The sequence below is a fragment of the Enterobacter genomosp. O genome (assembly GCF_001022965.1).
GTDB classification, from domain to species: Bacteria; Pseudomonadota; Gammaproteobacteria; order Enterobacterales; family Enterobacteriaceae; genus Enterobacter; species Enterobacter cloacae_L.
In genome coordinates, this window is record NZ_LECZ01000024.1 from 57,500 (window position 1) to 518,872 (window position 461,373).

397 protein-coding genes, 6 tRNA genes, 2 pseudogenes and 1 riboswitch (2 of these 406 only partly in view) are annotated in these 461,373 nt (G+C 56.4%); of the genes and pseudogenes, 159 read left to right on the forward strand and 246 right to left on the reverse strand.

Annotated elements, in window-relative coordinates; genetic code table 11:
- The 4 genes from wcaA to ABR39_RS07945 form a co-directional block, all read right to left on the reverse strand.
- Positions 1–268: the 5' portion of a colanic acid biosynthesis glycosyltransferase WcaA gene (gene wcaA / locus ABR39_RS07930; RefSeq protein ID WP_023312403.1), read on the reverse strand. Its footprint begins 575 nt before the window's first position; the window shows 268 of its 843 coding nt (coding positions 1–268); the start codon lies at positions 266–268; its stop codon lies beyond the left edge, outside the window.
- 123 nt (positions 269–391) lie between these two features.
- Entirely contained in the window at positions 392–2,554 is a 2,163-nt protein-coding gene (wzc, locus tag ABR39_RS07935; protein ID WP_047346495.1) for a tyrosine-protein kinase Wzc, read from the reverse strand.
- Positions 2,555–2,556: 2 nt separating this feature from the next.
- Positions 2,557–3,000, reverse strand: coding sequence for a low molecular weight protein-tyrosine-phosphatase Wzb (wzb, locus tag ABR39_RS07940; protein ID WP_047346496.1), 444 nt, complete (start codon positions 2,998–3,000; stop codon positions 2,557–2,559).
- Between the two features lie 6 nt (positions 3,001–3,006).
- Positions 3,007–4,143, reverse strand: a complete 1,137-nt coding sequence (locus ABR39_RS07945) for a polysaccharide export protein (protein WP_042719349.1) — start codon at positions 4,141–4,143, stop codon at positions 3,007–3,009.
- A gap of 692 nt (positions 4,144–4,835) precedes the next feature.
- Here ABR39_RS07945 and ABR39_RS07950 point away from each other — a divergent pair.
- On the forward strand, positions 4,836–6,419 hold the full coding sequence (locus ABR39_RS07950) for a TerC family protein (RefSeq protein ID WP_047346497.1): 1,584 nt from the start codon (positions 4,836–4,838) through the stop codon (positions 6,417–6,419).
- 129 nt (positions 6,420–6,548) lie between these two features.
- Here ABR39_RS07950 and asmA read toward each other — a convergent pair whose 3' ends face one another.
- The 3 genes from asmA to udk all read right to left on the reverse strand — a co-directional run bounded on the left by asmA (position 6,549) and on the right by udk (position 9,736).
- A complete protein-coding gene (gene asmA / locus ABR39_RS07955; RefSeq protein ID WP_047346498.1) occupies positions 6,549–8,399 on the reverse strand; it encodes an outer membrane assembly protein AsmA in 1,851 nt (616 codons plus the stop codon).
- A 22-nt stretch (positions 8,400–8,421) separates the two neighbouring features.
- Complete coding sequence (gene dcd / locus ABR39_RS07960; protein ID WP_047346799.1) at positions 8,422–9,003, reverse strand: dCTP deaminase; 582 nt, start codon at positions 9,001–9,003, stop codon at positions 8,422–8,424.
- A 91-nt stretch (positions 9,004–9,094) separates the two neighbouring features.
- A complete protein-coding gene (gene udk / locus ABR39_RS07965) occupies positions 9,095–9,736 on the reverse strand; it encodes a uridine kinase (protein ID WP_008500855.1) in 642 nt (213 codons plus the stop codon).
- A 343-nt stretch (positions 9,737–10,079) separates the two neighbouring features.
- Between udk and ABR39_RS07970 the strand changes: the two genes are divergently transcribed.
- On the forward strand, positions 10,080–13,409 hold the full coding sequence (locus tag ABR39_RS07970; RefSeq protein ID WP_047346499.1) for a diguanylate cyclase: 3,330 nt from the start codon (positions 10,080–10,082) through the stop codon (positions 13,407–13,409).
- Here the strand turns inward: ABR39_RS07970 and alkA are convergent.
- Positions 13,374–14,246, reverse strand: coding sequence for a DNA-3-methyladenine glycosylase 2 (alkA, locus tag ABR39_RS07975; RefSeq protein ID WP_047346500.1), 873 nt, complete (start codon positions 14,244–14,246; stop codon positions 13,374–13,376). The genes ABR39_RS07970 and alkA overlap by 36 nt on opposite strands.
- A 130-nt stretch (positions 14,247–14,376) precedes the next feature.
- On the opposite strand from alkA, the gene yegD reads away from it, so the two are divergent.
- The 12 genes from yegD to ABR39_RS08035 all read left to right on the forward strand — a co-directional run bounded on the left by yegD (position 14,377) and on the right by ABR39_RS08035 (position 32,537).
- Positions 14,377–15,729, forward strand: a complete 1,353-nt coding sequence (gene yegD, locus ABR39_RS07980) for a molecular chaperone (RefSeq protein ID WP_047346501.1) — start codon at positions 14,377–14,379, stop codon at positions 15,727–15,729.
- Positions 15,730–16,377: 648 nt separating this feature from the next.
- A complete protein-coding gene (locus tag ABR39_RS07985) occupies positions 16,378–17,580 on the forward strand; it encodes an MdtA/MuxA family multidrug efflux RND transporter periplasmic adaptor subunit (protein WP_047346502.1) in 1,203 nt (400 codons plus the stop codon).
- Positions 17,580–20,702 carry an MdtB/MuxB family multidrug efflux RND transporter permease subunit gene (locus ABR39_RS07990; RefSeq protein ID WP_047346503.1) on the forward strand — a complete coding sequence of 1,041 codons (3,123 nt, stop codon included), beginning with the start codon at positions 17,580–17,582 and terminating at the stop codon, positions 20,700–20,702. Before ABR39_RS07985 ends, ABR39_RS07990 begins: the two co-directional genes overlap by 1 nt.
- Positions 20,703–23,780 (forward strand): multidrug efflux RND transporter permease subunit MdtC, encoded by a 3,078-nt coding sequence (mdtC, locus tag ABR39_RS07995; protein ID WP_047346504.1) that lies wholly within the window; start codon positions 20,703–20,705, stop codon positions 23,778–23,780.
- Entirely contained in the window at positions 23,781–25,196 is a 1,416-nt protein-coding gene (locus ABR39_RS08000) for an MFS transporter (RefSeq protein WP_047346505.1), read from the forward strand.
- Positions 25,193–26,596, forward strand: a complete 1,404-nt coding sequence (gene baeS / locus ABR39_RS08005) for a two-component system sensor histidine kinase BaeS (RefSeq protein ID WP_047346506.1) — start codon at positions 25,193–25,195, stop codon at positions 26,594–26,596. The genes ABR39_RS08000 and baeS overlap by 4 nt, the downstream gene beginning before the upstream one ends.
- Positions 26,593–27,315, forward strand: a complete 723-nt coding sequence (gene baeR, locus ABR39_RS08010; protein WP_047346507.1) for a two-component system response regulator BaeR — start codon at positions 26,593–26,595, stop codon at positions 27,313–27,315. The genes baeS and baeR overlap by 4 nt, the downstream gene beginning before the upstream one ends.
- A gap of 133 nt (positions 27,316–27,448) precedes the next feature.
- Positions 27,449–27,781: a YegP family protein gene (locus tag ABR39_RS08015; protein WP_047346508.1), complete on the forward strand. Its 333-nt coding sequence runs from the start codon at positions 27,449–27,451 to the stop codon at positions 27,779–27,781.
- Between the two features lie 154 nt (positions 27,782–27,935).
- Entirely contained in the window at positions 27,936–29,297 is a 1,362-nt protein-coding gene (gene yegQ, locus ABR39_RS08020) for a tRNA 5-hydroxyuridine modification protein YegQ (protein WP_024908121.1), read from the forward strand.
- Between the two features lie 409 nt (positions 29,298–29,706).
- Positions 29,707–30,495 carry a hypothetical protein gene (locus ABR39_RS08025; protein ID WP_047346509.1) on the forward strand — a complete coding sequence of 263 codons (789 nt, stop codon included), beginning with the start codon at positions 29,707–29,709 and terminating at the stop codon, positions 30,493–30,495.
- 221 nt (positions 30,496–30,716) lie between these two features.
- Positions 30,717–31,112, forward strand: a complete 396-nt coding sequence (locus ABR39_RS08030) for a hypothetical protein (RefSeq protein ID WP_240477060.1) — start codon at positions 30,717–30,719, stop codon at positions 31,110–31,112.
- A 462-nt stretch (positions 31,113–31,574) separates the two neighbouring features.
- On the forward strand, positions 31,575–32,537 hold the full coding sequence (locus ABR39_RS08035; protein WP_082132636.1) for a colicin-like pore-forming protein: 963 nt from the start codon (positions 31,575–31,577) through the stop codon (positions 32,535–32,537).
- Between the two features lie 396 nt (positions 32,538–32,933).
- Here the strand turns inward: ABR39_RS08035 and ABR39_RS26190 are convergent.
- A pseudogene (locus ABR39_RS26190) lies at positions 32,934–33,385 on the reverse strand (replication endonuclease); the annotation flags it as partial.
- Positions 33,386–33,589: 204 nt separating this feature from the next.
- Here ABR39_RS26190 and ABR39_RS08045 point away from each other — a divergent pair.
- Together ABR39_RS08045 and yidD are read left to right on the forward strand one after the other, a co-directional pair.
- Positions 33,590–33,832: a hypothetical protein gene (locus ABR39_RS08045; protein ID WP_047346513.1), complete on the forward strand. Its 243-nt coding sequence runs from the start codon at positions 33,590–33,592 to the stop codon at positions 33,830–33,832.
- The gene (gene yidD / locus ABR39_RS26375; RefSeq protein ID WP_072059227.1) at positions 33,825–34,040 is read left to right on the forward strand and encodes a membrane protein insertion efficiency factor YidD; all 216 of its coding nucleotides are present in this window, start codon (positions 33,825–33,827) and stop codon (positions 34,038–34,040) included. The genes ABR39_RS08045 and yidD overlap by 8 nt, the downstream gene beginning before the upstream one ends.
- On the opposite strand, the gene ABR39_RS08050 is transcribed toward yidD, so the two are convergent.
- Positions 34,031–34,579 carry a DUF523 domain-containing protein gene (locus tag ABR39_RS08050; protein ID WP_047346514.1) on the reverse strand — a complete coding sequence of 183 codons (549 nt, stop codon included), beginning with the start codon at positions 34,577–34,579 and terminating at the stop codon, positions 34,031–34,033. The two genes, yidD and ABR39_RS08050, sit on opposite strands and share 10 nt — an antisense overlap.
- 141 nt (positions 34,580–34,720) lie before the next feature.
- Between ABR39_RS08050 and yegS the strand changes: the two genes are divergently transcribed.
- Entirely contained in the window at positions 34,721–35,620 is a 900-nt protein-coding gene (yegS, locus tag ABR39_RS08055; RefSeq protein WP_047346515.1) for a lipid kinase YegS, read from the forward strand.
- A gap of 481 nt (positions 35,621–36,101) precedes the next feature.
- Here the strand turns inward: yegS and fbaB are convergent, their stop codons facing one another.
- The gene (gene fbaB / locus ABR39_RS08060; protein ID WP_047346516.1) at positions 36,102–37,154 is read right to left on the reverse strand and encodes a class I fructose-bisphosphate aldolase; all 1,053 of its coding nucleotides are present in this window, start codon (positions 37,152–37,154) and stop codon (positions 36,102–36,104) included.
- Positions 37,155–37,404: 250 nt separating this feature from the next.
- On the opposite strand from fbaB, the gene ABR39_RS08065 reads away from it, so the two are divergent.
- Genes ABR39_RS08065 through ABR39_RS08075 form a run of 3 tightly spaced genes read left to right on the forward strand, consistent with a single transcriptional unit; the run spans position 37,405 to position 40,633 of the window.
- A complete protein-coding gene (locus tag ABR39_RS08065) occupies positions 37,405–38,682 on the forward strand; it encodes a nucleoside permease (RefSeq protein WP_047346517.1) in 1,278 nt (425 codons plus the stop codon).
- Positions 38,679–39,683: an ADP-ribosylglycohydrolase family protein gene (locus ABR39_RS08070; protein ID WP_047346518.1), complete on the forward strand. Its 1,005-nt coding sequence runs from the start codon at positions 38,679–38,681 to the stop codon at positions 39,681–39,683. The genes ABR39_RS08065 and ABR39_RS08070 overlap by 4 nt, the downstream gene beginning before the upstream one ends.
- Positions 39,680–40,633: a PfkB family carbohydrate kinase gene (locus ABR39_RS08075; RefSeq protein WP_047346519.1), complete on the forward strand. Its 954-nt coding sequence runs from the start codon at positions 39,680–39,682 to the stop codon at positions 40,631–40,633. Before ABR39_RS08070 ends, ABR39_RS08075 begins: the two co-directional genes overlap by 4 nt.
- On the opposite strand, the gene ABR39_RS08080 is transcribed toward ABR39_RS08075, so the two are convergent.
- The 3 genes from ABR39_RS08080 to thiM are packed head-to-tail and all read right to left on the reverse strand — an operon-like array spanning position 40,607 to position 42,963.
- A complete protein-coding gene (locus tag ABR39_RS08080; RefSeq protein ID WP_047346520.1) occupies positions 40,607–41,353 on the reverse strand; it encodes a GntR family transcriptional regulator in 747 nt (248 codons plus the stop codon). The two genes, ABR39_RS08075 and ABR39_RS08080, sit on opposite strands and share 27 nt — an antisense overlap.
- Positions 41,354–41,395: 42 nt before the next feature.
- Complete coding sequence (thiD, locus tag ABR39_RS08085) at positions 41,396–42,196, reverse strand: bifunctional hydroxymethylpyrimidine kinase/phosphomethylpyrimidine kinase (protein WP_047346521.1); 801 nt, start codon at positions 42,194–42,196, stop codon at positions 41,396–41,398.
- Positions 42,193–42,963, reverse strand: coding sequence for a hydroxyethylthiazole kinase (gene thiM, locus ABR39_RS08090; RefSeq protein ID WP_047346522.1), 771 nt, complete (start codon positions 42,961–42,963; stop codon positions 42,193–42,195). The genes thiD and thiM overlap by 4 nt, the downstream gene beginning before the upstream one ends.
- Positions 42,964–42,998: 35 nt before the next feature.
- Positions 42,999–43,095, reverse strand: a riboswitch (TPP riboswitch).
- A gap of 817 nt (positions 43,096–43,912) precedes the next feature.
- Between thiM and ABR39_RS25375 the strand changes: the two genes are divergently transcribed.
- Positions 43,913–45,031 carry a YadA C-terminal domain-containing protein gene (locus ABR39_RS25375; RefSeq protein ID WP_052952189.1) on the forward strand — a complete coding sequence of 373 codons (1,119 nt, stop codon included), beginning with the start codon at positions 43,913–43,915 and terminating at the stop codon, positions 45,029–45,031.
- A 355-nt stretch (positions 45,032–45,386) separates the two neighbouring features.
- Positions 45,387–45,914 carry a hypothetical protein gene (locus ABR39_RS26085; RefSeq protein ID WP_205626267.1) on the forward strand — a complete coding sequence of 176 codons (528 nt, stop codon included), beginning with the start codon at positions 45,387–45,389 and terminating at the stop codon, positions 45,912–45,914.
- Between the two features lie 187 nt (positions 45,915–46,101).
- Here ABR39_RS26085 and ABR39_RS08105 read toward each other — a convergent pair whose 3' ends face one another.
- Complete coding sequence (locus ABR39_RS08105; RefSeq protein ID WP_047346524.1) at positions 46,102–47,535, reverse strand: glycoside hydrolase family 32 protein; 1,434 nt, start codon at positions 47,533–47,535, stop codon at positions 46,102–46,104.
- Between the two features lie 16 nt (positions 47,536–47,551).
- Positions 47,552–48,793, reverse strand: coding sequence for an MFS transporter (locus ABR39_RS08110; protein ID WP_047346525.1), 1,242 nt, complete (start codon positions 48,791–48,793; stop codon positions 47,552–47,554).
- A 238-nt stretch (positions 48,794–49,031) separates the two neighbouring features.
- On the opposite strand from ABR39_RS08110, the gene ABR39_RS08115 reads away from it, so the two are divergent.
- The 3 genes from ABR39_RS08115 to ABR39_RS08125 all read left to right on the forward strand — a co-directional run bounded on the left by ABR39_RS08115 (position 49,032) and on the right by ABR39_RS08125 (position 53,246).
- Entirely contained in the window at positions 49,032–50,039 is a 1,008-nt protein-coding gene (locus ABR39_RS08115) for a LacI family DNA-binding transcriptional regulator (protein WP_047346526.1), read from the forward strand.
- Positions 50,040–50,384: 345 nt separating this feature from the next.
- Positions 50,385–51,761, forward strand: coding sequence for a diaminobutyrate--2-oxoglutarate transaminase (locus tag ABR39_RS08120; RefSeq protein ID WP_014884533.1), 1,377 nt, complete (start codon positions 50,385–50,387; stop codon positions 51,759–51,761).
- 18 nt (positions 51,762–51,779) lie between these two features.
- Positions 51,780–53,246 (forward strand): pyridoxal phosphate-dependent decarboxylase family protein, encoded by a 1,467-nt coding sequence (locus ABR39_RS08125; RefSeq protein ID WP_047346527.1) that lies wholly within the window; start codon positions 51,780–51,782, stop codon positions 53,244–53,246.
- Between the two features lie 37 nt (positions 53,247–53,283).
- Here ABR39_RS08125 and ABR39_RS08130 read toward each other — a convergent pair whose 3' ends face one another.
- Both ABR39_RS08130 and ABR39_RS08135 read right to left on the reverse strand, forming a co-directional pair.
- Positions 53,284–53,799 (reverse strand): protein disulfide oxidoreductase, encoded by a 516-nt coding sequence (locus tag ABR39_RS08130; protein WP_082132637.1) that lies wholly within the window; start codon positions 53,797–53,799, stop codon positions 53,284–53,286.
- Between the two features lie 70 nt (positions 53,800–53,869).
- Positions 53,870–54,790, reverse strand: a complete 921-nt coding sequence (locus tag ABR39_RS08135; RefSeq protein WP_165587279.1) for a LysR family transcriptional regulator — start codon at positions 54,788–54,790, stop codon at positions 53,870–53,872.
- 122 nt (positions 54,791–54,912) lie between these two features.
- On the opposite strand from ABR39_RS08135, the gene ABR39_RS08140 reads away from it, so the two are divergent.
- Positions 54,913–56,691: an adenine deaminase gene (locus ABR39_RS08140; RefSeq protein ID WP_047346529.1), complete on the forward strand. Its 1,779-nt coding sequence runs from the start codon at positions 54,913–54,915 to the stop codon at positions 56,689–56,691.
- A 20-nt stretch (positions 56,692–56,711) separates the two neighbouring features.
- Entirely contained in the window at positions 56,712–58,055 is a 1,344-nt protein-coding gene (locus ABR39_RS08145) for an NCS2 family permease (RefSeq protein ID WP_047346530.1), read from the forward strand.
- Here ABR39_RS08145 and ABR39_RS08150 read toward each other — a convergent pair.
- From ABR39_RS08150 to ABR39_RS08160, 3 genes are read right to left on the reverse strand one after another with little or no spacing between them, the layout of a single operon-like run.
- Positions 58,052–60,250, reverse strand: coding sequence for a polysaccharide biosynthesis tyrosine autokinase (locus ABR39_RS08150; protein WP_047346531.1), 2,199 nt, complete (start codon positions 60,248–60,250; stop codon positions 58,052–58,054). The genes ABR39_RS08145 and ABR39_RS08150 overlap by 4 nt on opposite strands.
- On the reverse strand, positions 60,250–60,699 hold the full coding sequence (locus tag ABR39_RS08155) for a protein-tyrosine-phosphatase (RefSeq protein ID WP_047346532.1): 450 nt from the start codon (positions 60,697–60,699) through the stop codon (positions 60,250–60,252). The genes ABR39_RS08150 and ABR39_RS08155 overlap by 1 nt, the downstream gene beginning before the upstream one ends.
- The gene (locus tag ABR39_RS08160; protein ID WP_047346802.1) at positions 60,699–61,838 is read right to left on the reverse strand and encodes a polysaccharide export protein; all 1,140 of its coding nucleotides are present in this window, start codon (positions 61,836–61,838) and stop codon (positions 60,699–60,701) included. The genes ABR39_RS08155 and ABR39_RS08160 overlap by 1 nt, the downstream gene beginning before the upstream one ends.
- A gap of 468 nt (positions 61,839–62,306) precedes the next feature.
- Between ABR39_RS08160 and ABR39_RS08165 the strand changes: the two genes are divergently transcribed.
- Positions 62,307–62,639, forward strand: coding sequence for an RcnB family protein (locus tag ABR39_RS08165; RefSeq protein WP_023336316.1), 333 nt, complete (start codon positions 62,307–62,309; stop codon positions 62,637–62,639).
- Positions 62,614–63,069, forward strand: a complete 456-nt coding sequence (locus tag ABR39_RS08170; RefSeq protein ID WP_047346533.1) for a GNAT family N-acetyltransferase — start codon at positions 62,614–62,616, stop codon at positions 63,067–63,069. Before ABR39_RS08165 ends, ABR39_RS08170 begins: the two co-directional genes overlap by 26 nt.
- 93 nt (positions 63,070–63,162) lie before the next feature.
- On the opposite strand, the gene apbC is transcribed toward ABR39_RS08170, so the two are convergent.
- Entirely contained in the window at positions 63,163–64,272 is a 1,110-nt protein-coding gene (gene apbC / locus ABR39_RS08175; RefSeq protein ID WP_047346534.1) for an iron-sulfur cluster carrier protein ApbC, read from the reverse strand.
- A 137-nt stretch (positions 64,273–64,409) separates the two neighbouring features.
- On the opposite strand from apbC, the gene metG reads away from it, so the two are divergent.
- Positions 64,410–66,443, forward strand: coding sequence for a methionine--tRNA ligase (gene metG, locus ABR39_RS08180; RefSeq protein WP_047346535.1), 2,034 nt, complete (start codon positions 64,410–64,412; stop codon positions 66,441–66,443).
- A 107-nt stretch (positions 66,444–66,550) separates the two neighbouring features.
- Here the strand turns inward: metG and ABR39_RS08185 are convergent, their stop codons facing one another.
- Genes ABR39_RS08185 through ABR39_RS08195 form a run of 3 tightly spaced genes read right to left on the reverse strand, consistent with a single transcriptional unit; the run spans position 66,551 to position 69,466 of the window.
- Positions 66,551–67,021, reverse strand: coding sequence for a DUF1456 family protein (locus ABR39_RS08185; RefSeq protein ID WP_047346536.1), 471 nt, complete (start codon positions 67,019–67,021; stop codon positions 66,551–66,553).
- Between the two features lie 46 nt (positions 67,022–67,067).
- Positions 67,068–67,787 carry a two-component system response regulator BtsR gene (btsR, locus tag ABR39_RS08190; protein ID WP_047346537.1) on the reverse strand — a complete coding sequence of 240 codons (720 nt, stop codon included), beginning with the start codon at positions 67,785–67,787 and terminating at the stop codon, positions 67,068–67,070.
- Complete coding sequence (locus tag ABR39_RS08195) at positions 67,781–69,466, reverse strand: sensor histidine kinase (protein ID WP_047346538.1); 1,686 nt, start codon at positions 69,464–69,466, stop codon at positions 67,781–67,783. The genes btsR and ABR39_RS08195 overlap by 7 nt, the downstream gene beginning before the upstream one ends.
- Positions 69,467–69,683: 217 nt before the next feature.
- On the opposite strand from ABR39_RS08195, the gene mlrA reads away from it, so the two are divergent.
- Positions 69,684–70,424, forward strand: a complete 741-nt coding sequence (gene mlrA / locus ABR39_RS08200; RefSeq protein WP_047346539.1) for an HTH-type transcriptional regulator MlrA — start codon at positions 69,684–69,686, stop codon at positions 70,422–70,424.
- Positions 70,425–70,493: 69 nt separating this feature from the next.
- Positions 70,494–70,607: a protein YohO gene (locus tag ABR39_RS25385; protein WP_008500895.1), complete on the forward strand. Its 114-nt coding sequence runs from the start codon at positions 70,494–70,496 to the stop codon at positions 70,605–70,607.
- On the opposite strand, the gene ABR39_RS08205 is transcribed toward ABR39_RS25385, so the two are convergent.
- The 5 genes from ABR39_RS08205 to bglX all read right to left on the reverse strand — a co-directional run bounded on the left by ABR39_RS08205 (position 70,582) and on the right by bglX (position 76,776).
- Positions 70,582–71,319, reverse strand: a complete 738-nt coding sequence (locus ABR39_RS08205) for an ABC transporter permease (RefSeq protein ID WP_047346540.1) — start codon at positions 71,317–71,319, stop codon at positions 70,582–70,584. The genes ABR39_RS25385 and ABR39_RS08205 overlap by 26 nt on opposite strands.
- Positions 71,303–72,253 (reverse strand): ABC transporter ATP-binding protein, encoded by a 951-nt coding sequence (locus ABR39_RS08210; protein ID WP_047346541.1) that lies wholly within the window; start codon positions 72,251–72,253, stop codon positions 71,303–71,305. Before ABR39_RS08210 ends, ABR39_RS08205 begins: the two co-directional genes overlap by 17 nt.
- A complete protein-coding gene (locus ABR39_RS08215; RefSeq protein WP_047346542.1) occupies positions 72,246–73,403 on the reverse strand; it encodes an ABC transporter permease in 1,158 nt (385 codons plus the stop codon). Before ABR39_RS08215 ends, ABR39_RS08210 begins: the two co-directional genes overlap by 8 nt.
- A 12-nt stretch (positions 73,404–73,415) precedes the next feature.
- A complete protein-coding gene (gene osmF, locus ABR39_RS08220; RefSeq protein WP_047346543.1) occupies positions 73,416–74,333 on the reverse strand; it encodes a glycine betaine ABC transporter substrate-binding protein OsmF in 918 nt (305 codons plus the stop codon).
- A gap of 145 nt (positions 74,334–74,478) precedes the next feature.
- The gene (gene bglX, locus ABR39_RS08225; protein WP_047346544.1) at positions 74,479–76,776 is read right to left on the reverse strand and encodes a beta-glucosidase BglX; all 2,298 of its coding nucleotides are present in this window, start codon (positions 76,774–76,776) and stop codon (positions 74,479–74,481) included.
- Positions 76,777–76,965: 189 nt separating this feature from the next.
- Here bglX and dld point away from each other — a divergent pair, with 189 nt between their 5' ends.
- Together dld and ABR39_RS08235 are read left to right on the forward strand one after the other, a co-directional pair.
- Positions 76,966–78,714 carry a D-lactate dehydrogenase gene (gene dld, locus ABR39_RS08230; protein ID WP_047346545.1) on the forward strand — a complete coding sequence of 583 codons (1,749 nt, stop codon included), beginning with the start codon at positions 76,966–76,968 and terminating at the stop codon, positions 78,712–78,714.
- 112 nt (positions 78,715–78,826) lie between these two features.
- Entirely contained in the window at positions 78,827–79,381 is a 555-nt protein-coding gene (locus ABR39_RS08235; protein ID WP_047346546.1) for a GNAT family N-acetyltransferase, read from the forward strand.
- A gap of 96 nt (positions 79,382–79,477) precedes the next feature.
- Here ABR39_RS08235 and pbpG read toward each other — a convergent pair whose 3' ends face one another.
- Both pbpG and ABR39_RS08245 read right to left on the reverse strand, forming a co-directional pair.
- Positions 79,478–80,401 carry a D-alanyl-D-alanine endopeptidase gene (gene pbpG / locus ABR39_RS08240; protein ID WP_023312453.1) on the reverse strand — a complete coding sequence of 308 codons (924 nt, stop codon included), beginning with the start codon at positions 80,399–80,401 and terminating at the stop codon, positions 79,478–79,480.
- Between the two features lie 167 nt (positions 80,402–80,568).
- Positions 80,569–81,156: a Yip1 family protein gene (locus ABR39_RS08245; protein WP_047346547.1), complete on the reverse strand. Its 588-nt coding sequence runs from the start codon at positions 81,154–81,156 to the stop codon at positions 80,569–80,571.
- Positions 81,157–81,313: 157 nt separating this feature from the next.
- Between ABR39_RS08245 and ABR39_RS08250 the strand changes: the two genes are divergently transcribed.
- Positions 81,314–81,886 carry a DedA family protein gene (locus tag ABR39_RS08250; protein ID WP_047346548.1) on the forward strand — a complete coding sequence of 191 codons (573 nt, stop codon included), beginning with the start codon at positions 81,314–81,316 and terminating at the stop codon, positions 81,884–81,886.
- 500 nt (positions 81,887–82,386) lie between these two features.
- On the opposite strand, the gene ABR39_RS08255 is transcribed toward ABR39_RS08250, so the two are convergent.
- From ABR39_RS08255 to ABR39_RS08290, 8 genes and pseudogenes are all read right to left on the reverse strand, one after another.
- Positions 82,387–83,151, reverse strand: coding sequence for an SDR family oxidoreductase (locus tag ABR39_RS08255; protein WP_082132638.1), 765 nt, complete (start codon positions 83,149–83,151; stop codon positions 82,387–82,389).
- 50 nt (positions 83,152–83,201) lie between these two features.
- A complete protein-coding gene (gene mdtQ / locus ABR39_RS08260) occupies positions 83,202–84,620 on the reverse strand; it encodes a multidrug resistance outer membrane protein MdtQ (RefSeq protein WP_047346549.1) in 1,419 nt (472 codons plus the stop codon).
- 325 nt (positions 84,621–84,945) lie between these two features.
- The gene (locus ABR39_RS08265) at positions 84,946–86,340 is read right to left on the reverse strand and encodes a glycoside hydrolase family 1 protein (RefSeq protein WP_047346550.1); all 1,395 of its coding nucleotides are present in this window, start codon (positions 86,338–86,340) and stop codon (positions 84,946–84,948) included.
- A gap of 12 nt (positions 86,341–86,352) precedes the next feature.
- Positions 86,353–88,319, reverse strand: a pseudogene (gene bglF, locus ABR39_RS08270) (PTS beta-glucoside transporter subunit IIABC).
- 24 nt (positions 88,320–88,343) lie between these two features.
- Entirely contained in the window at positions 88,344–89,177 is an 834-nt protein-coding gene (licT, locus tag ABR39_RS08275) for a BglG family transcription antiterminator LicT (RefSeq protein ID WP_047346552.1), read from the reverse strand.
- Between the two features lie 166 nt (positions 89,178–89,343).
- Entirely contained in the window at positions 89,344–90,633 is a 1,290-nt protein-coding gene (locus ABR39_RS08280) for a carbohydrate porin (protein ID WP_430748973.1), read from the reverse strand.
- Between the two features lie 358 nt (positions 90,634–90,991).
- Positions 90,992–91,924, reverse strand: a complete 933-nt coding sequence (dusC, locus tag ABR39_RS08285; RefSeq protein WP_047346554.1) for a tRNA dihydrouridine(16) synthase DusC — start codon at positions 91,922–91,924, stop codon at positions 90,992–90,994.
- Between the two features lie 41 nt (positions 91,925–91,965).
- Positions 91,966–92,763, reverse strand: coding sequence for an AraC family transcriptional regulator (locus tag ABR39_RS08290; protein ID WP_047346555.1), 798 nt, complete (start codon positions 92,761–92,763; stop codon positions 91,966–91,968).
- A 59-nt stretch (positions 92,764–92,822) separates the two neighbouring features.
- On the opposite strand from ABR39_RS08290, the gene ABR39_RS08295 reads away from it, so the two are divergent.
- The 6 genes from ABR39_RS08295 (at position 92,823) to ABR39_RS08320 (ending at position 98,176) form a co-directional block, all read left to right on the forward strand.
- The gene (locus ABR39_RS08295; protein WP_047346556.1) at positions 92,823–93,533 is read left to right on the forward strand and encodes a type 1 glutamine amidotransferase; all 711 of its coding nucleotides are present in this window, start codon (positions 92,823–92,825) and stop codon (positions 93,531–93,533) included.
- 184 nt (positions 93,534–93,717) lie between these two features.
- Positions 93,718–94,113 (forward strand): CidA/LrgA family protein, encoded by a 396-nt coding sequence (locus ABR39_RS08300; protein ID WP_047346557.1) that lies wholly within the window; start codon positions 93,718–93,720, stop codon positions 94,111–94,113.
- Positions 94,110–94,805, forward strand: a complete 696-nt coding sequence (locus tag ABR39_RS08305; protein ID WP_047346558.1) for a CidB/LrgB family autolysis modulator — start codon at positions 94,110–94,112, stop codon at positions 94,803–94,805. Before ABR39_RS08300 ends, ABR39_RS08305 begins: the two co-directional genes overlap by 4 nt.
- Before the next feature lie 129 nt (positions 94,806–94,934).
- Positions 94,935–95,819, forward strand: coding sequence for a cytidine deaminase (gene cdd / locus ABR39_RS08310; protein WP_047346559.1), 885 nt, complete (start codon positions 94,935–94,937; stop codon positions 95,817–95,819).
- Between the two features lie 127 nt (positions 95,820–95,946).
- The gene (gene sanA, locus ABR39_RS08315; protein ID WP_047346560.1) at positions 95,947–96,666 is read left to right on the forward strand and encodes an outer membrane permeability protein SanA; all 720 of its coding nucleotides are present in this window, start codon (positions 95,947–95,949) and stop codon (positions 96,664–96,666) included.
- 121 nt (positions 96,667–96,787) lie between these two features.
- Entirely contained in the window at positions 96,788–98,176 is a 1,389-nt protein-coding gene (locus tag ABR39_RS08320; RefSeq protein WP_047346804.1) for a glutamine synthetase family protein, read from the forward strand.
- Positions 98,177–98,226: 50 nt separating this feature from the next.
- Here the strand turns inward: ABR39_RS08320 and mglC are convergent, their stop codons facing one another.
- The 7 genes from mglC to ABR39_RS08355 all read right to left on the reverse strand — a co-directional run bounded on the left by mglC (position 98,227) and on the right by ABR39_RS08355 (position 106,421).
- Positions 98,227–99,237: a galactose/methyl galactoside ABC transporter permease MglC gene (mglC, locus tag ABR39_RS08325; RefSeq protein WP_029740401.1), complete on the reverse strand. Its 1,011-nt coding sequence runs from the start codon at positions 99,235–99,237 to the stop codon at positions 98,227–98,229.
- A 15-nt stretch (positions 99,238–99,252) separates the two neighbouring features.
- Positions 99,253–100,773, reverse strand: coding sequence for a galactose/methyl galactoside ABC transporter ATP-binding protein MglA (gene mglA / locus ABR39_RS08330; RefSeq protein WP_047174129.1), 1,521 nt, complete (start codon positions 100,771–100,773; stop codon positions 99,253–99,255).
- Positions 100,774–100,852: 79 nt separating this feature from the next.
- Positions 100,853–101,851, reverse strand: a complete 999-nt coding sequence (gene mglB, locus ABR39_RS08335) for a galactose/glucose ABC transporter substrate-binding protein MglB (RefSeq protein ID WP_023312468.1) — start codon at positions 101,849–101,851, stop codon at positions 100,853–100,855.
- A gap of 295 nt (positions 101,852–102,146) precedes the next feature.
- Positions 102,147–103,169, reverse strand: a complete 1,023-nt coding sequence (gene galS / locus ABR39_RS08340; protein ID WP_047346561.1) for an HTH-type transcriptional regulator GalS — start codon at positions 103,167–103,169, stop codon at positions 102,147–102,149.
- A gap of 155 nt (positions 103,170–103,324) precedes the next feature.
- Complete coding sequence (yeiB, locus tag ABR39_RS08345) at positions 103,325–104,482, reverse strand: DUF418 domain-containing protein YeiB (protein ID WP_047346562.1); 1,158 nt, start codon at positions 104,480–104,482, stop codon at positions 103,325–103,327.
- A 19-nt stretch (positions 104,483–104,501) separates the two neighbouring features.
- The gene (gene folE / locus ABR39_RS08350; RefSeq protein WP_008500927.1) at positions 104,502–105,170 is read right to left on the reverse strand and encodes a GTP cyclohydrolase I FolE; all 669 of its coding nucleotides are present in this window, start codon (positions 105,168–105,170) and stop codon (positions 104,502–104,504) included.
- Positions 105,171–105,272: 102 nt separating this feature from the next.
- Positions 105,273–106,421 (reverse strand): YbfB/YjiJ family MFS transporter, encoded by a 1,149-nt coding sequence (locus tag ABR39_RS08355; RefSeq protein WP_047346563.1) that lies wholly within the window; start codon positions 106,419–106,421, stop codon positions 105,273–105,275.
- 138 nt (positions 106,422–106,559) lie between these two features.
- On the opposite strand from ABR39_RS08355, the gene fghA reads away from it, so the two are divergent.
- Positions 106,560–107,387 carry an S-formylglutathione hydrolase gene (gene fghA / locus ABR39_RS08360; RefSeq protein WP_047346564.1) on the forward strand — a complete coding sequence of 276 codons (828 nt, stop codon included), beginning with the start codon at positions 106,560–106,562 and terminating at the stop codon, positions 107,385–107,387.
- 85 nt (positions 107,388–107,472) lie between these two features.
- On the opposite strand, the gene cirA is transcribed toward fghA, so the two are convergent.
- The 3 genes from cirA to yieE all read right to left on the reverse strand — a co-directional run bounded on the left by cirA (position 107,473) and on the right by yieE (position 112,169).
- Positions 107,473–109,443: a catecholate siderophore receptor CirA gene (cirA, locus tag ABR39_RS08365; protein WP_047346565.1), complete on the reverse strand. Its 1,971-nt coding sequence runs from the start codon at positions 109,441–109,443 to the stop codon at positions 107,473–107,475.
- A 225-nt stretch (positions 109,444–109,668) separates the two neighbouring features.
- Complete coding sequence (locus tag ABR39_RS08370) at positions 109,669–111,138, reverse strand: amino acid permease (RefSeq protein WP_023336352.1); 1,470 nt, start codon at positions 111,136–111,138, stop codon at positions 109,669–109,671.
- 164 nt (positions 111,139–111,302) lie between these two features.
- A complete protein-coding gene (gene yieE / locus ABR39_RS08375) occupies positions 111,303–112,169 on the reverse strand; it encodes a DNA-binding transcriptional regulator YeiE (protein WP_047346566.1) in 867 nt (288 codons plus the stop codon).
- 97 nt (positions 112,170–112,266) lie between these two features.
- Here yieE and ABR39_RS08380 point away from each other — a divergent pair, with 97 nt between their 5' ends.
- Entirely contained in the window at positions 112,267–113,313 is a 1,047-nt protein-coding gene (locus ABR39_RS08380) for a YeiH family protein (RefSeq protein ID WP_047346567.1), read from the forward strand.
- A gap of 63 nt (positions 113,314–113,376) precedes the next feature.
- On the forward strand, positions 113,377–114,234 hold the full coding sequence (gene nfo, locus ABR39_RS08385) for a deoxyribonuclease IV (protein WP_047346568.1): 858 nt from the start codon (positions 113,377–113,379) through the stop codon (positions 114,232–114,234).
- Positions 114,235–114,281: 47 nt separating this feature from the next.
- On the opposite strand, the gene fruA is transcribed toward nfo, so the two are convergent.
- Genes fruA through fruB form a run of 3 tightly spaced genes read right to left on the reverse strand, consistent with a single transcriptional unit; the run spans position 114,282 to position 118,052 of the window.
- The gene (fruA, locus tag ABR39_RS08390) at positions 114,282–115,967 is read right to left on the reverse strand and encodes a PTS fructose transporter subunit IIBC (protein WP_047346569.1); all 1,686 of its coding nucleotides are present in this window, start codon (positions 115,965–115,967) and stop codon (positions 114,282–114,284) included.
- Between the two features lie 16 nt (positions 115,968–115,983).
- Positions 115,984–116,922 carry a 1-phosphofructokinase gene (gene fruK / locus ABR39_RS08395; RefSeq protein WP_047346570.1) on the reverse strand — a complete coding sequence of 313 codons (939 nt, stop codon included), beginning with the start codon at positions 116,920–116,922 and terminating at the stop codon, positions 115,984–115,986.
- The gene (gene fruB / locus ABR39_RS08400; protein ID WP_047346571.1) at positions 116,922–118,052 is read right to left on the reverse strand and encodes a fused PTS fructose transporter subunit IIA/HPr protein; all 1,131 of its coding nucleotides are present in this window, start codon (positions 118,050–118,052) and stop codon (positions 116,922–116,924) included. The genes fruK and fruB overlap by 1 nt, the downstream gene beginning before the upstream one ends.
- Positions 118,053–118,414: 362 nt before the next feature.
- Between fruB and setB the strand changes: the two genes are divergently transcribed.
- Positions 118,415–119,596, forward strand: a complete 1,182-nt coding sequence (gene setB, locus ABR39_RS08410) for a sugar efflux transporter SetB (RefSeq protein WP_047346573.1) — start codon at positions 118,415–118,417, stop codon at positions 119,594–119,596.
- Here the strand turns inward: setB and ABR39_RS24140 are convergent.
- Positions 119,593–119,847 (reverse strand): YkgJ family cysteine cluster protein, encoded by a 255-nt coding sequence (locus ABR39_RS24140; protein WP_023312483.1) that lies wholly within the window; start codon positions 119,845–119,847, stop codon positions 119,593–119,595. The two genes, setB and ABR39_RS24140, sit on opposite strands and share 4 nt — an antisense overlap.
- 164 nt (positions 119,848–120,011) lie before the next feature.
- On the opposite strand from ABR39_RS24140, the gene yeiP reads away from it, so the two are divergent.
- Complete coding sequence (gene yeiP / locus ABR39_RS08415) at positions 120,012–120,584, forward strand: elongation factor P-like protein YeiP (protein WP_008500940.1); 573 nt, start codon at positions 120,012–120,014, stop codon at positions 120,582–120,584.
- Positions 120,585–120,710: 126 nt separating this feature from the next.
- On the opposite strand, the gene uxuA is transcribed toward yeiP, so the two are convergent.
- Positions 120,711–121,901 (reverse strand): mannonate dehydratase, encoded by a 1,191-nt coding sequence (gene uxuA / locus ABR39_RS08420; protein WP_047346574.1) that lies wholly within the window; start codon positions 121,899–121,901, stop codon positions 120,711–120,713.
- A gap of 205 nt (positions 121,902–122,106) precedes the next feature.
- Between uxuA and ABR39_RS08425 the strand changes: the two genes are divergently transcribed.
- From ABR39_RS08425 to yejF, 9 genes are all read left to right on the forward strand, one after another.
- Positions 122,107–123,573 (forward strand): mannitol dehydrogenase family protein, encoded by a 1,467-nt coding sequence (locus ABR39_RS08425; protein ID WP_047346575.1) that lies wholly within the window; start codon positions 122,107–122,109, stop codon positions 123,571–123,573.
- Positions 123,574–123,696: 123 nt separating this feature from the next.
- On the forward strand, positions 123,697–124,683 hold the full coding sequence (locus ABR39_RS08430; RefSeq protein WP_047346576.1) for a CobW family GTP-binding protein: 987 nt from the start codon (positions 123,697–123,699) through the stop codon (positions 124,681–124,683).
- 33 nt (positions 124,684–124,716) lie between these two features.
- Positions 124,717–125,418 (forward strand): phosphatase PAP2 family protein, encoded by a 702-nt coding sequence (locus tag ABR39_RS08435; RefSeq protein ID WP_165587278.1) that lies wholly within the window; start codon positions 124,717–124,719, stop codon positions 125,416–125,418.
- Between the two features lie 427 nt (positions 125,419–125,845).
- Positions 125,846–126,415 (forward strand): bifunctional murein DD-endopeptidase/murein LD-carboxypeptidase, encoded by a 570-nt coding sequence (gene mepS, locus ABR39_RS08440; RefSeq protein WP_047346578.1) that lies wholly within the window; start codon positions 125,846–125,848, stop codon positions 126,413–126,415.
- Between the two features lie 127 nt (positions 126,416–126,542).
- Positions 126,543–128,099 (forward strand): cyclic di-GMP phosphodiesterase, encoded by a 1,557-nt coding sequence (locus ABR39_RS08445; RefSeq protein WP_047346579.1) that lies wholly within the window; start codon positions 126,543–126,545, stop codon positions 128,097–128,099.
- A gap of 74 nt (positions 128,100–128,173) precedes the next feature.
- The gene (locus ABR39_RS08450) at positions 128,174–129,979 is read left to right on the forward strand and encodes an extracellular solute-binding protein (RefSeq protein ID WP_047346580.1); all 1,806 of its coding nucleotides are present in this window, start codon (positions 128,174–128,176) and stop codon (positions 129,977–129,979) included.
- A 9-nt stretch (positions 129,980–129,988) separates the two neighbouring features.
- Positions 129,989–131,083 carry a microcin C ABC transporter permease YejB gene (locus ABR39_RS08455; protein ID WP_047346581.1) on the forward strand — a complete coding sequence of 365 codons (1,095 nt, stop codon included), beginning with the start codon at positions 129,989–129,991 and terminating at the stop codon, positions 131,081–131,083.
- Positions 131,083–132,108 (forward strand): ABC transporter permease, encoded by a 1,026-nt coding sequence (locus ABR39_RS08460; protein WP_047346582.1) that lies wholly within the window; start codon positions 131,083–131,085, stop codon positions 132,106–132,108. Before ABR39_RS08455 ends, ABR39_RS08460 begins: the two co-directional genes overlap by 1 nt.
- A gap of 1 nt (position 132,109) precedes the next feature.
- Positions 132,110–133,699 (forward strand): microcin C ABC transporter ATP-binding protein YejF, encoded by a 1,590-nt coding sequence (gene yejF, locus ABR39_RS08465; protein WP_047346583.1) that lies wholly within the window; start codon positions 132,110–132,112, stop codon positions 133,697–133,699.
- A 3-nt stretch (positions 133,700–133,702) separates the two neighbouring features.
- Here yejF and ABR39_RS08470 read toward each other — a convergent pair whose 3' ends face one another.
- From ABR39_RS08470 to rsuA, 3 genes are all read right to left on the reverse strand, one after another.
- A complete protein-coding gene (locus ABR39_RS08470; protein WP_008500952.1) occupies positions 133,703–134,047 on the reverse strand; it encodes a YejG family protein in 345 nt (114 codons plus the stop codon).
- 277 nt (positions 134,048–134,324) lie between these two features.
- Positions 134,325–135,521: a Bcr/CflA family multidrug efflux MFS transporter gene (locus tag ABR39_RS08475; RefSeq protein ID WP_047346584.1), complete on the reverse strand. Its 1,197-nt coding sequence runs from the start codon at positions 135,519–135,521 to the stop codon at positions 134,325–134,327.
- Positions 135,522–135,536: 15 nt separating this feature from the next.
- A complete protein-coding gene (rsuA, locus tag ABR39_RS08480) occupies positions 135,537–136,244 on the reverse strand; it encodes a 16S rRNA pseudouridine(516) synthase RsuA (protein WP_013097990.1) in 708 nt (235 codons plus the stop codon).
- 152 nt (positions 136,245–136,396) lie between these two features.
- On the opposite strand from rsuA, the gene ABR39_RS08485 reads away from it, so the two are divergent.
- Both ABR39_RS08485 and rplY read left to right on the forward strand, forming a co-directional pair.
- Positions 136,397–138,157: a DEAD/DEAH box helicase gene (locus ABR39_RS08485; RefSeq protein ID WP_047346585.1), complete on the forward strand. Its 1,761-nt coding sequence runs from the start codon at positions 136,397–136,399 to the stop codon at positions 138,155–138,157.
- A gap of 125 nt (positions 138,158–138,282) precedes the next feature.
- A complete protein-coding gene (gene rplY, locus ABR39_RS08490) occupies positions 138,283–138,567 on the forward strand; it encodes a 50S ribosomal protein L25 (protein ID WP_029740955.1) in 285 nt (94 codons plus the stop codon).
- A 51-nt stretch (positions 138,568–138,618) separates the two neighbouring features.
- Here rplY and yejK read toward each other — a convergent pair whose 3' ends face one another.
- Positions 138,619–139,626 carry a nucleoid-associated protein YejK gene (gene yejK / locus ABR39_RS08495; protein ID WP_047346586.1) on the reverse strand — a complete coding sequence of 336 codons (1,008 nt, stop codon included), beginning with the start codon at positions 139,624–139,626 and terminating at the stop codon, positions 138,619–138,621.
- A gap of 134 nt (positions 139,627–139,760) precedes the next feature.
- Between yejK and ABR39_RS08500 the strand changes: the two genes are divergently transcribed.
- The 3 genes from ABR39_RS08500 to ABR39_RS08510 all read left to right on the forward strand — a co-directional run bounded on the left by ABR39_RS08500 (position 139,761) and on the right by ABR39_RS08510 (position 141,916).
- Positions 139,761–139,988 (forward strand): YejL family protein, encoded by a 228-nt coding sequence (locus ABR39_RS08500; protein ID WP_014884596.1) that lies wholly within the window; start codon positions 139,761–139,763, stop codon positions 139,986–139,988.
- Between the two features lie 19 nt (positions 139,989–140,007).
- The gene (gene yejM / locus ABR39_RS08505; RefSeq protein ID WP_047346587.1) at positions 140,008–141,768 is read left to right on the forward strand and encodes an LPS biosynthesis-modulating metalloenzyme YejM; all 1,761 of its coding nucleotides are present in this window, start codon (positions 140,008–140,010) and stop codon (positions 141,766–141,768) included.
- Between the two features lie 71 nt (positions 141,769–141,839).
- Positions 141,840–141,916, forward strand: a tRNA-Pro gene (locus tag ABR39_RS08510).
- 38 nt (positions 141,917–141,954) lie between these two features.
- Here ABR39_RS08510 and ABR39_RS08515 read toward each other — a convergent pair.
- Both ABR39_RS08515 and ABR39_RS08520 read right to left on the reverse strand, forming a co-directional pair.
- Positions 141,955–143,142 (reverse strand): MFS transporter, encoded by a 1,188-nt coding sequence (locus ABR39_RS08515; protein WP_047346588.1) that lies wholly within the window; start codon positions 143,140–143,142, stop codon positions 141,955–141,957.
- A 125-nt stretch (positions 143,143–143,267) separates the two neighbouring features.
- Positions 143,268–143,528 (reverse strand): DUF2534 family protein, encoded by a 261-nt coding sequence (locus tag ABR39_RS08520; RefSeq protein ID WP_008500962.1) that lies wholly within the window; start codon positions 143,526–143,528, stop codon positions 143,268–143,270.
- A gap of 208 nt (positions 143,529–143,736) precedes the next feature.
- On the opposite strand from ABR39_RS08520, the gene eco reads away from it, so the two are divergent.
- Positions 143,737–144,240 (forward strand): serine protease inhibitor ecotin, encoded by a 504-nt coding sequence (gene eco, locus ABR39_RS08525; protein WP_047346589.1) that lies wholly within the window; start codon positions 143,737–143,739, stop codon positions 144,238–144,240.
- Between the two features lie 103 nt (positions 144,241–144,343).
- Here eco and mqo read toward each other — a convergent pair whose 3' ends face one another.
- Complete coding sequence (mqo, locus tag ABR39_RS08530; protein ID WP_047346590.1) at positions 144,344–145,993, reverse strand: malate dehydrogenase (quinone); 1,650 nt, start codon at positions 145,991–145,993, stop codon at positions 144,344–144,346.
- Between the two features lie 187 nt (positions 145,994–146,180).
- Between mqo and ABR39_RS08535 the strand changes: the two genes are divergently transcribed.
- Complete coding sequence (locus tag ABR39_RS08535; protein ID WP_047346591.1) at positions 146,181–147,470, forward strand: SulP family inorganic anion transporter; 1,290 nt, start codon at positions 146,181–146,183, stop codon at positions 147,468–147,470.
- On the opposite strand, the gene mgtE is transcribed toward ABR39_RS08535, so the two are convergent.
- From mgtE to ABR39_RS08565, 6 genes are all read right to left on the reverse strand, one after another.
- The gene (gene mgtE / locus ABR39_RS08540; RefSeq protein ID WP_025756298.1) at positions 147,433–148,869 is read right to left on the reverse strand and encodes a magnesium transporter; all 1,437 of its coding nucleotides are present in this window, start codon (positions 148,867–148,869) and stop codon (positions 147,433–147,435) included. The two genes, ABR39_RS08535 and mgtE, sit on opposite strands and share 38 nt — an antisense overlap.
- 191 nt (positions 148,870–149,060) lie before the next feature.
- Positions 149,061–150,704: a multidrug ABC transporter permease/ATP-binding protein gene (locus tag ABR39_RS08545; RefSeq protein WP_047346805.1), complete on the reverse strand. Its 1,644-nt coding sequence runs from the start codon at positions 150,702–150,704 to the stop codon at positions 149,061–149,063.
- 69 nt (positions 150,705–150,773) lie between these two features.
- The gene (gene alkB / locus ABR39_RS08550; protein ID WP_047346592.1) at positions 150,774–151,430 is read right to left on the reverse strand and encodes a DNA oxidative demethylase AlkB; all 657 of its coding nucleotides are present in this window, start codon (positions 151,428–151,430) and stop codon (positions 150,774–150,776) included.
- Positions 151,430–152,488 carry a bifunctional DNA-binding transcriptional regulator/O6-methylguanine-DNA methyltransferase Ada gene (gene ada, locus ABR39_RS08555; protein ID WP_047346593.1) on the reverse strand — a complete coding sequence of 353 codons (1,059 nt, stop codon included), beginning with the start codon at positions 152,486–152,488 and terminating at the stop codon, positions 151,430–151,432. Before ada ends, alkB begins: the two co-directional genes overlap by 1 nt.
- A 72-nt stretch (positions 152,489–152,560) precedes the next feature.
- Positions 152,561–153,616: an FAD:protein FMN transferase ApbE gene (gene apbE, locus ABR39_RS08560; protein ID WP_047346594.1), complete on the reverse strand. Its 1,056-nt coding sequence runs from the start codon at positions 153,614–153,616 to the stop codon at positions 152,561–152,563.
- A gap of 115 nt (positions 153,617–153,731) precedes the next feature.
- The gene (locus tag ABR39_RS08565; protein ID WP_047346595.1) at positions 153,732–154,847 is read right to left on the reverse strand and encodes a porin OmpC; all 1,116 of its coding nucleotides are present in this window, start codon (positions 154,845–154,847) and stop codon (positions 153,732–153,734) included.
- A 743-nt stretch (positions 154,848–155,590) separates the two neighbouring features.
- Between ABR39_RS08565 and rcsD the strand changes: the two genes are divergently transcribed.
- Positions 155,591–158,263 (forward strand): phosphotransferase RcsD, encoded by a 2,673-nt coding sequence (rcsD, locus tag ABR39_RS08570; protein ID WP_047346596.1) that lies wholly within the window; start codon positions 155,591–155,593, stop codon positions 158,261–158,263.
- A gap of 16 nt (positions 158,264–158,279) precedes the next feature.
- A complete protein-coding gene (rcsB, locus tag ABR39_RS08575; protein ID WP_003859405.1) occupies positions 158,280–158,930 on the forward strand; it encodes a response regulator transcription factor RcsB in 651 nt (216 codons plus the stop codon).
- A gap of 88 nt (positions 158,931–159,018) precedes the next feature.
- On the opposite strand, the gene rcsC is transcribed toward rcsB, so the two are convergent.
- Both rcsC and gyrA read right to left on the reverse strand, forming a co-directional pair.
- A complete protein-coding gene (gene rcsC / locus ABR39_RS08580) occupies positions 159,019–161,865 on the reverse strand; it encodes a two-component system sensor histidine kinase RcsC (protein ID WP_047346597.1) in 2,847 nt (948 codons plus the stop codon).
- Positions 161,866–162,000: 135 nt separating this feature from the next.
- Positions 162,001–164,637 carry a DNA topoisomerase (ATP-hydrolyzing) subunit A gene (gyrA, locus tag ABR39_RS08585; protein ID WP_047346598.1) on the reverse strand — a complete coding sequence of 879 codons (2,637 nt, stop codon included), beginning with the start codon at positions 164,635–164,637 and terminating at the stop codon, positions 162,001–162,003.
- Between the two features lie 146 nt (positions 164,638–164,783).
- Here gyrA and ubiG point away from each other — a divergent pair, with 146 nt between their 5' ends.
- From ubiG to yfaE, 4 genes are all read left to right on the forward strand, one after another.
- Positions 164,784–165,512 (forward strand): bifunctional 2-polyprenyl-6-hydroxyphenol methylase/3-demethylubiquinol 3-O-methyltransferase UbiG, encoded by a 729-nt coding sequence (gene ubiG / locus ABR39_RS08590; RefSeq protein WP_039263205.1) that lies wholly within the window; start codon positions 164,784–164,786, stop codon positions 165,510–165,512.
- Positions 165,513–165,861: 349 nt separating this feature from the next.
- Positions 165,862–168,147, forward strand: a complete 2,286-nt coding sequence (nrdA, locus tag ABR39_RS08595) for a class 1a ribonucleoside-diphosphate reductase subunit alpha (protein ID WP_023312513.1) — start codon at positions 165,862–165,864, stop codon at positions 168,145–168,147.
- A gap of 105 nt (positions 168,148–168,252) precedes the next feature.
- Positions 168,253–169,383 carry a class Ia ribonucleoside-diphosphate reductase subunit beta gene (nrdB, locus tag ABR39_RS08600; RefSeq protein WP_047346599.1) on the forward strand — a complete coding sequence of 377 codons (1,131 nt, stop codon included), beginning with the start codon at positions 168,253–168,255 and terminating at the stop codon, positions 169,381–169,383.
- Positions 169,383–169,637: a class I ribonucleotide reductase maintenance protein YfaE gene (yfaE, locus tag ABR39_RS08605; protein ID WP_025757202.1), complete on the forward strand. Its 255-nt coding sequence runs from the start codon at positions 169,383–169,385 to the stop codon at positions 169,635–169,637. Before nrdB ends, yfaE begins: the two co-directional genes overlap by 1 nt.
- A gap of 102 nt (positions 169,638–169,739) precedes the next feature.
- Here the strand turns inward: yfaE and glpQ are convergent, their stop codons facing one another.
- Together glpQ and glpT are read right to left on the reverse strand one after the other, a co-directional pair.
- Positions 169,740–170,792, reverse strand: a complete 1,053-nt coding sequence (glpQ, locus tag ABR39_RS08610; RefSeq protein WP_047346600.1) for a glycerophosphodiester phosphodiesterase — start codon at positions 170,790–170,792, stop codon at positions 169,740–169,742.
- Between the two features lie 11 nt (positions 170,793–170,803).
- Positions 170,804–172,156 (reverse strand): glycerol-3-phosphate transporter, encoded by a 1,353-nt coding sequence (glpT, locus tag ABR39_RS08615; protein ID WP_047346601.1) that lies wholly within the window; start codon positions 172,154–172,156, stop codon positions 170,804–170,806.
- Positions 172,157–172,412: 256 nt separating this feature from the next.
- On the opposite strand from glpT, the gene glpA reads away from it, so the two are divergent.
- From glpA to glpC, 3 genes are read left to right on the forward strand one after another with little or no spacing between them, the layout of a single operon-like run.
- A complete protein-coding gene (gene glpA, locus ABR39_RS08620; RefSeq protein ID WP_047346602.1) occupies positions 172,413–174,041 on the forward strand; it encodes an anaerobic glycerol-3-phosphate dehydrogenase subunit A in 1,629 nt (542 codons plus the stop codon).
- The gene (glpB, locus tag ABR39_RS08625) at positions 174,031–175,248 is read left to right on the forward strand and encodes a glycerol-3-phosphate dehydrogenase subunit GlpB (RefSeq protein ID WP_047346603.1); all 1,218 of its coding nucleotides are present in this window, start codon (positions 174,031–174,033) and stop codon (positions 175,246–175,248) included. Before glpA ends, glpB begins: the two co-directional genes overlap by 11 nt.
- Positions 175,245–176,435, forward strand: coding sequence for an anaerobic glycerol-3-phosphate dehydrogenase subunit GlpC (gene glpC / locus ABR39_RS08630; RefSeq protein WP_047346604.1), 1,191 nt, complete (start codon positions 175,245–175,247; stop codon positions 176,433–176,435). Before glpB ends, glpC begins: the two co-directional genes overlap by 4 nt.
- Positions 176,436–176,468: 33 nt before the next feature.
- Here the strand turns inward: glpC and ABR39_RS08635 are convergent, their stop codons facing one another.
- The 10 genes from ABR39_RS08635 to ABR39_RS08680 form a co-directional block, all read right to left on the reverse strand.
- Positions 176,469–177,668, reverse strand: coding sequence for a nicotinamide mononucleotide deamidase-related protein YfaY (locus ABR39_RS08635; RefSeq protein ID WP_047346605.1), 1,200 nt, complete (start codon positions 177,666–177,668; stop codon positions 176,469–176,471).
- Between the two features lie 93 nt (positions 177,669–177,761).
- Positions 177,762–178,301, reverse strand: coding sequence for a YfaZ family outer membrane protein (locus ABR39_RS08640; RefSeq protein WP_025757196.1), 540 nt, complete (start codon positions 178,299–178,301; stop codon positions 177,762–177,764).
- Positions 178,302–178,422: 121 nt separating this feature from the next.
- Positions 178,423–179,784, reverse strand: coding sequence for an o-succinylbenzoate--CoA ligase (menE, locus tag ABR39_RS08645; RefSeq protein ID WP_047346606.1), 1,362 nt, complete (start codon positions 179,782–179,784; stop codon positions 178,423–178,425).
- A complete protein-coding gene (gene menC / locus ABR39_RS08650) occupies positions 179,781–180,746 on the reverse strand; it encodes an o-succinylbenzoate synthase (protein WP_047346607.1) in 966 nt (321 codons plus the stop codon). Before menC ends, menE begins: the two co-directional genes overlap by 4 nt.
- Entirely contained in the window at positions 180,746–181,603 is an 858-nt protein-coding gene (menB, locus tag ABR39_RS08655) for a 1,4-dihydroxy-2-naphthoyl-CoA synthase (protein ID WP_047346608.1), read from the reverse strand. Before menB ends, menC begins: the two co-directional genes overlap by 1 nt.
- On the reverse strand, positions 181,600–182,376 hold the full coding sequence (gene menH / locus ABR39_RS08660) for a 2-succinyl-6-hydroxy-2,4-cyclohexadiene-1-carboxylate synthase (protein ID WP_047346609.1): 777 nt from the start codon (positions 182,374–182,376) through the stop codon (positions 181,600–181,602). The genes menB and menH overlap by 4 nt, the downstream gene beginning before the upstream one ends.
- On the reverse strand, positions 182,373–184,043 hold the full coding sequence (gene menD / locus ABR39_RS08665) for a 2-succinyl-5-enolpyruvyl-6-hydroxy-3-cyclohexene-1-carboxylic-acid synthase (RefSeq protein WP_047346610.1): 1,671 nt from the start codon (positions 184,041–184,043) through the stop codon (positions 182,373–182,375). Before menD ends, menH begins: the two co-directional genes overlap by 4 nt.
- An 88-nt stretch (positions 184,044–184,131) precedes the next feature.
- Complete coding sequence (menF, locus tag ABR39_RS08670) at positions 184,132–185,427, reverse strand: isochorismate synthase MenF (protein ID WP_047346611.1); 1,296 nt, start codon at positions 185,425–185,427, stop codon at positions 184,132–184,134.
- A gap of 211 nt (positions 185,428–185,638) precedes the next feature.
- A complete protein-coding gene (gene elaB / locus ABR39_RS08675; protein ID WP_008500219.1) occupies positions 185,639–185,944 on the reverse strand; it encodes a stress response protein ElaB in 306 nt (101 codons plus the stop codon).
- A gap of 53 nt (positions 185,945–185,997) precedes the next feature.
- Positions 185,998–186,459, reverse strand: a complete 462-nt coding sequence (locus tag ABR39_RS08680; RefSeq protein ID WP_047346612.1) for a GNAT family N-acetyltransferase — start codon at positions 186,457–186,459, stop codon at positions 185,998–186,000.
- A gap of 71 nt (positions 186,460–186,530) precedes the next feature.
- Here ABR39_RS08680 and rbn point away from each other — a divergent pair, with 71 nt between their 5' ends.
- Together rbn and ABR39_RS08690 are read left to right on the forward strand one after the other, a co-directional pair.
- Positions 186,531–187,448, forward strand: coding sequence for a ribonuclease BN (gene rbn / locus ABR39_RS08685; protein WP_047346613.1), 918 nt, complete (start codon positions 186,531–186,533; stop codon positions 187,446–187,448).
- A 64-nt stretch (positions 187,449–187,512) separates the two neighbouring features.
- The gene (locus ABR39_RS08690; protein ID WP_032643418.1) at positions 187,513–188,517 is read left to right on the forward strand and encodes a chemotaxis protein; all 1,005 of its coding nucleotides are present in this window, start codon (positions 187,513–187,515) and stop codon (positions 188,515–188,517) included.
- A gap of 94 nt (positions 188,518–188,611) precedes the next feature.
- Here the strand turns inward: ABR39_RS08690 and nuoN are convergent, their stop codons facing one another.
- From nuoN to lrhA, 14 genes are all read right to left on the reverse strand, one after another.
- The gene (nuoN, locus tag ABR39_RS08695) at positions 188,612–190,069 is read right to left on the reverse strand and encodes an NADH-quinone oxidoreductase subunit NuoN (protein ID WP_029740937.1); all 1,458 of its coding nucleotides are present in this window, start codon (positions 190,067–190,069) and stop codon (positions 188,612–188,614) included.
- Positions 190,070–190,075: 6 nt separating this feature from the next.
- A complete protein-coding gene (nuoM, locus tag ABR39_RS08700; protein WP_023312532.1) occupies positions 190,076–191,605 on the reverse strand; it encodes an NADH-quinone oxidoreductase subunit M in 1,530 nt (509 codons plus the stop codon).
- Between the two features lie 76 nt (positions 191,606–191,681).
- The gene (gene nuoL / locus ABR39_RS08705) at positions 191,682–193,523 is read right to left on the reverse strand and encodes an NADH-quinone oxidoreductase subunit L (protein WP_032659160.1); all 1,842 of its coding nucleotides are present in this window, start codon (positions 193,521–193,523) and stop codon (positions 191,682–191,684) included.
- On the reverse strand, positions 193,520–193,822 hold the full coding sequence (nuoK, locus tag ABR39_RS08710) for an NADH-quinone oxidoreductase subunit NuoK (RefSeq protein WP_003861496.1): 303 nt from the start codon (positions 193,820–193,822) through the stop codon (positions 193,520–193,522). The genes nuoL and nuoK overlap by 4 nt, the downstream gene beginning before the upstream one ends.
- The gene (gene nuoJ / locus ABR39_RS08715; protein WP_047346614.1) at positions 193,819–194,373 is read right to left on the reverse strand and encodes an NADH-quinone oxidoreductase subunit J; all 555 of its coding nucleotides are present in this window, start codon (positions 194,371–194,373) and stop codon (positions 193,819–193,821) included. The genes nuoK and nuoJ overlap by 4 nt, the downstream gene beginning before the upstream one ends.
- A gap of 10 nt (positions 194,374–194,383) precedes the next feature.
- The gene (gene nuoI, locus ABR39_RS08720; RefSeq protein WP_003861491.1) at positions 194,384–194,926 is read right to left on the reverse strand and encodes an NADH-quinone oxidoreductase subunit NuoI; all 543 of its coding nucleotides are present in this window, start codon (positions 194,924–194,926) and stop codon (positions 194,384–194,386) included.
- Between the two features lie 13 nt (positions 194,927–194,939).
- Positions 194,940–195,917 (reverse strand): NADH-quinone oxidoreductase subunit NuoH, encoded by a 978-nt coding sequence (gene nuoH, locus ABR39_RS08725; protein WP_047346615.1) that lies wholly within the window; start codon positions 195,915–195,917, stop codon positions 194,940–194,942.
- Positions 195,914–198,637, reverse strand: a complete 2,724-nt coding sequence (nuoG, locus tag ABR39_RS08730) for an NADH-quinone oxidoreductase subunit NuoG (protein WP_047346616.1) — start codon at positions 198,635–198,637, stop codon at positions 195,914–195,916. Before nuoG ends, nuoH begins: the two co-directional genes overlap by 4 nt.
- A gap of 55 nt (positions 198,638–198,692) precedes the next feature.
- Entirely contained in the window at positions 198,693–200,030 is a 1,338-nt protein-coding gene (gene nuoF, locus ABR39_RS08735; protein ID WP_023312536.1) for an NADH-quinone oxidoreductase subunit NuoF, read from the reverse strand.
- The gene (gene nuoE / locus ABR39_RS08740) at positions 200,027–200,527 is read right to left on the reverse strand and encodes an NADH-quinone oxidoreductase subunit NuoE (protein WP_006176513.1); all 501 of its coding nucleotides are present in this window, start codon (positions 200,525–200,527) and stop codon (positions 200,027–200,029) included. Before nuoE ends, nuoF begins: the two co-directional genes overlap by 4 nt.
- Positions 200,528–200,529: 2 nt before the next feature.
- Positions 200,530–202,332: an NADH-quinone oxidoreductase subunit C/D gene (gene nuoC, locus ABR39_RS08745; protein ID WP_023312537.1), complete on the reverse strand. Its 1,803-nt coding sequence runs from the start codon at positions 202,330–202,332 to the stop codon at positions 200,530–200,532.
- An 89-nt stretch (positions 202,333–202,421) separates the two neighbouring features.
- Positions 202,422–203,096, reverse strand: coding sequence for an NADH-quinone oxidoreductase subunit NuoB (nuoB, locus tag ABR39_RS08750; protein WP_003861482.1), 675 nt, complete (start codon positions 203,094–203,096; stop codon positions 202,422–202,424).
- Positions 203,097–203,111: 15 nt separating this feature from the next.
- Entirely contained in the window at positions 203,112–203,552 is a 441-nt protein-coding gene (gene nuoA / locus ABR39_RS08755) for an NADH-quinone oxidoreductase subunit NuoA (protein ID WP_003861475.1), read from the reverse strand.
- Positions 203,553–204,182: 630 nt separating this feature from the next.
- Positions 204,183–205,121, reverse strand: coding sequence for a transcriptional regulator LrhA (lrhA, locus tag ABR39_RS08760; RefSeq protein ID WP_047346617.1), 939 nt, complete (start codon positions 205,119–205,121; stop codon positions 204,183–204,185).
- Positions 205,122–206,061: 940 nt separating this feature from the next.
- Between lrhA and alaA the strand changes: the two genes are divergently transcribed.
- Together alaA and yfbR are read left to right on the forward strand one after the other, a co-directional pair.
- Positions 206,062–207,276 carry an alanine transaminase AlaA gene (gene alaA / locus ABR39_RS08765; protein ID WP_047346618.1) on the forward strand — a complete coding sequence of 405 codons (1,215 nt, stop codon included), beginning with the start codon at positions 206,062–206,064 and terminating at the stop codon, positions 207,274–207,276.
- 118 nt (positions 207,277–207,394) lie between these two features.
- Entirely contained in the window at positions 207,395–207,994 is a 600-nt protein-coding gene (gene yfbR / locus ABR39_RS08770; RefSeq protein WP_047346619.1) for a 5'-deoxynucleotidase, read from the forward strand.
- Between the two features lie 53 nt (positions 207,995–208,047).
- Here yfbR and ABR39_RS08775 read toward each other — a convergent pair whose 3' ends face one another.
- From ABR39_RS08775 to yfbV, 4 genes are all read right to left on the reverse strand, one after another.
- On the reverse strand, positions 208,048–209,880 hold the full coding sequence (locus ABR39_RS08775) for an SLC13 family permease (protein WP_047346620.1): 1,833 nt from the start codon (positions 209,878–209,880) through the stop codon (positions 208,048–208,050).
- A 75-nt stretch (positions 209,881–209,955) separates the two neighbouring features.
- Positions 209,956–210,615: a sugar phosphatase gene (locus ABR39_RS08780; RefSeq protein ID WP_045402709.1), complete on the reverse strand. Its 660-nt coding sequence runs from the start codon at positions 210,613–210,615 to the stop codon at positions 209,956–209,958.
- A gap of 11 nt (positions 210,616–210,626) precedes the next feature.
- A complete protein-coding gene (locus ABR39_RS08785; RefSeq protein WP_008502874.1) occupies positions 210,627–211,121 on the reverse strand; it encodes a YfbU family protein in 495 nt (164 codons plus the stop codon).
- A gap of 91 nt (positions 211,122–211,212) precedes the next feature.
- A complete protein-coding gene (yfbV, locus tag ABR39_RS08790) occupies positions 211,213–211,668 on the reverse strand; it encodes a terminus macrodomain insulation protein YfbV (protein WP_047346621.1) in 456 nt (151 codons plus the stop codon).
- A 337-nt stretch (positions 211,669–212,005) separates the two neighbouring features.
- Here yfbV and ackA point away from each other — a divergent pair, with 337 nt between their 5' ends.
- Together ackA and pta are read left to right on the forward strand one after the other, a co-directional pair.
- A complete protein-coding gene (ackA, locus tag ABR39_RS08795) occupies positions 212,006–213,208 on the forward strand; it encodes an acetate kinase (protein WP_033146081.1) in 1,203 nt (400 codons plus the stop codon).
- A 76-nt stretch (positions 213,209–213,284) separates the two neighbouring features.
- A complete protein-coding gene (gene pta / locus ABR39_RS08800) occupies positions 213,285–215,426 on the forward strand; it encodes a phosphate acetyltransferase (protein ID WP_047346622.1) in 2,142 nt (713 codons plus the stop codon).
- Between the two features lie 112 nt (positions 215,427–215,538).
- Here the strand turns inward: pta and ABR39_RS08805 are convergent, their stop codons facing one another.
- From ABR39_RS08805 to ABR39_RS08825, 5 genes are all read right to left on the reverse strand, one after another.
- Complete coding sequence (locus tag ABR39_RS08805; RefSeq protein ID WP_047346623.1) at positions 215,539–216,492, reverse strand: transketolase family protein; 954 nt, start codon at positions 216,490–216,492, stop codon at positions 215,539–215,541.
- Positions 216,485–217,315: a transketolase gene (locus ABR39_RS08810; RefSeq protein WP_047346624.1), complete on the reverse strand. Its 831-nt coding sequence runs from the start codon at positions 217,313–217,315 to the stop codon at positions 216,485–216,487. The genes ABR39_RS08805 and ABR39_RS08810 overlap by 8 nt, the downstream gene beginning before the upstream one ends.
- Complete coding sequence (locus ABR39_RS08815; RefSeq protein WP_047346625.1) at positions 217,312–218,703, reverse strand: PTS ascorbate transporter subunit IIC; 1,392 nt, start codon at positions 218,701–218,703, stop codon at positions 217,312–217,314. Before ABR39_RS08815 ends, ABR39_RS08810 begins: the two co-directional genes overlap by 4 nt.
- A gap of 21 nt (positions 218,704–218,724) precedes the next feature.
- Positions 218,725–218,997: a PTS sugar transporter subunit IIB gene (locus tag ABR39_RS08820; RefSeq protein WP_047346626.1), complete on the reverse strand. Its 273-nt coding sequence runs from the start codon at positions 218,995–218,997 to the stop codon at positions 218,725–218,727.
- Positions 218,998–219,077: 80 nt separating this feature from the next.
- Complete coding sequence (locus ABR39_RS08825; protein WP_047346627.1) at positions 219,078–219,521, reverse strand: PTS sugar transporter subunit IIA; 444 nt, start codon at positions 219,519–219,521, stop codon at positions 219,078–219,080.
- A gap of 234 nt (positions 219,522–219,755) precedes the next feature.
- Between ABR39_RS08825 and ABR39_RS08830 the strand changes: the two genes are divergently transcribed.
- Entirely contained in the window at positions 219,756–220,775 is a 1,020-nt protein-coding gene (locus ABR39_RS08830; protein WP_047346628.1) for a LacI family DNA-binding transcriptional regulator, read from the forward strand.
- Between the two features lie 3 nt (positions 220,776–220,778).
- Here the strand turns inward: ABR39_RS08830 and yfcD are convergent, their stop codons facing one another.
- The 3 genes from yfcD to yfcF are packed head-to-tail and all read right to left on the reverse strand — an operon-like array spanning position 220,779 to position 222,641.
- Positions 220,779–221,333, reverse strand: coding sequence for an NUDIX hydrolase YfcD (gene yfcD / locus ABR39_RS08835; RefSeq protein WP_047346629.1), 555 nt, complete (start codon positions 221,331–221,333; stop codon positions 220,779–220,781).
- Between the two features lie 55 nt (positions 221,334–221,388).
- A complete protein-coding gene (yfcE, locus tag ABR39_RS08840) occupies positions 221,389–221,940 on the reverse strand; it encodes a phosphodiesterase (protein WP_047346630.1) in 552 nt (183 codons plus the stop codon).
- Positions 221,941–221,996: 56 nt separating this feature from the next.
- Complete coding sequence (gene yfcF, locus ABR39_RS08845; RefSeq protein ID WP_047346631.1) at positions 221,997–222,641, reverse strand: glutathione transferase; 645 nt, start codon at positions 222,639–222,641, stop codon at positions 221,997–221,999.
- Positions 222,642–222,781: 140 nt separating this feature from the next.
- On the opposite strand from yfcF, the gene yfcG reads away from it, so the two are divergent.
- The 4 genes from yfcG to ABR39_RS08865 all read left to right on the forward strand — a co-directional run bounded on the left by yfcG (position 222,782) and on the right by ABR39_RS08865 (position 225,316).
- Positions 222,782–223,411: a GSH-dependent disulfide bond oxidoreductase gene (gene yfcG, locus ABR39_RS08850; RefSeq protein WP_047346632.1), complete on the forward strand. Its 630-nt coding sequence runs from the start codon at positions 222,782–222,784 to the stop codon at positions 223,409–223,411.
- Positions 223,412–223,486: 75 nt separating this feature from the next.
- Positions 223,487–223,855, forward strand: a complete 369-nt coding sequence (gene folX / locus ABR39_RS08855) for a dihydroneopterin triphosphate 2'-epimerase (RefSeq protein WP_047346633.1) — start codon at positions 223,487–223,489, stop codon at positions 223,853–223,855.
- A 13-nt stretch (positions 223,856–223,868) separates the two neighbouring features.
- Complete coding sequence (locus ABR39_RS08860; protein WP_047346634.1) at positions 223,869–224,762, forward strand: TIGR01777 family oxidoreductase; 894 nt, start codon at positions 223,869–223,871, stop codon at positions 224,760–224,762.
- Positions 224,763–224,806: 44 nt separating this feature from the next.
- Positions 224,807–225,316, forward strand: coding sequence for a GNAT family N-acetyltransferase (locus tag ABR39_RS08865; protein ID WP_047346635.1), 510 nt, complete (start codon positions 224,807–224,809; stop codon positions 225,314–225,316).
- A gap of 150 nt (positions 225,317–225,466) precedes the next feature.
- Here the strand turns inward: ABR39_RS08865 and hisP are convergent, their stop codons facing one another.
- The 15 genes from hisP to pdxB all read right to left on the reverse strand — a co-directional run bounded on the left by hisP (position 225,467) and on the right by pdxB (position 239,576).
- On the reverse strand, positions 225,467–226,240 hold the full coding sequence (hisP, locus tag ABR39_RS08870; RefSeq protein WP_047346636.1) for a histidine ABC transporter ATP-binding protein HisP: 774 nt from the start codon (positions 226,238–226,240) through the stop codon (positions 225,467–225,469).
- Positions 226,241–226,248: 8 nt separating this feature from the next.
- Positions 226,249–226,965 (reverse strand): ABC transporter permease, encoded by a 717-nt coding sequence (locus ABR39_RS08875; protein ID WP_008502590.1) that lies wholly within the window; start codon positions 226,963–226,965, stop codon positions 226,249–226,251.
- Entirely contained in the window at positions 226,962–227,648 is a 687-nt protein-coding gene (locus ABR39_RS08880; RefSeq protein ID WP_023336422.1) for a histidine ABC transporter permease HisQ, read from the reverse strand. The genes ABR39_RS08875 and ABR39_RS08880 overlap by 4 nt, the downstream gene beginning before the upstream one ends.
- Positions 227,649–227,736: 88 nt before the next feature.
- Positions 227,737–228,519 carry a histidine ABC transporter substrate-binding protein HisJ gene (hisJ, locus tag ABR39_RS08885; RefSeq protein WP_023336423.1) on the reverse strand — a complete coding sequence of 261 codons (783 nt, stop codon included), beginning with the start codon at positions 228,517–228,519 and terminating at the stop codon, positions 227,737–227,739.
- A gap of 226 nt (positions 228,520–228,745) precedes the next feature.
- On the reverse strand, positions 228,746–229,528 hold the full coding sequence (argT, locus tag ABR39_RS08890) for a lysine/arginine/ornithine ABC transporter substrate-binding protein ArgT (protein ID WP_047346637.1): 783 nt from the start codon (positions 229,526–229,528) through the stop codon (positions 228,746–228,748).
- A 291-nt stretch (positions 229,529–229,819) separates the two neighbouring features.
- Positions 229,820–230,389 carry a UbiX family flavin prenyltransferase gene (locus ABR39_RS08895; protein WP_047346638.1) on the reverse strand — a complete coding sequence of 190 codons (570 nt, stop codon included), beginning with the start codon at positions 230,387–230,389 and terminating at the stop codon, positions 229,820–229,822.
- An 88-nt stretch (positions 230,390–230,477) separates the two neighbouring features.
- Positions 230,478–231,995: an amidophosphoribosyltransferase gene (gene purF, locus ABR39_RS08900; protein WP_047346639.1), complete on the reverse strand. Its 1,518-nt coding sequence runs from the start codon at positions 231,993–231,995 to the stop codon at positions 230,478–230,480.
- A 33-nt stretch (positions 231,996–232,028) separates the two neighbouring features.
- Positions 232,029–232,517: a colicin V production protein gene (gene cvpA, locus ABR39_RS08905; RefSeq protein ID WP_000262116.1), complete on the reverse strand. Its 489-nt coding sequence runs from the start codon at positions 232,515–232,517 to the stop codon at positions 232,029–232,031.
- A gap of 254 nt (positions 232,518–232,771) precedes the next feature.
- Positions 232,772–233,470, reverse strand: coding sequence for a cell division protein DedD (gene dedD, locus ABR39_RS08910; protein ID WP_047346640.1), 699 nt, complete (start codon positions 233,468–233,470; stop codon positions 232,772–232,774).
- The gene (folC, locus tag ABR39_RS08915) at positions 233,460–234,728 is read right to left on the reverse strand and encodes a bifunctional tetrahydrofolate synthase/dihydrofolate synthase (RefSeq protein ID WP_047346641.1); all 1,269 of its coding nucleotides are present in this window, start codon (positions 234,726–234,728) and stop codon (positions 233,460–233,462) included. The genes dedD and folC overlap by 11 nt, the downstream gene beginning before the upstream one ends.
- Before the next feature lie 70 nt (positions 234,729–234,798).
- On the reverse strand, positions 234,799–235,704 hold the full coding sequence (accD, locus tag ABR39_RS08920) for an acetyl-CoA carboxylase, carboxyltransferase subunit beta (RefSeq protein ID WP_023336427.1): 906 nt from the start codon (positions 235,702–235,704) through the stop codon (positions 234,799–234,801).
- A gap of 154 nt (positions 235,705–235,858) precedes the next feature.
- A complete protein-coding gene (locus tag ABR39_RS08925) occupies positions 235,859–236,518 on the reverse strand; it encodes a DedA family protein (RefSeq protein WP_047346642.1) in 660 nt (219 codons plus the stop codon).
- Positions 236,519–236,546: 28 nt separating this feature from the next.
- Positions 236,547–237,359: a tRNA pseudouridine(38-40) synthase TruA gene (gene truA, locus ABR39_RS08930; protein ID WP_047346643.1), complete on the reverse strand. Its 813-nt coding sequence runs from the start codon at positions 237,357–237,359 to the stop codon at positions 236,547–236,549.
- The gene (locus ABR39_RS08935) at positions 237,359–238,372 is read right to left on the reverse strand and encodes an aspartate-semialdehyde dehydrogenase (RefSeq protein WP_047346644.1); all 1,014 of its coding nucleotides are present in this window, start codon (positions 238,370–238,372) and stop codon (positions 237,359–237,361) included. The genes truA and ABR39_RS08935 overlap by 1 nt, the downstream gene beginning before the upstream one ends.
- 67 nt (positions 238,373–238,439) lie before the next feature.
- Entirely contained in the window at positions 238,440–239,576 is a 1,137-nt protein-coding gene (gene pdxB / locus ABR39_RS08940) for a 4-phosphoerythronate dehydrogenase PdxB (protein WP_047346645.1), read from the reverse strand.
- A 113-nt stretch (positions 239,577–239,689) separates the two neighbouring features.
- Between pdxB and flk the strand changes: the two genes are divergently transcribed.
- Positions 239,690–240,694 (forward strand): flagella biosynthesis regulator Flk, encoded by a 1,005-nt coding sequence (gene flk, locus ABR39_RS08945; RefSeq protein WP_047346646.1) that lies wholly within the window; start codon positions 239,690–239,692, stop codon positions 240,692–240,694.
- A gap of 90 nt (positions 240,695–240,784) precedes the next feature.
- Here the strand turns inward: flk and ABR39_RS08950 are convergent, their stop codons facing one another.
- Positions 240,785–241,963, reverse strand: coding sequence for an MFS transporter (locus ABR39_RS08950; RefSeq protein ID WP_047346647.1), 1,179 nt, complete (start codon positions 241,961–241,963; stop codon positions 240,785–240,787).
- Positions 241,964–242,171: 208 nt separating this feature from the next.
- Positions 242,172–243,389, reverse strand: coding sequence for a beta-ketoacyl-ACP synthase I (gene fabB / locus ABR39_RS08955; protein WP_023312571.1), 1,218 nt, complete (start codon positions 243,387–243,389; stop codon positions 242,172–242,174).
- A 158-nt stretch (positions 243,390–243,547) separates the two neighbouring features.
- Between fabB and mnmC the strand changes: the two genes are divergently transcribed.
- Positions 243,548–245,545: a bifunctional tRNA (5-methylaminomethyl-2-thiouridine)(34)-methyltransferase MnmD/FAD-dependent 5-carboxymethylaminomethyl-2-thiouridine(34) oxidoreductase MnmC gene (mnmC, locus tag ABR39_RS08960; RefSeq protein ID WP_047346648.1), complete on the forward strand. Its 1,998-nt coding sequence runs from the start codon at positions 243,548–243,550 to the stop codon at positions 245,543–245,545.
- A 57-nt stretch (positions 245,546–245,602) separates the two neighbouring features.
- Here mnmC and ABR39_RS08965 read toward each other — a convergent pair whose 3' ends face one another.
- Genes ABR39_RS08965 through prmB form a run of 6 tightly spaced genes read right to left on the reverse strand, consistent with a single transcriptional unit; the run spans position 245,603 to position 250,154 of the window.
- The gene (locus tag ABR39_RS08965; RefSeq protein ID WP_047346649.1) at positions 245,603–245,881 is read right to left on the reverse strand and encodes a YfcL family protein; all 279 of its coding nucleotides are present in this window, start codon (positions 245,879–245,881) and stop codon (positions 245,603–245,605) included.
- Positions 245,882–245,894: 13 nt separating this feature from the next.
- A complete protein-coding gene (locus ABR39_RS08970) occupies positions 245,895–246,440 on the reverse strand; it encodes an elongation factor P hydroxylase (RefSeq protein ID WP_047346650.1) in 546 nt (181 codons plus the stop codon).
- Positions 246,440–247,249, reverse strand: coding sequence for a sulfite exporter TauE/SafE family protein (locus ABR39_RS08975; protein ID WP_047346651.1), 810 nt, complete (start codon positions 247,247–247,249; stop codon positions 246,440–246,442). The genes ABR39_RS08970 and ABR39_RS08975 overlap by 1 nt, the downstream gene beginning before the upstream one ends.
- Positions 247,249–248,073 carry a penicillin-insensitive murein endopeptidase gene (mepA, locus tag ABR39_RS08980; protein ID WP_023312576.1) on the reverse strand — a complete coding sequence of 275 codons (825 nt, stop codon included), beginning with the start codon at positions 248,071–248,073 and terminating at the stop codon, positions 247,249–247,251. The genes ABR39_RS08975 and mepA overlap by 1 nt, the downstream gene beginning before the upstream one ends.
- A 2-nt stretch (positions 248,074–248,075) precedes the next feature.
- Positions 248,076–249,161, reverse strand: coding sequence for a chorismate synthase (gene aroC / locus ABR39_RS08985; protein ID WP_047346652.1), 1,086 nt, complete (start codon positions 249,159–249,161; stop codon positions 248,076–248,078).
- A gap of 60 nt (positions 249,162–249,221) precedes the next feature.
- Positions 249,222–250,154, reverse strand: coding sequence for a 50S ribosomal protein L3 N(5)-glutamine methyltransferase (gene prmB / locus ABR39_RS08990; RefSeq protein ID WP_023344605.1), 933 nt, complete (start codon positions 250,152–250,154; stop codon positions 249,222–249,224).
- 145 nt (positions 250,155–250,299) lie between these two features.
- Between prmB and smrB the strand changes: the two genes are divergently transcribed.
- Positions 250,300–250,851, forward strand: coding sequence for an endonuclease SmrB (gene smrB / locus ABR39_RS08995; protein WP_008502613.1), 552 nt, complete (start codon positions 250,300–250,302; stop codon positions 250,849–250,851).
- Between the two features lie 48 nt (positions 250,852–250,899).
- On the opposite strand, the gene sixA is transcribed toward smrB, so the two are convergent.
- From sixA to ABR39_RS09015, 4 genes are all read right to left on the reverse strand, one after another.
- Positions 250,900–251,385: a phosphohistidine phosphatase SixA gene (gene sixA, locus ABR39_RS09000; RefSeq protein ID WP_047346653.1), complete on the reverse strand. Its 486-nt coding sequence runs from the start codon at positions 251,383–251,385 to the stop codon at positions 250,900–250,902.
- A 209-nt stretch (positions 251,386–251,594) separates the two neighbouring features.
- Positions 251,595–253,742, reverse strand: coding sequence for a fatty acid oxidation complex subunit alpha FadJ (gene fadJ / locus ABR39_RS09005; protein ID WP_047346654.1), 2,148 nt, complete (start codon positions 253,740–253,742; stop codon positions 251,595–251,597).
- Entirely contained in the window at positions 253,742–255,052 is a 1,311-nt protein-coding gene (fadI, locus tag ABR39_RS09010) for an acetyl-CoA C-acyltransferase FadI (protein ID WP_047346655.1), read from the reverse strand. Before fadI ends, fadJ begins: the two co-directional genes overlap by 1 nt.
- A 237-nt stretch (positions 255,053–255,289) precedes the next feature.
- Positions 255,290–255,574 carry a YfcZ/YiiS family protein gene (locus ABR39_RS09015; protein WP_047346656.1) on the reverse strand — a complete coding sequence of 95 codons (285 nt, stop codon included), beginning with the start codon at positions 255,572–255,574 and terminating at the stop codon, positions 255,290–255,292.
- Between the two features lie 372 nt (positions 255,575–255,946).
- On the opposite strand from ABR39_RS09015, the gene fadL reads away from it, so the two are divergent.
- Positions 255,947–257,269, forward strand: a complete 1,323-nt coding sequence (gene fadL, locus ABR39_RS09020) for a long-chain fatty acid transporter FadL (protein WP_047346657.1) — start codon at positions 255,947–255,949, stop codon at positions 257,267–257,269.
- Between the two features lie 45 nt (positions 257,270–257,314).
- Here the strand turns inward: fadL and mlaA are convergent, their stop codons facing one another.
- Positions 257,315–258,067 carry a phospholipid-binding lipoprotein MlaA gene (mlaA, locus tag ABR39_RS09025; RefSeq protein WP_047346658.1) on the reverse strand — a complete coding sequence of 251 codons (753 nt, stop codon included), beginning with the start codon at positions 258,065–258,067 and terminating at the stop codon, positions 257,315–257,317.
- Between the two features lie 314 nt (positions 258,068–258,381).
- Between mlaA and ABR39_RS09030 the strand changes: the two genes are divergently transcribed.
- Both ABR39_RS09030 and ABR39_RS09035 read left to right on the forward strand, forming a co-directional pair.
- Positions 258,382–259,311 (forward strand): formate/nitrite transporter family protein, encoded by a 930-nt coding sequence (locus ABR39_RS09030; protein ID WP_047346659.1) that lies wholly within the window; start codon positions 258,382–258,384, stop codon positions 259,309–259,311.
- A gap of 75 nt (positions 259,312–259,386) precedes the next feature.
- Positions 259,387–259,458, forward strand: a tRNA-Arg gene (locus tag ABR39_RS09035).
- A 14-nt stretch (positions 259,459–259,472) separates the two neighbouring features.
- Here ABR39_RS09035 and ABR39_RS09040 read toward each other — a convergent pair.
- Positions 259,473–260,852: a diguanylate cyclase gene (locus ABR39_RS09040; RefSeq protein ID WP_047346660.1), complete on the reverse strand. Its 1,380-nt coding sequence runs from the start codon at positions 260,850–260,852 to the stop codon at positions 259,473–259,475.
- Positions 260,853–261,116: 264 nt separating this feature from the next.
- On the opposite strand from ABR39_RS09040, the gene lpxP reads away from it, so the two are divergent.
- Together lpxP and ypdK are read left to right on the forward strand one after the other, a co-directional pair.
- Complete coding sequence (gene lpxP, locus ABR39_RS09045) at positions 261,117–262,037, forward strand: kdo(2)-lipid IV(A) palmitoleoyltransferase (RefSeq protein WP_167337201.1); 921 nt, start codon at positions 261,117–261,119, stop codon at positions 262,035–262,037.
- A gap of 358 nt (positions 262,038–262,395) precedes the next feature.
- Positions 262,396–262,467, forward strand: a complete 72-nt coding sequence (gene ypdK, locus ABR39_RS25625; protein ID WP_099458937.1) for a membrane protein YpdK — start codon at positions 262,396–262,398, stop codon at positions 262,465–262,467.
- Positions 262,468–262,519: 52 nt separating this feature from the next.
- Here ypdK and alaC read toward each other — a convergent pair whose 3' ends face one another.
- Complete coding sequence (gene alaC, locus ABR39_RS09050) at positions 262,520–263,758, reverse strand: alanine transaminase (RefSeq protein WP_047346661.1); 1,239 nt, start codon at positions 263,756–263,758, stop codon at positions 262,520–262,522.
- Positions 263,759–264,144: 386 nt separating this feature from the next.
- Between alaC and ABR39_RS09055 the strand changes: the two genes are divergently transcribed.
- Complete coding sequence (locus tag ABR39_RS09055; protein WP_047346662.1) at positions 264,145–265,851, forward strand: sensor histidine kinase; 1,707 nt, start codon at positions 264,145–264,147, stop codon at positions 265,849–265,851.
- A gap of 3 nt (positions 265,852–265,854) precedes the next feature.
- Positions 265,855–266,586, forward strand: coding sequence for a LytR/AlgR family response regulator transcription factor (locus tag ABR39_RS09060; RefSeq protein ID WP_047346663.1), 732 nt, complete (start codon positions 265,855–265,857; stop codon positions 266,584–266,586).
- Between the two features lie 35 nt (positions 266,587–266,621).
- On the opposite strand, the gene glk is transcribed toward ABR39_RS09060, so the two are convergent.
- Complete coding sequence (gene glk, locus ABR39_RS09065; protein ID WP_047346664.1) at positions 266,622–267,587, reverse strand: glucokinase; 966 nt, start codon at positions 267,585–267,587, stop codon at positions 266,622–266,624.
- A 206-nt stretch (positions 267,588–267,793) separates the two neighbouring features.
- Here glk and ABR39_RS09070 point away from each other — a divergent pair, with 206 nt between their 5' ends.
- The gene (locus ABR39_RS09070) at positions 267,794–269,029 is read left to right on the forward strand and encodes an ion channel protein (RefSeq protein WP_047346665.1); all 1,236 of its coding nucleotides are present in this window, start codon (positions 267,794–267,796) and stop codon (positions 269,027–269,029) included.
- Here the strand turns inward: ABR39_RS09070 and ipdC are convergent, their stop codons facing one another.
- Positions 269,030–270,688, reverse strand: coding sequence for an indolepyruvate decarboxylase (gene ipdC, locus ABR39_RS09075; protein ID WP_047346666.1), 1,659 nt, complete (start codon positions 270,686–270,688; stop codon positions 269,030–269,032).
- Between the two features lie 185 nt (positions 270,689–270,873).
- On the opposite strand from ipdC, the gene mgrA reads away from it, so the two are divergent.
- Both mgrA and ABR39_RS09085 read left to right on the forward strand, forming a co-directional pair.
- Entirely contained in the window at positions 270,874–271,872 is a 999-nt protein-coding gene (mgrA, locus tag ABR39_RS09080) for an L-glyceraldehyde 3-phosphate reductase (RefSeq protein ID WP_047346667.1), read from the forward strand.
- A gap of 127 nt (positions 271,873–271,999) precedes the next feature.
- Positions 272,000–272,344 (forward strand): DUF2502 domain-containing protein, encoded by a 345-nt coding sequence (locus ABR39_RS09085; protein WP_047346668.1) that lies wholly within the window; start codon positions 272,000–272,002, stop codon positions 272,342–272,344.
- Between the two features lie 31 nt (positions 272,345–272,375).
- Here the strand turns inward: ABR39_RS09085 and ABR39_RS09090 are convergent, their stop codons facing one another.
- Positions 272,376–273,614, reverse strand: coding sequence for an Nramp family divalent metal transporter (locus tag ABR39_RS09090; RefSeq protein WP_047346669.1), 1,239 nt, complete (start codon positions 273,612–273,614; stop codon positions 272,376–272,378).
- A 349-nt stretch (positions 273,615–273,963) separates the two neighbouring features.
- Between ABR39_RS09090 and ABR39_RS09095 the strand changes: the two genes are divergently transcribed.
- Positions 273,964–275,151 carry a NupC/NupG family nucleoside CNT transporter gene (locus ABR39_RS09095; RefSeq protein ID WP_014884725.1) on the forward strand — a complete coding sequence of 396 codons (1,188 nt, stop codon included), beginning with the start codon at positions 273,964–273,966 and terminating at the stop codon, positions 275,149–275,151.
- A gap of 45 nt (positions 275,152–275,196) precedes the next feature.
- On the opposite strand, the gene ABR39_RS09100 is transcribed toward ABR39_RS09095, so the two are convergent.
- Entirely contained in the window at positions 275,197–277,386 is a 2,190-nt protein-coding gene (locus ABR39_RS09100; RefSeq protein ID WP_047346670.1) for a sensor domain-containing phosphodiesterase, read from the reverse strand.
- 213 nt (positions 277,387–277,599) lie between these two features.
- Positions 277,600–277,675 (reverse strand) — tRNA-Ala (locus tag ABR39_RS09105).
- A 217-nt stretch (positions 277,676–277,892) separates the two neighbouring features.
- Here ABR39_RS09105 and ABR39_RS09110 point away from each other — a divergent pair.
- Both ABR39_RS09110 and ABR39_RS09115 read left to right on the forward strand, forming a co-directional pair.
- Positions 277,893–278,255, forward strand: coding sequence for a YfeC-like transcriptional regulator (locus ABR39_RS09110; RefSeq protein ID WP_047346671.1), 363 nt, complete (start codon positions 277,893–277,895; stop codon positions 278,253–278,255).
- Between the two features lies 1 nt (position 278,256).
- Positions 278,257–278,640 carry a YfeC-like transcriptional regulator gene (locus ABR39_RS09115; RefSeq protein WP_047346672.1) on the forward strand — a complete coding sequence of 128 codons (384 nt, stop codon included), beginning with the start codon at positions 278,257–278,259 and terminating at the stop codon, positions 278,638–278,640.
- A 53-nt stretch (positions 278,641–278,693) separates the two neighbouring features.
- Here ABR39_RS09115 and gltX read toward each other — a convergent pair whose 3' ends face one another.
- Positions 278,694–280,109 (reverse strand): glutamate--tRNA ligase, encoded by a 1,416-nt coding sequence (gltX, locus tag ABR39_RS09120; protein ID WP_047346673.1) that lies wholly within the window; start codon positions 280,107–280,109, stop codon positions 278,694–278,696.
- Between the two features lie 258 nt (positions 280,110–280,367).
- Here gltX and ABR39_RS09125 point away from each other — a divergent pair.
- From ABR39_RS09125 to ABR39_RS09135, 3 genes are all read left to right on the forward strand, one after another.
- A tRNA-Val gene (locus tag ABR39_RS09125) sits at positions 280,368–280,443 on the forward strand.
- Positions 280,444–280,485: 42 nt separating this feature from the next.
- A tRNA-Val gene (locus ABR39_RS09130) sits at positions 280,486–280,561 on the forward strand.
- A gap of 4 nt (positions 280,562–280,565) precedes the next feature.
- Positions 280,566–280,641, forward strand: a tRNA-Lys gene (locus tag ABR39_RS09135).
- A gap of 43 nt (positions 280,642–280,684) precedes the next feature.
- On the opposite strand, the gene ABR39_RS09140 is transcribed toward ABR39_RS09135, so the two are convergent.
- From ABR39_RS09140 to xapA, 3 genes are all read right to left on the reverse strand, one after another.
- Entirely contained in the window at positions 280,685–281,569 is an 885-nt protein-coding gene (locus ABR39_RS09140) for a LysR family transcriptional regulator (RefSeq protein ID WP_047346674.1), read from the reverse strand.
- 67 nt (positions 281,570–281,636) lie between these two features.
- Positions 281,637–282,893 (reverse strand): nucleoside permease, encoded by a 1,257-nt coding sequence (locus ABR39_RS09145; RefSeq protein WP_047346675.1) that lies wholly within the window; start codon positions 282,891–282,893, stop codon positions 281,637–281,639.
- Between the two features lie 51 nt (positions 282,894–282,944).
- Positions 282,945–283,769 carry a xanthosine phosphorylase gene (gene xapA / locus ABR39_RS09150; RefSeq protein WP_047346676.1) on the reverse strand — a complete coding sequence of 275 codons (825 nt, stop codon included), beginning with the start codon at positions 283,767–283,769 and terminating at the stop codon, positions 282,945–282,947.
- A 204-nt stretch (positions 283,770–283,973) separates the two neighbouring features.
- On the opposite strand from xapA, the gene ABR39_RS09155 reads away from it, so the two are divergent.
- Positions 283,974–284,312, forward strand: a complete 339-nt coding sequence (locus ABR39_RS09155) for a FlxA-like family protein (protein ID WP_047346677.1) — start codon at positions 283,974–283,976, stop codon at positions 284,310–284,312.
- Here the strand turns inward: ABR39_RS09155 and ABR39_RS09160 are convergent.
- Positions 284,303–285,244 carry a LysR family transcriptional regulator gene (locus ABR39_RS09160; RefSeq protein ID WP_047346678.1) on the reverse strand — a complete coding sequence of 314 codons (942 nt, stop codon included), beginning with the start codon at positions 285,242–285,244 and terminating at the stop codon, positions 284,303–284,305. The two genes, ABR39_RS09155 and ABR39_RS09160, sit on opposite strands and share 10 nt — an antisense overlap.
- 89 nt (positions 285,245–285,333) lie before the next feature.
- Between ABR39_RS09160 and ABR39_RS09165 the strand changes: the two genes are divergently transcribed.
- The gene (locus tag ABR39_RS09165; RefSeq protein WP_024907615.1) at positions 285,334–286,329 is read left to right on the forward strand and encodes a bile acid:sodium symporter family protein; all 996 of its coding nucleotides are present in this window, start codon (positions 285,334–285,336) and stop codon (positions 286,327–286,329) included.
- On the opposite strand, the gene ABR39_RS09170 is transcribed toward ABR39_RS09165, so the two are convergent.
- The 3 genes from ABR39_RS09170 to zipA all read right to left on the reverse strand — a co-directional run bounded on the left by ABR39_RS09170 (position 286,326) and on the right by zipA (position 289,611).
- Positions 286,326–286,541, reverse strand: coding sequence for a DUF3820 family protein (locus ABR39_RS09170; RefSeq protein ID WP_003861328.1), 216 nt, complete (start codon positions 286,539–286,541; stop codon positions 286,326–286,328). The two genes, ABR39_RS09165 and ABR39_RS09170, sit on opposite strands and share 4 nt — an antisense overlap.
- Before the next feature lies 1 nt (position 286,542).
- The gene (gene ligA / locus ABR39_RS09175; protein WP_047346679.1) at positions 286,543–288,558 is read right to left on the reverse strand and encodes an NAD-dependent DNA ligase LigA; all 2,016 of its coding nucleotides are present in this window, start codon (positions 288,556–288,558) and stop codon (positions 286,543–286,545) included.
- 69 nt (positions 288,559–288,627) lie between these two features.
- Positions 288,628–289,611 (reverse strand): cell division protein ZipA, encoded by a 984-nt coding sequence (gene zipA / locus ABR39_RS09180; RefSeq protein ID WP_047346680.1) that lies wholly within the window; start codon positions 289,609–289,611, stop codon positions 288,628–288,630.
- A gap of 230 nt (positions 289,612–289,841) precedes the next feature.
- Between zipA and cysZ the strand changes: the two genes are divergently transcribed.
- The 5 genes from cysZ to crr all read left to right on the forward strand — a co-directional run bounded on the left by cysZ (position 289,842) and on the right by crr (position 294,635).
- Entirely contained in the window at positions 289,842–290,603 is a 762-nt protein-coding gene (cysZ, locus tag ABR39_RS09185) for a sulfate transporter CysZ (protein ID WP_047346681.1), read from the forward strand.
- 163 nt (positions 290,604–290,766) lie between these two features.
- Positions 290,767–291,738, forward strand: a complete 972-nt coding sequence (gene cysK, locus ABR39_RS09190; RefSeq protein ID WP_014884739.1) for a cysteine synthase A — start codon at positions 290,767–290,769, stop codon at positions 291,736–291,738.
- A 317-nt stretch (positions 291,739–292,055) separates the two neighbouring features.
- Positions 292,056–292,313 (forward strand): phosphocarrier protein Hpr, encoded by a 258-nt coding sequence (gene ptsH / locus ABR39_RS09195; RefSeq protein ID WP_000487600.1) that lies wholly within the window; start codon positions 292,056–292,058, stop codon positions 292,311–292,313.
- A 44-nt stretch (positions 292,314–292,357) separates the two neighbouring features.
- The gene (ptsI, locus tag ABR39_RS09200) at positions 292,358–294,085 is read left to right on the forward strand and encodes a phosphoenolpyruvate-protein phosphotransferase PtsI (RefSeq protein WP_023332954.1); all 1,728 of its coding nucleotides are present in this window, start codon (positions 292,358–292,360) and stop codon (positions 294,083–294,085) included.
- A gap of 40 nt (positions 294,086–294,125) precedes the next feature.
- A complete protein-coding gene (gene crr / locus ABR39_RS09205) occupies positions 294,126–294,635 on the forward strand; it encodes a PTS glucose transporter subunit IIA (protein ID WP_000522253.1) in 510 nt (169 codons plus the stop codon).
- A gap of 44 nt (positions 294,636–294,679) precedes the next feature.
- Here crr and pdxK read toward each other — a convergent pair whose 3' ends face one another.
- The 10 genes from pdxK to ABR39_RS09255 form a co-directional block, all read right to left on the reverse strand.
- Positions 294,680–295,516, reverse strand: coding sequence for a pyridoxine/pyridoxal/pyridoxamine kinase (gene pdxK / locus ABR39_RS09210; protein WP_047346682.1), 837 nt, complete (start codon positions 295,514–295,516; stop codon positions 294,680–294,682).
- A gap of 5 nt (positions 295,517–295,521) precedes the next feature.
- Positions 295,522–296,433, reverse strand: a complete 912-nt coding sequence (cysM, locus tag ABR39_RS09215) for a cysteine synthase CysM (RefSeq protein WP_047346683.1) — start codon at positions 296,431–296,433, stop codon at positions 295,522–295,524.
- 118 nt (positions 296,434–296,551) lie between these two features.
- Complete coding sequence (cysA, locus tag ABR39_RS09220) at positions 296,552–297,646, reverse strand: sulfate/thiosulfate ABC transporter ATP-binding protein CysA (protein ID WP_008501607.1); 1,095 nt, start codon at positions 297,644–297,646, stop codon at positions 296,552–296,554.
- A complete protein-coding gene (cysW, locus tag ABR39_RS09225) occupies positions 297,636–298,511 on the reverse strand; it encodes a sulfate/thiosulfate ABC transporter permease CysW (RefSeq protein WP_028016163.1) in 876 nt (291 codons plus the stop codon). The genes cysA and cysW overlap by 11 nt, the downstream gene beginning before the upstream one ends.
- Positions 298,511–299,344 (reverse strand): sulfate/thiosulfate ABC transporter permease CysT, encoded by an 834-nt coding sequence (gene cysT, locus ABR39_RS09230; RefSeq protein WP_008501609.1) that lies wholly within the window; start codon positions 299,342–299,344, stop codon positions 298,511–298,513. The genes cysW and cysT overlap by 1 nt, the downstream gene beginning before the upstream one ends.
- Positions 299,344–300,357 (reverse strand): sulfate ABC transporter substrate-binding protein, encoded by a 1,014-nt coding sequence (locus ABR39_RS09235; protein WP_047346684.1) that lies wholly within the window; start codon positions 300,355–300,357, stop codon positions 299,344–299,346. The genes cysT and ABR39_RS09235 overlap by 1 nt, the downstream gene beginning before the upstream one ends.
- A gap of 161 nt (positions 300,358–300,518) precedes the next feature.
- A complete protein-coding gene (locus tag ABR39_RS09240; RefSeq protein WP_047346685.1) occupies positions 300,519–301,418 on the reverse strand; it encodes a Dyp-type peroxidase in 900 nt (299 codons plus the stop codon).
- A 92-nt stretch (positions 301,419–301,510) separates the two neighbouring features.
- Positions 301,511–302,086, reverse strand: a complete 576-nt coding sequence (locus tag ABR39_RS09245) for an RpoE-regulated lipoprotein (RefSeq protein ID WP_047346686.1) — start codon at positions 302,084–302,086, stop codon at positions 301,511–301,513.
- Between the two features lie 63 nt (positions 302,087–302,149).
- Positions 302,150–302,599 (reverse strand): DUF2919 domain-containing protein, encoded by a 450-nt coding sequence (locus ABR39_RS09250; RefSeq protein WP_047346687.1) that lies wholly within the window; start codon positions 302,597–302,599, stop codon positions 302,150–302,152.
- Positions 302,586–303,011 carry a GNAT family acetyltransferase gene (locus tag ABR39_RS09255; protein WP_047346688.1) on the reverse strand — a complete coding sequence of 142 codons (426 nt, stop codon included), beginning with the start codon at positions 303,009–303,011 and terminating at the stop codon, positions 302,586–302,588. Before ABR39_RS09255 ends, ABR39_RS09250 begins: the two co-directional genes overlap by 14 nt.
- Before the next feature lie 212 nt (positions 303,012–303,223).
- On the opposite strand from ABR39_RS09255, the gene amiA reads away from it, so the two are divergent.
- Positions 303,224–304,099: an N-acetylmuramoyl-L-alanine amidase AmiA gene (amiA, locus tag ABR39_RS09260; protein WP_023308739.1), complete on the forward strand. Its 876-nt coding sequence runs from the start codon at positions 303,224–303,226 to the stop codon at positions 304,097–304,099.
- On the forward strand, positions 304,099–304,998 hold the full coding sequence (gene hemF, locus ABR39_RS09265) for an oxygen-dependent coproporphyrinogen oxidase (RefSeq protein WP_047346689.1): 900 nt from the start codon (positions 304,099–304,101) through the stop codon (positions 304,996–304,998). The genes amiA and hemF overlap by 1 nt, the downstream gene beginning before the upstream one ends.
- 110 nt (positions 304,999–305,108) lie before the next feature.
- Here the strand turns inward: hemF and maeB are convergent, their stop codons facing one another.
- A complete protein-coding gene (gene maeB, locus ABR39_RS09270) occupies positions 305,109–307,388 on the reverse strand; it encodes an NADP-dependent oxaloacetate-decarboxylating malate dehydrogenase (protein ID WP_047346690.1) in 2,280 nt (759 codons plus the stop codon).
- A 246-nt stretch (positions 307,389–307,634) separates the two neighbouring features.
- Here maeB and tal point away from each other — a divergent pair, with 246 nt between their 5' ends.
- Both tal and tkt read left to right on the forward strand, forming a co-directional pair.
- A complete protein-coding gene (gene tal / locus ABR39_RS09275; protein ID WP_047346691.1) occupies positions 307,635–308,585 on the forward strand; it encodes a transaldolase in 951 nt (316 codons plus the stop codon).
- 19 nt (positions 308,586–308,604) lie between these two features.
- Positions 308,605–310,593, forward strand: coding sequence for a transketolase (gene tkt / locus ABR39_RS09280; RefSeq protein ID WP_047346692.1), 1,989 nt, complete (start codon positions 308,605–308,607; stop codon positions 310,591–310,593).
- Between the two features lie 70 nt (positions 310,594–310,663).
- On the opposite strand, the gene ABR39_RS09285 is transcribed toward tkt, so the two are convergent.
- Positions 310,664–310,996 (reverse strand): tRNA-binding protein, encoded by a 333-nt coding sequence (locus tag ABR39_RS09285; RefSeq protein WP_047346693.1) that lies wholly within the window; start codon positions 310,994–310,996, stop codon positions 310,664–310,666.
- Between the two features lie 138 nt (positions 310,997–311,134).
- Between ABR39_RS09285 and ebgR the strand changes: the two genes are divergently transcribed.
- The 6 genes from ebgR to ygjK all read left to right on the forward strand — a co-directional run bounded on the left by ebgR (position 311,135) and on the right by ygjK (position 320,739).
- Positions 311,135–312,118, forward strand: coding sequence for a transcriptional regulator EbgR (gene ebgR / locus ABR39_RS09290; RefSeq protein WP_047346694.1), 984 nt, complete (start codon positions 311,135–311,137; stop codon positions 312,116–312,118).
- A 145-nt stretch (positions 312,119–312,263) separates the two neighbouring features.
- The gene (ebgA, locus tag ABR39_RS09295) at positions 312,264–315,347 is read left to right on the forward strand and encodes a beta-galactosidase subunit alpha (protein WP_047346695.1); all 3,084 of its coding nucleotides are present in this window, start codon (positions 312,264–312,266) and stop codon (positions 315,345–315,347) included.
- The gene (locus tag ABR39_RS09300; protein WP_047346696.1) at positions 315,344–315,793 is read left to right on the forward strand and encodes a beta-galactosidase subunit beta; all 450 of its coding nucleotides are present in this window, start codon (positions 315,344–315,346) and stop codon (positions 315,791–315,793) included. Before ebgA ends, ABR39_RS09300 begins: the two co-directional genes overlap by 4 nt.
- Positions 315,794–315,846: 53 nt before the next feature.
- A complete protein-coding gene (locus ABR39_RS09305) occupies positions 315,847–317,283 on the forward strand; it encodes an amino acid permease (protein ID WP_047346697.1) in 1,437 nt (478 codons plus the stop codon).
- Between the two features lie 38 nt (positions 317,284–317,321).
- Positions 317,322–318,380, forward strand: coding sequence for a protein YgjJ (gene ygjJ, locus ABR39_RS09310; RefSeq protein WP_047346698.1), 1,059 nt, complete (start codon positions 317,322–317,324; stop codon positions 318,378–318,380).
- A 13-nt stretch (positions 318,381–318,393) separates the two neighbouring features.
- Complete coding sequence (ygjK, locus tag ABR39_RS09315; RefSeq protein WP_047346699.1) at positions 318,394–320,739, forward strand: alpha-glucosidase; 2,346 nt, start codon at positions 318,394–318,396, stop codon at positions 320,737–320,739.
- A gap of 89 nt (positions 320,740–320,828) precedes the next feature.
- Here the strand turns inward: ygjK and ABR39_RS09320 are convergent, their stop codons facing one another.
- The 3 genes from ABR39_RS09320 to aegA form a co-directional block, all read right to left on the reverse strand.
- Complete coding sequence (locus ABR39_RS09320; RefSeq protein WP_047346700.1) at positions 320,829–321,872, reverse strand: DUF1176 domain-containing protein; 1,044 nt, start codon at positions 321,870–321,872, stop codon at positions 320,829–320,831.
- A 101-nt stretch (positions 321,873–321,973) separates the two neighbouring features.
- Entirely contained in the window at positions 321,974–322,567 is a 594-nt protein-coding gene (nudK, locus tag ABR39_RS09325; RefSeq protein WP_047346701.1) for a GDP-mannose pyrophosphatase NudK, read from the reverse strand.
- Between the two features lie 66 nt (positions 322,568–322,633).
- A complete protein-coding gene (gene aegA / locus ABR39_RS09330; RefSeq protein ID WP_047346702.1) occupies positions 322,634–324,610 on the reverse strand; it encodes a formate-dependent uric acid utilization protein AegA in 1,977 nt (658 codons plus the stop codon).
- Between the two features lie 152 nt (positions 324,611–324,762).
- Between aegA and narQ the strand changes: the two genes are divergently transcribed.
- Together narQ and acrD are read left to right on the forward strand one after the other, a co-directional pair.
- Positions 324,763–326,457, forward strand: a complete 1,695-nt coding sequence (gene narQ, locus ABR39_RS09335; protein WP_047346807.1) for a nitrate/nitrite two-component system sensor histidine kinase NarQ — start codon at positions 324,763–324,765, stop codon at positions 326,455–326,457.
- Between the two features lie 142 nt (positions 326,458–326,599).
- Positions 326,600–329,713 carry a multidrug efflux RND transporter permease AcrD gene (gene acrD, locus ABR39_RS09340; protein WP_047346703.1) on the forward strand — a complete coding sequence of 1,038 codons (3,114 nt, stop codon included), beginning with the start codon at positions 326,600–326,602 and terminating at the stop codon, positions 329,711–329,713.
- A 109-nt stretch (positions 329,714–329,822) separates the two neighbouring features.
- On the opposite strand, the gene ypfM is transcribed toward acrD, so the two are convergent.
- The gene (gene ypfM, locus ABR39_RS25640; protein ID WP_015572204.1) at positions 329,823–329,882 is read right to left on the reverse strand and encodes a protein YpfM; all 60 of its coding nucleotides are present in this window, start codon (positions 329,880–329,882) and stop codon (positions 329,823–329,825) included.
- A gap of 387 nt (positions 329,883–330,269) precedes the next feature.
- Here ypfM and ABR39_RS09345 point away from each other — a divergent pair, with 387 nt between their 5' ends.
- The 3 genes from ABR39_RS09345 to ABR39_RS09355 are packed head-to-tail and all read left to right on the forward strand — an operon-like array spanning position 330,270 to position 331,979.
- Complete coding sequence (locus tag ABR39_RS09345; RefSeq protein ID WP_047346704.1) at positions 330,270–330,626, forward strand: ArsC family reductase; 357 nt, start codon at positions 330,270–330,272, stop codon at positions 330,624–330,626.
- Between the two features lie 3 nt (positions 330,627–330,629).
- Positions 330,630–331,757 carry a succinyl-diaminopimelate desuccinylase gene (dapE, locus tag ABR39_RS09350; RefSeq protein ID WP_047346705.1) on the forward strand — a complete coding sequence of 376 codons (1,128 nt, stop codon included), beginning with the start codon at positions 330,630–330,632 and terminating at the stop codon, positions 331,755–331,757.
- A 24-nt stretch (positions 331,758–331,781) separates the two neighbouring features.
- Positions 331,782–331,979, forward strand: coding sequence for a YpfN family protein (locus ABR39_RS09355; RefSeq protein ID WP_047346706.1), 198 nt, complete (start codon positions 331,782–331,784; stop codon positions 331,977–331,979).
- A gap of 38 nt (positions 331,980–332,017) precedes the next feature.
- Here the strand turns inward: ABR39_RS09355 and ypfH are convergent, their stop codons facing one another.
- From ypfH to dapA, 6 genes are all read right to left on the reverse strand, one after another.
- Positions 332,018–332,713, reverse strand: a complete 696-nt coding sequence (gene ypfH / locus ABR39_RS09360; protein ID WP_039263710.1) for an esterase — start codon at positions 332,711–332,713, stop codon at positions 332,018–332,020.
- A 73-nt stretch (positions 332,714–332,786) separates the two neighbouring features.
- Entirely contained in the window at positions 332,787–334,760 is a 1,974-nt protein-coding gene (locus tag ABR39_RS09365; RefSeq protein ID WP_047346707.1) for a tRNA(Met) cytidine acetyltransferase TmcA, read from the reverse strand.
- Positions 334,760–335,629, reverse strand: a complete 870-nt coding sequence (gene ypfJ, locus ABR39_RS09370) for a KPN_02809 family neutral zinc metallopeptidase (RefSeq protein WP_047346708.1) — start codon at positions 335,627–335,629, stop codon at positions 334,760–334,762. Before ypfJ ends, ABR39_RS09365 begins: the two co-directional genes overlap by 1 nt.
- Before the next feature lie 120 nt (positions 335,630–335,749).
- Positions 335,750–336,463 carry a phosphoribosylaminoimidazolesuccinocarboxamide synthase gene (gene purC, locus ABR39_RS09375; RefSeq protein WP_008501631.1) on the reverse strand — a complete coding sequence of 238 codons (714 nt, stop codon included), beginning with the start codon at positions 336,461–336,463 and terminating at the stop codon, positions 335,750–335,752.
- A 109-nt stretch (positions 336,464–336,572) separates the two neighbouring features.
- The gene (gene bamC / locus ABR39_RS09380) at positions 336,573–337,607 is read right to left on the reverse strand and encodes an outer membrane protein assembly factor BamC (protein WP_047346709.1); all 1,035 of its coding nucleotides are present in this window, start codon (positions 337,605–337,607) and stop codon (positions 336,573–336,575) included.
- Positions 337,608–337,623: 16 nt separating this feature from the next.
- Positions 337,624–338,502: a 4-hydroxy-tetrahydrodipicolinate synthase gene (dapA, locus tag ABR39_RS09385; protein ID WP_047346710.1), complete on the reverse strand. Its 879-nt coding sequence runs from the start codon at positions 338,500–338,502 to the stop codon at positions 337,624–337,626.
- Positions 338,503–338,647: 145 nt separating this feature from the next.
- Here dapA and ABR39_RS09390 point away from each other — a divergent pair, with 145 nt between their 5' ends.
- The gene (locus tag ABR39_RS09390; protein WP_028014022.1) at positions 338,648–339,217 is read left to right on the forward strand and encodes a glycine cleavage system transcriptional repressor; all 570 of its coding nucleotides are present in this window, start codon (positions 338,648–338,650) and stop codon (positions 339,215–339,217) included.
- The gene (gene bcp, locus ABR39_RS09395; RefSeq protein ID WP_047346711.1) at positions 339,217–339,687 is read left to right on the forward strand and encodes a thioredoxin-dependent thiol peroxidase; all 471 of its coding nucleotides are present in this window, start codon (positions 339,217–339,219) and stop codon (positions 339,685–339,687) included. The genes ABR39_RS09390 and bcp overlap by 1 nt, the downstream gene beginning before the upstream one ends.
- A 95-nt stretch (positions 339,688–339,782) precedes the next feature.
- Here bcp and ABR39_RS09400 read toward each other — a convergent pair whose 3' ends face one another.
- A complete protein-coding gene (locus tag ABR39_RS09400) occupies positions 339,783–340,847 on the reverse strand; it encodes an AI-2E family transporter (protein ID WP_047346712.1) in 1,065 nt (354 codons plus the stop codon).
- Between the two features lie 221 nt (positions 340,848–341,068).
- On the opposite strand from ABR39_RS09400, the gene bepA reads away from it, so the two are divergent.
- A complete protein-coding gene (bepA, locus tag ABR39_RS09405) occupies positions 341,069–342,532 on the forward strand; it encodes a beta-barrel assembly-enhancing protease (RefSeq protein WP_045284557.1) in 1,464 nt (487 codons plus the stop codon).
- Between the two features lie 18 nt (positions 342,533–342,550).
- The gene (gene arsC, locus ABR39_RS09410) at positions 342,551–342,907 is read left to right on the forward strand and encodes an arsenate reductase (glutaredoxin) (RefSeq protein ID WP_047346713.1); all 357 of its coding nucleotides are present in this window, start codon (positions 342,551–342,553) and stop codon (positions 342,905–342,907) included.
- Here the strand turns inward: arsC and ABR39_RS09415 are convergent.
- Positions 342,904–343,728, reverse strand: coding sequence for a helix-turn-helix domain-containing protein (locus tag ABR39_RS09415; protein WP_047346714.1), 825 nt, complete (start codon positions 343,726–343,728; stop codon positions 342,904–342,906). The genes arsC and ABR39_RS09415 overlap by 4 nt on opposite strands.
- Before the next feature lie 147 nt (positions 343,729–343,875).
- On the opposite strand from ABR39_RS09415, the gene celB reads away from it, so the two are divergent.
- From celB to ABR39_RS09430, 3 genes are read left to right on the forward strand one after another with little or no spacing between them, the layout of a single operon-like run.
- Positions 343,876–345,195 (forward strand): PTS cellobiose transporter subunit IIC, encoded by a 1,320-nt coding sequence (celB, locus tag ABR39_RS09420; protein ID WP_047346715.1) that lies wholly within the window; start codon positions 343,876–343,878, stop codon positions 345,193–345,195.
- A gap of 3 nt (positions 345,196–345,198) precedes the next feature.
- On the forward strand, positions 345,199–346,155 hold the full coding sequence (locus tag ABR39_RS09425; RefSeq protein ID WP_047346716.1) for a N(4)-(beta-N-acetylglucosaminyl)-L-asparaginase: 957 nt from the start codon (positions 345,199–345,201) through the stop codon (positions 346,153–346,155).
- The gene (locus ABR39_RS09430) at positions 346,155–347,576 is read left to right on the forward strand and encodes a leucyl aminopeptidase family protein (protein WP_047346717.1); all 1,422 of its coding nucleotides are present in this window, start codon (positions 346,155–346,157) and stop codon (positions 347,574–347,576) included. The genes ABR39_RS09425 and ABR39_RS09430 overlap by 1 nt, the downstream gene beginning before the upstream one ends.
- A 95-nt stretch (positions 347,577–347,671) precedes the next feature.
- On the opposite strand, the gene ABR39_RS09435 is transcribed toward ABR39_RS09430, so the two are convergent.
- From ABR39_RS09435 to bglK, 5 genes are all read right to left on the reverse strand, one after another.
- A complete protein-coding gene (locus tag ABR39_RS09435; RefSeq protein ID WP_216821201.1) occupies positions 347,672–348,373 on the reverse strand; it encodes a DnaA inactivator Hda in 702 nt (233 codons plus the stop codon).
- A 95-nt stretch (positions 348,374–348,468) separates the two neighbouring features.
- Positions 348,469–349,758, reverse strand: coding sequence for a uracil permease (gene uraA, locus ABR39_RS09440; RefSeq protein WP_047346718.1), 1,290 nt, complete (start codon positions 349,756–349,758; stop codon positions 348,469–348,471).
- A gap of 86 nt (positions 349,759–349,844) precedes the next feature.
- Positions 349,845–350,471, reverse strand: coding sequence for a uracil phosphoribosyltransferase (gene upp / locus ABR39_RS09445; RefSeq protein ID WP_008501641.1), 627 nt, complete (start codon positions 350,469–350,471; stop codon positions 349,845–349,847).
- 226 nt (positions 350,472–350,697) lie between these two features.
- Positions 350,698–352,128: a 6-phospho-beta-glucosidase gene (locus ABR39_RS09450; protein WP_047346719.1), complete on the reverse strand. Its 1,431-nt coding sequence runs from the start codon at positions 352,126–352,128 to the stop codon at positions 350,698–350,700.
- A 10-nt stretch (positions 352,129–352,138) separates the two neighbouring features.
- A complete protein-coding gene (gene bglK / locus ABR39_RS09455) occupies positions 352,139–353,032 on the reverse strand; it encodes a beta-glucoside kinase BglK (RefSeq protein WP_047346720.1) in 894 nt (297 codons plus the stop codon).
- A 246-nt stretch (positions 353,033–353,278) separates the two neighbouring features.
- Between bglK and purM the strand changes: the two genes are divergently transcribed.
- The 4 genes from purM to ppx all read left to right on the forward strand — a co-directional run bounded on the left by purM (position 353,279) and on the right by ppx (position 358,764).
- Positions 353,279–354,316 carry a phosphoribosylformylglycinamidine cyclo-ligase gene (gene purM, locus ABR39_RS09460; protein WP_047346721.1) on the forward strand — a complete coding sequence of 346 codons (1,038 nt, stop codon included), beginning with the start codon at positions 353,279–353,281 and terminating at the stop codon, positions 354,314–354,316.
- A complete protein-coding gene (gene purN / locus ABR39_RS09465; RefSeq protein WP_047346722.1) occupies positions 354,313–354,954 on the forward strand; it encodes a phosphoribosylglycinamide formyltransferase in 642 nt (213 codons plus the stop codon). Before purM ends, purN begins: the two co-directional genes overlap by 4 nt.
- Positions 354,955–355,161: 207 nt before the next feature.
- Positions 355,162–357,222, forward strand: a complete 2,061-nt coding sequence (ppk1, locus tag ABR39_RS09470) for a polyphosphate kinase 1 (RefSeq protein WP_047346723.1) — start codon at positions 355,162–355,164, stop codon at positions 357,220–357,222.
- A 3-nt stretch (positions 357,223–357,225) separates the two neighbouring features.
- Positions 357,226–358,764: an exopolyphosphatase gene (gene ppx, locus ABR39_RS09475; protein ID WP_047346724.1), complete on the forward strand. Its 1,539-nt coding sequence runs from the start codon at positions 357,226–357,228 to the stop codon at positions 358,762–358,764.
- 4 nt (positions 358,765–358,768) lie between these two features.
- Here ppx and ABR39_RS09480 read toward each other — a convergent pair whose 3' ends face one another.
- Complete coding sequence (locus ABR39_RS09480; RefSeq protein ID WP_047346725.1) at positions 358,769–361,009, reverse strand: EAL domain-containing protein; 2,241 nt, start codon at positions 361,007–361,009, stop codon at positions 358,769–358,771.
- A 371-nt stretch (positions 361,010–361,380) separates the two neighbouring features.
- Between ABR39_RS09480 and ABR39_RS09485 the strand changes: the two genes are divergently transcribed.
- Positions 361,381–361,551 carry a YfgG family protein gene (locus tag ABR39_RS09485; protein ID WP_065365747.1) on the forward strand — a complete coding sequence of 57 codons (171 nt, stop codon included), beginning with the start codon at positions 361,381–361,383 and terminating at the stop codon, positions 361,549–361,551.
- Here ABR39_RS09485 and ABR39_RS09490 read toward each other — a convergent pair.
- Positions 361,548–362,438, reverse strand: coding sequence for a LysR family transcriptional regulator (locus ABR39_RS09490; RefSeq protein WP_047346727.1), 891 nt, complete (start codon positions 362,436–362,438; stop codon positions 361,548–361,550). The genes ABR39_RS09485 and ABR39_RS09490 overlap by 4 nt on opposite strands.
- 96 nt (positions 362,439–362,534) lie before the next feature.
- On the opposite strand from ABR39_RS09490, the gene ABR39_RS09495 reads away from it, so the two are divergent.
- From ABR39_RS09495 to ABR39_RS09505, 3 genes are read left to right on the forward strand one after another with little or no spacing between them, the layout of a single operon-like run.
- Positions 362,535–363,764 carry an MFS transporter gene (locus tag ABR39_RS09495; protein WP_047346728.1) on the forward strand — a complete coding sequence of 410 codons (1,230 nt, stop codon included), beginning with the start codon at positions 362,535–362,537 and terminating at the stop codon, positions 363,762–363,764.
- Between the two features lie 51 nt (positions 363,765–363,815).
- Positions 363,816–364,283, forward strand: a complete 468-nt coding sequence (locus tag ABR39_RS09500) for a DUF6130 family protein (protein ID WP_047346729.1) — start codon at positions 363,816–363,818, stop codon at positions 364,281–364,283.
- An 11-nt stretch (positions 364,284–364,294) separates the two neighbouring features.
- Positions 364,295–365,038 carry an alpha/beta fold hydrolase gene (locus ABR39_RS09505; RefSeq protein WP_047346730.1) on the forward strand — a complete coding sequence of 248 codons (744 nt, stop codon included), beginning with the start codon at positions 364,295–364,297 and terminating at the stop codon, positions 365,036–365,038.
- Positions 365,039–365,127: 89 nt separating this feature from the next.
- On the opposite strand, the gene iolB is transcribed toward ABR39_RS09505, so the two are convergent.
- From iolB to ABR39_RS09555, 10 genes are all read right to left on the reverse strand, one after another.
- The gene (gene iolB, locus ABR39_RS09510) at positions 365,128–365,952 is read right to left on the reverse strand and encodes a 5-deoxy-glucuronate isomerase (RefSeq protein ID WP_047346731.1); all 825 of its coding nucleotides are present in this window, start codon (positions 365,950–365,952) and stop codon (positions 365,128–365,130) included.
- 9 nt (positions 365,953–365,961) lie between these two features.
- Positions 365,962–366,852, reverse strand: coding sequence for a myo-inosose-2 dehydratase (gene iolE, locus ABR39_RS09515; protein WP_047346732.1), 891 nt, complete (start codon positions 366,850–366,852; stop codon positions 365,962–365,964).
- Positions 366,853–366,863: 11 nt separating this feature from the next.
- Positions 366,864–368,768: a bifunctional 5-dehydro-2-deoxygluconokinase/5-dehydro-2-deoxyphosphogluconate aldolase gene (locus tag ABR39_RS09520; protein WP_047346733.1), complete on the reverse strand. Its 1,905-nt coding sequence runs from the start codon at positions 368,766–368,768 to the stop codon at positions 366,864–366,866.
- Between the two features lie 12 nt (positions 368,769–368,780).
- Complete coding sequence (locus ABR39_RS09525) at positions 368,781–369,914, reverse strand: Gfo/Idh/MocA family protein (protein WP_047346734.1); 1,134 nt, start codon at positions 369,912–369,914, stop codon at positions 368,781–368,783.
- Between the two features lie 8 nt (positions 369,915–369,922).
- Positions 369,923–370,951, reverse strand: coding sequence for an ABC transporter permease (locus tag ABR39_RS09530; RefSeq protein WP_047346735.1), 1,029 nt, complete (start codon positions 370,949–370,951; stop codon positions 369,923–369,925).
- 11 nt (positions 370,952–370,962) lie between these two features.
- Positions 370,963–372,510 carry a sugar ABC transporter ATP-binding protein gene (locus ABR39_RS09535; protein WP_047346736.1) on the reverse strand — a complete coding sequence of 516 codons (1,548 nt, stop codon included), beginning with the start codon at positions 372,508–372,510 and terminating at the stop codon, positions 370,963–370,965.
- 48 nt (positions 372,511–372,558) lie between these two features.
- Complete coding sequence (locus tag ABR39_RS09540) at positions 372,559–373,488, reverse strand: sugar ABC transporter substrate-binding protein (RefSeq protein WP_023308788.1); 930 nt, start codon at positions 373,486–373,488, stop codon at positions 372,559–372,561.
- Positions 373,489–373,519: 31 nt separating this feature from the next.
- Entirely contained in the window at positions 373,520–374,506 is a 987-nt protein-coding gene (gene iolG, locus ABR39_RS09545; RefSeq protein ID WP_042715811.1) for an inositol 2-dehydrogenase, read from the reverse strand.
- 303 nt (positions 374,507–374,809) lie between these two features.
- Complete coding sequence (iolD, locus tag ABR39_RS09550) at positions 374,810–376,735, reverse strand: 3D-(3,5/4)-trihydroxycyclohexane-1,2-dione acylhydrolase (decyclizing) (protein ID WP_047346737.1); 1,926 nt, start codon at positions 376,733–376,735, stop codon at positions 374,810–374,812.
- A gap of 11 nt (positions 376,736–376,746) precedes the next feature.
- Entirely contained in the window at positions 376,747–378,252 is a 1,506-nt protein-coding gene (locus tag ABR39_RS09555) for a CoA-acylating methylmalonate-semialdehyde dehydrogenase (protein WP_047346738.1), read from the reverse strand.
- 292 nt (positions 378,253–378,544) lie between these two features.
- Between ABR39_RS09555 and ABR39_RS09560 the strand changes: the two genes are divergently transcribed.
- On the forward strand, positions 378,545–379,378 hold the full coding sequence (locus ABR39_RS09560; RefSeq protein ID WP_047346739.1) for a MurR/RpiR family transcriptional regulator: 834 nt from the start codon (positions 378,545–378,547) through the stop codon (positions 379,376–379,378).
- Positions 379,379–379,449: 71 nt separating this feature from the next.
- On the opposite strand, the gene ABR39_RS09565 is transcribed toward ABR39_RS09560, so the two are convergent.
- The 3 genes from ABR39_RS09565 to ABR39_RS09575 form a co-directional block, all read right to left on the reverse strand.
- A complete protein-coding gene (locus ABR39_RS09565) occupies positions 379,450–379,830 on the reverse strand; it encodes a DUF1641 domain-containing protein (protein WP_047346740.1) in 381 nt (126 codons plus the stop codon).
- Entirely contained in the window at positions 379,830–381,026 is a 1,197-nt protein-coding gene (locus tag ABR39_RS09570; protein WP_047346741.1) for an NAD(P)/FAD-dependent oxidoreductase, read from the reverse strand. Before ABR39_RS09570 ends, ABR39_RS09565 begins: the two co-directional genes overlap by 1 nt.
- A 204-nt stretch (positions 381,027–381,230) precedes the next feature.
- The gene (locus ABR39_RS09575; RefSeq protein WP_346417664.1) at positions 381,231–381,593 is read right to left on the reverse strand and encodes a YcgJ family protein; all 363 of its coding nucleotides are present in this window, start codon (positions 381,591–381,593) and stop codon (positions 381,231–381,233) included.
- Positions 381,594–382,073: 480 nt separating this feature from the next.
- On the opposite strand from ABR39_RS09575, the gene ABR39_RS09580 reads away from it, so the two are divergent.
- The 5 genes from ABR39_RS09580 to ABR39_RS26195 all read left to right on the forward strand — a co-directional run bounded on the left by ABR39_RS09580 (position 382,074) and on the right by ABR39_RS26195 (position 386,556).
- Positions 382,074–383,171: an ATPase gene (locus ABR39_RS09580; RefSeq protein ID WP_047346742.1), complete on the forward strand. Its 1,098-nt coding sequence runs from the start codon at positions 382,074–382,076 to the stop codon at positions 383,169–383,171.
- Between the two features lie 9 nt (positions 383,172–383,180).
- Positions 383,181–383,741 carry a MarR family transcriptional regulator gene (locus ABR39_RS09585; protein ID WP_047346743.1) on the forward strand — a complete coding sequence of 187 codons (561 nt, stop codon included), beginning with the start codon at positions 383,181–383,183 and terminating at the stop codon, positions 383,739–383,741.
- 192 nt (positions 383,742–383,933) lie between these two features.
- Positions 383,934–384,800, forward strand: coding sequence for a multiubiquitin domain-containing protein (locus tag ABR39_RS09590; protein WP_047346744.1), 867 nt, complete (start codon positions 383,934–383,936; stop codon positions 384,798–384,800).
- A 2-nt stretch (positions 384,801–384,802) separates the two neighbouring features.
- Positions 384,803–386,200, forward strand: coding sequence for a ThiF family adenylyltransferase (locus ABR39_RS09595; RefSeq protein WP_047346745.1), 1,398 nt, complete (start codon positions 384,803–384,805; stop codon positions 386,198–386,200).
- Positions 386,200–386,556 (forward strand): DUF6527 family protein, encoded by a 357-nt coding sequence (locus ABR39_RS26195; RefSeq protein ID WP_072059230.1) that lies wholly within the window; start codon positions 386,200–386,202, stop codon positions 386,554–386,556. Before ABR39_RS09595 ends, ABR39_RS26195 begins: the two co-directional genes overlap by 1 nt.
- A 458-nt stretch (positions 386,557–387,014) precedes the next feature.
- Here the strand turns inward: ABR39_RS26195 and guaA are convergent, their stop codons facing one another.
- Both guaA and guaB read right to left on the reverse strand, forming a co-directional pair.
- Complete coding sequence (gene guaA, locus ABR39_RS09600) at positions 387,015–388,592, reverse strand: glutamine-hydrolyzing GMP synthase (RefSeq protein ID WP_006811514.1); 1,578 nt, start codon at positions 388,590–388,592, stop codon at positions 387,015–387,017.
- Between the two features lie 191 nt (positions 388,593–388,783).
- Positions 388,784–390,250, reverse strand: a complete 1,467-nt coding sequence (guaB, locus tag ABR39_RS09605; RefSeq protein ID WP_010433923.1) for an IMP dehydrogenase — start codon at positions 390,248–390,250, stop codon at positions 388,784–388,786.
- Between the two features lie 159 nt (positions 390,251–390,409).
- Here guaB and xseA point away from each other — a divergent pair, with 159 nt between their 5' ends.
- From xseA to ABR39_RS09620, 3 genes are all read left to right on the forward strand, one after another.
- On the forward strand, positions 390,410–391,783 hold the full coding sequence (gene xseA / locus ABR39_RS09610; RefSeq protein WP_047346746.1) for an exodeoxyribonuclease VII large subunit: 1,374 nt from the start codon (positions 390,410–390,412) through the stop codon (positions 391,781–391,783).
- Between the two features lie 72 nt (positions 391,784–391,855).
- Positions 391,856–392,875, forward strand: a complete 1,020-nt coding sequence (locus ABR39_RS09615) for a M4 family metallopeptidase (RefSeq protein WP_047346747.1) — start codon at positions 391,856–391,858, stop codon at positions 392,873–392,875.
- Positions 392,876–393,226 carry a protealysin inhibitor emfourin gene (locus ABR39_RS09620; protein ID WP_025757698.1) on the forward strand — a complete coding sequence of 117 codons (351 nt, stop codon included), beginning with the start codon at positions 392,876–392,878 and terminating at the stop codon, positions 393,224–393,226. It begins immediately after the preceding gene.
- Here the strand turns inward: ABR39_RS09620 and ABR39_RS09625 are convergent.
- The 13 genes from ABR39_RS09625 to ABR39_RS09685 all read right to left on the reverse strand — a co-directional run bounded on the left by ABR39_RS09625 (position 393,223) and on the right by ABR39_RS09685 (position 412,851).
- Entirely contained in the window at positions 393,223–393,444 is a 222-nt protein-coding gene (locus tag ABR39_RS09625) for a zinc ribbon domain-containing protein (protein ID WP_025912814.1), read from the reverse strand. The two genes, ABR39_RS09620 and ABR39_RS09625, sit on opposite strands and share 4 nt — an antisense overlap.
- A 50-nt stretch (positions 393,445–393,494) precedes the next feature.
- A complete protein-coding gene (locus ABR39_RS09630) occupies positions 393,495–394,529 on the reverse strand; it encodes a Gfo/Idh/MocA family oxidoreductase (protein ID WP_047346748.1) in 1,035 nt (344 codons plus the stop codon).
- A gap of 58 nt (positions 394,530–394,587) precedes the next feature.
- The gene (locus tag ABR39_RS09635; RefSeq protein WP_047346749.1) at positions 394,588–396,132 is read right to left on the reverse strand and encodes a peptide MFS transporter; all 1,545 of its coding nucleotides are present in this window, start codon (positions 396,130–396,132) and stop codon (positions 394,588–394,590) included.
- Positions 396,133–396,432: 300 nt separating this feature from the next.
- Positions 396,433–397,905, reverse strand: coding sequence for a ribosome biogenesis GTPase Der (gene der / locus ABR39_RS09640; protein WP_047346809.1), 1,473 nt, complete (start codon positions 397,903–397,905; stop codon positions 396,433–396,435).
- Between the two features lie 112 nt (positions 397,906–398,017).
- The gene (bamB, locus tag ABR39_RS09645) at positions 398,018–399,196 is read right to left on the reverse strand and encodes an outer membrane protein assembly factor BamB (protein ID WP_047346750.1); all 1,179 of its coding nucleotides are present in this window, start codon (positions 399,194–399,196) and stop codon (positions 398,018–398,020) included.
- A gap of 10 nt (positions 399,197–399,206) precedes the next feature.
- Positions 399,207–399,827, reverse strand: a complete 621-nt coding sequence (locus ABR39_RS09650) for a YfgM family protein (RefSeq protein ID WP_047346751.1) — start codon at positions 399,825–399,827, stop codon at positions 399,207–399,209.
- A 13-nt stretch (positions 399,828–399,840) separates the two neighbouring features.
- The gene (gene hisS, locus ABR39_RS09655) at positions 399,841–401,115 is read right to left on the reverse strand and encodes a histidine--tRNA ligase (RefSeq protein WP_047346752.1); all 1,275 of its coding nucleotides are present in this window, start codon (positions 401,113–401,115) and stop codon (positions 399,841–399,843) included.
- Between the two features lie 80 nt (positions 401,116–401,195).
- Positions 401,196–402,314, reverse strand: a complete 1,119-nt coding sequence (gene ispG / locus ABR39_RS09660) for a flavodoxin-dependent (E)-4-hydroxy-3-methylbut-2-enyl-diphosphate synthase (protein WP_023337626.1) — start codon at positions 402,312–402,314, stop codon at positions 401,196–401,198.
- Between the two features lie 26 nt (positions 402,315–402,340).
- On the reverse strand, positions 402,341–403,354 hold the full coding sequence (gene rodZ / locus ABR39_RS09665) for a cytoskeleton protein RodZ (protein WP_047346753.1): 1,014 nt from the start codon (positions 403,352–403,354) through the stop codon (positions 402,341–402,343).
- 295 nt (positions 403,355–403,649) lie between these two features.
- A complete protein-coding gene (locus ABR39_RS09670) occupies positions 403,650–404,816 on the reverse strand; it encodes a bifunctional tRNA (adenosine(37)-C2)-methyltransferase TrmG/ribosomal RNA large subunit methyltransferase RlmN (RefSeq protein WP_047346754.1) in 1,167 nt (388 codons plus the stop codon).
- A 169-nt stretch (positions 404,817–404,985) separates the two neighbouring features.
- Positions 404,986–405,417, reverse strand: a complete 432-nt coding sequence (ndk, locus tag ABR39_RS09675; RefSeq protein ID WP_003860625.1) for a nucleoside-diphosphate kinase — start codon at positions 405,415–405,417, stop codon at positions 404,986–404,988.
- A gap of 155 nt (positions 405,418–405,572) precedes the next feature.
- A complete protein-coding gene (pbpC, locus tag ABR39_RS09680; RefSeq protein WP_047346755.1) occupies positions 405,573–407,897 on the reverse strand; it encodes a peptidoglycan glycosyltransferase PbpC in 2,325 nt (774 codons plus the stop codon).
- A gap of 1 nt (position 407,898) precedes the next feature.
- Positions 407,899–412,851 (reverse strand): alpha-2-macroglobulin family protein, encoded by a 4,953-nt coding sequence (locus ABR39_RS09685; protein WP_047346756.1) that lies wholly within the window; start codon positions 412,849–412,851, stop codon positions 407,899–407,901.
- Positions 412,852–413,137: 286 nt separating this feature from the next.
- Here ABR39_RS09685 and ABR39_RS09690 point away from each other — a divergent pair, with 286 nt between their 5' ends.
- The 4 genes from ABR39_RS09690 (at position 413,138) to ABR39_RS09705 (ending at position 417,768) form a co-directional block, all read left to right on the forward strand.
- Positions 413,138–414,682 carry a PTS transporter subunit EIIC gene (locus tag ABR39_RS09690; protein ID WP_047346757.1) on the forward strand — a complete coding sequence of 515 codons (1,545 nt, stop codon included), beginning with the start codon at positions 413,138–413,140 and terminating at the stop codon, positions 414,680–414,682.
- 12 nt (positions 414,683–414,694) lie between these two features.
- Complete coding sequence (locus ABR39_RS09695) at positions 414,695–416,062, forward strand: 6-phospho-alpha-glucosidase (RefSeq protein WP_047346758.1); 1,368 nt, start codon at positions 414,695–414,697, stop codon at positions 416,060–416,062.
- Between the two features lie 90 nt (positions 416,063–416,152).
- Positions 416,153–416,998: a 3-mercaptopyruvate sulfurtransferase gene (sseA, locus tag ABR39_RS09700; protein WP_047346759.1), complete on the forward strand. Its 846-nt coding sequence runs from the start codon at positions 416,153–416,155 to the stop codon at positions 416,996–416,998.
- Positions 416,998–417,768 (forward strand): MurR/RpiR family transcriptional regulator, encoded by a 771-nt coding sequence (locus tag ABR39_RS09705; protein ID WP_047346760.1) that lies wholly within the window; start codon positions 416,998–417,000, stop codon positions 417,766–417,768. Before sseA ends, ABR39_RS09705 begins: the two co-directional genes overlap by 1 nt.
- A 17-nt stretch (positions 417,769–417,785) precedes the next feature.
- Here ABR39_RS09705 and sseB read toward each other — a convergent pair whose 3' ends face one another.
- From sseB to trmJ, 11 genes are all read right to left on the reverse strand, one after another.
- Complete coding sequence (gene sseB / locus ABR39_RS09710; RefSeq protein WP_047346761.1) at positions 417,786–418,562, reverse strand: enhanced serine sensitivity protein SseB; 777 nt, start codon at positions 418,560–418,562, stop codon at positions 417,786–417,788.
- A gap of 113 nt (positions 418,563–418,675) precedes the next feature.
- On the reverse strand, positions 418,676–419,962 hold the full coding sequence (pepB, locus tag ABR39_RS09715) for an aminopeptidase PepB (RefSeq protein ID WP_047346762.1): 1,287 nt from the start codon (positions 419,960–419,962) through the stop codon (positions 418,676–418,678).
- 60 nt (positions 419,963–420,022) lie between these two features.
- On the reverse strand, positions 420,023–420,223 hold the full coding sequence (iscX, locus tag ABR39_RS09720; protein ID WP_003860650.1) for a Fe-S cluster assembly protein IscX: 201 nt from the start codon (positions 420,221–420,223) through the stop codon (positions 420,023–420,025).
- A gap of 1 nt (position 420,224) precedes the next feature.
- Positions 420,225–420,560 carry an ISC system 2Fe-2S type ferredoxin gene (gene fdx / locus ABR39_RS09725; protein WP_003860652.1) on the reverse strand — a complete coding sequence of 112 codons (336 nt, stop codon included), beginning with the start codon at positions 420,558–420,560 and terminating at the stop codon, positions 420,225–420,227.
- Between the two features lies 1 nt (position 420,561).
- Entirely contained in the window at positions 420,562–422,412 is a 1,851-nt protein-coding gene (gene hscA / locus ABR39_RS09730) for a Fe-S protein assembly chaperone HscA (RefSeq protein ID WP_047346763.1), read from the reverse strand.
- 14 nt (positions 422,413–422,426) lie between these two features.
- Positions 422,427–422,942, reverse strand: coding sequence for a co-chaperone HscB (gene hscB / locus ABR39_RS09735; RefSeq protein WP_023333039.1), 516 nt, complete (start codon positions 422,940–422,942; stop codon positions 422,427–422,429).
- 79 nt (positions 422,943–423,021) lie between these two features.
- Positions 423,022–423,345: an iron-sulfur cluster assembly protein IscA gene (iscA, locus tag ABR39_RS09740; RefSeq protein ID WP_003860659.1), complete on the reverse strand. Its 324-nt coding sequence runs from the start codon at positions 423,343–423,345 to the stop codon at positions 423,022–423,024.
- A gap of 13 nt (positions 423,346–423,358) precedes the next feature.
- Entirely contained in the window at positions 423,359–423,745 is a 387-nt protein-coding gene (gene iscU, locus ABR39_RS09745; RefSeq protein WP_003860661.1) for a Fe-S cluster assembly scaffold IscU, read from the reverse strand.
- Between the two features lie 24 nt (positions 423,746–423,769).
- Positions 423,770–424,984, reverse strand: coding sequence for a cysteine desulfurase (gene iscS / locus ABR39_RS09750; protein ID WP_008502157.1), 1,215 nt, complete (start codon positions 424,982–424,984; stop codon positions 423,770–423,772).
- Positions 424,985–425,103: 119 nt separating this feature from the next.
- Positions 425,104–425,595 (reverse strand): Fe-S cluster assembly transcriptional regulator IscR, encoded by a 492-nt coding sequence (iscR, locus tag ABR39_RS09755; protein WP_024908641.1) that lies wholly within the window; start codon positions 425,593–425,595, stop codon positions 425,104–425,106.
- A 231-nt stretch (positions 425,596–425,826) separates the two neighbouring features.
- Entirely contained in the window at positions 425,827–426,552 is a 726-nt protein-coding gene (gene trmJ / locus ABR39_RS09760; protein WP_047346764.1) for a tRNA (cytosine(32)/uridine(32)-2'-O)-methyltransferase TrmJ, read from the reverse strand.
- A 131-nt stretch (positions 426,553–426,683) separates the two neighbouring features.
- Here trmJ and suhB point away from each other — a divergent pair, with 131 nt between their 5' ends.
- A complete protein-coding gene (suhB, locus tag ABR39_RS09765; RefSeq protein WP_047346765.1) occupies positions 426,684–427,487 on the forward strand; it encodes an inositol-1-monophosphatase in 804 nt (267 codons plus the stop codon).
- Positions 427,488–427,546: 59 nt separating this feature from the next.
- Here the strand turns inward: suhB and ABR39_RS09770 are convergent, their stop codons facing one another.
- Together ABR39_RS09770 and ABR39_RS09775 are read right to left on the reverse strand one after the other, a co-directional pair.
- Entirely contained in the window at positions 427,547–428,527 is a 981-nt protein-coding gene (locus ABR39_RS09770) for a nickel/cobalt transporter (protein ID WP_047346766.1), read from the reverse strand.
- Positions 428,518–429,156 (reverse strand): DUF1007 family protein, encoded by a 639-nt coding sequence (locus ABR39_RS09775; protein ID WP_047346767.1) that lies wholly within the window; start codon positions 429,154–429,156, stop codon positions 428,518–428,520. The genes ABR39_RS09770 and ABR39_RS09775 overlap by 10 nt, the downstream gene beginning before the upstream one ends.
- A gap of 125 nt (positions 429,157–429,281) precedes the next feature.
- Here ABR39_RS09775 and csiE point away from each other — a divergent pair, with 125 nt between their 5' ends.
- Positions 429,282–430,559: a stationary phase inducible protein CsiE gene (gene csiE / locus ABR39_RS09780; RefSeq protein ID WP_047346768.1), complete on the forward strand. Its 1,278-nt coding sequence runs from the start codon at positions 429,282–429,284 to the stop codon at positions 430,557–430,559.
- Here the strand turns inward: csiE and ABR39_RS09785 are convergent.
- The gene (locus ABR39_RS09785) at positions 430,554–431,699 is read right to left on the reverse strand and encodes a 3-phenylpropionate MFS transporter (RefSeq protein ID WP_047346769.1); all 1,146 of its coding nucleotides are present in this window, start codon (positions 431,697–431,699) and stop codon (positions 430,554–430,556) included. The two genes, csiE and ABR39_RS09785, sit on opposite strands and share 6 nt — an antisense overlap.
- A 173-nt stretch (positions 431,700–431,872) precedes the next feature.
- Between ABR39_RS09785 and ABR39_RS09790 the strand changes: the two genes are divergently transcribed.
- Complete coding sequence (locus ABR39_RS09790; protein ID WP_024908634.1) at positions 431,873–432,295, forward strand: DoxX family protein; 423 nt, start codon at positions 431,873–431,875, stop codon at positions 432,293–432,295.
- 54 nt (positions 432,296–432,349) lie between these two features.
- On the opposite strand, the gene glyA is transcribed toward ABR39_RS09790, so the two are convergent.
- The gene (gene glyA / locus ABR39_RS09795; RefSeq protein ID WP_008502165.1) at positions 432,350–433,603 is read right to left on the reverse strand and encodes a serine hydroxymethyltransferase; all 1,254 of its coding nucleotides are present in this window, start codon (positions 433,601–433,603) and stop codon (positions 432,350–432,352) included.
- Positions 433,604–433,907: 304 nt separating this feature from the next.
- On the opposite strand from glyA, the gene hmpA reads away from it, so the two are divergent.
- The gene (gene hmpA, locus ABR39_RS09800; RefSeq protein WP_047346770.1) at positions 433,908–435,098 is read left to right on the forward strand and encodes an NO-inducible flavohemoprotein; all 1,191 of its coding nucleotides are present in this window, start codon (positions 433,908–433,910) and stop codon (positions 435,096–435,098) included.
- Positions 435,099–435,181: 83 nt separating this feature from the next.
- Here hmpA and glnB read toward each other — a convergent pair whose 3' ends face one another.
- From glnB to purL, 5 genes are all read right to left on the reverse strand, one after another.
- Positions 435,182–435,520, reverse strand: coding sequence for a nitrogen regulatory protein P-II (gene glnB / locus ABR39_RS09805; RefSeq protein WP_003860685.1), 339 nt, complete (start codon positions 435,518–435,520; stop codon positions 435,182–435,184).
- Between the two features lie 80 nt (positions 435,521–435,600).
- Positions 435,601–436,938: a two-component system response regulator GlrR gene (gene glrR, locus ABR39_RS09810; protein WP_047346771.1), complete on the reverse strand. Its 1,338-nt coding sequence runs from the start codon at positions 436,936–436,938 to the stop codon at positions 435,601–435,603.
- Entirely contained in the window at positions 436,925–437,662 is a 738-nt protein-coding gene (gene qseG, locus ABR39_RS09815) for a two-component system QseEF-associated lipoprotein QseG (RefSeq protein ID WP_047346772.1), read from the reverse strand. The genes glrR and qseG overlap by 14 nt, the downstream gene beginning before the upstream one ends.
- A 1-nt stretch (position 437,663) precedes the next feature.
- Positions 437,664–439,091, reverse strand: a complete 1,428-nt coding sequence (qseE, locus tag ABR39_RS09820) for a two component system sensor histidine kinase QseE/GlrK (protein WP_123138615.1) — start codon at positions 439,089–439,091, stop codon at positions 437,664–437,666.
- Between the two features lie 533 nt (positions 439,092–439,624).
- Entirely contained in the window at positions 439,625–443,512 is a 3,888-nt protein-coding gene (purL, locus tag ABR39_RS09825; RefSeq protein WP_047346774.1) for a phosphoribosylformylglycinamidine synthase, read from the reverse strand.
- Between the two features lie 268 nt (positions 443,513–443,780).
- On the opposite strand from purL, the gene mltF reads away from it, so the two are divergent.
- Positions 443,781–445,331, forward strand: coding sequence for a membrane-bound lytic murein transglycosylase MltF (gene mltF, locus ABR39_RS09830; protein ID WP_047346775.1), 1,551 nt, complete (start codon positions 443,781–443,783; stop codon positions 445,329–445,331).
- Here the strand turns inward: mltF and tadA are convergent.
- The 4 genes from tadA to murQ all read right to left on the reverse strand — a co-directional run bounded on the left by tadA (position 445,219) and on the right by murQ (position 448,688).
- Positions 445,219–445,692: a tRNA adenosine(34) deaminase TadA gene (gene tadA, locus ABR39_RS24145; protein WP_430748974.1), complete on the reverse strand. Its 474-nt coding sequence runs from the start codon at positions 445,690–445,692 to the stop codon at positions 445,219–445,221. The two genes, mltF and tadA, sit on opposite strands and share 113 nt — an antisense overlap.
- A 90-nt stretch (positions 445,693–445,782) precedes the next feature.
- Complete coding sequence (gene yfhb / locus ABR39_RS09840) at positions 445,783–446,418, reverse strand: phosphatidylglycerophosphatase C (RefSeq protein WP_047346777.1); 636 nt, start codon at positions 446,416–446,418, stop codon at positions 445,783–445,785.
- Between the two features lie 3 nt (positions 446,419–446,421).
- Positions 446,422–447,783: a PTS transporter subunit EIIC gene (locus tag ABR39_RS09845; RefSeq protein WP_047346778.1), complete on the reverse strand. Its 1,362-nt coding sequence runs from the start codon at positions 447,781–447,783 to the stop codon at positions 446,422–446,424.
- Positions 447,784–447,794: 11 nt separating this feature from the next.
- The gene (gene murQ, locus ABR39_RS09850) at positions 447,795–448,688 is read right to left on the reverse strand and encodes an N-acetylmuramic acid 6-phosphate etherase (RefSeq protein ID WP_047346779.1); all 894 of its coding nucleotides are present in this window, start codon (positions 448,686–448,688) and stop codon (positions 447,795–447,797) included.
- 119 nt (positions 448,689–448,807) lie between these two features.
- Between murQ and ABR39_RS09855 the strand changes: the two genes are divergently transcribed.
- Positions 448,808–449,656, forward strand: coding sequence for a MurR/RpiR family transcriptional regulator (locus tag ABR39_RS09855; protein ID WP_023333056.1), 849 nt, complete (start codon positions 448,808–448,810; stop codon positions 449,654–449,656).
- Positions 449,657–449,718: 62 nt separating this feature from the next.
- Positions 449,719–449,979, forward strand: coding sequence for a YfhL family 4Fe-4S dicluster ferredoxin (locus ABR39_RS09860; RefSeq protein WP_008502177.1), 261 nt, complete (start codon positions 449,719–449,721; stop codon positions 449,977–449,979).
- Here the strand turns inward: ABR39_RS09860 and acpS are convergent.
- The 12 genes from acpS to rseD form a co-directional block, all read right to left on the reverse strand.
- Entirely contained in the window at positions 449,976–450,356 is a 381-nt protein-coding gene (gene acpS / locus ABR39_RS09865) for a holo-ACP synthase (protein ID WP_047346780.1), read from the reverse strand. The two genes, ABR39_RS09860 and acpS, sit on opposite strands and share 4 nt — an antisense overlap.
- The gene (gene pdxJ / locus ABR39_RS09870; RefSeq protein ID WP_047346781.1) at positions 450,356–451,087 is read right to left on the reverse strand and encodes a pyridoxine 5'-phosphate synthase; all 732 of its coding nucleotides are present in this window, start codon (positions 451,085–451,087) and stop codon (positions 450,356–450,358) included. The genes acpS and pdxJ overlap by 1 nt, the downstream gene beginning before the upstream one ends.
- 75 nt (positions 451,088–451,162) lie before the next feature.
- On the reverse strand, positions 451,163–451,870 hold the full coding sequence (gene recO, locus ABR39_RS09875; RefSeq protein ID WP_047346782.1) for a DNA repair protein RecO: 708 nt from the start codon (positions 451,868–451,870) through the stop codon (positions 451,163–451,165).
- Between the two features lie 17 nt (positions 451,871–451,887).
- Positions 451,888–452,793 (reverse strand): GTPase Era, encoded by a 906-nt coding sequence (era, locus tag ABR39_RS09880; protein WP_006176722.1) that lies wholly within the window; start codon positions 452,791–452,793, stop codon positions 451,888–451,890.
- A complete protein-coding gene (gene rnc, locus ABR39_RS09885) occupies positions 452,790–453,470 on the reverse strand; it encodes a ribonuclease III (protein ID WP_003860711.1) in 681 nt (226 codons plus the stop codon). Before rnc ends, era begins: the two co-directional genes overlap by 4 nt.
- Positions 453,471–453,692: 222 nt before the next feature.
- Positions 453,693–454,667 (reverse strand): signal peptidase I, encoded by a 975-nt coding sequence (gene lepB, locus ABR39_RS09890; protein WP_047346783.1) that lies wholly within the window; start codon positions 454,665–454,667, stop codon positions 453,693–453,695.
- A gap of 15 nt (positions 454,668–454,682) precedes the next feature.
- A complete protein-coding gene (gene lepA, locus ABR39_RS09895) occupies positions 454,683–456,482 on the reverse strand; it encodes a translation elongation factor 4 (RefSeq protein WP_047346784.1) in 1,800 nt (599 codons plus the stop codon).
- 185 nt (positions 456,483–456,667) lie between these two features.
- Positions 456,668–457,144 (reverse strand): SoxR-reducing system protein RseC, encoded by a 477-nt coding sequence (gene rseC / locus ABR39_RS09900; protein WP_047346785.1) that lies wholly within the window; start codon positions 457,142–457,144, stop codon positions 456,668–456,670.
- Positions 457,141–458,094 carry a sigma-E factor regulatory protein RseB gene (gene rseB / locus ABR39_RS09905; protein ID WP_047346786.1) on the reverse strand — a complete coding sequence of 318 codons (954 nt, stop codon included), beginning with the start codon at positions 458,092–458,094 and terminating at the stop codon, positions 457,141–457,143. Before rseB ends, rseC begins: the two co-directional genes overlap by 4 nt.
- The gene (rseA, locus tag ABR39_RS09910) at positions 458,094–458,744 is read right to left on the reverse strand and encodes an anti-sigma-E factor RseA (protein ID WP_047346787.1); all 651 of its coding nucleotides are present in this window, start codon (positions 458,742–458,744) and stop codon (positions 458,094–458,096) included. The genes rseB and rseA overlap by 1 nt, the downstream gene beginning before the upstream one ends.
- A gap of 31 nt (positions 458,745–458,775) precedes the next feature.
- Positions 458,776–459,351 (reverse strand): RNA polymerase sigma factor RpoE, encoded by a 576-nt coding sequence (gene rpoE / locus ABR39_RS09915; protein ID WP_006176728.1) that lies wholly within the window; start codon positions 459,349–459,351, stop codon positions 458,776–458,778.
- A complete protein-coding gene (gene rseD / locus ABR39_RS26200) occupies positions 459,348–459,410 on the reverse strand; it encodes a rpoE leader peptide RseD (protein ID WP_229255512.1) in 63 nt (20 codons plus the stop codon). Before rseD ends, rpoE begins: the two co-directional genes overlap by 4 nt.
- Before the next feature lie 363 nt (positions 459,411–459,773).
- On the opposite strand from rseD, the gene nadB reads away from it, so the two are divergent.
- Positions 459,774–461,373: the 5' portion of an L-aspartate oxidase gene (nadB, locus tag ABR39_RS09920; RefSeq protein WP_047346788.1), read on the forward strand. The gene runs 20 nt beyond the window's last position; 1,600 of the gene's 1,620 nt are visible here — the first part of the coding sequence; it begins with the start codon at positions 459,774–459,776; its stop codon lies off the right edge, out of view.

Sequence of the window (461,373 nt, forward strand, 5' to 3'; positions counted from 1 at the left end):
GATACTGCCCTTTGGCCTGCATAATCGCCTGGTTACGCACCGCACAGGCGCCGGAGTTTATTGCGTTGTGGGTATAGACCACCCGCGGGTCGTTGAGGTCAGTGACAAATTTTTGCAGCTGTTCATACGAGGAAGAACAGTCATCCACGATGATCAGTTCCCAGTTATCGTAATCCTGACGTAAAACCGACTTAATTGCGCGGATCGCCAGCTGCTGACGATTCCATGTCGGCATATAGATTGATACTAAAGGGCGTTGTGTGGTCATGGTCTTCCCCTTATCCCTCACCCCGACCCTCTCCCGGAGGGAGAGGGAGAAAAGCTGCACCGTGCAGTCCCCTCTCCCCTCTGGGGAGAGGGTTAGGGTGAGGGGGTTATGTGTATGTTTTTTTTATTTACTGTCAGACTTATATTCGTACTCGTAATAGCCGTAATCCTGGTACCCGGTGGCGCGGCGGAAGATGGAGTTCAGAATCACCCCTTTCACCTCAATACCGTTCTGCTCGAAGCGGCTCAGGCTGGTTTCCACTTCCTTCAGCGTGTTCACCGCGTAGCGCGCCACCATCAGTGTGGTACCCGCCAGACGACCCACTACGGCCGCGTCGGTTACGGCCAGAATTGGCGGCGTATCGATCAGCACCAGGTCGTAGTTCTTGCTCGCCCACTCCACCAGTTCGGTAAAGCGTTCGCTCATCAGCAGTTCGGACGGGTTAGGCGGTACCTGGCCGCGCGGGATCAGGTCAAATTTTGGTACCGTAGTCGGCTTCGCGCTCTGGCTGATTTCACCTTTACCGAGGAGGATCTCCGACAGACCGTTGACGTTGTTGGTGCCCAGCAGCTCGTGGGTGTAGCCCTTACGCATATCACAGTCGATCAGCAGCACGCGCTTGTTGGTCTGGCTGACCACCGCCGCCAGGTTGGCACAGACGAAGGTTTTACCGATTGACGGGCTAACGCCGGTCAACATCAGGACGTTGTTTTTAGCCTGCATCATGGCGAAGTGCAGACTGGTACGCAGGCTGCGTATCGCTTCAATCGCCAGGTCGGTTGGGTTACCCACCGCCAGCAGCTGGCTCTGTTTGTAACGCTTAACGCCTTTGATGGTTTTGACGCTGTCGCGGGATTTTTGCCATTCAGACAGCGGGATGCTGGCGTAAACGTTGATACCGTTCTCTTCCAGCGCCTGCGGGCTCTCGATTCCGCGGTTGAACAGCGAACGCAGCAGCACGCCCACGATGGAGAGCATCAGGCCGAGAATAATGCTGCCGAGAATAATCAGCGCTTTCTTCGGCTTCAGCACGCCAGGCTGGGTAATGGCCGGGTCGACGATACGCACGTCACCGACGGTACTGGCTTCGGTGATTTTCAGCTCCTGCTGTTTGTTCAGTAGCTGCATGTAAACCTGCTGTCCGGACTCCACGTCGCGGGTCAGACGCACGATTTCCTGCTGCGTTTTCGGCATCGCGGTCACGCGGTCATTGAGCTTCGCCTTTTCCTCTTCCAGCGTACGGCGTTTTTCCAGCAGCGTGCGGTAGGCCGGGTGACGTTTGGTATAAAGCTTGGAAATCTCCGCCTCTTTGAAGGTCAGCTCGTTGAGCTGCGCGTCAATGTTGACCATCGAATCAAGGACCGATTTCGCCTCAAGCGGCAGGTCGACGGAGTCTTTATCCTGACGATAGGCGTTCAGCTTGTTCTCGGCGTCATCCAGATGAGCGCGAACTTCCGGGAGCTGTTTCGCGAGGAAGGCCAGGCTCTTCGCCGCTTCGGCCGACTTACGCTCGACGTTCTGCTCAAGGTAGTTACGGGTAATGCTGTTCAGGATGTCGCGGATCTGATCCTTATCTTCACCGGTAAAGGTCATGCTCAGCACGCCGGTGTCCTTACCGTTTTCGGTGACGGTGAGGTTGTTTTGCAGATTGTTGATCATCCCCAGCGTGGAGAATTTGGTGACGGTGAATTCGCCGCCCTCCTGGGCGTTGATCGCGCTGACCATCATGCTGACGCCGTCTTTGGTAAGCATCTGCCCGACTTCACCGCGCGCGCTAAAGCCCGCATCGCTGGTCAACTGGTACTGTTTCGGGCCAAGCACCGTCAGGGTAAAGGTCTGATCGGCGGTCCCTTTCGGCAGCACGAAGTCAGTGACCTTCACCGTGTCGTTGTTGCGGCCCATCAGCCGATCCCAGCCGGCACCAAAGATCGGGAAGGTATTTTTGGTGACGGAGATATCGAGCCCGAGGTCGTGAACCGTTTTACCCAGCACCAGACGTGACTGGATGAGCTGAATTTCAGCGTCGGAGGCCGGCGGCTTGTTCGCCAGCGCAGAGCCAATGTCCTGCACCAGCGAGTTCCCGGTGTTCTGCTCGATCTGCACCAGCGCGTCGGCGCTGTAGATAGGCGTGGCGAACAGCGTGTAGACGACGGCCGCAGCGGCAAAGACGGCGGTAATACCCAGTACCCACCACTTTGCCTCTACAACCGTGCCGACCAGGCGCCCAATATCAATTTCATCACTGCCCGAAGTCGGGGCGGCAGAAGGTCTTGTTTTTTCTGTCATTGTTATCCCTGCTGAGCTTTCAGTGCCTGCGCCCACTGTTGGGCAGACTGGTCAAGTAAGGTGTAAACCGCCTCGAAGGCCTCATGGCTTTTGCGATACGGATCGGGGATTTCGCGCTCATTGTCCCAGTGACCAAACAGCATCACCTTGCCGCGCATCTCCGGTGCGATATCGCATAGCGCATGAATATGGCGTTTTTCCATCGCCAGGATCAGGTCATACTCCCGGCACATGCGGCCGGTGACCTGGCGGGCAACGTGCCCGTCAAGAGAGAGGTTATGATCCCGCGCCACGCTCGTCGCACGCTCGTCGGCCCCTTTGCCGACCAGTGCGCCAAGCCCAGCGGAGTCGACCGTTAGCTCAGGCTGGTACTGCTTCAGCAGCCGCTCAGCCGTGGGGGAACGGCAGATGTTCCCCACGCATACCACCAGAATTTTGTTAAACATCGCGGATTACCAGGTATGAATGTCGCGCGCCGTATCCGTCATGTAGCGAACGCCACTGATGGTTGGCAGCAACTGGTTGATCAGGCGGTTCCAGCGGGCGACCGGCGCGGTGGTGACGTACACCACATCGTATGGCTGGAGGCGGAACTCCGTTGCCATCACCAGCGACGTCGCATCGGACATATCCAGCTGATAAATGTTGGCAATCTTGCCTTTCGTACCCTCGCCCTTGAGCGGACGGATAACGAAGATACCGCTGGCGTTCGACGAGGTCAGGTCGATGCCTTCCGCGTTGCCCAGCGCTTCGGTCAGGGTCATACCGCTGAAGTCCATTTTGAGGGTGCTCTGTTTCTTCACTTCACCCATCACGAAGACTTTCAGATCGTCATTGCGCGGTACGTAGAGAATGTCGCCCGGATAGAGCAGGCGGTTCTGGGTCAGATCGCCGTTTTGCATCAGCGCCTGCAGGGAAATGCGCTGCTCTTTGCCTTCGTGGGTCAGCACGACGTTGCGCCAGTCGGCGCCGTCGGTTAAGCCGCCCGCGGCGTTAATGGCGTCCAGCACTGTCAGGGGAACGTTGGTGATGGCCTGCTGGCCCGATTTGTTCACCTGGCCGGAGATGTAGGCTTTTTGCGAGCGGAATGCGGCGATATTAACGTCCACCTGCGGGTCGGCGATGTACTGCGCTAAGCGGCCGGTAATATCACTACGGATCTCGGCAAGCGTTTTCCCGGCTACATGGACTTTACCAATGTAGGGATAGAACATGGTGCCATCTGACTGCACCCAGTTACCGGTGTCGCTTGAGCTGCGGTACTGGCCCGCTGGCGTGGTCAGTTCAGGGTGGTCCCAGACGGTCACGTTAATCACGTCACCCGGCCCCACGCGGTACTGATAGGAGGCAATTTCCTGGTCCAGCGACATATTCGGCTGGGCAACATTCGGACGTGGACGTAATTGTTCGACCAGACGTGGCGTAAGTGGATAAACATTCACCATTTTGTCGAGATCAAAATCGGCATCCTGTTGCTTGATCACATCCTTACCCATTGTTGACATATTGCTGCCGGGAAAGACCGTGCAACCACTCATCAAGGTCACAGACACCAATAATGGCATCAATTTCATTTTGGATTTCATCATTGATTATTTATCACTTTGGCAGAGTAATTATCCTGTGCAATTTAAATAAGCTCGAGTCGTATTGGGTTTCAGCATGCAGTTAATCAATTAGAAATATAACTGGCATCAGTCCTAAAAAAAGCTTATTCATCCATTGGCTATTGACAGAATAATCGAGGCTGATTCACACGCTTTCAGGCACGCTACCGCCCTTGGCTTTCAGTTACCAATCCACTGACTAAACAATGTGTTATGGATAGACACCCTCTTGAGCAAGGTCTTCTGGAAATATATCAACCGCTTGAGATACCCGGCGGATAATGAATAACCATCCCTGAAGACCGAACAATAATAGCAACACCGAGATTTAACATTTGATGCTGGGAGAATTGTTGCAGCTAACCTAATAGCAGGCAAGGAGACAACTGTCCTAATATCGGTTTTTAAGATTAATATTAAGAGCAAATTTTTGACCTTTTAGGATTTTCTTTATATTGACAAAGAGAGAGCAAAAACCATTAACTGCGATATATCCTAAAATGATATTCCTGTAATTAAATATACGTATTCCCCTTATTTACAGCGTCGTCAGATTGCTCTCTTTTTAGCGTTTCGTATTAAGAGAAATCTCAGCCCGGCATTGCAATTTCCCCCGGCTTTATCCATGATCGAAGTGTGACATTCGTCATATAACAGAAGGTATTGCTCTTACTATGGAATGGATTGCCGATCCCTCAATCTGGGCCGGGCTGGTTACGCTGGTCGTCATCGAGTTAGTGCTCGGGATTGATAATCTGGTCTTTATCGCCATCCTCGCTGAAAAACTGCCCCCTTCCCAGCGCGACCGCGCGCGCGTGACGGGTCTGCTGCTGGCGATGGTGATGCGCTTACTGCTGCTGGCCTCTATCTCCTGGCTGGTCACGCTGACTCAGCCGCTGTTCTCCCTTCACGGGCTGAGCTTTAGCGCCCGCGATCTGATTATGCTCTTCGGCGGGTTGTTCCTGCTGTTCAAAGCCACCGTCGAGCTGAACGAGCGGCTCGAAGGCAAAGACAGCGAGAACCCGACCCAGCGCCGCGGGGCGAAATTCTGGCCGGTGGTGGCGCAAATTGTGGTGCTGGATGCGGTCTTCTCCCTGGACTCAGTGATCACCGCCGTCGGGATGGTGGACCATCTTGCGGTGATGATGGCGGCGGTGATTATCGCCATCACGCTGATGGTGATGGCCAGCAAGGCGCTGACACGGTTTGTGAACAGTCACCCGACCATCGTTATCCTCTGTCTGAGCTTCCTGCTGATGATTGGCTTTAGCCTGGTGGCCGACGGCTTTGGGTTCCACATTCCGAAAGGCTACCTCTACGCCGCCATCGGTTTCTCCGTCATGATTGAGGCGCTTAACCAGCTGGCGATATTTAACCGCCGCCGCTTCCTTTCCGCGAATCAGACCCTGCGCCAGCGCACGGCCGACACGGTCATGCGCCTGCTAAGCGGCAAGAAAGAGGATGCGGAGCTGGACGCTGAATCCTCCTCTATGCTGGCCGATCACAGCGACGGGCAGATCTTTAACCCGCAGGAGCGGCTGATGATTGAGCGGGTACTCAACCTTAATCAGCGCACGGTCAGCAGCATCATGACGTCGCGCCATGACATTGAGCATATCGACCTGACGGCCCCGGAAGCGCAAATCCGCGCCCTGCTGGATAAAAACCAGCACACCCGCGTGGTGGTCACCGGCGGCGAAGAGGAAGAGGAGCTGCTGGGCGTGGTTCATATCATCGACCTGCTGCAACAGCAGCTGCACGGCGAGACGCTCAATCTCCGCGCCCTGGTGCGCCAGCCGCTGGTTTTCCCGGAGGGGCTACCGCTGCTTTCGGCCCTTGAACAATTCCGTAACGCGCGCACGCACTTTGCCTTTGTGGTGGATGAGTTTGGATCGGTTGAAGGACTGGTCACGCTCAGCGACGTGATGGAAACCATCGCCGGTAATTTACCCAATGAGGTGGATGAGATTGATGCCCGCCATGATATCCAGAAAAACGCAGACGGCTCATGGACGGCCAACGGCCATATGCCGCTTGAAGACCTGGTGCAGTATGTGCCGCTGCCGCTGGATGAAAAACGGGAGTATCACACCATTGCGGGTCTGCTGATGGAGTATTTACAGCGTATTCCACAGCCGGGAGAAGAGGTTCAGGTGGGCGACTATCTGCTGAAAACATTGCAGATTGAAAACCATCGCGTGCAGAAGGTTCAGCTCATCCCGCTGCAGGACGAGGAAGAACTGGATTTTGAGGTGTAGGTAAAAAAAACGGCAACCAGGTTGCCGTTTTAGGGTTTGCTCCCTCTCCCGTGGGAGAGGGATGGGGTGAGGGCATTAGGCCGCACTGGCAGCCGGGTAAGGCAAAGCCGCCACCCGGCACAACAGGCATCACAGCTTATCGAGCAGCTTTTTCACATCCTTTCCGGTCTGTGAATCTTTATTACGATCCGCCCAGCTGTTAAGCCGACGTTTGGCTTCATCCTGCAGATGCTTACGCAGGATCTGATCCACCTGAAGGCTGTAATTCAGCGCCTGCCATTTGCCGTAAACGCGCAGCGGGATCGGCGTCTCTTTCAGGAAGTCGATGAGCGAGCTTTCGCCCTGCCAGCCGGAAAGCACCCGGACATTAAAGCGCGTGTCCGCCGTCTCTTTCACCAGATCCATCGAGCCATCGCCCGTCAGCGAGAGCATGGAAGAGGTTCCCTGCATATCGGCAAGCGCAAGCAGTCCGTTATCCAGCGTCAGGTCTGTGGTGAAGCTGTCGAGGCGCGTGGCGCTGTCGTAGTTCTCCTGGGCTTTCACGTCGCTGCTGCGCTCAACCGCCTGCTGCACCAGCTGCTGGAAGTTAAGCCCTTCCATACGCGAGTCTTTTAAGTCGATATGCGCCTGCCCCTGCCACTCGCGGCGGAAGGCATCGGCATCAATTTTTGTGCCCGAGAAGTCACCCGCCAGCGTCAGCTGCCCCGTCAGGGATATCGGGTAGTTAAACGCCTTCAGGATGGTACCGATCTCAACGTTGTCGAGACGCGGCTGGAATTCGGCGCTGGCAATATCTTTACGGACATCCAGCGTGCCGGGCAGGGAGAGGTGCCCTGCCCCCATCTTGCCGCTCAGCTCGGAGATCACCAGCAAACCGTTATGGTTAAACATCTGGCTACTCACGTCGGTAAAATCAATGCCGCGCCAGCGCAGGCTATTGGCTTTCAGCAGAATATCCGCCGTGAATCCGCGCAGGGCGTTATAGTCAGGCTGATCGAGATTCGACGAGATAACCGGACGTGATATCGGTGCCTGGCTTTGCCCCGTTTGCACGGCATCGCCGTCCGTTGCGCTTGCAGGCAGAGGCGGCAGCAGGTTTTCCAGATTGAGCTTGTCGAACTGCAGGTTCAGCACCCACTTCGGTTTCTCTTCGAGCGAGACGCTCGCCTGCCCCTTCAGAGTGCTGTCATTCGCCTGCAGGTTGAGGTTATCCAGCTCCAGCTGCTTTTGTTCTTCGCGCCACACGGCCTGCAGCGTCCCCTGCCCGGTAATCCCCTGGGTAGGGAGATCGGCGCCCGTTAGCTGCCAGTTAAGCTGCTGAACGTCGGCGGTGAGCTGATGCGGATAGTCTGCGGCGTTGACGCTGGCATTCAGCGACAGGGTGAGATCGCGCTGATCGCGGGTCACGCGCCCGCTAAAGTCCACCGTGGCAAGATGGTGAGCGTCCTGTTCCATCTGCAGGTTAATGTTGCGAACGGTAACCTGCTCCTCATCCTCATGCTGGAATACCAGCACGCTGTCGGCGACTTTCAGCTTGCCAATATCAAAGGACCAGCCTGTATCAGACGGTTCATCAGGCAGGGTATTTTCATGCGGCGCAACCGGCGCATTTGCATCACGCACGGCTTCGGTTTGCGGGGTAAGCTGAATGACCGCATCTTTCAGCATCACCTGTTTAACCTGCAGCTGATGAGAGAAGAGCGGGATCAGCGCCACATCAAGGCGCATGTTGTCAGCGGAAACCAGCGGCTGGGAAGCCCCCGGCGCCGTGAGCGACATGCGGCCAGAGAGAATGCTGAGCTGCGGCCAGACGTGCCAGCGCAGCGATCCATCAAGCTTCAGTTGATAACCGCTGCGTGCTTCGACCTGCCGCACCATGTAAGCGCGGAAATCGTTAGGGTTAACCAGCAGAACCAACGCCGAAAGGCCAGCAACCAGCACCACCAGCAAAATCATCAGCGTTGTCAGAACTCTTCTCATGGCATCCTCAATGGACTAACGATCAGTCTTTATCAATACGGCTGGCAACCGCACCCTGCTGGTCGCGATATTTTGCGTCCTGCCGGCGGTTATAAGGCCTGTCTGCCGGGCCTGAAAGCGGCTCAAAGCTTAACGCACCGATCATCATGCCGGGACGCAGCGCCAGAGGCAGTTTACCGGCATTGAAGAATTCCAGCACGATACGCCCCGACCAGCCTGGATCGATACGGTGCGCGGTTACGTGAACCATCAGCCCCAGTCGCGCCAGCGAAGAACGGCCATCAAGCCAGCCGACCAGGTCCGAAGGCAGAGTGACGGATTCATACGTCACCGCCAGCGCCAGTTCACCCGGATGCAGATAAAAAGCGTCGCCTTCGTCGATAACGATTTCATCACTCATCACGCGATCGAGCGCGGCGCTGACTTCGTCTTTCGGCCCGCTAAGGTCAATAAACGGTGCGGTATGGCCGCTAAAGGTGCGGAATTTATTCCCCAACCGTACATCAACAGTCACCCCATTGATACGTTCCACGGGTGGACGCGGGGTAATAGACAAACGGCCTTCATCCAGCCAGGCTTCAATATCGCGATCGCAAAGACGCACGGCACTTTCTCCTTTCATGCATCGTACCCTGAGGCGGTAAGCGCTCAGGGTAAAACCAGGTTATCTCTGAACGGTACACAATTCACGCGGCTTATTCAAAAAACTGGCTGATTTTCGCTTTTAAGATATCAATGGCGATGCGGTTTTTACCGCCGCGCGGCACGATGATATCGGCGTATTGTTTGGAGGGCTCAATAAACTGCAGGAACATCGGGCGGACCGTTTTCTGGTATTGCGCCATGACGGAGTCCATCGAACGGCCGCGTTCATTAACGTCACGCTTGATGCGGCGCATCAGGCAGATATCCAGCGGGGTATCGACGAAAATCGAGAAGTTCATGGACTCGCGCAGGCGAGCATCGGTCAGCAGCAGGATACCTTCAAGGATAATGACCTTTTTCGGCTCGATGCGGATCGTTTCCTGGGTGCGGGTGTGTTCTACGTAGCTGTAAACGGGCAGTTCAATCGCCTGGCCGCTCTTAAGCGCTTCTAAATGCTGGAACAGCAAGCTGTGATCCATCGCATTGGGGTGGTCATAGTTGGTTTTGACGCGCTCTTCCATCGACAGATGGGATTGATCTTTGTAATAGCTGTCTTCGGGAATGACGCCGATATGCTCATCACCTACTTGTTCACGCAGTTCGCGGTAAAGCGTACTGGCAATTAGACTTTTACCTGAAGCCGATGCGCCGGCGATGCCTATAATGACGCACTGATGAGACTTATCAGTCATAAATTTAGCGACCTGATTAACCTGGATGTTAAGGAAGGACGACGCCGGAGCGTCAAACGCGGCAATTATAGGGATTTCGCGGGCGTGATACCAGTCGAATGCACAGGTTCTGCGAGACTGCCCGAAAAGTGATGCATTACTCCCTGAGTGAAATTTAAATGAACGTTTTTTCAGCGTTTACCTTTTTTTTCTCGCGGAGTAACTATTTAATAAGTCTATGGTGTCAAATTCTGAGCAGTCGCCATATGAATTGTAAATTGTTTGTACTAGCATAAACCAAATTATCAAATTCACGCGTTCGAACATCTTCCCTGACGGCATGGCGTCTCTGGATAAAGCGGTAATGAATAAACAATACCAGCGGGTTTTGGTTACCACCCCACATCCTTTATTACGACTTGTCTGTCTGGGCCTGGTCACCTTTATCTTTACCTTATTTTCTCTGGAACTCACCCGCTTCGGCACCCTGCTGGCCCCGCTCTGGTTTCCCACCGCCATTATGATGGTAGCGTTTTACCGTCATGCCGGAAAAATGTGGCCAGGCATTGCTCTGGCCTGCTCGTTCGGCAATATTCTGGCCTCGTGGATGCTTTTTTCGTGGGGATCGGTAAGCCTTATCTACCCCTCAATCAACGTGATTGAGGCCGTTATCGGCGCGTTATTCCTGCGCAAACTGCTCCCGTGGTACAACCCGCTGCAGAACCTGAATGACTGGATCCGCGTAGCCATCGGCAGCGCGCTGGTCCCACCGCTGGTGGGCGGCGTTCTGGTATCTCTGCTGGCGCCCGGCCCTGAGACGCTGCGTAATTTCTTCGTGTGGGTGCTGTCAGAGGCCATTGGCGCGCTGGCGCTGGTGCCATTGGGCCTGCTGTTTAAACCGCATTATCTGCTGCGCCACCGTGACCCGAGATTGCTGCTGGAAACGCTGACTACGCTTGCCGTCACGTTAGTCCTTTGCTGGGCAGCCATCACCTGGCTGCCGTGGCCTTTTACCTGCGTTATTGTTCTGCTGATGTGGAGCGCCGTACGTCTGCCGCGGATGGAGGCCTTCCTGGTGTTTCTGGTCACCGTGATGGTCGTGTCGCTGATGATTGCTCGTAACCCGGTGGCGCTAACAACCCAGCACGCCGGGCCGATGATGAACGCGCCGTGGCTGCCGTTCCTGATGCTGCTGCTTCCGGCCAACGTAATGACCATGGTGATGTATGCCTTCCGCGCCGAGCGTAAACACATCACCGAAAGCGAAGAGCGTTTTCGTAATGCGATGGAGTATTCCGCCATCGGCATGGCGCTGGTCAGCATCGAGGGCAAATGGCTTCAGGCCAACAAGGCGCTGTGCAATTTCCTCGGTTACAGCCAGACGGAGCTTCAGTCGCTGACCTTCCAGCAGCTCACCTGGCCGGAAGATCTCCATACCGACCTGGAACAGCTTGAACAGTTGGTCAACGGCGAAATCAATACCTACACCCTCGAGAAGCGCTATTACACCCGCAACGGAGAAGTAGTCTGGGCGCTGCTGGCCGTCTCCGTGGTGCGTCATGCCGACGGCTCGCCGCTCTATTTTATCGCCCAGATTGAAGATATTAACGACCTGAAGCAGACCGAGTGGGTCAATAAACGCCTGATGGAGCGCATTACGCTTGCTAACGAAGCGGGCGGCATCGGCATCTGGGAGTGGGATCTGGAGCCAGACATTATTAGCTGGGATAAGCGGATGTTTGAGCTGTATGAAATTCCGCCGCACATCAAGCCGACCTGGCAGCTCTGGCATGAAACGATGCTGCCGGAAGATCGCGCCCACGCGGAGCAGGTCCTGAGGGACTCTCTGATTTCCCGCCTGCCGTTCAAGCTGGAGTTCCGCATCCGCGTGAAGGAAGGCGTGCGCCATATTCGCTCCCTGGCGAACCGGGTGCTGAATAAGCAGGGTGAAGTTGAACGGCTGCTCGGGATCAACATGGACATGACCGAGGTGAAGCAGCTCAACGAGGCCCTCTTCCAGGAAAAAGAGCGTCTGCACATTACCCTCGACTCCATCGGTGAAGCGGTGCTGTGTACCGATATCAACATGAATGTCACCTTTATGAACCCGGTCGCCGAGAAAATGAGCGGCTGGCTGCAGACCGAGGCCATTGGCCAGCCGGTCCTGACGGTGTTACACATCACCTTCGGTGAAAAAGGGCCGCTGATGGAGAATATTCACAGCGGCGATATGTCCCGTTCCGATATCGATCAGGACGTGGTACTGAACTGCCGCACCGGCGGAAACTTCGATATTCATTACAGCATCACGCCGCTCAGCACGTTGGATGGACAGAGTATTGGCTCCGTTATCGTGATTCAGGACGTCACCGAGTCGCGTAAAATGCTGCGCCAGCTGAGCTACAGCGCCTCCCACGATGCCCTGACCCACCTCGCCAACCGGGTCAGCTTCGAAAGCCATCTCAAGCGGCTCCTGCAGACCGTTCGCGAAACGCGCCAGCGTCACGCCCTGGTCTTTATCGACCTCGATCGCTTTAAGGCCGTCAACGATACGGCAGGCCATGCCGCCGGCGATGCGTTGCTGCGGGAACTCTCTTCCTTAATGCTGACCATGCTTCGCTCCAGCGACGTGCTGGCGCGCCTGGGCGGGGACGAATTCGGGTTACTGTTACCGGACTGCAATATTGAAAGCGCACGCTATATCGCCAACCGCCTGATCCAGACCATCAATGACTACCACTTTATGTGGGAAGGCCGTCTGCACCGGATCGGCGCCAGCGCCGGGATCACGCTGATTGATGAAAATAACCATCAGGCGTCTGAGATCATGTCGCAGGCGGACATTGCCTGTTATGCCTCGAAAAACGGCGGGCGCGGCATGGTGACGGTTTACGAACCCCAGCAGGAGCGGGATCGCAGCACGCGCAGCATGATGTCGCTTGACGAGCAGTGGCACATGATTAAAGACAATCACCTGATGATGATTGCCCGCAGCGTTGCCTCCCCGCGCATTCCGGAAAGCAGTAATTTCTGGCTGATTTCACTACGCCTGTGGACCAGCCAGGGCGAAGTCCAGGAAGAGCACGCCTTCCGCTCGGGCCTGGCGGAGCCTGAGCTTTTTCACGCCCTCGACAGACGTATCTTTAGCGAGTTTTTCCGCGCCTTTGCGGCACAGATCGCCAGTAAAGGTATGGGTATCGCTCTTCCGCTTTCTGAGGCCGGTTTAGCCAGCGTGACGCTGGTCGATGAACTTCTCGACCTGCTGGATAAAAGCCCGATGCCTGGTCGTCTCCTGCATCTGGTTATCTCAGCCGACGTGGTGTGCAGCCCGGATAAGAACCTGCAGCGGGGTCTGCAAAAGCTTCGCCAGGCGGGCTGTCGCATCATCTTCAGCCAGGTGGGCCGCGACATGAACGTCTTTACCCACCTGAGCGCGAACATGGCCGACTATCTGATGCTGGACGCGGAAGTGGTGACCAACGTTTATGGCAATCTGATGGATGAAATGATGGTCACCATCGTACAGGGCCATGCCCAGCGTCTGGGCATGAAGACCATAGCCGGCCCCTGCAATCAGCCCATCATGATGGATACGCTTTCCGGCATCGGTATTGATTTTATCTTTGGCGACACCATCGCCGAGCCGCAGCCGCTGGATTTACTTCTTAATACCAGCTATTTCGCCATCAACTGACGGCGTCCAGCCGTCGGTATACCAGATATGCAGCAGCGCGTAGGAGCGCCACGGCTGCCAGCGTTCGGCATAGCGCCGAATTTGCGCTGGCGTCATCCCGGCGAAGCGCTGCTTAATCAGATAATCATCCGGCAGAAACACATCTTTCGCCTGCCAGCCGCGCAGGGCCAGGTAGTTTGCCGTCCAGCGGCCAATTCCCGGGCGCTGCTGTAACGCCTTCATCCCCTCCTCAATATTCGCGGGCGGGAAAAGCGGAAACGTCCCGTCGATGACCGACTGCGCCAGATGAATCAACGACTCCGCACGCTTTACCGGCATGCCCAGCGCTTTCAGCGCCAGCGGGTCCGCTGCCGCCAGCGCCTGCGGCGTGGGGAAGCAGAGATAGCCAGGGCAATCCGCCACGGGTTCACCGCACAGCGCCACCACGCGCGAGGCCAGCTTCGCCGCCATCGCCACGCTCACCAGCTGTCCGAGAATCGCCCGGACGCCCTGCTCGTACGCGTCCATCGCCCCCGGCAAGCGCAAGCCCGGCCGGGCAGCACCGAGGTCGCCCAGCGTCTGCGCAATATGCTGGGGGTTGCAGGCGAGATCGAACAGGCACGCGATGCGTTCAAGACACGTCTGCGCAACCGGGATTAACCCCGGGCTGAGCGTCACGCTCAGCGTATGGGTGGCGATATCCGGCGTAACGCGAAAGATCCCCTGATGTCCTTCGCAGGCAAAACTGCGCTCATAGTAATCGCTCGTGACGGTTTCAACGCCCGTTACCGCACGCGCGCCAAGAAAGCCAAACATCCACTGCCAGTCGTAAGGGGGAAGCCAGGTCAGGGTGTACATCGTCTCTCCTTTTAGGTTCTCCACAGCATAAACGGAAAGGTCCTGTTTTGCCTTGCTTTCATATTCCTGTTGTCGCCGGACGGGCATTCCGCTAAAGTCTCGCCCCTTCTCACTGGCATGGGGATTAATCGTGTTTATTGGATTCGACTACGGTACGGCAAACTGCTCGGTTGCGATTATGCAAAACGGGCAACCACAGCTCCTGAAAATGGAAAAAGAGAGCACGCTGCTGCCGTCAATGCTCTGCGCGCCCACCCGCGAAGCGGTCAGCGAATGGCTGTTCCGCCACCATCAGGTTCCGGCCACGGCGGCGGAAACCCAGGCGCTGCTGCGCCGGGCTGTCAGCTTCAACCGCGAGGAAGATATCGACGTTACGCCGTCCAGCGTGCAGTTCGGACTCTCTTCGCTCGGGCACTACATTGAAGATCCTGAAGAGGTCTACTTCGTTAAGTCGCCAAAGTCCTTCCTCGGTGCCAGCGGCCTGAAGCCGCAGCAGGTAGCGATGTTTGAAGACCTGGTGTGCGCGATGATGCTGCACATCCGCAATCAGGCGCAGACGCAGGTTTCAGATGCGATTACCCAGGCGGTGATTGGCCGTCCGATCAACTTCCAGGGGCTGGGCGGCGATGAGGCCAACCAGCAGGCGCAGGGGATCCTGGAGCGCGCGGCACAGCGCGCAGGCTTCCGCGACGTGGTATTCCAGTACGAGCCGGTTGCGGCGGGGCTGGATTTTGAAGCCACGCTGTCGGAAGAGAAGCGCGTGCTGGTCGTCGACATCGGCGGGGGCACCACCGACTGCTCGCTGCTGCTGATGGGGCCGCAGTGGCATAACCGTCGCGACCGCGAAAACAGCCTGCTGGGGCACAGCGGCTGCCGCGTAGGCGGTAACGATCTCGACATCGCGCTGGCCTTTAAGAGCCTGATGCCGCTGCTGGGCATGGGCGGTCAGACGGAGAAAGGGATCGCTCTGCCGATCCTGCCATGGTGGAACGCCATCGCCATCAACGACGTGCCAGCGCAGAGTGATTTTTACAGCACCGCTAACGGCCGCTTCCTTAACGATCTGGTGCGCGATGCCCAGGACGCCGATAAGGTCGCCCTGCTGTATAAAGTATGGCGTCAGCGCCTCAGCTACCGCGTGGTGCGCACTGCGGAAGAGAGCAAAATCGCCCTCTCCGATCGCGCGGAACATGCGGTGTCCTTGCCGTTTATCAGCGACGAACTGGCCACGGCGATTTCACAGGAGGGGCTGGAGACGGCGCTCGCTCAGCCGCTGCAGCGCATTCTGGAACAGGTGCAGCTCGCGCTGGAGAACGGCAAAGAGAAGCCTGACGTGATTTACCTGACCGGGGGTAGCGCCCGTTCACCGCTGATCAAAAAAGCGCTGGCGGAACAGCTGCCGGGGATTCCAATTGCCGGTGGGGATGACTTTGGCTCCGTCACCGCGGGCCTGGCGCGCTGGGCGCAGGTGATGTTTAGGTAGTGCGGTTGCGGTGCGGCCTGGTGCCCTCACCCCGGCCCTCTCCCACAGGGCTGAGGGTTCCCCACAAAATAATGCCTGCACGGACGACCCCCTCTCCCTTGAGGGAGAGGGCTGGGGTGAGGGGGAACATACGGCTGTGGAGGTCATTCCGTTCACTTCATGTTCCTTGCTACTCTGTAATGACATGACCTGTGAACGTGCCAGGGTGGCTCAGTCGCCACCACCCTGGCGACCCGGGCTCCCGGCGGTAAATCGCCGCTTCGCGGTACCCTCGGCTTATTCCTTCAGGCTATCGGGTCGGGCATGAGCCTGCATCCCTGCAGGCCACGCCCTCTCGGCGCATCCCTGCGCCTCGCCCCGGCCCTACGGAAACGCCTCGGCGATTTACAGCCGGACCAGGGCATCGCTGTAAGCCGTTCATTTTCCTGAAGCAACATTCACCGCTTCCGGTTAAAAAAATTACTGGGAGACCCTCAGCCCACAGGGAGAGGGTGCAAACACCAAAAACGGCAACGGATGTTGCCGTTTTGCGTTTACCTCCATTCAGACCATTCCTGACAGTCTTCCATATTTCCTCCATTTTTCCGCTGTGTTGCCTGACTAAACTAGTATCATTCCCCGAAGTATTCAGGATGAGAACGTATAACGATGAAAGGCAATCATAAATCCCGCTGGGCAATCGCCGCTGGCATCATTGTGGTGGTCCTTGCCGCCGCCTGGTACTGGCACAGTCAATCCGCGAACTCCACCGCCCCCACCGGTGCCACCAGCCAGCCACAGCGCCCGGCAGGCGGAGGGCGTCACGGGATGCGCGGCGGCGCGCTGGCCCCGGTTCAGGCGGCGACGGCGGTCAATAAAGCCGTTCCTCGCTACCTTACCGGTCTCGGAACCATTACCGCCGCCAACACCGTGACGGTGCGTAGCCGCGTCGACGGCCAGCTGATGGCTATTCACTTCCAGGAAGGCCAGCAGGTCAAAGCGGGCGATCTGCTGGCGGAAATTGACCCAAGCCAGTTCAAGGTTGCCCTCGCCCAGGCGCAGGGCCAGCTCGCGAAAGACAAAGCCACGCTCGCCAACGCCCGGCGCGATTTAGCGCGCTACCAGCAGCTGGTGAAAACCAATCTCGTGTCACGTCAGGAGCTGGACACCCAGCAGTCGCTGGTCAGCGAAACGCAGGGCACCATCAAAGCCGACGAAGCCGCCGTCGCCAGCGCTCAGCTGCAGCTGGACTGGAGCCGCATCACCGCGCCTATTGACGGCCGCGTCGGCCTGAAGCAGGTCGATATCGGCAACCAGATCTCAAGCGGCGACACCACGGGCATCGTGGTGATCACCCAGACCCACCCGATCGATTTAGTCTTTACCCTGCCGGAAAGCGACATTGCGACGGTAGTGCAGGCGCAAAAAGCCGGTAAAGGCCTGGTGGTGGAGGCCTGGGACCGCACCAACAAGCAGAAACTGAGCGAAGGGTCCCTGCTCAGTCTGGATAACCAGATCGACACCACCACCGGCACCATCAAGCTGAAGGCGCGCTTTAACAACCAGGACGATGCCCTCTTCCCGAACCAGTTCGTCAATGCGCGAATGCTGGTCGCGACCGAAGAGAACGCGGTGGTGATCCCCACCACCGCGCTGCAGATGGGTAACGAAGGCAACTTCGTCTGGGTACTGAACAGCGACAATAAAGTCAGTAAACATCTGGTGAAAACCGGGATTCAGGACAGCCAGACGGTGGTGATCGCCGCCGGGCTTTCCGCTGGCGACCGAGTGGTGACAGACGGCATCGACCGTCTGACCGAAGGGGCCAAAGTGGAAGTGGTTGAGCCGGCGAAACAGGGAGCGACCTCCTGATGCAGGTTATGCCGCCAGGCTCTACAGGTGGGCCGTCACGCCTGTTTATCCTCCGCCCTGTCGCCACCACGCTGCTGATGGTGGCGATCCTGCTCGCCGGGATTATCGGCTACCGCTTTCTGCCCGTGTCGGCGCTGCCGGAGGTGGATTATCCAACCATTCAGGTGGTAACGCTCTATCCGGGTGCCAGCCCGGACGTGGTGACGTCCGCCATCACCGCCCCGCTGGAGCGCCAGTTTGGGCAGATGTCGGGGCTAAAACAGATGTCCTCCCAGAGTTCCGGCGGGGCATCCGTCGTGACGCTGCAGTTCCAGCTTACGCTGTCGCTGGACGTCGCCGAGCAGGAGGTTCAGGCCGCGATTAACGCCGCCACCAACCTGCTGCCGTCGGACCTGCCTAACCCACCGGTCTACAGCAAAGTGAACCCGGCGGATCCGCCAATCATGACGCTTGCCGTCACCTCCTCCGCCATGCCGATGACCCAGGTCGAAGACATGGTCGAAACGCGCGTGGCGCAGAAGATTTCTCAGGTCTCCGGCGTCGGCCTCGTCACGCTGGCGGGCGGACAACGTCCGGCCGTTCGCGTCAAGCTTAACGCGCAGGCGATTGCCGCGCTGGGTCTGACCAGCGAAACCATCCGCAACGCCATCAGCAATGCCAACGTCAACTCGGCGAAAGGTTCGCTGGACGGCCCAACCCGCGCGGTCACACTCTCCGCCAACGACCAGATGCAGTCCGCCGATGAATACCGCCAGCTGATTATCGCGTACCAGAACGGCGCCCCGGTGCGTCTGGGCGATGTGGCGACCGTGGAGCAAGGCGCGGAAAACAGCTGGCTGGGGGCCTGGGCCAACAGGCAGCAGGCGATCGTGATGAACGTCCAGCGCCAGCCGGGCGCCAACATCATCGAAACCGCCGACAGCATCCGCACCATGCTGCCGCAGCTGATTGAAAGCCTGCCAAAATCGGTCAGCGTGAAGGTGCTTTCCGACCGCACAACTAACATTCGCGCGTCGGTCACCGACACCCAGTTTGAGCTGATGCTGGCGATTGCGCTGGTGGTCATGATCATTTACCTGTTCCTGCGCAACGTTCCGGCGACCATTATTCCCGCCGTCGCCGTACCGCTCTCGCTGGTCGGTACGTTTGCGGTGATGGTGTTCCTCGATTTCTCGATCAACAACCTGACGCTGATGGCGCTCACTATCGCCACCGGGTTCGTGGTGGACGATGCCATCGTCGTTATCGAGAACATTTCGCGCTATATCGAGAAAGGCGAAAAACCGCTGGCGGCCGCGCTGAAAGGCGCGGGCGAGATCGGCTTTACCATTATCTCATTGACCTTTTCGCTGATTGCGGTGCTGATCCCGCTGCTGTTTATGGGGGATATCGTCGGGCGTCTTTTCCGCGAGTTTGCCGTCACGCTGGCGGTCGCCATTTTGATCTCCGCCGTGGTCTCGCTGACCCTGACGCCGATGATGTGCGCCCGCATGCTGAGCCACGAATCCCTGCGCAAGCAAAACCGCTTCTCTCGCGCCTCCGAGCGCATGTTCGAACGGATTATCGCCGCCTACGGTCGCGTGCTGGCGAAAGTCCTCAACCATCCGTGGGCGACGCTCGGCGTGGCACTCGGCACGCTGGCACTCAGCGTGATGCTGTGGATTTTCATTCCGAAAGGCTTCTTCCCGATCCAGGACAACGGCATTATTCAGGGCACGCTTCAGGCCCCGCAGTCGGTCTCCTTCGCCAACATGGCGCAGCGCCAGCAGCAGGTGTCTGAAATCATCATGAAGGATCCGGCAGTAGAAAGCCTGACCTCCTACGTGGGCGTGGATGGCACTAACCCGTCGCTCAACAGCGCGCGCCTGCAAATTAACCTCAAGCCGCTGGATGACCGCGATGACCGCGTTAACGCCGTGATTGAACGTCTGCAAAGCGCCGTCGCCCGCGTGCCGGGCGTGGTGCTTTACCTGCAGCCGATTCAGGATTTGACCATCGATACCCAGGTCAGCCGCACGCAGTACCAGTTCACGCTGCAGGCCACCTCGCTGGACGCGCTCAGCACCTGGGTGCCGCAGCTGGTGGATAAGCTCAAAACCCTGCCGCAGCTCTCGGACGTCAGCAGCGACTGGCAGGACAAAGGCCTGGCGGCGTATGTGAACGTCAACCGCGACGCCGCCAGCCGTCTGGGCATTACCATGGCGGACGTGGATAACGCCCTGTATAACGCCTTCGGACAGCGTCTGATCTCCACCATCTACACCCAGGCGAACCAGTATCGCGTGGTGCTGGAGCACAACACGGAAAACACGCCGGGCCTGGCGGGGCTGGACTCGGTGCGCCTGACCAGCAAAGACGGCGGTATTGTGCCGCTGAGCGCTATCGCGACGGTGGAGGAGCGCTACACCCCGCTGTCGATTAATCATCTGGATCAGTTCCCGTCCACCACCATCTCCTTCAACGTGCCGGACAATTATTCTCTCGGCGAAGCGGTGGAGGCCATTCAGGCCGCTGAAAAAGCGGTAAGCTTCCCGTCCGACATTCAGACCCAGTTCCAGGGCAGCACGCTGGCGTTTCAGGCCGCGCTGGGCAATACCATCTGGCTGATTGTCGCTGCCGTAGTGGCGATGTACATCGTGCTCGGCGTGCTGTACGAAAGCTTTATCCACCCGATCACCATCCTCTCGACCCTGCCGACGGCGGGCGTGGGGGCCCTGCTGGCGCTGATGCTGGCGGGCAGCGAGCTGGACGTCATTGCCATTATCGGCATCATCCTGCTTATCGGGATCGTGAAGAAAAACGCCATCATGATGATCGACTTCGCCCTGGCCGCCGAGCGCGAGCAGGGCATGTCGCCGCGCGATGCCATCTTCCAGGCCTGCCTGCTGCGTTTTCGTCCGATCCTGATGACCACGCTGGCGGCCCTGCTGGGCGCGCTGCCGCTGATGCTCAGCACCGGCGTCGGCGCTGAGCTGCGTCGTCCGCTGGGTATCGGCATGGTCGGCGGCCTGCTGGTAAGCCAGGTGCTGACGCTGTTCACGACACCGGTGATCTACCTGCTGTTTGACCGCCTGGCGCTGTGGACCAAAAGCCGCTTCCCGAAACGTGAAGAGGAGGCATAAGTGAAGTTTTTCGCCCTCTTCATTTATCGCCCGGTGGCGACAATATTAATCTCGCTCGCCATTACCCTCTGCGGCGTGCTGGGCTTCCGGCTGCTGCCGGTGGCGCCTCTGCCGCAGGTGGATTTCCCGGTGATCATGGTCAGCGCCTCGCTGCCGGGTGCGTCACCGGAAACCATGGCCTCGTCCGTTGCCACGCCGCTGGAGCGCTCGCTCGGGCGAATTGCGGGGGTAAACGAGATGACCTCCAGCAGCTCGCTCGGCAGCACGCGCATTATTCTGGAGTTCAGCTTCGACCGGGATATTAACGGCGCGGCGCGGGACGTGCAGGCCGCCATCAACGCCGCGCAAAGCCTGCTCCCCAGCGGGATGCCGAGCCGCCCGACCTACCGCAAGGCCAACCCGTCCGATGCGCCGATCATGATCCTGACGCTGACCTCGGACACCTACTCGCAGGGGCAGCTGTACGACTTTGCGTCCACCCAGCTGGCGCAGACAATATCTCAAATTAACGGCGTCGGTGACGTGAGCGTCGGCGGGAGCTCCCTGCCCGCGGTGCGCGTGGGGTTAAACCCGCAGGCACTGTTCAACCAGGGCGTGTCGCTGGACGACGTGCGCTCCGCCATCAGCAACGCCAACGTGCGCAAACCGCAGGGGGCGATTGAAGACAACAGCCACCGCTGGCAGATCCACACCAACGACGAGCTGAAAACCGCGGCGGAGTATCAGCCGCTCATTATTCACTACAACAACGGCGCGGCGGTGCGCTTAAGCGATGTTGCCAGCGTCACCGACTCGGTGCAGGACGTGCGCAACGCAGGGATGACCAACGCCAAGCCGGCGATTTTGCTGATGATTCGCAAGCTCCCGGAAGCCAACATTATCGAGACGGTGAACAGCATTCGCGCCCGCCTTCCGGATCTGCAGCAGACCATTCCGGCCGCGATCGACCTGCAAATTGCCCAGGATCGCTCCCCGACCATCCGGGCCTCGCTGGAAGAGGTGGAGCAAACGCTGATCATCTCCGTCGCGCTGGTGATCCTGGTGGTGTTCCTGTTCCTGCGCTCCGGCCGGGCGACGCTGATCCCGGCGGTGGCCGTGCCGGTGTCGCTGATCGGTACCTTTGCCGCCATGTATCTGTGCGGGTTTAGCCTCAATAACCTGTCGCTGATGGCCCTGACGATTGCGACGGGCTTCGTGGTGGATGATGCCATCGTGGTGCTGGAAAACATTTCCCGCCACCTGGAAGCCGGCGTGAAGCCGCTGCAGGCCGCGCTTCAGGGCACGCGCGAGGTGGGCTTTACGGTGCTCTCGATGAGCCTGTCGCTGGTGGCGGTGTTCCTGCCGCTGCTGCTGATGGGCGGGCTGCCGGGCAGGCTGCTGCGGGAGTTTGCCGTCACGCTGTCGGTTGCCATCGGCATTTCGCTGGTTATTTCCTTAACGCTCACGCCGATGATGTGCGGCTGGATGCTCAAGCGCAGCAAGCCGCACTCGCAGCCGCGCCGTAAAGGCTTTGGCCGTTTCCTGATGGCGATGCAGGAGGGCTACGGGAAATCGCTTAAGTGGGTGCTGAACCATACCCGGCTTGTCGGCCTGGTGCTGATCGGCACCATCGTGCTCAACGTCTGGATGTATATCACCATCCCGAAAACCTTCTTCCCGGAGCAGGATACCGGCGTGCTGATGGGCGGTATTCAGGCGGACCAGAGCATTTCCTTCCAGGCGATGCGCGGTAAGCTGCAGGACTTTATGAAGATCATTCGTGAAGACAAAGCCGTGGATAACGTGACCGGCTTTACCGGCGGGTCACGCGTTAACAGCGGGATGATGTTTATTACCCTGAAACCGCGCGGCGAGCGCAACGAAACGGCGCAGCAGGTGATTGACCGCCTGCGGGTGAAGCTCGCCAAAGAGCCGGGCGCCAACCTGTTTTTGATGGCCGTTCAGGATATCCGCGTCGGCGGGCGACAGGCGAACGCCAGCTACCAGTACACCCTGCTTTCTGATGATTTAGCCGCCCTGCGCGAGTGGGAGCCGAAGATCCGCAAGGCGCTGGCCGCCCTGCCGGAGCTGGCGGACGTGAATTCCGATCAGCAGGACAACGGCGCCGAGATGGCCCTGACCTACGACCGCGAAACCATGTCGCGTCTGGGCATTAACGTTGAAGCCGCCAACAGCCTGCTGAACAACGCTTTCGGCCAGCGCGAGATTTCCACCATCTATCAGCCGATGAACCAGTATAAGGTGGTGATGGAGGTTGACCCGCGCTATACCCAGGACATCAGCGCCCTGGACAAGATGTTTGTGATCAACAATGACGGCAAGGCGATACCGCTCTCTTACTTTGCCAGCTGGCGACCGGCCAACGCGCCGCTGTCGGTGAACCATCAGGGGCTGTCGGCGGCGTCGACTATCTCCTTCAACCTGCCCGCCGGCTCGTCACTTTCGGAGGCCAGCGACGCCATCAACCGTGCGATGACGCAGCTTGGCGTGCCGTCCACCGTGCGAGGCAGCTTTGCCGGCACCGCGCAGGTGTTCCAGGAGACGATGAATTCGCAGGTGATTTTGATTCTGGCCGCCATTGCCACGGTCTATATTGTGCTTGGCGTCCTGTATGAGAGCTACGTGCACCCGCTGACCATCCTCTCGACGTTGCCGTCGGCGGGAGTGGGAGCGCTGCTGGCGCTGGAGTTGTTCGGCGCGCCGTTCAGCCTCATCGCGCTCATCGGGATCATGCTATTAATTGGTATTGTGAAGAAAAACGCCATCATGATGGTCGACTTCGCGCTGGACGCCCAGCGCAACGGCAACCTGTCGCCGGAAGAAGCAATATTCCAGGCCTGCCTGCTGCGTTTTCGTCCGATCATGATGACCACCCTGGCGGCGCTGTTTGGCGCGCTGCCGCTGGTGATCTCCGGCGGCGACGGCTCTGAACTGCGCCAGCCGCTGGGGATCACCATTGTCGGCGGCCTGGTGATGAGCCAGCTGCTGACGCTATACACCACGCCGGTGGTCTATCTGTTCTTTGACCGCCTGCGGCTGCGCTTTTCGCGTAAAAACAGAACCACGGTGACCGGGTAAATGACTGAGCTTCCCAGCAGCGTTCGCTGGCAATTATGGATAGTCGCCTTCGGCTTTTTTATGCAGTCGCTGGATACGACCATCGTTAACACCGCCCTCCCCTCGATGGCGAAAAGCCTGGGGGAGAGCCCGCTGCATATGCATATGGTGATTGTCTCCTACGTGCTGACGGTGGCCGTGATGCTGCCTGCCAGCGGCTGGCTGGCCGACAAAGTCGGGGTGCGGAATATCTTCTTCACCGCCATCGTGCTGTTTACCACCGGCTCGCTGTTTTGCGCCCAGGCCAATACCCTCGACCAGCTGGTGATGGCGCGCGTGCTGCAGGGCGTTGGCGGGGCGATGATGGTGCCCGTCGGGCGGCTAACGGTGATGAAGATTGTCCCGCGCGAGCAGTACATGGCGGCGATGACCTTTGTGACCCTGCCCGGCCAGGTGGGGCCGCTGCTGGGCCCGGCGCTGGGCGGGGTGCTGGTAGAGTACGCCTCCTGGCACTGGATTTTCTTAATCAACCTGCCGGTGGGCATCATCGGCGCGATCGCCACGCTGACCCTGATGCCGAACTACAAAATGCAGACGCGGCGCTTTGATTTCTTCGGCTTTATCCTGCTGGCGGCGGGCATGGCCACGCTCACGCTGGCGCTCGACGGGCAAAAGGGGCTGGGCATTTCGTCCCTGACGCTGGGGATGCTGGTCGTTATCGGCATCACCGCCATTCTGTGGTATCTGTGGCATGCTCGCGAGAATGACAAGGCGCTGTTCAGCCTGAATCTGTTTAAAAACCCCACCTACCGTCTTGGTCTGTTCGGCAGCTTCGCCGGACGCGTCGGCAGCGGCATGCTGCCGTTTATGACGCCCGTATTCCTGCAAATTGGCATGGGTTTCTCGCCGTTTCACGCGGGCCTGATGATGATCCCGATGGTGCTCGGCAGCATGGGCATGAAGCGCATCGTGGTGCAGGTCGTTAACCGCTTTGGCTATCGTCACGTGCTGGTGGCCGCCACGCTGGGGCTGGCGCTGGTCAGCCTGCTGTTTATGGCCGTGGCGCTGATGGGCTGGTACTACGCCCTGCCGCTGGTGCTGTTCTGCCAGGGGATCGTCAACTCCATGCGCTTCTCGTCGATGAATACCCTGACGCTGAAAGACCTGCCGGACGAGCTGGCGAGCAGCGGCAACAGCCTGCTGTCGATGGTTATGCAGCTCTCCATGAGCGTGGGCGTCACGATTGCCGGCCTGCTGCTCGGCATGTACGGTCAGCACCACCTCAGCGTCGACACACCGGTGGCGCATCAGGTCTTTTTATATACCTATCTCAGCATGGCGGTCATTATCGCCCTGCCCGCTTTCATCTTCGCCAGAGTGCCGGATGATACCAGCAAGAACGTCGTGATTAGGCGCGGCAAAAGGAGTGGCTCATGAAATTCTGGCGTCCGGGGATTACCGGCAAGCTCTTTGTGGCGATATTTGCCACCTGTATCGTTCTGCTGGTTACCATGCACTGGGCGGTGCGGATCAGCTTTGAGCGCGGTTTTATTGATTACATCAAGCACGGCAACGAGCAGCGCCTGCAGGGGCTGAGCGATGCGCTGAGTGAACAGTACGCCCAGCACGGCAACTGGCGTTTCCTGCGCAACAATGACCGGTTTGTTTTCCAGATCCTGCGATCGCTGGAGCACGACGCGGGTGACGATCGTCCGGGCCCGGGTATGCCGCCGCACGGATGGCGCACCCAGTTCTGGGTGATCGACCAGGACATGCGCACGCTGGTTGGCCCGCGCGCGCCGATACCGCCGGACGGCACCCGCCGCGCGATCAAGGTCAACAACGCGACCGTCGGCTGGGTTATCGCCTCACCGGTGGAGCGCCTGACACGCAACACCGACATTAACTTTGACCGCCAGCAGCGCCGGACAAGCTGGCTGATTGTCGCCCTCTCCACCCTGCTCGCCGCGCTCGCCACCTTCCCGCTGGCGCGCGGCCTGCTCGCGCCGGTAAAACGGCTGGTAGAAGGTACGCACAAGCTGGCCGCCGGGGATTTCACCACCCGCGTTGATACCCGCAGCCAAGACGAACTGGGCAAGCTGGCGCAGGACTTTAACCAGCTCGCCAGCACGCTGGAGAAGAACCAGCAGATGCGCCGCGACTTTATGGCCGATATCTCCCACGAGCTGCGCACGCCGCTGGCGGTGCTGCGCGGCGAGCTGGAGGCCATTCAGGACGGCGTGCGCCAGTTTACGCCCGAATCGGTCGCCTCCCTGCAGGCGGAAGTGGGCACGCTCACCAAGCTAGTGGACGATCTCCACCAGCTCTCCATGTCGGATGAAGGCGCGCTGGCCTACCAGAAGGCGCCCATCGACGTGATTAACGTGCTTGAGGTCGCCAGCGGCGCCTTCCGGGAACGATTTGCCAGCCGCAACCTGAAAATCGACCTCTCCCTGCCGGACAGCGCGGTGGTGTTTGGCGACAAGGACCGTCTGATGCAGCTCTTCAACAACCTGCTGGAAAACAGCCTGCGCTATACCGACAGCGGCGGCGGGCTGCATATCTCCGGCAAACAGGAAAACGGACGCTTCGCCCTCACCTTCGCGGATTCCGCCCCCGGCGTGCAGGATGCGCAGCTGGAAAAATTGTTTGAACGGTTTTACCGCACCGAAGGCTCCCGCAACCGCGCCAGCGGCGGTTCCGGCCTGGGGCTGGCGATTTGCGTTAACATCGTCGAGGCGCATAATGGCACCCTCCGCGCCGCCCATTCGCCTTTTGGCGGGGTTAGCATTACAGTAGAGTTACCGCTGGAACGGGATTTATCGAGAGAAGTATGACTGAGCTACCGATTGACGAAAACACACCGCGCATTTTGATTGTCGAAGACGAACCCAAGCTTGGGCAGCTGCTTATCGACTATTTGCGCGCGGCCAGCTATGCCCCGTCACTGATAAGCCACGGCGACCAGGTGCTGCCCTACGTGCGCCAGACGCCGCCGGACCTGATCCTGCTGGATCTGATGCTGCCCGGTACCGACGGCCTGACCCTGTGTCGGGAAATTCGTCGCTTCTCCGACGTGCCGATCGTCATGGTGACCGCCAAAATCGAAGAGATTGACCGCCTGCTGGGGCTCGAAATTGGCGCGGACGATTACATCTGCAAACCTTACAGCCCGCGTGAAGTGGTTGCCCGCGTGAAAACCATTTTGCGCCGCTGCAAACCGCAGCGCGAGCTTCAGGTGCTGGACGCGGAGAGCCCGCTGATTGTTGATGAAAGCCGTTTCCAGGCAAGCTGGCGCAGCAAGCTGCTGGACCTCACTCCCGCCGAGTTTCGCCTGCTGAAAACCCTCTCCCACGAGCCGGGGAAAGTGTTCTCCCGCGAGCAGCTGCTGAACCGCCTGTATGACGATTACCGCGTCGTGACCGACCGCACCATCGACAGCCATATCAAAAACCTGCGCCGCAAGCTGGAGGCGCTGGACGCCGAGCAGTCTTTTATTCGCGCGGTGTATGGCGTGGGATATCGATGGGAAGCGGATGCGTGCAGGATAGTGTGACGTTTACATCTGAAACCCGCCTCTGGCGGGTTTTTCTTTTCTGGAATCCATCCAGGAATCAACCATACTCTTTTTACCGGTTCGCTTGCTTATAACTGGTGCTGATAATTTTACTTTCGATCAAGGAGTTCCTATGTCTGGTTGGTTCGAATTAAGTAAAAGCAGTGATGGTCAGTTCAGGTTTGTGCTGAAGGCTGGAAACGGGGAGATCGTTCTGACCAGCGAGCTTTACACCAGCAAAAGTGCCGCCGAAAACGGCATTGCTTCCGTACGCACGAACAGCCCCCTGGACGAGCGCTACGAGAAGAAAACGGCCTCTAACGGTAAGTTCCATTTCAATCTCAAGGCGGGCAATCATCAGGTCATTGGCAGCAGCCAGCTTTATGCGACGGAACAGTCGCGTGATAAGGGTATCGCCTCGGTCAAAACCAACGGTTCTGCCCAGACGGTAAAAGACAACACCTGACAGCACGACGCGCGCCGGGAGAGCGGTGACGCGACCCGGCGCTTTACCTCCCAGCCCCGCAGCGCTACAATGCCCGCCCTTAAAGTGGGGGATCTCCCCTTACCGCTGCACCAGGTGCACGCGGATCTGACCTGTCATCAGAACGAGAACAAACATGTTTAAACCGGAACTCCTTTCCCCGGCGGGAACGCTGCAAAATATGCGTTACGCTTTCGCCTATGGTGCCGACGCCGTCTACGCGGGCCAGCCTCGCTACTCGCTGCGCGTGCGCAACAATGAATTCAACCACGAGAACCTGCAGCTCGGCATCAACGAAGCGCATGCTCTGGGCAAAAAATTCTACGTGGTGGTCAACATCGCGCCGCACAACGCCAAGCTGAAGACGTTCATCCGTGACCTGAAGCCGGTGGTGGATATGGGGCCGGACGCGCTGATCATGTCGGACCCGGGTTTAATCATGCTGGTTCGGGAGAACTTCCCGGAGATGGATATTCACCTCTCCGTACAGGCTAACGCCGTCAACTGGGCGACGGTCAAGTTCTGGAAGCAGATGGGGCTGACCCGCGTCATTCTGTCACGCGAGCTTTCCCTGGAAGAGATTGAAGAGATCCGCACCCAGGTGCCGGATATGGAAATCGAAATCTTCGTTCACGGCGCGCTGTGCATGGCCTACTCCGGCCGCTGCCTGCTCTCGGGCTATATCAACAAGCGCGACCCGAACCAGGGCACCTGCACCAACGCCTGCCGCTGGGAATATAACGTCCAGGAAGGCAAAGAGGATGACATCGGCAACATCGTCCACAAGCATGAGCCGATCCCGGTGACCAACGTTGAGCCTACACTGGGCATCGGCGCGCCAACCGACAGCGTGTTTATGATTGAAGAAGCCAAACGTCCGGGCGAGTACATGACCGCCTTTGAAGACGAGCACGGCACTTACATCATGAACTCAAAAGATCTGCGCGCCATCGCCCACGTCGAGCGTCTGACCCAGATGGGCGTGCACTCCCTGAAGATCGAAGGCCGCACCAAATCCTATTACTACTGCGCGCGCACCGCGCAGGTGTACCGCAAAGCTATCGACGATGCCGCCGCCGGTAAACCGTTCGATACCAGCCTGCTGGAAACCCTGGAAGGCCTGGCGCACCGCGGCTACACAGAAGGCTTCCTGCGCCGTCACACCCATGACGATTACCAGAACTACGAGCACGGCTACTCCGTCTCTGAACGCCAGCAGTTTGTCGGTGACTTCACCGGCGAGCGCAAAGGCGCGCTGGCGGCTGTAGCGGTGAAAAACAAGTTCACCAAAGGCGACAGCCTGGAGCTGATGACCCCGCAGGGCAACATGAACTTTACGCTGGAGCATCTGGAAAACGGCAAAGGCGAAATGATTGAGGTGGCACCGGGTGACGGCCATACCGTCTGGCTGCCGGTTCCGGAAGAGGTGGAGCTGAAGTTCGCGCTGCTGATGCGTAATTTCAACGGTGAAAGCACGCGTAATCCACACGGCAAATAGTCAATCAGGGAAATTTTTTCACGCTGGGATAATTCTTAGAATCGGATCACATACCGCTTCGTTCAATACGGGTATTATCCCCCCGCTGAAAAACATAACCCATAAATGCTAGCTGTACCAGGAACCACCTCCTTAGCCTGCGTAATCTCCCTTACGCGGGCTTATTTTTTTCTTTAACCTAATGAAATAAAGGGATTTTTTTCAACCAATGTCCACACATTGACCACATCGATAATGAAAGCCCTGCATTTGCGGGGCTTTCATTTTGTTAAACACTTTCAAAAAGTGATGATGGGACGCATTTTGCGTATTTTTGGTTGTGTCAGATAAGCTCTGACTTGGAGTAGTTATGCTTCAGAGTGATTGAGATATCATCTTATCGATAATTACAAAGTGTAGGAAAAAGAAGATGAAAGTGAATGCTGGAACTCTTAACGACTATTTACAAGCAATCCTTGAAAATTATACCGATCACTCAGAGGCTCCCCCTCAACTGATGGGAATGGTTCTTCAGATGGACCAAATCTTTCAGGAAGAGATTTTTGGACATGATTTAGAGACGCCCCCCTATGCTCTCTTTCTAGCAATGAATTCTTATACAATGCTACTCAATGCGGTAGGGCAAGCACTTTCAGGACATACTGTAGCTGTCTTCCCTGTTGCACGTACAGCGCTTGAGTCAGCTTGTTATGCATATTTAATATCTCAAGACGAAGCATTGGGAGATATTTGGACTAACCGACATAAATCGGAGAAAGCTCTCCAGAAATGCCGCCGTAGACTTACTGTAAAGAAAGCCTGTGATGCACTAGTTTCCCTCAGCCCTCAAATGGCTGAAAACGTTATGGCGCTTTACAATGCTGCTATTGATTACGGTGCACATCCAAACCATAAAGCCGTGCTCAATCACTTATCGGACATTGGCGAGGTAGATTCAAAATTCCATGGCTTCCAGCTCACAGGTGTCTATGGATCAAATAGTTGGCAAGTGAATTATGCACTGCTTGCATGCATAGAGGTTGGTCAGGCAATTGCTTTCCTGATCGCAGCTTCTGCCGATAAACATCCGCTTGTTTATGAGCGTTTAGAAGTTTTCGCAAACTGGCTTGAAGATAAGAACCGAATAGCAGATGAGTTAAACGGTAAGCCGATTGACTACTCCGGGCCTATGTATAGTTCAGTCATACCTCCAATCTAACTAACTAGATCAAATGAATATTCAAAATTCAGTTCATATAGGTACGTCAACTATTGGTGACTTCATATAGATAGTAACAATCTGAAATCAAATGATTTATTTCTGGTCACGCCCACACATTGACCACATCGCAAAATAGCCCTGCCCTGTGAGTGGCTTTACTTTCTTATTATTCCAATGACACAATGGATTTCAAGCATATGTTTAATAAGGAAATTATTTTGAAACTTCTGAAAAATACGCTCCTGCTTTCCCTCGCCTTTATGTCCTTTACCTCACAGGCAAATGACGTCGCCACTCTCAAAAAATCACTTAAACCGTGGCAGCCAATCGAGGTTTCGAAAAGCAGTGATACGCTGACGGTGATACTCGACGAGAACCAAATCACCCCTACCGTCTACGATGCGATTATCAGCGCCGGTGCTTGCATGGATATCTGGACTAAGGATGTTCCGGCAAATTACCTCAAGACCGTCAAAGAGGTGCACATTCTCAACAAGCATAAAGCACAGGGTTATGTGCTGGAAAATCCGCTCGATACCTGTAATGAAATGGGGAAAGAAACAGAAGTAAAAGCAAAAGCGATCATGCTTTCACATACGCGGCTTTTTAAATAATTACAAAAGAAAAAGCCCCGCATTGCGGGGCTTTTTCTTTGCCGTTGCCCCAGAATTTAAAGCCATCGTTGCGGATGAGCGTTGTCACTAACAAAGATATTGTCAGCATGGTTATCCGGTCTGAGAATTAATGAGAAATGCACCATTCATCTAAAAGACGATACCGTAATAAATTTATTAACCTACTATACACGCTATCAAAACCACATCTTCCTCTCTAACTACATTAATCAATATTTAATTTATAAAATTGCTTTCTGCGTGTAAGCCTTAATAACCATCAACTCAAAAATCCTACCAAGTTTTGACTCCCTAAATTCAGCCTAAGCGCCTCACACAACAAAACATACCCAAGAGTGCTTTACTTACTTATACAAGAATGGTAAATAAATTAGAGCTTACTGAAAGTAATTGAAAAATGGTAAGTTAAATAATATCAACACAGATAAAAAGAGGTTAACTATGAGTTTAACGTGGGATAAAGACGGCACTCCTAGGATAGAAATTAATGGAAGACCAGACAAGCCCGGAGGCTCAGCGGGAAACGGAGGTAATGGCAAAGATACATTACCAGGTGGAAATACAGACTATCCTAACACAATGGGATTCCCTCCTGTAAATGATTCTTCCTGGTTTAAAAAAGTACCAAAATGGGATGTTATAGAACTAGGCAATGGAAAAACCCAAAAAGGCATAGAGTCTCATATATATATAACCCGCGTAGAGAACTACGTCTATAAAATTTACATTGATAAAACAGGGAAGGTAATTCAAGTAGATTATGTCAACTGGGAGAAAGATCTTGAGAACAGAGCTCCAGATGCTCAACAACAGATTCCTTTTAAATCTAGAGAAGAGAAAGCAAAAGCCCTTGCAGTAGATGTTAACAACGTTATAGGAAAGGCCGCTGATTTCTATAAAGAGGTCACTTCAAAATATAGTGATGCGTTTTCAAAACAGGCACAAAATCTGGCTGAGTCGACTAAAGGTCAGAAAATAAAAAATGCACAGAATGCTTTAAAAACATTTGAAAAATATCAAAATCAATTAAATGCTAAAATTAGTGCAGCGGACAGGACTGCAATTGCGCAAGCTTTAGATTCTGTTAACCGTGCAGAGTTATCTAAGACACTGGCACAATATAGCAAGGTGTTCGGGGTGATATCATACTCGATAAATGGTCTAAGTTTGTATGATGCATACAGCAAAGCTGTTAAAACAGGACAGTGGAGTGGTTTTTATAGTGAAGTTGAAAAACAACTAGCTGGTATGGTTGCTGCAGAGTTAACAGCTTTTGTTTTTGGCGTCATGGCAACAACATCAATGGGGATTTTGGGATTCGGTTTAATAATGTTATTAGTAGCAGCTGCTGTAGATAAATTGGATTATGATGCATTTAACAAATCAATATTGGGATTAATGTAGAGCTCACCCCAGATAAAACATATTCTATCTGGGGTGATTTTAATTCCTTTTTTTTATAAAAAATAGAATTGATAAGGGAAGTGCAAAAACAAGACAAACAAATCCAATAGAACGATTCCAGTGTTGCAGCGAAACAAATCGCTCATTCAACGATTTTATGAACGCTCGAGCAAATGGAAAAGTCAACGTATTGGCTACAGCAAAAATAAAATAATACTCATCTAAGAAAATTGAATCAGTACCCTGAAAATAAGAAAAAAGATATATTAACCAATAAAATACAACGGGGTAAATCAATTCCTTTACGTAGTTCATAGGAAGCCCAGCAGTTTGTTATCCTTTTTCAAAAATACAGTAACCATCATATGAAAACCATCCCTTTCGTTGTGTATTACCCTACCACTCCTCATCAGTCGAACATCTAAATTTTTTATCGCCACAAACCACCGCTGCCCCACGAGCCAGCGCTTTGAGTTCCCACCGTTCGAGGGTAATCTCTTCCTGAACCAAATCGAAAACATATCTTTGCCATGCGCTCTCTTTCGGTTCGGGTTAACTTAGCTGATGGAGCTTGCTAGCTGGTTTTGAGTGGCTAATTCCAACCGATAACCCCGCGCTCAATCAGATTTAAATCCGCTGCGGCTTGCTCAGACAGTATGGAGGTCATAACTGGACGCTGCCGCCGGTGACCTTTCCACAGTTATTGACAGGACTCCGGGGCGCGGCAGAATCGCTTTTTAAGGTCAAAGGCTCAACGGCTCAACGGCCAAAACCTTTGGAGCAATGCGCCATTCGGCTGAACGGGTTACATGCACGTAGTGTGCTCCGAGGTGAGGGGAATAAACCCCCCCTTCTCAGGAGTCGTTGACCTCATCTGTCACCATAGGAGTAATCAACTGTTCACAACACTGATTTTAGTCACCAATTGTGGCAGAAATGAATGTAGATAAGTTTCAAAGGAATCATATTAACTTGATACCCAAACGATTCATTTGAATCACCTGGCGTTAAGCTTTACCATCAGAAACCACCAAAACACTAAGGGATATTTTATGTACACATATAAAATGGTTCAGATACCACCTAACATTTCTGTTAAGGCAAGGGACAATAAAGATGGCGTTGCAGCCGCCTATTTGCAGCAAGAAGTCAACTCCTGGGCTGCTGAGGGGTGGGAATTCCAGCGCGTTGATACTATCGGCATTGAAGAGCGGCCAGGATGTTTTGGCGGAAATAAATCAACATTGACTCACTATTACGTTATTACTTTCAGAAAAGAAGTTGCTGATGCTTAAGTGGCTCAGCATACGTTTCGTACTCATATATCGTGGTCATGCCCCAAAGAGTATCCGTAATCGTTGCCGCCATACCCCTTCTTGCTCTAAGTACACGCTGATTACCCTAAAGCGTTTCGGTTTTCTAAAAGGGTGGAGACTGGGATTAAATCGCATTTCTCGATGCAGGCCTCCTAATGGGGGGATCGATTACCCTCCTCATAAGTGAATCAAACATGTTAAAGGCCCCAGGGTTTGCTGGCGGCCTTTATTTTTCCTTTCGCTTTCCTCAATCCAAGCTATAAGTTCAAGGATTCGCCTCTCTGAAAACACCGCTATCCCATGCTCTGCGAGCAGCGATGCCGCAACCCCCATACCCGTCTTGCGTATACCGCTAAAAGAACCGTCATAAATCACCACGCTGCCACACGTTGGGCTGCCGTCAGTTAACAACGCGGCGCTACAGCCAGATTCCTGAGCGGTACGCAGCGCGAGCCACGCTGCAAGCCGGTATTGCTCAGTCACATCCTGGCCTGTATTTTCAATTATTCTGGCCTGCCCGTGCATGACGTCTTTACCGTCGGCAGAGATAATCTCTGCCGGAGGACGCGGTACAGGCAGCCCGGCAGCAAGTTCAGGGCAGTGAATAACCAGACGTTGTTCCTGTTCCCAGCGAGCGAGTTGCTCGTTCATTCGGGATTTTTCACTACCGTTATAGCGGACTTTGAAGCCCATCAGGCATGCGCTTACCAGAATTTTATTTATCATCGCTTTTCTGTGATTACATGAATCTCATCGCTGAATTGTAACGCGCTTTCTTGCCTTTTTTGCCCCTTTCATCCTGTTCTTACCCGCTTTTTTCTTCTCTGCTATACACTCTTACTAACGCTAAAAAAGGGAGCAGCGAGGATGGCAACCTATCCAGACAGTTTATTGATTCTCAATGGCAAAAGTGCCGGCAACGATTTATTGCGTCAGGCAATTACCCAACTACGTGAAGACGGTGCGCGAATTCACGTACGGGTGACATTCGAAAAAGGTGACGCAGCACGGTACATCGATGAAGGCATTCGGCTGGGCGTCAAGACCATCATTTCCGGCGGCGGGGATGGCACCATCAATGAGATCGCCTCTGCGCTTATCGACCTGCCCACGACAGACCGCCCGGTAATGGGTATTTTACCGCTCGGCACCGCCAATGATTTTGCCACCAGCGCCGGGATCCCGGAGGAGTTAGAAAAAGCGCTCCAGCTGGCGATCCTCGGCAAAGCCACCGCCGTGGATATTGCTCAGGTGAATGACAAAACCTGCTTTATCAATATGGCAACCGGCGGGTTCGGCACGCGCATCACCAGCGAAACGCCCGAAAAACTGAAGGCGGCGCTGGGCGGCGTATCATATCTGATCCACGGCCTGATGCGCATGGACACCCTCAAGCCGGACCGCTGCGAAATTCGCGGCGAGGATTTTCAGTGGCAGGGTGACGCGCTGGTGATTGGCATTGGCAATGGCCGCCAGGCAGGCGGCGGACAGCAGCTATGCCCGGAAGCGCTGATCAATGACGGTCAGCTACAGCTGCGTATTTTCACGGGCGACGGCCTGCTGCCCGCGCTGTTTACCACGCTGACGCAGCCGGAAGAGAGCCCGAATATCATTGCCGGAAAATCGGCATGGTTTGAAGTGAATGCTCCGCACGGGATGACGTTTAACCTCGACGGAGAACCGCTGAGCGGGACGCAGTTCCGCATTGAGGTCTTGCCCGGCGCGCTGCAGTGCCGGCTGCCGCCGGACTGTGCGCTTCTGCGCTGATGTTTAGCATAGTGCGCAATAGTGGCCTCTCACAATAATGCCTGCACAGACGACCCCCTCTCCCTTGAGGGAGAGGGCTGGGGTGAGGGGGAACATACGGCTGTGGAGGTTATTCCGTTCACTTTATGTTCCTTGCTCCTCTGTAACGACATGACCGGTGAACGTGCCAGGGTGGCTCAATCGCCACCACCCTGGCGACCCGGGCTCCCGGCGGTAAATCGCCGCTTCGCGGTTCCCTCGGCTTATTCCTTCCGGCTTGTCGGGGACGGGCGGAGGTAACATCCCTGTAAAGCCCGCCCTCTCGGCGCATCCCTGCGCCTCGCCCCGGCCTGCAGGAAACGCCTCAGCGATTTACAGCCGGACCAGGGCGTCGCTGTAAGTCATTCATTTTCCTGTAACAACATTTGTCGCTTTCGGTAAAAAAATTACTGGGGAACCCTCTCCCCACAGGGAGAGGGAGAGGGAGAGGGAGAGGGAGGCGTCAGGCAATCGTCACTTTACTGTCCAGATAAACGTCCTGAACCGCATTGATCAGCTTCACGCCGTCGGCCATCGTTTTCTTAAACGCCTTACGGCCGAGGATCAGCCCCATGCCGCCCGCGCGTTTGTTGATAACCGCCGTACGAACCGCGTCTGACAGGTCAGTATCCCCGCCCGCCGCCCCGCCGGAGTTAATCAGCCCGGCACGGCCCATATAGCAGTTCGCCAACTGGTAGCGTACGAGGTCGATCGGGTTATCGCTAGTCAGCTTGCTGTAAACGCGGTCATCGGTGTAGCCAAAGTTCACCGCTTTGTACCCGCCGTTATTCTCCGCCATTTTCTGCTTCACGATATCCGCGCCGATGGTGGCCGCCAGGTGGTTCGCCTGCCCGGTCAGGTCCGCGGACACGTGGTAATCCACGCCGTCTTTTTTGAACGCATTATTACGCAGGTACGCCCACAGCACGGTCACCATGCCCAGCTCGTGCGCGCGCTCAAACGCCGCAGAGATCTCTTCAATCTGACGACGCGACTGTTCAGAACCAAAGTAGATAGTTGCCCCGACGGCCACCGCGCCCATATTGAACGCCTGCTCAACGCTGGCGTAGAGCGTCTGATCATATTCGGTGGGGTAGCTGAGGGTTTCATTGTGGTTCAGCTTCACGAGGAACGGAATGCGGTGGGCGTAGCGACGCGAGACGGAGGCCAGCACGCCGTAGGTGGACGCCACGCAGTTACAGCCCGCTTCAATCGCCAGCTCAACGATATTCTTCGGATCAAAGTAAAGTGGATTCGCCGCGAAAGACGCGCCCGCCGAGTGCTCAACGCCCTGGTCTACCGGCAGAATAGAGAGATACCCCGTGCCGCCGAGCCGCCCGGTGTTGTAGAGCGTCTGCATGTTTCGCAGAACCGCTGGCGGACGGTTGTTGTCGATCATCACGCGGTCAACGTAGTCGTGACCAGGCAGATACAGCTGGTCGGCTGGAATGGTCATACAACGATGCTGTAAAAGGCTGTCGGCGTCTTTGCCAAGCAACTGCGCAATATCAGTCATGTGATACTCCCGTAAGTCCGACGTCGTGTCGGTGTGTGTTTATCCAGTCCCATTATTTATGGGCAGACTAAGCCTGGTACCGACTTAACAGATTTTCCACCAATTGCATTTTTTTTCAGCACAATCTGCTGGCTCGATTCGTGTACAACAAAACTGTTACATTGATCAAACAATCACCACAAAGGTATTTAAAAGGTATTATTCAGTGGTATGTTAAAGGCGTACCCTCTCTGACATGCAGGATTAAAAAATGAAAACGAAAGTCCAACTGTCATTCATGATGTTTGTTGAATGGTTTATCTGGGGAGCCTGGTTCGTGCCGCTGTGGCTGTGGCTGAGCAAAAGCGGGTTTACCGCCGGGGAAATCGGCTGGTCCTACGCCTGTACCGCGATTGCCGCAATCCTCTCCCCTATTCTTGTCGGCTCGCTGACGGACCGCTTCTTTGCCGCGCAGAAAGTGCTGGCGGTGCTGATGTTTGCCGGCGCGATTCTGATGTACTTCGCCGCACAGCAAACCCAGTTCAGCACCTTCTTCCCGCTGCTGCTGGTTTACTCCCTGACCTATATGCCCACCATCGCGCTGACCAACAGTATTGCCTTCGCCAACGTGGACGACGTCGAGGCCGATTTCCCGCGCATCCGCGTGATGGGCACGATCGGCTGGATCGCCTCCGGGCTGGCGTGCGGCTTCCTGCCGCAGATGCTGGGCTATAGCGATATTTCCGATACCAATATTCCGCTGCTGATGACCGCCGCCAGCTCCGCCCTGCTCGGCGTGTTTGCCCTGTTCCTGCCGAACACGCCGCCGAAAAGTACCGGCAAGCTGGATATCAAAGTGATGCTGGGGCTGGATGCGCTGATCCTGCTGCGCGACAAAAACTTCCTGGTGTTCTTCTTCTGCTCGTTCCTGTTCGCCATGCCGCTGGCCTTCTATTACATCTTCGCCAACGGCTATCTCACCGAAGTGGGGATGAAAAATGCCACCGGCTGGATGACGCTCGGCCAGTTCTCCGAAATCTTCTTTATGCTGGCGCTGCCGTTCTTCACCAAACGCTTTGGTATTAAGAAGGTCTTACTGCTGGGCCTGATCACCGCCGCTATCCGCTACGGTTTCTTCGTTTACGGTGGTGCAGAGCAGTACTTTACCTACGCCCTGCTGTTCCTCGGCATTCTGCTGCACGGGGTGAGCTACGACTTCTACTACGTAACCGCGTATATCTACGTGGACAAAAAAGCGCCGGTGCATATGCGCACCGCCGCGCAAGGCCTGATTACGCTGTGCTGTCAGGGGTTTGGTAGCCTGCTGGGTTACCGCCTCGGCGGCGTAATGATGGAAAAAATGTTCGCATACAAAGAGCCGGTGAATGGGTTGACCTTCAACTGGGCCGGAATGTGGGCATTCGGCGGGATCATGATTGCCGTGATTGCCGTGCTGTTTATGCTGTTTTTCCGCGAATCGGACAAAGAGATCACTGCAATTGAGGTGGTTGATGGCGATGCTGCGCTGACACAAGGGGAAGTTAAATGAAACAAGAACGTGTTCTCGGTGCCCTTTACGGGCAGGCGTTAGGGGATGCGATGGGCATGCCGTCGGAGCTGTGGCCGAGAAAGCGCGTCAAAGCGCACTTCGGCTGGATAGACCGCTTCTTACCCGGCCCGGCTGAGAATAACGCGGCCTGCTATTTCAGGCAGGCAGAGTTCACCGACGATACCTCAATGGCGCTGTGCCTGGCGGATGCGATTATTGAGTGCGAGGGGGAAATTAACGCGGATGTTATCGGCAAACATATTCTGCGCTGGGCGCTCGATTTCGACGCCTTTAACAAGAACGTGCTCGGCCCGACGTCAAAAATCGCGCTTAACGCGATTCGTGACGGAAAGCCGGTCAGCGAGCTGGAAAACAACGGTGTGACCAACGGGGCGGCGATGCGTGCCTCCCCGCTGGGCTGCCTGCTCCCGGCGACGCGGCTGGAACACTTTGTGGCGCAGGTGGCGCTGGCCTCCAGCCCGACCCATAAGTCGGACCTCGCCATTGCCGGCGCGGTGGTGATTGCCTGGGCGGTGTCACGCGCTATCGACGGGGAGAGCTGGCAGAACATCGTTGATGCCCTGCCGGGCATCGCACGCTATGCGCAGGAAGCGAAAACCACCACCTTCAGCGCGTCGCTGGCGGCACGTATTGAGCTGGCGCTGAAGACCGTGCGGGAAGCCAACGGCATCGACTCCGCCAGCGAGCAGATTTATCAGCTTATTGGCGCGGGAACCAGCACCGTTGAGTCCGTTCCGGCGGCCATCGCGATGGTCGAACTGGCGGGAACCGACCCGAACCGCTGCGCGGTGTTATGCGCCAACCTGGGCGGCGACACCGACACCATTGGCGCAATGGCGACGGCCATCTGCGGGGCGCTCCACGGGATACAGGCTATTGACCCGGCGCTCAAAGCCGAGCTCGACGCGGTTAACAGGCTCGATTTCGGTCATTACTGCGAGAAACTCCTGCATTACCGGGAGCAAAGGGAGGGCGTATGAATTCATTTGCCCAACGTCTCGACGCCCTGCACGCCGCGCGCCCGGTGACGGTGCTGGGCGCGGCGGTGATTGACGTCATCGCCGACGCCTACGCCCTGCCCTGGCGCGGGTGTGACATCGAGTTAAAACAGCAGGGGGTGAATATTGGCGGCTGCGCGCTGAACATTGCCATCGCCCTGAAACGGCTCGGGATCGCCGCGCAAAACGCCCTGCCCGTCGGCCACGGCGTGTGGGCGGATATTATCCGTAACGCGATGGCAAAGCAGGATCTGCACAGCGCGGTGGAGGCCGAAACCGGCGACAACGGCTGGTGCCTGGCGCTGGTGGAGCCAGACGGCGAGCGCACCTTTATGTCGTTTAGCGGCGTGGAGAACCAGTGGCAGCAGCGCTGGCTTGATGCGCTTCACGTTTCGCAAAACAGCCTGGTCTATTTGTCCGGCTACCAGCTGGCCTCGCCGTGCGGCGAGCTTCTGACGGGCTGGCTGGAAGGGTTGTGGGACGTGACGGCGTTTATCGATTTCGGCCCTCGCATCGCGGATATCCCCGACGCGCTGATGGCGCGGATCATGGCCTGCAGGCCGATCGTGTCGCTCAATCGCCAGGAGGCGCAGCTTGCCGCTGAACGGATTGGCGTGGAGGTCGAAACGCTAGGAGCACAGTGGCAGCAGCGCTTCGGCGCCGCGCTGATTGTGCGGCATGATAAAGACGGTGCCGCCTGGTATGACGGCGACGCCTCGGGCGTTGTTCCGGCGTTTCCGGCTACGGTCGTGGACACCATTGGCGCAGGCGATAGCCATGCGGGCGGCACGCTTGCCGGGCTGGCGGCGGGATGGTCGCTGCCGGAAGCGGTGCAGCTCGGCAACGCGGTCGCCGCCTGGGTGGTCAGCCACCGCGGCGGCGATTGCGCCCCCACTCGCGAGGCATTACTCCTCGCACACAAAGACGTATAGATCGCTGCGACAGTAGCTGATGCTGTACTCAATCGGCCGGTGTTGCTGATCGAGCGCGACCTGCTTGATCACCAGCACCGGTATTTTTTCATCCATCCTGATGTGCGCCTGAAACTCGCTGTCCGGCATGCGGGCGCTGACGCGCGAGCGGGTGCGCTGTGGGAAAATATTCTGGCTGCGGAAGTAATCGTAAAGCGAAATGCCAATCGCATCCGGATCGGGAATTAACCCGACCGGCACCCAGGACTCCTCAATCGAGACCGCGTCCTCGTCAACGTAGCGAATACGCTTGAGCAGGAATACCTCGCTCTCGGGAGGAATTGAAAGGTGATTCGCCACCTCTTCGGGACACTTCACCACCCGCTTGTTGACCCACAGCGTATTCGGCTTCTGGCCGCGCAGCACCACCTGCTGGGAAAAGCCGCGCGCCTCTTTGAGAGAGTATTCGAAAATGTTGTTAATTTGCGTGCCATAGCCTCGAGCGCGCGTCACCACGCCTTCTTCCTCAAGCGCCTGCATCGCTTTACGCACGGTTATGCGCGACACGCCGGTTAACTGACTCAGATCGCGCTCGCCGGGCAAAATATTCCCGTGCTCCAGCACCCCGCTGCGCACCGCATTTTTTACCGTTTCGGCAAACTTCAGGTACAGCGGCGTGTTGTCGGGCGCGGCGATCCGTTCATTCAGTTGAGCGATTAACCGGGTATGCGCTTGTTCCATCTCTGTTTTTCTCAGGCGTGGTGTGTCCTGCCAGTATAAGGCCTACCACCATGCATGAAAATGGTGAACCGGCCCAATACCGTGACCGACCTCCAGACTATCCGCTTTTGCCAGCGCCGCCGAGAGCCAGGCTTTCGCTTCGCGCACCGTATCGGCCCAGCTTTCATGCCGTGGACGCAGCGCCGCCAGCGCGGCAGAGAGCGTGCACCCGGTGCCGTGGGTATTTTTGGTCTGCACGCGCGGCGCGGTGAAGCGTAGCTCGCCATCGCGGGTGAAGAGCCAGTCCGGGCTTTCAGCGTCATCCAGATGCCCGCCCTTCATCAGCACCGCCCCGCAGCCCATCGCCAGCAGCGCATTCCCCTGCTCTTTCATCTCGCGTTCAGTTTGCGCGTGCGGCGCACCTAACAGCGCGGCGGCTTCGGGCAGATTTGGCGTAATGAGCGCCACCTGCGGCAGCAGCTTTTTGCGTAGCGTCTCAACGGCGGAAGCGGAGAGCAGCGGGTCACCGCTTTTTGCCAGCATGACGGTATCCAGCACCACGTTTTGCACCTGATAGCGTTGAAGCCGTTCCGCCACCGCTTCAACAATGTCCGTCTCGGCCAGCATGCCGATTTTGGTGGTATCGATGCGCACGTCGCTGAACACCGAATCCAGCTGAGCGGCGACAAAATCAGGCTCGATACGGTAGACCGACTGTACGCCGCGCGTGTTTTGCGCCACCAGCGCGGTAATGACCGAACAGCCGTATGCGCCAAGCGCGGAGAACGTTTTCAGGTCGGCCTGAATGCCTGCGCCGCCGCTGGGATCGGTGCCGGCGATGGTCAGAGCGTTCACTCGCTTCATGCCTGCTCCTCCAGCATGTAGAGCGCATCCAGGAACGCGCTGGCAAAACTGCCCGGGCCACCAGACTGCGCAACGGCGACCGTTCCGGCCCGCTTCATCCATCCGCAGGCGGCAGCGACGTTATCCAGCCGATCGCCCGGCAGCGAGCAGCTCGCCGCCACAACGGCAGAGAGCGCGCATCCGGTGCCCACCACGCGCGTCATCAGCGGGTCACCGCCCGTGACCGTGCGGGTACGTTGCCCGTCAGTGATGTAATCCACTTCGCCGGTGACGACCACAACGGCATTAATCTGGCGGGCCAGCGCTTCGGCAGCAGGCACCGCGCTGGCGGCGGTGTCGGTGGTATCGACGCCGCGCCCGCCCGCGCTCATGCCGGCAAGGGCAAGAATTTCAGAGGCATTGCCGCGAATGGCCGCCGGCTTCAGGGCGAGAATTTGATGGCAAAAACGAGTGCGGAACGCCAGGGCACCCACGGCAACCGGGTCCAGCGTCCAGGGCTTGCCTGCCGCCACCGCGCTCTCAATCGCCCGGCGCATCGACTGGGCGCGCGGCGACGTCAGCGTGCCAACGTTAATCAGCAGCGCATCGGCCATCCCGGCAAACTGTTCGGCCTCTTCGGCCTCAATCACCATCGCGGGGGATGCGCCAAGCGCCAGCAAAACGTTGGCCGTAAAGGTCTGCACGACATCGTTGGTCATACAATGGGTAAGCGGAGAACGGGTTCGGAAGTGGTGTAAAACGTGTAAATCGAGCAGGTCAGGCTGCATGGGTTCGCTCCTGCCTTGCGTGAAGAAGCGATGACCGGGAAGGCATCTGACTTCCCTACGCTGGCATTATCCAGATCAGGTAATACGGGTATTTCTCAGCCTTCACAAAGAAGGGCACCCCGAGTCAAAATACTTTTAAAACAATCGTTTACACATTAACTATATGTGAGCGTTTAGTGTAACCGGGGCCGCTGGTAGGGTGCAAGATTTTTCGATTTATCACGGCAGCTATCACCCTGGGGATATCTTAATCACGTAAAGACTCACAGGAAGTTGCTCACCCACTTGTACGCTGCTTAGCGTGCACAGAGCGGATGATTCACTTATAAGATTTCACCGTTAGCCTATATAACTTTCCCTGTTCCTCTTTATCATCTTTAGTTAATGTTTACATTTATATTTACGAATTTAATTATCATTGCGTGTAACATCTTTATTACTCAGCCATAGCAATTGAAGCGAGATACATTTTTACTAAATTTTCAATATAAATATTTTTTACAAGCAACAACCTAAAGACTGCCAGGCTCAATATTACCTTCATTCAAAACATAAGAAGAATTCGATAAAAAAGAATTTAGAAAAATCCATAAATTTACATTAACTGTTTTAGAGATTTAGCATCATTTCCCGCCAAAACACTTAAGAATACTTTATATAACTGTGCTTTATGTTTTTTTTCACATCGTATTCTCATAAAAAGCTATACACCTGTATTCATTGAGAAAATATCATTTACATCCCAACTAGCCAGATGAGCTATAGGTGCCACCCTTGATTTAGATCAACAATTAAAACTACACATTCATAGATAGTTACTACACGTCACGAAATAAGTTATTAAACCAAAATATCGAGATTATCGACATATAACAATAAGTTATACCCCTGCACCAGGATAGCGCACTTACTTTAATTTTTTTCTTACATTGATGATGAGAGTTTATAAATGAAGTCTTTAAATAAATCAGTTATTGCTGTTTTTGTAATGGGTAATGTGTTTGCCAGTATGTCTAATGCTGCTGATGTAAACGTAAACCTTAACGATAACGTTAACAACTCGGGTACTTACATTCAGATTCAGGGGACTGACAATACCGCATATAACCTTGATAACATCAAGGCTAGCAACGTTCAGCAGGACGGGCAAATCTACAACCTGCAAGGCGATATTGCTAATGCAAATATTGCCATTAATAACGCACAAGATACAGCTAACACGGCTGTAAATAAAGCTGATGCAGCTCAAACTGGCGTTGATGCGAATACACAACTTATTGCGACACTGAATCAGAAAGTTGACGACAACAAAGCAGGTCAAACTATCACCGACAGCAAGCAAGATATTTTAATCAATGAAACCGGAAATAAAGCAAATACGGCTTTACAAGGTGTTGTTAAGAATGGCGCTGATATTATCGACTTGCAAAATCAAAACAAGTTGCACGGTTCTGTATTAACTAATCATGACCAACGTATTACCTCTTTAGAAAATGCGCCCAAGCCTACTAACGGCGTGGATGGTAAAGATGGCGCTAAGGGTGATACCGGTGCAACGGGTGCTACAGGTAAAGATGGTCTTGATGGTAAGAACGGTGTAGACGGGATTAACGGTAAAGATGGTAGAAATGGTAAAGACGGTGTGACCACTACCCTTAATAAAGTGGACACGGCGACACAGATTAAAGTAGCAGCTAATGCTTCTGCCATCGCATCCACTTCTACCCAGACTGCTAACGTTGCCCAGGATCTGCAAGACGCTAAGAAAGTGTTTAGCCAGCAACAAGCTAACACTAACGCACAATTCAAAACACTGCGTGATGAAGTGAATGGTAACAAGAAAGAAGCCCGCTCTGGTGCTGCAAGCGCAATTGCGATTGCCTCTATGCCACAAGTCGAAGCAGGCCAAAAAGTTATGTTCTCTGCTGGCGCAGGCAGCTTTAAAGACGAGCAAGCCGTAAGTGTTGGCGCCTCTTTTCATGCTGGAGCGGCTACGGTGAAAGCGGGAGTATCATCAAGCACAAATAGCGATTTCGCGCTTGGGGCTGGCGTAGGTTTCGGGTTCTAAGTAAAGCTTTTAATTCCAGTCACTTTCCTGGGGGCTCTGATTAAGCGTTTTAATGCGGAAAATCTCGCATTAAAATAAGTAGCCAGTTAACCGACGTTAAGCAACAAACTCAGCCATGATTGTTTAGTTAACTGACTATATATGATAGTACTAATGATAGCGAACATGACAAAGTACATTTTTATTTCTGTTGTTCTATACATTATTCTTTTAATTGTTGGTGCATGGATGGGGATTATGTATCAATCTTACTTCCACTGTGGAATTTAAAAGACATGAAAAAGTTTTTAGTTTACCTGCTCTCTTTAGCTGTAATAGCTATAGCAGGTTTCATTAAATTTGAGACGTTAGGTCAATGAAAAAATTAATGATGTTAGCAATGTTAGTCAGTGCCTCTTCTCTTCTTGCCGGATGTTCTACTCCTGCTCAAATGGCACAACAAAGAATGAATGAGTGTGAAAGCAAGGGTATTAGTAAAGATACATGCTACCTGGTAGAGCAAAACCGCCAACAATCTTATAATGAAGCTGCTCAAAATGCAGCATGGGTTAATGCGCGTGACGCTACTGCTGGGACTGGTATTTGGGCTAAGAAAGATGCTCTACAACATGCACAATCAGCACATAAACACCTTCCTAAAGGCTGCACCCAGGTTATGGATGCAAACGGACAATGTGATGTTAAGCCAGCTAAGACAAGCAATAGCTTTAAGCAGTTTTCCAGTGAAGCAGAACATGTCATGAATATGCCTATCTCTGATGCTGCTGAATATCTTCTTTCTAAAAGCTGGAAGCCTGATAACGGAGTATGGAGGAAATCAGACTACACATTAACGCTTGTAGTTGAAAATGAGAAAGTATTGAATGCACAACTTTCAAAATAATTCCCAGGGCCTCACATTAATTAGGCCTTTAGTATATTGCAAAAGCTGTCCTTAACCGATGGACGTTTTCAATTACATAACTTAAGAGCAAAAGTAAGTCATCGCTAAAAAAAGGCGACTCCGGCCGCCTTTTGTAATTTCAGGGATAACTGAAACGCCGCACGCACTTATCCAGATATAGCCCCTGTCAGCCTAATTGCCAGGCCCCGGCATCGATAAGCGCCGCCGTCCCGGTCCAGGCAAACAGCGCCAGCTCTCGGCAATCTTCATCAGGATAAATACGGCTGCTAAGGCAGGCGTCTCCGTCATTGACAAACACCTCTACGGAAGAGCTGTCAAAGAACAGGCGCAGGTTTAGCGTGCCGCTCATATCGAGCGCGACGCTACGGGTACCGCACAGGCCATACTGCGGGTAGTGGCGCTCCAGCACCAGGCGCTGCATCTGCGCATCAACATAGACGCGTAGCCCGGCTCCAAGTCGGATACCGTATTGTTCCGCAGTGCTGTTTGCGCAATCCCACTGCAGAATAACCTCCATCGCGTCACAGCGTTCCAGCAGAGTCATCTGCTGATTGTTAAGCGTGCTAACCGGCCAGAGGAACCACGCGCCCCGAAGGCCTTCGACCTCTCTGGCCGGCCGCATTTGCAGACGGTTATCCGCACTAAGCGTCAGTTCGCGCGGTAAAGAGAGCATGCCTGCCCAGCCGTCCTCCTGTTCCGGCAGGGGGGATTCCCACATGTCCAGCCAGCCGATAACGATACGGCGGCCATCAGGCGTGAGGAAACTCTGTGGCGCATAGAAGTCATGCCCGCGATCCATCTCCACAAACTCACCTTCACGCACAAAAGACTGCCCGGGCTGCCACTCGCCCACCAGATAGCCGCTCTGGAAAAGATTGCGATTTTTGAATCCTTCGGCAGACACCCCCTGAGGTGAAAACATCAGCACGCGTTTACCGTTGAGGGTGAAAAAGTCCGGGCATTCCCACATGAAGCCCATCTCTTTTTCAGCCACCGCAAGGACGCCCATATCCTGCCACGCGTGCAGATCGGCAGAACGATAAACGCGCACCTGACCCGTCTCACCGTCTCGCGCACCGACAACCATGTACCAGCTATCCCCTTCACGCCACACCTTCGGGTCGCGGAAGTGATGCAGGCCAGGGGGCGTGTCAACAATCATTCCCTGCCGGGCAAAATGAATGCCGTCGCGGCTGGTCGCCAGGCACTGCACCTGGTAGAGATTCGCCTCGTCATCAGGATCGCCGTGGAATTTATGCCCGGTGTATATCAGCGCCAGCGTATCGCCATCCACCACCGCCGATCCGGAAAAACAGCCGTCCTTGTCTTCTGGTCCTTCCGGCGCCAGCGCAACCGGAAGGTGTTCCCAGTGAACTAAATCCTTGCTGCGGGCATGGCCCCAGTGCATGGGCCCCCACTGGGTGGAGTACGGATGATGCTGGTAAAAAGCGTGGTACCAGCCGTCAAACCAGACCAGGCCATTAGGGTCGTTCATCCAGCCAGCGCGCGCAGCGAGGTGGTAACGCGGATACCAGCGCTGGTTAAGCCCTTCGCGTCTGGACTGAAGTTCCTGCTCTGCTTTCGTAATGGAATACGTCATTTCTCTACTCTTTCGATCAGATGGTGGAAGGTTGCGGCATGAGCGGGTCAGAAGAGGACTTACCCGAGCGCAACAGGAAGATGGAGATAAACGTGGTGCTGAACACTAATAGCCCCATGATGAGATAGGACTGGGCAAAGCCGTATTTCTCATAGCTGTAGCCGGCCAGCGGCGACAGGACCGAGGCAATCACCGAACTTGTACAGGCAAAGCCCACCAGGTAGAGGGTGGAAGAGAGCCGTTTATCAAAATGTAAGCTGTTGTATTTAAAGATTGAGACCAGTAATACGGGCAGTTCAACCGCGTGCAGTAGCTTGGTAATGGAGATAAGGACCGGCCCCTCAACCAGCCCCGATGCCACCATGCGCATCGCCATCACCATGCCCGCGAAAATCAGGCCATTCTTCGCGCCAAGGCGATTCACCAGCCATGGCGCGCAGAACATGCCCGCCGCCTCAAGGAAAACCTGGAAGGAGTTGAGATAGCCGTACATGGCGTTCCCTTCCTGTAACGTCGGGAACTGGGAGGAGAAATAGACCGGGAACTGCTGGTCGTAAACGCCATAAATACAGGTGCCGATAACGAAAAACACCAGCGCCCAGAACCGCGGCAGCGTCAGCAGGCGCAAGGCATCTTCCAGCGTGACCTTACCGCCGGACACCGCTTCCTGCATGGCGTGCGGGGCGGAAGAGACTCTGAGACGCGCCAGCAAAACAAAAAACACCAGCCCTGCGCAGCTCGCGACGGCGAAGTTAAGCTGCGGATTAATGTTAAACAGGAGCCCCGCGAAAAAGGTTGCCACCGCCCAGCCAAGCGAGCCCCACATCCTCGCCTTGCCGAACTCAAACTGGCTCTGGCGGGCCACGCGCTCGGTATAGGACTCCAGTACCCCTATCCCACCGTTAAACGTCAGGCCGATATAAATCCCGCCGAAAATACTGCCGAGTAAAACGTTAATCTGCAGCAGATAGCCAAACAGCAAAAAGGCCGGGCCAGAAAGAATGAGCAGGCTGGTCAGAAACCAGAGCAGGTTTTTGCGCAGACCGAGTTTGTCCTGAATGAATCCATAGCAGATTTGAGCGAAAAGCGCGGAGACTGAAAGCACGGCATAGATAATGCCGGTATCGCCCGCCTTTAAGCCCACCTCCTGATGAAGCCAGATGGAAAGCAAAGAGCCGGAAGAAGACCAGGTGACAAAAAAGAAAAACAGTAATGCGCTCAATAATGGGTAGCTGTGAGAGTGATGCGTTTTCATCATGACATTCTCATGTTGGAGTAATGACGCGATGGTAACGTTAACATTAAACTCTCCTCATGCGGTTTGGATCAGATTTATGATGTTAATCACGAAAGTTAACGTTAACATTACAGAAGTGAGATCGCGATCGACTATTCATCATTGATGTCTGTCTGACACCACTAACACCTACCCTTTCCTTTTACATCAGTGACTTAGTTGTATACTCTTTAACACGTGGCATTAACGGAGTAAGAAAATGGCTTCCCTGAAGGACGTCGCAAAGCTGGCTAACGTATCGCTGATGACCGTCTCACGCGCGCTTAACAGCCCGGAGCGCCTTAAGCCGGAAACGCTGGCGCGCGTACAGCAGGCTATCGAGCAGACCAGCTACGTACCCGATCTTTCCGCCAAGAAAATACGCGGCGCGCATGCCTCACCGAAAACTATCGGCGTGCTGGCGCTTGATACGGTGACGACGCCTTTCTCGGTAGATATTACGCTGTCCATTGAAGAGACCGCCCGGATGCACGGCTGGAACAGCTTCGTCATGAATATGTTTACCGATGACAACCCGGATGCGATTGTCGATCTGCTGCTCTCCCACCGCCCGGACGGGATTATTTACACCACAATGGGATTACGCCAGGTTCCTCTCCCTGCCAAGCTCCTCACCCTTCCCTGCGTGCTGGCAAACTGCGAAAGTATCGGTGAAAAAGTCGCCAGCTATATCCCTGATGATGAACAGGGGCAGTACGCCGCGGTGCGGGCGTTACTCGCCGAGGGCTATCGACAGCCCCTGTGCCTGCATTTACCGGCCGACCATCTGGCCACAACCCGGCGCCGCCGGGGGCTAGAACGCGCATGTCGTGAAGCGGGGCTCGACCCGAACAACCTGGAACACAGCTACATGGCGTTCGGGGACGAGCACTATCGCGACATTCCGTCAGCGCTGCTGGCGCGCATTCAGAATGGTATTCCCCAGTTCGACTCCGTTATCTGCGGTAACGACCGTATCGCATTGATGGTGTACCAGACCCTGCTGGGGCAAGGGCTTCGCATCCCTGAAGATATCGCGGTTATCGGCTATGACAATATGGTGGGCATCGGAGAGCTCTTTCTCCCCCCTCTTTCAACGGTTCAACTGCCGCATTATGAAATTGGCCGCCTGAGCGCCCTGCATATTATTAACGGTGAAACCCATCGCGAAACCACGCGCGTTGAGAGCCCATTTTTAATGCGTAATTCCGTTGCGCATCCATCATGACCACCGCTTTTTGCACCTGTCGCAGAAATAAGCGTGCTAAGGAGGCGGTCAGCCTCCTTTTCGGTTAGCGAATGGCACGATTTGTCACACTCTTTTTTATGTTTTTACCGTCATAGCAGGAAGCACGTAACAGGCTGTTTTTATTTGCCATAAAGTGCAACTTCCGTTCTTAAAACGGGGATTATTCCTCCCCTGCGCCTCGTGTCACAAAACAGTAAACAAATTAACCATTGAGCCCCGTGGCAAAAGGCTCTATATTGGCGGCGTTTTTTTCAGGCCCCCCATCTGTTTTTTAACTTTTTATTCAATCGTGGCTCATAACGAAGCGGCGGTTGTAGGAGTGATATGATGACGGATAAAGTCCGTATTGACACCGTAGATGCCCACAAAAGCAACGAAACCTATCTGGCCCGTCAGGCCGAGTTTGAATCTAACGTCAGGAGTTATCCGCGCAAACTGCCTTTAGCAATCACTAAAGCAGAAGGCGTGTGGATCACCGATGCAGATAATAAAGAATACCTTGACTGTTTAGCAGGCGCAGGCACCCTTGCGCTTGGCCATAACCATCCTGATGTGCTGAAAAGCATCCAAAATGTCATTACCAGCGGCTTGCCGTTACATACCCTGGATCTGACAACGCCTCTGAAAGACGCGTTTTCCGAATACCTGCTCTCTCTGCTGCCTGGTCAGGGCAAAGAGTACTGCCTGCAGTTCACCGGTCCATCCGGTGCTGACGCCGTTGAAGCGGCGCTGAAGCTGGCGAAAAAAGTGACCGGCCGTAGCGGTATCATCAGCTTCTCTGGTGGTTACCACGGCATGACCCACGGCGCGCTGTCCGTGACCGGCAACCTGTCTCCGAAAGAAGCGGTTGACGGTATGATGCCAGAAGTGCAGTTCATGCCTTACCCGCACGAGTACCGCTGCCCGCTGGGTATCGGTGGTGAAGCGGGCGTGAAAGCGCTGACCTACTACTTCGATAACCTGATTAACGACGTTGAGAGCGGCGTGCGCAAACCTGCTGCCGTCATCCTGGAAGCGGTTCAGGGCGAAGGCGGCGTGAACCCGGCTCCGGCTGAGTGGCTGCAGCGCATCCGTAAAGTAACTCAGGAACACGGCATTCTTCTGATCCTCGACGAAGTTCAGGCTGGCTTTGCCCGTACCGGTAAATTCTTCGCCTTCGAACACGCTGGCATCGAGCCAGACATCATCGTGATGTCTAAAGCTGTAGGTGGCGGTCTGCCACTGGCCGTGCTCGGTATCAAAAAGCAGTTCGATGCATGGGCGCCAGGCCACCACACCGGTACCTTCCGCGGCAACCAGCTGGCGATGGCAACCGGTCTGACGACGCTGAAAATCCTGAAAGACCAGAACATCGCAGGCAAAGTGGCTGCGCAAGGCGAATGGCTGAAAGGCCAGCTGAAAGAGATGGCGAAACGTTATCCGGTTATCGGCCACGTTCGCGGTCTGGGCATGATGATCGGTATCGAGATCGTTAAGCCACACGAAGCCGCTGACCACATGGGCTGCTTCCCGGGCGACGGCGAGCTGTCTGCACTGATTCAGAAGAAGTGCTTCGAAGCCGGTCTGATTCTGGAGCGCGGTGGCCGTAACGGTATCGTTCTGCGTCTGCTGCCTTCTCTGCTGATCAGCGATGAAGAGCTGAAGATCTTCCTGGATAAATTCGAGCAGGCGCTGCTTGCTGCGGGCGTTCGCCCGGCGTAACCGGAGTTGTTGATTACGATGTCTGATTCAAACCCAATTTTGTTCTCCTCTGCGCAGAGCATTGAAGCTTACCAGCAGGCGATTGAACAAAGCACTCAGGCTGTGATGCAGTGGCTGAAACAGCCTGAGATGTACCAGGGCAAAACGGTCGCGGAACTGCGCGACCGCATTAAGCTGGATTTCAACCCGAAAGGGCTGGGCAACGAAGCGGCGATTGAACGCGCCGTGGAGTTCTTCCTGAAAGACAGCCTGTCCGTTCATCACCCGCAGTGTGTGGCGCACCTGCACTGCCCAAGCCTGGTGGTAAGCCAGGCGGCGGAAGTGCTGATCAACGCCACCAACCAGAGTATGGACTCTTGGGATCAAAGCCCGTCCGCAACCATCATCGAGATCAAACTGATCGAATGGCTGCGTACCCGCGTGGGTTATCAGGCTGGCGACGCCGGTGTCTTCACCAGCGGCGGCACCCAGAGCAACCTGATGGGCCTGATGCTGGCCCGCGATGCGTTCTTTGCGCGTCAGGGTCACTCCGTTCAGCAGGACGGCCTGGTTGGCGATCTGCGTAAAATCCGCGTGCTGTGCTCCGAGAACGCGCACTTCTCCGTGCAGAAGAACATGGCGCTGATGGGTCTGGGCTACCAGTCCGTGGTGCAGGTGAAAACGGACGAATTCTCCCGTATGGATCTGACCGATCTGGCGGCGAAAATTGAACAGTGCAACGCGAACGGCGAACAGATTCTGGCGATTGTCGCGACGGCAGGTACTACCGACGCCGGTGCTATCGACCCGCTGCGTGCCATTGCAGAACTGGCGGCGAAGCAGAACATCTGGGTACACGTTGATGCGGCCTGGGGAGGCGCGCTGCTGATGTCTGAGCAGTATCGCCACTACCTCGACGGCATTGAGCTGGTGGATTCCGTTACCCTGGACTTCCACAAGCAGTTCTTCCAGACCATCAGCTGCGGCGCGTTCCTGCTGAAAGAAGCGCGCCACTATGAGCTGATGCGCTACCAGGCGGCCTACCTGAACTCCGAGTTCGACGAAGAGGCAGGCGTGCCAAACCTGGTGTCCAAATCTCTGCAGACCACCCGTCGTTTCGACGCGCTGAAGCTGTGGATGAGTCTGGAAGCGCTGGGTCAGGAGCAGTACGCGGCGATCATCGATCACGGCGTGACGCTGGCACAGCAGGTTGCGGCTTACGTGAAGGAGCAGCCTGATCTGGAACTGGTAATGCAGCCACAGCTGGCAAGCGTTCTGTTCCGCTTCCGCGGTCAAGTCCAGATGGACGATGCGGGTATCGCCCTGCTGAACCAGAAAATTGGTGATGCGCTGCTGGAATCCGGCCGTGCAAACGTCGGCGTGACCGAGCATAACGGCGTGACCTGCCTGAAGCTGACGCTGCTGAACCCAACCGTGACGCTGGAGGATATTAAAATCCTGCTGTCGCTGGTTGAGCGCACCGCGCAGGAAGTTCTGGCTAAGTAATACAAAACCCCTCTTCCGTCGGAAGAGGGGTTTATTTTTATACGCCTGCCCACCACATCCTGATTTTTAATCCCCAGTAGCTCGTCCAGCCCGTTGTGGTGCTGACAACGTTCCCCTTCGATACAATGACCAGCGTCGGCGTCACGCTTACCTGCCATTCCTGCGACAGCGCGCCGTTTTCATCGTTTATCACCGGCATTTTCAGCTGTTTCTTTTCAACCCAGCGCTCAAGCTTCGCGTTATCACCGGAACGCATGGCAATACTCACCACGTTCCCGCCCTCTTCTGCCAGCTGATTAACCGCAGGCGTCGTGTAGCGGCAAATGCTGCACCAGGTGGCCCAGACGTAAATCAGCAGCGGGCGATCCTGGCTGAGCGCCGCGATGTCGTGCATCTTGCCGTCAATGCTCTGCATCGGGGTTGCGCTAAAGCTGGCGGGCAGCGTCGGCTTGCGGTACCGATCCACGCCCCACACCACGACCAGCGTCAGCAGAACGAGGATGATCCCTTCCCGCGCCCAGCGGCGCAGTCGACTCATTTTACGGTTGTCCATTGTGACCTCTTGATTTAGCGAAGGTCATCTTAGCGGGCTGCGCGCCGCCGCGCTGTAAAGAAGTGTCGCGTTACTTCGTGCGTAAGGTGTCAACCATCAGCGTAAAGCAGGATTCAATGAGCGGGGGAAGCGCCTGCGGGGCACGCATCAGCGCCACCGTGCGGGACAGGGCCGGCTGCTGGAGATGAACCACCTTAAGCTGCGGATCCTGCAGATGGGTGGTATAAAGCTGCGGTAAGATCGCCACGGCCAGTTTCGAACGCACCAGGCCGTAGAGCGTCTCGATGTAGTCCAGCTGATAGCGCGTCTGCAGCGAGAGACGATGGCTTTCGGCAAGCGCATTGACCAGCCGCTGGATGTTGCCTTTGGAGAAGACGGCAATATCCCGGCCCACCAGCTGTTTCCAGGGCACGTGCGCCGACGCGGCCAGCGGATCGTCGCAGTGGAACACCGCCACAAACGGATCCTCCTGCAGCGGGAACACGTCCAGCTCTTCGGGAACCGAGCTGTCCAGCGCCCCGATACCAAAGTCAATCTGCCCTTTCAGGAGTTGCGCTACCAGCGCGTCGTTGGTTTGATCGTGAAACTCCACCCGGAGGCGTGGAAAGGCCTGGGCAAGCGTCTGCGGCAGCAGCGGAAACAGCAGCGAGCTGACGGAAGGCACCAGGCCAATACGCACCGTACCGTCGCCGCCGGCCTGCACAATCTGCTGCATATCATCAAACGCAAGCTGCGCCACGCTGAGCACCCGCTGCGCGTGCGGTAAAATGGCGTTGCCCAGCTCGGTCAGCGTGACTGACGACGCGGTACGGTTGACCAGCTTGCCGCCGAGGACCGTTTCGATTTGCCGCAGGGCGCTGCTGAGCGCAGGCTGGCTGATGGCCAGTTTACTAGCGGTATCCGTAAAATGACGCAGCTGCGCCAGGGTGACAAAATACTGTAGCTGCCGAAGGGAGAGCGCAGGCAAGCGCTGCCAGGGTTCCGTCATGATTATCCATTACACGCGTCAAAGAATAACCCGGGGTTATCGGGCGATAAATTTTATCAGCTGGGCAAACGTTTGCCGGGTGCATAGAGTAACGTCAATATTTCAATGCTGGAACTGTTAATTGCATGACTGCCGAAACCCGACGCCGCGCCGTCCAGGCCGCACGAGGCGAAACGCCGTTTGACCTGCTGCTTACCCACACCCGAATTGTCGATATGGCAACCGGTGAGATCCGCGAGGCGGACGTGGGTATCGTCGGCTCGCTTATCGCCAGCGTCCACCCACGCGGCAGCCGTGACGATGCGCTTGAGACACACGACCTGAACAACCAGTTCCTCTCGCCGGGCCTTATGGATACGCATGTTCACCTTGAAAGCTCGCACCTGCTGCCCGCGCGCTACGCGGAGATCGTGCTGGCCCAGGGCACCACGGCGGTCTTCTGGGATCCGCACGAGCTGGCAAACGTGCTCGGGATGAATGGCGTCCGTTTCGCGATTGAGGCCAGCCGTAACCTGCCGCTGCAGGTGATGGTCGCGGCGCCCTCGAGCGTGCCTTCCACGCCGGGGCTTGAGATGTCCGGCGCGGACTTTGCGGGCGAAGAGATGAATACCCTGCTCGGCTGGCCGGAGGTGCGCGGCGTGGCGGAGGTGATGGACATGCACGGGGTGCTGAACGGCAGCCAGCGTATGCTGGAGATCCTGCAGGCCGGCCTGGAAAGCGGGAAGCTCATTGAAGGCCACGCGCGTGGACTCAGCGGCGCCGATTTACAGGCGTATCTGGCGGCAGGCGTCACCTCTGACCATGAGCTCACCTCCGCTGATGACGCGCTGGAAAAATTGCGCGCCGGGCTGACGCTGGAGATCCGCGGTTCGCATCCCTATCTGCTGCCCGAGATTGTCAGCGCTCTGAAAACGCTGCCGCATCTCTCGTCACAAATCACGGTCTGCACCGACGACGTTCCGCCTGACGTGCTGCTGGAAAAAGGCGGTATTATCGCCCTGCTCAACCTGCTGATTGAACACGGTCTTCCGGCGACGGACGCGCTGCGGTTTGCCACGCTGAATGCCTCCCTTCGCCTGCAGCGCAGCGACCTCGGGCTGATTGCCGCCGGTCGACGCGCGGACCTGGTGGTGTTCGACTCCCTGGAAAAACTAACGGCTCGCCGGGTTTATGTCGCCGGAGAATGCATTGCCCGAGACGGGGAGATGATCGAGCCTATCGTGGATACGCCGCTGGCGCTGCCGCGTGATACCGTGCGCCTGTCGCCTCTGGCCGCCAGTGATTTTTCCATGCGCATCGATAACGCGAAACACGGCATTGCGCGCCTGCGACATATCAGCGGTGCGCGTTTTACCCGCTGGGGCGAAACTGACGCCCGGGTTCGTCACGGACGCGTTGAAATACCGGCTGGCTTTAGCCTGATCTGGGTTCAGCACCGCCACGCGCGCCATGCGGCAACGCCGCAAATCGCGCTGCTGGAAGGCTGGGGAGAACTGCGGGGAGCCATTGCCACCAGCTACTCCCACGACTCGCACAATCTGGTAGTGCTGGGCCGCGATCCCGACGATATGGCGCTGGCCGCTAACACGCTGATCGAGAGCGGCGGCGGCATGGCGCTGGTCCAAAACGGTAGCGTCATCGCGCATGTTGCAATGCCGATCGCAGGCATGCTGTCAGAGCTTCCCCCTGCCGAGCTGGCCCGCCAGTTCAGCGAATTACGCGATCGCAGCAGCCAGGTTGCCGACTGGGAGCCGCCGTACCGGGTCTTTAAAGCCATTGAAGGAACCTGCCTTGCGTGTAACGCCGGGCCGCATCTGACCGATCTTGGACTGACCGACGGCAGCACGCGTCAGATTGTCAATCCGCTGATTTCTTACCGGGAAACCCCGGACACCACACAATGATACCGAAGGAGAGCCGGATAATGGCCGACAACACCGTGAATTCGCCAGCACCAGGGAGCTGGATTGAACGTCGTTTTGCACTGCATACGCGCGGCAGTACCGTGCGTACCGAGTGTCTGGCAGGTCTTACCGGTTTTCTCGCCGCCGCCTATCTACTGGTGGTCATCCCGGGACTGCTGGCCGTGGGCGGGATGGATAAAGGCGCGGCGACCACGGGCACGATTTTAGTGTTTGTGGCCGGTACGCTGCTGATGGCGTTCTACGCCAACCTGCCGTTTATTGTCGGGCCGGGCATTGGTGGCTCGGTGCTGGTCGGGGTGACGCTGGCGGGGAGTGAAGGCATCGGCTGGCAAATTGGCCTGGGCATTGCCTGCTGGTCGGGGATTTTGTTCTTTCTTCTCACCCGCTTTGGCCTGCGTGAAGTCGTGACCCGCTCCGTACCACAGTCCATCAAGCTGGGACTCACCGCCTCTATCGGTCTGTTTGTCGCCATACTCGGCTTCCGCAATGCCGGGCTGGTGCTGGCCAACGCGAAAACCAACGCGCTGATGCTGGGGGATTTCCTGTCACCCGGCGCGCTGGTGGCGCTCGCCGGCCTGTTCCTGGCCATTGCCCTGCAGGCGCGCCGTATTCCGGGTGCCATTTTGTGGGCCATTTTGTTTGCCACCCTCGTGGGCATTCCAATGGGGGTCACAAAACTTCCCGCCAGCTTCATCGATATGCCCCACTCGCTCACGCCGGTGCTGGGCCACATCGACATGCTGGGCGCACTGAACATTGCCTTCCTGCCGTTCCTGTTTGTCTTTTTTGCCTCTGAGTTTTTCTCCACCATGGGCACCACGCTGGCGGTTGGCGGCGAAGCCGGGCTGCTGGATGAAGAGGGCAATATGGCCAATATCAATCGTCCGTTTATGGTGGACTCCATTGCCGCCGCGCTCGGCCCGTGGGTGGGCATTCCTGCCGCCACGGCGCTGATTGAATCCTCGGCGGCCGCGGAAGCGGGCGGGAAAACCGGCATGACGGCGCTGGCTGCCGCGTTCATGTTCCTGCTGATGCTGCTGTTTACCCCCGTTGCGCTGATGATCCCGAAAGAAGCCACTGCGCCCGCCCTGATCCTGATCGGTCTGAACATGTTCAGCGGCCTGCGGAAGGTGGATCTGGCGAACTTCACCGACGGGCTGCCGGTGCTGATGATGGTGATGATTACGCTTATTGCCAACAGCTTCGGGACAGGTATTGCAGGAGGGCTGCTGTTTTACGTTGTGATTAAAGCGATTGCAGGAAAATGGCGAGAAATCCCTGTTGGACTTTGGATCCTCGCCATCCCGCTGGTCTATTACTTTGCCACGCTGGTGAAGCATTAATCCTTGCGCTGTTGCCGTGTCGGGCTTTGACCATACTCGTAATGGCCATAGCCCGCGCGGTAATAAAGCGCAGCCGATTTCACCACGTCATTCAGCACGGTACCGTTGATACGCGCGCCCGTTTGTTGCAGACGCTTAATGCTGTTTTCCATCTCTTTAAGGCTGGTCTTGCCAAAGCGGGCGACCAGTATTGAGGTTGCCGCCACCGGGGCAGCCACTGCGGCATCGGTAACGGCGAGCACCGGCGGCGTATCAAGGATCACAAGGTCATAATGTTCATCCGCCCACGCCATTACCGCCCTGAAGCGTTCGCTCATCAGCAGTTCCGCAGGCCTTAGCGGAACCGGCCCGCAGGTCAGTACATCAATATTGCCTTTTTCATAGCGCTGAATCGCCTCCAGACACTCGCACTGCCCGCCAAGTACGCCGGACAGTCCGGTGTGGTTCTTCAGGCCAAACACGTTGTGGACATACCCTTCGCGCATATCCGCATCGATGAATAACACCCTGAGCCCGGCCTGTGACTCAACCGCGGCCAGCGAGGTGCTGACAAGCGTTTTTCCGCAGTCCTGCGTGGGGCCTGAAATCATGACGATTCGGTTAGCGGCTTCCTGCAGCGTGAAATGCAGGCTGGTGCGCAGCCCCCGAACGGCCTCGACAAAAATATCCGCAGGCTGGTCAACGGGTAGAAAGGGCACATCGGTGATCCTGTGTTTCCAGCGCGTGCCAAACGCTCGTCTTCTTCGCAGGTTCGTTTTTTTCCACAGCCACAACGAACGCGGCAAGGTAGCCATCACCTGTACTCCCAGCCCTTCAAGCTCCTCAGAGGTGTTGATGCCGCGCCGCAGCGCAATGCGGACCAGCACCAGCCCCATCGAGCACATCAGCCCCAGCAGGATGCCAGCGACGATAATCAGCGGCTTTCGTGGCTTAACGGGATCGGGCTGCGTGACCGCGCTGTCGATAATGCGCACGTTGCCGATGGCGCTGGAACGAGAAATGTTCAGCTCCTGCTGGCGGGTGAGAAGCTGCAGGTAGATGGTGCGCCCGGACTCCACGTCCCGACTGAGGCGCAAGATATCCTGTTGGGTGGAGGGCATGGCTGAAATACGCTGATTCAGGCGGACCTTTTCCTGCTCCAGCGTCTGACGTTTTTCACGCAGTGCGCGATAGTTCGGGTGCTCTTTCTTAAATAACTGCGAGATTTCCGCTTCACGAAACGTCAGCTCGTTAAGCTGGTTTTCAATATTCACGATCTGCTCGAGAGCCGATTTCGCTTCAAGCGAGAGGTCAACCGAATCCCGCTGTTTGCGATACTGGTTCAGCCGCTCTTCGGCCAAATCCAGGTCGTTTCTGATTTTGGGTAACTGCTGCTGCAAAAAGGCAAGGCTGCGGGAATCCTGCGCTTCCTGGCGGGCAATGTTCTGCTGCAGATAAATGTGGGCTATTCGGTTGAGGACATTCGCAATATGCTCAGGATCGCGACCGGTCAGGGATAACGCCAGCACGCCGCTCTGCCGGGCAGACTCAGCCACGTTGAATTGTGTACTTAGGTCGTTAATTGCCTCCAGACGGGTCTTGGTCTGGAGTGTAAAACGCGTGTCTGGTGAGGCATTAAGCGTCTTAACCAGCAGGGAAACCCCCTCCTTTTCAAGCGCTATTCCTTCCCTGCCCTCGGCGTAAAAATTGTCCCCCTCCAGCCGGTACGCGCCTTTTCCCAGCACGGTAAGCACAAGAGTGCGTGGTTTTCCCTCAACCGGAGAGATCTGAAGCCAGCTCAAGGTTAAGTTGGCGGGCTTTTGGCCCTGCAAACGCGCCCACAGGCGTCCCACAACAGGGAGAGTGCGCTCAGTCACATGATGGGTTAAGCCCAGTGCGTCTACCGTGGCGCCCAGGATCATGCGCGATTTCAGCAGGAGAATTTCGGGCTCAACATCGGGAGACAGTTCACTGCTGAACTGGCTTAAGTTCTTGAGCAGGCTGTTATCCTGTTTTCCTTCTACCTGGATTAAGGCATCAGCGCGGTAAACGGGCGTGGCCAAAAAGGCATACAGCCCCGCAAGCAGAGTGAAAACGAGCGTCATCGTTAAAATAACTGCGCGGTGATCGAGCATCTCGCCGAAGAGACGGACGAGATCAACTTCGTGATTTTCAGGTGCTGCTGCACCGTAACTGTCTGTGGTATATGACGACATTAACGCTTCATTCCTTTTTGACTCAACCGATGCGCCCATTCCTGACTGGCTTTTCCCAACAGCCCAAAAACATAGTCAAATGCTTCACGGCTCTTACGATAGGGATCGGGAATATCCTGCGGCTCAAGCCATTGTCCAAAGAGCAGTGATTTGCCGCGAATTTCCGGGGCCATGGCGGAGATAAAGCGAAGATGGGCAGGCTCCATCACCAGAATAAGATCCGATTCCCGCATCAGCTGCGGGGTGAGCTTGCGCGCGCGATGCCCTTCGAGTGAGATCCCGTGTCGCCAGGCCACCTCCCGGGCAACGACATCCGCCGGGCTTCCTTCTAGCCCAAATATGCCTGCCGACGTTATCCGCTTTCCCGGTATTCGCTGGCGCAGCAGCCGCTCTCCTATCGGTGAGCGGCAAATATTTCCTGTGCATACCACTAAGATGGAGTCGAACATTATTGCGGCCACTGTCTGATGTAACGAACCGTTTCGGTCAGGTCATGAACGCCAGTGATGGTCGGCACAAGCTGAGTGATGACGCGATTCCAGCGCGACAGCGGTGCCGTGGTGACATAGACAATGTCGTAGGGCTCAAGCTGAAACTCGGTGCCCAGCACCATCGCGGAGGCATCCCGGGCATTAAGCTGATAAACGTTGGCGATTTTTCCCGCATCCTTGTCTTTTCTGACAGAGCGAATGACGAAAATGCCCGTCGCATCGGCCATGTCCTGATTTAAGCCGCCCGCGTTGCTCAGCGCTTCTGCAAGGGTCATCCCGCTCCTGTCCATCTTCAGCGTGCTCTGCTTAATCACTTCGCCCATCACAAAGACTTTCAGCGCGTCATTACGCGGAACAAACAGGATGTCACCGGGATAGAGCAACTTATTCTGCGTCAGGTCACCGTGCTGCATCAGCGCGTAAAGAGAGAGGCGCGAATCTTTCCCCTCATGAGTGAGCACTACATTGCGCCAGTCAGCGTCGGCGGACAGTCCCCCCGCCGCGTTGACGGCATCCATTACCGTCAGAGGGATATTGGTAATCGCCTGCTGGCCGGATTTGGCGACCTCTCCGGTGACATAGGCTTTTTGGGAACGGAAAGCGGCCACGCTGACATCCACCTGCGGGCTTTCGATGACGCTATCCAGGCGCGCGGCAATCTCTTCCCTGACTTCAGAGACCGTTTTTCCTGCAACAGGGAGTTTGCCGATATAGGGATAAAAGAGCGTACCGTCCGCATTCACCCAGTTACCGGTGTCGCTGGCGCTGCGATATTGCCCGGCCGGGGTCGTCAGTTCAGGGTGATCCCAGACGGTGACGGTTAAAATATCCCCACTTCCGATACGGTATTCCCAGTTTCTGACCTGCTCATCCAGCTTAGGATTTGGCTGAGATTTCGCGATGGCAGGGCGCAGTTTCTCTATCAGTGAAGGGGTAAGAGGATAAAGATCCACGCGCTTATCTAAATTAGTATTGTCATCTCCGGACGCGATAATATTTTTCCCCGATGAGCTTAATGTTTGCCCAGGAGAAAATACACAGCCCGTTAACTGACTTATCGCCAGGAATATTACAGATAATGCCGTTGTGTTTTTCATTAGAATAAATTTATCATTCATGGTCGCAACAAACGCGTAACAGGCAATCCATAAGAATCACCCACTTTTTCAATGTACTGTTTTTAAAGCAATTATATAAAAATACACATCATCGAATGATGTATGGAAATAACTGAAGGACCGAAACGGTGTAGAATAAAAATTAAACCGCCCCGCTTTTTAAGTTTAAAGCGGCTTTTAATAAAATGCATGTATTTCAGCTCAAAAAATTATAGTAAAGCTGTATTTTCAGATTTAATTAAAAAAAACATTACTGCGCTGAATTAGTCTTAGCAAAAAACATTCATAAATAAAATAGAATTAACCGTTTGCACTACCCAAAACCGTCCACTTTTGTTACATTTTTTTTCGAACAGACTCTGCTGTGATACTTAAAATAGACCGTCTGCCCTATCATCAACACAACAGCAGGCTGAGAGTATCTGTAACGATATCACTGGAGAAAAAATGGCTAAGCGTAAATTGCTGCTACTGGGTGTATTACTGTCTCTGGCGGGATCCGCATTTGCTGCCCCGCAAACGGCCGCGGCGCCGTCCGGCATCAAGGCCTATGAGGAACAAGAGTTCATCGCGGATTTTACGAAGTTTAAAATTGGCGACACAGCGCCAGCGCAGTATCAAACGCCTGAGTACACCATCAAACAGTACCAGTTGCGTAACCTTCCGGCCCCGGATGCGGGAACTCACTGGACGTATATGGGCGAAAACTACGTCCTGATTGGCGATGCAGACGGCAAAATCTACAAAGCCTACAATGGAGATATCTTCTATCATCGCTGATACCCTCCAGGTTCGTCCCTGGCAGGAAAGTGACCGCCCTTTCCTGCGCACGCTCTTCCTCCACGCCCGGCGCGAAGCCTGGCCCTGGCTGGACAGCTCAGACTGGCAGCTTGAAGATTTTGATGCGGCAACCCGTGACGAAGTGATTTGGGTTGCTGTTCAGAACGGCCATCGTCTGGGTTTTGCCTCCGTCTGGGCGAACGATAATTTTCTGCACAACCTGTTTGTTGACCCGCAGTATCAAAGCCTCGGGGTCGGGCATGTGCTCCTGGAACAGGTGCAGAAGACGTTTACCAGTACGGGTTCGCTTAAGTGTCTGGTGAAGAATGCGCGGGCTATCGCGTTTTACCAACGGCATGGCTGGCACATTGAGGCGACGGGGGATTCTCCTGATGGAGAGTACTATCTGATGCATTATCGGCTTGGGTAAAGTCAGGTGGCGCTTCGCTTACCTGACCTACAAAAACAAACTTCGTAGGCCGGGTAAGGCAAAGCCGCCACCCGGCAATCCAGCGTTGGGGATTTACACCGCGCGGAACGCGATTTCCCCTGGGATGATTTCGCCCTGCCAGTAAAGCTGCGCCGCAACGCGACCCGCCAGCTGACGATACATCTCTGCAAATTCGCTGTCCGGACGGCTGACGACCGTCGGCTTTCCGCTGTCCAGATCTTCACGCAGGGTAATGTGCAGCGGCATCTGACCCAGCAGCTGGGTGTGATACTTCGCGGCCAGTTTTTCTGCCCCACCGGTACCGAAAATAGGCTCGTGGTGACCGCAGTTGCTGCAGATGTGCATGCTCATGTTCTCGACGATACCGAGCACCGGCACTTCCACCTTCTCGAACATCACGATGCCTTTTTTGGCGTCGATCAGCGCGATATCCTGCGGGGTCGTCACAACAACCGCGCCCGTGACCGGGATGTTTTGCGCCAGCGTCAGCTGAATATCACCGGTACCCGGCGGCATATCCAGCACCAGATAATCCAGATCCGGCCACATCGTCTCCTGCAGCATCTGCAGCAGCGCTTTGCTGGCCATCGGGCCGCGCCAGACCATGGCGTTATCGTCAGTCACCAGGTAACCGATGGAGTTAGTGGCCAGACCGTGGGCCATAATCGGCGCCATGTGGGTGCCGTCCGGCGAGGTTGGACGCTGGTTTTCCGCGCCCAGCATGTTCGGAATAGACGGGCCGTAGATATCGGCATCAAGAATACCGACCTTTGCCCCTTCCGCTGCCAGCGCGAGCGCCAGGTTTACAGCCGTGGAGGATTTACCCACCCCGCCCTTGCCTGAACTCACGGCAATGATGTTTTTTACGCCGTTCACGCCAGGCTGGTTTTTCACGCGCTTCAGCGTGGCGATACTGTGGCTCAGCTTCCAGTCAATCGCCTTCGCGCCGGTGATGCGCAGCAGCTCCGAACTGGTTTGCTCTTTCAGCGCGTCAAAGGCGCTGGTCCAGACGAACGGCATCTGCAGCTCAACGTGCAGCGTATCGTCCAGCCAGGCGACATGGTGTAACGCTTTCAGCGTAGTGAGATTGTGCTTCAGGGTTGGATGCTGAAAGTTAGCCAGCGTCCCGGCGACCATTGCTCGTAAGGCTTCCGGTGATTTGGCCTGGGATTGAGAACTCATCCCGACTCCTTTGTTCTTGTGAATAAGACCTTAGAAGAACAAGTTTACCTGAAAGGCCGTGGTTTGTGCTTACTTAATAATGCCCCTTTTGGTAATATCAAAAACCCTTTTCACAGTTAAAAGAAGTAATGCCTACTATGACTCAAGTCGCGAAGAAAATTCTGGTAACGTGCGCACTGCCGTACGCCAACGGCTCAATCCACCTCGGCCACATGCTGGAGCATATCCAGGCTGATGTCTGGGTCCGTTACCAGCGAATGCGCGGCCACGAGGTTAACTTCATCTGTGCGGACGATGCCCACGGCACGCCGATCATGCTGAAAGCGCAGCAGCTGGGGATTTCCCCTGAGCAGATGATTGCCGAAATGAGTCAGGAGCATCAGACCGATTTTGCTGGCTTTGACATCAGCTATGACAACTATCACTCCACGCACAGCGACGAAAACCGCGAGCTGTCGGAGCTGATCTACACCCGTCTGAAAGAGAACGGCTTTATTAAAAACCGCACTATCTCTCAGCTGTACGATCCGGAAAAAGGCATGTTCCTGCCGGACCGTTTCGTCAAAGGCACCTGCCCGAAATGTAAATCCCCGGACCAGTACGGCGATAACTGCGAAGTGTGCGGCGCGACCTACAGCCCGACCGAGCTTATCGAGCCGAAGTCCGTGGTTTCTGGCGCAACGCCTGTGATGCGTGACTCCGAGCACTTCTTCTTCGATCTGCCGTCCTTCAGCGAAATGCTGCAGGCGTGGACCCGCAGCGGCGCGCTGCAGGAGCAGGTGGCGAACAAAATGCAGGAGTGGTTCGAATCCGGTCTGCAGCAGTGGGATATCTCCCGCGATGCGCCGTACTTCGGCTTTGAAATCCCGAACGCGCCGGGCAAATATTTCTACGTCTGGCTGGACGCGCCAATCGGCTACATGGGCTCCTTCAAGAACCTGTGCGACAAGCGTGGCGACACCGTCAGCTTCGACGAATACTGGAAGAAAGATTCCACGGCCGAGCTGTATCACTTCATCGGTAAAGATATCGTTTACTTCCACAGCCTGTTCTGGCCGGCGATGCTGGAAGGCAGCAACTTCCGCAAGCCTACCAACCTGTTCGTGCACGGTTACGTGACGGTCAACGGCGCGAAGATGTCCAAATCTCGCGGTACGTTTATCAAGGCCAGCACCTGGCTGAACCACTTCGACGCGGACAGCCTGCGCTATTACTACACCGCGAAGCTCTCTTCCCGCATCGACGATATCGACCTGAACCTGGAAGATTTCGTGCAGCGCGTGAACGCGGACATCGTTAACAAGGTGGTCAACCTGGCTTCCCGTAACGCGGGCTTTATTGCCAAGCGTTTTGACGGCGTGATGGCGGCTGAACTGGCTGACCCTGCCCTGTACAAAACCTTTACCGACGCGGCAGCCACCATTGGCGAAGCCTGGGAAACCCGCGAGTTCGGCAAAGCGGTGCGTGAAATCATGGCGCTGGCCGACCTGGCAAACCGCTATGTGGACGAGCAGGCACCGTGGGTGGTGGCGAAACAGGAAGGTCGCGATGCCGATCTGCAGGCCATCTGCTCTATGGGCATCAACCTGTTCCGCGTGCTGATGACGTATCTGAAGCCGGTTCTGCCGCAGCTGGCAGCCCGTGCTGAAGCGTTCCTGAACACCGAACTGACCTGGGATGCCATGGCGCAGCCGCTGCTCGGCCACAAGGTGAACACCTTTAAAGCGCTGTACAACCGCATCGAGATGAAGCAGGTTGAAGCCCTGGTGGAAGCCTCTAAGGAAGAGGTGAAGGCGGCTGCGGCACCGGTTACCGGCCCGCTGGCAGACGACCCGATTCAGGAAACCATTACCTTTGACGATTTCGCCAAAGTCGACCTGCGCGTGGCGCTGATCGAAAACGCGGAATTCGTGGAGGGTTCTGACAAACTGCTGCGCCTGACGCTGGATCTGGGCGGCGAGAAGCGTAACGTCTTCTCCGGCATCCGTTCTGCGTATCCGGACCCGCAGGTGCTGATTGGTCGTCAGACCGTGATGGTCGCCAACCTGGCACCGCGCAAAATGCGCTTCGGCATCTCTGAGGGGATGGTGATGGCCGCGGGCCCTGGCGGGAAAGATATCTTCCTGTTAAGCCCTGACGAAGGCGCGAAGCCTGGCCAGCAGGTGAAATAACAAAAAAGCCGGAGATAATCTCCGGCTTTTTTTATGGCATTTTGTTTTCTCCCTCTCCCCGTGGGAGAGGGTCGGGGTGAGGGCATCAGGCCGCCCCCATTCCGCAATCACCCCTTCGGATGATGCACCCGGTGGGTCAGCCCGCGCAGGAAATTACGCAGGAACTGGTCGCCGCACTCGCGGTAATTTTTGTGGTCCGGCGCGCGCATCATAGCGGTCACTTCCGGCACGGATACGCGGTATTTTTGCTCCGTCATAATCGCCACGATATCGTCCGTTTTCAACGAGAACGCGATGCGCAGCTTTTTCAGCACCGTGTTGTTGTTCACCCGACGCTCCAGCGCCAGCTCTGGCGCTTCCGGATCTTTGCCGCGCTTGTCGTAGATCAGGCCGTTCAGGAAACCCGACAGAATGATGTCAGGGCAGCGAACAAAGCCCTCTTCGTCTTCTTTGGTCATCCAGGTGTCGAAACCGGCAGACGTGGATTCCATGTCCGACAGCGCAAGAATGCGCACCATGTCGTTATTGTTTGCTTTCAGGGTGTAGCGCAGGCTACGAAGAATATCGTTACTTAGCATAGAGCCTTCGAATGTCGATGATGCAATGGCGCGCAGTGTACCAGTTTTACAGCCCAATCGCCTCTTTCAAACTCTTCAGGTAGCGGCGGCTGACCGGGACGGTTTGCCCCGCGCGCAGCACCAGCTCGGCCTGGCCGTTATCTTCCAGGCGGATCTCCTTCAGGTGCGCCATATTGACCAGATACTGACGATGACAGCGGATCAGCGGCGTGCGGCTCTCCAGCGTGCGCAGCGTCAGCTCGGTAAACCCTTCGTTCCCTTCCGCGCTGGTGACAAATACGCCGCTCAGGCGGCTGCTGACAAACGCCACGTCATCCATCTGCAGGAGGTAAATCCGGCTGTGCCCGGTACAGGGAATAAACTTCAGCGGCTGCTGGTTTTCCGGCAGCAGCGTAACGTCCTGTGCGGTTCGCTCCTGGCGCAAGCGGGCGAGCGTTTTTTCCAGACGCTTCTCTTCAATTGGCTTGAGTAAATAGTCAAACGCGTGCTCCTCAAAGGCCTTAACGGCATATTCATCAAACGCCGTCAGAAACACGATGTAGGGGCGATGCTCAGGGTCGAGCATGCCGACCATCTCCAGCCCGCTGATTCGGGGCATCTGAATGTCGAGGAACAGCACGTCCGGGCGCAGCTTGTGAACCGCGCCAATGGCCTCAATGGCGTTCGCGCACTCTCCCACAATCTCTATATCAGGCTGCTCCTGCAGCAGAACGCGCAGGTTTTCCCGTGCCAGCGGCTCGTCATCCACAATCAGCACTCTTAACATGCGTTTTCCTCCAGCGGCAGTCGTACGGTAATACGGGTAAATCGGTCTGGCTCACAGGCGACGGTAATGCCGCAGTCATCGCCAAAATGGGCGCGCAGGCGTTTATCCACCAGGCTCATCCCTAAACCGCCGGAGGCGGAAGGCTGATATAGCCCGGCATTATCTTCAATATCCAGCACCAGATGGTGGTTGAAACGGCTGGCGGCGATGGTTATCTCTCCTGTTCCGAGAAGCTGTGACGTGCCGTGTTTAATGGCGTTCTCGACAATAGGCTGCAGGGTAAAGGCCGGAAGATGCTGATACGCCAGCTCGTCCGGAACGGAAAGCGAGACCTGCAGGCGCGACTGGAAACGCGCCTGCTCAATCTGAAGATACGCATTTACGTGCTCGATCTCATCGGCGAGGGTGACGATCTCCGACGGCCGCTTCAGGTTTTTGCGGAAAAAGGTCGACAGAAACTGCACCAGCTGCGCGGCCTGATCGCTGTCGCGGCGGATCACCGCTTTGAGCGTGTTGAGGGCATTAAACAGGAAATGCGGGTTAACCTGGGCATGCAGCAGCTTAATCTCCGACTGCGTCAGCAGCGCTTTCTGCCGTTCATACTGCCCGGCGAGAATTTGCGCGGACAGCAGCTGGGCGATCCCCTCCCCCAGCGTGCGGTTGATCGAGCTGAACAGACGGTTTTTCGCCTCATACAGCTTGATGGTGCCCATCACCCGCTGATTTTCCCCGCGTAGCGGAATCACCAGCGTAGAGCCCAGCTTGCACTGCGGATGCAGCGAACAGCGGTAAGGCACTTCGTTACCGTCGGCATACACCACCTCGCCGGTTTCAATGGCGCGCAGCGTATAGGCTGAAGAGATGGGTTTACCCGGCAGATGGTGATCGTCCCCGGTGCCGGTAAAGGCCAGCAGCCGCTCGCGGTCGGTTATTGCCACCGCGCCGATGTCCAACTCCTTGTAGAGCACCTGCGCGACCTTCATGCTGTTCTCTTCGTTAAACCCCTGGCGCAGGATCCCTTCGGTCGACGCGGCGACCTTCAGCGCCGTGGCGGAAAAGGCCGAGGTGTACTTCTCAAACATGGCGCGCTTGTCGAGCAGAATACGCATAAACAGCGCCGCGCCCACGGTGTTGGTCACCATCATCGGGGCGGCAATACTGCTGACCAGGTGCAGCGCATCTTCAAACGGACGGGCGATCAGCAGAATGATCGCCATCTGCGCCATTTCGGCCACAAAGGTGATCGCCCCGGCGGTAATCGGGCTAAAAACTTTATCCGGCCGGCCGCGCTTAATCATGTAGCTGTGCACCAGGCCGCCGAGCAGCCCTTCCACGATCGTTGAGATCATACAGCTCAGCGCCGTCATCCCGCCCATGGAATAGCGATGCAGCCCTCCGGTTAAGCCGACGAGGCCACCGACGACGGGACCGCCGAGCAGCCCGCCCATCACCGCGCCTATGGCGCGCGTATTGGCAATAGAGTCTTCGATATGGAGCCCAAAATAGGTCCCCATGATGCAGAAAATGGAGAAGGTGACGTAGCAGAGCAGCTTATGCGGCAGACGTACGGTGACCTGCATCAGCGGGATAAACAGGCGCGTTTTACTCATCAGCCAGGCAATGACAAGAAACACGCACATCTGCTGAAGCAACAGCAGCACCAGATTAAACTCGTACATACTCAAAACCGCACACGCTAAAAACGCGTAACATACACCGATGCGGCTCAACTTTCTTTGAAGCATCCCAAAAAAGCGCAAAATCGTGTCCGTTATCACACCTTTTTCAGAACATCGCATACGCTTCGCATTATTTGTGCAAAAAACAATCAATTCTTCCTGGTTCAGCAAAGTGGGTCTACAGTTAAGCTGGGGACGCGTAAGCCAGGGGGCGAATATGGCGCTTTACACGATAGGTGAAGTGGCACTCCTTTGTGATATCAATCCCGTTACCCTACGGGCGTGGCAGCGACGGTACGGATTGCTTAAACCGCAGAGAACGGACGGCGGGCATCGCCTGTTTAACGATGCCGATATCGACCGGATCCGCGAGATCAAAAGCTGGATCGACAACGGGGTGCAGGTCGGTAAAGTAAAGTCCCTGCTCAGCCACGACGACCCTGACACGCAGCACCGCTGGCGCGAACAGCAGGAAACCCTGCTGCGGCTCCTGCAGGCGGGCAACCTGCAGCGTCTGCGCGCATGGATAAAAGAGCAGGGCCGCGAGTATCCGGCACAGACCCTGATCAGCCATCTTTTTATTCCGCTCCGTCGACGCCTGCAGTGCCAGCAGTCCACCCTTCAGGCGCTGCTCAGCCTGCTCGACGGGGTGCTGATCAACTATATAGCCGTCTGCCTTGCCTCGGCAAAGAACAAGGCCGGAAAAGATGCGCTGGTGGTCGGCTGGAACGTGCACGATACCACCCGCCTGTGGCTGGAAGCGTGGATCGCGACCCAAAAAGGCTGGCGCGTGGATGTCCTGGCACACTCCCTGGCGCAGCTTAAGCCCGAATTTTTCGACGGCCAGACCCTGCTGGTTTGGTGTGGCGAAGTGCCGTCCGCCTCGCAGCAGCTGCTGCTGACGCAATGGCGAGAAAATGGTTATCCGGTTTATTCCCTTGGCCCGGATGAGCCATAACGGCATTTAATGGTTCATTAACACCTGCGCTTCACCGTATAATTGCTCCGTTAACAACAGGAGCACATGATGAAGGCAACCAAACTGGCCATTATTACCCTTTTTGTCCTGATGGCCGTGAGCGGTATCGGCGGCGTGATGCTGGCAGGATACTCGTTTATTGTTCGCGGCGGTGTCGGCTGAGGTACTGTGCCAGCCGCTCAAAAACGCGATCGACGACGATAGCCGCCAGCGCGACCAGAACCGCTCCCTGCACGATGTAAGCCGTATTAAACCCGCTCAGGCCGATAATAATCGGCGTTCCCAGAGTACTGGCGCCGACCGTAGACGCAATGGTCGCCGTCCCGATGTTAATAATGACCGACGTGCGGATCCCGGCAATGATGACCGGTGCCGCAAGCGGCAGTTCAACCTTGCGCAGCCGCTGGCCGCGACTCATCCCCATCCCTTCTGCCACGCTCAGCACTGACGCCGGTACCGCCGCGAGGCCCGCCAGCGTGCCCTGCAGCACCGGCAATACGCCGTACAGAATCAGCGCAATAATGGCGGGCTGCTGGCCAAAGCCCATCACCGGAACCGCTATCGCCAGCACCGCCACCGGCGGAAACGTCTGTCCAATGGCCGCAATCGTCTCTACCAGCGGACGAAACTCCCGGCCCGCAGGCCGCGTGACCGCGATGCCAGCGCCTGTACCCAGCACAACCGCAATGGCGCTTGAGAGCGCCACCAGCCAGAGATGCGCCAGGGCGAGATTAACAAAGCTCTCCTGCTGATATACCGGCCGCGGCAGCCCGGGAAAAAGGGCGTTAAACAGCGGCGCGCTGTGCGGCATCAGAACCAGTAAGGCAACAAAGAGCGCTACCAGCCAGAGGAGCGGATCACGCAGCGCCTTCACGCGTCACCTCCCCTGCCAGCAGGTCGCGAAAGTGTAAGGTTCCGCACGGCGCCCCGCGGGCGTCCGAAACGGGCAATACCTCGCACTGGCGCGCGACGAACGCGGAGAGGGCATCCCGCAGGCTCATCTGCTCCTGCAACGGTTCGCCGCTCGCCGGCACCTCTTCGCGACGCATATAGTCGCTGACCGTCCGCAGGGAGAGAAGCCTGACGCCCAGCTCGCTGCGGCCAAAAAACTCGCGCACAAAGTCGTTCTTCGGCCATGTTAATAGCTCAAGCGGCGAGCCCTGCTGCACCACCTCGCCGTGATCCATCAGCACCAGATGGTCGGCCAGGCGCAGGGCTTCATCAATATCGTGCGTCACGAGAACGATCGTGCGTCCGAGAATGCGGTGAATGCGGGTCATCTCCGCCTGCAGCGCTCCGCGCGTCACCGGATCCAGCGCGCCGAAGGGTTCATCCATCAGCAGTACCTGCGGATTGGCCGCCAGCGCGCGCGCCACGCCCACGCGCTGCTGCTGCCCTCCGGAAAGCTGGTGCGGATAGCGGTCTCGCAGCGCGGGCTCGAGCCCCAGCAGAGACATCAGCTCATCAACGCGGTCAGCGATTTTAGCCCGCGACCATTTCTCCAGCTGCAGCACGGTGGCAATATTCTGCGCCACCGTCCAGTGGGGAAACAGGCCGATAGACTGAATGGCATACCCCATCCGACGGCGCAGCTCCAGCACCGGCAGGCTGCGGATCTCCTCTCCGGCAAAGCGGATCACCCCGCTGTCGTGCTCAACCAGCCGGTTGATCATCTTCAGCGTGGTGGATTTTCCCGACCCGGAGGTGCCAATCAGCACGGAAAACGCGCCTTCGGCAAAGTTCAGGTTCAGATGGCTCGCCGCCGGACGGCCGGCAAAGGTTTTACTGACATCATGAAATTCAATCATTGGCTCTTCTCCTGAGCAGCGCGAGCCATAAGGCAAACAGCGCGTCGACGACAACCGCCAGCGCAATCGTGGGAACCACGCCCAATAACACCAGATCCAGGGCGCTGCTCAGCAGTCCCTGGAACACCAGCGCGCCAAAGCCACCCGCGCCAATCAGCGCCGCAATCACCGCCATGCCGACGGTTTGTACCGCCACCACCCTTAGGCTTCGCAGCAGCAGGGGCAGCGCCAGCGGCAGCTGAATCTTCCAGAAACACTGCCGCGCGCTCATTCCCATCGCATGGGCGCTTTCCAGCACATCCGGCGCGACCTGGCTTAAGCCCGCGACCACGCCGCGCACCAGCGGCAACAGCGCGTACAGCACCAGCGCGATCAGGGCGGGCGTTAACCCCGTTCCGGCTATTCCAAGCGTTCCCAGCACCGGAAACGATTTCACCAGCCCGGCCAGAGGCGCAATCAGCAGACCAAACAGCGCGACGGAGGGAATGGTCTGGATAACGTTGAGCACGGCAAAGACCCCGCCCTGACGTGAAGGATGGCGATAGCACCACATGCCCAGGGGTATCCCGAGCAGAAGCGCCGGAAAGAGCGTGCCGAAGAGAATCGTCAGATGCTGCGCCAGGGCGTCATCAAACACCTCCTGACGGTTGGCGTACTCTTTTAACAGCGAAAGATTGTTCAGCTCACCGCTGAACAGCAGGAATAATGGAATACACCATATCTGAGCGTTGAGCACCCAGCGCCAGACGGCGCTGGAGATGAGTCGACGAATGGCATCGCTGCAGGCCAGCAGACATAGCGCCAGCCACAGCCAGAGGCCGCTGCCCACCGTGGTTCTCGCCAGCGGGCTTTCCGCCGACGCCATATGCGTTGCCGCCTGCCCGGCGCCCCAGAAGAGGATGATAAACAGCCCTTCAGCGAGGAGCAGCGTCAGCCACTGCGCCGTGCGCCCTTGCCAGAGCGATAGCGCAACCCACGCGCCCAGCGCCGCCGCCAGCCACCACGGCGTGAACGCCCACACTTCCCAGAGATAGCGCCCTTCCCCTGACATCAGGCGGTTAGGGGCAACATTCACAAACGGCAGCGCGACTGCCGCAATGGCCACGCAGGCCAACAGCAGCAGTACGCGGTTATGACATTTTATTGGCACAGCCCTTTCCCGTTACTTCACAAGCCCTTGTTGTTTCAGGAAGTCGGCGGCCACTTTTTTGGCATCCAGCCCCTCGACGGCAATGCTGGCATTCAGCTGCTGCAGCGTTTTTTCATCCAGCTTCTCGAAGACCGGCTTAAGCCAGTCGGCAATCTCCGGATACGCTTTCAGCACCGCCTCACGCACGACCGGGGTCGGAGCGTAAATCGGCTGTACGCCCTTCGGATCGGTCAGGGTTTGCAGGCCAAGCGCCGCCACCGGGCCGTCGGTACCGTAGGCCATGGCCGCGTTAACGCCAGAGGTTTGCTGCGCCGCCGCCTTGATGGTTACCGCGGTATCCCCGCCCGCCAGAGAGAGCAGCTGCGGCTGGTCGAGCTTGAAGCCGTAGGCTTTTTCAAACGCGGGCAGCGCGTCAGGACGCTCGATAAACTCCGCGGACGCCGCAAGCTTAAAGTCGCCCTTCTCTTTCAGATAGCGGCTGAGATCCGCAAGCGAGGTCAGCTTACCTTTCTCCGCCACGTCCTTGCGCACCGCAATAGTCCAGGTATTGTTGGCCGGGGCCGGAGTCAGCCAGACCAGCTTGTTCTGTTCCGCGTCGAGTTTTTTGACTTTCTCATACCCGGCGTTGGCGTTTTTCCAGGCCGGATCGTTTTCATCTTTGAAGAAGAATGCGCCGTTGCCGGTGTATTCCGGGTAGATATCCAGCTCGCCGGAGGTAATCGCGCCGCGTACGACGGGCGTGGTGCCGAGCTGGACTTTATTGACGGTTTTCACGCCGTGGCTCTCCAGCACCTGCAAAATAATATTGCCGAGCAGCGCGCCTTCGGTATCAATCTTTGAGCCCACTTTTACCGGCTCCGCCGCCTGTAGCGGCAGGCTCAGCGCCGCCAGCAGCACCGCCGATCCCAACATCCCCTTTGCAATCGTCATTCTACTATCCTCATTTTTTTGCTGCCTTTTTCAGAGGCTTGAGAGAAAAGCGTAGCTTAAAACGGCGGGATTAACCGTCAAAATGCCTTTTTAGCATAAGGTAAGACGCCTCCCCGCAGGACGGGGGAGGCAAAGGAAGGAAAGGTTACAGCAGCTCGAACTCGCCTTTATTCACGCGGGCGGAATCCACGCCGATAAAGACGTTAAACTTGCCCGGTTCCGCATCGTATTTCATCTGCTGGTTCCAGAACTTCAGCGCATCCACGTCAATCGGGAAGCTGATGGTTTTGGTTTCGCCAGGTTTCAGAGTGACTTTCTCAAAGCCGCGCAGCTGTTTCACCGGACGGCTCATGGAGGCCGTTACGTCCTGAACGTACATCTGGATAACCGTCGCCCCTTCGCGCTTGCCGGTGTTAGTCACCTCAACGCTGGCGGTGACGTTACCGTCACGCTTCAGGGTCGGTGCGGACATTTTCACGTCGGAGACCTTGAAGGTGGTGTAGCTCAGGCCGTAACCAAACGGATACAGCGGGCCGTTGGCTTCGTCGAAGTAGCGCGAGGTGTACTTGTTCGGCTTGTCGGCGTTGTACGGGCGACCGGTGTTCAGGTGGCTGTAGTAAACCGGGATCTGCCCGACGGAGCGCGGGAAGGACATCGGCAGCTTGCCGGACGGGTTGTAATCACCAAACAGCACGTCGGCGATGGCGTTACCGCCTTCGGTACCGGCGAACCAGGTTTCCAGAATGGCATCAGCCTGCTGATCTTCTTTCACAAGCGCCAGCGGACGACCGTTCATCAGCACCAGCACCAGCGGCTTGCCGGTGGCTTTCAGGGCGGCGATCAGATCGCGCTGGCTCTGCGGGATCGTGATATCGGTACGGCTGGAGGCTTCGTGCGCCATCCCCTGCGCTTCGCCCACGACCGCGACAACGACGTCAGACTGCTTCGCGGTATTCACCGCCTCGTCGATCATCTCCTTCGGCGTGCGCGGATCGACCTTCACCGCTTCCTCGTACTGGTTGAGGAAGGTGACGATGTCTTTATCGTTGGTAACGTTCGCCCCTTTGGCGTACACCACCTTCGCGTTATCACCCACGGCACTTTTAATACCGGTCAGCACGGTCACCGACTGGTCGGCCACGCCTGCGGCAGACCAGCTGCCCATCACGTCGCGCTTGCTGTCGGCCAGCGGGCCCACCACGGCAATGGTGCCAGATTTTTTCAGCGGCAACGTGTCGAGGCGGTTTTTCAGCAGCACCAGGCTTTCGCGCGCCACGTCACGCGCCTCTTTGCGGTGCAGACGGCTTTCGGCGTTGGTGTCCGCCGGGTCAGAATCCTTCGGACCCAGGTGGCTGTATGGATCGTTAAACAGCCCCATGTCGTATTTCACGTTCAGCACGTGGCGCGCGGCATCGTCCAGCTCCGCCATCGTGACCTTGCCGCTCTTCACCAGCCCCGGCAGGTATTTGCTGTAGTACTCGTCGCTCATGCTCATGTTGATGCCGGACTTGAGCGCCACGCGCACCGCGTCTTCCGGGTCGGAGGCCGTGCCGTGTTTGATCAGCTCTTTAATCGCCCCGTGGTCAGAAACGGTAATGCCCTTGAAGCCCCACTGGTCGCGCAGCACGTCTTTCAGCAGCCAGGAGTCAGACGTCGCAGGCGTGCCGTTCAGCGAGTTCAGCGCCACCATCACCGCGCCGCTGCCCGCATCCAGCCCAGCCTTGTAGGGCGGCATGTAGTCGTTGAACAGGCGCTGCGGGCTCATGTCGACGGTGTTGTACTCTTTCCCGCCCTCCACTGCGCCATAGGCGGCGAAGTGCTTAACGCTGGTCATCACCGAGTAGCGGTCTGCCGGGCTTTTGCCCTGCATCGCTTCCACCATGGTTTTGCCCATCGTGGAGGTTAAATACGTATCTTCACCAAAGCCTTCCGAGCCGCGGCCCCAGCGCGGATCGCGCGAGACGTCCACCATTGGCGCCCAGGTCATGTTCAGGCCGTCGTCCGCCGCTTCATAGGCGGACACGCGCCCGACGGTTTTCACCGCGTCGAGGTTAAAGGAGGAGGCTAAGCCGAGACTAATCGGGAAAACGGTACGCTGGCCGTGCACCACGTCATAGGCGAAGAACAGAGGAATTTTCAGGCGGCTGAGATCCATCACCTGATCCTGCATCTTGCGGATATCCTGGCGAGTGACGGTATTAAAGATGGCGCCCACCTGCCCGTCTTTGATCATCTCGCGGATGGCCTCTTTCGGGTTATCCGGGCCGACGCTGATAAGACGCAGCTGGCCGATCTTCTCATCGACCGTCATTTTCTTGAGCAATTCCGTGACAAACGCGTCCCGCGCTTCAGGCGTGAGCGGGTGATTGCCAAACAAATCCTCTGCCAGCGCAGGTTGCAGCGCCAGGCTGACGGCGACACCTACAGAACATAGCCATTTCATGTCGTTTTACTCTCTCATCAATAACCGCCGGAAGATCTCGGCCAAACCGTGCGAAAAGCGCAGTGTGCCACAAACCCTCTGAACGTTGCAGGGTTATTCTCTGATTTTTCTCGTGAATACTCGACCGCTTAACAGTTAATCGCGCTATGCTTTACAGCGAGAAATTTGCCCCACCACAAGGAGTGGAAGATGTCTTCTGTTCGAACAAACGATAACACGACTTTTATTAACGAACTGTCGCGCCTGGTTGGCTCCTCTCACCTGCTTACCGACCCGGCCAAAACCGCCCGCTACCGTAAGGGTTTCCGCTCCGGCCAGGGCGAAGCGCTGGCGGTGGTTTTCCCCGGCACGCTGCTGGAACTGTGGCGCGTGCTGAGCGCCTGCGTCGCCGCCGACAAAATTATTTTAATGCAGGCGGCCAACACCGGCCTGACTGAAGGTTCAACGCCGAACGGCAACGATTACGATCGTGACATCGTCATTATCAGCACCCTGCGCCTCGACAAGCTGCACCTGCTGGATAAAGGCGAGCAGGTGCTCGCGTTCCCCGGCACGACGCTCTACTCCCTGGAAAAAGCGCTTAAGCCGCTGGGCCGTGAGCCGCACTCGGTGATCGGTTCCTCCTGCATTGGCGCCTCGGTGGTCGGTGGGATCTGCAATAACTCCGGCGGCTCGCTGGTGCAGCGCGGTCCCGCCTACACCGAGATGTCGCTGTTTGCCCGCATTGACGAAAACGGCAAGCTGACGCTGGTTAACCATCTGGGTATCGATCTGGGCGTGACGCCGGAGCAGATCCTCAGCAAGCTCGACGACGATCGCGTGAAGGACGAAGACGTTCAGCACGACGGGCGTCATGCGCACGACCATGATTACGTGACCCGCGTGAGGGATATCGACGCCGATACGCCGGCGCGTTACAACGCCGACCCGGATCGCCTGTTTGAATCCTCCGGCTGCGCGGGCAAGCTGGCCGTTTTTGCGGTGCGTCTCGATACCTTCCCGGCAGAGAAAAAGCAGCAGGTGTTTTACATCGGTACCAACCAGCCTGAGGTTCTGACGGAGATCCGCCGTCATATTCTGGGTGAATTCACCCACCTTCCGGTGGCCGGCGAGTATATGCACCGGGACATTTACGACATCGCCGAGCGCTACGGCAAAGATACCTTCCTGATGATCGACAAGCTCGGCACCGACAAAATGCCGTTCTTCTTCACCATGAAGGGCCGCACCGACGCGATGCTGGAGAAAGTGTCGCTGTTTAAACCCCACTTCACCGACCGTTTTATGCAGAAGCTGGGCAACGTTTTCCCGGCGCATTTACCGGAGAGGATGAAAACCTGGCGCGACAAGTACGAGCACCATCTGCTGCTGAAAATGGCCGGGGACGGGATCGCCGAAGCGCAGACCTGGCTGAGCGAATTCTTTAAAACCGCCGAAGGGGATTTCTTTGCCTGTACGCCTGAAGAGGGCAGCAAGGCGTTCCTGCACCGCTTTGCCGCCGCAGGCGCTGCCATCCGGTATCAGGCGGTGCATTCCGAAGAGGTGGAAGATATTCTGGCGCTGGATATCGCCCTGCGACGCAACGATACCGAGTGGTTTGAACACCTGCCGCCGGAAATCGACAGCAAGCTGGTACACAAACTCTATTACGGCCACTTTATGTGTTACGTCTTCCATCAGGACTACATTGTCAAAAAAGGGGTCGACGCGCACGCGCTGAAGGAGCAGATGCTCGCCCTGCTGCACGAGCGTGGCGCACAATATCCTGCAGAACACAACGTTGGGCATCTTTATAAAGCCCCTGACGCACTTAAGCAGTTTTATCGCGAGAATGACCCTACAAACAGCATGAATCCCGGCATTGGTAAAACAACGCGGAATAAATACTGGAAAGAAAGTGCTGATACGGAGCAGCAGATTACGCAAGCGTCTGATTAATTCCTACAGCCAAATTTGAGAGATTGTTTAGCGCTCCTTAATCATTATAGAGTAACTGCCTGTCGCCGGAGAAACGTTTCTCCGGCTTTCTATAACGAGGAGCGGGCACATCATGTCGGCTATTGACGTTTTATCCGAGACCGAACTGGAAGTGCGCGATGCCCTTCCCGATGATGTGCACGCCATCGCCGCCATCTATGCCTGGCATGTGCTTCACGGACGCGCGTCATTTGAAGAAGTCCCACCCACCGTCGATGAAATGCGTCATCGTATGAAAAGCGTGGCTGAGAACGGTTTACCGTGGCTTATCGCGCTGTATCGCGGCATCGTGGTGGGCTATTGCTACGCCACCCCTTACCGTCCGCGACACGCCTACCGCTATACCCTGGAAGAGTCGATTTACGTGGATGCCAGCATCACCGGACGCGGTTTTGGTTCGGCGTTACTGTCCGCGCTGATTGAACGCTGCGAACAAGGCCCGTGGCGGCAGATGGTTGCCGTAGTGGGTGATGGCAATAATAATTCCGGCTCGTTGCGGCTGCATAAAAAACATGGCTTCGAGATTGTCGGCCAGCTGCGCAGCGTGGGATATAAGAAAGGCGACTGGCGGGATACGGTGATTATGCAGCGCCCGCTCAACGACGGGGACTGGACGCTGCCGGAGTAAAAGCAAAACGGTAACCTGGGTTACCGTTTTTTTAGTCTTTTCTCCCTCTCCCTGTGGGAGAGGGTCGGGGTGAGGGCATCAGCGCGCAGAGGAGGCTCAGTCGTTCTGCGCCGTCGCCATCTGTTCCGCTTTCTGCTTTTTATACGTCAATGCCGCAGCCGGAACGGGCTGCACTTTCCCGGTCTCAATCCAGGTACGCAGACGGCTGGCATCGGCAAAGTGCGTGTATTTGCCAAAGGCATCCATCACCACCAGCGCCACCGGCTTACCGTTAAACACGGTGCGCATCACCAGACAGTGTCCTGCCGCGTTGGTAAAGCCCGTTTTCGTTAACTGAATATTCCAGTTATCCCGGTAAACCAGATGGTTAGTATTGCGGAACGGCAGCGTGTAGGCCGGGTTCGCAAAGGTCGCCATCTCTTCACGGGTGGTACTGAGCTGTCCAATCAGCGGGTACTGTTTGCTGGCTATCAGCAGTTTCGTCAGATCGCGGGCCGTGGAGACGTTGTTGATCGACAGACCCGTCGGCTCAACGTAATGCGTATTGGTCATCCCCAGCGCTTTGGCTTTTGCGTTCATCGCACGGATAAAGGCGTCGTAGCCGCCCGGATAGTGGTGCGCCAGGCTCGCCGCAGCGCGGTTTTCAGACGACATCAGCGCCAGCAGCAGCATATTTTTACGGCTGATTTCGCTGTTCAGACGCACGCGGGAGTAGATCCCTTTCATCTCCGGCGTGTGGCTGATATCCACTTTCAGCTTTTCGTCCAGCGGCAGATGGGCATCAAGCACCACCATCGCGGTCATTAATTTGGTAATCGAGGCGATCGGGCGCACCAGGTCCGGGTGACTGGCGTAAATCACCTTATTGGTGTTGAGATCAACAATCATCGCGCTGCCGGACGCAATTTGCGGCTGGGCAGCGGCGGCGGTCACCGCGGGCGTTTTGGCGACGGCCGGCACGGCAGCGGACGCACCCAGCAGCAGCGCCAGGCTAAGTAAAGAGACTCGGAATTTCAGCATGGTGAGACTTCTGATAATTATTCACGCACGTTATGACGTACACCGCCTGTATCGACGGATAAACACAGGCTGGCTTCGGCATCATAGCGGTCACCGGGCGTTGTCGCCAGCGGATAATCGTGAACAGATGCTGCATTGCTGGCATTTACGCCAGCAATGCAGTGAGCTTAGAAGAGACGGTATCCGTAACCCCAAAGGATGACCGTCAGCGCCAGTAGCGCCTCCAGGACCAGCACGCCGATGGCGAGCGTTGAGCTGGAGAAGCTCAGGCCCTCTTCTTTATTGATATTCAGGAAGGTAGGGACCCCCAGATACAGCAGATAGCCGGTGTAAAAGAGGGCAATAGTACCGATCAGCGCGCACAGCCAGACCAGTGGATAGAGCGCAACAATACCGCTTAAGAACAGCGGGGTCGCGACATACCCGGCGAAGACCATACAGTGCGTAAGCGATGGACGCTGCGGATAGTTACGCGCCATCCAGTGTATAACGCGCCCCATAACCGCCACACCCGCCAGCATCAGGCCATAAAAAACGATGGCCAGATAAAGCCCGGTAAACCATGAAAGCTGAACCACGGTGCCATCACCGAAGTTCCAGCCGATTTGTGTTGTTCCAATAAAGGCGCATATTACCGGCACCGCCGCCATCAGCAGCACGTGGTGCGTGTAATGATGCGAGACCGTTTCGTTCTCACTTTTAATGACATGCATCTCACGATCGGGATGGGAGAAAAGTCCCCAGACATGGTTCATAGCGCCCCCTTGTTGTCGGCCCGTCATCGATACCTTAAGTATAATGCAGGCTTTAGATTATTTTCTGTACAGTGGGAAATTTCCGTTGATTTCCCCGCTGTTGATTCATGGGGTATATGATTAACGAGGGAATGCTGAGGGAGATAACGTTCACGTAATGGATATCAACAGTCTTATTGAACAATACGGATACGCCGCGCTGGTCATCGGCAGCGTGGCAGAAGGCGAAACGATTACGCTGTTGGGCGGCGTCGCCGCGCATCAGGGGTTGCTGAAATTTCCGCTGGTTGTTGCCGCGGTCGCGCTGGGGGGCATGATTGGCGATCAGCTGCTCTACTTTCTGGGGCTGCGCTTTGGTCCAACGCTGCTTAAGCGTTTTGCGAAACACAAAAAGAAAATCAATCGCGCGCAGCGTCTGATTCAGCGCCATCCTTACCTGTTCGTAATTGGTACCCGCTTTATGTACGGCTTCAGGATTATCGGACCAATACTGATAGGCGCCAGCCGTCTGCCGCCAAAAATTTTCCTGCCGCTCAATGTTGTTGGCGCGATTGCCTGGGCGCTGATCTTTACGACGCTCGGTTACGTCGGCGGCGAAGTGATTGCCCCATGGCTGCATAATCTCGACCAGCACCTGAAGCACTGGGCGTGGTTGATTCTGGTGGTCGTGGCGGTGATCGGGGTCAGGCTGTGGCTGAAGCATCGGGAAAAGAGGCGGGATGAGGAGTGAGTGCGGTCTGATGCCCTCACCCCCGCCCTCTCCCACAGGGCGGAGGAATCCCCGGTAATTTTTTTAACCGGAAGCGGTGAATTTTGTATCAGGAAAATGAATAAACTACAGCGACGCCCTGGTCCGGCTGTAAATCGCTGAGGCGTTTGCCTTCCGGCCGGGGCGAGGCGCAGGGATGCGCCGAGAGGGCGGGCTTTACAGGGATGTTACCTCCGCCCGTCCCCGACAAGCCGGAAGGAATAAGCCGAAGGTACCGCGAAGCGGCGATTTACCGCCGGGAGCCCGGGTCGCCAGGGTGGTGGCGATTGAGCCACCCTGGCACGTTCACCGGTCATGTCGTTACAGAGTAGCAAGGGACATAAAGTGAACGGAATAACCTCCACAGCCGTATGTTCCCCCTCACCCCAGCCCTCTCCCTCAAGGGAGAGGGGGCCGTCTGTGCAGGCATTATTTTGTGGGGATCCCTCAGCCCACAGGGAGAGGGTTAGAGTGAGGGGAACCTACCCTTCCGGCTTAAACTGCGGGTTCGCCAGCATAAAACCCCCGTCGACAATAAACGATTGCCCCGTCGTGTAGCTGGCGTCGCTGTCGCACAGCCACGCCACCAGGCTGGCAATCTCTTTCGTGTGGCCCGGCCTTGCCAGCGGGATTTCCGGCATTGAACCTTCCTTCACTTCGCTGTCGTCCATATCATTCATCGGCGTGGCAATAGCGCCCGGCGCGACGGCGTTCACCAGAATATTGTGCTTAACCAGCTCCATCGCCATGGACTTGGTTAACCCGCCGAGGGCATGTTTTGCCGCCGTGTAGGCGCTGGCCTCCGGCAGCGGCGTGTGCTCATGTACCGAGGTGATATTCACAATCCGCCCCCCTTCTCCCTGCTTCACCATCTGCCGAGCGGCAATCTGCGAACAGAGAAACGCGCCGTCCACGTCGACGGTGAATATGTTCCGCCAGTCGTCAAACGGCATCTCAAGGAAGGGCGCTTTGGTCATCGCCCCCGCATTATTAACCAGCACGTCCAGCCGTCCGAAGCGCGCAATCAGCGTTTCAATGGCTTTGGCGCCTTCCGGCAGCGTGCTTAAATCAAGATGGATCGCCTCTGCGCGCTGCCCCTGCGCTACGACCTCCCGGCAGGTTTCCAGCGCCCCTTTTTCATCCGAGTGCCAGGTGACGCCGATATCAAACCCGCGTTCGGCGAGCATCAGGGCCGTGGTTTTACCAATCCCGGAATCCGATGCGGTCACAATCGCTACTCTGGTCATACTCACCTCCTGAAAAACTGCAAAGAGGTAAGTATAGATAATGACCATTTTTAGCCATGATGATAGCCACCGCCCAGCGCGGACGTCAGCTGCAGCGTGGCGTCGACATACTGGCCTTGCAGCATCACGCCGGCGAGATGTTCCTTGAGGGCCGGTATTCTGGCTTCACTGACGCGGGAACTCGCAATGATACCCGCGCTAAAGCGCGCCTGCGCCAGCGCCAGCACCCGTGCCGCATCTTTTTCAACCTGCTGCTGCTGGCGGTTCTTCGCCGTCAGCGTTTCGACCTCACTGGCCGTACGCGCCACCTGATTGACGGCCTCTACCACCGCTTTGTTGTAGTTCGCCACCGAGAGATTGTTCTGCGCCTGGGCGATATCAAGGTTGGCGTTCAGCCTGCCGCTGTCGAAAATCGGCAGCGTCAGCCCGGCGGTCACGCCCATCTGCTGCGCTGACGCGCGGAACAGATCGCTGAGGTGGAGCGCATCCTGCTGTAAGAAGGCCATCAGGTTCACGTCTGGATAGAAAGCCGCTCTGGCGGCCTCCACCTCGCTCATTGAGGCCTCAATATACCAGTGCGCTTCCTGGAGATCCGGACGGCGTGCCAGCAGTTCATATCCCAGCGTCGCCGGTAAGGCGGCGTCTACCGTCGGCAGCGCGTGCCGCGTAAGCGTCACGGAGGAGGAATTCGTCAGCGCGACAAGGCGCGCCTCTACGACCTTCATCTTCCCGTTGACTTCCGCCAGCTGCTCTTCGGTTTTGCTGGCGTTGATATCGGTTTCGACCCCTTCCACGGAGGAGGTGATCCCGTGCTGATACAGCTCGCGGTCGGCGCCAATAATATTTTCCTGCTCGCGTTTAATTTGCGCGAGGACCTCCCCCGCAGCGGCCTGAGTTTGCCACTCCCAGTAGAGCCGCGCCACGCTGCTGGCCAGCAGCTGTCGGGTCTGCTCAAGCTCCGCTTTTTGCGCATTCACTTTGCCGATTCGGGCCTCGACCTGCGCGCGGTTTTTTCCCCACAGATCGAGATCCCAGCCTGCCGTCAGGCCAAAGGTGCCGTTGGTGTACCACGGCCCGGTAGTACCTGCCGCCGGGTCGGTAATGGCGAAGGGCCCCATCAGCCCTTCGGCGGACATTTTCTGACGTTCGGCATCCGCTGAAAAATCAATCTGCGGACCGTCGGCGGCCATAGCGGCTTTTGCCTGCGCTTCGGCAAGCGTAATGCGCTGACGGGCAATCTGCATATCCGGCGCATCGTTCAGTGCTTTTGCAATAAGCCCGGTTAGCTGAGGATCGTTATATTCCTTCCACCACTCATTTTTCGGCCAGCCCTGATGAGTGAGAACCGTATTCACCGACGCCGTGACCGGCTGGGTTTGAATAGCGGATACCGTGGCATGCTGCGGCGCACAGCCGAAGAGAATAAATGTCAGTGGAGCACTCAGAGATAAAATAAGAAAACGTTTCATTACGCCATTCACGCAAAAAATAAAGGCGCAAATTACGCCTGATGCCGTTCTTTTTTTTAGTAATGCGTGGCAATGCGCAATTAGTCATACATTTTCATATTCAGAAAATTATACACCCTGCAAATAAATTAAATTAAAGAATTCATCTTACTTATGAATTGACTGCTACACTTACAGTCGACATACATACGCAGGAGAAGCGAATGAAAATATTACTGTGGGTTATTTTAATTATATTTCTGATAGGACTGCTGGTGGTCACCGGCGTATTCAAGATGATTTTCTGATTCATTTGCCCGGCGCATCGCCGGGCAAATTGCCTATATTAGGCTTTCAGCGAAGCGCCTTTCGTCGCAATGACCTCTTTATACCAGTAGAAGCTTTTCTTGCGGCTGCGCGCCAGCGTGCCTTTTCCGCTGTCATCGCGATCGACGTAAATAAAGCCGTAGCGCTTAGAGAGTTCAGCTTTAGACGCGCTCACCAGGTCGATTGGCCCCCAGCTGGTATAGCCCATCACCTCTACACCGTCGTCAATGGCTTCCCGCACCTGCACCAGGTGATCGTTGAGATAGCTGATGCGGTAGTCGTCCTGCACCACGCCGTCAGCGTCCGGTTTATCCTTCGCACCCAGGCCATTTTCCACGATAAACAACGGCTTCTGATAGCGATCCCAGAGGACGTTTAACAGGGTACGCAGGCCTATCGGGTCAATCTGCCAGCCCCACTCGGAGCTGGCCAGATGCGGGTTGGGCACCATGCTCAGGATGTTGCCGCGCGCCTGCTGGTTGAGGGCTTCATCCGCGGTAACGCAGCCCGTCATGTAGTAGCTGAACGAGATAAAATCGACGGTCGATTTCAGCGCCTCGCGATCGGCATCCGTCACCTCAAGCTGGATCCCGCTGTCGCGGAAGAAGCGCTGCATATACCCCGGGTAGGCGCCGCGGCACTGCACGTCGCCAAAGAATTGCCACGCGCGGTTTTCCTGCAGCGTCTCCAGAACATCTTCCGGCTTGCAGGTCAGCGGATACATCAGGCCGCCCAGCAGCATGTTGCCGATTCTGGCATCCGGGATAATCTCGTGGCAGGCCTTCACCGCCAGCGCGCTGGCCACCAGCTGGTGGTGGATTGCCTGGTACACCTCCCCTTTGCTGCTGGTCTCCGGCAGGCCCACGCCGGTCATCGGCGCGTGCAGAGACATATTGATCTCGTTGAAGGTCAGCCAGAGCTTCACCTTCTCCCTGTAGCGCGCAAACACGGTGCGGGCGTAGCGTTCAAAGAATCCGATAGTCTGACGGCTGCCCCAGCCGCCGTACTGCTTCACCAGGCCCCACGGCATTTCGTAGTGGGACAGCGTCACCAGCGGCGTGATGTTGTGCGCGGCCAGCTCGTCAAACAGCCTGTCATAAAACGCCAGCCCCGCCTCATTCGGCTGCTGCTCGTCACCGTTCGGGAAGATACGCGTCCAGGCAATGGAGACGCGCAGGCAGCTAAAGCCCATCTCGGCGAACAGCTTGATGTCTTCCGGATAGCGGTGATAGAAGTCGATGGCGACATCCTTGATGCCGCTGTCCCCTGGGACGCGCTCAACTACCGGACCGAAGACCCCCTGCGGCTGAACGTCTGAGGTGGACAGCCCTTTACCCTCCTCCAGATACGCGCCTTCTACCTGATTCGCGGCTACCGCGCCGCCCCATAAAAAATCGTCCGGGAAAGTTTTCATCACGTTCTCCTGTTATTGATGGCTTACGCTGAGCAGCGGCGCACCGGCGCTGACGGACGTTGCCGCCACGGTCACCACGTCACGATACTCATCGCTGTTAATGATAATAATCGGGGTCGCCAGGTCGTATCCGGCATCGATAATCGCCTGTCGGTCAAACTCCAGCAGCAGGTCGCCGGGCTGTACCCTGTCGCCTACCTTCACGTGGGCGGTGAACGGTTTACCATCGAGCTTCACGGTGTCGATACCCACGTGGATCAACACTTCAATCCCGCTGTCGCTGAGCAGGCCAATGGCGTGTTTGGTCTGGAACAGCGAGGCCACCACGCCAGCAAACGGGGCAACCACTTTGTTATCGGAAGGAATAATGGCGGCACCGCTGCCCAGCAGGCCGCTGGCAAACGTGGTATCCGGCACCTGGTCGAGCGCCAGCACGGTACCGGTCATCGGAGCCAGCACGTCGTTTTCACCCGCTGGCGCAACCACCTCGGGCGCTGAGCGTGCTGGCATGCCCGCCACTAGCGTCAGGCCGCAGCTCAGCACCAGCGCCACCGCGGTGCCGATAAGACCGCCCCACAGCGTGGCGTCTATCCCACCCGGCGGAATCATCTGGGCGATAGTAAAGATATTGGCGAAACCGAAGGAGTAAACGTGGGTATCGCTGAAGCCGACAATCGCTCCGCCGATAGCCCCCGCCACGCAGCCAAAGATAAACGGACGGCGCAGCGGCAGGTTGACGCCATAGACCGCCGGTTCGGTGATACCAAATATCCCGGCCGTGACCGATGAGCCTGCCAGCATCTTCTGGCGGGCATCGCGGGTACGAATAAAGATCCCGAGCGCCGCCCCCACCTGGCCAAACACCGCGGGCAGTAACATTGGCAGCATGGAGTCATGTCCCAGCACCGCGAGGTTGTTAATCATCAGCGGCACCAGCCCCCAGTGCAGGCCAAAAATGACGCAGACCTGCCACAGCGCGCCCATCGCCGCACCCGCCAGCCACGGCGCCAGAACGTAGATGCCCTGATAGCCGTTCGCCAGCATCTGGCTCAGCCAGGTCGCCAGCGGCCCGATAACCAGGAAAGTCAGCGGCACGGTCACGCCTAAGCAGATCAGCGGCGCGAAAAAGTTTTTCATCGAGGAAGGCAGCAGCCTGGTGCTCTGTTTTTCCAGCCAGCAGCTCACCCACGAGGCGAGAATAATCGGGATCACCGACGAGCTGTAGTTGAACCACGTGACGGGGATGCCTAAAAAGGCTTCCGATACCGCACCCGGCTGCTGGCTGGCGTTAAACGCCGCAATCATCATCGGATGGGTGAGCGCCCCGCCGATCACCATGGTAATAAACGGGTTGCCGCCGAATTTTTTCCCCGCGGTATAGCCCAGCACCAGCGGGAAGAAGAAGAACAGCGCGTCGCTGGCGGCGAACCAGATTTTATAGGTACCGCTTTCGGGGGTGAGCCAGCCGCAGACCACCGCCAGCGCCAGCAGCCCCTTCAGAATACCGGAGGCTGCCAGAATGCCGATAAACGGGGTGAAGATCCCGGAGACGATGTCGATCAGGCGGCCCAGCAGGTTGCCCTTGTCGCCCTTCTCCTCCACGGCTGGCGCATCGTCAGTGAGCCCGGCCTCTTTGCGCACCGCCTGCCAGACGTCATGCACGTGGTTGCCAATCACCACCTGAAACTGGCCGCCGCTTTCAACCACCATGATCACGCCCGGGTTTTTCTTCAGCCCTTCCGCGTCCGCTTTCTGGGTATCTTTCAGTTTAAAGCGAAGCCGGGTCGCGCAGTGGACAAGGCTGACAATGTTCTCTTTTCCGCCAACGTGGCCGAGAATATCCGTCGCTAAAGCCTGGTATTCCATCTCGATTTCCTTACATCCGATGCCCGCAGGCACCTGTTGACTGAGTATAAAAATAAAAAAAACCCGAGAACGTCCTCCTTTCGAAGGCCGCACTCAGGTTTTGCCTGCGTTATGCAGTAACAATCCAGATTTGAGGCTTAACGCCCCTCTTTTCTCACCCGTTCAATATGAATGGCGAGGAACATAATTTCTTCAGTTGTCAGCTCGCGCTGATAGCTTTTATGCAGATGCTGCGCGATTTTCTCGGCGCATTTCCACGCTTTCGCGTAGTTGTCCTTTACCGCGGTATGCAGCGAGACGTCGTCATCCTCCACCACGGTGCGGGTGAGCATCCGCTGGGCAAAAAACTTCAGGTGGGTGACAAAACGCTGATAGCTGAGCGACTCTTCGTCATATTCAAGCTGCAGCTGATACTTCACCAGCTGCAGGATCTCCTGCATCACCCTTGTCACGTGCATCACTTCCGGCATTTCGCTGTTCAGCTGCGCGGTCACCAGGTGCAGGGCAATGAACCCGGCCTCATCCTCCTCCAGTTCGACGTTCAGGCGTCTGGCGATAATGGCCCGCGCCTCCTGCCCTAACTCGAACTCCTTCGGATACAGCCGCTTGATATCCCACAGCAGCACGTTTTTGATCGCCAGCCCTTTCTTCTGGCGTTCAATCGCAAAGTAGCAGTGGTCTGTTAAGGTGATGTACAGACTTTCCTGCAATTTCCCTAGCCGCTGCGCCGCTAACTCAATGATACGATCGCAGGTGGTCATCACCTCCAGCGGGATCTGGCTCAGCAGCTCCCCGAGACGCCGCACCAGCTCATCGCTTTGCAGCGCAAACACCTTTTCAATCAGAGCGGTATCCAGCGCTTCACCGACGCGCTTCTGAAAGGCCAGCCCACGGCCCATCACCACCTGTTCGCGCCCGCGCTCATCCTGAACAACCACCACATTATTATTAAGAATTTTGGCGATTTTCATCGGAACCCCAGAAACAAAAAAACCTGACCTCCGGCAGATGCCAGAAAATCAGGTTTTGCCTGCCGAAGCAGTAACAATCCAGTTCTGGCACTCTATCAGTTTCATTCGTAGCCTCAATGCCTCACGCATCAGAAACGTGACGCGGATCGAACTTGCTACGGTGATATCAGAAGCTCACCACCGTTTTCAGCTCGGTTACCCAGGCGTCCTGCGTGCGGGAAACCCCTCCCGGATGGTGCCAGTACTGAATACCCGGCTGCAGCTCCAGCCAGGACACCGGGCGGAAACGGTAGTAAAACTCGCCGTTCAGGGAATGGCCCGGCACCGGGTGATATGCCGGATTGTTATAGTCCGCGACGCCGCTCAGGCTGTTCTGGTAACGCTGATTGCGGGCGTACTGGCTGCTCATATCAATCCAGGTTAAGCCGAAGCCAATCCAGTCTTCCGGCCGCGCATCAAAAAGCCCGCGGTAGCGCAGCGAGGCGGCGTAAACCTGGTGCATATAGTTAGTGCTTTGATCCGCAAGGCTCATGCTGAACGAGGTGCTCAACCCGCGATTCGGATCGTCATGATGCTGCGTAAGCTGCTGGTTCAGACCGGCGTACATAAACCAGGTCCGGTTGTGCGTTTCAAACCCTTCCGGGTCCGTCGCGCCCGCCCCGCCGGATTTGCCGCGATAGAGATCGGTTTGCGGCGCGTTGGTAAACACCACGCCCAGGTTATACGCGCCCGGCAGGCCGTTAATCAGCGGACGCGCTTCGATTTCAACCGGCAGCAAGACCCCTTTACTGCCCTTTGTCGACCAGCTCCACGCGTGGCTGCGGCTGGAGGCCTCCGGGTTTTGCTCCATCACGCCGCCTTTTAAGGTGACGGTTGGCGTGAGCTTATACTCCAGCGTGGTGCCCCAGGTGTGCACGTTCCAGTTGTTCCAGGTCAGCGAGTTGGCCGATTTCCCGCCGCACTGCGACAGCAGCTGGAAATCACACGGGATGATCTGGTCAAAGGTCTGCACCTTGTTCATCATCCCGATGCGCCAGGTCAGACGCCGGTCGTCAAAGCTGCGGGCAAAGGTCAGCCAGCCCAGGCGGGTAATGGACTGCCCGCCCCAGCTCTCCTGGGTCAGATCGTTGAAGTTGACGCGCGGATCCTGAACGCGTTTGGTGGTGAGATCGTCGTTGTGGTTGCGGTTGACGATGTTCCCTTCGATACGTGCATCCGGGATGCCGGTCCAGCGCTCCAGATCCTGGTTAAAGGTCAGCGCAAACTGGTCGATATACGCCACGTGGGAATCATGGTTATAGCCCCCGCCGCCGTTCCAGCCGATTTCATTTAAATAGCCGAGATTGTACGTAAAGCCGTTATCGTTGAGGATTTTTCGAACGCCAAGCATTTCGCCGAGAAGGGGAGCCGGCGGAGCCTCGAAGCCTAATACCGTTCCGTTCCAGTCTTGCGCCATCGACAGCGGGGATATCGTCAATAAGGCGAACGCGTAGAGTTTATTTTTATATGCCATTTTAACAACCTGTGAATGAGTATTTAGTGCGTAACCGGCCGCAGGAAATTTTTCTATTTCCTGTCGATATTTCATTTTTTAAAATCAGTAAAAAGCGCTAAGCCAAATGTCTCTCCTGCGTAAACGACAGGCAAAAAAAAACCTAAGCGCTCCACAGCGAGAAAGCTGTGAAACGCTTAGGTTTTGCCTGTTAACCAGTAACAATCCTGCGTTGAAAACAGTGGCACCTTAACACCGTCGCGCCACGTTGAAAACCTGAACTGTTTTCTGGTTTAAAAAAGTGTGAGCAATTTAACGCTTATTATTTTGACTGGATCACCCGGGCAATATCAGCAGAAGTCTGTAATGTCCTAATCTCCTGAAATAAACCCAGCGCTTCATCGTACTCTTTGCGTAAATAACTCAGCCACTGCTTAATTCGCGCCACGTGATACAAACCGGTGTCGCCCTGCTTTTCCAGACGACTGTATTTTTGCAGCAGCGTGACGACGTCTTCCCACGGCATACGCGGCTCGTTATATTTTACCACCCGGCTAAGGTTAGGTACGTTTAGCGCACCGCGGCCGATCATTACCGCATCGCAGCCGGTGGCGTTCAGGCAGGCCTGCGCGCTCTCGTAATCCCAAATTTCGCCGTTGGCGATCACCGGAATGGTGAGGCGCTTGCGGATCTCACCGATCGCCTGCCAGTTAATGCGATCGGCCTTGTAGCCATCGTCTTTGGTGCGGCCATGCACCACCAGCTCGGTAGCCCCGGCCTGCTGCACCGCATCGGCGATTTCAAACTGCCGCGCGTCGCTGTCCCATCCCAGGCGCACCTTAACCGTTACCGGCAAGTGCGAGGGCACGGCCTCACGCATCGCTTTCGCACCGCGGTAAATCAGCTCAGGATCTTTTAGCAGCGTCGCCCCGCCGCCGCTGCCGTTCACCAGCTTCGACGGGCAGCCGCAGTTGAGATCCACGCCGTAAGAGCCCAGCTCAACCGCGCGGGCGGCGTTTTCCGCCAGCCATTCTGGATACTGGCCGAGCAGCTGAATACGCACCAGCGTGCCGGAAGAGGTGCGGCTGTTGTTGTGCAGCTCGGGGCACAGGCGGAAGAAGGATTTTACCGGCAATAACATATCGACCACGCGCAGAAATTCCGTCACGCAGAGATCGTAGTCGTTCACTTCGGTCAGAAGCTCGCGCACGAGGGAGTCGAGCACGCCTTCCATTGGGGCCAGTAAAACACGCATATCAGTACCTGTAAAAAAAGACGCGCTATAGTAGCCGCTCTCTATATCGCTGGGAAGCGCTTCTGTTCAGGGAGAAAGTCACCCGGCGTTGCCCCAACAATGGCGCGAAACGCCGCCGCAAATGCCGCCGGTCCGGAAAACCCCAGCATCCAGGCTACCTGCTTAACCGGGTATCCGTTTGCGAGCAGATCCAGCGAGGCACAAATCCTTGCACGCTGCCGCCAGGCCCGGAAGCTAAAGCCGGTATCTTTGATAAACGCGCGCGAAAATGTGCGTTCAGACATCGCGGCCCGTTCCGCCAGCCTTTCCAGAGAAAGATCCCAGAGATTGTTGGCAATGATGTCACAGGCAACGCGGTGTAAGCGCTCATCCACGGGCATCGGCAGTTCGGCCGAAATCTGCTGCGTCTCGCTGAGGATATCGAGCAGCAAAACGGCCATGCTGCGCTGGCTTGCCGGGCGGTATTCCGCGCTGAACAGCCCGGCAATCAGCTCTTTGAACAACGCAGTCGCCATAATCACGTGAACCTCTTCTTTCCGCTTAAAAGGCTCACATTGCGATATCAGCGTCGGGCTAAACCAGACCGCGCGGAGCTCCGTTGTGGATAGCACGCTGTAGGTGTGTTCCTGAAAGGGAGGGATCCACAGCGCGCGCTGCGGCGGTATGACCCAGCGTTTGCTACCGGTTTCGACCAGCATGACCCCTTTGATGGCAAACAAAAGTTGTCCCTGCGAATGCTGGTGAGGCGGATCCACTTCGCCGCGCGTATAGCTAATGGCCCCTCTTGACCATCCGATGGCATCGTCGTGAATTGGCGTTTTATCGATAACGGTTGGCATTTCACATTCCCCCCTTCCTCTTATGATGCTGCTTGTACACGTAACCAGAGAGAGACGCAATGCACATCCATTTTATCATTCATGAACATTTCGAAGCGCCAGGTGCCTATGAGACCTGGGGGAAAAATCGCGGCTGTAGTCTGAGCTACACCAGAGTATATAAGGGCGATCCTTTACCCGAGGAGCTGGGGCGCACAGACCTGCTTATCATCATGGGAGGCCCGCAGTCACCCGCCACCACGCTTGAGGAATGCCCCTGGTTTGATGCGCAGGCGGAAAAGGCACTCATCAGCCGCGCGATAGAGGCAGGTAAAACGGTGATAGGCGTTTGTCTGGGCTCACAGCTTATCGGTGAGGCGCTGGGCGCAGCGTTTTGTCATAGCCCGGAAAAAGAGATCGGCAAATTTCCCATCAGGCTCACGGATGCAGGCAAGGCGAACCCGCTGTTTGAAGACTTTGGCAGCGTGCTGAACGTCGGTCACTGGCATAACGACATGCCGGGGTTGACGCCGCAGGCTAAGGTGCTCGCTTACAGCGAGGGCTGTCCTCGCCAGATTGTGCAATACGGCGAACGGGTTTACGGTTTTCAGTGCCATATGGAACTGACGCCGGAGGCGGTAGAGCTGCTGATTGAGCATTCGCAGAACGACCTCCGCCGTGCGGGTGAATTCCGTTTTGTCGAAACGGCGGAAAAAATCCGCTCCCATGATTATGGCGAAATGAACCAGGCGCTGTTTTCCTTTCTCGATAAACTCACCGCCTCGCGCTGATGCAATCTCTGGCGCGTCACTTCGCCAGCGCAATCCCTTTCCTCTAAACTGTAGCCTGTCTCCGTAAGGTGATACCGGACGTTCCATTCTGGAATGTCTGGTATGCTCAAAATTCATGATGTGATCCGTGGCACATTTTTAGGTTTAATTGTATGATGAATGCGTTTCAGCAAGGACTATCACCATGAGTAAATCATTGAACATTATCTGGCAATATCTGCGCGCATTCGTCCTGATTTACGCCTGCCTGTATGCCGGGATTTTCATCGCGTCGCTGCTGCCCATCGTCATTCCCGGCAGCATTATCGGTATGCTGATCCTCTTTGTTTTGCTGGCATTGCAAATCCTGCCCGCAAAGTGGGTCAACCCCGGCTGCTTCGTTCTCATTCGCTATATGGCGCTGCTTTTCGTGCCTATCGGCGTCGGGGTCATGCAGTATTTTGATTTGCTCAAGGCCCAGTTCGGCCCGATTGTGGTCTCCTGCGCGGTCAGTACGCTGGTGGTTTTCCTGGTAGTGAGCTGGAGTTCGCATCTGGTGCATGGCGAACGTAACGTGATTGGGGAGAAAACAAAAAAATGATGGCCAATATCTGGTGGTCGCTGCCGTTAACCCTGGCGGTGTTCTTCGCCGCGCGTAAGCTTGCTGCACGTTTCAAAATGCCGTTGCTGAACCCGCTGCTGGTGGCGATGGTGGTCATTATTCCGTTCCTGCTGCTCACCGGCATTCCTTATGAACGCTACTTTGCCGGCAGTACAATTTTAAACGACCTGCTGCAACCTGCCGTTGTCGCGCTGGCCTTTCCGCTTTATGAGCAACTGCACCAGATCCGCGCTCGCTGGAAATCCATCATTACGATCTGTTTTGTGGGCAGCCTTGTGGCGATGATCACCGGGACGTCGGTGGCGCTGCTGATGGGGGCCTCTCCGCAGATTGCGGCGTCTATCCTGCCTAAATCTGTCACCACCCCTATCGCGATGGCGGTCGGCGGCAGCCTCGGCGGTATTCCGGCCATCAGCGCGATGTGCGTTATTTTCGTCGGGATTCTCGGCGCGGTGTTTGGCCACACCCTGCTGAACGCGATGCGTATTCATACGAAGGCTGCACGTGGGCTGTCGATGGGCACCGCCTCGCACGCGCTGGGCACCGCCCGCTGCGCGGAGCTGGATTATCAGGAAGGGGCATTTAGCTCTCTGGCGCTGGTGATCTGCGGGATTATCACCTCCCTGCTGGCCCCGTTCATTTTCCCGCTGATTCTGGCGGTGATGGGCTAAAATTTGCGATACGTCGCGCAAATTTCATTTTGATTTCATAAGTTGCATACATAATGAGAAGTGGATCACATATAAAGCCCTGACGGCTCCGTAAACTACCGATCCATTAACCTTTATGAGGCAAACGCCATGCACCCACGTTTTCAAGCTGCTTTCGCCCAGCTTGCAGAGAATTTGCAGTCAGCCCTGGCTCCCGTTCTGGCAGATGCACACTTCCCCGCCCTGCTGACGGCTGAGCAGGTCACGATGCTGAAACAGGCAAAGGGACTGGACGAAGACGCGCTGGCTTTCGCACTGCTCCCCCTGGCCGCCGCCTGCGCGCGGGCCGATCTCTCCCACTTCAACGTCGGGGCTATTGCGCGCGGCGTCAGCGGCACCTGGTACTTCGGCGGCAATATGGAGTTCCTGGGCGCAACCATGCAGCAAACCGTTCACGCCGAGCAGAGCGCCATCAGTCACGCCTGGCTGCGCGGTGAAAAAGCGCTGAGCGCCATTACCGTGAACTACACCCCGTGCGGCCACTGCCGTCAGTTCATGAACGAGCTGAACAGCGGGCTGCAGCTGCGCATCAACCTGCCGGGTCGCGCGCCGCACACGCTGGCGGATTACCTGCCGGACGCGTTTGGCCCGAAAGATCTGGAGATCAAAACGCTGCTGATGGACGAGCAGGACCACGGTTTCGCCCTGTCCGGCGATGACCTGAACCAGGCGGCTATTGCCGCTGCCAACAAGAGCCATACGCCGTACAGCAAGTCCCCGAGCGGCGTGGCGCTGCAGTGCCGCGATGGCCGTATCTTTAGCGGCAGCTATGCGGAAAACGCCGCGTTTAACCCAACGCTGCCGCCGCTGCAGGGCGCACTTAACCTGCTGAGCCTGAACGGTTATGACTACCCTGACATTCAGCGCGCCATTCTGGCAGAAATGGCCGATGCGCCGCTGATTCAGTGGGATGCAACCGCCGCGACGCTTAAGGCGCTCGGCTGTACAACGATTGACCGCGTGCTGCTTGCGTGATCCTTCCGGCGGGCAGAAATGCCCGCTCGTTTGCTGAAAAACCCCTCAGTTGAGTCTCTGTTTCTTGCGCTAACCAGGCGGGTAAAGTAGCCTGAGTTAAATTTCACCTTCGGTACGAGCCATCTGCATGTTAAAGCGCGTTTTTTACAGCCTGTCTGTCCTGGTCGGCATACTGCTGTTGATCGTGCTGGGTCTCGATCGCTGGATGAGCTGGAAAACCGCCCCCTACATTTTTGATGACCTGCAGGACCTGCCCTATCGTCAGGTTGGCGTGGTGCTCGGCACCGCCAAGTACTACCGCACCGGCGTCATAAATCAGTATTACCGTTACCGCATTCAGGGCGCGCTGAACGCCTACAACAGCGGCAAGGTGAACTACCTGCTGTTGAGCGGGGATAACGCCCTGCAAAGCTATAATGAACCGGTGACGATGCGTAAGGACTTGATTGCCGGGGGCGTAGACCCTGCCGATATCGTGCTCGACTATGCCGGGTTCCGCACCCTGGACTCCATCGTGCGCACGCGCAAAGTCTTCGACACCAACGACTTCATCATCATCACCCAGCGCTTCCACTGCGAGCGCGCGCTGTTTATCGCCCTGCATATGGGCATTCAGGCGCAGTGCTACGCGGTGCCGTCGCCAAAAGATATGCTGAGCGTGCGCGTCCGCGAGTTTGGCGCCCGTTTTGGTGCCCTGGCCGACCTCTATATTTTCAAACGCGAACCGCGCTTCTTAGGCCCGCTGGTGCCGATCCCGGCGATGCATGAAGTGCCGGAAGATGCGCAGGGTTACCCGGCGGTGACGCCGGAGCAGCTGCTGGATATGCAGAAAAAAGAGAAAAAATAGGCCTGCCTTTATACTTTCTTTACGCCGCCCCTGACGCTTTTTATCCCCCCTTTACGCCGGCTCTTTTAACCTGAGTTCACTGCCGCTACGGCTTCATTGAAGAATGACTATGAACTCGATAATGAATGCGTTTTTCCTGAAAAGTCTTCGCCCGTATTTTAACTTCCCCGGTTTATCACTCCCCGGCACACTCAATTCTGGCCTCTGGCTCGATGAAAAAATTGACGCCCTGCAGCACAACATTTCAGTAGAAGTGGCCGATTACCTGGAACGCTACCCGCAGACGAAACACGTTGACGTTTACCTGAACGATATCAACGGCACGATGCGCGGCAAGCGCCTCTCGGTGGAGAGCTTGCTGACGCTGGAAAACGGCTGTTATTTTCCTCTTTCCGTCTACTCAATGGACCAGAAAGGAAAAATTGCGACCCCGCTTCATGATGAACCCGACCGGCTCTGCCTCCCCGTTGCCGGCACCCTGCGCCCCTGCCCGCAGGATCCGCAGCACAACGCGCAGATCCTGTTGACGATGAAAGACAGCGACGATAAACCCTGCCCGCTTGAGCCGCGCGCGATCCTGCAGAACGTCCTGGCCCGCTTCCACCAGCACGGCCTTTTCCCGGTCATTGCCCCGGAAATCGAATTTTATCTGACGGGGCATGAACGCCATGATGCGCAAAATCAGGGCTGTTTTCATATGGATACTTCGTCGGCGCATGCGGCGCTATTTGACGAGCTGGAACAGCTGGCAAACCTTCAGCGCATCCCGCTGACCGGGACCGTGGCGGAAGCCGAGTCCGGCCAGTACGAATTAAACCTCAAGCATAGCCACCGCGTTGTTGAGGTCTGTGATAACGTGCTGGCGCTGCGCCGCCTGACCCGATATGTTGCCGAAAAGCACGGCCTGCAGGCCAACTTTATGGCCAAGCCTTTCAGCGAGCTTTCCGGCAGCGGTTTGCACTTTCATTTCAGCCTCAACGACAGCCATGGCGACAACGTCTTTGCCTCACCGGTGAACGCGCTCAACAGCATGATGCGTTTATGCATCGCGGGCCAGCTGGCGCTGATGCCCGCCTCCGTTGCCATTCTCGCGCCGGGCGTCAACGCGTTTCGTCGCTTGCGTAAAAACCTGACGGAGCCCGTGTTTAACTCCTGGGGCTATAACACCCGCTCCGCCGCCCTGCGTATTCCCTGTTCGGATGACAGCAACCGGCGTATCGAGTACCGGCTGGCCGGGGCCGATGCGAATCCGTATCTGGTGGCCGCGACCATCCTGACCGGCATGCTGTACGGGCTGGAAAATATCGACGAGGAGGAGTTACCGCAGCCGCATCAGGATCACCCCGCTCTGCCGCTTTTTCAGCAGGAGGCGATTGAAACCTTTTCCCGCTGTCAGTATCTCACCGACAGCCTGGGTGAAGCCTTTTCCGAACAGTGGGTCGCCTGCAAGCTCTCTGAACTCGACTGGTTTGAGCGCATTGTGACCCGGGAGGAGTCAAATCTGGCGTAGGGCATAAAAAAAGCCCGCTCGGCGAGCGGGCCGGGTATAGCGAGAGACGCTTACTTCTTACGCGCGTACTTCAGGGAATCCAGCGCGACCGCGAAGATAATGATGGCGCCTTTGATGATGTACTGCCAGTACGGGTTCACGCCGATGTAGGTCAACCCGTAGTTGATGACGGTGAAGATGATCACACCGGTCACGACGCCGAGTACGGTACCCACGCCGCCGCTGAAGGAGACGCCGCCCACCACGCAGGCTGCGATCGCATCCAGCTCGTACATAAAGCCAAGGTTGTTAGTGGCAGAGCCGATACGGCCCGCTTCCAGCATCCCGCCGAAGGCGTAGAACACGCCGGACAGCGCGTAGATGAAGAGCAGGTTCAGGGCAACGTTTACGCCGGAGACTTTCGCCGCTTCCGGGTTACCGCCGATAGCGAAGATGTTTTTACCAAAGCGCGTTTTGTTCCACAGGATCCAGACGAAGGCCACCGCAATCAGCGCATAGAAAGTGATGTACGACAGGCGGAAGCTGCCCAGCGCGATAAACCCTTGCGTAAAGGTCGAGAAGCCGCTGTCAAAGCCCGAGATAGGAGAAGCGCCGACAAAGTCGTAGTACAGGGAGTTGATGCCGTAAACGATGATCATCGTACCCAGCGTGGTGATAAACGGCGTCACGTTCAGGTAAGCGATGATAATACCGTTGATCAGACCAATCACCGCGCCGATGGCGCAGACAATCAGGATCACCACGAAAATCGGCATGGTGGCCATTTCCGGGAACACCTTGTTGGCGTTTTCCATCGACTGCAGCAGGGTTGCCGCGATAACCGCCGCCAGACCAACCTGACGCCCCGCGGAGAGGTCCGTCCCCTGCGTCACGATCAGGCCCGCCACGCCCAGCGCAATGATAATACGCACGGAGGACTGGGTCAGAATGTTACTCAGGTTCAGCAGGCTTAAGAACGTAGGGTCCTGGAAAATGATGATAGCCAGCAGTACTAAAAGAACAACGTAAATACCGCCTTCTTTCAGGTAAGTGAGAAAACTTTTTTTATTTAACGCACTCATGAGGAGCCCCTGATCTTAAAGGTGCAAAGACGCAAGACGCAAAATTTCGTTTTGCGTTGTCGTTTTGGTGTCAACAATACCGGCAACGAGACCATTGCTCATAACCAGAATACGGTCTGTGATCCCTAACAATTCCGGCATTTCGGAAGAAATAATAATGATCCCTTTATTCTTTTTCGCCAGCTCGGCAATCAGCTGATAAATTTCAAACTTCGCGCCGACGTCAATACCGCGGGTCGGTTCATCCAGCATTAGAATTTCTGGCTGGGTTAATAACCAACGGCCGATAATGACTTTCTGCTGGTTACCGCCCGAAAGCGAACCAATCTGGGTGCGGTGCCCTGGCGTTTTCACGCGCATGGAGTCAATAACCCATTGGGTATCGCTCTTCATGCGGGAGTTATCCAGCAGACCGACTTTGTTTTTGTAATTGCGAATATTAGAAATTAACGAGTTAAAGTTAATATCCAGATAGGCGTAAATACCGGTCGAACGACGCTCTTCCGTCACCAGCGCAAAACCATTATTAATGGCTTCGTTAGCGTTGTGGTTATTGATTTTCTTTCCGTGCAGCGTAATGGTGCCCTGAGCTTTTTCACGGATGCCAAACAGGGTTTCCACGATGTCGGTACGTTTTGCCCCCACCAGGCCGGCAATCCCCAGAATTTCACCCTTGTGCAGATCGAAGGAGACGTCGCGGATGGACGGCTGGCGTAACGAGGTCAGATTGCGCACTTCCAGGATCACTTCGCCCGGCTTGTTTTCTTTGTCCGGGAAGCGCTGGTTCAGGGAACGGCCGACCATCATGGCGATGATCTTGTCCATGTCCAGCCCTTCCAGCGGCTGCGTGGCAATCCACTGGCCGTCGCGCAGGATGGTTATCTCATCGCACAGCTGGAAGATCTCTTCCATTTTGTGGGAGATATACACAATGCCGCAGCCGCGATCTTTCAGCTTACGAATAATGGTAAAAAGGTGATTAACCTCTTTTTCCGTTAATGACGATGTCGGTTCGTCCATGATGACGATTTTCGCATCATAGGAGAACGCTTTGGCAATTTCGATCATCTGCATCTGGGATACGGATAATGTCCCCACGCGGGCGCGCGGGTCGATATCAATATCCAGCTCATCGAAAATCGCTTTGGTGTCGCGATACATTTTGTCCTGATCGACAAAAACACCTTTGGTTGGATAACGCCCCAACCACATGTTATCCATGACCGAACGCTGCAGTACCAGGTTTAATTCCTGGTGAACCATTGAGATACCGTTTTCCAGCGCTTCTTTCGCTGAATGGAAATCGATCTCTTTCCCCTGAAAAAGAATGCTGCCAGAATCTTTTTGATAGATCCCAAAAAGGCATTTTAATAATGTTGATTTACCCGCACCGTTCTCACCCATCAATGCATGAATAGAGTGAGGACGAACTTTTAAATTAACATTATCGAGTGCCTTAACGCCGGGAAATGACTTGTTGATACCGCTCATTTCCAACAGGTATTCACCGGATGACTGAGTAGTTGTGCTGACCATAATTATACCTTGTTGGCCTCGCATATCGCGTTATAAAAGGGCGCAACGAATTGCGCCCAGTGAAGACAGTACGAATAACTTATTTACCGATAAACTCAGCCAGGTTGGACTGGTCTACGCCCACGTAAGGTACGCGAACGATTTTGTTTTCAATTTTCCAGCTGGTGCCATCTGCCGCGCCCTTGCCATCGGCCAGGTTTTTCGCCAGATCGAAGGTCGCTTTCGCCTGGTTGTTGGCATCGTTCAGCACGGTACCGGCCATCGCGCCGGATTTAACCAGCGCCAGCGCTTCTGGCAGCGCATCCACACCGAATACCGGGATAGATGACTTATTGTGTGCTTTCAGCGCTTCTACCGCGCCCATTGCCATCGCGTCGTTGTTGGCGATAACCACTTCGATTTTGTTCGCGTTAGGGCCGGACAGCCACGCGTCCATCTTATCTTTCGCCTGAGCGGTATCCCACATCGCGGTATCTAACGCCAGCTGCTGGGTTTTCAGGCCCTTGTCGTTCAGCTCTTTGATAACGTAGGTGGTACGGGCTTCAGCATCCGGGTGGCCTGGCTCGCCTTTCAGCAGAACGAACTGAATCTGGCCGTCTTTGTTCAGGTCCCAGTTCGGGTTCGCCGCCCAGTGTTTGGCGATCAGATCGCCCTGAATAATACCGGACTCTTTAGAGTCGGTACCGACGTAATACGCTTTGTCGTAGCTATCCAGCGCTTTACGGGAAGGTTCTTTGTTGAAGAAGACGATTGGCACGTTCTGGCCGCGCGCTTTTTCAATAACCGTGCCTGCTGCAGCCGGGTCAACCAGGTTGATGGCCAGGGCTTTCACGCCTTTCGCCAGCAGAACGTCGATCTGGTCGTTCTGTTTGGACTGGTCGTTCTGGGAGTCATTCATCAGCAGCTGAACGTCTGGCGCTGCTTTAGCATCTTTCTCAATTGCTTTACGCACAACAGACATGAAGTTGTCGTCGTATTTATAGATGGTCACACCAATACGGGTATCCGCAGCGTGCGCTGCTGCACCAAAAAGCATGCTTGCCATTACAGCAGACAGGGTCAACACCTTCTTATTCATGGTATCTCCGGTTTTTTTTATGCAGGGTAGTTCTTGTGAATAACGATCGGCGGGCAGGTGTTAATAAAACGTTACTGACAGCCGAAGTTCACTTATAAAATTTCTATCTTCCGTGTTCGGTAACGATCCAGAAATGCGTTTTATTCGTTGTTTGCGGCACATTGGCTATAGTGAAAGTGAATAATCACCGTTACATAGCGTTTCAGCCCCTAAAACGCTGACATCATAGTCAGCGCCTTGTTAAGATACTGTGAATTTACTCACAGATTGAAAACGGTTACATCACATCATGTAATCAGTTAGTGATCGGAACCACAATTTGCCGGGGCGCCACAGAGTGACGACGCACTAAAGTCGGCATGAAACAATGTGTTGCCCTCGGATCCAGCAGTCCTGCTGCCCCCTGTAACGCCAGCTCAGTCGCCAGTTTCGCCATAGAGGCAATGGGGTAACGCACCGTTGTCAGCTGCGGGTCGGTGTAACGGGCAATCGGGATATCGTCAAAGCCGATAAGTGATAAATGCTGTGGCACCGCAATGCCGTTATCCTTCAGCGCCGTCAGGGCCCCTGCCGCCATGCTGTCGTTATAGGCAAACACCGCAGTAAGCTGCAGATTTCGCCCCAGCAGCTCCACCATGGCCGCCTCACCGCCCTGCATGTCAGGCGTTCCGGTTCCAGTCCAGCTATCGGATGGCGTAATGCCGTGCTCTTTCAGGGCGTTATGCCATCCCTCGCGCCGCAGTTCGTCATCTTCAATCTGGTGGCTGGAGGCCAGATAACCGATCCGCTGATGCCCGTTGTTGATGAGCATTTTGGTGGCCATCATGGCGCCGCTGACGTTATCCAGCCCGACGCAGCGGTGGGCATAGCCCGGGACGATGCGGTTGATGAGCACCATGCCCGGGATCTGATCCATAAACCCGATTAACTCTTCGTCGCTCAGGGCTTTTGAGTGGACAATCAGGGCGTTACAGCGCTGGCGAATCAGCACTTCGATGGCGTAGCGTTCCTTTTCCGCCTCATGATAGCTATTGCCGATCAGGACATATTTCTGATGCTGCTGGGCGACCACGTCCACCGCTTTCACCAGCGCGCCGAAAAAGGCATCCGATACATCCATCACCACCACGCCGATAGTGTCGCTAACCTGGGTCGCAAGCGCCTGGGCATTGGCATTTGGCCGGTACCCGAGCTGGGTCACGGCTTTCATTACGGTTTCACGGGTTTCAGGGCTGACCAGCGCGCTGTTGTTCAGCACGCGCGAAACGGTAGCCACGGAAACGCCCGCCTGACGGGCGACGTCACGAATGGTGATCATATTCACCATCCTTCAAAGGATTGCAGCAACTCACAGACACCCCCTGTGTTTAGCAAGGTGGCTATTTTGGCAGCGAGAGAAAGGGGACTACGTGAAGAAGCTCACACTCATGAAAACGCTTACATCCGTTTTGTTAACGATTGTGATCCAGATCGTTATCTGGATGTATTTTTCAATGATATCCCTGAAGCATGTGCGGTTAACTGACGCCACACCCACTCTAGCGGTCCCTGGCGGAAATAGCGTAGCCAGAGAACAGAAAACGCCAGGTTTACTCCCCAGACCGGGATAACAAACGCCAGCAGCGCGAGGCGGTCGAATTTCATAAACAGACCAAAGCGATAGAAAAGCGTGGTGCATATCAGCGTTTGCAGGAGGTAATTGCTTAACGCCATGCGACCCACGCAGGCGATAGCGCTGACAATCCACAGGCGAGAAAGCGTTGGCCAGAAGCCATAGATCAGCGCCGCATAGCCGATGGTCTGGAACGGCGCGCTCAGTTCGCGCGGCACCTGGAGCAGGAAAGCGCACCAGCGGTAATCCCAGTGGAGGTGCCACTGCGCAATCACCGCCGGGAGGTTAATCAGCACGCCGAGCAGGACCAGCCCGGCGCCCGTGCGGCGATAGTGGCGCAGGCTAAATTCGCCTTTCAGCCAGCCGGTGCGCATCAGCGACGCGCCCATCAGCATCATTCCCGCCAGCTGCCAGCCGTATTGCGCGCCCAGCGCAAGGAGGTTATCCCCCAGCATATCCGCACGGTTGCTTATCGCTTCCGTACCGCCCTTCAGCTTCCAGAACTGCTCGTACTGCAGGTTAGCGGCATCCGGGATCCAGGCACGGTTTGTCGCCTCACCGGAGATCATTCCCAGCAGCAGCAGTACCCCAAGCCCCATGACGTAGAGCATCACGCCGGTGTTAAACAGGCTTTTTACGCTCTGCGCGTCGCGAATAAGGCGCCAGCAGATGAGCCCGACTAACCCATACGCGAGAAGAATATCGCCGTCCCAGAAGAACAGACCGTGGATAAACCCGAGAAGCACCAGCAGCGTCAGGCGCGACTGTATCCAGCGCGTACCGCGTTTGAGGAGGAGCTGCAAGCCTGCGCCAAACAGCAGGGCAAAGAGCGTGAGGAATTTGACCTGGGCGAAAAGATCGAGGATCGCCCACGTCCAGGCATCACTGCGCGTGATGTCGCCATACCATGCAGGATTGAGATAAGCCGCCTTCGGGAGACCGAAGGCGCTGATATTAAGCAGCAGGATACCGAGAATGGCGACGCCGCGAACAAAATCGAGCGTGACGTTTCGCTCCATGGTCCCTGCCCTGTAAGACTTAGTTGTGGTGACGAACGGCGCGCAGGAACTCCTGGCGGGTATTCTGGCTCGATTTAAACAGACCACCCAGAGAGGTTGTGGTGGTTGCACTGGTCGCATCACGCACGCCGCGCGCTTTCACGCAGTAGTGAACCGCGTCGATAGAGACGGCCACGTTATTGGTGCCCAGCAGCGTTTGCAGCGCGGTCAGGATCTGCTGCGTCAGACGCTCCTGCACCTGCGGACGCTGTGCAAAGAACTGCACGATGCGGTTGATCTTCGACAGGCCAATCACCGTATCTTTTGGGATATACGCCACGGTCGCTTTACCGTCGATGGTGACAAAATGGTGTTCGCAGGTGCTGGTCAGCGTGATATCGCGTACCGTGACCATCTCGTCCACTTTCATCTTGTTTTCGATGACGGTAATTTTCGGGAAGTTGGCGTAATCCAGGCCGGAGAAAATTTCGTCGACGTACATTTTTGCGATGCGGTGCGGCGTCTCCATCAGACTGTCGTCACTCAGATCGAGATTCAGCAGCTCCATGATATCGGTCATATGACCGGCAATCAGACGCTTGCGGGTTTCATTGTCCAAATCCTGTACGGGCGGACGCAGTGGCGTTTCAAGACCGCGCGCAACCAGGGCTTCGTGGACCAGGGCAGCTTCTTTACTGAGTGATGACATTTTGTTCTCCTGCAGGTGTGGCATCTTTTGCCCTCGTTGTGGCAAAAGTATGCGCTCATTGTGCGTGAGGCCGCGCACATAATCCAGTATTCACGACGATAATTATTGCAATTGCTGCTGCCTTTCAGCGTGACGATTCCAGACCAGAGCCCCGCCGACGAACAGCGCAACGCCCGCCAGCCCCAGCGCAGGCTCCAGCCGGTGGGTAAACCAGGTCGATAATGCCGAGGTCATCGGGCCAATCAATTGCCCTATCGCATACCCTGTGGTAAGCAGACCCGCCATGTACCGCGTATGGTTCGGTGCCAGCTCGCGGCCGTATAAAAGCGAGAGCTGAACGGCGCAGAGGAACCCGCCGCCCACCAGCAGCCCACCCGTCAGCAATCCGCCGATTCCCGGCAGCAGCCAGGCCGCCAGCACGCCTGCCCCCTGCAACCACAGCACGATAGCCAGCCTGCGGTTAGCCGTTGAGGTGTGGCGCAACAGAATGCTGAGCGCAATCCCCACCACGGCGGCGATACCAAAAATCGGCCAGACGAACTGGGCGAACAGGCTGCCGGGAAAACGTACGGCCGCCATCTGCGACAGGAAGGTCGCCGGAAGGATATAGCCAAACCCGGCCAGGCTGTAGCTCCAGACCAGGCGCTTTAAATCTACCGTCAGCACCAGCGGCTCCGGCGCGGTTCCCGGTCGATGAAGTTGACCGGAACGCGGCAGGTAGCGCGCCACCAGGGCAATCAGCACCAGCGCCAGCACGCCGTAGATTTGCCATGCCGCCCCGGCCGAGAGGGATTTCGCCTGAATATAGACGGCGAGCAACCCGCTCAGGGCAATCCCCGCGCCCGGACCGGCAAACACGGCCGCGCTCAGGCCCGGTTTACCCAGCTGCCCCAGCCGCTCGTTAGTCCAGGCGGCAATCAGCACCATCGACCAGCCGCTCATGCAGCCAATCACAAAGCGCAGCAGACCGTGTACAACGGCGTTATCCGCCGCGGCAGAGAGCAGCGTCAACGCCACCGCGCCCGCGATGCCCAGCCAGAGACGCGTTTCAACAAAGCGGTGCGCGCGCATCGCATCCCATGCGCCCACCAGATAGCCCAGATAATTCATCGCCGCCACCAGGCCCGCGCTGGTCAGCGTAAGCTGCCCGGCAGCAATCATCAGCGGCACCTGAGGCGTAAAGGCAAAGCGCCCAATCCCCATTGCCACCACCAGAACGACGAACCCACTGAGCGCAATACGCAGCGCCATGACTGCTCCAAATGTTAAAGAAAAGTAAATTTATGATGCAGCATCTCGCCGTCCGGTGAAAGTGAAAGTTGCTCACAGGTCAATGAAAACGCTGTATTATGGATGTTATGAATGCGCATTCTCATTAAGGAGCCCTGCATGGAACTGCTCGAAGAGCACCGTTGTTTTGAAGGTCGACAGCAGCGCTGGCGGCACGACTCCACCGTTCTGAACTGTGCGATGACGTTCAGTATCTTCCTGCCCCCGACGGAAAACCCACCGGTTCTGTTCTGGCTTTCAGGCCTGACCTGCAACGACGAAAACTTCACCACCAAAGCGGGCGCGCAGCGTATTGCCGCCGAGCTGGGCATTGCGCTGGTGATGCCAGACACCAGCCCGCGTGGCGATGATGTGGCCGACGACGCAGGATACGACCTGGGCAAAGGCGCCGGGTTTTATCTGAATGCGTCCGAACAGCCCTGGGCGCGCCACTACCGCATGTATGATTACATTCGCGATGAGCTTCCTGCCCTGGTGCAGGCTCAGTTTGCGGTAGGTAACCGCTGCGCGATTAGCGGCCACTCGATGGGCGGTCACGGGGCGTTGATAATGGCGCTGAAAAACCCGGGTAAATACACCAGCGTGTCGGCATTTGCCCCTATCGTGAACCCCTCTCAGGTGCCGTGGGGGCAAAAAGCCTTTACCCACTATCTGGGTAAGGATGCGGAAAAATGGCTGGCATGGGACAGCTGTGCGCTGATGCTGAACAGCAACGCTGAAGAGGCCATTCCCACCCTTATCGATCAGGGTGATGCGGATCAGTTCCTCGCCAGTCAGCTACAGCCTGCGGTGCTGGCAGAGGCGGCGCGTCAGAAAGACTGGCCGCTGACGCTGCGCATTCAGCCGGGATACGATCACAGCTATTACTTCATTGCGTCCTTTATCGAGGACCATCTCCGCTTCCATGCGGAGCATTTATTTGCATAAGTGCTGCCTTTTTTGCCCGGTGGCGCTTCGCTTACCGGGCCTACGGGCCGGGTAAGGCGCAGCCGCCACCCGGCACATGACTGGATCAGAACTTGTAATCCACACCCACGAAGTAACGACGGCCATCTTCCGTATAGCTGTAATCGTCACGGCTCAGATCTTTATCCAGCAGGTTCTGCACGCCCGCACGCAGCTTCACGCTTTTCGTCGCCTGCCACGCGGCGCCGGTATTCCAGATGACGTAGCCACCCGGCGTTGGTGCACTGCTGGTCAGCGCGCGTTTCTCGCCGGTGTAGTTGCCCTGAACATAGAACGACCAGTCCTGCGTCGCCTTCCAGTCAACGGTACCGTTGGCGGTATGGAACGGCAGATCGGACAGCGGCTTGTTGCCACCGTTGCTGATATCACGACCGTCGTTATAGGTGTAGTTCAGCGTCACTTTCCAGTCTTCCGCCAGCGGGAATTTCAGCTCGGTTTCCACCCCACGGATGCGCGCCTTGTTGACGTTGTAGTAGCGGAAAATCGGTTCGCCGTCCGCATTCAGCCCAACGTAGTTAGGATAATCCTGCGCCTGATTCACATTGGCCGTACGGCTAATGCTGATGCGGTCATCCACATTATTCTGGAAGGTGGTGACGCTGGCCTGCACGCCCTCTAACCAGCCCTCTTCCCCGCTGTAGTAGAGACCGAATTCGAAGCTCTCGCTGGTTTCCGGCTTCAGGTCCGGGTTACCGACAATCTCACAGGCACCGCGGCACGAGCCGGTGACCCAGTCCGGGCTCAGCTGCAGCAGTGACGGCGCTTTAAACGCGGTAGCCCAGCCCCCTTTCACCGTTACGGTATCGGTCGCGTTGTAGACCAGATAGGCTCGCGGACTCCAGTGGTCACCGTAGGTATCATGGTCGTCCATACGGATGCCGGTGGTCAGCGCCAGAGGTTCAAAGATACGCCACTCATCCTCCAGGAACAGAGCATACTGGCTTGTCGAGGTACTGCTGCTGGAACCGCCCGTCAGGTTGACCGGATCTTTCAGCTTATCGTGACGCCATTCGCCGCCGAAGGTCAGCAACTGGTTGATTTCGCCCAGCGGCAGCACGTATTTTCCGTCCACCGCGTTGCTCTCGGAGGTGATCGGATTGCTGTTGTCCGGGTTTTTGTTATCCACCTTTTCGCCGTAAACCTTCAGCTCGCTGTTGCCGACGCCCCAGCGACCATTGTGGCTGAGAGAGTAGTTCTGACGTTCAAGGCGGTTTTTATCGAGGGAATCAGAGTCACGATCCTGACGGTCGAAACCGTAGCCCGCCGTAAAGTCGTGATTTTCAGACGGTGTCCAGGTGAATTCCACATTCGCATCGCGGCTGGTGAAGCCCTCAATGCGCGGTGTTTCACCGCTCGCCGTAGTGGAGGATTTCTGCTGAGCGTCTTTCTCACGCTTCGCGAGGCTACCGTAGGCTTTCAGCCCCAGCAGGCCGTCGACCAGCGGTCCGCTGGTGTAGAACTGACCGTTATACGTGTCTCCACGATCGCGATGTTCCTGAATCGTGGAATCGGCGCTCAGGGTGCCCGTCCATTTCTGGCCGATTTTTTTGGTGATAATGTTCACCACGCCGCCCAGCGCATCGGAACCATAAAGAGAAGACATCGGTCCGCGCACCACTTCGATTCGTTCAATGGCGTCAACCGGCACCCAGTTGAGGTCGAAATCATTATGACGGAACACCGCGTTACGGGAGTTGACGCGCTTGCCGTCGATCAGGATCAGCGTATAGCTGCTGTCCAGTCCGCGAATACTTACCCCTTTACGGTTGTCCCCTTCGCTCGTGAGCTGAACGCCCGGCACATCCCGTAACACATCTTTCAGATTCTGAACGGGTTTGCGCTGCAAATCTTCCTGGGTAATCACGCTGATGCTTGCGGGTGCGTCTTTCAGGTTTTGCTCGGTCGCGGAGGCCGTTACAACCATTGTGTCGCCGGATTCGGCTGCGATAACAGGCAGGGCCAGGGACATTGCGGACGCACAAAGTCCTCCCCTGACGAAGGGATTCAACCTAAACATTCCATATCTCCATGAGGTAAATACAACTAAATCAAATCATCATCGCTCACAGCGTCTTCCTTGCCGCCCACATCTGCGGTGGGTCGGTGACACGCTTATTTTTGATAACGATAAAGCAAACGATAATTATTATCAATTAAATTGTTAAGAAATATATCTTTGTTTCAGGATGCGGGAATAAAAAAGCCCGCTCGAATGAGCGGGCTAAAGAGAGAGGAAGTGCGGTTATTGTTTAAATCGTTCCGGGAATTCCATTTCACTGTAGCGAACGAATTTTGTTCCTTTCGTCAGCTTGTAGCCAAACCAGATGACGAGGAACAGCGGAATACCAATGTAGGTCGCCGTGACGGCGCCCCAGTCAATGGTGTCCGCCAGGAACGCTTCATAGTTCTGTCCGAGCGTAATGATCAGGCACAGAATGAAGGCGAAAATGGGACCCAGCGGGAAGAAGCCGGAGCGATACGGCAGCGAGTTAATATCGTGCCCCTGCTTGACGAAGCCACGGCGGAAACGGTAGTGGCTAATGGCAATGCCCAGCCACGCGATAAAGCCCGTCATCCCGGACGTGTTAAGCAGCCAGAGGTACACCGTCTGGTTGCCAAACATGGAAGTCAGGAAGCACAGGCCGGCGATTACCGTTGTCGCGTACAGCGCGTTACGCGGGACGCCGCCGCGGGACAGTTTCGCGAAGATACGCGGTGCTTTACCGTCACATGCCAGCGTGTAGAGCATACGGGTGGAGGCGTACATCCCGGAGTTACCGGCTGAAAGCACGGCGGTCAGGATAACGGCGTTCATCACTGCCGCAGCAGAAAGCAGACCGGCGTGCTGGAAGACCAGCGTGAACGGGCTGACGCTAATGTCTTTGACGTCATTGCGCAGCAGGCTTGGATCGGTGTACGGAATGATAAGGCTGATAATCAGGATCGCGAACACATAGAATAGCAGGATACGCCAGAAGACCTGACGGACCGCACGCGGAATATTTTTCTCCGGGTTCTCTGACTCACCGGCGGCGATGCCAATCAGCTCGGTCCCCTGGAAGGAGAAGCCGACAATCATTGCCACACCAATCATCGCCGAAAGGCCACCGGCAAACGGCGCATCGCCTATCGCCCAGTTACTCCAGCCCGCAGGTTCAGCGCCTTTGAAAATACCAACGATCATCGCCACACCGACGACGATAAAGATGATGACGGTTGCCACTTTGATCAAAGAGAACCAGTATTCCGCTTCGCCGAAACCGCGCACGGAGATGTAGTTCAGCAGGAAGATGACGGCCAGGAACAGAGCGCTCCAGATCCAGCCCGGCGTATCCGGGAACCACCAGTTCATCACCAGCTGTGCGGCGACAAGGTCAACGGCGATGGTCACCGCCCAGTTGTACCAGTAGTTCCAGCCCAGCGCGAAGCCGAAGCCTTCTTCAACGTATTTTTGACCGTAGGTCGAAAACGAACCGGATACCGGCATGTACGCGGCCAGTTCGCCCAGGCTGGTCATCAGGAAGTACACCATCAGGCCAATCAGGATATAAGAGAAAAGTGCCCCACCCGGGCCTGCTGCCGAAATCGTTGCGCCAGAGGCAACGAAAAGACCTGTACCGATTGAACCGCCAATCGCGATCATCGTCAGGTGACGCGCCTTCAGTTCACGACGTAGCGTGGGCGCTTCTGTGGTTTTAATTTCTGAAACCATATGAAAATGCTGTCCATTTAATAAATGAGGCGCGATTGTAGCAGACGATCCGCGTTCCTTCCGGCAGAAATACTCAGTTATAAGAGAGCTTCATGACTCGGCCAGGATTATAAGTAAAGCAGAAATCGGGGCTTTCCCCTCTCCCCTTTAAGGAGAGGGGAAGATTACATCTCGCAATAGCGCAGAAAACGCTGCAGCGAACTGGAAAGGTGTTTCTGACGATGATGGATGCACCACAGGGTGCGCACCAGTTTCGGGAGCGGAATGGGAATCTCAACCAGCGAGCCTGTCTCTAGCTGTTCAGCAATGACGCGCCGGGAAAGACAGCTGATGCCGAGGCCGTGGCGCACCGCGTGCTTGATGGCCTCTGAATTCCCCAGCTCCATCCCCAGTTGGAAATGCGGCAGATGGGAAAGCAGCAGGTAATCGACAATTTCACGCGTGCCGGAGCCCTGCTCGCGCAGGATCCACTGCGCCTGCGCGAGGCGTTCCAGCGTCACTTCTCCCTGCAGTAAAGACGAGGCCGGGGAAGCAAACACCACCAGCTCATCTTCCAGCCAGGGCTCGGCAATGATGTCGACGTTATGGCAGGGTCCTTCAATGAGGCCGATATCCACGCGGAAATCGATCACCGCGTTGATGACGTCCTGGCTATTGCCCACGCTCATCTCCAGCGGCAGGGTCGGGAAATCCCGGCGGTAGCGGGCAATCACTTCCGGCAGGATGTAATTCCCGATGGTGCTGCTGGCGTAGACGCGGATCGCACCGTTGTCCTCGCGGAAAAGCTGTTCGATTTCGATAGCCTGCTCGAGCAGCGCCAGCGCGCGCGGGTAGAGCAGACGGCCATGTTCGTTGACCACCAGACGCTTCCCTACCCTGTCGAAAAGCTGCACGCCCAGTTGCCCTTCAAGATCGGTCAACGCCGCGCTGACCGCAGATTGAGAGAGCGCCAGCATCTGAGAGGCCTGCGTTGTCGATCCGCTTTTCAGCACTTCGGCAAAGACTTCCAGCTGACGCAATGTAATGTGCATGGTTGCTTACCACTTATATAGATTGATTATAAGTATATAATCAATTTTATTTTTAAGCCAGAGCGCCGTAACCTTTAGCCAGACAAAGGAGAAGGTTATGTCAGAACTCACCTTACAACATCATCGTACAGTGTGGCACTTCGTGCCGGGTCTTGCGCTCAGCGCAGCGGTTACCGGCGTGGCGCTTTGGGGCGGAAGTATTCCGGCCATCGCGGGGGCAGGCTTTAGCGCGTTAACCCTGGCAATTTTGCTCGGCATGGTCGTGGGCAATACCGTCTACCCGCGTATCTGGAAATCCTGCGACGGCGGCGTGATCTTCGCCAAACAGCACCTGCTGCGTCTGGGGATCATTCTTTACGGCTTTCGTCTCACCTTTTCACAGATTGCAGATGTGGGCGTGAGCGGGATCGCCATCGACGTCCTGACCCTCACCAGCACCTTTTTGCTGGCCTGCTTTATCGGTCAGAAAGTCTTTGGCCTGGATAAGCACACCAGTTGGCTGATCGGTGCCGGGAGCAGTATCTGCGGGGCCGCGGCGGTGCTGGCAACGGAACCCGTCGTTAAAGCCGAAGCCAGCAAGGTGACGGTGGCGGTGGCGACGGTGGTGATCTTCGGTACGCTGGCAATTTTCCTCTACCCGGCGATGTATCCGCTGGTTGCCCACTGGTTTAGCCCGGAAACGTACGGCATTTATATTGGCTCGACCATGCACGAAGTGGCCCAGGTGGTTGCCGCAGGACACGCCATTAACCCGGAAGCCGAAAACGCGGCGGTGATTGCCAAAATGCTGCGCGTAATGATGCTGGCGCCGTTCCTGATTTTCCTGGCCGCGCGGGTTAAACAGCTGGCTCCGGCGGGCGGCAGCGAGAAAAGCAAAATCACCATTCCGTGGTTTGCGATCCTGTTTATCGTGGTGGCGATTTTCAATTCCTTCCACCTGCTGCCGAAAGCCGTTGTCGATATGCTGGTGACGCTGGATACGGTGCTGCTGGCGATGGCGATGGCGGCGCTGGGGGTGACCACGCACGTCAGCGCGCTGAAAAAAGCCGGGGCGAAACCGCTGCTGATGGCGCTGGTGCTCTTCATCTGGCTGATTGTCGGCGGTGGCGCGATTAACCTCGTGGTCCATAGCCTGATGGCATAAACCATCTCGTCCTTCTCCTGCTAACCCGCTATCATAAGCGTTTCGGGTTAGCAGGAGTTTTTTATGAAATATGTTGGAGCGCACGTTAGCGCTGCAGGTGGCCTTGCGAATGCCGCCATTCGCGCCGCCGAAATTGAGGCGACCGCTTTCGCCCTGTTCACCAAAAATCAGCGCCAGTGGCGCGCCGCGCCGCTGACCGCTGAAGTGATTGATGACTTCAAAGCCGCCTGTGAGAAATACCGCTACGGGCCCGGCCAGATCCTCCCCCACGACAGCTACCTGATCAACCTCGGGCATCCGGTTCAGGAAGCGCTGGATAAATCTCGCGAAGCGTTTCTGGATGAAGTCCAGCGCTGCGAACAGCTGGGGCTGACGCTGCTGAACTTCCATCCGGGTAGTCACCTGATGCAAATCGATGAAGATGCCTGCCTGGCGCGCATTGCCGAGTCCATCAACATCACCCTGGATAAAACCCAGGGCGTCACCGCGGTGATTGAGAATACCGCCGGTCAGGGCAGCAACCTTGGCTTTAAGTTCGAACATCTGGCGGCCATTATTGACGGCGTGGAAGATAAATCCCGCGTCGGCGTGTGCATTGATACCTGCCACGCCTTTGCGGCCGGCTATGACCTGCGCACGACCGAGGCAACGAAAAACACGTTTGATGAGTTCGAGCGCATCGTGGGCTTTAAGTACCTGCGCGGAATGCACCTAAACGATGCGAAAAGCGCCTTTGGCAGCCGCGTTGACCGCCACCACAGCCTGGGCGAAGGCAACATCGGCCATGACGCGTTCCGCTTTATCATGCAGGATGCCCGCTTCGACGGCATTCCGATGGTGCTTGAAACCATCAATCCGGATATCTGGGCAGAAGAAATCGCCTGGCTCAAAGCGCAGCAAACCGCTGAACAGGCGGCATAAAAAAAGCCGGGCTGCTTACGCACCCGGCTTTTTTATCACGTTAACGCTTAGGCCGCTTTCGCAACCACTTCGGCTTCAGGGCGCTTCAGCACCGCATAAGACAGACCCGCCACCAGCGTACCGGCAATAATCGCCAGCAGATAACCCAGCACCGGGGTGATAGCGCCTGGGATCAGCAGAACAAACAGACCGCCGTGTGGTGCCATCAGTTTCGCGCCAACCGCCATGGAGATAGCCCCCGTCACAGCACCACCCACGATACAGCACGGCAGCACGCGCATTGGGTCACGGGCCGCGAACGGAATCGCCCCTTCGGTGATGAAGCACAGACCCAGCACCAGCGCGGCCTTACCGCCTTCCTGCTGCGCTTTATCGAACTTACGGCGGGCAATAATCGTCGCCAGACCGAGCGCCAGCGGAGGCACCATACCGGCCGCCATGATGGCCGCCATCGGCGCGTAGGTCTGGGTACTCAGCAGGCCAACGCCAAAGGCGTACGCCGCTTTGTTCACCGGACCACCCATATCGGTACACATCATGCCACCGAGGATAGCACCCAGCAGAACCGCGTTCGCGGTGCCCATGGTTTGCAGCCAGTGGGTCAGACCCGCCAGGATGCCCGCAACAGGCTTACCAATCAGGTAAATCATCGCCAGACCGACCACCAGGCTGGAAATCAGCGGGATGATCAGAATCGGCTTCAGGGCTTCCATACTCTGCGGCAGCTTCAGCTTCCCGCTGATGAGCTTCGCGACGTAACCGGCCAGGAAGCCGGCGATGATACCGCCGATAAAGCCGGAACCGGTGCTCACTGCCAGCATACCGCCGATAAGACCCGGCGTCAGGCCAGGACGGTCAGCGATGGAGAAGGCAATAAAGCCGGCCAGAACGGGCACCATCAGTGCGAACGCGGATCCACCGCCAATCTGCATTAACGCAGCGGCCAGCGTGCCTTGTTCTTTAAACGCGGTAATACCAAATGCGAACGAGAGGGCAATACACAGACCACCCGCAACCACCATCGGCAGCATGTAAGACACGCCGGTCAGCAGATGGCGATAGGCGCCTGCAGACTCTTTCTTACCTTCCGTTGCGGTTTGACGCGCGCCGGTTGCCTGATACGGCTTCGCTTCCACCAGCGCCTTATCAAACTCCTGAGCGGTTTTTTTCAGCGCCAGGCCGGTAGAGGTACGGTACATAGGCTTACCGGCAAATTTCGCCAGATCCACTTCGATATCCGCCGCCACGATCACCAGATCGGCCTCAGCCACTTCTTCAGGGGTGATGGCGTTGCCAGCACCGACGGAACCGCGGGTTTCAACTTTTACCCACCAGCCGCGTTTTTTCGCTTCGGTTTCAATGGCTTCAGCCGCCATAAAGGTGTGAGCCACGCCCGTCGGGCAGGCCGTCACCGCCACAATGCGTTTCGGCCCTGCGGCCGCAGCCGGTGCCGTCGCGACAGGCGCGCTGTAGACGGACGCGTGACCTTTCGCTTCGCTCAGGAACAGTTCCGGGTGTGCCACCGCACGATTAATATCGCCCAGCCACACTTTTTTGCCGTTCAGCGCACTGTCAGCCGGGATTTTATCGCCCAGTACAATGGCCAGTTCTGCATCGCCTGGATTATCGATAATATCCAGATGTGCTTTTTGTGCCGCCGCGCCCAGCAAGGTCTTCGCCATGTAGGCGCGAGCCTGTCCGAGACCGGAGTCAATGATCAGCAGCGTTTTCATTATTCCTCTCCTGCTGTTAGTTAAAAGGTTTTAAGTCAACGCGCGCCATCATCGCGGCTAACTGGGTACGATCGGTAATACCGACATTGCTCTGGCTTACGGCCAGGGCAGCAACGGCGGTGGCAAGACGTAAAGTATGTTCACTGGATTCACGCATCAGCAGACCGTAAATCAGGCCGCCAACCATGGAATCCCCTGCGCCAACGGTGCTGACAACGTCAACCGATGGCGGTTTGGCGATCCATTCGCCAGACGCGTTAACCCACAACGCGCCTTCTGCGCCAAGCGAGATAACCACGTGAGCGATACCCTGCTCGCGCAGCGCATGGGCAGCGTCAATCACATCTTTTAATTCTGGCAGCTTACGGCCCGCCCAGATCTCCAGCTCGCGGCGATTCGGCTTCACCAGCCACGGAGAGGCTTTCAGACCCGCAACCAGCGCGTCGCGGCTGCTGTCGAAAATAATGCACGGGCACTGGCTGCGCAGGCGCGTCATCCAGTCGGTAAACGCTTCCGGGCTCACGCCGGACGGCAGGCTGCCGCTGACGCAGACCATGTCAAACTGGCCAAGCCAGGTCAGCGAGTCGTTAACAAAACGTTCCCAGTCGGACGGCGTCACTTCGAAGCCAGAGAAGTTGAGATCGGTCACTTCACCGTCTTTCTCGGTCAGCTTAACGTTGATACGGGTACGGCCCTGAACAATCTGAAAACGGTTGGCAATGCCCAGCTCGCTGAACAGCTGCTGGAAGCCATCCTGGTTATCTTTACCGAGGAACCCGCCCACGGTGACATCGATACCGAGATCCTTGAGCACTTTCGCGACGTTAATCCCTTTACCCGCAGCATGCAGGCCAGTGGTACGCACGAGGTTGACTTCGCCGCGCTCAATTTCAGGGCAAAATCCCACCAGGTCATAAGCCGGGTTCAGCGTAATAGTCGCAACACGTCTGCTCATTATGCGCCCTCCCCCAGACCCGCCGCGATGGCGTCGCCAATCGCTTTCAGCGCCTGTTCAGCATCCGCACCCTGCGCGGTGAAACGCAGACGGTGGCCTTTCTTCACGCCCAGCGCGACAACTTTCATCAGACTACGGCCGTTGGCCGGTTTGCCCGTGCCATCAAGATTCGCCACGGTGATCTCACTCTCGAATTGTTTAATGGTGTTCACCAGCATGGTGCCAGGACGGGCATGCAAGCCGTGTTCGTTGCGCACAACGAACTCCGCGGACTGCACGTCATCCGTCAGCGCATCATCACTGGTCAGCAGTGCCAGCACGGTGGAGGCATCAGCATTCAGCAGTTTTTCAGCTTTGTTGTTCAGCAACAGGTCGCCCAGACGCTTCAGCACGGAAACCGGCTGATCGTCGTTCATCGCTACGGTCACCAGCATGGCCGCGCGCTCGCCTTCTACGTCAAACGCATTGGCCGCGCGGCTCACGGCGATTGCACTGCGCAGGTTGCCTTCAGCACTGTCGTTCAGCCAGATACCCTGCCCCAGATTCAACGGCTTATCGTTAATCACGCGGGTGACAAAGGTGGCGTCTGCCGCGCCGGCTTCTTTCAGACGACCTGCGTTCAGCGCCTGCAGCGTCACCAGATCGGAGGCAGCCACGTCCAGCGTCAGCGTTTCATTATCCAGTTTCAGCGCTTCACTCTGTTTTTCGCCCATCAGCAAGGCGCGCAGTTCTTCCGCCGTCGTGGCGGACTTAAGCTGTTCAGCTACCGCGTCATCGCTCAGGACATGCGTCAGCTGACGCAGCAGGCCTAAGTGTTCGTCGCTGCTGGCCGCGATACCGATAGCCACGTAAGCCACCTGACCGTCACCCCAGAGCACGCCCTGCGGGAACTGATAAACCTGAACGCCGGTTTTCAGCACCTGATCGCGGGTGTCGGTTGTGCCGTGCGGAATGGCAATGCCATTGCCGAGGAAGGTTGAGGTCTGCTGCTCACGCGCCAGCATGCCGTTTACATAGCCGTCCGCGACGTTGCCCGCCTGCACAAGCGCAGCGGCAACCTGGCGAATAGCCTCTTCTTTATCCCCGGCCTGTGCGCCCGGGTGGATATCCTGAACAGATAACTGGAACATGGTTCTCCACTCCTGCTGAACTTGAATCGTTTCAGCTTTAATGAGAAAAAATGCGCTAGCCTGCTCCGTTTGTTTAAACAAGATAGCGCTGAAACGTTTCAAAAAGTCTTGCGCTTTCTGCAAAGCCTTGCAAGTAAACTCGTCTTTCTGATGTCAGAATTTAGAGATACAGCACATTTCTTCTTCGTTCAGCTGAATTTTGCTGAAGTTCAGCAAGCCAGTTTCAGCTAAGGTCAGCCAGCCTGTTTATAAGTTGAAATGCCATTTTGATTTTTCGTGGCATCATTGACCGCACCCACTGTTTATTTTTTAGCTGACGGCGTAAACTCCGCCTCCTCTCTGCTACTCGCTAATTATAAAACATGCATAACACCCCTGCGGCCGCCTCGCCGAAGCCCTTTGATTTGACCTCAGCGGCATTCCTGGTTGTTGCCTTCTTCACGGGCATTGCCGGTGCGTTACAGACGCCGACGCTGAGTTTATTTCTGACGAATGAGGTTCACGCCCGCCCGGCAATGGTCGGCTTCTTTTTTACCGGCAGCGCCATCATCGGCATCCTGGTCAGTCAGTTTCTGGCGGGGCGATCCGACAGAAAAGGCGACCGTAAAAGCCTGATCGTTTTCTGCTGCCTGCTGGGGGTATTGGCCTGCGTTCTGTTTGCCTGGAACCGCAACTATTTCATTTTGCTCTTCGTCGGGGTGTTCCTGAGCAGCTTTGGCTCGACGGCGAACCCGCAGATGTTCGCCCTTGCACGCGAACACGCCGACCATACCGGGCGTGAAGCGGTGATGTTCAGCTCCGTCCTGCGTGCTCAGGTGTCGCTGGCGTGGGTGATTGGCCCGCCGCTGGCTTACGCGCTGGCAATGGGTTTTGGCTTTACGGTGATGTACCTGAGTGCGGCCGTCGCGTTTGTGGCGTGCGGCGCGCTGGTGTGGTTCTTTCTGCCGTCCATGCGCAAAGAGCCGAAAGTGGCAACGGGCGTGCTGGAAGCGCCGCGCCGCAACCGCCGCGATGCCCTGCTCCTGTTTGTTGTCTGCACGCTTATGTGGGGTACCAACAGCCTGTATATCATCAATATGCCGCTGTTTATTATTGATGAACTGCACCTGTCGGAGAAGCTGGCGGGCATTATGATGGGCACCGCCGCAGGGCTGGAGATCCCGACCATGCTCATCGCGGGCTATTACGCAAAGCGCTTCGGGAAGCGTTTTTTAATGCGCATCGCCGCCGTCGCGGGTCTGCTGTTCTATATCGGTATGTTGACGGTACATACGCCGGGGCTGTTGCTGGCTTTACAGCTGCTGAACGCCATTTATATTGGCATTCTCGCCGGGATAGGCATGCTCTACTTCCAGGATCTGATGCCGGGTCAGGCAGGCTCTGCCACCACCCTTTATACTAATACCACCCGCGTGGGCTGGATTATCGCCGGCTCAATGGCCGGTGTCGTGGCTGAAATCTGGAACTATCACACGGTGTTCTGGATTGCGCTGGTGATGTGTACGCTGACGATTGGCTGTCTGACGCGGATTAAAGACGTTTAGGGCGCGGTGAGCGCTTCCAGTTCAAGAAGGTACGTCATCGCCTGCCCTCGCGTGCTGCCGCACATTTCGGCAGTGGGCTGAAGCCCGGAGCAGACCTTCGGGCGCAACGGTGAGCCAAAGATCATGCACAGATTCGTTTCCGAGAGCTGAACGCAGCGGGTATTGGCAGGTTTGCCCTCGGGCATTCCTGGAATGGGGCTTGAAATGGACGGTGCAGTACAGCACGCGCCACAGTCTGGACGGCAATCCATAAATGCTCTCTTTCGCTGACGGACGCCCGCGCAGTCGGGCATCGCGCGCACAGTAACACCTTTTGCGTATTGATAGCAAAAGCCGCGAATTCCTCTTGCCTGAAAGGCCGCGCGCGAGTAATTTGGCGCGATATTTTTTACCTCCCGTAAACAGGATTACTGCAATGCCAAGAGCGAACGAAATTAAGAAAGGTATGGTGCTGAATTACAACGGCAAACTGCTGATTGTGAAAGATATCGACATTCAGGCCCCGAGCGCCCGTGGTGCAGCAACGCTGTACAAAATGCGTTTCGCCGATGTGCGTACCGGCCTGAAAGTGGAAGAGCGCTTTAAAGGTGACGATATCGTCGATACCGTGACCCTGACCCGCCGCTATGTCGATTTCTCCTACATCGACGGCAACGAATACGTGTTCATGGATAAAGAAGATTACACCCCGTACATCTTCACCAAAGATCAGATCGAAGAAGAGCTGCTGTTTATCCCTGAAGGCGGTATGCCTGACATGCAGGTCCTGACCTGGGACGGCGTGCTGCTGGCGCTGGAACTGCCGCAGACCGTCGATCTGGAAATCGTTGAAACGGCGCCTGGCATCAAAGGCGCGTCCGCAAGCGCGCGCAACAAACCGGCTACCCTGACGACTGGCCTGGTTGTGCAGGTGCCGGAATACCTCTCCGCTGGTGAGAAAATCCGCATCCATATCGAAGAAAAACGCTATATGGGGCGTGCCGATTAATTGCGGCCTTTGCCTTTTGCCCGGTGGCGGCTTCGCCTTACCGGGCCTACGAAAAAACCGGCCTGAGAGCCGGTTTTTTTGATTTTGTAGGTCGGGTAAGGCGAAGCCGTCACCCGACAATTCCGGTTACAGAAGCTCCGGATACTTCGTCATCTTCAGCGCCAGCTCAACGCCGCGCACTTCCGCCATCCCTTTAAGACGGCCAATCGCCGAATAGCCCGGGTTGGTTTTCTTACGCAGATCGTCCAGCATCTGGTGTCCGTGATCCGGCCGGAACGGGATAGGACGCACATCGCCAGCCTGCTTACGACGCGCCTCTTCCGCCAGAATAGCATCCACCACCGCGACCATATTCACATCACCGCCAAGGTGCGCCGCCTCGTGGAAGGTTTTCGGGTTCGCTTCACGGCAGGTCGCACGCAGATGCGTGAAGTGGATACGGTCGCCGAAGGTTTCAATCATCCGTACCAGATCGTTATCCGCGCGCACGCCGTAGGAGCCGGTACACATGGTAAAGCCGTTATAGATGCTGTTTACCGTCTCTTTCAGCCACTGCATATCTTCAAGGGTGGAAACGATACGCGGCAGGCCAAGGATAGGACGCGGTGGATCGTCCGGGTGCACGGCGAGGCGTACACCTGCCTCTTCAGCAACCGGCACGATAGCGCGCAGGAAATACGCCATGTTTTCGCGTAGCTGGTGCTTATCAATATCGCCGTATTCCGCCAGACGCGCGCGGAACTGATCCAGCGTATACCCCTCTTCAGCACCCGGCAGGCCAGCAATAATATTACGGGTCAGCTTTTCGATGTCTGCTTCGCTTGCGGCGTTAAACCACTCACGCGCCTGCTGCTGCTCTTCTGCGGTGTAATCCGCTTCGGCACCAGGGCGTTTCAGAATGTGCAGTTCGAATGCCGCAAAGGCAATCTGATCGAAACGCAGCGCTTTTGAACCGTCCGGCATCTGATACTCAAGGTCGGTCCGCGTCCAGTCCAGAATGGGCATGAAGTTATAGCAGACCGTATCAATGCCGCAGGCTGCCAGGTTGCGAATGCTCTGCTGGTAGTTAGCAATCCAGGTCTGGTACTCACCGGTATGGGTTTTGATCTCTTCATGAACCGGAATGCTTTCCACCACAGACCAGGTTAATCCCTTCTCCGCCAGCAGCGCCTGACGCTGTTGAATTTCCTCAATCGGCCATACCTGACCGTTCGGAATATGATGCAGCGCCGTGACGACACCCGTTGCGCCAGCCTGACGCACATCATCAAGAGAAACCGGATCGTTCGGCCCGTACCAACGCCAGGTTTGTTCCATTGCCTCACCCTCTTAAGTTGTTATACCAATATGCGTTACTGCAATGACGACTACCATACATGTTTGCCGCTAAGGGTCAACATACCGCCACACATTGATTGATCAAACTCACAGAACGGGGATATTTACGGCTCACCAATTTTATTTGCTGTCATATAACTTTACACTGGCATTGTTAATTAATGGTTAATCAGGTGTGTATTTCATGAAGACAATTGCCTCCACCTCGCTTCCTGCCCACGTTCAGCAACCTCGCTACGATCGCGCGCAATTACGCTCCCGCATCGTCCATTTTGGCTTTGGTGCCTTTCACCGCGCGCACCAGGCTTTGTTAACAAACCGGGTGCTGAATGAAAAAGGCGGCGACTGGGGGATTTGTGAGATTAGCCTTTTCAGCGGCGACGTGCTGATGGGCCAGCTGCGCGCGCAGGATCATCTGTTTACCGTGCTGGAGAAAGGTGCAGAAGGCAATCAGCCGATTATCGTCGGTGCCGTCCACGAATGCCTGAACGCAAAGCTGGACTCTCTGCCGGCGATTATTGAGAAATTTTGTGAGCCTCAGGTGGCGATTGTGTCGCTCACCATCACGGAGAAAGGCTACTGCATCGATCCCGCGACCGGTAAGTTGGATCAGCACAACGCCCGGATCGTCCACGATCTTGAAAACCCCTCAGAGCCGCATTCCGCCCCTGGGATCCTGGTCGAAGCGCTCCACCGCCGCCGCGAGCGCGGCCTGCCCGCTTTTACCGTGCTGTCCTGCGACAATATTCCCGACAACGGTCACGTGGTGAAAAACGCGGTGCTGGGCATGGCGCAAAAGCGTTCCGCGGCGCTGTCAGAATGGATTGATAGCCACGTGAGTTTCCCGGGAACGATGGTCGACAGGATTGTGCCCGCCGCGACTGAAGCTTCGCTGGCGGAAATCACCGACGCGCTCGGCGTTGAAGATCCGTGCGCCATCAGCTGCGAACCGTTTATTCAGTGGGTAGTGGAAGATAATTTTGTTGCCGGCCGTCCGGCGTGGGAAGTTGCGGGTGTCCAGATGGTGCAGGATGTTCTGCCGTGGGAGCAGATGAAGTTACGCATGCTCAACGGCAGCCACTCTTTCCTGGCGTATCTGGGGTATCTCGCCGGCTATGCGCATATCAATGAATGTATGGAAGACGCAGCTTTCCGCGAAGCCGCCCGGCGGCTCATGCTGAACGAACAGGCTCCTACCTTGCGTATTAAGGATGTCGACCTCACCGCCTACGCCGATAGCCTGCTGGAGCGCTTTGCCAACCCGGCACTTCAGCATCGCACGTGGCAGATCGCAATGGACGGTAGCCAGAAGCTACCCCAGAGAATGCTGGATGGGATCCGCGTCCATCTTGAGCGAAAAACGCCCTGGCCGCTGCTGGCCTTGGGCGTGGCCGGGTGGATACGCTACGTCAGCGGTACCGACGAGCGTGGCAACGCGATTGACGTTCGCGATCCCCTCAGCGAAAAAATCCGCGCGATTGTCGACGCCAGCAACGACGCCGGGCGCGTCAACGCGCTGCTGGGGCTGAACGAGGTCTTTGGACACGATCTCGCGCAAAATTACGCGTTTGTTGAAACTGTCAGCCAGGCATATCAGCGCATTGCCCGCCACGGCGCGCGTCAGGCTGTTATTGAAACGTTAAATATTTAGCGATTATTGCGCTTAACGCGAACGGATGCGGCCTCCGTTCGCCCTTCCCCTTCTCATTGGGCACATTTTTCGCCAGGATAAAAGAATAGTGTTATAGCATCACAATTCACTTGCGGAGCACACGTGACCAAAACCAACCTCATCACCGGTTTTCTCGGCAGCGGTAAAACCACCTCCATTCTTCACCTGCTGGCGAATAAAGATCCGGCCGAGAAATGGGCCGTGCTGGTCAATGAATTTGGCGAGGTGGGCATCGATGGCGCATTGCTGTCATCCAGCGGTGCGATGATTAAAGAGATCCCCGGCGGATGCATGTGCTGCGTCAATGGCCTGCCGATGCAGGTGGGGCTCAATACCCTGCTGCGTCAGGGCAAACCCGACCGCCTGCTGATTGAACCCACCGGGCTGGGTCACCCAAAGCAGATCCTCGATTTACTGACCGCCCCGGTTTACGAGCCGTGGATCGATCTGCGCGCCACCCTGTGCCTGCTCGATCCTCGTCAGCTACTGGATGAAAAAGCGGTGGCCAATGAGAACTTCCGCGATCAGCTCGCCTCGGCTGACGTTATCGTCGCCAATAAAGAAGATCGCGCCACGGCGGAAAGCCAGGCCGCGCTGGACGCGTGGTGGCAGCATTTCGGCGGCAATCGCACGCGGGTGCAGGCCACACAGGGGAAAATTGACGGCGCCCTGCTTGACCTTCCTCGCCTGAACCTCGCCGAGCTGCCTGCCAGCGCGGATCACGCGCACGGTCATCCGGTTAAGCAGGGTCTGGCCGCACTGAGCCTGCCGGAGCACCAGCGCTGGCGTCGTAATCTGAACAGCGGCCAGGGATATCAGGCCTGTGGATGGATTTTTGATGCTGACACCGTTTTCGACACCATCGGGATTCTGGAGTGGGCCCGGCTTGCCCCGGTCGATCGCGTGAAAGGGATCATGCGCACGCCGGACGGCCTGGTGCGGATCAACCGCCAGGGCGACGATTTCTTTATTGAGACGCAAAATGTGGCGCCGCCTGACAGCCGTATAGAGTTAATTAGTGCGGTTAACGCCGACTGGAATGCCCTGCAGTCCAGCCTGTTGAGGATTCGTTTAAGTTTGGGCGGCTAACGTTGCCCCAGTTTTCACTCTATGCAGAACGTTATGACAACTCGATTTCCCCTGATATTACTGCTTAATGTCGCCGGACTGGCGCTTTTCTTCTCCTGGTATATCCCGGCGGATCATGGTTTCTGGTTCCCGCTGGATTCGGCCATTTTTCACTTCTTCAACCAGGAGCTGGTGAAGAGCAACGCGTTCCTGTGGCTGGTGGCAGTCACCAACAACCGCGCCTTCGACGGCTTCTCGCTGCTGGCCATGGGCTGCCTGATGCTCTCTTTCTGGCTGAAAGAGGATAAAGCCGGACGTCGACGTATTCTGATTATCGGTCTGGTGATGCTGCTGTTTGCTGTGCTAATTAACCAGTTGGCCACCGCGATTATTCCGGTTAAGCGTTCAAGCCCAACGCTATTCTTCACCGATATTTATCGCGTCAGCGAGCTGCTGCATATTCCAACAAAAGATGCGTCGAAGGACAGTTTTCCCGGCGATCACGGCATGATGCTGCTTATTTTTTCCGCGATTATGCTTCGCTATTTCGGCAGAAAAGCCTTTGCCATAGCCCTGATTATTTTTGTGGTTTTTGCCTTCCCGCGCGTAATGATTGGCGCCCACTGGTTCACCGATATTGCCGTCGGTTCGCTCTCCGTTGCGCTGATTGCGCTGCCGTGGTGTCTGTTGACCCCGCTGAGCGACAGGATAATAGCGTTGTTCGATCGCTATCTTCCCGGCAAAGCGCAACAATAATTAAACAAATAACTAACTCAAATTACCGCTAACTATCAGGGATCGACATGATCCCTGATGCTGCTCTCAGCGCGATCTTTCTCCACTGTCATATTCTCGTCATCATATTCATGATAAAAATGAAGCAATTGCGCGATTATGCGTCGGATCTGACGGTAATTTAAGCAATTACGGATTTTTACTTTCTGTATCACATTTTCTTATAAAAAAAAGGCTTTTTTTACTCGCAATACCCCTGGCAATCGGTTAATCTCGAACTCGTTTTGCCCCATAGAGATAATTATTTCGCTGGTGAATAATTTTGTGCGCTGTGCCACAAATGTGACCAGAAAGAATTGTCTCAATGTGAACAGATAATTAGTCTCGTCACGTTTGGCATTTTTATAACGATATTTGTCGTTAAGGACTTCAAGGGATAATAAACAAAATGGTCAAATCTCAACCGTTTCTGAGATATATCTTACGGGGGATCCCGGCGATAGCAGTCGCGGTACTGTTATCTGCATGTAGTACATCGAACACCGCAAAGAATATGCATCCTGAGACGCGTGTTGTGGGAATGGAAGATTCCTCGTCACTGCAAGCCTCTCAGGATGAATTTGAAAATATGGTACGTAATCTGGACGTGAAGTCCCGCATTATGGACCAGTATGCTAGCTGGAAAGGCGTGCGCTATCGTCTTGGCGGCAGCACAAAAACAGGTATTGATTGTTCCGGTTTTGTACAGCGTACGTTCCGCGAGCAGTTTGGGTTAGATCTTCCGCGTTCAACCTATGAACAGCAGGAGATGGGCAAGTCGATTTCACGCACTAAACTTCGCACCGGTGACTTAGTTCTGTTCCGTGCAGGTTCCACAGGTCGACATGTTGGCATCTACATTGGTAACGACCAGTTTGTACATGCCTCCACCAGCAGCGGTGTGACCATTTCCAGCATGAACGAACCGTACTGGAAGAAGCGCTATAACGAAGCGCGCCGCGTATTGACCCGCAGTTAATATGATAATTGTATCGTTGGTTATCCCTTGGCTGGCGATATGATGAAAAAAAGCACTGCTTCGGCAGTGTTTTTTTTTGCCCATTACACTGAATACATCCAGCGGCATTTCAGGAATCACGACGTCTATGTTTACCCGCTACTTCTCCAGTAATCGCAAGATTCTGATCCTCAGCATTATCACAGGCCTTATCGCCGCCCTGCTCCTGGGTTCGTTGCAATTTTTCTGGAGCTACCACAAGCGCGAAGTCAAATTCGACACCCTGATTCACGACGTCAGCATCTACATGGAAAGCTATTTCGATGAGTTAAAAAACGCTATCGATACCCTCCAGCCGCTCACGCTAAACAGTTGCCATGACGTCAACCAGGAACTCACCTCGCGCGCCGCCTTTAGCATTAACGTTCGCGCATTCCTGCTGGTCAGAGACAAAATGGCGTTCTGCTCTTCTGCCACGGGCCCGATGAATTTTCCGATGGAGGAGCTGATACCCGAGCTGCACATTGATAAGCAGATCGATATGGCATTGCTTCCAGGCACCCCGATGTTGCCCAATAAGCCCGCGATTGCCATCTGGTACCGTAACCCGTTAGTAAAAGACGGCGGCGTGTTTACCTCAGTGAATCTTAATCTGACGCCTTACCTGCTCTACACCGCGCGCCAGGATGAATTCGCGGGCATTGCCATCATCATTGGCGATAACGCGTTGTCAACGCGGTCCAGCACGCTGGTGAAGGCGCACGACTTACGTGAAATCCCGGCCCGCACCGTGACGCTGAAAGAAGTCCCCCTGACCATTAAGCTGTATGCGGACGCATGGACCAGCGATGAAATTCTTTACGCTCTGTTCTTTGGGCTGGTCTGCGGAATTTGTGCCGGATCGCTCAATTACTATATCCTCAACATACGGCTCAATCCGGGCAAAGAGATTTTAAGCGCCATCAAACGCGGCCAGTTTTACGTGGTCTATCAGCCCGTCGTTGATGCCGCATCGCTCAGGGTGACCGGGCTAGAAGTGCTGATGCGCTGGAAACACCCGACCATGGGCGAAATTCCGCCGGACGCGTTTATCAATTTTGCCGAAGCGCAAAAGCTGATTGTCCCGCTGACCCTGCATCTCTTTGATCTTATTATTCGCGATGCCCCCGTGTTACAAACGCTGCTCCCCCCTGGCGCCAAAGTGGGCATCAACATTGCGCCGGGGCATCTGCATGCGGAAAGCTTCAAAGACGACATGCGCACCTTCAAAGCCCTGCTGCCGCCGGATTACTTCCAGATCGTGCTGGAAATCACCGAGCGGGACATGCTTAACCATCGGGAAGCCAACAGCCTCTTCGAATGGCTGCATAACGAAGGCTTTGAGATAGCCATTGATGACTTTGGCACCGGCCACAGCGCGCTGATCTATCTTGAGCATTTCACCATGGACTACCTCAAAATTGACCGTGGGTTTGTTAATGCTATCGGTACCGAGACCGTGACGTCACCGGTGCTGGATGCTGTCCTGACGCTGGCAAGACGACTGAGTATGTTGACCGTTGCCGAAGGCGTAGAAACGCCGGAACAGGCCGCCTGGCTGCGCGAGCATGGCGTTAACTTCCTTCAGGGGTACTGGATTAGCCGTCCGATGCCGCTGGAGCAGTTCCGCAAATGGCGTCCTGACGTTTCACTCGACGGTGAATAATTTCACATTGCCGGTGGCGTCACTTATTATTCAGCTTAACCGAGCCGGTCTGTAAAAGAGGGAGCTGCCGCGAGATGCTTATGCGCTTCATGTTGCTGATGTTGGCATTAACGAGCCTGTCCAGCCAGGCGCAGGCCATCAAAGAAAATATCGCCTTCGCGGTGATTGGCGAGCCGAAATACGCGGTCAATTTTACGCACTTCGATTACGTTAACCCTGCCGCGCCGAAAGGCGGAAAGGTCACGCTTTCCGCTAACGGAACCTTCGACAACTTCAACCGCTTCGCCCTGCGCGGCGTGGCGGCGGCGCGAACGGAATCGCTTTACGATACGCTCTTTGTCACGTCTGATGACGAGCCCGGCAGCTACTATCCGCTGATTGCCGAGAACGTGCGCTATGCCGATAACTTCGCCTGGGCGGAAATCTCGCTGAACCCGCGGGCCCGCTTTCATGACGGTACGCCAGTTAAGGCCAGCGACGTTGCGTTCACCTTCCATAAATTCATGACCGAAGGCGTTCCCCAGTTCCGCATCGTGTATAAAGGCGCGTCGGTCAGAGCCATTGCGCCGCTCACCGTGCGCATCGAGCTGAGCGAACCGAATAAAGAGAATATGCTCAGCCTGTTCTCTCTGCCCGTCATGCCGGAATCGTTCTGGAAAAACCATAAGCTAAGCGACCCGCTCTCAACGCCACCGCTGGCTGGCGGCCCCTATCGCATAACCGACTGGCGCATGGGGCAGTATGTGGTCTATTCCCGCGTCAAAGACTACTGGGCAGCCAACCTTCCGGTAAACCGCGGGCGCTGGAATTTCGACACCCTTCGCTATGATTACTACCTTGACGATAACGTGGCGTTTGAAGCTTTCAAAGCCGGCGCCTTCGACTTACGCGTCGAGAGCAGCGCTAAAAACTGGGCGACCCGCTATATCGGGAAAAATTTCGCCAAAGGCTATATCGTCAAAGACGAGCACAAAAATGAATCTGCCCAGGACACGCGCTGGCTGGCGTTTAATATTCAGCGTCCGGTATTCAAGGATCGCCGGGTGCGGGAAGCTATTACCCTGGCCTTTGATTTTGAATGGATGAACAAAGCCCTGTTCTACGGCGCATACAGCCGTGCTAACAGCTATTTTCAGAATACCGAGTACGCCGCGCGTGATTACCCGAAAGCCGACGAACTGGTCCTGCTGGCGCCGCTGAAAGCCGAGGTTCCACCGCAGGTTTTCACCAGCGTGTTTCAGCCGCCCGCGTCGAACGGTGGCGGTTACGATCGCGACAACCTGCTGAAAGCCAGCAAGCTGCTGGATGATGCGGGCTGGCCCCTGAAGAATCAAAAGCGTGTTGATGCCAAAACGGGTAAGCCTCTCAGCTTTGAGCTGCTGCTTTCATCCGGGGGCAACGATCAGTGGGTTCTGCCGTTTAAGCACAACCTTGAGCGGCTGGGCGTAACCATGAACATTCGTCAGGTTGATAACGCGCAGATCACCAGCCGCATGCGCAGCCGTGATTACGACATGATGCAGCGCCTGTGGCCCGCACAGCCGTGGCCCAGCTCGGACCTGCAAATATCCTGGGCCTCCAGCTACATCGACTCCTCATACAATGCCCCAGGGGTAAAAAGCCCGGCGATTGACGCGCTGATTGCGAAAATTGTGGCGGCGCGGGGGGATAAAGAAAAGCTCCTGCCACTTGGGCGTGCCCTCGACAGGGTGTTAACCTGGAACTATTACATGCTGCCGATGTGGTATATGGGCGAAGATCGCCTTGCGCGCTGGGACAAGTTCTCCGTGCCTGCCGTGCGCCCGGTCTATTCCCTGGGCTTTGATACATGGTGGTATGACGTTAATAAAGCCGCCAGACTTCCCGCTGAGCGGCGATAGGGAATCATCATGGGTGCGTATCTTATCCGCCGTCTTCTGCTGGTCATCCCCACCCTGTGGGCCATCATCACGATTAACTTTTTTATCGTGCAAATCGCCCCTGGCGGGCCGGTCGATCAGGCTATTGCCGCCATTGAATTTGGCAACAGCGGCGGCATGCCCGGCGGTGGCGGTGAAGGCATGGGCGCGAGCCATGCGCGGACCGGCGTGGGGAATATCAGTGAAAGCCACTATCGCGGCGGACGCGGCCTGGATCCGGAGGTGATCGCCGAGATCACCCATCGCTACGGCTTTGACAAACCGATTCACGAGCGCTATTTCAAAATGCTCTGGGATTACATCCGCTTTGATTTTGGCGATAGCCTGTTTCGCAGCGCGTCAGTATTAACGTTGATCAAACAAAGCCTGCCGGTTTCGATAACGCTGGGGCTGTGGGGGACGCTGATCATCTATCTGGTCTCTATTCCGCTGGGGATCCGCAAAGCGGTTTACAACGGCAGCCGGTTTGATATCTGGAGCAGCACGTTCATCATCATCGGCTACGCCATCCCGGCGTTTCTGTTTGCCGTCCTGCTGATCGTCTTTTTTGCCGGGGGAACTTACTTCGACCTCTTCCCGCTGCGAGGGCTGGTCTCCGCCGATTTCAGTTCCCTGCCGTGGTATCAGAAAATTACCGACTATCTCTGGCATATTACCCTGCCGGTCCTGGCCACGGTCATTGGCGGGTTTGCCGCCCTGACCATGTTGACCAAAAACGCCTTTCTCGATGAAATTCGTAAACAGTACGTCGTCACTGCCCGCGCCAAGGGCGTGAGCGAGAAGCAGATCATGTGGAAACACGTGTTTCGCAACGCCATGCTGCTGGTGATTGCCGGATTTCCAGCCACGTTCATCAGTATGTTTTTTACCGGCTCGCTGCTGATAGAGGTGATGTTCTCGCTCAACGGTCTGGGCCTGCTGGGCTATGAGGCCACCGTGTCGCGTGATTACCCGGTGATGTTTGGCACGCTCTATATTTTCACCCTGATTGGCCTGCTGCTGAATATCATCAGTGATATCAGCTATACGCTGGTCGATCCCCGAATCGATTTTGAGGGCCGCTGATGCCGCGCTTAAGCCCCGTCAACCAGTCCCGCTGGGTCCGTTTCCGCCACAACCGCCGCGGCTACTGGTCGCTGTGGATTTTTGCCGTGCTGTTTGTCTTAAGCATGTTTTCGGAGCTGATCGCCAACGACAAGCCGTTGCTGGTGCATTTTAACGACCGCTGGTACGTGCCGGTTATTGCCAACTACAGCGAAAGCGATTTTGGCGGCCCGTTTGCAACGCCGGCAGAGTATCAGGATCCGTGGCTCCGCCAGCAGATCGAACAACACGGCTGGGCGCTGTGGGCACCGGTGCGTTTTGGCGCAAACAGCATTAACTTCGCCACCACGGCCCCCTTCCCTTCCCCGCCCTCTGCGCAAAACTGGCTGGGGACGGATGCCAACGGTGGCGACGTGCTGGCGCGCATTCTGTACGGCACGCGAATTTCTATCCTCTTTGGCCTTATGCTGACGATCTTCTCCAGCGTGATGGGGGTCGTGGCGGGCGCGGTTCAGGGCTACTACGGCGGGAAAATCGACCTGTGGGGTCAACGGGTTATTGAGGTCTGGTCCGGCATGCCAACGCTGTTTCTGATTATCCTGCTTTCCAGCGTGGTGCAGCCGGGCTTCTGGTGGCTGTTAGGCATCACCGTCCTGTTCGGCTGGATGGCGCTGGTGGGGGTGGTGCGAGCGGAGTTCCTGCGCACCCGCAACTTCGACTATATTCGCGCCGCGCAGGCGCTTGGCGTAAGCGACCGGGGGATCATCTTCCGCCATATGCTGCCAAACGCCGTGGTGGCAACGCTCACCTTCCTGCCGTTTATTCTGTGCAGCTCCATCACCACCCTCACCTCTCTGGATTTTCTTGGCTTTGGGCTGCCGCTGGGTTCCCCGTCGCTCGGCGAACTGCTGCTGCAGGGCAAGAACAACCTGCAGGCGCCGTGGTTAGGCATCGCCGCCTTCCTCTCCGTGGCCGTGCTGCTTTCGCTGCTGATTTTTATTGGTGAAGCCGTGCGCGACGCCTTCGATCCTAACAAGGCGGTATAAGATGACCCAGCCCCTTCTCAGCATTGATAACCTGTCGATTGCTTTTTCAAATCAGGGCGAGACGCGCACCGTGGTCACCGATCTGTCGCTGCAGATCCAGCGCGGTGAAACGCTGGCCCTGGTGGGTGAGTCGGGTTCAGGCAAGAGCGTTTCGGCACTCTCTATCCTGCGGCTACTGCCGTCACCGCCGGTGAGCTACCCGCAGGGAGATATTCTGTTTCACGGCAGTTCACTGCTGCATGCTGACGAACATACCCTGCGCGGCATCCGCGGCAACAAAATTGCGATGATCTTCCAGGAGCCGATGGTTTCGCTTAACCCTCTGCATAGCCTTGAAAAACAGCTCTATGAAGTGCTCTCCCTGCACAGGGGAATGCGCAAAGAGGCCGCGCGCGGAGAAATTCTGGACTGTCTTGAACGGACAGGCATACGCAATGCGGCCAAACGGCTAAATGATTTTCCGCACCAGCTCTCCGGCGGTGAACGCCAGCGCGTGATGATTGCCATGGCCCTGCTTACGCGCCCGGAACTGCTGATTGCCGACGAGCCTACAACGGCGCTGGACGTGACGGTACAGGCGCAAATATTAACGCTGCTGCGGGAGCTGCGTGACGAGCTCAATATGAGCCTGCTGTTTATTACGCACAACCTGAGCATTGTGAGAAAGCTGGCCGACAGCGTTGCGGTGATGCAAAACGGGCGGTGTGTTGAACAGAATATCGCGTCCACGCTGCTGCACGCACCGCAACATCCGTATACGCAGCGCCTGCTCGACAGCGAACCCTCCGGCGATCCGGTTCCTCTCGATGCGGACAGCGCGCCGCTGCTGCGCGTTGAGGATCTGTCCGTTTCGTTCCCAATCCGCAAAGGTATTTTGCGGCGCATTGTCGATCGGAACCCGGTGCTGAAAAACCTCCGCTTCTCGCTGCGCCCTGGCGAGTCTCTGGGGCTGGTGGGCGAATCCGGTTCGGGGAAAAGCACCACCGGTCTGGCGCTGCTGCGCTTAATTGCCTCGCAGGGCGAGATCCTCTTTGACGGCATGCCGCTGCACCGCTGGAACCGGCGCCAGATGCTGCCCGTACGTCCCCGCATGCAGGTGGTCTTTCAGGATCCCAACTCCTCGCTTAACCCGCGGCTCAGCGTGTTGCAGATTGTCGAAGAGGGTCTGCGGGTGCATCAGCCCGCTCTGAGCGCTCAGCAGCGCGAGCAGGAGGTCATGCGGGTAATGGTTGAAGTGGGTTTAGATCCCGAGACGCGTCACCGCTATCCGGCTGAATTCTCCGGCGGGCAGCGCCAGCGTATCGCGATTGCCCGCGCGCTGATCCTGAAACCGGAGCTGATTATTCTCGATGAACCAACGTCGTCTCTGGACAGGACCGTTCAGGCGCAGATCCTGACGCTGCTCAAAGGATTACAGGAAAAACACCGGCTGGCCTATATCTTTATCAGCCACGATCTACAGGTGGTGCGGGCGCTATGCCATCAGGTGATTGTGTTGCGGCAGGGAGAAGTGGTCGAGCAGGGTGAGTGCCAGCGCGTATTTAGCGCACCAACGCAGCGCTACACGCGCCAGCTGTTGTCGGCAGACTAGCGCTCAGAACGGGTACTGGCCAGAGAAAGGCTCAGCAATCGCAACGCCAAAATTTTTCAGGCGGCAGGTGGCGGCAAATTCGTCCTGGCTTTTCACAAACAGGCACGGCTCGCCTTCGCACTCCAGCACGGAGCTGTCCACTTCAATATCCGTCAGGGCCTGGCTAAGACGTTCCATCACCCGCCATGCATTTTCGTCGCTCGGGCTCAGCAGTTTGAGTGCCACCAGGCAATTCTCGCAGCCCGCGACGTTTTGCGGAATCGGTTCAACTTTCGAACCTGCAAAACCCGCTGACCAGCGATAGCTCTGTGGCAAGCGATGGACAATGGAGAGTTGTAATGTATTCACGTTCGTTCCCCGGAAGCAAATTTACTTCACAATTTATTTACATTTATAGTAACACATCAGCGCCAGCCTGCACTATTCAGCGCTTTTTATTCGTATCCAGGCTCGCTTCGGCGCTATATGTACCCGTTTCTGCGATCTAACTCAACCTTTTTGAATACAATGATGTGACTTTTTACATAAATAGATTTTACATAAAATAAACAAACACGGCATAAACGAACGTAGGTTTGGTTGATATGTATCAACAAAAAAGGCCCTGCCGGGCCTTTTTTGCGTTTTAGTGAGCCGCTTTTCGCGGTCGACTGGCGTAAAGATAGAAGAGTATGGAGCTGGTTGCGCAAAAAGCCATCGCCCACAGCATTGGCCACGCCGTCGTAAAGGTGGCCATAGACAGCAGCGCTCCAACGATAGCGCCTATACCGAAACGGAACGTCCCCGCCAGCGACGATGCGGTACCCGCCATATGCGGAAACTCATCCAGGATAACCGCCATCCCGTTGGACGACACCATCGACACGCAGCCAACAAAGGCCGCCACACCGACGACCAGCGCCCAGAAGCCCACGCCCAGAAACGCGCTCACCACCAGCCAGATAGCCATCACAAACTGGATCCACAGCCCGGCGCGGAACATGTTCAGCGCCCCCACCCGCCGGACAAATCGGCTGTTGATGATGGTCATGATAAACAGGAAGACGATGTTGAGCGCAAAGTAATAGCCGAAATGCTGCGGTGAAACGTGGTTCAGCTCGATGTAGACAAACGGCCCGGCGCTCAGGAAGGAGAACATCCCGGCGAAGCTGAACCCGCTCGCCAGCATATAGCTCAGCACGCGCTTGTGGCGAAACAGCGAGGCAAAGTTGCCGATTGTGGTTCGGATGTGGAACTTCTGGCGTCGCTCGGCGGGAAGCGTTTCATCAATAAAGAAGAAAATCATCGCCGAGGCCAGCAGCGCGGCCAGTGCCAGGATCCAGAAAATCACGTGCCAGCTAAACCACACCAGCACCGCACCACCAGCCATCGGAGCCACCAGCGGCGCAATCGTCGTCACCAGCATCACAAACGACATCATGCGGGAGAACTCTTCTTTCGGGTAGATATCGCGCATCAGGGCGTTAATCACCACGCTTGCCGCTGCCGCCGCCAGACCGTGGAGGAAGCGCATGATAATCAGATGATCGATGGTCTGCGACAGCGCGCAGGCAACCGCAGCCGCCGCGAAGACCAGCGTCCCGCCCAGAATGACAGGCTTGCGTCCAAGGCTGTCCGCCATCGGGCCATAAAACAGCTGGCCGAGGGCAAAGCCGAGAATATAGGTGCTGAGCGTCATCTGCGCGCTGCCCGCCGGAACGCCAAACTGCGCGGAAATGACCGGCAGCGCGGGCAGATACATATCAATAGACAGCGGCATCAGCATGGCCAGCAGGCCAAGAATAAAGACGATTTTGAACGACGAGCGTGGCCTGGTGGTCACAGAGTTCTCCTGAAATTAGTGCGAAGGCAGACCGACGCTGGCAATCTCTTCTTCCGTTAACGGGCGGTATTCGCCTGGCGCCAGGTCAGGATCGAGTTCAATCGCACCAATCCGCTCGCGGTGCAGGCCCACAACGTGGTTCCCCACCGCGGCAAACATACGTTTCACCTGATGGTAGCGCCCTTCACTGATGGTCAGACGGACTTCCGTTGGGGTAATGACTTCCAGTACCGCCGGTTTGGTGAGGTCTTTTTCATTATGCAGCTGAACGCCTTTAGCGAATTGCTCTGCCGTGTCATCCGCAACCGGAGATTCCAGCGTCACGAGATAGGTTTTCTCGCAGTGATGGCGCGGCGAGGTGATGCGGTGCGACCACTGCCCGTCGTCGGTCATCAGCACCAGACCGGTGGTGTCGATATCGAGGCGGCCTGCGGCATGCAGCTTGTGTGCAACCGGTTCGTCGAGAAAATAGAGTACCGTCGGGTGATCCGGATCGTCCGTTGAGCAGACATAGCCTTCCGGCTTATTGAGCATAAAGTAGCGCGGACCGTGCTGCTGGGTCAGCGGATTGCCGTCATATTCCACCTGGTGGTCAGGCTGGAGTTTGAACGCGCTGTCTCTCACAATGTCGCCATCCACGGTAACGCGGCTGGCGCGAATTTCGCGCCCGGCAATAGCGCGGCTTACGCCGAGTTGCTGAGCGATAAACTTATCAAGTCGCATGAAATCTTTTTAGCCTTAATGGTGCTGGAAGTCGGACTAGAGGTCCGAAAAAAGAAGCAGTCTGGAACGGTTCAGTATAATGGTCTGGTTGCGCCACTCAAGGGAAAAAGTTTCGTGGCATACTATATGCGAGTTAACAGAACAGAGATGTCATGACTTTTACACTTCGTCCCTATCAGCAGGAAGCCGTTGACGCCACCCTGGCCTGGTTTCGCAAACACCGTGAGCCCGCGGCTATTGTGCTCCCGACTGGCGCAGGCAAAAGCCTGGTGATCGCCGAACTTGCCCGCCTGGCGCGCGGCCGCGTGCTGGTGCTGGCCCACGTCAAAGAGCTCGTCGCGCAAAACCACGCCAAGTATTGTGCGCTTGGGCTGGAGGCCGACATTTTCGCCGCCGGGCTAAAGCGTAAAGAGAGCCACGGCAAAGTGGTATTTGGCAGCGTGCAGTCGGTGGCCCGTAATCTGGACCTGTTTCGCAGCGAATTTTCGCTGCTGATTGTCGACGAATGTCACCGCATCAGCGATGACGACGACAGCCAGTATCAGCTAATCCTGGCGCACCTGAAAGAGGTGAACCCTCACTTACGCCTGCTGGGCCTGACGGCGACCCCGTTTCGCCTGGGTAAAGGCTGGATCTATCGCTACCATTATCACGGCATGGTGCGCGGCGATGACAAGGCCCTGTTTAGCGACTGCATTTACGAACTTCCGCTGCGTTACATGATTAAACATGGCTACCTGACGCCGCCAGAACGGCTGGATATGCCGGTGGTGCAGTATGATTTCAGCCGTCTGCAGGCGCAGAGCAACGGTTTGTTCAGCGAAGCGGATCTTAACCAGGAGCTGAAAAAGCAAAAGCGCATTACGCCGCACATCATCAGCCAGATTGAGGAGTTTGCCGCGACGCGCAAAGGGGTGATGATCTTTGCCGCCACCGTTGAGCACGCGCGCGAGATCACCGGGTTACTGCCCTCTGGCGACGCGGCGTTAATCACCGGCGAGACGCCCGGCCCGGAGCGCGACGGCCTGATTGACGCCTTTAAAGCCCAGCGGTTCCGCTATCTGGTTAACGTGTCGGTATTGACCACCGGCTTTGACGCGCCGCACGTCGACCTGATCGCCATTTTACGCCCGACCGAATCGGTCAGCCTGTATCAGCAAATTGTTGGCCGCGGCCTGCGCCTGGCTCCCGGGAAAACCGACTGCCTGATTCTGGATTATGCCGGCAACCCGCACGATCTCTACACGCCCGAAGTCGGCGCGCCAAAAGGGAAAAGCGACAACGTGCCCGTCCAGGTCTTTTGCCCTGCCTGCGGCTTTGCCAACACCTTCTGGGGAAAAACCACCGCCGACGGCACGCTGATCGAACACTTTGGCCGCCGCTGTCAGGGCTGGTTTGAAGATGACGAGGGGCATCGCGAGCAGTGCGATTTCCGTTTTCGCTTTAAAAACTGCCTGCAGTGTAATGCGGAAAACGACATTGCCGCCCGCCGATGCCGGGAGTGCGACACGGTGCTGGTCGACCCGGACGACATGCTGAAAGCGGCGCTGAAGTTAAAAGATGCGCTGGTGCTGCGCTGTTCCGGCATGGCACTGCAGCCCGGTGCCGATGAAAAAGGTGAATGGTTAAAAATCACCTATTACGATGAGGACGGGGCGGACGTCAGCGAACGCTTCCGGGTTCAGACGCCCGCCCAGCGAACGGCTTTCGAACAGCTGTTTATCCGCCCGCATACCCGCACGCCGGGCGTGCCCCTGCGCTGGATAACCGTGGCCGATATCGTGCGTCAGCAGGTGCTGTTGCGCCATCCGGATTTTGTCGTCGCCCGTAAGAAAGGCCAGTTCTGGCAGGTGCGTGAGAAAATCTTTGACTACGAAGGTCGCTTTCGTCGCGCCAACGAATTACGCGGTTAGCGGGACTTTTCATTGATGTGAGGGGCATTTGAGTATAAAATGCCGCCCGCTTCACATCCGTGAGGCAGAACACTCACCTGCTGCTGGGTCGCCTGTAGCAGGGTTTTAAATACAGAGAGAAATCAATGTTCACTATCGAAGCAGAAGTACGTAACGTGCAGGGTAAGGGTGCGAGCCGCCGCCTGCGTAACGCTAACAAGTTCCCGGCTATCGTTTACGGTGGCGAAGCTGCTCCAGTTGCAATCGAACTGGATCACGACAAACTGTGGAACCTGCAGACCAAAGCTGAATTCTACAGCGAAGTTCTGACCATCGTTGTTGGCGGTAAAGAAGAAAAAGTGAAAGTTCAGGCTGTTCAGCGTCACCCGTTCAAGCCAAAACTGTCTCACATCGACTTCGTTCGCGCGTAATCGCAAACTCGTCGAAAAAAACCCCGCTTCTGCGGGGTTTTTTTATGGCTGTTATTTCCCGCCCGAGGTGCGGCGCTGAAGCTGATCGCGCAGGTTCGGCGGCGTACCTTTGATGGTCAGCGTATCGGTGGCCGGATCCCAGAAAATACGTTCACCCAGCAGCATCGCGTCAAAATTAATGGTTAACCCGCCGCCGCTGCCGGCAAACTTGGTTAACTGACGCAGCGTGCTGCGATCCGCCGGGAAGCTCTCTTCGAGCTCATAACCTTTATCCGCGGTGAATTCCTGGAAGCTGACTTCGCTCACGCCCGCCAGCTCTTTTGACAGCGACTCCAGCTCAATCTCTTCCCCTGCCTGCAGCTGTTCGTTGCAGTAGCTGTAAACCTGCTGGCGTACGTTCTGACGCTCAGATTTATCAAGCTGTGCTTCAGCCGTGAAGTCATCAACCGCCTGGAGCAGACCTTTGTTCTGCGCTTTGGCGTTAAGACCTTCGCTGGCACCGAGGAAGTCCATGAAGAAATCAGCCACTTTTCGGCCCACGCGCCCCTTCAGGAAAGTCAGGTAGCGGGTCGACTCCGGGTTCGTTTCCCACTCGGTCAAATCGATACGCGCCACGATATCCGCATGGTTGATATCCAGATAATGCGTTGAGCTGATATCCAGCTGCTCGTTCACGCGCATGCTGCTTAAGTTATTCAGCACGGTAACCAGCAGATACTCTACGGCCAGATAGCGATAGTGGCAAAACAGCACGATCCCGCCGTCGGCGAAGGGATATTTCGCCAGCTCGTCGCGCAGACGCCCGGTTGCGGCACGGCTAAACGCCAGGAAATCCTCTTCACCCTGACGCTGAAGGCGCAGGCTATCTGCCAGTTCACTCTCTTCGCTGAACAGACCATAGGCTTTATTTTTGGCGCTATAGACGCGATGCAGCTCTGCCATCATCTCCACAACGGTCGCCGTGGGTTCCAGTAACGAATCGCGCAGCACCACTTCAAGGGTTTGCTCATCGCGCTTGATAAGCTGGTGCAAGGCAATCTGGTTGATTTCCAGACTCATGATAAACTCTCCTTTTAGACCGGGCGGTATTCAACCACCACCAGGGCATGTGTGCAACAACAGATAAAAAAGGGGAAAAAAAGCTGTTGCTACGGTAATATGTTGCCCTTTCATCAACAAACTGATTTTGATTTATGCCACAACATTCCCGCTACAGTGATGAACACGTTGAACAACTGCTCAGTGAGCTGGTCAACGTACTGGAAAAACATAAAACGCCGACCGATCTCTCCCTGATGGTTTTGGGAAATATGGTCACCAACCTTATTAACACCAGCGTTGCTCCGGCTCAGCGTCAGGCGATCGCAAAATCTTTCGCCCAGGCTTTACAGTCATCCGTCAGCAACGACCAGGCCCATTAAGGGATACGAACAACAGTTTATGGTGACGAATCGTCAGCGCTACCGTGAAAAAGTCTCCCAGATGGTCAGCTGGGGGCACTGGTTTGCCCTGTTCAACATTCTGTTGGCGACGGTCATTGGCTGTCGTTATCTTTTTGTCGCAGACTGGCCAACAACGCTAACCGGGCGGATCTACTCCTGGATGAGCGTTGTGGGTCATTTTAGCTTTTTGGTTTTCGCCACCTATCTGCTGATCCTGTTCCCCCTGACGTTTATCGTCATGTCGCAGCGTCTGATGCGGTTCTTGTCCGCCATCCTTGCGACGGTGGGAATGACGCTGCTGCTTATCGACAGCGAAGTGTTCACCCGCTTCCACCTGCATCTCAACCCCATCGTCTGGGAACTGGTGATTAACCCCGACCAGAATGAAACGGCCCGTGACTGGCAGCTGATGTTTATCAGCGTCCCGGTGATCCTGTTGATTGAGATGCTGTTTGCCACCTGGAGCTGGCAAAAACTTCGCAGTCTGACCCGGCGACGCCATTATGCGAAGCCCGTCGCCACGCTCTTTTTCGTCTCTTTTATCAGTTCGCACATCATGTATATCTGGGCGGATGCGAACTTCTATCGCCCTATTACCATGCAGCGCGCTAACCTGCCGCTCTCGTATCCAATGACGGCCCGTCGCTTCCTTGAAAAACACGGCCTACTTGATGCGCAGGAGTACCAGCGCCGCCTGGTCGAACAGGGTAACCCGGAAGCGGTCAGCGTTCAGTATCCGCTGAGCGACCTGCGCTATCGCGACATGGGCCGCGGGCAAAACGTCCTGCTGATCACCGTCGACGGCCTGAACTATTCCCGTTACGAGAAGCAGATGCCTGCCCTGGCCGAGTTCGCGAGTCAAAACGTCTCGTTTACTCAGCATATGAGCTCCGGTAACTCAACCGATGCGGGCATCTTTGGCCTCTTCTACGGTATTTCAGCCGGCTACATGGACGGCGTACTCTCTACCCGCACACCTGCGGCGCTGATCACCGGGCTGAATCAGCAAGGTTACCAGTTAGGGCTGTTCTCATCAGATGGCTTTAACAGCCCGCTCTACCGTCAGGCGCTGCTGTCAGATTTCTCACTGCCGCCGGCGCAAGATCAGTCCGACGCGCAGACCGCCAGCCAATGGATCAACTGGCTGCAGCGCTACGCGCAGGAAGATAACCGCTGGTTCTCATGGGTTGCCTTTAACGGTACAACCCTTGCCGACAGTAATAAGAATGACTTTGCGCGACGCTACGGCCGTGCGGCTGGCGATGTCGATGCGCAGATAGGCCGCGTGCTTGGCGCACTACGCGAGTCAGGCAAGCTGGACAACACCGTGGTGATCGTCACCGCAGGCCACGGCGTCCCGTTGGGCAACGAGACGAAGAGTATGAGCTGGTCACGCCCGAACCTGCATGTTCCGCTGGTGATCCACTGGCCTGGCACCCCGGCTCAGCGCATCAATATGCTTACCGAGCATAAAGATGTCATGACCACCCTGATGCAACGCCTGCTGCACGTCAGCACGCCAGCAAACGAGTATTCGCAGGGGCAGGATCTCTTCAGCGCCGCGCGCCGCCATAACTGGGTTACCGCTGCCGGGAGTAACTCTCTGGTGGTGACCACGCCGAAGCTGACGCTGGTGCTGAACAGCAACGGAAATTACCAGACGTATAATCTGCAGGGTGAACGGTTGAAAGACCAGAAACCGCAGCTGAGCCTGCTGCTGCAGGTCCTGACGGATGAGAAGCGCTTTATCGCTAACTGATTAATTATAAACCAGTTAGCGACAGATTCCCTTGCATTCAAAACGGAATCGAGTAGTATTCTTTTATGCGTCGGCACGTAGCGCAGCCTGGTAGCGCACCGTCATGGGGTGTCGGGGGTCGGAGGTTCAAATCCTCTCGTGCCGACCAAAATTATTATCAAAACCAGCCTATTACGGCTGGTTTTTTTATTCCATTTCGCCAGGTGTTTTTCGCAGATAAACCAACGTCGCCAGACAAATCACCGCCCCGGCATAAAACGTATACTGCGCACCAAATGTCTCCCAGATTGCCCCAGCCCCCAGGCTGGCGACTAATAATCCCACGCCGCTGACCAGACTAAAAATACCGTAGGCGGTACCGCGCAGATCCGCTGGCGCGGTTTTAGCAATCATTGCCGCCAGCAATCCTTGCGTCATCCCCATATGCACGCCCCAAAGCGCAACGCCTAAAATAATGCCTGCCCAGTGGGTGCTCAGCGCCAGCACAATATCCGCGCCAATCAGCACCACCAACCCCCACTGCAGTAATCGGGTGTGGCTCATCACGTCGGATAACTTGCCAAACGGATAGGCAGAGAGGAAAAAGAGCAGATTCATCGCCACCATCACCAGCGGGATCAGCGCCAGCGGCACACCCGACTGCTGAGCGCGAAGCACAAGAAATGCTTCACTGAAACGTGCGAGCGTGAAGATGGCCCCCAGGCCAATGACCCACCAGCAGCCTTTCCCGAGGCGTCTGAGGTTCTCTCGTTTGATGGGATTTGTTCGTTTATGCTCGACAGGGGTTTTAGGCTCATGCAGGCCGAAGAAAAGCAAGGCAACGGCGAGTACGCCGGGGATCACCGCAATCCAGAAAATGGTACGAAAATCATCATTCCACAGCAGCATTAAGCCTACGGCCAGCAACGGCCCGAGAAATGCGCCAATGGTGTCCATCGACTGACGCAAACCAAAGGCCGCGCCGCGGAGTTCCGGCGGCGTAACATCAGCGACCAGCGCATCGCGCGGCGCCCCCCGTATCCCCTTCCCCACCCGGTCGATTAAGCGTGCCCCAAGAATCATGCCGGAGGAAGAGGCAATCGCAAACAACGGCTTACTTAGCGCGCCGAGACCATAGCCCAGCACTGCCAGCCCTTTACGTTTACCCAGATAGTCGCTAATCGCCCCGGAAAACACCTTGATAAACAGCGCAGTGGCTTCGGCCAGACCTTCAATCAAACCGATGAAAATCACGCTGGCTCCGAGCGTCGTTACCATAAACAGCGGTAGCAGGCTATGAATAATCTCCGAGGAGATATCCATCAACATGCTGACCCCACCAACAACCCAGACGCCTTTCGGGATCCGGCTGAGCGTTGCAAACCGGGATAACATTGCGCATCTCCTGCTGTACGTTGAACATTTTGCTCGAAACAGAATATCCTGGAAGTACGGGTAAAATATCGTCAGGCATAAAAAAAGCCACCCTGATGGGTGGCTTAGTTTTCGCATATCGACGCTTAGTGCTTCTCGCGACCGCCCAGGAAGAAAATGCCCAGCGGTATGGCCAGAAGAACGGTGAACACCAGGCTGTAGACAAAGATCATGGCCGATTGCAGGACGTACATGCTGGTCGTCCAGGCTGAGAGGGGGATATTGTACTGTTCGATAACGCCAACAATGGTTGCCCGCCCAACGCACGCGGCAGCAATCATAAATACCACCAGCAGCGCCAGGAGAAATTTGCGGCCTTCAGGTGTTTTAAGTTTTGCACGAACCATCTCTCTTCCCTTTACAGATGAATAACATTATAGAGTGCTTAAAATAACACGAACTGGCACCCCACTCCACACCAGCACAAACAACCATATAACACGCAAATTAAAAGCTTATAACTCTGTATATATTGAAAATGTAAGTAAATAACACCAATCATTTATAGTTGTTATGTTAACCTGTGCAGGATCGTTTTGACATAAAGGAATGACAATGAAAAACGCACCTAAATTTGCCATCGCCCTCATCGCCGCCGCGTGCGCCAGCACCGGTGCTTTCGCCAGCGAAACCCCAAAAGAGCAGCCGCTGGAAAAAGTTGCCCCGTATCCGAAAGCGGACAAAGGGATGAAGCGTCAGGTGATTCAGTTACCGGTTCAGCAGGATGAAGGGAACTTCAAGGTGGAACTGTTAATTGGCAAGACGCTGGAAGTGGACTGCAACCAGCATCGTCTGGGCGGTCAACTTGAAAGCAAAACCCTGGAAGGCTGGGGTTACGACTATTACGTCTTTGATAAAGTGACGTCACCGGTTTCCACCATGATGGCCTGCCCGGACGGCAAAAAAGAGAAGAAATTTGTGACTGCGTATCTGGGTGACAATAGTCTGCTGCGCTATAACAGCAAGCTGCCAATCGTGGTGTATACGCCTGAAAACGTCGAGGTGAAATATCGCGTGTGGAAGGCTGATGAGAATGTCGGACAAGCGGTAGTACGTTAAAACCAGGTCGGGTGCGCTCTGATGCCCTCACCCCAACCCTCTCCCGGTGGGAGAGGGAGAAAACCCTAAAAACGGCAACGTATGTTGCCGTTTTGCTTTTACCTTACAGCGCGATATCCGCAACCGGTTTGTTTTCCGCCTGAGGCTTCAGCTCCGCTTTTGGTGCAGCATCAGCAGCCTGCGGCTTAACATATTGCAGCTGCAGTACGCGGCTGGTGTATTCCAGCTCCTGCTCCGTCGCGTCCACGTTACCGTTCAGCTTCGTGCCGTAGGATGGAATAATGGTTTTCAGCTTAGCCTGCCATTCCGGGCTGGAAACTTTATCCTTAAACACTTTTTCCATCAGGTGCAGCATGATTGGCGCAGCGGTAGACGCACCCGGTGACGCACCCAGCAGCGCGGCAATGGTGCCATCCTTGTCGCTCACCACTTCCGTACCCAGACGCAGCACGCCGCCCTCTTTCGGATCGCGTTTGATGATTTGTACGCGCTGACCCGCCTGCCACAAACGCCAGTCTTCTTTCTTCGCCTGCGGATAGTACTCTTTTAACGCCTCGAAACGGTCGTCGTCAGAGAGCATCACCTGGCTAATCAGGTATTTCACCAGGTCGAAGTTATCCAGCCCTACGTCCATCATCGGTTTGACGTTAGAGGTGGTCGTGGCGCTCAGCAGATCCCACAGAGAGCCGTTTTTCAGGAACTTGGTGGAGAAGGTCGCGAACGGTCCAAACAGCACCACGCGTTTGCCGTCAAGCATACGGGTATCGATATGCGGAACGGACATTGGCGGCGCACCTACAGAAGCCTGGCCGTACACTTTTGCCAGATGACGATTCACCACTTCCGGGTTATCGGACACCAGGAACTGACCGCCGACCGGGAAGCCCGCATAGTCGTCCGCTTCCGGAATACCGGACTCCTGCAGCAGCTTCAGCGCCGCGCCACCTGCCCCAATAAAGACAAATTTCGCCTTGATGACGTGTTCGGCTTCATTGTTTTTCAGATCGGCAACGGTCACGCTCCAGCTGTTATCCGCGTTGCGCTTGAAACCGCGCACTTCGGTGCTGAGCTGCAGGTTGAAGTTCTCTTTCTTCTTCAGAGACGTTACCAGCTGGCGGGTAATCTCACCGTAGTTGACGTCGGTACCAATTTCGGTGCGGGTCGCCGCGACTTTCTGGCTCGGGTCACGACCTTCCATGACCAGCGGAGCCCACTCTTTAATCTGCGCATGGTCTTCAGAGTATTTCATACCGCGGAACAGCGTGCTCTGCTGCAGAGCCGCGTAGCGCGCGCGCAGGAAGTTAACGTTCTGTTCGCCCCACACAAAGCTCATGTGCGGTACGGTATTGATGAAGGAGTGCGGATCGTGCATCACGCCGCTGTTGACCTGGTGTGACCAGAACTGGCGAGAAATCTGGAAGGCTTCGTTGATCTCTACCGCCTTCTCAATACTAATGGAACCGTCCTTTTTCTGCGGCGTATAGTTCAGTTCCATGAGTGCCGAATGTCCGGTACCGGCGTTATTCCAGCCGTTCGAACTCTCCTGCGCCACGCCATCAAGGCGTTCGACCATGGTCATTGACCAGTCCGGCTGCAGTTCTTGCAGATAGGTTCCCAGCGTGGCGCTCATGATACCGCCACCAATTAAAAGGACGTCCGTTTCCTGCTCTTTTGGTGCGTCAGCTTTCGCCGCCATAGAGACGGTGTTAAGCCCCACGGCCAGAGAAAAGAGCATGGCAGTCATTTTTTTCATAATTTATGCCTTAGTGTAAAAGTGCTTGATGCGTGGAAATTGCAGGTGAAAAAAGCTGCGGGGGCACGGTAACAACTTTTAAATATTGTTTAAAGGTTACGAAATTATTGTAATTGTGAAATTTAATGATGGATTGTTTGTGGGGGATTACGCTCACGGCTGGCAATAGGGGCATTTTCTGGCTACTATCCTGCACTTTGTGATCGCGCGCACGGAAGCCTGCCCTAACCAGCGAATTGTTATGTCCTTACCCCAACCTGCTTTACCCCGCGAAGGCCACATCACCACGGTCCTCAGCTCACCCAGGCTTCTGATGCGTGAAACGCTGGCGGGCGTGATTACCGCTCTGGCGCTGATCCCCGAAGTTATTTCATTTTCGGTGGTCGCCGGCGTTGACCCAAAGGTCAGCCTTTTTGCCTCCGTGGTGCTGTGTCTTGCCCTGTCCGTGCTGGGCGGTCGTCCGGCGATGGTCACGGCAGCGGCCGGCTCCGTCGCGCTGGTCATTGGCCCGATGGTGCATCAGCACGGCGTGCAGTACATTCTGCCGGCGGTGCTGATGGCTGGCGTGATTCAGATCCTGTTTGGGGTATCGGGCATGGCGCGTCTGATGCGCTTTATCCCGCAGGCCGTCATGACCGGGTTTGTTAACGCGCTCGGTATATTGATTTTCTTCGCTCAGGTTCCCCACTTCTGGAGCCGAAGCCCGCTGATTGTAAGCCTGTTCGTGCTGACGGTGCTGATTGTGCTGTGGGTACCGCGCTACGTCAAAAGTATCCCCTCGCCGCTGATTGCCATTGTCGCGTTGACGCTTTATACCGTGACCACAGGTCAAATCCTGCCGACCGTGGGTGATGAAGGCGCGATAAGCGGCGGTTTACCGGGGTTTACTGAACTGCTGGTTCCGCTGAATTTACAGACGCTGAGCATCATCTGGCCGTGCGCGCTGAGTATTGCCTTCGTCGGCCTGCTGGAATCCCTGCTGACGGCAAAGCTGGTAGATGAGCTGACCGCAACGCCGTCGAGCAAGCGCCGTGAGAGCATCGGGCTGGGCGTGGGTAATATTCTGTCCGGTTTTTATGGTGGTATTGCGGGCTGCGCAATGATCGGACAAACCATCGTCAACGTGGAGATGGGGAAAGGACGAAGCCGCCTCTCAACCATTGCGGCAGGCATTGTACTGCTGATCCTGGTAACGGCGCTCAGTGAAGTGATGGCTAAAATCCCGATGGCCGTGCTGGCCGGGATAATGGCGATTGTCGCCATTAAAACGTTCAGCTGGCACAGCCTTCAGCCAGCCACGGTAAAAAATGCCCCGATTGCGGAAACGGTGGTAATGCTGGTCACCGTGGCCGCAACGGTATCAACCGGCAACCTGGCGATTGGCGTGCTGGGCGGGATTATTGTCATGGCGCTGCTGCCCGCCCGCGCTAAGCGTCGGCTTAAAGAAGAAAAATCGTCGCCAGCCCAAGAAAAATAAAGAAACCGCCGGTATCGGTGATGGCGGTGATCATCACGCTCGACCCCACCGCGGGGTCGCGCCCCAGTTTGGTCATCGTTAACGGGATAATGACGCCCATCATTGATGCCACCAGCAGGTTCAGCACCATCGCCAGCATCATCACCCCACCTAAGGCCATATCGTCATATAGCCACCAGGTGATGCCCCCCATAATGCCGCCCCACACCAGGCCGTTAATCAACGCCACGCCCATCTCTCTGAAGATCAGAAAGGCGAAGTTGCCGGGCTGAATATTTTCCAGCGCCAGCGCGCGAACGATCATGGTGATGGTCTGGTTTCCGGTGTTGCCGCCAATTCCGGCCACAATCGGCATCAGTGAGGCTAACGCCACCAGCTGCGAAATGGTATGTTCAAAGCCGTCAATCACGCGGGAGGCGATAAACGCGGTACACAAATTGATAGCAAGCCATGCCCAGCGCGTTTTAACCGCCTTGCCGACGGAGGCATGGACGTCATCTTCGGCGCTGATCCCCCCAAGCGCACGCAGGTCGTTATCGGTCTCTTCATAGACCACGTCAACGATCTCATCGATGGTCAGACGCCCCATCAGTTTGCCGACGGAATCCACGACCGCGGCGCTTACGAGGTCATCACGTTCGAAGGTACGCGCCGCTTTTTCCGCATCGTCTTCCGGGGAGAAGACCATCGGCTCGTTTTCCATCACCTCGCTCACCTTCCGCTGGGTGCTGTTGAGCAGGATGGTTTTCAGCTCCAGCTCGCCGAGCAGGGTCTTATCCCGCGAGGTGACAAACAGTTTATCGGTGTTGTCCGGCATCCTGCCCAGACGGCGCAGGTAGCGCTGCACGGTGCCGAGCGTCACGTCCGGGCGCACCGTGATCACGCCGAACTCCATGATCGCGCCGACGCTGTTTTTCTCGTAGTGCATCACCTGGCGCACGCGCGCCCGCTCATCCGCAGGCAGGGAAGCCAGCAGGCGACCGGTCAGGTTTCGCGGCAGGTGCTGAACCAGGTAAATCTGCTCGTCGATATCCAGGGTTTGCAGGGCGTCGAGAATATCCCGGTCGCTCATCTCGTCGATAAGGTCATCCCAGACGTTTTCAGAAGCCTCAAGCAGCACCTGCCCGCGCTCGTGATCCTGCACCAGCCGCCACAGGGCGTGACGTTCTTCCGAGGGGAGCGCTTCAAGGGTATCCGCCAGATCCGGCGGGGGTAAATGAGCAACCAGCGCACCTACCTCAGCAATATCGTCGGCCAGGGTGCCGACATCATATTGCTCAGCCAGGGTGAGTTTGCCTAATAACGTTGAAGTGACCGCTTTATCGGTCGTGAGAAGCCAGATAAGTCGCGCACGTTCCTGGTCACGCTGCCTGGCGCTGTTTTTCTTTAATACCGACATTAATCATAAATCCATGAAATAAGTTGGTATTAAGCATAGCGCGGGGATATGTAAATAAGAATAAACAACGAAGTGGGATGAAGAAAAAATCGGCATATTGTGCAAATCATTGTGCCCGGCGGCGCTACGCTTGCACGGGCCTACAATATCGTAGGCCGGGTAAGGCGAAGCCGCCACCCGGCACATTGGCATCAGGCCGTGCGCGCCACCGCATCACGCGACGCCGCATCGCGCTCTTCGCCGGTCAGCTCGCTCAGCCTGCCGTCGCGCATCTCCAGCAGACGGTCGGCATGAATAAAGTAATGATCGTCATGGCTGATGGCGAAAATGGTTTTGCCCATCTCCTGCATCAGCGGCAGCAGCACCTGATAAAATTCGCGGCGGAAATGCGGGTCCTGATCGGCCGCCCACTCGTCCAGCAGAATGATGTCACGCTCTTCCGCCAGCGCCAGCAGCAGCGCCACGCGTTTTTTCTGCCCTTTGGAGAGCTTCAGGTTGAGGATCTTCCCGTCCTGTAGCTCCAGCTTGTGCGACATCTGCAACTGCGCCAGCCATTTCTCCACCAGCGCAGGATTGGCCCGCTGCCCTTCCGGCCCCAGCAGCCGATCGAACAGCCAGACGTCGGTGAAGACCGCCGAGAAAAGCTTGCGGTAATCTTCGGGCTTCTCTGCGCTCAGCGCCTTGCCATCCAGCAAAATTTCGCCAGACTGCGGCTGATAAAGCCCGGTGAGCAGCATCGCCAGGGTCGATTTGCCACTGCCGTTGCCGCCAATCAGGAACAGCAGCTCGCCGCGGTGAATCGTCAGATTGATTGGCCCCACGGAGAAGGCGTTGTCCTGATAGCGGAACGTGACGTTACGCAGCTCCAGCGTCTGCCAGTTCGGGAAGGTCTCCGGACGCGGGAACTCGGCGTTAAACGGCGCGAGATCGAATTTTTTGAGCTTATTGAACGCCACCTGCGCGCTTAGCAGAGTCGGCAAGGCACCGACGGCCGAGAGCAGCGGTGTACGCAAGAACAGCAGCGTCAGCGAGTAGGTTGCCGCGACGTTCGTGTCCGCCCAGCCCAGGCTGTTCGCCATCCAGAATACCAGGCCAATAGCTCCCAGCATCATGATATTCGACCAGTTTACCGCGCTCAGGTGGAAGGTATCGGCACGGATAATATGGTGCCGGTATTCGCGCGCGTCCGGGATATAGAGGTTGTTAAAGATATACTCGGCGCGCTCGCGGTTCAGGGTCAGCTCTTTGCGCCCTTCCAGTACCGTCTGGTAATCGTTATAGAGCTTATCTTCGGTTTCGCGCAGTACCGCCATGTGTTTATAGACGCGGGACACCAGCACAAAACCGCCCCAGATGGTGATCGCAATCCACAGCGCGGTCACCGCCAGCATTTTGCTGGAGAGCCAGGCGAGATAGGCCGCAGAGCCAAAGGTCAGAATGATCCCCTGAACCAGCTCCGGCAGACGAACGAACGCGATGGTAATGGCGCGCACATCGCTGGTCAGCCCCGCCAGCAGAGAAGCACTGCCGAGTTGTTCCACGCGTTCTACCTGGGTATCCAGAATCCGCTTGATAAACTCGCTGCGCAAACGGAAAACGAAATGGTGGCCGAGCGCGGTCAGCGCCAGCTGAGAGCCGAGCGTTACCGCCATCAGCAGCAGGAGAAGGCCAAGAAATTCCGGCAATACGGAGAGCGAAGTATCGACCATTTCAATCAAACGCACGTTAATAAACGCGATCAGGCCAATACCCAGCGCGGCGCTGGCGAGGCTTAACGCCATTACGGCGATGAATGGCCAGCGATACTGACGCCAGACAAGGAGAAGTAGTTGCATGCAGGCAATCCGGACAATAAAAATCAGCCAGCAGTGTAAACTGCCCTGCGCGGACATCAAGAATAATTCTTATTTTAGTTTACTGTACCCCGCCTGACGGAAGGTCAGGTTATAACGGTACTCGCCCGTAAGCGGGTGAACCCCGGGCTTCAGTGGCTGAATGCCGTGGTAATAAAGCCGCGACTCCCTGCCCCACACCACCACATCGCCATGTTCCAGCATGATGCGCCTGAGCGGATCGTTGCGGCGCAATCCGCCGAACTGGAAGACGGCGGGCAGGCCTAACGATACCGAGACAATGGGCGCGCGCAGATCGGGCTCATCCTTGTCCTGATGCAGCGAGAGCTTCGCGCCAACGGCGTAGCGGTTAATCAGGCAGGCATCCGGACGGAAGTCGGCATAGTCCGCCGCAACCGCGGCATCGTGACAAAGTGCCTGAAAAACCGCAGGCATAGGGGGCCACGGCTGGCCGGTCGTGGGATCGTTCGGCGCATACAGATAGCCCCGCGCGTTTGTCGCCCAACCTAATTCGCCGCAGTTGGCCATGGCCACCGACATAGTGTAGCCGCCCGGCGTCACCATATGGCGAAACGGTGAAACGGTCGTCACCTCTTCAATACCGGCAAGCAGCGCCGCCGCACGTGAGAGCGCAAAGCGGCGCAGGATAACCGCCCCCGGCGCAAGCGGCTCCTGCCAGGGTTCAGCATCCGCAAAAAGATCGAGCATTATCCCTCCTGGCGTTTTGCCTCACGTTTCAGTAATAGCGCTTTTCGCTCCGTTCCCCATCGATAGCCTGACAGCGCCCCGTCGCTGCGAACAACGCGATGACAGGGGATCACAATCGCCAGCGTGTTTGCGGCACAGGCACCGGCAACGGCGCGCACCGCACCGGGTTGACCAATCGCCTGCGCCACCTGCTGGTAACTTGCCGTTTCACCGCAGGGAATGTGACGAAGGGCCTGCCAGACCCGCTGCTGGAACGCGGTTCCGCGAATATCCAGCGGCAGCGCGAGCGGAACAGCGCGGTCATCAATACTGGCAATCACCTGATGGATCCGCCGCGCGAAAGCATCGTCCAGCGGCGCGTGCTCTGCTTTTGGAAATACCGTCGCAAGCTCCTCGACTAATTCCGCGTCGTTGTCGCCCAGCAGGATCGCGCAGATCCCCCGCTCGCTTTCCGCCACCAGGCAGCGTCCTAACGAGCAGTCATCGATGGCATAGCGTACGGCCGCATCACCTTTACGGTACTGCTTCGCCGTCATGCCCAACGCATCGTTAGCTTTGCGATAATAGCTACTGCTGTCAGGAAACCCGGCCGCCAGCACGGCATCGGTAATTTTGTCTCCCTGCGCAAGCGCGGTGCGCAGGCGCTGACCTCGCGCAGCCTGCTGCCAGGCTTTTGGCGTCATACCGGTTACGGACTTAAACAGACGGTGGAAATGGAAAGGACTCATGGCAACCTGCTGCGCCAGCTTCTCCAGGGTTAACGCAGGATCCTGCTCCAGAAGACGGCAGGCGTGTTCCACTTTTGCCAGCTTCTGTTCCTGAGGATCGCGTTTATCCGGCATGCAGCGCTTGCACGGACGAAACCCTGCCTGAACGGCATGCTGGGCATCAGGATAAAAGCGGACATTTTTACGCAGCGCGTGACGGGCACGGCACGACGGGCGACAGAAAATCCCCGTCGTCTGCACGGCAAAGACAAACTGAGCGTCAGCGCGCGGATCGCGGGCCAGCACGGCCAGCCAGCGGTCCTCATCGGTCATTAAGGTCGGGTTTCTCATTATCGGCTCCTCTTATAAGCATATATACAGCGTGCCTGAGTGCCACTGATTAAAAACCCGCAACCTTGCTTTTTAATTTTTGTCGCTCACGAGGAAGCTGTTGAACTGCGGCGAATGCCAGGTTTTAAACCCGTCGCCCTCTTTAACGATCATATAAACCGCCAGCCCTTCCTGACGCACCACCTCTTTGGCTTTCTCCGGACCGAGAACCATGAGCCCGGTGTCCCAGGCATCCGCCTCCAGCGCGGTGGGGGCAATCACCGTTACCGACACCAGGTTATGCTCGATCGGACGTCCGGTCTGCGGGTCAATAACGTGCGAAATACGTTTCCCGTCGAGCTCGTAATAGTTACGGTAGCTACCGGAGGTGCTGATGCCATGTCCGTTGATATCCACCATCGCCTGCACGGCATTTTGCCGATCGGTCGGCTTTTGAATCGCAACGCGCCACGGTTTATCGCTGGCGTTCATGCCCCGGCTGACTAACGCGCCGCCCACGGATACCAGATAGCGCGAAATACCCTCCTGCGCCATCAGCGCAGCCAGATGATCCGCCGCATAGCCTTCCCCTACCGTCGACAGATCGACAAACAGATCGGGGATATCTTTTTGCAGGTACTGTTGACCGTACTGATTGATCACCGTCAGATGCTGAAGCCCGGTCCGGGCGCGAGCGTCATCAATGGCCGCCTGATCGGGCGCGGTAACTGGCTGCTTGTTGGGGCCAAATCCCCAGAGGTTCACCAGAGGGCCGACGGTCACATCCATCGCCCCGTTGGTTTTGTAGCCCACGCGCATTGCCTCGGTCACGATATCGGCCATCGCCTCGCTCACCGGCCACAAGGAGGTCGTGCTTGAAAGATTAAAGCGCATCAGCGCCGAGTCGTTTTTATATGTCGACAGCAGCTGATCGTCAGCGTCCAGCTGCGTCTGAATTTTGCCACGAAGCTCATCTGCGCGTGTCTTATCAAGGTTCATCACGCTGACGCGCCAGAAGGTGCCCATCGTTTTGCCTTCAAGCACCGTCGCGGCGGGTGCATCGGGGGTTGCCACCGGCGTGGAAGAGTCACAAGCGGTCAGGAGAAAAAGGGTTGCCAGAAAGCTGGCGCGTAAAAAAGTCATGTCCATTCATTATTATCCTCATGCCAGGGCGGCAAGAGTACACCAAAACGGGTGAATTGTGAGGGCCTAAAAAAAACACAAAAAAGGGGCCTTCAGGCCCCTGTGTTATACGGTGAAGCGATTAGAACTGGTAAACCAGGCCCAGCGCGACGATATCGTCAGTACCGATACCCGCCTGACGGGTGAATTCATTTTCATCAACCAGGTTGATTTTGTAATCCACGTAGGTGGACATGTTTTTGTTGAAGTAGTAAGTCGCACCCACATCAACATATTTCAGCAGATCCTGGTCGCCGTAACCTTCGATGTCCTTACCTTTAGACTGCAGGTAAGCCACGGATGGACGCAGACCGAAGTCGAACTGGTACTGAGCAACCACTTCGAAGTTCTGCGCTTTGTTAGCAAAACCGTAAATGTCGCTGCTGCTCTGAGAGTTGCCGAAACGCGTTGCGTTGTAGGTCTGAGAGTACTGTGCCGCCAGGTAGATGTTGTTGGCGTCGTATTTCAGACCACCGGTATACACTTCAGCGTGGTCACCTTCACCCTTCAGCGCCGGGTTAGCGGTGTTGTTCTGGTCAGCAGTACGCTTAGAAGAAGACATTGCACCACCGATGCTGAAGCCTTCGCCCAGGTTATAGGTCAGGGACGCACCGTAGCCGTCGCCGTTCTGTTTCAGGGTGCTACGACCGGTCTCGTTTTCACCGCTTACGCTGCCGTTTTTGCCCTGATACTGCAGAGCAAAGTTCAGGCCATCCACCAGACCAAAGAAGTCCTGGTTACGGTAGGTCGCCACGCCGTTAGCACGGGACTGCAGGAAGTTGTCTGCGCCGTAGGTATCGCCGCCAAATTCTGGCAGAACGTCGGTCCAGGAGGTTACGTCGTAGATCACACCGTAGTTACGACCGTAATCGAAAGAACCCGCTTCAGCGAATTTCAGACCCGCGAACGCCACACGCGTCCAGGCCTGGTTGTCGCTTTCAGAGGTGTTGCCCTGAATCTGGTATTCCCACTGGCCGTAACCGGTCAGCTGATCGTTAACCTGAGTTTCGCCTTTGAAGCCAAGACGCATGTAGGTCTGGTCGCCGTCAGCACTCTTGTCGTCAGAGAAATAGTGCAGACCATCGACTTTGCCGTACAGATCTAATTTGTTGCCATCTTTGTTATAAATTTCGGCCGCATTTGCTGCGCCTGCCACCAGGAGTGCTGGTACCAGGAGGGACAGTACTTTAACTTTCATTTTATTAACCCTCTGTTATATGCCTTATAATTGCCACTGCTTACTGGTTAACCCTCATTAACCAGTCGGCAATTTCATTCTCCTCAAAATTACAGAATAATCCAATGCGAATATGATACGAAAACTTTGAAGATGTTTCATTTATCTATCAACATGTTTCAAAATGTAAACATCAAGGAACTTTTACAAAGCACAAATAGCTTATGAATTTAGCACTTATAATCAAACACAAAAGACAGCACAGTAATATCAACGAGTTACAATAAAAAACGTTACAGCACTGAATGACAAAACAAGATCGCCCCTAATCTCTAAAATAACTCTCGCTATCATCATTAACTTTATTTATTACCGTCATTCAGCTTTGAATGTCTGTTTATCCCTAATTCAACCGGATGCTTCGCATTCGGTTTTTTTTTACCTTTCTTTACGTAACTTCCCTTTTTTTGTGCTACCGCTGCGTAATTGTAACGACTATTAACTAAATTCTCTTCGTGAAGCCACCGAAAGCACGCCATTGATGCAAAACTTAATTTCTTGTTAATTCGTGCTATTTATCGGCTGATAATGCGTTATATCTGTACGCGCAGGGCGCGTTTGTACATGTTTACTGCACTCCTCACCGCCGATATTGTTGGTTGAAAAAGTCGCCTGTTCCAGGACAGTGGCGCTGGAAATTCAGTTATTACCCTTTATACTGCCCTATCGCCACAGAGCACGACCATAACGGGTTAAAGATATCAATGAGTCAGACTGAAACTACCGCCCCGAGCAAATTCTCCCTCCTTCCCGGGAGCATCACCCGTTTCTTTCTTCTTTTGATCGTTGTGCTGTTAGTCACAATGGGGGTGATGGTACAGAGCGCGGTTAACGCCTGGCTGAAGGATAAGAGCTATCAGGTCGTTGATATCACCCACGCCGTGCACAAGCGCATTGATACCTGGCGCTACGCCACCTGGCAGATATACGACAACATCGCGGCAGCACCGGCATCTTCATCCGGGGATGGGCTTCAGGAAACGCGGCTTAAGCAGGATGTCTATTACCTCGAAAAACCGCAGCGCAAGACTGAGGCGCTTATCTTTGGCTCTCACGACAGCGCGACGCTTGAGATGACCCAGCGCATTTCGACCTATCTGGATACCCTCTGGGGTGCCGAAACGGTACCGTGGTCGATGTACTATCTGAACGGTCAGGACAACAGCATGATCCTGATCTCAACGCTGCCGTTGAAAGATCTCTCTTCCGGATTTAAAGAGACGACCGTGGGTAGCATTGTCGATTCCCGCCGGGCAGAGATGCTGCAGCAGGCCAACGCCCTTGATGAACGTGAGAGCTTCTCATCACTGCGCCGGCTGGCATGGCAAAATGGACATTACTTTACCCTGCGTACCACCTTTAACCAGCCGGGGCATCTGGCAACGGTTGTGGCCTTCGATTTACCGATTAATGATTTAATTCCGCCGGACATGCCGCTCGACAGCTTCCGTCTGGAGCCAGACAGCAGTACCCAGAATATGCGTTCGGCGCCTGACAAAGAGGCCGCAGAGAGCGTATCGATCTCCTTTAACGGTTCGAAAATCGAAATTGCCTCGTCGCTCAACTCGACCGGCATGCGTCTGGTGTGGCAGGTCCCGTTTGGCACGCTGTTACTCGACACCCTGCAAAATATCCTGCTGCCTCTGCTGCTGAATATCGGCCTGCTGGCGCTGGCCCTGTTTGGCTACAGCACGTTCCGCTTCCAGACGGGACGGCAGAGCGACGCCTCTACGGTTCCGGCCGGTACCGGCAATGAGCTGCGCGTATTGCGTGCGCTGAATGAAGAGATTGTTTCCGTGCTGCCGCTCGGGGTGTTAGTTCACGATCAGGAAGCGAATCGTACGGTGATGAGCAACAAAATTGCTGACCATCTGCTGCCGCATCTGAACCTGCAGAACATCACCACCATGGCGGATCAGCATCAGGGGGTCATTCAGGCCACGATTAATAACGAGCTGTACGAGATCCGTCAGTTCCGCAGCCAGGTGGCCTCGCGTACGCAAATCTTTATTATCCGCGATCAGGATCGCGAAGTGCTGGTGAATAAAAAGCTCAAGCAGGCGCAAAGGCTGTATGAGAAAAACCAGCAGGGGCGAGCCGCATTTATGCAAAACATTGGCGATGCCTTCAAGCAGCCGTTAAAAACGCTGGCGACCCAGGCAGCGGCGCTAAACACCTCTGAAAGCCACCAGCTTGCCTGCCAGGCCGACTCGCTGGTGCGTATGGTTGATGAGATCCAGCTGGCGAACATGCTGGAGAATGACTTCTGGAAGGGAACGCCAACCCTCTTCTCCATTCAGGATCTGATCGATGAAGTAGTTCCGGAAGTTCTGCCCGTGATTAAGCGTAAAGGGCTGCAGCTGCTGATTAATAACCGTTTGTCCGCGAATGACGTACGCCACGGCGATCGTGAAGCGCTGCGTCGCATTCTGTTGATGATTATTCAGTATGCCGTGACCACCACGCAGATCGGTAAGATCACCCTCGAAGTCAGTACGGACGAGTCGGCAGAAGATCGCCTGACGTTCCGCATTCTGGACACCGGGGAAGGGGTAACGACGAGTGAAATTGATAATCTGCACTTCCCGTTCCTGAATGACACGCAAAGCGATCGCTACGGCAAGGCCAATGCGCTGACGTTCTGGCTGTGCGATCAGCTGGCGCGTAAGCTCGGCGGTCATCTGAATATTAAAGCCCGTGAATCTCTCGGTACCCGTTATTCTCTGCACGTCAAAATGCCCGCCAATCCGCAGGAAGAAGATGAAGAACGTCTGCTGGATGATGTCGTGGTGATGGTTGATGTGACCTCGAATGAGATCCGCAATATTGTGGTTCGTCAGTTAGAAAACTGGGGTGCGGCCTGCATCACGCCGGATGAAAGGCTTGCAAGTCAAGAATATGATCTGTTTTTAACTGATAATCCGTCTAATCTTACTGCCTCCGGCTTGCTTTTAAGCGATGATGAGTCAGGCGTGCGGAAAATCGGCCCTGGCCAGCTGCGCGTCAACTTTAATATAAGCAATGCGATGCAGGAAGCTGTACTACAACTAATAGAAGAGCAGTTGGCGCAGGAAGAGATAGCGGAATCACCGTTAGGCGGCAATGAAAATGCCGAGCTTCACGCCAGCGGATATTATTCACTCTTTGTTGATACAGTACCAGATGATGTTAAGCGGTTGTATACTGAGTCCGCTGCGAATGATTTTGCAGCGCTGGCACAGACAGCACACCGGCTTAAAGGGGTGTTTGCCATGCTTAATCTGGTTCCCGGCAAGCAGTTATGTGAAACGCTGGAACATCTAATTCGTGAGAAAGATGCCTCTGGCATTGAAAAATACATCAGCGACATTGACGCCTACGTCAAAAGCTTGCTGTAGCAAGGTAGCCTTATACATGAACAATATGAACGTAATTATTGCCGATGACCATCCGATTGTACTGTTCGGTATTCGCAAATCACTTGAACAGATCGAGTGGGTGAATGTAGTCGGTGAATTTGAAGACTCTACAGCACTGATCAATAACCTCCCAAAGCTTGATGCACACGTGCTCATTACCGATCTCTCCATGCCTGGGGACAAATACGGTGATGGGATCACGCTCATCAAATACATTAAACGCCACTTCCCGGACATCTCGATCATTGTTCTGACCATGAACAACAACCCGGCGATCCTGAGCGCCGTGCTGGATCTGGATATCGAAGGGATTGTGCTGAAACAAGGCGCACCGACCGATCTGCCAAAAGCGCTTGCTGCGCTGCAGAAAGGCAAGAAGTTCACGCCTGAGAGCGTCTCTCGTCTGCTGGAGAAAATCAGCGCGGGGGGTTACGGTGACAAACGCCTGTCGCCAAAAGAGAGCGAAGTTCTGCGCCTGTTCGCAGAAGGTTTCCTGGTCACCGAAATTGCCAAGAAACTGAACCGCAGTATTAAAACCATCAGCAGCCAGAAGAAATCAGCAATGATGAAGCTGGGCGTGGACAACGATATTGCTCTGCTGAACTATCTCTCCTCCGTTACGCTGAGCGCAACGGATAAGGATTGATCCCGAACGGGTGTGCGGCCTGATGCCCTCACCCCGTCCCTCTCCCACAGGGAGAGGGTGAAAAGTAAAAGGCCCTTACGGGCCTTTTTTATATTCTGGTTTTTCTCACGCGGTCTGCGTAAATCGACAACGTCTGCTTCAGCACGTCCAGCGTCACCGGTTTCGACAGACAGCTGTCCATTCCTGACTCCAGACAGCGCTGTTTCTCTTCCGCCAGCGCGTTCGCCGTTACGCCCACCACCGGCAGCGTCAGGCCAAGCTGCCGGATGCGCTGCGTCAGGCGGTAACCATCCATGTTAGGCATGTTGACGTCGCTAAGCACAATATCAATGTGATTTTTACTCAGCACATTCAGCGCATCCACGCCGTCATTAGCAGTTTTGCACTGGTAGCCAAGCGATCCGAGCTGGTCTGCCAGCAGGCGGCGGTTAATCGGATGGTCATCAACCACCAGAATCATCATATCGTCATTCACCGACGCCAGAGAATCCGGTGATGGCAATCCGCCCGCGCTGTCGCTCTCTTCCAGCTGCACCTTGTAGATGCGCGCCAGCAGGCTCAACAGCTCATGCGGCGTTGCAACGCTGTGTATCCATTCTCCCGGCTCGCGCTCAACCGGAATGCCAATGTGGCGACGACAGAAGCGCACCGTTCCTCTCCCCTGCCACGGCTGTTCCAGCATCTCGTCGGCAATCAGCACATCGTCCACGTCCGGCGTTTGACCTTCATAGCTGCACACCCTGATACCGCTATAGGTGAGCAGTGCCGTCAGGTAGTCATTCAGTGAAGCATTATGCACCGCCAGCCAGCAGCGCTTATCACTCAGCCCGTCAAGCGTCGCTTTCGCCGGATACTGCGCCGAATAGAGCGGAATGCGGATGGTGAACTGGCTGCCCATGCCGGGCTCGGTATCAACCGAGATATCACCGTCCATCATGCTGACAAGCTTCTCACAAATCGCCAGCCCCAGGCCGGTGCCCTGGAAGTTACGCTGCACGCCGGTACCGACCTGGAAGAACGGGTCGAACAGACGAACCACTTCTTTCGCCGGAATGCCCACCCCCGTGTCCCGCACGCGAATGCTCAGGTAATCCCCCGCCCGGCAGACGTGCAACACGATACAGCCAACATCGGTGAATTTAATGGCGTTGCTGAGCAGGTTAGAGATGACCTGCTGCAGGCGCATCGGATCGCCGTGCAGCGTCAGCGGCACGTCCGGTTCGATGAAGCAGTAAAGCCCCAGCTGTTTACGCACAACCAGCGGCAGATAGTTGGCGCTGATATGGTTCATCACCTCGCGCGGCGAGAATTCCCGCGGTTCGATTTTCAGCTGCTCAGACTCAATTTTAGAGAAGTCGAGAATATCGCTAATGATTTTCAGCAGCAGGCTGGAGGAGTTGTTCATCGCCGTCACCAGCCTGTCGACCCCTTTCGGCAATTCTTTCGTCTGGAGCAGATCGAGGTTACCGATAATCCCATACAGCGGCGTACGCAGCTCGTGGCTGACGGTGGCAAGGAACATGGATTTCGACTGACTCGCCTGCTCTGCGGCCTGTGCCATCTCCTGCAAAGACTCTTCCATTTTTACGCGCGCGGAGACATCCACCAGCACGCAAATCGCCACGTTTTCATTACGATAGCGGGAATGGACAAAGCTAATCTGCAGGTTGGTGTGCGTGCTGGTGAGCACGTCGACAAAGTTAACCTGCTGGCCGCAGATAATTTGCGTCAGCCTTTGCCGGTCCTCATGCGTCAGCATGTTCAGGTAGTTATGCGCCAGTTCGTTACTCAGGATATTTGTCCCGTCCTGAGTACGCAGAATACAGATCCCTACCGGGGCCGACGCGACAATCTTACGGTTGAACTGCTCGTGTTCCTCCAGCCGTTGAGCATCGCTTTCGGCAGGAATAAAGATTTTCCGCTCATACATGCGCGCCAGGGTGAACAGCGCCCCACCCGCGATCAGGTTCAGCAGAATGGCATTCATGATAAGAATGCGTATCCGCTCAAGCACCATATCCACCGGCAGCGAATAGACAATACTCAGCGACGAAGGCGGCAGGCTCTTCTTCAACACCAGCTCGCGGAAACCTGAGGTATAGCCAAACCACGACCGCTCCTGCATCCAGTGCGGTTCGACGTTTAAACGGTTATCGGGCCCGGCAAGCGAGATCAGCTGATGACCATTTTCATCAAGAATGGTCACCCCCATTGGCAGGCTGCCTGGAGTGAAGAAGTTTTCCATGCGAATGGTCTGCTCAATCCCCAGCAGCGCCTGCAGGCGATTTCCCAGATAAACCGGCGTCAGGGCGTAGAAATAACCCACACCAGTGCGCGGGCCCTGGCTAACCCAGAAGATGTTATTCCCGCGCTCGTCCTGCGGCGCATTGCGATATTTCACAATACGTTCATGCAGGCTTTTCAGCGCGTCATCACGCTCAACGGGCACATCGCGCAGGCCAAAGTCAGCCATGCAGAGATTTTCACTGCCGATCAGGAATACGCGGTTCAGGTCATAGGCGGCGGAGAAATTGTCGCGCCAGTAGCGCATAAACCAGGCAAGCGATTCCAGCGACCCGCGCCAGGTATTGCTCATGGTGGAGCAGTCGGAGTCCGGGAACAGCGGCTGGAAGTCCGGAACTTCAGTTTTGTCGTTACGCCCGCGAAGCGCAAGAATACCGTTTTCCGCCGTCAGGCGATTTTCGGCAATATACTTCAGCTCCTTCATCACGTCAGACGTTCGCTGAATGTAGCGCTGGGCCTGGTCGGAGCTTAAATTAAACTCCTGGCGGATCTCCGCTTCTTTCTGGTGCAGCGCGTTAACGATGTAAAATACCGAGAACAAGGCCACCAGCAGCCAAAGCAAGAGCGCCAGCGCCCGAAACAGATAGCGAGAAACTTTCAGCGTATTACGAAAGGAGACGAGGTATTTCAAAGGGGCGAGGCTCCGCCGTCGGGGTCAAAAGAATGTGGTTAAGGTAGCGGTAAACGCGCCAGGTCGCAACGTTGACTTATCTGCTTCTGCAAAAGAAAAGGGCCGGAATTCGGCCCTTTTTTGCATCAGGAGACATTACTCGTCAGCGTCATCCGCTACGTCATCGTCGGTGTCGGCTTCCGGTGCGATATCATCATCACCTTCCGCGACGCTACCGTCGATGGAGTCGAGCTCTTCGTCATCCACTGGCTCGGCAACACGCTGCAGACCCACCACGTTTTCATCTTCCGCAGTACGGATGAGGATCACGCCCTGGGTGTTACGGCCCACCACGCTAATCTCAGAAACGCGGGTACGCACCAGCGTACCGGCATCCGTGATCATCATGATCTGGTCGGCATCGTCCACCTGCACCGCGCCAACAACGGAACCGTTGCGCTCGGTCACCTTGATAGAGATAACGCCCTGCGTGCCGCGAGACTTGGTTGGGTATTCCCCTTCCGCCGTACGTTTACCGTAACCATTCTGCGTCACGGTCAGGATTGCCCCTTCACCGCGCGGAATGATCAGAGAAACGACGCTGTCTTCGCCCGCCAGTTTGATACCGCGAACGCCCGTAGCGGTACGGCCCATTGCGCGGACGGCGTTCTCTTTAAAGCGCACCACTTTACCGGCGGCAGAGAACAGCATGACTTCATCAGAACCGGAAGTCAGGTCAACGCCAATCAGCTCATCGCCTTCGTTCAGGTTCACCGCGATGATCCCCGCAGAGCGCGGACGGCTGAATTCGGTCAGGGCGGTTTTCTTCACGGTACCGCTGGCGGTGGCCATAAAGACGTTCACGCCTTCTTCGTATTCGCGTACCGGCAGAATAGCGGTGATACGTTCGTTCGCTTCCAGCGGCAGCAGGTTAACGATTGGACGACCACGCGCGCCACGGCTCGCTTCCGGCAGCTGATAGACCTTCATCCAGTACAGACGGCCCCGGCTGGAGAAGCAGAGGATCGTGTCATGGGTGTTTGCCACCAGCAGGCGGTCAATAAAGTCTTCTTCTTTAATACGCGCTGCCGATTTGCCTTTACCGCCACGACGCTGTGCTTCGTAGTCGGTCAGCGGCTGATACTTCACATAGCCCTGGTGAGACAGGGTAACCACCACGTCTTCACGGTTGATCAGGTCTTCAATGTTAATATCAGAGCTGTTCGCGGTGATTTCGGTGCGACGCTCATCGCCGAACTGATCGCGGACCAGCTCCAGCTCTTCACGGATCACTTCCATCAGGCGATCTGCGCTACCCAGGATATGCAGCAGCTCGGCAATCTGTTCCAGCAGCTCTTTGTATTCGTCGAGCAGTTTTTCGTGCTCAAGGCCGGTCAGTTTCTGCAGACGCAGATCCAGAATCGCCTGGGCCTGCTGTTCAGTCAGGTAGTACTGACCGTCACGCACGCCGAATTCAGGCTCCAGCCACTCAGGACGCGCAGCGTCGTCGCCCGCACGTTCAAGCATGGCGGCCACGTTACCCAGCTCCCACGGACGCGCGATCAGGGCGGCTTTCGCTTCTGCCGGCGTCGGCGCACGGCGAATCAACTCGATAATCGGGTCGATGTTAGCCAGGGCAACGGCCAGCGCTTCAAGGATGTGCGCACGGTCGCGCGCTTTGCGCAGTTCGAAGATGGTACGACGGGTCACCACTTCACGGCGGTGACGCACGAACGCGCTCAGGATCTCTTTCAGGTTCATGATCTTCGGCTGACCATGGTGCAGTGCCACCATGTTGATACCGAAGGAGACCTGAAGCTGAGTCTGGGAGTACAGGTTGTTCAGCACAACCTCACCCACCGCGTCGCGTTTGATCTCAATCACGATGCGCATACCGTCTTTATCAGACTCGTCACGCAACGCGCTGATACCTTCAACACGTTTTTCTTTTACCAGCTCGGCGATTTTTTCAATCAGACGCGCTTTGTTCACCTGATACGGGATCTCGTGAACAATGATGGTCTCACGGCCGGTTTTGGCGTCCGCTTCCACTTCGGCGCGGGCACGGATGTAAATCTTGCCGCGACCGGTGCGGTACGCTTCTTCAATACCGCGACGACCGTTGATGATCGCCGCCGTCGGGAAATCCGGACCCGGGATGTGTTCCATCAGCCCTTCAATGCTGATGTCTTCATCGTCGATATAGGCCAGGCAGCCGTTGATCACTTCGGTGATGTTGTGCGGCGGAATGTTGGTTGCCATACCGACCGCGATACCGGACGAACCGTTCACTAACAGGTTCGGGATCTTGGTTGGCATAACATCAGGAATGCGCTCGGTGCCGTCGTAGTTATCGACGAAATCAACGGTCTCTTTTTCCAGGTCGGCCATCAGCTCGTGGGCGATTTTCGACATACGGATTTCCGTATAACGCATCGCCGCTGCGGAGTCGCCGTCAACAGAACCAAAGTTACCCTGACCATCTACCAGCATGTAACGCAAGGAGAATGGCTGCGCCATACGAACGATGGTGTCATACACGGCGGTATCACCATGCGGGTGATATTTACCGATGACGTCACCCACGACGCGGGCAGATTTTTTATAGGCTTTATTCCAGTCATTGCCCAATACGTTCATGGCGTATAGTACGCGACGGTGTACCGGCTTCAGGCCATCGCGGACATCCGGCAGCGCACGGCCAACAATGACCGACATCGCATAGTCCAGATAGGAGCTCTTCAGCTCTTCCTCGATGTTAACCGGTGTAATTTCTCTCGCAAGGTCGCTCATCTAACCGCTATCCCTCTACTGTATCCCGGATTCAAAGGTCGCAAATTATAACACAGCCGAGGTGATTGAGGTAAACCTATACGCTTTATTCACAGGGATTGCCTGATATACTCCTTTGTCTTGCTAAATAAGGAGTAAAAGCGCCCATGAATGCCGAAAAATCCCCGGTGGCTCACAACGTTGACCACGAAGAGATTGCCAAATTTGAAGCGGTGGCGTCCCGCTGGTGGGATCTCGAAGGTGAGTTCAAACCGCTGCATCGCATTAACCCGCTGCGTCTGGGCTATATCGCGGAGCGTTCCGGCGGTCTGTTCGGTAAGAAAGTGCTCGATGTAGGCTGCGGCGGCGGTATCCTGGCTGAGAGCATGGCGCGCGAAGGGGCGAACGTCACTGGCCTCGATATGGGCTTTGAACCGCTGCAGGTTGCCCGTCTTCATGCGCTGGAATCCGGCATCCAGGTGGAATACGTGCAGGAAACCGTCGAAGAACACGCGGCAAAACATGCCCACCAGTACGATGTGGTGACCTGCATGGAGATGCTGGAGCACGTTCCCGATCCGCAGTCCGTGGTGCACGCCTGTGCAAAACTGGTGAAACCGGGCGGCCAGGTCTTCTTCTCGACCATCAACCGTAACGGTAAAGCCTGGCTGATGGCCGTCGTCGGCGCGGAGTATGTGCTGCGCATGGTGCCGAAAGGCACGCACGACGTGAAGAAATTCATCAAGCCTGCGGAGCTGTTAAGCTGGGTTGACCAGACGTGGCTCAAAGAGCAACACATCACCGGCCTGCACTACAATCCGCTGACCGATAAATTCAAGCTCGCACCGGGCGTGGATGTTAACTATATGTTGCATACCACCGCCAAAAACGACTAACGTCATTCGTTATTCTTATAAAGATTGCGCGACATCATGTTGCGCAATTCTGACCTCCCGTTGAAGAAATCAGCACTCGATCAAATTTTGAATTTTTTTTCTTAATTATTGACATGTCTTCCAGGCCTTACGGTACGAGGACTTAGCCTTTTTTACCCTTTCACAACCTCAATTTAACGTCAAAATCAACCCTTGTGCTGAAAAGATTCGATACTAGAATACTCACCATATAGCGTTTTTCTTATCGCAAACCCCCTATATGTAGTATTTATCCACAGAGTTAGTCACAAGACGGATCTGTGGATAAGCGGGGGATATTTTTTTTATTTCACGGACAGGTAAACCCCACATGAATCAGAGTCTGCTGGTGACAAAGCGCGACGGTACCACCGAGCGTATCAATCTGGACAAAATCCATCGAGTTCTCGACTGGGCAGCAGAAGGACTGAACAACGTATCTATCTCCCAGGTTGAACTGCGTTCCCACATCCAGTTCTACGACGGCATCAAAACGTCTGATATCCATGAAACCATCATCAAGGCAGCGGCGGATCTGATCTCTCGCGAAGCACCGGATTATCAGTACCTCGCTGCACGTCTGGCGATTTTCCACCTGCGTAAAAAAGCCTACGGCCAGTTTGAGCCGCCTAAGCTGTACGATCACGTGGTGAAAATGGTCGAGCTGGGCAAATACGACACGCATCTGCTGGAAGACTATACGGAAGAAGAGTTCGAGCAGATGAACGGGTTTATCGATCACTGGCGCGATATGAACTTCTCCTATGCGGCAGTGAAGCAGCTCGAAGGCAAATACCTGGTTCAGAACCGCGTAACCGGTGAGATCTACGAAAGCGCCCAGTTCCTCTATATTCTGGTGGCTGCCTGCCTGTTCTCTAACTACCCGCGCGACACCCGTCTGGAATACGTGAAGCGTTTCTACGATGCGGTATCGACGTTCAAGATTTCTCTGCCTACGCCAATCATGTCTGGCGTGCGTACCCCAACCCGTCAGTTCAGCTCCTGCGTACTGATTGAGTGTGGTGACAGCCTGGATTCCATCAACGCCACCTCCAGCGCCATCGTGAAATACGTTTCCCAGCGCGCCGGTATCGGTATCAACGCCGGTCGCATCCGTGCGCTGGGCAGCCCGATTCGCGGCGGTGAAGCGTTCCACACCGGCTGTATCCCGTTCTATAAACACTTCCAGACGGCAGTGAAATCCTGCTCTCAGGGCGGCGTGCGCGGCGGTGCAGCGACCCTGTTCTACCCAATGTGGCACCTGGAAGTGGAAAGCCTGCTGGTTCTGAAAAACAACCGCGGCGTGGAAGGCAACCGCGTGCGTCACATGGACTACGGCGTGCAGATCAACAAGCTGATGTACACCCGTCTGCTGAAGGGCGAAGACATCACCCTGTTCAGCCCGTCCGACGTCCCGGGCCTGTATGACGCCTTCTTCGCCGATCAGGACGAGTTCGAGCGTCTGTACACCAAATACGAAAAAGACGACAGCATCCGCAAACAGCGCGTGAAGGCGGTAGACCTGTTCTCCCTGATGATGCAGGAACGTGCTTCTACCGGCCGTATCTACATCCAGAACGTGGACCACTGCAACACCCACAGCCCGTTTGATCCGGTTGTTGCGCCAGTGCGCCAGTCTAACCTGTGCCTGGAGATCGCCCTGCCGACCAAACCGCTGGAAGACGTGAACGACGAAAACGGTGAAATCGCGCTGTGTACGCTGTCCGCGTTCAACCTGGGTGCGATTAAGAGCCTGGACGAGCTGGAAGAGCTGGCCGTGCTGGCCGTACGTGCCCTCGACGCCCTGCTGGATTACCAGGATTACCCAATCCCGGCAGCCAAACGCGGTGCCATGGGCCGCCGTACCCTGGGTATTGGCGTGATCAACTTCGCTTACTGGCTGGCGAAAAACGGCAAGCGTTATTCTGATGGCAGCGCCAACAACCTGACGCACCAGACGTTTGAAGCCATTCAGTACTACCTGATGAAAGCTTCCAACGAGCTGGCGAAAGAGCAAGGCGCGTGCCCGTGGTTCAACGAGACCACCTACGCGAAAGGCATTCTGCCAATCGACACCTACAAGAAAGACCTGGACGCGATTGTCAGCGAGCCGCTGCATCTCGACTGGGAAGGCCTGCGCGAGTCCATTAAGACTCACGGCCTGCGTAACTCCACGCTCTCTGCCCTGATGCCGTCCGAGACCTCTTCGCAGATCTCTAACGCCACCAACGGTATTGAGCCACCGCGCGGCCACGTCAGCATTAAAGCCTCGAAAGACGGCGTGCTGCGTCAGGTGGTACCGGATTACGAGACGCTGGGCAACAACTACGAGCTGCTGTGGGAAATGCCTAACAACGACGGCTATCTGCAGCTGGTGGGTATCATGCAGAAGTTTATCGACCAGTCGATCTCTGCCAACACCAACTATGACCCAACGCGCTTCCCGTCCGGCAAGGTTCCGATGCAGCAGCTGCTGAAAGACCTGCTGACCGCCTATAAATTTGGCGTGAAAACCCTGTACTATCACAATACCCGTGATGGTGCGGAAGACGCCCAGGACGACATGGTTCCGTCAATTCAGGACGATGGCTGCGAAAGCGGCGCATGTAAGATCTAATAAATCCCCTCACCCTAACCCTCTCCCACAGGGAGAGGGAACTCTTTCCCCCTCTCCCTGTGGGAGAGGGCCGGGGTGAGGGAAATAACACCACAGGACACATTCATGGCATATACCACCTTTTCACAGACGAAAAACGACCAGCTCAAAGAGCCGATGTTCTTCGGCCAGCCGGTCAACGTGGCACGCTACGATCAGCAAAAATATGACATCTTCGAAAAGCTGATTGAAAAGCAACTCTCCTTCTTCTGGCGCCCGGAAGAAGTGGACGTTTCCCGCGATCGTATTGATTTCCAGGCATTGCCGGATCACGAAAAGCATATCTTCCTCAGCAACCTGAAGTACCAGACGCTGCTGGACTCCATTCAGGGCCGTAGCCCGAACGTGGCGCTGCTGCCGCTGATCTCGATTCCTGAGCTCGAAACCTGGGTGGAAACCTGGGCGTTCTCCGAGACGATCCACTCCCGCTCTTACACCCATATCATCCGCAACATCGTGAACGATCCGGCGGTGGTGTTTGACGATATCGTCACCAACGAGCAGATCCAGAAGCGCGCGGAAGGCATTTCCCACTACTACGACGAGCTGATCGAGATGACCAGCTACTGGCATCTGCTGGGTGAAGGCACGCACAACGTGAACGGCAAAACCGTTACCGTGAACCTGCGCGCGCTGAAAAAACAGCTGTATCTGTGCCTGATGAGCGTTAACGCGCTGGAGGCAATCCGCTTCTACGTGAGCTTCGCCTGCTCCTTCGCTTTTGCCGAGCGCAAGCTGATGGAAGGCAACGCCAAAATCATCCGTCTGATTGCACGTGATGAAGCCCTGCACCTGACCGGCACCCAGCACATGCTGAACCTGCTGCGCAGCGGTACGGACGACCCGGAAATGGCTGAAATCGCCGAAGAGTGCAAGCAGGAGTGCTATGACCTGTTCGTGCTGGCGGCTCAGCAAGAGAAAGAGTGGGCAGACTACCTGTTCCGCGACGGCTCCATGATTGGCCTGAACAAAGACATTCTGTGCCAGTACGTTGAGTACATTACCAACATCCGTATGCAGGCCGTCGGTCTCGATTTGCCGTTCCAGACGCGCTCTAACCCAATCCCGTGGATCAACACCTGGCTGGTGTCCGATAACGTGCAGGTGGCGCCGCAGGAAGTGGAAGTGAGTTCTTACCTGGTCGGTCAGATTGATTCTGAAGTCAACACTGACGACCTGAGCGACTTCCAGCTCTGATGACGCGCGTAACGCTGAGCCTTTCGGGCACCGAAGTGTTGTGCCAGGAAGAGCACCCTTCCCTGCTGGTGGCGCTTGAAGCGCATCAGGTGGAGGTAGAGTACCAGTGTCGTGAAGGCTATTGCGGCTCCTGCCGCTGCCGCCTGGTCGCAGGCCAGGTGGACTGGCTGACCGAACCGCTGGCCTTTATCAACGAAGGGGAAATTTTGCCCTGCTGCTGCAGGGCAAAAGGCGACATTGAGATCGAGATGTGATTGCCCTGTTTCCCTCTCCCTGTGGGAGAGGGTTAGGGTGAGGGCATCAGGCCGCAGAGCCTGATTGTCGGGTGGCGGCTTCGCCTTACCCGACCTACAAAACTATTTTAAGAACGTCACCGCTTTATCCGGGAAATCCGTAAACAGTCCGTCCACGCCCGCCTGGTTATACAACACCTCATAAAGCTGATTCACGTCCGTGGCATACGGCGGCAGCTGGTCTGCACGCACCGTGTACGGGTGGACCTGCATCTTGCTGGCATGCGCCTCTTTCACCATCGCTGTCAGCTTCACGTGACCCGGCGTTGAGCCCTCCGCCACCAGCATGTGGTAATCCGGCCCGATGCCGTCGGCGTACTGCGCAATCTGCTTCATCGCACCCGGCTTAAACATCCAGTCGTAGTTATAGTTCACCCACTTGCCGTCCGGCTGCTTCTCCTGGGTTTCATTCCAGTCGGTATAGGCAATCAGCTGCACCAGATTGAGGTTCATCCCCATCTTCGGCTCCAGCTCGGTTTTGATGCGCTTCAGCTCAGCGGCGTCAAAACACTGCAGGTAAACATTGTCCTTCTTGCTGGAGTAGCCGTACTGCTTCAGCACCTCCAGCGTTTTCGCGGCAATGTCTTTCCCTTCCTGGTGGTGGAACCACGGCGCTTTGATTTCCGGGTAGATACCGATATTTTTCCCGGTCGAGTGGTTCAGCCCCTGAACAAACTCAATCTCTTCCTGGAAGGTGTGGATCCGGAAGTCGGATTTGCCCATCGGGAAACGTCCCGGATAGACCTGCACCTTCTTGCCGTTTTCAATCTCGAAGCCTTCGGTAAACTTCAGGGAGCGGATCTCATCCAGGGTAAAATCAATAGCGTAGAAGCGGCCATCTTTGCGGGCGCGGTCCGGGAAACGCTCCGCCACGTCCGTCACGCGATCAAGATAATGATCGTGCAGGACCACCAGCTGGTCGTCCTTCGTCATCACCAGGTCCTGCTCCAGATAATCCGCGCCCTGCGCATAGGCCATCGCTTTTGCCGGCAGCGTATGCTCCGGCAGATAGCCGCTGGCACCGCGGTGGGCGATGACGATTTTATCTGCCGCCAGCGCGGAGCCTGTCATCAGGCCCGCCAGCAGCAGGCCGGTTGTTACGTAAGATAATTTCATGGCAATGCTCCTTATTGACGACGTGCCTGCACTTCCGCGTGGTGACGTTTCTCACCGATCATCACGATAATCAGCAGCAGTACCGCCAGCACGCTACCGCCAATCATCACCATAAAGCCGCCGTCCCAGCCGAAGAAGTCAACGGTATAGCCCACGATGGCGCTCGCCGCGACCGACCCACCCAGGTAGCCGAACAGACCGGTAAAGCCTGCCGCCGTGCCTGCCGCTTTCTTCGGTGCCAGCTCCAGCGCGTGCAGACCGATCAGCATAACCGGACCGTAAATCAGGAAACCGATAACGATCATACAGGCCATATCTACTGACGGGTTGCCCGGCGGGTTGAGCCAGTACACTACGGTGGCGATGGTCACCAGAGTCATAAAGAAGACGCCTGTCGCACCGCGGTTGCCTTTAAACACTTTGTCCGACATCCAGCCGCAAAGCAGCGTGCCCGGGATCCCCGCATATTCATACAGGAAGTAGGCCCACGAAGATTTATCCAGCGCGAAGTGCTTCACCTCTTTCAGGTAAGTCGGTGACCAGTCCAGAATGCCGTAGCGCAGCAGGTAAACGAACACGTTCGCTACCGCGATGTACCACAGCAGCTTGTTCGGCAGGACGTACTTCATGAAGATCTGTTTTGCGGTCAGCTCTTCTTCATGCTCCTTGCTGTAATCATCCGGATAGTCGTTTTTGTACTCTTCGATCGGCGGCAGACCACAGGACTGCGGCGTGTCGCGCATCAGGGCGAAGGCAATAATCGCCACCACGATGGCGCCAAAGGCAGGCATATAGAGCGCCGCGTGCCAGTCGTTGAACCAGGCCATCCCCAGCAGGAACAGCAGAGGCGGAATGCCGCCACCCACGTTATGCGCGCAGTTCCACACCGACACGATACCGCCGCGCTCTTTCTGCGACCACCAGTGCACCATGGTGCGTCCGCACGGCGGCCACCCCATACCCTGGAACCAGCCGCAGAGGAACAGCAGCACGAACATGACGGCAATGCTGGAGGTTGCCCACGGCACAAAGCCCATAAACAGCATAACCGCTGCCGCCAGGATCAGGCCGGCCGGCAGAAACACGCGCGGGTTCGAGCGGTCGGACACTGAACCCATAATGAATTTGGAAAAACCGTAGGCGATGGAAATACCTGACAGCGCGAACCCCAGATCGCCACGCGAAAAACCCTGCTCTACCAGGTACGGCATGGCGAGCGCAAAGTTTTTACGAACAAGGTAGTACGCCGCGTACCCGAAGAAGATCCCCAGGAAAATTTGCCAACGCAGACGGCGGTATAGCGGATCAATTTCTGCCTCTGGCAGACGCGCCCGATGCGGCGCAGGTTTGAAGATACTGAGCATGACAGCCTCCGTGGCCAAAAATTGAATTTACAGGGGTTTAACTGCCCCATACTCCAGAGAGGTCGCGATGTTAAGAAATCACAGTGATTGTTACTGTGAATCAACGCACAGATTGTTACAGAAATATGACAGAATGCGCAAAAAAGCGCATGAAATCACGTTTCACTTTCGTATTTCGCTCGTTTGTGTTCGAAATCAAACAAACCACAGTTTTCATGTGGCTAAATGATAAAAAAACGAACACAGAGGGATGACAATGACAATTCACGATCCTCGTTACAGCGATGTGATTATCATTGGCGGTGGCGCAACCGGCGCTGGCATCGCACGCGATTGCGCCCTGCGGGGATTAAGCGTCACGCTTCTGGAGCGCCATGACATAGCGACGGGCGCTACCGGCCGCAATCATGGGCTACTTCACAGCGGCGCCCGCTACGCCGTGACCGACGGCGAATCCGCGCGCGAATGTATCGCCGAAAATCAGATCCTGCGGCGTATAGCCCGCCACTGCATTGAACCCACCGACGGTCTGTTTATTACGCTTCCCGAAGACGATCTCGCCTTTCAGTCAACCTTTATTACCGCCTGCCGCGCGGCGGGGATTCAGGCCGAGGCTATCGACCCGGTCCTCGCACGGCGCATTGAGCCCTCCGTCAACTCGGCCCTGACGGGCGCGGTAAAAGTGCCTGACGGTACGGTTGATCCTTTTCGCCTGACGGCCGCCAACATGCTGGACGCTCGCGAGCATGGCGCGCACATACTGACCGGGCACGAAGTGACCGGGCTTATCCGCGAAGGCCATCGCATCTGCGGCGTGCGGGTGTATGACACGCAATACAATGAACACAGCGAGCTGTTTGCCTCCGTCGTCGTCAATGCCGCGGGGATCTGGGGGCAGCACATTGCGGAGTACGCCGATCTCTCGGTTCGCATGTTCCCGGCGAAAGGCTCCCTGCTGATCCTCGACCACCGCATTAATAACCACGTGATCAACCGCTGCCGCAAACCGTCCGATGCCGACATCCTCGTCCCCGGCGATACCATTTCGTTAATCGGTACCACCTCAACGCACGTGGACTACAGCGAGATTGATTACAACCGCGTGACCGCCGAAGAGGTGGATATCCTGCTGCGCGAAGGGGAAAAACTGGCCCCGGTAATGGCGCAGACCCGGATCCTGCGGGCCTATGCGGGCGTACGTCCGCTGGTCGCCAGCGATAACGACCCAAGCGGGCGAAACGTCAGCCGCGGCATTGTGCTGCTCGACCATGCCGCGCGTGACGGCCTGGACGGGTTTATCACCATCACCGGCGGCAAGCTAATGACCTATCGCCTGATGGCGGAGTGGGCAACGGATGCCGTCTGCCGCAAGCTGGGCAATACCGAACCGTGCGTAACGGCAGAACAGCCTCTGCCCGGTTCGCGGCAATCCACCGAGAAGACGCTGCAAAAAATTATCTCTCTGCCTGCCCCTCTGCGCGGGTCGGCCATCTATCGCCATGGCGACAGAACGCCGGCCTGGCTGGGCGAAGGGCGGCTGAGCCGCAGCCTCGTATGCGAATGCGAAGCCGTGACCGCCGGTGAAGTGCAGTACGCGGTGGAGAACCTGACGGTCAATAGCCTGCTCGATCTCCGCCGCCGCACCCGCGTCGGAATGGGGACCTGCCAGGGCGAGCTGTGCGCCTGCCGTGCCGCCGGTCTGCTGCAACGTTTTCATACCACCACCGCCACCCAGTCGCTCGATCAGCTCAGCGCGTTTTTAAACGAGCGCTGGAAAGGCATTCAGCCTGTTGCCTGGGGAGATGCCCTGCGTGAAAGCGAATTTACCCGCTGGGTCTACCAGGGGCTTTGCGGTCTTGAGAAGGAGCAACGCGATGAAATTTGACACCGTGATTGTCGGCGGCGGGCTGGCAGGCCTGCTTTGTGGCATCAAACTCACAAAGCGGGGGCTGCGCTGCGCCATTATCACCCGCGGTCAAAGCGCCCTGCACTTCTCGTCGGGCTCGCTGGATCTGGTGGATGAAACGTACCGCGATAAGCTGCCGCCGGAGCATCCCTATCACCTGATTGGCGCGCATAATATTGACCGCTTTGCCCTGGAAACCGAAGCGCTGCTGGCGGACTGCGGCGCGCGTCTGAAGGGGAGCGCCAGGCAAAATCATCAGCGCGTCACGCCGCTCGGTACCCTACGTTCCGCCTGGCTAAGTCCGGAGGAGGTGCCCGTTGCCCCGTTCAGCGCCGCGCGCGTGCGGGTAGTGGGTATCAGCGGTTTTCTTGATTTTCAGCCCCATCTCGCGGCGGCGTCGCTTTGCCGCCAGGGCGTTAATGCCGAAACGGCAGAGATAGAGCTGCCCGAGCTTGATGTTCTGCGCGACAACCCGAGCGAGTTTCGCGCGGTGAATATCGCCCGTTTCCTTGATAACGAAGATAAGTGGCCGCTGCTGTATGACGCGCTCAGGCCGCTCGGCGAAAGTTGCGACGCGCTGTTGATGCCCGCCTGCTTTGGCTTACACGATAATCGGCTCTGGCGCTGGCTATCGGACCGACTGCCCTGCACGCTCGGCCTGCTGCCAACGCTGCCGCCTTCCGTACCGGGTATTCGCCTGCATACCCAGCTCCAGCGCCAGTTTGTTGCGCAAGGTGGCGTCTGGATGGCGGGTGACGAGGTGAAAAAAATTACCCTGACGGACGGCGCGGTAAGCGAAGTCTGGACGCGCAACCACGATGATATTCCGCTTCGCGCCCGCTATACGGTGCTGGCAAGCGGCAGTTTCTTCAGTAACGGACTGCTGAGCAGCCGGGAGGGCATTCGGGAAGCCATTATGGGCCTGGATGTCCGGCAAAGCGCCTCCCGCGCGGACTGGTATCAGAGTGATTTCTTCTCGCCGCAGCCCTGGCAACAGTTCGGCGTGATTGTCGATAACCAGCTACACCCGCAGCTTTCCGGTAAGCCCGTCAGCAATCTCTTTGCCATCGGCTCGCTGCTGGGCGGATACGACCCGATCGCTCAAGGATGCGGTGGCGGCGTCTGCGCCGTCACCGCGCTGTATGTGGCAGAGCAGATTAGCCAAAGCATGGAGGCTGAACAATGAACGATACCCGTTTTGAAAGCTGCATCAAATGCACGGTGTGTACCACCGTCTGCCCGGTCAGCGGCGTAAATCCCCGCTATCCCGGGCCAAAGCAGGCCGGGCCGGACGGCGAGCGCCTGCGCCTGAAGGACGGCAGGCTGTATGACGAGGCGCTGAAATACTGCATCAACTGCAAACGCTGCGAGGTGGCCTGCCCGTCGGATGTTAAAATCGGCGATATCATCCAGCGCGCGCGGGCGCGCTACGGCACGCAAAAGCCGTCATTGCGGGACGCCATTCTGAGCCACACCGATCTGATGGGCAGCGTCTCTACGCCGTTCGCCCCGCTGGTGAACGCCGCGACCTCTCTCAAACCGGTGCGCCAGCTGCTGGATGCCACGCTGAAGATTGACCATCACCGCAGCCTGCCGAAATATTCTCACGGCACTTTCCGCCGCTGGTATAAGTCCGTCGCGGCGGAGCAGGCGAAGTATGTCGACCAGGTGGCTTTTTTCCACGGCTGCTATGTGAACTACAACCACCCGCAGCTGGGCAAAGATCTGCTGAAGGTGCTTAACGCCATGGGAACGGGCGTTCAGCTACTGAACAAGGAGAAGTGCTGCGGCGTACCGCTGATTGCCAACGGGTTTACCGATAAAGCGCGCAGGCAGGCCAAAAGCAACGTTACGTCGCTGCGCGAAGCCATTGTCGACAAGGGTATTCCGGTGCTGGCGACCTCGTCCACCTGCACCTTCACCCTGCGCGACGAGTACCCGCATCTGCTGGACGTTGATAATAGCGGGCTGCGCGAGCACATTGAGCTGGCGACGCGTTTCCTGTGGCGCAAACTGGATAGCGGGCAGACGTTGCCGCTGGGGAAACTGCCCCTGAAAGTGGTGTACCACACGCCGTGTCATATGGAGAAAATGGGCTGGTCGCTCTATACGCTTGAACTGCTGCGGTTGATTCCAGGCCTTGAGCTAACGGTGCTGGATTCGCGCTGCTGCGGGATTGCAGGAACCTACGGCTTCAAGCGTGAGAACTACGAAACGTCACAGGCGATTGGCGCCCCGCTGTTTCGCCAGATTGAAGAGAGCGGCGCGGATATCGTGGTGACCGACTGCGAAACCTGCAAGTGGCAGATTGAGATGTCCACCAGCAAGCGCTGTGAACATCCGATTACCCTGCTGGCGAAGGCGCTGGGCTAAACGGTGCCGGGGCGAAAGGCCCCGGCACGGGTTTTACTCAACGAACAGCGACTCGACCACATGGATCCAGCCGTGCTCGCTGGCAACCTCTTTGCCATTCAACCAGCGGCGCAGCATGTTCAACGCCATCATGGCGCAAACCTCCTGACGCACCGCCAGGCTGTGGCGGGTGATGCTCATTTTTACCCGCAGCGCCCAGGTGCCTTCCGGCGTGGCCAGTGCAAAGTTAAGGTATTCCTCATCCAGCCCCCCGACAAACAGCGCCAGGCCGGCAAAATGTTTCACCCTTCTTTCAGAAGCCCAGCGGGCGGTCTGCGCCAGCGTCTCCTGCTGGAACGGCACCACTTCGCTGGCCAGCAGCGGCGCGTTAACGCGCGACAGCTGCAGCGCCAGCAGGCCGCCGGTGAACTGCTCGCTTAAGGTCACGCTCAGCTGGCGCGACTGCAGATGCTTCGCAATCTGCGCCGGTAGCCCTTCCGTGCCCTCAAAGATCAGGCTTTCGCCCGCCACGCGCTGCACCTCAGGCCACAGGGCCAGCATCGCCTCTTTCTGCGTGGCCGGACCGGTAAGCTTAAGCTCAATGATCGGCATGGAGGAGCGATAGCCCATGGACACGTCCGGCGGCAGTGCCAGGTTGTCGAGGCTCTGGGCCAGATCGCTTTCAGAGCGGCCAAAGGTGGTCAGACGCAGGCAAAGCGGGGGTTCCGGCAGGGTAAAACGATCGCGAAGGCGCGGCAGGATCTGCTGCTCGACCATCACTTTAAATTCTGAGGGCACGCCCGGCGTGAAGAACATCAGGCAGCGGTTCAGCTGCATGGCAAACCCGCACGCGGTACCGACCGGGTTATCGACCAGCTCAGCGCTGGCGGGGATTTCAGCCTGTTTACGGTTGCTGGGGGCCATGATGCGGCCACGTTCGGAGAAAAAGCGCTCCATCTGCGAAAGCCACGCCTCGTGCAGCACCAGCCCTTCGCCTTTTGCCGTCGCGGCGGCCAGCGCGCTGAGATCGTCGCTGGTAGGGCCGAGCCCACCGTTCACAATCAGCACGTCACAGTGTTCGCTGCGTTCACGCAGAATAGCGACCAGTGACTCAAGATTGTCGCCCACCGTGTTGCGGCGCGTTAACGGTAATCCTTGCTCAAAGAAAAGATCGGCAAGCCAGGCAGCATTGGTATCAATAATTTGGCCATGCAGCACTTCGTCGCCGGTGGATAACATCTCCACGTTAATCATTATGTTCTCCCGCTTATTTGGTCAAAACACTATAGCGCAAACGCGGGGTGGAGAAGAGAGAAACTGGCGCGACAGAATGCCGCGCCGGAGTGATTAGAAGCCTGCGCTAACGCCCACGTACGGGCCGTCGGCCAGCGCGTTGTCGCGGTTGCCGTCTTTGCCGGCCAGGTTCAGGTAACGATAGCCTGCTTCAATGGTAATCGGACGCATGATGGTCCAGCGCGCGCCGGCGTTGGCTTCCTCATAGCTGTCGATACCGCTGGAGAGGGAGTCCGGAGAATAGTAGTACTCGCCAAACAGGCCGAAGCTGTCGCCAATTTTCCACTGCAGGCCGCCGCCCACTGCCGCCGCGTACCCTTCGTCACCGTCATTTGGGTTGGTATAGATACCTTTACCGCCGACGGTCGCCAGGAACGGGCCGAGAGGAACGTTAAGACCCAGGCCGAGGCTGGCCGCGTCGCCGTCGTCATCGTTATGCGTCCAGCCGCCGGTCATCGCCAGACCGGAAGTCTCTGTACCCATGCCAAAGCCCAGGTGGGTATAGTCCTGACCCGCCGAGCCGTTAATGCTAATAGCGTTAGCCGCCGCAGAAACAACCATCAGGCCGAAGCCCATTAATGCCACTTTTTTCATTGTCGCGATCCCGCACATTTTATAAGAAGTCCCAAAACCGCGAGATTTTAACCTAGCTCTTCCGGGGATCAAGCACTCTGCGTGCGGCAGGTCGGTAGATTGTAACTATTTGAAACGGCTATTATCCTTTCAGCGATGCGTTAACCCACTGCTGCAGCGCGCGACGCGAAACTTTAATGCCACCATTTTTAAGCTCGGTCGGCAGCAGCAGCCAGCGGACGGGCTGCTCAAAACGCGCCAGCTTATCCCTGACCCAGTCAGGTAAACAGGCGATATCCGTTCCCGGCTCACACTCCACCACCGCCACCGGACGTTGCCCAAACTCGGCGTCGTCCAGCGGAACGATAAATACCTGGTTAATCTGCGGATGCCGGGCGATAACCCGCTCAAGGCTTTCCGGCTGGATCCCTTCTCCGCCGCTAAAAAAGAGATTGTCCATGCGGCCCAGAATCGTCAGGCGGCCGTCATGCAGCTCGCCGCGATCGCGGGTGGCGAACCATCCTTGCGCATTGGTCAGCGGAATCAGCGCGCCGTCGCGCCAGTAGCCTGAGGCCATGCTTTGCGCTCTGATCCAGACCTCACCGTTAACGACCTGCACCTCTCGGCCCGGCAGCGCGCTGCCCACGTCCGGCTCGCCGTCCGCCGCTTTCGCGCAGACGGTAGAGGCAAACTCGGTCAGGCCGTAACCGCAGAAGGTGCGAATCTCCCGCTCTCTCGCCTTTTGCGTCAATTCCACCGGAATGGCCGCCCCGCCAAGCAAAACCGCTTTCAGGGCAATGTGGCTTTCGGTATTCAGAAGACGCCAGAGCTGGGTCGGCACCAGCGAGGCGTGCGTACAGCCGCGCAAGGCCTGCGCCAGCGGCTGTTTCTCGCGCACGGTTAACCGTGCGCCGGCCAGCAGCCAGCGCCATAAAATACCCTGACCGGAAACGTGAAACAGCGGCAGCGAAAGTAGCCAGTCGTCGTCTTCACCGTAGGGCATCAGCGCCAGCACGCCGCGCGCGCTGGCGAGATGGGCCTCGCAGGTATGCACCGCCGCCTTAGGCAGACCGGTAGAGCCGGAGGTCAGCGTCATGGACGCCAGCCGCGCCGGCTGCCACGCGGCGCGATATTCACCCGCGCGCTCGCACAGGCTCAGGGGAGGAAGACCGTCGTAGAGACCGTCCAGCACCAGTGCAAAGCGCAGGGTCATCTGGGGAAGCAATACGTCCAGCAGCGGGCGCGGCAGCTGGGGATTAACGGGAAGGATACGCGCTCCGCACTGGAGCAGCGCCAGCCACGCCAGCAGGGTTTGCGGGTGGTTATAGGCCAGCAGCAGCACGCCGTCGCCCTCCTCCACGCCCTGCTGGTGAAACCCCGCCGCAAGGCTGTCGACGCGCGCGCACAGCTGTTGCCAGGTAAGCGTTTCGTCGTTCAGCCTCAGGGCAGGCTTATCGGCAGACAGCGCGCGCCAGTGCCGCCAGGGCCAGTCGGTAAAACTCATAGCAGCGGCTCCAGCGCCTCGGTGTCGAGGCACGGCAGCGCGCTGTCCGGCCAGGTGCGGATAAGCTGGGCCTGCATCAGGTTCAGCGTATCGAGGCCAGGAACCGTGTCCGGCGTTAACCAGGCGGCAATACGCGCCAGCTGGGTCAGCCCCAGGCTGGACTCAATCGACGAGCTGATCACCGCCGTCAGCCCTGCGGCGTGCGCCGCCGCGACCTGCTCGCGCACCTTCGCCAGACTGCCGGTCAGCGACGGTTTAATCACTACCGCGCTGACGCCGGGTTCGGCAACGAAGGCAAAACCCGCTTCGCGCAGGCTTTCATCCCAGGCGATGGCAATCCCCGTTTCGCGGGCAAACGCGCGCGAATCGTCGCGGGTTTTACACGGCTCTTCCAGGAAGGCAATGCGGCTGCGGTACGCCGGGTTGACGTATTTCGCAAACTGCTGCGCCTTCAGCGGCGTCCAGGCGCGGTTAGCATCCAGACGCAGGTGCAGATCGGGGATCGCCTCCAGCAGCAGGTTGGCAACCATGCCGTCGCGCACCGCTTCGTAGAGGCCGACTTTGATTTTCGCGACCTTCTCGCCCGGCATGGCGGAGAGCAGCGCGAAGAGCTCGTCCGGATCCCCTGTGCAGAGCGGTGCCGCGCGGTAGTTAGCCTCTTCAGGCAGGCTGCCGTCCAGCTCCGCCAGCGCGCAGCTGATACCAAAAGCCGCGGAAGGCACGTCCGGTAACGCCGGGTTCTCGCCCTCACGCCACGTTTCTGTCCACGCCAGCAATGCAGCCTGCGCGTCCTCCAGCGACTCGAGGCTAAAGCCCGGCAGAGGCGAAATCTCGCCCCAGCCTTCCCGCTCGCCCTGCTGCAGATGCACGAAGAAGCCGTCACGGGTTTTTAACCGCCGTTCACGCAGCACCACGCCCGCGTCCATCGGTATCTGCCAGCGGTAAACCTGTGCGCGACGCATTACGGATTCCGTTTGTATTTGCTAAAGTCCGGCTGGCGTTTTTCGTTAAACGCGTTGCGCCCTTCCTGACCCTCTTCGGTCATGTAGAACAGCATGGTGGCGTTGCCCGCGAGCTCCTGCAGACCCGCCTGACCGTCACAGTCGGCGTTGAGCGCGGCTTTGAGGCAGCGCAGCGCCATCGGGCTGTTTTGCAGCATTTCGCGACACCAGCGTACGGTCTCTTTTTCGAGATCGGCAATCGGCACCACGGTATTCACCAGGCCCATATCCAGGGCTTCCTGGGCGTTGTACTGACGGCACAGGAACCAAATTTCACGGGCTTTTTTCTGCCCGACGATGCGTGCCATGTAGGAGGCCCCCCAGCCGCCGTCAAAGGAGCCTACTTTCGGGCCCGTCTGGCCGAAGATGGCGTTATCTGCCGCAATGGTCAGGTCACACATCATGTGCAGAACGTGACCGCCACCGATGGAGTAGCCTGCCACCATCGCCACCACCGGTTTTGGACAGGTGCGGATCTGACGCTGAAAATCGAGCACGTTCAGGTGGTGCGTGCCCGCATCGTCCTGGTATCCGCCGTAGTCACCGCGCACTTTCTGATCGCCGCCGGAGCAGAACGCCTTATCGCCTTCGCCGGTCAGGACAATCACGCCGATGTTGTCGTCGTAGCGCGCATCCGCCAGGGCCTGAATCATCTCTTTAACGGTCAGCGGACGGAAGGCGTTGCGCACCTGCGGACGGTTAATGGTGATTTTGGCAATGCCGTCGGTGGATTTGTGGTAGCGAATGTCGGTGTAGCCTTCGGAGCAGTCTTGCCATTCAACCGGTGCATAGAGCATGTTTTCATCAGGATAAATCATAGAATGTCCTTTATACGAAGACGCAGTATCTGAGCCAGACTCGCGGTAACCGCATCGGGATTTTCCCGGTGGGCGTTGTGTCCGGCGTTGGAAATTGCATGGCGAACGGCGTTCAGCTCAGCGGCTAGGGCCGCAAACTTCTCATCGCGTTCGCCATAGAGATAATCAAAAGAGAAATTGCGTGCCCCAAGCGCGGCACGCAAATCGGGCTGCACGGCCAGCGACGTTGCTTCGAGCATCATTGCCAGCGCCGCGCCGCTGTTCTGGCTGCGCAGGGTAATCAGCGCCTCGCGCTGGGCATCCGTGAGTGAGGCAAAAACGGGCTGTTGATACCAGTCAGCGAATACCTTACTCAGCGGTTCAGTGCGAAAACGTCTCGCCCAGCGGCGGTCAGATGCCAGCCGCGCATTTCGCGCTTCGTCATCCTGCAGGCCCGGATGCCCGCCCTCTACCACCACGCCCAGCAGCCCCTCTGGCTGCTGGCAGGCATGGAACATCGCAATGCGGCCGCCGAGGGAGTACCCGATGAGCCAGAACTTGAGTATGTTGTAACTAAGTAAGGTTTGGGTGAGCAGCGTGCTTATCTCCTCAAACCCCGTCACGCTAAAATCTCGGGATCCACCGTGACCCGGCAAATCCAGATACAGCCGGGGGTAGTCGCTGAGTTTTTCACCGACTCTCTGCCACTCGCGGCAGTGCCCGGAAAAGCCGTGCAAAAAGACCAGCCAGGGATAGCCTGGCTTGCCGGCCCGCTGAACGCCCGAGAGGATCACAGCTGGCTCACCTGCGCCAGCAGGCTTTGCAGCATCTGCGCACCGTCTGCATCGTTCACCACCAGCTCAATCAGCGTCGCGCCCGGCTGTTTCCAGGCGGTACCTAGCGCGGTATCCAGCTGTTCCCAGCTTTCCGGGCGATGGTATTTCAGGCTGAACATCGCCGCGGCGTGTTCGAACTGCACGTTCTGCGGCATCAGATAGAAGCGCTCGCGCTCGCTCTGCGGCGTGGGCAAAAGGGAGAAAATCTGCCCGCCGTTGTTGTTAACCACAATCAGCACGAACGGGGCTGACGCCTGACGCAGCAGCGCCAGCGCGTTGAGATCGTAGAGCGCGGAGAGATCGCCCACGATCGCCAGCGTCGATTTCGCGCTGGCGCGCTGTACGCCCGCCGCCGTTGAAATCAGCCCGTCGATGCCGCTGGCGCCACGGTTGCTGTAAACCGGGTAGCCGGCAGGCAGCTTCGAAAAGGCGTCAATCAGGCGCACCACCAGACTATTGCCGACAAACAGCTGCCCCTGCTCAGGCAGGAGCTGGCGAATACGGTGCGCCAGCCCGGCCTCGCTAAACGCGTCGCAGTGCGCTTTGGTCAGCTCCCACGCCTGACGCGAAAGGTCCGGGAGGGTAACCGCCCAGGGTTTGCGCTTTTCTGCCGGATGGAGCGTCAGCCAGGCGTCAATACTGCTGACCAGGCGACGACCGCGATGGTGCGCCGGGTCGAGCCGCCCTTCCAGCGGATCCACCAGCCAGTACTCTTCCGGCGTGCAGGTAGCCTGCCATTGCAATAACCGCTTGCCGGTCAAGCTCGAGCCGAGCTGAACCACAATCTGCGCCTGCGACAGCTCGGTAACCGCTTTCGCATTACCCAGCCAGAGGTCGGCGCACGGCAGCGGCTGACCGGTCTGGGAAAGCACGTCGCCAATCAGCGGCCAGCCGAGCGTTTGTGCCCATTCCGCGACCAGCTTGCCTTCAGCGGCGCTCATGCGCCCGGCGATGACCACGCCGCGCTTCTGCCGCCAGAAGAACCAGTCGCGCTGTTTCGCGCTCTCAAGATGCGTCTGCTCGCGCAGCCACGGTTTTTCGCTCTCCCACCAGTCACCGAGAGAGTGCTGCCAGCCCAGGCCCGTGTCGTCCAGCTCACCGTACAGCGGCTCGGCAAACGGGCAGTTGATGTGCAACGCCCCGCCACGCAACGTCTCCATGGCGTGATCGACGGTGGAAACCAGCCAGCTTGCCGGAATATCCTGGGTGGGACGCGGTAACGAAATCGTCTGCGAAGGATGTGAAGCAAAGAGTCCCGGCTGGCGAATCGCCTGATTGGCGCCGCAGTCAATAAGCTCAGGGGGGCGATCGGCGGTGAGCAGGATCAGCTTTTCACCGGTTAACCCGGCTTCGATCAGCGCCGGATAGAGGTTTGCCACCGCGGTACCGGAGGTGACAATCACCGCCACAGGTTCTTTGCTGGCTTTCGCCAGTCCCAGCGCCAGATGGCCGAGGCCGCGTTCATCAAAGTGGGTGTGATGAATCAACGCCCGGTTTTCGGCGGCCGCCAGCGTCAGCGGCGTTGAGCGAGAACCCGGTGCAATACACACGTGCCTGACGCCATGGCGCGTCAGGGCTTCAAGGATCACCGCCGCCCAGCGTCGGTTAAAAGAACTTACTGACATGAGATTGTCCGGTATCAAGAATGCGACACAGTATAAATAATAGAAAAAATTGGAATTTTGATGTGAATCGGGATTGCGCGAATCAGTATTAATCCCTTAGGAGCAGAGAGCGCAATCCGGCGGCTTTATTTTCAATCTCCTGCCACTCCTGCTCAGGGTCAGATCCGCTGACAATGCCGGCGCCAGCGTAAAGCCGCAGGGAATTCTCCAGCACGCGGGCGGAGCGCAATGCCACGCAGAACTCACTTTGATCGGGCGATAAATACCCGGCCGAACCGGCGTACCACTCGCGGTTAAAGGGTTCAACCTTCTGGATAAACTCGCGTGCAGGCTGTCGCGGTAATCCCGCAACGGCCGCGGTTGGCTGCAGCATATTAAGACACTGCTCATCATCGGCCTGCTTGAGCTCGGTCCAGATACAGCGGCGCAAATGCTGCACTTTACGCAGGCGCACCACCTGGGCTGGCAGTACCTCAAGCGTCTGCGTGTGGTGCTGAAGACGCTGACAGATATCTTCCACAACCAGCATATTTTCGCGCTGGTTTTTATCGTCATTCAGCAGCCACTCGCCCAGACGCTGCGCCTGTTTATCATCAGCGTGGCTGGCAACCGTGCCCGCCAGCGCTTCCGTGCGCAGCAGCCTGCCGCGCCGCCGCCAGAGACGCTCGGGCGTTGAGCCAAGAAAGGCGTTGCTGGCGTCAAATACCATGCAGAAATGGTAGCAATGTAAATTCAGGGCGCGGCTGGCCGCCATCAGCGCGACGGGGTTAACGCGCTGTGTAAACTGAAGATCGGTGGCCCTCGCGAGGACGACCTTTTCAAAATCACCGCGCGCGATGGTTTCCGTCGCCCTGCGGACAAGTCTCAGCCATTCGGCCTGTTGTGGCTGATGGGTTTCGTGCTCAACCTGAACGGCCAGCGGGCGGATAGGCCTGGCTGGCTGGAGCTGCTGTAAAAAATCCCGCGCGGCAAAGGCATCGTCCTGCAGCGAGCGATCGCTCCATAATTGCAGGCGCAGCGTGGCGTTTCCGGCCGTGCGTCGCCAGAGCAGACGGGGTAAAAAGAGGCTGCCCTGCTCCGGGTTAAAGGCGTTCAGGCCGCAGATACGGGTATCACCTGCCGCATTTTGCTCGCGCAAAAACTGTGAGGCTATCGCCAGAGAGGAAAAATGGGCAACCGCCCCCAACGCAGCCAGCTCTTCATCGCCGTTACGCTGCTGCCAGTAAAACTGAGGATAGCACTGCTGCGCCCCCAGCCAGGCGAGGGGATCGAAGGCATCTTTTAACGGGAAAGAGACGTCGAAATGACGTATGCCGGGTGCTGCGGGTAACGCTTGCGTAAGCTGGGTACGCAGATGTTCCAGCGCGAGGAAAATCGAATTCACGCGAACCTCTCCCTGTTAAAACCTCGTATTATACGGGGTACTGGCCATAAATAGCAGTACCCACGTATATACACGTCATCCTTCAAGCTGCCTCGGCGTTGGCTACGTCTGCTCACCCCAGTCACTTACTTGAGTAAGCTCCTGGGGATTCTCAGACTTGCCGCCTTGATGCAACTCGAATGATTTTGTGTAAAGGGAGTGGTCAAGCGGCTTAACGACGGGCCAGCAGCAGGCCGAGAACAAGGCCTACGGCGGCGCCTACGCCAATACCCTGCCACGGTTTTTCATGCACGTAATCATCGGCACGATAAACCGCTTTTTTGGCGCGGTAGTAATAGGTATCAGACGCATGGCTGACGCGGTTTTTGACCTCATGCAGCGCCTGTTCGGCACGGGCTTTTAGCTCAATATATTTCTGATCGGCAGGGTCGCCTGAGGAACGTAACACCTCTTCCAGCGTTTCGCTCAGTAAGGCCAGATCGTCATCGATACGGGTATCCCAGGATTGAAATGACATAGTTTTCTCCATGTTAGTACACCAGTCCGCTAACTATAGCCAACGCGCCGCCATTACGCCTGTTTCGTTTCCCGCGCCATGCCGATGTGGGGAATGCCATCTTCGTCATACACGTCCGTTACCGGCGTGAAGCCAAAGTGGGCATAAAACGACTGCAGGTGCGCCTGCGCGCCCAGGTATAACGCCTTGTCCGGCCACTGTTTCTGGCACGCTTCCAGCGTTTTATCCATAAGCTGGTAGCCCAGTTTTTCGCCGCGCGCCTTGCCGCTGATGATGACGCGGCCGATGACGACAGGCTCAAAATCGTCTTCGCTTTTCAGAATCCTCGCATACGCGACCAGCTCGTTATCGCGCCAACCGAGGATATGACGGTTTTCGCCGACAAGGTCATCGCCGTCGATGTCCTGATACGGGCAGGTCTGTTCAACAACAAACACTTCACAGCGCAGTTTAAGCAGCGCGTAGAGCGAATGAACGGTGAGGTCGCTATGGTGAAAATCTTGCCACTGGATCATGTCAGTCTCCTTCCTGGGGTTCATCACGTTATACTAAACCCCTCCCCGTTCGGCAAAGGGCTGATTGCGTTATGGAACTGATTTTTCTGGGTACGTCCGCTGGCGTGCCAACCCGCTCACGAAATGTGACGGCGATTCTGCTGGATCTTAAACACCCAACCCGCGGCGGGCTGTGGCTGTTTGACTGTGGTGAAGGGACGCAGCATCAGCTGTTACATACCGCTTATCACCCGGGCAAGCTGGATAAAATCTTTATCACTCACCTGCATGGCGACCATCTCTTTGGCCTGCCCGGCCTGCTGTGCAGCCGCTCAATGGCCGGTAATGCCAACCCGCTGACGATTTACGGGCCTGCGGGTGTGCGTGAATTTGTTGAAACCACGCTGCGCCTGAGCGGCTCGTGGACGGATTATCCGCTGGAGATCGTTGAGATTAGCGACGGTCTGGTTTTCGATGACGGGGATTATATCGTCACCGCCCAACCGCTCAATCATCCAGTGGAATGCTATGGCTACCGCATTGAGGCGCATGACAAACCCGGCGCGCTGGATGCCGCCGCGCTAATGGCCGACGGCGTTAAGCCCGGGCCGCTGTTCCAGCGCCTGAAGCACGGAGAGACCGTCACGCTGGAGGACGGACGCGTTATTAACGGCCAGGATTATCTCGCCGCACCGCAGCCCGGCAAAAAACTGGCGATTTTTGGCGACACGGCCCCGTGCCCGGCGGCGCTCACGCTGGCTCAGGGCGTGGACGTGATGGTGCATGAAGCCACGCTTGAAGCGGCAATGGAAGAGAAAGCCAACAGCCGGGGCCATAGCTCCACGCGTCAGGCGGCGCAGCTTGCCCGTGACGCGGGCGTCGGGAGGCTCATCGTCACCCACGTCAGCTCGCGCTACGACGCGCGGGGATGCGCAAGCCTGCTGGCGGAGTGCCGCGCGCTGTTCCCGGAATGTGAGCTGGCCGAAGATTTCGCTCAGGTCAGCGTTTAGTCCTTCATTTTTCTCTCAGGATGCCGATAACGATTAAAAGGTCAGCATTTCTCTCGAGGGTAGAATGGATAATTTCCAGAAAGATATTGATGACAGGGCGAATCTGACCCTGTCGAACCGTTTTGAACTGTTGCTGTTCCGTCTGGGCACCTCTCTTAACGAAAACAAATCCGAGCTGTTTGGCATTAACGTCTTTAAGCTGCGTGAAATTGTGCCGATGCCGGAGTTCACGAAACCCGCAGGGATGAAATCACCGCTGATGGGAATGGTGAATATTCGCGATCAGGTGATTCCGGTGATCGATCTGGCCGCCGTAGCGGGCTGTAAGCCCACCACCGGGCTGAACATTCTGCTGATCACCGAATATGCCCGCAGCGTGCAGGCGTTTGCCGTGGAATCGGTTGAGAACATCATGCGTCTGGACTGGAAGCAGGTGCACGCGGCGGAAACCGCCGTTAGCGGCCGCTATATCACCAGCATCGCCTGCCTGGACGAGAAAACCGATACCAACGATCTGGCAATGGTGCTGGACGTTGAGCAGATCCTGTATGACATCACCCCGGCCAATCACGATCTGCACGCCACAAACCTGAAGACCACCAAATTCCATATTAAGCCAGGCGCTGTCGCCATCGTCGCGGAAGATTCCAAAGTGGCGCGTTCGATGCTGGAGAAAGGCCTGCAGGCGATGGAGATCCCGGCGCAGCTGCATATCACCGGTAAAGAGGCGTGGGAGAAAATTGGCGTGCTGGCAGCACAGGCGCAGGCTGAAGGGGTGCCGATCACCGATAAGATCGCTCTGGTGCTGACCGACCTCGAAATGCCGGAGATGGACGGCTTTACGCTGACGCGCAAAATCAAAACCGACCCATTCCTGAAAGACATTCCGGTGGTGATCCACTCTTCCCTTTCCGGCAACGCCAACGAAGATCATATTCGTAAGGTGAAAGCGGACGGTTACGTGGCGAAGTTTGAGCTGAACGAGCTGTCGTCGGTGATTGAGGAAGTGCTGGACCGCTCGATGAAGAAGATTGACGGGCCGCTTATAAGCAGGAAGCAGCTGGCTTAAGTCTGGTGCGGGCTGGTGCCCTCACCCCGTCCCTCTCCCACAGAGAGAGGGCGAAAACCTTAAAAAAAAACCCGCCGAGGCGGGTTTTTTGCTTTTACATTAATGGCATCGCTCGCTGCACGATATCAATCAGCGGCTGCGGATAGATACCGAAGATCAGCACCAGCAGCGCGGAGATGAGCACCACAATACCACCGGCGCTGTACTGCCAGTTGGTAGGGGCATCACGGTTGAGCTGCTGAGGTGCACTCAGGTACAGGCTCACTGCCACACGCAGGTAGTAGTACAGACCAATCGCGGAGCCGATAACCACGCCCGCAGTCAGCCACCACAGGTGCGCCTGCACACCGACGGCCAGAACGTAGAATTTACCGATGAAGCCCAGCGTCATCGGGATACCCGCCAGAGAGAGCATCATCACCGTCATCACCGCGGACAGAATTGGACGATGCCAGAACAGACCACGGTAGGAGAACAGTGAATCGGCATCCGGACCACGGTACGGGCTGGACATCAGGCTCACCACGCCGAACGCGCCGAGGCTGCTGAACAGGTAACCGGCCAGATACACGCCTACGGCTTCCATCGACATCTCACCGCTCTGCAGCGCAATCAGCGCCACCATAAGGTAGCCCAGATGAGAGATAGACGAGTAGCCCAGCAGACGTTTGATGTTGGTCTGGCTCAGCGCCATCAGGTTACCGAAGATGATGGAGACGAACGCGATGATGCCCAGCACCACGCGAACCGCTTCGCTGTCACCCACCGGTGCGTACAGGAACAGACGCATGACCACTCCGAAGATAGCGATTTTGCTCGCCGTCGCCAGGAAGGTCGACACCGGGGCCGGAGCGCCCTGGTATACGTCTGGCGTCCACAGGTGGAACGGAACCAGAGAGAGTTTGAAGCCAAGGCCAACAATCATCATGCCCAGACCCGCCAGCAGCAGCGGCTCATGCAGCATGCCGTCGCCGAGGCTCTTGCCGAGCGCCATGAAGGAGAGATTACCGGACTGTGCGTACAGCAGCGCAATACCAAACAGCAGGAACGAGGACGCCGCCGCAGACAGGATGGTGTACTTGATGCTTGCTTCCAGAGAGCGCTTCTGACGGAAGGCGTAGCCAATCAGACCGAACAGCGGCAGAGAGATCAGCTCAATGCCGAGGAACAGTGCAGCCAGGTGGTTCGCGTTCGCCAGCAGAATGCCGCCCAGCGCGGCAATCAGGACCAGCAGGTAAAACTCTTCTTTATTGTCGTTGTAGCCTTCTAGCCACGGATACGCAAAGGTACAGGTTGCCAGGCTCGCCAGCAGAACCAGACCGGTATACAGCATGGCGTAACCGTCAACGCGCATCAGCGGGGTGACGTCCATCGCCCCCCCCTGGCCAACAAACCAGAGGGAGACTAACGCGGCGTTCAGGCCGATGACCGACAGCGTGGCATTCAGGAAGTGATTGCGTCGCCACGCAATGGAGAGCATCACAACCACCACCGTCAATCCGACGATCAGCAGCGGTAGCAGCGCGATCAGTTGTTGTGGAGTTATTGTCATGGCGAATTACGGCCTTGTAGTAGAAGCAGAATTAACAAACCACTGCTGGATGTTACCCATCGCGCTGTGCGAGGTATCCAGAATCGGCTGCGGGAAGAAGCCCAACAGCACCAGCAGTACGACCAGCAGCAGGATGATGAACAGCTCACGCAGCGACATCCCCGGCAGTTCTTGTGCAGCAATTTCGCTCTTCGCTTTACCGAAGTAAGCGCGGTGCAGCATCGCCAGCGAGTACACGGAAGCGAACACCAGACCAAAGGTGGAGATCACGGTAATCACCGGCACCACTTTGAAGCTGCCGAACAGAATCATAAATTCGCCGACGAAGTTACCGGTGCCCGGCATCCCCAGGGTGGCAACCGCGAAGAACATGGACAGCGCTGGCAGCCATTTAATTTTGCTCCACAGGCCGCCCATCATACGCATGTCGCGGGTATGCAGACGTTCGTACAGCTGGCCGCACAGGATGAAGAGGCCGGCTGCGGACAGACCGTGCGCAATCATCTGGATCACCGCGCCCTGGTACGCCAGCTGGCTGCCGGTGTAGATAGCAATCAGCACGAAGCCCATGTGGGAAACAGAGGTATACGCAATCAGACGCTTGATGTCGTACTGCGTGAAGGCCATCCAGGCACCGTAGAAGATACCGATCACACCCAGCCACATGGCAATCGGTGCGAACTCAGCGGAGGCATTCGGGAACAGCGGCAGTGCGAAACGCAGCAGACCGTAGGCCGCCGTTTTCAGCAAGATGCCCGCCAGGTCAACGGAACCCGCTGTTGGCGCCTGAGAGTGCGCGTCTGGCAGCCAGCCGTGCAGAGGAACCACCGGCATTTTCACCGCGAACGCGATGAAGAAGCCCAGCATCAGCAGATATTCAACGCCGTGCGACATCGGGGTCTTCAGCAGGTCTTCGTAGTTGAAGGTCCAGGTGCCGGTCGCATTGTGATGAACAAACACCAGCGCCAGGATGGCAATCAGCATCACCAGACCGCTCGCCTGGGTATAGATGAAGAACTTAGTTGCCGCCGTGATACGCGTTTTACCGTCGGACGCCTTATGGCCCCACAGCGCGATCAGGAAGTACATCGGCACCAGCATCATCTCCCAGAAGAAGAAGAACAGGAACATGTCGATGGCAAGGAACACGCCGATAACGCCGCCCAGGATCCACATCAGGTTCAGGTGGAAGAAGCCCTGGTATTTTTCAATTTCACGCCAGGAGCAAAGTACCGCCAGAACGCCGAGCAGACCGGTCAGCACCACCATCAGCAGCGACAGACCGTCAATCGCCAGGTGGATCGTAATGCCGAAACGAGGGATCCACGGCAGGATAAACTCAGACTGCCACTGCGGAATGCCCGCAGACTGGGTCAGAGAGTAGCCACCCTGCAACCAGAGTTGCAGACCAAGCGCGAGCGTCAATCCCATGGTGATCAGCGCGATCCAGCGCGGCATCTTCACGCCAAAGCGTTCAGTCTGCCAGCACAGGAAGCCGCCGATGAAGGGAATTAATATTAGCCAGGGTAGTAACATGGCGATTTACATTCCTTTTTAAGGCCCCCAGCAGGGGCCTGATTTTCAACGAATTCGAATAAAATTCACTTAACGATCAACGCAACACCATCAGCAGCGCCAGCACGACAACCGCACCGATGCTCATGGACGCCACATACCAGCGCAGATAACCGTTCTCGCTGTACAGCAGGCCTTTACCTGCAAAGCGGGAGAGGATCGCCGGGATATTCATCAGGCTGTTCAGTGGGTCGCGCTTCAGCAGCCACGCAATGCCCAGGAACGGCTTAACGAAGATCATGTCGTACAGCCAGTCGAAGCCCCACGCGTTGTACCACCAGGTGCCCAGCAGACGGCCTGGCGCACTGTTGGCAACGGCAGTCACCAGCGTACGTTTGCCCAGCCACAGCCATGCAGCGATCAGGATGCCCGCGATAGCGACCACGCCGGAGGTGATTTCAAGCGTCAGAACGCGACCGTGCTCAAGCTCGGTGGTGTCTGGCAGTACGCCCTGCAGCGGTGGCACAATCATCGCGCCAACGAAGGTGGACAGTACCAGCAGCACAATCAGCGGCAGGTGGTGGGTAATCCCCTTCCCTGCGTGAGCGTGAATTTGTTCTTTACCGTGGAATACGATGAAAATCATACGGAAGGTATACAGGGAGGTCATGAATGCACCGACCAGACCCGCAACCATCAGATTGATATGACCATTCGCCATGGCACCCGCAAGGATTTCGTCCTTACTGAAGAAGCCCGCGGTAATCAGCGGCAGTGCCGCCAGCGCCGCGCCGCCGACCAGGAAGCAGATATAAACCAGCGGAATGGACTTACGCAGTCCGCCCATCTTGAAGATGTTCTGCTCGTGATGGCAGGCCAGAATCACGGAACCGGATGAGAGGAACAGCAGCGCTTTAAAGAACGCGTGCGTCATCAGGTGGAAAATGGCTGCGTCCCACGCCTGAACGCCCAGCGCGAGGAACATGTAACCAATCTGGCTCATGGTGGAATACGCGAGAACGCGCTTGATGTCGGTCTGCACCAGCGCGGCAAAGCCTGCCAGCACCAGCGTAACCGCACCGACGATACCCACCAGATGCAGAATTTCCGGAGTCATCAGGAACAGGCCATGGGTACGCGCGATCAGGTAGACGCCTGCGGTTACCATGGTCGCGGCGTGGATCAGCGCGGAAACAGGGGTTGGACCCGCCATCGCGTCGGCCAGCCATGTCTGCAACGGCAGCTGCGCGGATTTACCCACGGCACCACCCAGCAGCATCAGCGTTGCCCACCACAGCATGTTGTTGCCTGCGGCGAAGTGCGCTGGCGCCAGTTCCACCATTTCGCGGAAGTTCAGCGTGCCCAGTTCGTTGTAAAGAATGAACAGCGCGAAGGCGAGGAAGACGTCACCCACGCGGGTTACGACGAACGCTTTCATGGCCGCCGCGCCATTCTTCGGATCGGTATAGTAGAACCCGATCAGCAGGTAGGAACACAGACCCACGCCTTCCCAGCCCAGATACATCAGCAGCAGGTTATCGGCCAGGACCAGAACCACCATGCTGGCGATAAACAGGTTGGTGTAGGCGAAGAAGCGGGAGTAACCCTCTTCACCGCGCATGTACCAGGAAGCGAACATGTGGATCAGGAAGCCGACGCCGGTGACCACGGAGAGCATGGTCAGCGAGAGACCATCCAGCACCAGGTTGAAACCGATGTTGAAATCACCGACCGACATCCAGGTCCACAGCGGAACGCTGAATGGCTGACGTCCGTTGTTAAAGAAGTCGATACCCGCATACGCCGTCACCAGCGCAGCCAGACCGATTGAGCCAATGCCCACGGTCGCAGACAGATTCTCAGACCAGCGGCCGCGAGAAAACGCCAGCAGCACGAAGCCAATCAGCGGAAAAATAATGGTTAAGGCAAGCATGTTCATCCACGCAACTCACTTACTGAATCGATGTTCAGGTTCTGGCGGCGACGATGGAGCTGCAGTAACAGCGCCAGGCCAATACTCGCTTCGGCAGCCGCGAGGCTGATGGCGAGAATATACATCACCTGACCATCGGTCTGGCCCCAGTAACTTCCGGCGACCACGAAGGCCAGCGCGGAGGCGTTAATCATGATTTCCAGGCCGATCAGCATAAACAGCAGATTGCGGCGGATAACCAGACCGGTCAAACCCAGAACGAATAAAATCGCAGCGAGGATCAGTCCATGTGTTAAGGGGATCATGCGCGCTCCTCCGTTTTTCTTTTCGCGCGGTCGTCAGTGCGGTTGCTCAGCACCTCGCCAGCGCGCTCTTCGCGGCCAACGTGGAAAGCAACAACCAGACCTGCCAGCAGCAGCATTGAGGCCAGTTCAACCGCCAGAACGTATGGGCCAAAGAGCGTGATACCGACCTCTTTAGCACTGATTGGCGTTCCGTCGATGCCCTGATCGTTAACACCCAGGATGGCGTAAACGATCACCACCAGCATGATGGCCGACAAGATTGCCGGGCCAATCCACACCTGCGGTTTTAACCACTGACGTTCCTGCTCAATTTCAGAGCCGCCCAGGTTCAGCATCATCACCACGAACACGAACAGCACCATAATGGCCCCGGCGTAGACGATGATTTCCAGCGCACCGGCGAAGTGCGCGCCCAGCGCAAAGAACACCCCGGAAATGGCCAGCAGCGAGATGATTAAGTACAGCAGCGCATGCACCGGATTGGTGTGCGTAATCACTCGCAGCGTAGCCAGGATGGCGATAAGGCCACAGATATAAAAAGCGAATTCCATTGCCCTCTCCTTACGGTAACAGGCTCTTGACGTCGATAGGCTTAGCTTCGTTCTCTGCTTCGCCCTTATCTTTGCCGTCGATTGCCATACCCGCCATCCGGTAGAAGTTATATTCCGGGTATTTGCCCGGACCGGAAATCAGCAGATCCTCTTTCTCGTACACCAGGTCCTGACGCTTGTACTCACCCAGCTCAAAGTCTGGAGTCAGCTGAATCGCCGTGGTTGGGCACGCTTCTTCGCACAGGCCGCAGAAGATGCAGCGTGAGAAGTTGATGCGGAAGAACTCAGGGTACCAGCGGCCGTCTACCGTCTCTGCTTTCTGCAGAGAGATACAGCCTACCGGACACGCTACCGCACACAGGTTACAGGCAACGCAGCGCTCGGAACCGTCCGGGTCGCGCGTCAGCACGATACGGCCACGGTAGCGCGGCGGCAGATATACCGGCTCTTCCGGGTACATCCGGGTTTCGCGTTTGGCAAACGCGTGCAGGCCGATCATCCAGATACTGCGTACCTGGGTACCGAAGCCTACCAGTAATTCTTTTAAGGTCATGGTCTATAGCCCCTTATGGCTGCTGCCAGAGAATGACAGCCGCCGTTACCAACAAGTTGACGAGCGTCAGCGGCAGGCACACTTTCCAGCCGAAGGACATTACCTGGTCATAACGTGGACGCGGTAACGCTGCGCGAATCAAAATGAACATCATCATGAAGAACGCGGTTTTCAGCGCGAACCAGATGAACGGCGGTAAGAACGGGCCATGCCAGCCACCAAAGAACAGCGTTACCATCAACGCGGAAATGGTGACGATACCGATGTACTCGCCCACGAAGAACAGACCGAATTTCATACCGGAATATTCAATGTGGTAACCGTCGGCCAGTTCCTGTTCGGCTTCTGGCTGGTCAAACGGGTGACGGTGACACACGGCCACGCCCGCGATAGCAAAGGTAATAAACCCAAAGAACTGCGGGATAACGTTCCAGATGTCGGCCTGGTTGTTGACGATGTCGGTCATGTTGAATGAACCGGCCTGCGCCACCACGCCCATCAGGGAAAGACCCAGGAACACTTCATAGCTCAGCGTCTGCGCGGAAGCACGCATCGCACCCAGCAGCGAGTATTTGTTGTTACTGGACCAGCCTGCGAACAGCACCGCGTACACCGCGAGGCCTGCCATCATCAGGAAGAACAGAATGCCGATGTTCAGGTCAGCCACAACCCAGGTCGGGCTGACGGGAACGATAGCAAACGCCAGCAGCAGCGAGGTGAAGGCGATCATCGGAGCCAGAGTAAAGATCACGCGGTCAGAGAAGCGCGGGATCCAGTCCTCTTTAAAGAACATCTTGATCATGTCCGCAACCAGCTGGAGTGAACCACCCCAGCCCACGCGGTTCGGTCCGTAACGGTTCTGGAACAGACCGAGCAGACGACGTTCACCAAAGCTCATGAACGCGCCGCAGGTGACCACCACCAGCAGAATCACAACCGCTTTCAGAATGCTCAGCAGGATGTCGATAAGATCCGGCGTTAACCAACTCATGCTTTTGCCTCCTGCAGGTTATCAAGACGCGCACCCGCCAGTACCGGCGCGATGCCAGGCATACCCATCGGCAGACCCACCTGCCCTGCTGTCAGACCTTCGGAGATAATCAGCGGCAGGCTGATTGTCTGGCCGTCATAGCTAAAGGCAATGTTTGCGCCAGCGTTAACGCCAAGCTTCGCGGCATCCGCCGGGTTGAGCTTGATGTACGGCTGCGGCATGCGGGTCTGGAAGACCGGTGAACGCTGGGACAGCTCGTCGCTACCGAACAGATGGTAGTACGGCGCAATACGCCAGTTACCTTCCTGCGCCTGGAAACTCTCCGGAACGGTCGTGAAGAAGTCCAGACCGGTTTCAGAGGCTTCAATCAGACGTACGCCCGGGTCGCCGTGGCGCAGTGAACCACCCACTTCAGCCTGGAACTTGTTCCATGCCTGCGGGGAGTTCCAGCCCGGAGCCCATGCGAATGGGATCTGTGAACGCGGAGCAGACGGCTGGTTGTTCCCTTCCATTGAGAAGGCGAACATGGTGTCTTTATCCTGCGGCTGGCGAGGTTCGTGCACGCTGATATTGGCGCGCATTGCGGTACGACCGCTGTAACGGTGCGGTTCACGCGCCAGTTTCTGGCCGCGAATGCGGAAGCTTGCTTCAGGCGCGGCATCTTTAATGCCTGCCAGCTGAGGCAGTTTCTCGACAACCGCGTCGATAACGTGGTCGAGCTGCGTCCAGTCCACTTCACGGCTCTGCACGGTGCTGTGCAGGGAGTGCAGCCAGCGCCAGCTTTCAAGCATCACGGTGTTGCTGTCGTAGTAAGCCGGGTCGTAAACCTGGAAGAAACGCTGCGCGCGGCCTTCGTTGTTGATAACGGTACCGTCGCTTTCTGCGAAGCTTGCCGCAGAGAGCACCAGGTGCGCTTTATCCATAATCGCGGTGCGCTGATGATCGATAACCATCACCAGCGGCGCTTTGGAGAGCGCGGCGTCTACACGTGCGGCAGAAGCATGGCGATGCAGGTCGTTTTCCAGCACCACAACGGCGTCAGCGGCACCAGATTCCAGTTCGCTTAACGCTGCTTCCAGCGAGCCGCCGCCAATCATGCCCAGACCAATGCTGTTCACCGCACGGGCAATCATGGTCACGCCGACGTCGGCACCGCGGCCTTTCAGGGCTTTGGCAACGTTGGCTGCCGCCTGAATGATCTCCGCGCTTCCGGCGTTAGTCCCGGAAATAATCAGCGGTTTCTTCGCCCCTGCCAGCGCCTGAACAATCACATCGACCTTGTTTTGCAGGTCACGATCCAGTTCAACCGCCGGCGCGCTGTTGTCCAGCGCGTGGGCAATCGCAAAGCCGAGACGCGCCTGATCTTCAACCGGTGCGCAGTAGGTCCACGCCGCGATATCGTCCAGACGGGTGTTGTCGACGTTAGTCACAAACAGAGGATGCTTAGCGCGCTGGCCGATGTTAAGGATTGCCGCAATCTGCCAGTCAGCCACTTTCTGCGCGGCTGCCATTTCACGTGCTTTCCCCTTCACCGCCTGACGAACCGCCAGAGCCGCGCGTGCGCCGGTCTGCGTCAGGTCTTCACCCAGCACCAGAACCGCATCATAGGATTCAATTTCGCGCAGCGCAGGGGTATGGATTCCGCCTTCGCGCAGCACTTTCAGTACCAGCTGCAGACGTTTCTGCTCGCCCTGGGCGATACCGGTATAGAAGTTTTCCGCGCCAACCAGCTCGCGCAGCGCGAAGTTGCTTTCGATGCTTGCGCGCGGGGAGCCGATACCGATCACTTTCTTCGACTGGCGCAGAATGTCTGCCGCGCCCTGCATCGCCTGTTCAGCGTTCAGGGTAATGAAGTCGTCGCCACGGCGCTGAACCGGCTGACGCGGACGGTCTTTCAGGTTCACATAGCCATAGCCGAAACGACCGCGGTCGCAAAGGAAGTAGTGGTTAACGGTACCGTTATAACGGTTTTCGATACGGCGCAGTTCGCCGTAGCGCTCGCCCGGGCTGGTGTTACAGCCGAGGGAACACTGCTGGCAGATGCTTGGCGCAAACTGCATGTCCCACTTACGGTTGTAGCGCTCGGAGTGGGTTTTATCGGTGAATACGCCGGTCGGGCAGATTTCCACCAGGTTACCGGAGAATTCGCTCTCAAGCACCCCGTCTTCCGGACGACCGAAGTAGACGTTATCGTGTGCGCCATAGACGCCCAGATCCTGGCCGTCCGCGTAATCTTTGTAGTAACGCACGCAGCGGTAGCAGGCGATGCAGCGGTTCATTTCGTGAGAGATGAACGGCCCCAGGTCCTGGTTACGGTGGGTACGCTTGGTAAAGCGATAGCGACGGAAGCTGTGGCCGGTCATCACGGTCATATCCTGAAGGTGGCAGTTACCGCCCTCTTCGCAGACCGGACAGTCGTGCGGGTGGTTGGTCATCAACCATTCCACAACGCTTTCGCGGAACTGTTTCGCTTCTTCGTCATCAATCGAAATAAAAGTGCCTTCGGTGGCTGGCGTCATACAGGACATCACCAGGCGACCACGCGTGTCTTCCGCGTTTTGATATTGCTTCACCGCACACTGGCGGCAAGCACCGACGCTGCCCAGCGCCGGATGCCAGCAAAAATACGGAATATCAAGGCCGAGCGACAGACAAGCTTCCAGCAGGTTGTCCGCCCCGTTGACCTCATATTCTTTGCCGTCTACATGAATCGTAGCCATTAGCATGCTTCCAGTTGGCTCAGTCGAAACCGAGCGTTAATCAAAATTCTTGTCGTTACCAGCGCGCTTTAAGCAGGTTCGGCTGAATCCCATTAATCGCATGGGTATTGCTGAACGGCTGCTTGATGCCTGCTTCGAACTCGTCGCGGAAATATTTAATCGCGCTCTGCAGAGGTTCGACGGCACCCGGTGCGTGGGCACAGAAGGTTTTACCCGGGCCTAAGAATCGACACAGCTGCTCAAGCGTCTCGATATCCCCAGGCTGGCCTTCGCCACGTTCGATAGCACGCAGGATCTTCACGCTCCACGGCAGACCATCACGGCACGGTGTACACCAGCCGCAGGACTCGCGGGCGAAGAACTCTTCCAGGTTACGCACCAGCGATACCATGCCGATCTCGTGGTCGACGGCCATCGCCAGCGCCGTACCCAGACGGCTGCCTGCTTTACCAATGCTTTCGAATTCCATTGGCAGGTCAAGGTGAGCTTCGGTCAGGAAGTCTGTCCCTGCCCCACCCGGCTGCCAGGCTTTGAATTTCAGGCCATCGCGCATGCCGCCGGCGTAGTCTTCAAGAATTTCGCGTGCGGTGGTACCGAACGGCAGTTCCCAGACGCCAGGATTTTTAACGCGGCCAGAGAAGCCCATCAGCTTGGTACCGGCATCTTTGCTTGAGGAGATGCCCTGATACCACTCCACACCGTTGGCGAGGATAGCCGGAACGTTACACAGGGTTTCGACGTTGTTTACGCAGGTCGGTTTACCCCATACGCCGGAGCTCGCCGGGAACGGTGGCTTGGAACGCGGGTTCGCACGGCGGCCTTCCAGGGAGTTAATCAGCGCGGTTTCTTCACCGCAGATATAACGCCCGGCACCGGTGTGCACGAACAGCTCGAAGTCAAAGCCGGTGCCCAGGATGTTTTTACCCAGCAGGCCCGCTTCGGTGGCTTCCGCGATCGCGCGACGCAGGTTTTCTGCCGCTTCGATGTACTCACCGCGCAGGAAGATGTAGCCACGGTAGGCTTTCAGCGCAAACGCGGAGATCAGCATGCCTTCCACCAGCAGGTGCGGCAGCTGTTCCATCAGAAGGCGGTCTTTATAGGTGCCCGGCTCCATTTCATCAGCGTTACACAGCAGGTAACGGATGTTCATGGATTCGTCTTTCGGCATCAGGCTCCACTTCAGACCGGTGGAGAAGCCCGCGCCGCCGCGCCCTTTCAGGCCAGAGTCTTTCACCGCATTTACGATGTCGTCCGGCGCCATGCCGCCGAGGGCTTTACGCGCACCGGCATAGCCGTTTTTGCTCTGATATTCGTCGAGCCATACCGGCTGTTTGTCATCACGCAGACGCCAGGTCAGCGGATGCGTCTCAGCAGTACGAATTACAGTTTTCATTTGTACTGCTCCAGCAGGTCAGGAATCGCTTCCGGCGTCAGATGGCTGTGAGTGTCCTCATCAATCATCATGGTCGGCCCCTTGTCGCAGTTACCCAGGCAGCAGGTCGGCAGCAGCGTAAAGCGGCCGTCGAACGTGGTCTGGCCCGGCTTGATATTGAGCTTCTTCTCAATCGCAGCCTGAATGCCCTGATAGCCGGTAATGTGGCAGACAACGCTGTCACAGTAGCGGATCACATGGCGGCCAACCGGCTGACGGAAGATCTGGCTGTAGAACGTGGCTACGCCTTCTACGTCACTTGCCGGAATACCCAGCACTTTTGCGATCTCATAGATCGCCCCGTCCGGCACCCAACCACGCTGTTTCTGTACGATTTTCAGCGCTTCAATGGACGCCGCACGCGGGTCTTCGTAGTGGTGCATCTCGTGCTCAATGGCGGCACGTTCTGCTTCACTCAGCTCAAAAGCCTCGGTTTGTGGTTGTTGATTCTCGTGCATAATTAGCGGTCCACATCTGACATAACAAAATCGATACTACCCAGATACACAATCAGGTCGGAGACCAGACTGCCGCGGATGGCGGACGGGATCTGCTGCAGGTGCGCAAAGCTCGGCGTACGCACGCGGGTGCGGTAGCTCATGGTGCTGCCGTCGCTGGTCAGGTAGTAACTGTTAATACCCTTGGTCGCTTCAATCATCTGGAAGGATTCTTGCGCCGGCATGACCGGGCCCCAGGAAACCTGCAGGAAGTGGGTGATCAGGGTTTCGATATGTTGCAGCGTGCGCTCTTTCGGCGGCGGCGTGGTCAGCGGGTGATCCGCTTTGAACGGGCCTTCCGGCATGTTGTTGAGGCACTGCTCAAGGATGCGCAGACTCTGGCGCAGCTCTTCTACTTTCAGCATCACGCGGGTGTAGCAGTCGGAAACACCGCCGCCAACCGGGACTTCAAAGTCGAAGTTCTCGTAGCCAGAGTAAGGACGCGCTTTACGCACGTCGAAATCAATACCGGTTGCGCGCAGACCTGCACCGGTCGTCCCCCACTCCAGCGCTTCTTTCGCGCCGTAGGCAGCAACGCCCTGGGAACGGCCTTTCAGGATGGTGTTACGCAGCGCGGCTTTCTCGTATGACGCCAGACGTTTTGGCATCCAGTCGAGGAATTCACGCAGCAGACGGTCCCAGCCGCGCGGCAGATCGTGTGCCACACCGCCGATACGGAACCAGGCAGGGTGCATACGGAAACCGGTAATCGCTTCGACCAGATCGTAGATTTTCTGACGGTCGGTAAAGGCGAAGAAGACCGGCGTCATCGCGCCGACGTCCTGAATGAACGTAGAGATGTACAGCAGGTGGCTGTTGATACGGAACAGTTCTGACAGCATGACGCGAATCACATTAACGCGATCCGGCGTAACGATACCCGCCAGTTTCTCAACGGCCAGCACGTATGGCATTTCGTTTACGCAGCCGCCGAGGTACTCGATACGGTCGGTATACGGAATGTAGCTGTGCCAGGATTGACGCTCGCCCATCTTCTCAGCACCACGGTGGTGGTAGCCGATGTCCGGTACGCAGTCGACAATCTCTTCGCCATCAAGCTGAAGAATAATACGGAATGCACCGTGCGCAGACGGGTGGTTTGGACCGAGGTTGAGGAACATGAAGTCCTCGTTATCGGTACCGCGCTTCATGCCCCAGTCTTCCGGTTTGAAGGTCAGCGCTTCCATCTCCAGATCCTGCTTGGCTTTGGTCAGCTCAAACGGATCGAATTCGGTCGCACGTGCCGGATAGTCTTTACGCAGCGGGTGGCCGGTCCAGGTCTGCGGCATCATGATGCGCGTCAGATGCGGGTGGCCGTCGAAGGTCATGCCGAACATTTCCCAGGTTTCACGCTCATACCAGTTGGCGTTCGGGAAAAGTTTGGTGATCGTCGGCAGATGCATGTCGTTTTCAGACAATGCCACCTTGAGCATGATATCCGTATTACGGTCTATTGAGATCAGGTGGTAGAAAACGGAAAAATCCGCAGCAGGGAGACCCTGGCGGTGGGTACGCAGACGTTCATCCATGCCGTGTAAGTCAAACAGCATGACGTACGGTTTTGGCAATTTCTTGAGGAAATCGACAACTTCCAGCAATTGCTCACGCTTCACCCAAACAACGGGTACCCCGGTGCGGGTAGCCTGAACAGTAAAGGCATCCGGCCCAAAACGGTTGCGCAGTTCGCCAATGACGGGGTCATCCAGATGATCCCTTGTCTGCCAGGCGGCTTCTTGCGCGGTTAAGTCGGTCATATTGTTCACCATTGCAAATGGTCCGTGGTGACTGTTGAGCCTGGCTTCGCGCTATTTGAGTAGTGATATGCGAAGGTGTTCTCCAGGCCTACAGGCGCAAATTAAATTTCGTCAGGCGTACGCAGATTGGTGACGGCAATACGTTCACCACGTTTACGCTCGCGCTCAGACTGCATGTTCGCGCGATACACACCCTGATCGCCAACAACCCACGACAGTGGGCGACGTTCTTTACCGATGGACTCCTGCAGCAGCATCAGCGCCTGCATGTAAGCTTCCGGACGTGGCGGACAACCCGGGATGTACACATCCACTGGAATAAACTTATCTACGCCCTGCACGACGGAATAAATGTCGTACATACCGCCAGAGTTTGCACATGCGCCCATGGAGATAACCCATTTAGGTTCCAGCATCTGGTCATAAAGACGCTGAATAACAGGTGCCATCTTGGTAAAGCAGGTACCGGCTACCACCATCAGGTCAGCCTGACGTGGGGAAGCACGCAATACCTCTGCCCCAAAACGCGCAACGTCATGCACCGCAGTGAATGACGTCACCATTTCAACGTAGCAGCAAGAAAGGCCAAAGTTGTACGGCCAGATGGAGTTCTTACGACCCCAGTTGACCATATCGTGCATGGCATGCTCGAGTTTGCCCATGTACACGCTTTTATTGACTTCTTGCTCCAGGGGGTCGGTTACGATCTCCTGTTTTTGCAGGGGGTAACGGTCATTCTCACCGTTAGGATCTATGCGGGTGAGCGTATAATCCATCTTATTGCCTCGCTGTTACTGCTGACGATTAGAGATACTGTTTTCCGGGTTGATGTGTTCACGGCGTGAACGCACAGGTGTCCAGTCCAGCGCGCCAATACGCACCAGATAAACCAGACCGGCCAGTAACACTAAAATGAAAATTGCGGCCTCGACAAAGCCCACCCAACCACTTTCGCGAATGGAGGTAGACCACGCGAAGAGGTAAAGCGCTTCCACGTCGAAGATGACGAAGAACATGGCTACCAGGTAGAACTTGGCAGACAGGCGTAAGCGAGCGGTACCTACTGAATCAATACCTGATTCGAAAGGTGTGTTTTTGTGCCTTGCGCGGGCGCGACCGCCCAGGAACCAGCCGCCGACTAACATCAGGCAGCACAGGCCAATGGCTACAATAAGAAAGATTGCGAATGCCCAGTGATGAGCGATGACTTCTGTGGATGTTGACATACTCATTGCTTACTCATCAAAAGTGATACCAACGACACTGCTCTTGCTGGCAGATGGGCATCACATCGATTCATGGGGAGGAACAAATAACCTTACACTAACTGTCAGAAATGAGACGTAGACAGCAAAATGATGGGGTTTTTTACTCCTTTCTATAACCTATTGTCAACTTTAACAAAGGTTTCTTCACATTAAATTACATCGAGCGATTCTCATTAACATTTGGTGCCCTTTAACCCTGGTGGGTACATGACTTTCCGACAAATGTATGTTGTTGAATCGTGTCCGTTTCGGAAGTAAAAAAAATAACCCTCCTATTTTGACAGGATTTGCCAACGATTCCTCCCCCCAAATAGGAGTATTTTCTTGATCTGAGACACGCTTTTGTTAATTCAACCTGGAAAACGGCAACATCTTTCCTGTTTTTTTAACAAAGGTGGGATACGGATGACGTGAGAACGGGAAATGGATAAGTTTTAATCAAAAGAGTTCAACCATTTGATTAATAAATGCAATCTTAAAAATCCACTCGTTGCAAGCGGGTATTGTTGCTAAAAAAAAGCCACTGCATGCGAAAATCACACGAGTGGCTTTTTTTTACACTTACATTTTGTTACCACAATTTTGAGCTAGCGATCACTCAAAATCACCTTCAACAATCAGGGAATCATCCCCTCCTTCGGAGGTAACACGCTCGAACTGCCATGGGTTGTGGTAATTTTCCATCGCCTCGAACACCACTTTTGCCAACTCGTTATGACTGGCTGAGTTATGGCAGAGCAGGTATTCCGTATCTGGCAACGCAGGAAGCCCATCGGATTTACCCAGAACGCGCAGATCCGGGCTCATCATCTCTACCGGACGGGCCGTTACGCCAAGCCCGGCTTTCACCGCGGCACGAACTGCTGGCAACGTGGAAGCCACGTACGCCAGACGCCACGGAATGTTGGCCTCATTCAACGCCGTCAGCACCATATCGCGGAACGGGCTCGGGTCATCCAGTAACACCAGAGGAACCGGCTCCCCTTTTTGCAGCACATATTCGGCTGCGCAATACCAGTGCGTCGGCGATGTACGCAGCGTCAGGCAATCAAACTGCCCCGGACGATGCGTGGTGACCACCAGGTCGACTTTATTCTCATTTAACATCTCAACCATAAAGGCATTACGCTTTACGCTGACATCCAGCGCAAGCTTCGGATAAACCGAACTAATGCGGTTGAGAAGAAACGGCAATATAGTATCCGCTGACTCATCAGATGCGCCTAACGTTAGCACCCCTTGAAGGTTGCTAAACATTAATGACATACATGCTTCATCATTAAAGCGAAGAATTTTCCTGGCATAACCCAGAAGCTGAATACCGTGTTCCGTTAAGAGCTTATTACGCCCGTGACGGGCAAAAAGCTCTTTACCAACCAGTTGCTCCAGCCGCTGCATTTGCTGGCTAACGGCGGACTGGGTTCGGCAAACGGCGGCAGCAGCAGCTGCAAAAGTGTTGAGATCGGCGACCGCAACAAACGTTCTCAGCAGATCGAGGTCGAGATTCATTATCGGACGATTTGCATTTATCATATCTTTTCACTTTCAGGTTGCTCGTGCGGAGCTGCCCGGGTTGAAGCTGTGTGTATAACAGTTAAGCAATTCCCTCTGAAGGTTTTCCCTCGCATCCCGGCCCGGCAGACTGCCTGACAGATAGTTATTGTGCTGCTTTATATCAACAGTCAGAAAGCACGTTTCATGACGTTATTTTTATTCTCTTTTAACGTTCAGGATATTTAGATGTTCGCAGGTTTATGTAAATTACATTAAAGGTATAACACCTTTTCTGCCATCTTTATCGCAGCGCTGTCAACGTAGCAGGAGATGTTAGACACATTCCAGCCAGAGATAACTCCAACAATAACAATCAATTAATTCGGAAAATCAGTTCCAGATATACAAAAAACATGCATCTGTCACCTGCTTTCCTGAAAGACATCTTAACCCAAATCCACTTTATTTATAAGTCTTATTGCAATATTAAGGATTAAAGGAGAATGTTAAGCTTCTAAACTAATTTTATTAAAATTAACTAAAGTTGCATTTTATAGGTTAATAATAAATAAATTTTAATTTAGATTAAGTCCATTCATTAATGGCACTTAACATTAATTTCACATGAGTAACTTTTAGCCACATTATGCTATTACCGTCAGATGGATCAAGCATTCAGGTTTTACGAAAAGTCACTTAGGGTGATTGCCACTTACGTTCTGCCCACCACCGATTTTCATCAGCACAATATACAGCATTTCTGCAAATGGATAGCATAATTAACCTTGCCACGTTCTGTGCGCACAACTTTAAGTCAGTGAAAAAGTTTACCTACAGCGAAAAAGATTTCTCAACATTCCGCTACCGGCACAAAATCTTCTACTGCACACCCTTCAAAACGAAGCGAGGGGGGAGTACATTATTCCGTGCTGACTTCCACGGCAGGGAGTGGCAATAATAGCGAAAAGGTTAAAGGTTCATGTCCCCTATCGAAAAATCCAGCAAGCTAGATAACGTCTGTTATGACATCCGTGGCCCGGTTCTGAAAGAGGCTAAGCGCCTTGAAGAAGAAGGCAATAAGGTTCTGAAACTCAACATTGGTAACCCCGCGCCATTTGGTTTTGAAGCGCCGGATGAAATTCTGGTTGATGTGATCCGCAACCTTCCTACCGCACAGGGCTATTGCGATTCAAAAGGACTTTACTCCGCGCGTAAAGCCATCATGCAGCACTACCAGGCACGCGGTATGCGTGATGTTACCGTTGAAGATATTTATATCGGCAACGGCGTCTCTGAACTGATTGTGCAGGCAATGCAGGCGCTGCTGAACAGCGGAGACGAAATGCTGGTACCCGCGCCGGACTACCCGCTGTGGACGGCAGCCGTATCGCTGTCCAGCGGTAAAGCCGTGCACTATCTGTGCGACGAGTCCGCTGACTGGTTCCCGGACCTCGATGACATTCGCGCGAAAATTACCCCTCGCACGCGCGGCATCGTGATCATTAACCCGAACAACCCGACGGGCGCGGTCTATTCAAAAGAGCTGCTGATGGAGATCGTCGAGCTCGCCCGCCAGCATAACCTGATCATCTTCGCTGACGAGATTTACGACAAGATCCTGTACGACGCAGCACAGCACCACTCTATTGCCGCGCTGGCCCCGGATCTGCTGACCGTCACCTTTAACGGCCTGTCTAAAACCTACCGCGTGGCCGGTTTCCGTCAGGGCTGGATGGTCTTAAACGGTCCGAAAAAACACGCTAAAGGCTATATTGAAGGGCTGGAGATGCTGGCCTCCATGCGTTTATGTGCCAACGTTCCGGCGCAGCACGCGATCCAGACGGCGCTCGGCGGCTATCAGAGCATTAGCGAGTTCATCGTTCCCGGAGGCCGCCTGTACGAACAGCGTAACCGCGCGTGGGAGCTGATCAACGATATCCCAGGCGTATCCTGCGTGAAGCCGAATGGGGCGCTGTATATGTTCCCGAAAATCGACGCGAAGCGCTTCAACATTCACGACGACCAGAAAATGGTGCTCGATTTCCTGTTGCAGGAAAAAGTGCTGCTGGTTCAGGGCACGGCGTTTAACTGGCCATGGCCGGATCACGTGCGTATCGTGACGCTGCCGCGCGAAGATGACCTCGAAATGGCCATCAGCCGCTTCGGGCGATTCCTGTCCGGTTATCATCAGTAACGTTGGCTTTCTGCCGGGTGGCGCTGCGCTTACCCGGCCTACAACACCTGCAGATTTGCATCTTGCCTCCCCTCCCCGCACAATGAATGCCTGTCGCAGTAAAGACCAAAGGTAACCTATGAGTCAGAGTCATTTCTTTGCCCATCTCTCCCGTCTGAAACTCATCAACCGCTGGCCGCTGATGCGCAATGTCCGCACTGAGAATGTGTCAGAGCACAGCCTGCAGGTTGCTATGGTCGCGCACGCGCTGGCCGCCATTAAAAACCGCAAATTCAATGGTCAGGTCAATGCCGAACGCATCGCGCTTCTGGCGATGTACCACGATGCGTCAGAAGTGCTGACCGGCGATCTGCCTACGCCGGTGAAATATTTCAACTCGCAGATTGCGCAGGAATATAAGGCCATCGAAAAGATTGCCCAGCAGAAGCTGATTGACATGGTACCGGAAGAGTTGCGCGATATCTTTGAGCCGCTGATCGATGAACATCAATACACGGAAGATGAAAAGTCGCTGGTCAAACAGGCCGACGCGCTCTGCGCCTACCTGAAGTGTCTGGAAGAGCTGTCCGCGGGGAATAACGAGTTTTTACTGGCGAAAACGCGTCTGGAAAAAACGCTGGAATCCCGCCGCAGCGAAGAGATGGATTACTTTATGCAGATATTTGTACCGAGCTTCCATTTATCGCTGGATGAGATTAGCCAGGATTCTCCGTTGTAATTTTTCGCCGGGTGGCGGCTTCGCCTTACCCGGCCTACGTTTCTGCGCTCACGCTAAAACGGAAATAACACCGGGATCAACACCACGCATACCAGCATCACCAGCACGGTGAACGGCACGCCCAGCTTTACAAAATCGCTGAACCGGTAGTTCCCCGGCCCCAGCACCAGGGTGTTGACCGGTGAAGAGACCGGCGTCATAAACGCCGCCGATGCAGCCATCGCCACCATCATCGCAAAGGGATACGGCGACACGCCCATGGATTTCGCCATCGCCAGCGCGATGGGCGCCATCAGCACCGCCGTGGCGGTATTGGAAATGAACAGCCCGATCGTGGCGCACATGACGAACAGGCACATCATCATCATATACGGGCCGTATCCCCCGCCAATGTCCATAAGCCCTTTAACGACTAAATCCACACCGCCGGTTTTTTGCAGGGCAAGGGCAAACGGCATCATCCCTACGATCAAAATGATGCTTGGCCAGTGAATCGCTTTGTAGGCGCTCTCGGCATCAATGCAGCGAAATTTCCCCATTAACAGGCAGGCAATAATGGCCGCAACCGGATTTGGGATCTCGTCGGTAAGCATGAGCGCCACCATCAATACCAGACAAAAAATGGCATGGGGCGCCTGGCTGTGCGCCGGGGAGGCGTCGCTCTCTTCAACAGGCATGTTGAGCACTACAAAATCGCGGCCTTTTTGCCCAAGCTGGCTAATCAGCTTCCAGTTGCCGACGACGAGAAAGATATCGCCCAGCAGGATCGGCTCGTCCACCACCGCTCCTTCCACCGCCACGCCATCGCGCTTCAGCCCCACGACATTCAGGCCATAGCGCGTCCGGAACCCCATTTCCCGCACGGTTTTGCCCAACAGTTCCGATTCCGGGATCAGCGACACTTCGGCCATGCCGACATCCAGCGCCTGGTCTGAGAAATACTCCCCGCGCAGCACCATAGGCTCCAGCAGCTGTTCACTGCAAAACTCGCGCAGATCTACATCCGCGGTGGACATATCAATCAGGAGCACGTCCCGCGCGCGGAATTCCGATACCCCGTTGACGTTGACGATGACCCGGCGAAAACGACGCCAGCGCTCGACACCGATCACATTCGCGCCATAGCGCTCGCGCAGCTTCAGGTCGTCAAGCCGTTGCCCCACCATCGGCGAGCCGGGGCGAATGGCCAGACGGCGCGCGCGCCCGGTGAGGCGGTACTCTTTGATCAGATCGCGGAAGGTGCGTCGTTTCCAGCCCTCTTTGCTTTTGTCCTGTTTTTCGCCTTTGAGGGCAAAACGGGTCAGCAGCATGTAGAGCACGCCCAGCACCAGAATGACCAGCCCAAGCGGGGTGACGCTGAAAAAACTGAAGCCCTGGAAGCCTTCCCGGATCAGCTCGCTGTTGACGACCAGGTTCGGCGGCGTTGCCACCAGGGTCATCATGCCGCTGATCAAACCGGCAAAACTCAGGGGCATCATCAGGCGCGACGGCGAGCTCTGCATCCGCATGGAGACGCTCAGCACTACCGGGATAAAGATAGCAACCACGCCCGTTGAGCTCATAAATGCTCCCAGCCCGGCGACCGTCAGCATTAAATAGATCAACATTTTCGTTTCGCTGTTGCCGGCCACCTTTACCAGCCACGCCCCCATAATGGTCGCCACACCGGTACGCACGAGGCCATCGCCGATGATAAACAGGGCAGCAATCAGGATAACGTTGGGATCGCTGAACCCGGAGAAGGCTTCCGGCAGCGTGAGCGTACCGCTCAGCACAAACGCGACGATGACAAACAAGGCTACGGCGTCCATGCGCACCTTGCCTGTTGCAAAAAGAATGATGGCGATTAAAAGCAGGCTCAGGACCCAGATCAGTTCACCGTTCACAACATGTCCTTGTCAGTGGGAGATGAGAAATTTTGCCATAAAAAAGCCCCATCAGCGTGGGGCTATATCATGGGTTTACATTTTTAGCGAGACCGTTACAACGCCGTCAGAGGCTTTTGAAACAGCCAGTGCCGTCAGAGAATCCAGCACAAAGTCTGCCTCCTCCAGGCGGGGAGATCCCGCCGGAACATTCACCGCGATAACGTGGCTTCCGGCGTTCAGCCCGGCCAGTACGCCGGCCGCCGCATCTTCTACTACCACACACTCTGCGGGAGCAAGCCCCAGCAGTTCAGCACCCAGCAAAAAGGCATCGGGTTCGGGTTTGCCACGCTTAACGCGCTCCGCAGTGATAAACACTTCCGGCTTCGGTAGGCCTGCCGCCTTATGGCGGGCGTGGGCGACGGGAATGGAGCCTGAGGTGACGATAGCCCACGGGATCTGCGCTTCGTTCAGATGTTCAAGCAGTTCACGCGCGCCCGGTAAGGCGGTAATACCGTCCGTGTCTGTGGCTTCAATGTGTTCCAGGTATTTGAACTCCGCCTGAATTTCGTCCTCAGAGCGTCCGGCCAGGAAGTGCCGTAGCGAGGTAATGGCCTGTTTGCCATGGATAAAATTCAGCACGTCCTGATGGTCGATGCCATGTCGGTCAGCCCAGTGGCACCATGAACGCTCCACAACCGGCAGCGAGTCCACCAGCGTACCGTCCAGATCAAACAGAAAACCTCTACACTGCACATGCACCTCCGTCAGGCATTAATGATTTGTTGAATTTCGTTGCTGCTTAAATGGTACTGGCGCGGGCAGGCGTGCCACGCGCTCAGCATACGCTGATATTTATCCCACATTGGGGTCTGCGCGTTGAAACCGTGGGTGCCCGCGTCAAAGTGGGTGTAACGCCCTTCGGTATTCACCATAAAGCGAACATAGCTTAGATAACGCGCTTCCGTTGCCGCATCAAAGCCTAAGAAAGTCACGCGGCGCTCGTCAATGGACTGCTGATCTTTGAGATTCGTCCAGGACACGTGCAGGGCGTGATACATCTCCATGATGTCGATCACGATGCGGCAGGTTTCTTCTTTCAGCTCACCAAACTCGCGGTCCAGTTCGCGCATTTGCAAACCAAAGCCGCGTTCGACGATGGTCTGCAGGCGGCTGTAGCGCGCAGCGTTATCGGGATCAAGCATAGTCATCATCTTGTACTGGTTAGACAAAATCAGACGTTGAGCATGGGTCATTTCCATCTTTCGACTCCTGTAGCGCATTGCACTTAAAAAAAAGACACGGTAACTGATTGTTACTGTGCCTTCTTTTCGTCGTCGTTTCGATGATCAATCACAAGTCATCGAGGAATGTTTTATCCAGTTGCTTAAAAGCACGCTTTAACGTGTCCGCCAGCGCCTGGTAATCGGGTTTACCTTCGACCGGGGCGAGCGCCTGTCCGGCCTCCTCCAGTTTTCCGCGCACTTCATAAAACCAGTGTAAAATAGAAGGTGGAAGTGGCGTGACAGAGCGTTTACCTAACCACCACAGGCCCTGCATCGGCAGGCTTAACGCGAAGAGTGCCGTCGCGACGGCAGGACCAAGCTGCCCCCCCAGCGCAATCTGCCAGCACAACGTAAAGACAGCGACGGGCGGCATAAAGCGAATCGCATAGCGCGTGGCGCGGATGGTGCGATTCTCAATGAACATGGGCGCAAGGCGCTTTTCCATTGGCCACGTCTTTGAGTAATGCTGTCCCCGACGAAACAGACTGAAGAAATTTACGGACGGGTTCTCTGGTGTCGACATGGCTGTACCTCAACTTCACATATAAAAATTAAAATTTTCGTGCAAAACCACAACAAGCTATGACAACGTTCAAAATATTTTGTCATCTCTACCCCGTATCGGGTATCCTGTGCCAGCCTGATAGGGCCTTAGACGAGAATCATTAACTCGTCAAATTATCGCATATTATGCCATTGGCTGAAAATTGTGCAAAATGGCATAAAATCATAGTTATTTCTTCCATCATGCCACAATGTTCGTTTGGCATGATGTTAATCATAAATGTCTGAGTCATCATGCGTTACGCTGTAAGACTCACTGACGTTTTTTTAGCCACGTATCAATAATAGGTACTTCCATGTCGAGTAAGTTAGTACTGGTTCTGAACTGCGGTAGCTCCTCACTGAAATTCGCCATCATCGATGCGCTCAACGGTGACGAATACCTCTCTGGTTTGGCCGAATGTTTCCATCTGCCTGAAGCACGTATCAAGTGGAAGATGGACGGCAGCAAACAAGAAGCGGCTTTAGGTGCAGGCGCCGCTCACAGTGAAGCGCTGAACTTTATCGTTAACACTATTCTGGCACAAAAACCAGAACTGTCTGCTCAGCTGACTGCGATTGGTCACCGTATCGTCCACGGCGGCGAAAAATACACCAGCTCCGTCGTGATCGACGAATCTGTTATCCAGGGCATCAAAGACTCCGCCTCTTTTGCACCGCTGCACAACCCGGCGCACCTGATCGGTATCGCTGAAGCGCTGAAATCCTTCCCGAATCTGAAAGACAAAAACGTGGCTGTATTCGACACCGCGTTCCATCAGACCATGCCGGAAGAGTCTTACCTCTATGCCCTGCCATACAGCCTGTACAAAGAGCACGGCGTACGTCGTTACGGCGCGCACGGCACCAGCCACTTCTATGTGACTCAGGAAGCCGCAAAAGTTCTGAACAAGCCGGTTGAAGAACTGAACATCATCACCTGCCACCTGGGCAACGGTGGTTCTGTTTCTGCTATCCGCAACGGTAAATGTGTTGATACCTCCATGGGTCTGACCCCGCTGGAAGGTCTGGTGATGGGTACCCGTTCCGGTGACATCGACCCGGCGATCATCTTCCACCTGCACGACACCCTGGGCATGAGCGTTGACCAGATCAACAAAATGCTGACCAAAGAGTCTGGCCTGCTGGGTCTGACCGAAGTCACCAGCGACTGCCGTTACGTTGAAGACAACTACGCAGAGAAAGAAGACGCTAAACGTGCAATGGACGTTTACTGCCACCGTCTGGCGAAATACATCGGCTCTTACACTGCGCTGATGGACGGTCGTCTGGACGCGGTTATCTTCACCGGTGGTATCGGTGAGAACGCGGCAATGGTTCGTGAACTGTCCCTGGGTAAACTGGGCGTTCTGGGCTTCGACGTTGATCACGAGCGTAACCTGGCTGCCCGCTTCGGCAAGTCTGGCTTCATCAACAAAGAAGGCACCCGCCCTGCTCTCGTTATCCCAACTAACGAAGAACTGGTCATCGCGCAAGACGCGCACCGCCTGACTGCCTGATTCCACACCGCCAGCAATGCTGGCGGTGCTGTTTTGTAACCCGCCACATTTGGGCGGTAACGAAAGAGGATAAACCGTGTCCCGTACTATTATGCTGATCCCTACCGGAACCAGCGTCGGCCTGACCAGCGTCAGCCTTGGCGTTATCCGTGCTATGGAACGCAAAGGCGTTCGTCTGAGCGTCTTTAAGCCAATCGCCCAGCCACGTGCCGGTGGCGATGCGCCAGACCAGACCACCTCCATCGTTCGCAAGAACTCCAATCTGCCAGCGGCTGAACCGCTGAAGATGAGCCACGTTGAATCTCTGCTGTCCAGCAACCAGAAAGACGTGCTGATGGAAGAGATCATCGCCAACTACCATGCTAACGCGCAAGACGCTGAAGTGGTGCTGGTTGAAGGCCTGGTCCCGACACGCAAACACCAGTTTGCCCAGTCTCTGAACTTCGAAATCGCGAAAACCCTGAACGCAGAGATCGTTTTCGTGATGTCTCAGGGCACCGATACCCCAGAGCAGCTGAACGAGCGTATCGAACTGACGCGCAGCAGCTTCGGCGGCGCGAAAAATACCAGCATCACCGGCGTGATCGTGAACAAGCTTAACGCGCCAGTTGATGAGCAGGGCCGTACTCGTCCTGACCTGTCCGAAATTTTCGACGACTCTTCCAAAGCGAAAGTGGTCAAAGTTGACCCGGCTAAGCTGCAGGAATCCAGCCCGCTGCCGGTTCTCGGCGCGGTGCCATGGAGCTTCGATCTGATCGCCACCCGTGCAATCGACATGGCGCGTCACCTGAACGCTACCGTGGTTAACGAAGGCGACATCAACACCCGCCGCGTGAAGTCCGTGACCTTCTGCGCGCGCAGCATTCCGCACATGCTGGAACACTTCCGCGCAGGTTCCCTGCTGGTGACTTCCGCAGACCGTCCTGACGTGCTGGTTGCAGCGTGTCTGGCCGCGATGAACGGCGTGGAAATCGGTGCCATCCTGCTGACCGGCGCTTACGAAATGGACCCACGCGTAAGCAAACTGTGCGAGCGCGCGTTCGCGACCGGCCTGCCGGTCTTCATGGTGAACACCAATACCTGGCAGACCTCTCTGAGCCTGCAGAGCTTCAACCTGGAAGTGCCGGTTGATGATCATGAGCGTATTGAGAAAGTTCAGGAATACGTTGCGGGCTACATCAACGCAGACTGGATCGAATCCCTGACCGCGACCTCCGAGCGTAGCCGCCGTCTGTCTCCTCCTGCATTCCGTTACCAGCTGACCGAGCTGGCGCGTAAAGCAGGCAAGCGCGTTGTTCTGCCAGAAGGCGACGAACCACGTACCGTTAAAGCGGCTGCTATCTGTGCAGAGCGCGGCATCGCGACCTGTGTGCTGCTGGGTAACCCTGACGAGATCAACCGCGTTGCGGCGTCTCAGGGCGTTGAGCTGGGCGCTGGCATCGAAATCGTTGACCCTGAAGTGGTTCGCGAAAGCTACGTTGCCCGTCTGGTTGAGCTGCGTAAGAGCAAGGGCATGACCGAAGCCGTTGCGCGCGAACAGCTGGAAGACAACGTGGTGCTGGGTACGCTGATGCTGGAGCAGGACGAAGTTGACGGTCTGGTTTCCGGTGCAGTTCACACCACCGCAAACACCATCCGTCCACCGCTGCAGCTGATCAAAACGGCACCGGGCAGCTCTCTGGTCTCTTCCGTATTCTTCATGCTGCTGCCTGAACAGGTTTACGTTTACGGCGACTGCGCGATCAACCCGGATCCAACTGCAGAGCAGCTGGCAGAAATCGCAATCCAGTCCGCGGACTCCGCGATTGCCTTCGGTATCGAACCGCGCGTGGCAATGCTCTCCTACTCCACCGGCACCTCTGGTGCAGGTAGTGACGTAGAGAAAGTGCGTGAAGCGACCCGTCTGGCGCAGGAAAAACGTCCTGACCTGATGATCGACGGCCCGCTGCAGTACGACGCCGCGGTTATGGCTGACGTGGCGAAATCCAAAGCGCCGAACTCTCCGGTTGCAGGTCGCGCTACCGTGTTCATCTTCCCGGATCTGAACACCGGTAACACCACCTACAAAGCAGTACAGCGTTCTGCAGACCTGATCTCCATTGGGCCAATGCTGCAGGGTATGCGCAAACCTGTGAACGACCTGTCCCGTGGTGCGCTGGTTGACGATATCGTCTACACCATCGCGCTGACCGCGATCCAGTCTTCGCAGCAGCAGTAATTGTAAGGTCTTGCCGGATGGCGCTTCGCTTATCCGGCCTACAGGACCGTAGGCCCGGTAAGCGCTAGCGCCACCGGGTAACAAAAAGGCGACCTCACGGTCGCCTTTTTTATTACAGTAGTTCTCTCGCCGCCGACACAATGTCATGTGCCGTCAGGCCATACTCCTTCTGCAGGAACTCCTGCGTCCCCACCTGGCCGTAACGCTCCTTCACCCCCACTCGCCGCATCGGCACCGGGCAGGTTTCCACCAGCACTTCCGCCACCGCCGACCCCAGTCCGTTGTGAATGCTGTGGTTTTCACAGGTCACAATCCGTCCGGTTTTCTCGGCGTAGTTTTTCACCAGCATCCTGTCGATGGGCTTCAGGGTAAACATGTCGATGACCGCCGCGCTGACCCCCTCCTGCTCCAGCTGACGCGCCGCCTCCAGCGCTTCCGCCACCATGATGCCGTTGGCGATCAATGTGATATCACTCCCCTCGCGAAGCACGTTGCCTTTACCGATGGTGAAGGTTGAGCCAGGCGCATAGACGCTCGGTGCCTGCTTACGGATGGTGCGCACCCAGTAGAACCCTTCCAGGTCTATAAGCTGGCGCAGCACGTCCTCAAACATCACCGCGTCGGTCACCTCCAGCACCACCGAGTGCGCCAGACCGCGTACGATGCCCATATCCTCAAACGACATATGGGTCCCGCCGTTGTGACAGGCCGTTACCCCCGCATCCGAGGCAATTACCTTCACGTTGTTGCGCTGGTAGTCCAGGGACATAAACAGCTGGTCAAAGCAGCGGCGGCTGGCAAACGCGGTGAAGGTGTGCACGAACGGCTTACGTCCGGTAAGCGACAGCCCCGCCGCCGTGCCGATGACGTTGGCTTCCATAATGCCGCAGTTAATCACGTGCTGCGGATAATCGCGCGCCACGCCGTCCATCGCCATCGAGCTCATCAGGTCGGCTTCCAGGGCGATAATCTCACTGCCAGCCTCAATCTGTTTTGCCACAAAGCCAGCGTAAACTTTACGCATCTCAACGGCGTCTTTCTGTCCTGCCGGTGCAACCTTAATCATGTGAAGCCTCCAGATGGCGAATCGTCTCGTTGAGGGCCGCTTTGCTCTCCGGGGTTAACCGGAGGTGGTGCGAGTTGCTGAGCTGCTCAAGGTACGGCACCCCCTGCCCTTTGATACTGTCGAGGATCACCACACTCGGGCGAGCGTCTGCGGCAGGCACCCGAGACGTCACCGCCAGCAGCGCCGGGATATCGTCCCCCTTCACCGTTACCACGTCGAAGCCAAAGGCGCGGAATTTCCCCTCCAGATCGAATGCGCTGATGATCTCGTCCAGTTCACCGTCCAGCTGCTGTTTGTTCCAGTCGACGAACACCGTCAGGTTGTTCAGACGATGGTGGGCGATAAACTGGAAAGCTTCCCAGCACTGCCCTTCGTTCAGCTCACCGTCACCGACGATGCAGAAGACCCGATTCGGACGCCCCGCCAGCTTGTGCGACAGCGCCATGCCGCCGGCGATGGAAATCCCCTGCCCCAGCGAGCCGGTGGTGGCATCCACGCCGCGCGTTTTCAGGCGGTCCGGGTGGCTTGGCAGGCGCGTACCGTTGTGGTTCAGCGTGCTCAGTTCCTCCATCGGGAAGTAGCCCTTGATCGCCAGCGTGCTGTAGAGCGCCGGACCCGCATGGCCTTTCGACAGCACAAAATAGTCCCGCTCTGGCCAGTCCGGGTCCGCCGGGTCGATTTTCATCACCGCGCCGTACAGCACGGCCAGCGTTTCAACCACCGACATGCTGCCGCCGTAGTGGCCAAACCCCAGCTGCGTCAGCGATTTCAGGGTCTCAAGACGAATTTGACGCGCGAGTTCGGTTATCTCTTTCTCATTCATGATTTGGCTCCGGTGTTTTCCTGCGCGTTACCGCCCGCAGGTTTGTTTTTCGCGAACACGTTGTACGCCACCAGCAGCGCGAACAACGCAACGACCAGTCCGGTAATGGCAAGCGGCGACAGGAAGCGCGCCAGGTTGCCGAGCACAATCCCGACGGCGCCGAAGTCAGCGTCCGAGAAGGTGGTGTTGGCAAAGCCAATGGCGCCCAGCACCGGCAGCAGCAGGACCGGCAGGAAGGTGATCAGCAGGCCGTTGGCAAAGGCGCCAATCATTGCCCCGCGACGTCCGCCGGTGGCGTTACTGAACACGCCCGCCGTCGCGCCGGTGAAGAAGTGCGGCACCACGCCCGGCAGGATCAGCACCCAGCTGAACTGCCCGCAGATGAACAACCCCACAATCCCGCCGAGGAAGCTGAACAGGAAGCCGATCAGCACCGCGTTTGGCGCATATGGATAGACCACCGGGCAGTCCAGGGCTGGACGCGCATTGGGCACCAGCTTTTCCGAGAAGCCGGTAAAGGCCGGGACAATTTCCGCCAGAATCAGGCGCACGCCCTGCAGGATGATGAACACGCCCGCCGCGAAGGTGATCGCCATGATGATGGCGTAGACGAGGTAGTTCTGACCGCCGCTGAAGGTCGCCTCGACGTACTCGCGTCCGGCGCTCACCGCCATGATCAGGTAGATAATCATCATGGTCAGGGAGATAGAGATCGAGCTGTCGCGCAGGAAGCTCAGGTTCTTCGGCAGGTTCATCTCTTCGGTTGAGCGTGAGCCTTTGCCCACCTTGCTGCCAATCCAGCCGGAGAGCACGTAGCCCAGCGTGCCGAAGTGGCCGAAGGCAATCTCATCGTTGCCGGTAATGCGCTTCATGTAGCGCTGCGCAATCGCCGGGAAGAAAGCCATGATCAGGCCGAGGATCAGCGATCCGGTAAACACCAGCCCTACGCCCTCAAAGCCCGCCACCGTCAGGATCACGCCAATCATGCACGCCATGTAGAAGGTGTGATGTCCGGTAAGGAAGATATACTTCAGGCGGGTAAAGCGGGCGACGATAATATTCGCCACCATCCCGAAGGCCATAATGAGCGCGGTTGAAGCACCGTATTTTTCCAGCGCAATGGAAACGATCGCCTCGTTATTAGGAATAATGCCCTGGATATTAAAGGCGTGTTCAAACATGCCGCCTAAAGGATTTAATGACCCGACCAGCACCGTGGCGCCACCGCCGAGTACAATAAAGCCCAGTATGGTTTTAATGGTCCCTTTCACCACGTCGGAAAATGCTTTTTTCTGTGCAACCAGACCAATTAAAGCAATTAACCCCACCAGTACCGAAGGGACTTTTAATATATCAACAACGAAATTCAGCGTTTCAAGGATAAACATATCCACCTCGCCTTATCAGGGTTATTGTCTTTCGAACCAGCCGCGCAGCTGCGCTTCAAGTTCGTTGATATCAATGATGTTGTTGATCACCACCAGCTGGCTTTCCGGCACGCTGGCGCTGGCCGCAATGTCTTTTGCCATCACGAACAGATCGGCCGCGCCCGGCGTTGCTGAGGAGAGATCGGAGTGTTCAACGTCGGCCTCAATGTCCAGCTTTTTGAGAACCTTTTTAATGTTCATTTCGACCATAAAACTACTGCCCAGGCCAGAACCGCAAATAGCCATGATTTTCATTGTTGTCCCCTTATTTTGAGTAGAGTACGCCCCACCACGCTGACGCGTAATGTTGTGAAAAACCGGATTAAAAAAATAAATCAGAAGCGGTTAATAATCGTTTTAATCTCCTCCAGAGTATTAGCCTGATGCAGTTCGGCCATATCGGTATCGCTGGAAAATAATTCGGCCAGCGATGAGATCATTTCGATATGGCTATTTTTGTCGGGTGCCGCGAGCATAATAATCACATCGACAGGGTCAAACTCGCCGGCACCAAATGAGACGCCCTGTTTTAGTTTTAATAATGACAACCCCAGTCCTTTGGCTCCTTCCTCCGGCCGCGCATGCGGCATCGCCAGCCCTGGTGCCAGCACATAATAGGGTCCTAACGCGTGGTGCTGCTGGATGATGGCCGTGACGTATTCAGGCTCAATCACTTGCAAATCCAGCAGCGGCTTCGCGCACAGCTCCAGCGCCTGCGGCCAGTTTTCCACGCTATCCTGCAGCGTGATGGTTGTATCATATATCCATTTTTTGAGCACTTTTCACTCCCGCTACACGCTAAAGATGAGCAAACTTTATTCAACGCATCGCCGAATGACTGCGATCGCGATCACAAAGATAGCGCTACCAATCGTTAACATGCAGAAATGTGATAGCGCTATCAAATTGCAATCACGGTGCAAAATCACAGCAAAAAAAGGGATTTAAGGCGTATACTGCCTGTCACGTGAAGCGAAGGAAAATAAGAACGCGTCTGGTCAGCAGGAAGGTGTATGTCTCTAACCCGAAAACGGCGCAGTACTGGTAAAGTGACACTCGCCGATGTCGCACAGCTTGCCGGTGTGGGCACGATGACCGTGTCCCGTGCACTCCGCACGCCCGAACAGGTTTCCGATAAACTACGAGAAAAAATTGAAGCAGCGGTGCAGGAGCTGGGCTACATGCCTAATCTTGCCGCCAGCGCGCTGGCCTCGGCGTCGTCATGGACGATAGCCATGGTAGTGCCTAATCTCTCCGAGGCCGGCTGCTCGGAGATGTTCGCCGGGCTGCAGCAGGTGCTGCAGCCTGCCGGATATCAGATCATGCTGGCTGAATCCCAGCACCGTCTTGAGCAGGAAGAAAAGTTGCTGGAGACGCTGCTTGCGTCGAATATTGCCGCCGCTATCCTGCTCAGCGTTGAACATACCGATACCGTTCGTCACTGGCTCAAAAATGCCTCCATTCCGGTGATGGAAATGGGTGCCATGCGTGCCGACCCGATTGATATGAACATCGGGATTGATAACGTGGCGGCCATGTATGAGCTGACGGAAATGGTGATTAAGCGCGGCTACCAAAATATTGGCCTGCTGTGCGCCAACCAGGAGCAGTGGATTTTCCAGCAGCATCTGCAGGGCTGGTACAAGGCCATGCTTCGCCACCATATGTCGCCGAACCGGGTCATTAACGCGGCGATGTCGCCGAGTTTCTCGACCGGTGCAGCACAGCTGCCCGAATTCCTGCTGGCGTGGCCGGAGCTGGATGCGCTGGTGTGCGTTTCTGACGAGCTGGCCTGCGGCGTACTGTACGAATGCCAGCGCAGGCGAATCAAGGTGCCGGACGATCTGGCAGTTGTGGGTTTTGGCGATAGCGACGTCAGCCGCGTCTGCCAGCCGCCGCTGACGACGATGGCGGTACCGCATCGTAAGATTGGGATTGAAGCCGGGAAAGCGTTACTGGAGCGGCTGAATGACGGGGACTGGCGCGATCAAAAGCCCATCGCGTCCAGTCTGTGTCTGAGAGAGAGTTGCTGACGTTTACTCGGCCTCTTCCTCTTTTTCCGGTTTAGCGGATTCGTTTTTGGCGTTACGGGTCATCCACAGCGCCAGCGCTTTTAACGAATCCGGCGTGAACTCGTCGCAGCGCGCGGTAATCTCTTCCGGCGTCATCCAGTTCACTTCGCTGACTTCTTCTTCCTGCAGGGCGAACGGACCGTGAGAGACGCAGCTAAACAGCCCGCCCCAGACACGGCAATGCTCATCCTCGAAATAGAACTGACCGTGCTCGGCAAACGGCACGCCGGCAATACCTAACTCTTCTTCCGCTTCACGACGCGCAGAATCCAGCAGCACTTCATCCGCCTGGACAACGCCACCTGCTGTGGCATCCAGCATACCAGGGAGAAAATCTTTGGTGTCCGTGCGGCGCTGAACCAGAATTTTGCCCATACCGTCATGAACAACGATATATGTCGCACGGTGACGCAGGCGCTCCGCACGCATTTGTTCGCGGCTGGCCTGCGCGATCACTTCATTCTCTTCGTTGACAATGTCAACCCACTCTGTACTTGCCAAATGACTCTGCTCCACCATCGGGAAACCTTCTCGTCTAAGCGCTCTTTCGGCGCGTTTGTAATTGAGGTGTAACTTACGGATTAATCGCTACCTGCGCAATAACTTGCTGATCATTAAGTGCGATAACGCTCAGGGTATTTCCATCCAGCATGCCATAGCTCGCAGGATATCCGCCTTTCGGGATGCTGACCGAACCCGGGTTAAAGTGATAAATATCACCGCGTTTTTCAGCAACCGGAATATGAGTATGACCGTAAACCAGGACATCGCCAGCCGCGAGCGCCGGGAGATTATCCGGGCTAAAAAGATGCCCGTGGGTCAGGAACAGGCGGCTTTGTTCCAGCAGCACCTGCTGCCACGGCGCGGTAATGGGGAAATGCAGCAGCATCTGGTCCACTTCGCTGTCGCAGTTGCCGCGAACGGCAATGATGCGCGAGGCATACGCATTCAGTTTTTCAGCCACCTGCGCAGGGGCATAGCCTTCCGGCAGCGCATTGCGCGGGCCGTGATTGAGCACATCGCCCAGAATAATCAGCCACTGCGCGCCGCTTTGTGCAAACAGAGAGAGCACGCGCTCGGTAGCGGGCAGCGATCCATGGATATCCGACGCAAACATCAGTTTCATCAGTCACTCCTCGGGAAATCAGACTGCCCACATCATACCTGAAGCGTCATGGCTTATCAGCCCGCGCGCTTAGCGGAGAGTGCCACATAGCGCTGCACGGAGGCTCGCTGCCACTGAAACGCGGCATAATCGACCAGCAGCTGCGGCACCTCATCACCATTGAGGATCAGGCGGTTTAGCATCAACGCCAGATCGGCGTCGGCAATGCACCACTCGCCGAACAGGTTCGGGTTGCCGTGGGAGAGCAGCGCGGTGGCGGTTTCAATCAGCTTCTTCGCGCTTTCGTTGCCCTCTGCGCTCAGGGATGGCTTTTTCACCCCGGCAAACACGACATCCGTTGAGCGTTCCACGCGAATCGGCACCAGATCGCTGCGCAACCACGCCTGGATCTGCCGCGCCCGGGCCCGCTTTTGCAGGTCGTGCGGGTAGATCCGCTCCCACTCGGGCGGCGCGAACCGATCTTCCAGATACTCATCGATCGCCGAGGATTCGCTCAGGGCAAAACCATCAATTTCCAGAACCGGCACGCGTCGGGTCAGATCGTAACCCTGCCACTGCGGTTTGAGGTGTTCACCGCCGTCGAGATCGACGGTCTTCAGCGTAAAAGTGAGCCCTTTTTCGGCCAGCGCAACGTATACGCTCATTACATAGGGAGAAAAGAAATTCGCATCGGACCACAACGTAATTACGGGCTGGTTCATAACATCCTCATCGGCTGATCGGTTTTTACTCAACATATAATCTCTTTGCCTCGCTGTCACTTGATGAAAACTCACGATTTACAACAACCACCTATACTCATTTGTCATGGCATCACTATTCGCATGGACAGGAGTTGAGAATGATCGACCTTTATTATGCCCCTACCCCAAACGGCCATAAGATCACCCTCTTTCTTGAGGAAGCCGAGCTGGATTACAGGATCATTCGCGTGGATATCAGCAAAGGCGATCAGTTCAGTCCTCTCTTTCTGGCTATCTCGCCGAACAATAAAATCCCGGCCATTATTGACAACCAGCCGGCAGACGGGGGCAGACCGCTGAGCCTGTTTGAATCCGGTGAAATTTTGCTCTACCTGGCAGAGAAAACCGGCAAACTGCTGAGCGGAGAGTTGCGCGAACGTCACCATACCCTGCAGTGGCTCTTCTGGCAGGCAAGCGGACTGGGGCCCATGCTGGGGCAAAATCACCATTTTACCGCTTACGCCCCGCAGCCCATTCCTTATGCGATAGAACGCTATCAGGTAGAGACTCAACGGCTCTATGACGTGCTGAACCGTCGGCTGAAGAAAACGCCGTGGCTCGGGGGCGATCATTACAGCATTGCCGATATCGCATGCTGGCCGTGGGTGAATATGCATGAAAAACACCGAATTGACTTAGCCGCTTACCCGGCCGTGAACAACTGGTTTGAGCGTATTCGGACCCGCCCGGCCACCGAACGCGCGATGCAAAAAATCCAGCAGATTTAACCGGGTATGAGGCTGGGTGCCCGCGAGCCTCTCATGTATGATGAGCGGAAAATACTGACACGGAGAAGACCTGCAATGTCACAGCCAGACGCTGTTATTCGTATAAAAAATTTACGCTTGCGTACCTTTATCGGCATCAAAGAGGAAGAGATCGCCAACCGTCAGGATATTGTCATTAACGTAGTGATTCACTACCCCGCAGACAAAGCGCGGGCCAGCGAGGACATCAATGACGCGCTGAACTACCGCACTATCACCAAAAACATCATCCAGTACGTGGAAAATAACCGCTTCTCTCTGCTGGAAAAATTAACTCAGGATGTGCTCGATATCGCACGCGAACATCACTGGGTCACTTATGCTGAAGTTGAGATCGATAAACTTCACGCCCTGCGTTACGCCGACTCCGTCTCTATGACGTTAAGCTGGAAACGCCAGGCGTAAACCTGGAGGTTGTATGAAGATTTTGCTGACCGGCGGTACTGGCCTTATTGGTCGCCACCTCATTGCGCGTCTGCAGGCCTTGCATCACGACGTTACCGTGGTCACGCGCAGCCCTGAGAAAGCGCGCCAGGTGCTGGGGGCGGGTATCGACATCTGGAAAAATCTGGCCGAGCAGCAAAATCTGGACGGCTTCGACGCCGTCATTAACCTCGCGGGTGAACCCATCGCTGATAAGCGCTGGACGGAAGAGCAAAAACAGCTGTTATGCAGCAGCCGGTGGAACATTACCGAAAAGCTGGTCGAGCTAATCCGCAACAGCCACACGCCGCCTTCGGTGCTAATTTCAGGGTCAGCGGTGGGCTATTACGGCGATCTCGGTGAGGTGGTGGTGACCGAGGAAGAGCCGCCGCATAACGAGTTTACCCATAAGCTCTGCGCCCAGTGGGAGCGTCTCGCCTGCGCGGCGCAGAGCGATCGTACCCGCGTCTGCCTGCTGCGGACCGGCGTCGTGCTTGCGCCGAAAGGCGGCATTCTGGCGAAAATGCTTCCCCCTTTCCGACTTGGACTCGGCGGCCCCATCGGCAATGGCCGTCAGTATCTGGCGTGGATCCACATCGACGATATGGTCAACGGTATTCTCTGGCTGCTGGATAACGATCTCCGCGGGCCGTTTAACATGGTTGCACCGTATCCGGTGCGTAACGAACAGTTTGCCCACGCGCTGGGGCATGTCCTGCATCGCCCGGCGATTTTGCGCGTACCAGCCACGGTCATTCGCCTGATGATGGGCGAAGCCTCTGTGCTGGTATTAGGCGGACAGCGCGCGCTACCCAAACGGCTGGAAGCGGCCGGGTTCGCGTTCCGCTGGTATGATTTAGAAGAAGCGCTGGGGGATGTGGTGCGGTGAATATGCTACAGTCGTACGCCATGTTCCGATGAAATGGCGTAACAATGGCAACCATCACCACTCCCCGTCTGCACCTCACCCCTTTCGAACCCACTGACTGGGCCTTCTTTCGCTCGCTGCGCGAAGACCCCGCCATCATGCGCTATATGGCCGCCATCGCCCCCGAAAAAGAGACGCGACGCGTGTTTGCCGCGCGGCTCACGGCTGCACATGTGTTTGTGATCCGCTTTCAGAATGATGACACGCCGCTTGGCGATATCGGCCTGCAAATCAGCACTGAGAATCGTGAAGAGGCCGACATCGGCTATACGGTTGTGCCTGCCGCGCAGGGAAAAGGTATAGCCAGCGAGGCGCTGCGTGCGGTGTGTGATTATGCGTTTAACCAGACTAGCGTGAAGGCGATTAACGCCTACGTGCTGGCGGACAACGGCGGGTCGGTGCGGGTGTTAGAGAAAGCGGGGTTTGCTCGCACGCAGGTGCTGGAAAAGGCGTATGAGATTGACGGCGTGCGTTACGACGACTGGGTGTATCGGCTGGAGTGTGGTGCGGTCTGATGCCCTCACCCCAGCCCTCTCCCACAGGGAGAGGGAGAACACCCGGCCCGTAGGCCCGGTAAGCGAAGCGCCACCGGGCGATTGGGCTGCACCGCGGCCTGATGCCCTCACCCCAACCCTCTCCCACAGGGAGAGGGAGAAGGGCAAACTCTACTTCAACGACCCCTTCAGGAACTGCTGCAAACGCGGGCTTTGCGGGTTCGCCAGCACATCGTCCGGGTGCCCTTGCTCTTCAATTTTACCCTGATGCAGGAAGATAACGTGGTTCGAGACGTTACGGGCGAAGCCCATCTCGTGCGTCACCACCACCATCGTTTTGCCCTCTTCGGCGAGCTTCTGCATGATGCGCAGCACTTCGCCGACGAGTTCCGGGTCCAGCGCGGAGGTCGGTTCGTCAAACAGCAGCACCTCGGGCTCCATCGCCAGCGCGCGGGCGATGGAGACACGCTGCTGCTGACCGCCGGAGAGATGCACCGGGTATTTCATCTGCTGGCGCTCGTCAATACCCACTTTTGCCAGGTATTTCACCGCACGCTCGCGGGCTTCCTGCTTGCTCAGGCCCAGCACCTGAACCGGTGCTTCCATCACGTTCTCCAGCACCGTCATATGGCTCCAGAGGTTGAAGTGCTGGAACACCATCGTCAGACGCGTACGCAGCAGGCGCAGCTGATGCTTATCTGCCACCTTCAGCTGGCCGTCTTTATCACGCACCAGCGTAATATTCTGCCCGCTCACCACAATCGAGCCTTCGCTCGGCTTTTCAAGGAAGTTAATGCAGCGCAGGAAGGTACTTTTACCCGAGCCGGATGAGCCGATGATACTGATCACGTCGCCCGCATTCGCCTGCAGCGACACCCCTTTCAGCACTTCATGTTCGCCGTAGCGTTTGTGCAAATCAATAACGTTTAATTTGTTCTCAGCCATCATCTTTCTCAGTGCGTCGAAGAAGGTTTTATATGCTGCAACCAGCGTTTTTCAGCCTTACGGAACAGGCTAATCAAAACATACGAGATAATTAAATAGAGTACTGCCGCAATGCCAAACGCGGTAAACGGCTGATAGGTCGCGGAGTTAATATCGCGCGCAATTTTAAGCAGGTCCGGCACCGTCGCGGTGAAGGCCAGCGCGGTGGAGTGCAGCATCAAAATCACTTCGTTGCTGTACGCCGGTAACGCGATACGCAGCGCTGAGGGCAGAATGATGCAGCGGTAAAGCTTCACTGAGGAAAAGCCGTACGCGCGCGCCGCTTCAATCTCGCCGTAAGGCACAGAGCGAATTGCCCCCGCAAAAATCTCGGTGGTATAGGCGCAGGTGTTGAGCGTCAACGCCAGCACCGTACAGTTCAGACCGCTGCGGAAGAACGCGTTCAGCATCTCAGTGCCTTTGACGATCTCCAGCGTATACATGCCCGAATAGAACACCAGCAGCTGCACGTACAGAGGCGTACCGCGAAAGACATAGGTAAACAGCCAGATCGGGAACTGAATAAATTTATTGTTCGACACGCGACCAATGGCAAGAAACACCGCCAGAATGCCGCCCATCACCACGGAGGAGATCAGCAGCCAGAGCGTGATCGCCACGCCTGTAAAGCGATAGCCATCTGTCCACAGCAGCGATTTCCAGTATTCCTGAATAATCTCAATCACAGGTCAGCCCTCTTCACACCCACGGAGTAGCGACGCTCGAGCAGAAGCAGCACACCATTGGAGGCGGTCGTAAAGACCAGATAGATAACGCCACAAACCACCGCAAAGTAGAACGGCTCCCAGGTGCTTTTGCCTGCCAGCTGAGTGGCTTTCACCACATCTTCCAGACCGAGCAGCGAGACCAGCGCTGTGGCTTTGAGGATAACCTGCCAGTTGTTGCCGATGCCCGGCAGCGCATAGCGCATCATGGCCGGGAACATAATCCGACGAAACGTTTGTGAAGAGGTAAAACCAAATGCGGTCGCCGCCTCAATGTGGCCTTTCGGCACGGCCATGTAAGCACCGCGGAAGGTCTCGGTGAAGTAGGCACCGTAGATAAAACCGAGGGTAATAATACCGGCCACCATCGGGTCGATATCTATTTGTCCCATGCCCATCGCATCCGTCACGCTGTTAAGCGCAATCTGCAGACCGTAAAAGATAAGCAGCATCAGCACCAGATCGGGAACGCCGCGAATGAGCGTGGTGTAGCCTTCAAAGATTAGCGCCAGCGGTTTGTTAGCCGAAAGCTTCGCCCCTGCGCCTGCCAGACCTATCAGCACCGCCAGCACCACGGAGCTGATAGCCAGCTCAAGGGTGACAAGCGCGCCCTGTAAAATAACGCCAGAAAATCCGTACAGCATACCGCGAGCCCTGTCGTGTCGTGAGTGGTGGAACCGTGTCTTTTCCCCTCCCGAAGCGGGAGGGGCCGCACGTTATTTGACGGGGCGATTAGCCGCCGTAAACGTTAAAATCAAAGTACTTTTTCGCCAGCTTGTCGTAGGTGCCATCTGCACGCATTTCGGCGAAGGCTTTGTTCAGCGCTTCACGCAGCTCATTGTCTTCTTTGCGCAGGCCCATACCGGTACCCACACCAAACAGCTTCACGTCCTTAATGGACGGGCCGCCAAACTTGTAATCTTTACCCACCGGCGTTTTCAGGAAGCCTTCGCTCGCCGCGACTTCATCCTGGAATGCCGCGTCAATACGGCCTGCCGTCAGGTCAGCGTAGATATTTTCCTGGCCCTGATAAGAGACGATTTCGATCCCCTTCGGCGCCCAGTGTTCGTTGCCGTAGGTTTCCTGCGTGGTGCCCTGCAGCACGCCGACGCGTTTGCCTTTCAGCGACTCCAGCGTTGGCTGAATGTCAGAAGCCTTCGCCACCACCAGACGCGAATCGGCCGCATAGAGTTTGTCAGTGAAGGCAATCTCCTGCTGGCGTTTTTCGGTGATAGAGAGTGAGGACATAATCACGTCGATTTTTTTCGCTTTCAGGGATGGGATCAGCGCATCCAGCGGGTTCTCAACGTAGGTACACTGTGCTTTGATGCGTTTGCACAGCTCATTGGCCAGATCGATGTCAAAACCCACCAGTTCACCCTTTGAATTCTTCGATTCGAACGGCGCATAGGTTGGGTCGGTACCAATCCGGATTTTCTGTGGAATGGCTGCGAATGCCGCGGTGGCGCTGGAAAAGGCCAGTACCAGAGATAATGACAACACGAGTTTTTTCATATTTGTCCTCAACAAACTGTCTTCATACGGGATTTTTACGACGACGGGGTGGTGCTAATGTGCCATCAATCCCCTCTTTCAGGCAAAGATTAATGCCCTTCAGACGGGAATTTTTGCATTATAAATGCGTAAGTATGCACACAGCGATCCAATACGGTGCAATAAACGCACCGTATTGGGTCAACCGCTCCCGCAACGCACCTTTGCGGTGCGTTATCGCCTGGTCTTAGTCACCGTATACGTTGAAGTCGAAGTATTTCTTCGCCAGTTTGTCGTAAGTACCGTCCTTACGCAGCTCTGCAAAGGCTTTGTCGAAGGCGGCCTTCAGCTCGGTATCATCCTTACGCAGGCCAATACCGGTGCCGTCACCAAAGTACTTTTTATCTTTCACGGACGGGCCTGCAAACGCGTAGTCTTTACCCGCCGGCTGCTTCAGGAAGCCTTCGCTCGCGGCGACTTCATCCTGGAATGCCGCATCCAGACGGCCCGCCGCCAGGTCAGAGTAAATCAGATCCTGGTTTTGGTAAGCCACCACGTCTACGCCCTTCTCACGCCAGGTCGCATTGGCATAACCTTCCTGAGTCGATCCCTGCAGCACGCCAACGTGCTTGCCTTTCAGCGAGTCGATGGTTGGCTTAATCGGGGAACCTTTAGGAGCAATCAGGCGAGAATCTGCGGCGTAGAGCTTGTCAGAGAAGGCAATCTCCTGCTGACGTTTTTCGGTGATGGAGAGAGAAGAGATAATGGCGTCGATTTTCTTGGCTTTCAGCGACGGGATTAACGCGTCGAAGTCGCTGCCCACCCATGTGCATTTCACCGCAATGCGTTTGCACATTTCATTACCCAGATCGATATCAAACCCCACGAAATCGCCTTTCGCATCCTTGGAAGAGAATGGCGCGTAGGTTGCGTCTGTACCGATACGAACCGTCTGTGGAAGCGCTGCGTAGCTACCTGCTGCCGCACTTAACCCCACGAGCAAAGACAGAGCCAGAACCGTCTTCTTCATACATTTACCCTCAAGTACCGTGATTTTATTATGTATTGTGTTGTGTGTTGTGTTGCAGGCTTCATCTTGCAGGTCTTATGCCACATTGCCGTCTGGTCAAAACTTCGACGTTAAATATGTTAATAAAACGTTGCGATATTGCCTTAATGGTGAAAGATAGCAGGTCTGCCGAACGAACCGGAGAGAGAAAAAGGGAAAAAACGAATTAAATGTCGAGGATATGATCGCCGTTGCATAATTGCCCTGAAACAGGGCAACGTCTCTTTTCATGCACTCTGTTTGTGCACAGAATCAGGCCCCCTGCCAGCGGGTGAAGAGATCTTCCGGCAGGTCGATGTCGAACTGATCCAGCACGCGATTAACGGTCTGATTAATCACGTCATCCAGCGAAGTTGGGCGATGATAGAACGCCGGTACCGGCGGCATGATGACCGCGCCGAGCTCGGCGGCCTGAGTCATTAAACGCAGGTGCCCCAGGTGCAGCGGCGTTTCCCGCACGCAGAGCACCAGAGGACGACGTTCCTTCAGCACCACATCCGCCGCGCGGGTTACCAGGGTATCGGTATAGCTGTTCACAATGCCGGAGAGCGTTTTAATTGAACAGGGCAGGATAACCATGCCGGCTGTTTTAAATGAGCCTGAGGAGATGCTGGCGGCGATATCACGGGCATCGTGAACGACATCCGCCAGGGCCTGAACATCGCGCAGGGAGAGATCGGTTTCCAGCGAGAGGGTCTGCCGCGCCGCCTGGCTCATCACCAGATGGGTTTCGACTTCCGCCACGTTACGCAAAACCTGTAACAGACGTACGCCGTAAATCGCGCCACTGGCGCCGCTGAGCCCAACTATGAGTCGTTTCATGATTTTTGCCCTTACTGATTCAGGGCAGACTGTGCAGGATTTTGCGGGGAGTTGCAAGTGAGGGCATACGCCCTCACTTGCCGGAGCATCAACCTTCGTTATGCATCTCTAAACTTTCGAGATCGTTTTGCAGCTGAACGGCTTTGGCATCGTCGTTGCGCAGCGAATCCAGATAGTCGAGATACTGCTGGTCAACGTCTTTGGTCACGTAAATACCGTTAAACACGGAGCATTCGAACTGCTGAATATCCGGGTTCTCGGCGCGCACCGCGTCGATGAGATCGTTCAGATCCTGGAAAATCAGGCCGTCGGCACCGATGATCTGCCGAATTTCGTCCACTTCACGGCCGTGAGCGATCAGCTCGTTGGCGGTTGGCATATCAATACCGTACACGTTCGGGAAGCGAATCTCTGGTGCCGCAGAAGCCAGGTAGACTTTCTTCGCACCCGCTTCGCGCGCCATCTCGATAATCTGCTCAGAGGTGGTACCGCGAACGATGGAGTCGTCCACCAGCAGAACGTTCTTGTCGCGGAACTCGGCGCGGTTGGCGTTCAGTTTGCGGCGCACGGACTTACGACGCAGCTGCTGGCCCGGCATGATAAAGGTACGGCCAACGTAGCGGTTCTTCACGAAGCCCTGACGGTAAGGCTTATCCAGAATGCGGGCGATTTCCAGCGCGATATCGCAGGAGGTTTCCGGGATAGGAATGACGACGTCGATGTCGAGATCGTCCCACTCGCGGGCAATCTTCTCGCCCAGCTTGGTGCCCATGTTCACGCGCGCGCTGTAGACGGAAATCTTGTCGATGAAGGAATCCGGACGGGCAAAGTAGACGTATTCAAACAGGCACGGGTTGCTGACCGGATTATCGGCGCACTGGCGGGTAAACAGCTGGCCCTTCTCGGTGATGTAAACTGCTTCGCCCGGCGCAACGTCACGCAGGAACTCAAAGCCCAGGGTATCCAGCGCCACGCTTTCAGAGGCAACCATATATTCGGTGCGACCATCGCCGAGGTCACGCTTGCCGAGCACCAGCGGACGAATGCCGTTTGGATCGCGGAAGGCGACCATGCCATGACCGATGATCATCGCGACGCAGGCGTACGCACCGCGGATCTGGCGGTTTGTCGCAGCGACAGCGGCAAAGACGTTGTCTGCTTCCAGCGGGTAGTGACGGAAATTATCCAGCTCGCTGGCGAACACATTGAGCAGGATTTCAGAATCAGAGGTGGTGTTAATGTGGCGACGTTTCTCTTCGAACAGCTTTTTACGCAGCTCGTGCGCGTTGGTCAGGTTGCCGTTATGAGCAAGCGTGATGCCGTACGGTGAGTTGACGTAGAAAGGCTGTGCCTCAGAAGCGCTGGAACTGCCAGCAGTAGGATAACGAACGTGACCGATACCCATATTACCTTGCAGACGCTGCATATGGCGGGCTTCAAACACATCGTTCACCAGGCCATTCGCCTTGCGTAAACGGAAGCAGTTGTTTGCATCAATGGTGATGATACCCGCAGCATCCTGCCCACGGTGCTGAAGCACCGATAACGCGTCATAAATCGACTGGTTTACCGGCATGAAACCGGCGATACCGACAATACCGCACATTCGTCTTTTCCTCGTTAAGCCACATCTCAGGGTTTATGCCCTGGGCAAAAAACTCGACGAGCTTTGCAGATAGTCAAAGAACCATCTGATGATGAAGCTGAACTCTGGAATGAGCTGCGATTTTTGCCAGTCTTCGCTTTTGGAGAACCCGGTGAAGGTATCCAGGAAGAACAGGATCGCGGCCACAATCAGCACGCCTCGTAATGCCCCGAAACAGATCCCGAGCACCCTGTCCGTTCCTGACAGACCGGTTTTCTCGACCAGCTGACCTATCACGTAATTCACGATAGCGCCGACAATCAGCGTCGCGATAAACAGCACCGCGATGGCGATTCCATTTCGGACCAGTTCATCTTCAAAGCCCGTGAACCAGACAGACAGGTAAGTGTAGTAATGACTGGCGACAAAGAAAGCACAACCCCAAGTCACCAGCGATAACGCTTCACGAACAAAGCCACGGATCAGGCTAACCAGACAGGAAAAACCAATCACCGCAATGATGGCGTAATCAATCCAGACCATATGTGTCCCACGATTTAACGCCCTGTCATCCAGTTCGGGGCGAATTCTAACAGAAAAAGAAAACGTTTGCGTAGGGATTTCCTTCCCCCGCGTAAATAAAAAAGGCGCTGAAAAAATGTTCAACGCCGTGGCTTATTACGTCTCTTTGGACGTCTGCCGTTCCCCCTCACCCCAGCCCTCTCCCTCAAGGGAGAGGGAGCAAACTATCCCCTCGCCCCTCTGGGGAGAGGGTTAGGGTGAGGGGCAAGATTTTATCAGTTCGCGCTATAGCTCATCACTACGCCGCTCAGGCCGGAGATCTGCTTCAGCTCGCCGAGCGAACCTTTCAACTTGTCTTTTGACGCTTCTGGCCCCACGAGAATACGGGTAATTTTACCCTGCACCGGCGTGGTTGGTGAAGTGTAAACACGATATCCCGCACTGCGCAGTTTACCCACCACCTCATTGACTTTATCGGCATTTTTCAACGCGCCCAGCTGTACAACGTAGGCTTTACCCGTTGGGGCAGCGGCCTCTTGCTGAGCCGGTTTCGCTGGCGGAGGCGTCTCTGACGCCGCGGCAAGCTGTTCTGCCGTTTTATCACGCTGCGGTTTCGGCTGCGGTTTGTCGACCGGCTTCGGTTTTTCAGCAGGCTTAGGCTGCTCTACCGGCACAGGATCGATGTCGCTGTTGCTCGCTGCCGCCAGGCGAGACGGATCGAGCGACGGCGCTGCGGCATCCCCTGCACGCACCTCTTCCGCCGCACCTTCCGGTGGCTGAGCAGGAAGCGCCTGCGTCGCCGCCGGCAGCATATCCGGCTCATCGCGGTCACCCGGTTTAGGGACCAGCGGAATAGCGGCAAACTCATCCTGATAATGCTTTTTCTGCCCGTCGAGCAGACCCGGGAGAATAATCACCCCGAGCGCGACCAGCACAATGGTTCCTGTTAAACGGTTCTGAAACTTACTCGCCACCGGTTCTCCCCGCGTCCATCACTTCCATGACATGTGCCACCGTGTGGAATGAACCACACACCAGCACGGTATCTTCTGGTTTAGCATCCGCCATCGCGGCATGCCAGGCCTGCACCACGCTACCGTAGATTGCGCCTTTGCCGAGATGTTCCATCAACTGCTCAGCCGTCGCGCCGCGCGGCCCCTCCAGAGGAGCACAATACCAGCTATCGACCACACTCTCCATGCAGGCCAGCGTCCCGCCGATATCTTTATCATGAAGCATACCGATAACCGCCAGCACTCGCCCGGTTTTTGGTAACGATTTGAGACGTTCCGCGAGATACGCCGCCGCATGGGGGTTGTGCGCCACGTCCAGAATCAAACGCGGTGACTCGCTGACAATCTGAAAGCGCCCGGGCAGAATCGCGTTCTGTATGCCGTCGCGGATCGCCCGCTCGCTGACCGCAAGGCCGCTCGCACGAAGTGCCGCCAGGGCAGTCGCCGCGTTAGGCTGTGGCACCTGCGGCAGCGGCAGGTTGTCCAGCGCGCCCTGTGCATCGCTAAAGCGCCAGGCGTTGTCACGCACTTCATACTGCCAGTCAACGCCGCGACGCAGCAGACGCGCGCCCTTCTCGTTTGCCACGTCAGCAATGGTGTGTGGCATATCCGGCTCGCCGACCACGGCGGGCTTATTGGCCCGGAAAATACCGGCCTTCTCGCGGCCAATGCTTTCCCGGTCCGGACCCAGCCAGTCGATATGGTCCAGCGCGATGCTGGTGACCACCGCCACGTCCGCATCAACCATATTGGTCGCATCAAGACGACCGCCGAGGCCGACCTCAAGGATCACCACGTCCAGCTGCGCCTGCCTGAACAGCCACAGCGCTGACAGAGTGCCGTATTCAAAATAGGTTAATGAGGTCTCACCGCGCGCGGCTTCAATTTCCGCGAACGACGCCGTATGCGCCGATTCCGGCAGTTCGCTGTTCTGCACGCGCACCCGCTCGGTGTAGCGTACCAGGTGTGGAGAACTGTAAACGCCTACCCTGTAACCCGCAGCCATCAGCACGGATTCCAGCGTACGGCAGGTGGTGCCTTTACCGTTGGTGCCCGCGACGGTGAACACGAAAGGTGCCGGTTTGAGCACATCAAGACGCGCGGCGACCTGGCTTACGCGTTCAAGCCCCATATCGATGGTTTTACTGTGCAGGTTTTCCAGATAAGAAAGCCACGCGGCCAGGGGCGACGTGGCTTGGGGAATGCTTTTATTTTCCATAATGCCCGGTTGTCATTAACAGATTAGAAAGCAAAAGGGCAGCGCCAACCGGCCCTGCCCTTTTCAGTTATCAGGCCTCGGGTTCCTGATCCGGTACCACCACGCCTTCGCGCGGCTCATCCGGGTTCGGCGCTGGCAGATTCATCAGCTTCGCCAGGATGCTCGCCAGCTTCAGGCGCATTTCCGGACGGCGAACGATCATGTCGATGGCGCCTTTCTCAATGAGGAACTCACTGCGCTGGAAGCCAGGCGGCAGTTTTTCACGCACAGTCTGCTCGATAACGCGAGGACCCGCAAAGCCGATCAGCGCTTTTGGCTCAGCGATGTTCAGATCGCCCAGCATCGCGAAGCTAGCGGAGACACCACCCATGGTTGGGTCGGTCAGCACGGAGATATACGGCAGACCGCGCTCCTGCATTTTCGCCAGCGCAGCAGAGGTTTTCGCCATCTGCATCAGAGACATCAGCGCTTCCTGCATGCGCGCACCGCCGGAGGCAGAGAAGCAGATCAGCGGACAGTTGTCTTCCAGCGCCTGCTCAACGGCACGCACAAAGCGCGCACCGACCACGGAGCCCATTGAGCCGCCCATAAAGGCGAACTCAAACGCAGCGGCAACAACCGGCATCTCGTGCAGGGTGCCTTTCATGACGATCAGCGCGTCTTTCTCGCCGGTCTCTTTCTGTGCAGAGGCCAGACGATCTTTGTATTTTTTGGAATCGCGGAACTTCAGCACGTCTTTTGGCTCAAGCTCGCTGCCCAGTTCTACCAGAGAACCTTCGTCCAGCAGGCTATGCAGGCGATTGCGCGCCGACATACGCATATGGTGGTCACACTTCGGACACACCTCAAGGTTGCGTTCCAGCTCTGCGCGATACAGAACCTGGCCGCAGCTATCACACTTCGTCCATACCCCTTCAGGAATGCTCGCTTTGCGCGTTGGGGTAATGTTGCTTTTAATTCGTTCAATCCAGCTCATTGATAACCTTTCTGCCTGAACCTGGTCGTATGCCAGTTTTGCTATAAGAGGCGAATAATGCCATTTTTGCCTCCAACAGACCATGAATGTTGCACATTAAAACATAACAGCCCGAAACTTTGGATAAAAAAGTGGTCGAACCGCCAGTGTGCATTTACTTCGATTGTTTTGCCGCCGCACGTTTGTGACGAATAATTTCGACAACGCCTGGCAGTACGGAAAGCACAATAATCCCTACAATCAGTAACTTAAGGTTTTCCTGAACCACCGGGAGATCGCCAAACAGGTAGCCTGCATAGGTAAACAGCAGTACCCACAACAGCGCGCCAACCACGTTATATGCCGCAAAATGACGATAGGACATGTGCCCCATTCCCGCCACAAACGGTGCAAATGTGCGCACAATAGGCACAAAACGCGCAAGGATAATGGTTTTTCCACCATGGCGCTCGTAAAACGCATGGGTTTTATCTAAATAGCTGAGACGGAAAATTTTCGAATCAGGATTGCTGAAAAGCCGCTCACCGAACACGCGCCCAATCGTATAGTTGACCGCATCGCCAATAATGGCGGCAATCACCATCAGTACAACCATAAGGTGCACGTTCAGGTCATTGGTAGGTAGCGCCGATAATGCCCCGGCGACGAAAAGCAGTGAATCGCCTGGCAGGAACGGGGTAACGACCAGACCGGTTTCACAAAACAGAATGAGGAACAGAATAGCGTAAACCCAGACGCCATACTGCGCGACCAGCTCCGCCAGGTGAACATCAATATGCAGGATGAAATCAATCAAAAAACGAATTACGTCCATATTGTCTAAGCCCTAATTGCACCTTTGTTTAGTCCGCTAAAAACAGCGGGCCCATTGGCGGTTTTGGCAGGTCAAACCGATCCGGATAGTCTACCGAGACCAGATACAATCCTTCCGCTTTCGCCGTGGCTGCCGCAAGCGTTCTGTCCTTCGCTGCCAGCAGGTCTGCAATCCAGCTCTCCGGCTGGTGTCCGGCACCCACTTCCATCAGGCTGCCCACAATATTCCGAACCATATGATGTACAAAGGCATTGGCTTTGATATCCACCACCACATACGCGCCATAACGGCTGACGTTTATGTGCATGACGTTACGCCACGGCGTACGGGACTGACACTGGACCGCACGAAACGAGGTAAAGTCATTTTCACCAATCAGGCACTGCGCCGCACGATGCATCCGTTCAGCATCAAGCGGTTCATAAAAATGCGTCACGCCCTGGCTTAATACCGCCGGACGCAGACGCTGGTTGTAGATGACATAACGGTAGCGGCGCGCCGTGGCGCTGAAGCGCGCGTGAAAATCATCCGGCACAGCTTTTACCCAACGCACCGCAATGTCACCAGGCAAATTCGCATTTACACCCAGCGTCCAGGCGGCATCCTTACGTACGGCGGTGGTTTCAAAGTGAACCACCTGCCCCGTGCCGTGAACCCCCGCGTCCGTACGTCCTGCACACAGGACGTTAATCGGCTCGTTTGCCACCTGAGAGAGCGCTTTTTCCAGCTTTTCCTGGACGCTGCGCACCTCGTTCTGACGCTGCCAGCCATAATATTTACTGCCGTCGTACTCAATGCCGAGGGCAATTTTATGAACTGGCTTTTGCTCCACTGCTGACATCAGTACAGGTACTCCTGCACCAGTTTTTCAGCGATCTTCACCGCCATCAGCGCGCCGCCAAAGCGAACGTTATCGGCAACAGACCAGAACTGAACCTGCTCCGGCATACCGTAATCGTTGCGCACGCAGCCTACGGAGAGGTGTGCGCTCCCTGAGGCATCGCCCACCTGAGTCGGGAACTCGCTCTCTTCAGAAAGCACGATGTCTTCACCGCGGCCGAACGCATCGCGCGCCTCTTCTGCTGCCAGCGGACGCAGCGCTTCAAAACCAACCATCTGCGCATGGCCGTAGAAGACCGGGGACTGCACAACGTTCGCAGAAATCATCAGGCCATCGTCCTGCAGAATTTTACGGACTTCATCGACGATACGGCGCTCCTCGCGCACAGAACCTTCGCGATCCGGCAGCAGTGGCAGCATGTTGAACGCCAGCTGGCGACCAAAGAAATCGTCTTCATCAATCGGGATGCCGTTCAGCAGCTTCGCACTCTGTCCGGCCAGCGCGTCAACGGCCTTTTTGCCGTTCGCGGACGCGGACAGCAGGCTGGTGACGGTAATGCGCGACAGGCCGCCGTCGTCGATCAGCGGCTTCAGGGCGGTCAGCAGCTGGCTGGTCAGGCTGTTCGGTACCGCAATGACGTTACGGTTGCGGTAGTCAGCCAGCACAAACGGGTTCACGTCCGGCACCACCAGCGGCACATCCGGCTCCATTGAGAACAGGCCGCTCAGGTCGATCACCAGACAGCCTGCGTTGGTCGCCTCTTCAATGTACGCAGCAGTGGCTTCAGCGCCCGCAGCGAAAAACGCCAGCTGCGCCTGGGTCCAGTCGAACGTCGCCGCATCCTGGACCATCACGGATTTACCGTTAAAACGCAGATGCTCACCCGCGCTATCCGTACGCGCCAGCGCATAGATATCGCCCACCGGGAACTGACGCTCAGCAAGAGTTTCGAGCAGGGCTTCGCCCACGGCACCCGTGGCACCTAAAATGGCAATGTTCCAGCCTTCAGACATGGTGGTTTACTCCAGAAATAAAAAAGCGTCCCTGTCGGAGTATCCGACAGGGAGCATTAAGAAGACATTAATGCGCCGGGTGATGAACGGCGTTAAACCCTAACTTATGCAGCAGCGCCGCCGCCGGGGCATCGTCGCATATTACATACAGGGAAGACCACTCGCGGCGCTCAACGTAGTTCTTGCGCAGCTTATCAAACTCACCCGGGATCCCCGCCACTTTACGCAGCAGCGCATCATCGCGGCGCACATCATACACCAAATGCACCAGCCTTTTCAGCGTTGCCTGATCGAGCGGGCCGTGCAAGGTAATGCGGCCAAATTCAGGCGCGGGGAGTAAGGTATCCAGCGCCACCTGCTGCGGATGGCCAATAAAGGCGCTATAGGCTTCGAAGACCTGCGTCGTGCCGCGGGCTTTCCCCTCAAGGGTGTAACCGGCGATGTGCGCGGTGCCCACGTCCACCTTATTAAGCAACTCAACGTTGAGATCCGGCTCCGGCTCCCAGACGTCCAGCACCACGCTGAGGTCTTGTCCTTCATTCAGACACGCCAGCAGCGCGGCGTTATCCACCACCGGACCACGGCAGGCATTTATCAGAATAGTGCCAGGCTTCAGGCGGCGGATCAGCGCGTCGTCAGCGAGATGCAGCGACTTATACGGCCCCTCTTTAAACAGCGGCGTGTGGAAAGTCAGCACGTCACACTGTTCAACCAGCTCGTCCAGCGAGCGAAAATCACCGTCATCACCGTTGTCCTTGCGCGGCGGATCGCACAGCAGCGTGCGGATCCCTAATGCTTCAAGACGCTTTTGCAGGCGTCCGCCCACGTTACCCACGCCAACAATCCCCACGGTGCGGTCTTTCAGCACAAAACCGTCTCGCTCGGCCAGCATCAGCAGCGAGGAGAAAACGTATTCCACGACGGCAATGGCGTTACAGCCCGGCGCGGCGGAAAAACCGATCCCGGCCTGCGTAAGCCATTTATCATCCACATGATCGGTCCCTGCCGTTGCGGTCCCGACGAACTTAATCGCTTTACCGGCGAGCAATGCCTCATTTACTTTGGTCACCGAGCGCACCATCAGCGCGTCTGCGTCATCCAGTTCGTTGACCGGGATCGGGCGACCAGGGACAGCCTTAACGTTACCCAGGCGGCTAAACAGCTCACGGGCATAAGGCATATTTTCATCAACGAGGATTTTCACGTCTGAGTACCTGTTTGAGAGGAAGAAAACCTGCCAAGTGTGCCATAATCTGGCCGCCAGGCATATACGTCTGCCAGGTTTACGCTGAGATTTGACTTTAAGGATTTTTGACGATGCAGCCCATTTCAGGCACGCCGCCGCGCCCTCCGGGTGAAGGCCCTGTTACGCCAAACGTTGCCGGTGAACAACCGCTATCCACGCAACAGCGCACCGTGCTGGAGCGACTGATCACGCGCCTTATTGCGCTGACTTCGCAGCAAAACGCGGAAGTCTGGGCTGGGGTAAAGCATGATTTGGGCATGAGAAACGACGCGCCGCTGCAGTCGCGCCACTTCCCTGCTGCCGAGCAAAACCTGAACCAGCGTATCAATACCGCGCAGCAGAACCACACCACGCGCCAGATTGTCGCGCAGCTGACGGAGCTGCTTGGCCAGGGAAATAACCGCCAGGCGGTGAGTGATTTTATTCGCCAGCAGTATGGTCAGACCGCCCTGGGCCAGTTGACGCCAGACCAGCTTAAAACCGTGCTAACGCTGTTGCAGAACAATGAGCTGTCTATTCCGCAGCCTCAGGTGCGCCCGTCGACCGAGCGTTCGCTGCTGCCCGCCGAGCACAACACGCTCAAGCAGATGGTGACAAAGCTGGCCGCGGCCACCGGCGAACCGACGAAGCTTATCTGGCAATCCATGCTGGAACTGTCAGGCGTGAAGGCAGGCGAGCTGATCCCGGCCAAACAGTTTACCCATCTGGTGACCTGGCTCCAGGCGCGCCAGACGCTCAGCACCCAGAATGCGCCTACCCTGCATACCGTTCAGGCCGCACTGAAACAGCCGCTTGAGCCGCGCGAGTTCGAGATGATTCGGGATTACGTCCAGCAAAACTGGCAGGCCACACCGCAAACGGTACTGACTACCGCACAGGTGCAGGATGTGCTCAATCAGATCTTCATTCGCCGCGCCGAGCGCGAAGGCGGCGTGCCGGAGGTGAGAAACATTCAGCCAATCTACAACCCGCTGTTTGCACCCGTCGTGGAGACGTTCAGAACCCTCTCAGCGCGTCCGGGATTGCTGTTTATTGCGTTACTGATTGCGCTGGCGATTTTCTGGCTGGTTGCCTGATGTTTTGCCCGGTGGCGCTGCGCTTACCGGGCCTACAACGGCTCAAACCGTAGGCCGGGTAAGGCGAAGCCACCACCCGGCAACAACGGCTTAAGACCTGCGAAACGCCAGCAGCGTCACCACGATCCCAACCACTGCTGAAACCGCACCTGCCAGGAAGACCGACGGATAACCAAACGAGGTGGCTAACAGACCGGCCAGCGGCCCAGTGACCCCGTATGAGATATCCTGAAACGCCGCATAGCCGCCCAGCGCCGTACCGCGCACCTGCGGAGCCACGCGCTTCACCACTTCAACGCCGAGCGCCGGGAAAATCAGTGAACAGCCGCAGCCGGTCAGCGCCGCACCAAGCAGCGCAACGGATGCCACGGGCGCATTCCACAGCAGCAGCAGACCGATGGTCTCAACAACCAGCGACGCCACCGCCACCCTCACGCCGCCAAAGCGATCCGGCATCCAGCCGAAGAGCACGCGCATCAGCACAAACGCGCCGCCAAAAGCGGTGAGCGTAAAACCGGCCATCGCCCAGCCACGGCTCATAAAATAGAGCGAGACGAAGGTACCAATCACCGCAAACCCCACGCCCTGCAGCGCAAGGCCAAGACCTGGCTGCCAGATTTGGCCGACTACGCTCCACAGGGATGGACGCTCGCCTTTGTGCGCGGGCACTTTACGCACCGATCCGTTAAACGCCCACGCCAGCAGCGGCAGCGCCATGGTGGTTGCGGCCAGCGCCGCAAATCCGAACTGGCTATTGATGATCAGCCCAAGCGGTGCCCCTGCGGCCAGCGCGCCATAGATGGCCATGCCGTTCCAGGACATCACTTTGCCGGAACGTGCCGGGCCCACCAGGCCCATTCCCCAGCTCAGGGTGCCGGTCAGCAGCTGGCTTTCACCAAAGCCCAGGATTAAGCGGCCCAGCACCAGCAGGGCAAATTTATACGCGGCGTCTACCGGCAGGAGAGCCGCCAGCAGCCATGCGCCGCCCGCCAGCCCGCAGGCAAACATCCCCTGCAGCGCTGAACGTTTAGCACCGTGCTGATCCGCCAGCCGTCCGGCGTATCCGCGGGTTAGAACCGTCGCTAAAAACTGGATACCTACGGCGATGCCAACCATGGTGTTGCCATAGCCGAGTTCCTGGTGAACGAACAGCGGGATCACCGGCAGCGGCAGGCCAACGGTCATATAGGTCAGGAATACCGCAAAGGCGATACGGAACAGCGAGACGTTCGCTGAAGGCGTTGTTTCTGTTTGAGTTACTGCAGTCATGCTTTACTCCAAAATGAAGAGTAAGGCGGGAAAAATGCCACGCCCCCTCTACCTGGTTATCAGGATTAAGGCGCGTTGGTTGACGTTAAACGCTTACGCATTATCGTGAGGATAATGTTGAGGGGTGAAGTTTGCCTGTGAGATCAGCCGGTTGTCAATGCATAAAAAAGGGAGCCTTATGGCTCCCTTTCTGAATCAAACATAAAACTTATGCTTTCAGCTTACGCATCACCAGCGTGGCGTTGGTGCCGCCGAAACCGAAGCTGTTGGACATGACGGTGGTCAGCGTCGCGTCCATTGGTTTGGTGACGATGTTCAGGCCAGCAGCTTGCTCATCCATCTCATCGATGTTGATGCTTGGCGCGATAAAGCCGTTTTCCAGCATCAGCAGAGAGTAGATCGCTTCCTGCACGCCAGCCGCACCCAGAGAGTGACCGGTCATGGCTTTGGTCGCGGAGATCGCCGGGCTGTTGTCGCCAAACACTTCACGGATCGCACCCAGCTCTTTCACGTCGCCTACTGGCGTAGAGGTGCCGTGAGAGTTCAGGTAGTCGATTGGGGTATCAACGCCGTGCATCGCCATCTTCATGCAGCGCACCGCGCCTTCACCGGATGGAGCCACCATGTCGGCGCCGTCAGACGTGGCGCCGTAGCCCACGATTTCAGCGTAGATGTGCGCACCGCGTGCCAGCGCGTGCTCCAGCTCTTCAACCACAACCATACCGCCGCCGCCCGCGATAACGAAACCGTCACGGTGAGCGTCATAGGTACGGGACGCTTTATCTGGCGTCTCGTTGTATTTGGTGGACAGTGCGCCCATTGCGTCGAATTCACAGGCCATTTCCCAGCCCAGCTCTTCGCCGCCGCCAGCAAATACGATGTCCTGTTTACCCAGCTGGATCTGCTCAACAGCATTACCGATGCAGTGTGCGGAAGTTGCACACGCGGAGCTGATGGAGTAGTTCACACCGTGGATTTTGAATGGGGTCGCCAGGCATGCGGAAACCGCAGAACCCATGGCTTTGGTGACCACGTACGGACCTACCGCTTTCAGACCACGCGGGCTACGCATTGCGTCAGCACCGAATACCTGCGCTTTTGATGAGCCGCCGGAACCGGCGATCAGACCCACGCGCGGGTTGTTCTGATAAACCTCTTCGCTCAGGCCGGAATCTTTGATCGCTTCCTGCATGGAGAGATAAGCATAAATAGAGGCATCGTTCATGAAACGAACCACTTTACGGTCAATCAAACCGGTGGTGTCCAGTTTGACGTTACCCCATACGTGGCTACGCATACCTGAATCTTTAAACTCTTCAGAGAAAGTGATCCCGGAGCGTCCTTCACGCAGAGATGCCAGGACTTCCTGCTGGTTATTACCGATGCTGGAAACAATGCCCAGGCCAGTAATCACTGCACGTTTCATTCAATACCTCTGTAAGTCGCACTATAGTAAGTTTCGAGTCGCACAATAGCGTACACTTGTACGCCGAACAAGTCCGATCAGACATTTTCTGCGGAAATTTGCACCGATGGACTCACATCGTTAAGATCGTGCCACTGCCTGTCAGACGAGTAACTTACGTGAAACAAAACGCTATACAACCCGCCAACCTCGAATTCAACGCTGAGGGTACACCTGTTTCCCGAGATTTTGATGACGTCTATTTTTCTAATGATAACGGACTTGAAGAAACCCGCTATGTTTTCCTCGACGGAAACCAGCTCAGCACCCGCTTCCCGGCGCACCCGCGCAGCCAGTTTGTGGTCGCGGAGAGTGGATTCGGTACCGGGCTGAATTTTTTAACCCTCTGGCAGGCGTTCGCTCGGTTTCACGCTGCACACCCTGAGGCTACGCTACAAAGATTACATTTCATCAGTTTCGAAAAATTCCCGCTCACCGCGCATGACCTGCGGCTTGCCCATCAGCGCTGGCCAGAGCTATCAGCCTGGGCAGAGCAGCTCCAGGCGCAGTGGCCGCCCCACATCGGCGGCTGTCATCGCCTGATTCTGGACGGCGGACGCGTCACGCTGGACCTCTGGCTGGGCGATATTAACGACCTGACCGATACGCTCGACGACTCGATGAATCAGAAGGTGGACGCGTGGTTCCTGGACGGCTTTGCGCCCGCCAAAAACCCGGACATGTGGAGCCAGCACCTGTTTAGCGCAATGGCGCGACTGGCACGCCCGGGCGCAACGCTCGCCACCTTTACCTCGGCAGGCTTTGTCCGCCGCGGGCTGCAGGAGGCGGGCTTTACCATGCAGAAAACCAAAGGCTTTGGCCGCAAGCGCGACATGCTGGTCGGCAGAATGGAGCGTACGCTGGACATCCCCGCCAGTGCCCCCTGGTTTGCACGCACCGCCAGCGCATCGCGTGAGGTGGCGATAGTCGGTGGAGGGATCGCCAGCGCCCTGCTCTCCCTCGCGCTTGTTCACCGCGGCTGGCAGGTTACGCTCTACTGTGCTGACGACGCGCCAGCTAACGGCGCGTCCGGCAACCGCCAGGGGGCGCTCTATCCGCTTTTAAGCGCGCACGACCCGGCGCTGTTCCAGTTTTTCCCGGCGGCGTTTACCTTCGCCCGTCGCCTGTATGACGCTCTGCCGGTCGCATTCGACCATGACTGGTGCGGCGTCACGCAGCTCGGCTGGGATGAGAAGAGCCAGCAGAAGATTGCGCAGATGCTGTCGCTGGGCCTGCCGGAGGAGATTGCCCGCGCGGTGAGCGCTGAGCAGGTGGCTGAAAGCGCTGGCGTTGAGACCGGCTGCGGCGGTATTCAGTATCCTCTCGGCGGCTGGCTGTGCCCGGCCGAGCTGACCGCTGCGGTCATTGCCCTGGCGCAGTCGCGCGGACTGACGGTGCACTATGCCCACAGGGTGGAATCGCTTCACCGGACAGAACGCTGGAGTCTGCATTTTGCCGATGGCAAAGAGGCGCACCATGCCTGCGTTGTGCTGGCAAACGGACATAACATCAGCGAGTTTATCCAGACAGCGGCGTTGCCGGTTTATCCGGTCGGCGGCCAGGTGAGCCATATCCCGACCGCGCCTGCGCTCGGCCAACTGCGCCAGGTGCTGTGCTATGACGGCTATCTGACGCCGCAAAATCCGTCTAACGGCCATCACTGCATCGGCGCCAGCTATCATCGTGGCGAAACGGATATGCGCTACAGCGAGGCGGATCAGGCGCAAAACCGTCAGCGCCTGATTGACTGTTTCCCGGATGCGGCGTGGGCGAAAGAGGTGGACGTCAGCGCGGGGGAAGCGCGCTGCGGCGTGCGCTGTGCCACCCGCGATCATCTGCCGATGGCGGGAAACGTGCCGGACTATGAGGCAACGCTTGAGGCCTATCAGGATCTGGCCGAGCACAAGGAGACGGCGGGGGCCGCGCCGGTGTATACGGAGCTGTTTATGCTGGGCGGGCTGGGTTCTCGCGGGCTGTGCTCTGCGCCGCTGCTGGCTGAAGTATTAGCCGCGCAAATGAGCGACGAGCCGATTCCGCTGGACAGAATTACGCTTGCGGGACTCAACCCAAATCGACTGTGGGTACGGAAACTGCTGAAGGGGAAGAAGGTTAAGTAGAGTGCGGTCTGTTGCCCTCACCCGTCCCTCTCCCACAGGGAGAGGGTGGTGAAACACTTACTTCGCTTTCGCCTGCTGGAACAAAGTGTCCCACATGCCCAGCACCAGTGACTGGTCGCGCGGAGAGAGTTCCCCGGCCAGAATGGCTTTTTCAAGGCTGCGAGTCACTTCTTCGTGAACGGCCTCGGCAGAGTGATCGTCCCCTGCTTCCAGCTCGGCTACGGCAAGCGTCAGGTGACCACGCAGATAACCGCTGGCGAACAGCTCATCATCGCTGGCGTGTTCCACCATGTCATCAATTAACGCCAGAATGCGTGATTCAAATTCTGCGATCATCTTCTTTCCTCTGTTAAAGATCTTCCGGCCATGGGAAGCATTCCGCCGCGATCGCCGGCGTGTGGTAATAATTCTGTAAAGCCTCGATCAGGCGCGCCGGACGTTCCGGGATGCCTTTCTCAAGGTATTCCATCACCTGCGCGTGAACGCGGCGCTGGAAAACGATACGGTCCGGCTCGAAGTCGCCTTCAAGGTTGTCGCAGCTGACGTTGAACGGGAAGCCCGCCGCCACGCAGAACAGCCACTCCAGCGCCTGCGGTTTCACTTCCACATCTTCAAACTGTCCCTGCGTGGCGGCGTCACGTCCGTCCGGGCAGTACCAGTAACCGAAGTCCACCAGCTCGCGACGCGCTTTACCCGCGATGCACCAGTGAGAAATCTCGTGAAGACCGCTGGCGTAAAAACCGTGCGCAAAAACGATGCGGTTATACGGAACCTCTGCATCAGCAGGAAGATAGATCGGTTCGTCGTCGCCTTTAATCAGACGGGTATTAAAATCATCAGCAAAACAGCCGTCAAAAATCTCAATCAGCTGTTCGTATTTATGCGTACTGTTCATTAGTTCATCCCCAACCAGGTGAGGATCTCCTGTCCATGGCTGTCATAAAGCAGTTTGGCGCTCATTACCGCAGAGACGATAACGATCATCGGGCGAATCAGTTTTTGTCCTTTGCTTAACACCAGACGCGAGCCTGCGCGCGCCCCGAGGAACTGCCCTGCCATCATCACAAAGCCGGTTGCCCAGATGACCTTGCCGCCAATGATAAACAGCAGTAGGCCGCCGACGTTTGAGGTCGCGTTGAGCACTTTGGCATGGGCGGTGGATTTAGCGAGGTTAAACCCGGCCAGCGTCACAAACGCCAGCGCGTAAAACGAGCCGGCGCCCGGGCCGAAGAAACCGTCGTAAAAACCGACGCAGCCACCGGCAATGAGGGCAAACGGCAAACCGTGGAGACGACGCTGACGGTCCTCTTCACCGAGTTTTGGCATCAGCAAGAAGTAAAGGCCGATGCAGATAACCAGAATCGGCAGGATCTGGCGCAAAATATCGGACTGCACGTGCTGAACCAGCAGCGCGCCCGACGTTGAGCCGATAAAGGTCATCAGGATATTGAGCTTCTGATCGGCCAGGCTCACCACCTTGCGGCGGATAAAATAGAGCGATGCGGAGAGGGAGCCGCCGCAGGCCTGTAGCTTGTTGGTGGCAAGGGCCTGAGCCGGGCTCATGCCCGCCGCCAGCAGCGCGGGTACGGTTAATAATCCGCCACCGCCCGCAAGCGCATCGATAAAACCGGCCAGCATAGCCACAAAGAACAGCACCACCAGCAGCAGCGGTGACACCATAAACAGATCGACGAAATTATCCATTAAAGTACATGCTCATCCAGTAGCGCCTGGCAGGAAGGCGGCAGCGGAGGCGGTGTCTTCTTCTCAGGCTTAGAGGTTCCAGGTTTTGCCGGTTCAAACCAGCTTTGCAGTTCCGCACCGCAGCCATCGCCTGGCGGAGGTAACGGCTGATCTTCACACTCCAGGCTGTTCGCCGGGCAGCGCAGACGAACGTGCATATGCGCACGATGCTGGAACCACGGGCGCACTTTGCGCAGCCAGTCGCGATCGGTTCCGGCATCCAGGCAGAGCTGCTGCTTGATGGCCGGGTTGACGAAAATCCGCGTGACGTCGTTATCTTCTGCCGCGAGCTTGATCATGCTGGATACATCCCGCGTCCAGAGTGATGGCACAACGCGCTTACCGTCGCTCGCCACCAGATCCAGCGCCTGCGGCTTCAGCAGCTGGGCTGAGGTCCAGCGCGCTTTCGGCAGCTGCAGGAAGATATCAACATCCAGTCCGGTCTGGTGGCTGGCGTGACCGCCGTTGAAGCGTCCGCCGGCAGGCATCCCCATATCGCCAATCAGCATCGTGCCCAGCCCCAGGTTATGCACCTGGTTTCCCAGACGCTGGATGAACAGCACCAGATCCGGGTGGCCGAAATAGCGTCGCTGATCGGTACGCATCACCTGGTAGGTATCAGACTGCAGAGGCAGCTCCTGAGCGCCGACGATACAGCCGTTGGAAAAGGCACCAATGGACTGTGCGCTCCCCGCCACCGGGTGGGTGATTTTTTGCCATGGCGTCGCGGCCAGACTGGCTCCACTGGCGAGCAGCGCCAGCAGAGCAATTGCGGTTTTTTTCATGTTTACCAGCGTGGAATGGTGGTCGTCACATCCGCATTCTGCGCGCGCTGGCGCAGGAAGTGATCCATCAGCACGATTGCCAGCATCGCTTCTGCAATCGGCACCGCGCGGATCCCCACGCACGGATCGTGACGTCCTTTGGTGATCATCTCAACTTCTTCGCCATCGCGGTTAATCGTGTGGCCCGGCACGGTAATGCTGGAGGTTGGCTTCAGCGCGATGTTGGCAATAATCTGCTGCCCGCTGCTGATTCCCCCGAGGATGCCACCCGCGTGGTTGCTCTGGAAACCCGCTTTCGTGATTTCGTCGCGGTTCTGGCTGCCGCGCAGGGATACCACGTCAAAACCGTCGCCAATCTCTACGCCCTTCACCGCGTTGATGCTCATCAGCGCGTGGGCGATGTCGGCGTCGAGACGGTCAAATACCGGTTCGCCCCAGCCAGCCGGGACGCCGTCGGCCACCACGGTCACTTTCGCGCCAATGGAGTCGCCCTCTTTTTTCAGGCCGCGCATCAGCTCATCCAGCGCTTCAAGCTTGTCCGCATCGGCGCAGAAGAACGGATTTTGTTCTACCTGATCCCAGTCTTTGATCGCCAGCGGAATGTCGCCCATCTGGGTCAGACAGCCGCGGATAACGATGCCAAATTTCTGCTGCAGGTATTTTTTCGCAATCGCCCCTGCCGCCACGCGCATCGCGGTTTCACGCGCCGATGAACGTCCGCCGCCGCGATAGTCGCGAAAGCCGTACTTTTGTTCGTAGGTGTAGTCAGCGTGGCCCGGGCGGAAGACGTCTTTGATGCTGCCGTAGTCCTGAGAGCGCTGATCGGTGTTTTCGATAAGTAAACCAATGCTGGTGCCGGTGGTGCGGCCTTCGAAAACGCCGGAGAGAATTTTGACCTGGTCCGGCTCGCGACGCTGCGTGGTGTAGCGAGAGGTACCCGGACGACGACGGTCAAGGTCGTGCTGTAAATCTGCTTCGGTCAGTTCAATGCCTGGCGGTACGCCATCAACGATACAGCCCAGTGCCAGCCCGTGCGACTCACCAAACGTGGTCACCCGGAATACCTGTCCAATACTGTTTCCTGCCATCACGGCTCCGATGTAGTTGTTTGTGTTTGAGCGTTGTGAAACGGGCCGAAGCCCGCTGGATTAATCTTTATAGATGCTGAAGTGTTCGCGCGCGTCGAGCAGCTGCGCTTTGGTCAGCATAAAGACGCCGTCACCGCCGTTGTCGAACTCAAGCCAGGTGAACGGCACATCCGGGTACTGCTCTATCAGATGTACCATGCTGTTGCCCACTTCACAAATCAGAACGCCGTCATCGGTCAGATAATCCGGCGCGCAGGCCAGGATGCGGCGGGTCAGCTTCAGGCCGTCAGAGCCTGACGCCAGACCCAGTTCCGGCTCGTGACGATATTCGTTCGGCAGATCGGACATGTCTTCCGCATCAACGTACGGCGGGTTGGTGACGATCAGATCGTACTGCAGCATCGGCAGGTCGCGGAACAGGTCAGAGCGAATTGGCGTAACGTGATGGATCAGGCCGTGCTCTTCAATGTTGTGCTCGGTCACGGCCAGCGCGTCGGTGGAGATATCTACGGCGTCGACTTCCGCTTCCGGGAAGGCGTAAGCGCAGGCAATGGCAATGCAGCCGCTGCCGGTACACATATCCAGAATGTGCTGCGGCTGATGGCCGATCAGGCCTTCAAAGTGGTTGTTGATCAGCTCACCAATCGGCGAGCGCGGCACCAGCACGCGTTCATCGACATAGAACTCGTGGCCGCAGAACCAGGCTTTGTTGGTCAGGTAGGCGACCGGGATGCGCTCGTTCACGCGGCGGATCACGCGCTCAACGATACGGTGCTTTTCGCTGGAGGTCAGACGCGCGGTGCGCATGTCTTCCGGAATATCCAGCGGCAGGTAGAGAGATGGCAGCACCAGCTGTACGGCCTCATCCCATGGGTTATCGGTACCGTGACCGTACCAGATATTGGCGGCGCTGAAGCGGCTAACCGACCAGCGCAACATGTCCTGTATGGTATGCAGCTCGTTTACTGCTTCATCGACAAATATTTTATCCACTCTTTCCTCCAGGGCATGCTCGCATAATTTTCGGCGGCTAGTTTGCCATGAAGACGGCGATAAATCAGCAATGACGCGTCGCGCTTGAGGTTAAAAAATGCGTTTAGTCGGGTACACTATCGGAAATACGAGATGAGAATGACGAATGAAAAAGAAAACATCGCTCAGTGAGGAGGATCAGGCGCTCTTCCGACAGCTGATGACCGGGACGCGTAAAATCGCGCAGGACACCATTGTCCATCGTCCGCAGCGTAAAAAAATCAGCGAAGTACCGGTCAAACGGCTGCTGCAGGAGCAGGCGGATAACAGCCACTATTTTTCAGATGAATTTCAGCCGCTGCTTAACACGCAAGGGGCTGTAAAGTATGTACGTGAAGACGTCAGCCATTTTGAGCTGAAAAAATTACGCCGCGGGGATTATTCGCCAGAGCTGTTTCTCGATCTGCACGGGTTAACGCAGATGCAGGCCAAACAGGAACTGGGTGCATTGATCGCGGCCTGTCGCCGCGAACATGTTTTTTGCGCCTGCGTCATGCACGGCCACGGTAAACACATTCTGAAGCAACAGACACCGCTGTGGCTGGCTCAGCATCCACACGTGATGGCTTTCCATCAGGCACCCAAAGAGTACGGCGGAGATGCCGCATTACTGGTGTTGATAGAAGTGGAAGAGTGGCAGCCGCCAGAATTACCCTGACAGGACGGCGGGGGCAGATTGTGCTCCCCCGCGCTAACGCACGCCACGTCAGATGGCTTTTGCCATCTTCAGGTTGCACGGGCTCATCTGCCAGTTGAAGACACCTTTGCCCGTTTCGTCCAGAGAGACATTAGCAATGGCGGAGGTCGTGAACATAGGCGGCGTTTCGCCCGGGCACAGCTCAGATACCAGATAGCCAACCAGTGGCAGGTGGGAAATGACCAGCGCGGAAGCGACACCTTCATTGCACAGCGCCTGAAGATAAGCGCTGACAAGGCCTACATCGCCACATGGGGTGAGTTCAGGGAGAACATCCACGCTGGCCGGCAGGTTCATACACTCCCCTACCACATCCAGCGTCTGTTCTGCACGCAGGAACGGACTCACCAGAACGCGTTCGATGTCCACTTTTTGACCGTTAAGCCAGGTCGCCATCAGACGAGATTCGTCGCAGCCACAGACGGTCAAAGGACGTACTGAGTCACTGGCGGCATCGAGTGCCGCGTCGCCGTGACGCATGATAAAAACTTGCATATTGCACCGCTTTTGTTAACCAGAATCACCGGCGTTAACTACCCGCGATAAATACTGAGAGGTAGAAAACCCGATGGCCGGGCATTGTGCCTGATCCATTCGGTGAATGAAACGCTGTTTTTTACCTCATTGGCGTAAGTATAGTCAATCTCTGTTTACAAAATCGCCAGAACAGGTTCATTCACTTCAGGATTTACCCTTCTTTGACCTCAGCTTACGAGGACAGTTTCCCTTGCGGGCCAAAATGTCTGGCCCCGTTCCGCCATCTGCAATAATTCGTCACACGGCGTAAACCGCGGACCATATTGCGAAGCCAGACGTTGCAGTATTGCAACCACTTCATCCGCGCCGAGCGTATCCATGTAACGGAACGGGCCGCCAAGGAACGGCGGGAAACCAATACCAAATACCGCGCCGATGTCACCATCGCGCGCGCTCTTGATCACCTGCTCACCAAAGCAGCGCGCCGCTTCATTGAGCATCATCATCACGCAGCGCTCAGCACACTGAACGGCGGACAGTTTTCCCTGACCGGTGGTCGAAATAAGCCCATAAACTGAAGGGTCGACCTGTTTTCTGCTTTTACGCCCTTTCGCGCCGTAAAGATAGAAACCGCGTTCATTTTTTCTACCTTTGCGATCGTCCTTCAAAATTGCAGAAACAATGTTTGCAAGTGGGCTAAAACGATCGCCATAGGCAGCTTCCAGCACTGGTATAATTTTAGTGCCGGTGTCTATTCCCACCTCATCCAAAAGTTGGATTGGGCCAACGGGGAAACCAAACTTTACCAGCGCCTCGTCGACGTGCTCAATTTTCTCGCCTTCCGTCAGCAGCCGCATGGCTTCATTAATGTACGGTGCCAGAATGCGGTTGACGTAAAAGCCGGCTTTGTCCGCCACCACGATCGGCGTTTTACCCTGCATTTTAGCCAGCTTCACTACGGTGGCGATGGTTTGCGGGCTGGTCGTGGCATGTGGGATCACCTCCACCAGCGGCATTTTTTCGACCGGGCTAAAGAAGTGCAGGCCTATCACCTGCTCCGGACGCGCGGCTTTCGCCGCGATATCGCCAATCGGTAATGACGACGTGTTTGAGGCAAAAATGGTATGTCGGGCGCAATGTTGCTCAACGTCAGCGACCATCTGCTGCTTAAGCGCCAGGTCTTCAAACACGGCCTCAATCACCAGATCGCGATGGGCAAAGCCGCTGTAATCCGTCGTGCCGGAGATCAGCGCCAGGGTCTTATCCCGCTCGCTTGCTCTGATATGGCGGCGTTTTACCTTTTGATCAAGGTTCTGCCAGCTATACTGCAGCGCGTGGTTGATCCCTTTCGCAGCGATGTCTTTGATCCGTACGGGCAATTTGCCTTTGCTGGCGGTAACAAATGAGATGCCCCCGCCCATGAGCCCTCCACCCAGCACGCCAATAGCGTTCAGCGGAGCGGGCTGTGCCTCGCTACCGGGATCTTTTTTCACGTCTGTACTGGCGAAGAAGATGCTGCGCAGCGCCTGTGACTGGGGCGTCATCGCCAGTTCGCCAAAAGCTTTGGCCTCAGCGGCGTAGCCGTTACTGCTTCCCTGGGATAACCCGGTTTCAATAACCTCCAGGATCCGCTTTGTCGCCGGGTAGTTGCCTTTGGTTTTTTGTTCGGTCTTTTTGCCCACCATATTGAACAGCAGCGTTCTCCCCAGTGGCCCGGCCAGCACGCGCTCGCGGACCGGCAAAGGACGTTTTGCCTGACGTCCTTTCAGCGCAAGCTCAACGGCAGCCTCCAGCAAAATGGAATGCGGTACGACGTCATCGACCAGACCGGCCTTTAGCGCCTGGCGGGCACGCAGTTGTTTACCGGTTAAGATCATCTCCAGCGCCGTGCTGACGCCCACCAGGCGCGGCAGACGTTGTGTTCCGCCGGAGCCAGGCAGCAGGCCGAGCTGCACTTCAGGCAGGCCTAAAATAGTTTTCGCATCGTCAGTACAGATGCGGCTATGACAGGCCAGCGCCAGCTCCAGCCCACCGCCCAGACAGGCACCGTGGATGGCTGCGATGACCGGGATCGGCAGGCCATTGATCTCCGCCATCACCTGCTGGCCCTGACGCGCCAGTTCTTCAGCCTCCAGCGCGCTTTGCGCCCGGGCGATCATGTTGATATCGGCCCCGGCAATAAAGTTGTCCGGCTTGGCAGAGATAAACACCAGGCCGCGAATGGCCTTGTTTTCGCGGATCTGCTTTAGCATCGCGCGCACCTGAACACCAAACTCGGCCTTCAGGGTATTCATCTTTTCATCAGGGACATCAATGGTTATCACGGCGACGTTATCGAGGCGAACCGTCAGGTTAAATGCAGATGTCATGTCCATTATTCAGCCTCCAGAACCATTGCCGCACCCAGCCCACCCGCCGCGCAGGCGGTGACGAGACCAAAACCGCCGCCACGGCGGCGTAGCTCGTGTAATGTTTGCGTGATCATCCTCGCCCCCGTCGCCGCAAACGGATGACCGTAGGCGATGGAGCCCCCCAGCACGTTGAATTTACTCTGATCCACTTCGCCCGTGGCATGCGTTCGGCCAAGCACGTCGCGCGCAAAACGCTCGCTTGCAAGCAACTGTACGTTGGCCAGGGTTTGCGCGGCGAACGCTTCATGCATATCAATCAGGGTTAAATCAGCCAGCGTCAGCCCCGCGCGATCCAGCGCCAGCGGCGTGGACCACGCCGGACCTAACAGCATGTCCTGCCAGACATCAATGGCAGTAAAGGCATAGCTGCGTAAATAGCCCAGAGGGGTGATGCCCAGCTCTTTCGCGCGGGATTCAGTCATCAGGATCACGGCGGCGGCCCCATCCGTCAGAGGCGTACTGTTAGCCGCCGTTACCGTACCGTGTTTGCGGTCAAACGCTGGGCGCAGTTTTGCGTAATCCGCCAGCGTCGAGGTGCCGCGAATGTTGTTATCTTCCGCGAGCGGTTCGCGGTAAGGGGGAATATAGGCGGTCATGACCTCGTCGGTCAGCTTGCCTTCCGACCAGGCTTTTGCCGCAAGCTGATGTGAACGATGCGCCAGGGCATCCTGCTGTTCGCGGGTGATGCCGTACGTTTTTGCCATCTGCTCTGCGGTATCTCCCATGCGCAGGCCGGTAGAGTATTCCGCGACGGCAGGTGGCACAGGCATCAGGTCGCGCAGGCGTAAACGCGAGAAGAGTTTTAGTTTCTGCCCCGTCGTGCGGGCTTTGTTGGCATCCACCAGGATGCGCGCCAGCTTTTTACTGACGCCAATAGGCAGTACCGAAGAGGAATCCGCCCCACCTGCAATCCCGGCACGAATAGTGCCCGCCATCAGGCTTTCTGCGACGTTAGCAACGGCCTGGAAACTGGTCGCACAGGCGCGGCTGACGCTGTAGGCATCGGTATGAATGTTCATCCCGGTACCGAGAACGATTTCCCGCGCAATATTGGGTGCTTCCGGCATCTGCACAACCTGGCCGAAAACCAGCTGTTCGATAACTTCAGGCGGAATTTCGCTGCGAGCCAGCATCTCTCCCACTACCATTTTCCCCAGATCGACAGCCGGTATGCCATGAAACGCCGTTGCCTGACGCGCAAATGGCGTACGCAATCCGCTGACGATGGCAATGCGATCGCCCTGACGGGTAATAAGCGGTAATGCCTGACTCATAACACTCCCCTGTAAAAATTAACTCAAACATAAAGTGGTCTGACCTGATAATAGTCTTAACCATTTTTTTACATTCAGCCAATCGGGGAAACGAAAAAGTGCGAGCTAAAACACAGAGAAGAAAAAGAAAAATGCTCCGAAGTAAAAGCAAAACGGTAACCCATAGGTTACCGTTTTTAGTGTTTGCACTCTCTCTCGTGGGAGAGGGCTGGGGGTGAGGGCATCAGGCCGCAGAGATTAACGCAGGCCTAACTGGAAAATCAGCGTTTCGGCTTCGCAGGCGAAGACGAAATCGATATCCAGCTTCACGCCGCCGTCCACTTCGGTGAAGGTAGACTTGATTTCGCACGGATCGGATTCAACATCACGCGCGCGCTTGCTCAGTGCAGTAAGGGTCTCTTCCGCTTCGGCACGGTTGGTGAATACGCGGCTGTAAGAGGCGGTGCAATCGGTGTTGTCCATGATGGTCCCAACATCCATACAGCAGCAAACCGGGGTTTCATCAGCACTGCATTTACTCATAGCTCAATTTCCTCTGTATTCGCGCAGCGCGCGAGATAAACACGATGCTGATATTTTACGCCCCGGCGCTGGCTCTCTCCAGCCGTTAATGGCGTAAAAGCGGATAAGTGACCAATATCACACTAAAAAATGATCTAAAACAAAAACCACCCTTTTGGGTGAGTCGCAATGGTCACAATTTTGCCAACCAGATCTCGTTTCAAGAAACATGTTTGAAAATATTAATAAACAAACTTGCAACATTCTAGCTGGTCAGACCTATACTCACGCCACTGGTCTGATTTGTATGTCATACCTCAGACCCTACACTTCGCGCTCCTGTTACGGTATGTAACAATTATTGAATAAAAATAACTCAATGAGGTTATGGTCATGAGCCAGAAAACCCTGTTCAACAAAACTGCGCTGGCAGTCGCAGTGGCAATCGTCTCTACTTCCGCCTGGTCAGCGGGCTTTCAGTTAAACGAATTTTCTTCCTCTGGCCTTGGCCGTGCGTATTCCGGGGAAGGTGCGATCGCGGATGACGCGGGTAACGCGAGTCGTAACCCTGCGCTGATCATGATGTTCGATCGTCCGACCTTCTCTGCTGGTGCTATTTTTGTCGATCCAGGCGTTGATATTTCAGGTCGTTCTCCGACGGGCGCCAGCCTGAATGCGGATAACATCGCGCCAACGGCATGGGTGCCAAACCTGCACTTCGTCGCACCTATCAACGACCAGTTTGGCTGGGGTGCCTCCGTCACCTCTAACTACGGTTTAGCGACCGAGTTTAGTGATAACTATGCCGCTGGGGCGTTTGGCGGTAAAACCGACCTGGAAACCCTGAACCTGAACCTGAGCGGTGCTTACCGTCTGGACAATCACTGGAGCTTTGGCGTTGGCTTTGACGCTGTGTATGCCAAAGCGAAAATCGAACGCTACGCGGGCGACCTGGGCAAAATCGTGGCGGGATCGGGCGCGCTGCCACCACCACTGGCGCAGCAAGTGGCGGGCATTCCGGCAGACACCCAGATTGCCTATCTGAAGGGTGACGAGTGGGGCTTTGGCTGGAACGCCGGTATCCTGTACGAACTTGATAAGAACAACCGTTACGGCTTTACCTACCGTTCCGAAGTAAAAATCGACTTTGATGGCGACTATAAGAGCAGCTTGCCTTCTGCCTATAACCAGATCCTCGGCAACTTCGGCCTGCCGATGGGCACCAACGGCAGTACCACCGGCGGCTCTCTGAGCCTGCACCTGCCGGAAATGTGGGAACTGTCAGGTTATAACAAAGTGGCACCGCAGTGGGCAATTCACTATAGCCTGACCTACACCAGCTGGAGTCAGTTCCAGGAGCTGAAAGCGACCAACAGCAAGGGCGACACGCTCTTCTATAAAGATGAAAGCTTCCGCGACGCTTACCGCATCGCGCTGGGGACCACCTACTACATGGATGACAACTGGACGTTCCGTACCGGTATTGCCTTCGATGATAGCCCGGTACCTGCCGACAAGCGTTCCATCTCTATTCCGGATCAGGACCGCTTCTGGCTGAGCGCAGGTGCGACCTATGCCTTCAACAAAGATGCCTCGGTTGATGCCGGTATCTCTTATATGCACGGTCAAAAAGTTAACTTCAAGGAAGGTCCGTATGAGTTCTCTTCCGAAGGTAAAGCCTGGCTGTATGGTATGAACTTCAACTACGCGTTCTGATTCGCGCAGGGATTAAAAAAGGTGAGCATTGCTCACCTTTTTTATTTACTCCGAATCGATATCTTTGAGTTCGTTTTCGATAGCTTTCGCGTTCGGGTTGTCTTCCGGCTTCAGCTTACCGCCGTTGGCAATAAAGTCATGATTCTGGAAGTACGCTTCACGCACCATAATGTACGGATCTGAAGACTGACGTAGCAGGCCATCAGAGTCGAGCAACTGCGCGCGGGTTTCAATCCCTTCTACCGTCCATTTACCAATCGACAGCGGCCAGGTCAGCCACGACAGGACCGGATACAGCGTATCCACCATATCGCCGCCATCATCACGAATAGTAAAGCTGCCGTAGAACGGTAACTGCACGTAAGGGCCATATCCGACGCCATAATGTCCCAGCGTGCTGCCGAAACGGTGCGGCTGTTCACGCTGCAGTTTCGGATTAGCCATGCCGGCGACATCGATAAAGCCACCCATCCCCAATATGGAGTTCAGGAAGAAGCGGGTAAAGTGCACCATCCCCTGATACGGGTCACCCTGCAGGAAGTAGTTCACCATGACCGCAGGCTCTTCGAGGTTACTGGTAAAGTTACTTAATCCGTTACGCGCAGGTTGGGGAACATAATCACGCCATGCTACAGCCACCGGGCGAACCACATACGGGTCCAGCACGTTGTAGTTGAAGCTATACATTGAGCGGTTAAATCCTTCGAGAGGATCGGAGCGTCCCGTTTGCTCCCCGGAGCTGGCGCAGCCCACAAGCATCGTCGCGCCCAGCGCAAGCGCCGACAGCCGAAGTTTCATAAATATCTCCCTGTTCAGTATGGCTATCGTTGATTGCCATCCGTAACGGAGCCGTGACGCTCCGTCTGTAAACGTGCAAGTGATTGTAACAGCACGTTTACCGATGTCTATGAGCACAATTACGGGCAGTAACCACCGTGACTCTGATCTCAGCATAGCCTGGCTTTTGGAATTCGTTTCGCTCGCAATTTTATAATGTCTTTGAAAGAGATGTATCACCTTTGTTGTCATTGCCGCCAATTTAAGACCATCCCCACAGGCATCCCGATAAAAGCCGCTACGCTTAACAGAAAGATCAACCTCCGGGAGCAGATATGAAAGAAGTGAGCGAAGAAAAAATTGGTGAGAGCAATGAGGAGCTTGAGATTGAAAGCGAGGAGAAAGCGCGCGGCGAGAAGATAGAAATTGATGAAGACCGCCTCCCTTCCCGCGCGATGGCCATCCACGAGCATATACGCCAGGATGGCGAAAAAGAGATGGAGCGCGATGCCATGGCCCTCTTCTGGTCGGCTATCGCGGCAGGTCTGTCAATGGGTGCGTCTCTGCTCGCAAAAGGGATATTTCATGTTCAGCTGGAAGGCGTGCCCGGTGGGTTTTTACTGGAGAACCTCGGCTACACCTTCGGCTTTGTGATTGTCATCATGGCCCGCCAGCAGCTGTTTACCGAAAACACGGTGACGGCCGTTTTGCCGGTGATGCAAAACCCTACCCTCGGCAATTTCGGTTTACTGATGCGTCTGTGGAGCGTGGTCCTGCTGGGTAATATCATCGGCACGGGCATCGCGGCCTGGGCGTTTGAATACATGCCGATTTTTGATGAACCCACCCGGGACGCGTTTGTGAAAATTGGCATGGACGTGATGAAAAACACGCCGCTAGAAATGTTCTCAAATGCCATCATCTCCGGCTGGATTATCGCCACGATGGTCTGGATGTTTCCTTCAGCCGGCAGCGCCAAAATAGTGGTGATCATCCTGATGACCTGGCTGATCGCGCTCGCCGACACCACGCATATTGTGGTCGGTACCGTGGAGATCCTCTATCTGGTCTTTAACGGTACGCTTCACTGGAGCGATTTTTTCTGGCCTTTCGCCCTGCCGACGCTTGCGGGAAATATCTGCGGCGGAACGTTTATCTTCGCGCTGTTAAGCCATGCTCAAATCCGTAACGACATGTCTAACAAACGCAAAGCGGAACAAAAGGCACGGGAAAATGATGATAAATCGACAAAAAAATCGACCTGAATGGTGACTCTTTGAGCAGTCAGGCGGCAATGCGCTTAACGCAAAGTGTAAATAACGCTATACTCGTGCCGCCTCGTCCCCTTAGTTAAATGGATATAACGAGCCCCTCCTAAGGGCTAGTTGCAGGTTCGATTCCTGCAGGGGACACTTTCCTCTTTCGGTCACTGCGTTTTCCATAACTCTACACAGTTCCGCCCGCGTCGTTTTGCACCGTACAGCGCTTCATCCGCAGCCTGGATCAAACGTTCGTAGTCAGGATGTCCGTTAAACATCGCCGCGCCAATTGAAAGAGAGAGCGGTATCAGTTCACCGGTCGGGGAGTTAACCTTAATTTTTTCCACACGTTTGCGAATGCGCTCGGCTATACGCAGAGTGTCGGCTTCGGTGATTTCCGTCAAGACAATCAAAAACTCATCACCGCCGTAGCGAAAAACATAGTCGCAAGTGCGGACGTTGTCATAAAAAGCGCCAGCAACCTTTCTCAGGATTTCATCGCCCGTATTGTGGCCCCAGGTATCATTGATTTGTTTGAATTTATCGACGTCAATCAGTAGCGCCGAAAGGGGCGTACCGGCGCGGGTGGCATGCGTGATTTCACGTTTAAAAATGGTGGGCAAAAAACGGCGGTTAAGCAGTCGGGTAAGGACATCCATTCCCACCTCATGGCGGGCCACCTCGTCAAACAGCTCACGCAGGAGGGTCACGATTTGCGAGAGGGTGTTACGCACGTGCCGCAAGAATTTCACCTGCCGTGACCGGTCACGAAGCGCGTCTTCAGCCTGGCGGACCTCATTAAACGCCTCGTCGAACTCCTGAATGAGCCGGGAAATATGCCCTGCTTCAGCGATACCGCTGAAATAGTGACGGCCTTTATGGCTAAACCACAGTCCAAAATCTGATTGTCCAAGCGGACGGCTGTTTCCGATGCTGGAATCTAACATCACCTTATAAAGGAGAGTCATTTCCCAGGTCAGCAACGTGGCGGTCTGGCGTTCCTTCTCTTCTTCTGCATTCTCCATGAGCGAGAAAATCCGGTAGTTCTCGTCCTCTTTTGCCGCATTGTTCTCGCTAAAGACATACGCGCGCGACATCACCTCCATCGCCAGATCAATGCTGTTAATGGCGTAATGATAAATGCTGAGCTTCACATCAGAAGGATGGGGAGTGGCGTTAATGATGGGTAACAGCAGTTTTTTCAGCACGCGGAAGCCCATCTCGACCAGATCGACAGAGATCCCGATACGGGCATGTACATCGGCGGCACGCTGCTGAGCCCGTATCTGCTCCTCAACCTGCTCTACCTGACAGGAGAGAACCTCAACCAGCCAGCGACGCAGCGCTTCCTGCAGCTGCCTTTCCACCTGTTCCGTGGTCAAAAAATCAGCGACGTTAGGATCGGCCAAAACAACACGATAGAACTCCGCAATCAGAACGGATGCATGGTCGGTAGCAAGCTGGGCTGTAACATCGTGAATGTGCAGATCGGTTTCATTGATCAGTTGAACCCACTCACTTTTCACCGTTTGCAGATAAGTTTCCATCGTCAACGCCTTCAGAGTCACTTGTTACTGTTAATAACAATAGCAAAATCAACTGCCTCAGCCACTGCCGCTTTTTTAATCAAAAACGAGTAATAGCACATATCGTATAACGGTGCTACATTACACCGCCCACCCAATGTCAGCTATGGCCAGGTAACGTCGTAAAGATCGGTAAAGCCTGCAACCATGACCTTGTACTACGGTCTAATAGGCACGTGGTATCGCATTAAGCGTTACTTTCACCGGCTCTACATAGGTTTCTCTATTTTGTCTCAATCCAATTTCAAACGCGCATTTTTGCATCCGCGTTACTGGTTTACATGGTTTGGCCTTGGCTTACTGTGGTTGCTGGTACAGCTTCCTTATCCGGTGATCCGCTTACTGGGCTCAAGACTCGGCAGCACATCCCGCTATTTCCTGAAACGTCGCGAATCCATCGCGCGTAAAAATATTGAGCTTTGCTTTCCACAATACTATGCCGAGGAGCGCGAGAAGCTCATCGCTGAAAACTTCAAGTCTATCGGCATGGCGCTGCTTGAAACCGGCATGGCCTGGTTCTGGCCGGATGAGCGCGTCCGCAAGTGGTTTGATGTGGAAGGCCTGGATAACCTTAAACGCGCGCAGATGCAAAATCGCGGCGTGATGGTCGTCGGCGTTCACTTTATGTCGCTGGAACTCGGAGGCCGCGTGATGGGTCTGTGTCAGCCAATGATGGCCACCTACCGCCCTCACAACAGTGCGCTGATGGAGTGGGTTCAAACCCGTGGCCGCATGCGTTCCAATAAAGCGATGATCAGCCGTAATAACCTGCGCGGTATGGTCGGCGCCCTGAAGAAAGGTGAGGCCGTCTGGTTTGCACCCGATCAGGATTATGGACGTAAGGGCAGCAGCTTTGCACCGTTCTTCGCGGTTAAAGACGTTGCGACGACCAACGGTACCTTTGTTATTTCGCGTCTGTCGGGCGCTTCCATGCTGACCGTGACGATGGTGAGAAAAGCGGATAAATCAGGCTATCGTCTGCACATTTCCCCTGAAATGGCTAACTATCCGGAAAACGAGTGCGAAGCCGCAGCGTTTATCAACAAGGTCATCGAGACTGAAATCATGCGTGCGCCGGAGCAGTATCTCTGGATGCATCGTCGTTTCAAAACGCGCCCGCTCGGCGAAGCCTCGCTCTATATTTAAGCGCTTTATGAAGGTTAGTTTCACTAAGAAACTAACCTTTTCAATCACCTGTCATCCTGCTGCAAAATCGTCTTTCTGTGCGTCGCTCAAAGTGAATTTATTGCGTTGCGAAATCAAACTGTCGCCGTTCCACGACACTCGTAAGTAACGGAAATTATTTAAAAAAATCCCTCTTGTCACCCCCTATTTTTAGGCGTACATTAGCGCCGTCTGGCATCAGGAAAGCACAGAATTCTGAGCTGGAGTCGACGGCGTAACGGGAAAATTCTCATTTCCGTTTTGACCGGATTTCAGTTCTCTATACTCAGGTGGACTCTGTTTTTAAATGCGTACCACAAGATACGCGGAGCGATGAAACGTGAAATATTTCTTTATGGGCATTTCGGTGATTGTTTTAGTCTGGGCCGGAACCTTTGCCCTGATGATCTAGTGAAGAACATGCTGTCAAAAAAACAGGAGCCATCGGCTCCTGTTTTTTTATGTCATGACGACGCGGGGGTTTCAGCGACGCTCTTTGAGGAGAGCAGCCCATCGGCCCGGAACATACTCTTGATGCCCCTCACCGCCTGACGAATACGGTCGCTGTTTTCGATCAGGGCAAATCGCACATGGGTGTCGCCGTAATCACCAAAGCCAATGCCCGGTGACACACACACCTTCGCGTCCTGGAGCAGTTTTTTGGCAAACTCCAGGGACCCCATCGCCGCGTACGGCTCCGGAATTTTAGCCCAGACGTACATGGACGCTTTCGGCATTTCTACCATCCAGCCCGCTTCATGTAGCCCTTTTACCAGCACGTCGCGGCGGCGCTTATACTGGGCAGCAATCTCATGAACACATTGCTGATCGCCCTCCAGAGCAGCGATAGCGGCAACCTGGAGCGGCGTGAAGGTGCCGTAGTCGTGGTAACTCTTAATACGCGCCAGTGCATTCACCAGCGTTTTGTTACCCACCATAAAGCCAATACGCCAGCCCGCCATGTTGTAGCTTTTCGACAGGGTAAAGAACTCTACCGCCACGTCACGCGCGCCCGGGACCTGCATAATCGACGGAGCTTTCCATCCGTCATAGACGATGTCAGCATAGGCCAGATCGTGAACCACCAGCACGTCATAACGTTTCGCCAGCGCGACCACTTTCTCGAAGAAATCGAGCTCCACGCACTGGGCCGTTGGGTTCGACGGGAAACCGAGGATCATCATCTTGGGTTTCGGATAACTTTCGCGAATCGCGCGTTCCAGCTCGTTAAAGAAATCGACACCTTCCACCAGCGGCACGGAACGGACCTGCGCTCCGGCAATGACCGCGCCGTAGATATGAATTGGGTAGCTGGGATTAGGGACCAGAACCGTGTCGCCATGATCCAGCGTGGCCAGCATCAGGTGTGCCAGCCCCTCTTTCGAGCCGATGGTAACAATGGCTTCACTTTCAGGATCGATATCAACCTGATAGCGATCCTGATACCAGCGCGAGATCGCGCGACGTAACCTGGGAATACCGCGAGACGTTGAGTAGCCATGGGTATCCGGGCGCTGGGCAACCGTGCAAAGTTTCTCAACAATGTGCGGTGGCGTTGGGCCGTCAGGGTTACCCATACTGAAATCGATAATATCTTCGCCGCGCCGACGCGCAGCCATCTTCAGCTCAGCGGTGATGTTGAAAACGTAAGGGGGGAGACGATCGATACGCGTAAAACGGCGTTCAGGACTGAATTCAGCCATAGATTCCTCAGATTAACGTTAGCGCCCGGACCGTCCGAGCGACGCTGCCACTGATGTGGCGTGTTTAGAAAATAACCTGAAAAAAATCATGCTGTCGAGAGGGAAATGAAAAAAAAGCGCTCGCAGGAAAACCGGAACCCGGCTGCACCTAAAAGCGGAAGCCTTTGTTTGAAGAACGCCTGTCTGGTAGCGGTTATTTAACATGATGATATCAAACCAGTTACCAGATGCCGTGCCGACGATAAAAAACCGGGACGCGTCAATCTCCAGCAGATAATCCCCTTTGTAAATTATGGTTTTTCCTCATTTGATAAACCTGACGGATAGCTGGTCAATACGCGCCAGGTTTTTTATCATGGTTCTTTCCCGTTTTCCCAGGTCTACTCGTGCACGAAATATTCACTATGCTGCTGGCGGTTTTTGACCGTGCGGCATTAATGCTGATTTGCCTGTTCTTCCTTATCCGCATTCGCCTGTTTCGCGAGCTGTTGCACAAATCTGCGCACTCGCCAAAAGAGCTGCTGGCCGTTACCGCCATCTTTTCGCTGTTCGCCCTGTTCAGCACCTGGTCAGGTGTGCCGGTAGAAGGGTCGCTGGTGAACGTGCGCATTATCGCCGTCATGTCCGGCGGGATTTTGTTTGGCCCGTGGGTGGGCGTCATCACCGGTCTGATTGCCGGGACCCATCGCTACCTGATTGATATCGGTGGCGTAACGGCGGTGCCATGCTTTATTACCAGCATTATCGCCGGGGTGTTGTCCGGCTGGATCAGCCGCAAAATCCCTAAAAAACAGCGCTGGCGCGCCGGGATCGTCGCGGGCATGGTGTGCGAAACGCTGACCATGATCCTGGTCGTCGTCTGGGCTCCCACCACCGAACTCGGGCTGGATATCGTCTCAAAAATCGGTATTCCAATGATCCTTGGCAGCGTCTGCATCGGTTTTATCGTGCTTCTGGTGCAGAGCGTCGAAGGGGAAAAAGAGGCCAGCGCCGCACGTCAGGCTAAGCTGGCGCTGGATATCGCCAACAAAACGCTGCCGCTTTTCCGCCACGTTAACGCGGAATCGCTGCGTCAGGTCTGCGAGATTATTCGCCACGACATCCATGCTGATGCCGTCGCCATTACCAATATCGACCACGTTCTGGCCTACGTCGGCGTGGGGGAACATAACTATCGCGACAATGACGACACCATAAGCCCGACCACCCGACAGGCGATTAACTACGGTAAAATCATTATTAAAAACAATGACGAAGCCCACAGAACGCCGGAAATCCACTCCATGCTGGTGATCCCGCTGTGGGAGAAAGGCGTCGTGACGGGCACGCTGAAAATTTATTATTGTCACGCGCATCAGATCACCTCCTCTCTGCAGGAGATGGCCATTGGCCTGTCGCAGATTATCTCCACCCAGCTTGAGGTTTCGCGGGCAGAGCAACTGCGTGAGATGGCAAATAAGGCAGAGCTGCGCGCGCTGCAGAGCAAAATCAATCCTCATTTCCTGTTTAACGCCCTGAACGCTATCTCTTCTTCCATTCGTCTTAATCCGGACACCGCGCGCCAGCTGATTTTCAACCTGTCGCGCTATCTGCGCTACAACATTGAGCTGAAAGATGACGAGCAGATCGACATCAAAAAAGAGCTGTATCAAATCAAAGACTACATCGCGATTGAGCAGGCGCGCTTTGGTGACAAACTCACGGTCATTTACGATATTGACGAAGAGGTCAACTGCGTGATCCCGAGCCTGCTTATCCAGCCGCTGGTCGAAAACGCAATCGTACACGGTATACAGCCGTGTAAAGGCAAAGGCGTCGTCACCATCAGCATCACCGAAAGCGGCAACCGCGTGCGTATTGCCGTGCGCGATACCGGCCACGGGATTGATCCAAAAGTCATTGAGCGCGTGCAGTCTAACGAGATGCCCGGGAATAAAATCGGCCTGCTGAACGTACACCACCGGGTCAAACTGCTTTACGGCGACGGACTGCATATTCACCGTCTTGAACCGGGCACCGAAATCGCTTTTTACGTCCCGAATGAACGCTCTCTCGTTCATTCGGCGACATCGCTGTTACCCCATGTGGAGTAACCCATGAAAGTCATCATCGTAGAAGATGAATTCCTGGCTCAACAGGAGCTAACCTGGCTTATCAAAACCCACAGCCAGATGGAGATTGTGGGCACCTTTGATGATGGTCTGGACGTGCTGAAGTTTCTGCAGCATAACCGGGTCGACGCCATTTTCCTGGATATTAATATCCCGTCGCTGGATGGCGTATTGCTGGCGCAAAACATCAATCAGTTTGCCCATAAGCCGTTTATCGTTTTCGTCACCGCGTGGAAAGAGCACGCCGTGGAGGCTTTTGAGCTTGAGGCATTTGACTATATTCTGAAGCCTTATCAGGAGTCGCGGATTGTCAGCATGCTGCAAAAGCTGGAGGCCGCATGGCAGCAGCAGGCTGCGCCCGCGAACGCCAGCCCAGCGGTACGGGAAAACGACACCATTAACCTGGTCAAAGATGAGCGCATTATCGTGACGCCAGTCAATGACATCTACTATGCCGAAGCCCATGAAAAGATGACGTTTGTCTATACGCGACGGGAATCTTACGTGATGGCGATGAACATCACCGAATTCTGCAGCAAGCTGCCGGCGGCGCACTTTTTCCGCTGTCACCGTTCGTTCTGCGTGAATTTAAACAAGATCCGCGAGATCGAACCGTGGTTTAACAACACCTATATTTTGCGCCTGAAAGATCTGGATTTTCAGGTGCCGGTGAGCCGCAGCAAGGTGAAAGAGTTCCGCCAGTTGATGCACCTGTAAAGAAAGCGCCCCCTCCTGCCGGAGAGGGCTCTGTGTCAGAGGATTTGACCGAGAACCTGACGCAGGTGGGCACCCGAGCCAAGCAGGCCGGGGTTATCATGCACGATCAGATAAACCGGAATGTCCTGCACATAGCTTCTGAAACGACCTTTATCTTCAAACCCGCCGCGGAAGCCTGAGGCCTTAAAGAAGTCGAGGAAGCGCGGTACGATCCCGCCCGCAATATAGACGCCGCCGAAGGTACCCAGCGTCAGCGCCAGGTTACCGCCGAAACGTCCCATGATTACGCAGAACAGCGACAGCGCGCGGCGGCAGTCAATACAGCTGTCCGCCAGCGCGCGTTCGGTAACGTCTTTCGGCTGCAGGTTTTCCGGCAGCCGACCGTCCGATTTCACAATCGCACGGTACAGGTTCACCAGCCCCGGACCGGAGAGCACGCGCTCGGCGGAGACGTGGCCGATCTCAGCGCGTAATTCTTCGAGGATAATCCCCTCTTCTTCACTGTTTGGCGCAAAGTCTACATGGCCGCCTTCACCCGGCAGGCTCACCCAGCGCTGCGCCACATGCACCAGATGCGAAACGCCCAGACCAGTACCGGCCCCGTAAACCGCAATCGGCTTACCTTCGACCGGTTCGGCACCGCCAAACTGGATCAGATGCTCTGGCTTCAGCATCGGAATCGCCATGGACACCGCGGTGAAGTCATTGATGATTTCAAGATGCGCAAAACCGAGGCTTTTTTTCATCTCGGCGATGGAGAATGCCCAGGTATGGTTGGTCATTGCGACCCAGTCGCCGGTTATCGGGCAGGCAATCGCGATGCAGCCGTCTTCAACGCTCACCTGCTGCTCTTCCAGATAGACGAGAACAACGGCCTCAAGGCTTGGATAATCCAGCCCTGAGTAGGTTTTCGCCCGGGAAATTTCACCGCTACTTACATCGCATAATGCGAGGCGCGCGTTCGTACCGCCCACATCGCCTACCAAAGCATACTTTGTCATTCTTCTACTGCTCCGCTAAAGTCAGAATAAATCTTTTGGGACACTGTAAATTCAAGGCGTGATAACAACAACGACCGGAAGGTGAATGCCCATGGATTATCGATCTTCGTCACAGAATAACTTTACCGTTTCAGCACCTTTTGCACTATTGCCATAAAGCTGATTGTGCAAAGTAACGTAATACCGTTTTGTACAAGGAAATCATCATGCTCCACCCGCGAGCCAGAACCATGCTGTTGCTGGCCATTCCGGCGTTAATCATTGGCGTAGCCTCAAGCCTGGTGCTCATTGTCGTGATGAAAGTCGCGTCGGTGCTGCAAACGATGTTATGGACAGCGCTTCCGGTAAAACTGGGCGTCACCGCTGATTCCTCTGCCTGGATCATCCTGATGCTGACGTTGACCGGGATTGCGGTGGGTCTGGTGATCCGTTTTAGTCCCGGGCATGCCGGCCCCGATCCGGCGCAGGAACCGCTGATTGGTGCCCCGGTTCCTCCTTCTGCGCTGCCGGGGCTGATCGTGGCGCTGATTGTGGGCCTGGCAGGCGGCGTCAGCCTGGGGCCTGAGCATCCGATTATGGCGGTGAATATTGGCCTGGCGGTTTTCCTCGGCTCACGCATTTTACCCCGCGTTGGCGCGCTGGACTGGACCATCCTCGCCTCCGCTGGCACCATCGGGGCGCTTTTCGGTACGCCCGTTGCCGCAGCACTGATCTTTTCTCAGACGCTCAGCAGCAATAACGACGTCCCGCTCTGGGATAAACTGTTTGCCCCGCTGATGGCCGCAGCTGCCGGGGCGCTGACGACCAGCCTGTTTTTCCATCCCCACTTTTCCCTCTCCCTGCCCCACTACGGCCAGATGCAGATAGCCGATATTTTCAGCGGCGCCGTCGTGGTCGCGATTGCTATCGCGCTGGGCATGGTGGCGGTGTGGTGCCTTCCACGCCTGCACCGGCTGATGCATAAACTCAAGCACCCGGTATTGATTCTGGGTATCGGCGGTTTGATTCTCGGGGTTTTAGGGGCAATCGGCGGGACAGTGACGCTGTTTAAAGGTCTGGACGAGATGCAGCAGCTGGCTTTTAGCCAGGTGTTTAGCGTATCGGATTATCTGCTGTTTGCCGTGATAAAACTGGCCGCACTGGTGGTGGCTGCGGCCTGCGGTTTCCGCGGCGGACGCATCTTCCCGGCGGTCTTTGTCGGCGTAGCGCTGGGGCTGATGCTGCACGAACACGTCGATGCCGTTCCGGCAGCGATTACCGTTTCCTGCTCGATTCTGGGGCTGGTGCTGGTGGTCACGCGCGATGCCTGGCTGAGTCTCTTTATGGCCGCCGTGGTGGTACCGGATACCACCCTCATCCCGCTACTTTGCATCGTGATGTTGCCCGCCTGGCTCCTGCTGGCGGGCAAACCGATGATGATGGCCTGGCGAAACGACAGGTAATCAGGCGCTGTTGCGCGCTTCCAGCGCTTTAGTAAGAGCACCCAGCAGCGGCGGGATGTCGGCTTTCGGCAGCATCACCTCAATCAGCGAGAGCCGCTCGTGGTGCGCCACTTTTTCAAGGACGTCCGCCAGCTGCTCCGCTTCGCTGACCCGCCAGCACTGGGCCTGAGGATCGAGGCTCAGCGCCTGCGGAATTTGCGTCCAGTTCCACAGCGCAATGTCGTTATATCGCTGCTCTGGTCCGTGGATTGCCCTTTCCACCGTATACCCTTCGTTGTTAAGAACCAGAATGATGGGGCGCTGTTTATCCCGCAGCATCGAGCCGAGCTCCTGGATGGTGAGCTGCGCCGCGCCGTCCCCCGTCAGCACAATCACGCGCCGGTTCGGGCAGGCGGTTTGCGCGCCGAATGCCGCCGCCAGCGTGTAGCCAATCGACCCCCACAGCGGCTGGACGATAAAATTCACGTCTGCCGGCAGGCGAAGATCGATCGCACCGAAGGCCGAGGTTCCCTGATCCGCAAGAATAATGTCTCCCGGGCGAATAAACGTCTGCAACGTTCTCCAGAAATTCTCCTGCGTCAGCGAGCCGTCCGGCTGCGGGTAGGCCATTGCACTTTGAGACGACGGCGCAGGCGTACCGTGCACGTGCTGCTTGCACAGTTCCACCAGCGTCTCAATCGCCTGAAGCATCGGAATACCGGTAAACCAGATATCCCCGACGCGTGCAGCATGAGGCTGTACTTCTATCGTTTGCGACGGGGTTAACTGGTGGGTGAAGCCGGCGGTCAGGGTATCGGTAAATCGCGTGCCGATGCACAGCACCGTATCCGCCCCTTCAATCGCCTCTTTTACCGCGCCGGCGCTTGCCGAACCGCTATACGTCCCGTAAAAGCCTGCGTGACGCTCGTCAAATATGCCTTTGCCCATCAGCATGGTGGCGTGCGCCATCGGCACTTCTTTGACCCATTTCTGTAGTGCATGTTTCAGGCCATGGCGCAGGACAAGGAAATCGGCCAGCAGCGCCGTTCGCTTGCTCATGGCCAGCTTGTTCTCGGCGGCATCCCGGAACGCCTTCAGGCAGGCGCTATCGGCATGCGCATGCCTGAGAGTGAGAGCGTTTACAGGAGGCGTGGCGGCTTTTTTGGCCACATCGGCAGGCAGCATCAGATAGCCGGGGCGACGTTCCCGGAGCATGGTAGTTAACACCCGGTCAATCTCATAGCAGGCGTTTTGTTCGGTCAGGATCGCCTGTGCAGCCGTGATCGGTTCGCTCATATGGTAAAAGTGACGAAACTCACCGTCGCCCAGCGTATGGTGCAGCAGTTCCCCTCGCTGCTGTGACGCCATACCTGGCGCGCCCACAATATGCAGTACCGGAACATGCTCGGCATAGCTGCCCGCAATGCCGTTCATGGCGCTTAACTCTCCTACGCCAAAAGTCGTCAGCAGCGCGGCGAAGCCCTTACATCGGGCATATCCGTCAGCGGCATAAGAGGCGTTTAACTCGTTGGCACAGCCCACCCAACAGATATCGGGGCTGTCTATCACGTGGTCGAGAAACTGCAGGTTATAGTCGCCCGGCACGCCAAACAGATGATCGGCTCCACAATCAGTAAGACGGTCCAGCAGGTAATCGGCGACGCAGTATGGGGTACGCATGAACAGGTATCCTTCTAATGTTGACCTCACCTTGAGTATTAAAGAAGCGTGATGGCTGTCCAGAATTGGCGCTAAGAAGGGCATGGAAAGAATGCTTTACAAAAAATGCTGCGCTATGCTGCTTTTTTTCACGTTAATGTAAACGCATACACTGATTTTTCTCTTCAGCGCCAGAGGTCATAAGAATGGGTTATCAGCCGAACAAAAGTCGTTATCAGACAATGGAGTATCGCCGCTGCGGGCAAAGCGGACTCAGGTTGCCCGCCATCTCGCTTGGGCTGTGGCATAATTTTGGCGATACCACGCTTATCGAAAACAGCCGTCAACTTTTACAGCGCGCGTTCGATCTGGGTATTACGCATTTCGACCTTGCCAACAACTATGGTCCACCACCGGGATCCGCCGAACGTAATTTCGGACGTATCTTGCAGGAGGATTTCCTGGCCTGGCGCGACGAGCTCATCATCTCAACCAAAGCGGGGTATACCATGTGGGATGGCCCGTACGGCGACTGGGGGTCTCGCAAATACCTGCTGGCAAGCCTGGATCAAAGCCTGAAACGCATGGGGCTGGAGTATGTAGATATCTTTTATCACCACCGTCCCGACCCACAAACGCCGCTTCTGGAAACCATGAAAGCGCTTGACCACGTAGTGCGTCAGGGAAAAGCCCTGTATGTCGGGTTATCCAACTACCCGGCCGATCTGGCCCGCCAGGCGATTGATATCCTTAATGACTTCGGAACCCCCTGCCTGATCCACCAGCCGAAATACTCCATGTTTGAACGTGCGCCGGAAGCGGGATTGCTGGACGTATTGCAGGAAAAAGGGGTTGGCTGTATTCCCTTCTCGCCGCTGGCCGGGGGACAACTGACCAACCGCTATCTGGACGGCATTCCCGCAGACTCCCGCGCGGCAAGCGGCAGTAAGTTCCTTAACCCTGACCAGATTACCGAAGAGAAGCTGGAGAAGGTAAGACAACTCAACGCACTGGCGGAAGGCAGAGGCCAGAAGCTGTCGCAGATGGCGCTGGCCTGGATATTACGCCACGATTCGGTGACGTCTGTGCTGATTGGCGCGAGCAAAGTCGCCCAGATTGACGATGCCGCGGGTATGCTGGAAAACCGCCATTTCTCTGCCGAAGAGCTGGCCCGTATTGAAGCCATCCTGAGCAGCTCAAAATAAAACCACTTTTAGCAAAAAGTGCTCTCAATCAGGAATTCGGAGTTGAGGCGATGAAACGAGCCTTTACCAACTCGTAATATTGCGTTAACAGGCCCAACAAAGGCCCCGATCGTGAAGGAGAAAGAGTATGTTCAGGTCACTGATTCTTGCAGCGGTATTACTGGCTTCATCAGCCCCGCTGATCGCCACTGCGGGCGAAATCACCCTGTTGCCATCAGTAAAATTACAAATTGGCGATCGTGACGACTACGGCAGATACTGGGACGGTGGCTACTGGCGCGACCGTGACTACTGGCATCGTCACTATGAGTGGCGCGGCGATCGCTGGTGGAAACATGATAACGGCAGACACCGTGGATGGTATAAAGACAAAGCGTATGAGCGCGGTTACCGTGAAGGCTGGAACGATCGTGACGACCGCCGCGGCGGCTGGGGTCACGGCAAAGGCCATGGTCACGGCCATCATCACTAATAAAAAAGGCGCCCCGCGGCGCCTTTTTTTGTTAAAGCCCCAGCGCGGTTCCAATCAACAACCACAGGTTCAATGCCACCACCACCACCACAATGACCCATCCGGCCCGTTTCACCAGCGTTGAGTTGACCAGCTCGCCCATCAGGGTCTTGTTGCTGGTAAATATCAGCAGCGGCACCAGCGCCAGCGCGATACCAAAGCTCAGCAATACCTGGCTCATGACCAGAATTCGCGTGGGATCGAGCCCCATCAGAATCACGATAAATGATGGCAGCATAGTGACGGAGCGACGCACCCACAGCGGAATATGGAACCGGACAAATCCCTGCATCACCACCTGGCCTGCCAGCGTGCCCACCACCGTCGAAGAAAGACCGGCAGCCACCAGGCTCAAACCAAATATCGTGGCGGCTGCATGACTTAGTAGCGGCTCCAGCGTGAGATAAGCCTGGTCAAGATCGGCGATGCCGGTATGGCCGTTAAAGTGGAAAGCGGCGGCTGCGGTAGCCATCATCGCCAGATTCACAAACCCCGCGATGGTCATGGCGATAGCCACATCCCACTTGGTTGCGGAATAACGTTCTTTACACGTCCCACCGTGGAGATGCTGGGTCAGGGAGGAGTGAAGGTAAATCACATGCGGCATGATGGTCGCCCCCAGTACCCCGGCGGCCAGGAACACCGCTTCCGAGGTTGGCAGGCTTGGGATCACCATTCCTTTACCGAGCTGCGCCAGATTCGGTTGGGAGAAAATCAGCTCGACGATGTAGGCCGCCGCGACAAACAGCAGCAGACCGCCGATGACCTTCTCCAGCGGTTTTTGACCGCGACGCTGCAGCATCAGGATCAGGAACGTGGCAATCCCGGTCAGTACCGCCCCCTGCAACAGCGACACGCCCAGAATCAGCTTAAAGCCGATCGCCGCGCCGATAAATTCAGCGAGGTCCGTTGCCATGGCGATGATTTCCGCCTGAACCCAGTAGAGCCAGACGGCCGGACGCGGATAATGGTCGCGAATTTGCTCCGCCAGGTTTTTACCGGTGGCAATCCCCAGTTTTGCAGAGAGCATCTGAATCAGCATTGCCATCAGGTTAGCCCAGACAACCACCCACAGCAGCTTATAGCCGAAGCTGGCCCCGGCCTGAATGTTGGTCGCAAAGTTACCTGGATCGATATAGCCAATGGCAGCGATGAACGCAGGTCCCATTAATGCGAACCGCAACTTGCGCGCTGCTCTGCTACTGCTACCCTCTACGCGACTGTTTGTCATTTCTGCCTCTGAAATATAGCCTTTGCTATGTTTAATGCTATCAAAATGAGAATGATTATCAAGATCATTTGCGAAGTTTACAGTGATTTCTCTGATAGCTTTGAACGATAGACGGGCGGGTAAGCGGGGGCGATTTAACAGAAAGCGAAATCGCGCGCTCTTTTGTGAAGACTAGCACACAAACTTAACTTTTCACTCATTTACCTAACATAACAAAAATGTATTGTGGATCACTATTTTTGAGACTCGTCACAGGATGTAACTATAGTGTGTCCTTGATCTCGTTTTCTTTTCGCTTGTTACATAGAATGTGCACGAAAATTAAACCTGCCTCATATTTGGAGCAAATATGGACCGCGTCCTTCATTTTGTCCTGGCACTTGTTGTCGTTACTGCACTTGCATTGCTGGTCAGCACAGACCGCAAAAAAATTCGTATTCGTTATGTTGTCCAGCTGCTGGTCATTGAAGTTTTACTTGCGTGGTTCTTCCTGAACTCCAACGTCGGCCTCGGCTTCGTGAAAGGCTTCTCCGAAATGTTCGAAAAACTGCTCGGATTCGCCAACGAAGGGACGAACTTTGTCTTCGGTAAAATGAACGACGAAGGTCTGGCGTTCTTCTTCCTGAAAGTTCTGTGCCCAATCGTCTTTATCTCCGCGCTTATCGGTATTCTGCAGCACATCCGCGTTCTGCCGTTCGTTATTCGTGGAATTGGTTTCCTGTTATCCAAAGTGAACGGCATGGGTAAGCTGGAATCATTCAACGCCGTAAGTTCCCTGATCCTCGGTCAGTCTGAGAACTTCATCGCGTATAAAGATATTCTCGGCAAAATGTCCCGCAACCGCATGTACACCATGGCGGCAACCGCAATGTCTACCGTTTCCATGTCTATCGTGGGCGCGTATATGACCATGCTGGAGCCGAAGTATGTTGTTGCTGCGCTGGTTCTGAACATGTTCAGCACCTTTATCGTTCTGTCGCTGATCAACCCGTACCGCGTTGACGCCAGCGAAGAAAACATCCAGATGTCCAACCTGCATGAAGGCCAGAGCTTCTTCGAAATGCTGGGTGAATACATCCTGGCCGGTTTCAAAGTGGCGGTTATCGTTGCCGCTATGCTGATCGGCTTCATTGCGCTGATTTCTGCGCTGAACGCGCTGTTCGCCGCGGTGCTGGGTATTTCCTTCCAGGGTATTCTGGGCTACATCTTCTACCCTGTTGCATGGGTGATGGGTGTTCCGGCTCACGAAGCGCTGCAGGTGGGCAGTATCATGGCGACCAAACTGGTTTCTAACGAATTCGTTGCGATGATGGATCTGCAGAAAATCGCCAGCACGCTTTCTCCGCGCGCGGAAGGCATTCTGTCCGTATTCCTGGTCTCCTTCGCGAACTTCTCGTCCATCGGTATCATCGCCGGTGCGATTAAAGGTCTGAACGAAGAACAGGGTAACGTGGTTTCTCGCTTTGGCCTGAAACTGGTTTACGGCTCTACCCTGGTGAGCGTCCTGTCTGCTTCTATCGCGGCACTGGTTCTGTAACGTTTACCGTTAAACAAAAAACCGGGAGCCTGGCTCCCGGTTTTTTTATGCCCGTAATTCTTCAAGCGGTTTGGGTTTGCCTATCAGATACCCCTGCAGGTAGTCCACACCAAAGCGGAGCAGCATCTCGCGCTGCGCCGGTGTTTCTACATATTCAGCAACCACGCACAGCGATTTTGTCTTCGCCAGATTACACATCGACTGCACAATCATCGCATCCATGTCATCGGTACAAATGTCTTTCACAAAGCAGCCGTCGATTTTAATAATGTCCGCCTGCAGACGTCTGAGACGCTCATAGTTCGCGTAGCCCGTACCAAAATCATCAATGGCAATACGGAAACCGTAATCCCGCAGCTGCTGGAGATTGCTGATACTGCTTCCTGAATTCGAGAAGGCTTGCTCCTCGGTGATTTCAAGAACGACGGCCTGAGGCGCGATGCCGTACTGCTCAAAGAGCGCGCAAATCTCGCCGGCGACCTCTTTTTGCATCAGCGTCAGCGGCATCAGATTAACGGAGAAGCGGGCGCCGGCCTGCGTCGCAGGATGATCGCGCAGCCACGCCAGTAATTTTTCCATGACGTACATATCGAACCGGTGGCTCAGGTTGAACTGAGCAATAAGCGGAATAAAGCGATCGGGGGTAATCATCTCTCCCTCGCTTTCCATACGCGTCAGAATTTCGTAGTACCCGCTGCCGTCGGCCTTCTGGATGGGCTGTGCGTAGAGATGGAACTGACCAGCCTCCAGGGCATGCTTAATCCGCGCCAGCATCAGCACGCGCTCTGTCGTTTGTCCTGATGCCGCTTCGAGGCTATTCGTGAGCGCAAGAACGTTGTGCTCGCCGCAGGATTGCTCAGCCAGCCAGCTCAGTTGGCCCAGCGTGTGGTGCAGCTTTTCACCGTTTTCAACCATTCCCCAGGACGCGCCAAACTCGATATCCAGCCCGGTATTGTTCCAGAAAATCTTGCGGCTGTTCAGCCGATCGACCATATGCTGGAGACGTTCAGCGGTTCCCGGCCCCAGTAATACCAGCACCAGCTCGCTTCCCGGAAGCTGGAAGAGCGCTTCATCTTTTTGCAGAAGCGGCTGAAGCGACGCGGCAATCGTTCGTTTGCAATGGACCCGCATGAGGATCCCGTAGTGGCGGCTCAAAAACTCCAGGTTATCCATACGCAGAATGCTTACTTTTGCATCCGGGTGAATCTCAAGATGATCCTCCAGCGCGCGAATATTGGGCAAACCGGTCAGCGGATCGGTGAGCGCCCTGTTCTGCCATCCCCGCTTCAGCCACTCGCTGCGCTGGTAAATTCGCGACATGTAAAGCAAACAGATGGCGAACGAGATAAGTACGGAGAGGATAAAGGAGAGCGAATGGCCCGATTCCACCCCGTTAAGAAAGTTGTAGTTGTAGGACAACAGCAGGAGTGCCGATGCTGCCCACAGCAAAGAGATAAGCGCATAGGTCAGGCGACTTATCGCTAAGGTAAAAAGAATAAAAATCAGTGGCATCAAATAGCCCGCAATGACGGGTGATTCAAAGGGGCCACATAAAATGACGAGAATGAAACTTAAAAGCATTAGCCAGACAAAAATATATAATGAATTCTTGTGAAAAAACACGGGCTTCACGCTTCGCCGCCAGAAGTTCATCGCGTAACGAGGATTAATTATCATTCTTAATGGGTAATAGAACATCATGGTAAAAATCAGCGCCGCGCATATCAGGCTTTGTATATCCACAACGTTATAAATTACCGTTCCTTCGCCGAAAAAGGTGGAAATAGTCACCGGAAAATCAAACAAATAGCCCGCCATATACATCGACAGCTTAATACCTATTGGCACGATAAAACCAAGCCAGAATATACGTAAACCGATGTGCTTGTTGGGGATGCAGTAACGCCAACGCTTGCCCAGCATGAGGCGCAGAAGGCCGCACGCCGCGAACAACGCAAAGGTCTGACAAAACAGTAATACTGCATATTGTAGCGGCGCTAAATTAACATAGAATAAATTAGTGACACTAAAACCTAACAAAATGGGAAGAATTGCCCTGCGTCCAAATAGCAAAATTACCGCCAGCATAACGCTTAGCGGTAACCATGCTAAATAAACGTCGTGACCATTCACAATTGCGCGGGGAGAGAGATAACGGGAGACAGGCACCGCAATCAGGCAAAGTGCCAGGGCAATCATAAATATCTTTACATTATTGTAAGTTTTTCTATTCATTAATCAGGAACATTATTTTCCGGGAGAATTATTGACCGGATGGATAATATGTTTATTAATTGCGCGAATCAAGTTCAAGTCTATTTATAGACTGCTTTATTGATTTCGATTGAGGTGAGGTACAGGAATACTTTCTTTTGATAACAAAATATGGGGACGGGTGTTACAAACAGATAAAAAAAACCCTCGTCTTTCGACGAGGGTTTACAATTTTGGTGGAGCTAAGCGGGATCGAACCGCTGACCTCTTGCATGCCATGCAAGCGCTCTCCCAGCTGAGCTATAGCCCCATCGTAAAGCTGTCATGTTGACGGGCGGCATAATATGAATTCCGCTGCGGAGTGTCAACGGCAAAATCAACGGCTGCGGTTCAATCGCCGAAAAATCATGCAAATGAATCACTTTGCGAGCCTTCTCGCAGTCATAAGTTAAGCCTGTCACGTTTTCAGCTAAAACGGTGCTATAAAATGAGCCGTTAATTAACCCCACAAATATTCAGGAAATTGCATGATCAAGGAACGAATGACGCCAGAAGAGTTAGCCCTGCTCACTGGCTATAGCCGCCAGACCATCAATAAATGGGTACGCAAAGAGGGTTGGATTACATCGCCAAAACCAGGAGTCCAGGGCGGGAAAGCGCGGCTGGTGCATGTGAACGAAAAAGTGCGTGACTTTATCCGCAGCGCACGTCGTGCAACGGAAACGTCTGAACTGCCTGCAGGCACCAGCCATGAAGGCTCGCTTCACACCCTACTCCTGACGCTGGCCAATGAAATGACGCCGGAAGAGCAGAAGCAGATGACATCGCTGTTGCTGCGGGAAGGGATTACCGGATTATTGCAACGTTTAGGGATTCGCGATCAAAACTGATATGAGAAGATTACGTAGCAAAATGACCACGGAAGAGCTGGCGGAAAGTTTGGGCGTTGCCAGACAAACGGTTAATCGCTGGATACGCCAGCAGGGTTGGAAAACCGAAGGGCTCAACGGCGTCAAGGGCGGTCGAGCGCGGCTGATCCATGTTGATGCGCGCGTGAAGGAACATATTATGAGCCTCCCGGCGATCCGAAACCGTCAGGCGGTTTACCATCTCGCTGAAGTCACCTCTTCCTACAGCGAACCGTCTACAAGCCTGCGTCCGGGCATTATTGAGACCCTGGAAAGTATGACTCAGCCAGAGCAGAAGCGTCTGGAAGCCTTTTTGAAACGCGAAGGGATACGCGGCTTTCTTACGCGCCTGGATATTACTGAATGATACCCATAAAAAAACGGCAGGTAACCCTGCCGTTCTTCTTATCCAGCACTTAATTACTGCTGATTTTCGCGTTCAGCAATAAAGTCCAGCGCCTTGTTAATGCGCGCCACGCTGCGTGACTTGCCGATGGCATGAACCGTCACATCCAGCGCCGGGGACTGCCCCGCACCGGTCACCGCAACGCGCAGCGGCATACCAACTTTACCCATGCCAACTTCCAGCTCGTCTGCCGTCGCCTGAATGGCGTGATGCACATTCTCAGCGGTCCACTCGGTAAGTGCAGCAAGCTTGTCACGCACCACTTCCAACGGCTGACGCGCAACCGGACGCAGGTGTTTCTTCGCGGCGTCCGCGTCGAACTCATCAAACTCTTCATAGAAATAGCGGCAGCTTTCAGCAATCTCTTTCAGCGTTTTGCAGCGCTCGCCGAGCAGTTTCACCAGCTCCGCCAGCTCAGGGCCGGTGCGGGTATCAATATTTGCCTGCTCGATGTGCCACTGCAGGTACGTCGCCACATATTCTGGCTGCATGGTATTGATGTAATGGTGGTTCAGCCACAGGAGCTTGTCGGTATTAAACGCGCTCGCTGATTTGCTCACTGAGCTCAGAGAGAACAGTTCGATCATCTCTTCGCGGCTGAAGATCTCCTGGTCGCCGTGGGCCCAGCCCAGACGCACCAGGTAGTTCAGCAGCGCTTCCGGCAGATAACCGTCATCGCGGTACTGCATAACGCTTACCGCACCGTGACGTTTAGACAGTTTCTTGCCGTCGTCGCCGTTGATCATCGAAACGTGCGCGTAGACCGGAACAGGCGCATTCAGCGCTTTCAGGATGTTGATCTGGCGCGGGGTGTTGTTGATATGGTCTTCACCACGGACAACGTGGGTAATTTCCATATCCCAGTCGTCAACCACGACGCAGAAGTTATACGTTGGGGAACCGTCGGTGCGGCGGATGATCAGGTCATCCAGCTCCTGGTTGCTGAACTCGATCGGGCCACGGATCTGGTCGTCAAAGATCACAGAGCCCTCTTGCGGGTTAGCAAAACGCACCACGCAAGGTTCATCAGCAGCATGCTCGCTGTGGTCGTGGCGGCAACGGCCGTCATAACGCGGCTTTTCACCGTTTGCCATCTGCTCTTCACGCAGCGCATCCAGACGCTCTTTGGAGCAGTAGCATTTATACGCCGTGCCTGCGACCAGCATCTCATCAATGACGGCGTTATAGCGGTCAAAGCGTTTGGTCTGGAAATACGGGCCTTCGTCCCATTCCAGATTCAGCCAGTTCATCCCATCCATAATGGCTTCAATTGCTTCCGGCGTGGAGCGCTCAAGATCGGTGTCTTCAATACGCAGCACGAACTCACCTTTGTTGTGGCGTGCAAACAGCCAGGAATAGAGGGCGGTACGTGCACCACCGACGTGCAGATAGCCTGTCGGGCTCGGCGCGAAGCGAGTTTTGATTTTCATGAAATGGCCTTACGTTATAAAGATGCCGGCAATCGGCAAATCCTGGGGGAAAAACGATGGGCAATATTCTATCACTGTGGGGGGAATCCTCAATGTTGATCCCTTTATCGTGACCAGGTTTGCGATTTTTGTTTAGAAATCATGCGCCATAGCCCGTTTCGCGATCGTTTTGTTTAATTTTACGACGAACGAATAAAAACTTTAGAAAATGCGTTGACTCATTTTCAACTCTCCCTATAATGCGACTCCACACAGCGGGGGTGATTAGCTCAGTTGGTAGAGCATCTCCTTTACACGGAGGGGGTCGGCGGTTCGAGCCCGTCATCACCCACCATCTACTTCACGTAGACTCGCAGTGTAGATAAGAATTGAGATTGGGCGATTAGCTCAGTTGGTAGAGCATCTCCTTTACACGGAGGGGGTCGGCGGTTCGAGCCCGTCATCGCCCACCATTTCGGGTCGTTAGCTCAGTTGGTAGAGCAGTTGACTTTTAATCAATTGGTCGCAGGTTCGAATCCTGCACGACCCACCAATGTAAAAAAGCGCCCTAAAGGCGTTTTTTTGCTATCTGCAATTTACATCGTCAACGTTGCAATCAACGTGTTCACCGCAGGTGTCGACTGCTTCTCGTCATACACCACATACAAATCAGCCGGTATACGCTCTTTCAGCGGGCGGAACACCACGCCGGGCCACTGCATTTGCGCGTAGCTGTCTGCGGCGAGCGTAATCCCCATCCCCATGCTGATCATCGCCAGCACCGTTTGCGGTTCAACGGCTTCGCGCACAATCATCGGCGAAAACCCGGCCTGCTGGCAGACGCGATGTAAAAATGCCCAGTCAGAATGGGCCGACGGCATCGTGACAAAATACTCGTCCTGCAACTCTGCGAGCGCAATGGAAGGTTCTCTGACCAGCCGGTGATCTTCCGGCATCGCCACCAGAAAAGCCGCCTCACGCAACCGTACACTGGTAAACCCCGCGGTAGGGTCGGTTGCCATTCGCCAGATGCCAACGTCCAGCTCCCGACGCTCAAGCAGCGCCATCTGCATGACCGGCGATTTTTCGCGAAAAACGACATCAACGTTAGGATGCTCTTTCAGGAAAGTGCGCATCACCGTGCGCACTTCGCTCCACATGGCCGTGCCGACAATGCCCAGCTCAATGCGCCCTGCTTCCCCCCGGCCGATTTGCTCGACGCGAGCCAGAGCCTGGTTTGCGCTGGCAAGCAGCCGGCGTGACTCTTCCATCAGCACCTTACCGGCATGCGTCAACGCGACGCTTCGCGAGTGGCGAATAAACAGCAACGTGCCCAGCTGACTTTCCAGCTCTTTAATATGCAGGCTTAACGGCGGTTGAGACATATTGAGACGGGCCGCAGCCCGTCCAAAATGCAGCTCCTCCGCCACGGCCAGAAAATAGCGCAGCAGCTTGAGATCGGTCCGATAGACGCGTTCCATCAAAACATATCCTGGGGATAACACTTAAGCGCCTACCTTAAAGCCTTTCATCGTCAAGAGGAAAAATTTAGTGCGCAACTGTGCGCATCTCGCTGTTTTTACTGGCGTGCCGGTAGGTAAAGCTGAAATAAAACACCACCGCGAGCGCCAGCGCATAGGCCGCAAACACCAGCCAGATCGTCTGCCAGTCCTTCACCCCGTCCACCGAAAAATAATCGACCGCAACGCCGCTCAGTACCGAACCGAAATACGCCCCGATACCGTTAACGGTCGTCATAAACAACCCCTGCGCGCTGGCGCGGATATCGGCGCTGACCTCCTGTTCAACAAATACCGAGCCTGAAATATTGAAGAAGTCGAACGCGCAGCCGTAGACAATCATTGAGAGCATGAGCAGCACAAAGCCCGTTGCGGACGGATCGCCAAACGCGAACAGTCCAAACCGGAGCATCCAGGCCACCATGCTCATCAGCATGACGGTTTTAATACCAAAACGTCCGAGGAAGTACGGAATGGTCAGAATGAAGAACACTTCTGACATTTGCGAAACGGAGAGCAGGATGGACGGGTATTTGACAATAAAGCTCTCTGCATACGCCGGATTACGCGCAAAATCATGCAGGAAAGGGCTGCCGAACGTGTTGGTAATCTGCAACACGGCCCCCAGCAGCATCGCGAATAAAAAGAACACGGCCATGCGGGGCTGTTTAAACAGGATAAACGCATTCAGCCCAAGCTTATTTGCCAGCGACTGAGACGTTTTCGTTTTCACCACCGGAATAGCCGGTAGCGTCAGGGAATAGAGCGCCAGCAGCAGCGATGCGGCAGCCGCAGCATAGAGCTGCACGTTGCTCAACTCCGCCCCCATCAGGCTTATAGCCCACATAGCCGCAATAAACCCCACGGTGCCATACACCCGCACTCGCGGAAAATGGCTCACCGTCTCCAGCCCCGCCTGTTCAAGACAGGAATAGGAAATCGTATTCGACAACGCAATCGTGGGCATGAAGGCCATCGCATTCACCAGCATGACCCAGAACATCAGCCCGGGCTCATTGACCTGTGCGGCATAGCAGAGCGCGACGGCGCAGACGAGATGGCAAATCACATAGGCCCGGTCGGCCCGCAGCCACTTGTCGGCAATTATCCCCACCAGCGAAGGCATAACGATTGCGGCAAGCCCCTTGGAGCTGTACACCATGCCCACGTCGGACCCGGTAAAATGGAGAGTGTTTATCATGTAGGCGCCGAGGGTAACCAGCCAACTCCCCCAGATAAAATATTGCATAAAGGACATTATCTTTAAGCGAGTCGTGATGTTCATAACCCATTCCTTATAGCAGCGTGGCCCTCGCGGGCCACTTTATTGTTTTACTCAGGCAATATGGCGAAGAAAACCGCAGATAAGATTGATGAAGTTCTGGCGGGAAAGCTCAGCGGCAGCGAGGGTTTGTTCATGCGAAAGTTTTACATCGCCCAGCCCCTCCGCGAGATTGGTAATCGCAGAAACGGCCACAACCTTCAGGCCGCAGTGACGCGCGGAAATCACTTCCGGCACAACGGACATCCCCACCACATCCCCGCCGATAATTTGCATCATGCGGATTTCTGCCGCGGTCTCGAAGTTAGGGCCCGGATAAGAGACAAACACCCCTTCATGCAGCGGGAATCCCGCTTTCGTCGCCACGGTTTGCAGAATGGCACGGTAATCCGCGTCGTAGGCATTGGCCAGCGAGAAGAAACGGTCACCAAAGCGTTCGTCGTTCATCCCCACCATCGGCGTGCCCGGCATGGTGTTGATATGGTCGCTCAGGGCAACCAGACTGCCTGGCTGAACATCCGGGCGCAATGAACCCGCAGCATTGGTGCTAAACAGCAGTTCACACCCCAGCAGCTTAAAGGTGCGGATCGCATCGGTCATGACGGTCATCCCGCGGCCCTCGTAGAAATGCCCGCGGCCCTTCATGCAGGCGACAGGCACCCCGGCAAGATGCCCCAGCACCAGCTCACCGGCATGACCATGGACGGTGCTCACCGGGAAGCCCGGCAGCTTTTCATAGCTCAGGGAAACGGCGTCAACAATCTGGTCGGCGAGCGCGCCAAGGCCGGACCCAAGAATAAACGCCACGCGAGGCGTGAAGTTCGGTTTAGCGGCGCGGATGATGTCGGCGCAGTACCACGGGTTATTCGAGAGGGTCATAGAGGCTCCTTGAAGATTAAGATCGCGATAGGGATCGCATGACCTTTGTCTTATATCCGGAGCCTGCAGGTCACCTCCAATACACTTTCACCGCACCATCAATACTGATTGTGTATCAATGCAACTTCCTGCCAGATATGGCAGTTTTGCTCAAGCTAATCCCGTTGATGCCGATACCTCTGTTTTATAACGCGAGGAAAAAGTATGACGACCATTCAGGCTTCAACCCAACCTATTCAAACCAGCGGCGCGAGTGGAACTTCGAGCAGTAACGATATCTCTGCGCAAATCACCCGCATTCTCGACAAGATCAAAAAGCTAACTCAGCAGTTAAAAGAACTGGCAAACAGTCCCGTCAGCACCGATGAGAAGAAGAAGCAGCAGGAACTTATTCAGACCCAGATCAAAGTGCTGCAGGCGCAGCTCGCCGCACTGCAGCGCCAGCAGGCCGAAGAGGCCCAGAAGAAGCAGGATCAAAAGCTGGGCAAAGTGGAAGGTGTAAATAGCCCGTCAGACAATAATCAGATTGATATCTACATCTGATCGTCTGACGCGTTAAACAGTGGGTCGCGTATGCGGGCCTCGGTTAATCGTTGTGCCTGGATACGCACCACTTCCCAGATAGCCTGCGCCGCCCCCGAGAGTGAACGGTTTTTTCGCCGGACCAGCATCAGTTTTCGCTCAACAACGGGCGTTAATCGCTTGACGGCCAGCCGGCTTCCCTGCGGCAGGGGAAGCGCGAGGGCGGGCAACACGCTGATCCCGATTCCGGCTTCCACCATGGGAAACAGCGTCGCCGGATGACCAATCTCCTGCACGATTGTTGCCTTTACGCCCTGATTCACCAGCGCGGAATCAATCAGCGGACGACTGCCCGAGGCATAATCCTGTAAAACCAGGTTCGCCCCTTTCAACGACTGCCAGTGAACGTGAGGCTGCATTGCCAGCGGATCGTCATCCCGGCAGAGCAGTAAAAACGGCTCTGAAAGCACGATCTCCCACTCCAGATCGTTCACCTGGCCGGGGTCGATCACAATACCAAAATCCACATCCCCCTGACGGATGCTTTCCAGTACCCACTGCTGTGGCCTGTCGTGCAGCACAAAATCGATATCCGGATAGCGGTGGTTACCCTCGGCAATGCACTGTGGGATAAGGTGCGCGGAAATGGTCTGGCTGGCCGCCACCCGCACGGTGCCCGAAAGCTGCTGCCCAAGCCTTCCCACGTCTCTGAGCGTACTGTTCAGTTCGTCCAGCAGCCGCTCCAGACGCTGCGCCAGCTGTTGCCCTGCCTCGGTGAGCACAACTTCTCGCGTCGTTCTGTCCAGCAATTTCACGCCCGTCTGATTCTCCAGCTCTTTCACGCTGTGGCTCACCGCAGACTGGCTAAGGCCGATGATATCCCCTGCCCGACTAAAGCTGCGGGCATGGGCGACGGTAACAAAAACGCGAAGCTGGCGTAGTGAATAATTCATCTGTTTAATTCATGAATGGATGCAATAAATCAATTTTATTTCTCAAATGGAAAAAAGCACAATAGCAACATCTGATTTCAGGAGTCATTATGAAACTATTTCGTATCCTTGATCCGTTTACGCTTACCCTGGTGGTCACCGTTTTACTGGCCTCCTTCTTCCCCGCACGCGGCGGTTTTGTCCCGTTCTTTGAAGGACTCACCACGGCGGCCATCGCGTTGCTGTTCTTTATGCATGGCGCCAAACTTTCCCGTGAAGCGATCATTGCAGGCGGGGGTCACTGGCGACTGCACCTGTGGGTGATGTGCAGCACCTTCATTCTGTTCCCGATACTCGGCGTGCTGTTTGCCTGGTGGGCACCGGTAAACGTCGATCCAGCGCTTTATACGGGTTTCCTCTATCTGTGCATTCTGCCCGCGACCGTTCAGTCCGCCATTGCGTTTACCTCGCTGGCGGGGGGTAACGTCGCGGCGGCGGTTTGTTCAGCGTCAGCGTCCAGCCTGTTAGGGATTTTCGTCTCACCGCTGCTGGTAGGCCTGCTGATGAACATGCACGGTGCGGAAGGTAACCTCGAGCAGGTTGGCAAAATCTGCCTGCAGCTGCTGCTGCCGTTTGTCCTGGGGCACCTCTCCCGGCCCTGGACCGGCGCGTTTGTGGCGAAGCATAAAAAATGGATTTCAAAAACCGACCAGACCTCGATTCTGCTGGTGGTTTACTCTGCCTTCAGCGAAGCGGTCGTGAACGGGATCTGGCACAAGGTGGGGGCAGGTTCACTGCTGTTTATCGTGGTGGTCAGCATCGTCCTGCTGGCGATTGTGATTGCCGTAAACGTCTTTGTGGCACGCAAGTGCGGCTTCAACAAAGCGGATGAAATTACGATTGTCTTCTGCGGTTCGAAGAAGAGCCTGGCGAACGGTATCCCGATGGCCAACATTCTATTCCCGACCTCAGTGATTGGGATGATGGTGCTGCCGCTGATGATTTTCCATCAGATCCAGCTGATGGTCTGCGCAGTGCTGGCGCGTCGCTACAAGCGCCAGACGGAAAAACTGGCGCAGGAAGAGACCCGCGCCGCGAAGGCTTAAGGACGTTTCAGGGGCTGTACCAGTTGGGTCAGCCCCTCGGTTTTGATCAGTAGCGTGATAGCCATCAGCTCGCCCAGCCGCCCGGCCGGGAATTCATCCTTACGGGCAAACCACAGCAGATACTCCTCCGGCAAATCGATCAGCCTGCGGCCCTTGTATTTACCGAACGGCATCTCCGTATTGGCGATCTCAACGAGCTGTTCTTTCTCCACCTTACTCTCCTAACAGACGCATCATTTCCGCTTCGTCGATAACCGCAATGCCGAGCTCCTGGGCTTTCGCCAGCTTCGAACCGGCGGCTTCCCCGGCAATCACCAGGTCGGTTTTCTTCGACACGCTGCCCGCCACTTTTGCCCCCAGCGCCACCAGACGCGCTTTCGCATCGTCGCGTGAAAGCTGGCTCAGGCTGCCGGTCAGCACCACCGTTTTACCGGCGAACGGGCTGTCGATCTCTTCGGCGTTAACCACCACCGGCGCGGGCCATTTGATGCCCACCTCCAGCAGTTTGCCGATAACTTCGCGGTTGCTCTCTTCTGCAAAGAAGTTAAAGACGTGCGTGGCGACGACGATGCCGACATCCGGCACTTTCTGCAGCTCGTCGATGCTCGCTTTTTCCAGCGCCTCCAGCGTGCCGAAGTACGCCGCCAGCCCTGCCGCTGTGGCTTCACCCACTTCACGAATCCCCAGCGCATAGAGGAAACGGGCAAAGGTGGTTTCTTTTGCGGCTTCCAGCGCATTGACCACGTTCTGGGCTGACTTCGGCCCCATGCGATCCAGACCGGTCAGTTTACCTGCCGTCAGCCTGAAGAGATCCGCTGGGGTGTGGACATATTCCTTCTCAACCAGCTGATCGATAATCTTGTCGCCCATACCGTCAACGTCCATCGCCCGACGGGAGACGAAGTGCTTCAGCGACTCTTTACGCTGAGCACCACAGATTAAGCCGCCCGTACAGCGTGCTACCGCTTCACCTTCAACACGCTCAACGTCAGAGCCGCACACCGGGCAGTGGGTCGGGAAGACGACCTCGCGCGTATCGTCAGGACGTTCTGACTCAACGACGTTAACCACCTGCGGGATAACATCGCCCGCGCGGCGAATCACCACTTTGTCACCGATACGCAGGCCCAGGCGTTCAATTTCATCGGCGTTATGCAGCGTGGCGTTACTCACCAGCACGCCCGCAACCTGCACGGGCTCCAGACGGGCGACTGGGGTAATGGCGCCCGTCCGTCCCACCTGGAACTCCACGTCGCGAACAAAGGTCATCTGCTCCTGTGCCGGGAATTTAAACGCAACCGCCCAGCGCGGCGCGCGCGCCACAAAGCCCAGCTGCTCCTGCAGCGCCAGCGAATTCACCTTGATGACGACGCCATCAATATCAAAGCCGAGGGTCGGACGGTCCTCTTCCACCTTGTGGTAGAACGCCAGGACCGCCTCCGGGGAGTCACAGAGCTGAACGCGGTTGCTCACCGGCAGGCCCCACGCTTTAAACTGCAGCAGACGTCCGAGATGAGTATCCGGCAGCTCGCCGCCCTCCAGAATACCCACGCCGTAGCAGAAGAAAGTAAGCGGTCGCTTCGCGGTGATACGCGGGTCAAGCTGGCGCAGAGAGCCTGCTGCCGCATTACGCGGGTTAGCAAACACTTTCCCGCCGGTGCGGCGCGCCTCGTCGTTGATTTTCTCGAATCCCGCCTGGGGCAGGAACACCTCGCCGCGCACTTCCAGACGCGCAGGAATGTTGTCACCCTGCAGCTTCAGCGGGATCGCGCGAATGGTACGCACGTTGGTCGTAATATCTTCACCCGTTGTGCCATCGCCTCGCGTCGCGGCACGCACCAGCACGCCGTTTTCGTACAGAAGACTGACCGCCAGGCCGTCCAGCTTCAGCTCGCAGCACCAGATGAGAGCGTCGCTGCTTTTCAGGCGATCCTGCACGCGCTTGTTAAACGCGAGAAAGCTCTCTTCATCGAAGACGTTATCCAGCGACAGCATCGGTACTTCATGACGCACCTGGCTGAAGGCACCCAGCGGCTCAGCGCCGACGCGCTGGGTGGGAGAATCCGGCGTGATAAGCTCAGGGTGCTGCGCCTCTAATTCACGCAGTTCGCGCATCAGGCGGTCATATTCCGCATCCGGCACTTCCGGCGCGTCCATAACATGATAGAGATATTCATGATGGCGAAGCGTGGTTCGCAGTTCAGTGAGTTGTTGTTCGATTGAGTCCATATCGCACCATCAATGAGAAAAAACCCCCGACATGCGGGGGTTGAGGAGGAGTTGAAGTAAACGCGACGATTACGCGTTGGCTTCCTTAACTTCGCGGATGCGGTCCTGATACTCGCGCAGCTTCTGCGGGGTCATCATTCGACGCTGATCGTCGAGCACCACACCGCCCACTTCATCAGCGATGTGCTGAGCGGATTGCAGCATCAGCTTAAAGTTCTGCAGTTCGTCGCCGTAGGACGGCACCTGCATAAAGATAGTGACACCCGGCGTCACGAAATCACCGGTCATTTCCGGATCGAAGGTGCCAGGGTTAACCATGTTGGCCAGGCTGAATAAGGCCGGGCCACTACCGTCAGGGCTCAGGTGGCGATGGAAAATATTCATATCGCCAAACTTGAAGCCTGCCTGTTGAATACTGTTCAGCAGTACGTCACCGTTAAGATGGCTGCCGTGATGCGCGGCCACGTTCATGATGATCACCGCTTCTTTACGCTGCGGTTTTTCAACAACCGGTTCAGGCTCGACAACGGGCTCAGGCTCAACGTGCGGGGCCGGAGCGGGCTGCGGCGCTGGCTGCACGTGAACAGGCTGCTGCGGTTGTTGTACTGGCTGTGCAGGTTGTTGTTGCACCGGCTGTGGCGCAGGTTGCTGTTGAGCCGGCTGTGGCGCAGCAGGCTGCTGATGGACAGGCTGTTGCGGCGGCTGGCGCACCGGCTCTTCTACGGGCTGCGGCGCGTGCTGGCGCGGCTGTGCAGAAGCATACGGCGGTTGATACTGGTGCTGCGCAGGACGGGGGGCTTCATGCTCCCCATGGGCCGCGCCGGGCGCAGTATTGACCCGATGAACACGAACTTCACCCACGCCGTCGTCGTCGCTGCCATCGATGTCATCTTCACTGTCATCGTCGTCACGACTGGACTTCATGCGCTTCAGTGGGCGATCGCGAAACATAGAGGAACGCTCTTTACGGCTGGTCCAGAAACCATGTACCAGTAAAGCGATTATGGCGATCGCGCCAACAATGATTAATATCAGACGCAAATCCTGCATCATTATATTCTCTGTTGTTCTAACACCTTGCCACCACGGCAAACATTTACTCACTAAGAGTATTTGCCGTTTACGTCAAGTGCAAGTGTGTGCAGAGCATTCACAGCATAAAGATGAAGGAAATCGTGCTTTTTGCTGGTTTTTCGAACATTTCCGAACTGGTCATTGGTCCGTAAGTGGATAATATAGGCGAGCAATTCCACTGGTTGTGTAAAAAGGAGTACAGCCTGGTTATGGTTTCAACATCTTCTTCTCCCCCGCGCAGCGGTGTCTGGTATTTTTCTCAGGGCTGGAAACTGGTCTCCCTGCCGGGTATTCGACGCTTCGTCATACTGCCGCTGTTGATCAACATTATTCTGATGGGCGGCGCGTTCTGGTGGCTGTTCACCAGGCTGGAGAGCTGGATCCCGTCGCTGATGAGCCACGTGCCAGACTGGCTGCAGTGGCTTAACTACCTGCTCTGGCCGGTAGCGGTGATCTCCGTTCTGCTGGTATTCGGGTACTTCTTCTCAACGATTGCGAACTGGATAGCCGCCCCGTTTAACGGCCTGCTGGCGGAACAGCTGGAAGCACGGCTTACCGGCGCAACGCCACCGGACACGGGCGTGCTGGGGATAATGAAAGATCTCCCGCGCATCATGAAGCGCGAATGGCAGAAGTTTGCCTGGTACCTGCCCCGGGCGATTGTGCTGCTTATTCTTTACTTCGTGCCAGGCATTGGCCAGACGGTGGCGCCAGTGCTGTGGTTCCTGTTCAGCGCCTGGATGCTTGCTATCCAGTACTGCGACTATCCGTTCGATAACCACAAGGTGCCGTTTAAAGAGATGCGCACTGCCCTGCGCACCCAGAAGGTCGCCAATATGCAGTTCGGCGCGCTGACCAGCCTGTTCACGATGATTCCCTTCCTCAATCTGTTCATCATGCCCGTGGCGGTCTGCGGTGCGACGGCGATGTGGGTGGACTGCTATCGTGCTAAACACGCGTTATGGAAATAATGCAAAACTGTGTAAATGAGGGAGGGCTTATGCTCTCCCTTATTCCATACTGATCCCCATTATTTCCTTGCAGTATATAGATATGCGAATTCCTTACTTCCCCCTACCTGCTTAGCAGGTATGCTGGGTCGGTATCCCAATTTCATACAGTTAAGGACAGGCCATGAGTAAGATTTATGAAGACAACTCGCTGACTATCGGTCATACGCCCCTGGTTCGACTGAACCGTATCGGTAATGGACGCATTCTGGCGAAGGTCGAATCACGTAACCCGAGCTTCAGCGTAAAATGCCGTATCGGTGCAAACATGATTTGGGATGCTGAAAAACGTGGCGTACTGAAGCCTGGCGTTGAGCTGGTGGAACCGACCAGCGGCAACACCGGTATCGCGCTGGCCTATGTAGCTGCCGCACGCGGCTACAAGCTGACGCTGACCATGCCAGAAACCATGAGCATCGAGCGTCGCAAACTGCTTAAAGCGCTGGGTGCGAATCTGGTGCTGACCGAAGGCGCGAAGGGCATGAAAGGTGCCATTCAGAAAGCTGAAGAGATTGTGGCCAGCGATCCGGCGAAATATTTGCTGCTGCAGCAGTTCAGCAACCCGGCTAACCCGGAAATTCACGAGAAGACCACCGGTCCGGAAATCTGGGAAGATACCGACGGTCAGGTTGATGTCTTTATCTCCGGCGTGGGTACCGGCGGTACGCTGACCGGCGTGTCGCGCTATATTAAAGGCACAAAGGGTAAAAAAGATCTGATCACCGTTGCCGTTGAGCCGACTGACTCCCCGGTTATCACCCAGGCACTGGCGGGCGAAGAGCTCAAACCAGGCCCGCACAAAATTCAGGGTATTGGCGCGGGCTTCATTCCGGGCAACCTGGATCTGAAGCTGATCGATAAAGTGGTTACCATCACTAACGAAGAAGCCATCTCTACCGCGCGTCGCCTGATGGATGAAGAAGGCATTCTGGCGGGTATCTCTTCCGGTGCGGCCGTTGCGGCAGCGCTCAAACTTCAGGAAGATGAGGCCTTTACCAATAAGAATATTGTGGTTATCCTTCCTTCCTCGGGTGAGCGTTACTTGAGCACCGCACTGTTTGCCGATCTGTTTACCGAAAAAGAGCTGCAACAGTAGTGCCAGCATGTTAATAACGCGTAAAAAAGCACCTTTTCAGGTGCTTTTTTGTGGCCTGCTTCAAACTTTTGCCCCTCCTGGCATTGCTTCACCCCGTTGGGTCTGGTATTTAAACCAGCAATTATTTTGATGCGTGAAATTAATCAGTGAACGAAATAGCCTTGCTGAATCGATTTTATGATTTGGTTCAAGTCTTGCTTTCGCTGCATAATGTTTAATGACGATCGAAACGTCAGCGCTAACAATACAGGCTAAAGTTCAGTCGCCAGGCTAGACTTTAGTTCCACAACACTAAACCTATAAGTTGGGGAAATACAATGTTCCAGCAAGAAGTTACCATTACCGCTCCGAACGGTCTGCACACCCGCCCTGCTGCTCAGTTTGTTAAAGAAGCGAAAGGCTTCACTTCTGAAATCACTGTGACTTCCAACGGCAAAAGCGCCAGCGCAAAAAGCCTGTTTAAACTGCAGACTCTGGGCCTGACTCAGGGCACCGTAGTCACCATCTCTGCGGAAGGTGAAGACGAGCAGAAAGCAGTTGAGCATCTGGTAAAACTGATGGCTGAGCTCGAGTAAGTTTACGGGTTCTTTTAAATATCAGTCACAAGTAAGGTAGGGTTATGATTTCAGGCATTTTAGCATCCCCGGGTATCGCTTTCGGCAAAGCACTGCTGCTGAAAGAAGACGAGATCGTCATCGACCGGAAAAAAATTTCTGCCGACAAGGTTGATCAGGAAGTTGAACGTTTTCTGAGCGGTCGTGCCAAGGCATCTGCGCAACTGGAAGCAATCAAGACTAAAGCTGGCGAAACTTTCGGTGAAGAAAAAGAAGCCATCTTCGAAGGGCACATCATGCTGCTCGAAGATGAGGAGCTGGAGCAGGAAATCATAGCCCTGATTAAAGATAAAGGCATGACGGCCGACGCGGCTGCACATGAAGTTATCGAAGGTCAGGCAACTGCCCTGGAAGAACTGGATGATGAATACCTGAAAGAGCGTGCGGCTGACGTACGTGACATCGGTAAGCGCCTGCTGCGCAACATCCTGGGTCTGGCCATTATCGACCTGAGCGCGATTCAGGATGAAGTTATCCTGGTTGCCGCTGACCTCACCCCGTCTGAAACCGCACAGCTGAACCTGAAAAAGGTCCTCGGTTTCATCACTGACGCGGGCGGCCGTACCTCCCACACCTCTATCATGGCGCGTTCTCTGGAACTGCCAGCCATCGTGGGTACTGGTAGCGTCACCTCTCAGGTGAAAAATGGCGACTATCTGATTCTGGATGCCGTGAACAATCTGGTTTACGTCAACCCAACCAACGAAGAGATCGATAAACTGCGCGCGGTTCAGGAGCAGGTTGCGACTGAAAAAGCGGAACTCGCTAAGCTGAAAGACCTGCCAGCCATCACCCTTGACGGCCATCAGGTAGAAGTGTGCGCGAATATCGGTACCGTCCGCGACGTTGATGGCGCCGAGCGTAACGGTGCGGAAGGCGTGGGTCTCTATCGTACTGAATTCCTGTTCATGGATCGTGACGCCCTGCCAACTGAAGAAGAGCAGTTCGCGGCATACAAAGCGGTGGCTGAAGCCTGTGGCTCTCAGGCCGTTATCGTCCGTACCATGGACATCGGTGGCGACAAAGAGCTGCCGTACATGAACTTCCCGAAAGAAGAGAACCCGTTCCTGGGCTGGCGTGCAATCCGTATCGCGATGGATCGTAAAGAGATCCTGCGTGACCAGGTTCGCGCGATTCTGCGTGCCTCCGCTTTCGGTAAACTGCGCATCATGTTCCCGATGATCATCTCTGTTGAAGAAGTGCGTGCACTGAAGAAAGAGATCGAAATCTACAAACAGGAACTGCGCGACGAAGGTAAAGCGTTTGACGAGTCAATCGAGATCGGCGTGATGGTGGAAACACCTGCGGCCGCGACCATTGCGCGTCATTTAGCCAAAGAAGTTGATTTCTTTAGTATCGGCACCAATGATTTAACGCAGTACACCCTGGCAGTTGACCGTGGTAATGATATGATTTCACATCTCTACCAGCCAATGTCACCGTCCGTACTGAACTTGATCAAGCAAGTTATTGATGCTTCTCATGCAGAAGGTAAATGGACTGGCATGTGTGGTGAGCTTGCAGGCGACGAACGTGCTACACTTCTGTTGCTGGGTATGGGTCTGGACGAATTCTCTATGAGCGCCATTTCCATCCCGCGCATTAAGAAGATTATCCGTAACACGAACTTCGAAGATGCGAAGGTGTTAGCAGAGCAGGCTCTTGCTCAACCGACAACGGACGAGTTAATGACGCTGGTTAACAAGTTCATTGAAGAAAAAACAATCTGCTAATCCACGAGATGCGGCCCAAATTACTGCTTAGGAGAAGATCATGGGTTTGTTCGATAAACTGAAATCTCTGGTTTCTGATGATAAGAAAGACACCGGAACTATTGAGATTGTTGCTCCGCTCTCCGGCGAGATCGTCAACATCGAAGACGTGCCGGATGTAGTGTTTGCTGAGAAAATCGTTGGTGATGGCATTGCGATCAAACCAACTGGCAACAAAATGGTTGCACCAGTTGACGGCACCATCGGTAAAATTTTTGAAACCAACCATGCGTTCTCTATCGAATCTGATAGCGGTATCGAACTGTTCGTTCACTTCGGTATCGACACCGTTGAACTGAAAGGCGAAGGCTTCAAACGTATCGCGGAAGAAGGCCAGCGTGTTAAAGTTGGCGACCCGGTCATTGAATTCGATCTGCCACTGCTGGAAGAAAAAGCCAAGTCTACCCTGACGCCGGTTGTTATCTCCAACATGGACGAAATCAAAGAACTGATCAAACTGTCTGGCAGCGTCACCGTGGGCGAAACCCCGGTTATCCGCATCAAGAAGTAATTCTTGCCGCACAGAAAAATGGCGCCTTCGGGCGCCATTTTTGTTTATGCAGGGAGAATAAGCTCGTCGTACCCTTTCGACTGCGTATACAGCATCACGTCAGTCACCCGATCGCCCGCCATGCGAATGGCATCGGCAACGGTTTTCCCCTCAACGATTCCGCTTACCAGTTCTGAACAGAACAGATCGCCCGTCCCTTTCAGATCGGTTTCTACGCGCGGATGCGCGCTGACGGTAACACCCTCATTCGTCACCAGAACCACGTGGATGTTTTGCGGATCGTCGGCAACCGGCGCGCTGGTGATCGCCACCCATTTCAGGGTGTCGGAGAGCAATCCCTGCGCGGCGGCAATGGCGCTTTCAGGCGTACGGCACGGTTTACCGCTTAACACCTCAAGTTCAAACACGTTAGGCGTAATGCCCTGCGCCAGCGGCAGCAGGTGCTCACGGTAGGCTTCAGGAATACCGGGCTTCACGTACATCCCGCTGTCGATATCGCCGATAACCGGGTCGACCAGCACCAGCAGGTCAGGATGCTGCACTTTTACCGCCTTCAGCCACTGCGCCAGCAAGGCGATCTGGCTGGCGCTGCCCATATAGCCGGTGGTGACCGCCTTAAGCTCGCGCAGGATCTCGCGCTCTTCCAGCGCCTTCAGGTAGCCGCTGAACCACTCATCGGGGATCACGCCGCCGTAGAAGGTGTCATAGTGCGGCGTGTTGCTGAACAGCACCGTCGGCACGGCGGTGACGTTCAGCCTGTGGGTACGAATGTTCGGTACCGCAATGCTGTTCCCCACGCTGCCGTAAACCACCTGCGACTGCACGGCGACAATATCGGTTTGCTGCGCCCGGGTTTTATCCCGGAATAAAATCATCTCCATGACGCTTAAATCCCCGCCCCCTGCGAATAACTCTCTTCACCAAAGACGCCGGTAGACAGATAGCGATCGCCGCGGTCGCAAATAATCGCGACTACGACGGCATCGGGGCTTGCCTGCGCAACGCGCAACGCGCCCGCTACCGCGCCACCCGAGCTAACCCCGCAGAAGATGCCTTCACGCACGGCCAGTTCACGCATGGTATTCTCCGCCTCGCGCTGATGAATATCCAGCACCTGGTCCACAAGCTGCGCATTAAAGATGCCGGGCATATATTCCGCAGGCCAGCGGCGAATGCCCGGAATGCTGCTCCCCTCTTCCGGCTGCAGGCCAACGATGGTAACGGCTTTCTCCTGCTCGCGCAGAAAACGCGATACCCCGGTAATGGTGCCGGTGGTCCCCATGCTGGAGACAAAGTGGGTGATGCGCCCGTCCGTTTGTTGCCAGATTTCCGGGCCGGTGGTGGTGTAGTGCGCGTACGGGTTGTCCGGATTGTTGAACTGATCGAGAAGCTTACCTTCGCCGCGCTCGGCCATTTCTAACGCCAGGTCGCGTGCGCCTTCCATACCCTGCTCTTTGGTCACCAGAATCAGCTCGGCCCCGTAGGCACGCATCGCTGCGCGACGCTCCTGGCTCATGTTGTCCGGCATCAGCAGCTTCATGCGGTAGCCTTTCAGCGCCGCAATCATTGCCAGCGCGATACCGGTGTTGCCGCTGGTGGCCTCAATCAGCACGTCGCCTGGCTTAATTTCACCGCGCTTTTCGGACTGGACAATCATCGACAGCGCCGCGCGGTCCTTCACCGACCCCGCCGGGTTATTGCCTTCAAGTTTGACCCAGATTTCGCTGCCGTTATCAGGCCCCATGCGCTGAAGCTTGACCAGAGGCGTGTTGCCGATGGTGTGTTCGAGTGTATTCACGTTTTTTACTCAATAAAAAAGCCGGGTGGCGCTTCGCTTACCCGGCCTACAAGACGCAGTTTTAGCTGTAGGCCCGGTAAGCGCAGCGCCACCGGGCGATAAACATCCTAATAACCTATCAGGCTGACTCCGCCAGAGCAATATCCTCGCGCGTCTCGATGCGCTCCTTCCCGTGATAAATACGGGCATGCTGCAGCCCGACAAACAGGCGCTCTCCCCGGTGCGGCGGGACGTCGTCGCGCATGACCACGGTCAGCGGCTCGGTGTACCAGCCAAGAGGCTGTACCACCAATTGCGTGTAGTGCCCTTTAGGGCTAGCTTCCAGCACCTGCACCGGCAGCGGTGAATCCAGGCTTGTGCGACGGCTCACGTCCACTTCCCACGGGCGCAGGAACAGATCGACCGGCCCCTGGTGCGCGGAGGTATAGCCCAGCGGCCAGCGGTGCGCCCCCACGTGGAACTGTCCGCCGCGAATGGTGCCCTGCAGACGGTTCACCTCGCCCATAAACTCCAGAACAAAACGGGTCGCCGGTTCACGCCAGAGCTGCTCCGGCTCGTCAACCTGCTCAATGTTGCCCTGGCTCATGACCACCACGCGATCCGCGACTTCCATCGCCTCTTCCTGATCGTGGGTCACGAAGACGCTGGTGAATTTCAGCTCTTCATGGAGCTGACGCAGCCAGCGACGCAGCTCTTTACGCACCTGTGCATCCAGCGCGCCAAAGGGTTCATCCAGCAGCAGAATTTGCGGTTCAACGGCTAACGCACGCGCCAGCGCCACGCGCTGTTTCTGCCCTCCGGACAGCTGCGCCGGAAAACGGTCCGCCAGGTGAGCCAGCTGTACCATCTCCAGCAGTTTGGTCACTTTCGCTTTAATGGTTGCCGCATCCGGGCGTTCTCGACGCGGCAGCACGGTCAGGCCAAACGCGATGTTGTCGAACACGGTCATGTGGCGGAACAGCGCGTAATGCTGGAACACAAAGCCCACCTTCCGGTCCCGGGCATGCAGGCGGCTCACGTCGGTGCCGTGAAAGCGGATGTGCCCGCTGGTCTGATGCTCAAGCCCGGCAATAATACGCAGCAGCGTGGTTTTACCCGAGCCAGACGGCCCCAGCAGCGCCACCATTTGTCCGGAAGGGATATCCAGCGAGATATCATTCAGCACCTGGGTGCGACCAAAAGACTTCTTAATATTGGCAATCTCAATGCTCATGATTTCCCTCCTGATGCTGACGTTTTTCCTGATTTTCTAAACGCCACTGCACCACACTCTTCAAAAACAGGGTCAAAATGGCCATCAGCGTCAGCAACGCTGCGGCAGTAAACGAGCCGATGGTGTTGTAGTCCTGCTGCAGCAGCTCAATCTGTAGCGGCAGCGACAGGGTTTCACCGCGAATAGAGCCGGAGACGACGGACACGGCACCGAACTCGCCAATCGCGCGGGCGTTGGTCAGCACCACGCCGTAAAGCAGCGCCCAGCGGATATTCGGCAGCGTCACGCGACGGAACATCTGCCAGCCTGAAGCCCCCAGCAGCACCGCCGCTTCGTCTTCGTTGCTCCCCTGACTTAACATCACCGGCACCAGCTCACGCACCACAAACGGACAGGTCACGAAGATGGTGACCAGCACCATGCCCGGCCAGGCGAACATGATCTGCAGGTTATGCTCATCCAGCCAGCCGCCCAATGGGCCGTTGGAGCCGTAAAAGAGCAGGTACACCAGGCCCGCCACCACCGGCGACACGGCAAAAGGAATATCCAGCAGGGTCAGCAGCAGCTGACGTCCCGGGAAGTTAAAGCGCGTCACCAGCCACGCCAGCAGGGTACCGAACACCAGGTTCACCGGCACGGTGATCAATGCAATCAGCACGGTCAGCCAGATGGCGTGCAGCATATCCGGGTTCGCCAGGTTTTCCAGCGCGGGCATCAGCCCCTTGCTGAACGCCTGGACGAAGATATAAATCGTCGGCACGACGAGAATAAGGGCGGAAACCAGCACGCCCGCCCCAATCAGAAACCATTTACCCCAGTTGATGCGGGGCGCATCGTATCGCTTCAATTGCGTAACTTCCGCCATCAGTGACCTACCACACGTCGACCAAAGCGACTTTGCAGAGTGTTAATCGAGTACAGCAGCAGCAGCGAGGCCGCCAGGATCACCGAAGCAATCGCGCTCGCCGCCGGATAATCAAACTCCTGCAAACGGATGAAAATCATCAGCGAGGTCACTTCCGTTTTCCAGGCGATGTTCCCGGCGATAAAAATCACCGCACCAAACTCACCGAGGCTGCGGGTAAACGACAGCGCGACGCCCGCCATCAGCGCCGGAGACAGCTCCGGCAGCACCACCTTGCGGAAACTCTGCCAGCGCGTGGCGCCCAGCGTTTCTGCCGCTTCTTCGTATTCCGGACCCAGCTCTTCCAGCACCGGCTGCACGGTACGTACCACAAACGGGATGCTGGTAAAGGCCATCGCCACCGCGATACCGAGCCAGGTATAGGTCACCTTGATGTCAAACTTCGCCAGCCACTCGCCGTACAGCCCGTTCACGGAGAAGAGCGACGCAAGGGTTAAGCCCGCAACCGCCGTCGGCAGCGCAAACGGCAGGTCCATCAATGCATCAAGCAGCGTGCGGCCCGGGAAGCGATAGCGGGTTAAGATCCACGCCATCAGCAGGCCAAATACGCCGTTAAAAATGGAGGCGACAAACGCCGACAGCAGCGTCACCTTATAGGCCGCCACCACCTGCGGGTTGGTGATCACGTCCCAGTACTGCGCCCAGCTCATCTGCGCGAGCTGCATCACCAGCGCGCTGAGCGGCAGCAGCAGGATCAGGCAGACGAACAGCAGGCTGGTCCCGAGGCTTAGGGTAAAGCCCGGCAGCACGCGTTTAGTCGATACTGCAAACATTACTTACGCCCCGCCGCCAGCAATTTGTCTAGCTCACCGCCGCTGGCAAAATGCGTTTTCATCACGTCAGGCCAAGAGCCGAAATGGTCTTCCACGCGGAACAGCGCGGTCTGCGGGAACTTATCTTTCAGCTTGTTCATCACGTCCGGGTTATTCACGCGGTAGTAGTAATCGGTAATGATGGTCTGCGCCTGCGGGCTGTACAGGTAGTTGAGATAGGCTTTTGCCGCTTTCTCGGTGCCGTTTGCCTGCACGTTTTTATCCACCCACGCCACCGGGAACTCGGCCAGGATGTTGGTTTTCGGGATAACCACCTCAAAGCCTTGCGCTTCATACTGTTTGCGGATGTTGTTCACTTCCGATTCAAAGCTAATCAGCACATCGCCTAAGCCGCGTTCTGCGAAGGTTGTGGTTGCCCCGCGGCCGCCGGTATCAAACACTTCGACGTTTTTCAGGAACTGGGTCATGAACTGCTCGGTTTTGGCTTTATCGTTACCGTCAGCCTTGTCTGCCGCGCCCCACGCCGCTAAATAGGTATAACGCGCGTTACCGGAGGTTTTTGGGTTCGGGAAAATCAGCTTCACGTCGGAACGCACCAGGTCGCTCCAGTCGTGGATATTCTTCGGGTTGCCCTTGCGCACCAGGAAGCCCATGGTGGAATAGAACGGCGAACTGTTGTTCGGCAGACGGCTTTGCCAGTCCGCCGGGATCAGCTTGCCTTTGTCGTGCAGGATCTGCACGTCAGTGACCTGGTTGTAGGTCACTACGTCCGCTTTCAGCCCCTGAAGAATGGCAAGCGCCTGCTTGGATGAACCGGCGTGAGACTGCTTGATGGTCAGCTTATCGCCGTTATTGTCTTTCGCCCACTGCTGTTCAAACGGTGGGTTAAGGGCAGCAAACAGCTCGCGCGAAACGTCATATGAACTGTTCAGCAGCTCAGTCGCCTGCGCCTGTGCCACCAGCAGTAAACCTGCCAGCGCCAGAGTTCCTTTTTTCAGTACAGTAACGGCCATTGCGCACCCTTATAAATGTGATGACTATCTTATAGTCATAATATTTATAACGAGGACCAAAGGAGTAACGGTTTTATATACCGTTTGGTGATTTAGAAGCAGAAAAGGGAATAAGGCATTAATCCCCTCTCCCCCGTGGGGAGAGGGCCAGGGTGAGGGGGTTACAGCGCCAGCAGACGCTCAACGGACGGCGCGAAGTAATAGCCGCCGGTCACCGGTTTGGTGAAGCGCAGCATGGCGTCACGCTTGCCGTCGGTATCGCCGAACATGCTCAGCAGCTGCTGCTCAATGTTATGCAGGCGCGCGCAGTAGGCGCAGAAGTAGAGGCCGTGCGTGCCGCTTGCCGTGCCGTACGGCAGGCTCTGGCGGACAATCTTCAGCCCTTTGCCGTCTTCTTTGAGGTCAACGCGGGTCAGGTGAGAGGTAACCGGACGGTCATCGCCGTCGATTTCTTCGTTGGCGTCTTTGGTACGGCCAATCATCATCTCCTGGTCATGCACGCTCATGCGGTTAAGCTGCTTGAGGTTGTGCTCCCAGCGCTGCACGAACACGTAGCTGCCGCCCGCGTCCACGCCGTCTTTGATCACCGCAACTTCACGACGCGTCTCTTCGCCCGCCGGGTTTTCGGTTCCGTCGACAAAGCCGCTCAGGTCGCGCTCTTCCACCCAGCGGAAACCGTGCACCTCTTCCTGTACCTCAATGCTGTCGCCAAAGGCCGCTACCGCCGCCTGGGCAACAGAAAAGTTCACGTCGTGACGCAGGGAGAGAATGTGGATCAGCACGTCGTACTGCGTCGCTGGCGCAAGTCCTTTGCCGTAGGGGATGAAGTCTTTGAGCTCTTCCGCCCCTTCGCCACTGCTCAGCTGACGCCAGACGTTATTGCCAAACGCGACAACGGCGCCGAGGTGGGCTTCCGGGAATTTAGCCTGGAAGGTCGCCAGCTTATCAACAAACGCTTTACTGGCCGCACGCAGGGCATCCACGTCCCCTTTTACATTGGCTTCAATCCAAATCGCCGCGCGACAATGTTCTGGCAAAATGCTACTCTGAACCTGAGACATCGCTCCTCCTGAAATAAAGATGCCACGTCAGCGTGGCATTGATGGCGGGTATTATACCCGGATTTCAGCGAGGCGGTTTGTTCAGGCGCAAATTACTGCTGCCAGATAATTTTGCTCACCTTCCAGTTCTTCAGGGTGTCGTCAGACGGCATCAAACCTTCCGGACCGCTCCAGGTGCCGGCAAAGACGTAGCTGATGTGCTGGCTGCCTTCTGCCTTACACTCCACCGCTACGCCGGCGTCAGAAGGGGCGCTGGTGCAGTTGCCAAAGGCCTGCTTATAGAGATCGCTAAACGGCGTTCCTACCTTCACGCCGCTGGCGGTCGGAATGGCCTCATCCAGCACCGCAACGCGGTTTACCGTGCCTTTGTCACCGTTAATTACCAGCGCCAGCTTGTCGCCCTTCAGCGCTTCGTAATAGCGAACGATATTGCCATTCTCCGTTTTCATGCCGCTGCGTAGGCGATAATCGCCGCTGAGCGCATCCTGAATGGCATTCTGATCCAGCGCCGTCGCGGCGGTAATTTTTCCCACGCCCTGCTCGGTCACTTCCGTTGATGAGCCAAACCAGTTCCACGGATAGGCAGAGGACCAGTTAATGGATGAGAGCGTTGAACAACCGGTCAATGCCAGCGGGAGAGCGCATAAAAGTAAACGCAGCGATTTCATTGAAACGTCCTTTCTTGTTAAATCAACGCTTGTTGGAGTGCGACATCGGCAAAAAGTGCCGGATTAATCATCCTGATGCGCAAAACAGGCGCGAAGACGCGGATTGGTCAGCAGCCACAGCAGCGCCACAATATCGGCAACCACCAGCGCAACGCCGATGCCCGTCAGCGGTTCACCGTACCACCAGAGTACCGGCTGCCAGAAGAGCAGCGCAATCTGGGCAAGGATCAGCAGCCAGCGGAGCGCACGCCACAATCGCGGGATCGTCTGCCGTCGGCCGCTGCATAAAAAAGCCACCACCGCCGGTACGCCCGGCAATAGGCCGAGCCAGAAGGCATCGTGATCGGGGTAAAAAAGATTCAGCAGCGTGTCGCCCTGGCCGCGCGACGCGGCGGCCATCACAAACAGCACCCAGGTGCGGGCCTGCAGCAGCAGAACGCACCAGAATAAAAAGGGCAACCTGACGCGGCCCTGCGCGTCATAATCTGCCGGATGGATCTCAGTACTCTTCATCTTCGATCAGACGCTTTCCTAAATTCAGCACGTCAGCATGTTCATAGCCCAGACGTTCATACATGCCTAGCACCACGTCGTTATCGTCCCGCACCATGATCTGGATTTTCGGGCAACCGCGGGCAATAAGCTTCTTCTCGAGACGATTAAGCAGCGCGTTGGCGATGCCACGGGCACGGTATTCCGGGTGAACGCCCAGATAATAGGCCGAGCCGCGATGGCCGTCGTAACCGCCCATCACCGTCCCCACGACCACGCCATTGACCTCCGCGACCAGAAACAGGCTGACGTCGTGATTCACCTTACGTTCGATATCCATTTCCGGATCGTTCCACGGACGCAGCAGATCGCAGCGCTCCCAAAGGGTGATCACCTCTTCGAAATCTTCCTGGCGAAAAACGCGTATCTCCATGGTATTAACCGCCTTTTCGGGTTTAAAAACAGTGATTATGGCGTGAACCACGCCTTTAGCCAATAACCGGGGAAAATCTCGCCAAAATTTGGCATAATGTCACTTTGTCACGTATTGAAATGAAAAGTAAAACAATTCTCAATATGGACTGTCGTAACGGGAAACACGATACGATATAACACCAGGACCCCATTTTTTAGTATTCAGGCCGCATGAGCACATTCAAACCATTAAAAGCACTCACATCGCGTCGTCAGGTTCTCAAAGCGGGGCTGGCGGCCTTAACGTTAACGGGTATCGCAAAGCAGGCTCAGGCGAAAGACGAGAGCACGCTCAAAACCAGTAACGGACACAGCAAACCGAAAACCAAAAAGCCGGGCGCGAAGCGTCTGGTCATGCTTGACCCGGGCCACGGCGGCATTGATACCGGCGCCATCGGCAAAAACGGTTCGAAAGAAAAACACGTCGTGCTGGCGATTGCAAAAAATGTGCGCGCAATTTTACGCAGCAACGGCATTGACGCCCGTCTGACGCGCTCTGGCGACACCTTTATTCCGCTGTATGACCGCGTTGAGATTGCCCACCAGCACGGTGCGGATCTGTTTATGTCGATTCACGCCGACGGCTTTACCAACCCTTCTGCGGCAGGTGCCTCGGTGTTTGCGCTTTCCAACCGTGGCGCCAGTAGCGCCATGGCAAAATACCTCTCCGACCGTGAAAACCGGGCGGATGAAGTCGCCGGGAAGAAAGCCACCGACAAAGACCACCTGCTACAGCAGGTGCTGTTCGACCTCGTGCAGACCGATACGATCAAAAACAGCCTGACGCTCGGCTCGCATATTCTGAAGAAGATTAAGCCGGTGCATCGTCTGCACAGTAAAGGCACCGAGCAGGCGGCGTTTGTGGTGCTGAAATCACCGTCAATCCCGTCCGTACTGGTGGAAACCTCCTTCATCACCAACCCGGAAGAAGAGCGGCTCCTCGGCACCACGGCGTTTCGTCAGAAGATCGCCAACGCTATCGCCTCCGGCATTATCAGCTACTTCAACTGGTTCGATAACCAAAAAGCGCACTCCAGGAAACGTTGATGAAACCCAATGCTCAACTGGTTAAAACGTTCCTGCTGCAGTTGCAGGATGAGATTTGCCAGAAACTGGCCGCCGTAGACGGCGGTGAATTTCAGGAAGATAGCTGGCAGCGCGAAGCCGGCGGCGGCGGACGCAGCCGGGTGCTGCGTAACGGCGGTATTTTTGAACAGGCGGGCGTGAATTTTTCCCACGTTCACGGAGACGCCATGCCCGCGTCGGCGACCGCACATCGTCCTGAACTCGCGGGCCGCAGCTTCGAAGCGATGGGCGTCTCGCTGGTGGTGCATCCGCACAACCCGTTTGTGCCGACCAGCCACGCCAACGTCCGCTTTTTCATTGCGGAAAAACCGGGGGCCGATCCGGTCTGGTGGTTTGGCGGCGGTTTCGACATGACGCCCTACTACGGCTTCGAAGAGGATGCCGTGCACTGGCACACCACCGCGCGGGACCTTTGTCTGCCTTTTGGTGAAGACGTCTACCCCAAATTCAAAAAGTGGTGCGATGACTACTTTTACCTGAAGCACCGCGACGAGCAGCGCGGCATCGGCGGGCTGTTCTTTGACGATCTCAACACCCCTGATTTTGATACCGCGTTCAGCTTCATGCGCGCGGTGGGTGAAGGCTATACCGACGCCTATCTGCCGATTGTCGAGCGCCGTAAAAATACCGACTACGGCGTGCGCGAACGCGAGTTCCAGCTCTATCGTCGCGGGCGCTACGTGGAGTTCAACCTGGTGTGGGATCGCGGAACGCTGTTCGGCCTGCAGACCGGCGGGCGCACGGAATCTATTCTGATGTCGATGCCGCCGCTGGTTCGCTGGGAGTACTGCTACGAGCCAAAAGAAGGCAGCCCGGAGGCTGCCTTGAGTGAGTTTATTCAGGTTCGGGACTGGGTTTAATCCTTACCCCTCACCCCGGCCCTCTCCCCAAAGGGGCGAGGGTGAAAAGACGGCTCGGAGCAGTCCCCTCTCCCCTTTGGGGAGAGGGTTAGGGTGAGGGGTGGGGTTAATTACAGAGGCTGCGTCTGCGCCTCAACCACCGCCAGCGCCACCATATTCACGATACGGCGCACAGAGGCAATCGGCGTTAACACGTGCACCGGTTTCGCCACGCCCATCAGCACCGGTCCTACGGTCACCCCTTCAGAGCTGGAGACGCGCAGCAGGTTATAGCTGATACGCGCCGCTTCTACGTTCGGCATAATCAGTATATTCGCCGATCCTTTCAGCGGGCTGTCCGGCATACGTTCGTTGCGGATGCTCTCCACCAGCGCGGCATCGCCGTGCATTTCCCCGTCAATCATCAGCTCCGGCGCACGCTCGCGCACCAGCTCCAGCGTCTGACGCATTTTGCAGGCCGCCGCGGATTTAGACGAACCAAAGTTTGAGTGCGACAGCAGCGCTACCTTCGGCTCGATACCAAAGCGGCGCACGGTCTCTGCGGCCATTACGGTGATTTCCGCCAGCTCGTCCGGGCTCGGATCGTCGTTAACGTAGGTGTCAGCGATAAAGGTGTTGCCGCTCGGCAGCAGCAGGGCGTTCATCGCCCCGGCGGTATGGACGCCGTCGCGATAGCCGAAGATCTCCTGCACCACGCTAAAGTGCTCGTGGTAATCGCCGATGGTGCCGCAGATCAGCGCATCCGCTTCGCCGCGATGGACCATGATCGCGCCGATCACCGTCGTGTTGCTTATGACGGCTTTCTGCGCCTGCTCCTGGGTAATCCCCCGGCGCTTCATGATCGCGTAGTATTCGCTCCAGTACTCTTTAAAGCGCGGATCGGATTCGTTGTTGACGATCTCGAAGTCGACGCCCGGCTTAATCTGCAGGCCCAGCTTCTGAATGCGCATCTCAATCACGCTCGGACGACCAATCAGGATCGGCTTCGCCAGACCTAACGTAATCAGCTCCTGGGTGGCGTGCAACACGCGCGCCTCTTCCCCTTCCGCCAGCACCACGCGCTTCGCGTCGGCGCGCGCCTGCGAGAAGATCGGCTTCATGAACAGGTTGGTTTTATAGACAAACTCGGTGAGCTTATCGACGTAAGCGTCGAAATCCTGAATCGGACGCGTCGCCACGCCGGAATCCATCGCCGCTTTGGCCACCGCTGGCGCAATTTTCACAATCAGACGCGGGTCGAACGGTTTTGGAATGATGTAGTCCGGGCCGAAGCTCAGATCCTGATCGCCGTACGCAGACGCGACCACTTCGCTCTGCTCAGCGTGCGCCAGCTCCGCGATGGCGTGAACGGCGGCAAGCTTCATCTCTTCGTTGATCGCCGTCGCGCCAACGTCCAGCGCGCCGCGGAAGATGAACGGGAAGCAGAGCACGTTGTTCACCTGGTTCGGGTAGTCGGAACGGCCGGTACAGATAATGGCATCTTCACGCACCGCTTTCGCCAGCGGCGGCAGAATTTCCGGTTCCGGGTTCGCCAGGGCCAGGATCATTGGCGCGCGCGCCATCTTCTTCACCATCTCCTGGGTCAGCACTTTCGGGCCGGAACAGCCGAGGAAGATATCCGCGCCGTCAATGACGTCCTCAAGCGTGCGCTTGCCGTCGTCTTCCACCGCATACGCCGCTTTGGTTTCCGCCATGTTAGGCTCGCGGTCTTTATAGATAACGCCTTTGGAGTCGCAGACCACAATGTTGTGTTTCTGCATCCCCAGCGCCACCAGCAGGTTCATACAGGCGATGGCCGCAGCGCCCGCGCCGGAAACCACCATGCGCACGTCGGAGAGATTTTTCTCAACCACGCGCAGGCCGTTCAGAATAGCGGCGGTGCTGATAATCGCGGTACCGTGCTGGTCATCATGGAACACGGGAATGTTCATACGCTCGCGCAGCTTCTGCTCGATATAGAAACATTCCGGCGCTTTGATGTCTTCCAGGTTGATCCCGCCGAAGGTCGGCTCCAGCGCGGCCACCACGTTGATGAATTTATCGGGATCGAGTTCGTCCACCTCGATATCGAACACGTCGATACCGGCGAATTTCTTGAACAGAACGCCCTTCCCTTCCATCACCGGCTTCCCGGCCAGGGCGCCGATGTTACCGAGACCCAGCACCGCCGTGCCGTTCGAGATAACGGCGACAAGGTTGCCGCGCGCGGTGTATTTGTAGGCTGCCAGCGGGTCTTTTTCGATTTCCAGACACGGCGCAGCAACGCCCGGCGAATAGGCCAGCGCCAGATCGCGCTGGGTCGCCAGCGGCTTGGTTGGGGAAACCTGGATTTTGCCCGGGACGGGGAACTCGTGAAAATCGAGGGCACTCTGTTTTAACTGATCGTCCATCTTGTTATTCCTTTTACGTATCGGTCAGATAGTATCGCCGCAGGACAGCACATAAACTTTGAAGGCTGCCAAACTCTCACCATCACACATCAAAAATTGTTATCAATTTATAACAGCCATGTTACCCGTCTCAAAAGCAATGCCGCCCCCGTCTGCTATGCTTTTTTGTTAAGTCCATCATGATTTTCTCAGAAGTGTGAACTAACGCACTCATCTAACTCTTTTATTTCCAAGGAGTAATTATTTATGAACCAGCTAGACGGCATCAAACAATTCACCACCGTGGTCGCAGACAGCGGCGATATCGAGTCGATTCGCCACTATCAGCCGGAGGACGCGACCACCAACCCGTCGCTCCTGCTCAAGGCAGCCGGGCTTGCGCACTTTAGTCATCTGATTGATGACGCCATTGCCTACGGTAAACAGCGCGGGAAAACGCAGGAGCAGCAGGTCGCGGAAGCCAGCGGCAAGCTGGCGGTTAATTTCGGTGCGGAAATTCTGAAAAGCATCCCGGGGCGCGTTTCAACCGAAGTGGACGCCCGCCTCTCGTTCGATAAAGAAAAGAGCATCACCAAAGCCCGTCGCCTGGTTGAGCTCTACCAGGAGCAGGGAATCGATAAATCACGCATTCTGATCAAACTCGCCTCGACGTGGGAAGGCATCCGCGCGGCGGAAGTGCTGGAAAAAGAGGGGATCCACTGCAACCTGACGCTGCTGTTCTCGTTTGCCCAGGCGCGCGCCTGCGCTGAGGCGGGCGTATTCCTCGTGTCGCCGTTTGTCGGCCGCATCTACGACTGGTACCAGGCGAAACAGCCGATGGACCCGTACGTGGTGGATGAGGACCCGGGCGTGAAGTCGGTCCGCAATATCTACGACTATTACAAGCAGCACCGCTATGAAACCATCGTGATGGGGGCGAGCTTCCGCCGTACCGAGCAGATCCTCGCCCTCGCGGGCTGCGACCGCCTGACCATCTCCCCTAATCTGCTTAAAGAGCTGCAGGACAAAGAAGAGACGGTGATCCGCAAGCTGGTGCCCACCTCTACCGTCCTGCCAAAACCAAAAGCCATGACCGAAGCCGAATTCCGCTGGGAGCACAATCAGGACGCCATGGCCGTGGAAAAACTGGCGGAAGGTATCCGCCTGTTCGCCGTCGACCAGCGCAAACTTGAAGATCTTCTCGCCGCCAAACTTTAACCTTGCCACGGAGTGAACTATGTCCCGTAAAGAGCTAGCCAATGCCATTCGCGCCCTCAGCATGGATGCCGTGCAGAAAGCCAATTCCGGCCACCCCGGCGCGCCAATGGGCATGGCTGATATTGCCGAAGTGCTGTGGAACGACTTCCTGAAGCACAACCCCAATGACCCCACATGGTACGATCGCGACCGTTTTATTCTCTCCAACGGCCACGCCTCAATGCTGCTCTACAGCCTGCTGCATCTCTCCGGCTACGACCTGCCGCTTGAGGAGCTGAAAAACTTCCGCCAGCTGCACTCCAAAACGCCGGGTCACCCGGAAATTGGCTATACGCCAGGCGTGGAAACCACCACCGGGCCGCTCGGCCAGGGGCTGGCCAACGCGGTCGGGCTGGCGATTGCCGAGCGCACGCTGGCGGCACAGTTCAACCAGCCGGACCACGAGATTGTCGATCACTACACCTACGTGTTTATGGGCGACGGCTGCCTGATGGAGGGGATCTCCCACGAGGTCTGCTCGCTGGCGGGCACGCTGGGGCTGGGCAAGCTGATCGGCTTTTACGATCACAACGGCATCTCCATCGACGGGGAAACCGAGGGCTGGTTTACCGACGACACGGCGAAACGCTTCGAGGCCTACCACTGGCACGTGGTGCATGAGATCGACGGTCACGATCCTGAAGCCGTGAAAAAAGCGATTCAGGAAGCGCAAAGCGTGAAGGACAAACCGTCACTGATTATCTGCCGCACGACTATCGGCTTCGGCTCGCCGAACAAGGCGGGTAAAGAAGAGGTGCACGGCGCGGCGCTGGGTGAAGAGGAAGTGGCGCTGACCCGGCAAAAGCTGGGCTGGAAACATCCGCCGTTTGAGATCCCGAAAGAGATCTACAGGGCATGGGATGCCCGCGAAACGGGTGAAAAAGCGCAGCAGGCCTGGAACGAGAAGTTTGCCGCGTACAAAAAAGCGCATCCGGAGCTGGCCACCGAGTTTTCCCGCCGCATGAGCGGCGGCCTGCCGGAGGACTGGGACGATAAAACCCAGGCGCTGATTGAAAACCTGCAGTCCAACCCGGCGAAAATCGCCACCCGTAAGGCCTCGCAAAACACGCTGAATGCCATCGGCCCTATCCTGCCCGAACTGCTGGGCGGCTCGGCGGATCTGGCACCGAGTAACCTGACCATCTGGTCCGGCTCGAAATCGCTGAAGGAGGACATTGCCGGGAACTATATCCACTACGGCGTGCGTGAGTTCGGGATGACCGCCATTGCCAACGGCATCGCCCATCACGGCGGCTTCGTGCCCTACACCGCCACCTTCCTGATGTTTGTCGAGTACGCCCGTAACGCGGCGCGCATGGCGGCATTAATGAAGGCGCGCCAGATTATGGTCTATACCCATGACTCCATCGGTTTGGGGGAAGATGGTCCGACGCACCAGGCGGTTGAGCAGCTGGCGAGCCTGCGCCTGACGCCAAACTTCAGCACCTGGCGTCCGTGCGATCAGGTCGAAGCGGCGGTCGGCTGGAAGCTGGCGGTAGAGCGCCACAATGGCCCAACGGCATTAATTCTGTCGCGCCAGAACCTGGCGCAGATTGAGCGCACGCCGGAGCAGGTGAAAAATATCGCCCGCGGCGGCTACATCCTGAAGGACAGCGGCGGCAAGCCGGACGTGATCCTGATTGCGACCGGTTCTGAGGTGGAAATCACGGTGAAAGCGGCGGAAAAACTGACCGCCGAAGGCCACGCGGTGCGCGTGGTGTCCCTGCCGTCGACGGATATCTTTGACGCTCAGGACGAGGCGTACCGGGAATCGGTGCTGCCCTCTAACGTCGCGGCGCGCGTGGCGGTGGAGGCCGGTATTGCCGACTACTGGTACAAATACGTCGGGCTTAAGGGGGCGATTGTTGGCATGCGGGGCTACGGCGAGTCCGCCCCTGCCGACAAGCTGTTCCCGTACTTCGGCTTTACCGTTGAGAACGTGGTAGAGAAGGCGTTGAGCGTGATCTAGTGCGGCCTGCGTGCCCGGTGGCTCTACGCTTACCGGGCCTACAAAAATCGGGTGGCTTTGCCACCCTTTTTTATACCACCCGCACACCCGCCGCCATCGCCCGCTCCGGCGTTAACAACACGCTTTCGCTGGCGTCATCGGTTTCCGCGCAGAGCAACATGCATTCAGACGTTTCGCCGCGCATCTTCGCTTTCGCCAGATTGCACAGCACCACCACCGTTTTTCCCATCAACTCCTCTTCCCGGTAATACGGCACCAGGCTGGTGACGGTTTGCAGCGTTCTGCCGCCCACATCAATCTGCGCGATATAGAGTTTGTCTGCGTTAGCGTGGCGCTTAACGTCCACGATCGTCCCCACGCGGATCTCCAGCTTTGCAAAGTCATCGTAAGCTACCGTTTCCATGCTCTCTCCTTGGTAAAATTTTACTAAATACTAGCACGGTATTTGCCGGAATCAATGGGCAGGATATTTACTAAAAACGGATGCATGTCCTGATTCATCCTTTACAATGGGTTATCACGTGGGGGAATAAGGACAAACATGGCAACGCTCAAAGACATCGCGACGGAGGCTGGCGTTTCGCTGGCGACGGTATCCCGGGTTTTAAACGATGACCCAACGTTGAACGTAAAAGAAGAGACCAAACACCGCATTCTGGAGATTGCAGAAAAGCTGGAATATAAGAGCAGCACGTCGCGCAAAATGCAGTCTGCTGCGGTGGGTCAGCAACACATTCTGGCGCTCTATAGCTACCAGCAAGAGCTGGAGATTAACGACCCTTACTACCTTGCCATCCGCCACGGCATTGAGACGCAGTGTGAAAAACTGGGCGTCGAGTTGAGCAACTGTTACGCCAATGCCACCCTGCCTGAGATTAAAAAACTCACCGGCGTACTGATCGTTGGCAAGCCTTCCTCGGCGATTCGCCGTACCGCGATGGCCTTAACGGACAACGTCTGCTTTATCGATTTTCACGAGCCCGGCAGCGGGTACGATTCCGTCGACATTGACCTCTCGCGCATCAGCAAGCAGATCGTGGATTTCTTTATTCATCAGAATGTTAAGCGCATTGGCTTTATTGGCGGGGAAGATGAACCCGGCAAAGCCGATATCCGCGAAGCCGCTTTCGTGGAGTATGGCCGCCTGAAAGGGGTAGTGTCAGAACAGGATATCTGGCGCGGCGGTTTTTCCAGCTCGTCCGGGTATGAACTGGCAAAAACCATGCTGGCGCAAGCAAGCTGGCCTGACGCGCTGTTTGTCGCCTCTGATTCGATAGCCATCGGCGTATTGCGCGCTATCCATGAAAAAGGGCTGGCGATCCCCGAGGACATTTCGCTCATCAGCGTGAACGATATTCCGACCGCCCGCTTCACCTTTCCCCCGCTCTCTACCGTGCGCATCCACTCGGAAATGATGGGCAGCCAGGGCGTTAACCTGCTGCTGGAAAAATCCCGCGACGGCCGGGCGCTGCCGCTGCAGGTCTTCGTCCCGAGCGTGCTAAAGCTGCGCGGCACGACCCGTTAATCCCCATTCCCAACACGCTGCCGGGCATGCCCGGCATTTTTTTATTTCGTGATCGAGTTAAAGCAAATCGGTTTTACTGATTTTATTTAGTAAAATTTTTACTAAACTTCTCAGCAATGATGTTTTACCCCTACAGGGAGATAGCATGAATCGCTGGGAAAATATTCAACTCACGCACGAGAATCGGCTCCCGCCGCGTGCGTACTTCTTCTCATATGATACCGTCGCGCAGGCTCGCACCTTTGCCCGCGAAGCCAGCAGCCGCTTTTTATCACTCAGCGGCCAGTGGAATTTTCGTTTCTTCACGCATCCGCTGTATGTCCCGGAAAGCTTCACCTCAGAGTACTTGACCGGCTGGGACGACATTACCGTGCCGGCCATGTGGCAGATGGAAGGCCACGGCCAGCTGCAGTACACCGACGAAGGCTTCCCCTTCCCGGTGGATGTCCCCCGGGTGCCCGCAGATAACCCCACCGGGGCGTATCAGCGCCACTTCACGCTATCCGACGGCTGGCAGGGTAAGCAGACCCTCATCAAGTTTGACGGCGTCGAAACCTATTTCGAAGTCTACGTGAATGGTCAGTACATTGGCTTTAGCAAAGGCAGCAGGCTGACCGCCGAGTTTGATATCAGCCACGCGGTGCATAGCGGGCAAAACCTGCTGTGCGTGCGGGTGATGCAGTGGGCGGACTCCACCTACATTGAAGACCAGGACATGTGGTGGACGGCGGGCATTTTCCGCGACGTTTATCTGGTCGGAAAAAATCCCGCTCACGTGCGCGATTTCACCGTCAGAACCACCTTCGATGAGGCGTATCAGGACGCCACCCTCTTCTGTCAGATAGAACTGGAAAACCTGGCCCCGCAGGCATCAGCCGTGTCGCTGGAGTATGCTCTGTACGATGGCGAAGCGGTGCTCCATCAGGGCACGGCCGACAGCCTGACCGTGACCCGCAGCGCGGAAACGGCCTTCAGCATAGAGGTCAAACGGCCTCAGCAGTGGTCTGCGGAATCGCCCTATCTCTACCATCTGGTAATGACGTTAAAAGACGCGCACGGACAGGTGCTGGAAGTTATCCCGCAGCGCGTCGGTTTTCGTGACATCAAGGTGCGCGACGGCTTGTTCTACGTGAACAACCGCTACCTGAAGCTGCACGGCGTAAACCGCCACGATAACGATCACCTGAAGGGCCGCGCCGTGGGGATGGATCGCGTCGAGCGCGACCTGATCCTGATGAAGCAGCACAATATCAACTCGGTACGCACCGCCCATTACCCTAACGACCCGCGCTTCTACGAGCTGTGCGACATCTACGGCCTGTTCGTGATGGCGGAAACGGATGTGGAATCTCACGGCTTTGCCAACGTCGGCGATCTGAGCCGCATCACGGACGATCCGGTGTGGGAGCCCGTTTACGTTGAGCGCATCGAGCGCCATATCCACGCCCAGAAAAACCACCCGTCAATCATCATCTGGTCGCTTGGAAACGAGTCCGGCTACGGCTGTAATATCCGCGCTATGGCCCGGGCGGCAAAGGCGCTGGATGACACGCGCCTGCTGCACTACGAAGAAGATCGCGACGCCGAGGTGGTCGATATCATCTCTACCATGTACACCCGCGTGCCGCTGATGAATCTGTTCGGTGAATATCCCCACGCCAAACCGCGGATTATCTGCGAATACGCCCATGCGATGGGCAACGGCCCGGGCGGGTTGACGGAGTATCAACACGTATTCGATCGCCACGACTGCATTCAGGGCCACTACGTCTGGGAGTGGTGCGACCACGGTATTCAGGCGGCAGATGCCGGCGGCAATACGTATTACGCCTACGGCGGCGACTTTGGTGACTACCCGAATAATTACAACTTCTGCCTCGACGGGCTGATCTACTCAGACCAAACGCCAGGGCCCGGCCTGCGCGAATATAAGCAGGTGATTGCCCCGGTCAAGCTGCGCTGGCAGAACGGCGAGCTGCACGTTGAAAACCGCTTCTGGTTTACCACGCTGGATGATTACACCCTGCTCGTGGAGGTGCGTGCGGAAGGGGAAACGCTTTACAGCCAGCCGCTGCATATCACAGGCCTCGGGCCCAACAGCGCGCGCAGCATGCCTCTGGACCTGCCCGCCCCCGACGAGCGTGAAACGTTCCTGACCGTTCGCATCAGCAAAAACAGCCGCACGCGCTACAGCGAAGCCGGGCACGAGATCGCGGTGTATCAGTTCCCGCTAAAAGCGCGCACGGATCACGCCACGCCGTTTATTAACGCCAACGCGACGCCGCTGCTGCTGGAAGAGGGCCGTCTGAGCTGCAGCGTGACCGGACATAACTTCCACGCACGCTTTTCAAAAGTGACGGGGAAACTCTGCTCCTGGCAGGTTAACGGTGAGGAAAACCTCACCCGTGAACCGAAAATAAACTTTTTCAAGCCGATGATTGATAACCACAAGCAGGAGTATGAGGGGCTGTGGCAACCCAACCACCTGCAGATTATGCAGGAGCACCTGCGCGGTTTTGAGGTCGAGCAGCAGGACGATGCGGTCATCATTACCACCCGCACGCTGATTGCCCCGCCGGTGTTTGATTTTGGCATGCGCTGCACCTATCGCTGGCGCATTGCCGCCGACGGGCAAATTAACGTTGAGCTGAGCGGTGAACGCTACGGCGATTACCCGCACATTATCCCGTGCATCGGCTTTACCCTCGGCATCAACGGCGAATTCGATCAGGTGAGCTACTACGGACGCGGGCCCGGTGAGAACTACCCGGACAGCCAGCAGGCCAGCACTATCGATCTGTGGCACACCACGGTGGATGAGATGTTTGAAAACTACCCGTTCCCGCAGAACAACGGCAACCGCCAGCAGGTGCGCTGGGCTACGCTCGCCAACCGTCGCGGCAGCGGCCTGCTGGTGGTGCCTGAGCAACCTGTTCACTTCAGCGCCTGGCACTACACGGCAGAGAACATTCACGCCGCGCAGCACTGCAACGAACTGCGTCGCTGCGATGACATCACCCTCAACCTTGACCATCAGCTCCTGGGTTTAGGCTCCAACTCCTGGGGAAGCGAAGTGCTGGACACCTGGCGCGTCTGGTTCAGGCCGTTCCGCTACGGCTTCACCCTGCTCCCGCTGGAAGGCGGACAAACCGCCGCGCAGACGCTGGCGCGCCATCGGTTCGGCACCGGTTTCTTTTCCATGAATTCACACAGCGAGGCAGACAAATGATCGTTCTCGACAGCCTGGAGCAGTTCCAGCAGCGTTATCGCACGGGCCGTAAATGGCAGCGCTGCGTAGAGGCCATCAACAATAGCGACCACATCCAGCCCGGCGTTGCCCACTCGATTGGCGATTCGCTGGCCTACCGCGTGGCCTGCGATGCCAGCACCGACGCGCTGTTCGTTGGCCATCGCCGCTATTTCGAGGTGCATTACTACCTGCAGGGCGCGCAGAAAATTGAGTACGCCGCAAAGGACGCCCTTCAGCTTGTGGAGTGCTACCGCGATGAAACCGACCGCGAATACCTGAAAGGCGTGGGTCAAACCGAACAGGTGCGCGAGGGACAGCTCGTGATTTGTGAAAATCACGAGGCGTATCGCTTTATCAGCGAAACGCCGGCAAAAAAAGTCGTCCTCTATGTGACCATCGAAGACGGCTATTTCCATAACAAATAAAAAATCCAGCGGTGCCAATGAAGCACCGCCCTCCTCGTACCCGGAGATATGTTATGTCTGAAACTACCAAGCGTAATACCATCGGCAAATTCGGCCTGCTGTCGCTGACGTTTGCCGCCGTATTCAGTTTTAACAACGTTATCAACAACAATATCGAGCTGGGGCTTGCCTCCGCGCCGATGTTCTTTTTAGCCACCCTGTTCTACTTTATTCCTTTCTGCTTAATTATCGCGGAGTTCGTCTCCCTGAATAAAAACTCCGAAGCCGGGGTGTACGCCTGGGTGAAAAGTTCGCTGGGCGGGCGCTGGGCGTTTATTACTGCCTATACCTACTGGTTTGTTAACCTGTTCTTCTTCACGTCTTTATTACCGCGCGTTATCGCCTACGCCTCTTACGCCTTTCTGGGCTATGAGTACATTCTCACGCCGTTCGCCACCACGGTACTGAGCATGGTGCTGTTCGCCTTCTCGACCTGGGTGTCCACCAACGGGGCGAAAATGCTGGGGCCGATCACCTCAGTGACCTCTACGCTGATGCTGCTGTTGACCCTCTCCTATATTCTGCTGGCCGGTGCGGCGCTGGTGGGCGGCGTGCAGCCAGCCGACCCGATTACCGTTGACGCGATGATCCCCAACTTCAACTGGGCCTTCCTCGGCATCACCACCTGGATATTCATGGCCGCCGGGGGCGCAGAGTCCGTTGCCGTATACGTTAACGACGTCAAGGGCGGTTCAAAATCCTTCGTGAAGGTGATCATTCTGGCGGGGATTTTCATCGGCGTGCTCTACTCCATCTCCTCGGTGCTGATTAACGTCTTCATCAGCAGTAAAGAGCTGAAATTTACCGGCGGCTCGGTGCAGGTATTCCACGGCCTGGCGGTGTGGTTTGGCCTGCCGGAAGTGCTGATGAACCGCTTTGTCGGCCTGGTCTCCTTTACCGCGATGTTCGGCTCGCTGCTGATGTGGACCGCAACGCCGGTCAAAATCTTCTTCTCTGAAATTCCGAGCGGCATTTTTGGGCCAAAAACCGTGGCGCTGAACGAGAACGGCGTACCGGCGCGGGCGGCGTGGATCCAGTATCTGATCGTCATTCCGTTAATGATTATCCCAACCATGGGGTCGAATACCGCGCAGGAGTTGATGAATACCGTGATTAACATGACCGCGGCCGCGTCGATGTTACCGCCGCTGTTTATCATGCTGGCTTACCTGAACCTGCGTCGCAGGCTCGATCATCTCCCGCGCGATTTCAAAATGGGCTCACGCACCACGGGCATGGTGGTGGTGTCGATGCTGATTGTGATATTCGCCATCGGCTTTGTGGCCTCAACCTTCCCGACCGGCGGCAATATTCTGACGATTATTTTCTATAACGTCGGCGGCATTGTTTTATTCCTCGGATTTGCCTGGTGGAAATACAGCAAATACGTCAGAGGATTATCAAAAGAACAACAGCATATTGAAGCATCACCGGCCTCGAATAGTCAGTAATACGGCAGGCAGGGATATTTTTTCTTTGGGATGAGTGTATGACAATTAAAACTAAAACGTTCTGGGCGCTGGCCGCCCTCTCCTTCTGCTGCCCGTCATTTGCCGCAGAAGAGGCACGGCCAGCAGAGCACGACGATACCAAAACGCCTGAAATCACCTCTCCGTCATTTCGTTTTTATGGCGAACTGGGGGTTGGCGGATATATGGATTTAGAAGGTCAGGATAAACATAAATACAGTGACGGCACCTATATTGAGGGCGGTCTGGAAATGAAGCACGGGCACTGGTTCGGTCTGATTTACGGCGAGGGCTGGACCGTACAGGCGGACCATCAGGGCAACGCCTGGGTGCCCGACCACAGCTGGGGCGGATTCGAAGGTGGGCTTAACCGCTTTTACGGCGGCTACAAAACTGACGGCAATACCGAAATCATGCTAAGCCTGCGTCAGGACTCCTCCCTCGATGACCTGCAGTGGTGGGGAGATTTCACGCCCGATCTGGGCTACGTGATCCCCAACACCCGCGACATTATGTATGCGCTAAAGGTACAGAACCGCTCCGGGAACCTGCGCTATAGCGTTACCGCGACGCCTGCGGGGCACCATGACGAGAGCAAAGCCTGGCTGCACTTTGGTAAATACGATCGCTATGACGATAAGTATACCTATCCGGCGATGGCCAACGGCTATATCCAGTACGACCTCGTCAAAGACGTCACCTGGATGAACGGGCTTGAGGTCACCGACGGCACCGGCCAGCTCTTTTTAACCGGCATTCTGTCGCCCAACCTGGCGGCGCGCGCCTGGCATCACACCGGGCGGGCCAGCGGCAAGGATGTCTCCGGCACAGAGACCGGCTATATGGTCAGCGCCATGGTTGAAGCGTTAAAAGGCGTTTATCTCTCCACCGCTTACAGCTATGCAAAGCACCGTCCGGACAATGCTGCCGATGAAACGACCTCGTTTATGCAGTTCGGTATCTGGTACGAGTACGGCGATGGGCGCTTTGCTACCGCAGCCGACAGCCGGTTCTATATGAAAAATGCCTCCGGCGCCCCGAGCGACCGGGTCTTCCTGATGCAATACTTTTACTGGTAAAAGGATCTTCCCCATGAAACTCAGCCTTACACCGCTGGCCTGCGCGCTGGCTCTCAGTTTTTCGGCCCACGCCGCCGCTCCAGATGATTTTAAAAACGTCATCAACCGCGCCGGTGCACCGGCGTATATGCACGATTTTGACGATGACGACCACCAGCGCTTTAACCCCTTTTTCGATTTGGGTGCCTGGCATGGGCATTTGCTGCCGGACGGGCCGCAGACTCAGGGAGGATTTCCCGGCGTAGCGCTGCTCACCGAAGAGTACATCAACTTTATGGCGACGAATTTCGATCGCCTGAGCGTGTATCGGAACGGCAAAAAAGTCGATTTTACCCTTGAGGCCTACAGCATTCCCGGCGCGCTGGTGCAGACGCTGAGCGCCAAAGACGTGCAGATCGCGATGACGCTGCGCTTTGCCACCGCGCGCACCTCGCTGCTGGAGACCCGCATCACCAGCAAGGCACCGCTCGACCTGGTGTGGGACGGCGAACTGCTTGAGAAACTGGAGGCCAAAGAGGGCAAGCCGCTGTCGGATAAAACTGTCGACGGCGCGTATCCGGATTACCAGCGCAGGCTGGTTCCCACGCGTGACGGCCTGAAGGTGACCTTTGGTAAAGTGCGTTCAACCTGGGATCTGCTGACCTCCGGCAGTTCCGAATATCAGGTGCATAAATCCATCCCCGTCGAGACCGCCGTCGACGGGCATCGCTTTACCAGCCGGGCGCATATTACCGGCAGCACCACGCTGTACACCACCTACTCCCATCTGCTCAACGCCGATGAGGCGAAGCGCGAGCAGATGCAGATCCGCGATATTCTGGCGCGCCCGGCCTTCTATATAACCGCCTCGCAGCGGCGATGGGAAGGCTATTTGCAAAAAGGCTTAACCAACCCAAACGCGACGCCCGAGCAAACCCGCGTGGCGGTGAAAGCCATCGAAACGCTGAACGGCAACTGGCGTTCGCCGGGCGGTGCGGTGCGCTATAACACGGTGACGCCATCCGTCACCGGACGCTGGTTCTCCGGCAACCAGACCTGGCCGTGGGATACCTGGAAACAGGCGTTCGCCATGTCGCATTTCAACCCGGAAATCGCCAAAGAGAACATTCGCGCGGTCTTCTCCTGGCAAATCAAACCCGACGATCCGGTGCGTCCGCAGGATGTCGGCTTTGTGCCTGATCTCATCGCCTGGAACCTGAGCCCGGAACGCGGCGGCGACGGCGGCAACTGGAACGAGCGCAATACCAAGCCGAGCCTGGCCGCGTGGTCGGTGATGGAGGTGTACAACACCACCCGGGACAAGGCCTGGCTGGCGGAAATGTACCCTAAACTGGTGGCCTACCACGACTGGTGGCTGCGCAACCGCGACCATAACGGCAACGGCGTGCCGGAGTACGGCGCAACGCGTGATAAAGCCCATAATACCGCCAGCGGCGAGATGCTCTTTACGGTGAAAAAAGGCGATAAAGAAGAATCGCTTACCGGCCTGAACAACTATGCCCGTGTGGTCGATAAAGGCCATTACGACAGCCTTGAGATCCCGGCGCAGGTTGCGGCCTCGTGGGAATCCGGGCGCGATGACGCCGCCGTCTTCGGCTTTATCGATAAAGCCCAGCTGGATAAATACGTCGAAAACGGCGGCAAGCGCAGCGACTGGACGGTGAAGTTTGCCGAAAACCGCGACAAAGAGGGCAGGCTACTGGGCTATTCGCTGCTGCAGGAGTCCGTCGACCAGGCGAGCTATATGTACAGCGACAACCACTATCTGGCGCAGATGGCGAGCCTGCTGGGTAAAGAGCAGGAGGCCAGCCGCTACCGCCAGCTGGCGGATAAGCTCGCGACCTACATCAATACCTGCATGTTCGACGCGAAAAGCGGTTTTTACTATGACATTCGCATCGAGGATAAGCCGCTGGCCAACGGATGTGCAGGCAAACCAATCGTCGAGCGCGGTAAAGGCCCGGAGGGCTGGTCGCCGCTGTTTAACGGTGCGGCAACGCAGGAGCATGCTGATGCCGTGGTGAAGGTGATGCTGGATCCGAAAGCGTTCAACACGTATGTGCCGCTCGGAACTGCCGCGCTAACCAACCCGGCATTTGGCCCGGATATCTACTGGCGCGGGCGGGTCTGGGTCGACCAGTTCTGGTTTGGCCTGAAAGGGATGGAACGCTATGGCTATCGGGAACAGGCACAAACGCTGGCTGAAAACTTCTTTAAGCACGCAAAGGGGTTAACGTCCGACGGCCCGATCCAGGAAAACTACAATCCGCTGACCGGCGCGCAGCAAGGCGCTCCCAACTTCTCCTGGAGCGCAGCGCATCTGTACATGCTGTATAACGACTTTTTCCGTAAACAGTAACCAGAGTGCGGTCTGCTTTGCCGGGTGGCGCTGTCGCTTACCCGGCCTACGTTTCGGATGTCTTGCTGGCCGGGTAAACCGGCAAAAAGCTAGCGCGTGATCCACAGCGTCGGCCAGGCATCTGGCCCGTTCCAGCTATCACAGCTGGGCTCTTCGGCATAACGCACCAGGCGGAAGCGCTGACCGTCAAAGCGCCAGCGCGTCTGGATCCCGCAATCCCCCATACCGCGCCCGAGCGCGAGCGTGGTCAGCTCGCGCGTTTTCTCATCGAAGCTGGCGTTCATTAACTCCATTTCGCTGCTGTCGCTTGACGGCGTAAACGGCAGCCGCAGCCTGACGCTGCGCGCAGAGAAGGGTTTCTTACGTGATACCAGCCACGCCAGATCGACCGTGTTATAGGCCCCCGCCTCGCAGCTGACGATCAACAGCGCTTTGTCATCGGTTAACGCGGTAACGCGCACTTCCCGGCGGTTAGGATCCAGCGAGCACTGGCTGCTGTTCATCCGTCCGGTACCATAGTCCAGCAGGTCGTTCAGTTCGGCGTGGGAAAGCGGCGTTGGGGTGGGGTTCACGACAGCCACTTTTTTCAGGGCGGGTGCGGGCGGCACGCTTAATGGCGGATCGTCACCCTTTTTAATCCATGCGGTTTCGCTGCCGACGCGTTTTTGCTGAGCATCAATGAACAGCAGCGCCGCTTTCAGACCGCTCAGGGAAATAACCTGCTTGCCGTCGCGCAGGGTCAGGGCTTTCCCTTCCTGGATGTTTTTCAGAAAAGCGGTAATGGTGGCCGCATCGTCCGTTTTAAGATGCCAGGGCGTGAGCTGCCAGTGCTGTCTGTCCAGCTTCAGAGGGGAGTTATCCAGCAGCAGCCGGGGGACTATCTCTGGCTCTTTGACGGAGGGCGTTTCAAGTCCGCCGAGGTCGATACGCAGCGTGGCATCCGTTTTCGCCCCGGCGCTTCGGGTAAGCGTCATGACCAGACCGCGGTGCTCGCCCGTGTTGCGCGCAAGGCAAAAGTTCTGGTTATTGCAGGTCACCTGCCAGTCAGAGAAGGCTTGCTGCGCGGGCGCAGCCCGCACCTGCGGCGCGAGAAGCACGCAAAACAGGGAAAATAAAAAGACGCTGTAGCGCATGAATGACACAATCCCGGAACGAAAACGCTTAACTGGGCAGTATCTTCGTGTTACCGCCGGGGTTGCTCAATCGGATTTATCAGATATACCCGAAAAACACGCTATATCCGTTCGACAGCGCTATTCATCAACCCGGTCGTCTGTAAATACTGCAGTAGTATCACTGCCTTACCATCTTTGATTTCGCCTGAACGCATCATCTCCAGCGCCCGGGAAAAGGGAAGCTCCAGCACTTCAATATCTTCATCCTCTACGCCACCGCCCCGGTGGGTGCGCTGCGCGTCGCTGTATTCCGCAATGAAGAAATGAACGATTTCCGTCACGCCGCCGGGCGACATAAACAGCTCGAAGACCTTTTTGACCTCGCCCACTTCGAAGCCGGTTTCTTCGACGGCCTCTTTGCGGATGCAAACTTCCGGCTCATCGTCATCGAGCAGGCCCGCGCAGGTTTCAATCAGACGTCCGTCAGGGTTGCCATTAACCCATGTCGCCACCCTGAACTGACGGATCAGCACCACGCTCTGCTTTTCACGGTTATAGAGCAAAATGGTTGCCCCGTTGCCGCGGTCGTAGACCTCGCGTTTGTGGCGGATCACTTCACCGTTATTACGCGTAAGATCGTAGGTGATGTTACGCAGGACAAAGTAGTTTTCAGAGAGAATTTTGTCTTTGATAACGTCAATTTTCAGGGTCATACGGGCTCCACAACATAATGAGTCGCCCTATACTACGCCGTGAATCCCGCTTTGTCGCCCGCCGGTTTAATGGTGTTCTGGCGCACTGACTCCCAGCCAGTCGAGTATCCCCTGCGCCGCATGCCGCCCTTCCGCCATGGCGGTTACCACCAGATCCGCACCGCGTACCGCATCACCCCCGGCGAAGATTTGCGGGTTGGTCGTCTGGTAACGGTAGCGGCTCTCAACCGAGGCAATAATCCGCCCGCGCTCGTCCGTTTTAACGCCCTGCGCCTGCAGCCACGACATCGCGTGCGGGTTAAAACCAAACGCCATAATGACCGCATCAGCGGCCATCACAAACTCGCTCCCCGCCACCGGAACGGGACGCCGCCGCCCCTGCGCATCCGGCTCACCGAGCTCGGTACGCAGCATCCGGATACCGTTGACCTTTCCGTCAGGATCCAGCGTCAGCTCGACCGGCTGGACGTTAAATTCAAACGCCGCGCCCTCTTCTCTGGCGTTCTTCACCTCTTTCTTCGACCCCGGCATATTGGCCTCATCCCGACGATAGGCGCAGGTGACGTTCGCCGCGCCGTGGCGTAACGCGGTGCGGACGCAGTCCATCGCGGTATCGCCCCCGCCCAGCACCACCACGTTTAAGCCACGGGTGTCGATGAACGGTTCGCTGGCCGACTCCTCCAGCCCCATAACATGCCGCGTATTGCCCACCAGGAAAGGCAGCGCGTCGTAAACCCCTGGCGCGTCTTCGTGCGGGATACCCGCCTTCATCGAGCGATAGGTGCCCACGCCAATAAACAGGGCGTCGTACTCGTTCTTTAACTGTGACATCGACACGTCCTGCCCCACCTCGCAGTTCAGCTCAAAGCGGATCCCCATCGCGGTGAATATCTCTCTGCGCCGCGCGAGCAGCGATTTGTCCAGCTTGAACGCCGGGATGCCAAAGGTCAGCAACCCGCCGATTTCCGGGTGCCGATCGTAGACCGTCACGCTCACGCCGCTGCGCGCCAGCACGTCGGCGCACGCCAGCCCGGCAGGCCCCGCGCCGACAATCGCGACACGCTTACCTGACGGCGTGATGGTGGACATGTCCGGGCGCCAGCCCATCGCCAGCGCCCGTTCGGCGATATAGCGCTCGATGTTACCGATGGTCACGGATCCCGCCTCGTCACGGATTGTGCAGGCCCCTTCGCATAAACGGTCCTGCGGACAGACGCGGCCGGTAATTTCAGGTAAACAGTTAGTCTGATGAGAAAGCTCGACCGCGCCGGCAATGTCCCCCGCGCTGAGGCGCTCAATCCACTGCGGGATGTGGTTATGCAGCGGGCAGGTCCATTCGCAAATGCTGTGCTCGCCGCACGTCAGGCAGCGCGACGCCTCGCGGGCGGCCTGCTCGGCCCGAAACGGCAGGTAGATTTCGTTAAAATGGCCCACGCGCTCTGCGCCAGCCAGCTTGTCGGGCTCGCCGCGTGGCGGGGTTGTTTGCATCTGCTGCAGCTTAGTGCGCGGGACGTCCACTCTGACGGCCTCCGCATGCCAGGGCCGCGCCTCCAGGCTGGCAGCGCGCTGTCGGCGCGATTTCGCCAGATTATCCAGGAGAGCGGGCGTCGCCAGGGAGAGGACGTCTGCCGGGCAGTTTTCGATACAGGCCGGGCCGTTTGGTCGCGTCTGGCAGAGATCGCATTTGTTCGCCGAGGCCTTCACGCCGCCGCTGCCGAGCGGGGTGACGATAATTTCCATCGTGCCAAACGGGCAGGCCACCGCGCAGGCCTTACAGCCGATGCATTTTTGTTGATTCACCTGTACGCTGTCATCGCATTTACTGATGGCGCCGTTCGGGCAGCTTTGCGCGCAGGGCGCGTTTTCGCAGTGATGGCAGGTGACGGGGCTTCGCTTCTCGCCGGCTCGCAGGACCGTAATACGGGGATGAAAATGGCGCTCGCTCAGGACGTGCTGCTCACCGTTGTGCGCCATCACGCAGGCCACTTCGCAGGCGCGACACCCAATGCATTGCTGGCTGTCAGCCATAATAAAACGATTCATATCCACACCTGTTTTTGGTTCAATAACCTTATTCTTTGTATGAATATGGTATTTACGCATCACGGCGCGATCGGGCAATGTTCAAATGCCCAGGATGCCCAATTATTTCCAGTGAACCTGTGGCAGATCAATTTTATTCAGAGAGCCGTTCTGTGACCGTTAAACGACCCGTTTCCGGAAGCCTTGCCTGGGCTTTCTTTTCGATCATCGTCTTATCCGTGCTGACCAGCACCGTCGCGCTGCTGACGCTTGCCAGCAGCCAGCGTGACGCCGAAGCCATTAACATCGCGGGCTCACTGCGCATGCAGAGCTATCGCCTGGGCTACGAGATGCAGCGCAACAGCCCTTCCCTTGCCGCGCATCGCGAGAACTGGCAACAGACGCTGAGCGCGCCTGCCCTGCAGAAGCTGAACCGCTGGTACGTTCCGGACAACGTGAAAGCACGCTATCAGCAGCTGCACGTGGCCTGGCTGGAGATGGACACGCGCATCGCCCGCGGCGACAGCGCGTGGTATCAAGGCCACATTGGGGATTTTGTCGGCCGCATTGATGCCTTCGTGCTTGCCCTGCAGCACTACACCGAACATAAAATTCAGACGGTCACCCTGCTCTCGCTGGCGGGCGCGCTTGGGATCCTGCTGCTGACGCTGTTTACCCTGCGGCGCATCCGTCGCCAGGTGGTATTGCCGCTGAACAATCTGGTGGCGGCCAGCGAGCGAATTGAGCGAGGCGAGTTTGCGACCCCTGCGCCGGATACCGCCCTGCCGAACGAGCTGGGCCAGCTCTCGCGCGCCTTTAACCACATGTCCGCCGAGTTAGCCACGCTCTACCACTCGCTTGAAGCCTCTGTTGCGGAAAAGACGCGGCATTTGCATGACGCCCACCAGCAGCTCGACATGCTGTTCAAATGCTCTCAGGCGCTGAATACCGGCCAGATAGACAGCCACTGCTTCCGGCATATCCTGCAAATTGTCCATGACTATACGCAGATGAGTTATCTGGAGCTGCGCACCAGCGACGACTGGCGGGTGTGTGAAGGGACGGAGTCACGCGGCCTCCCGCTGCAAAATCTGCCGGTATTGATGCAGGATACCCTTTACGGCGAGCTGCGCTGGCAAAGCGAGACGGACAGCGTTCCCCTCCCGCTGATGCGAAGCGTGGCAACCATGCTCGGGCGCGGGCTGTACTTTAACCAGGCACAGAAGCATTACCAGCAGCTGCTGCTAATGGAAGAACGCGCCACCATCGCTCGCGAGCTGCATGATTCGCTGGCGCAGGTGCTGTCGTATCTGCGCATTCAGCTTGCCCTGCTTAAGCGCGCCGTGCCGGAGGAAAACGCCCCGGCGCAGACCATCATCACCGACTTCTCCCGCGAGCTTAACAACGCCTGGCAACAGCTGCGCGAGCTGCTCACCACCTTCCGCCTCACGCTGAACCACGCGAATTTACCCGCGGCGCTGCAGGAGTCCCTCGACGCACTGCAGAGCCAGACGCAGGCTAAGCTGCATCTCGACTGCCGCCTCTCCTCGCTGGCGCTCGACGCGCAAAAGCAGGTGCATCTTTTACAGATCGTACGTGAGGCCGTGCTGAATGCCATTAAGCACGCGCAGGCCACTGAGATTGCAGTGAGCTGCGTAACGGCAGCAGACGGTACGCACTGCGTAAGCATTCGTGACAACGGCATCGGGATTGGCGAGGCCAGCGAGCCGCCGGGGCATTACGGCCTGAACATTATGCGTGAACGCGCGCAACGGCTTGGGGGAGCGCTGCATTTTTCACAGCCGCAAAACGGCGGCACGCTGGTCAGCGTCACATTCCCCGTACCTGAGGCACCCGCGGGTAAATAACGGTAAAGGAGGAAGCGCAGGGAAAAGCGCATGATAATTTACATTATCTCCTTTATTTCTCCACGTTTGACCTGGGCCTTACCGCTAAAGTTATGCGGGCAATAAACAATAATGACGTGCAGCAAAACGAGGTCACTTTTTCATGGCGAATTTTTTTATCGATCGCCCCATTTTTGCCTGGGTGCTTGCCATCCTGTTGTGCCTGACAGGCGTCCTGGCGATTACGTCACTTCCCGTTGAGCAATACCCCGATCTGGCACCGCCGAACGTGCGCGTCACCGCAAACTACCCCGGCGCTTCCGCACAAACGCTGGAAAACACCGTGACGCAGGTTATCGAGCAGAACATGACGGGTCTGGATAACCTGATGTACATGTCCTCGCAGAGTAGCGCCACGGGCCAGGCGACGGTGACCCTGAGCTTCAAGGCGGGCACCGACCCGGACGAAGCGGTGCAGCAGGTACAAAACCAGCTGCAGTCGGCCATGCGCAAGCTGCCCCAGGCGGTACAGAACCAGGGTGTGACCGTGCGTAAAACCGGTGATACCAATATTTTGACCATCGCGTTTGTCTCGACAGATGGCTCGATGGATAAACAGGACATTGCGGACTACGTCGCCAGTAATATTCAGGATCCCATCAGCCGTATTAACGGCGTGGGGGATATCGACGCTTACGGCTCACAGTACTCAATGCGCATCTGGCTCGATCCCAACAAGCTCAACAGCGTCCAGATGACGGCAACAGACGTAACGGATGCCATCAAGGCCCAGAACGCCCAGATTGCCGTAGGGCAGCTGGGGGGAACGCCGTCCGTCGATAAGCAGGCCCTGAATGCCACCATCAATTCACAATCGCTGCTGCAGACGCCGGACCAGTTCCGCAACATCACCCTGCGCGTGAATCAGGACGGGTCGGAAGTGCGCCTGGGCGATGTCGCCACGGTGGAAATGGGTGCAGAGAAATACGACTATCTGAGCCGCTTTAACGGCAATCAGGCCTCCGGTCTGGGGGTTAAGCTGGCCTCCGGCGCGAACGAAATGGCCACGGCGAAACTGGTGCTGGACCGTCTGGACGAGCTGTCGCAGTATTTCCCGCACGGGCTGGAGTACAAAGTCGCCTATGAAACCACCTCCTTCGTTAAAGCATCGATTGAGGATGTGGTAAAGACCCTGCTGGAAGCCATTGCGCTGGTGTTCCTGGTCATGTACCTGTTCCTGCAAAACTTCCGCGCAACGCTGATCCCAACCATTGCCGTCCCGGTGGTGCTGCTGGGGACCTTTGCGGTGCTGTACGCGTTCGGATACAGCATTAATACCCTGACGATGTTTGCGATGGTGCTGGCGATTGGCCTTCTGGTGGATGATGCCATCGTGGTGGTCGAAAACGTCGAGCGCATCATGAGCGAAGAGGGCCTTTCCCCGCGCCAGGCGACGCGCAAATCCATGGGGCAAATTCAGGGGGCGCTAGTCGGTATTGCGATGGTGCTGTCGGCCGTCTTTATCCCGATGGCCTTCTTTGGCGGCACAACAGGGGCGATTTACCGTCAGTTCTCCATCACGATCGTCTCGGCAATGGTGCTCTCCGTGCTGGTGGCGCTGATCCTCACTCCCGCACTCTGCGCCACCATTCTGAAACCGCTGCACAAAGGCGAGCAACACGGCCAGAAAGGGTTCTTCGGCTGGTTTAACCGGATGTTTAACCGCAATGCCGCGCGGTATGAATCTGCCGTCGGCGGCGTGCTGCACCGCAGCCTGCGCTGGATGATGGTTTACGTTGTGCTGCTGGGCGGCATGGTCTGGCTGTTTATGCATCTGCCCACCTCGTTCCTGCCGATGGAGGACCGGGGAATGTTCACAACCTCGGTGCAGCTCCCGAGCGGCGCAACGCAGCAGCAGACGCTGAAAGTGGTGCAGAAGGTGGAGCAGTACTTCTTCACCAAAGAGAAAGATAACGTTGTTTCCGTCTTCTCCACCGTCGGCTCCGGCCCGGGCGGCAACGGGCAGAACGTCGCACGCATGTTCGTCCGCCTGAAGGACTGGGACGAGCGCGACACGAAAACGGGAACATCGTTTGCCATCATTGAGCGCGCGACGAAAGCCTTTGCGCATATCAAAGAAGCGCGCGTCTTTGCCAGCAGCCCGCCGGCAATAAGCGGTCTGGGCAGTTCTGCCGGCTTTGATATGGAGCTGCAGGATCACGCCGGTGCGGGCCATACGGCGCTAATGGCGGCGCGCGACAAGCTGTTAGATCTGGCGGGTAAAGATGCCGGGCTGACGCGCGTTCGCCACAACGGTCTGGATGACAGCCCGCAGCTGCAGGTGGATATCGATCAGCGTAAGGCGCAGGCGCTGGGCGTGTCGATCAACGATATCAATGACACCCTGCAAACCGCGTGGGGCTCGAGCTATGTGAATGACTTTATGGATCGCGGTCGCGTGAAAAAAGTGTATGTACAGTCCGCCGCGCCGTTCCGCATGCTGCCGGATGATATTAACCGCTGGTTTGTCAGGAATAATGTCGGCGGCATGGTGCCCTTCTCCGCCTTTGCCAACTCGCACTGGGAGAGCGGTTCGCCGCGTCTGGAGCGCTATAACGGCTATTCCGCGGTTGAAATCGTTGGTGAAGCCGCTCCGGGCGTCAGTACCGGTACCGCCATGGACACCATGGAAAAACTGGTGCAGCAGCTGCCCGCCGGTTTTGGCCTGGAGTGGACGGCCATGTCTTACCAGGAGCGTCTCTCCGGAGCGCAGGCTCCCGCGCTTTACGCGCTCTCGCTGCTGGTAGTCTTCCTCTGCCTTGCCGCACTGTATGAAAGCTGGTCAGTCCCGTTCTCGGTCATGCTGGTCGTGCCCCTTGGCGTCATCGGTGCACTGCTCGCGACCTGGATGCGCGGTCTGGAGAACGATGTCTACTTCCAGGTCGGGCTGCTCACGGTGATTGGGCTGTCGGCGAAAAACGCCATTCTGATCGTTGAGTTTGCCAACGAGATGAATGCCAAAGGCCACGAGCTGATGGCCGCCACGCTGCACGCCTGCCGTCAGCGCTTACGCCCGATCCTGATGACGTCGCTGGCGTTCGTTTTCGGCGTGCTGCCGATGGCAACCAGCACCGGCGCAGGCTCCAGCAGCCAGCATGCTGTAGGGACCGGGGTCATGGGCGGCATGATTTCCGCCACTATCCTTGCCATTTATTTCGTTCCGCTGTTCTTTGTGCTGGTGCGTCGCCGCTTCCCGCTAAAGGAACGCACGGAGTAAGTGATTGAAATAAAAAAAGGCGGCTTTATCGGCCGCCTTTTTATTGTGTGATTAATTCACACTATGATTATTTTACTTATTTTAGTGCTCTTGCAATTCTTACTGAATGTCATTTACGAAGCATGCCTTCGATAAAATCTTTCCAGTTCCCCAGTTCACGTTCAATCATAATACCCTCTCTTATTATTATGCGCATTCTACAAAAACGGACCATCATTGTGAAGACTATTTAACCAATTGCTGTGATTGTACCCCATGTCCTACGGGGATTTATGATAAATATGAACGGATAGCCCTCAATTTTTTGTGACGGCCAGCAATATTTTGAAATAACCCTGCGAGCAGATGAGTTTTATTTTATTGGCTGAGTTTATTAGCATTTTAAAGTTTATGGACATCTATGCTTAAAGGATGAAAGAATATTCAGCGTACAGTTGTGAGTTGAATTAAGAAGAAGTGTAAATCCAGACGATTCCTGAATGTGTTATATTCCGCTTAAGGATATATCTTCGAATTTACTGAACATTTAATCATCATTAGGTCAAAAGGATTCACCATGGTTGTGATGTACGGCATTAAAAATTGCGACACCATCAAAAAAGCCCGCCGCTGGCTGGAAGCAAACAACGTAGAGTACCGTTTCCACGATTACCGAGCCGATGGGCTTGATGCAGAATTTCTGCATAACGCGATCGGCGAACTGGGGTGGGAAGCACTGCTGAACACGCGCGGCACCACCTGGCGTAAACTGGACGAAGCGCTGCGCGCCAGCATCAAAGATGCCGACAGCGCGGCAAAACTGATGCTGGAAATGCCGGCAATCATCAAACGCCCATTGCTCTGCGCGCCAGGGCAGCCTATGCTGCTGGGTTTCAGTGAAACCCTTTATTCAGACTTTTTCGTTGAGGTGTAGTCTATGTCATGCCCGGTCATTGAGCTGACTCAGCAGCTTATTCGCCGTCCTTCCCTTAGCCCGGACGACGCAGGTTGTCAGGCATTAATGATTGAGCGCCTGCGCGCCATCGGTTTTACCGTGGAACGCATGGATTTTGGCGATACCCAGAACTTCTGGGCGTGGCGCGGCCAGGGTGAAACGCTGGCCTTTGCCGGACACACTGATGTCGTTCCCGCCGGTGACGCAGACCGCTGGATTAACCCGCCGTTTGAACCGACCATCCGCGATGGCATGCTGTTTGGTCGCGGTGCGGCAGACATGAAAGGCTCTCTGGCGGCAATGGTGGTGGCGGCAGAGCGCTTTGTTGCTCAGCACCCGAACCACAAAAACCGTCTCGCGTTTTTAATCACCTCCGACGAAGAAGCCAGCGCCCATAACGGTACCGTGAAGGTCGTTGAGGCGCTGATGGCCCGCAACGAGCGTCTCGACTACTGCCTGGTCGGCGAGCCGTCCAGTACCGAAGTGGTGGGGGATGTCGTCAAAAACGGGCGTCGCGGCTCGCTGACCTGTAACCTGACCATTCACGGCGTTCAGGGGCACGTTGCTTACCCGCATCTGGCCGATAACCCGGTCCATCGCGCGGCACCGATGCTGAGCGAACTGGTAGAGATTGAGTGGGATAAAGGCAACGAGTTCTTCCCGCCGACCAGCATGCAGATTGCGAACGTCAAGGCCGGGACCGGTAGCAATAACGTTATCCCGGGAGATTATTTCGTCCAGTTCAACTTCCGCTTCAGCACTGAACTGACCGATGAGACGATCAAGGCGCGCGTTGTCGCCCTGCTGGAAAAATATAACCTGCGCTACACCGTGGACTGGTGGCTTTCCGGCCAGCCGTTCCTGACGCAGCGCGGCAAACTGGTGGATGCGGTGGTGAACGCCATCGAGCACTATAATGAAATTAAGCCACAGCTGCTGACAACGGGTGGCACCTCAGACGGACGCTTTATCGCCCGCATGGGTGCCCAGGTTGTCGAACTGGGTCCAGTGAACGCAACCATTCATAAAATAAATGAGTGTGTCAATGCGGCAGATTTGCAACTGCTGGCCCGTATGTATCAACGCATTATGGAGCAACTCGTCGCCTGACGAACGCTCTGAGAGGAATAGCGAATGGACTGGCTTTCAAAGTACTGGTGGATTCTGGTGTTAGTTTTTCTGGTCGGCGTATTGCTCAACGTGATTAAAGATCTTAAGCGCGTTGACCATAAAAAATTTCTCGCCAACAAACCGGATCTTCCCCCGCACCGTGATTTTAACAACAAGTGGGACGATGACGACGACTGGCCGAAGAAGGATCAGAAGAAGTAATCGTTCTGTTTCCCCTCTCCCTGGGAGAGGGGGAAACCTCACATAAACTCTACAATATCATCGTTATCCGGCTTGCCGCCGCTGAGCGCTTCATCAAAGTAGTGCTTCGGTACGGTATAGCGCAAACGATCGAGCGCAAACTGCATGCTACGGTCGTCAATCGCGTGGCCCAACTCGTCAACGATATCCAGCGTCACATCCCCACCTTCGCGAATCAGCGCTTCCTGTGCGGCAACCGCATGCGAGAGTTCAATCACCCGGTCTTCACCACCGTGGATGAGGTGGATGGTCGTCTGCGTGGTCGCGCTGGTCGGCAGCGTCGCAAAACGGCCGTTAAATGCGATCACCCGCGAAGCCAGACCCGGCTGCGCTTTTACGCTTTCCAGCGACATGATTGACCCCTGCGAGAAGCCAATCAGCGCGGTTGCGTCGGCACCCACGCCGCTCTGCTGCTGCCAGTAGCGGACAATGTCGATAAACGTGGGCATGATGGCATCAATACGCGCCTGACGGTTCTCTTCCGTCACGCCCTGAACAGAGAACCACTGCCGTCCGTTAGGACCACATGGCTCGACGCCACCGATGCTGACAATCAATGCCTCCGGAAAAACAGGCGCAAACCAGCTGCCAATCTGACCCATATTGACGGCATTATCGCCAACGCCATGAAACAGAAGCAGTAACTGTTTAGCCGGTTTGTCAGGGCTTTGAACAACAAAATGGTCGTGTTTCATGGTGGTCTCCTTAATAGATGACCTGGATTCTACGCCTCGCGACGGGAATGACCATGCCACTTTACTGAAGAAGTCATTGAAAAAATTGCCATTGCAAAATAGCGTCTTTCAACTGCTGACAGCGAGCTTCATCAAGCCTTTCAAGAGCTTGTGCCGTTTCCGCTCGCATTCTCACCAGCAGTGCTTTTCGCCCGGGCAGGGCCAGCTCAGCGCTTAGCCGGGCATCATCCTTTTTCGCCTCAACTTTTCCGCGCAGGGCTGCAAGCGGCATATCAACGCTCTGCACCAGCCGCGTTAACGCCGCAACGGAGGTGGAAAACGCCCGGTGGGCGAAGGCGAACCCGGCCAGCTCCAGCCAGTCGTCATGATTAAGGGTAGCGTCCCAATCATCTTCCACCGGGATCTTTTCACCGTTCCAGGCCGATAACACCCGCGCATCGCGCTTCAGACGCTGCTGCGCCTGCTCGCACAGCTGACGCCCGGCCTCGCTGTGCGCCAGCAGCGCCATCGCGGTGTAGCAGCCGCTGCTGGCTTCACGATGGCTTCCCATCCGCACCAGCACAAACCCACACTGCTGCCAGAAGCGCCAAAGCTCATCGGTATAGCCAAAGCTCACCGACAGATAATCTTCCCCGCTGGCGCTGCGGATAAGCGCCTGACCAATCCCTTCCCGCTGACGGTGAGGGTGCACGGCAATGCGGGTCACGCGTCGGCCTCTGAGCGTTGCCGCCAGCGGGGAGCCGCCGTGCGCCGCCAGAGACTGCGCCACCAGGTTCCCGCGAGGACGGCGGAAGCCCGCCCATACGGCGCGGCTAAGCCCAGGGGATAACCCGCCCTCCTCTACCAGCCAGAGCGCCCCGGCGATGACCGGGTTGGCTTCGGCGACAGCAAACTGCTGCCCGGGCGCGTCCATCATGCGGCGTAAATCGAGCGGCGAGGTGCGATAGTGCGCGGCGCAGAGAAGCTCGTATACGCTCGCTGCCAGCGCCGGACGGCTTTCCCAGGCCTCCGGGGTCAAGGAAGTTAAACGCACCTCCCCTTCCGGGCGGCAGTCAATCAGCGTATCGTCAAACAGCAGCGCGTGGGCGACAACCCGCTCAAGCGGGCAGCCCGTAGCCCAGCGTACCGGCGCTGACAGGCTGTAGCGCTGCAGCCCGGCAAACCGACCGCAGAATTTAAGCAAAAATCCCCGGCCCGTCCCTTCATAGCCCTGCACCGTTGTGGTCAGCAGCACGCGCGGGAAACGGCTCACCAGCTTTTCCAGCAGCGGGCCGGGGATCGCGGCGGCTTCATCGACAATCAGCCAGTCGGCCTGGCATGAAGAGGCAAGCAGCGCGTCCGGGGCCATAAAATGAAAATGCTCTCCGGCAAAGCGGGCAATGATATCCGTGGCCCCCTTTGCCGGCGCGGTGACCACGGCGCTGCCCGCAATGCGATTCAGCAACATTCCCGCCAGAGCTGACTTTCCGCGCCCGCGCGCGGCGGTAACGGCCACGATGCCCCTCTTCATCCCCTGAAGCACATCCAGGATCTCAGCCTGCTCGCGCTGCGGCGCGCCGCTGGCGGGCTGCCAGTCGGGCGCGTCGGGTAAAGGTGGAAGGGATAAATCGCTACCCTGAAGCCAGACAATCGCATCGGGATCGGCGGCAAGGGTCCGGCAGAAATGGTGGACAAAATGCGGCGTGGCTATCGCGTCGGCGCTGTCGCTCCAGCGCAGGGAATCACCGTCAGGACGCTCGGCCCACGCGTCGAGCGGCGGAACCCGCAGCACCAGAAGACTTCCGGCGCTCAGCGTGCCGCTCAGGGCGGCAAACGCGGCGACATCAAACCCGGCGCTGGCGTTAAAGACGGCATGGCGGAACTCGCGTCCCAGCAGGCCGCTGATGGCCTGTGAAGGGTGTTCGTCCAGCCAAACCCAGTCTCCGGGTAGGGCGTCACGCAGGGCGACTGCCTGGGTTAACGTCCACTGCGCATCACCGCTGAGCACCACCAGCCGGCGATGGCCGGTGCGCTCAAGTACGCTTATCAGCTGTTCAAACGGCAGCATTACATCGCTTTGCCGAAGGTATTACACTGCGCCGGATCGCCGCTGTCGAAACCGCGTTTAAACCAGCTGTAGCGCTGCTGTGAGGTACCGTGGGTGAAGCTGTCCGGCACGACGCGCCCCTGGCTCTGCTGCTGAAGACGATCGTCACCGATAGCCTGAGCGGCATTTAACGCCTCTTCAAGGTCGCCGGATTCCAGAACACCCTGCTGCTGCATATTGTGGCCCCAGACGCCCGCGAAGCAGTCCGCCTGCAGTTCCATTTTAACGGAAAGACGGTTCACTTCAGCCTGAGAGGCATTTTGCTGAAGCTGGCGCACTTTTGGCTCAATCCCCAACAGCTTCTGCACGTGGTGACCAACTTCATGCGCGATCACGTAGCCCTGGGCAAAATCGCCGTCAGCGCCAAGCTTGCGTTTCATGTCATCGTAAAAAGAGAGATCGATATAGACGGTGCCGTCTGCCGGGCAGTAGAACGGCCCCATCACAGACTGCCCGGTACCGCATCCGGTGCGGGTTGCACCGCGATACATCACCAGCTTCGGCTGCTGGTAGGTACGCCCCATCTTCTCGAACAGCTGACTCCAGGTGTCTTCTGTTGTGGCGAGAATAACGGAGGTAAATTTAGCCGCTTCATCTTCATTCGGACTGATGGAGTGCTGAGATTGCTGCTGCTGTTGCAGCGGCTGACCGGTCATCAAGCCGGTGAGATCGACGCCGTAATACCCTGCAACCAGCACCACAATCAGCAGGATTATCCCGCCTTTGCCGCTGGGTAACCGGAAGCCGGGCCCGCCCATTGAAGGACCGCCGCCGCCATCACTGCGCCTGTCTTCTACATTGTCACTTTCACGACGCCCTTGCCAGCGCATAACCACCTCGAACTATTCCATTAATAATAGCTATGATCGTAGGCGGTTAACGGCAAGATTACCATAGGAAACAAAGGTAAGACGCCAAAGGATGTAAACATCCTTTGGCAAGTGAGGGAGTTAGTCGAGCTTAACGCCTAAACGGTGAGCAACCGCTTCGTACGCTTCAATCAGGCCACCCAGGCTCTGACGGAAGCGGTCTTTGTCCATTTTATCCAGGGTTTCTTTATCCCACAGGCGGCTACCGTCCGGTGAGAACTCATCGCCCAGCACCACTTCGCCTTTGAACAGACCAAACTCCAGCTTGAAGTCGACGAGGATCAGGCCCGCGTCATCAAACAATTTTTTCAGCACGTCGTTGGCTTTGTAGGTCAGTTCTTTCATGCGCGCCAGGTTCTCTTTATTCACCCAGCCGAAGGTTTCGCAGTAGGAATCATTGACCATAGGATCGTGCATAGCATCGTTTTTCAGGAACAGGTCGAACAACGGTGGGTTCAGTTCGATACCTTCTTCAATGCCCAGACGCTTCACCAGGGAGCCCGCTGCACGGTTACGAATAACGCACTCAACCGGAACCATATCCAGTTTTTTCACCAGACATTCCGTATCGGACAGCAACGCTTCCATCTGAGTCGGGATACCCGCTTCGGCCAGTTTGGTCATAATGAAGTGGTTGAACTTGTTGTTCACCATGCCTTTACGATCGAACTGCTCAATGCGTGCGCCATCCCCTGCTGACGTATCATTGCGGAACTCGAGCACCAACAGATCCGGGTTTTCCGTGCTGTATACGGTCTTCGCTTTGCCACGATACAACTCAGCTTGCTTCTGCATCTTCATTACTCCTGGTGTGATGATTTGTGTTCAAAACTGGGGATATTATGCCACGCACACGTTTGCGTAGCACTAAAATAAAAAGGGCTGGATTAACCAGCCCTCGTATTTATTTGCTGAATGCCGCCTGGAAGACAGCGACCAGCGCATCGTTCTGCGACTGGGTCAGCGTGTGACCTTTTGGATCGATAAACTGCAGACTGCTGCGGTTATCAAGGTCGCCTACCTGAATCTTGTAGTCACCGGAGGCAAGCTGAGGATCTTTCGCTCCCAGCTCCTGCCATGCGCTGTCGGAGAGCGGCTTGTACGTTGCCGTCATGCTGCCAGTTGAACGCGTGCTGTCGCTCACTTTCATGCCCACTTTTTCCAGCGTCGCTGGCAGACGCTGCCAGGTCTGGTTAAACGGTGCACGAACCACCAGCATTGGCAGGCCGGTATCATCCGCACCGCTTTGCACATCGAAGGTCGCGCCGTTGCGGCTCTGCGCGGCGTTGGCGGCATCGGTAGCGGTCTTATCCAGACCCGCGGCAATCACGTTCAGCATTTCGGTGCTGTAACGCTGCAGGGACGCGGCATCCGCAACCGGTTTACCCGCCTGCTCCAGGTTCAACAGCTTAACGTTAACCGCCTGCTGATAACCCTGTGGTTTTACGGAGACTTGATAGCGACCGCGATACTGCTGATCTTCATCCAGACGGTTCCATTCGATCCAGTCGGTGGTTAACGTCTGGCTGGCGTCATCGCGTTTATCGATGGTGTAGTTCTTCGACTGAATAACGCTGACAACCTGCGGCCACAGGGTGCTACCGCGCGCGCTCTCAACCATCAGCGAGGCCGTATCACCGGTGAACTGGGTACGCGCCCCGCTCACCAGCGCCAGAGGCTGTGCTGGTGGACGAATATCAAGCGCTTTACCCACCAGGCCACTGCCGTTGGTCACGGGAATATTATAATCGCCGTTCTGAATCGGCAGGATCATACCAGCCGGTGCGTGAAGTTCAGCAAGCGGGGTCGCATCCAGATAGGATTCATCACCGCTCACCTGGCGCTTGTAGCGCGAGTCTGAACTACAGGCAGCGAGCAGCATAACAAGCGAAACACTCGCAACCTTCGCCAGGCGCGACTTCTGTACTGAATAAGCCATCAAATCTCCCTAAACTTTACAGCAAACCGGCATGCTTCAGCGCTGCCTTGACGATGTCACGACCGTGGTCGGTAATCGGTGTCATTGGCAGACGCAGCGTATCGGTTGCTACAAGCCCCAACTCCTTACACGCCCATTTCACTGGGATCGGATTGGGTTCGACAAATAATTTATTGTGCAGCGGCATCAGACGCTGGTTAATGACGCGGGCTTCATCAAAGTGACCGGCTGCGGCCATTTTGCACATTTCAGCCATATCGCGCGCCGCAACGTTTGCCGTTACGGAGATCACGCCATGACCACCGAGTTGCATAAAGTCCAGCGCGGTCGCATCATCACCACTCAACAGGATAAAGTCATCTGAAACCAGCTCTTTGATCTGATGAACGCGGCTTAAGTTCCCTGTCGCCTCTTTAATACCGATAATATTTTTTACTTCCGAGAGACGACCAACGGTTTCCGGCAGCATATCGCAGCCGGTACGGGACGGCACATTATACAGAATTTGTGGCAAGTCAGTATGTTCAGCGATGGCTTTGAAGTGCTGGAACAAACCTTCCTGGGTAGGACGGTTGTAGTAAGGGGTTACCGTCAGACAGCCTACGATACCGCTGTCGTTAAAACGTTGGGTCAGACTGATAGCTTCTGCGGTCGCATTAGCCCCTGTCCCCGCGATGACCGGAATACGCCCGTCAGCCAGTTCGAGGGTCAGCATAACCACATCGCCGTGCTCTTCGTGGCTCAGCGTTGCAGATTCACCGGTAGTCCCTACCGAAACGATCGCCGAGGTTCCATTGGCGACATGGTAATCAATCAGCTTCTTCATGCTTGACCGGCAGACATTACCTTTTTCATCCATCGGTGTAACAAGCGCGACAATACTTCCCGTGAACATGAGCCATCCTCTGTGCGAACAAGAGCCTCAATGGTACGTTTGGAACTGTAATAAAAGCAAGCGACCTGAGGCCCTCAGGCGGTTGTATGCATGTTTTTTTTATGCTTTCCTTAGGAAGACTTAACCATGCAAAGGAAGAACAGGTTTGACAACCTCATCACAACATTACCTGGTTATCACTGCGCTGGGTGCCGACAGGCCGGGTATCGTGAACACCATCACCCGTCACGTAAGTAGCTGCGGCTGTAATATCGAAGACAGCCGTCTGGCAATGCTGGGCGAAGAGTTCACGTTTATTATGCTGCTTTCCGGAACATGGAATGCCATAACGCTTATCGAATCGACCCTGCCGCTGAAAGGCGCGGAGCTGGATTTGCTGATCGTGATGAAACGGACCACCGCGCGCCCGCGTCCGGCCATGCCCGCTACCGTCTGGGTGCAGGTTGAAGTCCCTGATTCCCCCCATCTGATTGAGCGCTTTACCGCGCTGTTTGACAGCCATCAGATGAACATTGCCGAGCTTGTTTCCCGCACACAGCCGGGCGACGAGAGCACGGTTCCCACGCTCTTTATTCAGATTACCGCGCACAGCCCTGCCTCACAGGATGCGTCAAATATCGAGCAAGCGTTCAAAGCCCTCTGTACAGAATTAAACGCGCAGGGCAGTATAAGCGTCGTCAATTATTCGCAGCACGAACAGGATGGAGTTGAGTAATGAATCCACTGAAAGCCGGTGACATCGCACCGAAATTTAGCTTACCGGATCAAGACGGCGAGCAAGTAAATTTGACCGACTTCCAGGGACAGCGTGTTCTGGTCTATTTCTACCCGAAAGCCATGACCCCCGGCTGCACCGTACAGGCCTGCGGCTTACGCGACAACATGGACGAGTTGAAAAAAGTCGGCGTGGAAGTGCTGGGCATCAGCACGGATAAACCGGAAAAGCTGTCACGATTTGCTGAAAAAGAGCTGCTGAACTTCACGCTGCTTTCTGATGAAGATCATCAGGTGTGCGAACAGTTCGGCATCTGGGGCGAGAAGACGTTTATGGGTAAAACCTACGACGGCATTCACCGCATCAGCTTCCTGATTGACGCTGACGGTAAAATTGAACATGTGTTTGATGACTTCAAAACCAGTAACCACCACGACGTGGTGTTGAACTGGCTGAAAGCAAGCGCCTGATAAACAGCAAAACGGCAACCTGGTTGCCGTTTTTAGTGTTTTCCCCCTCTCCCCGTGGGAGAGGGCCGGGGTGAGGGCATCAGGCCGCACAAAAACTACTTCTCTTCCACCGCCGGCACATCCGGCCACGCGTGGACCACGGCTTTAATCAGCGTGGCCAGCGGAATGGCAAAGAACACGCCCCAGAATCCCCACAGCCCGCCGAAAATCACCACGGATAAGATAATCACCAGCGGATGCAGGTTCACCGCCTCTGAGAACAGCACCGGTACCAGCAGGTTACCGTCCAGCCCCTGAATAATCAGGTACACCGCGAAGCAGCTCCAGAACTCCGTCCCAAGCCCGAACTGGAACAGCGCGACCCCCACAACCGGAATGGTCACCACAAACGCGCCGATGTACGGAATCAGGACCGACAGCCCCACCAGCACCGCCAGCAACAGCGAGTAGTTCAGGCCGAAGATCAGGAAGCCAATCCAGGTGGCTACTCCCACGACAATCATCTCCAGCACCTTGCCGCGAATGTAGTTGGTGATCTGCTGGTTCATCTCTTCCCAGACCTGCCCCGCCAGTCCGCGGTTGCGCGGTAAAACGCGCCGCACGGCGTTGAGCATCTGGTCTTTGTCTTTTACCAGGAAGAAGACCATCAGCGGAACGAGCACGAGGTAGACGGCCAGGGTGAGCAGCCCCACCAGCGACGCCAGAGAGTATTTCACCACCGAATCGCCCATCGTCATGATGCGGGCGCGCATATTTTCGGCCATCGCGTCGATGATGCCGGCGTCCATTAACGCGGGATAACGGCGCGGCAGCGTGGCGGCAAAATCAGACAGTTTATTCAGCATGCCGGGCATATCGCGAATAAGGTAAATCCCCTGCTGCCAGGCCACCGGCATCACCACGAAGGCCATCAACAGCAGGATGCCGACAAACAGCACCAGCACGATGCTGGTTGCCCAGCGGCGGGAACAGCCGATATGTTCCAGGCGCGCCGTTGGCCACTCCAGCAGGTACGCCAGTACAATCGCCACCAGCAGAGGGGCGAGCAGACCGCTGAAGAAGAACAGAATACCGAACCCGGCAACCAGAATAACCAACAAAGCAATGGCTTCCGGGTCGCTGAACCGACGCCGGTACCACTGCATTAACATTTCGAGCATACAACCCTTCCCTGAATCGAATGGCGGGAGTGAGACGGTGAATTGTATCTAACTGTCACAAAAAAGACTTTCGCTTTTTGTATCGCTGACACAATCCGCAAAAGCCTGATGAATGGGATTTTCTTCATGCGGTAACACGGCTACACTCGCAGGGCAGCAGAGATGAACGATAAGCCGGTTCATCGGTCAAATTAGCACATCCAACATACAGGACAGTGGTTATGTTCAGGCAGTTGAGAAAAACACTGGTTGCAACACTGATTGCCGCAGTGACGGTCGGTCAGGTGTTACCCGCTTTTGCTGACTCGTCCGATTCATTGCCGGACATGGGCACCACGGCAGGAAGCACGCTCTCTATTGGGCAAGAGATGCAAATGGGCGATTACTATGTTCGCCAGCTGCGCGGCAGCGCCCCGCTGATTAACGACCCTTTGCTGGTACAGTACATAAACGGGCTGGGGATGCGTCTGGTGGCGCACGCCGACTCGGTAAAAACGCCCTTCCATTTCTATTTAATTAATAATGACGAAATCAACGCCTTCGCCTTCTTTGGCGGTAACGTGGTGCTGCATTCGGCGTTATTCCGCTATTCCGATAACGAAAGCCAGCTCGCCTCGGTTATGGCGCACGAAATTTCGCACGTCACGCAGCGCCACCTGGCGCGTGCCATGGAAGACCAGAAGCGTAACGCCCCGCTCACCTGGGTGGGCGCGCTGGGCTCTATTCTGCTGGCGATGGCCAGCCCGCAGGCCGGGATGGCCGCCTTAACCGGTACGCTGGCCGGTACGCGTCAGGGGATGATCAGCTTTACCCAGCAAAACGAGCAGGAAGCGGACCGCATCGGCATTCAGGTGCTACAGCGTTCGGGCTTCGACCCGCAGGCCATGCCGAGCTTCCTGGAAAAACTGCTCGATCAGGCGCGTTATTCTTCCCGCCCGCCGGAAATTCTGCTCACGCACCCGCTTCCGGAAAGCCGCCTGTCGGATGCGCGCAACCGTGCCAACCAGATGCGTCCGGTCGTGGTCCAGTCTTCGCAGGATTTCTACATGGCGAAAGTGAGAACGCTGGGGATGTACAATTCCGGGCGTAACCAGCTCACCAGCGACCTGCTGGATGCCCTGGCGAAAGGCAACGTGCGTGAGAAAAACGCCGCGCAGTATGGTCAGGCGCTACAGGCGATGGAAGCCAGCAAATACGACGAGGCGCGTAAGGCGCTGCAGCCGCTTCTGGCTGCCGACCCGAATAACCCGTGGTATCTCGATCTCTCGACGGATATCGATCTGGGGCAGAAGAAACCTGCCGATGCGATTAACCGCCTGAAAGGGGCGAAAGACGTCCGTACCAACCCGGTGCTGCAGCTTAACCTGGCGAATGCTTACTTACAGGGCGGCCAGCCGGGGGAAGCGGCGACCATTCTAAACCGCTACACCTTTAATAATAAAGACGATCAAAACGGCTGGGACCTGCTCGCACAGGCGGAAGCTCAGCTGGGCAACCGCGATCAGGAGCTGGCAGCGCGTGCCGAAGGCTTTGCCCTGGTGGGGCGCCTCGATCAGGCGATTTCCACGCTCAGCAGCGCCAGCGCGCAGGTTAAACTCGGCAGCCTCCAGCAGGCCCGTTATGACGCGCGAATCGACCAGCTGCGCGGCCTGCAGCAGCGCTTTAAGCCTTACGAGAAGATGTAATAAAGGAGAATCCACGTCATGACAGACGCCGTAAAAATCTATCACAACCCTCGCTGCTCCAAGAGCCGCGACACCCTGAGCCTGCTGAAGTCTAACGGCGTTGAGCCGGAGGTGGTGCTGTATCTCGAGACTCCACCCGACGCGCAGACCGTTCGCCAGCTGCTACACATGCTGGGGATGGGCAGTGCAAGAGAGCTGATGCGCAAGAAAGAAGATCTGTATAAGTCGCTTAATCTGGACGACAGCCGTCTCACCGAGACGGAGCTGGTACAGGCGATGGTTGACAATCCAAAGCTGATTGAGCGACCGATTGTGGTGGCAAACGGCCAGGCACGCATTGGCCGCCCGCCGGAAGACGTGCTCGAAATCCTCTAACCGTTACGCCGCAGCGCTTCGAGAAAGGCCTGCGGCGTACTCTCTCCCAACTTTTTCTGCGCTTTTCCCCGGTTGTAAAATTCGCAAAGCTTAATCAACAGCTCGCCTGCCGGCTCGCTGTTCAGGCGTGGAATGATGTCGCATAGCGGCAGAGCAACCTGAACGGCGCGGTATTGCTGCGGGTTCACTTTCACGACGGCGCTGCCTTCCGGTCGGTTAACATCCAACCCAAAAGTCTCAACAGATTGAATATCAGCCGGACAGGCTTTCAGCGCGTCGTTTACCCAGCGGGTCAGCAGCGGCGGAGATATGCCCGCATACAGCCGGGCGTAGCACCAACCGCTCACGGGTTCACGCGCCCAGAGCAGATGCTGTTCCCCGCCATCGTCCATATGCAGCGACAGAGGCAGATGATGCAGCAGAAGTTTCTGCGGCACGATGCCCGCCATCAGCGCTTTTTTCCCCTGCAGCGGCGCGCTCTTTTGCTTTACCGAAGCCGGCTTAAGGTAACGGTTCAGGGTCGCACGAGAGACGGCGATCCCGAGTCCGTCATTGACCATCAGCAGCAGTTCGTCCAGCGGTGCGCCCGTGACTTCACGTAAAGCATTGACCAGCGCAACCTGCTCCTGTCTCAGCGCCTTGTGTATCACTTTTGGCGTTGTCTGGTTATCCGTAATCTGCTCGCGGTTGCGCCAGCGCCTGACGGTCGTGACAGATATCCCAAGTTCGGCCGCCAGCTCCCTGTCGCTTTTATCGGACTGCTGGAGATAGCGGCGAATGCGTGGCGTGGTGGTGGCATTGGCATGCAGTTTAATTTCCATTGCTACAATTCCGTTAACTAATCATATGAGATTTATATAGCACAGGCGGTTGCTTTGTGACCGATTTCACCTTTCGCGCGCCACGCTTCACTGATAATCCACAGACATAACATAAACCGCACCACTCAATCTTGTACGGAGTTCACAATGAACAATGTTCTGGGATTTCTCGAAGCAAAGCTGATGCCGCTGGCGGCCAAAACGGCACAGCAGCGGCATCTCGGGGCCATTCGCGGCGCCTACGTGTCGTTCATGCCTTTTATCATCGTCGGTTCTATTCTGCTGGTGATCTCCTCGTTCCCGAATCAAACCTATCAGCAGTTTATGTCTCAGGCCTTTGGTGCCAGCTGGAGCGCCATCATCGAAATTCCGTTCAACGCGGTGTTCTCGACCATGTCGCTGTTTATCAGCTTTCTGGTGGCTTTCCGCCTGGCCGAACACTACGGCGAAGACCGCATCTCCTGCGGCATTCTGGCGCTGGTCGCGTTTCTGATCCTGACGCCGTTTATCAAAGTGGCGGAGAACGGCGGGATCACCGTAATGCCGGTAGAGTGGATTGGCAGTAAAGGGCTGTTCGTGGCGATGATTGGCTCGCTGCTGTGGACGGAGCTGTTCTGCTGGCTCAAGCGCAAGAATCTGGTCATCAAAATGCCGGACGGCGTGCCGCCAGCGGTGCAGGAGTCTTTTGCGGCGCTGATCCCGGCCCTGTTGGTCATGATTCTGGTGCTGATTATCCGCATCGTCTTTGAAAACACCCACTACAACACGATTCATCAGTTTATTTATGAGGTGGTTGCCACACCGGTGCGTCACTACGGCACCTCTTACTTTGGCGCGCTGATGACGGTATTCAGCATCACCATCCTGTGGTCAGTGGGCATTAACTCCGGCTCGATGATCAACGGCATTATTCGCCCCCTGTGGATGGAAAACCAGACCGATAACATCGCGGCCATTCAGGCAGGCGCCACGCCGCCGCACATTATTACGGAACAGTTTTTTGACATGATCTGGATGGGTGGCGCGGGAGCTACGCTGTCGCTGGTCATTGCAATGCTGATTTTCGCCCGCAGCAAAAACATGCGGGAAGTCGCGCGACTGGGCGCAGGGGCGTCGGTGTTTAACATCAACGAACCGATTCTGTTTGGCCTGCCCGTGATCATGAACCCGATCATGCTTATCCCCTTCAATCTTGTCCCGCTGGTGCTGGTCACCGTGCAGTATGCCGCCATGAAAATTGGCGCGGTCGCTGTGACCACCGGGGTCTTTATTCCCTGGACGCTGCCGCCGGTGATCAGCGGTTTCATCGTCACCGGGCATCTCAGCGGCAGCGTGATGCAGCTTATCAACCTGCTGATTGGCGCCATGCTGTATCTGCCTTTTATGCGCATTGTGGACAAGCAGTACCGCGCGGCGGAAGTGGCTACCGCGACGCAAACCGACACGACACTTGCAAAACAGGAGTAAAGCATGTGGGGTATTATTGCCACCTGGCGAATGGCGCTTGAAGGCGTCACGGAGTCGGCGTCTGCGCTGGCTGCGGGAAAACCGGTCTCTGCGGCAGTGGTTGATGCCGTTGCCGCCGTCGAGGACTTTCCGTTTTACAAATCCGTCGGCTACGGCGGCCTGCCCACCGAAAATGGCGAGGTTGAGCTGGACGCTGCCTACATGGACGGCGACACGCTGGCGTTTGGTGCCGTGGGCAATCTGGTTGATATCGCCAACCCGGTGCGCGTGGCGCAGGCGCTTAGTCGCCAGCGCTACAACAGCCTGCTGGTCGGCCAGGGCGCGCGCGAATGGGCGCTGAGCCAGGGTTTTGCCGACAAAACCATGCTCACCGACCGCGCCATGCAGCATTACCGCAAGCGCTGTCGGGAGACGCTGGATAAGGGCTTAAGCCCGTACGACGGCCACGACACCGTCGGCATTATCGGCCTTGATAAACAGGGGTCGATGAGCGTCGCCACCTCCACCAGCGGCCTGTTTATGAAAAAACGCGGCCGACTCGGCGATTCGCCAATTATCGGTTCCGGCTTTTACTGCGACAGCGAAACCGGCGCCGCCACCGCCACGGGCGTGGGGGAAGATTTGATGAAGGGCTGTACCAGCTATGAAATCGTTCGCCGCATGGCGCAGGGCATGACGCCGCAGCAGGCGGCGGATTCAGTGGTGTTCGAGCTGGAAGACAGGCTGATGTCGCGCTTTGGCCGCGTGGGCGATCTCTCCGTCGTGTGCATGAATAACAAAGGCGAGTTCGGCGCGGCGACGAATATCAAAACTTTCTCGTTTGTGGTTGCCACCGCCCGCCAGCCGCTTACCGTATTTCGCACCGAGCGCCGGCAGGAGAAAACGCACTATCACGCCGTCGATGACGAATGGATGCAGGCCTACGCCGCGCGGATCCGCGCGCCGATTGAGGAACAATGATGATTACGTATCAGTTCATTACCGCACTTTCAGAGGCAGAACCGCAGAGCCATGTCATCGCCCGCGCCTCCTGTACCCATTTGCCGGACACTGCGCTAGTCGCGGAAATGCGCACGTCTGACGGCATCGCCGACGCCCGCTTCGGCTGCACCCCGTATGCCCGAATAACCCTGCTGCCCGATGCGCTCTGGCAGGACAGCCTGACCGAAGGGCTGCTCGCGGCGCTGCGCCCGCTGCTGGCCTCTCCCGTCAGCCCTCATGCGGTACTGGACGTCACGAACATCGACGACGTTGTGCTGGTACAGGTGCTGCGTTTTCTCTTTAACCAGGCGCACAGGCTGAGTGATTTGCAGCTGAAGAAAACCGCCAGCGACGTTCGTCTTGAGCAGATTACCGCGCTCTGCCTGCCGGAACAGCGGGACAAGCTGGAAGCTATCTTCCGCCAGCAGCAGGCTATCGCCCGGGGTATGGTCTGCGCGCGTCGTCTGGCGGATATCCCTTCCGACCGCTGCACGCCGCAGTTTGTGGTCGAAGAGGCGCAAAAACTATGTGTTGCCTTCCCTGCCCTGCGGTGCGAGGTGCTCAACGAAACAGACATTGTTGAGCAAGGCCTGGGGCTCCTTCATGCCGTCGGTAAAGGCGCCTCCTCCCCGCCGAGGATGCTGGCGATTCACTATGACGGTGTTTCTGACGGTCCGGTGCGCTGCTACGTAGGAAAAGGCATTACCTTTGATACCGGGGGACTGTGGCTAAAGGAAGGCGCAGGCATGTACACCATGAAATACGACATGTGCGGCGCGGCTAACGTGCTGGGATTGATGCTGACCGTCGCAGAGCTTGGCCTTCCCGTTCGCATCATGGGCGTGCTGGCGCTGGCGGAAAACGCCATAGGTCCGGACGCCATGCAGCCCGGCACGGTGGCGAGGGCCTGCAACGGCACTACGGTTGAAATCAACAACACCGATGCCGAAGGCCGACTGGTGCTGGCGGACGCCATCGCCTGGGCCAGCCAGCGCCATCCGCAGGCGCGCTATATTATTGATATGGCGACGCTAACGGGTGCGGTGGTGAAAGCCCTGGGGTATGAGCTGAGCGGGCTGATGACCCAGGATGAACCGCTGCGCGCGGCGCTGACGCAGGCGGGTAAACGGAGCGGCGACGAAGTGTGGTCCCTGCCGCTGGACGCGCGGCTGAAAAAGCAGACCGACAGCGCCATCGCCGATCTGTGCAACACCCCGACCAACAATGCGGCAATCAGTGCCTCGGCGGCGTGGCTGCTGCATCACTTCTGCCCGCCGACCATTCCGTGGGCGCATCTGGATATCAGCGGTACCGCGCTGTGGCGTGAAAGCGGACGAAGCGTGGCGTCGGGGAGGCCGATTCCGCTGTTGATGGAGCATTTATTGGGGGATAGTGCCTGAATGTTTTGCCGGGTGGCGGCTGCGCCTTACCCGGCCTACATATCGTGGCGGGTTTTCGTAGGCCCGGTAAGCGCAGCGCCACCGGGCGAACAACCTCAAAGCTTGAGAATATCTTTCACAAACGGAATGGTCAGCTTGCGCTGGGCGGTAATGGAGGCGCGATCGAGCTGATCGAGCGTGTCAAACAGCGTGCGCATTTCCCTGTCCAGACGCTTGAGCAGGAAACGGCCCACGTCCTCCGGCAGCTCAAATCCACGCTGCTTTGCGCGAAGCTGTAACGCCTGAAGCTTATCTTCATCCGACAGTGGCTGGAGCTTATAGATTTGTCCCCAGTCCAGACGAGACGCCAGGTCCGGTAGACCAAGGTTAAGCTGGCGCGGCGGGCGATCGCCGGTGATCAGCAGCCGGGTTTTTCCCGATTCCAGAATGCGGTTATAGAGGTTAAAGATCGCCATTTCCCACGGCTCATCCCCCGCCACGCATTCGATATTATCGATGCAGACCAGTGAGAGATGTTCCATTCCCTCCAGCACGTCAGGCACAAACCAGGTACGTTTATCCAGCGGCACATAGCCTACCGCATCACCCCGCGCGGAAAGCTCCGCACAGGCGGCATGCAACAGGTGGCTGCGCCCCGCGCCTTCGCGTGACCAGATATAGATGTATCCGCTGTGATCCTGGCGCAGCACGTTTTGCAGTGCAGCCAGTAAAGAGGGGTTATCACCCGGCCAGAAACTCGCGAAAGTTTCGTCGTCAGGGAGATAGAGTGGCAGAGAGAGCTGTGCCGGTCCGTTCAGAAGTACCTCAACCAGATCTTACATAAAATCGGAACGGAGTTTAACACGGAACCTGCGAGGAGAGAACCGGGCGATCCTTCGCCCGGCCAATACGATCAGTGTGACGCTTTTTCGCTGTCGTCAGCGTCCAGTATCTCTTCTTCCGGGCGGATCACAGAGATCAGCTTGAAGATAAGGCTCAGACCCACGCCCACGATAGTCGCCAGCGCCATGCCTTTCAGCTCGGCCGCGCCGATGTGTACCTTCGCACCGCTCACGCCGATGATCAGGATCACCGAGGTCAGGATCAGGTTCTGCGCCTTGCTGTAATCCACTTTGGATTCAATCAGCACGCGAATACCGGACGCGCCGATCACACCGTACAGCAGCAGAGAGACGCCGCCCATTACCGGCACCGGAATGATCTGGATAGCGGCCGCCAGCTTACCGACGCAGGAGAGCAGAATGGCAATGATCGCCGCGCCGCCGATAACCCAGGTACTGTAGACGCGGGTAATCGCCATCACGCCGATGTTCTCACCGTAGGTAGTGTTTGGCGTAGAGCCAAAGAACCCGGAGATAATGGTCGAGAAGCCGTTAGCAAACATGGAGCGGTGCAGGCCCGGGTCGCGGATTAAATCGCGCTTGACGATGTTCGCCGTCACCACCAGGTGGCCGACGTGCTCCGCAATCACCACCAGCGCCGCGGGCAGAATGGTGAAGATAGCAAACCATTCGAAGCGCGGGGTGTAGAAGGTTGGCAGAGCGAACCAGTGCGCCTGAGCGATGGGGGTAGTATCCACCACGCCCATTGCGAAGGAGAGCGCATAGCCCGCCAGCACGCCGATCAGGATCGGGATAATCGCCATGAAGCCGCGGAACAGCACGGAGCCAAACACCGTTACGCCCAGCGTCACCAGAGAGATGATAATGGTTTTGGTATCCGGTGACTGACCGTCAGCAGGCAGCAGACCAGCCATATTCGCCGCCACGCCCGCCAGCTCCAGACCGATGACCGCAACGATGGCACCCATCGCGGCAGGCGGGAACATGACGTCCAGCCAGCCGGTGCCGGCTTTCTTCACAATGAAGGAGACCACGCAGAACAGGACGCCACACATGATAAACCCGCCCAGCGCCACTTCATAACCCAACGGCAGCAGCAGCAGAACCGGCGAGATAAACGCGAAGCTCGACCCCAGATACGCCGGGATTTTGCCTTTACAGATAAAGAGGTACAGCAGCGTACCGATACCGTTAAACAGCAGCACGGTAGCCGGGTTAATGTGAAACAGGATTGGCACCAGCACGGTCGCGCCAAACATGGCGAACAGGTGCTGCAAACTAAGCGGGATAGTCTGTAAAAGCGGCGGTCTTTCACTCACCCCGATAGCACGGCGCGTCATAGTGTTTTCCTCTGAGTAGTATTGTTGTTGGTGTTTTATTCAAAAAAAAGCCGACTATCAAAGTCGGCTTATTTATCGTTATTCGATTATTTCGTACCAAAGATCTTATCGCCGGCATCGCCCAGCCCCGGGATGATGTACCCGTGCTCGTTCAGCCCCTGGTCGATAGATGCGGTATACAGCTCAACGTCCGGGTGCGCTTTTTCCAGCGCCGCGATCCCTTCCGGTGCCGCAACCAGCACCAGCACCTTGATGCTGCTGCAGCCCGCTTTTTTCAGCAGGTCGATGGTAGCGATCATTGAACCGCCGGTCGCCAGCATCGGGTCAACCACCAGCGCCATACGCTCGTCGATGTTAGACACCAGCTTCTGGAAGTAAGGAACCGGCTCCAGCGTCTCTTCATTACGGTAGATCCCGACCACGCTGATACGCGCGCTTGGCACGTGCTCCAGCACGCCTTCCATCATGCCGAGACCGGCACGCAGGATTGGCACAACGGTAATTTTCTTACCTTTGATCTGCTCAACCTGCACCGGGCCGTTCCAGCCTTCGATGGTGACTTTTTCTGTTTCCAGATCGGAGGTCGCTTCGTAGGTCAGCAGGCTGCCGACTTCAGAGGCCAGTTCGCGAAAACGCTTCGTGCTGATGTCATGCTCACGCATCAGGCCCAACTTGTGTTTAACGAGTGGGTGTTTCACTTCCACAATCTTCATTCTCTTTCTCCTCTGAGGTGGCATCCGCAAAAAAATCGCGGGATTATACCGCTTTTTTCGGATTAGGCCATACCCATCTTGCTTGACGTATATCAAGCAAAGTGATTTAGAGACAAAAAAACCGGAGGCGAAACTCCGGCTTGGGTGCGGGGTTATGCCGGGTGGCGCTAACGCTTACCCGGCCTACACGTCCCGTAGGCCCGGTAAGCGCAGCGCCACCGGGCAATTATAGCTGCTCGCCGTTGCTCGCAATCACCTGCTTATACCAGTCGAACGACTTCTTCTTGCTGCGGTTCAGCGTGCCGTTTCCTTCATTGTCTTTATCGACAAAGATAAAGCCGTAGCGCTTTTTCATTTCGCCCGTACCGGCAGAAACGAGGTCGATACAGCCCCACGGGGTATACCCCATCAGGTCTACACCATCTTCCACCACCGCTTTTTTCATCTCGCTGATGTGTGCGGCCAGGTAGTCAATGCGGTACTGGTCGTCCACCGTGCCGTCGCTCTCCTGCACGTCGATAGCGCCAAAGCCGTTCTCAACGATGAACAGCGGCAGCTGATAGTGATCCCAGAACCAGTTCAGGGAGTAGCGCAGCCCTACCGGGTCAATCTGCCAGCCCCAGTCGGATTTCTGCACGTACGGGTTAGAGACCAGGCTCTTGCTCTCGTCGTAATCCAGCTGCGGATTATCCGCCGTCGCTTTGGTGGCGAAAGACATGTAATAGCTGAACCCGATGTAGTCCACGCAGCCCTGCGTCAGCGCCGCTTTATCTTCTTCAGTAATATCCAGCGCGAAACCGCGACGCTCAAAGTAGTTGAGCAGATGCTGCGGATACTTGCCGCGCACGTGAACGTCGGTGAACCAGTAGCGACGGTGCATGGCGTTCATCGCCATCATCATATCGTCCGGCGCGCAGGTCAGCGGATAGATAGGACACATGGCAATCATGCAGCCGATCTGCAGCGACGGGTTAATCTCGCGCCCCGCCTTCACCGCCAGGGCGCTCGCCACCAGCTCATAGTGCGCGGCCTGGAACATCACCGGCTCGCGGTCTTCACCCGGCTCATACTTCAGCCCGGAATTGGTGAACGGCGCAAAGTCTTCGTGGAAGTTGGCCTGGTTGTTGATCTCGTTGAAGGTCATCCAGTACTTCACTTTATGCTGGTAGCGCTGGAAAACGACGTGTGCGAAGCGAACAAAAAAGTCGATCAGCTTACGGTTGCGCCATCCGCCGTACTCCGTGACCAGATGGAAAGGCATTTCGAAGTGAGAGAGCGTGATAACCGGCTCGATGCCGTATTTAAGGCATTCGTCGAACAGATCGTCATAGAACTTCAGGCCCGCTTCGTTAGGCTCAAGCTCGTCCCCTTTGGGGAAAATACGCGTCCAGGCAATAGAGGTACGGAAGCATTTGAACCCCATCTCGGCAAAGAGCCTGATGTCTTCCTTATAGCGATGGTAGAAATCGATGGCTTCGTGGTTCGGGTAGTTTTTCCCTGGCAGCACGCCGTTGGTGATTTCACGCGGTACGCCGTGCGCGCCGGCGGTCATGACGTCGGCGACGCTCACCCCTTTGCCGCCCTCTTTCCAGCCGCCTTCCAGCTGATGCGCGGCAACCGCGCCGCCCCACAGAAAACCTGCTTTAAATCCTGACATACTCTTTCCCTCATTCGATGTTGCGGATTGCTGACGGATACTGCTGTCTGAAGTGGTAAACCGCGCCAATTAACCCGGCACGGTTGCCGTGGCTGACAACATCGGCGATATCCGCGATGCCAAACCACGCGAGATGGGTGCGAAGCAAATCCATAAACCCGGGCCGCTCCGCAATTCCGCCGCCAATGAAAATGGTCTGCGGATCGAAAACATTCGCCAGGTTATAGAGACCTGTCGCAATGCCGTTAAGAAAATCATCCACCAGGCGACGGCATGCGGCGTCGCCTGCGTCATAACCGTCAAAAATGGCTTCGCCGGTCACGTCATCCAGCGCCAGCCCGTGACAATCGGCGTAACGCTTGCGAAGGGTGCGTAACGTGCAGTTTTCATTCATGGAGTGGCGGGCAACGCGTCTTGAGTCCGCCCTTTCCGTGAGCATGTAGCCGAATTCCCCGGCGCGAAAACGCGCCCCGTGAACCAGCTTGCCGTTGCAGAAAATCGCCCCGCCGATCCCGGTGCCGATGGTCAACACCAGAAAGTTATCGATATCCGTCGCCTTGCCCTGCCAGCGCTCCGCCAGCAGCACGCAGTTAGCGTCATTCTCGACAGTGACCGGTAATCCCGTTTGCGCCTCAAGCCAGGCTTTCATCGCAAACTGATCGAAGCGGCGAATCGCCCCGCCCATCTCGATAAACCCGGTATGCGGATTCACATACCCCGGCGCGCTGACGGCGATCCCCGCAAGCCCGGGATGCGCCGCCACCCAGCTCAGCATCTGCGAAAGGATGGCCTCGCCGTCGCTATTCTTAATGGCGGCCTTATCCCTCTGCAGCAGCGCTCCCTGCCCTGTCGCGATACCCATTTTTAATGCAGTGCCACCAATATCAAATGCGGCGATGTTCATGCCTTCATCCCTCCTGAATGAAACTGAAACCGGTTTCAGTTTATGATGTTCATTCCGCAAACCGCTTGCAAGCAGATCGCCGAAACCGGTTTCATTTTCGTGAACGGAGTCAAGTTTGCGCGCCGTCAGAGACGCAACATAAAAAAAAATCCTCTCGCCGAGAATAGGCTCGCAAACGTTTGCCTGGACTGTTAGAATTGCGCCGATTTTTCTTACTAGCTATGCAATCGCGTGGGGACTTGAGCCGTGACCAACAAAACTTCTCTCAGCTACAAAGATGCCGGTGTTGATATTGACGCAGGTAATGCGCTGGTTGACCGAATCAAAGGTGTGGTGAAAAAAACCCGCCGCCCGGAAGTGATGGGTGGTCTGGGTGGATTCGGCGCACTGTGCGCGCTGCCGCAAAAATATCGTGAACCTGTTCTGGTCTCGGGTACTGACGGTGTAGGCACAAAGCTGCGCCTGGCGATGGATTTAAAACGTCACGACACGATCGGTATCGATCTGGTCGCGATGTGCGTAAACGACCTGGTGGTTCAGGGTGCAGAGCCGCTGTTCTTCCTCGATTATTACGCGACCGGCAAACTGGACGTGGATACCGCAGCCAGCGTGATTAGCGGCATCGCCGAAGGCTGTCTGCAGTCAGGCTGTGCACTGGTCGGCGGTGAAACCGCGGAAATGCCGGGCATGTATCACGGCGAAGATTATGACGTCGCAGGCTTCTGCGTCGGCGTGGTAGAAAAATCAGAAATTATCGACGGCAGCAAAGTGGCCGATGGCGACGTGCTGATCGCCCTGGCCTCCAGCGGCCCGCACTCTAACGGCTACTCTCTGGTGCGTAAAATCCTTGAGGTGAGCGGCTGCGACCCACTGACCACCGAGCTTGAAGGTAAACCGCTGGCCGACCATCTGCTGGCACCGACCCGCATCTACGTGAAAAACGTGCTTGAGCTTATCGAGAACGTTGACGTTCACGCTATTGCTCACCTGACCGGCGGCGGCTTCTGGGAAAACATTCCGCGCGTGCTGCCAGACAACACCCAGGCGGTGATCGACGAATCGTCATGGCAGTGGCCAGCCGTCTTCAACTGGCTGCAGACCGCAGGCAACGTGAGCTCTCACGAAATGTACCGCACCTTTAACTGCGGCGTGGGTATGGTTATCGCCCTGCCGGCAAGCGAAGCGGATAAAGCGGTTAAGCTGCTGACGGAGAAAGGTGAAAACGCGTGGAAAATCGGTACGATTAAAGCTTCCGATTCCGAACAGCGTGTGGTCATTGAATGAAAAACATCGTGGTGCTCATTTCCGGCAACGGAAGCAATTTGCAGGCGATAATTGACGCCTGCAAACAGAAGAAAATCAACGGCACCATTCGGGCAGTATTCAGCAACAAGGCCGATGCGTTCGGCCTTGAGCGCGCGCGGGAAGCGAATATTCCCGCGCACGCGCTGGAAGCCAGCCAGTTTGCCGGTCGCGAAGCCTTTGACCGCGAGCTGGTTCAGGAGATTGATGCCTACGCCCCTGACGTCGTGGTGCTGGCGGGGTATATGCGTATTCTGAGCCCGGCTTTTGTCGCGCATTACGCCGGACGTCTGCTGAATATTCACCCTTCGCTTCTGCCGAAATATCCCGGCATGCACACCCATCGTCAGGTTCTGGAAAACGGTGATGAAGAGCATGGCACTTCCGTGCATTTCGTTACCGACGAGCTGGACGGCGGTCCGGTGATCCTGCAGGCGAAAGTCCCGGTCTTTGACGGCGACAGCGAAGAAGACGTGACCGAACGCGTGCAGAGCCAGGAGCATGCCATTTACCCGCTGGTGGTCAGCTGGTTTGTTGACGGGCGTCTGGCAATGCGCGACGGCGCAGCATGGCTGGATGGCGTTAAGTTACCCCCGCAGGGCTATGCGGCGGAAGAGTAGTTGGTTATGTCGGGGAGCGCTGCCGCGCTTACCCGACCTGTACATTGCATTACCCGATATCCCCTTCTCCAACCTTCTAAAATCCCCAACAAAAAAAATAACTGTCATACTTTTCTGGCACTGTTGGACATATCGTGGAAATGCTCGCCATAATAAGGACGAGACGGATTTACCACGTCCTGTGATTGAACTGGAGTGTGAGCTGTAATGGGTCAGGAAAAGTTATATATCGAGAAAGAGCTAAGCTGGTTAGCATTCAACGAACGTGTACTCCAGGAAGCGGCTGACAAAAGTAACCCGCTGATCGAGCGCATGCGTTTCTTGGGCATTTATTCCAATAACCTGGATGAGTTCTATAAGGTTCGCTTTGCCGAGCTGAAAAGGCGCATCATCATTAGCGAAGAACAGGGCTTAAACTCTCACTCGCGTCATCTGCTGGGCAAAATCCAGTCCCGCGTGCTGAAAGCCGATCAGGAATTTGACGGCCTGTATAACGAACTCCTGCTGGAAATGGCGCGTAATCAAATCTTCCTGATTAACGAACGCCAGCTTTCCGTTAACCAGCAAAACTGGCTGCGCCACTACTTCAAACACTATCTGCGCCAGCACATTACCCCGATTCTGATCAACCGCGAAACCGATCTGGTGCAGTTCCTGAAAGATGACTACACCTACCTGGCGGTGGAGATCATTCGCGGTGAGTCTATCCGTTACGCGCTGCTGGAGATCCCGTCCGACAAGGTGCCACGCTTTGTGAACCTGCCGCCGGAAACCCCGCGCAGACGCAAGCCGATGATCCTGCTGGATAACATCCTGCGCTACTGCCTGGACGACATCTTTAAAGGCTTCTTCGATTACGATGCGCTAAACGCCTACTCGATGAAGATGACCCGTGACGCCGAATATGACCTGGTGCACGAGATGGAAGCCAGCCTGATGGAGCTGATGTCCTCCAGCCTGAAACAGCGCCTGACGGCCGAGCCGGTGCGCTTTGTTTATCAGCGCGATATGCCGGACGCCATGGTGGAGATGCTGCGCGATAAACTGACCATTTCGCGCTATGACTCCATCGTGCCGGGTGGCCGCTACCACAACTTTAAAGACTTTATTGGCTTCCCGAACGTCGGCAAAGCCAATCTGGTCAACAAGCCGCTGCCGCGCCTGCGCCATCTGTGGTTCGATAAATTCCGCAACGGATTCGACGCCATTCGCGAACGCGATGTCCTGCTCTACTATCCGTACCACACGTTCGAGCACGTGCTGGAACTGCTGCGTCAGGCCTCTTTCGACCCAAGCGTTCTGGCGATCAAAATCAACATCTACCGCGTGGCAAAAGATTCCCGCATCATCGATGCGATGATCCATGCGGCGCACAACGCCAAAAAAGTGACCGTGGTGGTTGAGCTGCAGGCGCGCTTCGACGAAGAGGCGAATATTCACTGGGCGCGCCGTCTGACGGAAGCGGGCGTACACGTTATCTTCTCCGCGCCGGGGCTGAAAATTCACGCCAAGCTGTTCCTGATCTCCCGTAAAGAGGGCGACGATGTCGTGCGTTATGCCCACATCGGTACCGGGAACTTTAACGAGAAAACCGCGCGAATTTATACCGACTACTCGCTGCTGACCGCGGATGCCCGCATCACGAACGAGGTGCGTCGCGTATTTAACTTTATTGAGAACCCGTACCGGCCGGTGAGCTTCGATTATCTGCTGGTGTCGCCGCAGAACTCGCGCCGCCTGCTGTACGATATGATCGATAAAGAGATCGCCAATGCCCAGAAAGGGCTGTCGTCCGGCATCACGCTGAAGCTCAACAACCTGGTCGACAAAGGGCTGGTGGACAGGCTGTACGCGGCGTCCAGCTCCGGCGTGCCGGTTAACCTGCTGATCCGCGGCATGTGCTCCCTGATCCCGGAACTGGAAGGCATCAGCGACAATATTCGCGTGATCAGCATTGTTGACCGTTACCTGGAACACGATCGGGTCTATATTTTTGATAATGCGGGTGATAAACAGGTCTATCTCTCTTCTGCAGACTGGATGACGCGCAATATTGACTACCGAATTGAAGTCGCGACGCCGCTGCTGGATCCGCGTCTGAAGCAGCAGATCCTCGACATCATCGAGATTCTGTTCAGCGATACCGTGAAAGCACGCTATATCGACAAAGAACTCAGTAACCGCTACGTACCGCGCGGCAACCGTCGTAAAGTGCGGTCGCAACTGGCGATTTACGACTATATCAAATCACTCGAGCAACCCGATTAACCTATGCCGATAAATGATAAGACCCCACGCCCGCAGGAATTCGCCGCGGTCGATCTTGGCTCTAACAGTTTCCACATGGTCATCGCCCGTGAGGTGGATGGCGCGCTGCAAATCATCGGTCGTCTGAAGCAGCGCGTGCACCTGGCGGATGGCCTTGACGAGCGCAGCATGCTTAGCGAAGAGGCAATGGAGCGTGGGTTAAACTGCCTGTCGCTGTTTGCCGAACGCCTGCAGGGCTTCTCGCCCTCCAGCGTATGCATCGTGGGCACCCACACCCTGCGACAGGCGATGAACGCGCCAGAATTCCTCAAGCGGGCCGAAAAAGTGATCCCCTACCCGATTGAGATCATCTCCGGCAACGAAGAGGCGCGTCTGATTTTCATGGGCGTTGAACACACCCAGCCGGAAAAAGGGCGCAAGCTGGTTATCGACATCGGCGGCGGCTCTACGGAGCTGGTGATCGGCGAAGACTTTGAGCCGCGCCTGGTGGAAAGCCGCCGTATGGGCTGCGTCAGCTTCGCGCAGATGTATTTCCCGGGCGGCACCATCACCCGTGAAAATTTCCAGCGCGCGCGTATGGCCGCTGTCCAGAAGCTGGAAAACCTGGCCTGGCAGTACCGTATTCAGGGCTGGAATGTCGCGCTGGGCGCGTCAGGCACCATCAAAGCGGCGCATGAAGTGCTGCTGGCGATGGGTGAAAAAGACGGGTTTATCACGCCCGAGCGCCTGACGCTGCTTACCGAAGAAGTACTGAAACATAAAAGCTTCGACGCCCTAAGCCTGCCGGGTCTTTCCGACGAGCGCAAAGCGGTCTTCGTGCCGGGCCTGGCTATCCTCTGCGGCGTGTTTGATGCGCTGGCCATTAAAGAGCTGCGTCTTTCTGACGGCGCGCTGCGTGAAGGTGTGCTGTATGAGATGGAAGGCCGCTTCCGCCATCAGGATATCCGCAGCCGCACCGCGCAAAGCCTGGCAAACCAGTACAACATCGACCGTGAACAGGCGAAGCGCGTGCTGGAAACGACCGTTCAGATGTACGATCAGTGGCAGGAGCAGAACCCTAAGCTGGCCCATCCGCAGCTTGCCGCCCTGCTGAAATGGGCCGCGATGCTGCACGAAGTGGGACTGAACATTAACCACAGCGGGATGCACCGCCATTCGGCCTATATTCTGCAAAACAGCGATCTGCCCGGCTTCAACCAGGAGCAGCAAACCATGATGGCAACCCTGGTGCGCTATCACCGTAAAGCCATCAAGCTCGACGATCTGCCGCGCTTCACGCTGTTCAAGAAGAAGCAGTTCCTGCCGATGATTCAGCTGCTGCGCCTGGGCGTGCTGCTCAACAACCAGCGTCAGGCCACCACCACGCCGCCAACGCTGAAGCTGAAAACCGACGACCATCACTGGACGCTGAGCTTCCCACACGACTGGTTTAGCCAGAACGCGCTGGTCCTGCTGGACCTGGAAAAAGAGCAGCAGTACTGGGAAGCGGTCACCGGCTGGCTGCTCAAAATCGAAGAAGAGAGCGCCGACGTCGCCGCGTAACGGCTCAGGCGTCCGCGGTGGACGCCTCAGCTTCCAGCAGCGACTCAAGCGGTGCTGGCCTGCCAATCAGATAACCCTGCACGTAATCGATGCCTAGCGCGTGAACCGCGCTACGTATCTCTTCGGTCTCAACATACTCTGCCACCACCAGCATTTTCTTCATGCGCGCCAGATGGCAGATCGAAGCCACTATCTGGTAATCCAGGCTGTTATTGACGATATTGCGGATAAAGCTGCCGTCGATCTTGAGTATGTCCGCATCCACGCTTTTCAGCCGCGCATAGCTCGCGTACCCGGTGCCGAAATCATCAATCGCAATGCGTACCCCCATTTTCTGCAGCTGCTGGAGGATGTGTAGCGCCTGCTCCCCGCTGCCGAAGGTGCTGCACTCGGTCACCTCAAAAATCAGCTGCCACGGCTCAATGGCGTATTTCGCCAGCAGGCGGCTGACCTCAAGCGGGAACTGCACCCGACACACGGTTGACGGGGCCAGGTTAATGGCAAAACGCTGGCCGGGCAGCCTTTCGCGATGCGCGGCCAGGAAGCGCAGGGTGTGCTCCAGCACCCATAAATCCACCCGCGAGGACAAACCAAACTCCTGTGCGACGGGCAAGAATAGATCGGGAGAGATCAATACCCCGTTGATATCCGGCATCCGCAGCAGGACTTCGTGATAGCGATCGCCACGCAGGCCGCGAACGGGCTGCGCCAGCAGGGTGAATTCGTTGTTATCGAGCGCCTTTTGCAGGCGGCTCATCATGGCGACTTTATCCTTCAGGCTGCGCTGCAAATGGACCGCACCACGCTGCTGAAGATTTTCCGGATGGTTGGAGGAGAGCGACAGATCGGCAACCACCCCGAGCTCCCCCAGGACCAGGTAGAGATGGTTAACCGGAGACCGTACATAGCAGTAGCTCACGCCAACCTGCGGCTGCAGCGGCATGCCGTCCCAGACGAAGCGGAATTGTTTGATATGCTCGTCCAGGGCCTCAATCCGCTGCTGGTGCGATTCCGCGTTGAGTCGCACCGCCAGGTCATACCCGGTCAGGTGGTATACCTGCTCATTGGGCTGGAGCGTGCCGTTAACCCACTGCGCCAGCTGCTGCTTGTACAAAATACGCAGCAACACGCCGTAATTTCGGCCCAGAATTTCCAGCTCCGGAATACGCAGCAGGCAGAGCGCCGACCACGGGTTCTTCGCCAGATCGCGCGTCAAGGCCCGAAGGTTAGGCATGTGCACGACCGGGTCGAGCAGCGCCAGCCTGCGGGAACGTTTATTCACGGCGCGCTGGCGAGTTGCCAGCATTGACATATAAATCACCACAAACGAGAAGACCAGGTAGCTGGAAGAGGTGATCGCCAGCTGAATGTCATACCCCTGATTCACCGGGATATAGTGGTAAAAATAGTGAATAGACACCAGCAGCACCGGCGTCCAGATCAGCGATATCAGCTTATAGCCAAAACGCATCGCGCCCCAGAGCATCACCGGCATCAGCAGCGACAGGGTGTAGTTGGTGGTGAAAATGGAGCTGTTTTCATTCATCGGCAGCAGCAGCAGCGAAAGCAGCCCGCCAAGCGCAATCGCCCACAGTAAAAACTCCACGATCGTCACCTTTTTGTCTATCTGGGAGCGGATCTGCGAGACAAGGCTTTTGACATAACGCGGATGGCGAATCAGGCGGATTAGCAGATAGCTCAACGGCACGCCCGTCAGCCCGCTGACCAGCAGCGCCTGGTAGTTAATGAGCGTGCGAATATTGAGAGGGTTTAATCCCGCCAGGCTCTGTCGGCTCTCATACACGCCCAGATAGACCGCAAACTGAAACAGCACCAGAAACAGCGTTGCGGGGCAGAAGACCTGCCAGAAGATGCGCTGCGCCATCAGCCGGACGTCGCCGTAAGCCGTCATATTCCGTCGGGGCGCAAACACCCGGTAACCGCCCCAGCTGAGCACTAAAGGGATGATAAAATGGAGCATACCGGCGACGGTTTCAAACATCCCGACCGACGGGTAATAGCGGATAAACAGCGACAGCGCGATCCCGGGAAGGGCTCCCAGGCCAAAGAACATCATCAGCGAAAGCAAAAACGAGAGGGGCAAATAATAGAGTGCCGCAATACCGTCGCCCAGCTGCGTGAATGTATTCGCGACGCTCAGTACGGGAAGTAAAACCACAGGCAAAATAAGCGGCAATGCCCACCAGCGGTTTTCATTTCTTATCAGGAAAGCGAGAATTTTCATAGATGCCCGGTTAAACCCCTATCGCTCCAGAGGGAAAATAAAGACAGGCATCCAACCTGACGTACGCGCTGCCCGGCAACGTGCGGGGCGAACAGTGTGGAGGAAGGATTTTAAATATCAGGGCCGGGAATCCGTTGACTTAAATCAAACTAATTTACGCAAATAACGCTTTGTGATGTTTTTTTTGAAATAATTTTCTTCATATTATCAATATGGTAAATGCATTAATTAAATTCAATAACATCAATTAATGTAAACATTGACGGTTATTTACACACAGCAGAATTGACCCCCTCTTCCCGCTGTGCCTTAATATCCTCATCGCCCAAATGGGCTTACCCAGGAAAAACAGAGTGAGTCAGGTCACGCGTATGCGCAAACGACATCGATTTAACACCCGGATGACCCGCATCATACTGCTCATCAGCTTCCTGTTTTTCTTTGGCCGCTTCGTTTACTCTTCGATTGGCGCCTGGTACCACCATCAGGATAAAACCCACTCACAGCAATCCAGCCTGACCGTCGACACCGCTGACCGCTAGGCCGCCGGAGGGTTTTGCAGTATCCGAATAATGCCCGCTATGCCTTTGCTCAGGATTTTGTCCTGCCGCATCACCACGGCCAGCTGCCGCTGCAGCACGGGCGTCAGCGACATCACGCACAGCCCGTCGCGATCGGCATCCTGTTTGACCGCCATGCGCGGCACAATGCTGTAGCCCAGCCCCGCGCGAACCATCCGTTTAATCGCCTCTATGCTGCCAAGCTGCATCACCGGCGCGATCGTTAACCCATTGCCCGCAAACCAGCCATCAATCAGCGCCCGGGTACCGCTGCCGGATTCAAAGGCAATCAGCGGCTGAGCGTGCAGCGCTTCCGGGGTGAGATCCCTGAATGCATCCTGCTGCTCCCGCGACGCGATAAAGACAAACTCCTCGTCCATCACCGGCATGACGTCCAGCGCTCTTCCGCTCACCGGCAGCGTCACCAGCCCCATATCGAGACGGTTTTCTTCGATGGCCCTGACGATGTCGAGGGTGTTGCCCGTCGTCACCCCCACGCTCAGGAGCGGAAACTCGCGGCGTAGTTGTTCCAGCAGCGGTGGCAGAAGATGAATGCAGGCTGTTGCCCCCGTGCCAAGCGTAATGGTGCCGCTCACGTCGTGGCTGAACGCGCTCACGGAGCGGATGGCTTCATCCACCGCCTGCTGAATACGCTCCCCGTGCGCCAGTAAAGCCTGTCCGGCATCCGTCGCCTTAATGCCCCGCCCGGTACGCTCCACCAGCCGCGTTTGCAGAAATTGCTCCAGCTGGCGGATTTGCAGGCTCACAGCGGGCTGGGAAATGCCCAGCAGATCCGCTGCCGCTGAAAAGCTGCCGCGCTGGATCGCCAGACGGAACGTGGCGAGATAGCCCAGATTAAGCGTCGTCATTCAAAGTTTCTCTTATACCGCACATAAGGTTGCTGCCCTGCCAGCACAATACCGCGCGAGTTATGCTCAGGACAACTGCACAGCGGAATGAAAACAATGGAAACACCTGCCCTGCCTCGCCGACTCGCCCTCACGGCGGGATGTAATCAACTCATCAACTGGGGGATCTCGTTTTACATGCCCGGCACCTTTGCGCTGGCCATTTCAGCCGACCGGGGATGGTCATCACCGCAGATTTACCTCGGCCTGACGCTGGCGATGCTGGTGATGGCGGCGATCTCCCCGTTTGTCGCCCGTCTGCTGGCGCGCTTTGGCGGCCAGAAGGTGGTGATGAGCGGCACGTTGCTGATCGCCATCAGCTGCGCGGGGATGGCGTATACCCAGACGCTTGTTGGCTGGTACTGCGCCTGGCTGGTCACCGGCGTCGGGATGCGCCTCTCGCTGTACGATGCGCTATTCGCCGCGCTGGTGAATCTCTACGGACAGCAGGCGCGAAGAACAATCTCACGCGTCACGCTGGCGGGCGGGCTGGCCTCCGCCGTCTTCTGGCCGCTGGGTGATGGCCTGCTTCACATCATGAGCTGGCAGGATGCGCTGCGCGTCTATGCCCTCTTTGGCCTGCTGAGCGCGGTGCTGATACGCACGCTTCCCCGGCAGCGGCTGACGGCGACGACAAAGGTCACCGCGCCGCCGCTGAACAGCGAGCGGCGTAACGGATGGCTTTATGCCGCCTTTATTGCCCTCATCACCTTTGTCTCGAACGGCACCTCTACACATCTGCCGGAGTTTATTGAAAGCTGCGGCCTGCCGGTCGCCATCGGCATGCTGTGGGGGTTCGGCCAGACGGGCGCGCGCGCCCTGGAGGTTCTGGCGGGAGCCCGCGTCACCCCCTTCTCATTAACGCTTTTTACCGCTCTCGCCATGCCGCTCTGTTTTCTTCTGGGGATAAGCAGCGCCCTGTTTGTCTGGTCCGCGGCCGGCTTTGTGCTGGGCTACGGGGCCATCAACGGGCTGGTTACCATCGTAAAAGCCACTCTGCCGCTGGAGCTGTTTAGCGTGGAAAGCTATGCCCGCCGTACGGGCATGCTGCTTATCCCCGGCCAGCTTATGGCGGCAGCCTCACCGTTTGCCTATGCGTGGCTCAACAAAACGCTGGGGATCGCTGGCGCAATGTGGGTGTCAACGGGCCTGACGCTGGTAATTGCCGGGCTGGCGATAGCGATCGTGCGCCGTCCCGGCAGGCAAACTGTATCGCACTGTATCCAGCAGGCCACGCTGACAAACGGGTACAAAACGCCCCCTCCGGCAAATATCTCCGATACATAAAAACGGTTATCTGTGTCTGACATCATTTCGAACCAATGAGGAGACACACCGATGATTCGCCGTTATTTACTGTTCCCACTACTGGCCCTGGCGTCGACCAGCGGCGCCTGGGCCGCGCCCCTGGACAACCTGAGCGCCGCCGACGTTAACGGCCCCGCCGCCGTTGCCCCGCTGGAACGCCCGCAGCCGCCGGCAAAACTGATTGTCGATCCGCCCCTTGCCGGCCCGCTGAGCAAAGGCGCGGTATTTATTCAGTATCGGGCCGAAAACCTGCGCATCGAGCCGGTATTCGGGCCCGATGCGCTCAGGGTCACGCCGCGCATCGGGCACATTCACGTGGTGGTGGATGACGCGCCGTGGCACTGGGCTGACGCCAGCGGAGAACCGGTGATCCTGGTGGGGCTGCCCGCCGGCAAGCACAAGGTGACGATTATTCTGGCCGACCCGACGCACAAGCCGCTCGACCACAAAACCATTGAATTCACCGTCCCGCCCCACGCGGCGGTCCACCATTTTTAAGGAGCCCCAGAATGAAAGCACTGACTGTACTGACGGCAGGCCTGCTGGCGCTTTCCGCCAGCGCCTTTGCGGAGAGTAAAACCAGCGTGGTGCTGGTGCACGGCGCGTTTGCCGACGGCAGCAGCTGGAATAAGGTGATTACCCTGTTGCAGAAACAGCACGCAGAGGTCATTGCCGTCCAGCTGCCGCTTACGTCGCTAAAAGATGACGTTGCCGCCACGCGGCGAGCCATCGCCCGCGCCCAGGGTGATGTGGTGCTGGTAGGCCACTCGTGGGGCGGCACCGTGATTAGCGAAGCGGGCAACGATGCTCGGGTAAAATCACTGGTTTACGTGGCGGCATTTGCGCCGGATTCCGGTCAGTCGACGGCGGATCTGGCAGGAAGCTTCCCCGCGCCGCCGGGCAGCGCGGACATTGCCAAAACGTCGGACGGCTATTTGTATCTGCCAACGGACGCCGTCAGGAAGGACTTCGCGCCTGACGTGAAACCGGGTGAACAACAGACCATTGCGGCTACGCAGGGGCCCATAAAGGGCGATGCGTTTGGCGAAAAGGTTACTCGTGCCGCGTGGCGCACTAAGCCGAGTTGGTACGTGGTGAGCGAGAATGACAGGATGATTAACCCGGCGCTTGAGCGCGCAATGGCGAAGACGATCCACGCAAAAACCACCGAGGTGGCGGCGAGCCACGTGTCGATGGTGAGCCAGCCGGACGCCATCGCCCGCACGATTGAGCAGGCGAGGCGGGCGCACTGAGGTCAATTCGCCCGGTGGCGCTGCGCTTGCGCGGGCCTACGGTTTCGTAGGTCGGGTAAGCGCAGCGCCACCCGACAAGAAAGGCCGCCTCAGTTGCCCCTCTGCGCGGGATAATCGCGATTAATCCACGCGTGGTCCTCTTCCCAGGTAAACATCCATTTGCGCACCGGCCCCGCCATCACGTTGAGGTAATAGCTGTCATACCCGGCCATCGTCGCCACCGGATGGTAGCCCTTCGGTACCATGACCACATCGCGGTTGTAGACCGCCATGCACTCATCCAGCGTTCTGTCGTCGGTATAGACGCGCTGCATGCAGAACCCTTGCTCCGGGTTGAGGCGATGGTAGTAGGTCTCTTCCAGATAGGTCTCCTGCGGCGGATTATCCGTGTCGTGCTTATGGCTCGGGTACGAGCTGGTGCAGCCCTCATTGGTCCACACCTCCACCACCAGCAGGCTGTCGGCGGGCTTGTCTTCCGGCAGAATGTTGTGCACGTAGCGCTGGTTGTTGCCCTTGCCGCGCGCTTCGGCGTTGATATCCTGCGGGGCAATCAGCCGCGTAGGGTACGTGCCTTTGCCGGGGGCGGCGCAGACCGCCAGCTCCAGCTTCGTCAGCGCCTTCACCTGCACCGTCTCCTGCGGGGTGACGTAAACCGCCCACGGCTTGATGCGCTCGAACGGGCTCATCCGCTCGCCGATGTCGTTAAACTGCGCGGAAGGCGTGCTGATGGAGGCGCGTCCGGCGACCAGCACCAGGCAGCGCTCTTCGCTGACGGCGGGCAGCGTCAGCTGCTGCCCCTCCTGCAGCTCATACGCTTCAAAGCCAACATATCCCCAGCCGGCGCGTTCCGGCGTGATGGACTGCGTGCGTCCCTCTCCGTTCGGCTGTTGCCAGCGTGATAACAGACGTGACATGTCGCCTCCTCAGATAAGCCCGGCGTCGCGCGCCAGGCGGCTCAGGTTGTTATAGCCCAGACGGGCGTACGTCAGCGGATGGGCAATCGCCGGATCCTGCTCGGCCTCCACCACCAGCCAGCCGTGATAGTCCTGCGCTTTCAGCAGCCGCATGATCGGCGGGTAGTCCACGCAGCCGTCGCCCGGCACGGTAAACACGCCGCTCAGCACCGCGTCGAGGAAGCTGGTTTTGCGATTTTTCACGTCCGCCAGCACGTCGGCGCGCACGTCTTTGCAGTGAACGTGGTTGATGCGCGACGCCCAGCGCTGCGCCACCGCCAGCGGATCGGCCCCGGCAAAGGTCAGATGACCGGTATCCAGCAGCAATCCAACCTCCTCTCCGGTGTGGCTCATCAGGTTGTCCACGTCGTCGGCAGACTCAATCACCGTGCCCATATGGTGATGATAGGCAATCTGCACGCCCTGCTGCTGGGTGTAGCGGGCAAATTCGGTGAGCTTCTCGCCGTACTCCTTCCAGCGCGCCTGCGGGAAGCGCGGGCGCAGATGCACCGGGGTCTGCTGCTCGCCGTGAATGCAGCCGCTCACTTCCGCAAACACCAGCACCTTCGCCCCCAGCTCGCGCAGCAGCGTCAGGTGGGACTGCACGGCGGCGATCTCCTCCTCCACGCTGCGTTCCAGCAGGCGGCCAGAGTACCAGCCGGACACCAGCTGCAGGTCGTGGCGCTGCAGGATGGGGCCGAGCAGGCGCGCTTCGCGCGGGAACTTATTGCCCAGTTCGAAACCGGCGAAACCGGCCTCTTTTCCTTCGCTCAGACAGGTCTCCAGCGACGTCTCCGCGCCGAGTGAAGGCAGATCGTCGTTCGTCCACGTCAGCGGGTTAATGCCCAGTTGTACACTCATTGTCGTCTCCATTATGCGTGTCCGCGCTCGCGCCACCAGGCGATGAGCTGCAGGTAGTTGTCCCGGATGCGCGCCACCAGCTGCGCATCGTCAATATCGTGTTTCAGCCACGCGCGGGAGGCATCGCCAAACAGCGTGCGCCCTACGGCGAAGCCTTTGACCAGCGCCTGCCCCGATGCGGCTTTGAAGTCGGCGCGCAGCTGTTCTGCCGGGGCGTCCAGACCGAGGATCACCACCCCGCGGCAGTGCGGGTCCCGGCGCGCGATAATCTCGCTCAGCGCCGTCCAGCCGTCGGCCGAGAGCGGCGGCAGCTTCCACCAGTCCGGGTAAATGCCGAGGTTGTAGAAGCGGGAGATGGCGCGCAGGTAGAGCTCGTCGCTGCGCGGCATGGTCGCGGGCAGAATCACCTCCAGCAGCAGCTCGTGCCCGGACCGGCAGCAGGCGTGGTACACCTCGGCGATTTTCTGCTCCTGCTCCAGGCGCAGGCCGTGGGCGTCTTCCGGATGGAAAAAGACCAGGCACTTCACCACGTGCTCCTGCGGCCAGCTGATAAGCTGGGTGCCGATGTTGCCGTGCTCCATCTCCAGCGGCCGCGAGCCCGGCAGCTCAATGGGGCGACCAATCCACCACCCTTCCCCGGTGATCGCGTTCAGCGCGTCCTGACCAAAGGTGCCGTCGCACAGCAGGCCGGCTTTGCCCTCCAGCCCGGCGCGGCTCGCCGCCTCGCGGCTGGCCTTCAGGATCAGCTGCTTCAGCGCCGGAATGCGCTTAAGCGACGCGCCGCACTGCATCGCCATATCCTCAAGCTGGCTGCGGTGGTCGAAGGCCATCACGCACAGCTCCGGCCACTCGCGGCGGCGGGTGGTCACCCGGTGGAGATGGTTAAGACGCGGATCGAGATCCGGGCGCGGCACCCTTGCGGCGCGCGAGAGATAGTCATCCAGCTCGATTTTGCTCGGCATCGCCGGGGCGCAGCCGTGGCGCGAGACCACCAGCGCGCCGCAGGCGTTGGCGTAGCGGCACGCCTGTTCCCAGCCCTCGTCGTTCAGGTAGCCGCGCAGCAGGCCGGACATAAACGCGTCCCCTGCGCCGAGGACGTTCAGCACCTCCACGCGCACGCCGGTCACCGTCAGGCCGTCGTCCAGCCGTGGCGGAATGGCGTCGGTATAGACCGAACAGCCGAGCGCGCCGCGTTTGCAGACCAGCGTTGCCTCACTGACGGCGCGCACCTGCCCCAGCGCCTGCAGGGTATCCGTGCTGCCGCCCGCAATGTGAAACTCCTCTTCGGTGCCGACAATGACGTCGAAGAGATGCAGCACCTCCTTCAGCTCGCGGGTGACCTTATCGGCGGCGATAAAGCGCGTTTCGCCGTCGCCTAAGGCGGTCAGCCCCCACAGCACCGGACGGTAGTCGATGTCCAGCACCGTGCGCACGCCGTGGCGGCGGGCATAGCCCAGCGCCGTCAGCACCGCCTCGCGGGTCTGCGGATGAGAAAGGTGGGTCCCGGTGATGGCAAGACAACGTGCGGAGGCGATGTAGCTTTCGTCTACATCGCTGGCCGTAATGGCCATATCCGCGCAGTTATCGCGATAAAAAATCAGAGGAAAGGTGTCCCGGTCTTTAATGCCGAGTAGCACCAGCGCCGTGAGGCGTTCTTTATCGGTAATCAGATGGCTGGTATCGCAGCCCACCTGGTTGAGCTCTTCCCGCAGGAAGCGGCCCATATGTTCATCGCCCACGCGCGCCAGCATCGACGAACGTAAACCCTGGCGCGCGGTGCCGTACGCCACGTTGCCGGACGACCCGCCGAGGTATTTGGCGAAGCTCGAGACATCCTCAAGACGGGCACCAATCTGCTGGCTGTAGAGGTCTACCGCCACGCGGCCCATGCATATCACATCAAACTGCTTTTCCACGTTGATACCTCATCAGACAATGTCGTTCACGTTCAGCCAGCGGCCCTGCAGGTGCGAGAGCGCAATCGCGTCCAGCACGCGAGACACCTTCCAGCCCTCTTCGAAGTCCGGCCACATCGGCGCGTCGGCGGCAATCCCGTCCACCAGGTCGCGCACCTCCACCGTTTTTTGATCGTTAAAGCCAATCCCGTGGCCTGCGCCCATGCAGAACGCGGCGTAGTCCGGGTGTGACGGGCCAACGAGCAGCGTGCGGAACCCCTGACGGTTCACCGGATCGTCATGCAGATAGAGCTTCAGCTCCGCCATGCGCTCCTGGGTGAAGCTGATGGCGCCCTTCGTTCCGGTAATGACGTACGACAGCCCCATCTTGCGGCCGCAGGCGACGCGGGAGGTTTCAATCACGCCCTGCGCCCCGCCCGCGAAGCGCACCATCGCGTGGGCCTGATCCTCGTTTTCGACGGCAATCATCTCCGACGATCCGGCCTTAGCCGGGCGCGCCGGGACCACGATCTTCAGGTCGCCGCAGACCTGCTCAATCTCTCCCACCAGGTACTGGGCCATATTGACGATATGCGCCGCGAGGTCTCCCAGCGCGCCCAGCCCGGCGGTCTCCCTGAAACAGTGCCAGTGAATGGGCGAGAGCGGGTCGGCCATGTAGTCTTCGTTGTGGGTGCCGTAGAAGTGGATCACCTCGCCAATCTCGCCGCGGGCGATAATCTCCTTCGCCAGCTGCGCCGTCGGGTTCTTCATGTAGTTGAACCCCACCAGCGTTTTCACCCCAGCCCGCTTCGCGGCGTCGACCATCTCGCGCGCGTCGTGGGCGTTAAGCGCCAGCGGCTTCTCCGAGTAGACGTGCTTGCCGTGGCGGATCGCCTCCAGCGCCATCTCTTTATGCAGGTGGTTAGGCGAACAAATATCCACCACGTCAATGGCCGGGTCGGCTACCAGCGCCCGCCAGTCCCCGGTGGAGCGGTTGAAGCCAAACGCCTGCGCGCGCTCTGCCGCCAGCGTCGGGTTTACCTCGGCCACCATCTCGCGCACCAGCCTGCCGCGCAGGTTGAACACCGTCGGGGCCTGGGCATAGGCGATAGCGTGCGCCTTGCCGATATACCCGGTGCCAATCAATCCAATACGAACCTCTTTCATCGTGATCCTCACAGTGCGCCGCGACGGCTCTTGGCGTAGGTGTCAAACGCCACCGCCAGAACGATAATTAATCCGGTGATAATCTGCTGGTAGTAGGCCGAGACGTTCATCAGCACCAGGCCGTTAATCAGAATACCCATGATGATGGAGCCGATAACGGTGCCGCCGATGCGCCCGTAGCCGCCCATCAGCGAGGTGCCGCCAATCACCACCGAGGCGATGACGCGCAGCTCAAAGGAGATCCCGGCTACCGCCTCGGCGCTCCCCAGACGCGCGCTCAGAATGAAGCCCGCCAGCCCCGCCAGACAGCCAATCAGCACGTAGACGCTGACCAGCACGCGCTTGACGTTCACCCCCGCCAGGCGCGCCGCCTCCGGGTTGCCGCCGATGGCGTAGACGAAGCGGCCCCAGCGTGTTTTATGCAGCGCCAGATAACCGCCAATGGCGACAATGGCGAAGATCCAGATTGGAATGGAGATACCGAGCAGCTCCCCGCGTCCCCACCAGCGGTAGCCAGGGTCGAAACCGGCGATCGGCGCACCGTCGTTAATCACCAGCGTCAGGCCGCGCCAGATGGTCATCCCGCCGAGGGTGACGATAAAAGGCGGCAGGCGCAGGCGGGTGACGCCCAGGCCGTGCAGGAAGCCAATCGCCGTGCCCATGGCCAGACAAATTCCCAGCCCAATCAGCCAGCTCATGCCGCCCCAGGCGTTCGGGTCGACGGTGGTGAAGTTGTCGCCCTTAATCACGTACGCCGCGGTCATGGCGCACACCGCCAGAATGGAGCCGACGGAGAGGTCGATCCCGGCGGTCAGAATGACGAAGGTCATCCCCACGGCCATGATCCCGTAGATAGAGACTTCGGTCAGAATGTTGAAAAGATTGCGTTCAGAGAAAAAGTTGCTGTTCTGCGACTGAAAGAAGATCAGCAGCAGGATCATGAAAATCAGCACCCCGAAGCGCTCGAAGAAGGCGATGGGATCGATGCGTCCGGCGCGTTTGACCGGGGCCTGCGTTTTAGAAATCATCTGCGTCATGAGAAACTCCGTTATGCCGCGTTCAGGGCGTTGTGGTTGATGGCCATCATCGTCATCAGCCGTTCTTCGTTAGCGTCGTCACCGTGGATCTCGCCGGTTACCCGGCCTTCGCTGAGGGTGATGATCCGGTCAGAGACCGCCATCACCTCAGGCAGATCGGAGGAGATCACGATCACCGCCACGCCCTTTTTCGCCATGTCAAACAGCACCTGGTGCACTTCCGATTTGGTCCCCACGTCGATGCCGCGCGTCGGCTCATCGACGATCAGCACCCGTGGGTTGAGCGCCATGCAGCGCGCGAGGATCACTTTTTGCTGGTTGCCGCCGGAGAGCTTGCGCACCTCCTGCTCGCTGTTGACCATTTTGATCTGCAGCGCTTTGCGGTAGGACTCAATCAGGTCGTCCTCTTTGCGGGTGTTGACGAACCAGCGCCACTGCAGCAGCGAGGAGAGGCAGGAGAGCGACAGGTTGTCGCGAATCGACAGCCCCAGCACCGCCCCCTCTTTTTTGCGATCTTCCGGCACCAAAGCCACGCCCTGGTCGAGGGCATAAAGCGGGTCGCGCGGCTGGTACGGCACGCCGTCCAGCTCAAAGCTGCCCGAGGTAAACGCGTCTGCGCCAAACAGGCAGCGCGCCACCTCGGTGCGCCCCGCGCCCACCAGCCCGGCAATGCCTAAGACCTCCCCGGCGTGGACGTGGAAACTGATGTCGTGCAGGGCGATGCCGTGCGGATCGAGCGGCGGCTTTTCGCGGCTCAGTCCCTTCACCGCCAGGCGGACGGGTTTGTCCTCATGATGGGTTTCGCTGGCCGGACGGCGATTAAAGGCCACGTCGCGCCCGACCATCAGGCGGATCAGCTGTTCGACGTTGGTCTCAGCCACCGCGCCGGTGCCGGTGAAGCGGCCGTCCTGGAAAACGGTGAAGCGATCGCAGAGCTGGAAAACCTCGTGCAGACGGTGGGTGACGTAGATAATGCTCACGCCGCGGTTTTTAAGCTCGCGCACCACGCGGTGCAAGCTTTCCACCTCGCTGTCGCTCAGCGCGGCAGACGGTTCGTCCATGATGATCAACCGGGCGTTGAGGGTCAGCGCCCGGGCGATCTCCACCATCTGCTGCTGGGCGACGCTCAGGCGGGCGACCGGCGTGGTCGGGGCGACGTTCAGCTGCAGGTAATCGAGAATGACCTTCGCCTCCTGGTTGACCGCCTTTTCGTCGACGATCAGGTTACGCCTGCGCGGCTCGCGTCCGAGAAACATGTTTTCCGCGACGGTCATGTTGGGCAGCAGGTTGAACTCCTGATAGATGGTGATAATGCCCTTGTTCTGCCGCTCCACCGGGGAGTCGTCCACCGGCAGCGCTTCGCCGTTGAACCAGATATCGCCGCGCGTTTGCGGCTGCGCGCCCGCGAGCGCCTTCAGCAGCGTGGATTTTCCCGCCCCGTTTTCCCCCAGCAGGGCGTGAATTTCTCCGCTGCCGACGGTCAGCTGAGCGCTGCTCAGCGCCCAGACGCCGGAAAAGCTTTTGGCCAGGTCGGTCACTTTCAGTAAGGGTTGCGACATCGGTCTGCTCCTCCTCATGATGAGCCGCCAGAGGCGGCTCGGGACATATTAGTTACCGGCCTCACCGATACGCTCGGCCTGCTGCAGGTTCTCTTTGGTGATCAGCGTCGGCGGGTAGTCGGCCCCGGTGATGGCTTTCTTCTCGCGCACGTTAGCCACCAGCTGGCTCATTGCCGTCTGCACCGCAAAGCCCGGACGCTGATCCGCTGTCACCGCCAGCCAGCCATCGCGCACGCGGGCCAGCGCTTCCGGTACCGCATCAAAGCCGGTGACCAGAATTTCGCCCGGCTTCACGCCCTGGCTTTGCAGCGCTTCAATCGCCCCCAGCGCCATGTCGTCGTTGGCGGAGAGGATCACCTGCGGGCGCTTCGGCAGCGAAGGCAACACACTTTCCACGATGCGCATCCCTTCTGAACGCATCCAGTTCCCGGTCTGATCGGCGACGATCTTGTACTTATCCCCGCCCGCCTTCAGGCTGTCGCGGATCCCTTTGGTGCGTTCAATATTGGAGGAAGAGCCCGGCTGGCCGGTGAGGAGAATGATGTCCGCGCCGTTGGGGAATTTGGTTTTGACGAAGTCGCCAATCGCCTGGCCGCCCTTGTAGTTGTTGGCGCCGAAGTGCGGCACTTTTTTCTGGCTGTCGACGGAGCGGTCAAGAGTGACGACCGGCAGCTTCGCATCCTGAATTTCATCCACCGCGCTGGAGACCGCGTTCACGTCGTTCGGGGAGACGATAAAGCCCTGCGCCCCGCGGGTAATGGCGTTTTCCAGGTCAGCCACCTGTTTTGGCGAGCTGCCCTGGCCGTCCAGCACCTGAAGCTTCACGCCCATCTCTTTTGCGGCTTTCACCGCCGTGCGCTGCATGTGAACTTCAAACGGCATGGCCAGGTTTGGCGTACTGAAAACAATTTGCTCGTTTTCGGCGAGGGCGGCCCCGGACGTCATGGCGATGAGGGCGGCTACGATCAGTTTTTTCATTATTATGTCTCTCTGTGTAGGGTGGTTGTGTTTAGAGGACGATCTCGCGCTGGCTGCGCAGTGACTCCAGCGCTTTATCCGCGAGGTACAGCGCACGTTCACCATCATCGCCGCTGCAGTCAGGCACCGCTTCGCCGCGGAGGACCGCAACAAAGTGTTCCCATTCCGCGGCGTAAGCGGATTTGTAGCGCTGCAGGAAGAAGTGTTCCGGCAGCGCGCTGGTGCACCCCTGTTTGCCGTAGTGCTGCACCTGGTTTTCAAGGATGTTGCCCGCGCACAGCAGCCCTTCGGAGCCGTGCAGCTCCAGGCGCTGGTCATAGCCATACGAGGAGCGGCGGCTGTTGACGATGGTGGCCATCGCGCCGGAGGCATATTTCAGAACGATAAACGCGGTATCGATATCTCCCGCCTCGCCAATCGCCGGATCCACCAGATTACTGCCCTGGGCATACACCGACACCGGCTCTTCGCCCATGATGAAGCGCGCCATGTCAAAGTCGTGGATGGTCATATCGCGGAACATGCCGCCGGAGACGCGCACGTACTCCGCAGGCGGCGGAGACGGATCGCGGGAGATGATGAGCAGCGATTCCGGCTTGCCGATGCGCCCGGCCTGGGCATCGGTCTTCACGCGGCGGAACTGCGGGTCAAAGCGGCGGTTAAAGCCGATGAACAGCGGCACGTCGTACTCTTTGACCACCTTCAGGCAGTCGCGCACGCGGGCGAGGTCGAGGTGTACCGGCTTTTCACAGAAGATGGCCTTGCCGTGGCGGGCAGCCATTTCAATCAGGTCCGCGTGGGTATCGGTGGCGGAGGCGATCAGCACGGCATGAACGTTAGGGTCGGTCATCGCCTCATCCAGGCTCTGCTGGCGGGCCTGATACTGCGCGGCGAGACGGGTGGCAAATTCCTGATTCGGGTCAACCACGGACCAGAGCGTGGTCGCGCCGTGGCTGGCGATGTTAGCTGCATGTACCTGGCCAATTCGGCCAGCGCCCAGTAAAGCAATGTTAAACATAACGGCTCCCGGTGTTGGTGAATGCTGTGAACTAACGACCCTATAAATAAAACATTTATTTCATTTTTATAAATAGTGAAAATTATGTTTTTGAGTGTGGGTTAACACTTTTGAGATGAATGAGATAAATTTTGTTATCAATCTCACAACATGGAAGGGAGGACATCTTCCCCTCACCCCGGCCCTCTCCCTCAGGGAGAGGGGGGAAAAACCGCACCGAACTATCCCCTCTCCCAGTGGGAGAGGGTTAGGGTGAGGGGGAAGAAGAAAAATGAAATGAAAATTTCGTTAAGGCGGGAAAACTCAATACTGCCGGGCTTTTTTCACCTGCGCCTGGGTTTGCTCAGCGGCCTCACGCACGGCAGACGACGCCGCCACCTGCGCGTCGCCGGTTCGCCACCAGGAGGCGTAATCGTGGGTCATGGTCTTCGGCAATACCTTGATGTCCAGCAGCGTCGGGCCCGGATGCGCGCGTGACGCCTCCAGCGCCGCCAGCAGGCTTTGCTCATCGTTCACTCGCCATGCGCGACAGCCGTAGCTTTCCGCATTTTGCGCAAAATCGACCTTCACCAGCGGCCCGTCAAGCCGCCCGGTTTCCGGGTTGCGACGGCGGTTTTCCGTGCCAAAGCTGCCCATGCCGTGCCCCATCTGCAGGTTGTTAATGCAGCCGAAGCTGGCGTTATCAAACAGCAGAACGGTGACCTTAATGCCCTCCTGCACCGCGGTTTGCAGCTCGGAGTGCAGCATCATGTAGGAGCCATCCCCCACCATGGCGTATACCGGCTGTTCGGGTCGGGCGAGCTTCGCGCCGATGGCCGCCGCAATCTCGTAGCCCATGCAGGAGTAGCCGTACTCCAGATGATAGCTGTCCGGCGTTTTGACCTGCCAGAGGCGCTGTAAATCCCCCGGCAGCGAACCGGCCGCGCCCACCACGATGGCGTTATCTTCAATATGCTGGTTGATCAGCCCCAGTACCCGCGTCTGGGTCAGGCGGGTGTTGAGCACCTCGCCGTATTCCGCCAGCTGCGCATCCAGGTGCCCCGCCACTTCCGGCGCGTCGTCAGGACGCCACTGGCGATCCCACAGGCGGCGGCACTCGTCGCGCCACGCGGATTTCGCCTGGGCGATTGCCTCTCCCCAGCCGCTGCGGTAATCCCTGAGCGCGTGGGTCAAGGCCTGCAGCCCGGTTTGGGCATCGGCAACCAGCGCGGTGGCGTCCAGCTTCAGGGCGTCAAACTCGGCCACGTTCAGCAGCAGGAATTCAACGTCCGGGTGGGAAAAGAGCACCTTGGAGCCAGTGGTAAAGTCGGTCAGGCGCGTGCCGATGCCGATCACCAGGTCGGCCTGTGGCGCGAGCTGGTTGGCGGCCATTCCGCCCGTCACCCCCACGCCACCCAGATTAAGTGGGTGGTCACTTACCAGCGCCCCCTTTCCGGCCTGGGTTTCGGCAAACGGCAGCTGCAGCGTCTCGACAAATTCGCGAAACGCCTCATGCGCGCCGGAATAGCGCACGCCACCGCCGCACACCACCAGCGGACGACGCTTGCGGGCGATAAGCGCCCGCGCCTGCGCCAGACGCTGCGGATCGGGCGGACGGCGCTCGATGTGGTGCACGCGACGCGCGAAGAAGCTCAGCGGGTAGTCCCAGGCTTCTCCCTGCACGTCCTGCGGCAGGCAGATAGTCACCGCTCCGGTATTCGCGGGGTCAGTAAGCGTTCGCATCGCGCTTAACATGGCGCTCATCAGCTGCTCGGGACGGTTAATGCGGTCCCAGTAGCGTGAGACCGGGCGGAAGCAGTCGTTGGTGCTGATGCTGAGGTCGTGATACTGCTCAATCTGCTGCAGCACAGGGTCCGGCTGGCGGCTGGCGTAGATGTCTCCCGGCAGCAGCAGCAGCGGGATGCGGTTCGCCGTGGCGGTTGCCGCGGCGGTCACCATATTGGCGGCGCCCGGCCCGACGGAGGAGGTGACAGCAAAAATACGCTGACGGCGGTGCTGTTTGGCGAACCCCGTCGCCATGTGGGCGATGCCCTGCTCGTTGCAGCCCTGCATCACCTGCAGATGGCCCGGGTCCTGCTCCAGCGCCTGGCCGATACCGAGCACGTTGCCGTGACCAAAGATGGTGGCGACGCCCTCGACAAAGGGCGTTTCATCGCCGTCCACGCTGACGTACTGTTGATTAAGGAACCGGACCAGCGCCTGCGCCATGGTCATACGTTCGGTTTGCATAAAACCTCCTGTCAGCCCAGCGTCGGCATGGAGAACGCAGCGCCTGTCTCCTGCTGCATTTCCGGCCAGCGCGCGGTGATGGTTTTCATTCGGGTGTAGAAGCGCACGCCGTCGTTGCCGTGGACGTTGAGCGCGCCAAAGATGGAACGCTTCCAGCCGCCGAAGCTGTGGAACGCCATCGGCACCGGAATCGGCACGTTGACGCCCACCATGCCCGCCTGCACCTCTTCGCAGAAGCGGCGCGCGCAGCCGCCGTCACGGGTGAAAATGGCCGAGCCATTACCATATTCATGGCGGTTAATGAGATCCACCGCGCTGGCGTAATCTGCTACGCGCACCACAGAAAGCACCGGGCCAAAAATTTCTTCTTTATAGATGGTCATCTCCGGGGTGACGTCATCGAAAAGCGTCGGCCCGACGAAATAGCCCTGCTCGTGCCCCTTCACGCTGAAGCCACGGCCGTCCACGCGAAGTTTCGCCCCCTGCGCTTCCCCGCTGTCGATGTAGCCCAGCACCTTGCTGCGGTGCGCGGAGGAGATGAGCGGCCCCATTTCGTTTTCCGGCGTCTGGTCCAGACCCGGCCCGACGCGCAGTGCGGCAATCTGTTTTTCCAGCCGGGCGCAGAGGTCATCGGCGGTTTTATCGCTCACCGCCAGCACCACCGAGAGCGCCATGCAGCGTTCCCCCGCCGCGCCGTAGGCCGCGCCCATGATGGCATTGGTCGCCATTTCCATGTCGGCATCCGGCATTAATATGCAGTGGTTTTTCGCGCCGCCCAGCGCCTGACAGCGCTTACCGTGGGCGGACGCGGTCTGGTAAATGTATTCCGCAATTGGCGTGGAGCCGACAAAGCTCACCGCCTGCACGCGCGGGTCGGTCAGAAGCACGTCAACGGACTCCTTATCGCCCTGCACCACGTTAAACACGCCGTCCGGCAGGCCGGCCTCTTTCAGCAGCTGCGCCAGCGCCAGTGCCAGAGAAGGATCTTTTTCCGACGGTTTCAGCACGAAGGTGTTGCCGGTCGCCAGCGCAATCGGGAACATCCACATCGGCACCATCGCCGGGAAGTTAAACGGCGTGATCCCGGCGCAGACCCCGAGCGGCTGCATCAGCGAGTGGCTGTCAACGCCGGTGCCGACGTTTGCAGAGTGTTCCCCCTTTTGCAGATGCGGGATACCGCAGGCAAATTCCACCACTTCCAGGCCGCGGGTCAGTTCGCCCACCGCGTCGGAGAAGACCTTGCCGTGCTCTTCGCTGATGATGCGGGCCAGGCGCTCCATATTCTCCTCCAGAAGCGCCTTGAAGCGGAACATCACGCGCGCGCGCTTCAGCGGAGCATGGCGCGCCCACGCCGGAAACGCCTGCTGCGCGGCGGCAATCGCCTGTTCGGTTTCCCGCGCCGTACTCATCACCACCTGGCGGATCTGCTCGCCGGTGGCCGGGTTGAAGATCGCCTGAACGCGCTGGCCTGAACCGGTGACACATTCGCCGTGAATAAAATTCGCTACCGTCTCCATCCTTAACCTCTCGCTGTTGATACGTGACTGTTACCTGAACGCTGTGTACTGAACACTATATATGAAACAAATATTCCATTTTAAGTTGAAATAAAATAAATGATGATTATTGTGATCAAGGATGGATTTTTATGTTAACAGCCAACAACACTGACGCCGCGTGCGCTATTAAGACTTTTCGGGCGAGGAAATGACTGAAGCTTCTGTTTCATTTTTGCTGCCAGATGGATGGCCGACATTTAAAAAACGCGGTTTTGCGTTTAGAATCATATGACTGTATTTGGGGGATAACATGACGACAGCAACCAGCCTGAACGAACTGCAGCAGCAAATCCGCGATCGCTACGATAGCCTGAGCAAGAGGCTGCAGCAGGTCTCCCGCTACGTGCTGGATAACACCAACAGCGTGGCCTTTGATACGGTTGCCGTCATTGCCGAGCGCGCCGACGTGCCGCCGTCGACGCTGATCCGCTTTGCCAACGCCTTTGACTTCACCGGCTTCAACGAAATGAAACAGCTGTTTCGCATGAACCTGGTGGAGGAGACCGCCAGCTACAGCGACCGCGCCCGGCTGTTCCGCGAGATGGAGAGCGAGGCCGTGCCGGAGACGCCGCTCGATATCCTGCAGGAGTTTGCCCGTTCAAACGCCCAGGCGCTGCAGCAGCTGGCCGCCCGCGCCGAACCGGAGATGCTGGAGCGCGCGGTACAGCTGTTGACCGATGCCGACACCATCTATATTGCCGGACTGCGCCGCTCCTTTAGCGTTGCGGCCTACCTCACCTACGCCCTGAGCCACCTCGAGTGTCGCCCTATCCTGCTCGACGGCATGGGCGGCATGCTGCGCGAGCAGATCAGCCGCATTAAGGCGCGCGACATTGTGGTGTCGATCAGCTTCTCGCCATACGCGGAAGAGACGGTGATGGTCAGCGAAACCGCCGCCAGCGTCGGCGCGCGGCAGATCGTGATTACGGACAGCCAGATAAGCCCCCTGGCGACATTCAGCGATCTCTGCTTTGTGGTGAAAGAGGCACAGGTGGACGCGTTCCGGTCTCAGTCGGCAACGCTGTGCCTGGTGCAGTCGCTGGTGGTGGCGCTGGCGTATCGGCTGGGTGGCGGGGAGAAATAGCCCCAGTGCAGTTTGGTGGGCCGGGTAAGGCATAGCCGATACCCGGCCGCCTGAAGAGCATCAGCCAGACATTAACGACTCCTTATCTCGGGGCAATCAGAATAACTGACGGAAGAAAGGGAATTCAGACGTTGCCCCGTAATCTGTAACACCCGCAGTAAAAGCATGATGCCGCGGCGGGTATCAGGATCGTTGAGCGCGGCGAACACCTGCCGAAGCGAGATATCTCCTTCCCGGTTAATTTGCTCTCCCCACGCCATGCGTAGCGCGGTTCCACCCTCCCAGCCGACGGTCACAACGTCTTCAAAAACACCGGCCATTTTTTCGACCATCGCGTTATCGGTCATTTCCAGCAGGTCTGCTACCACGGCGAGCAGATCAACCAGATTATTCAGGCGATTGCCCGCCATCAGCGGGGCAAGGCTTTTTAGTAACTTTTCCTGGTCACTCATCAGAACATCCCCCTCACAACGCCCCAATACAGTCCGCGGTTAAAGCCGTTTCGCAGCATGCCGCCGAGTTTTGTTGCCGGCATAGGCGTGACATCATTGCGATAGTCATACACCAGCGGCATGCCCGCCCAGAGCCCCATCTGCGCGACGGCCTGAACTCGTCCATCATAATGGTTACCGCTTCCGGGCGGTCTGCCGTACAGCTCCGCCACAATGTTATCGGCAACGATCGGCGCCTGATTGTGGCACGATCCCCCGGCTTTACTGATAGGGAGATCAACGGTATCGCCTATCACATACACCCCTTCTAAGCCGTAGACGCCCAGCGTTTGGTGATCCGTCGGCAGCCAGCCTTCACCGTTATGAACTTCACTGAGGCCCGTATTACGCACCGCTTCTACTGCCCTGACGGGAGGCGTTGCCATCAGGATGTCGAAGTTCTGTGAATCGCCCTCGGCGGAATAAGCAATTTTGCTGTCAGGATCGACATGGCTTAAGGTAAAGCCGCGCTGATGCTGTATTCCTTTGGCAGCAAAAATATCGCCCAGCGCCTCCCCAACCGGACGCTGCAGGAACAGACAGTTTCGCAGCAGCTGCGCTACGGTCGGATAAGTGTAAACAATCTCAACCTGATTACGTACGCCGCGCTGACGCAGATAGCCGTCAACCATGAGCGTGGTTTCAATGGGGGCGATGCCGCACTGATGGGGAACATTCGGTGTTTCCGGGAAAGAGACGGTAATAAATATTCGCCCCTTTTGAATGGTGGCGAGCTTATGCGCTAATTGTCTTGCCGCCGCATATTGATAAAAATGGTCGCCCGCTTCGGCAAGGCCTGGTATTTTTTGGGGGAAAGGCGTGCAGCCGGTTGCGATAACCAGCAGGTCCCAATCGTAATATTGCTTACTGGCACCGTACAGTCGACGCTGTTTAAAATCGAAAGATTCAATCTTATCGGTAATAAATCGAATTTCCGGACTCAGCAACTGCCGTTCAGGCCGAGCCAGTTCATGGTGGTGGAAGAGGTTAAACGCGACATACATAAACGCCGGTTTGTAGTAATGCACCGGCGATTCGGAGATCAGCATCAACTCCACCTGACCGGCAGCAATTTCACGCCGTAATTTTCTGGCCAGCAGGTTGGCGACAATCGTCCCTCCCGTGCCGCCGCCGACAATAATTATGCGGTTTTTCATTCCTTTATTCGCTCATGGTAGTGAATGGGAATTCACGTAACCAGACCGCTTCACTGTTACGCTCAGCTAAAGGGTAGTAATGGAGTAATATTCCGCAATACAACTTTTAACGAGAAATTTAATTTTGACAACCACGTCATTATTTATAATATATACTGCAAAATATAATTTATATTTCTATAACGTCGTCTCTTTTCATCACCATTATTCGCCAAAGAGCAGCTTTGTGAACTTTTTAGATAGAGCCCCGGAGCGCTGTCCGTTCGCGCCATAATAGCGATCTTCACGGCACAGTCGTTCCTTCACATCGCAGAAAATACCGTTGGCAAAGGTGAATTCGGTCAGATCGACATTGCTCGACGTGAACACCTCGTTTGCAGCAGCCTTCTGACCGAGATATGTCTCTGTCAACTCGCGGGATAATCCCTTGTCATTGGCACATACATATCGGTCGCAGAGCACGCCCGATACTGGCGACTTGAGCCTGGCGGGGGATTTGGCCTGGACGGACATGGAGGACACGGCCAGCAGCGCGGCCACAGAGCATGCGAGTATTGCCTTGTTCAAGATGATAATCTCCGTTGGTTAATGAGTGCCAGCTTTGCAACGGGCGCGGTGGAACCATTCATAAGGGGTGTAATATCCTGGATGGTTCTGAGTTTCAGCAGGAAACGCCCCGTTTAGCTTTTGGTTGACCTAACAGTTGTCGCAAGTTCGGCTCGGAGGCAATTGTAAGGGCCCTATCCAGGTGAGTCATGCGATTTTAGAGAGCCGAACGACTATGCTCTACACGGAGTGGGCTTGTAGGGCGGGTTAGGTCCGGTATGAGCGAGGGGCTGAAGTTTATAGTTTTATGGCACATACAGATTTTACGTACATAACCGTCTATTAGTTAACAGTGAGCAGGTCAGGACGCATCAAAAAACTAATGTTTTAAGAGGGGAGTAATGGTGTATGATATTTCGTTTTTTCTTAGGAGTGTGAACCTAACTAGATGATTAGAAGCATAAATCATCACGACTCACTTTCAATTTAATTGAACCAACTATGCTTACAAGTATTATAAATCTAATATTAAAAAAACCTGGTTTAAAAGCAAATGAACTGGCACGTGAACTGGGTATGGCCCGAAAAGAGCTTAACCAGATTTTGCATAAAAAACCGGATGTTTTTCATAAAAATGAGAGCTTTGAATGGTCAATTAGGGGAAGTGCCGTTTGCAAACTTTCACTCAAATCTCAGAAAAAATGGATTACTCAGAATGATTTTGAAGTTGCTTTAAAGGAACAAGGCTCCCCTCTTGAGTGCAACATCGACCAAGTCATCATTGAAATTGTTGGAGAGCAACGATTGTTGCTCTGTGCTGTAGCCAGGCTACTGGCTTTGTCTAATCAATTGGCTGACGCTGGTAAAATCGTCACACTCGATTTTACGAATAATAAATCAACAGTCTCATACTTGAATCGGGCCTGTTTTTTTGCCCGCTTAGCACCTGAAATTATTGTCCTACCTCAAAGACCCGCAGTTGAAGATTCTGAAGTCTATAAAGCTAAAAGTATTTCATTGGTTGAGCTTCTTGAGTTAGGGACTGACGAGAATGTGCCGTCCCGAATACGTGATAGTTTTATAAGCGTTTTCGGACATAACGAAGCGACTAAGCTCTTCACAGTCGTTGCGGAAATGGTGGGTAACGTAGAAGATCATTCCGAAACACCTATACCAGGTTTCGCTGGGCTTCAGTGTTACTCTCCTGGTAACAGGCAATCTGTAGTAGTTGTGGTTTCAGATAGTGGAAAAGGGATCTGTGCAACTCTACGCCCTGCTCTGGCTGAGCATTTTCCTAAAATTGCCGCTATGTTCCCTTCAGGAGCCACTGCCTCGGATCCAAAACTTATCCTTTATGCAATGAAACACGGAGGCTTAAGCAGAACAGGTAAGGGACGGGGCGCAGGCCTTCATACCAGTCGTGAGAAAGCCGAGTTGCTTAAAGCAAAAGTGACAATAAGGCAGGAAAACTTTTCAGTTAATCTGAGTTATTCGAACGGGGCACTTGAGAAAAAACACTGGGACCTCAATTTGCCAAAATTGGCAGGAACTCATGTTGTGTTCGAGTTCTCTTTGACATCGCCAAAAATTTCTGATTAAACTCGTGCTATGAAACAGAAAAATTATATCCTTAACTTGATAAAATATGCTGGTGAACCTAATCCTTACGGTACAACTAAAGGGAGGAAGGCCCATGCTAACCTAGTTGATGACATTGCAAAACTTATCGGTGCCTCGGAGGTAGGCATTTCGCTTGCTAACATCCAGAGCGCAGACGTTTCTTTCTTCCGTGAATCTGTGATTTATTCAGTAAAACGCTATAGCCGCGAAATTGCTTTTTACATCTGCGATGTCAGCGATGAAGATTTGATTTCTAATCTTCATGGTGCTGCTCTTTCTGGAGAACAGCCACTGACATGCTGGAAGGGAGAGCAGTGCCGGTTCTTGGGACCTGAGACTTCAGCTTCAAATAAAACGCTTCTTGATTTCATAGTAAAAAAACATAAAACCACTACTGCTGAGGCCGCGGCAGGTCTTGACATTAGTGTCCAGAATGCAAGCACACGGCTTAAGCGTCTCGCGGAAGAAGGCTTCCTTTTACGCTCGGAAGAGTCAGCCGAGAGCGGTGGTAAAGAATTTATCTATAAAATTATCGGTATTTCTGCTTAAAGGGCTTCCATTAAGCAGAAAAAGGATCTATTGTATCGTCAATGGATCCTTTTTTTTGACATCTGGTTAAACAGGATTCATTAAACAGAATACATGGCGGGTCTGATGATTAAGGAGACAGTTCATCTATCGGGGCTTCTTCGAGAATCATTATTAAGCAACACATAACTATGCTGAAAACAAGAGGTTAGCATGAGTCATTCAACCGGTTTATCTGAGCATGCGTACTCCATCCTGATTGGTGACGCTGAATTAAACTTTCGTAGCATCACGATCCCGGATCCTATCGTAACGGGACGACAGATTCTGGAAGCCGCGAATGTCCGCCCGACTGATGAGCACATTGCCGTGGCATGGCTTTCAGATGGGGCACTAGAAACCCTACGTGAAGATGAACGTTTTGATCTTCGGGAAAAAGGGGCTGAAAAGGTGATTCTGTTCAAAGCTGCAGACCTTTACCGTTTTATCTTGGATGGACGTGATTTTGTGTGGGGTGCCACGACCATTTCAGGATCTGTTCTTAAGAAACTGGCAGGTGTCGAAGCCACGACTCACGATGTTTATCAAGAGATGCGTAAAAGCGAAGACATGTTGATACGTGATGAAGATATGGTCGATATATCTCGCCCTGGCCTGGAACGCTTCTTTACTGCGATTGCGCAAACAACCGAAGGGCTTTCATCTTTCCTTCCCCGTCGAGACGCTGCATATCTTGAAAGTCGAAATATTATTTTTGAAGAGTGTTCAGAATCGGGTCAGTCCGGTGTGATATTGAAAGGAGTCCAGTTACCAGTGGGAAAGTTTACTTCAGATGTTGTTGATGTTTTGATTATGCTTCCTGCAGGCTATCCTGACTGCCCACCAGACATGTTCTACTGCACGCCTTGGTTAAAACTCTTGGCTAACGCGACTGACCCACGTGCTGCAAATGTAACTCATGCGTTTGCGGGCCAGGATTGGCAACGCTGGTCACGGCATAACAATGAATGGCGTCCCGGTGTAGATGGTTTGCACACCATGGTGAAACGCATTGAGCTGGCACTGGCCGAGGCGGGATAATTATGGACATGATTTTGTTGGAAGCTCATAAGGATGAACTTAATTCTATTCTGCAAACTGACGGAGATCGTGAAAACTCAGCGTATATACTCTTCGGCAAAGTTTGTATTCAAAATGACCCGTGGTCAGGCAAGGCGCGCCAGCGCCTTGTTTCCCACAAAATAATTCCGGTCCCAGAAGAGGAAAAGATATCGTCTTCTGATGTTCATGTAACTTGGTCTACCCGTACATTTGTCAAGCTTCTTAAATTAGCTGAAAGAGAAGATCTTATCTTAGGGATCGTGCACACTCATCCAGGTAGTTACGCATTTTTCTCTGAACAGGACACCCGTAACGAAAAAGATTTGCTTAAAATCTTATCGAATCGTTCAGGCGATGGTCATACTTTTGTGAGTGTAGTTTTAGGTGGAGACGGCTCTTTCTGCTCACGGTTATGGACCACACCAAGCCACGAGGAGATATTTGAAGCAATTATCGTTTCGGGTCGATCGTTAACTTTTCATGGTAATAAAGAATCAGCTGATGCTGAAATGTTTGACAGGCAAGCCCGTTTATTTGGCCCACTGTTTAACTCTACGGTGAAAGGGTTACGAGTTGGTATTATTGGCTGTGGTGGTACGGGAAGTCCTACGGCAATGTTGCTGGCAAGACTTGGCGTTGGGAAATTGCTCCTTATAGACGATGATGTAATCGAATTGTCGAATTTAAACCGAGTCCATGGTGCCAGAAGAGACGATGCATTGAACCGAGTACCAAAAGTCGAGGTTATTGCCCGGGAAATTTCGAATGCTGATTTGGGAACAAATGTTGCTATTTTCAAAGGTTGGGTTGGAGACACTAAAGTAAGAGATGCTTTAAAATCTTGTGACGTGATTTTTGGCTGCACTGATGATCATGATGGCCGATTATTTCTGAACAGATTAGCTTATTTTTATGGCATCGCTGTTCTTGATATGGGAGTTCGTATCATACCTGCCAGCAAAAACCGCACCTATGAGATGGCAGGCCGAGTTACGTTGGTCGCACCTGGGGCTCCCTGTTTGCTATGCCGTAGGTTAATCAATCCCGTCACTGCCAGAGACGAAGCTTTGAAGCGCTCAAATCCAGAAGAATATGAACGTCGAAAAGCAGAGGCATACGTTCTAGGAGGCGGAGACCCAGCTCCTGTTGTTATAACCTTTACTACCGAAACTGCTTGCATGGCGGTCAATGAGCTTCTCCAAGGGTTAACCGCATTCCAAGGAGAAAATGGTATGAAAGCAGGACGTATACGTCGCTTCGATATTTCAGAAGATAGAGCAAACACCTGTTTACCGGTTTCAGGATGCCAATTATGTGCCAGTCAAGAAAATTGGGGAAGAGCAGATATCATTCCATTTTTGGATAGGGTAGGTAGTTGATGGGGCGTTTTTTCGCAAAATTTTTAAGCTGGGCCAAGTTTATAAATTTCGATCTACTTATTAGAAGATCAGAAACATTTCCTTTAAATAAAAACTTGAGGAGTGACGACCTTATTTTTGTCGTTGATGGAAATATTGAGAAATGGGCCTGCTTAAAATGCCCCGGCAACTGTGGAGAAATGATATCCCTTTCTCTTAATCAAACAAGACGTCCTAGGTGGAACGTAACATATGATTATTTAAACCGACCAACAGTTAAACCTTCAATACATCAAAAAAATGACTGTGGATGTCACTTTTGGATAATAAAAGGAAAAATTGAATGGTGCAAGGGAGGACGACCTAAAAAAAATTAATTGAAGTTTCATTTTTAATTCATTGTTTGCCTTTTCATTGTAAAATGCCATCAACTTGCCGTGCCGCTCCAGATAGCCGCGCTATAGCTGCTCAGGATCCATAACACTGAAGGCATATACAGCTTGAACACGCGCAGTTCAATCATCATTACAACCAGATTCTACTCGCGACCCATTATATCCGAACCATATGTGGGGCTCTGTAAAGTCACATCGGACGAAGATTGTCCGCTTTTGGCACTCGCCTGACAACGCGAGAGCGAGAAGATTTAGGTTTAAATTGGCGCGTCATGGTATCAGGTGTAATACATAGTTTTACCGATAAATCCCCCCTATCAAAATACCACGTTCAAACCACGCATGGTGTTGCCAGCCGCCATGGACAAAAAAAAGCCCGCAATCTGCGGGCTTAGAGATAATTTAGAACCTGTTAGTACCAGACGTTTCCGGTTGGGAAATCATTCCCACTCAATCGTAGCCGGTGGCTTACCGCTGATGTCATACACCACGCGGGAAATACCGTTAACTTCGTTGATGATGCGGTTAGACACGCGGCCTAAGAAGTCATACGGCAGGTGCGCCCAGTGCGCGGTCATGAAGTCGATGGTTTCCACCGCACGCAGGGAAACAACCCAGTCGTACTTGCGGCCATCTCCCATTACGCCAACGGAGCGAACCGGCAGGAACACGGTGAACGCCTGGCTCACTTTGTTGTACAGGTCAGCTTTGTGCAGCTCTTCGATGAAGATAGCATCCGCGCGACGCAGCAGGTCGCAGTACTCTTTCTTCACTTCGCCCAGCACGCGCACGCCCAGACCCGGACCCGGGAACGGGTGACGGTAGAGCATGTCGTACGGCAGACCCAGTTCCAGACCGATCTTACGCACTTCGTCTTTGAACAGCTCGCGCAGCGGTTCAACCAGGCCCATCTTCATCTCTTTCGGCAGGCCGCCCACGTTGTGGTGAGATTTGATGACGTGTGCTTTACCGGTGGCGGAGGCCGCAGATTCGATCACGTCCGGGTAGATGGTACCCTGAGCCAGCCACTTCACGTCTTCCAGCTTCAGCGCTTCTTCGTCGAACACTTCCACAAACACGCGGCCGATGATCTTACGCTTCGCTTCCGGATCGTTCTCGCCTTTCAGCGCGTCCAGGAAGCGCTGCTCGCCTTCCACGTGAACGATGTTCAGACCGAAGTGGTCGCCAAACATGTCCATGACCTGCTGGGCTTCATTCAGACGCAGCAGACCGTTGTCCACGAAGACGCAGGTCAGGTTTTTACCGATGGCGCGGTGCAGCAGCATCGCGGTTACGGAGGAGTCCACGCCGCCGGAGAGGCCGAGGATCACTTTGTCATCGCCAACCTGCTGGCGGATACGCTCAACGGCGTCGTCGATGATTTTAGCCGGGGTCCACAGGGCTTCACACTGGCAGATGTCGCGCACGAAGCGCTCCAGCATGCGCATCCCCTGACGGGTGTGGGTCACTTCCGGGTGGAACTGCACGCCGTAGAAGCGTTTTTCTTCGTTCGCCATAATCGCGAACGGGCAGCTTTCGGTGCTGGCAACGGTCACGAAGTCAGACGGGATGGCGGTGACTTTGTCGCCGTGGCTCATCCACACGTCCAGCAGCGGTTTGCCGTCTGCGGTCAGGGAGTCTTCGATACCGCGCACCAGCGCGCTGTCGGTGACGACTTCTACCTGCGCATAGCCAAACTCGCGCTCGTTAGAGCCTTCTACGTGGCCGCCCAACTGCATTGCCATGGTCTGCATACCGTAGCAGACGCCGAATACCGGCACGCCAGCTTCGAACACGTACTGCGGCGCGCGCGGGCTGTTCTCTTCGGTAGTGCTTTCCGGGCCGCCGGACAGGATGATGCCGCTTGGATTGAATTCGCGAATCTGTGCTTCCGTGACATCCCATGCCCACAGCTCACAGTAAACGCCCAGTTCACGTACGCGACGCGCCACCAGCTGAGTGTACTGCGAACCGAAGTCCAGGATGAGAATGCGATGTTTATGAATGTTTTCCGTCATTGACGCTAATTCCGAGGCAAGAGAAACAAAAACAGAGCGCCCGATTTACTCGTCGTCTTTCAGGCTGCAGGTGCGTTGGCTGCGTCCATTCGCCCCGGTCACATAGTTAACTATGCTCCCGGGGCAAATGGACTTGCCGCCTTCCTGCAACCCGAAATCCATAGAGTAACTGGATCGGGCGCGGAAACTTATCAGGAGCCCAGACGGTAGTTCGGGGACTCTTTGGTGATCGTCACGTCGTGAACGTGGCTCTCCTGGATACCCGCACCGCTGATGCGTACGAATTCCGCTTTGGTACGCAGCAGGTCAATGGTACCACAGCCGGTCAGGCCCATACAGGAGCGCAGGCCGCCCATCTGCTGGTGAATGATCTCTTTCAGGCGGCCTTTATACGCTACGCGACCTTCGATACCTTCCGGCACCAGTTTGTCAGCGGCGTTATCGGTCTGGAAGTAACGGTCAGAGGAACCTTTGGACATCGCGCCCAGGGAGCCCATACCGCGGTAAGATTTGTAAGAACGGCCCTGGAAGAGTTCGATTTCACCCGGGGATTCTTCGGTACCGGCCAGCATAGAGCCCACCATCACGGCAGCTGCGCCCGCGGCGATCGCTTTGGCGATGTCGCCAGAGAAGCGGATACCGCCGTCAGCGATGACCGGAATACCGGTACCTTCCAGCGCTTCTACCGCGTCAGACACGGCAGTGATCTGCGGAACGCCCACGCCGGTGACGATACGGGTAGTACAGATAGAGCCAGGACCGATACCTACTTTCACCGCGCTGCAGCCGGCGTCAGCCAGCGCGCGAGCGCCTGCGCCAGTGGCCACGTTACCGCCGATGATCTGCAGGTCAGGGTATTTCGCACGGGTGTCGCGAATACGCTGCAGAACGCCTTCGGAGTGGCCGTGAGAGGAGTCAATCAGCAGGACGTCAACGCCCGCAGCAACCAGCGCGTCAACGCGCTCTTCGTTACCGGCACCGGCGCCAACCGCAGCACCGACGCGCAGACGGCCATGCTCGTCTTTACAGGCGTTAGGTTTACGTTCTGCTTTCTGGAAGTCTTTAACGGTGATCATGCCGCGCAGGTGGAAGCTGCTGTCGACAACCAGCGCTTTTTCAACGCGTTTTTCGTGCATTTTTGCCAGCACCACGTCGCGGGTTTCGCCTTCGCGAACGGTAACCAGACGCTCTTTTGGCGTCATGTAGACGCTGACAGGCTGGTTCAGGTCAGTCACGAAACGCACGTCACGGCCGGTGATGATGCCGACCAGCTCGTTCTCTTCGGTCACAACCGGGTAACCGGCGAAGCCGTTACGTTCGGTCAGGGCTTTCACTTCGTGCAGCGTGGTGGTTGGCAGAACGGTCTGTGGATCAGACACGATGCCGGATTCATGTTTCTTCACGCGGCGAACTTCTTCCGCCTGTCGTTCGATAGACATGTTTTTGTGGATAAAGCCAATGCCGCCTTCCTGTGCCAGGGCGATAGCCAGGCGCGCTTCAGTCACGGTGTCCATTGCCGCGGAGAGCATAGGAATGTTCAGGCGAATGGTTTTCGTCAACTGCGTGCTGAGATCGGCAGTATTCGGCAGAACGGTGGAATGAGCGGGAACGAGGAGGACGTCGTCAAACGTCAGTGCTTCTTTAGCGATACGTAGCATGGGCAATATCTCTGACCTGGGTGGTTAAATATTGCCGTGGCATTATACAGAGCGTAACCGATTGCATCTACACTTTTTTGAAAAAAATGCTTGCGATTGCCTCTCAGCAGGTTACTATCGACTGAATAACTTGCTGATTTAGAATTTGATCCCGCTCACATGTTATCCTCTCAATCCCCCTCAATTTATACCGTCAGCCGCCTGAATCAGACGGTGCGTTTGCTGCTTGAGCAGGAAATGGGGCAGGTCTGGATCAGCGGTGAAATCTCAAACTTCACGCAGCCGTCCTCCGGCCACTGGTACTTTACGCTAAAAGACGATACCGCCCAGGTGCGCTGCGCGATGTTCCGCAACAGCAACCGGCGCGTCACGTTTCGTCCTCAGCACGGCCAGCAGGTTCTGGTGCGCGCCAATATCACCCTGTACGAGCCGCGCGGTGATTATCAAATTATCGTCGAGAGCATGCAGCCCGCGGGCGAAGGCCTGCTGCAGCAGAAGTATGAGCAGTTAAAAGCCAGGCTCTCTGCCGAGGGGCTGTTCGACCAGCAGTTCAAAAAGCCCCTGCCCTCACCGGCCCACTGCGTGGGGGTCATCACCTCAAAAACCGGTGCGGCACTGCACGATATTTTGCACGTGCTCAAGCGTCGCGACCCCTCCCTGCCCGTCATTATCTACCCGACCGCCGTACAGGGCGACGATGCGCCGGGCCAGATTGTGCGCGCCATTGAGCTGGCGAACGCCCGTCAGGAGTGCGACGTATTAATCGTTGGGCGCGGCGGCGGCTCGCTGGAAGACCTGTGGAGCTTTAACGACGAGCGCGTGGCGCGGGCGATATTCGCAAGTCTTATCCCCGTGGTGAGTGCCGTCGGGCATGAGACAGACGTAACTATTGCCGATTTTGTCGCGGATTTACGCGCGCCGACGCCATCCGCGGCGGCGGAAGTGGTGAGCCGCAACCAGCTGGAGCTTTTGCGACAGATTCAGAACGGGCAGCAGCGCCTGGAGATGGCGATGGACTACTTCCTTGCCAGCCGTACCCGCCGCTTTACCCAGATCCATCACCGTCTTCAGCAGCAGCACCCGCAGCTGCGTCTGGCGCGTCAGCAGACCGTGCTGGAGCGCCTGCGCCAGCGCATGAACTTCGCGCTGGATAGCCAGCTTAAGCGCGCGGTCTCGCGCCAGCAGCGCGTGACGCAGCGCCTTAACCAGCAGAACCCGCAGCCGAAAATTTATCGCGCGCAAACGCGGATTCAGCAGCTGGAGTATCGTCTGTCGGAGACTATCCGGGCGCGTCTGAGCACCACCCGCGAACGTTTCGGCAATGCGGTGACCCATCTTGAAGCGGTCAGCCCCCTCTCCACGCTGGCGCGCGGCTACAGCGTGACGACGGCGACGGACGGCAAAGTGCTCAAGCAGACCAAACAGGTGAACGCCGGCGATGTGCTGACAACCCGCCTGTCGGACGGCTGGGTAGAAAGCGAAGTGAAATCAATTAAACCGGCGAAAAAGCCGCGTCAGCGAAAAACCGGATAATTCTTCGCCGGTTAGAAACTATACTGCTGCTATTCCCTTTTATTCGGCCTTGCCAGAACTAAGGAGAGCAGCATGTCCCATCTTTACAGCGTAATTCCCCCTTATATTCTTCGTCGCATTATCGAAAGCGGTTCAGAACCGCAGCAGCGCTGTGCCCGCCAGACCTTAACCCATGTCCAGACGTTAATGGCCCACATGCCCGGCAAACCCGCCGCGCCGCACGTGAGCAAGGCCGGGCAGCTGGAGCGTGATATCTACGATGCGAAGCAGACCCAGGAGCTACCGGGTACGCAGGTGCGTTATGAAGGCCAGCCGTCGAACGGCGATGTGGCGGTGGATGAAGCCTACGATTATCTGGGTATCACCCATGATTTCTTCTGGAAAGCGTATCGGCGCGATTCGCTCGACAATAAGGGCCTGATTCTGACCGGCACCGTGCATTATGGCCGGGAATATCAGAACGCCTTCTGGAACGGTCAGCAGATGGTCTTTGGCGACGGGGACGGGGAAATCTTTAACCGCTTTACCATCGCCATTGACGTCGTGGGGCACGAGCTGAGCCACGGCGTTACCGAGACCGAAGCCGGGCTAATCTACTTTGAACAGTCGGGCGCGCTGAACGAGTCGCTGTCTGACGTGTTTGGCTCGCTGGTCAAACAGTACCATCTGAAGCAAACAGCCGATAAAGCAGACTGGCTCATTGGCGAAGGGCTGCTGGCGAAAGGGATCAACGGCAAAGGGCTGCGTTCGATGTCTGAGCCGGGCACCGCCTATGACGATCCGCTGCTCGGTAAAGACCCGCAGCCCGCGCACATGAAAGATTTCATTAAAACGCGCGAGGATAACGGCGGCGTGCACCTGAACTCCGGCATCCCCAACCGGGCGTTTTATCTGGCTGCGACGGCGATCGGCGGCTACGCCTGGGAAAAAGCGGGTTATGCCTGGTACGACACGGTTTGCGATCGCAATCTGGCGCAGGATGCGGATTTTGAGGCCTTCGCAAAACTGACGATAGCGCACGGAGAGAAACGCTCCGGCAGCGGCGTTGGGGAGGCCATAAAACAAGCCTGGGAACAGGTGGGAGTGCTGTAAATGCAGGTTCCGGAACTGACGGATGACGCCGTGGTTGAGCTGGCCCGGGAAGGCGGCGTCGCTTTTATTCCTAAGCTGAGCGGCCAGCGCACCATCGCGCTGTCCTCGCTCAATGAGGCCCAGCGCCAGCGTCTGGTGAGCATCCTTGAACAGGCCTTTCCGCGCGGCCAGCCGCCGGGACAGGCCTCGTCACCCGGCAGCGGTGACCAGCGCTATTTCCGCATCCAGATTATCTGGACCGGGCAAAATCAGGCGCACTACACCGATATCATCGTGCTGGTACCGGAGCAGGAAGCGCCCGAGTCGCTGGTCGAGCTGTGGAAGAAGGGCGAAGGCTGCGTGTGTGATTAACCTTCGGCCCGAACAAACTCCACGCGTTTTTTAGAGATAAGACCGTGGCCGTTCTGGCAGAAATAGTCCACCGCCCCGCAGGCTTTTAATACCTGGAGTGGCTGATGACACTCCGGGCAGCGGGCTTCGAGCGCAATATCCTTATTACAGCTTTCGCAGTGCGCTACCCCATTCTGAGGCTCAAGCGGTGCCTGGCAATCCGGGCAGGTAATCGTCATGGTGACTCCTTCAAAGCGTTGAGGTCTGCGATAATTTTACCACGTCGCGGTCAGTGCGGGCCACGCAGCTGTTGCTGTAACGCCAGCAGCAGCTCCACTTCCGCTATCCTGCGGCGCGTCGTGCGGCTCACCTCTTGCGGATCCCGTTCAAACAGGCTTTTGGCACCCAGAATCTGCTCTGCAAGACAGTGCGCGTAGATCGTGCCGGGAATTGTCCAGCATTGCCGCGTGTCGCCATCTATCAGTTCCAGTACATCTTCAGCGCCGCGCCGGTCGTGGCTGATGATGCGCCCGTCGCGCAGGCAGAGGCGTAAGCCCTTTTGCCCGCCGGCCGGCCCTGCGTATTTGTTAAGCCAGATATCCACCGGCACGCCGCTGATATGCCCCTGAAGATGCGCCTCACCTTCCGCCGTCGTCAGGTCGCCTTTTGCGATAGCGTGGCCCAGGCGGTCTTTAGCCGTGACGACTTGCAGGGTCATATCATCACTCCCACCCAGATAACGCACCGTTTCACGCAGCATCGCCAGCACGTGCGTACCGATATCCAGAATTACGCCATCAGGGTGGCGAAGCGTTCGGGTATCCGGCTCGCCGGTGGCAAAGTTAAGCGCGATGGGTTCTCCTGCGGCGTTATATCCGCTCGGCTCCTGCAAAAAGCCGTCGATTTTGACGATGTCAGAGACGCTGCCAACCAGCGGCCGCTTCACCATTTCGATGCGCGCCATCCAGTGGTCGAGCGCCAGCACGCGTGGCGCCACGCCGGGCATGGCCAGCAGCGCGTTGAGCTTGTCGATTTGAGAAAGCGTGGCGACAATCGGCTTTTCAACCACAATGCGCGGCACGGGCGAGGCAATGGCCTGCTCCAGCACCTCAAAATGGTGCAGCGATGCGGTGGTGATAAACAGGGTATCAAGCGGCTGGGAGAGAAGTTCAGACAGTGTGGAACAGCGCGTTATACCCTCCGGCTGTTTTACGGGCTGGATATCAAAGCCTAAACAGTGAGGGGGAGTATCAAAAAGTTTTCGTATTGCGGGCAGGTAAGCTGTTTCAACAACTGCGCCAAGTCCAACAAACCCTAACAGCATGTTCTTACCTCGTTGAGTAAATTGCCGGGGCATAACGCCGCCCCGGCAAAATCGAGGTTTATGAGGCGTTAGTAGCTGGCTTAGTTTGCGCATTTTCCAGCATGCGGCGCACCGGAACAATGAGAACGATCAGTACCGCGGCACAAATCAGCAGCGCGATGGAGCAGCGCGCGAAGAGATCCGGCAGCATATCCAGCTGATCGGCCTTCACGTGGCCGCCAATCAGGCCCGCCGCCAGGTTACCCAGCGCACTCGCACAGAACCACAGCCCCATCATCTGGCCGCGCATTCTTTCCGGCGCCAGCAGCGTCATGGTCGCCAGACCAATCGGGCTCAGGCACAGCTCACCCAGCGTCAGCATCAGAATGCTGCCCACCAGCCAGAACGGCGACACGCCCGCCCCACCATTGCTCAGCACGTTCTGCGCCGCCAGCATCATCAGACCAAAGCCCGCTGCGGCACACAGAATACCGATAACGAATTTGGTGATGCTGCTCGGACGAATATTTTTGCTCGCAAGCTTCGGCCATGCCCAGCTGAACACCGGTGCCAACAGGATGATGAACAGGGCGTTGATTGACTGGAACCACACCGCCGGGATTTCGAAATCACCGATCGTGCGGTTAGTGTAGTCGTTGGCAAACAGGTTGAACGAGGTTGGCTTCTGCTCAAACGCGGACCAGAAGAAGGCCGCGGAGATCAGCAGAATAAAGCAGACCAGCAGCCTGGCGCGCTCTTTGCGGTTCAGGCCCGCAAAAACAAACAGATAAATAAAGTAGAGGGCAACGGATGCCGCAATCACGTAGACCAGCACGCTGGCTACCGCGACCGGGTTAATGACAATCACGCCCTGCGCAATCAGCGTCACGATCGTTGCCACGCCTGCCGCCAGCGCCAGCAGCCAAACGCCCACGCCGTTACGCTTAACGATCGGGCTGTTCCAGGTGGAGTCGAGGCCGACTTCACCGTCATAGCGTTTCATTGCCGGAACGGCAAACACGCGGAAGATAATGAGCGCCACCAGCATCCCGATACCGCCAATACCAAAGCCCCAGTGCCAGCCGTGGGTTTTAATCAGCCAGCCGGAAATCAGCGGCGCGATGAACGACCCCATGTTGATGCCCATGTAGAACAGCGAGAAACCGCCGTCGCGACGCGCATCGCCTTTTTTATACAGGGTGCCGACCATCACCGAAATACAGGTCTTGAACAGCCCGGAGCCGAGCACGATGAACATCAGGCCGATAAAGAACAGGTTGTTCCCCATCACCGCCGAGAGCGCAATCGACAGGTGACCGAGCGCAATCAGGATTGAACCGTACCAGACGGCCTTCTGCTGGCCGAGCCAGTTGTCGGCCAGCCAACCACCCGGCAGCGCGGCCAGGTACATGGTACCGGCAAAGATACCCACAATCGCTGAGGCGTTTTCACGCGCCAGCCCCATCCCGCCGTCATAGACGGTGGCGGCCATAAACAGGATCAGTAACGGACGAATGCCGTAAAACGAGAAACGCTCCCACATCTCGGTGAAGAACAGTGAACCGAGCGGATACGGATGGCCGAAGAACGTTCGGCTCTCTTTTTGATTAACAGAGGATTGCATAATTCTCCCGAAAGGTATGTCGTCGTGCTTGTAAACACCAGCATGTACGCCGGCCAGTTACGTATCTGGCCGATTTTTTACATGCGGCGAAAAGTTGGTTAACCATTTGATAACCAGGCGCTAGTTTTGTCTAGTACCGGACCCTGGACTTTAAGATGAAAATTCGACGATTGTCTACTTTCTTAGATTTAAACATGGTTAAAAGTGAATAGTGATTGACTTCACACAGAGAAAACCGGCGGTATGATTGGGCAAAAAAAAGCCCGCAATATACGCGGGCTTTCGTGAGAGCGGCAAAGCTTATTTGCTTTTCTTAATGTGCTTAATCAAGCGCTTACGCTTACGCATCTGGTTTGGCGTCAGGGTGTTGCGCTTGTTGGCGAACGGGTTTTCCCCTTCCTTGAACTGGATGCGGATAGGCGTGCCCATCACGTCCAGCGATTTGCGGAAGTAGTTCATCAGATAGCGCTTGTAGGAATCCGGCAGGTCTTTCACCTGGTTGCCGTGAATCACCACGATTGGCGGGTTATAACCACCGGCGTGGGCATATTTCAGCTTCACGCGACGGCCGCGCACCAGCGGCGGCTGATGGTCTTCCGCAGCCATATTCATGATACGGGTCAGCATGGCGGTACTCTGACGACGGGTGGAGCTGTCATACGCTTCACGCACGGATTCGAACAGGTTGCCCACACCGCTGCCGTGCAACGCAGAGATAAAGTGCACTCGAGCAAAGTCGATGAAGCCCAGACGGAAGTCGAGGGTCTCTTTCACCTGCTCACGCACCTCATTGCTCAGGCCATCCCATTTGTTGACCACGATGACCAGTGAGCGCCCACTATTGAGGATAAAGCCGAGCAGAGAGAGGTCCTGATCGGAAATGCCTTCACGCGCATCAATGACCAGCAGCACCACGTTGGCATCTTCAATCGCCTGCAGGGTTTTGATAACGGAGAATTTTTCCACCACATCGGTGATTTTCCCGCGCTTACGCACCCCGGCGGTGTCGATGAGGACATACTCACGCTCATCGCGCTGCATTGGGATGTAGATGCTGTCGCGGGTGGTGCCCGGCATGTCGTAAACGACCACGCGCTCTTCACCCAGAATACGGTTAGTAAGTGTAGACTTACCTACGTTTGGACGACCCACGATAGCCAGCTTGATCGGCAGATCCTGCGGGTTGAAGTCGTCTTCAGGCTCTTCTTCGCCCTCTTCACCTTCTTCGAACTGCGCCCAGTATTCAGCGTCTTCGTCGACTTCTTCCGGCGGGTTAACTTCGTCAACCCACGGCAGCAGAACGGTTTCCAGCAGGCTGGTCACGCCGCGGCCGTGCGATGCCGCAATCGGGTAGATTTCACCCAGACCTAAAGACCAGAAGTCCGCAACGGCCTGATCGGCATCGATACCGTCAGTTTTGTTCGCCACCAGGAAGGTCGGTTTTTCACGCGAACGCAGGTGTTTAGCGATAGCGGAGTCCGCCGGCATCAGGCCAGCGCGCGCATCCACCATGAACAACACCACGTCGGCTTCTTCAATCGCCAGCAGCGACTGTTCCGCCATGCGGGTTTCAACGCCATCTTCCGTGCCGTCAATACCACCGGTATCAATACAGATGAACTCGCGTCCTTCTACTTCTGCACGACCGTACTTACGGTCACGCGTCAGCCCCGGGAAATCCGCAACCAGCGCATCACGGGTGCGTGTTAAACGGTTAAAAAGAGTGGATTTTCCAACGTTAGGGCGCCCGACAAGCGCGACCACAGGTACCATGTTTGAAGCCTCATAAAATTCAAAATAACGTCGCTTTTGCGGCGTTTTTAAAAATGTCAAAACGGCTCCTGAGTGAACAGGAGCCGTTTAGTATACTACAACCGCCGGGTAATTAACGCGTGATCGCGTACAGCGTGCCGTCTTTTGCCTGAATCAGCAGTTTGCCGTCGGCCACAACCGGGTCGGTCAGGAAACCGGAGCTGTCGACTTTTTGCTGTGCAACAAAGCGGCCGTTATCCGGATCGATCCAGTGCATATACCCTTCGCTGTCACCAACCACCAGGCTACCGTTATAAAGTGCCGGTGCGGTCAGCAGACGGTGCAGCAGATCGCTTTGCGTCCACAGGGTCACTCCGCCTTCGGTGCTCAGCGCCAGCAGACGGTCATTCTGGTCAACCATATAGATGCGGTTACCATCAACGATGAAATCATTCACAGAGCCCAGCTCACGTTTCCACATGATCTGGCCGCTGCGCAGATCCAGCGCGGTCAGGTTGCCGTTGTAAGCCAGCGTGTAAACCACACCGTTAACGATAACCGGCGTTGTGTCCACGTCGCTCAGACGGTCAATTTCCGTTGAGCCAGTGGCCTGCGAGATACGCTGCTGCCAGATCATCTGGCCCTGCTGCATCAGCACTGCACTCACGCGACCGTTGTCACCGCCCACAATGGCGGCACCAAATGCGGTAGCCGGCGCGGATTCACCACGCAGAGAGAGCGCAGGCATATCCAGGTTAACGGTCCATTTCACCAGACCGTCCGCTTCGTTCAGCGCCTGCAGCTGGCCGTTGCTGGTATGAATCAGCACCAGGCCGTCGCTCACCACCGGACGAGACAGGGATTCACCTGCCACGGTCGTTTGCCAGGCAATAGAACCGTCGCTGCTGTTCAGCGCATAAACCTGTGCTTTTTCGCTACCCACGTAGACGTGTCCGCCGGCAACGGTCAGGCCACCGGAGAGCAGTGCAGGTTTACGGGAGAACCAGCCGTCTTTTTCCGCCAGGTTAACAGACCACACTTCTTTTCCGTCATCGGCGTTCACCGCTTTCACGGTACCTTTGCGGTCAGCCGCATAGATTACGCTGTCGGCAAAGGCCGGATGAAGGTTGGAATAGAAATCACCAATCCCATCGCCCACGGAGGTGCTCCATGCGGTGGAGGGAGTAAACTGGTTTTCAACCGTCGGCAGTGGGGACATTTTTACAACGTCTTCTTCGCCACTGAACAGTGAACAACCACTCAATAACGTAACAGAAAGCAGTCCTGGCAGAAGTAATTTACGCAATTGCATCGGGTCCCTCTCAGACGGACAAATTATTTATTTTCATCTGCATCATTTCGCTCAGCGCAGGTGATGCTTTGCTATCCACGCCAGCTTGCCACGCTTTACGCGCGCCCGCTTTGTCACCTTTGCTCAGCAGTGCTTCACCGCGCAAATCGGCAACGATGGCAGCAAAACCTTCGCCTTTGATGGTATCGAGCGTTTTCAGCGCATCGTCAGCTTTCTTCTGCTGAACCTGAATACGTGCCAGGCGCAGATTGATCACCGCTTTCAGGTTTTCATCGCTGGCCGCAGCAAGGCCCTGAGACAGCTGGGCGGCGGCTTTATCCAGTTCGTTTTTATCGACGTACTGTTGAGCCACTTCCAGCGCAGCCAGTGCACCGTAGGTGTTTTTGTTGTCAGCCGCAAATTTCTCTGCCGCAGCCAGCGTTTGTGGCTGATCGGCATGAATTGCGCTAATGGTATTTTCATAGGACAGAGACGCGCCGCGCGCGGAATCCGCCTGATGACTGTTCCAGTAGCGCCAGCCCAACAGCGCACCAATACCTAAAATAACCCCAACAACCAGCGCTTTGCCGTTCTCGACAAAGAAGCGCTTAATCGCGTCGACCTGATCGTGTTCGTTCTCGTAAATTTCCACGCAGTCCTTCTCCTTAGCCCAATAGAGTGCGCAAGTGCGCCGCAACGCCGTCCTGCGTTACCGTTGTCTGCTCACCAGAGCGCAGGTCCTTGACCACCACTTCGCCGTTAGCCACTTCGGACTCACCCAGCACCAGTGCAATACTTGCGCCCCACTTATCGGCACGAGCAAACTGTTTTTTGAAGTTGCCGCCGCCATGGTTGGTCATCAGCTTCACCTCCGGCAGCGCATCGCGCACGCGTTCAGCAAGCTGCATCGCCGCAGACTGCGTTTCCGCGCCTGAGGCCACCAGGTATATATCGACAACGGAATCTGCTTTAAATTCCGGATTAACTGCCTGAACCAGCAAAACAAGTCGCTCGAGACCCATCGCGAAGCCAACCGCAGGGGCTGCGCGACCGCCAAGTTGCTCAACCAGACCATCATAACGGCCACCGGCACACACGGTGCCCTGAGAACCGAGGCTGGTGGTCACCCACTCAAACACGGTACGGTTGTAGTAGTCCAGACCGCGCACCAGACGCTGGTTCACGGTGTAAGCAATGCCCGCCGCTTCAAGCAGCTTGCACAGGCCCGCGAAGTGTTCGCGAGATTCTTCGTCCAGGTAGTCACCCAGCGCTGGCGCATCGTTCAACAGAGCCTGAACATCTGGATTTTTGGAATCCAGAACGCGCAGCGGGTTACTGTACATGCGACGTTTGCAGTCTTCGTCCAGCTTCTCTTTATGCTGTTCCAGGAACGCCACCAGCGCATCGCGGTAGTTAGCGCGCGCTTCAAGAGAACCGATAGAGTTCAGCTCAAGGGAAACGTGATCGGCGATACCGAGCGCGCGCCACCAGCGGGCCGTCAGCATAATCAGTTCGGCGTCGATGTCCGGGCCCTGCAGGCCGAACACTTCCACACCCAGCTGGTTGAACTGGCGATAACGACCTTTCTGAGGACGTTCGTGGCGGAACATCGGGCCGATATACCACAGGCGCTGCTCCTGATTGTACAGAAGACCATGTTCGATGCCGGCGCGTACGCAGCCCGCCGTACCTTCCGGACGCAGGGTCAGGCTGTCGCCGTTGCGGTCCTCAAAGGTATACATCTCTTTTTCAACCACGTCGGTCACTTCACCGATCGCGCGTTTGAATAACGGGGTCTGCTCTACAATCGGCAAACGGATTTCGCTGTAACCGTAGCTGCCGAGCACCTGCTTCAGCGTGCCTTCAATGCGCTGCCAGATGGCGGTTTCGCCAGGCAGATAATCGTTCATGCCGCGGATGGCTTGAATGTTTTTTGCCACGTTTATTCTCTTTCTATATACAAAAAAAACCCAAAGAATGGGTTCAATCATACATGGGAAGCTCGCGGCTTCCCATCACGTTATTTTTCAACCTGCTGAACGCTGATGCGCTGTGTCTCGTCCATCATGGCGGCTTTGGCACGGATGCGGGCTTCAAGCTGGTCGATCATGTCGCTATTATCCAGACGATCTTTGCGGACGCCATCTTCATAGAGACCACTTTTCTTGTTACCGCCGGTCACGCCCAGGGTTGACACCAGTGCTTCACCTGGACCGTTCACCACACAGCCGATGATGGAGACGTCCATCGGGGTGATAATGTCTTCCAGGCGCTGTTCCAGCGCGTTCACAGTACCGATCACATCGAACTCCTGACGTGAGCAGGTTGGGCAGGCAATGAAGTTGATCCCCCGTGCGCGGATACGCAGTGATTTCAGGATATCAAAACCGACTTTGATCTCTTCGACAGGATCGGCTGCCAGCGAAACGCGCAGGGTGTCACCGATCCCTTCGGAGAGCAGCAGCCCCAGACCGATCGCGGATTTTACAGAACCGCTGCGCAGGCCGCCCGCTTCGGTGATCCCGAGGTGCAGAGGCTGGTCGATCTGTTTTGCCAGCAGACGGTAAGACTCCACCGCAAGGAAAACGTCGGACGCTTTTACGCTGACTTTGAACTGATCGAAGTTAAGACGATCGAGATGATCAACGTGGCGCATCGCGGATTCGAGCAGCGCCTGCGGCGTAGGCTCACCGTATTTTTCCTGCAGATCTTTTTCCAGGGAACCGGCGTTGACGCCGATGCGGATAGGAATATTTTTATCGCGCGCGCAGTCCACAACCATGCGGATACGCTCTTCGTTTCCGATGTTGCCCGGGTTAATACGCAGGCAGTCGACGCCGTATTCGGCCACTTTCAGTGCGATGCGATAGTCGAAGTGGATATCCGCGACCAGAGGAACGCTGACCTGCTGTTTGATCAGCTTGAACGCCTCAGCGGCGTCCATGGTCGGGACGGAGACGCGAACGATGTCCGCCCCGACTCGCTCTAATGCTTTGATTTGATTGACCGTCGCTTCCACATCCGTGGTGCGCGTGTTGGTCATCGACTGAACGGCGATAGGTGCCCCATCGCCGACTGGCACATTCCCAACGTAAATCCGTTTCGATTTTCTACGTTGAATCGGAGCCTGGTTATGCATGAAAAATCTCCCGCGTTGCCCGTCTGTTACTGTGCTGCTGATTGTTCGGCATTAACGGTAAGACGTGCAACCTGGTTAGTTCTGATAAAGCGGCTCAGGTCGACAGGTTTTCCTTGATACTGGATCTGTACCGCTGCCGGAGCGCCGATTTTAAGTTTATAAGGAGCCTGGCCGGTTAGGTTTAACGTGCCATCTTTACGCTGCAGGCCGCTGAACAGCTTTTTACCTGTCGCGTCAGTCACTTCCAGCCAGCAGTCGGCGCTGAAGTTCATTACCAGCGCGTTTGGATCGGCTGCTGTAGCAGTACCCGCCGGGCTGGTAGGCAGAGACGCTGCGGTATTGTCTGCAGGCTGAGTGGCCGCAGGCGCGTTCGCCGCAGTGTCAACATTTGCCTGAGAAGGGGAAACCACCGCGTTTTGATCCTGAGCCTGTGGCGCAGCAGTGTTAGCCGTTGTTGCCGGAGCCTGCGCAGCATTGGTTGCTGGCGCCTCTGTCGCAGCCGTCTGTGGCTCGCTGGAGGTGGCCGCGCCGTCGGTATTCAGCGGCACGCTCTGGGCGTTATCGCTTCCGGCCTGGTTAAGTTCGGCGGAGGATTGATCGGCCATGGTGGTGATCTCTTCCTGCTGCGCCTTGTGGTTTTGCCACCACCATGCGCCGGTCAGACCGATCACCACAAACAGCACCAGCCAGGTAAAGCTCATCAGCCAGCCATCACGTTTTTTACGACGTTTCCCCAGGGAGAAGGTCTGCATCGGCGCAACTTTTGCTGCACGGACCGGGGCCTGCTTCTCCATCATTGGCAGTAATTCGTTTTCGGGGATGTGCACCAGTTTTGCGTAAGAGCGGATATAACCGCGCAGGAAAGTTGAAGCCAGATCGGCGGGTGCCTTATCTTCTTCAATATCGCGAACCGTGGAAACCTTCAGGCACAAGCGTTCCGCAACGGCTTGCTGGCTGAGTCCGAGTTGTTCACGGGCGTTGCGAAGACGAACGCCAGTGGAGAGTGCTTCATTTTGGTCGTGAGTGGCTTCAGTATTCATTCGCTACAACTACTGGTACGTGAAAAAAAGGGTTCAGGTGCCGGTGAGTCACAATGCCACCCGCACCGCGAAACTTCTGGTCAGTTAATAACCTTGAACAGACAGTATAAGACTGTCAGCCCGGAGATGACAGTACAGCCCTGCCCGTACGGCTAAACTGTTGTTACGTCGTTACATACTGCCCGAAAGTCGGATGAAACGCACCGTAATTATTGAGCAGTCATCACGAATCTGACTGGTTATTCAGTAAGATTATGCTTCACGGCGCAGATAATGCGCCGTGAGTGCATAATAATCAAACAGCTTTAACCGCGATCGTCTCGCCCTGCATGCGTTTACGCAGGGTACGCTTAGTACGGTCAATCACATCACCTGCCAGCTGTCCACATGCTGCATCAATGTCATCACCACGGGTTTTACGCACGATGGTGGTGAAACCGTACTCCATCAGCACCTTGGAGAAGCGATCGATGCGGCTGTTCGAGCTGCGGCCATACGGCGCGCCCGGGAACGGGTTCCACGGAATCAGGTTGATTTTGCATGGCGTATCCTTCAGCAATTCAGCCAGCTGATGCGCATGCTCGGTACCGTCGTTGACGTGATCGAGCATGACGTACTCGATAGTTACGCGGCCCTGATTGGCGTTGGATTTTTCCAGATAGCGACGCACGGCAGCGAGGAAGGTTTCGATATTGTACTTTTTGTTGATCGGCACAATTTCGTCACGAATTTCATCGTTTGGCGCGTGCAGGGAGATTGCCAGCGCAACGTCAATCATATCGCCGAGCTTGTCCAGCGCAGGCACGACGCCTGAGGTAGACAGCGTCACGCGACGCTTGGACAGACCAAAACCGAAGTCATCCAGCATGATTTCCATCGCCGGAACCACGTTGGTCAGGTTCAGCAGCGGCTCACCCATACCCATCATGACCACGTTGGTGATGGGACGAGTACCGGTCACTTTTGCCGCACCCACGATTTTCGCGGCACGCCAGACCTGGCCGATAATTTCTGACACGCGCAGGTTACGGTTAAAGCCTTGCTGCGCGGTTGAGCAGAATTTGCACTCCAGCGCACAGCCCACCTGAGAGGAGACGCAGAGCGTGGCACGGTCTTCTTCCGGAATGTAGACGGTTTCAACGCGCTGATCGCCGACCGCAATTGCCCATTTGATGGTGCCATCGGCCGAGCGCTGCTCTTCCACCACTTCCGGTGCGCGGATTTCAGCCACTTCTTTGAGCTTATTGCGCAGGACCTTGTTGATGTCAGTCATGTCATCAAAATTGTCGCTGCAGTAATGGTACATCCACTTCATGACCTGATCGGCACGAAACGGCTTTTCGCCCATATCTTTAAAGAACTCGCGCATCTGCTGACGGTTCAGATCCAGCAGGTTGATTTTTCCATTTTTATTTGGAACCGCAGGAATGGCGACTTCGGAGGTATTCACTAATTCAGACATAATATTTACCGGCCTCGTTGTTACACGTTATGGCCCATGGAGGGTTGAATAGAAACGCCCCGGAAAGCGGTCTGCTCGTCCGGGGCGTTGCATTGTACAAAGTCTGGCGCAGGGATGCCACGTCTGGACGCGGCATTTACGAAAATAATGTGTAAACGAAACCGTTAAATTAACGGGTACGTGGACACACTTCGCCTTCTGCGAAGAAGAAAGCGATTTCGCGCGCAGCAGATTCAACGGAGTCGGAACCGTGAGTGCCGTTCTCGGTGAAGCTGTCTGCGTAGTCAGCGCGCAGGGTACCTGCCAGCGCATTGTCCGGGTTGGTTGCACCCAGCAGATCGCGGTGACGCTGTACTGCGTTTTCGCCTTCCAGCACGGATACAACGATTGGACCGGAGGTCATGAACTCAACCAGGCCGTCAAAGAATGGGCGACCTTCGTGCTCGGCGTAGAAACCACGAGCCTGCTCAACGGTCAGGTGCAGCATTTTGGTGCCAACAATTTTGAACCCTGCTGATTCAAAGCGAGCGAAGATGCTGCCAATAACGTTTTTTGCCACCGCGTTTGGTTTGATGATGGAAAAAGTACGTTCAATAGCCATGATAACCTCTGTCAATGTTCTGTTGTTTTGCATACCTGAGTATGGTGTGGCGCGGATTATAATGAGCAATAGCGCCATTGCCTATGGATTCAGGTAACATTTTTTTAAATAAGACGAGTTTTAGCAACAGCTCACAGCCGAATGCTGTTTTAAGGTCACTGCAGCGTAAAATTCACCGTCGCAACCTGTCCGGTCTCATCCATAACGAGTAACTGATAATCGCCCGATTTATCAAGCTGTAATGTGTAAACTCTTCCTTTCACGTCGAGAGGCTCTCCGTTCAAAAACCACCAGCGCTCGCCGCTATTGCCGGTCGCCTGAAGCGGCAGCGAAACGCGGGATTCCCCCGGCAGACGTTTAATGACGGCCCCTTCGCGCACGCCGGTCAGGATGAGTGGCGCAGGCGCGTCCTGCGAGAGCGGAGGGCAGGTTGCTGATGAAGGAGGAACCCGTACCGCACGACGCTCATTGGCAGGCAGCCACGGCTCCAGCGGCAGCGGCCAGACGTCAAGAACCTTCTCGGTTGCATCCGGGCAATCCGCTGCCACACGTTTGCCCGTTTTATCCAGCCAGACCGGGAAACGAATGCCGCGAATACCTTCCTGCTCCGGCAACAGCAGCGTGGGCGGTTCACTCCCTTCAAGCAGCCAGGTCGACAGACGGCGTCGGCAGTTTTCACTGCCCTGCGGCAGCGACTGGCCGCCAGGCCAGCAAATCGCGCCCCGCCCAACGCTTGCCGGGCGCGGATCGCGCGGCAAACGGGCTTCGTCTACCGTTGAACGTGACTGAAGCAGGTTATTGACCTGGTTCAGTAGCGGAACCGCGCTGGCAAAACCAAACTGCCCCGCCACGGGAGTGCCGTCCGGTCGCCCGGTCCAGATGCCTATCACGTAGCGGGCATTCAGACCAATGGCCCATGCATCGCGGTAGCCGTAGCTGGTGCCCGTTTTCCAGGCCAGCGGCGCAACCTGCGGCAGCGCGTTATCCGGTAGCGGCTGCGCCTCATTCGCCAGAATACGGCGAATAATCCACGCCGAGCCTTGTGACAGTAACGGTCGTTCACTCAGCGGATCGCCTGGCTGTAGCCGCAACCTTCCCGCCTTACCGTGTCGGGCAAAGGCGCTGTAGGCCGCGGCGATATCTGCCAGCCGCGCGCCGGCCCCGCCGAGGATCAGAGACAGATTCGGCTGAGCCCCCGCGGGCAGGATCAGCGGCAGGCCTGCGTTACTCAGCATCCCGGCAAAACGTTTTGGCCCGTAGGCTTCCAGCACCTGGACGGCCGGCAGGTTGAGGGAGCGCACCAGCGCTTCACTCATGCTGACCGGTCCGTGGAACCCGCTGTCAAAATTCCCGGGGCGATAATCACCGGTTTTTCTTGGAACGTCCTGCAGCAACGAGGCGGGATGGATCAGACCATCGTCCAGCGCCATGCCGTAGATAAACGGTTTCAGCACCGATCCTGGCGATCGGATCGCATTGACCATATCGACGTGGCTAAAACGCGTGTCATCGTTGATATCCACCGATCCAACCCAGCCGCGTACTTTCATATCGGTATGATCCACGACGATCATCGCCAGCGAGCTGCGTGCCGGCAGGCGGGATTTCCAGTTCATTGCCAGCTCTTCCAGCTGCCGCTGCAGCCCGGCATCAAGCGTGGTGACAATTTTAGTGTCGCGACTTTTGCTGAGCATCATGCGTGCAAAGAGCGGAGCCAGCTGCGGCATCTGTCGGGGCGCCAGCCATACCGATTCTTCACGGGATTCTTTGACCTGCTTTGCAGACCAGACCCCCTGCGTCGCCATGCGATCGAGCACTTTATTGCGCGCCGCTTCGGCCCGCTCAGGCCAGCGGTCCGGACGTAAACGGCTCGGTGCCTGCGGGAGCACAGCCAGCAGCGCCGCGTCGGAATAGCTGAGTTGCGACGGCGGTTTGCCAAGATAGGTCCAGCTTGCCGCCCCCACCCCCTGCAGCGTCCCGCCAAACGGAGCACGGTTGAGATAGAGCGTGAGGATTTCGCGTTTAGAAAGATGCCACTCCAGCTGCATCGCCCGCCAGAGCTGACGAATTTTGCCGCCAAAAGTGCGCGGATGCGGATCCAGCAGGCGCGCCACCTGCATAGTGAGCGTACTGCCGCCAGAAACGACTTTCCCGGAACTGAGATCCTGCCAGGCGGCGCGCAGGACAGAGAGCGGGTTGACGCCAGGATGATCCCAGAACCAGCGATCTTCGTACTGGATCAGCGCCTCAAGATAGCGGGGAGAGACCTCTTCAATCGTAACCGGATAGCGCCAGATCCCGTCGTTGTCGGCAAAACGCCAGAGCGGCGTTCCCTTCTCATCCACCACCACCCGCGCGGGGTTAACCTCTTTCAGAGGCAACGGCCACAGGCGGTCAGCGGCCAGGATCAGCCCCCATAAAATGAGAAGCGCTCCCGCCAGCCACAGCCAGCGGGAGCGTATCAAACGTGCTATCCGCATATTACGGAACAACAATCAGCGGGCCACTGGCCGCACCCGTTGCCCGCCACTGCGGCACGTACATTGACTCCACCATCGGAACCGGCACCTGATAAGTTCCCGGCGTTACAGCGCGTGCCAGATAAACCAGCGTAACCGGCTGACCTTCATTTACCGGTACAGCCGCGACAAAGCGGTCGTCGCGGAATTCCATATGCTGAATGTCAGCCTGCTGCATCTGGCTGAGCAGGTTCTGCACATCGCTGCCGCTGTCCTGCAGGCTGGCGCTGCTGCTCGCCAGGTTCTGGTTTTCCAGTTCCAGACCCGCAGGGAGGAGATCCACCACCAGCGCGTCCGGCACGTTCTGGCTGGCTTTCACTTCCAGCCACACCAGCACCAGTTCACCGCTCTTCAGCGAAGAGAGCGATTTCGTGCTGCCGTCGGTTGCCAGAATATGACGTTCAACCTGCAGCACGTTCGAGCTCGGCTGAGGTGCATTTTCTGGATAACCGGTGCTGTCCAGGCGGACCCACAGCGGCGTCGTCCCGGTATTGGTCACCTGCAGTGTGCCAAGCTGGTCACCGTTCACGTTTTGTACCAGCGCCTTATCCCCGCCTGATGCGGTATCAGACAGCGTAGTATTCGCCTGCCACGTACCTGAAAGGGTTTGCAGCGAACGTCCGGCCAGGAACAGCGCGTTACTCTCCTGGGTGGACAGCCAGCGCTGGCTGAAGGCCTGTTCGGACAGCGCATTCAGCAGCGTATTTTGCGCGTCCGGCAGCAGCTTGTACTCTTCCAGAAGAGAGAGCATCAGCGCGTTATCGCGAAGCTGGCTGCCATAATCGGCCATCCAGGTTTTGCTGTCGTTACGCGGTGTTTTGAGTGCCAGATCCAGCGCCTGCTGGCTGCGCGGGGCATCGCCCATCAGCTTAAGCGCCATACCCAGCTGCATCAGCGGCAGCCCGGAAGCCGCCTGCCCGTGACGATCCCAGATTTCACGCAGCGCGCCCAACGGTGCTTTTTGCTGACGAGCCAGCACCAGCGCGGCATAAGCCTGCACGGCAAACTTGCTGGCCTGCGTATCGTCGCTGTAGCGAATGGACATCATGCCCGGATCCTGCAGGTAGCGCAGCAAACGGTTGTTCGCGTTATTGACCGCGTCGGTAGGCACGCTGTAGCCCTGCTCGCCCGCGCGCACCAGGAAGTCGGTCACGTAGGCGGTCAGCCAGTACTCTTCCGGACCGTTTTTATCCCACAGCGCAAAACCACCGTCTTCACGCTGCATTTGCAGCAGCCGCGAGATGCCAATATCAATGGCCGCACGGCGCTTGTCATCGGTGTCCCCCTTGATGCCAAGCGCGGTAAGCTGCGCCGCGTTGGTGTAGAGCGACGGGAACAGACCGCTGGTGGTTTGTTCCAGACAGCCATACGGATACGCCTGCAGTTCGCGAATATAGCGCGCCAGGTTGAGCGGCGGTTTGCCGCTCAGCAACAGTTGTCCCTGCAGGGTGGCAGGAGAGAAACCGTTGCTATGCTGCGCCGGTGCGGTCCAGGATTCACCAGGGTTCAGCATGGCCCCCGTGTTCACCGTTTGTGCCGGGAACGCCGGACGCACGCCGATTTTCCAGCTCTTCTGCTGCGGAGCGAAGGTCTCGCCAGGAAGCTGCAGGCCAGTCACCTGCGCGGTCACTTCACCATCTCCATAGCCGTCCAGCGCGCGCACCGGAATAAACAGGGTGGTTCGTGCACCTGGCGGCAGTTGCACCGGCTGCGGCTGTGCACCTTCAAGAGACAGTTTGCCGGTTGCGGTCAGTGCCACGTTCAGCGTTTGCGGCCTGTCAGTCAGGTTAGTGAGATCCAGCGTCAGGCGCGAGGTGTCACCGCTTGCCAGGAAGCGCGGAGTATTCAACTCGGTAATGACCGGCGCGGCCACAATAACCTTGCTTTCGCTGCTGCCGAAATCGTCTTCCGTCCAAGCCTGCGCCATCAGGCGCAGCTCGCCGTTGAAGTCGCCAATCGGCAGCGTAACGGTACCTTCCCCGTTGGCATCAAGCGTAACCGGCTGCGCCTGCTGGGCGATAATGGTAACGTGGTTCACCGGCGGTTTGCCGCCGCGCTTCAGCTCGTCCCCATCGCCACCAAAACGCAGTGCGGCCATGCGGCCCTGGCCTTCAATGACCTGGCCATAGATATCGTAGATATCCGCGCCGTAGCGCTTCTGACCAAAGAACGCCTGCCACGGATCTGGCGTGACGTAATCGGTAATGTTCAGCACGCCGCTGTCCACCGCCGAGACCAGCACGTTCACCTTCTGCGGCACAGTGCCCTCTTTCACGCTGGCTTTCACCTTCACAGAGAGCGTCTGGTTTGGACGCATTTTTTGCGGGTTATCCAGCGCAATATTCAGGCGGCGATTTTCGTCGCCCATCGGCAGATGCAGCAAACCGACCGCGCGTTTCGGCGTGGCGGATTTGGATTTATCCCCAGGACGAACCACCAGCGTGCTGAGATAGAGATCGTGACGTTTCCAGGCCTTGTCGACCGGGATGGCGAGATCAAGCCCGTTTGCCGGGACGTCGATCTCTTTCCACCACAGCGGCCCTTCGCTGGATTCGATCATTGCATAGCCCTTGCCTGCTGCCGGCGCTGCAATGTGCAGATTGATGGTATCGCCAGGCTGATACGCTGGCTTATCCAGCTTCAGCGTCACGCGGTCAGGACGCGCAGCCCCGGTGCCGTCGCTGTTATCCTGCCAGCTATACCCTGCCCAGAAACGCACGCTGCTGACCATCTCATCCGGCGCTTTAACCTCCAGACGATAAGAGCCCCACTCCACCGGGAAGGTGACTTTGCCGGTTTCATCGGCCTTAAGGGTCAGCTCCTGTTCGCCTTCAATGAGATCTTTTTGATCAAACTGCGACTGCCAGCCTTCGCTTTCGGACCAGTTCCAGTAATAGTCCCGACGCTCGCGGATCAGACGAACCTGTAACCCGGAAACGGCTTTTTTCGCCCCGCTGGCATCGGCATACACGATATCGAAGCTGGCGTTGCCGTTCTCGTCGACAATCGGCTGGTTAACGGTGGTATCGGTGCGATAGTCGTAAACGGCTTTACTGGCGAACTGAGGACGGATGCCCGGCAGCTCCGCCGCTGGCCAGATGGCCTGCTCGGCACGGCGCGTCACCGGACGACCGCCCGACTCCAGCAGGCTGGCCTGCAGGATCAGCTGGAGAGGAGAGTGCACCTCTTTCCACTGGCTTTCGGTAGAAACCTGCCCACGCCCCTGTTCGTCGAGCGTAAGCTGAACTTCATCCAGACTGCGGCTCAGGTTGTCCTCGGCGATATCACCAAACTGGAAGCCCGGCAGTGCAGCCACCGCGTCACGCAGCGGACGCAGGAAAAGCTGGCCCTGCAGAGAATTTCCGTTGGCCGGCGCGCCATAGAGGTAATACCCGACCACGTTGAAGTCGACGTTATCCTGAGGTGAAACCGGCGTTTTTTGCCCGCTCAGGTTAAGCGCCATACGCTCAGGCATAAAATCTTCGACGTGGAAGTCCCACAGACGCTGCAGGTTATCGCCCGTGTTGGCGCGGATATGCCACATGCCGGTCTGCGCCCCGCTGTCCAGCGGATAGTTAAAACGATAGAGGCCGTTCTCTGGCTTGACGACAATCGTGCGCGCGACCTGTCCGTCCGGACGCAGTACGTCAAGCTTCACGGGCTGGTCGGGAAGTGGCTTACCGTCGCTGTCGCGCAGCAAACCGTTAAGGATCACCGTTTCGCCCGGGCGGTAGAGATCGCGTGGGCCAAACATAAAGAATTGCTTGCTGTAGCCAGGGCTCCCTGCGATGTCGAACTCCGCCAGGTCGAGCGCAGGCAGCTTGAGATCAAGCAGCGTAGTCTGGCCGTCTTTGCTGGCGAGGATCAGCGCGGCTTCTTTATCGGTCTCAAGCTTTGCGTGGCCATCGCCGTCGCTGTTCGCTTCGGCAAGCGTCTGCCCTTTATCGTTCAGCAGGGTAACGGTGACGCCGGATTGCGCCGCGCCGTTCTCCAGACTCTGGGTGAAAATGTCCAGACGGTTATGATAACGGTGAGCGGACAGGCCAATATCGCTTAAGGTAAAGAGCGTCGCGGCGTTGCTGTAGTTGTAATGCCCGGCCTGGTTCATGACCGCGATATAAACGCCAGACTGCTGGAGCGGTTTAATATCCTTCAGGGGAAGCAGCAATTTTTCACGCGTGTTGCGCGCCGGATTGAGGTCGAAACGACTGGTGTAAACCAGCTCCGCCATCTTCAGCAGGTTGTCGGATTCCCAGTTGGTCAGCGAGTTGCGGTATTCCCACTGGCTGACAAAAGAGGCCAGCGATTCGGGCTTCACGCGGTAGAAATTCACGTCCACATTGTTGACGTTGAGCGCCATCACCGGCAGACCTTCCACCACCTTGCCCGGCAGCAGCGAGCCGCGGCTGGCAAAACCCACAGTGGGTTCAACGTCCCGGGTGGTCAGGGCTTTTTCATAATCAATGCCGAACGTCGCCTTGTTCAGCGCCTGCAGATCACGTTCAACGGTGACGACCAGGTTGCGGTTAGGCTCCAGATGGCGCAGGCGAAGCTCTTTCAGGTTAGGTGCAAGTTCCCACGCCCCATCAACCTTGCCGCTTTTCTTGTCCACGACATGCACGGTTTTTGCGAAATCCTGATCGGGATTTAGCGGAACAGAGAATGTCAGCACCAGCGTTGAAGCGCCGTCCAGCTGCACCTCTGAGGCATCCAGCAGGGTTAACGCTTTGCCCTGACTCTGCGCCGCAAGTTTTGCCAGCTTATCAGCGTCGGGCTTTTCCGCGGCTTTCGGTGTCGATGGGGTGGAGGCGGCGGGAGCCGCAGACTGAGTGGTATCGTCGCTGTTATCACAGCCGACAAGCGTAAACGTGGTAAGCAGCGCGAGAGAAATCGCGGCTAGGCGAAACGGTTTCATCCTTTGTCCCTGGCCTTTGGGGCCTGTTGGTCGTCGTCCGGATAAGTATTATCCGCAAGTTTCATTAATTCAAAAAGTCCAATTTTAGAATCCTGAAAGCGCCTCGCAGAACGGTTCCCTATTGCCCTCCGGCAATGCTACACCGATCACAGCACCAAACGTCACATGTTACCTTTGAGGTCATTTGTTTTTAAAACAATAAGATAGATGGATAAGCGTGTCTAAAGGCTGCTAGTTTTATAACCATGACGCACCCCGAGTGCGCGGTTCAATAAGAGAGAAAGCCATGAAACGAGCCGTGAACGCCCTACAAAATTTCGGAAAATCATTGTACGGACCGGTGCTGATCTTACCGATCGTCGGTCTTTTTATCGCCTTTGGTAACGTGCTGGGTAACGGTAATCTTGCGGAATATCTGCCGTTTCTTGGCCATCCGCTGATCCAGCACCTTGGTCAGCTTATCGCGAAATCTGCCGTGTCGGTGCTGGTCAACCTGGCGCTGGTGTTTGCCGTCGGCATCCCGATTGGCCTGGCGACCCGCGATAAAGGCTATGCCGCGCTGATTGGCCTGGTGACCTTTGTCGTGTTCATTAACGCCATGAACGTAACGCTACAGCTCCAGGGCGAGCTTGCGCCTGCCGCGCAGATGAAAGCGGCCGGGCAGACGATGGTACTGGGCGTGCAGGTGCTGGAGATGGGGGTGTTTGCCGGGATACTGACCGGGGCGCTTTCCGGGTACCTGTACAACAAATACTCCGGCGTACAGTTTAACGGCGCGATGGCGATTTACTCCGGCCACTGTTTTGTCGCCATCGTCATGCTCCCCGTCTCTATGCTGCTCGGCGTGGTGATGAGTGAGCTGTGGCCCTTTGCCCAGCACGGCATCAGCGCCCTGGCGCTGGCCATCAAAGGCTCCGGGCCGTTTGGAGTTGCCATATACGGTTTCCTGGAGCGTATTCTGGTGCCTACCGGCCTGCATCACCTGGTCTATACCCCGTTCCTGTATACCGAGCTGGGCGGCACGCAGGAAGTCTGCGGCGCAACCTATCAGGGCGCACGCAATATCTATTTTGCCGAGATGGCCTGCCCGGACGTGAAGCAGCTCAGCAGCACCGTGGTGTGGGATGCCCGCGGCATCAGCAAGATGTTTGGCCTGCCAGCGGCGGCGCTGGCGATGTACATGACCGCGAAGCCGGAGCGCAAAGCGGCGGCAAAGGCGATTCTGATCCCGGCAGCGCTCACCTCTCTGCTGGTCGGCGTTACCGAACCCATTGAGTTCTCCTTCCTGTTCGTCGCCCCGCTGCTGTTCGTGGTGCACGCGGTGCTGACCGGCATCGGCATGATGCTGTTCTCGCTGCTGGGCGTTCACGCCATCGGCGCCAACGGGATTATCGACTTCATCCTCTACAACCTGCCGCTCGGCACGGAAAAGTCCAACTGGCCGATGTACATCGTGGTCGGGCTGATCATGTTCGCCCTCTATTTCGCGGTGTTCCGCTTCCTGATCCTGCGCTTCAACATGAAGACGCCGGGCCGTGAGGATGACGATAAGGAGACGCGCCTCTACAGCAAGCAGGAGTACCAGGCCAAAGGCAACAACGACGGGCTGGGCGAATCCATCGTGGCGGGGCTCGGCGGCAGGGAAAATATTGAAGTGGTGGATAACTGCTACACCCGCCTGCGCGTCACGGTGAAGGACGTCGCCATTATCGACGAGCCACGCCTGAAGGCGACCGGCGCAAAAGGGATTATCAAACAAGGTAACAACGTTCAGGTGGTCTACGGGCTGCACGTCAAAAAAATGCGAGAAGCCGTTGAGACGTTTCTCTGAAAGGAGCTAAAGATGTTAACACCCCCATTCATTCTATCGATTGCCGGCGGCGGCAGCACCTACACGCCGGGTATTGTGAAAAGCCTGATGGTGCGCCTGCAGGATTTCCCGCTGGCTGAAATCCGCCTCTACGACATTGACGACGCGCGTCAGAACACCATTGCACCGGTGGTCGAGAAGGTTATTCGCGACCACAGTCAGAGCATCAAATTCACCGTCACCAGCGACCCGGAAGTGGCCTTTAGCGGCGCGCATTTTGTCTTCGCCCAGATGCGCGTCGGCCAGTACAAGATGCGCGAGCAGGACGAGAAGATCCCGCTGCGCCACGGCGTGGTAGGCCAGGAAACCTGCGGGCCCGGCGGGTTGGCGTACGGCCTGCGCACCATTCTGCCAATGGTGGAGCTTATCGACCTGGTGGATCGCTACGCGCACGAGAAGGCCTGGATCGTGAACTACTCCAACCCGGCGGCGATCGTCGCGGAAGGGGTGCGTCGCCTGCGCCCGAACGCGCGGGTGCTGAACATTTGCGATATGCCGGTGGCTGCCATGCGTAACATGGGGGCGATTCTGGGTGTCGATCGCCACAAGCTGGAGGTCGACTACTTCGGTCTGAACCACTTCGGCTGGTTTACCCGCGTGCTGGTGGACGGTGAGGACAAGCTGCCAGAGCTGCGTAAACATATCGCGAAGTTTGGCCTGCTGACGGAAGATGCGGCCAAAACCGATCCGCAGCATTCCGATCCGTCCTGGGTGAAGACCTGGCGCAACATTAAGCCGATCATGGATAACTTCCCGGAATATCTGCCGAACCCGTACCTGCAGTATTACCTGATGCCGAACCAGATTGTGGAGCATCAGAACCCGGACTATACCCGCGCCAATGAAGTGATGGACGGGCGTGAGAAAAAGCTGTTCGCCGCCGCCGAAGAGTACAAGCGCACCGGGGTTCTGCCGGATGCCTTCCACGTAGGCGTCCACGGTGAATTTATCGTTGACGTCGCCTGCTCGCTGGCCTTTAACCTGCGGAGCCGCCATCTGGTGATGGTGGAAAACCGCGGTGCAATTACCAACCTGCCTTACGATGCCGTGGTGGAAGTCCCCGCTTATATCACCTCCGAAGGTCCGGAACCGATTCGCGTCGGCCAGGTGCCGCTGTTCCATCAGACCCTTTTGCAACAGCAACTCGCCTCTGAACAGCTACTGGTAGAGGCGACTATCGAAGGGAGCTATGAGAAAGCCCTCCAGGCATTCACCCTTAACCGCACCGTGCCGACAATGGAACACGCGAAGGCTATTCTCGACGAGATGATTGAAGCCAACCGCGACTACTGGCCTGCGCTGCAAAAAGCCTGGCAGGACGGCGAAAAGGTGAAAAAATAGGGGCTTGCTCGCGAGTTGAACGTGGTTTGCTTGTCGGTGTCAGAAAAAACACCGACAATCCTTTTTTACGGAAAAGAATGGAGGCAACCCATGTCCACCTCATATTTTGTCGCCGCCGACTGGCTGATTGAGCACGGCGACGATCCGGAAGTTCAGATTATTGACGCGCGTATGGCCCCTCCAGGGCAAGAGCATCGCGATGTTCCCGCTGAATACCGCGCAGGTCACCTGCCTGGCGCGGTATTTTTTGATATTGAAGCCCTCTCCGATCACACCTCCCCTCTGCCGCATATGCTGCCGCGCCCAGAAGCGTTTTCCGTGGCGATGCGCGAGCTGGGCGTCAGCAAAGACAAACACCTCGTTGTTTATGACGAAGGTAACCTCTTCTCGGCGCCGCGCGCGTGGTGGATGCTGAAAAACTTCGGCGTGGAAAAGGTCTCGATTCTGGCGGGCGGCCTCGCAGGCTGGAAGCGCGACGAGCTGCCGCTCCAGCAGGGCGACGTGACGCTGCCGGAAGGCGAATTCGATGCCTCCTTCGACTCTCACGTGGTGAAACGCCTGACCGACGTGCTGGTCGTTAGCCATGAAAAAACGGCCCAAATCGTCGATGCTCGCCCTGCGCCACGCTTCAATGCGCAAGCGGATGAACCGCGTCCGGGGCTCAGGCGCGGCCATATTCCGGGCGCGCTGAACGTGCCGTGGGGAGATTTGGTGTTTGAAGGCGAACTGAAAACCACCGACGAGCTGCGCGCTATTTTTGACCGTGCGGGCGTGGATTTACATCGTCCGGTTATTGCCAGCTGCGGCTCCGGCGTAACGGCCTGCGTGGTTATTCTGGCGCTCGCCACGCTCGGCGTAAATGACGTCACGCTCTACGACGGTGCCTGGAGCGAATGGGGCGCGCGTGACGACCTGCCGGTTGAACCGGCAAAATAATGGATAACCGCCTGGCCACGCTGTTAACGCGCGGGGCATCGCTGACCCGCGCGGAGTACCGCGTCCTCGCCCACCTTACGGAGCACCCGCTGCTGGTGGGCAAGATTACGGTTCGCGAGCTGGCGCAGGCGACGTTCGTATCCACTGCCACCATAATGCGTCTGTGTCAGAAGCTGGGGTTCAGCGGTTTTAGCGAGTTTATTTGGCATTGCAAACAGCTTCTCTCCGACACGCCGCATATTGCCGCTCAGGCGCCCTCCCTTCCAGAACTCCCGGCGCTGTTTAATCAGTTTATCGCCAACTATCAGCAAACCTTTCAGTGGGTCACCCACGACAAACGCCAGCAGTTTGCCGACCTGCTGCGCCAGAAAGAGAGCTTCTTTCTCTACGGCGCCGGGTTTTCCTATCTCTTTGCGGAGTACCTGACCAAGAAGCTGCAGGTGCTGGGCAAAACGGCGTTTATCTCCGGGCCGGGCGACAGCCGGAATATTTTTCTCAGCAATGCCGCCCGCTATGAGGTGTTTATTGCCGTCTCCCGCAGCGGGGAAACGGAACAGGTGCTGGATAAGGCGCGGATTGCCAAAAACGTCGGCATGACGATCGTCGCGTTTACCCGCGCCTCGGCCAATACGCTGGCGGGAATGGCGGACGTACACTTTGCCCTCTATGACGAAGCGGTACACTACGCTGCCGAAGCCGCGGGGATGACGTCGTTTGAGTCGAATCTGGTGCTGCTGATGGATTTACTGCTGCTGGAAGCAACGGGGTGATATTCACCCCGCCGTAATCAGATGATGCGGTTAGTTTTGAGATCGCGCAGGAAGCCGCCCCAGCGGCGCTCGTAAAACGGGGTGATGTGCTCGGTAATAAAGTGGCTGATGCCCTTCTCACCGTTCTTCACCTGACAGATATCAATCGGCTCATCGCCCGGCAGCGTGTCGGTGGCAACACTTCCCGTGGCCTGAATGATGTCCTCGATATCGCCGTCCGCCTCAATACCAATCAGCAGTACCGGATGCTCGTCCGCGCGCTCTTTAATGGAGCAGAGGAATGCGCGCCTGACGGGCTTGAGCGTTTTGAAAAGCGTGGTCAGGGAATCGATCATCTGCGCAGGCGGCTCGGCCACTTCAGACAGCAGCAGCGTTTCGCCCCCTTCCAGTACCTCCTGAGTGCTGAGCGGGTTGCCCTCTTCGCCAATCAGATGGCTGATTTCACGCGGCGTGAACTCTTTACCGGTCGGCAACTTCGCGTTGAGGAACAGCGTCTGGCCCAGCGTCATTTCAAACAGGGTGCGTACCGGCATCACCACGAACGCCTGTTCGTCTTCTACCGCTTTCTGCAGCGCTTCCAGCGAGGTGAAGAACGGGATCACCGAGGTGCCGTCGTCCTTCTCCCAGTGCAGGAGATCCAGCGCGCTGTCTTCGACAACCTGCTCGCCTTCCGCCGCGGTACCCGGCACCCAAACGGTGGATTCCAGCAGCGTGCGGAAAAATGCCGGACGGTGGGCGGGCTCGGTCGCCGCCTTCTCCAGCAGGGCTTCTAATTCGTTTTTGGTTTCTGACATAACAATTCCAGATGATGCATTTCTCCCCTCACCCTAACCCTCTCCCCAAAGGGGAGAGGGAATTTGAACACCCTCTCCCCTTTGGGGAGAGGGCTGGGGTGAGGGGGCAACGATTACTCAGCCGTCAGCAGGTTCGCCACGGTACGCACGCCCAGACCGGTCGCGCCCGCGGACCACTGCTCAACCGCCGCTTTACGGTACGTCGCGGAGCAGTCAATGTGCAGCCAGCCCTCGTGGTAGTTCTCAACGAAGTGAGACAGGAAGCCTGCTGCGGTGCTTGCCCCAGCCGGGTACGCCGCGCTTGCGGTGTTGTTCAGCTCGGCAAAGTTAGACGGCAGCTGGCTGCGGTGGAACTCGGCCAGCGGCAGGCGCCAGAACGGCTCGTTCTCTGCGGCAGCGCTTGCCAGCAGGCGCGCGGCCAGCTTGTCGTCAAAGCTGAACAGCGCATGGTAGTCGTTGCCCAGGGCGGTTTTCGCCGCACCGGTCAGGGTCGCCATGTCGATAATCAGCTCTGGCTTCTGCGCAGAGGCGTCGATCAGGCCATCGGCCAGCACCAGACGGCCTTCCGCGTCGGTGTTCATCACCTCAACGTTTTTGCCGTTGCGGTAGCGAATGATGTCGCCCAGCTTGAAGGCGTTACCGCTGACCATGTTGTCGGCGCAGCACAGGTAGAGCTTCACGCGCTTGTTCAGGCCGCGGGTGATAGCGAACGCCAGCGCGCCGGTAATGGTCGCCGCGCCGCCCATATCGGACTTCATGGAGTCCATGAACGCGCTCTGCTTCAGGCTGTAGCCGCCGGTGTCGAAGGTGATGCCTTTACCGACCAGACAGGCAAATACCGGCGCGGCTTTATCGCCGGTTGGGTTGTAATCCAGCGCCAGCAATACAGGAGGACGCTCGGAACCGCGGCCCACGGTGTGGATACCCATATAGTTCTGCTCGCGCAGATCTTCACCTTTGGTGATGCGGTAGGACATCTTGTCGCCGGCCACGCCGCACAGCAGGTCAACGGCGCGCTGCGCCAGCTGCTCCGGCCCCAGTTCTTCCGCCGGTGCGTTAATGGTGTCGCGCACCCAGTCGATAATGTTCAGGCGGCTTTCCAGCTCTTTCTGACCGGCTTCATCAAGGTTAGCCCACTCGATTTTGCGGGTGCCTTTCGGGCCTTTGTAGCCTGCCCAGAATGCCCAGCTGCGGTCGGTGTCCCAGCCTTCGCCTTCCAAAGAGACGTGTTTAATCCCCAGGCCGTCAATTTTACGCGCGGCGCGCTGGATCAGGCCCAAATCATCGTTGCCCGTCAGGTGCAGGGTAATGCCGTCGTTGTTAATGCTGTAGGTGGCTTTCTCGCCCCAGCGCGCATCAGCAGGCTGATTCGAGAGCGTAATCTTCATCGCTTCGGTCATTTTATTTTTCCTTATTAGCAACTAGCAAACGGGCCGCCTGAAGGCAGCCCGTTATGTTATTTATTCTGCTTCATCTAACCAGACTAACAGAATCGCCTCCAGAATTTTTTCATTGGATGCGTTTGGATCGTCGTCGAAATCCTCTAAATCGCAGATCCACTGGTGCATGTCGGTGAATCGTACGGTCTTCGGATCGAGATCCGGGTTCGCGTCGTAAAGCGCTTCGCCGATTTCGCGGCTGTCTGTCCACTTCAGTCCCATATTAGTGCTCGCGTGCGTGGTTGATGGTGTAGCGTGGGAATTCCACGACCAGATCTTCATCGGTCACCGCGGCCTGGCAGCTTAAGCGGCTGTCTGGCTCCAGACCCCATGCTTTATCCAGCATGTCGTCTTCGTCTTCGGTGCTCTCGGCGAGAGAGTCGAAACCTTCACGCACGATGCAGTGGCACGTTGTGCAGGCACAGGATTTTTCACAGGCGTGTTCCACTTCAATACCTGCACGCAGGGCAACATCGAGAATGGTTTCACCGGTCTTCGCTTCCAGAACAGCGCCATCCGGACAGAGGTCCGCATGAGGCAAAATTACAATCTTTGGCATATTAAACCTCGTCCACGGACTGGCCTTTCAGCGCGACGCGGACAGATTTGTCCATGCGGCGAGCAGCAAAGTCCTGGGTTTGTTTATCAACGTTTTTAATGGCTTCTTCTATTGCGTCAGCGTCATTGCCTTCTGCTACTGCGCTTAAGCGCGCGGCAGCGTCGTCAATCACCTGGCGCTCAGCGGCGCTTAACAGCGCGGCATCGGCAGCGAGCGCGCCGTTCAGGCTCTCCAGCACGCGTGCGGCTTCCACTTTCTGTTCCGCCAGCATACGCGCCTTCACATCCTGCTCGGCGTAGCTCATTGAGTCCTGAATCATGGAGGCGATTTCGCCATCGGTCAGGCCGTAGGACGGCTTCACCTGGATGGACGATTCAACGCCGGTCGATTTTTCCATCGCCGTGACGCTCAGCAGGCCGTCTGCATCCACCTGGAAGGTAACGCGAATATGCGCCCCGCCCGCAGGCAGCGCCGGAATTCCGCGCAGCGCAAAGCGCGCCAGCGAGCGGCAGTCCTGCACCAGTTCGCGTTCGCCCTGCATCACGTGGATGGACATCGCGGTCTGGCCGTCTTTAAAGGTGGTGAACTCCTGCGCGCGCGCCACCGGAATAGTGGTGTTACGCGGGATCACTTTCTCTACCAGGCCGCCCATGGTTTCTAACCCCAGCGACAGCGGGATGACGTCCAGCAGCAGCATTTCGCTGTCCGGCTTGTTGCCGACCAGGATATCGGCCTGGATAGCGGCGCCCACGGCGACCACTTTGTCCGGGTCAATGGAGGTGAGCGGCGTGCGGCCAAAGAACTCGCCCACGCGTTCGCGCACCAGCGGCACGCGGGTGGAGCCGCCGACCATGACCACTTCCAGCACCTCGCTGGCCTCAACGCCGGCATCTTTCAGTGCGCGACGGCAGGCCAGCAGGGTACGTTTTACCAGAGCAGCGATCAGGTCGTTGAACTGGTCGCGGGTGATTTCACCCTGCCAGCCCGCAACATTTACGGTAACGGTCTGAGCATCGCTCAGGGCAATTTTGGCATCGATGGCCGCATCCAGCAGTTCACGCTGAACGCGTGCATCGCTGCGATCGCTGATGCCCGCCTGCTCGCGGATGTAATCCGCCAGCAGATGGTCGAAGTCATCGCCGCCCAGCGCGGAATCCCCGCCGGTCGCCAGCACTTCAAACACTCCGCGGCTTAAGCGCAGGATGGAGATATCAAAGGTGCCGCCGCCGAGGTCGTAAACCGCAATCACCCCTTCCTGACCGGAGTCGAGGCCGTAGGCAATCGCCGCCGCCGTCGGTTCGTTCAGCAGGCGCAGCACGTGCAGGCCCGCCAGACGCGCGGCGTCTTTGGTGCCCTGGCGCTGTGCGTCGTCAAAGTAGGCCGGAACGGTAATGACTACGCCGTCCAGATCGCCGCCGAGGGTCGCCGTCGCGCGCGCCGCCAGCGCTTTGAGGATGTCAGCAGAAACACGAATCGGGTTCAGCAGGCCAGCCGCCGTCGCGATCATCGGCAGGCCATTTTCACTGGCCTGAAGTTGATAAGGGAGATGCGGGTAGCGGGTCTGGATATCGGCCAGCGAGCGGCCCATCATGCGCTTCACGGAGCTGATAGTGTTGGCCGGATCGCGCGCGGCGTTGGCGCGGGCGTCATAGCCGACCGCGTGCCCCTGCTGCTGGTAGTGGACCACGGAAGGCAGCAGATGGCGGCCCTGCTCGTCAGCCAGCGTTTCCGCCTGGCCGCTACGCACGGTCGCCACGAGGGAATTGGTGGTGCCCAGATCAATACCCACCGCCAGACGACGCTGGTGCGGTGCGGCACTTAAGCCAGGCTCACTAATTTGTAATAAGGCCATAATTGCTTCCGAAATTAAAAATCGAGCAGCTTTTCTTCGAGTTGTTCAGCACTGCTTCGCAGTTTATCGAGAAAACGGAGTTTGCGCACAGTATCTGCCGCCACGTCCCAGGTCTCGTTGTTCAGTTGCTCCACCATCTGCTGATGGCGGGTATCGAACATGCCCTTCACGCGCGTGATAAAGCTTTCCAGACGCGCTTCGTCTTTGGCCTGTTCAATCTCATCGAGCTCTTCGCGAAGCTCCAGCTGTTCCATCAGAAATGCCGTGTCGCGCACGGTGTGCTGCTCGCTCGCGAGATCAAAGCCGTGGAGCGAAAGCAGATATTCTGCACGCGCCAGCGGATGGCGCAGCGTCTGCCAGGCCTGGTTGATGGTCGCAGAGTGCGAGACCGCAGCCAATTGCTCTGACTGCGTGCCACTGGCGAATTTATCCGGATGATACTGACGTTGCAGATCCTGAAAACGGATCGTCAGCGCCTGGAGATCAATCGGGTATTGAGCGGGTAGTCCGAAGAGAGTGAAGTAATCCATAACAATCTCAGGGGTAGCCTGTTAGAGCAAACCCCACGCGTAGCAGGTAAGCCACGGTGGGGTTTCGGATGACGCGCGGTTAAACGTGGAAGCTTTCGCCGCAACCACACTCGTCTTTGACGTTCGGGTTCGTGAATTTGAACCCTTCGTTCAGGCCTTCTTTTACGAAGTCCAGCTGAGTGCCGTTGAGGAATTGCAGGCTTTTGCCATCGACCACCACCTTCACGCCTTTGTCTTCAAACACGGTGTCATCAGACGCCGGCTCATCAACAAACTCCAGTACGTAAGCCATACCAGAACAGCCGGAGGTACGTACGCCCAGTCGCAGGCCAAAGCCTTTACCACGGTTCGCCAGAAAAGAGCTTACTCGCGCGGCAGCGCTGTCGCTAAGGGTAATCGACATACTCAAACCTCAATTATTTTGCTTCACGTTTGCTTTTGTAATCCGCAATGGCGGCTTTGATCGCGTCTTCTGCCAGAATAGAACAGTGAATTTTCACCGGTGGCAGTTCGAGTTCTTCAGCAATATCCGTGTTCTTGATTGCCTGTGCTTCGTCCAGAGACTTGCCCTTCACCCATTCGGTAACCAGGGAGCTGGACGCAATAGCAGAACCGCAGCCGTAGGTCTTGAAGCGCGCGTCTTCAATGATACCTTCATTGTTGACTTTAATCTGCAACTTCATCACGTCGCCACACGCCGGTGCACCGACCATGCCGCTACCGACAGATTCATCGCTGTTGTCAAAAGAGCCGACGTTGCGCGGGTTTTCGTAATGATCGATGACTTTTTCGCTGTATGCCATGATTGAATTCTCCTTATGTACCGATTAGTGATGTGACCATTCAATGCTGTTCAGATCCACGCCCTGCTTGAACATTTCCCACAGTGGAGAAAGGTCGCGCAGACGGCCGATGGAGTTGCGAACCAGCTTGATGGTGTAGTCAATCTCTTCTTCGGTAGTGAAACGACCTAAAGAGAAACGGATAGAGCTGTGTGCCAGCTCGTCAGTCATACCCAGCGCGCGCAGCACGTAGGATGGCTCAAGGCTTGCGGACGTACAGGCAGAACCGGAAGAAACCGCCAGGTCTTTCAGGGCCATGATCAGCGATTCGCCTTCAACATAGTTGAAGCTGACGTTGAGGATGTTCGGAGCGCCCTGCTCGAGATCGCCGTTCAGATACACTTCTTCCATATCTTTCACGCCGTCCCACAGACGATTACGCAGCGTGCGCAGGCGTGCCATCTCGGTTTCCATCTCTTCTTTTGCAATGCGGTAAGCTTCGCCCATGCCCACGATCTGGTGAACAGGCAGCGTACCGGAACGCATGCCGCGCTCGTGACCGCCACCGTGCATCTGTGCTTCGATGCGGATACGCGGTTTACGACGAACGTACAGCGCGCCGATGCCTTTCGGGCCATAGATTTTGTGGCCGGAGAAGGACATCAGATCCACTTTCAGCTGGCTCAGGTCGATAGGCAGTTTGCCCACGCTCTGGGTCGCATCCACGTGGTAGATGATGCCGCGCGCGCGGCACATTTCGCCGATGGTCGCGATGTCTTGTACCACGCCGATTTCGTTGTTGACGTGCATGATGGAAACCAGAATGGTGTCATCACGCATGGCCGCTTCGAGCTCTTTGAGGTCAATAATACCGTTGCTCTGTGGCGCGAGATAGGTCACTTCGTACCCTTCACGCTCCAGCTGGCGGCAGGTGTCCAGCACGGCTTTGTGTTCGGTTTTGCTGGTGATGATGTGCTTGCCTTTTTTCTGATAAAAGTTGGCTGCACCTTTGATCGCCAGGTTGTCGGATTCGGTCGCACCGGAGGTGAAAACAATCTCACGCGGGTCGGCGCCCACCAGGTCAGCAATCTGATTACGGGCGATATCGACCGCCTCTTCAGCATGCCAGCCAAAACGGTGTGAACGGGAAGCTGGGTTACCAAAGTTTCCGTCCAGGGTCAGACACTGCATCATTTTCTCGGCAACACGCGGGTCCACCGGCGTGGTTGCGGAGTAATCGAGATAAATCGGTAATTTCATTGCTCTATAAACTCCGTACATCGCTTCAATGCAAGGAATCAGGCAACCGGCTGGATGTACGACCGAGTACGCGGGGCGAGTTCTCGCCCCGGCCTGATTCTGAAATACTTATCTTTTTATTACGCGCGCAGTTTGACGTCGATAGCGTCCTGCGCGCGGGTGCTGCGTTGGGAATCCTGGCTGTGCTGACGGCCTGATACGTCCAGAACTTCCTGGTTATTCACCAGCTCACCGAGGGTGATGTTGTTCAGGAAGCCGGTCAGACGGTCGCTCAGATCGCGCCACAGCGCGTGGGTCAGGCATTTATCGCCGCCCTGACAGCCGCCTTTACCCTGGCAACGGGTCGCGTCAACGGATTCGTCAACTGCGCTAATCACTTCGCCAACTGCAATACTGCCCGCGTCTTTACCCAGCAGATAACCGCCGCCTGGGCCACGAACGCTGGAAACCAGTCCATTTTTACGCAGTCTGGAGAACAGCTGTTCCAGATAAGAGAGGGAGATCCCTTGTCGTTCAGAAATATCAGCCAACGGAACCGGGCCCGCTTCGGAGTTGAGCGCAACGTCCAGCATCGCGGTCACGGCATAACGCCCTTTAGATGTCAGTCTCATGTCTTACTTAACCTCAAACTCGCCCCTGCCCGGGGTTTTTTATAGTAAAATGGGGTATTGCATAGCAGGGCCAAGTCTGACATTCCTGACTAAAATGGTCAACTATTTACTTGACTGTTTTAGTCAGGTATTTAACCTTCTGTGCCGTTTTTTGTCGGGTGGCGCTACGCTTACCCGACCTACGGTTTTGTAGGCCGGGTAAGCGTAGCGCCACCCGGCGAACAGACGACTCTATTCTTTATTCTTCTGCTCAATCGACGCCAGAATCCCGCGCAGGATGTTCAGCTCCTGGCTTTCCGGGCGCGCACGGGTGAACATGCGACGCAGCTTGTTCATCACCTGACCTGGATGGCCTTCACGGATAAAACCGGTTGAGAGCAACGTCTGTTCCAGGTGACCGTAGAAGCGCTCAAGATCGTCCACCAGCGGGTAGGCCGCCTCTTCTTTCGGTTCTACCGCTTTCTCCTGGGTCGCCAGCCAAGCCATACGCACTTCATAGGCAATAACCTGCACCGCCATCGCCAGGTTCAGCGAGCTGTATTCCGGGTTCGCCGCAATCGCCACGTGATAGTGGCACTTCTGCAGTTCGTCGTTGGTCAAGCCAACGCGCTCGCGCCCAAACACCAGCGCAACCGGTGCCTGTTCAGCCTCAGAGACACTTTTCAGGCCGCATTCACGCGGATCGAGCATTGGCCACGGCAGCGTACGCGAACGCGCGCTGGTTCCCACCACCAGGCTGCAACCTGCCAGGGCTTCATCCAGCGTGTCCACGATCTGCGCATTGCCGATCACGTCGCTGGCACCAGCCGCCAGAGCAATAGCCTGCGAGTCGGGTTTTACCAGCGGGTTGACCAGCCAGAGATTCGTTAAGCCCATGGTTTTCATAGCGCGGGCAACGGAGCCCATGTTGCCGGTGTGCGATGTTTCGACCAGCACGATTCGAATGTTTTGCAGCATAATTTTTAATGTCTGAATTCAGTGTCTGAAGAATATTCCGGCATATTATCATAAACGGGAGACATAATCCGATCCCGCTGCTATACTCTGCGCCGATTTTCCTGTTCTTTAACATCCAGTGAGAGAGACCGATGCATCCGATGCTGACCATCGCCGTGCGCGCAGCGCGCAAGGCGGGTAATGTAATTGCCAAACACTACGAAACGCCAGACTCCGTAGAAACCAGCCAGAAAGGCAGCAATGATTTCGTGACTAACGTCGATAAAGCCGCAGAAGCGATTATTATCGAAACGATCCGCAAATCTTACCCGCAGCACACCATCATCACCGAAGAAAGCGGTGAACATGAAGGTACCGATCAGGATGTTCAATGGGTTATCGATCCACTGGATGGCACCACCAACTTCGTTAAACGCCTGCCACACTTCTCTGTGTCTATCGCAGTACGCATTAAAGGCCGTACTGAAGTCGCCGTAGTTTACGATCCAATGCGTAACGAACTGTTCACCGCCACCCGCGGTCAGGGCGCACAGCTGAACGGCTACCGTCTGCGCTGCAGCAATGCTCGCGATCTGGACGGCACCATCCTGGCGACCGGTTTCCCGTTCAAGGCGAAACAGCACGCGACCACCTATATGAATATTCTGGGCAAACTGTTCACCGAATGCGCCGACTTCCGCCGCACCGGTTCTGCCGCGCTGGATTTGGCCTATGTGGCAACCGGCCGCGTTGACGGTTACTTCGAACTGTCACTGAAGCCATGGGATTTTGCAGCGGGCGAGCTGATCGCGCGTGAAGCAGGTGCGATCGTATGTGATTTCACCGGCGGCCATAACTACATGTCTACCGGCAACATCGTTGCGGGTAACCCACGCGTTATTAAAGCCATGCTGGCAAACATGCGTGATGAACTGAGCGATGCGCTGAAGCGTTAATCCAGTTTGTTAAGCCCGGTGGCGCTACGCTTACCGGGCCTACAAAATCCCTCAGTACGCTAGAAAGGCCGCAATCCCCTTCCCACCGGCACCGCACTCATCCACATTGTCACCGCCGCTACCAGCAGAATCACCCCGCCCGCCAGCGCGAGCGTTGTCCAGCCAACCTGCCGCCATAGCACCGGGGTTTTATTACCGCTGAGTTTGACCGCCAGCTGACGGAAACTGTGAACCAGCAGAGCCAGAGACGAAATCGTCAATGACGTTCCCGCCGCCATGGCCAGCGCAGACAGCATTCCCCAGCCAAACACGCCGATCACCTTACTGAACAGCAGCACCATGATTGCCCCCGAACACGGGCGCATGCCCATCGAGAGAACAATCATCAGCCGCGCGCGCCAGTCGTCGCCACTCTGTAATTGCGCCTGCGTTGGCAGATGCTGATGCCCGCAGGCGCAGTTTTCATCATGCACGTGGTGCGGTGTGAAGGTTTTGAATGTCGGTTTTTGCAGCAGCACGCGCAGCTTTTTTAGCGCTCGCCAGCAGAGGATCAGCCCCAGCATACCTACCAGCGCGTAACTTCCCTTCTCCAGCCAGAAGCTACTCATGTGCAGCTGGCGCGCGGGAAGCTGTAACAGAGAAAGGACCACCACCACTAGCCCGATAGCCACGCCCCCCTGAAGCAGCGAAGAGGCCAGCGTCAGGCCGATACTCGATTTCAGCTTTGACGGGTGAGTGGCGAGCCAGGTCGTGATGACGATTTTGCCGTGCCCCGGCCCCAGCGCGTGCAGAACGCCATAGATAAAACTGAACGCCAGCAGGGAACCGCCCGCTTTCGTCGGGTTATCCGCCACCGCTTTCAGTAACCCACTAATCTGCTGGTTAACCTCACGCTGCCAGATAATGCTTTTCATCATCACCTGCGGCCAGGCCTGCCACAGCCACAGCCCGCCGCAAACCGCGAACAGCAAAAAGAGCGCCAGCGGCCAGAGGTGCAGCCAGCGGCGCGGTTTTCGAACTGGCGAAGCAATCACTGACATTGTAGCGTTACCTCCTGCGCGAACTGTTTACCCAACTCCATGTCCTCAGGCGGTGCATCTTCCTTATCGAGAGAGACCGCAAAGTTCAGCGTCTCTTCGCTGGGCTTCGGCGTATGCACCGCGAGCTTGCAGCTTTTTTGCAGGGCGGTCGGCAGCGTCACGTCACTCTCCTTCGCATAACGCATATCAACGTAGTAGGTGGGATCAAACGTGGAAAAGGTGTACTTCTGTCCTGCCAGCGGCTGGGGATGCGCCAGCGGAAGCACAAACGTCAGCACCGCCTGATGCCCGTCACGCGTCATGCCGTATTCCGTGGGACGGTTCAGAAATTTGACCTTTTGCCCGTTATGCCAGAATTCCGTGAAGTAGTGCTGGCCGAGCACGTTAGCCATCACTTCCGCCGCCAGCTTTTTCCAGATTTCATCGCCGGGCTTCGCGTTTCCCGCATCGTAGAGCAGGTCAGCCGAGGTGATTTCATCCATCGTCCAGCGCATCTTCAGGCCGCTCAGCTGCGTGCCGTCGGTGACCAGCTCGGTTTTAAGGCCAATAAAACTGTGAGGGTGTGCGCTGGCAGTGAAGCCGATCGCCGCCAAAAATAACGCCATCGCACTTTGTTTAACTATTTGCATCAATTCCTCACGTCAAAAATTCTGTGATGTTCCCCAGCAATCCTGAATGAAAGGCCTGCCGGCGCGCTTTTCAGCGCCCATCCTTTAGCTATTCTTATCAAACATTCACACTGGATACCCGACAGATGATGACGACGCTTGAAATTCCATCTGTGCTTTCCAGTTCGCAGCGCCGCTGCCAGGTGCTTTTAATGCTTTACCTGCCCGATGCTGCCGTCACCGCACAGAGCATAATCGCTGCCAACGGCGTGGACGACGCGATGGCACGGCAAGATATAGCCGAGACGCGCGATGAAATCCAGCGCTATCACCGGCTGGATATCGTCACGCACCACGACGGCTGCTACCGGATTGAAGGCACCGCCCTGAATCAGCGTTTATGCCTGCTGCACTGGCTGCGCCGGGCGCTGCGGCTTTGCCCGCAATTTGTCTCGCTCCAGTTTACTCCCGCATTAAAAACCGCGCTTAAACAGCACGGCATCGCGCGGCCGCTTTACGACGATGCGAACCTGCGGGCGCTGATCGGCTTCTGCTCACGCAAGCTCCAGCGCCAGTTTGAATGCCGCGACGTCCAGTTTTTACAGCTCTATCTGCAATACTGTCTTATTCAGCACCAGATGGGGAATACCCCGCAGTTTTCCCACACTCAGCGCAGCTGGACCCAGTCAAGAGGGGAGTATTTTACGGCGCAGGAGATTGTGCGCCACTGGAAACGGCGCGTTCCGCAGGGTGCTCACGGGGATGAACAGCTGTTTCTGGCGCTGCTGTTTATGATGCTCCGCACGCCCGATCCGGTGCTCGACAAACACCAGCAGGACCAGCGCTTGCGCCGGGCCATCGTGCGCATGGTGGCCCGTTTTCGCTCGCAGACCGGGATGAACTTCAGCGATGAGCAAGGGCTGACCGATCAGCTCTATATCCATCTTGCTCAGGCGCTGGACCGCTCGCTGTTTGAGATCGGCATCGACACTAGCCTGCCGGAGGAGATCCATCGTCTCTATCCCCGGCTGTTACGCACCACGAAGGAAGCGCTGTTTGAGCTGGAAGCGGAATTTGGGCTGCGCTTTTCCGATGAGGAGATGAGCCTTGTCGCGGTGATTTTCGGCGCCTGGCTGATGCAGGAGACCGATCTGCACGAAAAACAGGTGATCCTGCTGACGGGAGACGATAAAGCCAGTGAGGATCAGATTGAACAGCAGCTTCGCGAGCTGACGCTGCTGCCGCTCAACATTCGCTACCTGACGCTGCAGGCTTTCCAGAAAGAGGGGGCACCGCGCGAAGCCGCGCTGGTTATCACCCCCTACCCTACTGCCCTACCGCTGTTCTCGCCGCCGTTGATTCATGCCGTTGAGACACTGAACGCGCAGCAGCAAGAACATATTCGCGCCATGCTGGAATCATAGCGATGCGCGAGCGGCCACTTTAGGGCGCACAACGATTGCGGGTAAAGCGACCAGCGCCATCACCCAGAATACGCCATGTCCCAGGTGCTGATAGAGGAACCCCGCAAAGACCGTCATGATCGCAATACTGCCTCCCATTGCGACCGCCGAATACACCGCCTGCAGACGTATAACGTCCCCGCCTTCGCGCGCAGCGATATAGCGCATCGCCGCCAGATGACACACGGTAAACGTGCCGCAGTGAAGAATTTGCGCCAAAATCAGCCACGGCAGATCGGTCGTCCAGCCCATAATGCCCCAGCGCGCTACGCCGCACACGGCGGAAAGCAGCAGCAGGTCACGCGCGCCAAAGCGACGGAACAGCTTTTTGCTCAGAGCGAATATAACGACTTCGGCCACTACCCCCAGCGACCACAGGTAGCCAACGGCAGAAGCAGAATATCCCGCCCCCTGCCAGTAGATGGCGCTGAACCCATAGTACGCCGCGTGTGCCCCCTGAAGCAGACAAACACACGCCAGAAAACGCCAGCTTTGTGCAACCAGGCTCCGCCAGGCGGGCCAGCCTGCACTCTCCTGATGGCGGCTTTCCCCTTGCGGCATTATCGACGGCCGCAGCAGCATGCCCAGCAGCATAGAGGCAATACCGATGCTTAACAGGGCAAGAATGGCGCGGTAATCGTAAAGGCTGACCAGTTTACCCACCAGCGCAGAGCCAATCACAAACGCAATAGAGCCCCACAGGCGCACGCGACCGTAGTCCATGGTGATCTGCTTTTGCCAGGTGTTCGCCAGGGCATCCGTCAGCGGCACCAGCGGTGAGAAGAACAGGTTAAAACCAACCATCACCACCATCAGCCAGGCAAACTGGTGGCTGACCCAGAAGCAGGCCACAAAGACCAGCGTCAGCAGCGCAAGAATGCGCACAGCCTTGATCAGTAGGGAGGGATCGCTGACGCGCGGGGCAATCAGCAGGCTGCCGAGGAAACGCGCCACCAGTCCGGCCCCCAGCAGGACACCAATGGTCTCAGGGGTCAGGCCGATACCCTTGAGCCAGACGCTCCAGAAAGGCAGAAAAATACCGTAGCTAAAGAAATAGGTGAAATAACTGAGCGCCAGCCAGCGCGTGGAATGCAAGACCATGAATCCCTCCCGAAATCGAGGCCATAGTCTGGCGAGAATATAAAAATTAAGCAAGTCGATAGCCTGCTATAAATTAACGAAAAATTAACATATTGTGCAGTCGTCTGGCTTATGGCAGGGAATGAAAATGTGTATTACGTTTAAATTACTCCACTTGCAGAGGTATTTCTGCCATGAACTCACTTCGTTATTTAGATTTTGGTCAGTCGCGTCACCTGCTGCTGTTGATAGGCCGCATCGCGCTTGTCGTGCTGTTTATTATCTTTGGTTATCCAAAACTGACGGGGTTTAGCGGCACCGTACAATATATGACGTCGCTGGGCACGCCGATGCCCATGCTGGCGGCCATTATTGCGGTAGTGATGGAAGTGCCTGCCGCTATTCTGATCGTACTGGGCTTTTTCACCCGTCCTCTCGCGGTACTGTTTGTGTTCTACACGCTGGGCACCGCGGTAATTGGTCATCACTACTGGGATATGACCGGCGACGCGGTCGTACCGAATATGATTAACTTCTACAAGAATATCAGTATTGCGGGTGCCTTTATTTTACTGGCCATCGTGGGCCCCGGCGCCATTTCCCTGGACCGGCGTTAAGCCATAAAAAAAGGCCGCAAGCGCGGCCTTTTTTATTTCTGCACAGCAGAGGAATTATGCGTATACCGGGAAGCGTGCGCAGATATCCAGAACTTTACCTTTAACGCGCTCGATAACCGCTTCGTCATTGATGTTGTCCAGAACGTCACACATCCAGCCCGCCAGCTCTTTCACTTCCGCTTCTTTAAAGCCGCGGCGAGTCACGGCCGGAGAACCGATACGGATGCCGGACGTCACAAACGGGCTCTTCGGATCGTTTGGCACGCTGTTTTTGTTCACGGTGATGTTGGCGCGGCCCAGGGCAGCGTCAGCTTCTTTACCGGTCAGGTTCTTATCAACCAGATCCAGCAGGAACAGGTGGTTTTCAGTCCCGCCAGACACCACTTTGTAGCCGCGGTTCAGGAACACTTCCACCATCGCTTTGGCGTTTTTGGCAACCTGCTGCTGGTAAACTTTGAACTCTGGCTCCATCGCTTCTTTCAGAGCTACCGCTTTTGCCGCGATAACGTGCATCAGCGGGCCGCCCTGCGCGCTTGGGAACACGGCGGAGTTCAGTTTTTTGTACAGCTCTTCATCACCGCCTTTCGCCAGGATCAGGCCACCGCGTGGGCCCGCGAGGGTTTTGTGGGTGGTGGTGGTCACAACGTGAGCGTGTGGAACCGGGTTCGGGTAAACGCCTGCGGCAATCAGACCGGCAACGTGCGCCATGTCGACGAACAGGTAAGCGCCGATGCTGTCTGCGATTTCACGCATTTTTGCCCAGTCAACGATACCGGAATAAGCAGAGAAACCACCGATGATCATCTTCGGCTTGTGCTCTTTGGCCTGCTTAGCCATGTCTTCGTAGTCAATTTTACCGGACTCATCAATACCGTAAGGAATGATGTTGTACAGTTTGCCGGAGAAGTTAACCGGGGAGCCGTGAGTCAGGTGGCCGCCCTGCGCCAGGTTCATACCCAGAACGGTATCGCCCGGCTGCAGCAGCGCGGTGTAGACCGCGAAGTTAGCCTGAGAGCCAGAGTGCGGCTGGACGTTCGCGTAGTCAGCGCCAAAGAGTTCTTTTGCACGGTCGATAGCCAACTGCTCAACGATATCAACGTACTCGCAACCGCCGTAATAGCGTTTGCCCGGGTAACCTTCAGCATATTTGTTGGTCAGCTGAGAACCCTGCGCCTGCATAACGCGTGGGCTGGTGTAGTTTTCGGAGGCGATCAGTTCGATGTGCTCTTCCTGACGTACTTTTTCCTGCTCCATAGCCTGCCACAGTTCGGCATCATAATCGGCAATGTTCATTTCACGCTTTAACATCCGCATCTCCTGACTCAGCTAACAAGTAAATTTTGGCCTGAAAAGGCAGTCCTGTTGGACGACGGGCAACAGTATAACTGATTAGTTCTGTGATAACAGGTCTTGACAAACGATTTTACGCAAACGTTTTCCTTCGCGCCACGCAAGGGTTTGAGGAATAAAGCTCTCGCCCTTTTCAGCGGATTTCTTTTCAGGTTTGTGATGCATATTTTTCATCTTGCAAAGATCCATTTACAAAGCAGGGTTATTTTTTATAAGATGCATCCAAAATACATCATTAAGATCACATCGTAAGGAAGCTGCTATGCTCGACGCTCAAACCATCGCTACCGTTAAAGCCACTATTCCCCTGCTGGTGGAAACCGGTCCTAAACTCACCGCCCATTTCTACGATCGCATGTTCACGCACAACCCGGAGCTCAAAGAGATTTTCAACATGAGCAACCAGCGTAACGGCGATCAGCGCGAAGCCCTGTTCAACGCCATCGCGGCCTACGCCAGCAATATAGAGAACCTGGCAGCGCTGCTGCCTGCGGTGGAGAAAATTGCGCAGAAACATACCAGCTTCCAGATCAAACCCGAGCAGTACAACATTGTGGGCGCTCACCTGCTGGCAACGCTGGACGAAATGTTTAGCCCGGGTCAGGAGGTTCTGGACGCGTGGGGCAAAGCCTACGGCGTGCTGGCAAACGTATTTATCAACCGTGAAGCACAGATCTACAGCGAAAACGCCGGCAAGAAAGGTGGCTGGGAAGGAACCCGCGCGTTCCGCATCGTTGAGAAAACGCCGCGCAGCGCTTTAATCACCAGCTTCGAATTTGAGCCGGTGGACGGTCAGCCGGTGGCCGATTATCAGCCAGGGCAGTATCTGGGCGTGTGGCTCAAGCCTGAAAGTTTCCCGCACCAGGAAATCCGCCAGTATTCCCTCACCCGCAAGCCAAACGGCAAAGGCTACCGCATTGCGGTGAAACGCGAAGATGGCGGTCAGGTCTCAACCTGGCTGCACAACGAAGCCAACGTAGGCGATGTGGTTCATCTGGCCGCGCCTGCGGGCGATTTCTTTATGGCCGTTGACGGCAATACGCCAGTGACGCTGATCTCTGCGGGTGTCGGTCAAACGCCAATGCTGGCGATGCTCGATACGCTGGCAAAAGCAAACCACGACGCGCAGGTAAACTGGTTCCACGCCGCAGAGAATGGCGACGTGCACGCCTTTGCGGATGAAGTGAAAACGCTCGGGGCGTCCCTGCCGCGCTTCACCGCGCATACCTGGTATCGCCTGCCAACGGACGCAGACCGCCAGGCCGCACGCTTCAACAGCGAAGGTCTGATGAATTTAAGCCAGCATGAAGGCGCGTTTAGCGCGCCGGACATGCAGTTCTACGTCTGTGGGCCGGTGGCGTTTATGCAGTATGCTGCGAAGCAGCTGGTCGAGCTGGGCGTGAATAAAGACAACATTCACTACGAATGTTTTGGGCCGCATAAGGTGCTGTAATGCAAAAAGCCCCTCGTTCAAGGGGCTTTTTTTTCGCCGGGTGACGGCTGCGCCTTACCCGGCCTACAAAACCGTTGGCAATGTTAAATCGCGGCGTCGTCTTCTTCGCCGGTACGGATACGGATCACGCGCGCCACGTCAAAGACGAAGATTTTACCGTCGCCGATTTTGCCCGTCTGCGCCGTGCGGATAATGGTATCCACACAGGTGTCCACGATATCGTCACTCACCACGATTTCAATTTTTACTTTCGGCAGAAAGTCCACCATGTACTCTGCGCCACGGTAAAGCTCGGTGTGGCCTTTCTGACGACCAAAACCTTTCACTTCCGTCACGGTCATCCCGGTGATGCCGACTTCCGCCAGCGCTTCACGCACGTCATCCAGTTTGAAAGGTTTAATAATCGCATCAATCTTTTTCATGGTGGGTCCTTAAACTCTTGCCTGTAAGCTGCCTCGTAATCGATTGCTCACAGTATCATATTCAATCGAATTTTGCGGTACTACTCTTTAAAATCGTTGGCTTCAAGCTCGTGGCGCGACAGCAGCTTGTAAAACTCGGTGCGGTTACGTCCAGCCATGCGCGCCGCGTGGGTCACGTTGCCTTTGGTTATCTGCAATAGCTTGCGCAGATAGTTAAGCTCGAACTGATTCCGCGCTTCGGCAAACGTCGGCAGCGCCGTGTTTTCCCCTTCCAGCGCCTGCTCCACCAGCGCGTCGCTGATAACCGGTGAGGACGTCAGCGCCACGCACTGCTCAATCACGTTGACCAGCTGACGCACGTTACCCGGCCAGCTTGCAGTCATCAGTCGTTTCATCGCATCAGTGGAAAACGCGCGCACGAATGGTTTATGACGATCGGCCGCCTGGCGCAAAAGATGGTTCGCCAGCAGCGGAATGTCTTCCGCACGCTCGGCCAGCGCCGGAATTTTCAGGTTCACGACGTTCAGACGGTAGTAGAGATCTTCGCGAAACTCGTTGCGGGCCATCACTTTCGGCAGGTCGCGGTGCGTTGCCGAAATAATACGCACGTTAATATCGATGTCGCGGTTACTGCCCAGCGGGCGGACTTTTCTCTCCTGCAACACGCGCAGCAGTTTAACCTGCAGCGGCGCAGGCATGTCACCAATCTCGTCGAGGAACAGCGTGCCACCTTCCGCGGCCTGGAACAGCCCTTCCCGGCTGCTTACCGCGCCGGTGAAGGCGCCGCGGGCATGTCCAAACAGTTCAGATTCGAGCAGCTGTTCCGGCAGCGCGCCACAGTTAATGGCAATAAAGGCGTTTTTGCTGCGCGGGCTGGCGTTGTGAATAGCCTGCGCCAGGATCTCTTTCCCGGTTCCGCTCTGGCCGTTGATGAGCACGCTGACGTCAGACTGTGCCACCATCCGGGCCTGTTCGAGCAAACGCAGCATAATGGGGCTGCGGGTGACGATAGACTCCCGCCACGCTTCATCACCCGCCGGGGCGGCATGTTCCAGCGCGCTGTCGATCGCCTTATAAAGCGCGTCTTTATCCACCGGCTTGGTCAGGAAGCTGAATACCCCCTGCTGGGTCGCCGCAACCGCATCCGGGATCGACCCGTGCGCCGTCAGGATAATCACGGGCATACCCGGCTGCTGCTTCTGGATCTCCGCGAACAGCTGCAGGCCATCCATTTCGTCCATCCGCAGGTCGCTTATCACCAGATCGATTTTCTCGCGGCTGAGGATCTTCAGCCCTTCCAGCCCGCTTTCAGCGGTTACGACGCTGTAGCCTTCACTCACCAGACGCATCCCCAGCAGCTTTAACAGCCCGGGATCGTCATCCACGAGTAAGAGATGGGCAGGTTTACGGCTCGTCATGCTTCACATCCTCTTGTTTCGGCGTATCGCTGTCCGGTGCTGCGGATGAGCTCCCCGACTGATATTTACGCGACGAGAGCTGTCTTTCGATATCGGTCAGGTTTTCCAGCTTACGCGTCGTGGTATCCAGCTGCGTACGCAAATGCTGTTGCTGCTGACGCAGCGTATCAAGCTCGCTGTCGGTGGATTGTTGCAGCTTGCTATAGCGGGAACGCTCTTCGGACAGCTGAAGCTGTAACGCCTGCCCATCGCGCCAGAGCTGGTATACCGGGCGAACCTGTACCGGAAGATTGACCACAAACGTGTCCAGTCGGGTCACGCTGGCGCGGCGTTCAACGGGGGTAATTTTTGCATCTGCCAACAAGATGCCGCGCTTAAAAGCGTCCTGCCAGGTGTCGTCATCCAGCATCGCCGCTTTCGAGCGGGCGTCTACTGGCGCAAGACGCTGGGCGCAGTCTATTCCACGCAGCCAGAACAGCGGATTGCTTTCGACGTCATGTCCTGACAGGTTCCAGATATCGTCACAGCGGGTTGAGAGGAAATCTGCCAGCTGATTATCGGGCCATTTATCTTCTTGTTTGCCGCCGATCGCACTTTGCGGCACGTGGGAAACACAGCCTGCCAGGAATAAACATGGCAGACCCAGGCGAAACGTGTTGCGGGAAAACACCGCGCGTACGGCGCGGAAAAAGACGTGTGACATACTCACCAGATATAGATTCATTTTATTGGTTTTTCCGGCTCAGGGGCAGTTCGATACGGAAGCAAACGTCTGAACGTTCGTCCGTGGCAATATTTAGCTCGCCCTGCATGCGTCGAATACAGTCCCGGGCGATGCTTAAGCCAAGACCGCTTCCTTTAACCGCACCTTTCCGCTGATGACTGCCCTGAAAAAAGGGTTCGAAGATCATCGCTTTTTCGTCATCGGGGATCGGGGTGCCGGTGTTTGCGACGTCAATAAACACCCGTGAACCATTCGTATAGCTTCGGATATAAATGTTACCGGATTCAGTACCATAGTGCACCGCATTGGAGTAAAGATTATCCAGAACGCTCATCAGCAGCATGGGTTCCGCCAGGCACGCTGGCGCATTCAGTTCAACACCGGTATGCATCATTTTAGCTCTTGCCGGCAAGCTATGGGCGGAGATCACCATATCCACCAGCGGTTCAATCTCGACGTCCTCCAGTACAACCGCCCCGTCAGCCAGCTTGCGGTTGTAATCCAGCAGTTGCTCAATCAGCTTTTGCAGATTGCGGCTGCTGTTATCCAGGATCTCGACAATTTCTTTCTGTTCTGACGTAAGCGGGCCTGCCACTTCGTCCGCCAGCAGCTCCGTCCCTTCACGCATGCTGGCCAGCGGCGTTTTAAGCTCATGAGAGATATGGCGCAGGAACTGATGGCGCTGAGATTCGAGCCACGCCAGGCGTTCGGACAGCCAGATAATGCGCTGGCCGACGGAGCGCAGCTCGCGCGGTCCTTTAAAAGCGACCGTATCGCCGAGTGATTTCCCTTCCCCCAGGCGGTTGATCATCCGCTGAATACCCTTCACCGGGCCGATGATCATGCGGGTAAAGAGCACGACCAGCCCAAGGCTCACCAGGAACAGCACCAGCGCCTGCCAGCCGAAGAACTGGCCGCGCTCGGCAATCTCCTGCTGAAGCTGCTGGCCGCGAGAGAAAATCACCGTGCGCGTTGACTGCACCATCTCGGTGTTGGCGCTGGCAAAGGCCTCAAGGCGCGCGGCGGCGGCGGCATCCGGCCCGCTATTGTGGCACTGCAGCTGCGCAAGATCGTTTAAATCCTGACGTAACGCCTGATACAGTTTGTCGTCAGGCAGTACCCCCGCGTGCGCGTCCAGCATTTCGCTGTAGCGTTTACGCTGGCTCTGATAAACCTTTTCCAGCGTCCGATCGTCAAGCACGCAATACTGGCGATAGCTTCGCTCCATCTCCAGCGCGGCGTTGGTCATCGCCTCACTGCGTCTGGCATCTATAAGCGTCGTGCGGTTGGTCAATGCCGCCTGAGCACTCAGCGCGTTCAAACTTTGCCACGCCTGCCAGGCAAGGATCAGTAACGGCAGCAGGATCAGCAGGAAGGCCATCATGACGAGCTGTCGCAGGGAGCGGGGGAAAACGGGCCAGCGTTTCAACGCATTACTCTCTTAATGGGGGTTTACGCAGAGCGTAACTGAGTCTGCCCTTCAGATACAACAAAGCCGGGTAAAAACCCGGCTTTGTCATGGAATGAGGCGGTGCCTAACTCGACGTTTCGCCCTGGCCTGATAAAGCATCGCTATGATCAGTAGTTGGACGGCAGGCACCTTTTTGTGCGTCATTCGAAGTTTATGTAGCACGTCCCGAAGGGGCTGACATAAGAAGGTGAATGAGCCACTGGTTAATATTATGCAACACCCGTGCCATAATGCAAAACAAAAAATTAACGCTTTGATATATATGGTTTTTACTCATTTTTCCCGTTAGTTAACGGTTGAATGATTTCCAGGCTAAGTGTCGCTATTAAGCAACACCTTAACGTGAACCCGTACTGCCATATAAAAATCAATGAGTTAAGTGTCTCCTTTTGGAGACAGCGGCTTACCTTCTTTGTCGCAATTTTGCGACATGCATAAAAAAGCCCGGTCGCGCTACGCTTACCGGGCCTACAAGGTACCAGCTTTACAACTTAACCCAGCTGCTTACGCGCGTTGCGGAAGATACGCATCCACGGGCTGTCCTCGCCCCAGTTTTCCGGATGCCAGGAGTTGCTCACCGTGCGGAACACGCGCTCCGGGTGCGGCATCATGATGGTCGCACGGCCGCTTTCGCTGGTCACCGCCGTAATACCGTTGGCGGAACCGTTCGGGTTAGCCGGGTAGGTTTCAGTCACCTTGCCGAAGTTATCAACGAAGCGCAGCGCCACCAGGCCTTTGCTCTCAAGCTGAGCCAGATGCGCGGCATCACGCACTTCCACCTGACCTTCACCGTGGGAAACGGCGATTGGCATCTGCGAACCGACCATCCCCTGCAGCAGCAGAGACGGGCTTTGGGTCACTTCGACCAGGCTGAAGCGCGCTTCGAAGCGGTCAGACTGGTTACGCACAAAGCGCGGCCAGGCTTCGCTGCCCGGGATCAGCTCGCGCAGGTTAGACATCATCTGACAGCCGTTACACACGCCCAGCGCCAGCGTTTGCGGACGGTGGAAGAAGGTTTCGAACTCGTCACGCACGCGGCTGTTGAACAGGATGGACTTCGCCCAGCCTTCACCCGCGCCCAGCACGTCGCCGTAAGAGAAGCCGCCGCACGCCACCAGCGCCTGGAAATCTTCCAGACCGGTACGGCCCGCCAGCAGGTCGCTCATATGAACGTCGATAGCATCAAAGCCCGCGCGGTGGAAGGCAGCCGCCATCTCAACGTGGGAGTTGACGCCCTGCTCGCGCAGCACGGCCACTTTCGGACGCGCGCCCGTCGCAATGTACGGCGCGGCGATGTCTTCGTTGATGTCGAAAGAGAGCTTCACGTTCAGGCCTGGATCCTGGTCATTCGCCTTCGCGTTATGCTCCTGATCGGCACATTCCGGGTTATCACGCAGGCGCTGCATCTGCCAGGTGGTTTCCGCCCACCACATGCGCAGCGTGGTGCGGCTTTCGCTGAATACCGCATGGCCATCGGCTTCAATGACGAAGCGGTCGCCCTGAACGGCTTTACCCAGATAATGCACGCAGTCTGCCAGACCGTGCTTCGCAAGGATGGCTTCAACCGCATCGCGATCTGCCGCACGTACCTGAATCACCGCGCCCAGCTCTTCGTTGAACAGCGCCGCCAGGCGGTCTTCGCCAAGCGTTGCAATGTTCGCTTCCACGCCACAGTGGCCGGTGAAGGCCATCTCTGCCAGGGTTACCAGCAGGCCACCGTCGGAACGGTCGTGGTAGGCCAGCAGCTTACGCTGCGCAACCAGCGCCTGAATCGCATCGTAGAAGCCTTTCAACTGCGCCACGTCGCGCACGTCGGCAGGCTTATCACCCAGCTGACGGTAAACCTGCGCCAGCGCCGTGGCACCCAGCGCGTTATGCCCTTTGCCCAGGTCAATCAGCAGCAGGGCGTTGTCTTCGGTCACGAGCTGTGGCGTAACGGTATGACGCACGTCTTCCACGCGCGCAAACGCGGAGATGATCAGCGACAGCGGAGAGGTGATCTCGCGCTGCTCGCTGCCTTCCTGCCAGCGGGTCTTCATCGACATGGAGTCTTTACCCACCGGAATGGTCAGCCCCAGCGCAGGACAGAGCTCTTCACCCACCGCTTTTACGGCTTCGTAGAGGCCTGCGTCTTCACCCGGGTGACCGGCTGCGGCCATCCAGTTCGCGGAAAGTTTGATGCGCTTGATATCGCCAATCTGCGTCGCGGCGATATTGGTCAGGGCTTCACCCACGGCCAGACGAGCAGACGCGGCGAAGTCCAGCAGCGCGACCGGCGTACGTTCACCCAGCGCCATCGCTTCACCATAGTAGCTGTCGAGGCTCGCGGTGGTCACGGCGCAGTTCGCCACCGGGATCTGCCACGGGCCCACCATCTGATCGCGCGATACCATACCGGTCACGGTACGGTCGCCGATGGTCACGAGGAAAGTTTTCTCTGCCACAGCAGGCAGGTGCAGCACGCGGTTGACCGCTTCTGCCACGGTAATGCCCTGGCGATCCAGCGCTTTGCCTGCCGCTTTACGGGTCTGCACGTCGCGGGTCATTTTCGGCGTCTTACCGAGCAGAACGTCCAGCGGCAGATCGATAGGCTGGTTGTCGAAATGGGTGTCGCTTAAGGACAGGTGTTTCTCTTTGGTCGCTTCACCGATGACGGCATACGGCGCGCGCTCGCGGCGGCACAGCTCGTCAAACAGCGGCAGTTGATCCGCGGCAACCGCCAGAACATAACGTTCCTGAGATTCGTTACACCAGATTTCCAGCGGGCTCATGCCTGGCTCATCGCTCAGGATATCGCGCAGGTTGAAACGGCCACCGCGACCGCCGTCGCTGACCAGCTCCGGCATGGCGTTAGACAGACCGCCCGCGCCAACGTCATGAATAAAGAGGATCGGGTTCGCGTCGCCCAGCTGCCAGCAGCGGTCGATCACTTCCTGACAGCGACGTTCCATTTCCGGGTTATCGCGCTGAACGGACGCAAAGTCGAGATCCGCATCAGACTGACCGGAGGTCATAGAAGAAGCCGCTCCGCCGCCCAGGCCGATGTTCATCGCCGGGCCACCCAGTACGATCAGCTTCGCACCAACGACGATCTCGCCTTTCTGCACGTGATCGGCGCGAATGTTGCCGATCCCGCCCGCCAGCATGATCGGTTTGTGGTAGCCGCGCAGCTCTTCGCCGTTGTGGCTCTCCACTTTCTCTTCATAGGTACGGAAGTAACCGTTCAGTGCCGGACGGCCAAATTCGTTGTTGAACGCCGCGCCGCCCAGCGGGCCGTCGGTCATGATATCCAGCGCGGTCACGATGCGTTCCGGCTTGCCGAAATCTTCTTCCCACGGCTGCTCGAAGCCCGGGATACGCAGGTTGGAGACGGAGAAACCGACCAGGCCTGCTTTTGGTTTAGCCCCGCGACCGGTCGCACCTTCGTCACGGATTTCACCGCCGGAGCCGGTCGCCGCACCCGGCCACGGGGAGATGGCCGTCGGGTGGTTATGGGTTTCGACCTTCATCAGGATATGCGCAGGCTCCTGATGGAAGTCATAGCGCCCTGCTTCGCGATCGGCGAAGAAGCGGCCCACCTCGGAACCCTCCATCACCGCGGCGTTGTCTTTGTAGGCAGACAGCACGTGGTCAGGAGTTTTCTCCATGGTGTTTTTAATCATTTTGAACAGCGACTTCGGCTGCTGTTCGCCGTCGATGACCCAGTCGGCATTAAAAATCTTATGGCGGCAGTGCTCAGAGTTCGCCTGCGCGAACATGTAGAGTTCGATGTCGTTCGGGTTACGGTTGAGCTTAACAAACGCGTCCTGCAGGTAGTCGATTTCGTCTTCTGCCAGCGCCAGTCCAAGACGCAGGTTGGCGTCAATCAGCGCCTGACGGCCCTGCCCCAGCAGGTCTACGCTCTGTACCGGCGCTGGCTGGTGGTGAGAGAAAAGCTTCTGTGCGTCATCGAGAGAGGCAAATACGCTCTCCATCATGCGATCGTGCAGCTCGGCCGCCACTGCCTGCCACTGGGCTTCGCTCAGGGTCGACGCTTCCACGTAGTACGCTACGCCGCGTTCCAGACGGTTAATCTGACTCAGACCACAGTTGTGGGCGATGTCGGTGGCTTTGGAAGACCAGGGGGAGATGGTGCCCGGACGAGGCGTCGCAAGGATCAGTTTGCCGGTTGGCGTATGGCTGCTCAGGCTTGGGCCATACTTGAGCAGGCGTTCCAGCTGTACGCGCTCCTCTGCATTCAGGGGGGCATTCAGGTCAGCAAAATGGACATACTCAGCGTAAATATTGCTTACCGGAAGGTCGGCCGCCTGAAAACGTGCCAGCAGTTTGTTAATACGGAAGGCAGACAGTGCAGGCGAACCACGCAGAATTTCCATCATAAGTCTCTCGTCTTCGAAGCGCCGGGGCGCTTACAGTGTGCGCAAGGGGGGGAAAACGGGCGTCATTATAAAGAATCCTGAGCGCCGACGAAACCGTTTGCGTCGAAATAAAATCAGCACAGACGTTTAACAATAGATGTGACCTGTATCTCTAATTGGTTGCCAAGTGGCGCAAGTTTACGCAAAATGCCGCTCATTCAATGGCAAACCTTAATGTTAACATGGCTACAGCAGACTGAGGCAACCGGCGTCGCAGAGAATTAACTAATTGAAAAAATTAAAGATTAATTATCTGCTCATCGGCATTGTAACGTTGCTGCTGGCAGTGGCCCTCTGGCCTTCCATCCCCTGGTTCGGCAAAGCCGAAAACCGTATCGCCGCCATTCAGGAGCGGGGGGAATTGCGCGTCAGTACCCTCAACTCCCCGCTGATTTACAGCGACATCAACGGCAAAATCATTGGTCTGGATTATGAACTGGCGCAGCAGTTCGCCGATTATCTTGGCGTGAAGCTTAAAATTACCGTCCGCCAGAATATCAACCAGCTGTTTGATGACCTCGATAACGACGATGCCGATATGCTGGCCGCCGGGCTGGTGTATAACAGCGAGCGCAGCAAGAACTACCAGCCGGGCCCAACCTACTACTCCGTTTCGCAACAGCTGGTCTATCGCGTCGGGAGCCTGCGTCCGCGCTCGCTGGCGTCAATTAACGATCGGCAGCTGACGATTGCCCCCGGCCACGTGGTGATTGACGATTTGCGCGAGCTCAAGGAGAAGAAATACCCAGACCTGAGCTGGACGGTGGATCCTAAGCTCGGCACGACCGAGCTGCTGGAGCAGGTAAAAGATCAGAAAGTGCCGTACACCATCGCCGATTCGGTCGCAATCAGCCTGTTCCAGCGCGTGCATCCTGAAATCGCCGTGGCGCTGGACGTCACCGACGAGCAGCCCGTTACCTGGTTTACCCAGCTCGACGACGATCAGACCCTCTCTGCCGCGATGCTCGATTTCTTCAACACCATCAATGAAGACGGTACCCTGGCGCGTCTGGAGGAGAAGTACCTCGGCCACGGTGATGACTTTGACTACGTTGACACCCGCAGCTTCCTCCGCGCGGTAGATAGCGTCCTGCCGGACCTGCAGCCGTTGTTCGAAAAATACGCCCAGGAGATTGACTGGAAACTGCTGGCGGCTATCTCATATCAGGAATCCCACTGGGATACTCAGGCCACCTCTCCCACGGGCGTACGTGGTTTGATGATGTTAACCAAAAATACCGCGCTGAGCCTGGGCGTGAATGACCGTACCGATGCCGAGCAGAGCATCAGCGGCGGCGCGCGCTACCTGCAAGATATGATGGCCAAAGTACCGGAAACGGTGCCGGAAGAAGAGCGGATCTGGTTCGCGCTGGCGGCCTACAATATGGGCTACGCGCATATGCTTGATGCACGCGCGCTGACGGCGAAAACCAAAGGTAACCCGGACAGCTGGTCAGACGTTAAACAGCGCCTGCCGCTGCTGAGCCAGAAGCCATGGTATAACAAGCTGACATACGGCTACGCGCGCGGCCATGAAGCCTACGCCTACGTGGAAAATATCCGTAAATATCAGATTAGCCTTGTCGGGTATCTGCTGGAGAAAGAGAAAGAGGCGACAGAAGCAAAGCAGCTGGCGCAAAGTTACCCGGTCGTGGCGCCGGACGAACTTAATCGTCCGACAGCTTCAATTCTGCCTTTTGCTGCTTTTTCTGCTGACGGCGCATTCGAAAGAAATCGCTTAATAGCCCCGAACACTCTGGTGCAAGCACCCCACCGATAGTCTTCACCTGGTGATTCATTCCAGGATGACCCAGCACGTCCATCAGCGAACCGGCCGCGCCGGTTTTTTCATCCCGCGCCCCGAAGACCAGGGTACCGATCCGGCCGTGCACCATCGCGCCGGAGCACATCACGCACGGCTCCAGCGTCACATACAGCGTGGTCTCAAGCAGGCGATAGTTTTGCAGCACAAGACCGCCCTGGCGAAGCGCCATGATTTCAGCATGGGCGGTAGGATCGTGGCGGCCAATGGGACGGTTCCACCCTTCGCCAATCACCTGATTATTGTGGACCAGCACGGCACCCACGGGCACTTCGCCCTCGTCCCAGGCGCGCTGAGCGAGCGTTAGCGCATGGCGCATCCAGTATTCATGTGAGAATTCAGGGTAGGACAACGGTTAATACTCCAGTCGAAAAGCGGGCGGCATTATACACGCCCGTTTTAGAGAAGACTATTCGAGTTGCTGCAGTTCCCCCGCAGGAGTGACGCGCCAGCGATGCTGGCAAAAATAGAGCAGCGGGTTGTCCTGCTTGCTGTCGCTGTAGCCGCTGTAAAGGCGCAGCGGCGTACCGATGCGTTTCTCCAGCTGCACCACTTTTTCATGCCCAAGGCAGCGCAGAGTCAGCACCCAACCGCCGTAACCTCGGGCGATTTGCGTGGCGATAAGATTCACACGCGGAAGCCAGGGGGTATCAAAATAGACCTGCTCCACCAGCGTCTGCGGGGAGCCGGTAATGAGCCAGATGTCGGCATCGTTGGCGTCGAGGTAGGCAGTAAGGCGCGCCTGCACCACCGGAAAGGCAGCGACGTGGCCGCGAAACCAGTGTGCAAAATCCTGTTCAAGCTGTTTGAGCCGCGCTTCGCTGTGTCCAAACGTGCATCCCCAGAGCAGCAGGCTCATCGGCCATCGCGCCGCGCGGCCTTTCACCAGCAGCGCGATACCGATCGCCGGTAAGAGCGGCAGCACGAGCAGCGCATTCAAAGGCTGACGCCGCAGCAGGTAGCGCATAAACGTACCAAACATATCCTGCTGATGCAGCGTTCCATCCAGGTCAAAAAAGACAATGCGACGCGCGTGATTGGCCAAACCTTACTCCTCTGGGTCGTTGAATCCTAACAGCCAGGTAAACAGGAACCCGGCGATCACCGCCACTAAATAGCCTAACAGATAGAGCATGACTTTTCCGGTCACGATGGTTAATGCCAGCGGTAAACCGGAAAGTCCAAAAGTAATCACGGTAGCGACTTTCCAGTAGCTGATCAGCGCCCCGCCTACCGCACCGCCCAGACACGCCGCGAGGAACGGTTTACCCAGCGGCAGCGTGACGCCGAAAATCAGCGGTTCGCCAATGCCGAGCAGCCCGACCGGGAGCGCACCTTTGATTACTTTTTTCAGACGCGCGTTGCGGGTTTTCATCAGTACTGCTATCGCCGCGCCGACCTGCCCCACCCCCGCCATCGACAGGATAGGCAGCAGCGCGTTAGAGCCGTGCGCCTGCACCAGCTCGACGTGGATCGGCACCAGCCCCTGATGCAGGCCGGTCAGCACCAGCGGCAGGAAGGTTCCCGACAGCACCGCCCCCACTAACAGGCCGCCGCGGTCAATCGCCAGAGACGCGCCGTGGGCGATGGCTTCAGAAATCCAGCCGCCTAACGGCTGGAGGGCCACCACCGCGACGCTACCGGTAATGAGCGTGGTCAGCAGCGGGTTCAGGATAAGCTCAATCGAGCCGGGCAGAACCGCGCGAAGCCTTTTCTCGATCCAGCACATCAGAATGACCACCAGCAGCACCGCAATCACCCCGCCGCGGCCCGGCTGAAGCGCCTCACCAAACAGCGTTATCTGCGCCAGCTGCGGGCTGGACAAGATCCCTGCCATTACCCCGCCCATGGCCAGCGATCCGCCAAACACCTTTGCGGTATTCACCCCAACCAGAATGTTCATGATGGCAAACACCGCGCTGCCGAAGATCCCCAGGATACCCAACAGGTTCGGATACTGAGTGGCAAAATCGCCTACAATATCCGGTCGCTTGAGGATATTGATGATCCCGGTGATCAGGCCCGAGGCAATAAACGCCGGGATCAGCGGGATAAAGACGTTTGCCAGCTGGCGCAGCGCATCGCTCATGGGAGCTTTGTATTTGGCCTTCGCCTGCGCTTTGGTGCGTTCAGCATCGTCAATCGACGCGCTCGCGCCGCCGCCCATCAACGCGCGCATGGCATCCACCACCTGCGCCGCTTTCCCCGGCCCGACGATCAGCTGGTGCTGCTGGCCCTGTTTCACATAGCCGCTGACGCCGGAAAGCTGCTTCAGACGCGGCACGTCAAGCTGGTCGTCGCTATGCACCTCGACGCGCACGCGCGTCATGCAGTTTTCGAGACGCTGAATATTCTTTTCCCCACCGATCCCCTGCAGGATATCGCTGGCGAGCGCTGCTGTTTTGTCCATACACGCCTCTGTTAGTTTTCTAATGCCGCCCGTAAGAAGCCATTATGCGCGGCGAGTTTGGCTCTCGCGGCAGCCGCATCCAGCCCGCTCAGGATCATCAGAATGGCCGGTTTAACGTCGTGATCGGTTTGTTTGAGTACGGTTTCCGCCTCTTCGCGGCCTGCGCCTGTCGCTTCCATCACCATGCGGCAGGCTCTATCCACCAGCTTGACGTTAGTGGCCTGCATATCCACCATCAGGTTCTGATACACCTTGCCGAACTTCACCATCGCACCGGTGGAGATCATATTGAGCACCAGCTTTTGCGCGGTCCCGGATTTCAGACGCGTAGAGCCCGTCAGCGCTTCCGGCCCGACAACCGGCGAAATAGCGATAGCCGCCACCTGCGCAATCGGCGAGCCCGGATTACAGGAGATGGCCACCGTCGTGCAGCCCGTCTGTTTGGCGTATTCCAGGCCGCCAATGACGTACGGCGTGCGCCCGGATGCCGCCAGCCCGACCACCAGATCCTTCGCCGTCAGGTTCAGCGCCTTCAGGTCATCCTCACCCAGCTGTTTGTTATCTTCCGCGCCTTCAACGGCTTTCAGCAGCGCGCCGGGCCCACCCGCAATCAACCCGACCACCAGCCCGTGCGGCACCCCAAAGGTTGGCGGGCACTCAGACGCATCCAGAACCCCAAGACGACCGCTGGTTCCGGCTCCCATGTAGATAATACGACCACCGGCCTTGAGCGCTTGCGCCGCCGCATCGACCGCTTTCGCCACCTCGGGTAATGTCTCTTTCACTGCCTGCGCGACCAGCGTATCCTGTTGATTAAAGCGGTTAACCAGCTCCAGGGTGGAAAGTGCGTCCAGATCCATGGTTTGCGGGTTACGCGTTTCTGAAACAAGTGAGCCAAGATTCATCTTTATGTACCTCAAGAATTTTTAATTCATAATAATCACACTATAATGGAATATAAAATTCATTCAGGCGAGCAAAATTCGTATTTGCGCAGACAATCACATTTTCGCCAGGAGACCGTATGAACTGTTTAATTCGCATTCGCCAGCGTTATGCAGGCTTTGCTCAAAGCGACAAAAAACTGGCGGATTTTCTGCTTTCTCAACCCGATCGCGCGCGTCATCTCAGCTCGCAGCAGCTGGCGAGTGAAGCCGGCGTGAGCCAGTCCAGCGTGGTGAAATTTGCCCAGAAGATTGGCTTTAAGGGGTTCCCCGCCCTCAAGCTGGCGATCAGCGAAGCGCTGGTGAGCAACCCCAATCCGCAGTCTATGCCGGTGCATAATCAGATCCGCGGCGATGACCCGATGCGTCTGGTCGGCGAAAAGCTAATCAAAGAGAACGTGGCGGCCATGCATGCGACGCTCGATGTGAATACGGAAGAGAAGCTGCTGGAAAGCGTGGCGATGCTGCGCGGCGCCCGGCGTATCATTCTGACCGGCATCGGCGCGTCCGGTCTGGTAGCGCGTAACTTTGGCTGGAAGCTGACGAAAATTGGGCTTAACGCCATCGTCGAGCAGGATATGCATGCCCTGCTGGCGACCGTGCAGGCGATGGATCCTGACGATCTGCTGCTGGCGATCTCCTACTCCGGCGAGCGCCGTGAAATCAACATGGCCACAGATGAAGCCCTGCGCGTCGGCGGGAAAATTCTGGCGATCACCGGTTTTACGCCGAATGCCCTGCAGCAGCGGGCAACGCGCTGTTTATATACGATTGCCGAAGAGCAGGCCACGCGCAGCGCGGCTATTTCGTCCACCAGTGCGCAAATGATGCTGACGGACCTGCTGTTTATGGCGCTGGTGCAACAGGATCTGGAGCGTGCGCCCGAGCGCATTCGTCACAGCGAGGAGCTGGTAAAGAAACTGGTTTGAGCATGAGCACGTAATGAGCGTATAATGCCCGCCCTGTTTGTGTTGTTTCTGAGAATTTCCTGATGGCGCTGTTAATCACCAAAAAATGCATCAATTGCGATATGTGCGAACCCGAATGCCCGAACCAGGCCATTTCGATGGGCGACAGCATTTATGAGATTAACAGCGACCGCTGCACCGAATGCATCGGCCACTATGAAACGCCGACCTGTCAGAAAGTGTGCCCAATCCCGAATACCATCCTGAAGGATCCGGCACACGTCGAGAGCGAAGAGCAATTGTGGGATAAGTTTGTCCTGATGCATCACGCCGACAAACTCTAGCTTTCAATAATCACCGTCGCGCAAGCGTAGTGGCGTTCATCGGCGAGCGTCACGTGCATGTGATTCACGCCCAGCTTCTCAGCCAGCTTTTGCGCCTCGCCCCATAAACGCAGGCGTGGCTTACCCAGTTCATCGTTAAACACTTCAAACTGGTTAAACGCCAGGCCATTACGAATGCCGGTCCCGAAGGCTTTGGCGGCAGCCTCTTTTACCGCAAAGCGCTTCGCCAGGAAACGCACCGGCTGCTGATGCGCTTCCCAGATAGCCCATTCGTTATCGCTCAGCACGCGCCTTGCGAGGCGATCGCCGCTACGGGCGATCACCGCTTCAATGCGGGCTATTTCAACGATATCGGTGCCTAAGCCCAGAATGGCCATTACTGACGCGCTTCCTGCATCAGGCGTTTCATCTCTGAGACCGCCTCTTTCAGGCCGCTCATCACCGCACGGCCAATGATAGCGTGGCCGATATTCAGCTCGTGCATTTCCGGCAGGGCGGCGATGGCTTTAACGTTGTGGTAGGTCAGGCCGTGACCGGCGTTAACCTTCAGGCCCAGGCTTGAGGCATACGTGGCCGCTTTGGCGATACGCTCCAGCTCTTTGGCCTGTTCGGCATCGTTTTTGGCATCGGCATAGCAGCCGGTGTGGATTTCGATATACGGTGCACCCACGTCGGCCGCCGCTTTAATCTGGGCGAAATCGGCGTCAATAAACAGGGAAACCAGAATACCGGCATCCGCCAGACGTTTGCAGGCATCGCGCATTTTGTCGATCTGCCCGGCAACATCCAGACCGCCTTCGGTCGTCACTTCCTGACGCTTTTCAGGCACCAGGCAGCAGAAATGCGGCTGAGTCTCGCAGGCAATGGCCAGCATCTCTTCGGTAACCGCCATCTCCAGATTCATACGGGTGTCCAGCGTCTGACGCAGAATGCGCACGTCGCGGTCGGTGATATGGCGACGGTCTTCGCGCAGGTGAACGGTAATGCCGTCGGCGCCAGCCTGCTCGGCGATAAACGCCGCCTGAACCGGATCGGGATACGCCGTGCCGCGCGCATTACGCAGCGTGGCGATATGATCAATGTTGACGCCTAACAGTAATTCAGCCATGACAATCCTCGGTATTTTGGTTCATTTCTCTTCCCCCTCGCCCTCCGGGAGAGGGCTGGGGTGAGGGGTAAAACGTTAACGTTTCGGCACAAACTGCCTGAATAATTCGCGGCTCTTTAAGGGCTTGCCGCCAAGATACGGCTTGAGGGCAATGCGGGTAAAGCGTTTTGCCGCGCGCAGGGTGTCCTGGTCAGGAAACTCGCGCTCATACAGCGCCCGGAGCTGGCGCCCGGTGAACGTGCTGTTATCAATCACGACGCTGGCGATAAAACCTTTTTCTTCCCGATACCGGTAGGTCATCCCGTCTTCAACCTCGTCTCCACTTCCCGCACAATGCAGAAAATCGACGCCGTAGCCAAGATGCCCCAGCAGCGCCAGTTCAAAACGGCGCAGGGCGGGTTCGGGCGTGCCGGCTGCGCCAGCCAGCGCCTGGATACAGTGCAGATAATCGAAGAAAAGTTCAGAGAAACGAGTCTCATGCTCAAGAACCCGTGAGATGAGTTCATTGACGTACAGGCCGCTGTAGAGCGTGATACCGGAAAGGGGGAGCGCCAGAGAGACGGCTTCGGCACTGCGCAGGGTTTTGACTTCCCCACGCCCGCCAAAGCGAACCAGCAGCGGTGTGAAAGGCTGTAAGGCACCTTTCAGATTAGAACGTTTGGAACGTGCGCCTTTCGCAACAAGGCGCACGCGGCCCGACTCTTCCGTGAAGACGTCCAGCATGAGGCTGGTTTCGCTCCAGGGACGACTATGCAGGACAAAGGCACGCTGCCATCCATCCATATGCGCGTCGTCTTGGTTTACTGGTCTTCGCCGTAACCGAGGCTGCGCAGAGCACGCTCATCATCGGCCCAGCCAGATTTCACTTTCACCCACAGTTCCAGGTGAACGGGTGCTTCGAACATTTCCATCATGTCTTTACGGGCTTCAATACCGATGGTTTTGATCTTGGCACCTTTGTTGCCGATCACCATCTTCTTCTGCCCTTCGCGCTCAACGAGGATCAGGCCGTTGATGTCGTAGCCACCGCGCTCGTTGGTCTGGAAACGCTCGATCTCCACCGTCACAGAGTACGGCAGCTCAGCGCCCAGGAAACGCATCAGCTTTTCACGGATGATTTCCGACGCCATAAAGCGCTGAGAACGATCGGTGATGTAGTCTTCCGGGAAGTGATGAATCGCTTCCGGGAGATGCTTACGCACGATGCCCGCAATGGTATCAACGTTCAGGCCGGTCTCAGCAGACAGCGGAACGATGTCGAGGAAGTTCATCTGGCTACCCAGCCACTGCAGATGCGGCAGCAGGTCGGCCTTTTCCTGCACGTTGTCAACTTTGTTGACCGCGAGGATGACCGGCGTTTTACCGTCACGCAGCTTGTTCAGCACCATCTCGTCGTCCGGCGTCCAGCGGGTGCCTTCAACAACGAAAATCACCAGCTCTACGTCGCCAATCGAGCTGCTCGCCGCCTTGTTCATCAGACGGTTAATGGCACGCTTCTCTTCCATGTGCAGGCCCGGGGTATCGACGTAGATCGCCTGATACGCGCCTTCAGTATGGATGCCGACAATACGGTGACGCGTGGTCTGCGCCTTACGAGAGGTGATAGAAATCTTCTGCCCAAGCAGATTATTCAACAAGGTGGATTTGCCGACGTTCGGACGTCCGACGATGGCAATAAATCCGCAATAGGTTTTTTCTTCGCTCATTCCAGCTCCAGCATTTTTAACGCCTGTTCGGCGGCAGCCTGTTCAGCCTTACGACGGCTAGAACCTGTGCCCACCACCGGTTCACTCAGGCCACTGACCTGGCAATGGATGGTAAATTCCTGATCGTGCGCTTCGCCACGTACCTGCACTACCAGATAAGATGGCAGCGGCAGATGACGACCCTGCAAATATTCCTGCAGACGCGTTTTCGGATCTTTTTGTTTATCGCCCGGGCTGATTTCGTCCAGACGGGTCTGATACCAGTTGAGGATCAGCTTTTCTACGGTCTGGATATCGCTGTCCAGGAACACACCACCAATTAATGCTTCGACCGTATCGGCAAGAATAGATTCACGACGGAAGCCGCCGCTTTTCAGTTCACCCGGCCCAAGACGCAGACATTCGCCCAGTTCAAATTCGCGCGCGATTTCCGCAAGGGTATTACCCCGAACCAGCGTGGCACGCATGCGGCTCATATCACCTTCATCCACGCGCGGGAAACGATGATAAAGCGCATTCGCAATCACGAAACTTAAAATAGAGTCGCCTAAAAACTCGAGTCGCTCATTATGTTTGCTGCTGGCACTGCGGTGGGTTAATGCCTGTTGCAACAACTCCTGATGATGAAAAGTGTAGCCCAGCTTCCGTTGAAGCCGATTAATTACGATGGGGTTCATGCGATACCAATAAATGAATGCGTCAAAAATGCAGCACACGAAACCGACCTGAGAAAACCAACGCGGTTTCGTGTGCCGTGGCACCCTTGCAGGGCCAACCTTAAACTTCGGGGGAATATTCTATACACAACGACAGGGGATGTCGTTAGTTCGAAGAGATTTATCGTGGAAATAATTCGCGTAACCGCTAATTAAAGCGGCTACGCGTTCATTTATTGAGAATTAATGGATTCCGCCAATACGATTCAGGCGTACTCCGGTCGGCCATTCGCCTTCCTGCTTCTCAAAACTCATCCAGATTGCGGTCGCTTTACCCACCAGATTCGCTTCCGGCACAAAGCCCCAGTAACGGCTATCGGCAGAGTTATCGCGGTTATCGCCCATCATGAAGTAATGGCCAGGCGGTACGATCCAGCTGGCAAGCTGCTGACCCGGCTGCTGGTAGTACATACCCAGCTGATCCTGCGCGATAGGCACGGTCAGGATGCGGTGGGTCACATCGCCCAGCGTCTCTTTGCGCTCAACCAGACGAATACCGTTCTCTTTGGTTTCACCTTTCGGTACCTGGAAGAACCCGCTGGTTGCTTCACCACCGTTACGACGCGCAAAGGTCTGCACAAAATCACTTGGCTCAACGTTTGAGTAGGTGATCGGCAGCGCATTTTCACATGCGGTACCGGAGCTGCAGCCCGGCTGAACGGTGACTTCTTTCGCAACCGGATCGTAAGTCACTTTATCACCCGGCAGACCGACCGCGCGCTTGATGTAGTCCAGGCGCGGATCTTCCGGATATTTGAATACCACGATGTCGCCGCGTTTCGGATGACCGGTTTCGATCAGCGTTTTCTGGTAGATAGGATCTTTAATGCCATAGGCAAACTTCTCTACCAGAATAAAATCACCAATCAGCAGCGTTGGCATCATTGACCCTGATGGGATCTGGAACGGCTCGTAAATAAACGAACGTACCACCAGCACAATGGCCAGCACCGGAAATACTGAGGCGCCCGTTTCCAGCCAGCCCGGTTTCGGGCCGACTTTCTTCAGGGTTTTCGCGTCAATCCCATCGCCCGTGGCTGCCTGCGCGGCAGCCTGACGTTCATGACGTTTTGGGGCGAAGATAAACTTATCCAGACACCACAGCAGACCTGTCACCAGGGTAGCAATGACCAGGATCAGGGCAAACATGTTCGCCATGCCAACTCCTTAGGGTTATTTGCCGTCTTTACCAACGTGAAGAATGGCAAGGAATGCTTCCTGCGGCAGCTCGACGTTACCGACCTGCTTCATACGCTTCTTACCTTCTTTCTGCTTCTGCAGCAGCTTTTTCTTACGGCTGACGTCACCGCCATAGCACTTCGCCAGAACGTTTTTACGCAGCTGTTTCACGGTAGAACGCGCGATAATGTGGTTGCCGATAGCCGCCTGAATCGCGATATCGAACTGCTGACGCGGGATCAGCTCTTTCATCTTCTCAACCAGTTCGCGGCCACGGTATGGCGCATTGTCGTTGTGGGTGATCAGCGCCAGCGCATCCACACGCTCGCCGTTGATCAGCACGTCCACACGCACCATGTTGGAGGCCTGGAAGCGTTTGAAGTTGTAATCCAGTGACGCATAGCCACGGGAGGTGGACTTCAGACGGTCAAAGAAGTCGAGAACCACTTCCGCCATTGGGATTTCATAGGTCAGCGCCACCTGGTTACCGTGGTAAACCATGTTGGTCTGCACGCCACGCTTCTCAATACACAGCGTAATGACGTTACCCAGGAACTCCTGCGGCAGCAGCATGTGACACTCGGCAATAGGCTCGCGCAGTTCATGAATGTTGTTCAGCGGCGGCAGCTTGGACGGACTGTCGACGTAGATCACTTCTTTCGAAGTGGTTTCAACTTCATACACTACTGTCGGTGCGGTGGTGATCAGATCCAGATCGTACTCACGCTCCAGACGCTCCTGAATGATCTCCATGTGCAGCAGACCGAGGAAGCCGCAGCGGAAGCCGAAGCCCAGCGCCGTAGAGCTTTCTGGCTCGTAGAACAGGGAAGCATCGTTCAAGCTCAGTTTACCGAGCGCATCACGGAAGTTTTCGTAGTCGTCAGAGCTGACCGGGAACAGACCCGCGTAAACCTGCGGTTTCACCTTTTTAAAGCCTGGCAGCGCTTTATCTGCCGGGTTACGCGCACCGGTCAGGGTATCGCCCACCGGCGCGCCGAGGATGTCTTTAATTGCGCAGACCAGCCAGCCTACCTCGCCGCACGTCAGCTCGGTACGGTCAACCTGTTTTGGCGTGAAGATACCCAGACGATCGGCGTTGTAGACCTGTCCGGTACTCATTACTTTGATTTTGTCGCCTTTACGCATGGTGCCGTTTTTAATACGCACCAGGGAGACAACGCCCAGGTAGTTATCGAACCAGGAGTCGATAATCAACGCCTGCAGTGGCGCATCCGGATCGCCTTCCGGAGCTGGAATATCACGTACCAGGCGTTCCAGCACGTCGGTTACGCCCACACCGGTTTTCGCGGAGCAGCGCACGGCATCGGTCGCGTCAATACCGACAATATCTTCAATCTCTTCCGCTACGCGCTCGGGATCGGCAGCTGGCAGGTCGATCTTGTTCAGAACCGGCACAACCTCGAGATCCATTTCCATCGCGGTGTAGCAGTTTGCCAGAGTCTGGGCTTCAACGCCCTGCCCGGCATCCACCACCAGCAGCGCGCCTTCACAGGCCGCCAGCGAGCGTGAAACCTCATAGGAGAAGTCAACGTGGCCTGGGGTGTCGATAAAGTTCAGCTGATAGGTTTCGCCATCAGTCGCTTTGTAATCAAGCGTTACGCTCTGCGCTTTAATGGTGATACCACGTTCGCGTTCCAGGTCCATGGAGTCCAGAACCTGGGCTTCCATTTCACGATCAGACAGGCCACCGCAAATCTGGATAATACGGTCAGACAGCGTCGACTTACCGTGGTCAATGTGAGCAATGATCGAAAAGTTACGTATGTTCTTCATATAGTTAAATAATTATGCCTTACGAATTCCTGGAGGCCGCTGTTCTTAGCCTGACGTTTTTCAGTGCGAAAACGCAGCATTCTACACTACATCCTCGCAACCTGGAAATGCACTTAGAGACAGGTATAGCGTGAAGAAAGGACGTTTTCTGTTTTAGGGTGTAAAAAATGATAAAGCCCGATGGATCACCGGGCCTCAGAAGAGAGCGTTTCTACGCGAAGCTGGTCTGGCGCCAGCCCAACGCTAAGAATGACAGGCTGCCACTCCTCGCGCGCAGCGAGCGTCGGGGAAAGACCTTTAGCAAGCCAGAACCCTCCCACGCCACCCAATGCGGCACCGCACATGGCGGCCACATCGGTGCCAAACAGCATCTGGAATATGCCGCCCATAATAAACAGCCCGACCAGCGGAGAGAGATAAACCAGCATGGCGGAACCGAGCAGGCTACCGTCAGCAATGCCCAGCTCTACCTTCTGCCCCGCCATCAGCGGCTGTTCACTTGGCACAGAAATCGTGTGCGATGTTTGCGGCCCGAGCTTGTTCAGCACGCGACTGCCGCAGCCGGCTCTGGAGGCGCAGCTATTACATGAAGCTTTTACGTCGCAGCTCACCAGCGCAACGCCGTTCTGCCACGATACCACCGTAGCCCACTCTTTAATCATTGTGCGGCCTTGAATTTAATGCTGTCGGAAATGCGCTTCGCCGTTTGCGGAGGGAGTTCACCCACAATGGTGATCTCTGCGTTATCGCGTACCGTGGTGCTGACCGTCCGGCGTCCGGTACGCAGCATTTGTTCGGCGCTGTTTGCCGTTGCGCGGTTGATATTCACCGAGAAACTGAATAACCCGTCGGAATAGAGGCGCGATTCCACCGGCGTTTCAATCGTTGGCAGCTGACGACGGCTGCTGGACACTTCGCTAAACCCTTGCGGGATCCAGGACGGTACCCAGTTGAAATTAACGGAATCCCCTGCCGGAACAGAAAGCAGCGGCGGCAGGCTGGCTTTAGCCAGATTCTGCATGCTGTTGCCGACCTGATTATTCACACTGAAGGAGATAACGCGGAACTGTTCCAGCGTTTCACCGTCACGGTCAAGCAGGTCTACACGCATGGGGAGTTTGGTTTCCGCGTCAATCCAGACAATATAGCTGTAGCGCGTTCCGTCCCGGGCAACCACGCGGATCACCTCGCACAGCCTGTCCGCAATGCGCGTACGCCCTACCGAAATAAAATCGTAGTAAGGGGCAAGCCGTTTGAAGTCGGTGTAAATAAGTGACGGCAGAGAATCAACGATATAGTCGCCATTCAGCGTGAAAGGTTCCAGGCCTGGCTCGAAATAGCTGATTTCGCTACCACGCTGGACAACTTCCCGACGCGGGCCATCCATCTGTAAAAGCTGGGCGAGCGGCTGATTATCAAGACGGGCATGACGATAGCGTAACGACTCGACGCCCTGCTTATTGATGCTGATAAATGCCAACTCGTAATTGAGTGACTGGCTGGCCAGATTCATTTGCTGCAACAACGCCCCGGATGAAACATCAGCCGAGGCGTTGGCAGAGAAGAACAGGCTACCCGCCATCAGAGACATGGCGAACCAAAGTTGCTTCATTACTGCGATTGCGTTCCTAAAGTTTGGTTTCCGGGCACCTGCACAGCTGCTTGCTGTGTTTGCGCCTGCTCAAACTGAAGCTGTTCAGAGTGCAGACGACGCTGCAACTCGTAATCCTGCAACATCGCATTAATGCGACGGCGCTGCTCCTGAACCTGCTGTTGCTGACCGCCGCTGGCGGAAGCATCAGCCGGTACACCCAGACTTACCGGGCTGGCTTTGCCCATCATCGGCAATGTGTTAAACACTGGCGCTTCTGGCTGCTGATTAGTTTCAGACTGAGTATTATAGTGCTGGACGCCAACGATAACTGCAAGCGATACGCATGCAGCCACACCCATTTGGGTAAGCTGGCTGGCCCACGGACGCACCTTTTGCCAGAATGGCATTTTCTGCCACTGGTGAGGCGCGGGTTGAGCTTCAGGAATCAGCGGAGTGGTCTGATGAACAGGCTCGTTCTCAATCGCCGCCATGACGCGGGCTGAGATATCGAAATGGAGAAACTCGCCGGTATCACCGCGGAGGGTGTCGCGGATGAGATGGTAACTCTCCCACGTTTCTTGCATTTCAGGAGAATGAGACAGCTCGTTGAGCAGCTCACTGTCCAGCGTTTCACCATCCATTAAAGCGGAAAGTTTTTCTTTCTGCATGCCTAATACCTTTTCCAGTATCCCGCTATCGTCAACGCCTGATAAGCGGTTGAACTTTATTATCAATAGCTTCTCGCGCACGGAAAATTCGTGAACGTACCGTGCCGACCGGACAATCCATGATAGCGGCTATCTCTTCATAGCTCAGACCATCAAGCTCCCGTAACGTAATTGCCATGCGTAAATCTTCCGGGAGCGACTCGATCGTGCGAAAAACGATTTGTCTCAGTTCTTCTGACAACATTAAGTTCTCAGGGTTCGAAATTTCTTTCAATGCGCCGCCACTTTCGAAGTTTTCGGCGTCGATTGCGTCCACATCACTTGAAGGCGGACGACGGCCCTGAGCGACCAGATAATTCTTTGCCGTATTGACCGCAATACGGTACAGCCAGGTATAAAAAGCACTATCTCCCCGGAAAGAATCCAGCGCGCGATAGGCCTTAATAAAAGACTCTTGCACAACATCAGGCACATCGCCTGACGGTACATAGCGGGAAACCAGGCTCGCCACCTTATGCTGGTAGCGCACCACCAGTAAGTTAAAGGCTTTCTGATCTCCCTTCTGGACCCGTTCAACCAGGACCTGGTCCGTTAACTGCTCGCTCATCCGAGGTAATGTCTCCCCAAACCTAAATTCCACGCGTTATCGAAACGCCACTCTAAAATACCGCACTTTGAGCAAGCACCGAGTTAGAGTGTCTGATCTTCAATAAGTTCCGTAACGCCTTTGTTTTTGTTCATCGCGCCGCAGACTGTTCATTTTCTCTCATTATAAGTCTGTTCACGATACGCACCACTTTCTGACAAGAAACATCTTTTTCCCGCCAGAAGAGTAACGCAACCCCGTTTTTATTTCACCACAAAATCTGACGCTAACGATCTGCTTCGCAAAATAATTTCACTCATTTACCCTCCGTTTACCTCCGCTTACGCGTTTAGCCGTTGCAACAACCTTTAAAAAAAACGTGCGATAAATCGCATCCGGGTGCTATTCTGACCAAACACTGTTTAGTAAATTAAACAACAATCATGAACACAACACCTGAACTCCATTGTGATGTACTGATCATCGGCAGCGGCGCTGCCGGTCTCTCTCTGGCGCTGCGCCTGGCCGAGCATCAAAACGTTATCGTTCTGAGTAAAGGGCCGATAAGTGAAGGTTCCACGTTTTATGCTCAGGGCGGTATTGCCGCCGTGTTTGATGAGACAGACAGTATTGCATCCCACGTTGAAGATACGCTGATTGCCGGGGCCGGGATCGTGGATCCGCACGCCGCGGAGTTTGTCGCCAGCAACGCCCGCCATTGCGTTCAGTGGCTTATCGACCAGGGCGTACTGTTTGATACGCAGGTTCAACCCAACGGTGAAGAGAGCTACCACCTGACTCGCGAAGGCGGCCACAGCCACCGCCGTATCCTCCACGCAGCGGATGCGACCGGCAAAGAAGTGGAAACCACGCTGGTCAGTAAAGCGCTGAGCCATCCTAATATTCGGGTTCTTGAGCGAAGTAATGCCGTTGACCTGATTATCTCCGACAAGATTGGCCTGCCCGGCACGCGTCGCGTAGTCGGCGCCTGGATCTGGAACCGGAATAAAGAGAAGGTTGAAACCTGTCAGGCGAAGGCTGTGGTGCTGGCTACGGGCGGCGCCTCCAAGGTGTATCAGTACACCACTAACCCGGACATTGCCTCCGGAGACGGTATCGCGATGGCCTGGCGCGCCGGCTGCCGGGTGGCGAATCTCGAATTTAACCAGTTTCACCCAACCGCCTTGTTCCACCCTCAGGCGCGCAACTTCCTGCTGACGGAAGCCCTGCGCGGTGAAGGCGCCTATCTGAAACGCCCTGACGGCTCCCGCTTTATGCCGGACTTTGACGCCCGGGGCGAACTGGCCCCTCGTGATATCGTCGCCCGCGCCATCGACCATGAAATGAAACGTCTTGGCGTGGACTGCATGTATCTCGATATCAGCCATAAGCCAGCAGCGTTCATTCGCCAGCATTTCCCGATGATCTACGAAAAGCTGCTCAATCTTGGCATCGATTTAACCCGCGATCCGGTACCCATTGTGCCAGCCGCCCACTATACCTGCGGTGGCGTAATGGTTGACGATCATGGGCGTACCGATGTTGATGGTCTGTATGCTATTGGCGAGGTCAGCTATACCGGGCTTCACGGCGCGAACCGTATGGCCTCTAACTCGCTGCTTGAATGTCTGGTCTACGGCTGGTCTGCAGCGGAAGACATCGCGAAACGCATGCCTTACGCCCGTGAGACAGAGCGCCTGCCAGCCTGGGATGAAAGCCGCGTGGATAACCCGGACGAGCTGGTCGTGATCCAGCACAACTGGCATGAGCTACGGCTGTTTATGTGGGATTACGTAGGGATTGTGCGCACCACGAAACGTCTTGAACGCGCATTGCGCCGCATCACCATGCTGCAGCAGGAAATTGATGAATATTACGCCAACTTCCGGGTCTCTAATAATCTGCTGGAGCTGCGCAATCTGGTGCAGGTTGCCGAGCTGATTGTTCGTTGCGCGATGATGCGTAAAGAGAGCCGCGGGTTGCACTATACCCTCGACTATCCGGATCAGCTTGCTGAGTCCGGCCCGTCGATACTCGCCCCAC

Excerpts from the sequence above, each read along its gene's own strand:
- smrB (WP_008502613.1), top strand. The coding sequence starts at position 250,300 with ATGAAAAAGAAAACATCGCTCAGTGAGGAGGATCAGGCGCTCTTCCGA.
- purF (WP_047346639.1), bottom strand. The coding sequence starts at position 231,995 with ATGTGCGGTATTGTCGGTATCGCCGGTTTCATGCCGGTAAACCAGTCG.
- acpS (WP_047346780.1), bottom strand. The coding sequence starts at position 450,356 with ATGGCCATTCTGGGCTTAGGCACCGATATCGTTGAAATAGCCCGCATT.
- ABR39_RS08485 (WP_047346585.1), top strand. The coding sequence starts at position 136,397 with ATGACTTTTACACTTCGTCCCTATCAGCAGGAAGCCGTTGACGCCACC.
- rpoE (WP_006176728.1), bottom strand. The coding sequence starts at position 459,351 with ATGAGCGAGCAGTTAACGGACCAGGTCCTGGTTGAACGGGTCCAGAAG.
- fadI (WP_047346655.1), bottom strand. The coding sequence starts at position 255,052 with ATGAGTCAGGCATTACCGCTTATTACCCGTCAGGGCGATCGCATTGCC.
- sixA (WP_047346653.1), bottom strand. The coding sequence starts at position 251,385 with ATGCAAGTTTTTATCATGCGTCACGGCGACGCGGCACTCGATGCCGCC.
- yfcG (WP_047346632.1), top strand. The coding sequence starts at position 222,782 with ATGATCGACCTTTATTATGCCCCTACCCCAAACGGCCATAAGATCACC.
- ygjJ (WP_047346698.1), top strand. The coding sequence starts at position 317,322 with ATGACAATTAAAACTAAAACGTTCTGGGCGCTGGCCGCCCTCTCCTTC.
- ABR39_RS09095 (WP_014884725.1), top strand. The coding sequence starts at position 273,964 with ATGGACCGCGTCCTTCATTTTGTCCTGGCACTTGTTGTCGTTACTGCA.
- ABR39_RS09250 (WP_047346687.1), bottom strand. The coding sequence starts at position 302,599 with ATGAAGAGTACTGAGATCCATCCGGCAGATTATGACGCGCAGGGCCGC.
- ABR39_RS08210 (WP_047346541.1), bottom strand. The coding sequence starts at position 72,253 with ATGATTGAATTTCATGATGTCAGTAAAACCTTTGCCGGCCGTCCGGCG.
- galS (WP_047346561.1), bottom strand. The coding sequence starts at position 103,169 with ATGATCACCATTCGTGACGTCGCCCGTCAGGCGGGCGTTTCCGTGGCT.
- ABR39_RS09530 (WP_047346735.1), bottom strand. The coding sequence starts at position 370,951 with ATGACGCAGATGATTTCTAAAACGCAGGCCCCGGTCAAACGCGCCGGA.
- ABR39_RS09425 (WP_047346716.1), top strand. The coding sequence starts at position 345,199 with ATGTGGGGTATTATTGCCACCTGGCGAATGGCGCTTGAAGGCGTCACG.
- ABR39_RS08070 (WP_047346518.1), top strand. The coding sequence starts at position 38,679 with ATGAAACAAGAACGTGTTCTCGGTGCCCTTTACGGGCAGGCGTTAGGG.
- iolB (WP_047346731.1), bottom strand. The coding sequence starts at position 365,952 with ATGTCACGTCTGTTATCACGCTGGCAACAGCCGAACGGAGAGGGACGC.
- ABR39_RS08880 (WP_023336422.1), bottom strand. The coding sequence starts at position 227,648 with ATGCTGTACGGATTTTCTGGCGTTATTTTACAGGGCGCGCTTGTCACC.
- ABR39_RS08255 (WP_082132638.1), bottom strand. The coding sequence starts at position 83,151 with ATGACCAGAGTAGCGATTGTGACCGCATCGGATTCCGGGATTGGTAAA.
- mglB (WP_023312468.1), bottom strand. The coding sequence starts at position 101,851 with ATGAATAAGAAGGTGTTGACCCTGTCTGCTGTAATGGCAAGCATGCTT.
- lrhA (WP_047346617.1), bottom strand. The coding sequence starts at position 205,121 with ATGATAAATGCAAATCGTCCGATAATGAATCTCGACCTCGATCTGCTG.
- glpT (WP_047346601.1), bottom strand. The coding sequence starts at position 172,156 with ATGCTCAGTATCTTCAAACCTGCGCCGCATCGGGCGCGTCTGCCAGAG.
- hscB (WP_023333039.1), bottom strand. The coding sequence starts at position 422,942 with ATGGATTACTTCACTCTCTTCGGACTACCCGCTCAATACCCGATTGAT.
- ABR39_RS08455 (WP_047346581.1), top strand. The coding sequence starts at position 129,989 with ATGGGTGCGTATCTTATCCGCCGTCTTCTGCTGGTCATCCCCACCCTG.
- ABR39_RS09015 (WP_047346656.1), bottom strand. The coding sequence starts at position 255,574 with ATGAGTAAATGCAGTGCTGATGAAACCCCGGTTTGCTGCTGTATGGAT.
- thiM (WP_047346522.1), bottom strand. The coding sequence starts at position 42,963 with ATGCAGCCTGACCTGCTCGATTTACACGTTTTACACCACTTCCGAACC.
- ABR39_RS08265 (WP_047346550.1), bottom strand. The coding sequence starts at position 86,340 with ATGAAAACTTTCCCGGACGATTTTTTATGGGGCGGCGCGGTAGCCGCG.
- ABR39_RS08370 (WP_023336352.1), bottom strand. The coding sequence starts at position 111,138 with ATGGTTTCAGAAATTAAAACCACAGAAGCGCCCACGCTACGTCGTGAA.
- menD (WP_047346610.1), bottom strand. The coding sequence starts at position 184,043 with ATGTCAGTAAGTTCTTTTAACCGACGCTGGGCGGCGGTGATCCTTGAA.
- ABR39_RS08690 (WP_032643418.1), top strand. The coding sequence starts at position 187,513 with ATGGATAATTTCCAGAAAGATATTGATGACAGGGCGAATCTGACCCTG.
- ABR39_RS08140 (WP_047346529.1), top strand. The coding sequence starts at position 54,913 with ATGACTGCCGAAACCCGACGCCGCGCCGTCCAGGCCGCACGAGGCGAA.
- hisJ (WP_023336423.1), bottom strand. The coding sequence starts at position 228,519 with ATGAAAAAACTCGTGTTGTCATTATCTCTGGTACTGGCCTTTTCCAGC.
- glpA (WP_047346602.1), top strand. The coding sequence starts at position 172,413 with ATGACAATTCACGATCCTCGTTACAGCGATGTGATTATCATTGGCGGT.
- ABR39_RS09790 (WP_024908634.1), top strand. The coding sequence starts at position 431,873 with ATGAACTCACTTCGTTATTTAGATTTTGGTCAGTCGCGTCACCTGCTG.
- ABR39_RS08380 (WP_047346567.1), top strand. The coding sequence starts at position 112,267 with ATGTCAGAACTCACCTTACAACATCATCGTACAGTGTGGCACTTCGTG.
- ABR39_RS09155 (WP_047346677.1), top strand. The coding sequence starts at position 283,974 with ATGACGACCATTCAGGCTTCAACCCAACCTATTCAAACCAGCGGCGCG.
- ABR39_RS09400 (WP_047346712.1), bottom strand. The coding sequence starts at position 340,847 with ATGCTCGAAATGTTAATGCAGTGGTACCGGCGTCGGTTCAGCGACCCG.
- ABR39_RS26195 (WP_072059230.1), top strand. The coding sequence starts at position 386,200 with ATGGGGCGTTTTTTCGCAAAATTTTTAAGCTGGGCCAAGTTTATAAAT.
- trmJ (WP_047346764.1), bottom strand. The coding sequence starts at position 426,552 with ATGCTGCAAAACATTCGAATCGTGCTGGTCGAAACATCGCACACCGGC.
- ABR39_RS08865 (WP_047346635.1), top strand. The coding sequence starts at position 224,807 with ATGGCAACCATCACCACTCCCCGTCTGCACCTCACCCCTTTCGAACCC.
- ABR39_RS26085 (WP_205626267.1), top strand. The coding sequence starts at position 45,387 with ATGAAAAAATTAATGATGTTAGCAATGTTAGTCAGTGCCTCTTCTCTT.
- rseC (WP_047346785.1), bottom strand. The coding sequence starts at position 457,144 with ATGATTAAAGAGTGGGCTACGGTGGTATCGTGGCAGAACGGCGTTGCG.
- ABR39_RS08170 (WP_047346533.1), top strand. The coding sequence starts at position 62,614 with ATGGAGATATCTTCTATCATCGCTGATACCCTCCAGGTTCGTCCCTGG.
- ABR39_RS09560 (WP_047346739.1), top strand. The coding sequence starts at position 378,545 with ATGACGACAGCAACCAGCCTGAACGAACTGCAGCAGCAAATCCGCGAT.
- cysA (WP_008501607.1), bottom strand. The coding sequence starts at position 297,646 with ATGAGCATTGAGATTGCCAATATTAAGAAGTCTTTTGGTCGCACCCAG.
- ABR39_RS08295 (WP_047346556.1), top strand. The coding sequence starts at position 92,823 with ATGCACATCCATTTTATCATTCATGAACATTTCGAAGCGCCAGGTGCC.
- celB (WP_047346715.1), top strand. The coding sequence starts at position 343,876 with ATGAACAATGTTCTGGGATTTCTCGAAGCAAAGCTGATGCCGCTGGCG.
- ABR39_RS08150 (WP_047346531.1), bottom strand. The coding sequence starts at position 60,250 with ATGTCGTCATATACCACAGACAGTTACGGTGCAGCAGCACCTGAAAAT.
- ABR39_RS09305 (WP_047346697.1), top strand. The coding sequence starts at position 315,847 with ATGTCTGAAACTACCAAGCGTAATACCATCGGCAAATTCGGCCTGCTG.
- ABR39_RS09670 (WP_047346754.1), bottom strand. The coding sequence starts at position 404,816 with ATGTCTGAATTAGTGAATACCTCCGAAGTCGCCATTCCTGCGGTTCCA.
- yejF (WP_047346583.1), top strand. The coding sequence starts at position 132,110 with ATGACCCAGCCCCTTCTCAGCATTGATAACCTGTCGATTGCTTTTTCA.
- ABR39_RS09845 (WP_047346778.1), bottom strand. The coding sequence starts at position 447,783 with ATGGACAAAACAGCAGCGCTCGCCAGCGATATCCTGCAGGGGATCGGT.
- rplY (WP_029740955.1), top strand. The coding sequence starts at position 138,283 with ATGTTCACTATCGAAGCAGAAGTACGTAACGTGCAGGGTAAGGGTGCG.
- ABR39_RS09595 (WP_047346745.1), top strand. The coding sequence starts at position 384,803 with ATGGACATGATTTTGTTGGAAGCTCATAAGGATGAACTTAATTCTATT.
- mdtQ (WP_047346549.1), bottom strand. The coding sequence starts at position 84,620 with ATGAAACGTTTTCTTATTTTATCTCTGAGTGCTCCACTGACATTTATT.
- rseA (WP_047346787.1), bottom strand. The coding sequence starts at position 458,744 with ATGCAGAAAGAAAAACTTTCCGCTTTAATGGATGGTGAAACGCTGGAC.
- ABR39_RS07985 (WP_047346502.1), top strand. The coding sequence starts at position 16,378 with ATGAAAGGCAATCATAAATCCCGCTGGGCAATCGCCGCTGGCATCATT.
- ABR39_RS09110 (WP_047346671.1), top strand. The coding sequence starts at position 277,893 with ATGATCAAGGAACGAATGACGCCAGAAGAGTTAGCCCTGCTCACTGGC.
- fdx (WP_003860652.1), bottom strand. The coding sequence starts at position 420,560 with ATGCCAAAGATTGTAATTTTGCCTCATGCGGACCTCTGTCCGGATGGC.
- glk (WP_047346664.1), bottom strand. The coding sequence starts at position 267,587 with ATGACAAAGTATGCTTTGGTAGGCGATGTGGGCGGTACGAACGCGCGC.
- ABR39_RS08160 (WP_047346802.1), bottom strand. The coding sequence starts at position 61,838 with ATGAAAAACACAACGGCATTATCTGTAATATTCCTGGCGATAAGTCAG.
- ABR39_RS09480 (WP_047346725.1), bottom strand. The coding sequence starts at position 361,009 with ATGAAAATTCTCGCTTTCCTGATAAGAAATGAAAACCGCTGGTGGGCA.
- ABR39_RS08280 (WP_430748973.1), bottom strand. The coding sequence starts at position 90,633 with ATGGCGCAAGACTGGAACGGAACGGTATTAGGCTTCGAGGCTCCGCCG.
- ABR39_RS08500 (WP_014884596.1), top strand. The coding sequence starts at position 139,761 with ATGCCACAACATTCCCGCTACAGTGATGAACACGTTGAACAACTGCTC.
- bglX (WP_047346544.1), bottom strand. The coding sequence starts at position 76,776 with ATGAAATGGCTATGTTCTGTAGGTGTCGCCGTCAGCCTGGCGCTGCAA.
- yfbV (WP_047346621.1), bottom strand. The coding sequence starts at position 211,668 with ATGTCGACACCAGAGAACCCGTCCGTAAATTTCTTCAGTCTGTTTCGT.
- argT (WP_047346637.1), bottom strand. The coding sequence starts at position 229,528 with ATGAAGAAGACGGTTCTGGCTCTGTCTTTGCTCGTGGGGTTAAGTGCG.
- bamC (WP_047346709.1), bottom strand. The coding sequence starts at position 337,607 with ATGGCTTATTCAGTACAGAAGTCGCGCCTGGCGAAGGTTGCGAGTGTT.
- ABR39_RS08290 (WP_047346555.1), bottom strand. The coding sequence starts at position 92,763 with ATGCCAACCGTTATCGATAAAACGCCAATTCACGACGATGCCATCGGA.
- sseA (WP_047346759.1), top strand. The coding sequence starts at position 416,153 with ATGTCCACCTCATATTTTGTCGCCGCCGACTGGCTGATTGAGCACGGC.
- mepS (WP_047346578.1), top strand. The coding sequence starts at position 125,846 with ATGGTCAAATCTCAACCGTTTCTGAGATATATCTTACGGGGGATCCCG.
- cysT (WP_008501609.1), bottom strand. The coding sequence starts at position 299,344 with ATGTTTGCAGTATCGACTAAACGCGTGCTGCCGGGCTTTACCCTAAGC.
- ABR39_RS08355 (WP_047346563.1), bottom strand. The coding sequence starts at position 106,421 with ATGGCGCTGCGTATTGCGCTCAGTGGGTTCGTCGTTCTGGTGGTGGCA.
- yieE (WP_047346566.1), bottom strand. The coding sequence starts at position 112,169 with ATGCACATTACATTGCGTCAGCTGGAAGTCTTTGCCGAAGTGCTGAAA.
- nrdB (WP_047346599.1), top strand. The coding sequence starts at position 168,253 with ATGGCATATACCACCTTTTCACAGACGAAAAACGACCAGCTCAAAGAG.
- ABR39_RS08045 (WP_047346513.1), top strand. The coding sequence starts at position 33,590 with ATGTACACATATAAAATGGTTCAGATACCACCTAACATTTCTGTTAAG.
- ABR39_RS08785 (WP_008502874.1), bottom strand. The coding sequence starts at position 211,121 with ATGGAAATGACCCATGCTCAACGTCTGATTTTGTCTAACCAGTACAAG.
- accD (WP_023336427.1), bottom strand. The coding sequence starts at position 235,704 with ATGAGCTGGATTGAACGAATTAAAAGCAACATTACCCCAACGCGCAAA.
- ABR39_RS08565 (WP_047346595.1), bottom strand. The coding sequence starts at position 154,847 with ATGAAAGTTAAAGTACTGTCCCTCCTGGTACCAGCACTCCTGGTGGCA.
- nudK (WP_047346701.1), bottom strand. The coding sequence starts at position 322,567 with ATGACCCTGAAAATTGACGTTATCAAAGACAAAATTCTCTCTGAAAAC.
- yejK (WP_047346586.1), bottom strand. The coding sequence starts at position 139,626 with ATGAGTCTGGAAATCAACCAGATTGCCTTGCACCAGCTTATCAAGCGC.
- ABR39_RS09430 (WP_047346717.1), top strand. The coding sequence starts at position 346,155 with ATGATTACGTATCAGTTCATTACCGCACTTTCAGAGGCAGAACCGCAG.
- ABR39_RS09860 (WP_008502177.1), top strand. The coding sequence starts at position 449,719 with ATGGCGCTGTTAATCACCAAAAAATGCATCAATTGCGATATGTGCGAA.
- ispG (WP_023337626.1), bottom strand. The coding sequence starts at position 402,314 with ATGCATAACCAGGCTCCGATTCAACGTAGAAAATCGAAACGGATTTAC.
- ABR39_RS08075 (WP_047346519.1), top strand. The coding sequence starts at position 39,680 with ATGAATTCATTTGCCCAACGTCTCGACGCCCTGCACGCCGCGCGCCCG.
- aegA (WP_047346702.1), bottom strand. The coding sequence starts at position 324,610 with ATGAATCGTTTTATTATGGCTGACAGCCAGCAATGCATTGGGTGTCGC.
- ABR39_RS09495 (WP_047346728.1), top strand. The coding sequence starts at position 362,535 with ATGGAAACACCTGCCCTGCCTCGCCGACTCGCCCTCACGGCGGGATGT.
- iscU (WP_003860661.1), bottom strand. The coding sequence starts at position 423,745 with ATGGCATACAGCGAAAAAGTCATCGATCATTACGAAAACCCGCGCAAC.
- rbn (WP_047346613.1), top strand. The coding sequence starts at position 186,531 with ATGGAACTGATTTTTCTGGGTACGTCCGCTGGCGTGCCAACCCGCTCA.
- rnc (WP_003860711.1), bottom strand. The coding sequence starts at position 453,470 with ATGAACCCCATCGTAATTAATCGGCTTCAACGGAAGCTGGGCTACACT.
- ligA (WP_047346679.1), bottom strand. The coding sequence starts at position 288,558 with ATGGACTCAATCGAACAACAACTCACTGAACTGCGAACCACGCTTCGC.
- thiD (WP_047346521.1), bottom strand. The coding sequence starts at position 42,196 with ATGAAGCGAGTGAACGCTCTGACCATCGCCGGCACCGATCCCAGCGGC.
- ABR39_RS08155 (WP_047346532.1), bottom strand. The coding sequence starts at position 60,699 with ATGTTCGACTCCATCTTAGTGGTATGCACAGGAAATATTTGCCGCTCA.
- ABR39_RS08050 (WP_047346514.1), bottom strand. The coding sequence starts at position 34,579 with ATGATAAATAAAATTCTGGTAAGCGCATGCCTGATGGGCTTCAAAGTC.
- ABR39_RS08035 (WP_082132636.1), top strand. The coding sequence starts at position 31,575 with ATGAGTTTAACGTGGGATAAAGACGGCACTCCTAGGATAGAAATTAAT.
- ABR39_RS09525 (WP_047346734.1), bottom strand. The coding sequence starts at position 369,914 with ATGAAAGAGGTTCGTATTGGATTGATTGGCACCGGGTATATCGGCAAG.
- menC (WP_047346607.1), bottom strand. The coding sequence starts at position 180,746 with ATGCGTCGCGCACAGGTTTACCGCTGGCAGATACCGATGGACGCGGGC.
- aroC (WP_047346652.1), bottom strand. The coding sequence starts at position 249,161 with ATGGCAGGAAACAGTATTGGACAGGTATTCCGGGTGACCACGTTTGGT.
- ABR39_RS08125 (WP_047346527.1), top strand. The coding sequence starts at position 51,780 with ATGTCTGATTCAAACCCAATTTTGTTCTCCTCTGCGCAGAGCATTGAA.
- ABR39_RS09540 (WP_023308788.1), bottom strand. The coding sequence starts at position 373,488 with ATGAAAAAACTGATCGTAGCCGCCCTCATCGCCATGACGTCCGGGGCC.
- rcsB (WP_003859405.1), top strand. The coding sequence starts at position 158,280 with ATGAACAATATGAACGTAATTATTGCCGATGACCATCCGATTGTACTG.
- maeB (WP_047346690.1), bottom strand. The coding sequence starts at position 307,388 with ATGGACGATCAGTTAAAACAGAGTGCCCTCGATTTTCACGAGTTCCCC.
- ABR39_RS09785 (WP_047346769.1), bottom strand. The coding sequence starts at position 431,699 with ATGGTCTTGCATTCCACGCGCTGGCTGGCGCTCAGTTATTTCACCTAT.
- glrR (WP_047346771.1), bottom strand. The coding sequence starts at position 436,938 with ATGACGAGCCGTAAACCTGCCCATCTCTTACTCGTGGATGACGATCCC.
- murQ (WP_047346779.1), bottom strand. The coding sequence starts at position 448,688 with ATGAATCTTGGCTCACTTGTTTCAGAAACGCGTAACCCGCAAACCATG.
- ABR39_RS08815 (WP_047346625.1), bottom strand. The coding sequence starts at position 218,703 with ATGTTTATCCTTGAAACGCTGAATTTCGTTGTTGATATATTAAAAGTC.
- cysK (WP_014884739.1), top strand. The coding sequence starts at position 290,767 with ATGAGTAAGATTTATGAAGACAACTCGCTGACTATCGGTCATACGCCC.
- ABR39_RS08935 (WP_047346644.1), bottom strand. The coding sequence starts at position 238,372 with ATGTCTGAAGGCTGGAACATTGCCATTTTAGGTGCCACGGGTGCCGTG.
- ABR39_RS08250 (WP_047346548.1), top strand. The coding sequence starts at position 81,314 with ATGGATATCAACAGTCTTATTGAACAATACGGATACGCCGCGCTGGTC.
- folE (WP_008500927.1), bottom strand. The coding sequence starts at position 105,170 with ATGTCATCACTCAGTAAAGAAGCTGCCCTGGTCCACGAAGCCCTGGTT.
- setB (WP_047346573.1), top strand. The coding sequence starts at position 118,415 with ATGCATAACACCCCTGCGGCCGCCTCGCCGAAGCCCTTTGATTTGACC.
- flk (WP_047346646.1), top strand. The coding sequence starts at position 239,690 with ATGCAGCCCATTTCAGGCACGCCGCCGCGCCCTCCGGGTGAAGGCCCT.
- upp (WP_008501641.1), bottom strand. The coding sequence starts at position 350,471 with ATGAAGATTGTGGAAGTGAAACACCCACTCGTTAAACACAAGTTGGGC.
- fbaB (WP_047346516.1), bottom strand. The coding sequence starts at position 37,154 with ATGACTGATATTGCGCAGTTGCTTGGCAAAGACGCCGACAGCCTTTTA.
- iscX (WP_003860650.1), bottom strand. The coding sequence starts at position 420,223 with ATGGGACTGAAGTGGACAGACAGCCGCGAAATCGGCGAAGCGCTTTAC.
- ABR39_RS08080 (WP_047346520.1), bottom strand. The coding sequence starts at position 41,353 with ATGGAACAAGCGCATACCCGGTTAATCGCTCAACTGAATGAACGGATC.
- ABR39_RS09040 (WP_047346660.1), bottom strand. The coding sequence starts at position 260,852 with ATGGAAACTTATCTGCAAACGGTGAAAAGTGAGTGGGTTCAACTGATC.
- ABR39_RS09255 (WP_047346688.1), bottom strand. The coding sequence starts at position 303,011 with ATGGAGATACGCGTTTTTCGCCAGGAAGATTTCGAAGAGGTGATCACC.
- xseA (WP_047346746.1), top strand. The coding sequence starts at position 390,410 with ATGTTATCCTCTCAATCCCCCTCAATTTATACCGTCAGCCGCCTGAAT.
- alkB (WP_047346592.1), bottom strand. The coding sequence starts at position 151,430 with ATGCTCGATCTTTTTGCGGATGCTGAACCCTGGCAGGAGCCGCTTGCG.
- nuoB (WP_003861482.1), bottom strand. The coding sequence starts at position 203,096 with ATGGATTATACGCTCACCCGCATAGATCCTAACGGTGAGAATGACCGT.
- purN (WP_047346722.1), top strand. The coding sequence starts at position 354,313 with ATGAAAAACATCGTGGTGCTCATTTCCGGCAACGGAAGCAATTTGCAG.
- udk (WP_008500855.1), bottom strand. The coding sequence starts at position 9,736 with ATGACTGATAAGTCTCATCAGTGCGTCATTATAGGCATCGCCGGCGCA.
- ABR39_RS08025 (WP_047346509.1), top strand. The coding sequence starts at position 29,707 with ATGAAAGTGAATGCTGGAACTCTTAACGACTATTTACAAGCAATCCTT.
- menB (WP_047346608.1), bottom strand. The coding sequence starts at position 181,603 with ATGATTTATCCTGATGAAAACATGCTCTATGCACCGGTTGAATGGCAA.
- menE (WP_047346606.1), bottom strand. The coding sequence starts at position 179,784 with ATGAGTTTTACCGACTGGCCCTGGCGGCACTGGCGCGCGCTGTCTGCC.
- fabB (WP_023312571.1), bottom strand. The coding sequence starts at position 243,389 with ATGAAACGTGCAGTGATTACTGGCCTGGGCATTGTTTCCAGCATCGGT.
- pbpG (WP_023312453.1), bottom strand. The coding sequence starts at position 80,401 with ATGCTGAAATTCCGAGTCTCTTTACTTAGCCTGGCGCTGCTGCTGGGT.
- yegQ (WP_024908121.1), top strand. The coding sequence starts at position 27,936 with ATGTTTAAACCGGAACTCCTTTCCCCGGCGGGAACGCTGCAAAATATG.
- wzc (WP_047346495.1), bottom strand. The coding sequence starts at position 2,554 with ATGACAGAAAAAACAAGACCTTCTGCCGCCCCGACTTCGGGCAGTGAT.
- nuoF (WP_023312536.1), bottom strand. The coding sequence starts at position 200,030 with ATGAAAACTGTAATTCGTACTGCTGAGACGCATCCGCTGACCTGGCGT.
- ABR39_RS08235 (WP_047346546.1), top strand. The coding sequence starts at position 78,827 with ATGTCGGCTATTGACGTTTTATCCGAGACCGAACTGGAAGTGCGCGAT.
- ABR39_RS09030 (WP_047346659.1), top strand. The coding sequence starts at position 258,382 with ATGAAAGAAGTGAGCGAAGAAAAAATTGGTGAGAGCAATGAGGAGCTT.
- ABR39_RS09485 (WP_065365747.1), top strand. The coding sequence starts at position 361,381 with ATGCGCAAACGACATCGATTTAACACCCGGATGACCCGCATCATACTG.
- ABR39_RS08165 (WP_023336316.1), top strand. The coding sequence starts at position 62,307 with ATGGCTAAGCGTAAATTGCTGCTACTGGGTGTATTACTGTCTCTGGCG.
- ipdC (WP_047346666.1), bottom strand. The coding sequence starts at position 270,688 with ATGCGTACCCCATACTGCGTCGCCGATTACCTGCTGGACCGTCTTACT.
- ebgA (WP_047346695.1), top strand. The coding sequence starts at position 312,264 with ATGAATCGCTGGGAAAATATTCAACTCACGCACGAGAATCGGCTCCCG.
- elaB (WP_008500219.1), bottom strand. The coding sequence starts at position 185,944 with ATGTCATTTCAATCCTGGGATACCCGTATCGATGACGATCTGGCCTTA.
- ABR39_RS08115 (WP_047346526.1), top strand. The coding sequence starts at position 49,032 with ATGGCTTCCCTGAAGGACGTCGCAAAGCTGGCTAACGTATCGCTGATG.
- ppx (WP_047346724.1), top strand. The coding sequence starts at position 357,226 with ATGCCGATAAATGATAAGACCCCACGCCCGCAGGAATTCGCCGCGGTC.
- ABR39_RS09590 (WP_047346744.1), top strand. The coding sequence starts at position 383,934 with ATGAGTCATTCAACCGGTTTATCTGAGCATGCGTACTCCATCCTGATT.
- guaB (WP_010433923.1), bottom strand. The coding sequence starts at position 390,250 with ATGCTACGTATCGCTAAAGAAGCACTGACGTTTGACGACGTCCTCCTC.
- ABR39_RS08195 (WP_047346538.1), bottom strand. The coding sequence starts at position 69,466 with ATGTACGAGTTTAATCTGGTGCTGCTGTTGCTTCAGCAGATGTGCGTG.
- bcp (WP_047346711.1), top strand. The coding sequence starts at position 339,217 with ATGAATCCACTGAAAGCCGGTGACATCGCACCGAAATTTAGCTTACCG.
- nuoC (WP_023312537.1), bottom strand. The coding sequence starts at position 202,332 with ATGGTGAACAATATGACCGACTTAACCGCGCAAGAAGCCGCCTGGCAG.
- yfaE (WP_025757202.1), top strand. The coding sequence starts at position 169,383 with ATGACGCGCGTAACGCTGAGCCTTTCGGGCACCGAAGTGTTGTGCCAG.
- ABR39_RS25385 (WP_008500895.1), top strand. The coding sequence starts at position 70,494 with ATGAAGGCAACCAAACTGGCCATTATTACCCTTTTTGTCCTGATGGCC.
- ypfJ (WP_047346708.1), bottom strand. The coding sequence starts at position 335,629 with ATGCGCTGGCAAGGGCGTCGTGAAAGTGACAATGTAGAAGACAGGCGC.
- yejM (WP_047346587.1), top strand. The coding sequence starts at position 140,008 with ATGGTGACGAATCGTCAGCGCTACCGTGAAAAAGTCTCCCAGATGGTC.
- ubiG (WP_039263205.1), top strand. The coding sequence starts at position 164,784 with ATGAATGCCGAAAAATCCCCGGTGGCTCACAACGTTGACCACGAAGAG.
- ABR39_RS08515 (WP_047346588.1), bottom strand. The coding sequence starts at position 143,142 with ATGTTATCCCGGTTTGCAACGCTCAGCCGGATCCCGAAAGGCGTCTGG.
- btsR (WP_047346537.1), bottom strand. The coding sequence starts at position 67,787 with ATGTTAAGAGTGCTGATTGTGGATGACGAGCCGCTGGCACGGGAAAAC.
- ABR39_RS09345 (WP_047346704.1), top strand. The coding sequence starts at position 330,270 with ATGGTTGTGATGTACGGCATTAAAAATTGCGACACCATCAAAAAAGCC.
- guaA (WP_006811514.1), bottom strand. The coding sequence starts at position 388,592 with ATGACGGAAAACATTCATAAACATCGCATTCTCATCCTGGACTTCGGT.
- ABR39_RS09085 (WP_047346668.1), top strand. The coding sequence starts at position 272,000 with ATGTTCAGGTCACTGATTCTTGCAGCGGTATTACTGGCTTCATCAGCC.
- ABR39_RS08860 (WP_047346634.1), top strand. The coding sequence starts at position 223,869 with ATGAAGATTTTGCTGACCGGCGGTACTGGCCTTATTGGTCGCCACCTC.
- ABR39_RS24140 (WP_023312483.1), bottom strand. The coding sequence starts at position 119,847 with ATGGATTGCCGTCCAGACTGTGGCGCGTGCTGTACTGCACCGTCCATT.
- iolD (WP_047346737.1), bottom strand. The coding sequence starts at position 376,735 with ATGCAAACCGAACGTATGACCATGGCGCAGGCGCTGGTCCGGTTCCTT.
- ABR39_RS09620 (WP_025757698.1), top strand. The coding sequence starts at position 392,876 with ATGCAGGTTCCGGAACTGACGGATGACGCCGTGGTTGAGCTGGCCCGG.
- gyrA (WP_047346598.1), bottom strand. The coding sequence starts at position 164,637 with ATGAGCGACCTTGCGAGAGAAATTACACCGGTTAACATCGAGGAAGAG.
- osmF (WP_047346543.1), bottom strand. The coding sequence starts at position 74,333 with ATGACGATTGCAAAGGGGATGTTGGGATCGGCGGTGCTGCTGGCGGCG.
- pdxK (WP_047346682.1), bottom strand. The coding sequence starts at position 295,516 with ATGGAGATGATTTTATTCCGGGATAAAACCCGGGCGCAGCAAACCGAT.
- nrdA (WP_023312513.1), top strand. The coding sequence starts at position 165,862 with ATGAATCAGAGTCTGCTGGTGACAAAGCGCGACGGTACCACCGAGCGT.
- fghA (WP_047346564.1), top strand. The coding sequence starts at position 106,560 with ATGGAACTGCTCGAAGAGCACCGTTGTTTTGAAGGTCGACAGCAGCGC.
- ndk (WP_003860625.1), bottom strand. The coding sequence starts at position 405,417 with ATGGCTATTGAACGTACTTTTTCCATCATCAAACCAAACGCGGTGGCA.
- nuoL (WP_032659160.1), bottom strand. The coding sequence starts at position 193,523 with ATGAACATGCTTGCCTTAACCATTATTTTTCCGCTGATTGGCTTCGTG.
- ABR39_RS09615 (WP_047346747.1), top strand. The coding sequence starts at position 391,856 with ATGTCCCATCTTTACAGCGTAATTCCCCCTTATATTCTTCGTCGCATT.
- ABR39_RS07990 (WP_047346503.1), top strand. The coding sequence starts at position 17,580 with ATGCAGGTTATGCCGCCAGGCTCTACAGGTGGGCCGTCACGCCTGTTT.
- ABR39_RS08680 (WP_047346612.1), bottom strand. The coding sequence starts at position 186,459 with ATGATCCAGTGGCAAGATTTTCACCATAGCGACCTCACCGTTCATTCG.
- hemF (WP_047346689.1), top strand. The coding sequence starts at position 304,099 with ATGAAACCCAATGCTCAACTGGTTAAAACGTTCCTGCTGCAGTTGCAG.
- tkt (WP_047346692.1), top strand. The coding sequence starts at position 308,605 with ATGTCCCGTAAAGAGCTAGCCAATGCCATTCGCGCCCTCAGCATGGAT.
- ABR39_RS09555 (WP_047346738.1), bottom strand. The coding sequence starts at position 378,252 with ATGGAGACGGTAGCGAATTTTATTCACGGCGAATGTGTCACCGGTTCA.
- yfbR (WP_047346619.1), top strand. The coding sequence starts at position 207,395 with ATGAGTCAGAGTCATTTCTTTGCCCATCTCTCCCGTCTGAAACTCATC.
- lepB (WP_047346783.1), bottom strand. The coding sequence starts at position 454,667 with ATGGCGAACATGTTTGCCCTGATCCTGGTCATTGCTACCCTGGTGACA.
- cirA (WP_047346565.1), bottom strand. The coding sequence starts at position 109,443 with ATGTTTAGGTTGAATCCCTTCGTCAGGGGAGGACTTTGTGCGTCCGCA.
- ABR39_RS08810 (WP_047346624.1), bottom strand. The coding sequence starts at position 217,315 with ATGAATGAGAAAGAGATAACCGAACTCGCGCGTCAAATTCGTCTTGAG.
- iolG (WP_042715811.1), bottom strand. The coding sequence starts at position 374,506 with ATGTTTAACATTGCTTTACTGGGCGCTGGCCGAATTGGCCAGGTACAT.
- der (WP_047346809.1), bottom strand. The coding sequence starts at position 397,905 with ATGGTACCTGTGGTCGCGCTTGTCGGGCGCCCTAACGTTGGAAAATCC.
- ABR39_RS08000 (WP_047346505.1), top strand. The coding sequence starts at position 23,781 with ATGACTGAGCTTCCCAGCAGCGTTCGCTGGCAATTATGGATAGTCGCC.
- ABR39_RS09855 (WP_023333056.1), top strand. The coding sequence starts at position 448,808 with ATGAACTGTTTAATTCGCATTCGCCAGCGTTATGCAGGCTTTGCTCAA.
- nuoK (WP_003861496.1), bottom strand. The coding sequence starts at position 193,822 with ATGATCCCCTTAACACATGGACTGATCCTCGCTGCGATTTTATTCGTT.
- asmA (WP_047346498.1), bottom strand. The coding sequence starts at position 8,399 with ATGAGAAGAGTTCTGACAACGCTGATGATTTTGCTGGTGGTGCTGGTT.
- ABR39_RS09695 (WP_047346758.1), top strand. The coding sequence starts at position 414,695 with ATGTTAACACCCCCATTCATTCTATCGATTGCCGGCGGCGGCAGCACC.
- ABR39_RS09635 (WP_047346749.1), bottom strand. The coding sequence starts at position 396,132 with ATGCAATCCTCTGTTAATCAAAAAGAGAGCCGAACGTTCTTCGGCCAT.
- ABR39_RS09165 (WP_024907615.1), top strand. The coding sequence starts at position 285,334 with ATGAAACTATTTCGTATCCTTGATCCGTTTACGCTTACCCTGGTGGTC.
- crr (WP_000522253.1), top strand. The coding sequence starts at position 294,126 with ATGGGTTTGTTCGATAAACTGAAATCTCTGGTTTCTGATGATAAGAAA.
- ABR39_RS08640 (WP_025757196.1), bottom strand. The coding sequence starts at position 178,301 with ATGAAAAAAGTGGCATTAATGGGCTTCGGCCTGATGGTTGTTTCTGCG.
- uraA (WP_047346718.1), bottom strand. The coding sequence starts at position 349,758 with ATGACGCGCCGTGCTATCGGGGTGAGTGAAAGACCGCCGCTTTTACAG.
- gltX (WP_047346673.1), bottom strand. The coding sequence starts at position 280,109 with ATGAAAATCAAAACTCGCTTCGCGCCGAGCCCGACAGGCTATCTGCAC.
- yidD (WP_072059227.1), top strand. The coding sequence starts at position 33,825 with ATGCTTAAGTGGCTCAGCATACGTTTCGTACTCATATATCGTGGTCAT.
- mgrA (WP_047346667.1), top strand. The coding sequence starts at position 270,874 with ATGGGTTATCAGCCGAACAAAAGTCGTTATCAGACAATGGAGTATCGC.
- ABR39_RS08110 (WP_047346525.1), bottom strand. The coding sequence starts at position 48,793 with ATGATGAAAACGCATCACTCTCACAGCTACCCATTATTGAGCGCATTA.
- ABR39_RS07950 (WP_047346497.1), top strand. The coding sequence starts at position 4,836 with ATGGAATGGATTGCCGATCCCTCAATCTGGGCCGGGCTGGTTACGCTG.
- ada (WP_047346593.1), bottom strand. The coding sequence starts at position 152,488 with ATGAGAAACCCGACCTTAATGACCGATGAGGACCGCTGGCTGGCCGTG.
- ABR39_RS09770 (WP_047346766.1), bottom strand. The coding sequence starts at position 428,527 with ATGTCAGTGATTGCTTCGCCAGTTCGAAAACCGCGCCGCTGGCTGCAC.
- yfcF (WP_047346631.1), bottom strand. The coding sequence starts at position 222,641 with ATGAACCAGCCCGTAATTACGTTGTGGTCCGATGCGAATTTCTTTTCT.
- ABR39_RS08805 (WP_047346623.1), bottom strand. The coding sequence starts at position 216,492 with ATGATTAAGGTTGCACCGGCAGGACAGAAAGACGCCGTTGAGATGCGT.
- cvpA (WP_000262116.1), bottom strand. The coding sequence starts at position 232,517 with ATGGTCTGGATTGATTACGCCATCATTGCGGTGATTGGTTTTTCCTGT.
- glpQ (WP_047346600.1), bottom strand. The coding sequence starts at position 170,792 with ATGAAATTATCTTACGTAACAACCGGCCTGCTGCTGGCGGGCCTGATG.
- ABR39_RS09570 (WP_047346741.1), bottom strand. The coding sequence starts at position 381,026 with ATGAAAAACCGCATAATTATTGTCGGCGGCGGCACGGGAGGGACGATT.
- yfcE (WP_047346630.1), bottom strand. The coding sequence starts at position 221,940 with ATGAAACTGATGTTTGCGTCGGATATCCATGGATCGCTGCCCGCTACC.
- ABR39_RS08065 (WP_047346517.1), top strand. The coding sequence starts at position 37,405 with ATGAAAACGAAAGTCCAACTGTCATTCATGATGTTTGTTGAATGGTTT.
- iolE (WP_047346732.1), bottom strand. The coding sequence starts at position 366,852 with ATGAGTGTACAACTGGGCATTAACCCGCTGACGTGGACGAACGACGAT.
- dusC (WP_047346554.1), bottom strand. The coding sequence starts at position 91,924 with ATGCGTGTTTTACTGGCCCCAATGGAAGGCGTGCTCGACTCCCTCGTG.
- alaA (WP_047346618.1), top strand. The coding sequence starts at position 206,062 with ATGTCCCCTATCGAAAAATCCAGCAAGCTAGATAACGTCTGTTATGAC.
- qseG (WP_047346772.1), bottom strand. The coding sequence starts at position 437,662 with ATGAATCTATATCTGGTGAGTATGTCACACGTCTTTTTCCGCGCCGTA.
- ABR39_RS08425 (WP_047346575.1), top strand. The coding sequence starts at position 122,107 with ATGAAGACAATTGCCTCCACCTCGCTTCCTGCCCACGTTCAGCAACCT.
- ABR39_RS08445 (WP_047346579.1), top strand. The coding sequence starts at position 126,543 with ATGTTTACCCGCTACTTCTCCAGTAATCGCAAGATTCTGATCCTCAGC.
- glnB (WP_003860685.1), bottom strand. The coding sequence starts at position 435,520 with ATGAAAAAGATTGATGCGATTATTAAACCTTTCAAACTGGATGACGTG.
- ABR39_RS09140 (WP_047346674.1), bottom strand. The coding sequence starts at position 281,569 with ATGGAACGCGTCTATCGGACCGATCTCAAGCTGCTGCGCTATTTTCTG.
- fruA (WP_047346569.1), bottom strand. The coding sequence starts at position 115,967 with ATGAAAACGCTGCTGATCATTGACTCCGGTCTCGGACAGGCTCGCGCC.
- mgtE (WP_025756298.1), bottom strand. The coding sequence starts at position 148,869 with ATGTCGGTATTAAAGAAAAACAGCGCCAGGCAGCGTGACCAGGAACGT.
- alaC (WP_047346661.1), bottom strand. The coding sequence starts at position 263,758 with ATGGCTGAATTCAGTCCTGAACGCCGTTTTACGCGTATCGATCGTCTC.
- nuoI (WP_003861491.1), bottom strand. The coding sequence starts at position 194,926 with ATGACCTTAAAAGAATTACTGGTAGGCTTCGGTACCCAGGTACGCAGT.
- ABR39_RS08130 (WP_082132637.1), bottom strand. The coding sequence starts at position 53,799 with ATGGACAACCGTAAAATGAGTCGACTGCGCCGCTGGGCGCGGGAAGGG.
- ABR39_RS09490 (WP_047346727.1), bottom strand. The coding sequence starts at position 362,438 with ATGACGACGCTTAATCTGGGCTATCTCGCCACGTTCCGTCTGGCGATC.
- ABR39_RS09355 (WP_047346706.1), top strand. The coding sequence starts at position 331,782 with ATGGACTGGCTTTCAAAGTACTGGTGGATTCTGGTGTTAGTTTTTCTG.
- apbC (WP_047346534.1), bottom strand. The coding sequence starts at position 64,272 with ATGAGTTCTCAATCCCAGGCCAAATCACCGGAAGCCTTACGAGCAATG.
- hmpA (WP_047346770.1), top strand. The coding sequence starts at position 433,908 with ATGCTCGACGCTCAAACCATCGCTACCGTTAAAGCCACTATTCCCCTG.
- fruB (WP_047346571.1), bottom strand. The coding sequence starts at position 118,052 with ATGTTCCAGTTATCTGTTCAGGATATCCACCCGGGCGCACAGGCCGGG.
- fadJ (WP_047346654.1), bottom strand. The coding sequence starts at position 253,742 with ATGGACATGACATCTGCATTTAACCTGACGGTTCGCCTCGATAACGTC.
- nfo (WP_047346568.1), top strand. The coding sequence starts at position 113,377 with ATGAAATATGTTGGAGCGCACGTTAGCGCTGCAGGTGGCCTTGCGAAT.
- yegS (WP_047346515.1), top strand. The coding sequence starts at position 34,721 with ATGGCAACCTATCCAGACAGTTTATTGATTCTCAATGGCAAAAGTGCC.
- ABR39_RS08830 (WP_047346628.1), top strand. The coding sequence starts at position 219,756 with ATGTCTCTAACCCGAAAACGGCGCAGTACTGGTAAAGTGACACTCGCC.
- ABR39_RS08950 (WP_047346647.1), bottom strand. The coding sequence starts at position 241,963 with ATGACTGCAGTAACTCAAACAGAAACAACGCCTTCAGCGAACGTCTCG.
- ABR39_RS09415 (WP_047346714.1), bottom strand. The coding sequence starts at position 343,728 with ATGGAAATTAAACTGCATGCCAATGCCACCACCACGCCACGCATTCGC.
- ABR39_RS08970 (WP_047346650.1), bottom strand. The coding sequence starts at position 246,440 with ATGAACAGTACGCATAAATACGAACAGCTGATTGAGATTTTTGACGGC.
- rodZ (WP_047346753.1), bottom strand. The coding sequence starts at position 403,354 with ATGAATACTGAAGCCACTCACGACCAAAATGAAGCACTCTCCACTGGC.
- ABR39_RS09245 (WP_047346686.1), bottom strand. The coding sequence starts at position 302,086 with ATGAAATCGCTGCGTTTACTTTTATGCGCTCTCCCGCTGGCATTGACC.
- yfcD (WP_047346629.1), bottom strand. The coding sequence starts at position 221,333 with ATGGTGGAGCAGAGTCATTTGGCAAGTACAGAGTGGGTTGACATTGTC.
- ABR39_RS09580 (WP_047346742.1), top strand. The coding sequence starts at position 382,074 with ATGCTTACAAGTATTATAAATCTAATATTAAAAAAACCTGGTTTAAAA.
- nuoE (WP_006176513.1), bottom strand. The coding sequence starts at position 200,527 with ATGCACGAGAATCAACAACCACAAACCGAGGCTTTTGAGCTGAGTGAA.
- sseB (WP_047346761.1), bottom strand. The coding sequence starts at position 418,562 with ATGTCAGAAACCAAAAACGAATTAGAAGCCCTGCTGGAGAAGGCGGCG.
- ABR39_RS08185 (WP_047346536.1), bottom strand. The coding sequence starts at position 67,021 with ATGCTAAGTAACGATATTCTTCGTAGCCTGCGCTACACCCTGAAAGCA.
- uxuA (WP_047346574.1), bottom strand. The coding sequence starts at position 121,901 with ATGGAACAAACCTGGCGTTGGTACGGGCCGAACGATCCGGTTTCTCTT.
- mglC (WP_029740401.1), bottom strand. The coding sequence starts at position 99,237 with ATGAGTGCGTTAAATAAAAAAAGTTTTCTCACTTACCTGAAAGAAGGC.
- ABR39_RS08965 (WP_047346649.1), bottom strand. The coding sequence starts at position 245,881 with ATGATCGCAGAATTTGAATCACGCATTCTGGCGTTAATTGATGACATG.
- arsC (WP_047346713.1), top strand. The coding sequence starts at position 342,551 with ATGACAGACGCCGTAAAAATCTATCACAACCCTCGCTGCTCCAAGAGC.
- ABR39_RS09365 (WP_047346707.1), bottom strand. The coding sequence starts at position 334,760 with ATGCTGCCGTTTGAACAGCTGATAAGCGTACTTGAGCGCACCGGCCAT.
- ptsH (WP_000487600.1), top strand. The coding sequence starts at position 292,056 with ATGTTCCAGCAAGAAGTTACCATTACCGCTCCGAACGGTCTGCACACC.
- iscA (WP_003860659.1), bottom strand. The coding sequence starts at position 423,345 with ATGTCGATTACCCTTAGCGACAGCGCTGCCGCGCGAGTAAGCTCTTTT.
- pdxJ (WP_047346781.1), bottom strand. The coding sequence starts at position 451,087 with ATGGCTGAATTACTGTTAGGCGTCAACATTGATCATATCGCCACGCTG.
- ABR39_RS09235 (WP_047346684.1), bottom strand. The coding sequence starts at position 300,357 with ATGGCCGTTACTGTACTGAAAAAAGGAACTCTGGCGCTGGCAGGTTTA.
- dld (WP_047346545.1), top strand. The coding sequence starts at position 76,966 with ATGTCTTCTGTTCGAACAAACGATAACACGACTTTTATTAACGAACTG.
- ABR39_RS09320 (WP_047346700.1), bottom strand. The coding sequence starts at position 321,872 with ATGCGCTACAGCGTCTTTTTATTTTCCCTGTTTTGCGTGCTTCTCGCG.
- licT (WP_047346552.1), bottom strand. The coding sequence starts at position 89,177 with ATGAAAATCGCCAAAATTCTTAATAATAATGTGGTGGTTGTTCAGGAT.
- ebgR (WP_047346694.1), top strand. The coding sequence starts at position 311,135 with ATGGCAACGCTCAAAGACATCGCGACGGAGGCTGGCGTTTCGCTGGCG.
- mepA (WP_023312576.1), bottom strand. The coding sequence starts at position 248,073 with ATGAAAAAAACCGCAATTGCTCTGCTGGCGCTGCTCGCCAGTGGAGCC.
- ABR39_RS09090 (WP_047346669.1), bottom strand. The coding sequence starts at position 273,614 with ATGACAAACAGTCGCGTAGAGGGTAGCAGTAGCAGAGCAGCGCGCAAG.
- ABR39_RS09705 (WP_047346760.1), top strand. The coding sequence starts at position 416,998 with ATGGATAACCGCCTGGCCACGCTGTTAACGCGCGGGGCATCGCTGACC.
- truA (WP_047346643.1), bottom strand. The coding sequence starts at position 237,359 with ATGTCAGCAGTGGAGCAAAAGCCAGTTCATAAAATTGCCCTCGGCATT.
- ABR39_RS09535 (WP_047346736.1), bottom strand. The coding sequence starts at position 372,510 with ATGTCGCAACCCTTACTGAAAGTGACCGACCTGGCCAAAAGCTTTTCC.
- csiE (WP_047346768.1), top strand. The coding sequence starts at position 429,282 with ATGATGACGACGCTTGAAATTCCATCTGTGCTTTCCAGTTCGCAGCGC.
- ABR39_RS08245 (WP_047346547.1), bottom strand. The coding sequence starts at position 81,156 with ATGAACCATGTCTGGGGACTTTTCTCCCATCCCGATCGTGAGATGCAT.
- ABR39_RS07945 (WP_042719349.1), bottom strand. The coding sequence starts at position 4,143 with ATGATGAAATCCAAAATGAAATTGATGCCATTATTGGTGTCTGTGACC.
- sanA (WP_047346560.1), top strand. The coding sequence starts at position 95,947 with ATGTTAAAGCGCGTTTTTTACAGCCTGTCTGTCCTGGTCGGCATACTG.
- hscA (WP_047346763.1), bottom strand. The coding sequence starts at position 422,412 with ATGGCCTTATTACAAATTAGTGAGCCTGGCTTAAGTGCCGCACCGCAC.
- rseB (WP_047346786.1), bottom strand. The coding sequence starts at position 458,094 with ATGAAGCAACTTTGGTTCGCCATGTCTCTGATGGCGGGTAGCCTGTTC.
- yeiB (WP_047346562.1), bottom strand. The coding sequence starts at position 104,482 with ATGGAGCGAAACGTCACGCTCGATTTTGTTCGCGGCGTCGCCATTCTC.
- ABR39_RS09685 (WP_047346756.1), bottom strand. The coding sequence starts at position 412,851 with ATGAAACCGTTTCGCCTAGCCGCGATTTCTCTCGCGCTGCTTACCACG.
- alkA (WP_047346500.1), bottom strand. The coding sequence starts at position 14,246 with ATGTACACCCTGACCTGGCTTCCCCCTTACGACTGGCAGTGGATGTTT.
- glpC (WP_047346604.1), top strand. The coding sequence starts at position 175,245 with ATGAACGATACCCGTTTTGAAAGCTGCATCAAATGCACGGTGTGTACC.
- ABR39_RS08305 (WP_047346558.1), top strand. The coding sequence starts at position 94,110 with ATGATGGCCAATATCTGGTGGTCGCTGCCGTTAACCCTGGCGGTGTTC.
- era (WP_006176722.1), bottom strand. The coding sequence starts at position 452,793 with ATGAGCGAAGAAAAAACCTATTGCGGATTTATTGCCATCGTCGGACGT.
- yeiP (WP_008500940.1), top strand. The coding sequence starts at position 120,012 with ATGCCAAGAGCGAACGAAATTAAGAAAGGTATGGTGCTGAATTACAAC.
- cysZ (WP_047346681.1), top strand. The coding sequence starts at position 289,842 with ATGGTTTCAACATCTTCTTCTCCCCCGCGCAGCGGTGTCTGGTATTTT.
- mlrA (WP_047346539.1), top strand. The coding sequence starts at position 69,684 with ATGGCGCTTTACACGATAGGTGAAGTGGCACTCCTTTGTGATATCAAT.
- iscS (WP_008502157.1), bottom strand. The coding sequence starts at position 424,984 with ATGAAATTACCGATTTATCTCGATTACTCCGCAACCACGCCGGTGGAC.
- purC (WP_008501631.1), bottom strand. The coding sequence starts at position 336,463 with ATGCAGAAGCAAGCTGAGTTGTATCGTGGCAAAGCGAAGACCGTATAC.
- ABR39_RS09450 (WP_047346719.1), bottom strand. The coding sequence starts at position 352,128 with ATGTCAGGATTTAAAGCAGGTTTTCTGTGGGGCGGCGCGGTTGCCGCG.
- ABR39_RS09070 (WP_047346665.1), top strand. The coding sequence starts at position 267,794 with ATGCTCCACCCGCGAGCCAGAACCATGCTGTTGCTGGCCATTCCGGCG.
- ABR39_RS08635 (WP_047346605.1), bottom strand. The coding sequence starts at position 177,668 with ATGATTAACGTGGAGATGTTATCCACCGGCGACGAAGTGCTGCATGGC.
- ABR39_RS08435 (WP_165587278.1), top strand. The coding sequence starts at position 124,717 with ATGACAACTCGATTTCCCCTGATATTACTGCTTAATGTCGCCGGACTG.
- ABR39_RS08520 (WP_008500962.1), bottom strand. The coding sequence starts at position 143,528 with ATGGTTCGTGCAAAACTTAAAACACCTGAAGGCCGCAAATTTCTCCTG.
- glpB (WP_047346603.1), top strand. The coding sequence starts at position 174,031 with ATGAAATTTGACACCGTGATTGTCGGCGGCGGGCTGGCAGGCCTGCTT.
- ABR39_RS09775 (WP_047346767.1), bottom strand. The coding sequence starts at position 429,156 with ATGCAAATAGTTAAACAAAGTGCGATGGCGTTATTTTTGGCGGCGATC.
- rsuA (WP_013097990.1), bottom strand. The coding sequence starts at position 136,244 with ATGCGACTTGATAAGTTTATCGCTCAGCAACTCGGCGTAAGCCGCGCT.
- nuoH (WP_047346615.1), bottom strand. The coding sequence starts at position 195,917 with ATGAGTTGGTTAACGCCGGATCTTATCGACATCCTGCTGAGCATTCTG.
- mglA (WP_047174129.1), bottom strand. The coding sequence starts at position 100,773 with ATGGTCAGCACAACTACTCAGTCATCCGGTGAATACCTGTTGGAAATG.
- folX (WP_047346633.1), top strand. The coding sequence starts at position 223,487 with ATGTCACAGCCAGACGCTGTTATTCGTATAAAAAATTTACGCTTGCGT.
- nuoN (WP_029740937.1), bottom strand. The coding sequence starts at position 190,069 with ATGACAATAACTCCACAACAACTGATCGCGCTGCTACCGCTGCTGATC.
- tadA (WP_430748974.1), bottom strand. The coding sequence starts at position 445,692 with ATGCGCCATGCGCTAACGCTCGCTCAGCGCGCCTGGGACGAGGGCGAA.
- purL (WP_047346774.1), bottom strand. The coding sequence starts at position 443,512 with ATGATGGAAATTCTGCGTGGTTCGCCTGCACTGTCTGCCTTCCGTATT.
- suhB (WP_047346765.1), top strand. The coding sequence starts at position 426,684 with ATGCATCCGATGCTGACCATCGCCGTGCGCGCAGCGCGCAAGGCGGGT.
- ABR39_RS09285 (WP_047346693.1), bottom strand. The coding sequence starts at position 310,996 with ATGGAAACGGTAGCTTACGATGACTTTGCAAAGCTGGAGATCCGCGTG.
- metG (WP_047346535.1), top strand. The coding sequence starts at position 64,410 with ATGACTCAAGTCGCGAAGAAAATTCTGGTAACGTGCGCACTGCCGTAC.
- bamB (WP_047346750.1), bottom strand. The coding sequence starts at position 399,196 with ATGCAATTGCGTAAATTACTTCTGCCAGGACTGCTTTCTGTTACGTTA.
- ABR39_RS09100 (WP_047346670.1), bottom strand. The coding sequence starts at position 277,386 with ATGAATAGAAAAACTTACAATAATGTAAAGATATTTATGATTGCCCTG.
- ABR39_RS09060 (WP_047346663.1), top strand. The coding sequence starts at position 265,855 with ATGAAAGTCATCATCGTAGAAGATGAATTCCTGGCTCAACAGGAGCTA.
- ABR39_RS09565 (WP_047346740.1), bottom strand. The coding sequence starts at position 379,830 with ATGAGTGACCAGGAAAAGTTACTAAAAAGCCTTGCCCCGCTGATGGCG.
- ABR39_RS08895 (WP_047346638.1), bottom strand. The coding sequence starts at position 230,389 with ATGAAACGACTCATAGTTGGGCTCAGCGGCGCCAGTGGCGCGATTTAC.
- lepA (WP_047346784.1), bottom strand. The coding sequence starts at position 456,482 with ATGAAGAACATACGTAACTTTTCGATCATTGCTCACATTGACCACGGT.
- ABR39_RS08820 (WP_047346626.1), bottom strand. The coding sequence starts at position 218,997 with ATGAAAATCATGGCTATTTGCGGTTCTGGCCTGGGCAGTAGTTTTATG.
- ABR39_RS08105 (WP_047346524.1), bottom strand. The coding sequence starts at position 47,535 with ATGACGTATTCCATTACGAAAGCAGAGCAGGAACTTCAGTCCAGACGC.
- fruK (WP_047346570.1), bottom strand. The coding sequence starts at position 116,922 with ATGAGCAGACGTGTTGCGACTATTACGCTGAACCCGGCTTATGACCTG.
- fadL (WP_047346657.1), top strand. The coding sequence starts at position 255,947 with ATGAGCCAGAAAACCCTGTTCAACAAAACTGCGCTGGCAGTCGCAGTG.
- ABR39_RS09500 (WP_047346729.1), top strand. The coding sequence starts at position 363,816 with ATGATTCGCCGTTATTTACTGTTCCCACTACTGGCCCTGGCGTCGACC.
- dapE (WP_047346705.1), top strand. The coding sequence starts at position 330,630 with ATGTCATGCCCGGTCATTGAGCTGACTCAGCAGCTTATTCGCCGTCCT.
- tal (WP_047346691.1), top strand. The coding sequence starts at position 307,635 with ATGAACCAGCTAGACGGCATCAAACAATTCACCACCGTGGTCGCAGAC.
- cdd (WP_047346559.1), top strand. The coding sequence starts at position 94,935 with ATGCACCCACGTTTTCAAGCTGCTTTCGCCCAGCTTGCAGAGAATTTG.
- ABR39_RS08015 (WP_047346508.1), top strand. The coding sequence starts at position 27,449 with ATGTCTGGTTGGTTCGAATTAAGTAAAAGCAGTGATGGTCAGTTCAGG.
- recO (WP_047346782.1), bottom strand. The coding sequence starts at position 451,870 with ATGGATGGATGGCAGCGTGCCTTTGTCCTGCATAGTCGTCCCTGGAGC.
- ypfH (WP_039263710.1), bottom strand. The coding sequence starts at position 332,713 with ATGAAACACGACCATTTTGTTGTTCAAAGCCCTGACAAACCGGCTAAA.
- ABR39_RS08145 (WP_047346530.1), top strand. The coding sequence starts at position 56,712 with ATGGCCGACAACACCGTGAATTCGCCAGCACCAGGGAGCTGGATTGAA.
- ABR39_RS09115 (WP_047346672.1), top strand. The coding sequence starts at position 278,257 with ATGAGAAGATTACGTAGCAAAATGACCACGGAAGAGCTGGCGGAAAGT.
- ABR39_RS08925 (WP_047346642.1), bottom strand. The coding sequence starts at position 236,518 with ATGGACGTAATTCGTTTTTTGATTGATTTCATCCTGCATATTGATGTT.
- mqo (WP_047346590.1), bottom strand. The coding sequence starts at position 145,993 with ATGAAAAAAATGACTGCCATGCTCTTTTCTCTGGCCGTGGGGCTTAAC.
- hisP (WP_047346636.1), bottom strand. The coding sequence starts at position 226,240 with ATGGCTGAGAACAAATTAAACGTTATTGATTTGCACAAACGCTACGGC.
- ppk1 (WP_047346723.1), top strand. The coding sequence starts at position 355,162 with ATGGGTCAGGAAAAGTTATATATCGAGAAAGAGCTAAGCTGGTTAGCA.
- baeS (WP_047346506.1), top strand. The coding sequence starts at position 25,193 with ATGAAATTCTGGCGTCCGGGGATTACCGGCAAGCTCTTTGTGGCGATA.
- ABR39_RS09240 (WP_047346685.1), bottom strand. The coding sequence starts at position 301,418 with ATGTCTCAGGTTCAGAGTAGCATTTTGCCAGAACATTGTCGCGCGGCG.
- dapA (WP_047346710.1), bottom strand. The coding sequence starts at position 338,502 with ATGTTCACGGGAAGTATTGTCGCGCTTGTTACACCGATGGATGAAAAA.
- ABR39_RS09145 (WP_047346675.1), bottom strand. The coding sequence starts at position 282,893 with ATGAACATCACGACTCGCTTAAAGATAATGTCCTTTATGCAATATTTT.
- folC (WP_047346641.1), bottom strand. The coding sequence starts at position 234,728 with ATGGAAAATAAAAGCATTCCCCAAGCCACGTCGCCCCTGGCCGCGTGG.
- wzb (WP_047346496.1), bottom strand. The coding sequence starts at position 3,000 with ATGTTTAACAAAATTCTGGTGGTATGCGTGGGGAACATCTGCCGTTCC.
- mlaA (WP_047346658.1), bottom strand. The coding sequence starts at position 258,067 with ATGAAACTTCGGCTGTCGGCGCTTGCGCTGGGCGCGACGATGCTTGTG.
- amiA (WP_023308739.1), top strand. The coding sequence starts at position 303,224 with ATGAGCACATTCAAACCATTAAAAGCACTCACATCGCGTCGTCAGGTT.
- zipA (WP_047346680.1), bottom strand. The coding sequence starts at position 289,611 with ATGATGCAGGATTTGCGTCTGATATTAATCATTGTTGGCGCGATCGCC.
- ABR39_RS09625 (WP_025912814.1), bottom strand. The coding sequence starts at position 393,444 with ATGACGATTACCTGCCCGGATTGCCAGGCACCGCTTGAGCCTCAGAAT.
- ygjK (WP_047346699.1), top strand. The coding sequence starts at position 318,394 with ATGAAACTCAGCCTTACACCGCTGGCCTGCGCGCTGGCTCTCAGTTTT.
- nuoA (WP_003861475.1), bottom strand. The coding sequence starts at position 203,552 with ATGAGTATGTCAACATCCACAGAAGTCATCGCTCATCACTGGGCATTC.
- ABR39_RS08120 (WP_014884533.1), top strand. The coding sequence starts at position 50,385 with ATGATGACGGATAAAGTCCGTATTGACACCGTAGATGCCCACAAAAGC.
- cysW (WP_028016163.1), bottom strand. The coding sequence starts at position 298,511 with ATGGCGGAAGTTACGCAATTGAAGCGATACGATGCGCCCCGCATCAAC.
- ABR39_RS09690 (WP_047346757.1), top strand. The coding sequence starts at position 413,138 with ATGAAACGAGCCGTGAACGCCCTACAAAATTTCGGAAAATCATTGTAC.
- ABR39_RS25375 (WP_052952189.1), top strand. The coding sequence starts at position 43,913 with ATGAAGTCTTTAAATAAATCAGTTATTGCTGTTTTTGTAATGGGTAAT.
- ABR39_RS08975 (WP_047346651.1), bottom strand. The coding sequence starts at position 247,249 with ATGGATAATTTCGTCGATCTGTTTATGGTGTCACCGCTGCTGCTGGTG.
- ABR39_RS08450 (WP_047346580.1), top strand. The coding sequence starts at position 128,174 with ATGCTTATGCGCTTCATGTTGCTGATGTTGGCATTAACGAGCCTGTCC.
- nuoJ (WP_047346614.1), bottom strand. The coding sequence starts at position 194,373 with ATGGAATTCGCTTTTTATATCTGTGGCCTTATCGCCATCCTGGCTACG.
- ABR39_RS08545 (WP_047346805.1), bottom strand. The coding sequence starts at position 150,704 with ATGCAACTACTTCTCCTTGTCTGGCGTCAGTATCGCTGGCCATTCATC.
- acrD (WP_047346703.1), top strand. The coding sequence starts at position 326,600 with ATGGCGAATTTTTTTATCGATCGCCCCATTTTTGCCTGGGTGCTTGCC.
- glyA (WP_008502165.1), bottom strand. The coding sequence starts at position 433,603 with ATGTTAAAGCGTGAAATGAACATTGCCGATTATGATGCCGAACTGTGG.
- ABR39_RS08460 (WP_047346582.1), top strand. The coding sequence starts at position 131,083 with ATGCCGCGCTTAAGCCCCGTCAACCAGTCCCGCTGGGTCCGTTTCCGC.
- ABR39_RS09160 (WP_047346678.1), bottom strand. The coding sequence starts at position 285,244 with ATGAATTATTCACTACGCCAGCTTCGCGTTTTTGTTACCGTCGCCCAT.
- ABR39_RS09585 (WP_047346743.1), top strand. The coding sequence starts at position 383,181 with ATGAAACAGAAAAATTATATCCTTAACTTGATAAAATATGCTGGTGAA.
- ABR39_RS07970 (WP_047346499.1), top strand. The coding sequence starts at position 10,080 with ATGAATAAACAATACCAGCGGGTTTTGGTTACCACCCCACATCCTTTA.
- nuoM (WP_023312532.1), bottom strand. The coding sequence starts at position 191,605 with ATGTTACTACCCTGGCTAATATTAATTCCCTTCATCGGCGGCTTCCTG.
- ABR39_RS08320 (WP_047346804.1), top strand. The coding sequence starts at position 96,788 with ATGAATGCGTTTTTCCTGAAAAGTCTTCGCCCGTATTTTAACTTCCCC.
- ABR39_RS08300 (WP_047346557.1), top strand. The coding sequence starts at position 93,718 with ATGAGTAAATCATTGAACATTATCTGGCAATATCTGCGCGCATTCGTC.
- ABR39_RS09630 (WP_047346748.1), bottom strand. The coding sequence starts at position 394,529 with ATGCTGTTAGGGTTTGTTGGACTTGGCGCAGTTGTTGAAACAGCTTAC.
- ABR39_RS09505 (WP_047346730.1), top strand. The coding sequence starts at position 364,295 with ATGAAAGCACTGACTGTACTGACGGCAGGCCTGCTGGCGCTTTCCGCC.
- ackA (WP_033146081.1), top strand. The coding sequence starts at position 212,006 with ATGTCGAGTAAGTTAGTACTGGTTCTGAACTGCGGTAGCTCCTCACTG.
- rcsD (WP_047346596.1), top strand. The coding sequence starts at position 155,591 with ATGAGTCAGACTGAAACTACCGCCCCGAGCAAATTCTCCCTCCTTCCC.
- bglK (WP_047346720.1), bottom strand. The coding sequence starts at position 353,032 with ATGAACATCGCCGCATTTGATATTGGTGGCACTGCATTAAAAATGGGT.
- pbpC (WP_047346755.1), bottom strand. The coding sequence starts at position 407,897 with ATGCGGATAGCACGTTTGATACGCTCCCGCTGGCTGTGGCTGGCGGGA.
- bepA (WP_045284557.1), top strand. The coding sequence starts at position 341,069 with ATGTTCAGGCAGTTGAGAAAAACACTGGTTGCAACACTGATTGCCGCA.
- eco (WP_047346589.1), top strand. The coding sequence starts at position 143,737 with ATGAAAAACGCACCTAAATTTGCCATCGCCCTCATCGCCGCCGCGTGC.
- xapA (WP_047346676.1), bottom strand. The coding sequence starts at position 283,769 with ATGACCCTCTCGAATAACCCGTGGTACTGCGCCGACATCATCCGCGCC.
- nuoG (WP_047346616.1), bottom strand. The coding sequence starts at position 198,637 with ATGGCTACGATTCATGTAGACGGCAAAGAATATGAGGTCAACGGGGCG.
- pepB (WP_047346762.1), bottom strand. The coding sequence starts at position 419,962 with ATGACCGAAGCGATGAAGATTACGCTCTCGAATCAGCCTGCTGATGCG.
- apbE (WP_047346594.1), bottom strand. The coding sequence starts at position 153,616 with ATGGACATGACTTTTTTACGCGCCAGCTTTCTGGCAACCCTTTTTCTC.
- baeR (WP_047346507.1), top strand. The coding sequence starts at position 26,593 with ATGACTGAGCTACCGATTGACGAAAACACACCGCGCATTTTGATTGTC.
- iscR (WP_024908641.1), bottom strand. The coding sequence starts at position 425,595 with ATGAGACTGACATCTAAAGGGCGTTATGCCGTGACCGCGATGCTGGAC.
- ABR39_RS09300 (WP_047346696.1), top strand. The coding sequence starts at position 315,344 with ATGATCGTTCTCGACAGCCTGGAGCAGTTCCAGCAGCGTTATCGCACG.
- ptsI (WP_023332954.1), top strand. The coding sequence starts at position 292,358 with ATGATTTCAGGCATTTTAGCATCCCCGGGTATCGCTTTCGGCAAAGCA.